Source organism: Rhodococcus pyridinivorans, assembly GCF_900105195.1.
GTDB classification, from domain to species: Bacteria; Actinomycetota; Actinomycetes; order Mycobacteriales; family Mycobacteriaceae; genus Rhodococcus; species Rhodococcus pyridinivorans.
The window spans coordinates 2,748,696-3,210,068 of record NZ_FNRX01000002.1 but is presented as its reverse complement, the minus strand read 5'-3'; the positions used below and the strand labels follow the sequence as shown (position 1 = coordinate 3,210,068).

At 68.6% G+C, this 461,373-nt stretch carries 405 protein-coding genes, 2 tRNA genes, 9 pseudogenes and 1 riboswitch (2 of these 417 running past the window's edge); of the genes and pseudogenes, 240 read left to right on the top strand and 176 right to left on the bottom strand.

Going from position 1 to position 461,373, the window contains the following annotated elements:
* Positions 1-457: the end of a kinase gene (locus BLV31_RS15185; protein ID WP_033096583.1), read on the top strand. The gene continues 707 nt to the left of window position 1, outside the view; only the last 457 of its 1,164 coding nucleotides appear in the window; its start codon lies off the left edge, out of view; the stop codon is at positions 455-457.
* 31 nt (positions 458-488) lie between these two features.
* Here the strand turns inward: BLV31_RS15185 and BLV31_RS15180 are convergent, their stop codons facing one another.
* Positions 489-2,126 (bottom strand): alkaline phosphatase D family protein, encoded by a 1,638-nt coding sequence (locus BLV31_RS15180; RefSeq protein WP_064060340.1) that lies wholly within the window; start codon positions 2,124-2,126, stop codon positions 489-491.
* Between the two features lie 95 nt (positions 2,127-2,221).
* Between BLV31_RS15180 and BLV31_RS15175 the strand changes: the two genes are divergently transcribed.
* From BLV31_RS15175 to BLV31_RS15140, 8 genes and pseudogenes are all read left to right on the top strand, one after another.
* On the top strand, positions 2,222-3,634 hold the full coding sequence (locus BLV31_RS15175) for a replication-associated recombination protein A (protein ID WP_024100770.1): 1,413 nt from the start codon (positions 2,222-2,224) through the stop codon (positions 3,632-3,634).
* A 138-nt stretch (positions 3,635-3,772) separates the two neighbouring features.
* Positions 3,773-6,439 (top strand): alanine--tRNA ligase, encoded by a 2,667-nt coding sequence (gene alaS / locus BLV31_RS15170; RefSeq protein WP_064060281.1) that lies wholly within the window; start codon positions 3,773-3,775, stop codon positions 6,437-6,439.
* A gap of 2 nt (positions 6,440-6,441) precedes the next feature.
* Positions 6,442-6,960, top strand: a complete 519-nt coding sequence (ruvX, locus tag BLV31_RS15165; RefSeq protein WP_006551427.1) for a Holliday junction resolvase RuvX — start codon at positions 6,442-6,444, stop codon at positions 6,958-6,960.
* On the top strand, positions 6,957-8,801 hold the full coding sequence (locus BLV31_RS15160) for an endolytic transglycosylase MltG (RefSeq protein WP_064060282.1): 1,845 nt from the start codon (positions 6,957-6,959) through the stop codon (positions 8,799-8,801). Before ruvX ends, BLV31_RS15160 begins: the two co-directional genes overlap by 4 nt.
* Positions 8,791-9,645, top strand: a complete 855-nt coding sequence (locus BLV31_RS15155) for a shikimate dehydrogenase (RefSeq protein WP_064060283.1) — start codon at positions 8,791-8,793, stop codon at positions 9,643-9,645. Before BLV31_RS15160 ends, BLV31_RS15155 begins: the two co-directional genes overlap by 11 nt.
* Before the next feature lie 35 nt (positions 9,646-9,680).
* A pseudogene (locus tag BLV31_RS15150) lies at positions 9,681-9,938 on the top strand (acetyl-CoA C-acetyltransferase); the annotation flags it as partial.
* A 148-nt stretch (positions 9,939-10,086) separates the two neighbouring features.
* The gene (locus tag BLV31_RS15145; protein WP_019289266.1) at positions 10,087-10,443 is read left to right on the top strand and encodes a YciI family protein; all 357 of its coding nucleotides are present in this window, start codon (positions 10,087-10,089) and stop codon (positions 10,441-10,443) included.
* A 13-nt stretch (positions 10,444-10,456) separates the two neighbouring features.
* Positions 10,457-11,704, top strand: coding sequence for an RNA polymerase sigma factor (locus BLV31_RS15140; protein ID WP_064060285.1), 1,248 nt, complete (start codon positions 10,457-10,459; stop codon positions 11,702-11,704).
* On the opposite strand, the gene BLV31_RS15135 is transcribed toward BLV31_RS15140, so the two are convergent.
* On the bottom strand, positions 11,697-12,077 hold the full coding sequence (locus tag BLV31_RS15135; RefSeq protein ID WP_064060286.1) for a DUF1622 domain-containing protein: 381 nt from the start codon (positions 12,075-12,077) through the stop codon (positions 11,697-11,699). The two genes, BLV31_RS15140 and BLV31_RS15135, sit on opposite strands and share 8 nt — an antisense overlap.
* Before the next feature lie 164 nt (positions 12,078-12,241).
* Between BLV31_RS15135 and BLV31_RS25895 the strand changes: the two genes are divergently transcribed.
* Genes BLV31_RS25895 through aroB form a run of 5 tightly spaced genes read left to right on the top strand, consistent with a single transcriptional unit; the run spans position 12,242 to position 15,771 of the window.
* Positions 12,242-12,598, top strand: coding sequence for a hypothetical protein (locus BLV31_RS25895; protein WP_367889058.1), 357 nt, complete (start codon positions 12,242-12,244; stop codon positions 12,596-12,598).
* Positions 12,529-12,858, top strand: a complete 330-nt coding sequence (locus BLV31_RS15130; protein ID WP_307718229.1) for an A24 family peptidase — start codon at positions 12,529-12,531, stop codon at positions 12,856-12,858. The genes BLV31_RS25895 and BLV31_RS15130 overlap by 70 nt, the downstream gene beginning before the upstream one ends.
* Before the next feature lie 48 nt (positions 12,859-12,906).
* Positions 12,907-14,094: a chorismate synthase gene (aroC, locus tag BLV31_RS15125; protein ID WP_064060287.1), complete on the top strand. Its 1,188-nt coding sequence runs from the start codon at positions 12,907-12,909 to the stop codon at positions 14,092-14,094.
* A 4-nt stretch (positions 14,095-14,098) separates the two neighbouring features.
* Positions 14,099-14,665 (top strand): shikimate kinase, encoded by a 567-nt coding sequence (locus BLV31_RS15120; RefSeq protein WP_064060288.1) that lies wholly within the window; start codon positions 14,099-14,101, stop codon positions 14,663-14,665.
* Positions 14,662-15,771: a 3-dehydroquinate synthase gene (aroB, locus tag BLV31_RS15115; protein ID WP_064060289.1), complete on the top strand. Its 1,110-nt coding sequence runs from the start codon at positions 14,662-14,664 to the stop codon at positions 15,769-15,771. The genes BLV31_RS15120 and aroB overlap by 4 nt, the downstream gene beginning before the upstream one ends.
* A 2-nt stretch (positions 15,772-15,773) precedes the next feature.
* Here the strand turns inward: aroB and BLV31_RS15110 are convergent, their stop codons facing one another.
* Together BLV31_RS15110 and BLV31_RS15105 are read right to left on the bottom strand one after the other, a co-directional pair.
* Entirely contained in the window at positions 15,774-16,385 is a 612-nt protein-coding gene (locus BLV31_RS15110; protein WP_081263366.1) for a TIGR03086 family metal-binding protein, read from the bottom strand.
* A gap of 118 nt (positions 16,386-16,503) precedes the next feature.
* Positions 16,504-17,100 carry a B-4DMT family transporter gene (locus BLV31_RS15105; protein WP_024100782.1) on the bottom strand — a complete coding sequence of 199 codons (597 nt, stop codon included), beginning with the start codon at positions 17,098-17,100 and terminating at the stop codon, positions 16,504-16,506.
* A gap of 75 nt (positions 17,101-17,175) precedes the next feature.
* On the opposite strand from BLV31_RS15105, the gene BLV31_RS15100 reads away from it, so the two are divergent.
* The 16 genes from BLV31_RS15100 (at position 17,176) to BLV31_RS15025 (ending at position 34,898) form a co-directional block, all read left to right on the top strand.
* Positions 17,176-18,273 carry a M24 family metallopeptidase gene (locus tag BLV31_RS15100; RefSeq protein ID WP_006551440.1) on the top strand — a complete coding sequence of 366 codons (1,098 nt, stop codon included), beginning with the start codon at positions 17,176-17,178 and terminating at the stop codon, positions 18,271-18,273.
* A 34-nt stretch (positions 18,274-18,307) separates the two neighbouring features.
* Positions 18,308-18,871 carry an elongation factor P gene (gene efp / locus BLV31_RS15095; protein WP_006551441.1) on the top strand — a complete coding sequence of 188 codons (564 nt, stop codon included), beginning with the start codon at positions 18,308-18,310 and terminating at the stop codon, positions 18,869-18,871.
* The gene (gene nusB, locus BLV31_RS15090) at positions 18,872-19,381 is read left to right on the top strand and encodes a transcription antitermination factor NusB (protein ID WP_006551442.1); all 510 of its coding nucleotides are present in this window, start codon (positions 18,872-18,874) and stop codon (positions 19,379-19,381) included. It begins immediately after the preceding gene.
* Between the two features lie 208 nt (positions 19,382-19,589).
* Positions 19,590-20,207 (top strand): bifunctional pyr operon transcriptional regulator/uracil phosphoribosyltransferase PyrR, encoded by a 618-nt coding sequence (gene pyrR / locus BLV31_RS15085; protein ID WP_024100783.1) that lies wholly within the window; start codon positions 19,590-19,592, stop codon positions 20,205-20,207.
* Positions 20,204-21,145 carry an aspartate carbamoyltransferase catalytic subunit gene (locus BLV31_RS15080; protein WP_016691672.1) on the top strand — a complete coding sequence of 314 codons (942 nt, stop codon included), beginning with the start codon at positions 20,204-20,206 and terminating at the stop codon, positions 21,143-21,145. Before pyrR ends, BLV31_RS15080 begins: the two co-directional genes overlap by 4 nt.
* Before the next feature lie 44 nt (positions 21,146-21,189).
* Complete coding sequence (locus BLV31_RS15075; protein ID WP_024100784.1) at positions 21,190-22,503, top strand: dihydroorotase; 1,314 nt, start codon at positions 21,190-21,192, stop codon at positions 22,501-22,503.
* A gap of 8 nt (positions 22,504-22,511) precedes the next feature.
* On the top strand, positions 22,512-23,003 hold the full coding sequence (locus tag BLV31_RS15070) for a PH-like domain-containing protein (protein WP_039587126.1): 492 nt from the start codon (positions 22,512-22,514) through the stop codon (positions 23,001-23,003).
* 117 nt (positions 23,004-23,120) lie between these two features.
* A complete protein-coding gene (gene carA / locus BLV31_RS15065) occupies positions 23,121-24,305 on the top strand; it encodes a glutamine-hydrolyzing carbamoyl-phosphate synthase small subunit (protein ID WP_006551447.1) in 1,185 nt (394 codons plus the stop codon).
* Positions 24,305-27,649 carry a carbamoyl-phosphate synthase large subunit gene (carB, locus tag BLV31_RS15060; protein ID WP_064060290.1) on the top strand — a complete coding sequence of 1,115 codons (3,345 nt, stop codon included), beginning with the start codon at positions 24,305-24,307 and terminating at the stop codon, positions 27,647-27,649. Before carA ends, carB begins: the two co-directional genes overlap by 1 nt.
* Entirely contained in the window at positions 27,646-28,488 is an 843-nt protein-coding gene (gene pyrF / locus BLV31_RS15055) for an orotidine-5'-phosphate decarboxylase (protein ID WP_064060291.1), read from the top strand. Before carB ends, pyrF begins: the two co-directional genes overlap by 4 nt.
* A 429-nt stretch (positions 28,489-28,917) precedes the next feature.
* Positions 28,918-29,238, top strand: a complete 321-nt coding sequence (gene mihF, locus BLV31_RS15050) for an integration host factor, actinobacterial type (protein ID WP_006551450.1) — start codon at positions 28,918-28,920, stop codon at positions 29,236-29,238.
* Positions 29,239-29,302: 64 nt separating this feature from the next.
* Positions 29,303-29,854 (top strand): guanylate kinase, encoded by a 552-nt coding sequence (gene gmk / locus BLV31_RS15045; protein ID WP_016691679.1) that lies wholly within the window; start codon positions 29,303-29,305, stop codon positions 29,852-29,854.
* Positions 29,855-29,930: 76 nt separating this feature from the next.
* Positions 29,931-30,233: a DNA-directed RNA polymerase subunit omega gene (rpoZ, locus tag BLV31_RS15040; protein ID WP_006551452.1), complete on the top strand. Its 303-nt coding sequence runs from the start codon at positions 29,931-29,933 to the stop codon at positions 30,231-30,233.
* Entirely contained in the window at positions 30,230-31,513 is a 1,284-nt protein-coding gene (gene coaBC / locus BLV31_RS15035; protein WP_041803329.1) for a bifunctional phosphopantothenoylcysteine decarboxylase/phosphopantothenate--cysteine ligase CoaBC, read from the top strand. The genes rpoZ and coaBC overlap by 4 nt, the downstream gene beginning before the upstream one ends.
* Positions 31,514-31,647: 134 nt before the next feature.
* On the top strand, positions 31,648-32,862 hold the full coding sequence (gene metK / locus BLV31_RS15030) for a methionine adenosyltransferase (protein WP_064060292.1): 1,215 nt from the start codon (positions 31,648-31,650) through the stop codon (positions 32,860-32,862).
* A gap of 17 nt (positions 32,863-32,879) precedes the next feature.
* Positions 32,880-34,898: a primosomal protein N' gene (locus BLV31_RS15025; RefSeq protein ID WP_064060293.1), complete on the top strand. Its 2,019-nt coding sequence runs from the start codon at positions 32,880-32,882 to the stop codon at positions 34,896-34,898.
* 37 nt (positions 34,899-34,935) lie between these two features.
* Here the strand turns inward: BLV31_RS15025 and BLV31_RS15020 are convergent, their stop codons facing one another.
* A complete protein-coding gene (locus BLV31_RS15020; protein WP_255312746.1) occupies positions 34,936-35,424 on the bottom strand; it encodes a hemerythrin domain-containing protein in 489 nt (162 codons plus the stop codon).
* 402 nt (positions 35,425-35,826) lie between these two features.
* Between BLV31_RS15020 and BLV31_RS15015 the strand changes: the two genes are divergently transcribed.
* From BLV31_RS15015 to BLV31_RS14975, 9 genes are all read left to right on the top strand, one after another.
* On the top strand, positions 35,827-36,858 hold the full coding sequence (locus BLV31_RS15015) for an esterase/lipase family protein (protein WP_006551456.1): 1,032 nt from the start codon (positions 35,827-35,829) through the stop codon (positions 36,856-36,858).
* Positions 36,859-37,068: 210 nt separating this feature from the next.
* Positions 37,069-37,989 carry a methionyl-tRNA formyltransferase gene (gene fmt / locus BLV31_RS15010; RefSeq protein ID WP_024100791.1) on the top strand — a complete coding sequence of 307 codons (921 nt, stop codon included), beginning with the start codon at positions 37,069-37,071 and terminating at the stop codon, positions 37,987-37,989.
* A complete protein-coding gene (locus tag BLV31_RS15005; RefSeq protein ID WP_006551458.1) occupies positions 37,986-39,467 on the top strand; it encodes an RsmB/NOP family class I SAM-dependent RNA methyltransferase in 1,482 nt (493 codons plus the stop codon). Before fmt ends, BLV31_RS15005 begins: the two co-directional genes overlap by 4 nt.
* 105 nt (positions 39,468-39,572) lie before the next feature.
* Positions 39,573-39,953 carry a hypothetical protein gene (locus tag BLV31_RS15000; RefSeq protein WP_248846178.1) on the top strand — a complete coding sequence of 127 codons (381 nt, stop codon included), beginning with the start codon at positions 39,573-39,575 and terminating at the stop codon, positions 39,951-39,953.
* Entirely contained in the window at positions 39,943-41,541 is a 1,599-nt protein-coding gene (locus tag BLV31_RS14995) for a sensor histidine kinase (RefSeq protein WP_064060296.1), read from the top strand. The genes BLV31_RS15000 and BLV31_RS14995 overlap by 11 nt, the downstream gene beginning before the upstream one ends.
* Positions 41,538-42,200, top strand: coding sequence for a response regulator transcription factor (locus BLV31_RS14990; RefSeq protein WP_006551461.1), 663 nt, complete (start codon positions 41,538-41,540; stop codon positions 42,198-42,200). The genes BLV31_RS14995 and BLV31_RS14990 overlap by 4 nt, the downstream gene beginning before the upstream one ends.
* Positions 42,197-43,699 carry an SLC13 family permease gene (locus BLV31_RS14985; RefSeq protein ID WP_064060297.1) on the top strand — a complete coding sequence of 501 codons (1,503 nt, stop codon included), beginning with the start codon at positions 42,197-42,199 and terminating at the stop codon, positions 43,697-43,699. The genes BLV31_RS14990 and BLV31_RS14985 overlap by 4 nt, the downstream gene beginning before the upstream one ends.
* Before the next feature lie 62 nt (positions 43,700-43,761).
* Complete coding sequence (locus BLV31_RS14980) at positions 43,762-44,997, top strand: glycerate kinase family protein (RefSeq protein ID WP_064060298.1); 1,236 nt, start codon at positions 43,762-43,764, stop codon at positions 44,995-44,997.
* A gap of 45 nt (positions 44,998-45,042) precedes the next feature.
* Positions 45,043-45,972 carry a 1-phosphofructokinase family hexose kinase gene (locus BLV31_RS14975; protein WP_006551464.1) on the top strand — a complete coding sequence of 310 codons (930 nt, stop codon included), beginning with the start codon at positions 45,043-45,045 and terminating at the stop codon, positions 45,970-45,972.
* A gap of 31 nt (positions 45,973-46,003) precedes the next feature.
* Here BLV31_RS14975 and BLV31_RS14970 read toward each other — a convergent pair whose 3' ends face one another.
* Positions 46,004-46,561, bottom strand: coding sequence for a VOC family protein (locus BLV31_RS14970; RefSeq protein ID WP_064060299.1), 558 nt, complete (start codon positions 46,559-46,561; stop codon positions 46,004-46,006).
* A gap of 163 nt (positions 46,562-46,724) precedes the next feature.
* Here BLV31_RS14970 and rpe point away from each other — a divergent pair, with 163 nt between their 5' ends.
* The 17 genes from rpe (at position 46,725) to BLV31_RS14885 (ending at position 64,595) form a co-directional block, all read left to right on the top strand.
* Entirely contained in the window at positions 46,725-47,408 is a 684-nt protein-coding gene (gene rpe, locus BLV31_RS14965; protein WP_006551466.1) for a ribulose-phosphate 3-epimerase, read from the top strand.
* Positions 47,405-48,505, top strand: coding sequence for a bifunctional diaminohydroxyphosphoribosylaminopyrimidine deaminase/5-amino-6-(5-phosphoribosylamino)uracil reductase RibD (ribD, locus tag BLV31_RS14960; RefSeq protein ID WP_248846179.1), 1,101 nt, complete (start codon positions 47,405-47,407; stop codon positions 48,503-48,505). Before rpe ends, ribD begins: the two co-directional genes overlap by 4 nt.
* Positions 48,490-49,095 (top strand): riboflavin synthase, encoded by a 606-nt coding sequence (locus tag BLV31_RS14955; protein ID WP_024100797.1) that lies wholly within the window; start codon positions 48,490-48,492, stop codon positions 49,093-49,095. Before ribD ends, BLV31_RS14955 begins: the two co-directional genes overlap by 16 nt.
* 74 nt (positions 49,096-49,169) lie before the next feature.
* Complete coding sequence (locus tag BLV31_RS14950) at positions 49,170-50,420, top strand: bifunctional 3,4-dihydroxy-2-butanone-4-phosphate synthase/GTP cyclohydrolase II (RefSeq protein WP_006551469.1); 1,251 nt, start codon at positions 49,170-49,172, stop codon at positions 50,418-50,420.
* Positions 50,420-50,902: a 6,7-dimethyl-8-ribityllumazine synthase gene (gene ribH, locus BLV31_RS14945; RefSeq protein WP_006551470.1), complete on the top strand. Its 483-nt coding sequence runs from the start codon at positions 50,420-50,422 to the stop codon at positions 50,900-50,902. Before BLV31_RS14950 ends, ribH begins: the two co-directional genes overlap by 1 nt.
* The gene (locus BLV31_RS14940) at positions 50,899-51,372 is read left to right on the top strand and encodes a PH domain-containing protein (RefSeq protein WP_174556287.1); all 474 of its coding nucleotides are present in this window, start codon (positions 50,899-50,901) and stop codon (positions 51,370-51,372) included. Before ribH ends, BLV31_RS14940 begins: the two co-directional genes overlap by 4 nt.
* Before the next feature lie 9 nt (positions 51,373-51,381).
* Positions 51,382-53,547, top strand: coding sequence for an excinuclease ABC subunit UvrC (gene uvrC / locus BLV31_RS14935; RefSeq protein WP_064060300.1), 2,166 nt, complete (start codon positions 51,382-51,384; stop codon positions 53,545-53,547).
* Positions 53,548-53,570: 23 nt separating this feature from the next.
* Complete coding sequence (gene rapZ, locus BLV31_RS14930; RefSeq protein ID WP_064060301.1) at positions 53,571-54,485, top strand: RNase adapter RapZ; 915 nt, start codon at positions 53,571-53,573, stop codon at positions 54,483-54,485.
* Positions 54,482-55,549 (top strand): gluconeogenesis factor YvcK family protein, encoded by a 1,068-nt coding sequence (locus BLV31_RS14925; RefSeq protein WP_033096618.1) that lies wholly within the window; start codon positions 54,482-54,484, stop codon positions 55,547-55,549. The genes rapZ and BLV31_RS14925 overlap by 4 nt, the downstream gene beginning before the upstream one ends.
* A complete protein-coding gene (gene whiA / locus BLV31_RS14920) occupies positions 55,540-56,523 on the top strand; it encodes a DNA-binding protein WhiA (protein ID WP_006551475.1) in 984 nt (327 codons plus the stop codon). Before BLV31_RS14925 ends, whiA begins: the two co-directional genes overlap by 10 nt.
* Before the next feature lie 123 nt (positions 56,524-56,646).
* The gene (gene gap, locus BLV31_RS14915) at positions 56,647-57,663 is read left to right on the top strand and encodes a type I glyceraldehyde-3-phosphate dehydrogenase (RefSeq protein WP_006551476.1); all 1,017 of its coding nucleotides are present in this window, start codon (positions 56,647-56,649) and stop codon (positions 57,661-57,663) included.
* A gap of 26 nt (positions 57,664-57,689) precedes the next feature.
* Positions 57,690-58,901 (top strand): phosphoglycerate kinase, encoded by a 1,212-nt coding sequence (locus tag BLV31_RS14910; RefSeq protein WP_006551477.1) that lies wholly within the window; start codon positions 57,690-57,692, stop codon positions 58,899-58,901.
* Between the two features lie 5 nt (positions 58,902-58,906).
* Complete coding sequence (tpiA, locus tag BLV31_RS14905) at positions 58,907-59,692, top strand: triose-phosphate isomerase (protein ID WP_033096619.1); 786 nt, start codon at positions 58,907-58,909, stop codon at positions 59,690-59,692.
* Between the two features lie 161 nt (positions 59,693-59,853).
* A complete protein-coding gene (secG, locus tag BLV31_RS14900) occupies positions 59,854-60,087 on the top strand; it encodes a preprotein translocase subunit SecG (protein ID WP_006551479.1) in 234 nt (77 codons plus the stop codon).
* Between the two features lie 64 nt (positions 60,088-60,151).
* A complete protein-coding gene (gene ppc / locus BLV31_RS14895; protein ID WP_064060302.1) occupies positions 60,152-62,914 on the top strand; it encodes a phosphoenolpyruvate carboxylase in 2,763 nt (920 codons plus the stop codon).
* Between the two features lie 88 nt (positions 62,915-63,002).
* On the top strand, positions 63,003-63,341 hold the full coding sequence (locus tag BLV31_RS14890; RefSeq protein WP_019289286.1) for a YciI family protein: 339 nt from the start codon (positions 63,003-63,005) through the stop codon (positions 63,339-63,341).
* A gap of 3 nt (positions 63,342-63,344) precedes the next feature.
* A complete protein-coding gene (locus tag BLV31_RS14885) occupies positions 63,345-64,595 on the top strand; it encodes an RNA polymerase sigma factor (RefSeq protein ID WP_006551482.1) in 1,251 nt (416 codons plus the stop codon).
* 371 nt (positions 64,596-64,966) lie between these two features.
* On the opposite strand, the pseudogene BLV31_RS25890 reads toward BLV31_RS14885, so the two are convergent.
* The 3 genes and pseudogenes from BLV31_RS25890 to BLV31_RS24715 all read right to left on the bottom strand — a co-directional run.
* Positions 64,967-65,092, bottom strand: a pseudogene (locus BLV31_RS25890) (phospholipase effector Tle1 domain-containing protein); the annotation flags it as partial.
* A gap of 52 nt (positions 65,093-65,144) precedes the next feature.
* Complete coding sequence (locus BLV31_RS14875; protein WP_019289288.1) at positions 65,145-65,633, bottom strand: SRPBCC domain-containing protein; 489 nt, start codon at positions 65,631-65,633, stop codon at positions 65,145-65,147.
* 411 nt (positions 65,634-66,044) lie between these two features.
* Positions 66,045-66,326, bottom strand: a complete 282-nt coding sequence (locus tag BLV31_RS24715) for a hypothetical protein (protein WP_139192958.1) — start codon at positions 66,324-66,326, stop codon at positions 66,045-66,047.
* A gap of 196 nt (positions 66,327-66,522) precedes the next feature.
* Here BLV31_RS24715 and BLV31_RS14865 point away from each other — a divergent pair, with 196 nt between their 5' ends.
* The gene (locus tag BLV31_RS14865; RefSeq protein ID WP_254778510.1) at positions 66,523-67,203 is read left to right on the top strand and encodes a twin-arginine translocation signal domain-containing protein; all 681 of its coding nucleotides are present in this window, start codon (positions 66,523-66,525) and stop codon (positions 67,201-67,203) included.
* Positions 67,204-68,973 (top strand): GMC family oxidoreductase N-terminal domain-containing protein, encoded by a 1,770-nt coding sequence (locus BLV31_RS14860; RefSeq protein ID WP_064060305.1) that lies wholly within the window; start codon positions 67,204-67,206, stop codon positions 68,971-68,973.
* 370 nt (positions 68,974-69,343) lie between these two features.
* Here the strand turns inward: BLV31_RS14860 and pgl are convergent, their stop codons facing one another.
* From pgl to tkt, 5 genes are read right to left on the bottom strand one after another with little or no spacing between them, the layout of a single operon-like run.
* Entirely contained in the window at positions 69,344-70,105 is a 762-nt protein-coding gene (gene pgl, locus BLV31_RS14855; protein WP_064060306.1) for a 6-phosphogluconolactonase, read from the bottom strand.
* On the bottom strand, positions 70,098-71,018 hold the full coding sequence (gene opcA / locus BLV31_RS14850; protein WP_006551488.1) for a glucose-6-phosphate dehydrogenase assembly protein OpcA: 921 nt from the start codon (positions 71,016-71,018) through the stop codon (positions 70,098-70,100). The genes pgl and opcA overlap by 8 nt, the downstream gene beginning before the upstream one ends.
* Complete coding sequence (gene zwf / locus BLV31_RS14845; RefSeq protein ID WP_006551489.1) at positions 71,003-72,544, bottom strand: glucose-6-phosphate dehydrogenase; 1,542 nt, start codon at positions 72,542-72,544, stop codon at positions 71,003-71,005. The genes opcA and zwf overlap by 16 nt, the downstream gene beginning before the upstream one ends.
* Before the next feature lie 2 nt (positions 72,545-72,546).
* Positions 72,547-73,692: a transaldolase gene (tal, locus tag BLV31_RS14840; RefSeq protein ID WP_006551490.1), complete on the bottom strand. Its 1,146-nt coding sequence runs from the start codon at positions 73,690-73,692 to the stop codon at positions 72,547-72,549.
* A gap of 4 nt (positions 73,693-73,696) precedes the next feature.
* On the bottom strand, positions 73,697-75,799 hold the full coding sequence (gene tkt, locus BLV31_RS14835) for a transketolase (RefSeq protein ID WP_006551491.1): 2,103 nt from the start codon (positions 75,797-75,799) through the stop codon (positions 73,697-73,699).
* Positions 75,800-76,011: 212 nt separating this feature from the next.
* On the opposite strand from tkt, the gene BLV31_RS14830 reads away from it, so the two are divergent.
* On the top strand, positions 76,012-76,989 hold the full coding sequence (locus BLV31_RS14830) for a heme o synthase (protein WP_006551492.1): 978 nt from the start codon (positions 76,012-76,014) through the stop codon (positions 76,987-76,989).
* A gap of 64 nt (positions 76,990-77,053) precedes the next feature.
* On the opposite strand, the gene BLV31_RS14825 is transcribed toward BLV31_RS14830, so the two are convergent.
* Positions 77,054-78,019: a quinone oxidoreductase family protein gene (locus BLV31_RS14825; RefSeq protein WP_006551493.1), complete on the bottom strand. Its 966-nt coding sequence runs from the start codon at positions 78,017-78,019 to the stop codon at positions 77,054-77,056.
* Positions 78,020-78,042: 23 nt separating this feature from the next.
* Between BLV31_RS14825 and BLV31_RS14820 the strand changes: the two genes are divergently transcribed.
* Positions 78,043-78,384 carry a hypothetical protein gene (locus tag BLV31_RS14820; protein ID WP_064060307.1) on the top strand — a complete coding sequence of 114 codons (342 nt, stop codon included), beginning with the start codon at positions 78,043-78,045 and terminating at the stop codon, positions 78,382-78,384.
* Between the two features lie 71 nt (positions 78,385-78,455).
* Here the strand turns inward: BLV31_RS14820 and BLV31_RS14815 are convergent, their stop codons facing one another.
* The 4 genes from BLV31_RS14815 to mptB form a co-directional block, all read right to left on the bottom strand.
* Entirely contained in the window at positions 78,456-79,421 is a 966-nt protein-coding gene (locus BLV31_RS14815; protein ID WP_024100811.1) for a COX15/CtaA family protein, read from the bottom strand.
* Positions 79,422-79,489: 68 nt separating this feature from the next.
* Entirely contained in the window at positions 79,490-80,287 is a 798-nt protein-coding gene (locus BLV31_RS14810; RefSeq protein WP_006551497.1) for an ABC transporter permease, read from the bottom strand.
* Positions 80,284-81,228 (bottom strand): ABC transporter ATP-binding protein, encoded by a 945-nt coding sequence (locus tag BLV31_RS14805; RefSeq protein WP_064060309.1) that lies wholly within the window; start codon positions 81,226-81,228, stop codon positions 80,284-80,286. Before BLV31_RS14805 ends, BLV31_RS14810 begins: the two co-directional genes overlap by 4 nt.
* 11 nt (positions 81,229-81,239) lie before the next feature.
* Complete coding sequence (mptB, locus tag BLV31_RS14800) at positions 81,240-82,967, bottom strand: polyprenol phosphomannose-dependent alpha 1,6 mannosyltransferase MptB (protein WP_371850703.1); 1,728 nt, start codon at positions 82,965-82,967, stop codon at positions 81,240-81,242.
* Between the two features lie 73 nt (positions 82,968-83,040).
* On the opposite strand from mptB, the gene BLV31_RS14795 reads away from it, so the two are divergent.
* The 7 genes from BLV31_RS14795 (at position 83,041) to BLV31_RS14765 (ending at position 89,645) form a co-directional block, all read left to right on the top strand.
* Positions 83,041-83,859, top strand: a complete 819-nt coding sequence (locus BLV31_RS14795) for a helix-turn-helix transcriptional regulator (RefSeq protein ID WP_064060310.1) — start codon at positions 83,041-83,043, stop codon at positions 83,857-83,859.
* 115 nt (positions 83,860-83,974) lie between these two features.
* On the top strand, positions 83,975-85,420 hold the full coding sequence (gene sufB / locus BLV31_RS14790; RefSeq protein WP_064060311.1) for a Fe-S cluster assembly protein SufB: 1,446 nt from the start codon (positions 83,975-83,977) through the stop codon (positions 85,418-85,420).
* Positions 85,421-86,632, top strand: coding sequence for a Fe-S cluster assembly protein SufD (gene sufD, locus BLV31_RS14785; protein WP_064060312.1), 1,212 nt, complete (start codon positions 85,421-85,423; stop codon positions 86,630-86,632). It abuts the gene before it with no gap.
* Positions 86,633-86,683: 51 nt separating this feature from the next.
* Positions 86,684-87,472 (top strand): Fe-S cluster assembly ATPase SufC, encoded by a 789-nt coding sequence (sufC, locus tag BLV31_RS14780; protein ID WP_064060313.1) that lies wholly within the window; start codon positions 86,684-86,686, stop codon positions 87,470-87,472.
* Positions 87,473-87,476: 4 nt separating this feature from the next.
* Complete coding sequence (locus BLV31_RS14775; RefSeq protein ID WP_064060314.1) at positions 87,477-88,730, top strand: cysteine desulfurase; 1,254 nt, start codon at positions 87,477-87,479, stop codon at positions 88,728-88,730.
* A gap of 4 nt (positions 88,731-88,734) precedes the next feature.
* Positions 88,735-89,226 carry a Fe-S cluster assembly sulfur transfer protein SufU gene (gene sufU / locus BLV31_RS14770; protein WP_026061042.1) on the top strand — a complete coding sequence of 164 codons (492 nt, stop codon included), beginning with the start codon at positions 88,735-88,737 and terminating at the stop codon, positions 89,224-89,226.
* Positions 89,226-89,645, top strand: a complete 420-nt coding sequence (locus tag BLV31_RS14765; protein WP_006551506.1) for a metal-sulfur cluster assembly factor — start codon at positions 89,226-89,228, stop codon at positions 89,643-89,645. The genes sufU and BLV31_RS14765 overlap by 1 nt, the downstream gene beginning before the upstream one ends.
* Before the next feature lie 56 nt (positions 89,646-89,701).
* Here BLV31_RS14765 and ku read toward each other — a convergent pair whose 3' ends face one another.
* A complete protein-coding gene (ku, locus tag BLV31_RS14760; protein ID WP_019289299.1) occupies positions 89,702-90,736 on the bottom strand; it encodes a non-homologous end joining protein Ku in 1,035 nt (344 codons plus the stop codon).
* A gap of 97 nt (positions 90,737-90,833) precedes the next feature.
* Positions 90,834-91,949: a lycopene cyclase family protein gene (locus tag BLV31_RS14755; RefSeq protein ID WP_064060315.1), complete on the bottom strand. Its 1,116-nt coding sequence runs from the start codon at positions 91,947-91,949 to the stop codon at positions 90,834-90,836.
* A gap of 167 nt (positions 91,950-92,116) precedes the next feature.
* On the opposite strand from BLV31_RS14755, the gene BLV31_RS14750 reads away from it, so the two are divergent.
* Both BLV31_RS14750 and BLV31_RS14745 read left to right on the top strand, forming a co-directional pair.
* Positions 92,117-93,748 (top strand): ABC-F family ATP-binding cassette domain-containing protein, encoded by a 1,632-nt coding sequence (locus BLV31_RS14750; protein WP_033096629.1) that lies wholly within the window; start codon positions 92,117-92,119, stop codon positions 93,746-93,748.
* A gap of 120 nt (positions 93,749-93,868) precedes the next feature.
* Positions 93,869-94,120, top strand: a complete 252-nt coding sequence (locus tag BLV31_RS14745; protein ID WP_026061044.1) for a helix-turn-helix domain-containing protein — start codon at positions 93,869-93,871, stop codon at positions 94,118-94,120.
* Positions 94,121-94,137: 17 nt separating this feature from the next.
* Here BLV31_RS14745 and BLV31_RS14740 read toward each other — a convergent pair whose 3' ends face one another.
* Both BLV31_RS14740 and BLV31_RS14735 read right to left on the bottom strand, forming a co-directional pair.
* Positions 94,138-94,704, bottom strand: coding sequence for a TetR/AcrR family transcriptional regulator (locus BLV31_RS14740; RefSeq protein WP_006551512.1), 567 nt, complete (start codon positions 94,702-94,704; stop codon positions 94,138-94,140).
* Positions 94,705-94,809: 105 nt separating this feature from the next.
* Positions 94,810-97,605, bottom strand: a complete 2,796-nt coding sequence (locus tag BLV31_RS14735; protein ID WP_064060316.1) for an aconitate hydratase — start codon at positions 97,603-97,605, stop codon at positions 94,810-94,812.
* A gap of 341 nt (positions 97,606-97,946) precedes the next feature.
* On the opposite strand from BLV31_RS14735, the gene BLV31_RS14730 reads away from it, so the two are divergent.
* From BLV31_RS14730 to BLV31_RS14695, 8 genes are all read left to right on the top strand, one after another.
* Complete coding sequence (locus tag BLV31_RS14730; RefSeq protein WP_024100824.1) at positions 97,947-98,495, top strand: Rv1476 family membrane protein; 549 nt, start codon at positions 97,947-97,949, stop codon at positions 98,493-98,495.
* A 364-nt stretch (positions 98,496-98,859) separates the two neighbouring features.
* Complete coding sequence (locus tag BLV31_RS14725) at positions 98,860-100,719, top strand: NlpC/P60 family protein (RefSeq protein WP_081263367.1); 1,860 nt, start codon at positions 98,860-98,862, stop codon at positions 100,717-100,719.
* Positions 100,720-100,890: 171 nt separating this feature from the next.
* Positions 100,891-102,171, top strand: a complete 1,281-nt coding sequence (locus tag BLV31_RS14720) for an AAA family ATPase (RefSeq protein ID WP_033096632.1) — start codon at positions 100,891-100,893, stop codon at positions 102,169-102,171.
* On the top strand, positions 102,168-103,127 hold the full coding sequence (locus tag BLV31_RS14715; protein ID WP_064060317.1) for a DUF58 domain-containing protein: 960 nt from the start codon (positions 102,168-102,170) through the stop codon (positions 103,125-103,127). Before BLV31_RS14720 ends, BLV31_RS14715 begins: the two co-directional genes overlap by 4 nt.
* A complete protein-coding gene (locus tag BLV31_RS14710; protein WP_064060318.1) occupies positions 103,124-104,104 on the top strand; it encodes a VWA domain-containing protein in 981 nt (326 codons plus the stop codon). Before BLV31_RS14715 ends, BLV31_RS14710 begins: the two co-directional genes overlap by 4 nt.
* Positions 104,105-104,169: 65 nt before the next feature.
* Positions 104,170-104,919, top strand: coding sequence for a 3-oxoacyl-ACP reductase FabG1 (fabG1, locus tag BLV31_RS14705; protein WP_024100828.1), 750 nt, complete (start codon positions 104,170-104,172; stop codon positions 104,917-104,919).
* Between the two features lie 46 nt (positions 104,920-104,965).
* Complete coding sequence (gene inhA / locus BLV31_RS14700) at positions 104,966-105,772, top strand: NADH-dependent enoyl-ACP reductase InhA (protein WP_006551519.1); 807 nt, start codon at positions 104,966-104,968, stop codon at positions 105,770-105,772.
* 22 nt (positions 105,773-105,794) lie between these two features.
* On the top strand, positions 105,795-106,871 hold the full coding sequence (locus BLV31_RS14695) for a ferrochelatase (RefSeq protein WP_064060319.1): 1,077 nt from the start codon (positions 105,795-105,797) through the stop codon (positions 106,869-106,871).
* 13 nt (positions 106,872-106,884) lie between these two features.
* Here BLV31_RS14695 and BLV31_RS14690 read toward each other — a convergent pair whose 3' ends face one another.
* Positions 106,885-107,565 carry a winged helix-turn-helix transcriptional regulator gene (locus BLV31_RS14690; protein WP_064060344.1) on the bottom strand — a complete coding sequence of 227 codons (681 nt, stop codon included), beginning with the start codon at positions 107,563-107,565 and terminating at the stop codon, positions 106,885-106,887.
* A gap of 169 nt (positions 107,566-107,734) precedes the next feature.
* Between BLV31_RS14690 and BLV31_RS14685 the strand changes: the two genes are divergently transcribed.
* Positions 107,735-108,565, top strand: coding sequence for a class I SAM-dependent methyltransferase (locus BLV31_RS14685; protein WP_019289307.1), 831 nt, complete (start codon positions 107,735-107,737; stop codon positions 108,563-108,565).
* A 35-nt stretch (positions 108,566-108,600) separates the two neighbouring features.
* Here BLV31_RS14685 and BLV31_RS14680 read toward each other — a convergent pair whose 3' ends face one another.
* A complete protein-coding gene (locus tag BLV31_RS14680; protein ID WP_033096634.1) occupies positions 108,601-109,410 on the bottom strand; it encodes an Rv1486c family protein in 810 nt (269 codons plus the stop codon).
* Positions 109,411-109,492: 82 nt separating this feature from the next.
* Between BLV31_RS14680 and BLV31_RS14675 the strand changes: the two genes are divergently transcribed.
* From BLV31_RS14675 to BLV31_RS14660, 4 genes are all read left to right on the top strand, one after another.
* Positions 109,493-110,326: a DUF3097 domain-containing protein gene (locus BLV31_RS14675; RefSeq protein WP_064060320.1), complete on the top strand. Its 834-nt coding sequence runs from the start codon at positions 109,493-109,495 to the stop codon at positions 110,324-110,326.
* A 23-nt stretch (positions 110,327-110,349) separates the two neighbouring features.
* Positions 110,350-110,733, top strand: a complete 384-nt coding sequence (locus BLV31_RS25455) for an MDR/zinc-dependent alcohol dehydrogenase-like family protein (protein WP_248846182.1) — start codon at positions 110,350-110,352, stop codon at positions 110,731-110,733.
* A 224-nt stretch (positions 110,734-110,957) separates the two neighbouring features.
* Complete coding sequence (locus BLV31_RS14665) at positions 110,958-111,398, top strand: NfeD family protein (RefSeq protein ID WP_033096636.1); 441 nt, start codon at positions 110,958-110,960, stop codon at positions 111,396-111,398.
* A gap of 2 nt (positions 111,399-111,400) precedes the next feature.
* On the top strand, positions 111,401-112,642 hold the full coding sequence (locus BLV31_RS14660; protein WP_006551527.1) for an SPFH domain-containing protein: 1,242 nt from the start codon (positions 111,401-111,403) through the stop codon (positions 112,640-112,642).
* Positions 112,643-112,721: 79 nt separating this feature from the next.
* Here the strand turns inward: BLV31_RS14660 and BLV31_RS14655 are convergent, their stop codons facing one another.
* Positions 112,722-113,729: a DMT family transporter gene (locus BLV31_RS14655; RefSeq protein WP_064060322.1), complete on the bottom strand. Its 1,008-nt coding sequence runs from the start codon at positions 113,727-113,729 to the stop codon at positions 112,722-112,724.
* A 142-nt stretch (positions 113,730-113,871) separates the two neighbouring features.
* Positions 113,872-113,962: riboswitch (glycine riboswitch) on the bottom strand.
* Positions 113,963-114,094: 132 nt separating this feature from the next.
* On the opposite strand from BLV31_RS14655, the gene BLV31_RS14650 reads away from it, so the two are divergent.
* Both BLV31_RS14650 and BLV31_RS14645 read left to right on the top strand, forming a co-directional pair.
* Positions 114,095-115,420: a DUF2254 domain-containing protein gene (locus BLV31_RS14650; protein ID WP_174556286.1), complete on the top strand. Its 1,326-nt coding sequence runs from the start codon at positions 114,095-114,097 to the stop codon at positions 115,418-115,420.
* Positions 115,421-115,497: 77 nt separating this feature from the next.
* Positions 115,498-115,707: a hypervirulence associated TUDOR domain-containing protein gene (locus BLV31_RS14645; RefSeq protein ID WP_006551530.1), complete on the top strand. Its 210-nt coding sequence runs from the start codon at positions 115,498-115,500 to the stop codon at positions 115,705-115,707.
* Positions 115,708-115,724: 17 nt separating this feature from the next.
* Here the strand turns inward: BLV31_RS14645 and BLV31_RS14640 are convergent, their stop codons facing one another.
* From BLV31_RS14640 to BLV31_RS14630, 3 genes are all read right to left on the bottom strand, one after another.
* Positions 115,725-116,240 carry a hypothetical protein gene (locus BLV31_RS14640; protein WP_064060323.1) on the bottom strand — a complete coding sequence of 172 codons (516 nt, stop codon included), beginning with the start codon at positions 116,238-116,240 and terminating at the stop codon, positions 115,725-115,727.
* Positions 116,237-116,818: a SatD family protein gene (locus BLV31_RS14635; protein WP_064060324.1), complete on the bottom strand. Its 582-nt coding sequence runs from the start codon at positions 116,816-116,818 to the stop codon at positions 116,237-116,239. Before BLV31_RS14635 ends, BLV31_RS14640 begins: the two co-directional genes overlap by 4 nt.
* 81 nt (positions 116,819-116,899) lie before the next feature.
* A complete protein-coding gene (locus BLV31_RS14630) occupies positions 116,900-117,604 on the bottom strand; it encodes a DUF6875 domain-containing protein (protein ID WP_006551533.1) in 705 nt (234 codons plus the stop codon).
* 577 nt (positions 117,605-118,181) lie between these two features.
* On the opposite strand from BLV31_RS14630, the gene BLV31_RS14625 reads away from it, so the two are divergent.
* Positions 118,182-131,912 (top strand): non-ribosomal peptide synthetase, encoded by a 13,731-nt coding sequence (locus BLV31_RS14625; RefSeq protein ID WP_064060325.1) that lies wholly within the window; start codon positions 118,182-118,184, stop codon positions 131,910-131,912.
* Here BLV31_RS14625 and BLV31_RS14620 read toward each other — a convergent pair.
* Entirely contained in the window at positions 131,891-132,562 is a 672-nt protein-coding gene (locus BLV31_RS14620; protein WP_006551536.1) for a TVP38/TMEM64 family protein, read from the bottom strand. The two genes, BLV31_RS14625 and BLV31_RS14620, sit on opposite strands and share 22 nt — an antisense overlap.
* Positions 132,563-132,840: 278 nt before the next feature.
* Here BLV31_RS14620 and BLV31_RS14615 point away from each other — a divergent pair, with 278 nt between their 5' ends.
* The 3 genes from BLV31_RS14615 to meaB are packed head-to-tail and all read left to right on the top strand — an operon-like array spanning position 132,841 to position 138,010.
* Positions 132,841-134,706, top strand: a complete 1,866-nt coding sequence (locus BLV31_RS14615; protein ID WP_033096641.1) for a methylmalonyl-CoA mutase family protein — start codon at positions 132,841-132,843, stop codon at positions 134,704-134,706.
* The gene (gene scpA, locus BLV31_RS14610) at positions 134,707-136,953 is read left to right on the top strand and encodes a methylmalonyl-CoA mutase (RefSeq protein WP_006551538.1); all 2,247 of its coding nucleotides are present in this window, start codon (positions 134,707-134,709) and stop codon (positions 136,951-136,953) included. It begins immediately after the preceding gene.
* A gap of 7 nt (positions 136,954-136,960) precedes the next feature.
* Positions 136,961-138,010: a methylmalonyl Co-A mutase-associated GTPase MeaB gene (gene meaB, locus BLV31_RS14605; protein ID WP_019289316.1), complete on the top strand. Its 1,050-nt coding sequence runs from the start codon at positions 136,961-136,963 to the stop codon at positions 138,008-138,010.
* 235 nt (positions 138,011-138,245) lie between these two features.
* Here meaB and BLV31_RS25450 read toward each other — a convergent pair whose 3' ends face one another.
* The 6 genes from BLV31_RS25450 to BLV31_RS14570 all read right to left on the bottom strand — a co-directional run bounded on the left by BLV31_RS25450 (position 138,246) and on the right by BLV31_RS14570 (position 144,091).
* Entirely contained in the window at positions 138,246-138,557 is a 312-nt protein-coding gene (locus BLV31_RS25450) for a hypothetical protein (RefSeq protein ID WP_006551540.1), read from the bottom strand.
* 563 nt (positions 138,558-139,120) lie between these two features.
* A complete protein-coding gene (locus BLV31_RS14590) occupies positions 139,121-140,158 on the bottom strand; it encodes a sulfite exporter TauE/SafE family protein (RefSeq protein ID WP_064060327.1) in 1,038 nt (345 codons plus the stop codon).
* 293 nt (positions 140,159-140,451) lie between these two features.
* Positions 140,452-141,687: a saccharopine dehydrogenase family protein gene (locus tag BLV31_RS14585; protein WP_033096643.1), complete on the bottom strand. Its 1,236-nt coding sequence runs from the start codon at positions 141,685-141,687 to the stop codon at positions 140,452-140,454.
* Between the two features lie 14 nt (positions 141,688-141,701).
* Positions 141,702-142,082 carry a DUF2784 domain-containing protein gene (locus BLV31_RS14580; protein WP_006551544.1) on the bottom strand — a complete coding sequence of 127 codons (381 nt, stop codon included), beginning with the start codon at positions 142,080-142,082 and terminating at the stop codon, positions 141,702-141,704.
* A gap of 61 nt (positions 142,083-142,143) precedes the next feature.
* Positions 142,144-142,512, bottom strand: coding sequence for a universal stress protein (locus BLV31_RS14575; protein WP_006551545.1), 369 nt, complete (start codon positions 142,510-142,512; stop codon positions 142,144-142,146).
* 109 nt (positions 142,513-142,621) lie between these two features.
* Entirely contained in the window at positions 142,622-144,091 is a 1,470-nt protein-coding gene (locus BLV31_RS14570; protein ID WP_006551546.1) for an SDR family oxidoreductase, read from the bottom strand.
* Between the two features lie 86 nt (positions 144,092-144,177).
* Between BLV31_RS14570 and BLV31_RS14565 the strand changes: the two genes are divergently transcribed.
* Positions 144,178-144,411, top strand: a complete 234-nt coding sequence (locus BLV31_RS14565; protein WP_033096644.1) for a PLDc N-terminal domain-containing protein — start codon at positions 144,178-144,180, stop codon at positions 144,409-144,411.
* Between the two features lie 63 nt (positions 144,412-144,474).
* On the opposite strand, the gene BLV31_RS14560 is transcribed toward BLV31_RS14565, so the two are convergent.
* Both BLV31_RS14560 and BLV31_RS14555 read right to left on the bottom strand, forming a co-directional pair.
* Positions 144,475-144,560: transfer RNA gene (locus BLV31_RS14560), tRNA-Leu, on the bottom strand.
* A gap of 279 nt (positions 144,561-144,839) precedes the next feature.
* Positions 144,840-144,925, bottom strand: a tRNA-Leu gene (locus BLV31_RS14555).
* A 133-nt stretch (positions 144,926-145,058) separates the two neighbouring features.
* On the opposite strand from BLV31_RS14555, the gene BLV31_RS14550 reads away from it, so the two are divergent.
* Both BLV31_RS14550 and BLV31_RS14545 read left to right on the top strand, forming a co-directional pair.
* Positions 145,059-146,411, top strand: coding sequence for a M20/M25/M40 family metallo-hydrolase (locus tag BLV31_RS14550; RefSeq protein WP_064060328.1), 1,353 nt, complete (start codon positions 145,059-145,061; stop codon positions 146,409-146,411).
* A 30-nt stretch (positions 146,412-146,441) separates the two neighbouring features.
* Complete coding sequence (locus BLV31_RS14545; protein ID WP_064060329.1) at positions 146,442-146,984, top strand: YbhB/YbcL family Raf kinase inhibitor-like protein; 543 nt, start codon at positions 146,442-146,444, stop codon at positions 146,982-146,984.
* A 57-nt stretch (positions 146,985-147,041) separates the two neighbouring features.
* Here BLV31_RS14545 and BLV31_RS14540 read toward each other — a convergent pair whose 3' ends face one another.
* From BLV31_RS14540 to BLV31_RS14505, 8 genes are all read right to left on the bottom strand, one after another.
* The gene (locus tag BLV31_RS14540) at positions 147,042-148,112 is read right to left on the bottom strand and encodes a quinone-dependent dihydroorotate dehydrogenase (protein WP_064060330.1); all 1,071 of its coding nucleotides are present in this window, start codon (positions 148,110-148,112) and stop codon (positions 147,042-147,044) included.
* A gap of 46 nt (positions 148,113-148,158) precedes the next feature.
* A complete protein-coding gene (locus BLV31_RS14535; protein ID WP_006551956.1) occupies positions 148,159-148,413 on the bottom strand; it encodes a DUF5703 family protein in 255 nt (84 codons plus the stop codon).
* Positions 148,413-149,435, bottom strand: coding sequence for an NHL repeat-containing protein (locus BLV31_RS14530; protein ID WP_064060331.1), 1,023 nt, complete (start codon positions 149,433-149,435; stop codon positions 148,413-148,415). Before BLV31_RS14530 ends, BLV31_RS14535 begins: the two co-directional genes overlap by 1 nt.
* Positions 149,436-149,574: 139 nt before the next feature.
* A complete protein-coding gene (locus BLV31_RS14525) occupies positions 149,575-150,447 on the bottom strand; it encodes a heme ABC transporter ATP-binding protein (RefSeq protein WP_033096648.1) in 873 nt (290 codons plus the stop codon).
* Positions 150,438-151,535 (bottom strand): FecCD family ABC transporter permease, encoded by a 1,098-nt coding sequence (locus tag BLV31_RS14520; protein ID WP_064060332.1) that lies wholly within the window; start codon positions 151,533-151,535, stop codon positions 150,438-150,440. Before BLV31_RS14520 ends, BLV31_RS14525 begins: the two co-directional genes overlap by 10 nt.
* Before the next feature lie 7 nt (positions 151,536-151,542).
* Positions 151,543-152,568 (bottom strand): heme/hemin ABC transporter substrate-binding protein, encoded by a 1,026-nt coding sequence (locus BLV31_RS14515; RefSeq protein ID WP_064060333.1) that lies wholly within the window; start codon positions 152,566-152,568, stop codon positions 151,543-151,545.
* Between the two features lie 3 nt (positions 152,569-152,571).
* On the bottom strand, positions 152,572-153,237 hold the full coding sequence (locus tag BLV31_RS14510) for a biliverdin-producing heme oxygenase (protein ID WP_064060334.1): 666 nt from the start codon (positions 153,235-153,237) through the stop codon (positions 152,572-152,574).
* 95 nt (positions 153,238-153,332) lie between these two features.
* Positions 153,333-154,271: an aldo/keto reductase gene (locus BLV31_RS14505; protein ID WP_006551962.1), complete on the bottom strand. Its 939-nt coding sequence runs from the start codon at positions 154,269-154,271 to the stop codon at positions 153,333-153,335.
* A 211-nt stretch (positions 154,272-154,482) separates the two neighbouring features.
* Here BLV31_RS14505 and BLV31_RS14500 point away from each other — a divergent pair, with 211 nt between their 5' ends.
* From BLV31_RS14500 to mshC, 5 genes are all read left to right on the top strand, one after another.
* Positions 154,483-155,328, top strand: coding sequence for an undecaprenyl-diphosphate phosphatase (locus BLV31_RS14500; RefSeq protein ID WP_174556291.1), 846 nt, complete (start codon positions 154,483-154,485; stop codon positions 155,326-155,328).
* A 36-nt stretch (positions 155,329-155,364) separates the two neighbouring features.
* Positions 155,365-156,093, top strand: a complete 729-nt coding sequence (locus tag BLV31_RS14495) for a histidine phosphatase family protein (protein ID WP_019289330.1) — start codon at positions 155,365-155,367, stop codon at positions 156,091-156,093.
* Positions 156,094-156,138: 45 nt separating this feature from the next.
* Positions 156,139-156,729 (top strand): DUF3090 domain-containing protein, encoded by a 591-nt coding sequence (locus tag BLV31_RS14490; RefSeq protein ID WP_006551966.1) that lies wholly within the window; start codon positions 156,139-156,141, stop codon positions 156,727-156,729.
* A gap of 4 nt (positions 156,730-156,733) precedes the next feature.
* Positions 156,734-157,540 (top strand): SCO1664 family protein, encoded by an 807-nt coding sequence (locus tag BLV31_RS14485; protein WP_033096652.1) that lies wholly within the window; start codon positions 156,734-156,736, stop codon positions 157,538-157,540.
* A gap of 75 nt (positions 157,541-157,615) precedes the next feature.
* Positions 157,616-158,857, top strand: coding sequence for a cysteine--1-D-myo-inosityl 2-amino-2-deoxy-alpha-D-glucopyranoside ligase (gene mshC / locus BLV31_RS14480; protein ID WP_064060335.1), 1,242 nt, complete (start codon positions 157,616-157,618; stop codon positions 158,855-158,857).
* Positions 158,858-158,908: 51 nt separating this feature from the next.
* Here mshC and BLV31_RS14475 read toward each other — a convergent pair whose 3' ends face one another.
* Positions 158,909-162,127 (bottom strand): DEAD/DEAH box helicase, encoded by a 3,219-nt coding sequence (locus BLV31_RS14475; protein WP_072740518.1) that lies wholly within the window; start codon positions 162,125-162,127, stop codon positions 158,909-158,911.
* A 186-nt stretch (positions 162,128-162,313) separates the two neighbouring features.
* Between BLV31_RS14475 and BLV31_RS14470 the strand changes: the two genes are divergently transcribed.
* The 5 genes from BLV31_RS14470 (at position 162,314) to BLV31_RS14445 (ending at position 167,898) form a co-directional block, all read left to right on the top strand.
* Positions 162,314-163,678: a hypothetical protein gene (locus BLV31_RS14470; RefSeq protein WP_064060346.1), complete on the top strand. Its 1,365-nt coding sequence runs from the start codon at positions 162,314-162,316 to the stop codon at positions 163,676-163,678.
* Positions 163,679-163,759: 81 nt separating this feature from the next.
* Complete coding sequence (locus tag BLV31_RS14465; protein WP_072740517.1) at positions 163,760-164,974, top strand: AAA family ATPase; 1,215 nt, start codon at positions 163,760-163,762, stop codon at positions 164,972-164,974.
* A complete protein-coding gene (locus BLV31_RS14460) occupies positions 164,971-166,206 on the top strand; it encodes a vWA domain-containing protein (RefSeq protein WP_064062065.1) in 1,236 nt (411 codons plus the stop codon). The genes BLV31_RS14465 and BLV31_RS14460 overlap by 4 nt, the downstream gene beginning before the upstream one ends.
* 923 nt (positions 166,207-167,129) lie before the next feature.
* Positions 167,130-167,516 carry a hypothetical protein gene (locus BLV31_RS14450; protein ID WP_139192957.1) on the top strand — a complete coding sequence of 129 codons (387 nt, stop codon included), beginning with the start codon at positions 167,130-167,132 and terminating at the stop codon, positions 167,514-167,516.
* Positions 167,517-167,631: 115 nt separating this feature from the next.
* A complete protein-coding gene (locus tag BLV31_RS14445; protein ID WP_033096661.1) occupies positions 167,632-167,898 on the top strand; it encodes a hypothetical protein in 267 nt (88 codons plus the stop codon).
* A 43-nt stretch (positions 167,899-167,941) separates the two neighbouring features.
* Here the strand turns inward: BLV31_RS14445 and BLV31_RS14440 are convergent, their stop codons facing one another.
* Entirely contained in the window at positions 167,942-168,337 is a 396-nt protein-coding gene (locus BLV31_RS14440; protein ID WP_064062062.1) for a VOC family protein, read from the bottom strand.
* A gap of 154 nt (positions 168,338-168,491) precedes the next feature.
* On the opposite strand from BLV31_RS14440, the gene BLV31_RS14435 reads away from it, so the two are divergent.
* On the top strand, positions 168,492-170,075 hold the full coding sequence (locus tag BLV31_RS14435; RefSeq protein ID WP_064062067.1) for an alkaline phosphatase D family protein: 1,584 nt from the start codon (positions 168,492-168,494) through the stop codon (positions 170,073-170,075).
* Between the two features lie 14 nt (positions 170,076-170,089).
* On the opposite strand, the gene BLV31_RS14430 is transcribed toward BLV31_RS14435, so the two are convergent.
* Positions 170,090-171,718, bottom strand: a complete 1,629-nt coding sequence (locus tag BLV31_RS14430) for a Mur ligase family protein (RefSeq protein ID WP_248846325.1) — start codon at positions 171,716-171,718, stop codon at positions 170,090-170,092.
* A gap of 17 nt (positions 171,719-171,735) precedes the next feature.
* On the opposite strand from BLV31_RS14430, the gene BLV31_RS14425 reads away from it, so the two are divergent.
* Entirely contained in the window at positions 171,736-173,244 is a 1,509-nt protein-coding gene (locus tag BLV31_RS14425) for a protein adenylyltransferase SelO (protein WP_064062061.1), read from the top strand.
* Between the two features lie 296 nt (positions 173,245-173,540).
* Here the strand turns inward: BLV31_RS14425 and BLV31_RS14420 are convergent, their stop codons facing one another.
* The 6 genes from BLV31_RS14420 to BLV31_RS14395 all read right to left on the bottom strand — a co-directional run bounded on the left by BLV31_RS14420 (position 173,541) and on the right by BLV31_RS14395 (position 183,089).
* Positions 173,541-173,840 carry a type II toxin-antitoxin system Phd/YefM family antitoxin gene (locus BLV31_RS14420; protein WP_019289349.1) on the bottom strand — a complete coding sequence of 100 codons (300 nt, stop codon included), beginning with the start codon at positions 173,838-173,840 and terminating at the stop codon, positions 173,541-173,543.
* A 132-nt stretch (positions 173,841-173,972) separates the two neighbouring features.
* Complete coding sequence (locus tag BLV31_RS14415) at positions 173,973-174,605, bottom strand: pyridoxamine 5'-phosphate oxidase family protein (RefSeq protein WP_051424912.1); 633 nt, start codon at positions 174,603-174,605, stop codon at positions 173,973-173,975.
* Positions 174,606-174,825: 220 nt separating this feature from the next.
* Positions 174,826-175,980, bottom strand: a complete 1,155-nt coding sequence (locus BLV31_RS14410; protein ID WP_064060955.1) for a glycoside hydrolase 5 family protein — start codon at positions 175,978-175,980, stop codon at positions 174,826-174,828.
* Positions 175,981-176,056: 76 nt separating this feature from the next.
* On the bottom strand, positions 176,057-180,211 hold the full coding sequence (locus tag BLV31_RS14405; RefSeq protein ID WP_064060956.1) for a TIGR02680 family protein: 4,155 nt from the start codon (positions 180,209-180,211) through the stop codon (positions 176,057-176,059).
* The gene (locus BLV31_RS14400; protein WP_064060957.1) at positions 180,208-181,602 is read right to left on the bottom strand and encodes a TIGR02678 family protein; all 1,395 of its coding nucleotides are present in this window, start codon (positions 181,600-181,602) and stop codon (positions 180,208-180,210) included. The genes BLV31_RS14405 and BLV31_RS14400 overlap by 4 nt, the downstream gene beginning before the upstream one ends.
* On the bottom strand, positions 181,599-183,089 hold the full coding sequence (locus BLV31_RS14395) for a TIGR02677 family protein (protein WP_072740516.1): 1,491 nt from the start codon (positions 183,087-183,089) through the stop codon (positions 181,599-181,601). Before BLV31_RS14395 ends, BLV31_RS14400 begins: the two co-directional genes overlap by 4 nt.
* A gap of 255 nt (positions 183,090-183,344) precedes the next feature.
* Between BLV31_RS14395 and BLV31_RS14390 the strand changes: the two genes are divergently transcribed.
* Positions 183,345-184,637: a PucR family transcriptional regulator gene (locus tag BLV31_RS14390; protein ID WP_162273068.1), complete on the top strand. Its 1,293-nt coding sequence runs from the start codon at positions 183,345-183,347 to the stop codon at positions 184,635-184,637.
* Between the two features lie 7 nt (positions 184,638-184,644).
* Here BLV31_RS14390 and BLV31_RS14385 read toward each other — a convergent pair whose 3' ends face one another.
* Complete coding sequence (locus tag BLV31_RS14385) at positions 184,645-185,667, bottom strand: alpha/beta hydrolase (protein ID WP_248846238.1); 1,023 nt, start codon at positions 185,665-185,667, stop codon at positions 184,645-184,647.
* A gap of 656 nt (positions 185,668-186,323) precedes the next feature.
* On the opposite strand from BLV31_RS14385, the gene BLV31_RS25445 reads away from it, so the two are divergent.
* A complete protein-coding gene (locus BLV31_RS25445) occupies positions 186,324-186,533 on the top strand; it encodes a PhlB family protein (protein ID WP_228525574.1) in 210 nt (69 codons plus the stop codon).
* 10 nt (positions 186,534-186,543) lie between these two features.
* Here the strand turns inward: BLV31_RS25445 and BLV31_RS14375 are convergent, their stop codons facing one another.
* Positions 186,544-186,954: a RidA family protein gene (locus BLV31_RS14375; protein ID WP_064060960.1), complete on the bottom strand. Its 411-nt coding sequence runs from the start codon at positions 186,952-186,954 to the stop codon at positions 186,544-186,546.
* Positions 186,955-187,034: 80 nt separating this feature from the next.
* Between BLV31_RS14375 and BLV31_RS14370 the strand changes: the two genes are divergently transcribed.
* Positions 187,035-187,406, top strand: coding sequence for a winged helix-turn-helix transcriptional regulator (locus tag BLV31_RS14370; RefSeq protein WP_064060961.1), 372 nt, complete (start codon positions 187,035-187,037; stop codon positions 187,404-187,406).
* 5 nt (positions 187,407-187,411) lie between these two features.
* Here BLV31_RS14370 and BLV31_RS14365 read toward each other — a convergent pair whose 3' ends face one another.
* The 5 genes from BLV31_RS14365 to BLV31_RS14345 all read right to left on the bottom strand — a co-directional run bounded on the left by BLV31_RS14365 (position 187,412) and on the right by BLV31_RS14345 (position 190,288).
* Positions 187,412-187,852 (bottom strand): nucleotidyltransferase family protein, encoded by a 441-nt coding sequence (locus BLV31_RS14365; protein ID WP_255312745.1) that lies wholly within the window; start codon positions 187,850-187,852, stop codon positions 187,412-187,414.
* Positions 187,853-187,883: 31 nt separating this feature from the next.
* Complete coding sequence (locus tag BLV31_RS14360) at positions 187,884-188,147, bottom strand: GlsB/YeaQ/YmgE family stress response membrane protein (protein ID WP_064060962.1); 264 nt, start codon at positions 188,145-188,147, stop codon at positions 187,884-187,886.
* 108 nt (positions 188,148-188,255) lie between these two features.
* Positions 188,256-188,582 (bottom strand): WhiB family transcriptional regulator, encoded by a 327-nt coding sequence (locus BLV31_RS14355; protein ID WP_064060963.1) that lies wholly within the window; start codon positions 188,580-188,582, stop codon positions 188,256-188,258.
* A gap of 84 nt (positions 188,583-188,666) precedes the next feature.
* Complete coding sequence (locus tag BLV31_RS14350) at positions 188,667-189,440, bottom strand: SDR family NAD(P)-dependent oxidoreductase (RefSeq protein ID WP_064060964.1); 774 nt, start codon at positions 189,438-189,440, stop codon at positions 188,667-188,669.
* Between the two features lie 23 nt (positions 189,441-189,463).
* Positions 189,464-190,288: a sugar phosphate isomerase/epimerase family protein gene (locus BLV31_RS14345; RefSeq protein WP_064061036.1), complete on the bottom strand. Its 825-nt coding sequence runs from the start codon at positions 190,286-190,288 to the stop codon at positions 189,464-189,466.
* 183 nt (positions 190,289-190,471) lie between these two features.
* Between BLV31_RS14345 and BLV31_RS14340 the strand changes: the two genes are divergently transcribed.
* From BLV31_RS14340 to BLV31_RS14315, 6 genes are all read left to right on the top strand, one after another.
* Positions 190,472-191,872 carry an MFS transporter gene (locus tag BLV31_RS14340; protein WP_064060965.1) on the top strand — a complete coding sequence of 467 codons (1,401 nt, stop codon included), beginning with the start codon at positions 190,472-190,474 and terminating at the stop codon, positions 191,870-191,872.
* The gene (locus BLV31_RS14335) at positions 191,869-192,762 is read left to right on the top strand and encodes a transketolase (RefSeq protein ID WP_064060966.1); all 894 of its coding nucleotides are present in this window, start codon (positions 191,869-191,871) and stop codon (positions 192,760-192,762) included. Before BLV31_RS14340 ends, BLV31_RS14335 begins: the two co-directional genes overlap by 4 nt.
* Positions 192,759-193,748, top strand: a complete 990-nt coding sequence (locus BLV31_RS14330) for a transketolase family protein (RefSeq protein WP_064060967.1) — start codon at positions 192,759-192,761, stop codon at positions 193,746-193,748. Before BLV31_RS14335 ends, BLV31_RS14330 begins: the two co-directional genes overlap by 4 nt.
* Before the next feature lie 101 nt (positions 193,749-193,849).
* Positions 193,850-194,506, top strand: a complete 657-nt coding sequence (locus BLV31_RS14325) for a GntR family transcriptional regulator (RefSeq protein WP_064060968.1) — start codon at positions 193,850-193,852, stop codon at positions 194,504-194,506.
* Positions 194,507-194,557: 51 nt separating this feature from the next.
* A complete protein-coding gene (locus BLV31_RS14320) occupies positions 194,558-195,034 on the top strand; it encodes an SRPBCC family protein (protein WP_064061037.1) in 477 nt (158 codons plus the stop codon).
* 115 nt (positions 195,035-195,149) lie between these two features.
* On the top strand, positions 195,150-196,619 hold the full coding sequence (locus BLV31_RS14315) for an FAD-dependent monooxygenase (RefSeq protein ID WP_064060969.1): 1,470 nt from the start codon (positions 195,150-195,152) through the stop codon (positions 196,617-196,619).
* Positions 196,620-196,740: 121 nt separating this feature from the next.
* Here the strand turns inward: BLV31_RS14315 and BLV31_RS14310 are convergent, their stop codons facing one another.
* The 4 genes from BLV31_RS14310 to BLV31_RS14295 form a co-directional block, all read right to left on the bottom strand.
* On the bottom strand, positions 196,741-198,228 hold the full coding sequence (locus tag BLV31_RS14310) for an NAD-dependent succinate-semialdehyde dehydrogenase (RefSeq protein WP_064060970.1): 1,488 nt from the start codon (positions 198,226-198,228) through the stop codon (positions 196,741-196,743).
* Entirely contained in the window at positions 198,225-201,230 is a 3,006-nt protein-coding gene (locus BLV31_RS14305; protein WP_248846240.1) for an FAD-binding and (Fe-S)-binding domain-containing protein, read from the bottom strand. Before BLV31_RS14305 ends, BLV31_RS14310 begins: the two co-directional genes overlap by 4 nt.
* A gap of 273 nt (positions 201,231-201,503) precedes the next feature.
* Positions 201,504-202,982 (bottom strand): aldehyde dehydrogenase family protein, encoded by a 1,479-nt coding sequence (locus BLV31_RS14300; RefSeq protein ID WP_064060971.1) that lies wholly within the window; start codon positions 202,980-202,982, stop codon positions 201,504-201,506.
* Between the two features lie 400 nt (positions 202,983-203,382).
* Positions 203,383-204,300 (bottom strand): LysR substrate-binding domain-containing protein, encoded by a 918-nt coding sequence (locus BLV31_RS14295; RefSeq protein ID WP_064060972.1) that lies wholly within the window; start codon positions 204,298-204,300, stop codon positions 203,383-203,385.
* Positions 204,301-204,387: 87 nt separating this feature from the next.
* Between BLV31_RS14295 and mqo the strand changes: the two genes are divergently transcribed.
* On the top strand, positions 204,388-205,893 hold the full coding sequence (gene mqo, locus BLV31_RS14290) for a malate dehydrogenase (quinone) (RefSeq protein WP_064060973.1): 1,506 nt from the start codon (positions 204,388-204,390) through the stop codon (positions 205,891-205,893).
* A gap of 9 nt (positions 205,894-205,902) precedes the next feature.
* On the opposite strand, the gene BLV31_RS14285 is transcribed toward mqo, so the two are convergent.
* The gene (locus BLV31_RS14285) at positions 205,903-206,979 is read right to left on the bottom strand and encodes an alkene reductase (RefSeq protein ID WP_064060974.1); all 1,077 of its coding nucleotides are present in this window, start codon (positions 206,977-206,979) and stop codon (positions 205,903-205,905) included.
* 81 nt (positions 206,980-207,060) lie between these two features.
* Positions 207,061-208,023, bottom strand: a complete 963-nt coding sequence (locus tag BLV31_RS14280; protein ID WP_024100892.1) for a helix-turn-helix transcriptional regulator — start codon at positions 208,021-208,023, stop codon at positions 207,061-207,063.
* Between the two features lie 100 nt (positions 208,024-208,123).
* On the opposite strand from BLV31_RS14280, the gene BLV31_RS14275 reads away from it, so the two are divergent.
* The gene (locus tag BLV31_RS14275) at positions 208,124-208,672 is read left to right on the top strand and encodes a DinB family protein (protein ID WP_174556285.1); all 549 of its coding nucleotides are present in this window, start codon (positions 208,124-208,126) and stop codon (positions 208,670-208,672) included.
* Between the two features lie 13 nt (positions 208,673-208,685).
* On the opposite strand, the gene BLV31_RS14270 is transcribed toward BLV31_RS14275, so the two are convergent.
* The 5 genes from BLV31_RS14270 to BLV31_RS14250 all read right to left on the bottom strand — a co-directional run bounded on the left by BLV31_RS14270 (position 208,686) and on the right by BLV31_RS14250 (position 213,449).
* Entirely contained in the window at positions 208,686-209,066 is a 381-nt protein-coding gene (locus tag BLV31_RS14270; protein ID WP_174556284.1) for a helix-turn-helix domain-containing protein, read from the bottom strand.
* 216 nt (positions 209,067-209,282) lie between these two features.
* Positions 209,283-210,746, bottom strand: a complete 1,464-nt coding sequence (locus BLV31_RS14265; protein ID WP_064060976.1) for a DUF7159 family protein — start codon at positions 210,744-210,746, stop codon at positions 209,283-209,285.
* A 124-nt stretch (positions 210,747-210,870) separates the two neighbouring features.
* The gene (locus BLV31_RS14260; protein WP_024100896.1) at positions 210,871-211,074 is read right to left on the bottom strand and encodes a zinc-ribbon domain-containing protein; all 204 of its coding nucleotides are present in this window, start codon (positions 211,072-211,074) and stop codon (positions 210,871-210,873) included.
* Between the two features lie 133 nt (positions 211,075-211,207).
* Positions 211,208-212,614, bottom strand: a complete 1,407-nt coding sequence (locus BLV31_RS14255; RefSeq protein WP_231780657.1) for a cytochrome P450 — start codon at positions 212,612-212,614, stop codon at positions 211,208-211,210.
* Positions 212,615-212,678: 64 nt separating this feature from the next.
* Positions 212,679-213,449, bottom strand: coding sequence for an 8-oxoguanine DNA glycosylase OGG fold protein (locus BLV31_RS14250; protein ID WP_019289378.1), 771 nt, complete (start codon positions 213,447-213,449; stop codon positions 212,679-212,681).
* A 153-nt stretch (positions 213,450-213,602) separates the two neighbouring features.
* Here BLV31_RS14250 and BLV31_RS25045 point away from each other — a divergent pair, with 153 nt between their 5' ends.
* Entirely contained in the window at positions 213,603-213,794 is a 192-nt protein-coding gene (locus BLV31_RS25045) for a hypothetical protein (RefSeq protein ID WP_174556279.1), read from the top strand.
* On the opposite strand, the pseudogene BLV31_RS14245 reads toward BLV31_RS25045, so the two are convergent.
* A pseudogene (locus tag BLV31_RS14245) lies at positions 213,753-214,256 on the bottom strand (DUF2470 domain-containing protein); the annotation flags it as partial. The gene BLV31_RS25045 and the pseudogene BLV31_RS14245 overlap by 42 nt on opposite strands.
* Positions 214,257-214,305: 49 nt before the next feature.
* Here BLV31_RS14245 and BLV31_RS14240 point away from each other — a divergent pair.
* The gene (locus BLV31_RS14240) at positions 214,306-214,755 is read left to right on the top strand and encodes a cupin domain-containing protein (protein ID WP_064061039.1); all 450 of its coding nucleotides are present in this window, start codon (positions 214,306-214,308) and stop codon (positions 214,753-214,755) included.
* A gap of 568 nt (positions 214,756-215,323) precedes the next feature.
* Complete coding sequence (locus BLV31_RS14235) at positions 215,324-217,582, top strand: NADP-dependent isocitrate dehydrogenase (RefSeq protein ID WP_064060978.1); 2,259 nt, start codon at positions 215,324-215,326, stop codon at positions 217,580-217,582.
* A gap of 76 nt (positions 217,583-217,658) precedes the next feature.
* Here the strand turns inward: BLV31_RS14235 and BLV31_RS14230 are convergent, their stop codons facing one another.
* From BLV31_RS14230 to BLV31_RS14220, 3 genes are all read right to left on the bottom strand, one after another.
* Positions 217,659-218,243: a PadR family transcriptional regulator gene (locus BLV31_RS14230; RefSeq protein ID WP_006552020.1), complete on the bottom strand. Its 585-nt coding sequence runs from the start codon at positions 218,241-218,243 to the stop codon at positions 217,659-217,661.
* 19 nt (positions 218,244-218,262) lie between these two features.
* Positions 218,263-219,252: an NAD(P)H-dependent flavin oxidoreductase gene (locus tag BLV31_RS14225; protein ID WP_019289383.1), complete on the bottom strand. Its 990-nt coding sequence runs from the start codon at positions 219,250-219,252 to the stop codon at positions 218,263-218,265.
* Between the two features lie 187 nt (positions 219,253-219,439).
* Positions 219,440-220,528: a helix-turn-helix transcriptional regulator gene (locus tag BLV31_RS14220; protein ID WP_064060979.1), complete on the bottom strand. Its 1,089-nt coding sequence runs from the start codon at positions 220,526-220,528 to the stop codon at positions 219,440-219,442.
* 87 nt (positions 220,529-220,615) lie between these two features.
* Here BLV31_RS14220 and BLV31_RS14215 point away from each other — a divergent pair, with 87 nt between their 5' ends.
* Together BLV31_RS14215 and BLV31_RS14210 are read left to right on the top strand one after the other, a co-directional pair.
* On the top strand, positions 220,616-221,074 hold the full coding sequence (locus BLV31_RS14215) for a cupin domain-containing protein (RefSeq protein ID WP_039587265.1): 459 nt from the start codon (positions 220,616-220,618) through the stop codon (positions 221,072-221,074).
* The gene (locus tag BLV31_RS14210) at positions 221,071-221,475 is read left to right on the top strand and encodes a DUF1304 domain-containing protein (protein WP_019289386.1); all 405 of its coding nucleotides are present in this window, start codon (positions 221,071-221,073) and stop codon (positions 221,473-221,475) included. The genes BLV31_RS14215 and BLV31_RS14210 overlap by 4 nt, the downstream gene beginning before the upstream one ends.
* 161 nt (positions 221,476-221,636) lie before the next feature.
* Here the strand turns inward: BLV31_RS14210 and BLV31_RS14205 are convergent, their stop codons facing one another.
* Complete coding sequence (locus BLV31_RS14205) at positions 221,637-222,608, bottom strand: pirin family protein (protein ID WP_064060980.1); 972 nt, start codon at positions 222,606-222,608, stop codon at positions 221,637-221,639.
* Positions 222,609-222,752: 144 nt separating this feature from the next.
* Between BLV31_RS14205 and BLV31_RS14200 the strand changes: the two genes are divergently transcribed.
* The 3 genes from BLV31_RS14200 to BLV31_RS14190 are packed head-to-tail and all read left to right on the top strand — an operon-like array spanning position 222,753 to position 224,867.
* Complete coding sequence (locus tag BLV31_RS14200) at positions 222,753-223,592, top strand: MerR family transcriptional regulator (RefSeq protein WP_064060981.1); 840 nt, start codon at positions 222,753-222,755, stop codon at positions 223,590-223,592.
* Complete coding sequence (locus tag BLV31_RS14195) at positions 223,589-224,425, top strand: hypothetical protein (RefSeq protein WP_019289388.1); 837 nt, start codon at positions 223,589-223,591, stop codon at positions 224,423-224,425. The genes BLV31_RS14200 and BLV31_RS14195 overlap by 4 nt, the downstream gene beginning before the upstream one ends.
* A gap of 31 nt (positions 224,426-224,456) precedes the next feature.
* Complete coding sequence (locus BLV31_RS14190; protein ID WP_174556283.1) at positions 224,457-224,867, top strand: oxygenase MpaB family protein; 411 nt, start codon at positions 224,457-224,459, stop codon at positions 224,865-224,867.
* Positions 224,868-224,874: 7 nt separating this feature from the next.
* On the opposite strand, the gene BLV31_RS14185 is transcribed toward BLV31_RS14190, so the two are convergent.
* Entirely contained in the window at positions 224,875-226,182 is a 1,308-nt protein-coding gene (locus BLV31_RS14185) for an alpha-hydroxy-acid oxidizing protein (RefSeq protein WP_033098145.1), read from the bottom strand.
* Between the two features lie 129 nt (positions 226,183-226,311).
* Here BLV31_RS14185 and BLV31_RS14180 point away from each other — a divergent pair, with 129 nt between their 5' ends.
* The 5 genes from BLV31_RS14180 to BLV31_RS14165 all read left to right on the top strand — a co-directional run bounded on the left by BLV31_RS14180 (position 226,312) and on the right by BLV31_RS14165 (position 230,271).
* Positions 226,312-226,977 (top strand): class I SAM-dependent methyltransferase, encoded by a 666-nt coding sequence (locus BLV31_RS14180; protein WP_064060982.1) that lies wholly within the window; start codon positions 226,312-226,314, stop codon positions 226,975-226,977.
* 99 nt (positions 226,978-227,076) lie between these two features.
* Complete coding sequence (locus BLV31_RS25440; RefSeq protein ID WP_248846242.1) at positions 227,077-227,394, top strand: ribosome small subunit-dependent GTPase A; 318 nt, start codon at positions 227,077-227,079, stop codon at positions 227,392-227,394.
* Positions 227,395-227,424: 30 nt separating this feature from the next.
* Complete coding sequence (gene rsgA / locus BLV31_RS25435) at positions 227,425-228,087, top strand: ribosome small subunit-dependent GTPase A (protein WP_248846243.1); 663 nt, start codon at positions 227,425-227,427, stop codon at positions 228,085-228,087.
* A 764-nt stretch (positions 228,088-228,851) separates the two neighbouring features.
* Entirely contained in the window at positions 228,852-229,661 is an 810-nt protein-coding gene (locus tag BLV31_RS14170; RefSeq protein WP_248846244.1) for a glycoside hydrolase family 19 protein, read from the top strand.
* A 58-nt stretch (positions 229,662-229,719) separates the two neighbouring features.
* Positions 229,720-230,271: a dihydrofolate reductase family protein gene (locus tag BLV31_RS14165; protein WP_006552034.1), complete on the top strand. Its 552-nt coding sequence runs from the start codon at positions 229,720-229,722 to the stop codon at positions 230,269-230,271.
* 69 nt (positions 230,272-230,340) lie between these two features.
* Here the strand turns inward: BLV31_RS14165 and BLV31_RS14160 are convergent, their stop codons facing one another.
* The 11 genes from BLV31_RS14160 to BLV31_RS14110 form a co-directional block, all read right to left on the bottom strand.
* Complete coding sequence (locus tag BLV31_RS14160) at positions 230,341-231,045, bottom strand: DUF899 domain-containing protein (RefSeq protein ID WP_033098148.1); 705 nt, start codon at positions 231,043-231,045, stop codon at positions 230,341-230,343.
* A gap of 123 nt (positions 231,046-231,168) precedes the next feature.
* The gene (locus tag BLV31_RS14155) at positions 231,169-232,101 is read right to left on the bottom strand and encodes an energy-coupling factor ABC transporter permease (protein WP_037216621.1); all 933 of its coding nucleotides are present in this window, start codon (positions 232,099-232,101) and stop codon (positions 231,169-231,171) included.
* Positions 232,088-232,819, bottom strand: coding sequence for an urease accessory protein UreD (locus BLV31_RS14150; RefSeq protein ID WP_006552038.1), 732 nt, complete (start codon positions 232,817-232,819; stop codon positions 232,088-232,090). Before BLV31_RS14150 ends, BLV31_RS14155 begins: the two co-directional genes overlap by 14 nt.
* Before the next feature lie 2 nt (positions 232,820-232,821).
* Positions 232,822-233,580 (bottom strand): urease accessory protein UreG, encoded by a 759-nt coding sequence (ureG, locus tag BLV31_RS14145; RefSeq protein WP_006552039.1) that lies wholly within the window; start codon positions 233,578-233,580, stop codon positions 232,822-232,824.
* Entirely contained in the window at positions 233,573-234,268 is a 696-nt protein-coding gene (locus tag BLV31_RS14140; protein ID WP_064060984.1) for an urease accessory protein UreF, read from the bottom strand. The genes ureG and BLV31_RS14140 overlap by 8 nt, the downstream gene beginning before the upstream one ends.
* Entirely contained in the window at positions 234,268-235,968 is a 1,701-nt protein-coding gene (locus BLV31_RS14135; RefSeq protein WP_064060985.1) for an urease subunit alpha, read from the bottom strand. Before BLV31_RS14135 ends, BLV31_RS14140 begins: the two co-directional genes overlap by 1 nt.
* A gap of 4 nt (positions 235,969-235,972) precedes the next feature.
* Positions 235,973-236,302, bottom strand: a complete 330-nt coding sequence (ureB, locus tag BLV31_RS14130; protein WP_019289399.1) for an urease subunit beta — start codon at positions 236,300-236,302, stop codon at positions 235,973-235,975.
* A gap of 12 nt (positions 236,303-236,314) precedes the next feature.
* Positions 236,315-236,617, bottom strand: coding sequence for an urease subunit gamma (locus BLV31_RS14125; RefSeq protein WP_006552043.1), 303 nt, complete (start codon positions 236,615-236,617; stop codon positions 236,315-236,317).
* Positions 236,618-236,870: 253 nt separating this feature from the next.
* A complete protein-coding gene (locus BLV31_RS14120) occupies positions 236,871-238,049 on the bottom strand; it encodes a CaiB/BaiF CoA transferase family protein (protein ID WP_039587283.1) in 1,179 nt (392 codons plus the stop codon).
* Positions 238,046-239,776, bottom strand: coding sequence for an acyl-CoA dehydrogenase family protein (locus BLV31_RS14115; RefSeq protein ID WP_064060986.1), 1,731 nt, complete (start codon positions 239,774-239,776; stop codon positions 238,046-238,048). The genes BLV31_RS14120 and BLV31_RS14115 overlap by 4 nt, the downstream gene beginning before the upstream one ends.
* A 15-nt stretch (positions 239,777-239,791) precedes the next feature.
* A complete protein-coding gene (locus BLV31_RS14110) occupies positions 239,792-241,111 on the bottom strand; it encodes an MFS transporter (protein WP_072740515.1) in 1,320 nt (439 codons plus the stop codon).
* A 183-nt stretch (positions 241,112-241,294) separates the two neighbouring features.
* On the opposite strand from BLV31_RS14110, the gene BLV31_RS14105 reads away from it, so the two are divergent.
* The gene (locus BLV31_RS14105) at positions 241,295-242,173 is read left to right on the top strand and encodes a LysR family transcriptional regulator (RefSeq protein ID WP_064060987.1); all 879 of its coding nucleotides are present in this window, start codon (positions 241,295-241,297) and stop codon (positions 242,171-242,173) included.
* Between the two features lie 367 nt (positions 242,174-242,540).
* On the opposite strand, the gene BLV31_RS14100 is transcribed toward BLV31_RS14105, so the two are convergent.
* Positions 242,541-242,840 (bottom strand): hypothetical protein, encoded by a 300-nt coding sequence (locus tag BLV31_RS14100; RefSeq protein WP_006552048.1) that lies wholly within the window; start codon positions 242,838-242,840, stop codon positions 242,541-242,543.
* Between the two features lie 299 nt (positions 242,841-243,139).
* Between BLV31_RS14100 and BLV31_RS14095 the strand changes: the two genes are divergently transcribed.
* Complete coding sequence (locus BLV31_RS14095; protein ID WP_064060988.1) at positions 243,140-243,985, top strand: alpha/beta fold hydrolase; 846 nt, start codon at positions 243,140-243,142, stop codon at positions 243,983-243,985.
* A gap of 4 nt (positions 243,986-243,989) precedes the next feature.
* On the opposite strand, the gene BLV31_RS14090 is transcribed toward BLV31_RS14095, so the two are convergent.
* Positions 243,990-244,391: a TIGR03668 family PPOX class F420-dependent oxidoreductase gene (locus BLV31_RS14090; protein WP_064060989.1), complete on the bottom strand. Its 402-nt coding sequence runs from the start codon at positions 244,389-244,391 to the stop codon at positions 243,990-243,992.
* A gap of 22 nt (positions 244,392-244,413) precedes the next feature.
* A complete protein-coding gene (ligD, locus tag BLV31_RS14085) occupies positions 244,414-245,382 on the bottom strand; it encodes a non-homologous end-joining DNA ligase (protein WP_064060990.1) in 969 nt (322 codons plus the stop codon).
* Positions 245,383-245,487: 105 nt separating this feature from the next.
* On the opposite strand from ligD, the gene BLV31_RS14080 reads away from it, so the two are divergent.
* On the top strand, positions 245,488-246,423 hold the full coding sequence (locus BLV31_RS14080; protein ID WP_064060991.1) for a formylglycine-generating enzyme family protein: 936 nt from the start codon (positions 245,488-245,490) through the stop codon (positions 246,421-246,423).
* A gap of 89 nt (positions 246,424-246,512) precedes the next feature.
* Positions 246,513-248,840 carry an arylsulfatase gene (locus BLV31_RS14075; protein ID WP_064060992.1) on the top strand — a complete coding sequence of 776 codons (2,328 nt, stop codon included), beginning with the start codon at positions 246,513-246,515 and terminating at the stop codon, positions 248,838-248,840.
* A gap of 63 nt (positions 248,841-248,903) precedes the next feature.
* Here BLV31_RS14075 and BLV31_RS14070 read toward each other — a convergent pair whose 3' ends face one another.
* Positions 248,904-249,734, bottom strand: coding sequence for an aldo/keto reductase (locus BLV31_RS14070; RefSeq protein WP_064060993.1), 831 nt, complete (start codon positions 249,732-249,734; stop codon positions 248,904-248,906).
* Between the two features lie 39 nt (positions 249,735-249,773).
* Positions 249,774-251,000 carry an MFS transporter gene (locus BLV31_RS14065; protein ID WP_064060994.1) on the bottom strand — a complete coding sequence of 409 codons (1,227 nt, stop codon included), beginning with the start codon at positions 250,998-251,000 and terminating at the stop codon, positions 249,774-249,776.
* 162 nt (positions 251,001-251,162) lie between these two features.
* On the opposite strand from BLV31_RS14065, the gene BLV31_RS14060 reads away from it, so the two are divergent.
* The 4 genes from BLV31_RS14060 (at position 251,163) to BLV31_RS14045 (ending at position 255,478) form a co-directional block, all read left to right on the top strand.
* On the top strand, positions 251,163-251,654 hold the full coding sequence (locus BLV31_RS14060) for a MarR family winged helix-turn-helix transcriptional regulator (RefSeq protein WP_006552056.1): 492 nt from the start codon (positions 251,163-251,165) through the stop codon (positions 251,652-251,654).
* Between the two features lie 199 nt (positions 251,655-251,853).
* The gene (locus BLV31_RS14055) at positions 251,854-252,558 is read left to right on the top strand and encodes a universal stress protein (protein WP_064060995.1); all 705 of its coding nucleotides are present in this window, start codon (positions 251,854-251,856) and stop codon (positions 252,556-252,558) included.
* 428 nt (positions 252,559-252,986) lie between these two features.
* Entirely contained in the window at positions 252,987-254,213 is a 1,227-nt protein-coding gene (gene nhaA, locus BLV31_RS14050) for a Na+/H+ antiporter NhaA (RefSeq protein ID WP_064061040.1), read from the top strand.
* Positions 254,210-255,478, top strand: coding sequence for a glycosyltransferase family 87 protein (locus BLV31_RS14045; protein ID WP_064060996.1), 1,269 nt, complete (start codon positions 254,210-254,212; stop codon positions 255,476-255,478). The genes nhaA and BLV31_RS14045 overlap by 4 nt, the downstream gene beginning before the upstream one ends.
* Here the strand turns inward: BLV31_RS14045 and BLV31_RS14040 are convergent.
* Together BLV31_RS14040 and BLV31_RS14035 are read right to left on the bottom strand one after the other, a co-directional pair.
* Complete coding sequence (locus BLV31_RS14040; RefSeq protein ID WP_006552060.1) at positions 255,451-256,161, bottom strand: FadR/GntR family transcriptional regulator; 711 nt, start codon at positions 256,159-256,161, stop codon at positions 255,451-255,453. The genes BLV31_RS14045 and BLV31_RS14040 overlap by 28 nt on opposite strands.
* Positions 256,162-256,187: 26 nt before the next feature.
* Positions 256,188-257,933, bottom strand: a complete 1,746-nt coding sequence (locus tag BLV31_RS14035; RefSeq protein ID WP_024100946.1) for an L-lactate permease — start codon at positions 257,931-257,933, stop codon at positions 256,188-256,190.
* Between the two features lie 200 nt (positions 257,934-258,133).
* Between BLV31_RS14035 and BLV31_RS14030 the strand changes: the two genes are divergently transcribed.
* The 5 genes from BLV31_RS14030 (at position 258,134) to BLV31_RS25040 (ending at position 261,547) form a co-directional block, all read left to right on the top strand.
* Positions 258,134-258,898: a (Fe-S)-binding protein gene (locus BLV31_RS14030; RefSeq protein ID WP_064061041.1), complete on the top strand. Its 765-nt coding sequence runs from the start codon at positions 258,134-258,136 to the stop codon at positions 258,896-258,898.
* Positions 258,895-260,397 carry a LutB/LldF family L-lactate oxidation iron-sulfur protein gene (locus BLV31_RS14025; protein WP_006552063.1) on the top strand — a complete coding sequence of 501 codons (1,503 nt, stop codon included), beginning with the start codon at positions 258,895-258,897 and terminating at the stop codon, positions 260,395-260,397. The genes BLV31_RS14030 and BLV31_RS14025 overlap by 4 nt, the downstream gene beginning before the upstream one ends.
* Positions 260,394-261,017 carry a LutC/YkgG family protein gene (locus BLV31_RS14020; protein WP_064060998.1) on the top strand — a complete coding sequence of 208 codons (624 nt, stop codon included), beginning with the start codon at positions 260,394-260,396 and terminating at the stop codon, positions 261,015-261,017. The genes BLV31_RS14025 and BLV31_RS14020 overlap by 4 nt, the downstream gene beginning before the upstream one ends.
* A complete protein-coding gene (locus tag BLV31_RS14015) occupies positions 261,014-261,277 on the top strand; it encodes a WhiB family transcriptional regulator (RefSeq protein WP_006552065.1) in 264 nt (87 codons plus the stop codon). Before BLV31_RS14020 ends, BLV31_RS14015 begins: the two co-directional genes overlap by 4 nt.
* 66 nt (positions 261,278-261,343) lie before the next feature.
* Positions 261,344-261,547, top strand: a complete 204-nt coding sequence (locus BLV31_RS25040; RefSeq protein ID WP_064060999.1) for a hypothetical protein — start codon at positions 261,344-261,346, stop codon at positions 261,545-261,547.
* Positions 261,548-261,779: 232 nt separating this feature from the next.
* Here BLV31_RS25040 and BLV31_RS25035 read toward each other — a convergent pair whose 3' ends face one another.
* The gene (locus BLV31_RS25035; protein WP_064061000.1) at positions 261,780-262,076 is read right to left on the bottom strand and encodes a hypothetical protein; all 297 of its coding nucleotides are present in this window, start codon (positions 262,074-262,076) and stop codon (positions 261,780-261,782) included.
* Between the two features lie 378 nt (positions 262,077-262,454).
* Here BLV31_RS25035 and BLV31_RS14000 point away from each other — a divergent pair, with 378 nt between their 5' ends.
* Both BLV31_RS14000 and BLV31_RS13995 read left to right on the top strand, forming a co-directional pair.
* Positions 262,455-263,174, top strand: a complete 720-nt coding sequence (locus BLV31_RS14000) for a PadR family transcriptional regulator (protein WP_248846245.1) — start codon at positions 262,455-262,457, stop codon at positions 263,172-263,174.
* Positions 263,175-263,251: 77 nt separating this feature from the next.
* Complete coding sequence (locus BLV31_RS13995; protein WP_064061001.1) at positions 263,252-264,739, top strand: DHA2 family efflux MFS transporter permease subunit; 1,488 nt, start codon at positions 263,252-263,254, stop codon at positions 264,737-264,739.
* Positions 264,740-264,834: 95 nt separating this feature from the next.
* On the opposite strand, the gene ppnP is transcribed toward BLV31_RS13995, so the two are convergent.
* The 4 genes from ppnP to BLV31_RS13975 form a co-directional block, all read right to left on the bottom strand.
* Positions 264,835-265,158 carry a pyrimidine/purine nucleoside phosphorylase gene (ppnP, locus tag BLV31_RS13990; protein ID WP_006552067.1) on the bottom strand — a complete coding sequence of 108 codons (324 nt, stop codon included), beginning with the start codon at positions 265,156-265,158 and terminating at the stop codon, positions 264,835-264,837.
* Between the two features lie 246 nt (positions 265,159-265,404).
* Complete coding sequence (locus tag BLV31_RS25885; protein ID WP_064061002.1) at positions 265,405-266,019, bottom strand: CGNR zinc finger domain-containing protein; 615 nt, start codon at positions 266,017-266,019, stop codon at positions 265,405-265,407.
* 3 nt (positions 266,020-266,022) lie between these two features.
* A complete protein-coding gene (locus BLV31_RS13980) occupies positions 266,023-266,460 on the bottom strand; it encodes an amphi-Trp domain-containing protein (RefSeq protein ID WP_064061003.1) in 438 nt (145 codons plus the stop codon).
* A gap of 277 nt (positions 266,461-266,737) precedes the next feature.
* Positions 266,738-266,962 carry a hypothetical protein gene (locus BLV31_RS13975; RefSeq protein ID WP_064061004.1) on the bottom strand — a complete coding sequence of 75 codons (225 nt, stop codon included), beginning with the start codon at positions 266,960-266,962 and terminating at the stop codon, positions 266,738-266,740.
* A gap of 225 nt (positions 266,963-267,187) precedes the next feature.
* On the opposite strand from BLV31_RS13975, the gene BLV31_RS13970 reads away from it, so the two are divergent.
* From BLV31_RS13970 to BLV31_RS13925, 9 genes and pseudogenes are all read left to right on the top strand, one after another.
* Positions 267,188-268,843, top strand: a complete 1,656-nt coding sequence (locus BLV31_RS13970) for an acyclic terpene utilization AtuA family protein (RefSeq protein WP_247849582.1) — start codon at positions 267,188-267,190, stop codon at positions 268,841-268,843.
* A complete protein-coding gene (locus BLV31_RS13965; protein WP_064061005.1) occupies positions 268,840-270,438 on the top strand; it encodes an acyl-CoA carboxylase subunit beta in 1,599 nt (532 codons plus the stop codon). The genes BLV31_RS13970 and BLV31_RS13965 overlap by 4 nt, the downstream gene beginning before the upstream one ends.
* Before the next feature lie 7 nt (positions 270,439-270,445).
* Positions 270,446-272,482, top strand: coding sequence for an acetyl/propionyl/methylcrotonyl-CoA carboxylase subunit alpha (locus tag BLV31_RS13960; protein WP_064061006.1), 2,037 nt, complete (start codon positions 270,446-270,448; stop codon positions 272,480-272,482).
* Complete coding sequence (locus BLV31_RS13955) at positions 272,479-273,261, top strand: enoyl-CoA hydratase family protein (RefSeq protein ID WP_064061007.1); 783 nt, start codon at positions 272,479-272,481, stop codon at positions 273,259-273,261. The genes BLV31_RS13960 and BLV31_RS13955 overlap by 4 nt, the downstream gene beginning before the upstream one ends.
* A gap of 365 nt (positions 273,262-273,626) precedes the next feature.
* Positions 273,627-274,520, top strand: coding sequence for a hypothetical protein (locus BLV31_RS13945; protein ID WP_064061008.1), 894 nt, complete (start codon positions 273,627-273,629; stop codon positions 274,518-274,520).
* Between the two features lie 56 nt (positions 274,521-274,576).
* On the top strand, positions 274,577-274,987 hold the full coding sequence (locus BLV31_RS13940) for a LapA family protein (protein ID WP_072740514.1): 411 nt from the start codon (positions 274,577-274,579) through the stop codon (positions 274,985-274,987).
* 79 nt (positions 274,988-275,066) lie between these two features.
* The gene (locus BLV31_RS13935) at positions 275,067-276,221 is read left to right on the top strand and encodes a carboxylate-amine ligase (protein ID WP_052227395.1); all 1,155 of its coding nucleotides are present in this window, start codon (positions 275,067-275,069) and stop codon (positions 276,219-276,221) included.
* Between the two features lie 76 nt (positions 276,222-276,297).
* A pseudogene (locus BLV31_RS13930) lies at positions 276,298-277,613 on the top strand (IS1380 family transposase); the annotation flags it as partial.
* Between the two features lie 729 nt (positions 277,614-278,342).
* Positions 278,343-279,824 carry a glyceraldehyde-3-phosphate dehydrogenase gene (locus BLV31_RS13925; protein WP_039587315.1) on the top strand — a complete coding sequence of 494 codons (1,482 nt, stop codon included), beginning with the start codon at positions 278,343-278,345 and terminating at the stop codon, positions 279,822-279,824.
* A 248-nt stretch (positions 279,825-280,072) separates the two neighbouring features.
* On the opposite strand, the gene BLV31_RS13920 is transcribed toward BLV31_RS13925, so the two are convergent.
* The 3 genes from BLV31_RS13920 to BLV31_RS13910 form a co-directional block, all read right to left on the bottom strand.
* A complete protein-coding gene (locus tag BLV31_RS13920) occupies positions 280,073-280,831 on the bottom strand; it encodes a cutinase family protein (protein ID WP_019289445.1) in 759 nt (252 codons plus the stop codon).
* Positions 280,832-280,970: 139 nt separating this feature from the next.
* The gene (locus BLV31_RS13915; protein ID WP_064061009.1) at positions 280,971-281,870 is read right to left on the bottom strand and encodes an alpha/beta fold hydrolase; all 900 of its coding nucleotides are present in this window, start codon (positions 281,868-281,870) and stop codon (positions 280,971-280,973) included.
* Complete coding sequence (locus BLV31_RS13910) at positions 281,867-282,526, bottom strand: TetR/AcrR family transcriptional regulator (protein WP_248846246.1); 660 nt, start codon at positions 282,524-282,526, stop codon at positions 281,867-281,869. The genes BLV31_RS13915 and BLV31_RS13910 overlap by 4 nt, the downstream gene beginning before the upstream one ends.
* Positions 282,527-282,679: 153 nt before the next feature.
* On the opposite strand from BLV31_RS13910, the gene BLV31_RS13905 reads away from it, so the two are divergent.
* Entirely contained in the window at positions 282,680-283,327 is a 648-nt protein-coding gene (locus BLV31_RS13905) for a pyridoxamine 5'-phosphate oxidase family protein (RefSeq protein WP_232512278.1), read from the top strand.
* 28 nt (positions 283,328-283,355) lie between these two features.
* Here the strand turns inward: BLV31_RS13905 and BLV31_RS13900 are convergent, their stop codons facing one another.
* Complete coding sequence (locus BLV31_RS13900) at positions 283,356-284,639, bottom strand: competence/damage-inducible protein A (protein WP_064061012.1); 1,284 nt, start codon at positions 284,637-284,639, stop codon at positions 283,356-283,358.
* Positions 284,640-284,663: 24 nt separating this feature from the next.
* Positions 284,664-286,148: an adenylate/guanylate cyclase domain-containing protein gene (locus BLV31_RS13895; RefSeq protein ID WP_064061013.1), complete on the bottom strand. Its 1,485-nt coding sequence runs from the start codon at positions 286,146-286,148 to the stop codon at positions 284,664-284,666.
* Positions 286,149-286,501: 353 nt separating this feature from the next.
* Here BLV31_RS13895 and BLV31_RS13890 point away from each other — a divergent pair, with 353 nt between their 5' ends.
* On the top strand, positions 286,502-286,747 hold the full coding sequence (locus BLV31_RS13890; protein WP_232333350.1) for a hypothetical protein: 246 nt from the start codon (positions 286,502-286,504) through the stop codon (positions 286,745-286,747).
* Positions 286,744-287,513 (top strand): annotated as a pseudogene (locus tag BLV31_RS13885) (Nramp family divalent metal transporter); the annotation flags it as partial. The gene BLV31_RS13890 and the pseudogene BLV31_RS13885, both read left to right, overlap by 4 nt.
* A gap of 66 nt (positions 287,514-287,579) precedes the next feature.
* Here BLV31_RS13885 and BLV31_RS25235 read toward each other — a convergent pair.
* From BLV31_RS25235 to BLV31_RS13870, 3 genes are all read right to left on the bottom strand, one after another.
* On the bottom strand, positions 287,580-288,035 hold the full coding sequence (locus tag BLV31_RS25235; RefSeq protein ID WP_217636628.1) for a hypothetical protein: 456 nt from the start codon (positions 288,033-288,035) through the stop codon (positions 287,580-287,582).
* 115 nt (positions 288,036-288,150) lie between these two features.
* Positions 288,151-288,921 carry a helix-turn-helix domain-containing protein gene (locus BLV31_RS13875; RefSeq protein WP_081263443.1) on the bottom strand — a complete coding sequence of 257 codons (771 nt, stop codon included), beginning with the start codon at positions 288,919-288,921 and terminating at the stop codon, positions 288,151-288,153.
* 208 nt (positions 288,922-289,129) lie between these two features.
* Entirely contained in the window at positions 289,130-289,831 is a 702-nt protein-coding gene (locus tag BLV31_RS13870; protein ID WP_033098183.1) for an SIMPL domain-containing protein, read from the bottom strand.
* A gap of 193 nt (positions 289,832-290,024) precedes the next feature.
* Here BLV31_RS13870 and BLV31_RS13865 point away from each other — a divergent pair, with 193 nt between their 5' ends.
* Positions 290,025-290,297, top strand: a complete 273-nt coding sequence (locus BLV31_RS13865) for a GlsB/YeaQ/YmgE family stress response membrane protein (RefSeq protein ID WP_019289453.1) — start codon at positions 290,025-290,027, stop codon at positions 290,295-290,297.
* Positions 290,298-290,366: 69 nt separating this feature from the next.
* On the opposite strand, the gene BLV31_RS13860 is transcribed toward BLV31_RS13865, so the two are convergent.
* Complete coding sequence (locus BLV31_RS13860; RefSeq protein WP_006552091.1) at positions 290,367-290,786, bottom strand: glutaredoxin domain-containing protein; 420 nt, start codon at positions 290,784-290,786, stop codon at positions 290,367-290,369.
* A 159-nt stretch (positions 290,787-290,945) separates the two neighbouring features.
* On the opposite strand from BLV31_RS13860, the gene BLV31_RS13855 reads away from it, so the two are divergent.
* Positions 290,946-291,626: a phosphatase PAP2 family protein gene (locus tag BLV31_RS13855; protein ID WP_248846247.1), complete on the top strand. Its 681-nt coding sequence runs from the start codon at positions 290,946-290,948 to the stop codon at positions 291,624-291,626.
* 182 nt (positions 291,627-291,808) lie between these two features.
* Positions 291,809-292,216 (top strand): annotated as a pseudogene (locus BLV31_RS13850) (LpxL/LpxP family acyltransferase); the annotation flags it as partial.
* A gap of 34 nt (positions 292,217-292,250) precedes the next feature.
* Here the strand turns inward: BLV31_RS13850 and BLV31_RS13845 are convergent.
* A complete protein-coding gene (locus tag BLV31_RS13845) occupies positions 292,251-293,009 on the bottom strand; it encodes a DUF6920 family protein (RefSeq protein ID WP_248846248.1) in 759 nt (252 codons plus the stop codon).
* A gap of 270 nt (positions 293,010-293,279) precedes the next feature.
* On the opposite strand from BLV31_RS13845, the gene BLV31_RS13840 reads away from it, so the two are divergent.
* Entirely contained in the window at positions 293,280-293,966 is a 687-nt protein-coding gene (locus tag BLV31_RS13840; protein WP_064061046.1) for a ZIP family metal transporter, read from the top strand.
* 50 nt (positions 293,967-294,016) lie between these two features.
* Here the strand turns inward: BLV31_RS13840 and BLV31_RS13835 are convergent, their stop codons facing one another.
* The 3 genes from BLV31_RS13835 to BLV31_RS26015 form a co-directional block, all read right to left on the bottom strand.
* Positions 294,017-294,817, bottom strand: a complete 801-nt coding sequence (locus BLV31_RS13835) for an HAD-IIA family hydrolase (protein WP_006552097.1) — start codon at positions 294,815-294,817, stop codon at positions 294,017-294,019.
* A 49-nt stretch (positions 294,818-294,866) separates the two neighbouring features.
* Entirely contained in the window at positions 294,867-295,121 is a 255-nt protein-coding gene (locus BLV31_RS13830) for a hypothetical protein (protein WP_019289459.1), read from the bottom strand.
* 586 nt (positions 295,122-295,707) lie between these two features.
* Positions 295,708-295,971, bottom strand: a complete 264-nt coding sequence (locus tag BLV31_RS26015) for a hypothetical protein (RefSeq protein WP_371850701.1) — start codon at positions 295,969-295,971, stop codon at positions 295,708-295,710.
* On the opposite strand from BLV31_RS26015, the gene BLV31_RS25425 reads away from it, so the two are divergent.
* Together BLV31_RS25425 and BLV31_RS25420 are read left to right on the top strand one after the other, a co-directional pair.
* Complete coding sequence (locus BLV31_RS25425) at positions 295,913-296,212, top strand: hypothetical protein (RefSeq protein ID WP_228045063.1); 300 nt, start codon at positions 295,913-295,915, stop codon at positions 296,210-296,212. The genes BLV31_RS26015 and BLV31_RS25425 overlap by 59 nt on opposite strands.
* A 59-nt stretch (positions 296,213-296,271) precedes the next feature.
* Complete coding sequence (locus BLV31_RS25420) at positions 296,272-296,502, top strand: ANTAR domain-containing protein (protein ID WP_248846249.1); 231 nt, start codon at positions 296,272-296,274, stop codon at positions 296,500-296,502.
* 37 nt (positions 296,503-296,539) lie between these two features.
* On the opposite strand, the gene BLV31_RS25715 is transcribed toward BLV31_RS25420, so the two are convergent.
* Complete coding sequence (locus BLV31_RS25715) at positions 296,540-296,881, bottom strand: VOC family protein (protein ID WP_255312743.1); 342 nt, start codon at positions 296,879-296,881, stop codon at positions 296,540-296,542.
* 352 nt (positions 296,882-297,233) lie between these two features.
* Between BLV31_RS25715 and eat the strand changes: the two genes are divergently transcribed.
* The gene (gene eat, locus BLV31_RS13815) at positions 297,234-298,688 is read left to right on the top strand and encodes an ethanolamine permease (RefSeq protein WP_064061016.1); all 1,455 of its coding nucleotides are present in this window, start codon (positions 297,234-297,236) and stop codon (positions 298,686-298,688) included.
* 30 nt (positions 298,689-298,718) lie between these two features.
* On the opposite strand, the gene BLV31_RS13810 is transcribed toward eat, so the two are convergent.
* Positions 298,719-299,558 carry a sucrase ferredoxin gene (locus BLV31_RS13810; RefSeq protein ID WP_064061017.1) on the bottom strand — a complete coding sequence of 280 codons (840 nt, stop codon included), beginning with the start codon at positions 299,556-299,558 and terminating at the stop codon, positions 298,719-298,721.
* Positions 299,559-299,624: 66 nt separating this feature from the next.
* A complete protein-coding gene (locus BLV31_RS13805; RefSeq protein WP_248846250.1) occupies positions 299,625-300,761 on the bottom strand; it encodes a cupin domain-containing protein in 1,137 nt (378 codons plus the stop codon).
* A 510-nt stretch (positions 300,762-301,271) separates the two neighbouring features.
* Between BLV31_RS13805 and BLV31_RS13795 the strand changes: the two genes are divergently transcribed.
* On the top strand, positions 301,272-301,523 hold the full coding sequence (locus BLV31_RS13795) for a DUF6480 family protein (protein WP_064061019.1): 252 nt from the start codon (positions 301,272-301,274) through the stop codon (positions 301,521-301,523).
* Positions 301,524-301,636: 113 nt separating this feature from the next.
* Here BLV31_RS13795 and BLV31_RS13790 read toward each other — a convergent pair whose 3' ends face one another.
* Positions 301,637-301,951 carry a hypothetical protein gene (locus BLV31_RS13790; RefSeq protein ID WP_138941538.1) on the bottom strand — a complete coding sequence of 105 codons (315 nt, stop codon included), beginning with the start codon at positions 301,949-301,951 and terminating at the stop codon, positions 301,637-301,639.
* Positions 301,952-302,091: 140 nt separating this feature from the next.
* Here BLV31_RS13790 and BLV31_RS13785 point away from each other — a divergent pair, with 140 nt between their 5' ends.
* Genes BLV31_RS13785 through BLV31_RS13775 form a run of 3 tightly spaced genes read left to right on the top strand, consistent with a single transcriptional unit; the run spans position 302,092 to position 304,648 of the window.
* The gene (locus BLV31_RS13785) at positions 302,092-302,388 is read left to right on the top strand and encodes an HpcH/HpaI aldolase/citrate lyase family protein (protein ID WP_232512266.1); all 297 of its coding nucleotides are present in this window, start codon (positions 302,092-302,094) and stop codon (positions 302,386-302,388) included.
* Positions 302,385-303,221 carry a cyclase family protein gene (locus tag BLV31_RS13780; protein WP_064061020.1) on the top strand — a complete coding sequence of 279 codons (837 nt, stop codon included), beginning with the start codon at positions 302,385-302,387 and terminating at the stop codon, positions 303,219-303,221. Before BLV31_RS13785 ends, BLV31_RS13780 begins: the two co-directional genes overlap by 4 nt.
* Positions 303,218-304,648 (top strand): MmgE/PrpD family protein, encoded by a 1,431-nt coding sequence (locus tag BLV31_RS13775; protein WP_064061021.1) that lies wholly within the window; start codon positions 303,218-303,220, stop codon positions 304,646-304,648. Before BLV31_RS13780 ends, BLV31_RS13775 begins: the two co-directional genes overlap by 4 nt.
* A 150-nt stretch (positions 304,649-304,798) precedes the next feature.
* Here BLV31_RS13775 and BLV31_RS13770 read toward each other — a convergent pair whose 3' ends face one another.
* Both BLV31_RS13770 and BLV31_RS13765 read right to left on the bottom strand, forming a co-directional pair.
* Positions 304,799-306,457 carry a class I adenylate-forming enzyme family protein gene (locus BLV31_RS13770; RefSeq protein WP_064061022.1) on the bottom strand — a complete coding sequence of 553 codons (1,659 nt, stop codon included), beginning with the start codon at positions 306,455-306,457 and terminating at the stop codon, positions 304,799-304,801.
* 8 nt (positions 306,458-306,465) lie between these two features.
* Entirely contained in the window at positions 306,466-307,440 is a 975-nt protein-coding gene (locus BLV31_RS13765) for a cyclase family protein (protein ID WP_024101012.1), read from the bottom strand.
* Positions 307,441-307,637: 197 nt separating this feature from the next.
* Between BLV31_RS13765 and BLV31_RS13760 the strand changes: the two genes are divergently transcribed.
* The 4 genes from BLV31_RS13760 (at position 307,638) to BLV31_RS13745 (ending at position 311,137) form a co-directional block, all read left to right on the top strand.
* Positions 307,638-308,561, top strand: coding sequence for a TetR-type transcription factor C-terminal domain-containing protein (locus BLV31_RS13760; protein WP_307718228.1), 924 nt, complete (start codon positions 307,638-307,640; stop codon positions 308,559-308,561).
* A 58-nt stretch (positions 308,562-308,619) separates the two neighbouring features.
* The gene (locus BLV31_RS13755; RefSeq protein WP_064061024.1) at positions 308,620-309,873 is read left to right on the top strand and encodes an acyl-CoA dehydrogenase family protein; all 1,254 of its coding nucleotides are present in this window, start codon (positions 308,620-308,622) and stop codon (positions 309,871-309,873) included.
* 106 nt (positions 309,874-309,979) lie between these two features.
* Positions 309,980-310,576 carry a hypothetical protein gene (locus BLV31_RS13750; RefSeq protein WP_064061025.1) on the top strand — a complete coding sequence of 199 codons (597 nt, stop codon included), beginning with the start codon at positions 309,980-309,982 and terminating at the stop codon, positions 310,574-310,576.
* A 120-nt stretch (positions 310,577-310,696) separates the two neighbouring features.
* Positions 310,697-311,137: a VOC family protein gene (locus BLV31_RS13745; protein WP_019289494.1), complete on the top strand. Its 441-nt coding sequence runs from the start codon at positions 310,697-310,699 to the stop codon at positions 311,135-311,137.
* Positions 311,138-311,194: 57 nt separating this feature from the next.
* Here the strand turns inward: BLV31_RS13745 and BLV31_RS13740 are convergent, their stop codons facing one another.
* Positions 311,195-312,262, bottom strand: a complete 1,068-nt coding sequence (locus tag BLV31_RS13740) for a coiled-coil domain-containing protein (protein ID WP_064061026.1) — start codon at positions 312,260-312,262, stop codon at positions 311,195-311,197.
* A 615-nt stretch (positions 312,263-312,877) separates the two neighbouring features.
* On the opposite strand from BLV31_RS13740, the pseudogene BLV31_RS25880 reads away from it, so the two are divergent.
* The 4 genes and pseudogenes from BLV31_RS25880 to BLV31_RS13725 all read left to right on the top strand — a co-directional run.
* A pseudogene (locus BLV31_RS25880) lies at positions 312,878-313,219 on the top strand (aspartate racemase); the annotation flags it as partial.
* 77 nt (positions 313,220-313,296) lie between these two features.
* Positions 313,297-313,533, top strand: a complete 237-nt coding sequence (locus BLV31_RS25410; RefSeq protein WP_232512732.1) for a hypothetical protein — start codon at positions 313,297-313,299, stop codon at positions 313,531-313,533.
* A gap of 294 nt (positions 313,534-313,827) precedes the next feature.
* Positions 313,828-314,283 (top strand): nitroreductase family deazaflavin-dependent oxidoreductase, encoded by a 456-nt coding sequence (locus BLV31_RS13730; RefSeq protein ID WP_064061027.1) that lies wholly within the window; start codon positions 313,828-313,830, stop codon positions 314,281-314,283.
* 125 nt (positions 314,284-314,408) lie between these two features.
* Positions 314,409-315,053 (top strand): LysM peptidoglycan-binding domain-containing protein, encoded by a 645-nt coding sequence (locus BLV31_RS13725; RefSeq protein WP_064061048.1) that lies wholly within the window; start codon positions 314,409-314,411, stop codon positions 315,051-315,053.
* 27 nt (positions 315,054-315,080) lie between these two features.
* On the opposite strand, the pseudogene BLV31_RS13720 reads toward BLV31_RS13725, so the two are convergent.
* A pseudogene (locus tag BLV31_RS13720) lies at positions 315,081-315,516 on the bottom strand (carboxymuconolactone decarboxylase family protein).
* A 98-nt stretch (positions 315,517-315,614) separates the two neighbouring features.
* On the bottom strand, positions 315,615-315,989 hold the full coding sequence (locus BLV31_RS13715; protein ID WP_006552145.1) for a winged helix-turn-helix transcriptional regulator: 375 nt from the start codon (positions 315,987-315,989) through the stop codon (positions 315,615-315,617).
* A 121-nt stretch (positions 315,990-316,110) separates the two neighbouring features.
* Here BLV31_RS13715 and BLV31_RS13710 point away from each other — a divergent pair, with 121 nt between their 5' ends.
* The 4 genes from BLV31_RS13710 to BLV31_RS13695 all read left to right on the top strand — a co-directional run bounded on the left by BLV31_RS13710 (position 316,111) and on the right by BLV31_RS13695 (position 321,438).
* Positions 316,111-316,956: an SDR family oxidoreductase gene (locus BLV31_RS13710; RefSeq protein WP_064061028.1), complete on the top strand. Its 846-nt coding sequence runs from the start codon at positions 316,111-316,113 to the stop codon at positions 316,954-316,956.
* 50 nt (positions 316,957-317,006) lie between these two features.
* On the top strand, positions 317,007-319,499 hold the full coding sequence (pepN, locus tag BLV31_RS13705; RefSeq protein WP_064061049.1) for an aminopeptidase N: 2,493 nt from the start codon (positions 317,007-317,009) through the stop codon (positions 319,497-319,499).
* On the top strand, positions 319,496-320,626 hold the full coding sequence (locus tag BLV31_RS13700; protein WP_071935018.1) for a site-specific integrase: 1,131 nt from the start codon (positions 319,496-319,498) through the stop codon (positions 320,624-320,626). The genes pepN and BLV31_RS13700 overlap by 4 nt, the downstream gene beginning before the upstream one ends.
* Before the next feature lie 128 nt (positions 320,627-320,754).
* A complete protein-coding gene (locus BLV31_RS13695; protein WP_064061030.1) occupies positions 320,755-321,438 on the top strand; it encodes a DNA alkylation repair protein in 684 nt (227 codons plus the stop codon).
* 867 nt (positions 321,439-322,305) lie between these two features.
* Here BLV31_RS13695 and BLV31_RS25025 read toward each other — a convergent pair.
* On the bottom strand, positions 322,306-322,443 hold the full coding sequence (locus tag BLV31_RS25025) for a hypothetical protein (protein WP_155738849.1): 138 nt from the start codon (positions 322,441-322,443) through the stop codon (positions 322,306-322,308).
* A gap of 273 nt (positions 322,444-322,716) precedes the next feature.
* On the opposite strand from BLV31_RS25025, the gene BLV31_RS13685 reads away from it, so the two are divergent.
* Positions 322,717-325,083 (top strand): phosphoketolase family protein, encoded by a 2,367-nt coding sequence (locus BLV31_RS13685; RefSeq protein WP_064061032.1) that lies wholly within the window; start codon positions 322,717-322,719, stop codon positions 325,081-325,083.
* Positions 325,084-325,086: 3 nt separating this feature from the next.
* Here BLV31_RS13685 and BLV31_RS13680 read toward each other — a convergent pair whose 3' ends face one another.
* From BLV31_RS13680 to BLV31_RS13665, 4 genes are all read right to left on the bottom strand, one after another.
* Entirely contained in the window at positions 325,087-325,851 is a 765-nt protein-coding gene (locus tag BLV31_RS13680) for an HAD family hydrolase (RefSeq protein ID WP_064061033.1), read from the bottom strand.
* Between the two features lie 16 nt (positions 325,852-325,867).
* Positions 325,868-328,285: a glycoside hydrolase family 65 protein gene (locus tag BLV31_RS13675; RefSeq protein ID WP_174556281.1), complete on the bottom strand. Its 2,418-nt coding sequence runs from the start codon at positions 328,283-328,285 to the stop codon at positions 325,868-325,870.
* 65 nt (positions 328,286-328,350) lie between these two features.
* A complete protein-coding gene (otsB, locus tag BLV31_RS13670; protein ID WP_230810854.1) occupies positions 328,351-329,202 on the bottom strand; it encodes a trehalose-phosphatase in 852 nt (283 codons plus the stop codon).
* A 72-nt stretch (positions 329,203-329,274) separates the two neighbouring features.
* Positions 329,275-330,342 carry a helix-turn-helix domain-containing protein gene (locus BLV31_RS13665; RefSeq protein WP_024101029.1) on the bottom strand — a complete coding sequence of 356 codons (1,068 nt, stop codon included), beginning with the start codon at positions 330,340-330,342 and terminating at the stop codon, positions 329,275-329,277.
* A 120-nt stretch (positions 330,343-330,462) separates the two neighbouring features.
* On the opposite strand from BLV31_RS13665, the gene BLV31_RS13660 reads away from it, so the two are divergent.
* A complete protein-coding gene (locus BLV31_RS13660) occupies positions 330,463-330,924 on the top strand; it encodes a 6,7-dimethyl-8-ribityllumazine synthase (protein WP_006552156.1) in 462 nt (153 codons plus the stop codon).
* A gap of 25 nt (positions 330,925-330,949) precedes the next feature.
* Here BLV31_RS13660 and BLV31_RS13655 read toward each other — a convergent pair whose 3' ends face one another.
* Positions 330,950-331,573, bottom strand: coding sequence for an SDR family NAD(P)-dependent oxidoreductase (locus BLV31_RS13655; RefSeq protein ID WP_255312744.1), 624 nt, complete (start codon positions 331,571-331,573; stop codon positions 330,950-330,952).
* Between BLV31_RS13655 and BLV31_RS25875 the strand changes: the two are divergent.
* Both BLV31_RS25875 and BLV31_RS25870 read left to right on the top strand, forming a co-directional pair.
* Positions 331,482-331,904 (top strand): annotated as a pseudogene (locus tag BLV31_RS25875) (AraC family transcriptional regulator ligand-binding domain-containing protein); the annotation flags it as partial. The gene BLV31_RS13655 and the pseudogene BLV31_RS25875 overlap by 92 nt on opposite strands.
* 304 nt (positions 331,905-332,208) lie before the next feature.
* Positions 332,209-332,358, top strand: a complete 150-nt coding sequence (locus BLV31_RS25870) for a helix-turn-helix domain-containing protein (protein ID WP_367889057.1) — start codon at positions 332,209-332,211, stop codon at positions 332,356-332,358.
* A gap of 151 nt (positions 332,359-332,509) precedes the next feature.
* Here the strand turns inward: BLV31_RS25870 and BLV31_RS13645 are convergent, their stop codons facing one another.
* Both BLV31_RS13645 and BLV31_RS13640 read right to left on the bottom strand, forming a co-directional pair.
* Positions 332,510-333,655 (bottom strand): MFS transporter, encoded by a 1,146-nt coding sequence (locus BLV31_RS13645; RefSeq protein ID WP_006552159.1) that lies wholly within the window; start codon positions 333,653-333,655, stop codon positions 332,510-332,512.
* The gene (locus tag BLV31_RS13640; RefSeq protein ID WP_064062048.1) at positions 333,652-334,551 is read right to left on the bottom strand and encodes a PAC2 family protein; all 900 of its coding nucleotides are present in this window, start codon (positions 334,549-334,551) and stop codon (positions 333,652-333,654) included. The genes BLV31_RS13645 and BLV31_RS13640 overlap by 4 nt, the downstream gene beginning before the upstream one ends.
* 51 nt (positions 334,552-334,602) lie before the next feature.
* Between BLV31_RS13640 and metH the strand changes: the two genes are divergently transcribed.
* The 6 genes from metH to hisG all read left to right on the top strand — a co-directional run bounded on the left by metH (position 334,603) and on the right by hisG (position 341,905).
* On the top strand, positions 334,603-338,172 hold the full coding sequence (gene metH, locus BLV31_RS13635; protein WP_024101032.1) for a methionine synthase: 3,570 nt from the start codon (positions 334,603-334,605) through the stop codon (positions 338,170-338,172).
* Entirely contained in the window at positions 338,165-338,872 is a 708-nt protein-coding gene (locus BLV31_RS13630; RefSeq protein ID WP_064062047.1) for an HAD family hydrolase, read from the top strand. Before metH ends, BLV31_RS13630 begins: the two co-directional genes overlap by 8 nt.
* A 1-nt stretch (position 338,873) precedes the next feature.
* On the top strand, positions 338,874-339,734 hold the full coding sequence (trhO, locus tag BLV31_RS13625) for an oxygen-dependent tRNA uridine(34) hydroxylase TrhO (protein ID WP_019289517.1): 861 nt from the start codon (positions 338,874-338,876) through the stop codon (positions 339,732-339,734).
* A gap of 4 nt (positions 339,735-339,738) precedes the next feature.
* On the top strand, positions 339,739-340,626 hold the full coding sequence (locus BLV31_RS13620) for a pseudouridine synthase (protein ID WP_019289518.1): 888 nt from the start codon (positions 339,739-339,741) through the stop codon (positions 340,624-340,626).
* Between the two features lie 40 nt (positions 340,627-340,666).
* Entirely contained in the window at positions 340,667-340,948 is a 282-nt protein-coding gene (locus BLV31_RS13615) for a phosphoribosyl-ATP diphosphatase (RefSeq protein WP_170318512.1), read from the top strand.
* Between the two features lie 93 nt (positions 340,949-341,041).
* A complete protein-coding gene (gene hisG, locus BLV31_RS13610; RefSeq protein ID WP_006552165.1) occupies positions 341,042-341,905 on the top strand; it encodes an ATP phosphoribosyltransferase in 864 nt (287 codons plus the stop codon).
* 41 nt (positions 341,906-341,946) lie between these two features.
* Here hisG and BLV31_RS13605 read toward each other — a convergent pair whose 3' ends face one another.
* Together BLV31_RS13605 and BLV31_RS13600 are read right to left on the bottom strand one after the other, a co-directional pair.
* On the bottom strand, positions 341,947-342,786 hold the full coding sequence (locus tag BLV31_RS13605) for a thioesterase family protein (RefSeq protein WP_033098345.1): 840 nt from the start codon (positions 342,784-342,786) through the stop codon (positions 341,947-341,949).
* Positions 342,783-343,658, bottom strand: a complete 876-nt coding sequence (locus BLV31_RS13600; protein ID WP_072740512.1) for a RecB family exonuclease — start codon at positions 343,656-343,658, stop codon at positions 342,783-342,785. The genes BLV31_RS13605 and BLV31_RS13600 overlap by 4 nt, the downstream gene beginning before the upstream one ends.
* Before the next feature lie 89 nt (positions 343,659-343,747).
* On the opposite strand from BLV31_RS13600, the gene BLV31_RS13595 reads away from it, so the two are divergent.
* On the top strand, positions 343,748-344,599 hold the full coding sequence (locus BLV31_RS13595; RefSeq protein WP_019289521.1) for a tRNA (adenine-N1)-methyltransferase: 852 nt from the start codon (positions 343,748-343,750) through the stop codon (positions 344,597-344,599).
* A 21-nt stretch (positions 344,600-344,620) separates the two neighbouring features.
* Here BLV31_RS13595 and BLV31_RS13590 read toward each other — a convergent pair whose 3' ends face one another.
* Positions 344,621-345,100, bottom strand: coding sequence for an MTB12 C-terminal domain-containing protein (locus tag BLV31_RS13590; RefSeq protein WP_006552169.1), 480 nt, complete (start codon positions 345,098-345,100; stop codon positions 344,621-344,623).
* 187 nt (positions 345,101-345,287) lie between these two features.
* On the opposite strand from BLV31_RS13590, the gene arc reads away from it, so the two are divergent.
* The 6 genes from arc (at position 345,288) to prcA (ending at position 351,103) form a co-directional block, all read left to right on the top strand.
* On the top strand, positions 345,288-347,057 hold the full coding sequence (arc, locus tag BLV31_RS13585; protein ID WP_024101038.1) for a proteasome ATPase: 1,770 nt from the start codon (positions 345,288-345,290) through the stop codon (positions 347,055-347,057).
* 92 nt (positions 347,058-347,149) lie between these two features.
* The gene (locus BLV31_RS13580) at positions 347,150-347,536 is read left to right on the top strand and encodes a nitroreductase family deazaflavin-dependent oxidoreductase (protein WP_064060380.1); all 387 of its coding nucleotides are present in this window, start codon (positions 347,150-347,152) and stop codon (positions 347,534-347,536) included.
* A gap of 55 nt (positions 347,537-347,591) precedes the next feature.
* The gene (gene dop, locus BLV31_RS13575; RefSeq protein ID WP_006552172.1) at positions 347,592-349,085 is read left to right on the top strand and encodes a depupylase/deamidase Dop; all 1,494 of its coding nucleotides are present in this window, start codon (positions 347,592-347,594) and stop codon (positions 349,083-349,085) included.
* A gap of 166 nt (positions 349,086-349,251) precedes the next feature.
* Complete coding sequence (locus BLV31_RS13570) at positions 349,252-349,443, top strand: ubiquitin-like protein Pup (RefSeq protein ID WP_006552173.1); 192 nt, start codon at positions 349,252-349,254, stop codon at positions 349,441-349,443.
* Positions 349,440-350,294 carry a proteasome subunit beta gene (gene prcB / locus BLV31_RS13565; RefSeq protein ID WP_006552174.1) on the top strand — a complete coding sequence of 285 codons (855 nt, stop codon included), beginning with the start codon at positions 349,440-349,442 and terminating at the stop codon, positions 350,292-350,294. Before BLV31_RS13570 ends, prcB begins: the two co-directional genes overlap by 4 nt.
* The gene (gene prcA / locus BLV31_RS13560) at positions 350,291-351,103 is read left to right on the top strand and encodes a proteasome subunit alpha (protein ID WP_064060381.1); all 813 of its coding nucleotides are present in this window, start codon (positions 350,291-350,293) and stop codon (positions 351,101-351,103) included. The genes prcB and prcA overlap by 4 nt, the downstream gene beginning before the upstream one ends.
* On the opposite strand, the gene BLV31_RS13555 is transcribed toward prcA, so the two are convergent.
* Positions 351,004-352,602: a bifunctional phosphatase PAP2/diacylglycerol kinase family protein gene (locus BLV31_RS13555; RefSeq protein ID WP_072740511.1), complete on the bottom strand. Its 1,599-nt coding sequence runs from the start codon at positions 352,600-352,602 to the stop codon at positions 351,004-351,006. The genes prcA and BLV31_RS13555 overlap by 100 nt on opposite strands.
* 31 nt (positions 352,603-352,633) lie before the next feature.
* Between BLV31_RS13555 and pafA the strand changes: the two genes are divergently transcribed.
* From pafA to BLV31_RS25405, 7 genes are all read left to right on the top strand, one after another.
* The gene (gene pafA, locus BLV31_RS13550; RefSeq protein WP_026061779.1) at positions 352,634-353,992 is read left to right on the top strand and encodes a Pup--protein ligase; all 1,359 of its coding nucleotides are present in this window, start codon (positions 352,634-352,636) and stop codon (positions 353,990-353,992) included.
* Positions 353,993-354,080: 88 nt separating this feature from the next.
* Positions 354,081-355,076 carry a helix-turn-helix transcriptional regulator gene (locus BLV31_RS13545; RefSeq protein ID WP_064062096.1) on the top strand — a complete coding sequence of 332 codons (996 nt, stop codon included), beginning with the start codon at positions 354,081-354,083 and terminating at the stop codon, positions 355,074-355,076.
* Complete coding sequence (locus BLV31_RS13540; RefSeq protein ID WP_064062095.1) at positions 355,073-356,104, top strand: helix-turn-helix transcriptional regulator; 1,032 nt, start codon at positions 355,073-355,075, stop codon at positions 356,102-356,104. The genes BLV31_RS13545 and BLV31_RS13540 overlap by 4 nt, the downstream gene beginning before the upstream one ends.
* 127 nt (positions 356,105-356,231) lie before the next feature.
* Positions 356,232-356,486, top strand: a complete 255-nt coding sequence (gene tatA, locus BLV31_RS13535; RefSeq protein WP_033098352.1) for a Sec-independent protein translocase subunit TatA — start codon at positions 356,232-356,234, stop codon at positions 356,484-356,486.
* A 104-nt stretch (positions 356,487-356,590) separates the two neighbouring features.
* Positions 356,591-357,553: a twin-arginine translocase subunit TatC gene (gene tatC / locus BLV31_RS13530; RefSeq protein WP_019289529.1), complete on the top strand. Its 963-nt coding sequence runs from the start codon at positions 356,591-356,593 to the stop codon at positions 357,551-357,553.
* Positions 357,550-360,306, top strand: a complete 2,757-nt coding sequence (locus BLV31_RS13525; protein WP_064062094.1) for a DEAD/DEAH box helicase — start codon at positions 357,550-357,552, stop codon at positions 360,304-360,306. Before tatC ends, BLV31_RS13525 begins: the two co-directional genes overlap by 4 nt.
* Before the next feature lie 104 nt (positions 360,307-360,410).
* Positions 360,411-361,292 carry a DUF4333 domain-containing protein gene (locus tag BLV31_RS25405; protein WP_064062098.1) on the top strand — a complete coding sequence of 294 codons (882 nt, stop codon included), beginning with the start codon at positions 360,411-360,413 and terminating at the stop codon, positions 361,290-361,292.
* Between the two features lie 10 nt (positions 361,293-361,302).
* Here the strand turns inward: BLV31_RS25405 and BLV31_RS13515 are convergent, their stop codons facing one another.
* The gene (locus BLV31_RS13515; protein WP_006552184.1) at positions 361,303-362,280 is read right to left on the bottom strand and encodes a 5'-3' exonuclease; all 978 of its coding nucleotides are present in this window, start codon (positions 362,278-362,280) and stop codon (positions 361,303-361,305) included.
* Between the two features lie 35 nt (positions 362,281-362,315).
* Here BLV31_RS13515 and BLV31_RS13510 point away from each other — a divergent pair, with 35 nt between their 5' ends.
* The 4 genes from BLV31_RS13510 (at position 362,316) to BLV31_RS13500 (ending at position 366,829) form a co-directional block, all read left to right on the top strand.
* On the top strand, positions 362,316-363,446 hold the full coding sequence (locus BLV31_RS13510) for a M24 family metallopeptidase (RefSeq protein WP_064062093.1): 1,131 nt from the start codon (positions 362,316-362,318) through the stop codon (positions 363,444-363,446).
* A gap of 147 nt (positions 363,447-363,593) precedes the next feature.
* Positions 363,594-364,340 carry a decaprenylphospho-beta-D-erythro-pentofuranosid-2-ulose 2-reductase gene (dprE2, locus tag BLV31_RS13505; RefSeq protein WP_006552186.1) on the top strand — a complete coding sequence of 249 codons (747 nt, stop codon included), beginning with the start codon at positions 363,594-363,596 and terminating at the stop codon, positions 364,338-364,340.
* Between the two features lie 1,054 nt (positions 364,341-365,394).
* Positions 365,395-365,736 carry a hypothetical protein gene (locus tag BLV31_RS24690; protein ID WP_019289557.1) on the top strand — a complete coding sequence of 114 codons (342 nt, stop codon included), beginning with the start codon at positions 365,395-365,397 and terminating at the stop codon, positions 365,734-365,736.
* 631 nt (positions 365,737-366,367) lie between these two features.
* Complete coding sequence (locus tag BLV31_RS13500; protein WP_064062092.1) at positions 366,368-366,829, top strand: DUF5994 family protein; 462 nt, start codon at positions 366,368-366,370, stop codon at positions 366,827-366,829.
* A 292-nt stretch (positions 366,830-367,121) separates the two neighbouring features.
* On the opposite strand, the gene BLV31_RS13495 is transcribed toward BLV31_RS13500, so the two are convergent.
* Positions 367,122-367,358, bottom strand: a complete 237-nt coding sequence (locus BLV31_RS13495) for a hypothetical protein (RefSeq protein WP_064062091.1) — start codon at positions 367,356-367,358, stop codon at positions 367,122-367,124.
* A gap of 440 nt (positions 367,359-367,798) precedes the next feature.
* Here BLV31_RS13495 and BLV31_RS13490 point away from each other — a divergent pair, with 440 nt between their 5' ends.
* On the top strand, positions 367,799-369,082 hold the full coding sequence (locus BLV31_RS13490) for an IS256 family transposase (RefSeq protein ID WP_074853058.1): 1,284 nt from the start codon (positions 367,799-367,801) through the stop codon (positions 369,080-369,082).
* Positions 369,083-369,172: 90 nt separating this feature from the next.
* Here BLV31_RS13490 and BLV31_RS13485 read toward each other — a convergent pair whose 3' ends face one another.
* The 6 genes from BLV31_RS13485 to BLV31_RS13460 are packed head-to-tail and all read right to left on the bottom strand — an operon-like array spanning position 369,173 to position 373,957.
* Positions 369,173-369,865, bottom strand: a complete 693-nt coding sequence (locus tag BLV31_RS13485; RefSeq protein ID WP_139192954.1) for a BtpA/SgcQ family protein — start codon at positions 369,863-369,865, stop codon at positions 369,173-369,175.
* Positions 369,866-369,896: 31 nt separating this feature from the next.
* Entirely contained in the window at positions 369,897-370,508 is a 612-nt protein-coding gene (locus BLV31_RS13480; RefSeq protein WP_064062100.1) for a flavin reductase family protein, read from the bottom strand.
* A 17-nt stretch (positions 370,509-370,525) separates the two neighbouring features.
* Positions 370,526-371,224 (bottom strand): GntR family transcriptional regulator, encoded by a 699-nt coding sequence (locus BLV31_RS13475; RefSeq protein WP_064062101.1) that lies wholly within the window; start codon positions 371,222-371,224, stop codon positions 370,526-370,528.
* A 1-nt stretch (position 371,225) separates the two neighbouring features.
* A complete protein-coding gene (locus BLV31_RS13470; protein ID WP_033098387.1) occupies positions 371,226-371,993 on the bottom strand; it encodes a maleate cis-trans isomerase family protein in 768 nt (255 codons plus the stop codon).
* A 2-nt stretch (positions 371,994-371,995) separates the two neighbouring features.
* On the bottom strand, positions 371,996-372,898 hold the full coding sequence (locus BLV31_RS13465; RefSeq protein ID WP_033098388.1) for a fumarylacetoacetate hydrolase family protein: 903 nt from the start codon (positions 372,896-372,898) through the stop codon (positions 371,996-371,998).
* Between the two features lie 36 nt (positions 372,899-372,934).
* The gene (locus BLV31_RS13460) at positions 372,935-373,957 is read right to left on the bottom strand and encodes a carbon-nitrogen hydrolase family protein (RefSeq protein WP_064062102.1); all 1,023 of its coding nucleotides are present in this window, start codon (positions 373,955-373,957) and stop codon (positions 372,935-372,937) included.
* Between the two features lie 272 nt (positions 373,958-374,229).
* Between BLV31_RS13460 and BLV31_RS13455 the strand changes: the two genes are divergently transcribed.
* The 6 genes from BLV31_RS13455 (at position 374,230) to BLV31_RS13430 (ending at position 381,647) form a co-directional block, all read left to right on the top strand.
* Positions 374,230-375,327 (top strand): cupin domain-containing protein, encoded by a 1,098-nt coding sequence (locus BLV31_RS13455; RefSeq protein ID WP_074853056.1) that lies wholly within the window; start codon positions 374,230-374,232, stop codon positions 375,325-375,327.
* 143 nt (positions 375,328-375,470) lie between these two features.
* Positions 375,471-376,841, top strand: a complete 1,371-nt coding sequence (locus BLV31_RS13450; RefSeq protein WP_072740605.1) for an MFS transporter — start codon at positions 375,471-375,473, stop codon at positions 376,839-376,841.
* The gene (locus BLV31_RS13445) at positions 376,838-377,983 is read left to right on the top strand and encodes a thiolase family protein (protein ID WP_052040231.1); all 1,146 of its coding nucleotides are present in this window, start codon (positions 376,838-376,840) and stop codon (positions 377,981-377,983) included. Before BLV31_RS13450 ends, BLV31_RS13445 begins: the two co-directional genes overlap by 4 nt.
* Positions 377,980-378,306 carry a Zn-ribbon domain-containing OB-fold protein gene (locus tag BLV31_RS13440; RefSeq protein ID WP_033098826.1) on the top strand — a complete coding sequence of 109 codons (327 nt, stop codon included), beginning with the start codon at positions 377,980-377,982 and terminating at the stop codon, positions 378,304-378,306. Before BLV31_RS13445 ends, BLV31_RS13440 begins: the two co-directional genes overlap by 4 nt.
* 38 nt (positions 378,307-378,344) lie before the next feature.
* The gene (locus BLV31_RS13435) at positions 378,345-379,913 is read left to right on the top strand and encodes an ATP-dependent acyl-CoA ligase (RefSeq protein WP_248846317.1); all 1,569 of its coding nucleotides are present in this window, start codon (positions 378,345-378,347) and stop codon (positions 379,911-379,913) included.
* Positions 379,914-380,021: 108 nt separating this feature from the next.
* Entirely contained in the window at positions 380,022-381,647 is a 1,626-nt protein-coding gene (locus BLV31_RS13430; protein WP_072740606.1) for an AMP-binding protein, read from the top strand.
* Positions 381,648-381,870: 223 nt separating this feature from the next.
* On the opposite strand, the gene BLV31_RS13425 is transcribed toward BLV31_RS13430, so the two are convergent.
* The 4 genes from BLV31_RS13425 to BLV31_RS13405 form a co-directional block, all read right to left on the bottom strand.
* Positions 381,871-382,629 carry an SDR family NAD(P)-dependent oxidoreductase gene (locus BLV31_RS13425; protein WP_162273083.1) on the bottom strand — a complete coding sequence of 253 codons (759 nt, stop codon included), beginning with the start codon at positions 382,627-382,629 and terminating at the stop codon, positions 381,871-381,873.
* Positions 382,626-383,864 (bottom strand): dienelactone hydrolase family protein, encoded by a 1,239-nt coding sequence (locus BLV31_RS13420; protein ID WP_064061987.1) that lies wholly within the window; start codon positions 383,862-383,864, stop codon positions 382,626-382,628. Before BLV31_RS13420 ends, BLV31_RS13425 begins: the two co-directional genes overlap by 4 nt.
* 72 nt (positions 383,865-383,936) lie before the next feature.
* The gene (locus BLV31_RS13415) at positions 383,937-385,070 is read right to left on the bottom strand and encodes a cupin domain-containing protein (protein ID WP_064061988.1); all 1,134 of its coding nucleotides are present in this window, start codon (positions 385,068-385,070) and stop codon (positions 383,937-383,939) included.
* A gap of 1,893 nt (positions 385,071-386,963) precedes the next feature.
* Positions 386,964-388,052, bottom strand: coding sequence for an alpha/beta hydrolase (locus tag BLV31_RS13405; RefSeq protein WP_072740589.1), 1,089 nt, complete (start codon positions 388,050-388,052; stop codon positions 386,964-386,966).
* 294 nt (positions 388,053-388,346) lie between these two features.
* Between BLV31_RS13405 and BLV31_RS13400 the strand changes: the two genes are divergently transcribed.
* On the top strand, positions 388,347-389,147 hold the full coding sequence (locus BLV31_RS13400; RefSeq protein WP_064062105.1) for a DUF6924 domain-containing protein: 801 nt from the start codon (positions 388,347-388,349) through the stop codon (positions 389,145-389,147).
* A 69-nt stretch (positions 389,148-389,216) separates the two neighbouring features.
* Positions 389,217-389,882 carry an MTB12 C-terminal domain-containing protein gene (locus BLV31_RS24685; protein ID WP_139192953.1) on the top strand — a complete coding sequence of 222 codons (666 nt, stop codon included), beginning with the start codon at positions 389,217-389,219 and terminating at the stop codon, positions 389,880-389,882.
* Positions 389,883-390,101: 219 nt separating this feature from the next.
* Here the strand turns inward: BLV31_RS24685 and BLV31_RS13385 are convergent, their stop codons facing one another.
* The 3 genes from BLV31_RS13385 to BLV31_RS13375 form a co-directional block, all read right to left on the bottom strand.
* Positions 390,102-390,455 carry a hypothetical protein gene (locus BLV31_RS13385; protein ID WP_072740588.1) on the bottom strand — a complete coding sequence of 118 codons (354 nt, stop codon included), beginning with the start codon at positions 390,453-390,455 and terminating at the stop codon, positions 390,102-390,104.
* A gap of 1,182 nt (positions 390,456-391,637) precedes the next feature.
* On the bottom strand, positions 391,638-393,101 hold the full coding sequence (locus tag BLV31_RS13380; RefSeq protein WP_064061907.1) for a dihydrolipoyl dehydrogenase family protein: 1,464 nt from the start codon (positions 393,099-393,101) through the stop codon (positions 391,638-391,640).
* A 96-nt stretch (positions 393,102-393,197) separates the two neighbouring features.
* Positions 393,198-393,962, bottom strand: a complete 765-nt coding sequence (locus tag BLV31_RS13375) for a ferredoxin-like domain-containing protein (RefSeq protein WP_064061908.1) — start codon at positions 393,960-393,962, stop codon at positions 393,198-393,200.
* Between the two features lie 74 nt (positions 393,963-394,036).
* On the opposite strand from BLV31_RS13375, the gene BLV31_RS13370 reads away from it, so the two are divergent.
* The 3 genes from BLV31_RS13370 (at position 394,037) to BLV31_RS13360 (ending at position 395,598) form a co-directional block, all read left to right on the top strand.
* Positions 394,037-394,453, top strand: a complete 417-nt coding sequence (locus BLV31_RS13370; protein ID WP_064061917.1) for a PPOX class F420-dependent oxidoreductase — start codon at positions 394,037-394,039, stop codon at positions 394,451-394,453.
* Between the two features lie 5 nt (positions 394,454-394,458).
* Complete coding sequence (locus tag BLV31_RS25710; protein WP_006550018.1) at positions 394,459-394,959, top strand: acyltransferase; 501 nt, start codon at positions 394,459-394,461, stop codon at positions 394,957-394,959.
* Positions 394,960-395,064: 105 nt separating this feature from the next.
* Positions 395,065-395,598 (top strand): glutathione peroxidase, encoded by a 534-nt coding sequence (locus BLV31_RS13360; protein ID WP_064061909.1) that lies wholly within the window; start codon positions 395,065-395,067, stop codon positions 395,596-395,598.
* A gap of 45 nt (positions 395,599-395,643) precedes the next feature.
* On the opposite strand, the gene BLV31_RS13355 is transcribed toward BLV31_RS13360, so the two are convergent.
* The 3 genes from BLV31_RS13355 to BLV31_RS13345 form a co-directional block, all read right to left on the bottom strand.
* The gene (locus BLV31_RS13355) at positions 395,644-397,014 is read right to left on the bottom strand and encodes a metallopeptidase TldD-related protein (protein WP_064061910.1); all 1,371 of its coding nucleotides are present in this window, start codon (positions 397,012-397,014) and stop codon (positions 395,644-395,646) included.
* A complete protein-coding gene (locus BLV31_RS13350; protein ID WP_064061911.1) occupies positions 397,011-398,522 on the bottom strand; it encodes a TldD/PmbA family protein in 1,512 nt (503 codons plus the stop codon). Before BLV31_RS13350 ends, BLV31_RS13355 begins: the two co-directional genes overlap by 4 nt.
* Before the next feature lie 63 nt (positions 398,523-398,585).
* A complete protein-coding gene (locus BLV31_RS13345) occupies positions 398,586-399,350 on the bottom strand; it encodes a TSUP family transporter (RefSeq protein ID WP_064061912.1) in 765 nt (254 codons plus the stop codon).
* Between the two features lie 105 nt (positions 399,351-399,455).
* On the opposite strand from BLV31_RS13345, the gene BLV31_RS13340 reads away from it, so the two are divergent.
* The 4 genes from BLV31_RS13340 to BLV31_RS13325 are packed head-to-tail and all read left to right on the top strand — an operon-like array spanning position 399,456 to position 404,028.
* Positions 399,456-399,998, top strand: coding sequence for an FxsA family protein (locus BLV31_RS13340; RefSeq protein WP_064061913.1), 543 nt, complete (start codon positions 399,456-399,458; stop codon positions 399,996-399,998).
* Between the two features lie 18 nt (positions 399,999-400,016).
* Complete coding sequence (locus BLV31_RS13335) at positions 400,017-401,627, top strand: amidohydrolase (protein WP_064061914.1); 1,611 nt, start codon at positions 400,017-400,019, stop codon at positions 401,625-401,627.
* Positions 401,624-403,252, top strand: a complete 1,629-nt coding sequence (lnt, locus tag BLV31_RS13330; protein ID WP_064061918.1) for an apolipoprotein N-acyltransferase — start codon at positions 401,624-401,626, stop codon at positions 403,250-403,252. Before BLV31_RS13335 ends, lnt begins: the two co-directional genes overlap by 4 nt.
* Positions 403,252-404,028 carry a polyprenol monophosphomannose synthase gene (locus tag BLV31_RS13325; RefSeq protein WP_006554797.1) on the top strand — a complete coding sequence of 259 codons (777 nt, stop codon included), beginning with the start codon at positions 403,252-403,254 and terminating at the stop codon, positions 404,026-404,028. Before lnt ends, BLV31_RS13325 begins: the two co-directional genes overlap by 1 nt.
* A 91-nt stretch (positions 404,029-404,119) precedes the next feature.
* On the opposite strand, the gene BLV31_RS13320 is transcribed toward BLV31_RS13325, so the two are convergent.
* The 5 genes from BLV31_RS13320 to BLV31_RS13300 form a co-directional block, all read right to left on the bottom strand.
* Positions 404,120-405,115 (bottom strand): AurF N-oxygenase family protein, encoded by a 996-nt coding sequence (locus tag BLV31_RS13320; RefSeq protein ID WP_006554798.1) that lies wholly within the window; start codon positions 405,113-405,115, stop codon positions 404,120-404,122.
* Positions 405,112-406,026 carry a prephenate dehydrogenase gene (locus tag BLV31_RS13315; protein ID WP_064061915.1) on the bottom strand — a complete coding sequence of 305 codons (915 nt, stop codon included), beginning with the start codon at positions 406,024-406,026 and terminating at the stop codon, positions 405,112-405,114. Before BLV31_RS13315 ends, BLV31_RS13320 begins: the two co-directional genes overlap by 4 nt.
* Complete coding sequence (pabB, locus tag BLV31_RS13310; RefSeq protein WP_064061916.1) at positions 406,023-408,194, bottom strand: aminodeoxychorismate synthase component I; 2,172 nt, start codon at positions 408,192-408,194, stop codon at positions 406,023-406,025. Before pabB ends, BLV31_RS13315 begins: the two co-directional genes overlap by 4 nt.
* A gap of 8 nt (positions 408,195-408,202) precedes the next feature.
* Positions 408,203-408,583, bottom strand: a complete 381-nt coding sequence (locus BLV31_RS13305; RefSeq protein ID WP_019289573.1) for a chorismate mutase — start codon at positions 408,581-408,583, stop codon at positions 408,203-408,205.
* A gap of 259 nt (positions 408,584-408,842) precedes the next feature.
* Positions 408,843-409,181 (bottom strand): RNA polymerase-binding protein RbpA, encoded by a 339-nt coding sequence (locus tag BLV31_RS13300; protein ID WP_006554802.1) that lies wholly within the window; start codon positions 409,179-409,181, stop codon positions 408,843-408,845.
* Positions 409,182-409,413: 232 nt separating this feature from the next.
* Here BLV31_RS13300 and BLV31_RS13295 point away from each other — a divergent pair, with 232 nt between their 5' ends.
* Positions 409,414-409,755 (top strand): hypothetical protein, encoded by a 342-nt coding sequence (locus BLV31_RS13295; protein ID WP_006554803.1) that lies wholly within the window; start codon positions 409,414-409,416, stop codon positions 409,753-409,755.
* 24 nt (positions 409,756-409,779) lie between these two features.
* Here the strand turns inward: BLV31_RS13295 and BLV31_RS13290 are convergent, their stop codons facing one another.
* Positions 409,780-410,367, bottom strand: coding sequence for a hypothetical protein (locus tag BLV31_RS13290; protein ID WP_033098325.1), 588 nt, complete (start codon positions 410,365-410,367; stop codon positions 409,780-409,782).
* A 541-nt stretch (positions 410,368-410,908) separates the two neighbouring features.
* Here BLV31_RS13290 and BLV31_RS13285 point away from each other — a divergent pair.
* Complete coding sequence (locus tag BLV31_RS13285; RefSeq protein ID WP_072740590.1) at positions 410,909-432,949, top strand: non-ribosomal peptide synthetase; 22,041 nt, start codon at positions 410,909-410,911, stop codon at positions 432,947-432,949.
* 33 nt (positions 432,950-432,982) lie between these two features.
* On the opposite strand, the gene BLV31_RS13280 is transcribed toward BLV31_RS13285, so the two are convergent.
* Positions 432,983-433,552 carry an ATPase gene (locus tag BLV31_RS13280; protein WP_006552790.1) on the bottom strand — a complete coding sequence of 190 codons (570 nt, stop codon included), beginning with the start codon at positions 433,550-433,552 and terminating at the stop codon, positions 432,983-432,985.
* Positions 433,549-433,935 carry a TA system antitoxin ParD family protein gene (locus BLV31_RS13275; protein WP_006552789.1) on the bottom strand — a complete coding sequence of 129 codons (387 nt, stop codon included), beginning with the start codon at positions 433,933-433,935 and terminating at the stop codon, positions 433,549-433,551. The genes BLV31_RS13280 and BLV31_RS13275 overlap by 4 nt, the downstream gene beginning before the upstream one ends.
* 206 nt (positions 433,936-434,141) lie before the next feature.
* On the opposite strand from BLV31_RS13275, the gene BLV31_RS13270 reads away from it, so the two are divergent.
* Together BLV31_RS13270 and BLV31_RS13265 are read left to right on the top strand one after the other, a co-directional pair.
* A complete protein-coding gene (locus tag BLV31_RS13270) occupies positions 434,142-435,212 on the top strand; it encodes a class I SAM-dependent methyltransferase (RefSeq protein ID WP_019289578.1) in 1,071 nt (356 codons plus the stop codon).
* Positions 435,213-435,281: 69 nt separating this feature from the next.
* Positions 435,282-435,647 carry an HNH endonuclease gene (locus BLV31_RS13265; RefSeq protein WP_024101068.1) on the top strand — a complete coding sequence of 122 codons (366 nt, stop codon included), beginning with the start codon at positions 435,282-435,284 and terminating at the stop codon, positions 435,645-435,647.
* Positions 435,648-435,663: 16 nt separating this feature from the next.
* On the opposite strand, the gene BLV31_RS13260 is transcribed toward BLV31_RS13265, so the two are convergent.
* The 5 genes from BLV31_RS13260 to BLV31_RS13240 all read right to left on the bottom strand — a co-directional run bounded on the left by BLV31_RS13260 (position 435,664) and on the right by BLV31_RS13240 (position 441,740).
* Positions 435,664-436,209 carry a hypothetical protein gene (locus BLV31_RS13260; RefSeq protein ID WP_139192952.1) on the bottom strand — a complete coding sequence of 182 codons (546 nt, stop codon included), beginning with the start codon at positions 436,207-436,209 and terminating at the stop codon, positions 435,664-435,666.
* A gap of 1,130 nt (positions 436,210-437,339) precedes the next feature.
* Positions 437,340-438,272, bottom strand: a complete 933-nt coding sequence (locus BLV31_RS13255) for a TAXI family TRAP transporter solute-binding subunit (protein WP_064061656.1) — start codon at positions 438,270-438,272, stop codon at positions 437,340-437,342.
* Complete coding sequence (locus tag BLV31_RS13250; RefSeq protein ID WP_064061655.1) at positions 438,269-439,696, bottom strand: sensor histidine kinase; 1,428 nt, start codon at positions 439,694-439,696, stop codon at positions 438,269-438,271. The genes BLV31_RS13255 and BLV31_RS13250 overlap by 4 nt, the downstream gene beginning before the upstream one ends.
* Before the next feature lies 1 nt (position 439,697).
* Positions 439,698-440,354, bottom strand: a complete 657-nt coding sequence (locus BLV31_RS13245) for a response regulator transcription factor (RefSeq protein WP_006552782.1) — start codon at positions 440,352-440,354, stop codon at positions 439,698-439,700.
* Positions 440,355-440,369: 15 nt separating this feature from the next.
* Complete coding sequence (locus tag BLV31_RS13240; RefSeq protein WP_064061654.1) at positions 440,370-441,740, bottom strand: MFS transporter; 1,371 nt, start codon at positions 441,738-441,740, stop codon at positions 440,370-440,372.
* A gap of 184 nt (positions 441,741-441,924) precedes the next feature.
* Here BLV31_RS13240 and BLV31_RS13235 point away from each other — a divergent pair, with 184 nt between their 5' ends.
* Both BLV31_RS13235 and soxR read left to right on the top strand, forming a co-directional pair.
* Entirely contained in the window at positions 441,925-442,143 is a 219-nt protein-coding gene (locus BLV31_RS13235; RefSeq protein WP_230826497.1) for a hypothetical protein, read from the top strand.
* A 96-nt stretch (positions 442,144-442,239) separates the two neighbouring features.
* Complete coding sequence (gene soxR, locus BLV31_RS13230) at positions 442,240-442,731, top strand: redox-sensitive transcriptional activator SoxR (RefSeq protein WP_064061652.1); 492 nt, start codon at positions 442,240-442,242, stop codon at positions 442,729-442,731.
* Between the two features lie 10 nt (positions 442,732-442,741).
* Here the strand turns inward: soxR and BLV31_RS13225 are convergent, their stop codons facing one another.
* Together BLV31_RS13225 and BLV31_RS13220 are read right to left on the bottom strand one after the other, a co-directional pair.
* Positions 442,742-443,626, bottom strand: coding sequence for an alpha/beta fold hydrolase (locus BLV31_RS13225; protein WP_064061651.1), 885 nt, complete (start codon positions 443,624-443,626; stop codon positions 442,742-442,744).
* Positions 443,627-443,639: 13 nt separating this feature from the next.
* The gene (locus BLV31_RS13220; RefSeq protein WP_019289588.1) at positions 443,640-443,873 is read right to left on the bottom strand and encodes a hypothetical protein; all 234 of its coding nucleotides are present in this window, start codon (positions 443,871-443,873) and stop codon (positions 443,640-443,642) included.
* Between the two features lie 138 nt (positions 443,874-444,011).
* On the opposite strand from BLV31_RS13220, the gene BLV31_RS13215 reads away from it, so the two are divergent.
* Both BLV31_RS13215 and BLV31_RS13210 read left to right on the top strand, forming a co-directional pair.
* Entirely contained in the window at positions 444,012-445,046 is a 1,035-nt protein-coding gene (locus tag BLV31_RS13215; RefSeq protein ID WP_064061659.1) for an NAD(P)H-binding protein, read from the top strand.
* Positions 445,047-445,055: 9 nt separating this feature from the next.
* A complete protein-coding gene (locus BLV31_RS13210) occupies positions 445,056-445,799 on the top strand; it encodes a VIT1/CCC1 transporter family protein (protein WP_064061650.1) in 744 nt (247 codons plus the stop codon).
* Positions 445,800-445,871: 72 nt separating this feature from the next.
* On the opposite strand, the gene BLV31_RS13205 is transcribed toward BLV31_RS13210, so the two are convergent.
* Positions 445,872-446,078: a hypothetical protein gene (locus BLV31_RS13205; RefSeq protein ID WP_006552774.1), complete on the bottom strand. Its 207-nt coding sequence runs from the start codon at positions 446,076-446,078 to the stop codon at positions 445,872-445,874.
* Positions 446,079-446,208: 130 nt separating this feature from the next.
* Here BLV31_RS13205 and BLV31_RS13200 point away from each other — a divergent pair, with 130 nt between their 5' ends.
* The gene (locus BLV31_RS13200; protein ID WP_064061649.1) at positions 446,209-447,405 is read left to right on the top strand and encodes a Fic family protein; all 1,197 of its coding nucleotides are present in this window, start codon (positions 446,209-446,211) and stop codon (positions 447,403-447,405) included.
* A 45-nt stretch (positions 447,406-447,450) separates the two neighbouring features.
* Here the strand turns inward: BLV31_RS13200 and BLV31_RS13195 are convergent, their stop codons facing one another.
* Entirely contained in the window at positions 447,451-447,675 is a 225-nt protein-coding gene (locus BLV31_RS13195) for a DUF2188 domain-containing protein (RefSeq protein WP_024101088.1), read from the bottom strand.
* A gap of 151 nt (positions 447,676-447,826) precedes the next feature.
* On the opposite strand from BLV31_RS13195, the gene BLV31_RS13190 reads away from it, so the two are divergent.
* Both BLV31_RS13190 and BLV31_RS13185 read left to right on the top strand, forming a co-directional pair.
* Complete coding sequence (locus BLV31_RS13190) at positions 447,827-448,870, top strand: tyrosine-type recombinase/integrase (protein ID WP_064061648.1); 1,044 nt, start codon at positions 447,827-447,829, stop codon at positions 448,868-448,870.
* A gap of 79 nt (positions 448,871-448,949) precedes the next feature.
* A complete protein-coding gene (locus tag BLV31_RS13185) occupies positions 448,950-450,389 on the top strand; it encodes an NAD(P)/FAD-dependent oxidoreductase (RefSeq protein ID WP_024101090.1) in 1,440 nt (479 codons plus the stop codon).
* Positions 450,390-450,445: 56 nt separating this feature from the next.
* Here the strand turns inward: BLV31_RS13185 and BLV31_RS13180 are convergent, their stop codons facing one another.
* From BLV31_RS13180 to BLV31_RS13165, 4 genes are all read right to left on the bottom strand, one after another.
* Positions 450,446-450,895 carry a PaaI family thioesterase gene (locus BLV31_RS13180; RefSeq protein ID WP_006552769.1) on the bottom strand — a complete coding sequence of 150 codons (450 nt, stop codon included), beginning with the start codon at positions 450,893-450,895 and terminating at the stop codon, positions 450,446-450,448.
* 118 nt (positions 450,896-451,013) lie between these two features.
* On the bottom strand, positions 451,014-451,499 hold the full coding sequence (locus tag BLV31_RS13175; protein WP_072740587.1) for a hypothetical protein: 486 nt from the start codon (positions 451,497-451,499) through the stop codon (positions 451,014-451,016).
* Between the two features lie 138 nt (positions 451,500-451,637).
* Positions 451,638-451,907, bottom strand: a complete 270-nt coding sequence (locus BLV31_RS13170; protein WP_139192951.1) for a hypothetical protein — start codon at positions 451,905-451,907, stop codon at positions 451,638-451,640.
* Between the two features lie 148 nt (positions 451,908-452,055).
* Positions 452,056-452,772, bottom strand: a complete 717-nt coding sequence (locus BLV31_RS13165) for a hypothetical protein (RefSeq protein WP_006552766.1) — start codon at positions 452,770-452,772, stop codon at positions 452,056-452,058.
* A 196-nt stretch (positions 452,773-452,968) separates the two neighbouring features.
* Here BLV31_RS13165 and BLV31_RS13160 point away from each other — a divergent pair, with 196 nt between their 5' ends.
* The 7 genes from BLV31_RS13160 to BLV31_RS13130 all read left to right on the top strand — a co-directional run bounded on the left by BLV31_RS13160 (position 452,969) and on the right by BLV31_RS13130 (position 460,269).
* Positions 452,969-454,387 (top strand): FecCD family ABC transporter permease, encoded by a 1,419-nt coding sequence (locus tag BLV31_RS13160; RefSeq protein ID WP_024101093.1) that lies wholly within the window; start codon positions 452,969-452,971, stop codon positions 454,385-454,387.
* Entirely contained in the window at positions 454,384-455,520 is a 1,137-nt protein-coding gene (locus BLV31_RS13155) for a FecCD family ABC transporter permease (protein ID WP_064062112.1), read from the top strand. The genes BLV31_RS13160 and BLV31_RS13155 overlap by 4 nt, the downstream gene beginning before the upstream one ends.
* Entirely contained in the window at positions 455,517-456,389 is an 873-nt protein-coding gene (locus BLV31_RS13150) for an ABC transporter ATP-binding protein (protein WP_006552763.1), read from the top strand. The genes BLV31_RS13155 and BLV31_RS13150 overlap by 4 nt, the downstream gene beginning before the upstream one ends.
* A gap of 78 nt (positions 456,390-456,467) precedes the next feature.
* Complete coding sequence (locus tag BLV31_RS13145; protein WP_006552762.1) at positions 456,468-456,878, top strand: BlaI/MecI/CopY family transcriptional regulator; 411 nt, start codon at positions 456,468-456,470, stop codon at positions 456,876-456,878.
* A 13-nt stretch (positions 456,879-456,891) separates the two neighbouring features.
* A complete protein-coding gene (locus BLV31_RS13140; RefSeq protein WP_006552761.1) occupies positions 456,892-457,842 on the top strand; it encodes a M56 family metallopeptidase in 951 nt (316 codons plus the stop codon).
* A 71-nt stretch (positions 457,843-457,913) separates the two neighbouring features.
* On the top strand, positions 457,914-459,365 hold the full coding sequence (gene gnd, locus BLV31_RS13135) for an NADP-dependent phosphogluconate dehydrogenase (protein ID WP_006552760.1): 1,452 nt from the start codon (positions 457,914-457,916) through the stop codon (positions 459,363-459,365).
* 4 nt (positions 459,366-459,369) lie between these two features.
* Complete coding sequence (locus BLV31_RS13130; protein WP_064062111.1) at positions 459,370-460,269, top strand: DMT family transporter; 900 nt, start codon at positions 459,370-459,372, stop codon at positions 460,267-460,269.
* Here the strand turns inward: BLV31_RS13130 and BLV31_RS13125 are convergent.
* On the bottom strand, positions 460,223-460,864 hold the full coding sequence (locus BLV31_RS13125) for a class I SAM-dependent methyltransferase (protein WP_051121633.1): 642 nt from the start codon (positions 460,862-460,864) through the stop codon (positions 460,223-460,225). The genes BLV31_RS13130 and BLV31_RS13125 overlap by 47 nt on opposite strands.
* 304 nt (positions 460,865-461,168) lie before the next feature.
* Between BLV31_RS13125 and BLV31_RS13120 the strand changes: the two genes are divergently transcribed.
* A protein-coding gene (locus BLV31_RS13120; RefSeq protein ID WP_019289600.1) for a hemolysin family protein crosses the window boundary here: on the top strand, positions 461,169-461,373 show its beginning. It continues 1,199 nt past the right edge of the window; only the first 205 of its 1,404 coding nucleotides appear in the window; its start codon is at positions 461,169-461,171; its stop codon lies beyond the right edge, outside the window.

The window sequence follows — 461,373 nt, the reverse complement described above, 5'->3', positions numbered from 1 at the left end:
CGACAACATCGTGGTCGGCGACGAGGGTGTGCAGTTCCTCGACTACGAATGGGGCGGCTTCCGCGACGCGACCCTGGACATCGCATACGCCCTCAGTTCCTTCCCGCTGTGCCTGTGCTCGGTGCCGCTGTCCGTCGATCGCATCCGTGCGATGGCCGACGCGTGGCGCGCCGAGGTCGTCGCCATGTGGCCGCAGCTGGCCTACGACGAGGTGCTCGAGGAGCGGCTGCTCGACGCACTGCTCGCGTGCATCTGGCTGAGCACGCACCTGTTCCTGCCCGAGGACCATGCCCGGATCGCCTCGGTACGCGAACACGGACTGTCTGTGCCGCGCATCCCCGCGCTCCGCGCCCGTTGGTCGCTGCTCGCCGAGTTCGCCACCGCGACAGGCCACGACGACGTCGCCGCGCACGCCCGCGACGTGCTCGCCCACCTCGAGGACCGCGCCGCCGGCTAGAGCGACCGATCCGCCAGGTGCCGACCGGCGTCTACACCAGCGGAGCGGCGGGTTCGATCCTCGTCGCGCCGTCGGCCACCCGGTATCCCACGGCGCGGCGCGCGTCCGTGTTCGGATCCGTGCGGTCGCCGATGAAGAACCACTCCATCTGCGTCGCCTCGGGAGTCACGTCGAGCACCCCGTAACCGTGCGAATCGAGTTCGACGAACCGCACGTGCCGGTTGGCCGCGGTCGCCGTCGCCTCCAGCGCGGGCGACAGGCTCCGCGGAGGCACACCGAGCAACTCGTCGATGTTCGCCGACGTCACCGACGGAACCACGAACTCCGTGGCGACGGTGCCGGCACCCGGATAGTCGGCGGCGTCCACCGGGACGTCCATCGCCCACGAGGTGTGGATGTCGCCCGTGAGGAAGACGACGTTGCGCAGTCCCGCCGCCGTGATGGTGTCGATCAACCGTCGACGGTCCGCGGTGTAACCGTCCCACTGGTCGGTGTTGAAGGGCAGACCTCCAGCCGGCACTCCGACGAGTTCGGTCAGTGCTCCGGTAGTCCGCGGATCGAGGGGCGGCAACACGATCGGCGAGAACATCACCGAATTGCCGATCAACTGCCACCGGGTGGGGGAGCTCGCCAGGCCTGCGGTGAGCCACTCCATCTGGTCCCGTCCGGTCATCGTGCGACTCGGATCGTCGACCTGCCGTCCGGTTCCGAGGACCTGCTCGGAGCGATAACTCCGCAGATCCAGCATCGACAGTTCGGCGAGCCGTCCGTACCGCAGGCGCCGGTAGAGCCGTCCGCCGTTCGGGCGAACCGGCATCCACTCGTCGTAGGCCTGCACCGACGCGGCCTTGCGGGGGGCCCAGTCGCCCTCGACGAGGGGATCGTGATTCTCCGCCCCGCCCGCCCAGGCGTCGTTCGCCGACTCGTGGTCGTCCCAGATCACGATCCACGGCACCTTCGCGTGCAGCGACTGCAGGTTCGGATCGGTCTTGTACTGCGCATGCCGGATGCGGTAGTCGGCGAGACTCACGATTTCGTGGGCGGGCTCGTGCGTCCGAACTCCGCGGCCACCGGCGACGGGGAACTTCCCGGCCGCGTACTCGTACAGATAGTCGCCGAGGTGCACCACGGCGTCGAGATCGTCGCGTGCGGCGAGGTGGCGGTAGGAGGAGAAGAAACCGCCCTCCCAGTCGGCGCACGACACGACCCCGAAGCGCAGGCGTGCGACCGCAGCGTCGGGCGAGGGCGCGGTGAACGTCCTGCCGGTCGGGGAGATGGCACCGCCGGCGCGGAATCGATAGAAGTAGGTCGTGCCCGGTACGAGCCCGCGGGCGTCGACCTTGACCGTGTGGTCGGAGACGGAACTCGCTGTCACCGTCCCACTCGCGACCAGCGTGTCGAAGCTGTTGCTGCGGGCGAGTTCCCAGGTGACCGGGACGTCCGGTCCCGCGCCCGAGCCGGGTGCCGCCTGCGGCGAGGGTGTGACCCGCGTCCATAGGATCACCGCGTCGGGCAACGGATCTCCCGATGCCACGCCGTGCGCGAAGACGGCGGGAGATGCCTGCGCGTGCTGCGAGGTCGAGGCGAAGGCCGCCGCACCGGCGGCGAGAATCGACGACCGGAGCACGGCGCGGCGGGACACATGTTCGGCGGTCGGTGTCGTGGGCACGATCAAGATCCGACCACACGGTCGGTCATCCGTCCATGCGAACGACGAACACCGCCGCCGACCGGGCGTCGGTGCGAGCTTGTAGCGTCGGATGCGTGAGTGATCTTTTCGGGGCGAACGACCCGTCTGCCGAACCGGACGCCCTGTTCGAGGCGCCACGCGAACCGGAACCCGAGGACGAACCGCAGGTCCGCCGGCAACCCGTCGCGGCCGGCGGCGCGAACGCGCCGCTCGCTGCGCGCATGCGACCGGCGAGTCTCGACGAGGTGGTCGGGCAACAGCACCTGCTCGAACCGGGAGCACCGCTGCGGCGGCTCGTCGAGGGATCGGGAGCCGCCTCCGTCGTGCTCTACGGTCCGCCCGGCACTGGGAAGACGACCCTGGCCTCACTGATCTCCGGAGCCACCGGACGCCGGTTCGAAGCGCTGTCCGCCCTGTCCGCGGGCGTCAAGGACGTGCGTGCCGTCATCGACCTGGCACGTCGGCGCCTCACCCACGGCGAACAGACCGTGCTGTTCATCGACGAGGTCCACCGCTTCTCCAAGACCCAGCAGGACGCGCTGCTCGCCGCCGTCGAGAACCGCATCGTGCTGCTCGTCGCCGCGACGACCGAGAACCCGTCGTTCTCCGTGGTCGCCCCGCTGCTGTCGCGCTCGCTGGTGCTGCAGTTGCAGCCGCTCGGGCCCGACGACATCCGGGCACTGCTCGAACGTGCGCGCACCGACGCCCGTGGACTCGCCGGTGCGGTCGAGATCGACGACGACGCCCTCGACCACCTCGTCCGGCTCGCCGGGGGCGACGCCCGCCGTGCCCTGACGGCGCTCGAGGCCTCCGCCGACACGGCGCTCGCCGTCTCCGGTGGCGACGCGGCCGTCATCGACCTCGCGACCGTGGAGTCGAGCATCGACGAGGCCGCCGTGCGCTACGACCGCGACGGCGACCAGCACTTCGACGTCGCAAGCGCCTTCATCAAGTCGCTGCGCGGCTCCGACGTCGACGCGGCCCTGCACTATCTGGCCCGGATGATCGTCGCGGGGGAGGACCCGCGCTTCATCGCTCGCCGCCTGATGATCCAGGCCAGTGAGGAGGTGGGCATGGCCGATCCCACCGCCCTGCAGACGGCGGTCGCCGCAGCGCAGGTCGTGCAGCAGGTCGGGATGCCCGAAGCCCAGCTCGCGCTCGCGCAGGCCACCATCCATATCGCCACCGCACCCAAGTCGGGCTCGGTGACCGCCGCGCTCGGCGCCGCGATCGCCGACGTGAAGGCGGGCAGGGCCGGTCCGGTGCCCGCCCATCTGCGCGACGGTCATTATCAGGGCGCGCAGAAGCTCGGCAACGCGATCGGCTACAAGTTCCCGCACGCGCACCCGGACGGCGTGCTCGCGCAGCAGTACGCCCCGGACGAGCTGGTCGGCGTCGACTATTACGAGCCGACCGGTCGCGGTGTGGAACGGGAGCTGTCGGCCCGCCTGCCCAAGCTGCGCCGCATCGTGCGCGGTGAGCGGTGACGCCCTCCGCCGAGTACTCACGGCGCCGTACCGCGGCCGCTTTCGGCGGCGCGATAAGCTGAAGAACGGCCGATCGACAGGGTCGACCGCCCGTCCCGGGAAGTTCACACCATCGCCAGACCACAAAGGACCATCGACGTGCAGACCCACGAGATCCGCAGGCGCTTTCTCGATCACTTCGTGAAGGCGGGACACACCGAGGTGCCCAGCGCGTCGCTGATCCTCGCCGATCCCAACCTGCTGTTCGTCAACGCCGGCATGGTCCCGTTCGTGCCCTACTTCCTCGGGCAGCAGACCCCGCCCTACACCCGCGCCACGTCGGTGCAGAAGTGCGTGCGCACCCTCGACATCGAGGAGGTCGGCAAGACCACCCGCCACAACACCTTCTTCCAGATGGCCGGCAACTTCTCGTTCGGCGACTACTTCAAGGAAGAGGCCATCACCTTCGCGTGGTCGCTGCTCACCGGATCCGTCGAGGACGGCGGCTACGGAATCGACCCCGAGAAGTTGTGGGCGACGGTCTATCTCGACGACGACGAAGCGTTTTCGATCTGGCGCGACAAGGTCGGCGTGCCCGAGGAACGCATCCAGCGTCGCGGCATGAAGGACAACTACTGGTCGATGGGCATCCCCGGGCCGTGCGGTCCGTGCTCCGAGATCTTCTACGACCGCGGCCCCGCCTACGGCGTCGAAGGCGGCCCCGAGGCCGACGAGGACCGCTACATCGAGATCTGGAATCTCGTGTTCATGCAGAACGAGCGCGGTGAGGGTGGTGCCAAGGACGACTACCCGATCCTCGGCCCGCTGCCGAAGAAGAACATCGACACCGGCATGGGTGTCGAACGCGTCGCCTTCCTGCTCCAGGGCGTCGAGAACGTCTACGAGACCGACCTGCTGCGCCCCGTGATCGACAAGGCCGCCGAACTCACCGGCGCCGTCTACGGCGCGAAGCACGACGACGACGTGCGCTTCCGCGTGATCGCCGACCACGCCCGCACCGCGGCGATGCTCATCGTCGACGGCGTCAACCCCGGCAACGACGGCCGCGGCTACGTGCTGCGCCGCCTGCTCCGCCGCATCGTGCGCTCGGCGCGTTTGCTCGGCGCCGACAAGCCCACCATGCGCGAGTTCATGGCGGTCGTGCGCGACACCATGGCCCCGTCCTATCCCGAATTCGACACCGACTTCTCGCGTATCGAGACCGTCGCGGTGGGCGAGGAGACGGCCTTCCTCAAGACCCTCGGTACCGGCAGCAAGCTGTTCGAAGGCGCTGTAGAGACCGTGAAGTCGCAGGGTAGGAATGTGCTCGGTGGCACGGAGGCGTTCACCCTCCACGACACCTACGGGTTCCCGATCGACCTCACCCTCGAGATGGCGGCCGAGGCGGGCCTGACCGTCGACGAGGAGGGCTTCCGATCGCTCATGGCCGAGCAGCGCCAGCGCGCCAAGGACGACGCCCGGGCCCGCAAGCACGCCCACGCCGACCTGACCGTCTACAAGGAACTCCTCGACCGCGGTCCCACCGAGTTCACCGGTTTCAGCGAGCTGGTGACCGAGGCGCACGTGCTCGCCGTCATCACCGGTGGCGAGCGCCTGCACGCGGCGGGCGCGGGCCAGCAGGTCGAGCTGATCCTCGATCGCAGCCCCCTCTACGCGGAGTCCGGCGGCCAGATCGCCGACATCGGCAGCATCACCGGCCCGGGCCTGAAGATCAAGGTCGACGACGTCCAGAAGATCGCCAAGCAACTGTGGACCCACAAGGTCACGGTGCTCGAGGGCCAGGTCGTCGAAGGCGACGCCGTCCTCGTGCAGGTCGATCCCGAGTGGCGCAAGGGCGCCACCCAGGGCCACTCCGGCACCCACCTGGTCCACGCCGCGCTGCGCGAGGTGCTCGGCCCCAACGCCGTGCAGGCCGGTTCGCTCAACAAGCCCGGCTACCTGCGCTTCGACTTCTCGTGGCCCGGCGCCCTGTCCGAGCAGCAGAAGCAGGACATCGAGGCCGTCACCAACGAGGCCGTCGCGGCGAACTATCCCGTCAACACCTTCGTCACCGACCTCGACAAGGCAAAGAAGATGGGCGCGATGGCCCTGTTCGGCGAGAACTACGGCGACGAGGTCCGCGTCGTCGAGATCGGCGGCCCGTTCTCGATGGAGCTGTGCGGCGGCACGCATGTGCAGCACTCCTCGCACGTCGGCACCGTCACGCTCCTCGGTGAGCAGTCCGTCGGTTCCGGCATCCGCCGCGTCGAGGCGTACGTCGGTCTCGACTCGTACCGCCACCTGGCGAAGGAACGCGCGCTGCTCGCGGGCCTGTCCTCGACCCTGAGGGTTCCCTCCGAGGAGGTGCCCGGACGTGTCGAGGCCCTGCTCGATCGGCTCAAGGCCGCCGAGAAGGAACTCGAGAAGACCCGCGCCGCGAACGTCGCCGCCGCAGCCGGAACGTACGCGGGCAAGGCGCAGCGCGTCGGTGACGTGCTCGTCGTGGCCGAGGCCGCCCCGGAGGATGTCGCCGGCAACGACCTGCGCACACTCGCATCCGACGTCCGTGGCCGGCTCGGCACCGAGCCCGCCGTGGTGCTGCTGCTCGGCAACGCCGGCGGCAAGGTGCCCTTCGTCGTGGCCACCACCAAGGCTGCGCAGGAGAAGGGCATCAAGGCAGGCGACCTCGTCGCGAGCTTCGGTCCCGCGATCGGTGGTCGCGGGGGCGGCAAGCCCGACATGGCTCAGGGCGCAGGGGCGGATCCGGCCGGTATCCCGGCCGCACTCGATGCTTTCCGTGCCCGTCTGAGCGAGCTGGCCGGCTGAGCGTGGCCGAACCGCTGCGCCCCGATCGTCCCGGAGTGGACGATCCCGGCCGTGGTCGCCGCATCGCAGTCGACGTCGGGAGCGTCCGGATCGGGGTCGCCTCCAGCGACCCCGACGGGATCCTCGCCACCCCGGTCGAGACGGTGCCGCGGTCCAAGGAACGCGGACCCGACGCACCCGATATCCGGCGCATCGTCGAGATCGTTAGGGAATACGAGGCTGTTGAGGTTATCGTCGGGCTGCCGCAGACACTGCGCGGTGAGCCCGGCAAGGCTGCGAAACTGGCGAGCGACTTCGCGCGTCGACTTCGCCGTGCCTTACCCGACGTTCCCGTGCGCCTGGCCGACGAACGTTTCACGACGGTCACTGCGGCGCGCGCCCTCCGCGAGAGCGGGGTGAGTGCGCGAGGTGCGCGGCCGGTCATCGACCAGGCCGCCGCCGTGGCCATCTTGCAGGGTTGGTTGGACGAGCGGAGTTCGGTAGTGAACGAGTCGGGGCGTGACGCGGGGGACAGCCGGTGAGCCGGCACGGACGACACGACGACCATTCGGAGAACGCACGGCAGGATCTGTTCGCGGATCCCTACGCCGGTGGGTACACGGAACCTCCAGTGGATCGCACCGGATCCGAGAATCCGTATCGATCCGGATCCGAGGATCCGTATCGATCAGACCCGCGTTACCGGTACGACGATCCGTACGCATCCGACCCTCGAGGTCACGATGCATACGGGCACGACCCGTACGGCAACGACTCCCACGGCTGTGATCCGTACGGCGGTGGTGGATACGAGGGCGTCCCGAGTGGGCACCCGGAGGCCCGTCGACCCGATCCCGACGATCACGAGACCACGGTCCTGAACTTCGAGCCGGGTGTATTCGATGGCCCGCCGCCCGGTCACGCCGAACAGGGTTACGGCGAGCAGGGCTATGCCGAGCAGGGCTACGGCGACGGGGGCTACGCAGGATCCGGGTACGAGTACGAGGGGTCCATCGGCGCCGATCGCGGACACGCTCCGGCCGATCACCCCGACGGGGGACATCTCGACGAAGAGTACCCGGGCGGATACTCCTACGCCGCACGCGACGCGAGCCGTGACGACGACCCCGCCGACGACGCGGTCGCAGCGGAGGAGATTACCGCCGAGCAGCGTGCGGTCCCCCTCGCGGTCGGTGGTTCGGAACGCGCCGCACGCCGTGATCCGAAGGCGAGCGGGCGTAAGAAGCGCGGACGTGTCGTAGGTGCGCTCGCCGCCGCGGTGCTCCTGCTCGTCGTCGTGGGTGGCGGCTATCTCGCCTACGACCGGTTCCTCGGCACCGATCTTCCGCCGGACTTCACCGGACCTCCCGGACCGGCCGTCGTCGTCCGGGTCAACCCGGGCGAGACCGCCGGGGAGATCGGCAGCGAGTTCGTCGACAAGGGTGTCGTCGCGAGTTCCGCCGCCTTCTACGAAGCGGCCGTGCAGAACTCGGGGATGAATTCGCTGCAACCAGGCTTCTACCAGGTGGCCACCAACATCCCGGCTGTCGACGCCGTCGCGGCCCTCGTCGACCCGGCCAGCCGGGTCGGTGCGCTCGTGATCTCCGAGGGACGTCAGCTCCACGACATCCGCGACGTCAACACCGGTGCCGTCCGCAAGGGCATCTACACGCTCATCGCCGAGGCGAGCTGCCACGGCGATCCGGCCGCCGAGAACTGCGTCACCTACGAGGAACTCGACGCGGCCGGGGCCACCCCGGACCTGCAGGCACTCGGAGTTCCGGAATGGGCACGCGACGCGGTCGCGAACGTGCCCGACCGCAGGCGGCAGCTCGAAGGCCTCATCGCCGCGGGCAGCTGGGATTTCGATCCGACGGCCGAACCCGTCGAGATCCTGGCTCGCCTCGTGTCGGAAAGTGCTGCCAGCTACGACGCGACGGGGATCACCGACGCGGCCGCACGGGTGGGGCTGACCCCGTACGAGATGCTCATCTCTGCATCGCTCGTCGAACGCGAGGCTCTGCCACAGGATTTCGCGAAGGTCGCGCGCGTGATCCTCAACCGCCTCGACATCGACCAGATGCTCCAGTTCGATTCGACCGTCAACTACGAACTCGACGAGACCGAACTCGCGACCACCGACGCCGACCGCGCGCGGGTGACCCCCTGGAACACCTACGCCATGGTCGGTCTTCCGGCGACGCCCATCTCGTCACCGAGCATCGGTGCGCTGCAGGCGATGGAGAACCCGGAACCGGGGGAATGGATCTACTTCGTGACGATCGACGACAAGGGCACCACGCTCTTCGCGAATTCCTACGAGGAGCACCTGCAGAACACCGAACTGGCACTCGCGAGCGGGATCCTCGACAGTGGCCGCTGATCCGAACGGAGGTGTCCGGAGGGCCGCGGTCCTCGGGAAACCCATCGCGCACTCGAAGTCGCCCTTGTTGCATCTCGCGGCGTACCGGGCACTCGGGCTGACCGAGTGGACCTACGAACGCATCGAATGCACCGGTGAGCAGCTGCCGGGCCTCGTGTCCTCGCTCGGTGAGGAATGGGTGGGTCTGTCCGTCACGATGCCCGGTAAGTTCGCGGCTCTCGAGTTCGCCACCGAACGCACCGAGCGGGCCGTGAGGATCGGCTCGGCGAACACCCTCGTGCGCATCGAGAACGGGTGGCGTGCCGACTGCACCGACGTCGACGGCGTGTCCGGAGCACTGCGCTCGGCCGGCGTCGGCGATCTGTCCGGCGCGTCGGCGGTCGTCGTCGGCTCGGGTGGTACCGCGCGGCCGGCGCTCGTCGGTCTCACCGACCTCGGTGTGCGCTCGGTGACTGTGGTCGCGCGGTCCGAGCAGAAAGCCCGCGCGACGTTCGATTGTCTCGGCGACGACATCGAGGCTCGGTGGTTGACGTTCGACGCACCCGAATTGGCCCGGGTCTGCGCCGAGGCCGGTGCGCTCGTGAGCACCGTGCCCGCACCCGCGGCAGCGCCGTACACAGAAGCTCTCGCGCAGGCGCCGTGCATCCTCGATGCAATCTACGACCCTTGGCCCACGCCGCTGGCGACAGCGGCCGAGGCACGCGGTGTCCGCGTCGTCAGCGGTCTGCACATGCTCCTGAACCAGGCCTTCGGGCAGGTCGAGCAGTTCACGGGGCTGCCCGCGCCGCGCGCGGAGATGGCGCGCGCCGTCGGGCTCGATCTGAACTCTCCGCACCCGGCCTGAGAACCCGGTACGACGGGGCGCGGCCCCACCAGGACATCGGCGTCTTCGAGGTCGACGAGGCGTTCGCTCCGGTGCCCATGGCGTGGCAGAAGGAGATCGGCGCACCCGAGGACAAGCTCAACCCCAACGGTGGTGCGATCGCTCTCGGTCACCCGCTCGGGGGTTCCGGTGCCCGCATCCTCACCGACATGATCTTCCACATGCGCCGTACTAACCTCCGGTACGGCCTGCAGACGATGTGCGAGGGCGGTGGCCAGGCCAACGCCACCATCGTCGAACTCGTCGCGCAGTAGGCCGCACCCGACACCGTCCGCTGTCCACCTGCGATGCCTGAGCGGGTGGGCAGCGGATTTCTCCGCGCAGGTGTCGAATCGGCGCCCTACCGTTCGTATAGAGGGTGAGAGGCCGGAGCCGCCGGCCGCCGAGGGGAAGGACCCCGCCATGGCGCAGTACCTGCTGAGCATCTACCAGCCCGACGGTGAACCGCCGTCACCGGAGTTCCTCGAACCGATCATGAAGAAGGTCGCGGCGTGGCAGAACGAGATCCGGGAGGCAGGGGTCTGGGTGTTCTCCGGCGGCCTTCACCCTCCGGATACGGCGACGGTCGTGCGCACGGACGAGGGGTGCACGGCGACGACCGACGGTCCGTACATCGAGGGCAAGGAGCATCTCGGTGGCTTCGACGTCATCGACGTGCCCGACCTCGACGAGGCGCTGAGGTGGGCGCGCGGTCTTGCCGACGCCACCACACTGCCCATCGAGGTGCGGCCCCTGGCGTTCGGCTCCTGCGCCGGATGACGTGCGAAGCTCGATGACCGGGCCGTCCACCGCCGACATCGCACGTGCCTTCCGTGAGGAATACGGCAGGGCGATCGCCGTGCTCACCCGCGTCCTCGGCGACCTCGACGCCGCCGAGGACGCGGTGCAGGACGCCTTCTCGATCGCCGTCGAACGGTGGCCCGGGGAGGGGATCCCGCCGAGCCCGGCCGGGTGGATCATCACCACCGCCCGTCGCCGGGCGATCGACAGGGCACGGCGGGAGGCCGCACGTCCGATCAAGCACGCCGAGGCGGACCTGCTCTACCCGACATCCGACGACGCGTTCGACTCCGGAGCGGTCGTCCCGCCCGAGATCCCCGACGATCGCCTCCGTCTGATCTTCACCTGTTGTCACCCGGCGCTCGCGCCTGCGTCGCGGGTCGCGCTGACACTGCGGCTGCTCGGCGGGCTGACCACCGCGCAGATCGCCCGAGCCTTCCTCGTGCCGGAAACGACTATGGGGCAACGGATCTCCCGAGCCAAGGGGAAGGTCCGCGACGCGCGCATCCCGTTCCGCATCCCGTCCCCGGACGAGTTTCCCGAACGTCTCGACGCGGTGCGTTCCGTGCTTTATCTCGTGTACACGGAGGGCCACACGACGAGCGCCGGACCCGAACTCGTCGACACGGACCTGTGTTCGGAGGCGGTGCGGCTGGCGCGTGTGCTGGCCGGGCTCGTTCCCGACGATCCCGAGACCACGGGACTTCTCGCCCTGATGCTCCTCGGCGAATCCCGACGCGCCGCGCGGACAGGACCCGGCGGCGACCTCGTCCTGCTCGCAGATCAGGACCGCTCGCGGTGGGACCGCGCGCTGATCGACGAAGGGCAGGCGCTCGTGCGGCGCACCCTGCGCTGGAACAGGCCGGGGCCCTACCAGATCCAGGCCGCGATCGCTGCGGTGCACGCGGACGCGCCCACCTTCGAGGACACCGATTGGGCGCAGATCGTCGCGCTCTACGACCTGCTGATGGCCGCGGATCCCACACCGGTCGTCGCGTTGCACCGGGCCGTCGCACTCGCCGAAGTGGAGGGTCCCGCAGCGGCTCTCGGGATCGTCGACCGCCTCGACCTCGAGCGGTACCACGTCTTCCACGCCGTCCGGGCCGACCTGCTCGCCCGCCTCGGCCGGCTCACCGAGGCGAGTGAGGCATACGCCACCGCCGCGGCGCGGACGGAGAACGCCATCGAGCGCGCGCATCTGCTGCGCCGGCGGGACGAGGTCCGGGACGCGCTCAGGTAGCCGGCGTCGTGCCGGTCGTCGTCTCGGCGTCGGGAGCCGAACGCTGCCACGGCCACCGGCCGTCGATCTCCAGCTGCAGCGACCAGCTCAGGAAGGTGCGGATGAGCACGATGACCGCCAGCACACCCACCGATGTGAAGGTCGGCGTGACGGCGACGGTCTTGATGATGTCGGCGGCGACCAGGAATTCGAGGCCGAGCAGGATCGACCGGCCGAGATTGCGCCGGTACGGCTCGTAGATCTCCGAACCCGGTCCGCGCCGCCGCGCGGTCGCCGCGATCCACGTCGCCGCCAATGCGCCGATCACCATGACGCCGACTCCGACGACGTCGATGGCCGTGCCCACGTGTTCGAGCAGCGACGAAATCTCCATTCGACCAGAACCTTCCGACCGGAACCGACAGACTCCGGCAATCCTCGCAGGACGATCGCCGCACTGTGCGGCTTTGTCCACAGGAGACGTGCCTGTCCACAGGACCGGGCCGGACACCGCGCGAACGCCCTGCCGGCGAGTGTGGATGGGGGATGCTCCGGGTCGTGGCAGGGGAGACGGTGGGTGAGCTCGCGATGGTGGTTCTCGGCGTGGGCGTGGGAGCGATCGTGCGCGTGGTGGCGGGAAGAACGGCCGGTCGTCGGCCGCTGCCGGGTTCGTGCGAGGCGGCATGCGCGGCAGCCGCACTCGTCGCGGTCTCGATCACCACGGGCGCGGCGGTCGTCGGAGCAGCGATGTTCGGATGGTGGTGCGTGTGCCTGAGCGCCGTGGACCTGCTCGTGCGGCGTCTGCCGAACGTGCTGACGCTCGGGGAGCGGGCACGATCCTCGGCGTGGCCGCGGCGACGGGGCACGGCCGGGCGGCGTTCGCCGGTGCACTTCTGCTCGCGGCACCGTTGTTGATCACCCACCTCGCGGTGCCGCGGTCGGTGGGTGCGGGCGACGTCAAACTCGCCCTCGGGCTCGGTGCCGTCACCGGACTCGCCGGCCCCTCGGCGGTGCTCCTCGGTGCACTGCTCCCATCCGTCCTCACCGCAGGTGCGTCCCTGTTTCTGCGGCTCCGGGAGGCCCGCCGCGGGGGTGTGCGTGCCGCTCCGCGCGTGCTTCCGCACGGACCGTCGATGTGCGCCGCCGCGGCGCTGGCGGTGATCTCGACGGGTTGACCAGGGGCGGCATGTCGAGTCGGCGGACGAACATGGAAGGATGGACCTGTGCTGCGTTGGATAACTGCTGGAGAATCCCATGGTCCCGCTCTCGTCGCGATGCTCGAGGGGATGGTCGCCGGAGTCGAGGTGACGTCGAACGACATCTCGGAGCAACTCGCGCGACGGCGACTGGGCTACGGCCGCGGCGCACGCATGAAGTTCGAGGCCGACAAGGTCACCGTGATCGGTGGCGTCCGGCACGGACGCACCCTGGGCGGCCCGATCGCGATCGAGATCGGCAACACCGAATGGCCCAAGTGGGAAACCATCATGGCCGCCGACCCGGTCGATGCCGAACTGCTCGAAGGTCAGGCGCGCAACGCGCCGCTGACCCGTCCCCGCCCCGGCCACGCCGACTTCGCGGGCATGCTCAAGTACGGCTTCGACGACGCGCGTCCCGTCCTCGAGCGCGCCAGCGCCCGGGAGACCGCAGCACGCGTGGCGGCCGGCACGGTTGCCCGGAACTTCCTGCGCCAGGCGTTCGGCGCCGAGGTCGTCTCGCATGTCATCTCCATCGGCGCATCCGATCCCTATGTCGGCCCCGAACCCGGTGCCGACGATCTCGCCGCGATCGACGCGAGCCCAGTGCGTGCCTACGACAAGGCCACCGAGGAATCCATGATCGCCGAGATCGAGGCCGCCAAGCGCGACGGCGACACCCTCGGCGGAATCGTCGAGGTCGTGGTGCACGGGCTGCCCGTGGGCCTCGGTTCGTTCGTCAGCGGTGCCGATCGCCTCGACGCGCGACTGGCCGCGGCCCTCATGGGGATCCAGGCCATCAAGGGTGTCGAGGTCGGCGACGGCTTCGAGACCGCGCGTCGCCGCGGCAGCGCTGCCCACGACGAGATGAAGCCCGGCCTCGACGGTGTGCTCCGCTCGAGCAACCGCGCCGGCGGCATCGAAGGTGGCATGACCAACGGTGAGGCCCTGCGCGTGCGGGCGGCGATGAAGCCGATCTCGACCGTGCCGCGCGCCCTGTCGACGGTCGACATGACCACCGGCGACGAGGCCGTCGCGATCCACCAGCGTTCCGACGTGTGCGCGGTGCCCGCGGCGGGTGTCGTCGCCGAGGCGATGGTCGCCCTCGTCGTCGCGCAGGCCGCCCTCGAGAAGTTCGGCGGCGACTCGCTCGCCGAGACCGTGAGCAACATCGACCACTACCTGAAGGGCATCGCGGCGCGGCCGCCGCGGTGATCGCATGTCGCCTCGCCTGGTACTCATCGGCCCGCCGGGAGCGGGCAAGTCGACGATCGGTCGTCGGGTCGCGAACGCGCTCGAGCTGCCGTTGCTCGACACCGACGCCGAGATCGAGCGTGTGACCGGCCGGACCATCCCCGACATCTTCTCCCAGGACGGCGAACCGGCCTTCCGGGAGATCGAGGAGGAGTTCGTCGCGCGCGCCCTCGACACCCACGACGGTGTGGTGTCCCTGGGCGGGGGAGCGATCCTTTCGGAGCGCACCCGCGCGCGACTGGCCGGACACACCGTCGTCTATCTCGAGATCAGCGTGGCGGAAGGACTGCGTCGCACCGGCGCGGTCGGCGCCGCCGGAACCAGGCCGTTGCTGGCCGGTGGTGATCCGGCCCAGAAATACCGCGACCTCATGCGTCGCCGCCGCCCGCTGTACCGGCAGGCGGCGACCATCCGGGTGCGCACCGACGGCCGCAGCCCCGGGCGGGTCGTCCAGCAGGTGCTCGCCAAACTCGAAGCGGCGGACGCCGCGACCAGCCAGACCATCAGCGAGGATCGGAGCCCCACACCGTGACCGAACCGGTACGCATCGACGTCGAGACCGCCCAGCCCTATCCGGTGATCATCGGCCGGGGACTGCTCGGTGACGTCGTCGAAGAACTGTCCGGCACGCGGACCGTCGCGATCTTCCACCAGCCGACGCTCACCGCGACGGCCGACGCCGTGCGGGAGGCGCTCGCCGAGACCGGCATCGACGCCCACCGCATCGAGATCCCCGACGCCGAGGACGGCAAGGAGCTGGCCGTCGCCGGATTCTGCTGGGAGGTGCTCGGCCGCATCGGCTTGACCCGTTCGGACGCCGTCATCAGCCTCGGCGGCGGTGCCGCCACCGACCTCGCGGGTTTCGTGGCCGCGACGTGGATGCGCGGCGTGCGGGTCTACCACATCCCCACCACGCTGCTGGCGATGGTCGACGCCGCGGTGGGCGGCAAGACCGGCATCAACACCGAGGCGGGCAAGAACCTCGTCGGTTCGTTCCATGAGCCCTCGGCGGTCTTCGTCGACCTCGCGACCCTCGAGACGGTGCCGCGCAACGAGATCGTGGCCGGACTCGCCGAGGTGATCAAGACCGGCTTCATCGCCGATCCGGTGATCCTCGACCTGATCGAGGAGAACCCCGAGGCCACGCTCGATCCTGCCGGGACGGTGCTGCCCGAGCTGATTCGGCGATCGGTCGAGGTCAAGGCGAAGGTGGTCGCGGCCGACCTCAAGGAGTCGAGCCTGCGCGAGATCCTCAACTACGGTCACACCCTCGGCCACGCCATCGAGCGTCGCGAGCGGTACCGCTGGCGCCACGGCGCCGCCGTGTCGGTGGGCCTGGTCTTCGCGGCCGAACTCGGCCGGCTTGCAGGGCGTCTCGACGACGCCACCGCCGACCGGCACCGCGCGATCCTCGAATCCGTCGGCCTGCCCACCACCTACGATCCCGACGCCTTCGCCGATCTGCTCGCGGGCATGCAGACCGACAAGAAGAACCGTGCCGGCATGCTTCGGTTCGTCGTCCTCGACGGACTTGCGAAGCCCGGCAGGCTCGAGGGACCCGACCCGACCCTGCTCGCGGCGGCCTACTCCGAGGTCGCGCGACAGGGCAAGGCCGATGCGGGAACCGTGCTGCTCTAGCGTCACCCGGCCGATGCGGGCGGTCTCCACGACGGGTCGCGCCCGGTCAGTCCGATCAGGCGGTCCAGCGGCGGAGCGTCGTCGCCCACCCGGACGGCCGGACCGAACAGGCCGCCCCCGTCGGCGACGCGTTCCTCGTCGGTGATGCTCTCCGCGAATGCGGTACACGCGGCGATTTCGTCGGGCTCGCAGGAGTACTGCTGTCCCGTGGCCACGGCGAGGTCCCAGCCGTGGACGACGAGTTCGTCGAGCGTGACGAGTCCGGCGACCGGCGCGGGCAGGTCGAGGCCGCCCGCGCGCGTCATGCCCTCCCAGGCTGCGGGATCGCTCCACGTTCGGCGGAGGTCGCCGAGCCGGTCGGGAACGAGACGTCGCCAGTCCGGCGGCAGTTCGCTCGTGAGCTGCGGGGGAGTGTCGGTGTGCGGGCCGATGTCCTTGCGCGCCGCGGCCGTGAACGCAAGGGACAGGCCCAGCACGTGGTCGACGAGCGCACCGACGGAGGTCTCGGAACACGGTGTGGGCCCCGGCAACTGGGCGTCGTCGATCCCCGCCAGGATGCGCTCCATCCGGCGGGTCGCGGGAGTCAGGTCGAGCGTCTCGGTGATGTCGGTCATGGTCGGCTCCTCGGGGTCGGCTACCTCTACTGACCGTCACAACTCGGAAAACTGAGCACCCGCCCCCGGATGTGCGGCGGCGGGTGGTCTCACTGCTGTGGGTCTCACTACTCGGGTCTCACTGTTTCGGATCGACCCTCGGGAACACCTCGGTGGGCGAGTCGTCGCTGCGCCAGGCGGGATCGGTCTGCTGCGCGGAGTTCGCGGGAGCGGAACCCGCGGCCGCTCCGACGCCTGCGGGCGCGTGGTGATCGCGGTGGACCGACCAGTCGTCGTCGCGGGCGGCCTTGCGCTCGTTCCGGCGCGCGAAGAACCGGCCCAGCGTCACCGCCGCCATCGCCGGCAGGAATACCAGAAGCACGGTGAACGCGGCACCGGAGGTGATCTCGAAGAACAGGGACGTCACACCCACCGGCATCGGGGTGACGGTGTCGACGAGCCAGGTGAGGACCCCGCCGACCAGGCCGGTGACCGCACCGGCGGCGAGCCAGCGCATCGTCAGGTCGTCGCCCTCGTCGGCGTCGGGATGGGCGCGGTGGTCGCGGATGCCGTCGAGACCGGCCCAGACGAACGCTGCGACGACCACCACGGCGAAGCCCAGCCAGCGCAGTACCGATCCCTGCAACGGCCACTGGATGAGAGCGGCACCGAGCAGGACGCGCACGACCACGTGGACCAGGGCGAGCCCGAGTCCGCGGAGCAACCAGGGTTTCATGTACCTCAGCGTAACGGGTGGCGAAGCCGACAGTGTGTCCCGTCCCACAGCCGTGATCGCGGTAGGTTGAGCGATATGTCTGCCGACCACGCCTCCCGCCGTCGAGCGCTGCGTGCGCTGCTCGCCGAACGCGAACTCGATGCGCTGCTGGTGACCGATCTGACCGGTATCCGCTACCTCACGGGCTTCACGGGATCCAACGCGGCGCTGATCGTCTCCACCGAGGACGACGAGAACGAGACGCGCACCGTCATCTGCACCGACGGCCGCTACGTCACGCAGGTGGGGGAGCAGGTCCCCGACCTGCGGGCCGTGATCGCCCGGTCGTCGGCCGCCCACCTCGTCACCGAGTTCGGAACAGGTTCTGCGCGTTGGGGATTCGAGAGTCACGTCGTCACGGTCGACGAACGGTCGCGGTGGGGCGAGCTCGGCGTGTCCGTCCGCTTCGTTCCCGCTCCCGGGCTCGTCGAACACCTGCGGGCCGTGAAGGACGAACACGAGATCGGTCTGTTGCGCGAGGCATGCGGTGCGGCCGATCGCGCACTGGCGGACCTCATCGCGGCGGGCGGTCTGCGTCCGGGTCGAACCGAGAAGGAGGTCGCCCGCGACCTCGAATGGCGCATGTTCGAGCACGGTGCCGACGGCATCTCCTTCGAGACGATCGTCGCCGCCGGTGCCAATTCGGCGATCCCGCACCATCGCCCGACCGGCGCGGTCCTCGCGGAGGGCGACTTCGTGAAACTCGACTTCGGGGCGCAGATCGGCGGTTACCACTCCGACATGACGCGCACCTACGTGCTGAGCCGCGTCGCGGACTGGCAGCGCGACCTGTACGAGCTGGTCCTGCGCGCGCAGCAGGCCGGACGCGAGGCGCTCGCGCCCGGTGTCGACTGCGCCGCGGTGGACGCCGCCGCGCGCACCGTGATCGCCGAAGCCGGCTACGCCGACCTGTTCCTGCACGGGCTGGGCCACGGAGTCGGCCTCGAGATCCACGAAGCGCCCGGAATCGGCGCCGCGGCGACCGGTACACTTGTCGCCGGTGCGGCGGTGACCGTCGAGCCGGGCGTGTACTTCTCGGGGCGCGGAGGCGTGCGGATCGAAGACACGCTCGTGGTGCGGGAGCATACTCCGGAGTTGCTCACGCTCACCGACAAGACATTGACCGTCATTTGAGGGCGGTTCCTCGACCCTAGGAGACACGAACCAAGTGGCTGACACCAGTGACTTCAAGAACGGCCTCGTTCTGAAAATCGACGGACAGCTCTGGCAGATCATCGAGTTCCAGCACGTCAAGCCGGGCAAGGGTCCTGCTTTCGTGCGCACGAAGCTCAAGAATGTGACGTCGGGCAAGACCGTCGACAAGACCTGGAATGCCGGTGTCAAGGTCGAGACCGCCACCGTCGATCGCCGCGACATGACCTACCTCTACAACGACGGCACCGACTACGTCTTCATGGACGGCGAGACCTACGACCAGATCACCATCTCGCCCGAACTGCTCGGCGACAGCGCCAACTTCCTGCTCGAGAACATGCCCGTGCAGGTCGCCACGCACGAGGACGTCCCGCTGTTCGTCGAGCTCCCGGTCACGGTCGAGCTCGTCGTCCAGCACACCGATCCGGGCCTGCAGGGCGACCGCTCCACCGGCGGCACCAAGCCCGCGACCCTCGAGACCGGCGCCGAGATCCAGGTTCCGCTGTTCATCAACACCGGCGACAAGCTCAAGGTCGATTCCCGCGACGGCAGCTACCTCGGGCGAGTGAATTCCTGAGTGTCCGGTAACCAGAAGAAGCTCGGGGCCCGCCACAAGGCCCGCAAGCGCGCCGTGGACCTGCTCTTCGAGGCCGAGGCCCGCGACGTGCACCCCGTCGACCTCGCCGCCGATCGCGTCGAACTCGCGATCGACGACGACCAGGTCGCGCCGGTGCCGGCATACGCGCAGACCATCATCCGCGGTGTCGCCGACAACCTCGACGAGACCGACCGAGTGATCGCCGATCACCTGCACGAATGGACGCTGGACCGCCTTCCCGCCGTCGACCGCGCGATCCTGCGCATCGCGGTGTGGGAGCTCTTCCACGCGACCGACGTGCCGCCCGTGGTGGCCGTCGACGAGGCGGTCGAGCTGGCGAAGCAGCTGTCCACCGACGATTCGCCGGCCTTCGTCAACGGGGTGCTGGGTCAGATCGTCACTGTCGCCGACCAGGTGCGTGCAGCAGCCGCTGCCACCCTCGCCCGGCCGGCGCAGGAGTCGCAGGATCAGGGCTCGAACGAGTCCTGACTTCGTCACCCTTCTCGGGTGAGCGACGACACGAGGCACCGTGAGCGGGCCCGGTGGGAAGACTCCCGCCGGGCCCGCTCACGCATCCGGGCCTGTGTTGCGCTTCACCCGTCATCCGTGCCGAGGCGGACGTCGACGCTGATAGGCTCGACAACTGTCAGGCATCCTTTAACGATCCGTCCAGTGAGGCGGAGAAGGAGGTCGCTGTATGGCCGTGTCCGAGGACGGGTCCACAGCTTCTACCCCCACTACGTCCTCCGGTACCGGCGTGCCGGCGCGTGAGCTGCTCTCCGCTGCCGACGTCCACCGGACGATCTCCCGTATCGCACACCAGATCATCGAGAAGACCGCTCTCGACACCCCCGAGGACGCACCGCGTGTCGTACTCCTGGGCATCCCGACCCGCGGGATCACCCTCGCCCAGCGCCTCGCCGACCGCATCGAGGAATTCGCCGGCGTCCGTGTCCCGGTCGGCTCGCTCGACATCACGCTCTACCGCGACGACCTCCGCACGAAGCCGCACCGCCCGCTGGAGCGCACCTCGGTGCCCGAGGGCGGAGTCGACAACACCCTCGTCGTCCTCGTCGACGACGTCCTGTTCTCGGGACGCTCCGTCCGCGCCGCGCTCGACGCCCTGCGCGATCTCGGACGACCCCGCGCGGTGCAACTCGCGGTCCTCGTCGACCGCGGCCACCGCGAACTGCCGCTGCGGGCCGACTACGTCGGCAAGAACGTCCCCACCGCGCGCAGCGAGGACGTCCGCGTGCTGCTGACCGAACACGACGGGCGCGACGCCGTCGAGATCTCCGGAGGCAAGTCCCAGTGAAACACCTGCTCACCATCGCGGATCTGACGAAGGACTCCGCGACGGGGCTTCTCGACGAGGCCGAGCGGTTCGAGCAGGCACTGCTCGGGCGTGAGGTGCGCAAGCTCCCCACGCTGCGCGGCCGCACCATCATGACCGTCTTCTACGAGAACTCCACCCGCACCCGCGTGTCCTTCGAGGTCGCCGGCAAGTGGATGAGCGCTGACGTCATCAACGTCTCGGCGTCCAGTTCGTCGGTGAAGAAGGGCGAATCGCTGCGCGACACCGCGCTGACCCTGCACGCCGCCGGCGCCGACGCGCTGGTGGTCCGTCACTCCGCCTCCGGTGCCGCGCACCGGATCGCGCAGTGGACCAACGAATCCGGCTCCGGACCGGCCGTGGTCAACGCCGGCGACGGTACCCACGAACATCCCACTCAGGCGTTGCTCGACGCGCTCACCCTGCGCCAGCGTCTCGGCTCGATCGAAGGCCGCCGGATCGGCATCGTCGGCGACGTGCTGCACAGCCGTGTCGCCCGGTCGAACGCGCTGCTGCTGAGCATGCTCGGCGCCGAGGTCGTGCTCGTCGCTCCCCGCACCCTGCTGCCGGTGGGAGTGGAGACCTGGCCGGTGACGGTCGCCGATTCGCTCGAAGCCGAACTTCCCACCCTCGACGCGGTCATGATGCTGCGGGTGCAGGCCGAGCGCATGAACGGCGGGTTCTTCCCGTCCGCCCGCGAGTACTCGATTCGATACGGACTCAACGCCAAGCGCGCGGCATTGCTGCCGGAGCACGCCGTGATCCTGCATCCGGGTCCGATGCTCCGGGGCATGGAGATCGGTTTCCCGGTCGCAGACGCCCCGCAGAGCGCGGTGCTGCAACAGGTGAGCAACGGTGTCCACGTGCGGATGGCGGTGCTCTTCCGCCTGCTCGTGGGGACGGAAGGGAACCTGTCGTGACCCACACTTCCCACCCGGGAGACACAGGAACAGGAGACACACAGGTGACGCCGCAGGTGCTCATCCGCAACGTCCGCCTCTACGGCGAGGGCGATCCGGTCGACGTGCTGCTCGGCGACGAGCAGATCCTCGCCGTCGGAACCGACCTCGAGGTCGGCGACGACGCGGAGATCGTCGACGGCACGGGGCAGATCATGCTCCCGGGCTTCGTCGACCTGCATACGCACCTGCGCGAACCGGGCCGCGAGGACACCGAGACCGTCGATTCGGGCTCGGCCGCCGCGGCGCGCGGCGGGTACACCGCGGTGTTCGCGATGGCCAACACCGATCCGGTCGCCGACTCGGTGGTCGTCACCGATCACGTGTGGCGCCGCGGCCGCGAGGTCGGGCTCGTCGACGTCCACCCCGTGGGTGCGGTCACCGTCGGACTCGAGGGCAAGCAGCTCGCCGAGATGGGCACGATGGCCGCCGGTGTCGGTGGCGTGCGGATGTTCTCCGACGACGGCAAGTGCGTCTACGACCCGCTGCTCATGCGTCGCGCGCTCGAGTACTCGGCCTCGCTCGGTGTCCTGATCGCCCAGCACGCCGAGGAGCCGCGGCTGACCGTCGGTGCCGTCGCGCACGAAGGACCGACCGCGGCGCGTCTCGGCCTCACCGGCTGGCCCCGTGCCGCCGAGGAGTCCATCGTCGCCCGCGACGCGCTGCTCGCCCGCGACGCCGGAGCGCGCGTGCACATCTGCCACGCGTCGACGGCCGGCACCGTCGAGCTCGTCCGGTGGGCACGCTCGCAGGGCATCTCGATCAGCGCCGAGGTCACGCCGCACCACCTGCTCCTCGACGACTCGCGTCTCGAGAGCTACGACGGCATCAACCGGGTCAATCCGCCGCTGCGCGAGAGATCCGACGTCGAAGCACTGCGCCGCGGCCTCGCGGACGGGACCATCGACTGTGTGGCCACCGACCACGCCCCGCACGCCGAACAGGACAAGTGCTGCGAGTTCTCACAGGCACGTCCGGGAATGCTCGGACTCGAGACGGCGTTGTCCGTCGTGATCGAGACGATGGTCCGGCCTGGCCTGCTGGACTGGCGCGGCGTCGCGAAGGTCATGAGCGAGCGTCCCGCGGAGATCGTGGGCCTCGACGACCAGGGCAGGCCGCTCGAGGTGGGCGAACCCGCGAACATCGTGCTCGTCGACCCGGATACCGAGTGGACGGTGCACGGTCCCGACCTCGCGAGCATCTCCCACAACACGCCCTACGAGGACATGACCCTGCCGGGCCGGGTCACCACCACCGTGTTGCGCGGACGGATCACCGCCCGCGACGGTGCGGTGTTCCCGCGCTCGACCGAAAGGTAGGAACCGACATGGATCGCTTTCTCATCACCGTCGGTTTCCTCGCGCTCTGGGTGGTGCTCGTCCTGCTGATGTGGAAGGGCTGGAAGGGACGCGCCCGACGCCAGCGGGATGCGGTCGGCGAACTGCCGACCGTGCCCGCGGAGCTGGGGGAGCGGCTCGTCGAGCCGAGCACGGGCCTGTACGTCGGCAGCACCCTCGCGCCGAGCTGGCAGGACCGCGTCGCGGTCGGCGACCTCGGACACCGCGCGAACGCGGAACTGTCGCGCTACCGATCCGGTGCGCTGCTCGAACGCGACGGTGCATCCCCGATCTGGATCCCGCAGGACTCGATCCGTGCGATCCGCACCGAGCGCGGGCTGGCCGGCAAGGTCATGTCCCAGGACGGGGTGCTGGTCATCCGCTGGGAGCTGCCCTCGGGGACCGAGATCGACACGGGCTTCCGCGGAGACGACAAGTCGATCTACCCGCTCTGGACGAACGGGAACGACGAAAAATCTTGAGACGGTGACGATCACAACGACGATGACGATCACGACGAACAACACGACGATCACGACACGCGAGATCTCAGCCCGTGCGGCCGGCTCTGGTGCGGTCGATAAGAACGGAGACAACGCATGAGCGGCAGAACATTCGGCGGCGGCACGGCTGTGCTGGTCCTCGAGGACGGACGGGTCTTCCGCGGCATCCCCTTCGGTGCGGTCGGACAGACCCTCGGCGAGGCCGTCTTCAGCACGGGCATGACCGGCTACCAGGAGACCCTCACCGATCCCAGCTACCACCGGCAGATCGTGGTGGCCACGGCACCGCAGATCGGCAACACCGGCTGGAACCACGAGGACAACGAGTCCGTCGGCCCCACCGGCGATCACGCCGAGTCCAAGATCTGGGTGGCCGGCTTCATCGTCCGCGACCCCTCGCGTCGCGTGTCGAGCTGGCGTGCCACCGGCTCGCTGCAAGACGAACTCGAGCGGCAGAACATCGTGGGTCTCGCGGGCATCGACACCCGCGCACTCGTGCGGCACCTGCGCACCCGCGGTTCGATGCGCGCCGGCATCTTCTCCGGCGACGCCCTCGCCTGGAAGGGTGACGACCTCGACATCGACGTCCTGCTCGACCGGGTGAAGAGCCAGCCCTCGATGCTCGGCGCCGACCTCGCCGGCGAGGTGAGCACCACCTCCGGCTACGTCGTCGAACCGACCGACGGCGAGGCCCGCTTCACCGTCGCGGCCATCGACCTCGGCATCAAGACCAACACCCCGCGCATGTTCGCCCAGCGCGGCATCCGTGTGCACGTGCTGCCGTCCACCGCGACGCTGCACGACATCCTCGACCTGAAGGCCGACGGCGTCTTCCTGTCCAACGGGCCGGGCGACCCGGCGACCGCCGACGGCGCGGTGCACCTGACCAAGGAGGTGCTCGGCCAGGGTCTGCCCCTGTTCGGCATCTGCTTCGGCAACCAGATCCTCGGCCGCGCACTCGGCCTGGGCACCTACAAGATGAAGTTCGGTCACCGCGGTATCAACATCCCGGTGGTCGAGCACGAGACCGGCCGCATCGCGATCACCGCGCAGAACCACGGGTTCGCGCTCGAAGGTGAGGCCGGCCAGGAGTTCGACACACCGTTCGGTCGCGCGGTCGTCAGCCACACCTGCGCCAACGACGGTGCGGTCGAGGGCGTCAAGCTCCTCGACGGCCGTGCCTTCTCCGTGCAGTACCACCCCGAAGCGGCGGCCGGACCGCACGACGCCGCCTACCTGTTCGATCGTTTCACCCGCATGCTCGAGGGAGAGAAGAACTGATGCCACGCCGTACCGACCTCTCCCACGTCCTGGTCATCGGGTCCGGCCCGATCGTCATCGGACAGGCCTGCGAGTTCGACTACTCGGGCACCCAGGCGTGCCGGGTGCTCCGCGAGGAGGGCCTGCGGGTCTCCCTCGTGAACTCGAACCCGGCCACGATCATGACCGACCCCGAGTTCGCCGATGCGACCTACATCGAGCCGATCACCGCCGACTACGTCGAGAAGGTCATCGCGACCGAGCAGGCCAACGGCACCCCGATCGACGCGGTGCTCGCGACCCTCGGCGGCCAGACCGCCCTCAACACCGCCGTCGCGCTGTCCGAGCGCGGCATCCTCGACAAGTACGGCGTCGAACTCATCGGCGCCGACTTCGACGCCATCCAGCGCGGCGAGGACCGGCAGAAGTTCAAGGACATCGTCACCAAGTGCGGCGGCGAATCCGCTCGCTCGGCCGTCTGCTACACGATGGACGAGGTCCGTGCGACCGTCGCCGAACTCGGCTTCCCCGTCGTGGTGCGACCGTCCTTCACCATGGGCGGCCTCGGCTCCGGCATGGCCTACGACGACGCCGACCTCGAGCGCATCGCCGGCGGTGGTCTCGCGGCCTCGCCCACCGCGAACGTGCTCATCGAGGAATCCATCCTCGGCTGGAAGGAATACGAGCTCGAACTCATGCGCGACGGTGCCGACAACGTCGTCATCGTCTGCTCGATCGAGAACGTCGACCCGGTCGGTGTGCACACCGGCGACTCGGTGACCGTCGCCCCCGCGATGACGCTCACCGACCGCGAGTACCAGAAGATGCGCGACCTCTCGATCGCCATCCTGCGCGAGGTCGGTGTCGACACCGGCGGCTGCAACATCCAGTTCGCGATGGATCCGCGCGACGGCCGGCTCGTCGTCATCGAGATGAACCCGCGCGTGTCGCGGTCGTCGGCACTCGCGTCGAAGGCCACCGGCTACCCGATCGCGAAGATGGCCGCCAAGCTCGCCATCGGCTACACGCTCGACGAGATCGTCAACGACATCACCAAGGAGACCCCGGCCTGCTTCGAACCGAGCCTCGACTACGTCGTGGTCAAGGCCCCGCGGTTCGCCTTCGAGAAGTTCCCCGGCGCCGACGGCACTCTCACCACCACCATGAAGTCGGTCGGTGAGGCCATGTCGATCGGCCGCAACTTCTCCGAGGCCTTCGGCAAGGTGCTGCGCTCGCTCGAGACGAAGTCCGCGGGCTTCTGGACGGGCCCCGAGATCGAGGGCACTCTCGACGAGATCCTCGAGGAGATCCGCACCCCCACGGACGGCCGGTTCTACCGGATCGCCCGGGCCCGGGAGCTCGGTGCGACCGTCGAGCAGCTCTTCGACGCCACGAAGATCGACCCGTGGTTCCTCGAGCAGTTCGCGCACATCGTCGAGCTGGGCCAGGACGTCCGCAACGCCGAGCAGTTCGGTGCCACCGAGCTGCGCTACGCCAAGCACCACGGCTTCTCCGACCGGCAGATCGCGGCCCTGCGCCCGGCGCAGTTCGCCTCCGAGGACGAGGTGCGCGCCCTGCGTCAGGAGCTCGGCATCCACCCGGTCTACAAGACCGTGGACACCTGCGCCGCCGAGTTCGAGGCCAAGACGCCGTACCACTACTCGACCTACGAGCTCGACCCCGCGGCCGAGTCCGAGGTCGCGGAGCAGCGCGACAAGCCCAAGGTGCTCATCCTCGGCTCCGGCCCGAACCGCATCGGTCAGGGCATCGAGTTCGACTACTCGTGCGTCCATGCCGCGCTGACGCTGTCGGAGGCCGGCTACGAGACCGTGATGGTCAACTGCAACCCCGAGACGGTCTCGACCGACTACGACACCGCCGATCGCCTGTACTTCGAGCCGCTGACCTTCGAGGACGTCCTCGAGGTCTACCGCGCCGAGTGCGAGTCCGGCACCGTCGCCGGCGTCATCGTCCAGCTGGGCGGCCAGACCCCGCTCGGCCTGGCGCGTCGCCTGAAGGCCGCCGGGGTGCCGATCGTCGGTACCTCGCCCGAGGCCATCGACCTCGCGGAAGATCGCGGTGAGTTCGGGCGCGTGCTCGAGGAGGCCGACCTGCCGGCCGCGAAGTACGGCACGGCCACCACCTTCGAGGGTGCGCGCGAGATCGCCGCCGGCATCGGATACCCGGTGTTGGTGCGCCCGTCCTACGTGCTCGGTGGTCGCGGCATGGAGATCGTCTACGACGAGAAGGCGCTCGAGACCTACATCTCCAACGCCACCGAGATCTCCGACGACCGCCCCGTGCTCGTCGACCGCTTCCTCGACGACGCCGTCGAGATCGACGTCGACGCGCTGTGCGACGGCACCGACGTGTACATCGGCGGAATCATGGAGCACATCGAGGAGGCCGGCATCCACTCCGGCGACTCGGCCTGTGCGCTGCCGCCGATCACTCTGGGCCGCGCCGACATCGAGAACGTCCGCCGCTCGACGGCCGCGCTCGCGAAGGGCATCGGCGTCAAGGGCCTGCTCAACGTCCAGTACGCGCTCAAGGACGACATCCTCTACGTCCTCGAGGCGAACCCCCGGGCCTCCCGCACGGTGCCGTTCGTCTCCAAGGCCACCGCGGTGCAGCTCGCCAAGGCCTGCGCCCGGGTGATGCTCGGCGAGTCCATCTCCGAGCTGCGTGCCGCGGGCATCCTCCCGGCCGAGGGCGACGGCAGCGACATCCCGCTCGACGCACCGGTCGCGGTGAAGGAAGCGGTGCTGCCCTTCAACCGGTTCCGGCGTGCCGACGGCACGGGCATCGACACCCTGCTCAGCCCGGAGATGAAGTCCACCGGTGAGGTCATGGGCCTCGACGACGACTTCGGAACCGCGTTCGCGAAGAGCCAGACCGCCGCCTACGGCTCCCTGCCGACCTCGGGCACGGTCTTCGTCTCGCTCGCGAACAAGGACAAGCGGTCGATGATCTTCCCGGTCAAGCACCTCGCCGACCTGGGCTTCCACATCATGGCTACCGTGGGAACGGCAGAAGTGCTGCGCCGCAACGGTGTTCCCTGCGAGCAGGTCCACAAGGTCTCCGGCGAGGACAAGCCGGAAGGCGCACTCGACGTCGTCGACCGCATCCGCGCCGGAGACGTGGACATGGTCATCAACACCCCCTGGGGCAACGCCGGTCCGCGTGTGGACGGCTACGAGATCCGCAGTGCGGCGGTCGCCGCGAACATCCCGTGCGTCACCACGGTGCAGGGTGCCTCCGCGGCCGTGCAGGGTATCGAGGCGGCACTGCGCGGTGAGATCGGAGTCAGCTCGATCCAGCGGATGCACGCGCGGCTGCGCGGCGTACCCGCCGAACAGGCGTGACACCCTTCGGGCAGCGACTCGCGGACGCTCTCGGGCGCCGCGGGCCGCTGTGCGTGGGCATCGACCCGCATCCGGGGCTCCTCACCGCGTGGGGGCTCGCCGACGACGTCGACGGCCTGGCTCGGTTCGGTGAACTGTGCGTCGAGGCCTTCGGCGACACCGTCGCGGTCGTCAAGCCGCAGGTGGCGTTCTTCGAGGCCTACGGCTCCGCCGGTCTCGCGGTTCTCGAACGCACCATCGCGCACCTGGGGGAGGCGGGGGCGCTCGTCCTCGCCGACGCCAAGCGCGGTGACATCGGCTCCACGATGGACGCCTATGCACGCACCTGGCTGTCGGACGGCTCTCCGCTGTGCTCGGACGCGGTGACCGTCTCCCCGTATCTGGGTTTCGGTTCGCTCGCCCCGGCGCTCGATCTGGCCGCCGGAACGGGCCGCGGGGTGTTCGTGCTCGCGGCGACCTCCAATCCCGAGGGTGCCCAGTTCCAACGCGCGCGGCTCGACGACGGGCGCACCGTCGCGCAGGCCGTGGTGGACGAGTGCGCTGCTCGCAACAGCGCTGCCCCCACGGACGGGGCCGCAGGGCTCGGCTCCGTGGGTGTGGTGGTCGGTGCGACCCTTACCGAGGCACCGGACCTGTCCGACCTCCACGGGCCCATCCTGATGCCCGGAGTGGGGGCCCAGGGCGGCACCGCCGACGACGTGCGACGACTCGCAGGCGACCACCTGCGGGCGGTCGTGCCCAACGTCTCACGCGACGTGCTGCGGGCCGGCCCGTCCGTCGCCGACCTGCGGGCCGCCGTCGCCCGCACCCTGGACGGCTTCGCCTTCCTGACGAACTGAGACGTTCGACTCTCGTGCCCGGATCGCCACGCGCGATCCGGGCACGAGTCGTACATATCGCTCGTATGCACTCTGACCTGCGCTCGGAGTGGCGCGACACGCGGAATGGGAAAAAAGTTTCTCGGCCCGCCGAAGCGCCGGAGCAGCGGGTCGGTGAGCCGGGGAGCCGCCCGACCCGATGTGGCCCGCTCTGTCGCATCGAATACCCGGTGACCTGCGGTTTTTCACTGTTCGAGCAGTTCGTGGCGATGTCTCGATGCCGATCGGAGGGTGCGAGATCCACTGCGGAAACGGCGTGCACTACCGCACGGATTTTCGAGCGGATCGCCGGGGGGTGGGTTCGCATTCGTCGGTGGTCGTGAGTACGGTCGCTATCGCCGCTGGTTACAGCGGTGAAGACTCGAAAGCCAACGATGAGACGGAGGAACCGTGGCCCTTCCCCAGCTGACCGATGAGCAGCGCGCCGCTGCTCTGGAGAAGGCGGCTGCTGCCCGTCGTGCCCGGGCTGAGCTCAAGGAGCGCCTCAAGCGCGGCGGCACCGACCTCAAGCAGGTGCTCAAGGACGCCGAGAACGACGAGATCCTCGGCAAGATGAAGGTGTCGGCTCTGCTCGAGGCCCTGCCGAAGGTCGGCAAGGTCAAGGCGCAGGAAATCATGACCGAGCTGGAGATCGCCCCGACCCGCCGTCTGCGCGGCCTCGGCGACCGTCAGCGCAAGGCCCTGCTCGCCAGGTTCGATTTCGACGCCTGAGCACGTGGTAGCTGACGCACGACCCGTGACGGACAGCGCACCCGCAACGCGGAGGGGCCGGCTGGTGGTACTGGCCGGACCCTCCGCGGTGGGTAAGTCGACCGTCGTACGCCTTCTGCGGAGCCGGATCCCGGATCTGCACTTCAGTGTCTCGGCCACCACCCGGGACCCGCGACCGGGCGAGGTGGACGGAGTGGACTACCACTTCGTCGGCCGCGCCGAGTTCGACCGGATGATCGAAGCCGGCGAACTGCTCGAATGGGCCGACATCCACGGCGGCCTGCAGCGATCGGGCACGCCGGCCAAGCCGGTGCTCGACGCACTCGCCGAGGGACATCCGGTGCTCGTGGAGGTCGACCTCGCGGGTGCGCGGGCCGTCCGTGCAGCGATGCAGGACGCAGTCCTCGCCTTCCTCGCCCCGCCCAGTTGGGAGGTGCTCGTCGAGCGCCTCACCGGCCGAGGCACCGAAACCGACGAGGTCGTCGCTCGCAGGCTCGATACCGCCCGCAGCGAACTGGCCGCGCAGGACGAGTTCGACGTCGTGATCGTCAACGACGATGTCGACCGGGCCTGCGATGAATTGGTATCCTTGTTGGTTGGACCCGGAGCCGACTGATCCGTCCGCGCCTCGAGCGCATCCGGCTGCCGGTTCCGGCGCCCTCCCATCCCGCGACATCTCAGGAGAACACCGAGTGAGCAGCATCCAGGCAGCCGCGACCGACCTCGAGGGCAACACCCTTCCGGTCTACGACACCCCCACGGGTATCACCAACCCGCCTATCGACGAGCTGCTCGAGCGCGCCTCCTCGAAGTACGCGCTGGTGATCTACGCCGCCAAGCGGGCACGCCAGATCAACGACTACTACAACCAACTCGGCGACGGCATCCTCGAGTACGTCGGCCCCCTCGTGGAGCCGGGTCTGCAGGAGAAGCCGCTGTCGATCGCCCTGCGCGAGATCCACTCGGATCTGCTCGAGCACACCGAAGGCGAGTGAGCAACCCCGCTTCGAGCGGCGAGGCCGGATCCGTGCAGCGCCGCCGCATCGTCGTCGGTGTCGCCGGTGGCATCGCCGCCTACAAGTCCTGCGCACTGATCCGGGCCTTCACCGAGAGCGGACACCACGTGCGGGTCGTCCCGACGGAGTCCGCCCTCGAATTCGTCGGGCGCGCCACCTTCGAGGCGCTCTCCGGCAATCCCGTGCAGACCGGTGTGTTCGCCGAGGTGCCGCAGGTGCAGCACGTCCGGCTCGGCCAGGAGGCCGACCTCGTCGTCGTCGCTCCGGCCACCGCCGACCTCATGGCGCGGGCGGTCGCGGGTCGCGCCGACGACCTCCTCACGGCCACCCTGCTCACCGCGCGGTGCCCCGTGATGTTCGTGCCCGCGATGCACACCGAGATGTGGGAGCATCCCGCGACCGTCGACAACGTCGCGACGCTGCGTCGCCGCGGTGCCGTGGTCGTCGAACCGGCCTCGGGTCGGCTGACGGGCAAGGACACCGGTGCCGGGCGCATGCCCGAACCCGACGAGATCTTCAATCTGGCCTCGCTGCTGCTCGAGCGGGCCGACGCGCTGCCCCGCGACCTCGCCGGTCGCCGCATCGTCGTGTCCGCCGGCGGTACCCGTGAGCCCCTCGACCCGGTGCGCTTCCTCGGCAACCGGTCGTCCGGCAAGCAGGGCTACGCGCTCGCCCGTCTCGCCGCTCAGCGCGGCGCCGACGTCACGCTCGTCGCCGGCAGCGTCTCGGGTCTCGACGACCCGGCCGCGGTCGACGTCGTGCGCGTCCAGACGGCCGCTCAGATGCAGGACGCCGTCGCCAAGCACGCCTCGGGTGCCGACGCGGTCATCATGTCCGCGGCCGTTGCCGATTTCCGGCCCTTCACCTTCGCGACCAGCAAGATCAAGAAAGGCGAGGGCGAACCCGATTCCATCGCGCTGACGAAGAACGACGACATCCTCGCCGGTCTCGTCCGAGCGCGTGCCGAAGGCGGTCTGTCCGCCGAGACGGTCATCGTCGGGTTCGCAGCGGAGACCGGCGACGAACACGGAGACGTGCTCACCTACGCCCGCGAGAAGCTCGCCCGCAAGGGATGCGATCTTCTCGTCGTCAATGCCGTCGGCGAAGGTAAGGCCTTCGAGGTCGACGACAACAACGGCTGGTTGCTGTCCGCGGACGGTTCGGAAACCGCCCTCGCCCACGGGTCGAAGGCCCTCATGGCCAGCCGCGTGCTCGACGCGCTGGGACCTCTGCTGGCGGAACGCAGCAGAATCGGGTGATTTCAATACTCGCGCCGACGCCTGCGGAGCAGTAGCGTCGGCACTGCGATCGGGTCCTGCCGACCCGATCGGGGAGCGCATGCTCCATACGGTTTGTCCGTCCAGCGCCTGGCGCACAGTCGAGAGGGAGTTTCGTGAGCAAGACCGGCGGTCGTCTTTTCACCAGTGAGTCCGTGACCGAAGGGCATCCGGACAAGATCTGTGACGCGATCAGCGACTCGGTTCTCGACGCGCTCCTCACCGAGGATCCTCGTGCCCGGGTAGCGGTGGAAACCCTCGTCACCACGGGCCAGGTGCACGTGGTCGGTGAGGTCACCACCTCGGCATACGCCGACATCCCCAAGATCGTCCGCGATCGGGTGCTCGAGATCGGCTACGACTCGTCGTCGAAGGGCTTCGACGGCAACTCCTGCGGTGTCAACATCGCGATCGGCGCGCAGTCGCCCGAGATCGCCGGCGGCGTCGACGTCTCGCACGAGGCGCGCAGCGGTGTGCTCACCGACGACGAGGTCGCCCGCCAGGGCGCCGGCGACCAAGGCCTGATGTTCGGCTACGCCTGCTCCGATACGCCCGAACTCATGCCGCTGCCGATCTCCCTCGCACATCGCCTGTCGCGCCGGCTCACCGAGGTCCGCAAGTCGGGGGTTCTGCCGTACCTGCGTCCCGACGGCAAGACCCAGGTCACCATCGAGTACGCCGACGACAAGCCCGTCCGTCTCGACACGATCGTCATCTCGACGCAGCACGCCGCCGACATCGATCTGAACAACCTGCTCACGCCGGATCTGCGCACCCACGTCGTCGACGCGGTACTCGCCGACCCGAACCTGGCCGATCTCGACACGGCCGATGTGCGTCTGCTGGTCAACCCGTCCGGATCGTTCGTCCTCGGCGGCCCGATGGGCGACGCCGGCCTCACCGGCCGCAAGATCATCGTCGACACCTACGGCGGCATGGCCCGCCACGGTGGTGGCGCGTTCTCCGGCAAGGATCCGTCGAAGGTCGACCGTTCGGCCGCCTACGCGATGCGCTGGGTCGCCAAGACCGCCGTCGCCGCCGGTCTCGCCGACCGCATCGAGGTGCAGGTCGCCTACGCGATCGGCAAGGCTGCTCCGGTGGGTCTGTTCGTCGAGACCTTCGGCACCGAGAAGACCGACCCGGCCCGCATCCAGCAGGCCATCGGCGAGGTCTTCGACCTGCGCCCGGGAGCGATCATCCGTGACCTCGACCTGCTGCGCCCGATCTACGCGCAGACCGCTGCGTACGGCCACTTCGGCCGTACCGACATCGACCTGCCGTGGGAGAACACCGACCGCGCCGACAAGCTGCGCGCGGCCGCCGGTCTGTAGATTCCGATCGGGCCCGGGTGGCTGCTGATTTCGACGCCGCCGAGGTCGATCCGGTTGCGCGGGTTCTCCCGCTGCTACCGGTTCCGCACCTCGACCGGGAGTTCGACTACCTGATCCCGCGCGACCTGGACGCGGACGCCCGTCCGGGCGTCCGCGTCCGCGTCCGCTTCGCCGGACGTCTCGTCGACGGTTTCCTGCTCGCACGCGCCGCGACGAGCGATCACACCGGCAAGCTCGGCCGACTCGACCGCGTCGTCTCGTCCGAGCAGGTCCTCACGCCCGAGATCGCTGCTCTGGCAGAGGAAGTCGCGACCCGCTATGCCGGGACCCGGGCCGACGTGCTGCGTCTGGCGGTACCTCCGCGACACGCACGTGTCGAAGCCGAGGCGTCGCGCCCACCGGAACCTCCGCCTGTTCCGGAGATCGATCCTGCCGCGTGGGGCCGGTACCGGCACGGCGAGAACTTCCTCGAAGCGCTCGGCGGCGGCCGCGCCCCGCGCGCGTCCTGGCAGGCGCTGCCCGGTGAGGATTGGCCCCGACGGCTCGCCGAACTCGCCGCACTGACCCTCGCCTCGGGGAAGGCGGCCGTGCTCGTCGTTCCCGACCAGCGTGACCTCGACCGTCTCGTGAAGGCGTGTGCAGACGTCGCCGGGGCCGATCACGTCGTCGGCCTCGCCGCCGGCCTCGGACCGGCCGAACGGTATCGACGCTGGCTTGCGGCGCTGCGCGGATCCGCGCGCATCGTCGTCGGGACCCGGGCCGCCGTCTTCGCCCCGACCCCCGATCTCGGGCTCCTCGTGGTGTGGGACGACGGCGACGACCTGCACTGCGAACCACGGTCCCCGTATCCGCACGCCCGCGAAGTGGCTGCTCTGCGCGCCCACGCGGTCGGTGCCGCCATCGTGATCGCCGGGCACGCCCGCACCGCGGAGACCCAGGCGCTCGTCGAGGCCGGCTGGGCACACGATCTCGTGGCACCCCGCGACGTCGTACGGGCGTGCGCGCCGAAGGTCACGGCCCTCGCCGACAGCGACCACGCACTCGCACGGGATCCGGCCGCGCGTGCCGCGCGACTGCCTGCCATCGCGTTCGCCGCCGCCCGATCCGCTCTCGCGGTCGACCGCCCGGTGCTCGTGCAGGTACCGCGGCGCGGATACGTGCCCGCGCTCGCGTGCGGAAAGTGCCGGGCACCCGCCCGCTGCCGGCACTGCAACGGCCCGCTCGCACTGCCCACGGCGGCCGGTCCCGACGGTGCCGCGATCCCGGCATGCCGCTGGTGCGGTGTCGCCGATGCGCGTCACCGCTGCCACGCGTGCGGTGCGCGCTCGTTGCGGGCCGTGGTGGTCGGGGCGGCCCGCACCGCCGAAGAACTGGGCCGCGCCTTTCCGGGCGTGCCGGTCGTGACCTCCGGCGGCAACGACGTCAAGCACACCGTGCCCGGTTCGGCGTCGCTCGTCGTCTCCACCGTGGGCGCCGAACCCGTCGCCGAGGGCGGTTACGGGGCGGCGCTGCTCCTGGACGGGTGGGCCCTGCTCGGCCGTGCCGATCTGCGCGCCACCGAGGAGACGATGCGCCGCTGGCTCACCGCATCGGCGCTCGTACGGTCGTTCGCCGACGGGGGACAGGTCGTGGTCGTCGCCGATTCCGGGATCCCCACCGTGCAGGCGCTCGTGCGTTGGGATCCCGTGGGACACGCCCAGTCCGAGGTCTCCGAACGAGCCGAGGTCGGTTTCCCGCCCGCGGTCCACATGGCCGCGATCGACGGGTCGTCCGCGGCGGTCGCCGAACTGCTCGAGGCCACACACCTGCCCGAGGGAGCCGAGGTGCTCGGGCCCGTGCCGCTCCCGCCGGGGCAACGACTGCCGTTCGGATCCGAAGGACCCGAACCGGAGGACGTGCACCGGATGATCGTGCGGGTCGCACGCGAGCGCGGTCGCGCACTCGGTCGCGCCCTGCGCGACGCCCAGGCCACCCGCACGGCGCGTCGCGCGGACGGTCCGCTGCGGGTTCAGGTGGATCCGCCGCGTATCGGCTGACCCGGCCGCGGAGGGGGCGCGGATCTCCGCTGCCGGCCTAGGCCGCTTTCGGAATCGGTTGCGACGGAATGGATGCGGCGTCCGTACCCTTCCACAGCGCCGCGAAGTCGTGGCGATGTCGAATGTCCAGGATGCGCAGCAGGACGAAACGCGGTACGGGCGGCACGAGGTGCACGACGTGATCGCGCGAGGAGTCGTCGAGACCGTCGATGAGCCAGTTCCCTTCCTTGCCGAGCTGCTGCATCCCCTTCGGCTCGATACTGAACTCCTGGTCCCACGCGCGCCACTGCGCGTCGGTGATGCTGGTCGGGACCAGTGTCATCATCTCCCGCTCCTCACGTTCGAGATGGGGGAGCAGAACCTCGGACAAGCGGGACAGTGCTGCACCGAGTGCTTCGCCGGAGCCGGGGTGGTCGGCGCGGAGATCGCGTGCCGCCTCCTCGACTGGGGCGATCGCAGGCTCGATGGTGCGGTGGTCGGCGTTCATCCTCTCCACGAGCGGTGCCGCGTCGGGATTGCATTGCACCACGGGGATAGAGCCCACGGTCCGCGGACCAGTGGTGATGGTGAAGGAAATCCATCATCCACAACACGTGGTGGGCGAGAGCCACTCGGTGGGTCTGCTGCCATGTCTTCGTCGAGGTGGCGACCTCATGCGGAGGAGGTCGCGGCGGAGGGCGGAGTGCGCGATTCCCATGATTCGGGTATCGGCGGATCCGTCGGGATCGGTGGAGTGTCCGTCGACGGAGGCTGTTCCCAGTGTCGATCCGGCATGGACCGAGAGCAAGACCCGCCGGCTGCTGCCGTACATACGGACGACAGCCACACGCGTTGCCGGGGATATTATTTGTCACAGTAACGGAGCCGGTGATTGTGACCGATCTACTTCCGTAGGTGCCGGGGAGGCGCAGGAGGAGAGGGCGGACGAATGGGTGCCGGGCGGAGTGTCGGTGGTGTCGTCGGAGCGTGTGTCGTCGCGATGCTGACTGTGGGTGCAGCGGCACTGACTGTGGGCGCAGCGGCGGCGCAGCCGCTCCCGTCCGACGACGGACCGATCCTCGGTCTCGGGGAAGGGTCGTACAGCAGCGTGCCCGTCCCGGCGGGACCGGTGGCCACCGGGCACGCCGAAGCGGCCGAATACGCCGAGAACAACCCCGATGTCGCCCCCGCCGGTAGCAACGACTTCGCATGCGTGCCGTCCGAGGAGCGCCCTCATCCGGTGGTGCTCGCGCACGGCACCGATTCCAACGCCTACTCCGACTTCGCTGCGCTCTCGCCGCTGCTCGCCGCGTCAGGCTGGTGCGTATTCGCCCTGAACTACGGGTTCGCCGACGGTGCCGAGGATTACGGCACGGGCGACATCCGCGTCTCCGCAGCACAGTTCGGTGAGTTCGTCACCGAGGTCCTCGACGCGACCGGTGCGGAGGAGGTCGACGTCGTCGGCTACTCACAGGGAGCCACGGTGGCCCGCTACTACATCAACGAACTCGGGGGTGGCGAGGTCGTCGACCGGTGGGTGGGGATCGCGTCGCCGAGCTACGGAGGCACCTTCTACGGCATCGGGGCCGCCGTCGCCGCGCTGCCCGGAGCGACCGACATCGTCGAGGGCGAGTTCTCCGTCGCCCTCGTGCAGCAGCTTCAGGGGTCGGAACTGCTCACCGAACTCAACACACCCACCGACACCGTGCCCGGCGTGCGCTACACGACCATCGGTAGCGAGGTCGACGAGGTCATCCAGCCCGCCGGCAATGTCGCACTCCATGGTGAGGGCGCCGTCAATCACGTGATCCAGGAGCTGTGCCCGCAAGATCTGACCGGCCACTTCAACATGGTCTACGACCCCTTCTCGCTGCAGCTCGCGCGGCACGCGCTCGACCCCGACCGGTACGCGATCGGGGAGTGCACCACCGTCGCGCTCGGCACCGGTATCCCCGAACTGATCCTCCAGTCCAACACCTGAGCGCGGGCACTCGGGCTCCGACGCCTGAGCTCCATGCTCTCCGGTGCCGGCCTCCGCGAGGTGACCGCCCGGCGCGGTGATGCAGGTCGCACGACGTCGACTCCCTAGACTGTGAGAGGTCATCGCCGTCGAAAACTGGAGCAGCATCCGTGACATCCCCGCACAGTCCACACGCAGCGCACCCCACCTCCTGCTCGGCGGTGCTCTGACATGCGCGTGGTCTTCGCGGGAACACCGGAACCCGCCGTCCCGTCGCTGCTCCGCCTCATCGAGTCACGCCACGAGGTCGTCGCGGTGGTAACCCGCCCCGACACCACCGCCGGTCGCGGCCGGAAGGTCGTGCGATCCGCCGTGGGGCAGATCGCCGACGAACACGGCATCGAGGTCCTCACGCCGCGCTCGCCGCGCGACCCCGAGTTCGTCGCGCGACTGACCGAACTCGCACCCGACTGCTGCCCCGTGGTGGCCTACGGCGCCCTGATCCCGCAGGACGTCCTGGACATCCCTGTGCACGGATGGGTGAACCTCCATTTCTCGCTGCTGCCCGCCTGGCGCGGCGCGGCGCCCGTGCAGGCGGCGATCGCTGCCGGTGACGAGATCACCGGAGCGAGCACCTTCCGGCTCGAGGCCGGCCTCGACACCGGTCCGGTCTACGGCGTCGTCACCGAGACGATCCGTCCCACCGACACCGCCGGCGACCTGCTCGGCCGCCTCGCCGAGGTCGGTGCGACGCTGCTCGAATCCACCCTCGACGGCCTCGAAGACGGCATCCTCACGCCCGCACCGCAGCCGGCCGACGGTGTCTCGCACGCGCCCAAGGTCACCGTCGAGGCCGCCCAGGTGCAGTGGACACTCCCCGCACACGTCGTCGACCGGCGAATTCGCGCCGTCACGCCCGCTCCGGGTGCGTGGACGATGATCGGCGACCTGCGCGTGAAGATCGGTCCCGTGACGGTGACCGACGAGACCCTCGAACCCGGTGAGCTCGACATCCGCAAGGACGGCGTGCTCGTCGGTACCGCTACCACTGCCGTCCGGCTCGGGACGGTGCAACCGCCCGGGAAGAAGGCGATGACAGCCACGGACTGGGCGCGCGGCGCCCGTCTCGACCCGAAGGTGCGTGCGCGATGAGCGAATCCGGCAGGCCCCCGCGGGGCAAGCGCAATGCCGGAGGACGGAACCCCGCAGGTCGCGGGGGACGCAGCGGCGGTGGGAAGCCGAACCGCAATCCGGCGTCCGAACACGCCCCCCGACCGTGGAAGCCTCCCGCCGACCCCGCACGTGTCGCCGCGCGGGACGTGCTGCGCGCCGTGCGCGAACGGGACGCCTACGCCAATCTCGTTCTCCCGTCGCTGCTCCGGGAGCGGCATCTCGACGCGCGCGACGCCGCCCTGGCCACCGAGCTCACCTACGGCGCGGCCCGCGCGCGAGGCCTGCTGGACGCCGTGATCGCCGACGCCGCGAACCGTCCCGTCGACGAGATCGACGGCGCGCTGCTCGACGTACTGCGTCTGGGTGCCTACCAGTTGCTGCGCACGCGCGTCGCCCCGCACGCCGCTGTCGCCACGAGCGTCGACCTCGTCCGGGCCGAATTCGGATCGGGCCGAGCAGGTTTCGTCAACGCGGTGCTTCGTCGTGTGGGTGAGCGTTCGGAGGAGGAGTGGATCACGCTGCTCGCCCCCGACCCGGACCGCGACCCGGTGGGTCACCTGGCCTTCCGATACGCGCACCCCCTGTGGATCGCGCAAGCGTTCGCCCACGCGCTCGGATCGGATGCCTCCGAACTCGCCGACGTCCTCGCCGCCGACGACGCGCGCCCGATCGTCCACCTCGTCGCCCGGCCCGGGGTTATCACCGCGGAGGAACTCGCGCTCGTCACCGGCGGTGAGCTCGGACCGTGGTCGCCCTATGCGGTGCACCTCGAGCACGGCGACCCCGGCCGCCTCGAACCCGTCCGGGAAGGCATGGCCGCAGTCCAGGACGAAGGCAGCCAGCTCGTCGCACGTGCCCTCACCCTCGCACCCCTCGTCGGCGAGGACCGGGGCCGCTGGCTCGACCTGTGCGCGGGACCGGGCGGAAAGGCGGCGCTGCTCGGCGCCATCGCCGCGATCGACGGGTTCGCCGTCGACGCGGTCGAACCGGTCGACCACCGCGCGGAACTCGTCCGCAAGACCGCCCGCGACCTGCCGGTGACCGTGCACATCGCCGACGGGCGCGAGCCCGGACTCGAACCGGGCTACGACCGGATCCTCGTGGACGCACCCTGCACGGGTCTCGGCGCGTTGCGTCGGCGTCCCGAGGCGCGGTGGCGACGGCAACCCGGCGACGTCGCCGAACTCGTGCGGCTGCAGAAGGAACTGCTCGCATCGGCGATCGGACTGCTGCGTCCCGGTGGTGTGGTGCTCTACTCGACGTGTTCACCGCACGTCTCGGAGACCGTCGCCGTCGTGTCCGACGCGGTGCGCCGCCACGGTGTCGAACAGCTCGACACCCGCGAACTCGTCCCCGGCGTGCCGCAGGTCGGGGAGGGGCCGGGAGTCCAGCTCTGGCCGCACCGCCACGGCACCGACGCCATGTTCATGGCTGCGCTGCGTAAACCCGAGCGCTGATCGCGACCGCCGGACACGGATCGTCGTGTCCGGCGCCGGGGAAGATGAAAGTCTTCTCATCCGGTCTTCACGATCGATTCACTCCGGTGCAGGATGCTGTTCTCCATGCCGGTGATGAAACGCATGCTCGTGATCGCAGCGCTGCTGCTGATCCCGGCGGCCCTCGCGTGGGGGAGCCAGGCCCTGACACGACCGGCGGGCTCCCCCGAGATCGGTGATGCATCGGTCACCGTCTCCGTCGTGCCGACCACGACCGAGCCCGCGGCGCCGTCCCCCGGGGCCGAGGCGCCCGAGGTACGACCCGAACCCGAGCAGGAGTCGGCGTCCGCACCGTCGGTCCCCGGCACGCAGACATCCCCGCCTGCCGTCGTGCCGGCCCCGGTTCCCGATCCGGGCTGGTCCGACGTCGCGCGTCAGCCCCTGCCGACCCCTCAGGTCGAGTGGGACGACGACTGGGACGACGACTGGGACGACGATGACGACTGAGTCCGGGAAGCCGGCCGGGACGGAGCGCGCCGGTCACCTCCGCATCCCTCACCCCGGTCGCGGATCCGCTCTCCCTGCCCGGTGGCGCATCCTCAGCTGGATCCTGCTGACCACGGCCGTCGCGCTCGTCGCCGTCGTCGTCACCGCGCGGGTGCTGCTCCTCAACCACGTCGACCGAGATGCGAATGCCGACATCACTCAGGAGATCGACGAATTCCGGGCATTCGCCGCCGAGGGCGTCGACCCCACCACGACGTTCCCGTTCACCTCCGTGGAGCGGATGCTCGAGGTCTATCTCAACCGCCAGCACACCTCGGAGGGCGAGGTGATCGTCGGCGTCGTCGACGGTTCGCTGCTCTTCGACCGCCGTATCGCGGTGGACCGGCCCGACCTGCCGGCGAACCTCACCGAGGACGGTGTGATGTTCGAGCGCATCCTCAACGCCCCCACCGGCTCGGGCGTCCACGAGGTGGACGGTGGACAGATGCGCTGGGCCCGCGCCGACGTCACCTCCGGCGACGACCGGGGCGCGCTGATCGTCGCCGTGTTCACCGCCGAGCAGCGCGCGAAGGTCGCCGACACCGCCCGCACCATCGGACTGGTCGCGATCGGCGGCCTCGGTCTCACGGCGATCATCGGCTGGCTGGTCGCGGGACAGATCCTCGCCCCGATCCGCCAGGTGCGCGAGGTGGCCGCCGCCATCGGCGAGAAGGATCTGACGAGTCGGGTGCCCGTGCACGGACGCGACGACATCGCCGCACTGGCACAGACCTTCAACTCGATGCTCGACCGCCTCGAACAGGCCTACACCACGCAGCAGCAGTTCGTCGACGACGCCGGCCACGAACTGCGGACACCGATCACCGTGATCCGCGGGCACCTCGAACTCATGGATCTCGGTCACGCCGACGACGCGACGCGCGAGGAGACGATCCGGCTCGTCGAGGACGAACTCGACCGGATGGCGCGGATCGTCACCGACCTGCTCGTCCTCGCCAAGGCCGAGCGCCCCGACTTCGTGCAGCGACGACCGGTCGACGTCACCGACCTCATGCTCGACGTCGAGGCCAAGGCGCAGATGCTCGGCACCCGCGACTGGCAGCTCATGGAGATCGCCGAGGGCATGGCCGACATCGACGCCCAACGCGTCACCCAGGCCGTGCTGCAGTACGCGACCAATGCTGTCACGCACACCCACCCTGGGGACGTCATCCAGCTCGGATCCGTCTTCGTCGAGCACGACGGCACCGAGCACCTCCGGATCTGGGTCCGGGACACCGGACCCGGGGTCGCTCCGGACGACGCGGCACGCATCTTCGAACGCTTCCGCCGCGGACGCACCGTCCCCGGTGACCGGCACGGACCCGCCGCCGAACGAGGCGGGGCGGGTCTCGGACTCGCCATCGTCCGCGCCATCGCCGACGCGCACCACGGCTCGGCTTGGGTCGAGAGCGCGGTCGGGCACGGCGCGACCTTCGGCATCGACCTCCCCCTACGAGACCCCGCAGGAACCACCGGCACGACCGGCACGACCGGCACGGCCGGTTCCCCCGGTACAGCCGAGACTCGAAGGACCGCATCGCAGTGAGCAGAATCCTCATCGCCGAAGACGACACCCGCATCACCGCCTTCCTCGAGAAGGGGCTGCGCGCAGCGGGATACACCACCACCGACGCCACCGACGGCGAGACCGCCCTGATGCTCGCTCGCAGTGGCGCCTTCGATCTGGTGATCCTCGACATCGGGTTGCCCCGCATGGACGGCTTCACCGTCCTCGAGAGGTTGCGCGGTGAAGGTGTGCGGACCCCCGTGATCGTGCTGACCGCGCGAGACAGCGTCACCGATACCGTCGCGGGGCTCGAGGGCGGTGCCAACGACTATGTGAGCAAACCGTTCCAGTTCGCCGAACTGCTCGCCCGCATCCGGTTGCGCATCGGCGACAGCAGCTCGGCTGCCGATCCGGCAGCGGTGATCCGCGACGGCGACATGGCTCTGGACCTGCGGGCCCGACGCGCCGAGATCGCAGGGGAGAGCGCCGATCTCACCAGCCGCGAGTTCGCCCTGTTCGAGGTCTTCCTGCGTCACCGCGGGCAGGTGCTCTCCCGCGAACAGATCCTCGGGCACGTGTGGGGATACGACTTCGATCCCGCGTCCAACGTCGTCGACGTCTACGTGCGCGCACTGCGCAACAAGATCGGGGGAGACCGGGTCGAGACGATCCGCGGAGCGGGGTACCGGTTGCGATGACCTTCCACGCCACCGTCCCGCCGAGCTCCGTTGCGCCACAGCAGCGTCCGCCGCGCAGACACACCGCCCCGACGCCCGGCCGGATCGTCGCGGTCGGGATACTCGCCGGCACCGTCGGTCTCCTCGTGTATCTCACGCGCACCGACCCCGACCTGACGCCTCCGGCCGCCGTCACCATGATCGTGTTCGTCGTGGCCGTCTGGCTGTGGGTGTTCACGAGGATCGACGACACCTATGTGGCGCTCGGCGCTGCCGCGGCCCTCACGGTCGTCGGGGTCATCGACGCGGAGGCACTGTTCGCGACCCTCGGCGACGACGTCGTGTGGCTCCTGTTGTCCGCTTTCGTGATCGCCTCCGGTGTCGCGTCCTCGGGTTTGGCGACGCGGGGCGCGGCCTTCCTGGTGACGGGGGCGCACAGCCCGCGGGCGCTCGTGCACCTGGTGACGGCCGCGCTGATCGTCACCGCGTTCGCGGTCCCGTCGACCTCCGGTCGCGCCGCACTGGTGCTCCCGGTGTTCGTCGCGCTCGCGACGGTCCTCGCAGACCGGCCACGACTGGTGCGAGCACTCGCGTTGCTCTTCCCCACGGTGATCCTGCTGTCGGCGGTGGCGTCGCTGCTCGGCGCCGGTGCGCACCTGATCACCTCGCAGATCCTCGTCACGGCGACCGGCACCGGATTCGACTTCGCGACCTGGATGATCCTCGGCCTGCCGCTGGCGATCGTCTCGTCGCACGCCGCCGCCGAACTGGTGCTGCTGCTGTTCACCTCCACCGACGATCGGCGCGGACGCCTCACCGTCACCGCCGCCGACATCGGCGCGCAGGCCGACACCCCGGTCTGCGGGCCGCTCTTCGTCGCCGAATCCCGCGCCGCCCTTCTGCTGGTCGTGGTGATGGTGCTGTGGTGCACCGAACCCGTACACGGCATCCACCCGACGGTGGTGGCGCTGCTCGGTGCGCTCGTCGCGACCTCCCCGCGGTACGGCTCCGTGCGTCTCGCGCCTGCGCTGAAGACCGTGCCGTGGCCTCTGCTGCTGTTCATGGCGGCAACGCTGTCGATCGGTACCGCGCTGACGACGAGCGGCGCGGCGGACTGGCTCGCATCGACGGCTTTCGGCCCGCTCACCTCGCGCGGAGAGGGTGCCGGTCCGTTGTTCGTGGTCGTCGTGGTCGTGATCTCCGCTGCGGCGCACCTGGTCATCCAGTCGCGCTCGGCCCGTTCCGCCGTTCTCGTTCCCGTCGTGGTGGCACTCGCCCCGAGCGCAGGTGTCGATCCGCTCGCCGCGGCCTTCGTCTCGACGGCCGCCGCAGGCTTCTGCCACACCCTGCCGTCGTCGGCCAAGCCCGTGACGCTGTTCGCGGACGTGCCCGGCACATCCACCTACTCGACCTCCGACCTGTTGCGCCTGGCAGCGCGGCTCGGCCCGCTCCTCGCCGCGCTGGTCCTGTTGTTCGCGTGGTTCGTCTGGCCGCTGCTCGGCCTGTCGCTGTTCGTCTGATCCCTGTTCCCTCCCCCGTTGTCCCGTTCCACGGTCTGTCCCGTTTCACGATCGGAGTCGTCATGGCTTTGAAGGTTCCTCATCGCGTGCTCGTCGCACCCAGCGGTTTCAAGGAGAGTCTCGATGCGCGCAGCGTCGCCGCTGCGATCGGTGCGGGAGTCCGCCGGGCTCTGCCGTGCGCCGCCGTCGACCTCGTGCCTGTTCCGGACGGTGGGGAGGGCACCGCCGAGATCCTTGCCGAGGCCACCGGCGGCACGCTCGTCTCGGTCACCGTGACCGGTCCCGTCGGCGAGCCGGTGCGGGCGAGCTGGGCGCGTCTCGGTGGTGTCACCCGCGGGACGGCGGTCGTCGAGATGGCCTCGGCCGCCGGCCTTCGTCTCGTGCCCACCGATCGCCGTGATCCCGGTGCCACCACCACCCGCGGGGTCGGTGAACTCGTTGCCGCGGCACTCGACGACGGCATCCGCCGCATCGTCATCGGCTGCGGCGACTCGGGCACCAGCGACGGCGGAGCCGGGGCACTGCGAGCACTCGGCGCCCGGATCCTCGACGCCGACAGCCACGAACTGCCCGACGGGGGACGGCACCTCGCGCGCGCCGCGCGTCTCGATCTCGACGATCTGCACCCGGCGCTCGCCGACACCGAGATCGTCCTGGCCTGCAACGTCCACAACGTCCTGTGTGGGCCGACCGGTGTCGCTCGGGTCTTCGGCCCGCAGAAGGGCGCGACACCCGCGCAGGTCGAGGAGCTGTCCGCCGCTCTGGAGCGCTGGGCGAAGGTGCTCGAACGGGACGGGCGGGCACACGGGCTGGATGTGCGGTTCGGGGCGGGCACCGGCGCCTCAGGCGGCCTCGGTGCCGGTCTGGCCGCGGGCATCGGCGCCCGGATCGCCTCCCGGTTCGACGTGCTGCTCGACAGCGGCCTGTCCGGTATCGATCTCGACTCCCTGATCGCGCGCGCCGATCTGATCATCACCGCCGAAGGCAGCATCGACGTCCAGACCCCGCGCGGCAAGGTGCCCGCGGAGGTCGCCCGCCGCGCCCAGCGCGCCGGGGTGCCGGTGCTCGCCATCGCCGGGTCGCTCGGCGAGGGGGCGCGCGACGTCCACGACGTCGGAATCGGCGCGATCGCGTCGATCATCCCCGTCCCGATGCGCCTCGAGGACGCCGTCGCCAACGGTCACGACCTGCTCGTCGACGCCGCCGCGCGGTCCATGCGTCTGCTGATGCTCGGCTCCGCCGTGGCGAGTCGCAGCAAGGGCCGGGCGAAGAAGCGCAAGCACCGGGCGGCGGCGTGATGCAGTTCCGCGCGCGGCCGGCCGGGGCCGAATAGGGTTCCGGTCATGCCCGAGATCGTCACCCTGACCATGAACCCGGCACTCGACGTCACGACCTTCACCGACGCGGTGGTGCCCACCCGCAAGCTCCGCTGCGACGAACCGTTCTACGACGCCGGCGGGGGAGGAGTGAACGTCGCGAAGGTCGCGCGCGTGCTCGGTGCCTCGGCCGCCGCCGTCTATCCGGCCGGTGGTGCGCGAGGTGAACAGATGAGCGGTCTGCTCGACGACGACGACGTCGAGGAACACATCGTCCCGATCACCGGGTCCACCCGAGAGTGCTTCACGGCGATCGACCGTCGCAGCGGTCAGGAATACCGTTTCGTCACACCCGGTCCCGAGCTGACGGACGAGGAGCAGGAACGCTGCCTCGCGACACTCGAGAAGGTCGCCGAAGGCGCGAAGTACGTGGTGGCGAGCGGCAGCTTCCCGCCCGGTGTACCCGGCACCTTCGTCCGACGCATCGCGGCGGCGGCGCACGAGGCCGGCGCGCGGTTCGTCCTCGACTCGTCGGGCGATGCGCTGACCAGCATCGATTCGGGTGTCTACCTCGTCAAACCGAGCCTGGACGAGTTGTGCGAGTGGACCGGGCGGGAGCTGGCCACCGACGACGAGCAGATCGCGGCCGCGCGCGAACTCGTCACCTCCGGTGTCACGGAGATCGTGGTCGTCTCGCTCGGCGCAGACGGGGCGATCATGGTGACCGCCGACGAGGCCGTGCGGGTGCCGGCCCTGGCGGCCAAGGTGCGCAGCGCCGTCGGCGCCGGCGACAGCATGGTCGCCGGACTCGTCGTCGGACTGCTGCAGGAACGATCGTTGCGGGACGCGCTTGCTCTCGGGATCGCCTGCGGCACCGCGGCACTGCTCACCGCCGGAAGCCACGTCTGCCACCGCGAGGACATCGATCGTTTCGACGCCCTCGCCCGCCTGGTCTGACGACCCGCGGCGCCGGTCCGGCGACCGCCGGTCACACCGCGCGAGACCGTGGATCCCGCAGGGTACGAACGGCTTCGGTGAGTGTCGAGTGGATGTACCCGAGTTCCGGACTCGCGATGTGCGACCAGTCCGCCGACTCGTCCGCTGCCGCATCGTCCGTCCACGCGGATGTGTCGGCGCCGGGATCGTGCCGCTGGATCCACCAGAGATTGCCGGACGGATCCGAGAACCGGGCGAGGACATCGCCGAAGAAGTCCGTAGGCCGTGTGACAATCGCCGCGCCGTGCTGCGTGGCGCGTTCGAGGACGGCATCGACGTCGTGCACGTGGACCCGTACGAAGGCGGGGGTGAAGGGCCAGTCTGGTTTCCGGTCGGCGACCACGAGCACGGAGTCGCCGACCCGCACCTCCGAGTGGAGGAGGAGCCCGTCGTGGTCGAGGGTGCGCGCTTCGGGCACCTCCTCGGCCTCGAAGACGGCGACGAGGAAGTCGACGAGTTCGGTTGCTCCGTCGGAGATCAGGAAGGTGTCGACGGTGTTCGATCCGTCCGGACGGGGAGGGAGGGATTCGCGGTGATGGAGATCGGTCACGATGATCCTCGAGTTCGTAGGTGACTGCCAGCCTTCCGGGTATTGCGGCCACTTGGTGGCACCAATGCGCCCGAGATCGGAGATTCCCGGCCGGGTTCGGCTGCGTGCGGCGCGTGCGACGCAGGTCCGACCCGGTGGAGGGCGCCGACTAGACTCGTCGGTTGTGGCCCACCCGATGATCGCTCCGTCCATCCTGTCCGCGGATTTCGCTCGTCTCGCCGACGAGGCGCAGGCCGTCGCCGGTGCCGACTGGCTCCACGTCGACGTCATGGACGCCCATTTCGTTCCGAACCTGACGCTCGGTCTCCCGGTCGTCGAGTCGCTGCTGAAGGCGACCGACATCCCGCTCGATTGTCACCTGATGATCGAGAACCCCGGTCGATGGGCTCCGCCCTACGCCGAAGCCGGTGCCCACAACGTCACCTTCCACGCGGAGGCGACCGACGACCCGGTCGCCGTGGCCCGCGACATCCGCGCGGCCGGCGGCAAGGCCGGGCTGTCCGTCAAGCCCGGCACCCCCATCGAGCCCTATCTCGGGATCCTGAAGGAGTTCGACACGCTGCTCGTGATGAGTGTCGAGCCGGGCTTCGGTGGTCAGTCCTTCATCCCGGACGTCCTCGACAAGGCCCGTCAGGTGCGTCGCCTGGTCGACTCGGGTGAACTGCGTCTGCTCGTCGAGATCGACGGTGGCATCAACACCGACACCATCGAGGCCGCCGCGGAAGCCGGTGTGGACTGCTTCGTCGCCGGGTCCGCCGTCTACGGCGCCGCCGATCCCGGTGAGGCGGTCCGCAAACTGCGGGCGCAGGCCGGGGCTGCGTCCCCGCACCTGACGCTCGCGCCGTGACCGCACCCGAGATCGCCGAAGCCCTCCAGTTCGCGCTCGACGCCTCGGAGGCCGTGCGGGGCACGACCAGCCCCAACCCGCCTGTCGGAGCGGTGATCCTCGACACGGACGGCGCGGTGGCAGGTGTCGGGGCCACCGCACCACCCGGCGGTCCACACGCGGAGGTCCGGGCACTCGAGGCCGCGGGCGAACGCGCGCGCGGCGGAACCGCCGTCGTCACCCTCGAACCGTGCAACCACACCGGCCGCACCGGCCCGTGCGCGCAGGCCCTCATCGAGGCGGGGATCGCGACGGTGTACTACTCCGTCGCCGATCCGAATCCCGTCGCCGGGGGAGGCGCCGACACCCTCCGCGCCGCGGGCATCACGGTGCATCCCGGTCTCGGTGCCGAGACCGTCGCCCGCGGCCCGCTGCGGGCATGGCTGCACCGGCAACACACCGGCCGGCCGCACGTGACGTGGAAGTACGCCGCGTCGATGGACGGTCGCAGCGCGGCCGCCGACGGCACGAGCAAGTGGATCTCCGGTCCCGAGTCGCGTGCGCGCGTGCACGACCAGCGCAGCCGGCTCGACGCCATCATCGTCGGAACCGGCACCGTCCTCACCGACGACCCGTGGTTGACCGCCCGTCTGCCCGACGGCGAACTCGCGCCGCACCAGCCGCTGAGGGTCGTTATCGGTATGCGTGAGATCCCCACCTCCGCAAGAGTTCTCGATGACGCGGCGCCGACGCTGGTGTTGCGCACCCACGACATCGGGGAGGTGCTCGACGCGCTCGGCGACCGACCCGACGTGCTGCTCGAAGGCGGCCCCCGGCTCGCGGGCGCCTTCCTCGCAGCGGGCTGCGTCGACCGCATCCAGGCATACCTGGCGCCCGTCGTGCTCGGAGCCGGCGAGGCCGCCGTCGAGGACGCCGGGGTGGGCACGATCTCCGACGCGCTACGGTTCCGCCGGGAACGGGTCGAGACCGTCGGCTCGGACATTCTGTTGACACTCGTCCCGGACCGGGACAACCGACACTCGTCCCGGACCGGGACAACCGAATCGGACCCGGTCGCGGATCGGGAGCTAAGGAGCGGAACATGTTCACCGGCATAGTCGAGGAACTCGGTGAGATCGTCGCGAAGGAGGACCTCGCCGACTCGGCACGCTTCACCGTGCGCGGACCGCTGGTCACCTCCGACGCCGAGCACGGCGATTCGATCGCGGTCAACGGGGTGTGCCTGACGGTCGTCGACGTCCTCGACGGCGGGTCCTTCACCGCCGATGTAATGCAGGAGACGCTGAACCGGTCGTCGCTCGGACAGCTCACGCTCGGCAGCTCCGTCAACCTCGAACGCGCCGCCGCGCTGAACAGTCGCCTCGGCGGCCACCTCGTGCAGGGCCACGTCGACGCCACCGGAGCCGTCGTCTCCCGCACACCCTCGGAGAACTGGACTGTGGTGCGCATCTCGCTCCCGGCCGAAATCTCCCGCTACGTCGTCGAAAAGGGATCGATCACCGTCGACGGTGTCTCGTTGACGGTCTCGGGTCTCGGAGGGGAACGCGGACAGGAGTGGTTCGAGATCTCGCTCATTCCGACCACCCTGTCGCTGACGACGCTCGGCACCGCCGAGCCGGGCACCCTCGTCAACCTCGAGGTCGACGTGATCGCCAAGTACGTGGAGCGCCTGCAGAACGCGCGCTGACGCGTCGTACTGTGGAGATCGACAGTGGACGCGGAGCACGAGTCGTCCGGATACGAGAGTTGGAGTCCAGGGAAGTGACGAGGTTCGACACCATCGAGCGCGCGGTCGCCGACATCGCCGCCGGTAAGGCGGTCGTCGTGGTCGACGACGAAGACCGTGAAAACGAGGGCGACCTCATCTTCGCCGCGGAGAAGGCAACGCCGGAACTCGTGGCGTTCATGGTCCGCTACACGTCCGGGTACCTGTGCGTGCCCCTGGACGGCGAGGACTGCGACCGTCTCGGGCTGCCTCCCATGTACAGCGTCAACCAGGACAAGCACGGCACCGCCTACACGGTCACCGTCGACGCGAGGGAAGGCATCGGCACAGGTATCTCCGCGTCCGACCGCGCCGCCACCATGCGGCTGCTCGCCGACCCGAACTCCACCGCCCAGGACTTCACGCGTCCCGGTCACGTGGTGCCGCTGCGCGCCAAGGAGGGCGGCGTCCTGCGCCGGCCCGGGCACACCGAGGCCGCCGTCGACCTCGCGCGCATGGCCGACCTGCGACCGGCCGGCGTCATCTGCGAGATCGTCTCGCAGAAGGACGAAGGCGAGATGGCGCGCACCGACGAACTGCGGGTCTTCGCCGACGAACACGAACTCGCCCTGATCTCGATCGCGGATCTCATCGCGTGGCGCCGCAAGCACGAGAAGCACGTCGTGCGCGTCGCCGAGGCCCGCATCCCCACCCGGCACGGCGACTTCACGGCCGTCGGCTACCAGAGCATCTACGACGACGTCGAACACGTCGCGCTCGTCCGCGGCGACATCGCCGGCCCGGACGGCGACGGCTCCGACGTGCTCGTGCGTGTGCACTCCGAATGCCTGACCGGCGACGTCTTCGGGTCGCTGCGCTGCGACTGCGGTCCGCAGCTCGACGCCGCCCTCGAGATGGTGGCCGAGGAAGGCCGCGGCGTCGTGCTCTACATGCGTGGCCACGAGGGACGCGGCATCGGCCTGATGCACAAGCTGCAGGCTTACCAGCTGCAGGACTCCGGCTCCGATACCGTCGACGCCAACCTGCAACTCGGCCTGCCCGCCGACGCCCGCGACTACGGCATCGGCGCTCAGATCCTCGTCGACCTCGGTATCTCGTCGATGCGGCTGCTGACCAACAACCCGGCCAAGCGCGTCGGTCTCGACGGCTACGGCCTGCAGATCACCGAACGTGTCCCGATGCCGTTGCGCGCGAACCGCGAGAACATCTCGTACCTGCGCACGAAGCGCGATCGCATGGGCCACGACCTGATCGGTCTCGACGAGTTCGACGAGGGAGACGCCTGATGAGCGGCGAAGGCCTGCCCGACCTGCAGCTCGCCGACGCCGCAGGGCTGAGCCTTGCGATCGTCGCCGGCAGCTGGCACACCGAGATCTCCGACGCCCTCATCGCCGGCGCACAGCGTGTCGCCGAGCAGGCGGGTGTCACCGACGTCACCCTCGAGCGGGTCGCCGGAGCGATCGAGCTTCCCGTCGTCGCGCAGCAGCTCGCCCGCACCCACGACGCGGTCGTCGCGCTCGGCGTGGTGATCCGCGGCGGCACACCGCACTTCGAGTACGTGTGCGACGCCGTGACCTACGGCCTCACCAGGATCGCGCTCGACGAGGGCACCCCCGTGGGCAACGGTGTTCTCACCACCGACACCGAACAGCAGGCCCGCGACCGCGCCGGTCTGCCCGGCTCCGCGGAAGACAAGGGCGGCCAGGCCTGCGCGGCCGCGCTCGACACCGCCGTGACCCTGCGGCGGCTGCGGAAGGCGGCGCGTTGACCCGCGACGAGACCGGCTGGGATCTCGAGGTACGCCCGGAGAAGATGCGGCGCTGGGTCGTCGTGGCGGCGGTCGTCGTCATGGCCATCCACATCTTCGCGGCGCTCGTGCTCCGCGGGGGCGGCGACACCGGCGTGAACCTGCGGGTCGTCGACCAGATCGCGATCCTCGCCATCGGTGTCGTGCTCACCGGAGGCGTCCTGCTGTTCACCCGCCCACGGCTGCGGGCGGGTGCCGACGGCGTCTCCGTCCGCAACGTGGTCGCCGAACGACACATCCCGTGGACCGACGTGCGCGGGCTGTTCTTCGACCAGGGCGCCCCCTGGGCCCGCCTCGAACTGCCGTTCGACGAGTACGTGCCCGTCGTCGCCATCCAGGCGCGCGACGGGGAACGCGCCGTGGACGCGCTCGAGGGTTTCCGCGAACTGGAGTCCCGCTACACCGGCGGAGCCGTCAGGGGCGACGACTAGCCTGGACCTGTGCCCGACCCCTCGACATATCGCCCAGCCCCCGGTTCCATTCCCACGGAGCCGGGGGTCTACAAGTTCCGCGACCCGCACGGCCGGGTCGTCTACGTCGGCAAGGCGAAGAATCTCCGGTCCCGCCTGAACTCGTACTTCGCCGACATCGCCTCGCTGCATCCGCGCACCCGTCAGATGGTGACCACCGCGGGCCGGGTCGAGTGGACGGTGGTGCGCACCGAGGTCGAGGCACTCCAACTCGAGTACAACTGGATCAAGGAGTTCGATCCGCGGTTCAACGTCCGCTACCGCGACGACAAGACGTACCCGATGCTCGCGGTCACGTTGAACGAGGAATACCCCCGTCTGTTCGTCTACCGGGGGCCGCGCCGCAAGGGCGTGCGCTATTTCGGTCCCTACTCGCATGCCTGGGCGATCCGCGAGACCCTCGACCTGTTGCTGCGGGTGTTCCCGTCGCGCACGTGCTCGGCCGGGGTCTTCAAGCGGCACGCGCAGATCGGCCGCCCGTGCCTGCTCGGCTACATCGACAAATGCTCCGCGCCGTGTGTCGGACGCGTCTCCGCCGACGAACACCGCCGCATCGTCGAGGACTTCTGCGACTTCCTCGCCGGTCGCACCGACAAACTCGTCCGCGATGTCGAGAAGCGGATGCAGGCCGCCGCGGAGGAACTCGACTTCGAGACCGCAGCCCGCCTGCGCGACGATCTCGGGGCACTGCGCAAGGCACTCGAGAAGCAGGCCGTCGTGCTCGGCGACGGTACCGACGCCGACCTCGTGGCGTTCGCCGGCGACGACCTCGAGGTGGCCGTCCAGGTCTTTCACGTGCGCGGCGGTCGCGTGCGGGGTCAACGCGGCTGGGTCGTCGAGAAGTCCGGCGACGTGCTCGACCGTCCCGAGGACCGCGACATCGAAGGCGTCGAGGCCGCCGAGGGGACCGACGACGCCGAAGAACTCTCGCTGCTCGTCGAACAGTTCCTCACCCAGTTCTACGGCGAGGAGGCCGCGCTCGGCACCGACGACGCGGACGCCACCAGTGCCGTGCCGCGCGAGGTGCTCGTCCCCGCCCTGCCGCCCGACCCGGATGAGATGAGCCGCTGGCTCGGGCGTCTGCGCGGCGGTCCCGTGCGTCTGCGCATCCCGCAGCGCGGCGACAAGAAGGCACTGGCCGACACGGTCGAACGCAACGCCAAGGAAGCACTTGCCCAGCACAAGCTGCGGCGCGCGGGCGACTTCAATGCCCGATCGGCGGCGTTGCAGGGTATCCAGGACGTCCTCGACCTCGACTCGGCGCCGCTGCGTATCGAGTGTGTCGACATCAGCCACGTGCAGGGCACCGACGTCGTCGCATCGCTGGTCGTCTTCGAGGACGGACTGCCCCGCAAGTCCGACTACCGGCACTACGCCATCAAGCACGCCGCGGGCGACGGGCACTCCGACGACGTCGCCTCGATCGCCGAGGTCACCCGCCGGCGTTTCCTCCGCCACAACCGCGACCTCGCCCGACAGGCCGATTCGGACGGATCCGTTCCGGAGGGTGGCGACGGCGGGGACCTCGCGCCCGAAGCAGCACTGGACCCGGCGACGGGCCGTCCGCGCAGGTTCGCCTACCCGCCGAACCTGTTCGTCGTCGACGGTGGTGCGCCGCAGGTCGCGGCCGCGGCCGAGGTCCTCGACGAACTCGGTATCACGGATGTCGCGGTCGTCGGGCTCGCGAAGCGTCTCGAGGAGGTGTGGGTGCCGGGGGAGGAGGACCCGGTGATCCTTCCGCGCACCAGCGAGTCGCTGTACCTGCTGCAGCGTATCCGCGACGAGGCACACCGTTTCGCGATCACCTACCACCGCAGCAAGCGGTCCAAGCGCATGACCGCCTCCGCTCTCGACGGGGTTCGTGGTCTCGGCGACACCCGACGCAAGGCGCTCGTCACCCACTTCGGGTCGGTCGCGCGGCTACGCGAGGCGAGCGTCGAGGAGATCACCGCGGTGCCCGGGATCGGGCAGGCCACGGCGAAAGCCGTCCTCGAGGCGCTGCGGGGCGACGTACCGGCTCCGGCCGAGTCGCCGCAGGACACCGATGCCCCGACGGCCGCGGATGCGGGCGACACGCCGGTAGGCGATGATGGCTCCGTCGGCGTGTCGGGAGTACGAGCGGAGTCGGAACAGTGACCGAAGTGGGTCGGATCCCGGGGATGGCGGACGGTTCGGAACAGGGTGTCGACGGTGAACGGCCGGCGCAGGCCGAGGTCATCGTCGTCACCGGACTGTCCGGAGCCGGACTGAGTACTGCGGCGACCGCCCTCGAGGATCTCGGGTGGTACGTCGCGGAGAACCTCCCGCCCCAGTTGGTGCTGTCGATGATCGATCTCGCGGTGCAGGCCGAACCTCCGCTGCAACGTCTCGCCGTGGTGATGGACGTGCGCAGCCGGTTGTTCACCGGCGACCTCGAACGCGTCGTCACCGATCTGGCGGCCCGCCCGGTCAACACCCGGGTGCTGTTCCTCGAAGCGGCCGACTCGGTGCTCGTCCGGCGGTTCGAGCAGGTACGCCGCAGTCATCCGCTGCAGTGCGACACGGCCGATCGCACGCTCACCGACGGCATCGCCGTCGAACGCGAGCAGCTCGCTCCCGTGAAGGCCGCGGCCGACCTCGTCATCGACACGTCCGCGCTGTCCGGGCCCGATCTGCGTCGCAAGATCGAGGCGGCCTTCGGCGACGCGACATCCGACACCATCCGGGTGACCGTGGAGTCGTTCGGCTTCAAGTACGGCCTGCCCATGGACTCCGACGTCGTGTGCGACGTGCGGTTCCTGCCGAACCCCCACTGGATCGCCGAATTGCGGCCGCACACCGGGCAGGACGCGGCGGTGCGCGACTATGTACTCTCCCGCGACGGTGCCGAGGACTATCTCGCCACCTATCACCGGCTGCTCGATCTGACGACCGCCGGTTACCGTCGGGAGGGGAAGCGCTACATGACGATTGCAGTGGGCTGCACCGGAGGGAAACACCGGAGCGTGGCGATGGCCGAGGCCCTCGCTGCACGCCTCGAGCAGGCACCGGATCTGACGGTGAACGTGGTGCACCGGGATCTGGGGCGCGAGTGAACGCCGCCGAGACTCCCGACTCCGACAGCACGCCGTACTCCGAGAGCGCTCCGAGCTCCGGGGCGGTGCCCGGCCCCGCGATCACTGCTCTCGGTGGCGGACACGGCCTGTACGCGACGCTCAGTGCCGTCCGGCGCCTCACCGACCGGGTCACCGCCGTGGTGACCGTCGCCGATGACGGAGGGTCCTCGGGACGGCTGCGCGCCGAACTCGGCGTCGTCCCACCCGGCGACCTGCGCATGGCGCTCGCAGCGCTCGCCGGCCGCGACGACGAGGTCCGGGTGTGGACCGAGACCGTCCAACACCGCTTCGGGGGCACGGGCGCCCTCGCCGGGCACTCGGTCGGCAACTTGATCCTCGCCGGGCTCGCCGAGGTCGCGGGCGACACCGTCACCGCCCTCGACATGCTCGCCCGCGTCCTCGACGTGCGCGGCCGTGTGCTGCCCATGTCGCCGATCCCGCTCGACATCGAGGCCGACGTGTCGGGACTCGAATCCGACCCGCGGGTGAGCCGCTGCATCCGGGGGCAGGTCGCGGTGGCGACCACCCCGGGCAAGGTGCGCCGGGTCCGGCTGATTCCCGCCGATCCGCCGGCCTGCCCGCCTGCGCTCGACGCGGTGTGCGAGGCCGATCTCGTGGTGCTCGGCCCGGGATCCTGGTTCTCGAGCGTCATCCCGCACGTGCTCGTCCCGGACCTGCACGAGGCGCTGGTCCACACGACGGCGCTCAAGGTCCTCGTGCTCAACCTCGCGGCGGAACCGGGGGAGACCGCAGGCTTCTCCGCGGAACGCCACCTGCACGTTCTCGCCCAGCACGCCCCCGATTTCCGTGTCGACCAGGTCGTCGTGGATGCTGCCTCGGTACCGGAAGGACGCGAGCGCGAGCACCTGAGCCGGTCCGCGGCCCGATTCGGAGCGGACGTCTCGTTCGTCGACGTCGCCGAGACCGGTACGCATCGACACGACCCCGCCAAGTTGGCGGGGGCACTGGAAACATGTCTGTCCTCGCGCGGTGGAGTCCGTGCCACACGCGGGGGTGGGAGGGAGAGCGTCTCGTGGCAATGACAGCGGAGGTCAAGGACGAGCTGAGCAGGTTGTCGGTCACCAGGATCAGCAACCGCAAGGCCGAGGTGTCCGCCCTCCTGCGCTTCGCCGGGGGATTGCACATCGTCGCCGGGCGAGTGGTCGTCGAGGCCGAGGTCGACCTCGGATCGATCGCACGTCGCCTCCGCCGCGAGATCTTCGAGCTCTACAGCTATCCCGCGGAGATTCAGGTGCTCGGCGCGGGTGGTCTGCGCAAGAGCTCCCGGTACATCGTCCGTGTCGGGAAGGACGGTGAGGCGCTGGCCCGCCGCACCGGTCTGCTCGACGGTCGCGGACGACCGGTGCGCGGACTGCCGGCACAGGTGGTCGGCGGCAGCGTCTCCGACTCCGCCGCGGCGTGGCGCGGGGCGTTTCTCGCCCACGGCTCGCTCACCGAACCGGGCCGTTCCTCGGCGCTCGAGGTGAGCTGCCCCGGCCCGGAGGCCGCCCTCGCGCTCGTCGGCGCCGCCCGCCGGCTCGGCGTCACTGCCAAGGCGCGTGAGGTGCGCGGCGCCGACCGGGTGGTGATCCGCGACGGCGAGGCCATCGGCGCGCTGCTCACCCACATGGGCGCGCAGGACACCCGGCTGGTCTGGGAGGAGCGCCGCATGCGCCGGGAGGTGCGGGCGACCGCGAACCGCCTCGCCAACTTCGACGACGCCAATCTGCGCCGGTCCGCACGCGCCGCCGTGGCGGCCGCCGCGCGGGTCGAGCGGGCGCTGGCGATCCTCGGCGCCGACGTGCCCGACCACCTCGCTGCCGCCGGCGCGCTGCGCGTGCAGCACCGTCAGGCGTCCCTCGAGGAGCTCGGCCAGCTCGCCGATCCGCCGATGACCAAGGACGCCGTCGCGGGACGGATCCGCCGCCTGCTGTCGATGGCGGATCGTCGCGCGAAGGAACTCGGGATCCCCGATACGGAGTCGGCCGTCACCGCTGAGTTGCTGGACGAGGCATAGCGGGGCAGGCTTGCAAGGGAGTTCGCGCCACGGCCGGGCGGCTCCCCACAGTACGACCGAACCCCACTAGGGTGAAGGTCACACAAGTACGACCATCGGAATACTGGGCAAAGGAGCTTCATTGTGACTGTCCGCGTAGGCGTGAACGGATTCGGACGCATCGGGCGCAACTTCTTCCGGGCGGTCGAGGCACAGAAGGCACTCGGCACCACCGACATCGAGATCGTTGCCGTCAACGACCTCACCGACAACGACACCCTCGCGACGCTCCTGAAGTACGACTCGATCCTGGGGCGCCTCGACAAGGACGTGCATGTCGAGGGCGACGACATCGTCGTCGGCGATCGGAAGATCAAGGCCCTCTCGATCAAGGAGGGCCCCTCCGCTCTTCCGTGGGGCGACCTCGGTGTCGACGTCGTCGTCGAGTCCACCGGCATCTTCACCAACGCCGCCAAGGCGAAGGGGCACATCGACGCCGGCGCCAAGAAGGTCATCATCTCGGCGCCTGCCACCGACGAGGACATCACCATCGTCATGGGCGTCAACCACGACAAGTACGACGGCACGCAGAACATCATCTCCAACGCCTCGTGCACCACGAACTGCCTCGGCCCCCTCGCCAAGGTGCTGAACGACGAGTTCGGCATCGAGAAGGGCCTGATGACCACGATCCACGCGTACACCCAGGACCAGAACCTGCAGGATGGACCGCACAAGGATCTGCGTCGCGCCCGCGCTGCCGCCCTGAACATCGTCCCCACCGGCACAGGCGCCGCCAAGGCCATCGGCCTCGTGCTCCCCGAGCTGCTCGGTAAGCTCGACGGCTACGCGCTGCGCGTCCCGGTCCCGACCGGCTCGGTCACCGACCTCACCGCGACCCTCACCAAGAAGGCCACCGCCGATGAGGTCAACGCCGCACTGAAGGCTGCCGCGGAGGGTCCGCTGAAGGGCATCCTGAAGTACAACACCGATCCGATCGTGTCCTCGGACATCGTCACCGACCCGCACTCGTCGATCTTCGACGCGCCTCTGACCAAGGTCATCGACGAGCAGGTCAAGGTCGTCTCGTGGTACGACAACGAGTGGGGCTACTCGAATCGTCTTGCCGACCTCGTCGGTCTCGTCGGCAAGTCTCTTTGAAACTCGTAGAACAGGACATTTGAACAGTGGCAGTTCAGACCCTCGAGGATCTGCTCGACGCAGGTGTGGAGGGTCGGGGCGTACTCGTGCGCTCCGACCTCAACGTCCCGCTCGACGGCGACACGATCACCGACGCCGGCCGCATCCTCGCGTCCGCGCCCACCATCCGCACGCTCGCGGAGGCCGGGGCCAAGGTCGTCGTGACCGCGCACCTCGGCCGCCCCAAGGGCGAGCCGGATCCGAAGTACTCGCTCGCGCCCGTCGCAGCGAAACTCGGTGAGGTGCTCGACCGCAACGTCCAGCTCGCCTCCGATGTCGTCGGCCAGGATGCGCTGGCGCGTTCCGAAGGGCTGACCGACGGCGACATCCTCCTGCTCGAGAATGTCCGCTTCGACGCTCGCGAGACCAGCAAGGACGATGCCGAGCGGCTCGCCTTCGCCCGTGAGCTCGTCGAGCTCGTCGGCGACGACGGCGCATTCGTCTCCGACGGCTTCGGTGTCGTGCACCGCAAGCAGGCGTCGGTCTACGACGTCGCGACGCTGCTCCCGCACTACGCGGGTGGTCTCGTCGCGGCCGAGGTCGACGTGCTCGCCAAGCTCACCACCGACACCGAGCGTCCGTACGCCGTGGTGCTCGGCGGCTCGAAGGTCTCCGACAAGCTCGGGGTCATCGAGGCGCTCGCACCCAAGGTCGACACGCTCGTAATCGGTGGCGGCATGTGCTTCACCTTCCTTGCGGCACAGGGCTACTCGGTCGGCACGTCGCTGCTCGAGGAGTCGATGATCGACACCTGCAAGCAACTGCTCGAACGCTTCGGCGACGTCATCCACATCCCTCAGGACGTGGTGGTGGCCGACAAGTTCGCGGCCGACGCACAGTCGCAGACCGTCGCGGCCGACTCCATCCCCGACGGATGGATGGGCCTCGACATCGGACCGGAGTCCGTGCGGCGTTTCGCCTCGCTCCTCGGCTCGGCGAAGACGGTGTTCTGGAACGGCCCGATGGGCGTGTTCGAGTTCGAGAACTTCGCGGCGGGCACGAAGGGTGTAGCGGAAGCGATCATCGAGGCAACCGGCAAGGGCGCGTTCAGCGTCGTCGGTGGCGGCGACTCCGCTGCGGCCGTGCGGTCGCTCGGACTCGGTGAGGACCGCTTCTCCCACATCTCCACCGGTGGTGGCGCCTCCCTCGAGTACCTCGAGGGCAAGGAACTGCCCGGCATCGCAGTTCTGGAGGGCTGACGGTCATGGCACGGACACCGCTCATCGCGGGCAACTGGAAGATGAACCTCAACCACCTCGAGGCCATCGCCCTGGTGCAGAAGATCGCGTTCACCCTTCCCGAGAAGTACCTCGAGAAGGTCGACGTGACGGTCATCCCGCCGTTCACCGGCATCCGCTCGGTGCAGACCCTCGTCGAGGGCGACAAGCTCGGCATCACCTACGGAGCCCAGGACATCTCGGTCCACGACTCCGGCGCCTACACCGGCGAGATCTCCGGCGCGATGCTCGCGAAGCTCGGCTGCACCTACGTGATCGTCGGGCACTCCGAGCGTCGCACCCTGCACGGTGAGACCGACGAGATCGTCCGCGACAAGACCAAGGCCGCGCTGCGGCACGGTCTCACTCCGATCGTGTGCATCGGTGAAGGACTCGACGTCCGCGAAGCCGGCAACCACGTCGAGTACAACGTCGAGCAGTTGAAGAACTCGCTCGCCGGCCTGTCCGCCGACGAGATCGCAAAGATCGTCGTCGCGTACGAGCCGGTCTGGGCCATCGGCACGGGCAAGGTTGCTTCGGCGGCCGACGCGCAGGAGGTGTGCGCCGCGGTGCGCAGTACCCTCGCCGAACTGGCCTCGCCCGAGGTCGCGGCATCGGTCCGAGTCCTGTACGGCGGGTCGGTCAACGCCAAGAACGTCGGTGAGCTCATCGCTCAGACCGACGTCGACGGCGGCCTCGTGGGAGGCGCCTCCCTCAAGGCCGACGAATTCGCTCAGCTGTCGGCGATCGCCGCAGGCGGTCCGCTCCTCTAGAGCGACCGGCATCGGGCGGGGTGCAGGATCTCGACGAGATGCTGCACCCCGCCCGCATTTCGCCCACCCGGCGTCCCCGGCACACCCGCAGCGTCCCCACAGGACGAGCGGGTAAGCTGACGCCGACGTCGCCCACCATCCGAAGGACATCGAACACCGACATGGAACTGTTCCTGGACATCCTCCTGATCGTCACGAGCCTGTTGCTCATCCTGCTGGTGCTGCTGCACCGCGGTAAGGGCGGTGGTCTGTCCAGCCTGTTCGGTGGCGGAGTCCAGTCCAATCTCTCGGGCTCGACGGTGGCGGAGAAGAACCTCGACCGTCTCACCGTCTTCACCGGCATCATCTGGGTGATCTCGATCCTCGGCATCGGACTGCAGATCAAGTTCAGCTGATCCCCGCACGTGCACGGACGCTGCCGCGGTCGCGCCCCGGCCGCCGGGCACAGATACTGGCCGTATGACGGACACTGTGCCTGCCTCTGCTACCGAACCCCTCCGCGAGGACATCCGCCTGCTCGGCGGCATCCTCGGCAACGTCATCCGTGAGCAGGCAGGACCCGAGACCTTCGACCTGGTCGAATCGGCCCGGGTGGAGAGTTTCCGGATCCGGCGCTCCGAGATCGACCGCACCGAACTCGCCGAACGCTTCGCCGGCGTCGCCACCGACGACCTGATTCCCGTCGCCCGGGCGTTCAGCCATTTCGGTCTGCTCGCCAATCTCGCCGAGGATCTGCACCGCGAACGACGTCGAGCCCTGCACGTGCGCGCAGGCGACCCACCGCAGGACAGCAGCCTCGCCGCCACCTACGCCAAGCTCGACGCCGCCGGTCCGGGCCTCGATGCCGACACCGTGACCGACGCGCTCGCGTCGGCTCTCGTCGCCCCCGTCATCACCGCTCATCCCACCGAGACCCGCCGACGCACCGTCTTCGACGTCCAGACCGCCGTCACCGAACTCATGCGGCGCCGGGAGAGGACCGACGAACCCGCCGCGCTCGAGGAAATCGACCGCGCCCTGTACCGGCACATCCTGACCCTCTGGGACACCGCGCTCATCCGGCTCGCGCGCCTGAGGATCATCGACGAGGTCGACAACGGTCTGCGCTACTACGACCTCGCACTGTTCGACGTCGTTCCCGCCCTCAACGCCGAAGTGCGACGCGAACTCCGGCGACGCTGGCCCGACGCGGCGGTGCTCACCGAACCGCTGGTCCGGCCGGGAACCTGGATCGGCGGCGACCGCGACGGCAACCCCAACGTCGACGGCGAGGTCGTCACTACGGCCGCGAATCGCGCCTGTGAGACCGCGCTGCGACATCACCTCACCGAACTCGCCGCGCTCGAACGCGAACTGTCGATGTCCGAACGCACCGCGACCATCAGCAGCGCCCTGAAGAAGCTCGCCGACGACTCGGGCGACGACAATCCCGCCCACAGCGACGAGCCGTACCGACGCGCCGTACACGGTATCCGCGCTCGCCTCACCGCCACCGCGGGCAGGCTGCTGCCCGGCGTGGATCTGCCCCACACGGTGCGTATCCCGTGCGAGCCCTATGCCACCCCGGCCCGCCTGCACACCGACCTGAACATCGTCGACGCCTCGCTGCGCGCCGGCGGAGCGACCGTGATCGCCGACGATCGACTCGCGCACCTGCGCAGCGCCGTCGAGGTCTTCGGCTTCCACCTCGCGCCACTCGACCTGCGTCAGAATTCCGAGGTCCACGAGAACGTCGTCGCCGAACTGCTCTCCTGGGCGGGAGTGACCGACCGCTACCGCGACCTGCCGGAGGACGACAAGGTCGCGCTGCTCACCGCGGAGTTGCGGATCCGCCGCCCGCTCACCACCCCCGACGCCCACCTGTCGGACGAGACAGCCAAGGAACTGGGCATCCTGCGTGCTGCCGCCGACGTGGTCCGTCGCATCGGACCGGCCGCCATCGAGCACTACATCATCAGCATGTGCACCTCGGTGTCCGACCTGCTCGAGGTCGAGGTCCTGCTCAAGGAGGTCGGGCTGCTCGACCTCGACCGCGGCTATCCGCGCAGCACGGTGCAGGTCATCCCGCTGTTCGAGACGATCGACGACCTGCGCGGCGGTGCCGCCACGCTGACCGCCGCCCTCGCCGTGCCCGAGTTCCGCAGCCTCGTCGACGGACACGACGGACTGCAGGAGATCATGCTCGGCTACTCCGATTCCAACAAGGATGGCGGTTATCTCACCGCCAACTGGGCGCTCTACCGCGCGGAACTCGATCTCGTCGAGGCGGCGCGCACCGCCGGGATCCGGCTGCGCCTGTTCCACGGTCGCGGCGGCACCGTCGGTCGCGGTGGCGGACCGAGTTACGACGCCATCCTGGCCCAGCCTCCCGGCGCGGTCCAGGGCTCGTTGCGTCTGACCGAGCAGGGCGAGGTCATCGCCGCGAAGTACCGCGAACCGGTGCTCGCCCGCCGCAACCTCGAGGCGCTCGTCTCGGCGACCCTCGAGTCGAGCTTGCTCGATGTCGAAGGCCTCGGGAAGGACGCGCCGGAGGCCTACCGCATCCTCGACGAACTTGCCGACCTCGCTCGCGCCGCGTACAGCCGACTCGTGCACGAGACACCGGGATTCGTCGAGTACTTCACCACCGCGACGCCGGTCTCGGAGATCGGTGCCCTCAACATCGGCAGCCGTCCCGCCTCCCGTAAGCAGACGAAGGCGATCAGCGACCTGCGGGCCATCCCGTGGGTGCTCTCGTGGACCCAGAGCCGCGTGATGCTCCCCGGCTGGTACGGCACGGGAACGGCTGTGCAGGACTGGGTGGCTGGTGATCCGGACCGGTTGGCGACCCTGCAGGATCTCTACCGTCGCTGGCCGTTCTTCCGTTCGGTGCTGTCGAACATGGCGCAGGTGCTCGCCAAGTCCGATCTCGGCCTGGCCGCCCGGTACTCCGAACTCGTCGAGGACACCGAACTGCGCGAGCGGGTGTTCGGCAGCATCGTCGACGAGCACGCCCGTACAGTCGACGCCTACCGGCAGATCACGGGCTACGACTCGCTCGTCGCGGATAATCCGGCGCTCGAGCGGTCGCTGCACAACCGGTTCCCGTATCTCGAACCGCTCAACCACCTGCAGGTCGAGTTGCTGCGCCGGTTCCGTGCCGGTGAGGACACCGACCGTGTCCGGCGCGGTATCCAGATCACGATGAACGGTCTCGCCACGGCGTTGCGCAACAGCGGTTAGAAAAAATTTCTCGTCGGGCGTCGATCCGGCAGGTGTCCGTTCGTCGTGATGGTGTAGGACGAACACCACACAGACGGGAGCGACCGCCATGAAGTACATGCTGTTGATCTACGCATCCACGACCGACGAGGCCACCTGCACCGTCGAGGACTGGCAGGACTACGAGAAGGCGATGCGCGACGCGGGTGTCCTCGTGTCCGGGCACGCCCTGCAGGATCTCGTCACCGCGACGACCGTGCAGGTCGACGCGGACGGACGACGCACGGTGACCGACGGACCGTTCGGCGAGAGCCGCGAGGTGCTCGGCGGATACGACGTCATCGACGTCGGCAGCCTCGACGAGGCACTCGACTGGGCGGCACGCTGTCCCGGATCGCGGGACGGCGGCACGGTCGTCGTGCGGCCGATCGCCGACTTCGGGGACTGAGCGATGGGGGAGCCGGCCTCGGCCGTCGAGTCGGTGTTCCGCGAGGAACACGGCCGGCTCCTCGCCGCGCTCGTCCATCGCTTCGGCGACCTCGACCTCGCCGAGGAGGTCGCATCGGAGGCACTCGAGGCGGCGCTCGTGCACTGGCCGGTCGACGGTGTGCCCGAGCGTCCGGGCGCTTGGCTGCTCACCACGGCCAGGCGCCGAGCGCTGGATCGGGTGCGCCGCGACCGCGTGTATGCGACGCGACTGGCGGAACTCGCCGTCGACACCGAACGTCGCGCGTCGTACGAACCGCCCGATGCCGGAGAACTGACGGACGACCGCCTCGAACTGTTCTTCACGTGCGCCCACCCCGCCCTCGCGGCGGACGACCGCGTCGCGCTGATCCTGCGCTGCCTCGGTGGTCTCACGACGAACGAGGTCGCGCGGGCCTTCCTCGTCCCGTCGCCGACGATGGCCCAGCGGATCGTGCGGGCCAAGAAGAAGATCCGCGGTGCCCGCATCCCGTTCCGGGTACCCGGACCGGACGAGCTGCCGGAGCGCCTGCCGGTGGTGCTCGCGGCGCTGTACTCGATCTTCACCGAGGGCTATGCCGCGAGCAGCGGTGAACATCTGCAACGCCTCGCCCTCGCAGAGGAGGCGGTCCGCCTCACCCGCATCCTGCACCGTCTGATGCCGACGGAACGGGAGGTGAGCGGGTTGCTCGCGCTGATGCTGCTCGTCCATGCCCGCCGGGACGCACGCACCGACCCGACCGGCGCCGTCATGCTGCTCGACGTGCAGGACCGCACCCGATGGGACCGCGCGATGATCGAGGAGGGCAGCGCATTGGTGGTCGCCGCACTCACCGGACGACCACCCGGCCCGTACGGGGTGCAGGCCGCGATAGCCGCGTTGCACGACGAGGCGAGCGACGTCGACAGCACCGACTGGCCGCAGATCGTCGCCCTCTACGACGTACTGACCGCCCTGAGCCCGTCACCGATCGTCGCACTGAACCGCGCCGTGGCGGTCGCGATGCGCGACGGGCCCGCGGCCGGACTCGAACTCCTCGACGGACTCGCCGACGAGCCGAGTATCCGCGACTACGGACCGTACGTGGTGGCACGAGCCGAGTTGCTGGCTCGGGTCGGCCGGAAAGGTGAAGCGGCCGAAGCGTATCGGCGGGCGCTCGAGCTCGCCGGTACCGAACCCGAGCGGCGCCACCTCAGGGCGAGGTCGGCGGAGCTGTCGCGTTCACGGGAGTTGTGACCGACCCCGGTGCGCCGAGACCTCCGATGGGGGCGGAGCGGCGCGGTCCGGCGGTTCGTATGGCCGGATACCTCGAGGTCGTAGCGCTTCGGCGTGTACCACTCCGGATCGACCCAGTGCGGATTCCGTAGCCGGGTCGCCAGACCGTCCTCCCGGAGCTCGACGCTCTCGTGGATCTTCAGTCCTTCGGGCGATCGTGCCCCGCCGAGGATCTCACGAGTTCCTCGCCCGAGGAGCCACCAGATGCGGCTCATCCGGGTCGGCGTCGCCGTCGCGCTCGTCTGTTCCGGTTTCGGAAGCTGCCGCAGGCTCACCGTCCGGCGCAGGAGCACGCCGTGGTCGAGGGCGCCCTCGAGGACCCGGCGGAGCGAGATGTCCGCGAGCCGGCAGTCCTCGAATCCACCGCCGACGTCGGAGTGGACGCCCGTGAACCAGACCTCCTCGATCCGGTCGTTGGCGACCTCGTCCACCTTGTACGGTCTGCGGTACTCGTCGATGGAGATTTCCGGTGGTGCTCGTCGGGCGGATCACTGCAGCGAAAGGCGCCGGTCAGCGGTATTCGTCGACCAGGTCGAGGTAGTCGTCCCACAACGGCGGGCGGGTGCCGGCCAGTGCTGCGTCGAGGCGGTCGAGGTAGTACTGCCACCCCGGCCCGATCTCTCCGGCCTCCGAGCGCGGGACGTGCCGGTGTGTGAACTCGAGGGTGGTGACCTTCCCGACCTGACGCAGCACCACCTCGAGCTGCCACCCGTCCACGTCGACGGCGAATCCCTCGGGGGGAGAACACCGGAGGATGTCGACGTAGGTGGTGGCCGAATCGTGGTCGTCCGTCATGGTCAGGAGCACACGGCCCGTAGCGGGGTCGCCGATGTACGTGCCGTACCAACGGCCCAGCTTCTCCGAATCGGTGAGTGCCGCCCAGACCTCACCGATCGGGAGCAGGAAGTTGCGGTGGTATATCAACCGCACCAGCGACGAGTCGCTCGGGCAATCGCGCTCCGGGCTCACTTCGCCTGTGATCGTCCTCGGCGTGCTCATCACGGCTCCTCTCGATGGGCGCTCGCCTTATCGAAATTGTCCTGCATCCGGCTGCCGGTGCGGTCCGTTTCACCGCGATGGGTCCTCCCGCTGTGTAGTGCGCTGCTCGAATCCGTTCACAGGATCGTCCCGATCCGGCACGGCGGGGTGAACCGTCGGTCCAGGGACGAGATCCTCGAACTCGGATGGCGGCAGTCGTGGAGGTCGTTGTCCGGCACTTCGGTCCTCACGGATACCGGTTCACCGACGACGGGAGCCTCCGCGATCCTCACCAGCCAGTGGCGAAAGCCGCCACCGGCACCGCCACGCTGGTCACGAGCATGCACCACAACGTGACAGTGTGCAGACGGCGGCGGGAACGAGCCTCGGTGCCGCCGAGATGTGTCTCCGCTGTGGCGCGGAGGGGACGACCTATCCGTGGCGGATCAGCGCCTCCCAGGGCCACTGCCGCTGCGGGTCGGTCGGTACGCGACGTTCGAGCGGTGCGCACGCGAGCGTCCGGCCGTCCGCGTCGGTGATGTGCAATCGCGAAGGCGTCGCATTGCGCAGTCCGGCAGGTGCCGTGTCCGAGGCCGGCGCAAGAACGTCGGCGCGACGCTCGTCGCCGGGACGATCAGCAGGAGCATCGTCCCGGCCTCGGAGTGTCTCCAGGACGGACGCGAACCGGTTGCTCTCCCTCTTCTTCTGCAACATGATTCCCACCCCGTCGCACCGATCGGCCGTGTTCGAATCCTGCACGCCCCGTGCGCGGACGGCACGGGTAGCGAGCTACCCGATTTCCGTGGATCGCTCCACCGGTCCGTGCGACCCGCCGGACGATCCGGACGACATTCCGCAATCGTTCCACGACATCTCGTACGCTGCACCACGGCAACGACGAGGGGGCGACGTGGACGACCCGCAGCACGGGTACTGGAACAGGCGGCGTTTTCTCGCCGGGACGGCCGCGACGATGGCGGCGTTGATCGGCACCGCAGGGGTGCTCGCGAGCGAAGCCGACGCGAGTCCGCTGAACGAGACGCCGCCCGTACGCGACACGATCAACGGGGTGCTCGCGTTCGTCGCACCCGGCAACGACCCGTACTCGCACCAACAGGGCGTGTGGACCGACCGGCCCGGCGGCGTCACCGCCGGCACCGCGGAATCCCTCGAGCGAACCCTGGACCAGGCCTCGCCGATGCCGCTGCTCGGACCCGAGGCGGGCAACCTGCCCGGCGCCGCGGCGATCGCGGTGCTGCTCAACACTTTCGGTGTCACCGCCGACCCGCGTTCGGTGAGTGGTCCGTTCGCAGCGCCGTTCGCGAACCTGAGTCATGCCGCGAAGGCGCAGGTCTTCGAATGGCTCGACACCGACCCGCGTTTCGAAGGTCTGGTGCTGAAATTCGTGGTCAACGCGATTCCCACGCTGGCGGCCTTCGCGGCGTTCTCGGAGGTCTCCGCGTACAACCGTACTCGGCGCGAGCTCACGGGGCGGCCGGTCGGCTGGGAGTTGAGCCGCTATACAGGGCCGAGTGACGGGTGGGACGAGTTCCTGGGCTACTACGGCGAAATCGACGAGGTGGAGGGATAGATGACCGACGTCATCGTCATCGGCGCCGGGGGTGGCGGACCCGTCGTGGCCAAGGAACTCGCGGCGCGCGGGCTCGACGTGCTCGTTCTCGAAGCAGGTCCCCGCTTCGCCGACCCGGAGAACGAGTGGACCCATTTCGAGGACGACCTCAACAATCCGATCACCGGGCTGTTCCGCCACGGACCGGGAGACCGCTCGGGCACGCCGTGGCTCCGAGATCTGCCTCAGAATTCGTTCGTGTGGCAGGTATCCGGCGTCGGTGGCACCACGCTCCACTTCTTCGGCAACTCGCCGCGGGCGGCACCCGGCGTATTCTCCGGATACGACGGCGCCGACCGCGACATGTACGACACGGCGCACCTGTTCCCCTTCGGATACGACGAACTGCGTCCCTACTACGAGTGGGTGGAGGCCACGCTGCCGGTGCAGACTGCCCCGATGGGCGCCAAGGAGCAGTTGTTCCTGCGGGGAGCAGCGGCCATGGGTCTGCCACACCAGACCTCGCTCGATACCACCGTGGCCGCCCACCGCGCACAGCAGAACGCGATCCTCCAACCCGGTGGTACCGCCGGCCGCACCCGCGACCGTGCGCGTCTGCACCATCCCGAAGCGCGGGGCTGCACGATGTGCGGGCACTGCTATCAGGGCTGTTATCTGCCGCTGGGGGCGCCGCGGAATCTCAAGGCCAGACGCTCCACCGACAATTCGTACGTGCCGATGATGCTCACCGCGGACGCGTGGTCACCCCAGGGGCGTGCCGTCACCCTGATCGCCGATGCAGTGGTCTTCGAGATCCTCGTCGAGGAGGTGAACGGGGAGACCGTGGCGCGCGGAGTGCGGTTCACGACGGGAGAGGACGAGCACGAAGCGACCGCCCCGGTGGTGGTGCTGGCGGCCGGGTGCATCGAGAGCCCACGATTGTGGCTGAACTCGGTGCTGCCGAATCCGAACGGCTGGGTCGGCCGCGGCCTCACCGACCACCACATGGACGCGGTCTTCGGCGTCTTCGACGAGTACACCGGGCAGACGCGCGGCCCGGGTTCCAACGCGCGCGTCGATCTGCCCGGCTACGGCGGGATCGAGCAGGTCGGCCTGCCCCCGGCATTGATCGCGTACGCGCTGAACTTCAGCGACTCCGGCATCCACGGGTACGGACGTGCCGGAGGCGTCGTCGATTCCGCGGGGGCCGACAGCGTGGGGAGGCTCGTCGGACGCGACCTGCTCGATACGATGGCCGACGCCGACCGGGTCCTCGCGGCGCTCGTCATCTCGGACGACGACGTCGAACCGGACAACCGCGTGACGCTTTCGCCGATCCTGTACCCGGACGAAGCAGGTCTGGCGCCGCGGGTGACCGTGCAGCATCGTCGGCGCTCGGCGCGTACCCGCCGCAATCGTGACCACGCGACCCGCAAGGCCGTCGAGTTGATGAGAGCGGCGGGCGCGAAGAGGGTGCATCGCTGCGACTGGCCACCGCTGATCCTGCACTCGCAGTCGAGCATGCGGATGGGAGCGAGCGACCGGGATTCGGTGCTCGACGCCGACGCGGAGGCCCGGTGGGTGAAGAGACTGTTCGTCGCCGACAACTCGGCGCTCGCCAACAGTCTCGGAGGTCCGAACCCGACGTTGACGACGCAGGCGATCGCCACCCGCACGGCCGAGAAGATCTTCGCGAAGTACTTCGACGGTGACCCCTGGGTGGCACGGGAGAACCCGGTGTCGTCGATCGACGACCGCGTCACCGCCGCGGTGATCGAACGGGGTATCTGACCGCTCGATCCCGGATCGGACCGGCCGATTTCGTCCCGAGTGGAACCGTCGGGCGTCCCGGCGCGTCGAACGAGACAGAGGGCCGTGACGACAACGGTCCACGACGGGAGGAGCTCACCGGCATGGACCCACGAACGGTGCGATGTGTCCCGGGCCGATCACCGTTGCGCGCACTGCGCTCGACGGCAGGTCCGCGATCGATGAATCGGATGCGGTGTGTGCGAACCGGTGTCGACGACGGCGACACCGCCGGTACTTCGGAGGGGCGCCGTGTGGAGACGGACGACGCCGACGATCCCGACTTCGACGGCGCGGGCGCATGACGGCCGGATCGCCGATCACGGCGTCGGACTCCCGACGCTCCGCCCGGTCACTGCGCCGGGAGTTGCTCTGCGGCAGCCGGATCGAGGAACCACACGGTGCGTTCGGTGCCGTGGGCGCCCGCGGACGGGAAGTCCTCCGGTGCGGCACCGCCCACGGCCGCCGCGACGGCCTCCGCCTTGGCGGCACCGGTGACCAGCAACCAGACCTGCCGCGCCCGCTGCACGGCGGGCAGCGTCAGCGTCACCCGGGCCGGCGGCGGCTTCGGGGAGTCGTCGACACCCACCACGAAACGCTCCGACTCGCGCACCGCGTCGGTGTGGGGGAACAGCGAATTGATGTGTCCCTCACCGCCCATGCCGAGCAGGTGCACGTCGAAGACCGGCACGGTGCCGTCGGGGGAGTGCGCCGCGAGGAGTTCGGCGTACCGCTGGGCCGAGTCCTCCGGTGTGCTGCACCCGTCCTCGCCGAGCGCCGGCATGGTGTGGATGCGTGCCGGGTCGATCGGCACGTGGTCGAGCAGAGCCCCACGGGCCTGCACCTCGTTGCGATCCGGATCGCCGGGCGGCAGGAAACGCTCGTCGCCGAAGTAGACGTTCACCGCCGACCAGTCGATGGCGCCCTGGTCGCGACGCACGTGCTCGAGCATCGCGATACCGGTACCGCCGCCGGTGAGCACGACGTGGGCCTGCACCCGCTCGCGCTGCGCGGCGACGACGGCATCGACGAAGGCGGACGCCGCGGCGCGGGCGACCTCGTCGGCGTCGGCGAAACACCGGATCTCGGACGGAGTGCGGGCCGTGTCAGACATAATCCACCTTCGGCAGGGCCGACAACGCGGCTTCGTAGACTTCGTCGGGATCGAGGCGACGCAGTTCCTCGGCGAGACATTCGGCCGAGTTCCGGCGCGCCAGGCTGATCAGCGAATCGGGCTTGTGGGTGCGTTCGAGGGTCGCCACGCGACCTTCCTGCGGGCGTTCCAGGGCGATCGTCTGCGACGCCGTGCGCAGTTCCACCCTCAGCTCGCCGACGGATCGCTCGACGGGGCAGTCGAGACGGCTCGCGAGCCACCCCGCGATCAGATCGACGGCCGGTTCGGTCCGCAGCCCCGACACGCGTGCCGAGAGCACTGGCTCGTAGGGCGGCTGATCGAGTGCCGAGACCAGCAGCGCCCGCCAGTAGGTGATGCGGGCCCAGGCCAGATCCGTGTCGCCCGGCCGGTAACCGGACAGGCGGGTCGCGAGATCGGCACGCGGGTCGTCGGAGTTGGTCACGTCGGTGATGCGGCGGACGGCGAGACGACCCACCGGGTCCTCGGCCGGGACCGCGGGGGCCTGGTTGGGCCACCACGCGACGACGGGGGTGTCCGGAAGGAGGAAAGGCACCACGACCGATTCCTGATGTTCACCGAGTTCGCCGTGCAGGGCGAGGATCAATGCCTCGGAGGCACCCGCTTCACCGGCGACCCGGATCTCCGCGTCGAGCCGCGACGGACCGTCCTGTCGTCCGCGACCGACGACGATGACGCGGCAGGGATGTTCCTTCGACGCCTCGGTGGCGGCCGTGATCGCGGCGTCGAGGCCTCGCGCGTCGCCGGCGCACACGATGAACGTGAGAACACGGCCCTGCGTGACCATTCCACTCGACCGTCGCAGCTCCACCAGCTTGCGACTGATGGCATTCGCGGAGGTGTTGCGCAACTGGAGCCTCACGGACGCCTCCATTCCCGGCCGGTACGCCGCAGCATCTCGTCGGCCGATTGCGGACCCCAGGTGCCGGACTCGTAGGGTTCCGGTCGCCCGTTCGCCGCCCAGTGCTCGAGCACCGGATCGAGGATCTTCCAGGACAATTCGACTTCCTCGTCCACCGGGAACAGTGACGGGACGCCGAGGAGCACGTCGAGGATCAGGCGCTCGTAGGCCTCGGGGGAGGAGACCGTGAATGCCTGGCCGTAACTGAAGTCCATGTTCACGTCCCGGACCTCCATCTCGGAGCCGGGCACCTTCGACCCGAAGCGCATCGTGATGCCCTCGTCGGGCTGCACGCGGATCACCAACGCGTTCTGACCGAGCTCCTCGGTCATGGTCTTGTCGAACGGCAGGTGCGGGGCCCGCTTGAAGACCACCGCGATCTCGGTGACGCGGCGGCCGAGGCGCTTGCCGGTGCGCAGGTAGAAGGGCACACCCGCCCAGCGGCGGGTGTCGACCTCGAGGGTGATGGCCGCGTACGTCTCGGTGGTCGAATCCGCCGCGAAACCCTTCTCCTCGAGCAGTCCGACGACCTTCTCGCCGCCCTGCCAGCCGGATGCGTACTGGCCGCGCGCGGTGGTCTCGTCGAACGGCTCCGCCGGCCGGGTCGCCGACAGCACCTTGATCTTCTCCGCGTGCAGCTCCGACGCCGCGAAGCTCACCGGTTCCTCCATCGCGGTGAAGGCGAGCAGCTGCAGGAGATGGTTCTGGATGACGTCGCGGGCCGCGCCGATGCCGTCGTAGTAGCCGGCGCGACCACCGAGGCCGATGTCCTCGGCCATCGTGATCTGCACGTGGTCGACGTAGTGCGCGTTCCACACCGGCTCGAACATCTGGTTCGCGAAACGCAACGCGAGGATGTTCTGGACCGTCTCCTTGCCGAGATAGTGATCGATGCGGAAGACGGATTCCTCGGAGAACACCTCACCGACAACCGAATTGAGCTCGCGCGCACTCTCGAGGTCGTGCCCGAACGGCTTCTCGATCACGACGCGGCTCCACGAGCCGCCGCGTTCCGCGGCCAGACCCGAACGCGACAGCTGCCCGCACACCACGGGGAAGGCGTCCGGGGGAACCGACAGGTAGAACGCGTGGTTGCCACCCGTACCGCGTTCGCGGTCGAGCTTCTCGAGGGTCGTCGCGAGCTCCGCGAACGCCGCATCGTCGTCGAAGGTGCCCTGCACGAAGCGGATCCCCTCCGCGAGGCGCTGCCAGACCTCCTCGCGAAAGGGGGTACGCGAATGCTCACGCACCGCGTCGTGGACCACCTGACCGAAGTCCTCGTCGGCCCAATCCCTCCGGGCGAAACCGACGAGCGCGAATCCGGGCGGCAGGAGGCCGCGGTTGGCGAGATCGTAGACGGCGGGCATCAACTTGCGCCGGGCCAGATCGCCGGTCACGCCGAAGATCACCAGCGCGCACGGGCCGGCGATACGGGGCAGTCTGCGATCTCTGTTGTCCCGGAGCGGATTCACCCACTCCGCCGCACCGGATTCGGGCACGTTCAGCCCTCCGCGCCCGGCGCGTGAGCCGCGAGCTGTTCCGCCGTCGCCGCGAGCAGGTCCTTCCACGCCACGACGAACTTCTCCACACCCTCGTCCTCGAGCTTGCGGAAGACGTCGGGAAGATCCACACCGACCGATGCCAGCGCGTCGAAGACCTGCTGGGAGGAGGCGATGTTGCGGGTGACGGTGTCGCCCGTGACCTCACCGTGGTCGGCCACGGCCTCGAGGGTCTTCTCCGGCATCGTGTTCACGGTGTTCGGCGCGACCAACTCGGTGACGTAGAGGGTGTCGGGGTAATCGGGGTTCTTCACACCCGTCGACGCCCACAACGCACGCTGGGGAACGGCACCCGCCTCGGCGAGCTGCTCGAACCGCGTCCCGCCCTCGAACGCGCGCTGGTACGCGCCGTACGCGAGCCGCGCGTTGGCGAGACCGGCCTTGCCACGCAGAGCCAGCGCCCGGTCGGTGCCGATCTCCTCGAGGCGCGGGTCGATCTCGGTGTCGACACGCGAGACGAAGAACGACGCGACCGAGCGGATCTTCGACAGGTCGTGACCGGAGGCCTTCGCCGCGGTCAGGCCGTCGAGGTAGGCCTCGATGACCCGCTCGTAGCGCTCGACCGAGAAGATCAGCGTGACGTTGACGCTGACACCCTCACCGATCACCCGGGCGATGGCCGGCAGACCCGCCATCGTCGCCGGGATCTTGATGAACAGGTTCGGGCGGTCGACGATGCGCCACAGCTCGAGGGCCTGCTGGACGGTCTCGTCCGTCTTGTGCGCCAGACGCGGGTCGACCTCGATCGACACCCGTCCGTCGAGGCCGTCCGTGGCCTCGAACACCGGCGCGAGGACGTCGCAGGCCGCGCGCACGTCGTCGGTGGTGACGGTGCGGATCGCCTCGGTGGCGTCGGCACCGGCGGCGGCGAGATCGCGGATCTGCGCGTCGTAGGCATGGCCCTTCGACAGGGCGGCTTGGAAGATCGACGGGTTGGTCGTCACACCCACGACACTGCGGGTCGCGACGAGCTCGGCGAGCTTGCCGGAGTCGATGAGGTCGCGGGACAGGTCGTCCAGCCACACCGAGACACCCTGGGCGGACAGTTCGGCCAGCGCAGCGTTCTGCGTGGAGGTCTGCTGGGTCATCGGATCATCCCTTCACTCGGGTCAGCGAGCGACGCGCGGCGTCGACGACGGCCTCGGCAGTGATGCCGAACTCGCGGTACAGGGTCTTGTAATCGGCGGAGGCGCCGTAGTGCTCGAGCGAGACCGGCTCACCGGCGTCGCCGATGAGGCGGTACCACGGCATCGCGAGACCGGCCTCGACGGACACGCGGGCGCGCACCGACGGGGGCAGCACCTCGTCGCGGTAGGCCTGGTCCTGCTCGAGGAACCGGTCGAGCACCGGCACGGAGACGACGCGGGTGGGCACACCGTCGGCCTCGAGGGTCTCGCGGGCGGCAACGGCGAGCTGGACCTCGGAACCGGTCGCGAGGATCACGACCTCCGGGGTGCCCGACGAGGCCTCGGCCAGGATGTAGGCACCGCGGGCGACACCCTCGGCGGCCTTCTCCCGCGTGCCCTCGAGCACCGGCACGTTCTGACGGGTCAGCGCCAGAGCGGTCGGGCCGGTGCGGTTCTCCAGCGCGGCCTTCCACGCGAACGACGTCTCGTTGGCGTCGGCCGGGCGGATCACGGCGAGATTCGGGATCGCGCGCAGCGCCGCGAGGTGCTCGATCGGCTGGTGCGTCGGGCCGTCCTCACCGAGACCGATCGAATCGTGCGTCCACACGTAGATCGCCGGGGTCTGCATGAGGGCCGCGAGACGCACCGCGGGCCGCATGTAGTCGGAGAAGACGAGGAAGGTGCCGCCGTAGGGGCGGGTCGGGCCGTGCAGGGCGATGCCGTTGAGGATCGATCCCATCGCGTGTTCGCGGACGCCGAAGTGCAGGGTGCGTCCGTAGGGCTGCGCGTTCCAGTCCTTCGTGGAGATCGACTCGGGACCGAAGGAGTCGGAACCGGGAATCGTCGTGTTGTTGCTGCCGGCGAGGTCGGCGGAACCGCCCCACAGCTCGGGCAGTACCGGTCCGAGCGCGGCGAGGGCCTTGCCGGACGCCGAGCGGGTCGCGGGACCGCTCTCGGTGGGCTCGTAGGTCGGCAGTGCGTCGACCCAGCCCTCCGGGAACTCACCGGCGTGCAGGCGGTCGAACAGTTCCTTGCGCTGCGGCTCGCGGGCGGCCCACGCGTCGAAGTCGGCCTGCCATGCGGCGCGTGCCTCGGTGCCGCGCGTCACGACCTGCCGGGCGTGCTCGATCACGGCCGGGTCGACGTCGAAGTTCTTCTCGGGGTCGAAGCCGAGGATCTTCTTGATCTCGGCGACCTCGTCGACGCCGAGCGCGGCACCGTGCGCGTCGCCGCTGTTCATCTTCGTCGGCGCCGGGTAGCCGATGATCGTGCGGACGGAGATGAAGGACGGACGGTCGGTGACCGCCTTCGCGGCCTCGACGGCCTCGAGCAGGGCGGTGACGTTCTCGCCGCCCTCGACGGTCTGCACGTGCCAGCCGTATGCCTCGTAGCGCTTGGAGACGTCCTCACCGAGAGCGATCGCGGTGTCGTGCTCGATGGAGATCTTGTTGTCGTCGTAGAAGACGATCAGGTTGCCGAGCTGCTGGACACCGGCGAGCGAGGACGCCTCGGAGGTCACGCCCTCCTCGATGTCGCCGTCGGACGCGATCACATAGACGTAGTGGTCGAACGGGCTCGAGCCGGCGGGCGCCTCGGGATCGAACAGACCGCGCTCGCGGCGGGCGGCCATCGCCATGCCCACGGCGGAGGCCAGACCCTGACCCAGTGGGCCGGTGGTCATCTCGACGCCGGCGGTGTGGCCGTACTCGGGGTGGCCCGGGGTGAGCGAACCCCACGTGCGCAGCGCTTCGAGGTCGGCGAGCTCGAGTCCGTAGCCGGACAGGTACAGCTGGGTGTACAGCGTCAGGCTCGAATGTCCGCACGAGAGCACGAAGCGGTCGCGGCCGACCCACTCGGGGTCGGTCGGATCGTGGCGCATCACACGCTGGAAAAGGGTGTACGCGAGGGGAGCGAGGCTCATCGCGGTACCGGGATGCCCGTTTCCGACCTTCTGCACGGCGTCGGCGGCGAGCACGCGCGCGGTGTCGACGGCCTTGGTGTCCAGGTCGGTCCAGTCGGCAGGATGCGCAGGCTGGGTGAGGGTGCGGATCTCGTCTGTGATCGACACGAGCTTGAAGTCTCCTGACATGGGTGTACGGGGTCCCGGCGGGTGGAAGTCGGCCCGCGCGCTACTTCAGACTAATGCGCTGCTCCGAACGGGTCGATTCGGTCCGGGCAACGGTCCGGTCTACCATCGTTCGTAGTAGAGGAGCGTCCGGAACCGGGCGACCGTGAACGGGCGAAACGAAGGTGCGGATCCGCGTGGGACAAGGAGACAGTGTGCGGGCAGGGCGACGGCCGGGAGGACACGGCTTCGGCGCCCCCGAAGCGCCGAGCGCCCCGCGCCCCGACACCGCGTGGGGCCGGATCTCCGGCACCGTCCTCGCCTACATAGCGTTGACCAAGCCGCGGGTGATCGAACTCCTGCTGGTCGCGACCATTCCCGCGATGCTGTTCGCCGACCGCGGCAACGTCGACATCGTGCTCATCCTGAGCACCCTGTTCGGCGGCTGGATGGGTGCGGCGAGCGCCAACTCGCTCAACTGCGTCGTCGACGCCGACATCGACAAGGTGATGAAACGCACGGCGTTGCGTCCGCTCGCCCGGCAGACGGTGCCGACACGCAACGCCCTCGTCTTCGGCATGCTGCTCGGCATCGCGTCCTTCGCGTGGTTGTGGTGGCGCGCCAACCTGTTGGCCGGACTGCTGGTCGTGGCGACGATCGCGTTCTACGTGCTCGTGTACACGATGGTGCTCAAACGCCGGACCTGGCAGAACGTGGTCTGGGGCGGGGCTGCCGGATGTATGCCCGTGATGGTCGGCTGGGCCGCCGTGACGGGTTCGCTGAGCTGGGAACCCATCGTGTTGTTCCTGGTCATCTTCTTCTGGACGCCGCCGCACACCTGGGCGCTCGCGATGCGTTACAAGGAGGACTACAAGGCAGCCGGCGTGCCGATGTTGCCGGTCATCGCCACCGAGCAGCACGTCACGAAGCAGATCGTGCTCTACACCTGGGCGACCGTGATCGCGACGCTGGTGATCGTCCCGGCCGCCGGTGTGATCTACGCGGCCGTCGCGCTGCTCGCGGGCGCCTGGTTCCTGATCGTTGCGCACCAGCTGTTCAACAGTGTGCGCGGCGGGGCGTCGGTCAAGCCGCTCAAGCTGTTCCTCCAGTCCAACAACTACCTCGCGGTGGTGTGCCTGGGCCTGGCGATCGACTCCGTGCTCGCACTGCCGACGATCGGCTCGTACTTCTGATCCACGCTTCACGACGAACGCCCCGGCCGAGCGGCCGGGGCGTTCGTCGTGCCGGGTCCGGAGATCACGGGATCAGGACGATCGATCCGGTGGTCCGGCGTCCTTCGAGATCGGCGTGGGCGCGGGCGGCCTCGGCGAGGGGATAGCTCGCTCCCACGCGGAGCTTCAGCGACCCGTCGGCGAGCGCCGCGAGCACGTCGCCCGCCCGCCACAGCAGCTCCTCGCGGTCTCGGGTGTAGTGCACGAGGGTGGGCCGCGTGACGAACAGCGAACCCGCCGGGTTCAGCCGCTGCAGGTCGAAGGGCGGGACGGGTCCGCTCGCGGCACCGAACAGCGCGACCGTGCCGCGCACACGGACGGACGCGAGCGACGCCTCGAAGGTCGCGGCACCGACACCGTCGTAGGCTGCGGCCACCCCCTCGCCGTCGGTGAGCTCGCGCACCTTCTCGGCGAGGTCGTCGCCGTAGCGCAGCACCTCCGCGGCGCCGGCCTCCCGCGACAGGGCCTCCTTCTCGTCGGAGGACACGGTGGTGATCACCCGCACGCCCTTCGCGACGGCGAGTTGCGTCAGGATCAGCCCCACACCACCGGCACCTGCGTGGACGAGCACCGTCTCGCCGGGCTGTGCCGGGTGGACGGAGTTCAGCAGGTAGTGCGCGGTCATGCCCTGCAGGAGGACCGAGGCGGCCTGCTCGGCCGGCACCGAGTCCGGGACCGGCACGGCGACCTGCTCGCGGACGCGGACCAGTTCGGCGTACGAGCCGGGTGCCTCGCACCACGACACTCGGTCGCCTACCGCCGTGTCCCGCACACCCTCGCCGAGGGCGACGACCGTGCCCGTGCCCTCCGAGCCCGGGATGTACGGCAGCTCCGTGCCGTAGAGGCCGGTGCGGAAGTAGGTGTCGATGAAGTTGACGCCGATCGCGTCGGTGCGAACCAGCAGCTCACCCGGTCCGGGCGAGGGGTCGGGTCGTTCGACGGGGACGAGGACGTCGGGGCCTCCGTGCTGTGCCACTTCGATTGCGTGCATAGCGCTCACAGTATTCTGCAGACATGAGCGTCGAAACACAGGTCGTGGCCGCACCGGCCGACATCGTCTCGTCCATCCGCAGCTTCGTCGCCGAGCACGGAGGTTCCGGGAAGGCCGTGCTGCAGCCGATCGGTCTGTCCGGCGTCCGGATCACCGTGGTCGCCGCCGACGGCACCCTCGGCGACCGCGTCGCGAAGGACCTCCCGACGGCGCGCGCCATCGTCGAGGAGATCCCCGACGTCACCGTCTCCGAGTGGGACCGCGAGGTCACCAGCATCGCCAACCCGCAGAAGGATCACTGGGCGAAGATGGCCGGTTGGGTGGCACGTCAGACGAAGTTCCCCAAGGCCCGCAACGAGCGCTGACCGCCCGACATCCGTACGACGACACGCGGCCCCTTCCCGGAAGTCCGGGGAGGGGCCGCGTCGTCGAACGGTCAGGCCGGAACGGGCTCGCGATCCGGTGCGGTCGTGCGCGTCCGTCCGGCCGCCCAGACCGCGGCGGTCGCCGCCGTGCACAGTCCGGCGCCGGCGACGTGGAAGACGACCAGCACGGCAGGCACGTCCGTCCAGAACTGGACGAGGCCGATGCCGGCCTGTGCGACCACCAGGGCCAGGACGACCTTCAGACGCAGCGTGACGGCTCGGGGTGCATGGACCGCGTAGACGGCGAAGGTGAGGCCGATCAGCAGCGCGAGATAGCCGATGAGCGCTTCGGCGTGCAGGTGGACGAGATTGGTGATGTCGAGCGCGAGGCGCGGGACGGGTCTGTCGACGCTCTTGTCTCCGGCGTGCGGGCCGGCGCCGGTGACCATCGTGCCGAGCACGAGGACCACGGCGAGCGCGACACCCGACAAGGCGGTGAGCCGGCGCAGCGGCTGGGGCAATACCTGCACCACCGTGCCGTCGTCCGGCTCGCTCACCTTCGCGTAGAGCACTGTCGCCAGCCACACCATGAGCATCGATGCGAGCAGGTGGATCGCGACCGTCCACCAGGCGAGACCGGCCAGGACGGTGATGCCGCCGATGATCGCCTGCAGCACGGTGCCTGCCGGCATCAACCACGCCCAGGCGATGACCTCCTTGCGGCGCCGCGCACGGGTGACGGCCAGGACGATCGCGGCTGCGACGGCCACGACCACGAAGGTCAGCAGCCGGTTGCCGAACTCGACCACCTGGTGCAGGGTGTTCACCCCGCTCGACACACCCACCGGGACCAGCGACCCGGGGAAGCACTGCGGCCAGGTCGGGCAACCCAGTCCGGAGGCGGTGACGCGGACGACCGAGCCGGTCACTGCGATGCCGCCCTGGGTGAGAATCGTGAGGAACGCGATGATCTTCTGCGTCCGCAGCGACGGCAGGGGGAGACGGTCGACAAGGCTCAGGTAGCCGCGATACAACACGGTTCGATGGTACGGCGTGAACCACTACACGCTGTAGTTGGGTCGTGCCCGATCGGGCCGCCCACGACTCAGGTGAAGCGGAACCAGCGCGCCGCGGCGGTGCCGCCGATCACCGTCCACACGAGCAGCGAGACGATCGACAACCAGTCGAACACACCCGAGGTGGCGTTCTCGAGCGCGAGCGTCAACGCCCCCGACGGCACGATCCGCAGCAGGTGGACCACCGCTTCGGGGATCACGTCGCCGAGCACCACGACGCTGCCGATGCCCAACAGCACGAACCACACGATGTTCGCGAGGGCGAGCACGATCTCGGCGCGCAGGGTTCCACCGAGCAGCAGCCCCAGTGTCGCGAACATCACCGTGCCCAAGGCGATGACGACCGCCCCGATGAGCAGGTCGACGGGGGAGGGGCGCCAGCCCAGGGCCAGCCCGATGGCACCGAGCAACACGGCCTGCAGGACGACGACGATGCCCACCGCCGCGCTCTTGCCAGCGATGATTCCCCACTTGGGCAGCGCGGTCGCGCCGATCCGCTTGAGGGCGCCGTAGCGGCGGTCGAAGCCCACGGCGATCGCCTGACCGGTGAACGCCGTCGACATCACGGCCACCATCATCACCGCTGGCAGCACGCTGTCGACCCGCGAGTCGCCGAGATCGCCGATCGGTAGCAGCGACAGGCCGATCAGCAGCGTGATCGGAATGAACATGGTCAGTAGGAGCTGCTCGCCGTTGCGCAGCAGCAACTTGAGTTCCATGGCGGTCTGCGCCGCGAGCATCTTCGACGGCGAGTTCGGCTGCGGTCGCGGGGTGAAGGTCCCTTCCGCGAACCGGTTGTTCGCCAGACGATCGTGGGTCACGCTCACCCTCTCAACTCCCGACCGGTCAACTCGAGGAAGACGTCCTCGAGGCTGCGCTGATCCACCCGGATCTCGGTTGCCAGTGCGCCCAGATTCGCGCACCAGGTCGCCACCGCCGCGACGACGGACGGTTCGATCGTGCCCTCGACGAGATACCGCCCGGGATTGTCCTCCCGGATCCGGTGGGTGCCGGCCAGGGCGGACTGCAGGGCACTCAGGTCGAGGCCCGAAGGCGCGGACAGCCACAGCTGGCCCTCGGCGCCGTCGCGGGTGACTTCGTCGGGTGTCCCTGCGGCGACCACCCGCCCGTGATCGATGATGACGATCTCGTCGGCGAGCTCTTCCGCCTCGTCCATGAGGTGGGTGGTGAGCAGCACGCTCACACCGTCGCGGCGCAGTGCGTCGATCAGTTCCCAGACGAGCAGCCGGGCCTGTGCGTCGAGACCCGCCGTCGGTTCGTCGAGGAACACCAGTTCGGGGCGCCCCACCAGCGCGCATGCGAGCGCGAGGCGTTGCTGTTGTCCGCCCGACAATCGGCGGTAGGGGGTGCGGCGGGCGTCGGTGAGCCCGAGACGCTGGAGCAGCCAGTCGGGGTCGAGGGGATCCGCCGAGTACGCCGCCACCAGGTCGAGCATCTCACCGGCCCGCGAACCGGGATAGGCGCCGCCACCCTGCAGCATCACGCCGATCCGGGGGCGGAGGGCGTCGGAATCGGCGACGGGATCGAGCCCCAGGACGCGGACTGTGCCCACGTCGGGAGTGACGAACCCCTCGCACATTTCCACAGTGGTGGTCTTACCGGCGCCGTTCGGGCCGAGGAGGGCGAGCACCTGGGCGCGTTCGACGGTCAGATCGAGACCGTTCACGGCGGTGACGCCCCCGTAGGTCTTGACGACGCCGTCCAGGCGCACGGCCGGTACCGCACCGGCGGGAGAACTCGGGGTCACAGGGTTCCAGCCTAGGCGTCCGCGGTTTCCGCCGGACGCGGTGGTGTGCGCTCCTGCAGCCGCCACGGCAGCCGGGAGCGTGTGGCGACGATGATCAGACCGACCACGACGATGGTCGCGATCGACGCCTGGACGATGATGAACGGTTGGTATTCGCTGCCGTTGGGCATGAGGATCATGCCGACAACCGACGAGAACGCGATGGTGGGGATCCGGAAGACCGGACGGGTCGCCCAGGCCGCGAGCGGGATCACCGCCCACAGCAGGTACCACGGTTGCACGACCGGGAAGAGCAGCACGATCGCGCCCAGCGAGACCCCCAGCGCACCGACCGGATGGATCCGTCCCATGAGCACCGCGAGCAGCATGCGCATCGTGACGAAAGCGGCCACCAGCGCTGCGATGGGGCGCGTGATGGACAGCACGGCCGTCGTGTGGTCGCCGAGACCGAGCAGCACGCCGCCGAGGCCGGTACCCATGCCGAGCAGGGTCGGGATCGACATCCAGCTGCGGACCTCCGTGGCGGTGCCCAGGGTCTTCGTCCAGCCGAAGCCCAGGCCGCTGCCCCAGCTCACAGCGCCGATGACGACACAGGTCCCGATGCCGAGGATCGCGGCGGCGGCGAGCACGGCGCGGAAGCCGCCACCCCACTTGCGGGCAAGGGCCATGCCGACGAATCCGAGCGCGAGCAGCGAGGGCACCTTGATCATCGACGACAGGGCGATCAGCGCGGTGCCGGCCGCGAGCCACCCCGCGAGACGCAGGCGCGAGGCCGCCTCGTCGTCCGGGTGGACGGCCCGCAGCGCGAGCTCGACACCGGCGAGCATGAGCCCGAGCATCAGTGCCTCGTTGTGGATGCCCGCGACCAGGTGGAAGAGCAACAGCGGGTTCGCGGCACCGAGCCACAACGCGCTCACCGACGCAACGCCGCACCGGCGGGCGAGCCGCGGCAGCGCCCACACGATCAGGGCCACACCCACGAGCGCGAGCAGCCGGTGGACGAAGATGCCGGCCACGATGTTCTCGCCCGTGAGGTACGTGATCTTCTCGCCGATCCACAGGAAGGCCGGGCCGTAGGGGGCCGAGGTGTCGCGCCAGATGTTCGGCACCGTCCGGGTCAGGACGTGGTCGACCCCCAGCGCGCCGGCCGGACCGATCGCGTAGGGATCGAGCCCGCGCGCGGCAATCTCGCTCTGCGCGAGATACGAGTAGACGTCCTTGCTGAACATCGGCGGAGCGACGACCAGCGGAAGGATCCACAGCAGCAAGGTGCGGTCGAGCTGCGACCGGGACAGTCGGCGCACGGGACCGTCCGGTGCGCCCCGGCCGATCGCGAACCGGCCGAGCAGCAACCAGGCGAGGATCACCAGCGCCGTGCCGATCATGGTCGTCGTGAGGGCGGCGCTCGGCATGCGTGCCGCCAGTCCGAGGGCGCGGACGCCCTGCACGGGGTTCTGCAGGACCGGCTGGGCGCCGGCGCCGAGTGCCCCGACTGCCATGAGGACGGCACCGGTGGCGCCGAGCAGCCGGATGCGGTGGAGGTAGACGTTCTCGATCGCGTCGAGTCCGCGACCTTCGATCTCGTCGCCGTGCAGGACGACCGAGACATCGGCGTGTGGTCCCGGGGCGTCGAGGCCCAGAGCGCGTCGGATCCACACGTGCAGCCGTTCGCGGACCCCGGATCGGCCCGGCGACGGAGACGTCGTGTGCGGGGCGGACAGGGGAGGAGTCGACGGCACGTCAGAAGCGTAACGGGACGACGAGGGTGGTCTCCGACGGCTCCGTCACGAGGTGTAACAAAGGGCACCCTTGGTGGACCGTCCTTCCGAATTCCGTCACACTGGTGTTGTGAAATACCCGTCCGACACCACCGACACCGCAGAACGCGCAGGTCACGCACCTGCCGCGACGGCGTCGCGCGTCGAGGACACCCGCAAGAATCCTGCTTCGACGGGCCGCGAGATCCCGGAGGGTCAGACCCGCGCCGCCGTCGTGCAGTTGCTGCTCGAAGAAGGTCCCATCACCGCGCCGGAGATCGGCGAGCGTCTGGGGCTCAGCGCCGCGGGCGTGCGACGCCATCTCGACGCGCTCATCGAGTCCGGTGAGGCGCAGGCCGCCGCGCCGCCGCGCAGGCAAGGACGCGGTCGTGGCCGCCCCGCCCGCCGCTTCCAGCTCACCGCCGTCGGACGCGCCCGCCTCGGGCACTCCTACGACGATCTCGCCACCGCCGCCATGCGGCACCTCCGCGAACTCGGCGGCGACGCTGCCGTGGAGGACTTCGCACGCCGCCGTGTGGACTCGATCCTCGGCACCATCGCGCCCGCCGACGAGAACGTCGACGACGTCGAGAGCGTCGCCGAGGAGATCGCCGGGGCGTTCACCGCCTCCGGTTTCGCCGCCTCGACCCGCCGCGTCGGCACCGGCGTGCAGATCTGCCAGCACCACTGCCCGGTCTCGCACGTCGCGGAGCAGTTCCCCGAACTGTGCGAGGCGGAGCAGGAGGCCTTCGTGCGGATCCTAGGAACCCACGTGCAACGCCTCGCGACGATCGCGAACGGCGACGCCTTCTGCACGACACACGTGCCCGTTCTCTCCAAAGCGGACGCGCCCCGTCCGGAGCCGCCTACGTGACGATCCCACCGCGAGTGCTCCGCGAACCAGGGCACATCAGGAAGACATCCACCCACCCGTCGACCGTCGACGCACAGCCCGCGCCGACGCCCACCAGACTCCGGAAGGAGCTCGCATGACCGTCGCATCGGATCAGACGTCCGGAACCGCGCCGCTGACGCAGGAAGAGACGATCGATTCTCTCGGCCACTACGAATACGGCTGGGCGGACCCCGACACCGCGGGCGCCACGGCACAGCGCGGCCTGTCCGAAGAGGTCGTGCGGGACATCTCCGCCAAGAAGAACGAGCCCGAGTGGATGCTCGATATCCGCCTCAAGGCGCTGCGCACCTTCGACAAGAAGCCGATGCCGGTGTGGGGCTCGAACCTCGACGGAATCGACTTCGACAACATCAAGTACTTCGTGCGCTCGACGGAGAAGCAGGCCGCGAGCTGGGACGAGCTCCCCGAGGACATCAAGAACACCTACGACAGGCTGGGCATCCCGGAGGCGGAGAAGCAGCGCCTCATCGCCGGTGTCGCCGCCCAGTACGAGTCCGAGGTGGTCTACCACCAGATCCGCGAGGACCTCGAGAGCCAGGGCGTGATCTTCCTCGACACCGACTCGGGCCTGCGCGAGCACCCCGAGCTGTTCAAGGAGTACTTCGGCACGGTCATCCCGGCCGGCGACAACAAGTTCTCCGCCCTGAACACCGCGGTGTGGTCGGGTGGCTCGTTCATCTACGTCCCGCCGGGTGTGCACGTCGACATTCCGCTGCAGGCCTACTTCCGCATCAACACGGAGAACATGGGCCAGTTCGAGCGCACCCTGATCATCGTCGACGAGGGCGCCTCGGTGCACTACGTCGAGGGCTGCACCGCCCCGATCTACAAGTCCGACTCGCTGCACTCCGCGGTCGTCGAGATCATCGTCAAGAAGGGCGGCCACTGCCGCTACACGACCATCCAGAACTGGTCGAACAACGTCTTCAACCTGGTGACCAAGCGCACCAAGGTCGAGGCCGGCGGCTCGATGGAATGGATCGACGGCAACATCGGTTCCAAGGTGACGATGAAGTACCCGGCCGTGTGGATGATGGGCGAGCACGCTCGCGGTGAAGTGCTCTCCGTCGCCTTCGCCGGCGAGGGCCAGCACCAGGACACCGGCGCGAAGATGCTGCACCTGGCGCCGCACACCTCCTCGACCATCGTGTCGAAGTCGGTGGCGCGCGGCGGTGGACGAGCCTCCTACCGCGGCCTCGTGCAGGTCAACAAGGGCGCCCACGGCTCGAAGTCGACCGTCAAGTGCGACGCGCTGCTCGTCGACCAGATCAGCCGTTCCGACACCTACCCGTACGTCGACATCCGTGAGGACGACGTCACGATGGGGCACGAGGCGACCGTCTCGAAGGTGAGCGACGACCAGCTGTTCTACCTGATGAGTCGCGGACTCGACGAGGACGAGGCCATGGCCATGGTGGTGCGCGGATTCGTCGAGCCCATCGCCAAGGAACTACCGATGGAGTACGCCCTCGAACTCAACCGCCTGATCGAACTGCAGATGGAAGGGGCAGTCGGCTAAATGACTGCGGAAGCGAAGAACACGCCGGCTACCGCGACGGGCGTGCAGGATGCCGTGCGTGCCGAGAACCGGGTGCCGGCAATCAACAAGGGTGAGGTCTTCACGTCCTTCGATGTGAACGCCTTCGAGATTCCGTCGGGTCGCGACGAGGTGTGGCGGTTCACCCCGCTGCGCCGCCTGCGCGGTCTGCACGACGGCACCGCTCCCGCGACCGGCACCGCGACCGTCGAGGTCACCCCGGTCGACGGCGTGCAGGTCGAGACCGTGGCGCGCGACGACGCGCGACTCGGACAGGCCGGTGTGCCGTTCGACCGGATCGCAGCACAGGCGTACTCGTCGTTCGAGACCGCGACCGTCCTCACCGTCGGCCGCGAGGTCGAGGTCGCCGAGCCCGTCACCGTGACGATCACGGGACCGGGTGAGGGCGCCGTCGCCTACGGTCACGTGCAGATCCGGCTCGAGGCGTTCGCCAACCTCACGCTCGTCATCGACCAGCGCGGCAGCGGCACCTACGCCGAGAACATCGAGTTCGTGCTCGGCGACAGCGCACAGCTGAAGGTCGTCGCGGTGCAGGACTGGGCCGACGACGCCGTACACGTCGCCGCGCACCACGCTCGCGTCGGCCGCGATGCCGTGCTTCGCCACTTCACCGTGGCGCTCGGCGGCGATCTCGTGCGCGTGTCGGCGACCACCAAGTACGACGGCCCCGGCGGCGACGCCGAACTGCTCGGCCTGTACTTCGCCGACGCCGGCCAGCACTTCGAGCAGCGCCTGCTCGTCGACCACTCGCAGCCGAACTGCAAGTCGAACGTCGTGTACAAGGGTGCGCTGCAGGGCGATCCGGCCTCCGGCAAGCCCGACGCGCACACCGTGTGGATCGGCGATGTGCTCATCCGCGCCGAGGCCGAGGGCACCGACACCTTCGAGCTCAACCGCAACCTGGTGCTCACCGACGGTGCGCGCGCCGACTCCGTGCCGAACCTCGAGATCGAGACCGGTGAGATCGTCGGTGCCGGACACGCGTCGGCGACCGGCCGCTTCGACGACGAGCAGCTGTTCTACCTGCGTGCTCGCGGTATCCCCGAGGAGGAAGCGCGTCGCCTCGTCGTCCGCGGCTTCTTCCACGAGCTGCTCGAGCGCATCACGGTCGCCGAGGTCCGCGAACGGCTCGAGGCCGCCATCGAGGCGGAACTCGCCGCCGTCGGCGCCTGACGGCCGTCTCCCCGTACTCCCGATACCTCTCCACTAAGGAAACGCATTTCGATGTCCACACCTTCGAACGTCCTCGAGATCAAGGACCTGCACGTCCGCGTCGCTCAGAACGACGAGAACGCTGAACCCATCGACATTCTCAAGGGCGTCGATCTCACGGTCCGCTCGGGTGAGACGCACGCCATCATGGGCCCCAACGGCTCCGGAAAGTCCACCCTGTCGTACGCGATCGCCGGCCACCCCAAGTACGAGATCACCTCGGGCAGTATCACCCTCAACGGTGAGGACGTGCTCGAGATGAGCGTCGACGAGCGCGCCCGCGCCGGCCTGTTCCTCGCGATGCAGTACCCGGTCGAGGTGCCCGGCGTGTCGATGTCGAACTTCCTCCGCACCGCCGCGACCGCCGTGCGCGGCGAGGCTCCCAAGCTGCGCCACTGGGTCAAGGAGGTCAAGCAGGCGATGTCCGAGCTGGACATCGATCAGGCCTTCGGCGAGCGCAGTGTCAACGAGGGCTTCTCCGGTGGCGAGAAGAAGCGCCACGAGATCCTGCAGCTCGGTCTGCTGAAGCCGAAGATCGCTATCCTCGACGAGACCGACTCGGGCCTCGACGTGGACGCGCTGCGCGTCGTCTCCGAGGGCGTGAACCGCTACCAGGAGAACGAGAACGGCGGCGTCCTGCTCATCACCCACTACACCCGCATCCTGCGCTACATCAAGCCGCAGTTCGTGCACGTCTTCGTGGGTGGCCGCGTCGTCGAGTCCGGTGGCCCCGAGCTCGCCGACGAGCTCGAGACCAACGGCTACGTTCGTTTCACCCAGGCAGCAACGCAAGGAGCGTGATCGGATGACGGTGCCGGTGCGGACCTTGGACATCGCCCGGATCAGGGCGGATTTCCCGATCCTCGCGCGCACGGTGCGCGACGGCAAACCCCTGGTCTACCTCGACTCGGGGGCCACCTCCCAGCGTCCGGTGCAGGTGCTCGACGCCGAGCGTGAGTTCCTGGCGACGCGGAACGCGGCCGTGCACCGCGGTGCGCATGCGTTGTCGGAGGAGGCGACCGACTCGTACGAGGACGCCCGCGCTGTCATCGCGTCGTTCGTCGGGGTCGACGTCGACGAGGTGGTGTTCACCAAGAACGCCACCGAGTCGCTCAACCTCGTCGCCTACGCCTTCGCCGACGACCGGTTCCCGCACCGGCTCGGACCCGGTGACGAGATCGTCGTCACCGAGCTCGAGCACCACGCGAATCTCGTTCCTTGGCAGGAACTCGCGCGGCGCACGGGTGCCACCCTGCGCTGGTACGGCGTCACCGACGACGGCCGCATCGATCTCGATTCGCTGACGCTGACCGACGCTGTGAAGGTCGTGGCGTTCACGCACCAGTCGAACGTGACCGGCGCGGTCGCCCCCGTCGAGGAGATCGTGCGACGCGCGAAGGAGATCGGCGCGATCGTCGTGCTCGACGCGTGCCAGTCGGTGCCGCATATGGCCGTCGACTTCCGCGCCCTCGGAGTCGACTTCGCCGCCTTCTCCGGACACAAGATGTTCGGTCCGTCCGGCGTCGGCGTTCTCTACGGTCGCCGCGACCTGCTCGCCGACGTGCCGCCGTTCATCACCGGTGGCTCGATGATCGAGACGGTGACGATGGAGGCCACGACCTTCGCCGCACCGCCGCAGCGATTCGAGGCCGGTTCGCCCATGGTCTCGCAGGCCGTCGGCCTCGGTGCCGCCGTGCGCTACCTGCAGGACATCGGGATGGACGCCGTCGCTGCACACGAACACGAGCTGACCGCTGCTGCGCTCGCCGAGCTGGGCGGCATCGACGGCGTGCGCATCATCGGACCCACGACCGCCGAACAGCGGGGCGGGGCGGTGTCGTTCGTCGTGGACGGAATCCATGCGCACGATCTCGGCCAGATCCTCGACGACGAGGGCGTGGAGATCCGGGTCGGACACCACTGCGCCTGGCCGCTGCACCGCCGCTTCGGGGTGGCCGCGACCGCCCGCGCATCGTTCGCCGTGTACAACACGCCGGACGAGGTGCAGGCACTCGGCGCGGCGATCCGGCGCGCCCAGAAGTTCTTCGGGGAGGCGTGATCCGATGCGGATGGAGCAGATGTACCAGGAAGTGATCCTGGACCACTACAAGCACCCGCACAATCGCGGACTGCGCGAACCGTTCGGCGCCGAAGTGCACCACGTCAACCCGACCTGCGGCGACGAGGTGACCCTGCGCGTGCACATCGACGGCGACACCGTCGCCGACGTCTCCTACGACGGGCAGGGCTGCTCGATCAGCCAGGCGTCGACGTCCGTGCTCACCGACCAGGTGATCGGCGTTCCGCTCGGCGATGCACTGAAGATCGTCGAGGGGTTCGTCGAGATGGTCGGCAGTCGCGGCACTGTCGAAGGCGACGAGGACCTGATCGGCGACGGCATCGCGTTCGCCGGCGTCGCGAAGTACCCGGCGCGCGTGAAGTGCGCGTTGTTGGGCTGGATGGCCTTCAAGGACGCGGTCGCGCAGACCGTGGACGCAGCCCCCGCCGACCTGGCGGGCGGCGCGCACACCCTTTCGAGCGGAGGACAGAACTGATGACCGAACCCGCACCGGGCACCGTGAACACCGACGAGAATCCGACGGCCGACGCCGGCGCGGACGAGACCTCGACGCTGGTCGCGGCCACGGCCCCGCCGCTGGATCCGGGCCGCCTCGACGAACTCGAGGAAGCGCTGCGCGACGTCGTCGACCCCGAGCTCGGCATCAACGTCGTCGATCTCGGTCTCATCTACGGGATCTCCGAGGTCGACGAGACCGTGACCGTGGATATGACGCTCACCTCGGCGGCGTGCCCCCTCACCGATGTCATCGAGGAGCAGGCCAAGGGCGCACTCGTGCGCAGCGGCCTCTGCGACGAGCTGCGCATCAACTGGGTGTGGATGCCGCCGTGGGGTCCCGACAAAATCACCGACGACGGACGCGAGCAGCTGCGCGCACTCGGCTTCACCGTCTGATCCGGCTGTCGCCGGCTCCGAGCCTCGGCGCCTGATCTTCGACTTCTCGTCGGAGGTCAGGCGCCTTTGCGTTCGCCGGAGGTCTTCTTGGCGGCCGTCTTCTTGGCAGGACTCTTCTTCGCCGTGCTCTTCGACGCCGAACTCTTGGACGCGGTCTTCTTCGCCGTGCTCTTCTTGGCGGGACTCTTCTTGGCCGCCGAACTCTTCGACGCCGTTTTCTTCGCGGGGGCCTTCTTCGCGTCCTCGTCTTCATCCTCGTCATTCTTCGAGGACTTCTTCCCGCCGGAGGACGAACCGGACGGGACCTTCTTGCCCGCCGCGTCGACGCTGCGCTGCAGGGCCGCCACGAGGTCGAGCACCTCGGCGTCCTCTTCGCCGGTGTCGTGTTCGGCGACCTGGAAGACCTTCTCGCCGCCGCGGGCGAGGGCCTCGTCGATCAGCGTGCGCAGTTCCACCTGGTACTCGTCGGTGAACTCGGTGGGATCGAAATCGTCGGACATCGACTCGACGAGGGTCTCGGCCATCGCGAGTTCGCGTTGCTTCGGCTTCTCGATGTCGTCGAGCGACTCGAACTCGGCTGCGCGAACCTCGTCGGGCCACAGCAGGGTCTGCAGGATGAGCAGACCGTCACGGGTACGCAAGGCCGCCAGCCGGGTGCGCTGACGAAGGGTGAAATGCACCAGCGCCGTCCGGTCGCTCTGCTCGAGAGTCGCGGCGAGCAGGCCGTAGGCCTTCGGCGACGACGAATCGGGTTCGAGATAGTAGGACTTCTCGAACAGGATCGGGTCGATCTGCTCGGTGGGCACGAACTGCAGCACCGGAATCTCGTGCTTCTCGGCGGCGGGGAGTTTCTCGAAGTCCTCGTCGGTGAGCACGACCCGCTCGCCGTCCTCGGAGTCGTACGCCTTGTCGATCTCCTGGTAGGGGACGACCTCCCCGCACTCGGTACACACACGCTGATACTTGATCCGTCCACCGTCCTTCGCGTGCACCTGGTGGAAGGAGATGTCGTGCGACTCGGTCGCCGAGTACACCTTCACTGGCACGTTGACGAGGCCGAACGCGAGTGAGCCTTTCCAGATCGACCGCATGTGTCCATCATGATCGACACCTCGGGAGCACGCTGGAAAGCTGCGAAACTCACCGGGCGGTTCGCCGAGACCTTCGCCACACGCCGCACCCGGCGGATCAGCGGAGCGAACGCAGAATGGTTCCGCGCGCACCCGTCGGCAGCACCCGGAACAGCCGCCACATCGTGGCCGCCACGCCAGTCGCGTCGTCGCGACCGGACAGGTAGGCGCGCTGCTGCTCGACCGGCAAAGCGAAGAACGCGTCGAAGAACTCGATCGCTCCGCGTGCGTCGAGTCGCAGCAGGACCCGCAGTCCCATCTGCCGCAGGGTCGCCACCGAGCGGGCGCGCACCGGCCACAGGACGCGCTGGGGGTCCTCGCCGAGGCGCACCGCGTCGATCACCGCATCCGCGGTGGACAGGGCGGTGGCCACCGCGTATCCCGTGGCCGGATGCATGAGACCACCGCGAGCGCCGAAGCCGATCACCCCGGGTGCCGTCGGTGCGCTCTCGACGGCGAAGCGCACCCGTTCGACCTGCTCGTCGCCGGTCGTGCGCACGCCTCGCGCCGCGAGGCGGATGTGCAGGCGCCGTTCGAGTTCGCCGAATCCGAGCGCCGGGCGACCGACGAGGCAGGTCTCCTCGAGGATCGTGCGTCCGTCGCCGACCGGCACCGCATACAGGAAGGACGGCACGTCGTCGGGGCCCGTGCCGTTGTCGCGGCGCCAGTCCATGAACCAGGCGTCGTGGCCGTCGAGTGCCGGAGCTGCGGTCGTATCGTCGACGATCAGCCCGAATGCCGTCTGCTGGGCACGTTCCGGTTCGGCGGGAACCCCGCGGGCATCGACGACGTAGCGGGCAGTCACCCGGCGTCCGTCGCCGAGGACCACGCCGTCCGCATCGACGTCGCGTACCCGACCCGTGACCACCGTGACGGCGTCGAGGGCGAGGAAGTCCTGCAGGCACGCCGTGTCCAGCACCCGGTAGGCACGATCGACGATCCGGGGCTCGGTCGTCCACGCCGCGGGCCTGTCGATGCGTGCTGCCACCACCTCGTCGGGCAGCCAGGCGGGCAGTTCGTCGGCCCACGCCGCGTAGGTCGCGGTCCACCGACGCTGTGGACGCACGTCGACGGCCGTCACCGACAGCCCGGCCGCGGCGGCACGGAACGCCAATGCACGGCCGGCGGGGCCGAGTCCGGCCACGACGAGGTCGGTGGCGGGAAGGTGGGTCACGGGCGCCAGCCTAGGTTGCGCACGGGGAGAACCCGACCGCGCGTGGCGAGGGGTAGTGCATCTCACCGTGGGAGAGAGGTGCTGTCACTGTAAAATGGGTGATTCGTGTGCCCGGCTGTTTGCCACCATGGCACCCATCCATCGTCTTTCGTTCTAGGAGCCCGTGCGTGATCACCGCTACCGACCTCGAAGTCCGCGCCGGCGTGCGGACGCTGCTCACCGCCCCCGGCTCGGGGCTGCGGGTGCAGGCCGGGGACCGGATCGGCCTCGTGGGACGTAACGGTGCCGGCAAGACCACGACCCTGCGGATCCTCGCGGGTGAAGGCGAACCCTACGCCGGCGCCGTGATCCGTTCCGGAGACATCGGTTACCTGCCGCAGGATCCCAAGGAGGGCAATCTCGACGTCCTCGCCAAGGATCGGGTGCTCTCGGCGCGAGGTCTCGACGAGATCCTCCGCAGCATGGAGAAGCAGCAGGCGCTCATGGCGGAGGCCGTCGACGAGAAGATCCGCGACCGTGCCGTGCGCAAGTACGGTTCGCTCGAAGAGCGTTTCGCGACGCTCGGCGGATACGTCGCCGAATCCGAGGCCGCGAGCATCTGCCACAGCCTCGGCCTGCCCGACCGGGTCCTCGGCCAACCCCTCCACACGCTGTCGGGTGGTCAGCGCCGCCGTGTCGAACTCGCCCGCATCCTGTTCGCAGCCTCGGACGGCTCCGGCGGGAAGTCCGACACCACGCTGCTGCTCGACGAGCCGACCAACCACCTCGACGCCGACTCGATCACCTGGCTGCGCGGCTTCCTGCAGAACCACGACGGTGGGCTCATCGTCATCAGCCACGACGTCGACCTGCTCGCCGACGTGGTGAACAAGGTGTGGTTCCTCGACGCGGTGCGCGGCGAGGCCGACGTCTACAACATGGGCTGGAAGAAGTACCTCGACGCACGCGCCACCGACGAGGCGCGGCGCCGGCGCGAGCGTGCGAACGCCGAGAAGAAGGCGTCCGCTCTGCAGAAACAGGCCGCGAAGCTCGGGGCGAAGGCCACCAAGGCCACTGCCGCCCAGAACATGGCCAAGCGCGCCGAGAAGTTGCTCGCCGACCTCGACGACGTGCGCGTCGCCGACAAGGTGGCCAAGATCCGGTTCCCCACACCGGCCGCGTGCGGCAAGACCCCGCTGATGGCCAAGGAGCTGACCAAGGTCTACGGCTCCCTGGAGATCTTCACCGGCGTCGACCTCGCGATCGACCGGGGCAGCCGCGTCGTCGTCCTCGGCCTCAACGGTGCCGGCAAGACGACGCTGCTGCGGCTGCTCGCCGGTGTGGAGCAGCCGGATCTCGGCGAACTCGTGCCGGGTCACGGCCTGAAGGTCGGCTACTTCGCGCAGGAGCACGACACCATCGACGACTCGGCGACGGTATGGGAGAACATCCGGCACGCCGCTCCCGACGCCGGCGAACAGGACCTGCGGGGACTGCTCGGCGCGTTCATGTTCACCGGTCCGCAGCTAGAGCAGCCGGCCGGAACGCTCTCCGGCGGTGAGAAGACGCGACTCGCCCTGGCGGGGCTCGTCTCGTCCGCGGCGAACGTGCTGCTCCTCGACGAGCCGACCAACAACCTCGATCCCGTCTCGCGCGAGCAGGTGCTCGACGCCCTGCGCAGCTATGAGGGTGCCGTCGTGCTGGTCACCCACGATCCGGGTGCGGCCGAGGCCCTCGACCCGGAACGTGTGATCCTGCTTCCCGACGGAACCGAGGACCACTGGTCCCAGGAATACCTCGAGCTCATCCAGCTCGCCTGATCGGGCCTCCGGTCGGATCCGTCCCCCGATCCGCTCCCGCTGGTCCGATCTGCGTCCGCGCAACCTGACAGTCCTCTAGCCTGGGAAAGGGACCTTTGGCGAGGGCGCAGGGAGGATCCGATGGCGCGAAATTCCGGTGGTGGAGAGACGACCTACGCGAAGGGAGCCCGAGTTACAGGGGAATCGCGGGACCGCTTGCAGGAGGATCTGAAGCGCCGCTACGAGGAAGGCGCGAGCATTCGGAGGCTCGCGCAGGAAACCGGTCGATCCTACGGTTTCGTGCACAACGTTCTCGTGGAGTCGCAGGTGCGGCTGCGGGGCCGCGGCGGCCCGAACCGTCGTCGGGCGGCAGCGAGCGACGAGAAGGCGTGAGGAACAGATCCGGCGCGTCAGTCGCGCCGGCGCACGGATTCCTCGACGAGGTCCAGAACCGCGACGAGGTCCTGTTCGGTGTGCCCAGAAGCGAGGCGGGCGACGAGTCCGTCGAGCACGAGGTCGAGATAACCCAGGACGACTTCCGTCGGCACGTCGTCGCGCAGCCGGCCCGCTTCCCGCTGCCGTTCGAGGCGTCCGACGGTGGCCTCGGTGAGTTCGGCCGAATGCTGCGTCCACGCCCTCGCGAACTCGGGGTCGGTGCGGAGACGGCGCGTGATCTCGAGCCGCGTCCCGAGCCAGTCGAACTGGTCGGGGGAGGACAGCATGTCGCGCATGACCTGCACGAGACCCTCGTTGGCCGCGACGTCGGCCATCCGTCTCGCATCCTCCTGGGCGAGGGCGAGGAACAGTCCGTCCTTGTCCTTGAAATGGTGGAAGATCGCGCCACGGGACAGACCCGTGGCATCTTCGAGCAGTCGCACGGTCGCGCCGTCGTAACCGTATTCGGCGAAGCAGCGACGGGCACCGTCGAGGATCTGCCTGCGCCGCGCGGCGAGATGGTCCTCACTGACCTTGGGCACGCGCCACTTCCTTTCGGCTCGAGGGAGACGGCGGGCCCGAGACCAGTCTCGCCCCGGGCCCGCCGCTTCACACAGATGTGACCGATCGGGTCACGAGCACTGCTCTCAGCCGCGGATCATGTTCCGCAGCACGTACTGCAGGATGCCGCCGTTGCGGTAGTAGTCCGCCTCACCGGGAGTGTCGATGCGGACGACAGCGTCGAAGGTGACCTTCTCGCCGTTGTCCTTGGTCGCCGTGACCTTGACGGTCTTCGGCGTGACGCCCTCGTTGAGCTTCTCGATGCCCTCTATGTCGAAGACCTCGGTGCCGGTCAGGCCCAGTGACGCGGCCGACTCGCCCGCCGGGAACTGCAGCGGGATGACGCCCATGCCGATGAGGTTCGAGCGGTGGATGCGCTCGAAGGACTCGGTGATGACGGCCTTGACGCCGAGCAGGCGGGTGCCCTTGGCGGCCCAGTCACGCGAGGAGCCGGAACCGTACTCCTTGCCACCGAGGACGACCAGCGGGATGCCGGCCTTCTGGTAGTTCTGCGAGGCGTCGTAGATGAACGCCTGCGGAGCACCGTCCTGGGTGAAGTCGCGGGTGTAACCACCGGAAACACCGTCGAGCAGCTGGTTCTGCAGACGGATGTTCGCGAAGGTGCCGCGGACCATGACCTCGTGGTTGCCACGACGCGAGCCGAGCGAGTTGTAGTCCTTGCGCTCGACACCGTGGGCGTCGAGGTACTGCGCGGCCGGGGTACCCGGCTTGATCGGACCGGCCGGGCTGATGTGGTCGGTGGTGACCGAGTCGCCGAGCAGCGCGAGGACGCGAGCGCCCTTGATGTCGCTGACCGCGTCCGGCTCCATCGTCATGCCCTCGAAGTACGGGGCCTTGCGGACGTACGTCGAATCCTCGTCCCATGCGAAGGTGTCGCCCTCGGGGGTCTCGAGGTTCTGCCAGCGCTCGTCGCCCTTGAAGACGTCGGCGTAGGACTTGCGGAACATGTCCTGGTTGATCGCCGACTTGATGGTGTCGTCGATCTCCTGGGCGGAAGGCCAGATGTCCTTCAGGAAGACGTCGTTGCCGTCCTTGTCCTTGCCCAGCGCGTCGGTCTCGAAGTCGAAGTCCATCGTGCCCGCGAGTGCGTACGCGATGACCAGCGGCGGCGAGGCCAGGTAGTTCATCTTCACGTCGGGGGAGATACGACCCTCGAAGTTGCGGTTGCCGGAGAGCACCGCGGTGACCGAGAGGTCGTTGTCGTTGACGGCCTTCGAGATCTCCTCGGGCAGCGGGCCGGTGTTACCGATGCACGTGGTGCAACCGAAGCCACCGAGGTAGAAGCCGAGCTTCTCGAGGTACGGCCACAGGCCGGCCTTCTCGTAGTAGTCGTTGACGACCTGCGAACCCGGAGCCATGTTGGTCTTGACCCACGGCTTGGAGGCCAGACCCTTCTCGACCGCGTTGCGGGCGAGCAGCGCGGCGCCGAGCATGACCGACGGGTTGGAGGTGTTGGTGCAGGAGGTGATACCTGCGACCACCACGGCACCGTGGTCGAGGACGAACTCGCCGCGCTCCTCGGAAACGACCTTGACCCGCTTGGAGGGGCGGCCGGAAGTATCGCCGTGGGGAACGAGCGGAGCGTCGCCGTTCGCGGTGGGCTTGATCGGGTCGGACGCAGGGAAGGTGTCGTCGAGCGCGTCGTCGAGCTTGGAGTGCGGGGTCGCCTCGTGCCCTTCCACGTAGTTGTGGATGTCGCGGCGGAAGGCTGCCTTCGACTCCGACAGCAGGATGCGGTCCTGCGGGCGCTTCGGGCCGGCGATCGACGGGACGACCGTCGACAGGTCCAGCTCCAGGTACTCGGAGAACTCGGGCTCGCGGCTCGGATCGTGCCACAGGCCCTGCTCCTTGGCGTACGCCTCGACGAGAGCGAGCTGCTCGTCGCTGCGGCCGGTCAGGCGCAGGTAGTTGATGGTCTCGCCGTCGATCGGGAAGATCGCTGCGGTCGAACCGAACTCGGGGCTCATGTTGCCGAGGGTCGCGCGGTTGGCGAGGGGGACCTCGGCCACGCCGGCGCCGTAGAACTCGACGAACTTGCCGACGACGCCGTGCTTGCGCAGCATGTCGGTGACGGTGAGCACGACGTCGGTCGCGGTCACGCCGGGCTGGATCTCACCGGTGAGCTTGAAGCCGACCACGCGCGGGATGAGCATGGAGACCGGCTGGCCGAGCATCGCGGCCTCGGCCTCGATGCCGCCGACGCCCCAGCCGAGCACGCCGAGGCCGTTGACCATCGTCGTGTGCGAGTCGGTGCCGACGCAGGTGTCGGGGTAGGCCTGCCCGTTGCGGACCATGACGGTCGGGGCGAGGTACTCGATGTTGACCTGGTGGACGATGCCCATGCCCGGGGGGACGACGCGGAAGTCGTCGAAGGCGCCCTGGCCCCAGCGCAGGAACTGGTAGCGCTCGCCGTTGCGCTCGTACTCGAGGTCGACGTTGCGCTCGAGGGCGTCGGCGCGACCGAAGTAGTCGAGGATCACCGAGTGGTCGATGACCATGTCGGCGGGGGAGAGGGGGTTGACCTTGTTCGGGTCGCCGCCCAGGGTGGTCACGGCCTCACGCATGGTGGCGAGGTCGACGACACAGGGGACGCCCGTGAAGTCCTGCATGATCACGCGTGCGGGCGTGAACTGGATCTCGATGCTCGGGTCGGCGGAGGGATCCCAGTTGGCGATGGCCCGGATGTGATCGGCCGTGATGTTGGCACCGTCCTCGGTGCGCAGCAGGTTCTCGGCCAGGACCTTCAAAGAGTAAGGAAGTTTCTCGGTGCCGGGGACGGCCGACAGGCGGAAGATCTCGTAGGAGTTGTCTCCGACCTGCAGCGAACCCTTGGCGCCGAACGAATCACTACTGGTGCTCACGTCAGCTCCACTCGTCGTTTCGGCTGGCCGCCGACGGGGCTGTGTCGACGGCTGAAGCGAGGCACACGACGTCCGCCCGCGGCCCGTGGCCCGGATGCAGTAGTCGTGGCGTCTCGCCCTCGATTCTAACAGTACGCTTGTCCTGTATTGAACCGAAGTCGGGTCCGTCGTGTCGACGAAGCGTCCCGCCGGCATCGGTCCTGCTCGCGACGAGTGCTTCGAGCCGCCGTCGCGCGATCGCGTAATGTTCTCCCTTGCCCACGGGTGTGGCTCTTCGTGTCGTCTCCGCACGGCCGGATCGCCGTATCGCCCGGCTTCTGCCCCAGCACCACCGGAGAGAGATGTCTGCGCCACTGCTTCGTATACCGGGCCCTGCGCTCACGGATCTTCCCGCCGGGGTCTCGGTCGAAAAAGTGCTCGCCGATCTCGCCGACGACCAGGTGGCGGCGCCCTCGCAGTACGTCGACGACCTCGTCGCCGAGGTGCAGCGCGCGCAGGAGAACGGGATCGACCTCAGCGTGGTCGTGCTCGACCGGGACCCCCGTATGGATTCGCAGCTGCGCGACCTCGCGACGGAGGTCGGCGCCGAGGACGGCGGAACGGTGCTGGTCCTCAGTCCGGGATGGGTCGGGACATTCAGCGAGGATCTCGACCGCGTCACTCTCGAGGCCGCCCAGGATCGCACCTACACCGGCGATCCGGTGGTCTCCACACGCAACTTCGTCGACTCGGTGCTCGAGCCGTCACCGCCCTGGACGCTGATGACGCTGCTGATCGTCGCAGTGGTCGCCCTTGCGGCCGGCGCGACCTGGCTCGCCAAACGCCGCCGCGCGGACGGTGACGCGACCGTTGCCGGAGGTAACGGATCGTCATCGGCCAAGGACGTCTGAGGTCTCTTTCCGTCACCGCGGAGATCGTCTCCGGGTTGTCCTCGCCCCGACCGTGACGGAATCCGGCAGGGAAGATCGTTCGGTGTCCTCACGGTGTTCCTCGGTGTCCGCACCGTGTTCTTTCGGAGTTCTTCCGGCCGATCTTCCTGACTGTCATGCGACATACCCCTGAGGTGTCGTACGGTTTTCATGACGCTCTTGGGGAAGGTGTGTCACAACCCGGCTCGTGGGGACGCTGTCCGCAGCCGGTGTACGACTGCAGCGTGTGAGCCGTGGGGCACCCACGGCGAGCGGATGCTGCGTGCCTTCCTCGGGTCGTCCGGCCGGAAGTCTCGGCCACCAGGTGCGACCGAGGGAGATGCAAGTGAGACGGTTCGGTATCCACGGAGGGATTCCGCGACGGTCGGGGCCGGACGGCACCGCCACGACGCTCACTGCAGGCCGTCGACCCGACGGTCCGACGCCCGGTCGCACCCCGCGGACGCGCACCGGCACGCTCCTCGCCGGTTTGGGGTTGGTCACAGCCGTGCTCCTTACCGTGACCACGACGGCGTCCGCCGCACCGCCCCCGCCGCCGAACCCTTCGGACGCCGAGATCGACCGCGCTGGTGCGGCCGTCGCGGCCAACATCGACCGGGTGGGGCAGCTGATCGTCCGGATCGCCGGCGCGGATCAGCAGCTCGCCGAGCTCGACGCGCACGTCGCCATCCGCCGCGAGGACGTCAACCGCGCCCTCGTCGATCTCCAGAGCGCGCGCGACGCAGCGGATCTCGCCGAACGGGTGGTCGTGGATTCCCGCCGCGCACTCGACGACGCCGCCGACCGGATCTTCGCTGCCCAGAAGAACTTCGACGCGTTCGTCCGCGACAGCTACACCCGTGGCGCCAACTCGGTCTCCCTCGCGGCCTTCCTCGACGTCGACGGTCCCGACGATCTGCTCGACCGCGCCCAGGTCATGCGGTTGCTATCCGCCGGGCGCGCCGCGGTGCTCGATGCGCTCCAGCGCGCCCGGGCCCAGGAGGCCAACTCCCACTCGCGGGCACGCGCGGCCAAGCTCGAGGCCGACGCGGCGGCGGAAGCCGCCGAGCAGCGCAGGGCCGAGGCCGAGGCCGCGATTGCCGTCGCGCGAGCGGAACTCGGTCGGCAGGCCGCGGAGAAGTCGCGCATCGAGCAGGAACGTGCGAACGCGCAGAGCGAACTCGACCGGGCCCGCGTGAACGTTGCGGGCCTGGAAGGGCAACGCGCGCAGTACCAGGACTGGGACCGTCGCCGCGCAGCCGAGGAAGCAGCTGCCGCGGCGGCCGCCGAGGAGGCACGGGTCGCGGCAGCCGCGGCAGCCGAGCGTGTCGCCGCCGACGCCGCAGCCCGGGAACGTGCGGCGGAACTCGCCAACGGCCGTCGCCCCCACACGCTGATCGAGGAGTCTCCGTCGACCGGCGAGAGCGACGTCGCCTCACCGGGTGAGGTCACCACCGAATCCGGAGCGCCGGAGGGCAGTGACACCGATACGAGTGGCACCGATACGAGTGGCACCGACACGGCTGCACCGGACTACACCGACGACGCCACGGTCCCAGACGGTACCGACGGTGGATCCGTCCCGGATGGCACCGACAGCGGCACGATCCCCGACGAGGACGAAGACGAGGACAGCGGCGACGACGGTGGGATCGACTGGGAGAACCCGGATCCGGGCGACCCCGTCGTGGAGACCCCCGGATCGGGGACCGGGGGATCGGGTTCCCGCCCCTCCACACCGAATTCGACGCCCGGGACCCCGTCGCGTCCGTCCGTCACCGGTCCCGCTGCGGTGGAGATCGTCATCGACCGTGCGATGTCCCAGATCGGCGTCCCGTACGCGTGGGGTGGTGGCAACGAGAACGGCCCGACCCGCGGTATCCGCGACGGCGGCGTCGCCGATGTCCACGGCGACTACGCCAAGGTCGGCTTCGACTGCTCCGGACTGATGATCTACGCGTTCGCGGGCATCGGCATCTCGCTCCCGCACTACACCGGCTACCAGTACACGGCCGGTACCCAGGTTCCGTCGTCGCAGATGAGACGGGGCGACATGATTTTCTACGGGCCCAACGCCAGCCAGCACGTCGCGCTGTATCTCGGCGACGGGCAGATGCTCGAGGCGCCGCAGTCGGGATCGTTCGTGAAGATCTCGCCGGTACGCTGGGGCGGCATGACACCGTACGTGGTGCGCATGGTGTCGTGAGGGCGAGGTTTGCCGCGGCCCTCGTACCACCGAGGGCGGGTGCCATCCGGTCGTTTCCGGGTGCCGTCTCCCGGTCGGTGCAGGGGCGACGACACACCGAGCCGGCACCTGCAATAGTGGTGCAGCAGGTGTTTCCAGCGGAGCGACGTAGGCGAAAGCGGTGGATTGTTGGTGACCTCACGCGAGGGTGGGACGTCCGGTTCGGCGACGCCGGGCGACCAGGGCGGTAACGACGGACGCAAGAACAACCAGGCTGCGGCGGGTGCCGCGCCGGCGCCGAAGGCGGCCGGTGCGAACGGTCCGGCTCCGCAGGTGTCCGGCGCGAACATGCGGAAACCCGGCGACGCTCCTGCGAAGGCGTACGACCCCGCCGACGACGTCCGTCTCCTCGAACGGGCCATCTACGAGGTCAAGCGCGTGATCGTCGGCCAGGACCTGCTGGTCGAGCGGATGCTGGTCGGTGTGCTCGCGCGCGGGCACGTGCTGCTCGAAGGCGTTCCCGGTGTCGCGAAGACGCTGGCCGTCGAAACCTTCGCGAAGGTCGTCGGTGGGTCGTTCTCCCGCGTGCAGTTCACTCCCGACCTCGTGCCGACGGACCTCGTCGGTACCCGCATCTACCGGCAGGGACGCGAGGAGTTCGACACAGAACTCGGACCGGTCGTTGCGAACTTCGTGCTCGCCGACGAGATCAACCGCGCCCCGGCGAAGGTGCAGTCGGCGCTGCTCGAGGTGATGGCCGAACGCCACGTCACGATCGGTGGCAAGACCTTCCCGATGCCCGAGCCGTTCCTCGTGATGGCGACGCAGAACCCTATCGAGAACGAGGGCGTTTATCCGCTGCCGGAAGCGCAGCGCGACCGTTTCCTGTTCAAGGTCCTCGTCGACTATCCGTCGGTGGAGGAGGAACGCGAGATCGTCTACCGGATGGGTGTCGCCGCTCCCGAGCCGAAGCAGGTGCTCGACAACGAGCAGCTCCTGCGCCTGCAGAAGATCGCCGGCCGTGTGTTCGTGCACCACGCGCTCGTCGACTACGTGGTGAGGGTCATCTTCGCGACGCGTCGGCCCGCCGAGCTCGGCCTGCACGACGTGCAGGGCTGGATCGCCTACGGCGCCTCGCCCCGCGCGACGCTCGGCATCATCTCCTCGGCGCGTGCCCTGGCGCTCGTGCGCGGTCGCGACTACGTGGTGCCGCAGGACATCGTCGACGTCATCCCCGATGTGCTCCGCCACCGCCTGGTGCTGTCCTACGACGCGCTCGCGGACGACGTCTCCCCGGACCAGATCATCACCCGAATCCTGCAGACCGTGGGTCTTCCGCAGGTCGCGCCCCAGGCGAACGCACCCGTGCCGACCGCGACCCCCGGCCCGGCGCCTGCCGATCCGCGGGCCGCTGCCGGTCAGCAGGCGCCCATCGGTGCACCTGATCCGCAGGGAGGTGCGGGCGCGCGGTGAGCACACGTCCTCACGACGGGTCGCCACCGCGGTTCCGGACCGGTGAATTGCGCGATCCCGCGCTCACCGCCGCGCTCCGCACCCTCGCGCTCACCGTGCGGCGCCGTCTCGACGGCGTCCTGCACGGCGACCATCTCGGTCTGATCCCGGGCCCCGGTTCCGAGCCGGGGGACGCCCGCGAGTACCAGCCGGGTGACGACGTGCGGCAGATGGACTGGTCGGTCACCGCGCGCACGACGCACCCGCACGTGCGGCAGACCGTCGCCGACCGGGAACTCGAGACGTGGCTCGCGGTCGACCTCTCGGCCAGCCTGGACTTCGGTACCGGCATGTGTGAGAAGCGCGACCTGGCGATCGCAGCGGTGGCCGCGCTCGCGCATCTGACCACCGGCAGCGGGAATCGGATCGGCGCGGTGATCTCCACCGGCAACGAGACGGCCCGCGTCCCCGCGCGTGGTGGGCGGCTGCACGCCCAATCGTTGTTGCGTACCGTCGCGACAACCCCGCACGCACCCGACGGGACCCGCGGTGATCTCCAGGGGCTCGTCGAGTCGCTGCGACGTCCCCAGCGCCGCCGCGGTCTGGCGGTCGTGGTGAGCGATTTCCTCGGCCCTCTCGACTGGGAGCGTTCCCTGCGGGCACTGTCCGGCCGGCACGAACTGCTCGCTGTCGAGATCGTCGATCGCCGCGACCTCGAACTGCCCGATCTGGGCGACGTGGTGCTGCACGACCCGGAAACGGGCCGCACCCGTGAATTCACGACTACTCCCGAACTGCGGGCCGACTATGCGCAGGCCGCCGTCGAGCATCGCGCGGCCGTGCACCAGGCGCTGCGTAGTTCAGGTGCACCGGTGCTGACGTTGCGCACCGACCGCGACTGGATCGGCGATGTCGTCCGATTCGTCGCGGCCCGGCGGCACAGCTTCGGCGCACCCGCACGGCAGGGGGGACGATGAGCCTGTCCGGTTTCACTTCACCGTGGTGGCTGCTGCTGTTGTTCGTCGTCGCCGCCCTCGGCGGCGCATACGTGCTGGTCCAGCGCCGGCGCCAGACGAACACGCTGCGCTTCACCAATCTCGAGCTGCTCGAGAAGGTCGCGCCCGCCCGCCCGGGACGCGCTCGGCACATTCCCGTCGCACTGTTGCTCGTCGGGCTCGTCTTCCTCACCGTGGCGCTCGCCGGCCCGACCGCCGAACAGCGGGTGCCGCGCAACCGGGCCACGGTCGTGCTTGTCATCGACGTGTCGTTGTCGATGGAGGCCACGGACGTCGCGCCCACACGACTCGCCGCCGCACAGGAGGCGGCCAAGCAGTTCGCCGACGACCTGACGCCCGGCATCAACCTCGGTCTCGTCGCGTTCTCGGGTACCGCCTCGGTCCTGGTCTCGCCGACCACCAACCGGGAGGCGAGCAAGTCCGCGATCGACAACCTGCAGCTCAGCGAGCGCACTGCGACCGGCGAGGCGATCTTCACAGCGATGCAGTCGATCGACACGCTCGCCGCCGTGCTCGGCGGTAGCGACCAGGCGCCGCCCGCGCGGATCGTGCTGCTGTCCGACGGCAAACAGACCGTCCCCGAGAGTCCCGACGATCCCCGCGGGGGCTTCACCGCGGCGCGGCAGGCGGCGGAGAAGGGAATCCCGGTCTCGACCATCTCGTTCGGCACCCAGACGGGCACCGTCACCATCGAGGATGATCGGATCCCCGTGCCCGTCGACGATCCGTCGCTCAAGGAGATCGCGAATCTCTCGGGCGGGAGCTTCTTCACGGCGGCAAGCCTCGAAGAACTCGAGGACGCCTACAACACGCTCGAGGAGCAGATCGGCTTCGAGACGACCCGCGGCGACGCCAGCCGTCCGTGGCTCATGCTCGGAGCGTTCTCGGTGATCGCGGGGCTCGGCGCGGCGATGGTGTTGCGCCAGCGGTTGCCCTGATCCACCTTGTGCACGCTCACGGAGCGTTTTCCGTCCCGGCCAGGCCACCAGATAGGTTGGAATGCATGACTGACGCAGATAGTGCCGCAGCGTCCACGCGCGCGGGTGCCACCCCCCGATCCGTCCTCGTCACCGGTGGAAACCGCGGGATCGGCCTCGCCGTCGCCCGTCGCCTGCAGGCGGACGGCCACAGGGTCGCCGTGACCCACCGCGGTTCGGGCGCGCCCGACGACCTGTTCGGTGTGCGGTGCGACGTCACCGACGCCGACTCGGTCGACGCCGCGTTCAAGGAGGTCGAGGAGCATCAGGGTCCCGTCGAGGTGCTCGTCGCGAATGCGGGCATCACCGACGACACCCTGCTGATGCGCATGACCGAGGACCAGTTCAGCTCGGTGATCGACGCGAACCTCACCGGCGCCTTCCGGTGCGCCAAGCGCGCCAACCGTGCGATGCTCCGTGCCCGTTGGGGCCGCATGATCTTCCTCGGCTCCGTGGTCGGCCTCGCCGGTCAGGCCGGTCAGATCAACTACGCGTCCTCGAAGGCCGGTGTCATCGGGCTCGCCCGTTCGGTCACCCGCGAACTCGGTTCGCGATCGATCACGGCCAACGTCGTCGCTCCCGGTTTCATCGAGACCGACATGACTGCGGATCTGTCAGACGACCTGCGCGACACGGCGAAGAAGTTCATCCCGCTGCAGCGACTCGGCAAGCCCGAGGACGTCGCAGCCGTCGTCAGCTTCCTGGCCTCCGACGACTCCGCCTACGTCTCCGGCGCCGTGATCCCGGTCGACGGCGGCATGGGCATGGGCCACTGACGGTCACGCGACCACATCCGAATCTCACTGGAGGACCGACACACTCATGGGCGGACTGCTCGAGGGCAAGACCATTCTCGTCACCGGCATCATCACCGATGCCTCGATCGCCTTTCACACCGCGAAGGCCGCGCAGGAACAGGGCGCGAAGGTGATCATCACCGGCTTCGAGCGACTCCGGTTGATCGACCGGATCGCGCAGCGTCTCCCGCAGCCGGTGCCGCCGGCGATCTGCCTCGACGTGCAGAACCAGGAGGATCTCGACGGTCTCGCCGACAAGATCCGCGAACTCGCACCGGAGGGGATCGACGGTGTCGTCCACTCCATCGGTTTCGCACCCCGGTCCTGCCTGGGCAGCCCGTTCCTCGACGCGCCCTGGACGGACGTCGCGGTGGCGCTCGAGGTGTCGGCCTACTCCTACGGCGCGCTCGCCAAGGCCGTCCTACCCGTCATGAACGAGGGCGGTTCGATCGTCGGAATGGACTTCGACCCGTCCCGGGCCGTGCCGTTCTACAACTGGATGGGTGTCTCCAAGGCGACGCTCGAGTCGGTGAACCGCTACGTGGCCAAGGAAGTCGGCCCGCGCGGTATCCGTTCGAACCTCGTCGCCGCCGGCCCGATCAAGACGCTCGCGGCCAAGGCCATCGCGGGCGACGCGACCGGCCCGGGCGCGGAGATGAACCGTCTGAACGAGGGTTGGTCGGCGGCGTCCCCGATCGGCTGGGACGTCGACGATCCGACGCCCGTGGCGAAGACCGTGTGTGCGGTGCTGTCCGACTGGCTACCCGGGACAACGGGATCCATCGTCTACGTCGACGGTGGTTTCCACTCCCAGGTCGGCTTCGGCAGCTGACCGTACGACGGAAGGCACTCCCATGACGAACACCCCCGGGGCGTACGACGCGCTGATGCTGCTGTCGTTCGGCGGACCGGAAGGACCCGACGACGTGCGACCGTTCCTCGAGAACGTCACCCGCGGACGAGGGATCCCGCCGGAACGACTCGACGAGGTCGCGCAGCACTATCTGCACTTCGGGGGTGTCTCGCCGATCAACGCCTTGAACCGGGCGATCATCGACGCCGTCCGCGCCGAGTTCGACGTGCACGGTATCGATCTGCCGATCTATTTCGGCAACCGCAACTGGCATCCCATGGTCGAGGACACCGTCGCGCGGATGCGCGACGAAGGGATCCGTAACGCCCTGGTGTTCGCGACCTCCGCCTGGGGCGGCTACTCGGGTTGCCGGCAGTACCACGAGGACATCGCGCGGGCGCGGGACGCCGTCGAGGACGCCCCGCAGCTGACGAAGCTGCGGCACTTCTACGACCACCCGCTGTTCCTCGATGCCGTCACCGACGCCGTGCGCGCGGCCCGCGTCGAACTCGCCGACGACGTGCGCGATTCCGCGCGCGTGGTGTTCACCGCGCACTCCGTTCCGACCTCCTTCGACGCGACCGGTGGTCCGCCGGAGGAGGGCGGCCGTCTCTACAGCCGGCAGGTCGCCGAAGCGGCGCGGTTGGTGGCCGAGGCGCTCGGCGAGGGCGACTACGACCTGGTGTGGCAGTCGCGGTCCGGTCCGCCGCAGGTGCCGTGGCTCGAACCCGACATCGTCGGCCACATCGATGCGCTGCACGAACGGGGAGTCCGAGCCGTCGTGGTCGTGCCGGTCGGGTTCGTCTCCGATCATCTCGAGGTCGTGTGGGATCTCGATACCGAGGCTCGCGATCGGGCCGCTGAGCTGGGCATGGGCTTCTCTCGTGCGGCGACGGCCGGAACCGACCCGCGCTTCGCGCAACTCGTCCGCGAGCTCGTCGAGGAACAGCGGGAGGGGGTCACCGCCCGTCGCTGCGGCACCGAACCGCTGCTCGGGTCCGCGTGCAACGGGAGCCTGTGCGCCGTCGGGTGCTGTGAGCCGCCGAAACGCCCGTCCCGGCCCGCCGCGAACGGATAGATGCCTCCGAGCCTCACCGGGCGGAGTGCCCGGCCGGTGAGGCCAGAGGGGAGTCGAACCAGCGGGGCAGCGACCGGCGCAGGGCGCTCGGACCGTCGACGAATACGGCACCCGAGCGCAACGCGTCCGGCCAGGTCGCTTCGCCACGCCAGATCTCGGTCAGCTCCCGCAGTCCCGTCGTCACCCGGATCGAGACCTCGAATCCCGGGTCCTCGTCGCACACGTCGACGTCGTGCGGCGTGATGACCATCCACCACCGGCGCGACGCGTGAGTGACCGTCGGGAAGACGAACTCCACGACCACCCGGGATTCCGGCAGGGCCGCATGGTCGACGTGCCGGTGCATGTCCCACATCAGCAGTCGCGGATCGAGGTCGACCTCGCCGAGTTTCCCGGTCCACCGCGTGCCCCACGCACCGAGTGCGTCGACGACGGTCTCGAGATCGCGTCCCGCCGGGGTGAGCACGTATCGGACGTCGTTTCCGTCCTCGAGGCGCTGCACGATGCCCGCCGCTGTGAGCTGGTGCATCCGCTTCGACAACAGCGTCGGCGACATGCGGGGCAGGCCGCGTCGGAGGTCGTTGAACCGTTCGCTGCCGAGCACGAGTTCGCGCACCACGAGCAGCGTCCACCTCTCGTCGAACAACTCCATCGCCTTGGCGACGGGACAGAACTGGTGGTAGGGCGGGCCCATGATCGGATCGTAGGCCGGTCGGACCGCCGCGACCAGCACGGATGAGCGGCGGTGCAGTACAGATTGTGTACTGGAGGACACCGCGTCCGCGTTCCTACAGTCGATTTGTGACCCGGGCCGCTTCCGAGACGGTGCCGAAGCCGGGTCCCTCGACAGGAGGAATCCTCTGATGACCGACATCTCCACGACACACGACGCCGATCTCGCCCTGAAGGCCAAGCACCGGGCGATGTGGGCACTCGGCAACTATCCAGCGGTGGCGACCGAGGTCATCGCCGAACTCGGCCCCGCTCTCGTGGCCGCGACCGGAATCGGTCCGGGCGACCGTGTCCTGGACATCGCCGCCGGATCGGGCAATGCGTCGATCCCCGCCGCCCTCACCGGTGCGACGGTGCTCGCGACCGACCTGACCCCGGAACTGTTCGAAGTCGGCCGCCGTGACGCCGAAGCGGCAGGTGCGACGCTCGACTGGCAGGAAGCCGATGCCGAAGCGCTCCCGTTCGACGATGCGAGCTTCGATGCCGTGATCTCTTGCGTGGGAGTGATGTTCGCGCCCCACCACCGGGCCGCGGCCGACGAACTGCTCCGGGTGACCCGCCCGGGCGGACGTATCGGGCTACTGAGCTGGACCCCCACCGGCTTCATCGGGCAGATGTTCGCGACGATGAAACCGTATGCGCCACCGCCCCCGCCGGGTGCACAGCCGCCGCCGCTGTGGGGCGACGAGGTGCACGTGCGCGAGCTGATCGGCGACCGTGTCACCGACCTGCAGGCACGCACCGAGAACCTGCGCGTCGAACGCTTCGCGACCGGGGAGGACTTCCGCGAGTTCTTCAAGTCCGCCTACGGCCCCACCATCGCGGTGTACCGCAACATCGCGGACGACCACGATCGGGTCGCGGCTCTCGATCTCGACCTGCTCGAACTCGCCCAACGTCACGATCTCGGTGGGGGAGCGATGAATTGGGAGTACCTGTTGGTCACCGCGCAACGGAGTTGACGCGCACTGGAGTCGACGCGCACTGTCGGCCGCGGTCAGTGATGGTGCTCGGCCCGCAGAGCCGCCGCGACCGCACCGGTGCGGGCCTCGCGGACCGCGGCCCACAGCGGCTGCAGCGCGCCCTCGCGGCCGGTGGCGGCGGACACCGAACCGGCCCGCAGACCTCCTCCGCGACCGGCCACGGTGAGGATCGCCGCGACCTGGTCTGCGGTGTCGAGGACGCGCACGGCACGTGCGGGCAGTGACGGGGGATAGCGGTGCCGCGCGAGTTCGGCGACCTTCTCGGCGATCTCCGTCCGCGGATCGGTGCGGCGCCCGTCGGTGCCCACCGTCGGGATTCCGCTCAACGCGGAGGCGGCATCACGAACCGCCTCGCGGATCGCGAACTCGGCCGCACCGAGACCACCGTCGACCGCGATCTCGGGTACCGCCGGCAGCGTGAAGACGTTCCACCGTAGGACGTCCGGACCCTCGATCACGGGTACCAGACCCAGCCCCGGGGTTCCGGGCGCTCCCACGACGACGCCTTCACCGGCAGCCAGCGCCGCGGAGGCGAACGCCGTACCGGCAGGCAACGCGCGGACGTCGCCCGGGGCGGGAAGGACGAGATGCAGACCGGCGCCGGCGGCGGAATCGACGCGGCGGATCAGGGTGAGCAGCAGGGCGGCACCGTCGGCGACACCCTTGTCGGGCAGATCCGCCGCGGAGGCCGTCGCCGCATCGTGGGCACCCACGAGATGCATCGGCGCCCACTCGTGCAGCGCATCGATCACATCGTCGGGGGAGGCGTGACCGGACAGCCACGACCCCGCCCACACGGTCAGCGTCAGGCTCGGAGAACTCACCCCGAAAGCATACGGCGACCGCGCACGGCGGTCCGGCGTGGCAGCGCGAGCGGTCCCGCGCAATGTCCTAGGGTGGACTGGCGTGAGCCCACGCGATATCTACGGCGGCGACATCTACGCCGGTCACGCCCGCACCAAGAAGAAGGCCGTTCCCGAACTCGCAGCGGAGCGCGGCGTCGTCGTCGAGGACGCCGCATCCGGCTGGTGCGGCGCGATCGTGGGAATCGAGAAGACCCACGACGGCGACTTCGTGCGGCTCGAGGACGCGCAGGGACGCACCCGTCTGTTCGCGATGCGCCCCGCGGCCTTCCTGGTCGACGGAGCACCCGTCACCCTCGTCAAACCGAAGATCCGTCCCGCCTCCGCACCGACGAGATCCGCCTCGGGATCCACCCGGGTGGAGGGTTTGCGCGCACGCGTGGCGCGGGGAAGCCGGATCTGGGTGGAGGGCGTGCACGACGCCGCCCTCGTCGAACGGGTATGGGGGCACGACCTGCGGGTCGAAGGCGTGGTCGTCGAACAACTCGAGGGCCTCGACAATCTCGGCGCCAGGCTGGCCGAGTTCGAACCCGGCCCGGGCCGGCGCGTCGGTGTGCTCGCCGACCACCTCGTCACCGGGTCCAAGGAGGAGCGTCTCACCGCGAATCTCGGTCCGCACGTGATGGTCACCGGCCATCCCTACATCGACGTATGGCAGGCCGTGAAACCGAAGGCCGTGGGCATCGACACCTGGCCCTCCATTCCGCGCGGACAGGACTGGAAGACCGGCGTCTGCCGTGAACTCGGCTGGGGCACGCCGCAGGACGGCTGGCGGCGCGTCTACAACGCCGTGAACTCCTTCCGCGATCTCGAATCGCACCTCATCGGCGCCGTGGAGCGCCTCGTCGACTTCGTCACCGAACCCGACGAGGGCTGACCGAGCGCAACCATGACGGTGGGGTGGGTGCCCTGGAGCGACAGCGCCCGGAACAGGAACATCGGCCGGATGCGGCGGTCTGCCGGCGACCGGACGAAGGTGCGGTCGGCGAAGGGTACATCGTCCTCGATGTTTGCGCGAACGCGCTGTGCGGGAGTGACTTCCATTGCCGGACTCCTCGGGTGCGAAGCCTGGGGAACGGATGCGGACATCAGCTGTCGGTGGAGGGGGAGGGCGGCTTCGTTGTCGACGAATCGTCGTGCGACCGGGTGGTAACGAACGGTGCGGACCGCTTCGACGATCCATTCGACGGCGCGCTCGTACGGGTCCTCGATGTCGTCGATGGCCGCGTGGAACCGCGTGACGAGCTGATCGAGCTCCCACGAGGAGTGAACGCGCGGGGGTGATGCCGGTAGTTCGGGGACGGTATCACCGATTTCACAACGGCAAAAGGATGTGTTTCGGTTGCCTCCACTTATGAAGCCGGGGTGACATTCCGGTCAGGACGGAAAGCCGAAGAATATAGAATTACCGACCTGAGATCTTCCCTGCGGAAAGCAGCCTCGAGGACGAGGGGCCAAGACCGCTTCCTCCACCAGGGCATCTGCCAGGATGTCCGATTTGTGGTTCGATGGTGATCGTGGCCGCATTGATTTGGTTGATCGCCGGAGTGGCGTTGGCGGCCGGCGAAGCGCTCACGGGCGATTTCGCGCTGCTGATGCTCGGCGGTGCAGCGCTCGTCACCGGCGGTGTCTCCGCGGTGACCGATCTGCCCGTCTGGATCGACGCGGTGATTTTCGCCGTGACCTCGCTGGTTCTGCTGCTCGGTGTCCGGCCGATGCTGAGGCGCCGGTACTCCCAGCCGCCCGCTCTGCCCACCGGGATCGACGCTCTCCCGGGCAAGCACGCGTTGGTCCTCGAGCAGGTGGGGGAGCATTCCGGGCGCGTGAAGATCGACGGTGAGGTGTGGACCGCCAGGCCGCTGGACGCCACCGAGGTGTACGGGCCGGGAACGACAGTGACAGTGATGCAGATAGACGGCGCGACTGCCGTCGTGTGGAGGGGTGTCTGAGGATGGAAGCTCTGATCGTGCTCGCCGTAGTGGTGGCACTGGTCGTGGTGGTCGTGGCCAAATCGGTATCGCTGGTACCGCAAGCGGAGGCCGCGGTCATCGAACGTCTCGGCCGGTACTACCGGACGGCGTCGGGTCAGCTCACCTTCCTGGTGCCCTTCGTCGACCGTATCCGCGCGAAGGTCGATCTACGCGAACGTGTCGTCTCGTTCCCGCCGCAGCCGGTCATCACCCAGGACAACCTGACGCTGAGCATCGACACGGTCGTGTACTTCCAGGTGACGAACCCGCAGGCGGCGGTCTACGAGATCAGCAACTACATCGCCGCGGTCGAGCAGCTCACCGTCACCACGCTCCGCAACGTCGTCGGCGGAATGACCCTCGAGGAGACGCTCACCTCCCGCGACTCCATCAACGGTCAGCTCCGCGGTGTGCTCGACGAAGCGACCGGCCGATGGGGCCTGCGTGTCGCCCGGGTCGAACTCAAGAGCATCGATCCGCCGCCGTCGATCCAGGAATCGATGGAGAAGCAGATGAAGGCCGACCGCGAGAAGCGCGCGATGATCCTCACGGCCGAGGGTCACCGTGAATCCGCGATCAAGACCGCCGAGGGCGACAAGCAGTCGCGCATCCTCTCCGCCGAGGGTGCGAAGCAGGCCGCGATCCTCGAAGCCGAGGCCGACCGGCAGTCGCGGATCCTGCGCGCGCAGGGTGATCGCGCGGCGCGCTACCTCGAGGCCCAGGGCGAGGCGAAGTCCATCGAGAAGGTCTTCGCCGCGATCAAGGCCGGCAAGCCCACTCCGGAGCTGCTCGCCTACCAGTACCTGCAGACCCTGCCGCAGATGGCCCAGGGCGATGCGAACAAGATGTGGGTGGTGCCGAGCGACTTCGGCAAGGCGCTCGAAGGATTCGCGCGGACGCTCGGCGCGCCCGGCGAGGACGGCGTCTTCCGCTTCGAGCCGAGTCCTGTCGACGAGGAACTGCAACGGCCCGAGGACGACAGTGCCGAGGTCGAGGACTGGTTCGCGACCAAGCGCGATCCCGAGGTGGCCCAGGCCGTCGCCGAAGCCGAGGCGGTCGCGCGCAAGCCGGTCGACCCCGCAGTTCGGACGGGTCTCGCCACGGAGGGGACGCAGAGGGGTGCCGGTGAAGTACAGTCGGCGTTGCCCGCAACGCCGCCGGCGCAGCGCTGGATGACGAACGACGCATCCGAGCAGCCGGCCGAGCCGCCGCAACAGCAGTAACGGAAACCGATCACGAGTGGGAGGGCGCGCCGACCGGCGCGCCCTCCCACTCGTCATCGGCGGCCGAGCATCGGCAGTGTCATCGGCGGCCGAGCATCGGCAGTGCCATCGCCACCACGATGAGACCGGCGCCCGCGGCGGCGAGCGCGGTCACGGACTCTCCGAAGGCGACCATGCCGATCATCAGCGCGACCACGACTTCGAGGTAGGACAGGCCGGACAGTTCCGCGGCGCGGAGGTGCTTGCCTGCGACGACGAGCAGCCCCAGCGCGAACAGACCACAGACGACGAAGAACCCACCGGCCCACAACCAGTGCGTCGCGGTCATCCCCGACATGTCGGGTCGGGTCACCGCGACCATCCCACCTGCCGCGACGGCGCCGAAGACGAAGTTCCACAGGGACCGGACGTCGGACGGCATGTCGGTGCGATAGCGGTAGCACAGCAGGGCCCCGCCGTAGAAGACTCCCGAGGCAGCGCCCAGCACGGTACCCAGCGTCTCGTGCTCGCCCCCGGACGATTCACCGCCCACCAGGCCGGCGGCGAGCAACATGCCGGCGAACGCCGTGCCGATCGACAGGGCGTCGAGGCGACCGACCCTCTCCTTCAGGAACACCCGGGCGAGGGCCGTCGCGACGACGGGGCCGAGGTAATGGAGAACCACGGCACGGGACAGGTCGGTCAACACCGTGGCGGACAGATAGGTCGCGAGGGACAGTCCGAGGAGCACACCGCCACCGACGACCGACCAGGACAGGCGGGTCCGGCGCAACTGTCCGAGGCGGCGGGACAGCGCGATCAGGACGAGCATGCCGATCGCTCCGACCGCCATCCGCCCGAGCGTGAGTGCTTCACCGAGCACCGCGCCTTCGGGAGTGGCCTTGCGGCCGAACAATCCTGCGGCGCCCATCGCGGTCGCGGACAGCACGATCGCGGCGATCCCGAGTCGCCGGTTCGTACGCGGCGGCGACTTCGGGGCGGGGGAGGGAGGGAGAACAGGGCCACGCGACTCGGTCGGTGCAACTTCGGGGCGCTGCTCGAGCAGCGCATGATCGGCGCGCAGGGGCGCGCCCAGGGAAACGGTCACACGTCTACCTCGGGTCCAGGGTGCACGAAACGAGCACCAGCGGGTGTTGTCGTTCCCCGCTCTGTCATCGGACCTGAGAGCTTTCGCGGACGGAGCCGCTTACACCTTCGGTGAACCCGGAAGAGTTGCTTTCCAGAGGAGCCTCGCCGTGGCGGTCTGGGGGGCCTGAGAGATTCCCGGGGAGGTTGCTCCTTCGGCGCCCGCTGTGTGCGGGACTCTCCCGCCGCGGTTCGGTGGCTGTTCAATTGTCCGTCGAGTATCTCATGGACTTGCCGTAACCGTGCCGTAGGGGACATCCGGTGCGTGTGCCCACAGCTCGCTGCGAGTGCCCGCGGTACGGATTGCGGATGGTTAGCTTGGTCGACATGAGTGCTCTGCCGAGACCGTGGATGCAGTTGCGGATCGCCGCGGGCGTATACCGATTCCGGGAGAGTCTGTTCGCGCTGCCCGCGCTGGTCGTCGTCGCCGGAGCCGTGCTCGCGGAGGTGAGCGGCTACATCGATCGGACCTTCGGCCCCTTCGCGTGGGGCATGAAGATGAACAGCAACGCCGCGATCTGGCTGCTGAGCACCGTGGCGGGTGCCACGATCACCACCGCCGGCGTCGTCTTCTCGTTGACCGTCGTGAGCCTGCAGTTGGCCAGCAGCCAGTTCTCGCCGCGGGTGATGCGGTCCTTCATCCGGGATCGGGCCAGCCAGACGGTGATCGGGGTGCTGGTGGCGACCTTCGTCTACTGCGTGCTGACACTGCGCCACATCGGCGCGGACGACGCCGCACCTGCCCCGACACTGTCGACCACCCTCGCTGTGGTCCTCGCGGTGTCGACCGTGGTGCTCATCATCGCCTATCTCAACCGGCTGGCCCACGGTCTGCAGGTCGGGGAGGTGGTGCGCAGCATCGCCTCGGAGGCCGAGAAGGTCATCTCGAACACGAGCCGGAGTTCGCGCGGCGAGATCCACGTCGACCGGGTGCCGGAGCCGGATTTCACCGAGGGGGCGACGGTGTACGCCCGGCGCGACGGCTGGGTGACCCAGGCGCCGGCCGAGCTCGTTCTCGCCGTGGTACCGCCGGGTTCGGTCGTGCGGATGGAGACGCGTCCCGGCGCGTACATTCACTGCGGGGAACCGCTGCTGCGGATCCATCCGAAGCCGGAACGGGCGGTGGTCCTGCGGCGGCTCGAGGCGGCCGTGGAGATCTCGAATACGCGCACCATGCAACAGGACGTGGACTTCGCGCTGCGGCAACTCGTCGACATCGCGCTGCGCGCACTGAGCCAGGCGATCAACGACCCGACGACCGCCACCGAGGTGGTGCTCCGGCTCGGCAGTCTGCTGCGCACCCTGCTGGTCACCGACAGTCCGGTGCCGGCGATCGGGGGTGCGGACGGCCGGATTCTGCTGCGTCCGTGGATCCTGTCGCCCGACGAGTACATCGAGCACGCCTTCAAACAGATCCGGCAGGCCGGCTCGGCGCAGCTGCACGTGGCCACGGCGCTCGCCCGGGTGCTGCGCATGCTCATCGATCATCTCTCCGAGCAGGGGCGCACCGGGTCGGTGCCGGCCTTGCAGCACCAGTTGCGTCTGCTCGTCGACGCGGTGGTCGCCCGGCCCGAGTTCCGTCCGGAGGACCTCGAACGTTTCCGTGCCGTCGCCGAGGGGTCCGCGGATCCCGCGGAGCATCGGACGGACTGATCGTCCTGGGGTGTAGGACCGATGGGAGACGGTTATCCGACTGCCACAGGAAGCGAGCCGATCGGGAGGACGACGACATGGCGACCCACTTCTCCGTCGGTGACCATGTCCGATGGAACTCCGAAGCCGGATACGTCGAGGGTGTGATCATTGCGAAGCACACGGAGGACGTGGAGTTCAAGGGGCGCACGCGGCGGTGCAGCGAGGACGAGCCGCAGTACGAGATCCGGAGCGACAAGACCGATCACGTCGCGATGCACAAGGGGAGTGCGCTGAAGAAGACCTGACGGTGGAGATCCCGGCGTCAGGTGATCAGCGCCTGCCCGACTCCGCACACCGCGACCGCCCACAGCACCGAGGTGGACGTGCCGATGATGAACTGTTCGGAGGCGTTCGGTTCGCGTAGTTCGGGATAACGGGCGAGACCCTTCACCGCCATGATGACGGCGATCCCTTCAGGCCATCCGGCGAGGATCGAGGCGGTGACCGCTCCGCGTTCGAGCACGCCGATGACGCGTCCGCCGCGGAGCGGGCCCGGGGGAGGGGTGGGCTCGGGACCGGCATCGGGTTGCCGGCGCGCGATCCGGAACGCCACGAGGACCGCGGGTCCGCCCCCGGTGATCGTCGCCGTGGCGGTGAGAATCAGCGTGGCCGCGAGCGCGACTCCCTGAACCGGTGTGGTCGCGGTGGCGGCGAGGGCTGAACCGGCGAGACCCGCAATGCTCAACGAGGCGGCCGGCCACACCGGCATGCTCGGGCGCAGCGCGAGTGCGGGTCCGAGAGCAGCCACGGCCAGGCACACCAGTGAGAGGACGGTCAACGGTCGGCCCTTTCCAGGAGTCGCCGCACGAGTTCGCGTCCGGCCAGTTCGGCCTGCCACCCGGCGGTGGCGAGGCGCTGGGACACCGCTTGTTTGCTGATGCCGAGACGCTCGGCGATCCGCGCCTGCGACAGGCCCTGACGAGCGAGGTCGACCGCCTCGTGCCCCTGGTCTGTGCGGCGCAGGACGACGGTGGCGAGCAGGGTGAGCGCGGCGTCGACGTCGGCGGTGGCCTCGGCGTCGTCGCCTTCGGCCGCGACCTGCCCAGGGGCGTTCTTGGCGCGTTCGACGGCGGTGCGGGCGTGTTCGAAGGCGGGTCCGCGGCCGGCGCGTGTCTGTTCGGGAAGCGGGGTCTCCACCGGGCCGATTCCCACCCCGATACTCCAGCGTTCCCTCCGGAGGAGGTCGAGGACGAGATCGACGACGAGGGCGGGATCGTCCGCGACGGCCTGGACCTCGTCGCCCGCGGTGCGATCGAAGGGCCGTACCAGCGGAACATCCTGCAGTTCGGTGAGGAGGTCCGCCACGCGGTCGATGTCTCGGCGGCTGCTCCGCTGGTCGACCGTCAAGACGAACATGCGTCAAGTGTGAGGGCTTGATTGTCGATAATCAAGACCTGAAGCTTGACGACCGGAATGTGGGACAGGGACGCGTACAGCCTATCGGCCCGGCTCGTTCCCCGTCAGCTCATGATGGGCGGTGATCGCGTCCACCGCATCGCCGTCGTACTTCATCCGTTTCGCGATGGTGAGGCGGAGTGTCGACGGCAGTGCCGGGGCGAACTTCTTGAAGTAGGCGCACAGCCATTCCTGGCGACCAACGAGAAACGGGAAATCGGTCGTCATCATGTGGCGGGCGACCAGCATCGGCAACGGGGCGTCGAGTGGATGGAAGTCGTGATTCCACAGACCCGGCTGGGTGCAGCCCGGGTAGAACTGGCCGAGCATGAAACCGTGTTCGACGAACCGCGACTTGAATTCCGTGTGGACGACGTCGATCACCTCGAAGCCGGTGAGGTCGGGCAGTACGGTCACGAGCGTCTTCAGGCTCCGGTCGCGATCGTCCTCGCGTGAGAGCGTCGTGTACAGGTCGAACTGGTCCTCCACGATCGTGCCGAGTGCCCCGGCGTCGATTCCGGATCCGTGGACGAATGCAGCTCCGAAGAGCTGCTTGCCGATCGACGGGCGAACGAACGGGCACACGGGCCCGCTGCGGCCGAGGTCGGGGTTGGGTTCGGTGAGATACCCGCTCGCCCACCTTCTCAACAGGTGGGCGCTCGCTTCGTCTGCGTACTCGGAGGTTTCACCGAACAGGTCCACCCAGACCGTGCCCGAACGAGGTCCGATTCGTCTCTGGATCGGCATCTGCGCTTCCTCCCTCCAGGGGATGGATGTCGCGTGTTCGTGGGAACTGGGGAGGGTTCCCGGGAAGGATTGCCGGAAGGCTGTTTCGAGCAACAGGCATGAAAGAAGTGGAAATTGTTGCAGTGCAACATAATCGACTGCACCGGTCCGGCCTCGTGCATCGTCCGCTCTCGTGGATTCAGTACTCGTGCGACCGTCGGGCCGGGCGTGAATTCCCCTTCGTCCGGAGTTTACCGAGAGTTTTGCATTCTAAGTTTGTAAAACGAGCATAGCGCGGACGGAAGGTTTCTATCCATCCCATCAAACAAACCTAAGGTTTATGGTGTGAAAATGCCGAATGTCGAGATGTGCGAGCGTCGTCCTCTGCGAGATGTCCTGGTCGCATCTCGATCTCGTTCTACTGCACGGCATTGCAGCAACCCCGTCCCCGTCCTACGCTGACGCATACATTCTCGAAGCGGCGTGCAGACTCGGTCGTTCCCGCTCGCGAGCTGTGCACGATGCTCGAGGGCATCCGGCTCGACGAGGCGCTCCCGTTCGCCGCTGCCGCTGCACACATCCTCGTGAAGGGGGCGCTGTGGCCACTCCCGTCGTAGGCACCGCGCAGAACTCCGACGCGCGCGCGGGTGCGTTTCCGCTGACTCCGGCCCAGTACGGTATCTGGCTCGCCCAGCAACTCGTACCCGAAGTCCCTTTCGTCATTGCCCAATACGTGGAGTTCCGTGGAGAACTCGATCTCGAGTTGCTGAAGTGGGCGTCGACGACCGCCGGTCGGGAGTTCGAGACCGTCCTCCTGCGCCTCGTCGACGTGGACGGCCGTCCGTACCAGGTCGTCGACCGGGACCTCGATGTACCCACCGAGGTCGTCGACCTCCGTGACGAATCCGATCCGCGGGGGGTGGCCGAGGAGTGGCTCCGGCGGGATGTGGAAGCACCCGTCGACCTGATGGCAGACCGGTTGTGCCGCATAGTGGTTCTGCGCACAGGTGATGCCAGTTACCTCGTGTACGTCAAAGCCCATCACATCGCGCTCGACGGGTTCGGAGCGATGATCATCGTTCGCAGGGGAGCCGAACTCTATTCCAGGGCACTCGCCTCCCGGAGTTCCGGCCAGGACGGGGCCCCGCCGGAGAAGCCGCCGGCGGATCTGCGGACGTTGTACGAGAAGGACCGGCAGTATCGCGCGTCGAACCGATTCGTCGCGGACCGTGAGTACTGGAGCGAGCGGATCCGCGACCTGCCCCATGTCGACACCACCGAGGTGCCCCCGGCGGTCCGGACCATCACGGCGGAGGCGGATCTGTCGGACACTGCGGACGTCTACCTGTCGGGGTCCCCGCCGACGCGGGACGCCTCCTCGGCCGCAGTGGTACTCGCGGCCGCCGCCTGTTTCTTCTCGCGGCGGTCGGGACGGTACGACGTGCTCGTGAACATCCCGGTGTCGGCGCGGACGACGGCCGAGCTGCGACGCTCCGCCGGAATGCTCGTCAACGTGGTTCCCCTGCGGATCCGGGTGGATCCGAGCGAACCCGTCGAGGATCTCGTCCGGCGGATGCAGGTCGAGCTCGTCGGAGCCCTCCGACACCAGGCGTGCGGACTCGACGACATCCGCCGGGCGACATCCGAACCGGTGTCCCGCTTCTCGGTCCCCTTGGTCAACGTCATGCTGTTCGATCAGCAACCCGTACTGGGCGACATCGTGGGAACACCACATGTCCTGTCGCGCGGGCCCGTCGGGGACCGGCTGATCACCGTCCACCGCCGCAGTGTGCCGGTCGGCACCGTGATCGAATTCCGGGCGAATCCGAACCGATACGAGGAGAACGAGATACAGGCGCAGTGCATCTGTTTCACCGAGATCCTCGAGCAGTTCGTCGCAGCCGCCCCTCGAACGCCGGTCGGTTCGATCCACCCGCCGAGCGCCGGAGCGGCCGCACCTCGTTACCGGCGGAACACCGTGCTCGATCACTGGCGGCATCTTCTGGCCGGTGCACCTACCCCGCCCGCCCTGTCACCGTCCACGCAGGCACCTGCCGGTGGACGGGCGGGCAACGCGGGATCTGCTTCGGCGTGGGCGCAGTTCGTCCATCCCCTCGGCATCGGACCGGGTCGAGCGAGCGCCGAATGTGCCGACGATCGTGTCCCGATCCTGCAGGCTGCCAACGCGATCCTCGTCGCCAGGTCGGGTGGTGCCGACGACGTCGTCCTCGGTGTCCCTGCCCCGGCCGGTACCGCTCCTGCTCGCACGGTCCTGCCCCTACGCACCCGAGTGCGCCTCGACGAGCCGTTCCGAGATCTCCTCGAGGACATCTCCCGGGGGACTCGGGACGCTCTCGCACACGCCGACATACCTGCCGCGACACTGCTCGACGCGCTGGCGCCGACACGGAACGGATCGCGCGCCCCACTCTTCCGCGTCACCGTCGAAGGGCGGGGCGATGCGGACAGGGAGGTGGAGAACGCCGTCCTCGGCGACGTCGGCCTGCGTATCGATCTGGAGCGTCCGCGATCCGGCGACGGTGCCGGGCGCGAGTCGACGTCCACGGACGTGCTCCGCATCCGATACGCCACGGACGTCTACACCGCGCCGACCGTCGAGCGCATCGCCCGCCGACTGGAACGTATCCTCCTGACGGTCGAAGAGGATCCGGAGATACGGGTCGGCGACATCGATCTGCTCGACGCAGCCGAACGGACCGCACTCGCTCCCGTGACGGGTCCGCCGCCGGTGACCGAACGCCTGCTGCCGGAAATCCTCACCGACGCTGCACTCCGCACCCCCGCGGCCACCGCAGTGTCGTGCGGCGAGACCCGGATCGACTACCGGGAACTCGACGAACGATCGAATCGGCTGGCCCGCATGCTCGCCGAGCGCGGCGCAGGACCGGAACGTTTCGTCGCGATCGGCATGGCCCGGTCCGTCGACTCGATCGTCTCGATCTGGGCCGTGGCGAAGACGGGCGCGGCCTTCGTTCCGGTGGACCCCGCCTATCCACCCGTCCGGATCGAGTACATGCTGCGCGACTGCGGCGCCGTGCTCGGACTCACCACTACCGGCGAACGGTCCCTGCTTCCCGGCACCGTGCCGTGGACCGCGGTCGACGATCCGGAGGTGGTCACGGAGACGACGCGATACACCGGGTCTCCGGTGACCGACACGGACCGGTGCGCGCCCGCGCGTTCGGATCAACCCGCCTACCTCATCTACACCTCCGGATCGACGGGACAGCCGAAAGGCGTGGTCGTCACCCACGGGGGACTGTCGAACCTCGTCGCGCACACCCGCACCCTCGCCGACCACGACGCGCGGGTCTGGCACGGGACATCCCCGAGCTTCGACCTGGCGGTACTGGAGTTGCTCGTGGCGTTCGGCTCGGCGGCGCACCTGGTGATCGGCCCGCCCGATGCGTCCGCCGGTGACGACCTCGCACATGCATTGCGCGCCGAGCGGATCACCCACTTCTGCACCACTCCTGCGGTCCTTGCAACGATCGATCCGGCGGTCCCCGAGGACCTCTCCTTCGTGAGCGTCGGCGGTGAGGACTGCCCGGCATGGCTCGTGGAGAAATGGGCGCCGGGCCGCCGCATGGTCAACGGGTACGGGCCGAGCGAGATCACCGTGCAGATGGCGTCGGAGGACCTCGTGCCCGGCAGACCGGTCACCGCAGGCACTCTCGGACCCGGATTCCGGTCCGTCGTGCTCGACACACGCCTGAATCCGGTGCCGCCCGGGGTGATCGGCGAGCTGTATCCGGCAGGACCTGCCCTGGCGCGGGGATACCACCGGCGACCGGGGACGACGGCGACGCGGTTTGTCGCCGACCCGTTCGGGCCGGCGGGGTCGCGGATGTACCGCACCGGCGATCTCGTGCGGTGGTCGACGAACGACGACAGCGCAGAGAACGACAGCGCAGCGGCCACCTCGGGTCTGCGGCTGATCTACGCGGGGCGCGCCGACCTGCAGGTCAAGGTGCGGGGGCGGCGCATCGAACTCGGCGAAGTGGAAGCAGCACTGCTCCGCCACCCCGACGTCGAGCAGGCCGCGGCGGTGGTCCGGCGCGAGACCGGATCCGACCGGGTCGTGGCGTACGTGGTGCCGCGCACCGGTTCGGTCCCGGATGCCTCGACGATTCGTGATGCGCTCGCGGCGGAACTCCCGGATTTCATGGTCCCGGCTGTGGTGGTGCCGCTGGCAACTATGCCGATCACGGCCAACGGCAAGCTGGACCGTGCCGCGCTGCCGGCCCCGGACCGCCGGGGCGTGCTCCATCGTCCTCCGCGCACGGGGCTGGAACGGACTCTCACGGGGGTCTTCGCGGACGTTCTGCATCTGTCCCCGGATCGGGTCGGCGTCGACGACAACTTCTTCGAACTCGGAGGCGATTCCCTGTCGGCGACCGGCGTCGTGGCGGGGATCCGGTCCGCACTGCACGTCGAAGCACCCATCAGGATGCTCTTCGAAGCACCGACGGTCGCCGAGCTGGCACCGCGCCTCGCGGAGTGCGGTGTCGCCCGGACGCCGTTGACACCCCGACGCCGGCCGGACCGGATCCCGTTGTCCTACGCGCAGTCCCGGTTGTGGTTCATCCACCGTTACGAAGGTCCGTCGCCGACCTACAACATCCCCATGGCGGCACGCCTGACCGGACGGGTGGACATCGACGCGATGAGGGCGGCGTTCGGCGATGTCGTGGCACGCCACGAGTCCCTGCGCACGGTCTTCGAGGAATCCGACGGAGTCGCCTTCCAGCGCATCCTTCCGGTCGAGCGGACCTCATTGTCGCTGCCTGTGCGGGCAGTGACCGCCGACGAGGAGCACGCGACCGTGCGCGCCGAGGCGCGGCGGCCCTTCGACCTGTCCACCGACATTCCGGTGCGGGCCACACTGCTGCGGACCGGTTCCGACGACCACGTGCTGGTGCTCGTGCTGCACCACATCGCCGGCGACGGCGCGTCGATGGTGCCGCTGGTGCGCGACATGCTGCTGGCATACGCGGCCCGGTCGGGGGGGACCGAACCACGGTGGGATCCATTGCCGGTGCAGTACGCCGACTACACCCTGTGGCAACGGGACGTGCTGGGGGACGAGGACGAGACGGGAAGCATCCTGCACGGGCAGTTCTCCTACTGGCGAGAAGAACTCGCCGAGGTCCCGGAATGCCTTTCTCTTCCGCTCGACCGTCCCCGCCCCGCGGTGCAGTCCTTCCGCGGTGGCCGGGTGGAGTTCACGATCCCCGCGGAGCTGCGCCTCGCGGCGGACGACCTGGCTGCCGAGCACGGGGCCACCGCGTCGATGGTCTTCCAGTCGGCACTCGTGGTGCTCCTGCACAAGCTCGGTGCGGGAGACGACATCACGATCGGTGGTCCGGTGGCCGGGCGGACCGATGAGGCTCTCGCCGATCTCGTCGGATTCTTCGTCAACACCTGGGTGCTGCGCGTGGACGGCATCACCGGACGATGGACGCTCGCCGATGTCCTCGACCGCGTGCGGGCCAAGGCGCTGGCCGCCTACGAGAACCAGGACGCGCCCTTCGAACGGTTGGTGGAACTGCTCGCCCCGGCGCGCTCGACCGCCCATCACCCGCTGTTCCAGGTCGCATTCGCATTGCAGAACAACCCGCTGCCGAGCCTGGACCATCCGGACATCCACGTCGAGATGCTGCCCGTCGCGACCGACATCGCGCGGTTCGACCTGTACATCAGCGTGTCGGAGCGCGCGTCCGCCGAGGACGGCGGGCTGCTCGGCAGCATCGAATACGCGAGCGATCTGTTCGAGCGCGACACCGTCGAACGATTCGCGGACCGGTATCTCCGTGTCCTCGACTCCCTCGTGAGATCGCCGCACCGACGGGTCGACGTTGTCGACCTGCTCGATCGATCGGAGCGCGACCTGCTCCTCGACGCGTGGAACGGCCCGGCTGCCACCACCGATGACCGGACGGTTCCGGCCGTGCTCGCCGAACGGGTCGCGGCGACACCGGACGCACCGGCGCTGACCAGCGTCGCCGGCCGATGGACCTACCGCGACCTCGATGCCCGGGCCAACCGGCTGGCTCGTCTGCTTGTCGAGTTGGGTGTGGGGCCCGAGTCCGTGGTGGTCGTCGCCCTGGATCGGTCCCCGGCACTGGTCGTCGCTCTTCTCGCGGTGTCGGCGGCGGGTGGCGCCTATCTGCCGTTGGACCCCGCCTATCCGAGCGAACGCACCGCCTTCGTCCTCGCCGACGCCGCGCCCCGCGTGCTGGTCACCGACAGTCGATTCACCTCACATGCGACCCCCGCCGTCGTCGTGGTCGTCGACGAGGCGGGCCGCCCGACGTCCCACGCCCTGCCCGACGATGCGCGACCGCTCACCGACTTCGACAGGATCGCGCTGCTGCACCCGTCGAACACGGCGTACACGATCTACACGTCCGGTTCCACGGGTGTCCCGAAGGGCGTGGCCGTCACGCATCGGAATCTCGTACACCTCGTCGAGCACGGATGGACCGGTTCGCGACCGCGACACCGGATGTCGCTGGTGTCCTCACCGGGTTTCGACGCGTCGGTGTACGAGATCTGGCCCGCCCTGATCGGCGGTACCGAACTGGTGCTCGCGCCACCCGGTCTGCTCGATCCGTCGACGGTCGCGCGGATGATCTCCGAACACGGTGTGACGACGATGTTCGTCCCGACACCGCTGTTCCACGCCCTCGCCGACCCCGCCGTCGTTCCGGAGCGGGTGTGGGACGGTGTGGACCAGGTGGTCACGGCCGGTGACGTGCTGTCCCCGGAGGTCGCACGCCGCTTTCACGAATCGCATCCCTCGACGTTGCTCGTCAACGCGTACGGACCGACGGAAACGACGGTGTGCGCGACGATGTACCTCGTCGAGGACGCGTTCGCCCGAGGAGACCGCGCGTCGGTCCCGATCGGCACGCCGATCCCGGGAGTGGCGGTCCTCGTCCTCGACGCCGGACTGCTGCCGGTGCCTCCCGGTGTCCCCGGCGAGTTGTACATCGCCGGGGACGGGGTCTCCCGCGGATATCCCGGTCGTCCGGCCACGACCGCGGCACGATTCGTGGCATCTCCGTTCGGCGGGCCGAGGGAGCGGATGTACCGCACCGGCGACGTCGTGCGGTGGATCCGCTCGACGAGCGATGCCGAGGGCTCGGGTGGGCACCTGGAATTTGTGGGCCGCTGCGACGATCAGGTCAAGGTCCGCGGCTTCCGGGTCGAACCCGGTGAGATCGAAGCGGTCCTGGGTGCGCATCCGGCGGTGGCCCGCGCCGCCGTGGTCGTGCGGGAGACTCCGGGCCACCACGAGACCGGACGACTGGTCGCGTATGTGGTGCTCGACCGGGAACAGACACTGCTCGCCGACCCGACCCGCGCGACCGGCACCGTCGAGCGGTGGAGGGCACTGTACGACGACGTGTACTCCGCGCCGCCGCCCGAGGACAGCGGCGACAGCGGCGCCTTCGCGGGTTGGAACGCCACCGACACCGGGCAGCCCATCCCGGTCGAGCAGATGTGGGACTGGCGCGACGCCGCAGTGCGGGCCGTGCGGCGGCTCCGGCCCCGGCGTCTGCTCGAGATCGGCGTGGGCTCCGGTCTCCTGCTCCGAGAACTGGCCCCCGACTGTGCCGAGTACTGGGGCACGGACTTCTCGGCCCCGACGCTCGAGACGCTGCACTCCGCCGTGCGATCGCAGCCGTGGGCCGAGCGGGTGACGTTGAGGACGCAACCGGCGCACGCGACCGAGGGGTTGCCCCAGCGGTACTTCGACACCGTCGTGCTCAATTCTGTGATCCAGTACTTCCCGGATGCGGCGTATCTGCTCGAGGTGCTCCGGAAGATCCTGCCGCTGCTCGCACCCGGCGGATCGATCCATCTCGGCGATGTCCGGAACCAGGCGCTGCTGCCGCACTTCGCCGCCGCTGTGGAACTCGCCCGTGCCGACGGCACCGAGACCGCGGACACGATCCGCGAACGCGTCCGCCGTGCCGCGCTCTCCGAACGGGAACTGCTGCTCGCCCCCGAGTTCTTCGCCGGTCTGCTCCGTCGTCTGCCCGGTGTCACCGGGGTCGACATCGAACTCGGCCGGATGCGGACGGCCAACGAACTCGGCCTGTACCGCTACAGCGTGGTGCTGCACACCGGTACCGGACCCAGGTCGCTCGCCGATGTTCCGTGCCGGACCTGGGCGGGATTCGGAACACTCGCCGCGTTCGCCGACCGGCTACGGACCGACCGTCCCGACGCCCTGCGCGTGACCGACGTACCGCACACCGCCCTGCAGTCCGTGATCGCCGCGACTACCTCCCTCGATGCGATGCCCGGCCACACGCTCGTACCGGAACCGGACCTCCGGCCACGATCGGACGGCATCGGTCCTGCGGACTTGGATCTGCTCGGCGCCGAACTCGGCTACCGGGTCGCCGTGACGTGGTCGCAGGAACCGGGATCGATGGAGGTGATCGTCTTCCGCGACGACCTGGACGACAAGGCCGATGCAGCGCTGACCGATGTGTACCGTCCGGCCGATGACATCGACAGCCTCGCCCGCTATGTCAACGACCCCGCCGCAGAGGAGCGACTCGACGACGTCCGTCGCTTCGTCCGAGAGCGGTTGCCCGACTACATGGTTCCGGCCGCGTTCGTCCACATGGCCGACCTGCCGGTGACGGTGCACGGCAAACTCGACCGCCGCGCGCTGCCGGCCCCGGAGGTCGCGACGCGGAGCGACAGCTACATCGCACCGACCACCGACACCGAACGGGCCCTCGCTCGGGTGTTCGCCGACGTGCTCGGCGTCGACCGGGTGGGAACACAGGATTCGTTCTTCGCTCTCGGCGGCGATTCGATCATGTCGATCCAGCTGGTCGCGCGGGCCAAAGCTGAGGGACTGGTGCTCTCGCCCCGAGATGTGTTCGAACACAAGACCGTTGTAGCGCTTGCCGCGGCGGTCACCCTGGCCGGACGGGCCGAGATGACGCTCGAGGAACTGCCGGGTGGTGGCGTCGGCGACGTTCCGCTCACCCCGATACTGCGGTGGCTGGTCGGGCACGGCCGAACGTATCCGGGCTTCTGCCAATCGGTGTCGGTTCCGCTGCCGGATCGACTCCGCGAGGCCGACCTTCTCGCGGCCCTGCAGGCGGTCGTGGATCGGCATGACATGCTGCGGGCGCGGCTCCACGCGGAGCCCGGAACGCCTGACGCGCTGCATCTCGAGACACGGCCCATCGGATCCGTCTCGGCGTCGTCGATCCTGCGTCACGTCCGGGTCGACGACCTCACGGGGCCCGAATTCACCGCGATCGCCGCCGCCGAGCACGCTGCCGCGACCGGACGGTTGGATCCCGGCAGGGGAGTGATGTTGCAGGCGGTGCGATTCGAGGCGGGACCCGCGTCGCGGCTGTTGCTCGTGGCACATCATGCCGTGATCGACGGTGTCTCCTGGCGGATCCTGCTGGGCGACCTCGCTGCTGCGGCGGCTCGACTCGAACACGGACTCGACCCGGATCCCGCACCGACGGGCACCTCGATGCGCCGCTGGGCGCACGGTCTCGTCGAGGTCACCCGCCGCGGCACGCGCGCGGCCGAACTACCGTTCTGGATCTCGACCCTGTCGGGTCCGGATGCGCTGCTCGGCGCCAGAGAGCTGGACCCCGCGGTCGACGTCGGGGCCACCGTCGACACCGTCACCGTCGAGGTTCCCGCTCCCGCGACCACCGCGCTGCTGAGCGTCCTCCCGGTGGCCTTCCACGGGAGCATCGTGGACGGTCTCCTCGCAGCCCTGGCCGGAGCCGTCGTCGCGCAGCGCGCCGAGCGCGGGATCGACCTCGCTCGGGTGCTCGTGGCGTTGGAAGGGCACGGCCGGGAGGAGCAGGTCGTGCCGGGAGCCGATCTGTCCCGGACGGTCGGATGGTTCACCGCGGCCTATCCGGTGCGACTGGACCTGACCGGTATCGACGTGGAGCCCGTGGAACGCGGCGGCACCGCAGCGGGAACCGTGATCAAGACCGTCAAGGAACACCTGCGTGCCGTTCCCGACCACGGGATCGGATACGGGATGCTGCGGTATCTCGACGACGAGGGCCGCGCCGCGCTCGAACCCCTGCCGGCACCCCGGCTCGCCTTCAACTTCCACGGCCGGAGCACGCTGCCGGACGCCGTCACGGACATCGACTTCGGCGGTGGCCTCGATCCCGCTCAGCCGGTACCGGCGGTGATCTCCGTCAACGCCATGGTCGTCGACACCGCTGACGGTCCGGTGCTGCGCGCGGATCTCGCCTATGCGACCGGGGTCATCGCCCGCCCGGAGGTGTCGGATCTGGCCGAACGGTGGCGACGCATGCTGAGCGGCCTCGCCCGTCACGTCGCCGAACCGGGCGCGGGAGGGCATACCCCGTCGGATCTGCCGCTGGTCCCGTTGAGCCAGGAGCGCCTCGACGAGCTCGAGCGCCGTTATCCCGGCCTCGAGGACGTGTGGCCTCTCACCCCCTTGCAGACCGGCTTCCTGTTCCATGCCCTCCGGAACGATTCGATCGACGCGTACACGGTGCAACTGACCCTGCACCTGGGCGGTGTCGTCGATCCGCGACGCCTCCGGCGGGCGGTGGCCGCCCTGGCGGCGCGGCATCCGAACTTGCGGGTGAACTTCGTCTTCGACGGGGAGTCCCCGCCCGTGCAGGTCGTGCAGGCGTCGGTCGAACTGCCGTTGTGTGAGCGGGATCTGAGCGATCTGGACCCCGAGGATCGTGTGGTGGCACTGGTCCGACTGGAGACCGAGGACCGGACGCAGCGTTTCGACACGGCGCACGGACCGTTGGTGCGCCTGAGCCTGATCAGGATGGGACCGGACGATCACCGGCTGGTGTTCACCAACCACCACATCCTGCTCGACGGTTGGTCGGCGCCGTTGCTGCTGAAGGAACTCCTCGTGCTGTACGGCACCGAGGCGGACACCGGGGTTCTCCCGCCGGTACGTCCCTACCGGGACTACGTGCGGTGGCTCGTGCAGCAGGACCCGGCGCCCGCGCGCGACGCCTGGTCGCGGTATCTGGCCGGTCCGGATCGGCCCACGCTGGTCGCCCCGGACGCCGAGCAGTCCTCCGTGCAGGCCCTGTCCGAGGAGACCACACGGGCGCTCGATCCTGCGGACATCCGGCGCCTGGAGGCCTTCGTCCGGGACCGCGGACTCACCGTCGGCACGGTGGTGCAGGTCGCGTGGGGGATCGTGCTGGCGAAGCTCACCTCGCAGCGCGACGTCGTGTTCGGATCGACCGTCTCCGGGCGGCCCGCGGAGGTCGACGGGGTCGAGGAGATGATCGGCCTGTTCGTCAACACGGTTCCCGTGCGGGTTCGGCTCGACCCGTACGAGACGTTCGCCGTGCTCGTCGAGCGAATCCGTGCCGAGCAGACCGCGCTGCTCGACCGGCATCACCTCGGCCTCACCGAAATCCAGCAGGTCGCCGGACCTGCCGCCGGGTTCGACACCCTGACGGTGTTCGAGTCGTATCCGGTCGACCGTGCGGCTCTGTCCGACGCGGTCGACATCGCGGGCATGCAGGTGCGCGAGGTCACCGGACACGATTCCGGCCACTATCCGCTGACCCTCATCGCACACGTCGACGACGCGCTGCGGCTGCGACTGAGTTACCGTCCGGACCTGTTCGACGGGGCCGCGGCCGACGCGATCGTGTCGCAGGTCGCCCAGGTCCTCGAGGCCGTCGTCGACCGGCCGGAGGTGCCGCTCGGCCGCCTCCGCCGGTTCGGGGACGAGGTGCCGGTCGTGTCCGCTCCTGGCACCGCCCCTTCACGGATGTGGACGGAGATCCTCGACGACTGGATGTCACGGTCCCCGGAGTCCGTCGCCGTCGTCGATGCGGGCAGGCAGTGGACCTACGCGGAGCTGGACGAGCGGGTCGAGCGGCTCGCACATCTGCTCGTCTCCCGCGGAGCAGTACCGGAGACCACCATCGTGGTGGCGATGCGGCGATCGTTCCTGCGGGTCGTCGCGATGCTCGCCGTCGTCCGCGCCGGTGCCGTCTACGTGCCCGCCGACCCCGACCAACCCCGCGACCGCGTCACCGCGATGATCCGGACGGTCACACCGCTCTGCGTGCTCGTCGACGGACCCGAACCGGCGGTGCCCGACGGGGTATCCGTCGTGCCCGTCCGGGACCTCGACCTCGACGGTGCGCCGGCAACGCCGGTGCCGGATATCAACCGCCGCGTGCCGGTTCGCGCCGACAACACGGCGTACGTGATCTTCACGTCCGGATCGACGGGCACGCCGAAGGCGGTGACCGTGACGCATCGCGGTATCGCCGAGCTGGTCGATCGGCTCTCGACGGTCGCCGACCGCGAGTCGCGTGTCGCGCAGGCGATGCTGCCGGTGTTCGATGCCTCGTTGCTGGAGACGATCGTCGCGTTCTCGGCCGGGGCGCGGCTCGTCGTGGTGCCACCCGGTATCGCCGCCGGCGACGACCTCGAGCGTGTGCTCGCCGACGAGGAGATCACGCACCTGTACACCACACCCGCGGTGCTGGCGACGCTGGATCGGGACGCGCTGCCGGCTCTGACGTTCGTGAGCGTCGGTGGCGAGGCGTGCCCGCCGTCCCTGGTGGAGACGTGGGCCCGGAGCCGTCACATGGTCAACGGCTACGGTCCGAGCGAGGCCACGGTGATGTCGAACCTGCTCGATCCGCTCGTCCCCGGCGAGAATCCCACCGTGGGACCGCCGATGCCCGGTTTCGACGAGTACCTGCTGGACTCGTACCTGCAACCCGTCGCCGGCGGCGCGGTGGGGGAGCTGTACCTCGCCGGACCGGGTCTGGCGCGAGGGTATGCGGGCCAACCCGGCCTGACCGCGACGCGTTTCGTCGCCGACCCCCTCGGCGCACCGGGGCGCCGGATGTACCGCACGGGGGACCTGATGCGCTGGACCCGCACCGCGGCGGGCGCCGAGCCCGTCTACGTCGGGCGCAGTGACTTCCAGATCCAGCTGCGCGGTCTGCGCATCGAGCTCGAGGAGGTCGAGGCGGCACTGCTCCGGCATCCGGCCGTTGCCCAGGCCGTGGTCGTAGTGCGTGACGACGGTAGCGGCGACCGGCTGGTCGGATATGTGGTGCCCACCGGGACCGTTCCGATCGAGGCGCCCGAGATCCTGCATTTCGCGGCCACCGGGCTGCCGCGGTACATGGTCCCGTCGGTGATCGTCGTGCTACCGGGCCTGCCCGTCACCCCGAGCGGGAAGGTGGACAGGTCGGCGTTACCGGCGGCCGCGCCGGTCGGGGCTGCCTACCGGGCGCCGCGCACACCGACCGAAGGTGCCGTGGCCCGCGCGTTCGCCTCCGTCCTCGAACGCGACCGGATCGGGATCGACGACAACTTCTTCGACCTCGGCGGCAACTCGCTCGCCGCGACCGCCGTGGCATCGAAGCTGCGCAGCGAGCTGGGCCGGGAAGTTCCCCTGTCCCTGGTCTTCCTCGACCCCACACCGGCCGGCCTCGCGGATCGCCTCGACGAGCCGACGGCGACCACTGCTCCGACGACCGGCATGTTCGATGTGCTGATCCCCCTGCGAGGGCACGGTCACCGCCCACCGGTGTTCTGCGTACATCCCGCGATCGGCTTGTCCTGGGTGTACGCGGGACTGCTGCGCCACCTGCCGGATCGGCCGGTGTACGGGCTGCAACTGCCGTACCTCTCGGGCGGACCCCTCGACGCGACGCCCGCCGAACTGGCGCACCGCTACGTCGAGGAGATGCGGGCCGTGCAACCGCAAGGTCCCTACACCGTGCTCGGCTGGTCCCAGGGCGGACTGATCGCCCACCACATGGGTGTCGAACTGCGCGCCGCGGGGGAGACCGTCGACCTGGTCGTCCTCGATTACTACCCGCTCGAACGCGAGCGGCGTGCCCACACCCACGCGGAGCTGCTGGCGGGACTGGGCATCGAACTGCCTCACGCGACGCCGGACGAGATGACCTCCGAGCAGCTGCTCGACGCGGTGAACCGCAGTCTCGGGCACGAGACCGGACTGTCCACCGCCGACCTGGAGCGGATCCTCACGGCCTATGCGCACGTCCATCGGGCCGCGCCGACGCTCGACCTGCGATGTTTCGACGGCGACCTGCTGTTCGTCGCCGCGGCGCGATCGCTCGGCACGGACGACGGTGCGTCACCGGCCCTGTGGCGGCCGTGGGTGTCCGGCACGATCACCGAGCACACGATCGACTGCGACCATCTGGAGATGATGACCCCGGCCGCGCTCGCCGTCCTCGGCCCGATTCTGGCCGACTATCTCGTCGCCGGATCCTGATCCGGCTCGACGACGGCGTCGAGCGCCGAACCGGCGGGCTCGGGGAGTCGAGCCTCGAGCAACAGCCCGGCGAGACCGAGCGCGATGCACACCCCGGTGATCACCATCAGCCGCGGATCGGTCTGCCCGGTCAGGGCGTCGCCGAGGAGTACGACCGCCACGGTGCCCGGCAGGATGCCCACGACCGTCGCGAGTGTGTAGGGGACGAGACGGACCGCCGAGACGGCGCAGCAACAGTTCACGACGAAGAACGGGGCGGCGGCGATCAGCCGCAGGGAGCCGACCGCGAGCCATCCGCGGCGTGCCAGCCGCAGATCGATCGCTTTCGCCGCCGGGTGCGTGAGGCGCGATTCCACGGCCTTGCGTCCGACGGCCCGCACGAGCAGGAACGCCAGGACGGCGCTGACCGTGGAGGCGGCGACCGTCACGCCGATACCGACGGCACTGCCGAACAGCACGCCGGCGCTGAGAGTGAACACCGTGCGCGGAATCGGGGCGATCGTGACCAGGGCGTGGACGGCGAAGAACGCCAGGACAATTGCCGGGCCGTGCACCGATTCCGACCACTCCCGGATCTGGGCGATCGTCGGATGCGGCACCACGAGAGCTACGACGACGAGAGCCGCCACCAGGCCCAGGATGCCGAGCACTCTGCGGTCTGCGGCAAGCCTCGTCACGAGCGTCCACACTACCGGCCGGGCGGTCTCTTGCATCCCCGCGAGCAGAGTGACGAAGGCGGCACGATAACGTTCCGATCGAGGACGTCGTTATCGAGCGCTAGAAAAACTGTGGTGATCCCCACAACGATCGCGCGATGTGCGGGGATAGCATCACACCGAAGGCAACCTACCCATTTCGAGGTTGCCCACCTCCGGCCGACAACGCCGTCCGTACAAAGCCTGCAAACCCGCAGTAGGAGGAATCGCCCGTGTCATTAGCTGCAGAAGCCGAGGATGCCGCGCGCGCATATGCGCAGTGGCAGGACGCGGTGGCGGGGGTGCTGGCCAAGTCCCGACGTGTCGACCCGGCCGAACTCGGACCCGAGCCGCAGCGTCTGCTCGAGACCACGACCTACGACGACGTCACCGTCGCGCCGCTGTACGGCGTCCGCGACGAGCGCGACGAAGCGCCGCTGCCCGGTGAGTTCCCGTTCGTCCGCGGCGGCTCGTCCACGCGCGACGTCAACACCGGCTGGCTCGTCGACGTCCGGTTCACCGGCACCGACGCGGCCTCGGTCAACGAGCGCATCCTCGACGCGCTGAACAACGGCGTCAGCTCGGTGTGGCTCGGTCTCGGCGCCGGCGCGGTCCCCGTGGACGCGCTCGACACCGCGCTCAACGGTGTGCTCCTCGACCTCGCGCCGGTCCGTCTCGACGCCGGTGCCGACGCGGTCGCAGCGACCACCGCCGTGTACTCCGTGCTCGACAACCGCACCGATATCGAGGACCGCGCCGCCGTGCGCATCTTCCTCGGTGCAGCGCCGCTCACCAGCGCGTTCTCCGAGCGTCCCGACGTATCTCTCGACGAGGCCGTCGAACTGGCACGGGCCGCCGCCGACCGCACCGAAGCGGTGCGTGCCCTCACCGTGGACGGCACCGCCTTCCACAACGCCGGTTCGTCCGACGCCGAAGAACTCGGTGCCGCGATCGCCGCCGGCCTCGATTATGTGCGAGCACTCGTCGACGCCGGGGTTCCCGTTGCGGCCGCGCTCGGTCAGCTCGAGTTCCGTCTCGCCGCGACCGACGACCAGTTCCAGACCATCGCCAAGTTCCGCGCGGGTCGTCAGGTGTGGGCGCGCGTCGCCCAGGTCGCCGGTGCCCCCGAGGCCGGCAACGCTCCGCAGCACGCCGTGACCTCCGCGGCGATGATGGCCCAGCGCGATCCGTGGGTGAACATGCTGCGCACGACCCTCGCTGCGTTCGGCGCGGGTGTCGGTGGCGCCGACGCCGTCACGGTCCTGCCGTTCGACTCCGCACTGCCGGCCGGTGTGCTCGAGGTGTCCGAGGCGTTCTCCGCCCGGATCGCCCGCAACACCCAGCTGCTGCTGCTCGAGGAGTCCAACCTCGGGCGCGTTCTCGATCCCGCCGCCGGTTCCTGGTACGTCGAGGAACTGACCGCGCAGATCGCAGAGAAGGCATGGGGCTTCTTCCAGGAGATCGAGGCGGCCGGTGGTTACCGCGCCGCTCTCGAGGCAGGGCTGATCGCCGAGCGTGTCGCGCAGACGCGTGCCCGCCGCGAGTCCGACATCGCGCACCGCACGTTCTCGGTGACCGGGGTCAACGAGTTCCCGAACCTGGCCGAGAAGCCGCTGCCGGTCGGTGTCGCCGAGGCCGGCGCGTCCGCCGCGCGGTACGCCGCACCGTTCGAGGCGCTGCGCGACCGCTCGGATGCCTACCTGGCCTCGCACGGTGCCCGCCCGCGGGTGCTGCTCGCCCCGCTCGGGCCGATCGCCGAACACAACGTACGGGCGACCTTCGCGACGAACCTGCTCGCCGCCGGTGGCATCGAAGCGGTCAATCCCGGACCGCTCGATCTCGACGCCGACCTGTCGTCCCTGGTGGGCGACACCGGAACGTCCGTCGCCGTGCTGTGCGGCACTGACACCCGCTACGGCGAGCAGGCCGGTACGGCCACCTCTGCGCTGCGTGCGGCGGGGATCACGACGGTGCTGCTGGCCGGACCCGAGAAGGCCGTGAAGGACGCGCAGGGGGACGATCGTCCGGACGGCTTCCTCACCGCGCGCATCGACGCCGTCGCCGCCCTCACCGACCTGCTGAACACTCTGGGAGCGTAAGTGAGCATCGAACACGAAATCGGCAGCTTCGCCGACGTCCCGTTGACGGACCCGGCTGCGCCGGCGCCCACCGCTCCCACCGCGGAGCAGGCCGCCGCGCTCGTCGAGTCCGTCGCCGAGGCGAACAACTACAGCACCGAAGACGTCGTGTGGTCGACGCCCGAGGGCATCGACGTCAAGCCGGTCTACACCAAGGCCGACCGCGACGCCGTCGTCGCCGAGGGCTACCCGCTCGGCAGCTACCCGGGTCTGGCCCCGTTCGTGCGCGGGCCGTACCCGACGATGTACGTGAACCAGCCGTGGACCATCCGGCAGTACGCCGGCTTCTCCACCGCCGCCGAGTCCAACGCCTTCTACCGGCGCAACCTCGCCGCCGGTCAGAAGGGCCTGTCGGTGGCCTTCGACCTGGCCACGCACCGCGGCTACGACTCCGATCACCCGCGTGTACAGGGTGACGTCGGTATGGCCGGTGTCGCGATCGACTCGATCCTCGACATGCGTCAGCTATTCGACGGCATCGATCTGTCGCAGGTGTCGGTGTCGATGACCATGAACGGCGCGGTACTGCCGATCCTGGCGCTGTACGTCGTGGCGGCGGAGGAGCAGGGCGTCAAGCCCGAGCAGCTGGCCGGAACCATCCAGAACGACATTCTGAAGGAGTTCATGGTCCGCAACACCTACATCTACCCGCCGAAGCCGTCGATGCGGATCATCTCCGACATCTTCGCGTACACCTCGGCGAAGATGCCGCGCTTCAACTCGATCTCGATCTCCGGCTACCACATCCAGGAAGCCGGCGCGACGGCCGACCTCGAGCTCGCGTACACCCTCGCGGACGGCATGGAGTACATCCGCGCCGGACTCGACGCCGGCATGGACGTCGACAAGTTCGCGCCGCGCCTGTCGTTCTTCTGGGCGATCGGCATGAACTTCTTCATGGAGGTCGCGAAGCTGCGCGCAGGTCGCCTGCTGTGGAGCGAGCTCGTCGAGAAGTTCGGGGCGAAGAACCCGAAGTCGAAATCGCTGCGCACCCACTCGCAGACCTCCGGCTGGTCGCTCACCGCACAGGACGTCTTCAACAACGTCGCCCGCACGTGCGTCGAGGCGATGGCCGCGACCCAGGGCCACACCCAGTCGCTGCACACCAACGCGCTCGACGAGGCGCTGGCACTGCCCACCGACTTCTCGGCGCGCATCGCCCGCAACACCCAGCTGCTGCTGCAGCAGGAGTCGGGCACCACGCGGCCCATCGACCCGTGGGGCGGCTCGCACTACGTCGAGTGGCTCACCCACGAGCTGGCCGACAAGGCCCGCGCCCACATCGCCGAGGTCGAGGCCGCCGGCGGTATGGCGCAGGCGATCTCGGAGGGCATCCCGAAGCTGCGCATCGAGGAGGCGGCCGCCCGCACCCAGGCGCGCATCGACTCCGGTCGTCAGCCCGTCATCGGCGTCAACAAGTACCAGGTGACCGAGGACCACGAGATCGAGGTCCTCAAGGTCGAGAACTCGCGTGTGCGGGCCGAGCAGCTGGCCAAGCTCGAGCAACTGCGCGCCGACCGGGACGAGGAGGCCACCCGCGCCGCCCTCGACGCGCTCACCCGCGCCGCCGGTGCGCAGAGCCAGGGTCTCGACAACAATCTGCTCGCGCTGGCCATCGACGCGGCCCGCGCGAAGGCCACCGTCGGTGAGATCTCGGACGCCCTGGAGAAGGTCTACGGCCGCCACCAGGCCGAGATCCGTACGATCAGCGGCGTGTACCGCGACGAGGCCGGCAAGGCCACCAACATCACCGCCGCAACCGAACTGGTCGAGAAGTTCGCCGAGGAGGAGGGTCGTCGCCCCCGCATCCTCGTCGCGAAGATGGGCCAGGACGGTCACGACCGAGGCCAGAAGGTGATCGCCACGGCCTTCGCCGACCTCGGATTCGACGTCGACGTGGGACCGCTGTTCCAGACCCCCGAAGAGGTCGCCCAGCAGGCGGCCGACAACGACGTGCACGTCGTCGGCGTGTCGTCGTTGGCCGCGGGTCACCTGACGCTGGTCCCTGCCCTCAAGCAGGCGCTGGCCGAGGTGGGCCGCGAGGACATCATGATCGTCGTCGGTGGTGTCATCCCGCCGGGCGACTTCGACGAGCTCTACGCGGCGGGTGCGGCGGCGATCTTCCCGCCCGGAACCGTGATCGCGGATGCGGCGACCGGTCTGCTGACCAAGCTCGCCGCGCAGCTCGGCCACCACCTCGGAGGCTGACGTCGGCATGAGCGACTCCTCGGTCGGCGCCGCGCAGACCCGCCGACGGCAGATCGACGTCGACGCCCTCGCCGAGGCCGTGCTCGCCAACGAGCGGGCCGGCCTCGCGCGGGCCATCACGTTGGTCGAGTCGACCCGCGACGACCATCGGGAGCGGGCGCAGCAGTTGCTGCTGCGCCTGCTTCCCAACGCGGGCAACGCGATTCGTGTCGGTATCACCGGTGTGCCCGGTGTCGGCAAGTCGACCTTCATCGACGCGCTCGGCATGCATCTGCTCGAGCAGGGGCATCGGGTCGCGGTGCTGGCCGTCGACCCGTCGTCGACCCGCACGGGTGGTTCGATCCTCGGCGACAAGACACGGATGGCGCGGCTCGCGGTGCAGCGGGACGCCTACATCCGCCCGTCGCCCTCGGCCGGCACGCTCGGCGGGGTCGCGAAGGCCACCCGCGAGACGATGGTGCTGCTCGAGGCTGCCGGTTTCGACGTGATCCTCGTCGAGACCGTCGGTGTCGGACAGTCCGAGGTGACCGTCGCGAACATGGTCGACACCTTCTGCTTCCTGACCTTGGCCCGCACCGGCGACCAGCTGCAGGGCATCAAGAAGGGCGTGCTCGAACTCGCCGACCTCGTTGCCGTCAACAAGGCCGACGGGGAGTTCGAACGCGACGCGCGGGTCGCCGCCCGCGAACTCGCCGGCGCGATGCGCATGGTGCATCCGCACGACGCGATCTGGAAGCCACCGGTGATCACCATGAGCGGCATGACCGGCAATGGTCTGGACACCTTCTGGGATACCGTGCTCGAGCACAAGAAAGTGCTCACCGAGGCGGGCATGTTCGACGAGAACCGGCGCCGTCAGCAGGTGGACTGGACGTGGACGATGGTGCACGACCAGCTGTTGCGTCGTCTCGAGACCTCCCCGCGCGTGCGGGCGATCCGCAAGGACGTCGAGGCCGGGGTGCGCGACGGTTCGCTGACCGCCGCACTCGCCGCGCAACGCCTGCTCGACGCCTTCGACGGGGTGCACGACCCCGGAACGTCCGACGAGGACTCCTGATCCCGTGAGCCGCCGCACGATCGCCGTCACCGTTCTCGGTGCGTTCGCGATCGTCGCGGCGGCTCATCTCGTTTTCAGGTTCTCGCGCCCGATTCGGCGTTCACCGACGTTTCGCAGTGGTTCCTCATGCCGCTGCTCGCGCTCGGACTCGTTCTCGTCACGTCCGCACCGCGCGACCGGCTGGTCGTGGGCGCGCTTGTGGCACTGGGAGTCTCATGGTTGGGGGACAGCTCACCTACATCGTCGCGTTGCGGCCGCACCGGCGGTCGAGCGTGCTGCGGACCCGCCATGGGTGGTCGGTCTCTACACCTTCGCAGTGTTCGCCATGGTCGCCGTGTGCGCTTCGGCGGCAGGGATTCTCGTCGTCCCGGTGGCGATCTACGCGTCGTGCGTCGGGGAGTGGTTCGAGACCGCCGGTTTCGAGGTCGCTCGCCGACGGGACGTTGCCGGATCCCGGTGGCAGGACGATCTCCACCGACCGGATCTCGTCGAGGTTGGTGACGCTGTCCGGGGTCTCCCATGCGCAGTAGACGCTGTACTCCTCCACGCCGCTCGAGGAGCGCAGGCTCAGTGCCGCTCGATGTAGGGGCGACGGCGGGCGCGACATCGTCGCACGAGTCGAAGCGGGCGAGGATGTCGCTGCCGAGGCCGGTCGGTTCGCTGACGGTGTCGGCGTCGAAGGTGGTGTCGGAGGCTGCGGAGTCGGCGTCCGAGGCGGTGTCGGAGGTGGCGTCGTCGCCGGAGGAGCACGCTCCGAGGAGCAGGGCGCCGGCGAAGGTCGCGGATGCGACGGCGTATCGGGGCAGATTCCCACGGCGCATCGTAGCGTCCGTACGAGTTGTATGTGATCTTGGTTCCGCCCGGGCGGTCGAGGGCTGCGACACCGTGCGTTACAGCCCGAGAAGCTGCTTGGCGACCGTCACGGCACTGCGGGATCGAGGACCATCGCGGCCGCCGACGGTGATCGACACGCAGGCCTGGGGGAGTTCGACGCCGGCCGCGGTGAAGGCGGTGCCGGGCCATGTCGATCGGCATGCTGTGCGCGGATCCGCCGGCCGCTTCGATGGCGGGATCGGGAAGCACCACCGCACGCGGGCATAACAGCGATTATCAGGCCCCGTCGGGAGTCCGTGGTGACGTGGTGGAATTCAGGCGAGCTTCGTTGTGTCCGGGCACCTCCCGAGGCTCCGGACGGGCCCCGGAGAGAGGCGTCGCGTCGGTACCTTCGAGCAGTGCCGCCGGCGTCGGCTGCGCCAGCGGTTCGAGCGAACCGCTCTTCTCCGCGGGGGTGAGGCGCGAACGCTTCCAGGACACGATCAGCAGCGTGAGCCACGCAGCGACGATGGCGAGGTAGAGCACCGCCAGCGCCGCGCCGGAGAGGTCGACAGTCTTGGCGAGCTTGTGCGCGTTGGTCAGCACGATGACACCGCCGACGCCGGTACCGAGCAGCGTCGCAGGGACGCGGCTGACCAGCCAGGCCGCGACCGGCGCCGCGAGGGCACCGCCGAGCGCGAGACCGGCGACGATCACGAGATTGCCGAGGGAGTCGTGGCCGAGCCCGAACAGGAAGCCGACGCTCGCCGCGACCGCGACGAGGAACTCCGACGCGCTCACCGAACCGATCACGGTGCGCGGTGCCGTCTTACCGCGGGAGAGCAGGGTGCTGGTGGTGATCGGTCCCCAGCCGCCACCGCCGCTCGCGTCGATGAAGCCGCCGAAGAAGCCCAGAGGAGACAGGAATTTCGCGGTGTGCGGGGAGGTGCGGGCGTGGGCGACCGCAGGGGGTCGTACCGAGAAGCGCAACGCGACGTATACGCCGATGGCCAGCAGGATTCCGGCGGTCACCGGTTCGGCGGCCTCGGTGGACAGTCCCGACAGCACGGTCGCGCCGAGGAAGGCGCCGATGGCACCGGGAACACCGAGTCGCAGCACGACCTTCCAGTCGATGTTGCGGAACCGCCAGTGCGAGGCACCGGAGACGAGGGTGGTTCCGACCTCGGCGAGGTGCACGGCGGCGCTCGCGTGCGCCGGACCGACACCGCTGAACAGCAGCAGGGTGGTCGCGGTGACACCGAAGGCCATGCCGAGTGCGCCGTCGACGAGCTGTGCGCCGACACCGACGAGCGTGAAGATGAGCAGATTGAACATGCGTTGGCTCCGAAAGCTGGAAGAACCCGAAAAGTTGGACGAGCGGCGAAGCGCTCAGCAACACTCCCGGGTGCAACACAGACAATCGAAGCAGGCGCCGCGACGGGTCGGCCAGAACGGCATGAGCGCGAGACGAGCGGCCGGAGCCATCTCGGTACTCGTCGCAGCCATGGTCACGTCCTCAGGTCTCGTTCCGCGCGCGGATCGTTCGGTCCGGTCGAGCATAGCCCGTCGAAGCGACGGAGCCACACTCGGCGGGCCCGGCGCGCCGATCGGGCGCGCCGGAGGCGAGGTCAGCCGAGGCGGCGCGCGGAGATCTCGAAACCGGCCGTGCGGAGCCGTTCGGTCAGCACGTCCCCGAAGGCCACCGCGGGGGTGAGGACACCGCCACCGGCGTGCAGGGCCGCGCCGCCGAGGGCGAGCGAGAGGGCGGACTCGCCGAGCATCACGGCCGTGGCCTTGTAACCTGGGTCGCCCTGCGCGGAGAACCGCGCGGTGTAGCGAGCTCCCGATTCGGTCGAAGCGTACAGATCCACCGTGAAGTAACCGTTCTCGCGGGTCTCCTCCGACGGTCCCTCGCCGGGCGCGGGCAGGAGCTTGTCGAGGACGAACCGCGTGGGCGGGAACGACAGGCCGGCGGCGAGGGCTCCCGTGCCGAGTCCGACGAGCCCGGCGAGGACGGGGGAGAGCGGTGAGGAGCCGACACTCATCACCTCCCGGTAGCGGAACCGGCGTCCGTAGGCCCAGTCGCGCAACGCGTTGCTGCGTCGCACGATGCGGGTGTTGTAGGAGGCCATCACGAACGGTGCGAGCCGCCCCGAAATCTCCGGCGCCACGGATTTGCCGTCGACGAACGCGAAGTCGTTCTGGCGACCGAGATCGGGTTCCCGAGCCCGATCGGGGGACAGCGAGTACGGGCGCGCGGCGATCTTCCGTGCGGCGGCATCCTTGCGGACCGCGTCGAGCTGTTGCCGGAGCGAATCGATGGTTCCGCCGCTCACCCCGCCGCGGAAGGAGCCGAGCACGAAGGTCGTGTCGGTGAGCGGCAGGTTGCCGTCGGCCTCCGCGGCGCGGTAGAGCGCATGGACGCCGAGGTCGGACGGGACGGAGTCGAAACCGCACGAGTGGACTATGCGGGCGCCGGTGCGCCGGGCCACGTCGTCGAAGCGGTCGATGCTCTCGCGGTGGAAGAGCACCTCGCCGGTGAGGTCGACGTAGTCGGTGCCGGCCTCGGCGCACGCCTGCACGAGCGGCAGCCCGTACGTGGCGTAGGGACCGACGGTCGTGATCACCACGCGGGTGGACTCGGCGAGCGCGGTCAGCGAGGCGGGATCGTCGGCGTTCGCCTCGATCAGCCGCCAGTCGGTTCCGAGGTCGGCGGCGAGCTTCTCGAGTTTGGTGCGTGAACGTCCTGCGAGTCCGACGGCGACGCCGTCGGGGAGGTTCTCGGCGAGATAGGCGGCGGTGAGGCGCCCGACGAAGCCGGTGGCGCCGTAGATAACGATGTCGAGATCCCGGGAGACAGTCATGCCCCTCACCCTACTCAGGAGTAAGTCTCGGGGGCGACCTTCGTCACACGGATCCGGCGCCACAGCACCACCCACGAGATGAGTACGGCGAGCGCGGCGAGGGCGCGGACCGCGCCGAGCGCGGACTCCGGGTAGATCACCCCGGTGAGGTAGTGATCGATGAATCCGCTCGGCGGCAGACCTTCCTGGCCGGCCTCGCGGCGTGCCCAGTTCTCCACCGCGGTCAGCGGGCAGTCGAACCCCACGGCCACCGAGGCCGCTCCCCACACCACTGCGACGACGTGCGCGACGATCGTGCGGGGCCACCGCCACGCGAGGAAACCACCGAACGCGACGTAGAGCACGAAGAGCAGATGCACGAAGGCCGTGAGGTCGGCGACCACCCGGAACGCCATGTGCCCAGGGTAGAACGAACGGCCTCGGAACGAACGCGGTTGCCGGAGGGCGGGCGGCGCCTCAGCCGGCCTTGATGACGAGCACCGGCACCGACGACTCGGTGATCAGCCGCTGCACCGCCCGCTCGACGAGGAACTTGCCGGTCGCGGTGCGCCCGCGGCTGCCGATGACCACGCGTTCGGCGCCGCTGCGCGCAAGCAGTTCGACGGTCGTGCCGACCGGATCGCCGTCGTGGACGGCCGAGAGCAACTCCCAGCCGTCGGTACCGGCCACCTCGCTCACCTGTGCCCGCACGCCTTCCACCTCGTCGGGTTCGTCGAGCGGGTGGAGCACCACCAGCGACTGCTGCCGGTCGGCGGCCTCCCGCACCGCGGCCTGCAGAGCGATCCGGCCTTCGGGGGTATCGGCGTGAACGACAGCGACAGTCATGACTCTCCTCGTGCGAGCCTGCGGGGACGTTATCCATTATCGCCGCGGCCCGGAGAGTGGGCCACGATCCACGGTGTGGAACCGGTCTCCCCAAATCACCGGGTCCGGATCACCAGGGTGCCGGGCGGAAGTCCTTGAGGAAGCATCCGTACAGGTCCGTGCCGGCCTCGCCCTGGACGATCGGGTCGTAGACACGGGCGGCACCGTCCACGAGATCGAGCGGGGCGTGGAATCCCTCCTCGGCCAGCCGCATCTTGGTGTGGTGCGGCCGTTCGTCGGTGATCCACCCGGTGTCGACGGCGGTCATGAGGATGCCGTCGGTGAGCATCTCCTCGGCGCTGGTGCGGGTGAGCATGTTCAGCGCGGCCTTGGCCATGTTGGTGTGCGGATGCCCGGCGCCCTTGTAGCGGCGACCCCCGAACTGCCCTTCCATCGCGGAGACGTTCACGACGTACTTGCGGCGGGCCGGGGACGCGGCGAGCGCCGGACGCAGACGGTTGACGAGGATGAACGGCGCCACCGAGTTGCACAGCTGCACCTCGAGCAGTTCCAGCGGCTCGACCTCGCCGACGGTCTGGACCCAGCTGTTGGTGTGCACGAGATCCGGCAGCAGGCCACCGGCGTCGACGGCGACGCCGGCCGCGACCCGCTCGGGTGTCGCCGATCCGGCCACCAGTGCCAGCGAGGTCAACGAGTGCGCCGACAACTCGGCCGGCAGCGACCCGGCCAGAGCAGCCGGATGGGCGTCCGAGGGCTTGCCGAAGGTCAGGACCTCGGGGCGCGGACCGGCGGGCAGCGGATCGGCCTCCGCCTCGGCCAGCGCCGAGTAGGCACCGGGGGAGCGGCGCACCGTCTGCGCGGCGTTGTTGATGAGGATGTCCAGCGGACCCTGCGCGGCCACATCGTCGGCGAGGGCGACCACCTGGGCGGGATCACGCAGGTCGATGCCGACGATGCGCAGCCGGTGCAGCCAGTCGCCGCTGTCCTCCATCGCGGTGAAGCGGCGGATCGCGTCGTTGGGGAACCGCGTGGTGACGGTGGTGTGCGCGCCGTCGCGCAGCAACCGCAATGCGATGTACATGCCGATCTTGGCGCGACCGCCGGTGAGCAGGGCGCGACGGCCCCGCAGATCGGTGCGCGCGTCGCGTTTTGCGTGGTTCTCCTCGGCGCACGTCGGGCACAACTGGTGATAGAAGGCGTCGACGCGGGTGTACTTGTCCTTGCAGATGTAGCAGTGCCGCGGACGCAGCAGCGTTCCCGCGCTTGCACCGCGAGTCGACGACGCCAGCGGGAGTCCGGCGGTCTCGTCGTCGATGCGGGTGGGGGAGGCGGTGGCGGTCGCGGACAGCACCTGACGGTCGGCGTCGACGCGCTGCTTGCGGGCCTCGTTGCGGCGCAGCCGCTTGAACTTCTTGAACATGTGCCCCACGGCCCGCTGCACGGCGATCGCGTCGGGATGTTCGGCGTCGAGACCCGCTGCCTGGTCGAGCACCCGCAGACAGGTGGCCAGATCGTCGGGGTCGATGCGGGTGAAGCCGTCGGTGGCGGGTTCGGCGGTGGTGTCGCTGTGGGGGTTCATCTGCCTTTTTCCGTGTGCTGCTGTATGCCCGATCGTATCGGGCAGGATGATCGTGTCCGAATTCCCGTGCAGGTACCGGAGGAACGATGAGCCCGAGCTCCCCCTTGTCCAAGAAGAAGTTCGCCGAACTGAGCCGCCCCCAGCAGGTGCTGGTGGTCCTGCTCGCGGTGGTGCAGTTGTCGCTCGCCGTCGCGGCCTGGGCCGATCTGGCGAGGCGACCGGCCGACAAGATCAACGGCAGCAAGCTGCGCTGGGCGCTGACCATCGCGGTGAACTTCTTCGGCCCGATCCGGTACTTCCGCAAGGGCCGCCGGGACTGAGCGGACCCCGGACGAACCGAAGGCCCCGAACCGATATCGGTTCGGGGCCTTCGGGTTTCGGGGTGTCCGAGGGGGGACTTGAACCCCCACGTCCGTTAATAGGACACTAGCACCTCAAGCTAGCGCGTCTGCCATTCCGCCACTCGGACCGACGCCCACACGGGGCATGTCGGTAGAACCCGCTCCCGCGGGCGCTGAAGAAACAGTAGCGCATGGGGCGTCCGATCCCCAAAACGGCACTTCAGGCGCGCTCGCGGCACTCGACGCGCCTCGCGCGGATCCGCTCGCTTGTTCGTCATCCGCTGCAGCACGTTGCCGCAGCGGATGACGAATGCGGTATCGGTTGTCGCCCGCTCGATCTTCTCCCGACAACGACGAAGGCCCCGAACATGATGTTCGGGGCCTTCGTCGTCTGTCTCGACTCAGAGTGTCCGAGGGGGGACTTGAACCCCCACGTCCGTTAATAGGACACTAGCACCTCAAGCTAGCGCGTCTGCCATTCCGCCACTCGGACCTGGTGCTCGCGCCCACTCGTCGTGGGCGCTGTGAAAGAGTAACCCACCACGCCCACGGTCCCAAATCGCCACCTCCACCTGCGGTGATCCGAACTGTCGAGATGGTGGACGGGCGGTGGTAGACATACGGCCATGGCCATTGACACGAGCGCCCACCAGCCGTCCCGGGCGGAGGAGGAGGTCGTCGACCTCGTCTCCCGCCTCATCCGGTTCGACACCTCGAACACCGGCGAACCCACCACTACCCGCGGCGAACGCGAATGCGCCGAGTGGGTGGCCTCCGTGCTCGAGGAGGTCGGCTACGAGACGACCTACGTCGAATCCGGAGCGCCGGGCCGCGGCAACGTCTTCGCGCGGCTGCCCGGCTCCGACCCGAGCCGCGGTGCCCTCATGCTCCACGGCCACCTCGACGTTGTGCCGGCCGAGGCCGCGGACTGGAGCGTGCACCCGTTCTCCGGGGCCGTCGAGAACGGTTACGTGTGGGGACGCGGCGCGGTCGACATGAAGGACATGGTCGGCATGATGATCGCCGTCGCCCGCTACTTCAAGGTCGAGAACATCGTGCCCCCGCGCGATCTGGTGTTCGCGTTCGTCGCCGACGAGGAGGCCGGAGGCAAGTTCGGTTCGCAGTGGCTGGTCGAGCACCGACCCGAGCTGTTCGAGGGCGTGACCGAGGCCGTGGGGGAGGTCGGCGGGTTCTCCCTGACCGTGCCGCGTCCCGACGGCACCGAACGTCGCCTGTACATGGTCGAGACGGCCGAGAAGGGCATGCGCTGGATGCGCCTGACCGCCACGGGTGTCGCCGGGCACGGCTCCTTCCTGCACGAGGACAACGCCGTCACCGTCCTCTCCCGCGCGGTGGCCCGGCTCGGATCCCACACGTTCCCTCTGGTCGTCAACGATTCCGTGGCCGAGTTCCTCTCCGCCGTGAGCGAGGAGACCGGGCTGGACTTCGACCCGGCCTCGCCCGATCTCGAGGGGGCGCTCGCCAAGCTCGGGTCGATCGCCCGCATCGTGGGCGCGACCCTGCGCGACACCGCGAACCCCACGATGCTCGACGCCGGGTACAAGGCCAACGTCATCCCGCGCACCGCGCACGCCGTCGTCGACTGCCGTATCCTGCCGGGCCGGCTCGCCGAGTTCGAACGCACTGTCGACGAGCTGATCGGGCCCAATGTCACCAGGGAGTGGATCACCGGTCTCGAGCCGTACGAGACCACCTTCGACGGCGACCTCGTCGACGCGATGAACGCGGCGATCCTCGCGCACGACCCGATCGGCCGGACCGTGCCGTACATGCTCTCGGCCGGCACCGACGCCAAGGCGTTCGCCAAGCTCGGCATCCGCTGCTTCGGTTTCGCGCCGCTGCAGTTGCCGCCCGATCTGGACTTCGCCGCGCTGTTCCACGGTGTCGACGAGCGTGTCCCCGTCGAGGCACTGCGCTTCGGCACCCGGGTCATGGAACACTTCCTCATGCACGCCTAGAACACACGAAACCGCCACGAAAGGACCGGAATGGCTTTCGATTACGACCCGTACAAGTTCCTGCCCGAGCTGCCCATCCTCCAGGTGACCAGCGCGGACTTCGCCGAGGGCGAGGAATGGAAACTCCCGCAGGCCAGCGGTGCGTTCGGAATCCCCGGGGGCGGCGACGTCTCCCCGCAGCTGTCCTGGTCGGGTTTCCCCGCCGAGACGAAGAGCTTCGTCGTCACGGTGTTCGATCCGGACGCCCCCACGGCGTCGGGTTTCTGGCACTGGGCCGTCGCGAACATCCCGGCCTCGGTCACGGAACTGCCGACGGGTGCGGGTAGCGCCGACTCGAATGCTCTTCCGGAGCAGGCCGTGACCCTGCGCCACGACGGCGGAGCCCACGGGTTCATCGGTGCCGCTCCGCCGGCCGGACACGGCCACCACCGCTACATCGTCGCGGTGCACGCACTCGACGTCGAGGTGCTCGAGGGCGTGACGCCCGAGTCGAGCCCGGCCTTCCTCGGCTTCAACGTCTTCGGGCACGCCATCGCCCGCGGTCTGCTGACCGGCACCTACGAGGTGCGCTGACAGGTCGTGACGGACGGGGCCCGGGTCGAGTACGACCCGGGCCCCGTCCGCTGCAGGTCACACTCGTGTGCTGGCGCCCACCGCGTCGGCGATGGAGCGGTAGCCGTGCGCGCGCAGCTTGCGGGCGATACCGCGGTTGATGCGCCGCGCCCAGAACGGACCGCCGTAGATGAAGCCGGTGTAAACCTGGACCAGCGACGCGCCGGCGAGGATGCGCTCGAACGCCTGCTCCGTGGTTTCGATGCCACCCACCGAGATCAGGGTGAGGCGATCGCCGACCCGCGTGCGCAGCCGGCGCAGCACCTCGAGAGACCGCTCGGCGACCGGGGCACCCGACAGGCCGCCCGCGCCAATCTCCTCGATGCGGCTCTGCGGGGTGTTCAATCCGTCGCGGCGGATGGTGGTGTTGGTGGCGACGATGCCGGCGAGCCCGAGTTCGAGTGCCAGGTCGGCCACCGCGTCGACGTCCTCGTCGGACAGATCCGGGGCGATCTTCACGAGCACCGGCACCGTCACGGTGTCCAGCACCGCGGCCAGGATCGGGCGCAGCGACTCGACGGCCTGCAGATCCCGCAGGCCGGGGGTGTTGGGGGAGGAGACGTTGACGACCACGAAATCAGCGAGTGGGCCGAGGAGTCGTGCGCTCTCGGTGTAGTCCTCGGCGGCCTGTTCGGCCGGCACGACCTTCGTCTTACCAATGTTCGCGCCGATGGGAACGGTGCGGCGGCGCTGCCGCAGCCGATTGGCGGCCTCCCCGGCACCGTGGTTGTTGAAGCCCATCCGGTTCACGATCGCCCGGTCCTCGGGGAGGCGGAACAGTCGCGGCTGCGGATTGCCCGGCTGGGCCTGGGCGGTGACGGTGCCGATCTCGGCGAACCCGAATCCGAGCGGACCCCACACGTCGACACCGGTCGCGTCCTTGTCGAAACCGGCCGCCAGGCCCACCGGCGTGGGGAACTGCACGCCGAAGACGGTGTTGCGGAGGATGGGGTCGTCGGTGACGAGCACCTTCGACACCAGGGCGCGCAGCGGCCCGAAGCGAGTCGACCAGCGCATCGCGAGGAAGGCGAGGTGGTGGGCTCGTTCCGGCGGCAACAGGAACATGAGCCGAAGAAGATAGCGGTACACGAACTACTCCCTGCAAGCCCGGTCCACGACGGTCCGGGATCTGTTATCAACCAACGGTGGGTTCGGGGACGTGATGGGCGGTCTTGCGGCGGCGCAGCAGCACCCGCCGGCTCCCGTCCGGATACAGGCGCACCCGGGTGAGTTCCCAGCCGTGGAATTCGGCGGAGATCGCCAGACGCATCGACGCGCTCACCCGGGACACGTCCCGGGGCAGCTTGAGCGGCACGTATTCGTATTCGTCGTTGCTGGTGTCCCAACCGACAGGCATCCGGGTCAACCGGCCGAGTCGCTCGTTCGCCATCACTGTCCTTCGATCGGGATCCGCTGCAGTCCGTCACCGGTTGCCGACGCGATCACCAGTGCCGCATCGGCCGGATCGACGGCGATCGAATTCGGTTGCCGCACCGTTGCGAAGCGGTGGCGTTCTCGCGGGATCCCGGTCGAAAGATCGTAGCCCACGACCTCGTTGCTGCCCGTCAGAGTCACCCAGATCAGGTCCCGCGTCTCGTCGTAGGTCACAGCGTACGGGGCGGGCCCGACGGGATAACGCTGCCGCAGGACGATCGCGTCGAGGGTGTAGACGAGCAGTTCGTCGCCGGTGGTGTCGGTGATCACGACGCGTCCGAAGGGGTCGGTGGTCAGCTGCGTCGCACCTTCGCCGGCACGCAGCGCGGGCCCGAGATGGGCGTCGGCGAGGTCGAGCTCGGTGAGGGAGGTCTGCCGGCGGTCGAGCGCCGCGACGGCGTCACCGGTGACGGCGAGGGCGTCGACGGAGGCGAGGCCACCGACGGTGGTGGCCACCTCGCCGGATTCGGGGTCGACGACGAGCACGCGGCCGTTGTCGGTGCCCACGGCCCAGCGGCCGTCGGACAGCACGGCCGCCGACGTGGCATTGCCGTCGACCGGGACCTCGGTGATGGTGCCGTCGGCGACGTCGATGCGCAGCACGGCCCCGGACACGGGGGTGAGCACACTGCCCTCGGGGCCGGTCACGACGGTGGCGGCGGACGACGGCAAGCCCACCAGGCGCGGTTCCGTCCCGGGACCGTCGAACGCCGTGTCGTCGAACAACGCGACCCGTGCTCCGTCGTCGACGAGCGCGGCGAAGGTACCCGTGGACGGTTCGACGACCAGCGCATCGACCTGCAGGTCGAGCGGACGGACGTCGCCGGCAGGGGACGGGCCGACCTCGGGGGCGGCCGCAGGAGTGGCGGGTTCGATGGTCTGCAGCACGTCCGGGGTGCTCTCCGACGAGCAGCCGGCCAGCACGACCATCGCGATCGCGCCCACCATCGTGACCGCTCGGATCCCCGCTCTGCCCATCGTTGCTCCTCGTCCTCGGATTCGATTCGCACCTGCCGGACGTGCTCCGGCGCCCGGCGCGCCGACCTTCAGTGTTCCTGATGCCGGTCGCGGGGAAGAAATCAGTGGGTCGTCCGACGGGCCGGATGTGATCTGCTGCTCAGGTCTGCGCCGAGGCGGACCGGTCGCGGTTCGGACGTCGCGGCAACACGAGCGGGGTGCCGGTCTCGGGGTGGCGGCCGATCGCCACGGGGTACTGGTAGACGCGGCCGAGGAGCTCTTCGGTGAGGACGTCGCCGGGTGCGCCGTCGGCGACGATGCGTCCCTGTTCGAGCACGCAGACGCGGTCGGCGTAGGCGGCGGCCAGCCCGAGATCGTGCAGCACGACGACCACGGCGTGCCCGTCGTCGGCGCGGGCCCGCACGACCTGCATGACCGCCTCCTGGTGGCCGAGGTCCAGTGCCGCGGTGGGTTCGTCGAGCAGCAGTGTCTCGGTGTCCTGGGCCAGCACCCGTGCGAGCGCCACCCGGGCGCGTTCACCGCCGGACAGCGCGGGGAACGGCCGGTCGGCCAGATGGGCGACGTCGCAGGTCCCGAACGCCTCGGCGACGATGCGGTCGTCGTCGTCCTGTCTGGGGGTGCGCGCCCACGCGGCCCGTCCCATCCGTACGACCTGCCGGGCGGTGAACGGGAAACCGACGGTGTGCTGCTGCGGTAGCACGGCGCGGCGGCGCGCCAGGGCGATCGACGACCACCGCTCGAGGGCACGGCCCTCGACCTCGACGGTGCCGCCGCTGATCGGATGGTCGCCGGACAACGCCGCGAGCAGGGTTGACTTGCCCGCCCCGTTGGGGCCGACGAGCGCGACGACCTCACCGGTGCGCACCTCGAAGTCGACGCCGTGCAGGATCTCCCGCTCTCCGCGCCGCAGTCGCACAGCCACCGCGCGCATCGTCGCGGTGCCCGGTGCCGAGCGGGCCGGGACGGCCGCGTCCGGGGTTCCGAGGGAGCGGGGAAGCAGCCTCATGCCCATCCACCCTGCTTCGCGCGGGTGCGGCGCAGCATCAGGAAGAAGACCGGGCCACCGATGAGGGCGGTGATCATGCCGAGCGGCAGGTCGGCGTTCTCGACCAGCGTGCGCGCCCCCAGGTCGGCGGCGAGCAGGACGACCGCGCCGGCGAGCACACTCGCCACGACAAGCACCCGGTGGGCGGGGCCGAGAGCCAGGCGCATCAGGTGCGGCACGACCAGGCCGACGAACATGATGATGCCGGTGAAGGCGGTGGCGCCGCTGACCAGCACGGCGACCGCCAGAATCGACAATTGCCGCACGCGTTCGACGTCCACACCCAGATGCCGGGCGACGCTCTCGCCGAGCGCCAGCAGGTCGAGTTTCGGGGCGAGCAGGACCGCAACGAGCACACCGGCCAGGGTCAGCGGCGCGACCACCGCGACGATCTCCCAGGTGGCTCCGCCGAGACTGCCGAGCTGCCAGAACACGATCTGGTCGCGGGCGGCGGGACTGGCGACGAAGGTGAAGAACGCGATGAGCCCGCCGGCGACGGCGTTGACGGCGACGCCGGTGAGGATCACCGTGACGACTTCCGTGCGTCCGTTCGATCGGGACAGCGCGTAGACCAGCACGGTGGTGATCAGACCGGAGACGAGTGCGGCGCCGGCCAGCGCCCAGCCGGTGGTGAATGCGCCGCCGAGCACGATCACCGCGGACGCGCCGACGGCGGCGCCGGAGGACACACCGATCACGCCGGGTTCGGCGAGGGGATTGGCGAAGATGCCCTGCAACAGCGCCCCGGAACAGCCGAGGGCGGCACCGACGAGCATCGCGAGCACCACGCGCGGGAAGCGCACCTCCCACAAGGTCACTTCCCCGGCGGGATGCGCGGGCATCGGGCCGAGGTCCAACCCGATGCGGTGCAGCAGACTGCCGACCACCTCGGCCGGGCTCGTGGGCACCTGTCCGAGGCACGCCGACGCGACGGCCAGGGCGAGCAGGGCAACGACGAGACCGACGAGGACGACGGTGGTGCGTCCCCGTCCGGCCTTCCGCAGTGCCCGCTCGGGAAGGCCGGTGGCCTCGGTGATTTCTCCGCTCACGGACATCCGGTGATCACGACCGGTCCGACGGGTAGAACGCCTCCACCAGAGCGGCCAGGACCTTGCCGGTCTGCGGACCGAAGCTGAGGAGGGTCGAATCGTCCATGTCCACGATGGTGCCCGTCTTCCCGGCCGGGGTCTGCGCGACCCCCGGGAGTTGTGAGAGCCCCTCCGGCCCGCCCACCGAGTCGAGGCTGTGCGTCATCACCAGGATGATGTCGGGCGCCGAGGCGATCATCGCCTCACTGGTGATGGGCACGAACTGCGAGTCCAGGCCGGCGAGGATGCCGGCGTCGCGACCACCGGCGGCCGCGACGAGCGCATCGGCCCCCGATCCGGGGCCGCCGAGCATCTTGATCGCCGAACCGCGCAGATAGAGGAATGCGACGGTGGGTTCGGGATGGTCGGCGGGAATCGAGTCCTTCGCCGCGGCGATCTCGTCGAGCGTCCGCTGCGCGAGCGCGGCGCCGGCCTCGGGCACACCGAGCGCGGCCGCGACCGCCTCGATGTCGTCGGCGACGGTGTCGAGGGAGCGTTCCGGGTCGACGAACACCACCGGCACGCCGGTCGCGCGGATCTGTTCCTGCACCGCCAGCGGACCGATGGAGGTGTCGGTGAGCACGACGGTCGGGTTCAACGCGAGGATCGCCTCGGCGTTGAGACCGTGCTCGCCGGGGGTGACGTTGGGGACGTCCTGGATCGCGGGGAAGGACGCGGTGGAGCGGCCGACGAGCTTGTCGCCGAGTCCGAGGGCGTACACGGTCTGCGCGAGGGTGCCGGAGCGGTCGGCCACCACGATCCGGGAGATGTCGGTGATCGTGGTCTCGACGCCGTCCACGCCGCGCACCGTGGCCGGCAGCGCGGGTGCCGGGTCGGTGGTGATCGGCTCGGGTTCGGCATCGACGACGGCGGTGCGCGGACCGGTCGCGACGTCGGTGACGGTCGTGCCGTCGGTGGTGGGGGCGCTGCATGCGGCGACGAGGAGGACACCCAGCACTGCGATCAGCGCGACAGGGAGGCGGAGGAGGGAACGGAACATCGGTCAGGCACGCACCCGATACCGGTCGATATCGCGCGCGAGGTCGGCGAACAGGGCACCGTTGAGCCCGTACACGAGGTTCGCCTCGTCGATGACGGTCTGTTGCTGGTCGCCGTCGAGCGGTGCGGCGTCGAGCTTCGCGCGGTAGGCGTCCTTGAACGGCTTGGTCTTCGGGATCCCGTCGAAGATGTAGAAGCGCAACCCGTCGCGCTCGTAGCCGTAGGCGCGTTCGAGCATGCGGCGGATGATCTGGCCGCCGGACAGGTCGCCGAGATAGCGCAGATAGTGATGCGCGAGGAAGGCTTCCGGGGACACCGCCGCGACCTGCACGAGCCGGTCGACGTAGGCGACCGTTGCGGGCAGCGGCGTGATGCGGTCGCGCCAGTCGGAGCCGACGAGGAAGTCGAGGTCGGCTTCGAGCGCGGCGGTGCGGAGCAGTTCGTCGCTGAGGAAGGGACCGGCGATCGGGTCGTCGGCGTAGCTGCGGCCGATCCGCTCGAGGCTGTCGTAGACGAACCAGGTCTGCGCGATGAGCGCGGCGTGGGCCTCGGTCGACAGCTTGCCGGCGAGCAGTTCCGAGACGAACACCGAGTTCTCGGTGTCACTGTGCGCCTGCTGGGTCTCGAGCCGGATCCGTTCGGCGAATCCGACGACTTCGGTCGTGGCCATCGACCGACCTCCCCTCACATTGCCTGTACCGAATGTACTCGGCAGGCTAGCCTAACCTTCCGGATAAGGGCAGGGTGCGGGCGGTGTCGCGGAGATCACGCGCTCACGTCGTCGAGCGCCGCGGCGATCGCCGGCGGCAACGCCAACTCCTCCGCGACCAGCACTCCGGTCAGTTGCGCGAGATCCCGGGCGCCCACGAGCGTCGAGGCCACGTGCGGCCGGTCGCGCACCCACGCCAGCGCGACGGCCAGCGGGGAGGTGCCCAGCCCGTCGGCGGCCGTGGCGACCGCGTCGACCACGCGCACCGCGGATTCGGTGAGATAACGGCGCACTTCCTCGGTGTGCACGTCGTCGGCGCCGCGCGAATCCGCCGGCACCCCCGACCGGTACTTACCGGTGAGCACACCGCCGGCGAGCGGCACGGCCGCGAACACACCCACGCCGTGGTGGGCCGCGGCGGGGATCAACTCGTCCTCGACGCCGCGGGCGAGCAGGGAGTACTCGACCTGCGTGCTGATCAGCGGCGCCGGGCGCCGGGCCGCGGCCGCGGCGGTCGCGAGCTGCCAGCCGAGATAGCCGCGCACCCCGACGTATCGCACGCGCCCGCTGGTGACGGCGAATTCGAGGGCGTCCATCACCTCGTCGACGGGGGTGTGCGGATCCCACGTCGCAACCTGCCACACGTCGAGGTGGTCGGTGCCGAGTTCACGCAGGGTCGCGTCGAGCTGGTTGAGCAGGCCCGAGCGGGAGCAGTCCACGCGGCCGGAACCGAGTGTGGTGGTGTCGATGCCGGAGCTGCCCGACAACACCAGCTGGTCGCGGGGCACCACGTCGTCGAGCAGTTCGGCGAGGATCCGTTGCGCGACCCCGTCCCCGTAGGCGGGGGAGGTGTCGACGAGCGTGCCGCCCACATCGACGAAGGCCGACAACTGGGCTGCGGCCTCGTCGCCGTCCGTTCCACGACCCCACGTCAAGGTGCCCAGGCCGAGCCGTGAAACCCGCAGGCCGCTCGCACCGACTGTCCTGTATTCCATAACCGTCCGCGTTTCCTCCCGACACGACGGGACGTCGCCGCGCTCGGCCACGACCCTGGTACTGCACCCTAATGCGCAACAGGCGCGCGGCAGCGTCCGGCGCGCCGACCGGTCGGGTTCCACGTACCCTTCGCCGAGTGAGAACTGCTCCCTGCATCCGCGACCACCGATCCGTCCCCACCGCAGCCTTCGTGCCGGGGGTCGCCGCATGATCGGCGAATCGATGACCTGGCTGCAGACGATCGTCCTCGGCATCGTGCAGGGCCTCACGGAGTTCCTGCCGATCTCCTCGTCCGGCCACCTGCGGATCGTCTCGGAGATCTTCTTCGGAGAGGACGCCGGCGCGTCCTTCACGGCAGTCACCCAGTTGGGCACCGAGGCCGCCGTTCTGGTGTTCTTCGCCGGGGACATCTGGCGGATCCTGCGGGCCTGGTTCCGCGGCCTGTTCCACAAGGAGCACCGCTCCGACCACGATTACAAGATGGGCTGGTACGTCATCCTCGGCACCATCCCGATCGGCATCCTCGGCGTGCTGTTCAAGGACGACATCCGCACCGTCGCCCGCAATCTGTGGCTCGTCGCCACCATGCTCATCGTGTTTTCGATCGTCATCGCAGCTGCCGAGTACTTCGGCAAACAGCGGCGCGACGTGAGTCAGCTCACCCTCAAGGACGGCCTGATCATGGGTTCGGCGCAGGCGCTGGCCCTGATCCCCGGCGTGTCCCGCTCCGGCGGCACCATCTCCGCCGGTCTGTTCCTCGGGCTCACCCGCGAGGCTGCCGCCCGATACTCGTTCCTGCTCGCCATCCCCGCCGTCGTCGCCTCCGGTCTGTTCAGCCTGCCGGACGCCTTCGAACCGGCCGGGGAGGGGCTCAATGCCTCGGGGGCGCAGTTGCTCGTCGCGACCGTGATCGCCTTCGCGGTCGGCTACGCTGCGATCGCCTGGTTGCTGCGCTTCGTCGTCAACCACTCGATGTACTGGTTCGTCGGCTACCGCGTGATCCTCGGCGTGATCGTGCTCGGACTGCTCGCCACCGGCGTGGTCTCCGCCACCTGAGAGGCTGCCGACAGGCGGTACCTCTAGGCTGGGCGCATGACGGTCATCCTGCTGCGGCACGGACGGTCGACGGCGAACACCTCGCACGTGTTGGCCGGTCGTTCCCTCGGTGTCGAACTCGACGAGGTCGGCCACGTCCAGGCGAAGAATCTCGTCACCCGGTTGGCCGGGCTCGAGATCACCGAGATCGTGCGGTCGCCGCTGCTGCGGTGCCGGCAGACAGTGCAGCCGCTGGCGACCGATCGTGGACTCGAACCGGTCGTCGATGAGCGACTCGCCGAGGTCGACTACGGGCAGTGGACCGGACGCGAACTGAAGGAACTGGTCAAGGAACCGCAGTGGGCGGTCGTGCAGCAGCACGCCTCCGCAGCGGTCTTCCCGGACGGTGAAGGACTCGCGCAGGTGCAGTCCCGCGCGGTCGCTGCGATCCGCGAACACGACCGGCGCCTGCGCGAGGCGCACGGCAAGGACGTCGTGTGGATCGCGTGCAGCCACGGCGACGTCATCAAGTCGATCCTCGCCGACGCGCTCGCGACGCATCTCGACAGCTTCCAGCGGATCGTCGCCGAGCCGGCGTCGATCAGCGTCGTCCGCTACACCGACACCCGGCCGTTCGTGCTGCGCGTGAACGACACCGGTTCGGACCTGTCCGGGCTTGCCGGGCCGTCCGAACCCAAGTCCGTGCCCGGCGGCGAAGTGCCCGGCGCGGTCGAGGAACCCGGCGACCCACCGCAGGGGCACCGACAGGAGACGGCACGCGGATAATGGCAGTGTCCGTCATGGCAGAGTGTGGGGACTCGAGGAGGTGTGATGGCCCGCGCGATACACGTGTTTCGAACACCTGATCGGTTCATCGCCGGCACTGTCGGTGAACCGGGCGACCGGGTGTTCTACCTGCAGGCCGTGCACGAGTCCCGTGTGGTGAGCGTGCTTCTGGAGAAGCAGCAGGTGCAGATCCTGGCCGACCGGATGGGGCTGTTGCTCGAAGAGGTACAGCGCCGCTTCGGCACCGTGATCCCCGACGACCCCGAGGTCGACGTCAGCCCGTTGGTGACACCGATCGAGGCCGAATTCCGGGTCGGCACCATGGGTCTGGGCTGGGACGCCGACGCCGGATCGGTGGTGGTGGAGCTGCTCGCGGTCACCGACACCGAACTCGACGAGTCCGTGGTGCTCGACGACACCGAGGAAGGTCCCGACGCGGTGCGGGTATTCCTCACCCCGGTGCAGGCCCGCGAGTTCGCGGCCCGTTCCGAACTCGTCGTCTCGGCCGGGCGCGCGCCCTGCCCGCTGTGCGGCGAACCGATCGGTGCCGACGGACACATCTGCGTCCGCACCAACGGTTACCTGCGTACCCCCGGATTCGATCCGGCCGCGTGGTTCGGCGAGGAAGAAAGCTGACCGCGTGACGGCGCCGGACGTGCGGAGCGTGCTGACCGATGGCGACCTCGACGTCGTCGGGCAGATCGCGCACGCAAGCAACGCGACCCTCGTGTGCGACGCGCAGCTCGGCGACACCGAGGTTCGGTGCGTCTACAAACCCGTCCGCGGGGAGCGGCCGTTGTGGGACTTCCCCGACGGCACCCTCGCCGGACGCGAGGTCGCCTCGTACCTGATCTCCGAGGCACTCGGCTGGGACGTCATCCCGCTCACCGTGCTGCGCGACGGCCCGTACGGTCCCGGCATGGTGCAGCGCTGGATCGACACGGTCGACTCCGCGCAGGGCGGAACGGAACGCCTGGATCTGGTGGACCTGTGCCCGGCCAGTGCGGTCGCGCAGGGGTGGCTGCCGATCCTGCGTGCCCGCGATCTGGACGGCGCCGAGGTGGTGCTCGCCCACGCCGACGATCCGCGCCTGCAACGCATGGCGGTGCTCGATGTCGTCCTCAACAACGCCGACCGCAAAGGTGGGCACGTCCTCGAAGGTCTCGACGGACACGTCTACGGCGTCGATCACGGCATCTGCCTGCACCAGGACGACAAGCTGCGCACCGTCCTGTGGGGATGGAGCGGCGACCCGGTCGACCCGGTTCTCCTCGCCGACCTCGACAAGCTGCTGCGCCGGTTCGACGGTGGGTTCGCCGAGGAACTGTGCGAGCACATCACCGCCACCGAGGTGCGTGCCCTGCAGCGCAGGATCACCCGCTTGCTCGAACACCCCGTGATGCCGCATCCGCGCGGCGACCGGCGTATTCCCTGGCCCGCCTTCTGAGGCTGCGGCCGTTCGCCTGCCGCACGCCCGGGTGCCCGCGTGGAGCACTTTCGCGACTCCATTAGGCTCGTAGTCATGCAATCTTGGTCCGACGTCGCGATCCCGTCCGTCCCCGGTCAGGGGCCTCCGCTGCGGTTGTTCGACACCGCGGACCGAGCGGTGCGTCCGGTCACCCCGGGCGGCACCGCGACGATGTACGTGTGCGGCATCACCCCCTACGACGCTACGCACCTCGGCCACGCCGCCACCTACCTGACCTTCGATCTGGTCAACCGCATCTGGCGCGACGCCGGCCACGACGTCCACTACGTGCAGAACGTCACCGACGTCGACGACCCGCTGTTCGAACGCGCCGAGCGCGACGGTGAGGACTGGGTCGTCCTCGGCATGCGCGAGACTGCCCTGTTCCGCGAGGACATGGAGGCACTGCGGGTGCTGCCCCCGCGCGACTACATCGGTGCTGTCGAATCGGTGAACGAGGTCGTCGAACTCGTCGAGAAGCTCGTTGCCTCCGGTGCCGCGTACATCGTCGACGACGCCGAGTACCCGGACGTCTACTTCCGGACCGACGCCACCGAGCAGTTCGGCTACGAGTCCGGCTACGACCACGACACGATGATGCGGTTCTTCGCCGAGCGGGGCGGCGACCCGGAGCGTCCCGGCAAGCGCAACCCGCTCGACGCCCTGCTGTGGCGCGCGCAGCGTCCCGGCGAACCGGCCTGGCCGTCGCCCTTCGGTGACGGACGCCCCGGCTGGCACATCGAGTGCGCGGCCATCGCCCTCAACCGCATCGGTTCCGGCTTCGACGTGCAGGGCGGCGGCAGCGACCTGATCTTCCCGCACCACGAGTACTCCGCCGCGCACGCCGAGGCTGTCACCGGCGACCGGCGCTTCGCCCGGCATTACGTGCACACCGGCATGATCGGCCTCGACGGCGAGAAGATGTCGAAGTCGCGCGGCAATCTGGTGTTCGTCTCCAAGCTGCGCGGTGAGGGCGTCGACCCCGCCGCCATCCGGCTCGGGCTGTTGTCGGGGCACTACCGCGTCGACCGTCCGTGGACGTCCGAGGTCCTCGCCGCCGCCGAGGCGCGACTGGCGTTGTGGAAGCAGGCGGCGGCGCTGCCGTCGGCCGCCTCCGCCGAGGACACGGTCGCGCGCCTGCGCCAGCACCTCGCCGACGACCTCGACACCCCGAAGGCCCTCGATGCCCTCGACGGGTGGGCGACCTTCGCCGTCGAGCGCGGGGGAGACGACGCATCGGCGCCGGGTCTGTTCGCCGACGCGGTCGACGCGCTGCTTGGTGTGAACCTGCGCTGAGGCGTCGGTGCGTGGTGTGGTAGCAGACATTACCAGGACCACGCACCGTAGCTACGCCAGCAGGGCGCGGATGTCGTCGGCGGTCAATGCCGACGAGAACATCTCTCCGTCGTCGACGACGGACGAGAACAGCTCCGCCTTGCGCACTTGCAGCGCCCGCACCTTCGCTTCGATGGTGTCGCGGGCGATCAGCCGGTACACCATGACGTTGCGGGTCTGCCCGATGCGGTGGGTACGGTCGACGGCCTGCGCTTCGGTCGCGGGGTTCCACCACGGGTCGAGCAGGAAACAGTAGTCCGCTTCCACCAGATTCAGGCCGAACCCGCCGGCCTTGAGGCTGATGAGGAACACCGGCGCCACCCCGGACTTGAAGTCCTCGAGCACTTTTCCGCGTTTGCGGGTCTTGCCGTCCAGATACAGGTAGTCGATTCCGGCAGCGTCGAGCCGTGTCCGGACCCGGTCGAAGAACCCGGTGAACTGGCTGAACACCAAGGCCCGGTGCCCGCCGGCGATCACGTCGTCGAGCTGTTCGAGCAGCGCATCGATCTTCGCGGAGCCGACTGTGCCGTGCGCGTCGTCGACCAGCGCCGGATCGAGACTCATCTGCCGCAGCAAGGTCAGCGACCGCAGGATCGTGAAGCGGTTGCTGTCGAGGTCGTCGACGAGCCCGAGAATCTTCTGCCTCTCCCGCTGCAACTGCCGGTCGTAGCGGGCACGGTGTTTCGGTGCGAGCTCCACCTCGAGCACCTGCTCCTGTTTCTCCGGCAGGTCGGTGGCGACCTGTTCCTTCGTGCGACGCAACATCAGCGGTTTGATGCGCTGCCGCAACTGCACCAGCAGTTCGGGGTTGCTGCCTGTCTCGATGGGTTTGCGATAGTAGTCCTGAAACTTCGTCGGATGAGGGAACAGGCCGGGCGCCGTGATCGACAGCAGCGACCACAACTCCATCAGATTGTTCTCCATCGGAGTGCCGGTGATTGCGACCTTCAGTGGTGCCTCGAACTGCCGCACGCACTGATACGCCTTCGCCCGGTGGTTCTTGACGAACTGCGCTTCGTCGAGCAGCAGCATCGACCAGTCCCGGTCGAGGTACTCGTCGATATCCAGGCGCAGCAACGTGTACGACGTGACGACGACGTCGATCCCGTCGAGCAGATCACCCAGCGACACACCGCGTTTGGCGGATGTCTCGGTGATCGCCACGACGTTCAGGTCCGGTGCGAATCGCCGGGCTTCGGTGGCCCAGTTCGGAACCACCGATGTCGGCGCGACGATGAGTACCGGAGCATCCGCGGGTCGCTTCGCGCGAGCGTGGCAGATCAGTGCAAGCGACTGCAGGGTCTTGCCGAGGCCCATGTCGTCGGCGAGGATTCCGCCGAGTCCGTGCGTCCACAGGAACGTCAACCACCGGAATCCGTCGAGCTGGTACGGCCGCAGTGTTGCGTGTAATGCCTTCGGTACGCGGGTCTTCGCTGTCGCCTTCACATCGAGAAGTCCCTGCACCTGTTTCTTCCAGGCCGCGGCCTGTTTCTCGACGACACCGAGTGCCGCCAATTCCTCCCAGATGCCGGCCTGGAATCGGCTCAGCTGCAATCGATCCGGATCGTCGTTTTCGTGCAGCGCGCGGGCTTCGTCGACGAGTCGGCGCAGCTGCTGCAATTCGGGTTTGTCCAGCGACAGGTAAGCACCGTCGGGCAGCATCAGATACGAGGCGCCTTCACTGAGCGCCGTGAACACCTCGGAGAACGGGATCGTCTCACCCTCGATCTCGATGGTGATGTTCAGGTCGAACCAGTCGGAGTCGGCGGTGGCCTCGGTGGACAGTCCGATGCGCAGACTGTCGCCGACGTCACGGTAGTCGGCGGGGGTGCCGTCGACGCGCACCTGCACGTCGGCCCGGCCGGACAGCAGGGGCAGCAGTTCGGATACCAGTCGTGCGGTGTCGAGGTCGGTGATGGTGACGCGGGGGAACAGCCGCCGGTCGACGGAGTTGTCCAGGCCGAACGGGGCGACCACCGGCCGGATCTCGGTGAGCAGCGCGTCCTCGACGTCGCGGTCGCGGACGGTGTCGCCGAGACGGTCGTACAACTCGACCGTGTACTCGCCGTCACCGACGGTGTAGCCGAACTGCCAGTGCAGATCGGCGCGATGCCGGGGACGGAAGGCGACGTGCAGGAGCAGCGTCGGTCCGCTGACGGTCGGGGCCGTGAACGAGCCGTCGGCGGAGGTGACGGTCGCTGCTCGTTGCAGGCGCGGGTAGTAGGTGGTCGCGAACCGCGGCACCTGATCTGCCGGCACGGTGAGCGCACCGCCGCTCTGCAGCAGTTGCTGCATGCCGGCGGCAACGGGGTTGCGGAGTTGCGCGAGACGGAACGGCAGATCTGCCGGCGCGCCGCGGTCGTGATCCCCGGAGGGGAGGTAGACGACGCCGTGGGCGGGGGTGCCGATGAACGCGACCGCGGTCCCGGTCGAATCGTCGCCGATGTGCAGGGCTGGGGTGACGGTCAGGCCGTCACCCGAATCGGCGACGTCGACGTGCACATCGGCGGTGCCTGGCGGCGGCACCGCACCGTGCTTCTTCTGCGCGTAGCGCAGCTCGATCCCGAGGCGGTGGGCATCGTCGAGCAGTGACCACAGTCGCGGCGACACCGCCGACAGATCGAGGGTGGTCTGGGCGGAACTGTAGCACCTCCGTGTCGAGGCGTGTACCAGTGCCGCGAATTCGAGCAGCAACTGCCGGTGTTGCTCGTTCACGTCGTAGGTGTAGGCGATGTTCTGCCACGAAATGTTGCCGGAGACCCATCCCGTGCGTCCGGGGCGCAGCACCCGCGCGGTGAGCATCGGCGCCGGAGCGTGCGTTCGCTGTGTCAACGCCAGTTGCAGGGCAAGGGGCACGCCGCTACCGGTCTCGTGGTCCGCGAAGAGAGCTTCGAACGGTGCTTCCCACGAGGGCGTGTCCGGGGTCATGTCCTCCTGTGGGACAAGCAGCGCAAGCAGAAGCGCCACGGTGTGCTTGCAGTCGTAGCCGACCGGGCACGAGCATTCGCCGTACTCGAATTCGAGTCCTCGCGGTCCGGGGTGGAGTTGCACGACAGCCTGGTACACCCGGGTACCGGCAATTCGTCCGAAACCGACGAAATTGTCCTCGTCGAATCCGCAGTCGACGACCGCGCCTCGATCGGCGTAGCGCATGCCGCGGTCGAAGGCGGGTCGGCCCACCGCGGCGATCAACGACTCGATGAGGTGGTCGAATGCGGGATTCCCGGCCATGGGTGAGCAGTCTAGGTCCTGCTCCTCGTGCGTGAATATGGTGGCCGGTGCTACCGGAAGCACGCACGGGGGGACGGCAACCGGCCGCGCGCACTCGCCGCAATCGCCGCGGCACGCTACGATTGCGCCGATGACAACCTTCTCTGATCAAAGATTGGGGGCCCAGTTCGCACACGGTGAGTGCTGATGCACCCTCCGACCGCGAACGGGACCGATCCCCGACTGTCCTTCTGGCTGCGCGTGCGCGAGTTCGCCGTGCCGCCGTCCATGATCGAGGACGCGACCGACCGACGCCGTGCAGGTGACTGGCGTGGCGCTTGTGCCGCAGCGGGATTCGATCCCGACCTCGACCTACGCGTACTGCGCAACAGGCACGGCGTCGAGGTTGCGTCGCAGGTCCTCGACGATCTACGACACCTGGCCCCCGACCTGCTGCGCTGGCACCTGCCACGCGTGGCCCCCGACGGCCTTCTGCGCCCCGGGCTGACCATCACGTTGGCCCGCTACGGGGACATCGAACCTGCAAAACGTGGCAGCAGAACAGGTTCCGTGCATCTGGTGGTCCACACCGCTCCCGCCTGGGCGGATGCCGGTCAGCGGATCGCGCTGACGTTGTGGGACGGCTCGGATTCCACGAACCATCCGCATCCGCGCCCCAACAGACGGTTCCGGTTCGACCTCCATCGGCATCTGTGGGACGTGCGCAGGTCCGGCGAGCTTCCGATCCGCGGTGGGGTAGGGCAGGTGCCGGTCGGGTACCTCCTCGAACCTTACTGGGCCGCAGTGATTCCGGAGGGTTGTGCCGTCGACCGCTGGGCGGCCGAATGCGACATCCTGCTGCGCGCGCACGGTCGGCGCGACGGTCCCGTGCGGGTGCGATGCGGGAGTCGACACGATGTGGTGGTGGAACCGGTCGGCAGCACTGAGCCCGTGGCGCTGCGTCGTGTGGACGACTACCCGCGCGGCCGGCTCGCCGCGCTGCCGGTGCTGCCCGACGCCGCGACCTGGGTGCCGCCCGACCTGGCGTTGCTGCGGTCGGGAGCTATCACCGTCGACCGGCTGCATCCGCTGGTCGCCGCCGCGCTGGATCCGGACCGGCCACCGCCGAGAAGACCCCGGATGCCGAAGCAGGAGAACCGGATTCACCTGGTCGACTGTCGTGGTGAACGGCACCGGCTGGGGGTGGTCGACGGCGTCCTGACCGCGCTCGATCATGATCCCGCCGAGATCCGGCGCGAGGAACTGCTCGCCGCACTGGGCGGCACCCCGTTGCCGTGTCTTCACGTCATCGACCAGGCGCATCGCCGACCGGACTGTCTGCCGGGCGTTCGTGAACGCCTGGACCACGGGGACGCCGATGGGGCGCTGGCAGTCGTCGAAGGGCTGCTCGGTCCCGGCGCGGTCCTCCGTGACGGACCTTTGCTGGACGAACTCCGGAGGTCCGCGGACCGCCGCACCATCTACGACCGGTATCTCTCCGAACCGCTGGGACCGCCGCCCGCATCGCGACCTCGCCGACTCGGACGGTCGCGTTGCACCCGATCACACTGACTCTTCTTCCTTCTCGAAATCCACTGTTCCGCAGGGCGTCCTACGGGTCGTGTCCTGCGGTCCCTTCCGACATCACAGGTGATGCACATGTCCTCCACACTTCGTCCCGGCCGTCCCCGCAGCAACGAACTCGACAGCGCCGCAACGTTGTCGGCGATGCTCGACGCGGTGACCACCGAGCCTCGACCCGACGACCGACTCGAGGCCCTGATGGTGGCGGTCACCGCGGATCTACCGGTACTGCTGTGGGGTGAACCGGGAATCGGTAAGACCGCCGTCCTGAGCCAGCACGCCGAGGCCGTCGACCTGCCACTGACCACTGTCATCGCGAGTGTGCACGAGCCGTCGGATTTCTCGGGTCTGCCCGTGCTCGGAGACGATCCCGCAACCCGCGGCGTCCCCATGGCACCGCCGGACTGGGCCGTCCGGCTCGTGCAGGCCGGGCGGGGACTGCTGTTCCTGGACGAACTGTCGACGGCTCCGCCCGCCGTGCAGGCGGCGCTGCTCCGTCTCGTCCTCGAAAGACGAATCGGGGCACTGCAACTCCCACCCGGTGTCCGTATCGTGGCTGCCGCCAACCCGCCGTCCTCGGCAGCGGACGGCTGGGAACTGAGTCCGCCGTTGGCGAACCGCTTCGTGCACCTGCACTGGACCTACGACCACGACGTGGTCGTGCGGGGTCTCGGCGGGACCTGGCCACGGGCGACGCTGCCGCGTCTCGATCCGGAGAAATTCTCCGGCGCGGTGACGTTCGCCCGCAGCGCGGTCTGTGAGCTTCTCACCGCCCGGCCCGCCCTCGTGCATCAACTCCCCAGCAGCCAGAGCCGCCGTGGCAGTGCCTGGCCGTCGCCGCGGAGCTGGGACATGACCGTGCGGCTGATCGCGTTCGCGACCGCCACCTCGTCGTCGAAGGACGTGCTGTCGTTGCTGGTCCGGGGCAGTGTCGGCGACGGACCCGGGTTCGAGCTGCTCGCAGCCATCGAACGTATGGACCTGCCGGATCCGGAGGCGCTGCTCGCCGATCCGGCGGCTGCCGACCTGCCCGAGCGCGGTGATCTGCGCCAGGCCGTGCTCGCCGCGGTCCGCCGACGGCCGGAGAAGTGGCGCTGGGACGCGGCGTGGACCCTCCTGGCCACCGCGGTGGAATCCGGGCCACCCGATCTCGTGGTCGTGCCGGCCGTCACACTGGCCACCCTGCGCCGCGACGACTGGGAGGTGCCGGCATCGATCGACGAGCTCGCCGGTGTCGTCTCGGTCGCTCGGTCGGCGGACGCCGTCGCGCAGGCCGGCCGATGACGTCGTCGGCATTCGACGCGGACAAGATCTACGCCGCACGGTTGCATGCCGTTCGCGCCCGACCCTATCTCGCGACCGCCTTGTACGCGCTGCACATCGTCGCGTCGCCGCGCGTACCGACCATCGGTGTGGACCGGCACTGGCGCTGCTACATCTCGCCCGGTTTCGTCGCTCGGCGACCGGTGGAGGAGCTGGCGTCGATCCTCGTTCACCAGGTCTCGCATCTGCTGCGCGATCACCACGGCCGCAGCGACCGCTACGCCCGCGCGCACGACCTGGACGGTCGCGCCGATCGACTACGCATGAACATCGCGGCCGACGCGGAGATCAACGACGATGCGTTCGGTGACGGATTGCCCCTACCCGACGACGCCGTTCTGCGGTCGACCCTGCAGTTGCCCGCCGGTCAGCTCATGGAGGACTATCTGCAGCAGTTCGGCCTCGGTCCGTGCACCGACAGGCTGGCCTGGCTCGACTGCGGCAGCGGTGCCGACGGCCTGAGCCGTGAGTGGGAGTGGGGCCCGGAGGGGGCGAACGCGCTCAGCGACGAGCAACGGGACGCTGTGCGCTTCCGGGTGGCGCACAGCATCATCGGGCAGCCGGGCAGTGCACCCCGCGGGTGGCAGCGGTGGGCGGAGGAAGCTCTGCACCCGACGCAGCCGTGGCGAACTCTGTTGGGGGCGGCGATCCGCTCGGCCACCTCCGCGTCCGGCGCCGGTGACGACTACACCTACCGCCGGCCGGCGCGGCGCTCTGCTGCCGTGCCCGGAGCGGTGCTGCCGAGCCTGCGGCGAACCCCGCCGCGGGTCGGTGTCATCGTCGACACCTCCGGCTCGGTGAGCGACGCGGATCTGGGCAGTGCACTGCTCGAGGTCGCCGTTATCGCGCGGGCCGTGGGAGGGCGTCGTGACCTGGTCACGGTGCTGTCCTGTGACGCGGCCGCGCGGATCGTGCACCCGCTGTGTCAGGCCGAGGACATTCCGCTGGTCGGAGGCGGTGGCACGGATCTGCGCGCCGGATTCGCCCGGATGCTGCGTCTTCGGCCCCGGCCGGATGTAATGGTGGTGCTCACCGACGGGGAAACCCCCTGGCCCAGCAGCCGTCCGGGGTGCCGGACGATCGTCGGTCTGTTCCCCCGCATTGCGACCCGCAGCGAATCGAACCCCGACTTCGTTCCGGACAGGCCGCCGGAATGGGCGCGTGTGGTGCAGATCGGCACATCTGCGATCTGAAGGGCACCGGAACGAAGCCATGAGGGAGGGGACGTGGGGCGCTCGCTGGTGCTCTCGGGTGGGAATGCCATCGAGGCCGCGTGGTTGTCGGAGTGTTGCGCCCGCGGAATTTACCCAGGCGCAGCGCGCTGCGTCGAAGCGGTGTCAGCGATCAGATCGACTCTACGAGCGGATTCAGCGGATCCTCCGGTACCGATGCGAGCCACTACTCGGCCCAGGTCGCTCCCATCGCGTGGGCCGGATCAGTCATTCCGACTGCTCTGGCGTTGTCCTGCCGGTTCTGGAAGCGGAGGTGATCTGATGTCGGACTTCGGTGTCGTCGGTGGGACGACAGAGGCTTTCATCCGCCTGAGACTCAGCGTTCGGAGCCGCGGGCCGTCGGCCAGTTGATCAACAACCTCGGTCTGAGTCGATTGTCGAAGTCGGATCAGAAGATGGCGATCAAGCGCTGGCTCGAGTCGAATCGTCCGAGTCCACGCTTGAAGAAGTCGCTGGTCCGTGTCGGTGACGAGTCTTTGCTTGCCGAATCCGTCTGACTTCTCCAGCTTCGAATGCTCCTGGTGCTTGGGGCGTCCGACAGTCCTTGTCCTGATCCGGATAGCCGCTGATCCCTACTGTGTGTGTCCGGGTACGTTGTGACGGACGTGAACGATCGGAATGAAGAGCGGGAACCCGGTGCGCAGTGACCGGTGGGTCGAAATCAGCCCTTCCCCGTTCGACCACGAACGCGAGGGCCTCGAACGTATCAAGGATCACGCCGGCGACTTCCGACGGCTCCAGGAACACCCTCGATACGACCAGATCGTCGCGGCGCTTGGACTGTACCTTCCCGCTGCGTGCCGTATCCGTGCCGTACCGAGGCGACATTCTGGACGGTGAGTTGTTTCCCGAGTTCCAACCGCAGGCGAATCTTCTGCATCTCCATGGCTGCCCTGGAGACGTTCTACATTGCGGTCTCCGACGAGTCGGACGACATAGCCGCCGTGTTCTTCGTGGATAGTCGCTATCTCCCGGTCAGTAGGTGGGGCCGGGTGTTGCTCGCCGCTCGGGGAGTGATGTTCGACGAGGGGACCCACAAGTCCGGCGGAGGATTCGAGCAGTGCTTGATTGTCGATGACATCCGCTTCGTGCGTTCAGCTCTGAAATCGAAGCACGTCCGCGCTGCGGCTGCGAAGTTCAACCTCGACTTGATGCGTAAACGTCAGTCGGCGTACAAGCCGTCGCATTGTCGGCAACTTGCCGCTGCTGCTCTGGCCTCGTTCGCGGAACTCCCGTCGAGGCAGAGCGAAGCATCGTGCCGTCAGGCGTGAATTCGAGCAATCGCTGGACGACCGCGAGTATTCGACTCGATCGGTTCGCTGCGGAGTTCTGCAGGTTTGCAAATTACCCGGTCCGAACACTCGGGCTTCCGAGGAGGTAACGAAGGTGTACGAAGTCAAGGTCACCCATCGGGTCCTGGCGAACCGGCGTTTCGCGTGCGAGATCTACCCCGGGGTGTTCGTCGTGGAAGGTGGTGCCGTCCTGTCCACCTATGCCGGACCTGCAAACGGTTACTGCCCCTGCGAGCCGGTGGAGCCGGAGGTCGACGAAGTGTTCGAGATGAGCGAGCGGCAACTCGAGGACGCCATTCAATGGGCAACGTCGATCTATCGTCCGCGACTGAGCTATCGTCCGCGGCGGAGGTTGCGCTAGAGAGCATCCGGGCGCGGCGGATCGTCGCTGGGGGCGAGGGCGATCAGCTCGGCGGCGCGAAGAATTCGAGCGCGATGTTGTCGGGATCGCGGAAGGACAACCCGGAACCGTACGAGGCGTTCTTGATGTCCCCGTGTGGGATACCCAGACTGTCGAGCCGGTCGCGCCACTTGTCGAGCTCGTCGGCGGTGCAACCGAACGCGATGTGGTCGAGCCCGGTGTTCCGTTCGTCGAAGGACGTCTGCGCCGGCGCATCGGGGTGGGTGTGCAGGCCGAACAGGGTGCCGCCGTCGAGTGCGAAGACCGCGTGGTGGAAGGTGCCCGATTCGTCGTCCTCGTCGAGGACGGGTATGGCGTCGAAGAGGTTCGAGTACCAGGCCGTGTTTGCAGCCAGATCCGAGACGGTGACGGCGACGTGGGTGAGTGCGGGAAAAACCATGACAGTCTCCTCCGTTCGAGGCCCCTCCTCATCGTAGACCTCGATGCGGTGCTGCCGACCCCTGTCGGCGTATCCCCAAATGTTTCCGAGTGTTCTTCCTACGTTCGGTAACGTAGTCCGTGCGAAGGAGATTCGGCCACTACCTTCCGTGGCCATGCCTTTGTCACGTAGATCGTTCCTTTCGGCCGGACTCGGAATCACTGTCGTCACCGCAGCCACCTCCGTCGGTGTCACCGGATACGCGCGCGCCGACGCGCCAGGAGTGAAGGGCGACCCCTTCCTGCTGGGTGTTGCCTCGGGCGACCCGGTGCCGGACGGATTCGTGATCTGGACCCGCCTCGCGCTCGACCCGCTCGCCGAGGAAGGACTCGGCGGCATGCCGAACCGTCCCGTCACCGTGCAGTGGGAGGTCGCGGAGGACGAGAAGATGACCCGTGTCGTCGCACGCGGTGAGGAACGAGCCGTCCCCGACAGCGCCCACTCCGTGCATGTCGAACTGGTCGGGCTGCGTCCGGGCCGGGAGTACTTCTACCGGTTCCGTACGGGCGACGACATGAGTGCGGTGGGGCGGGCGCTGACGACACCGTCGGCCACCGAGACCGCGGCGGCTCTGACGATGGCGTTCGCGAGCTGCGCGCAGTACGAACACGGCTGGTTCACCGCCTACCGGCGCATGGCGGAGGACAACCCGGATCTCGTTCTGCACCTGGGGGATTACCTGTACGAGTACACCAGCGGCGGTTACACCAGCGACACCGGTCTCGTCCGCTCGCTCGACGGACCCGAGACCGTCACCCTGGCGAACTACCGGCAACGTCACGCCCAGTACAAGGCCGACACCGATCTGCAGGACGTGCACGCGATCGCGCCGTGGCTGGTGGTGTGGGACGACCACGAGGTCGACAACAACTGGGCCGGAACGATTCCAGAGAACACCGATGCCGCTCAGAGCAACGAGACCACCGAGAACTTCCTCGCCCGCCGCGCCGCCGCCTTCCAGGCCTACTACGAGAACATGCCGCTGCGACCCTCGTCGACACCGCGGGGGCACGACATGAAGATCTTCCGGCGGATCCGGTGGGGCACTCTCGCCAACTTCCACATGCTCGACACCCGTCAGTACCGCGACGACCAGGCCGCCGGCGACGGGTGGAAGAAGAACGTCGCCGAACGTCACGACGAGGCACGAACACTCACCGGAACCGAACAGGAACAGTGGCTGCTCGACGGTTTCCGCACCTCCACCGCGCAGTGGGACTTCCTCGGTCAGCAGGTGTTCTTCGCCGAACAGGACAAGGACCCGAGCCCTGAGGGCGACGAGGTGAGTATGGACGGCTGGGACGGGTACGCGGCGTCACGTCGTCGGATCACCCAGGGCTGGGTGGATTCGCCGGTACGCAACGCCGTCGTGCTCACCGGCGACGTGCACCGGCACTGGGCCAACGACATCAAGGTCGACTTCACCGATCCCGACGCGCCGGTATTGGGTTCGGAACTGGTGTGCACGTCGATCACGTCGAACGGCAACGGAACCGGCGCGACGCAGGTCGACCACATGCCGGCGAACCCGCACCTGAAGTTCCACAACGACCGGCGCGGTTACGTGCGTACCACGATCACCCCGGACGCCGTGCACGCCGACTTCCGGGTGCTCGACACGGTCACCGAACCGGACGCGCCGGTGTCGACGAAGGCGTCGTTCACGATCCTGTCCGGGCAACCTGGCCTGCAGGCCTAGGAACCCGGCAGTCCTCAGCAGCGGGGCACGCGCGAGGTGGACCTCCGGTGCGTGCGGTGCAGTGCGCGCCGCAGTTCGTCCCGGTCGTCGAACACCTGCACCGTGTCCCCGGAGACCAGGCGTGGCTCGCATCCGCGTCCGGCCACGACGACGACGTCTCCAGGGCCGGTGTGGGCGACGGCGATATCGAACGCGCGACGTCGGTCGGCCTCGACGACGACGCGGGCGCTGCGCGCTGCGAAGGCCCCTTCGGCGACCGCATCCCTGAGCACACGCGGGTCCTCCGAGAGGGGACTGTCGTCGGTCACGACCACCACGTCGGCGTAGGTCGCGGCGGTGTGCCCGAGCGGAAATCGCTTGCCGGGGTCACGTTCTCCGGTCGCGCTGATCACGAGGACCAGTCGCCGCTCGGGGGCGAGCGACCGGAGGAAGGGCAACAGTTCGCGTTGCCCGGACGTGTTGTGCATGTAGTCCACGAGCGCGAGAACACCCTCACCGGCGTCGACGCGTTCGAGCCGGCCGGGCACACCCGCGAGGGTCTCCAGACCCGCTGCGGCCTGCAGGACGTCGCCGTCGACGGCGGCCACCGAGGTGAGCGCCGTCAGCGCATTGGCCACCTGGTGTGGTCCGAGCAGCGACAGTCGCACCGGCGCACTCCCGGCCGGCGTGTGCACGGTGAAGCAGGTGCCGTGGAGATCGCACCGGATCGAGTCCGCGTACACGTCGGCGCGGGCATCGCAGGTCGAGTGCGTCCACAGCGGCACGTCGACGGAGGCCGCCAGACGTCGCCCGTACTCGTCGTCGATGTTCACCACGGCCGTCTGCGTGCGGTCGGCGGTGAACAGTGCCGCCTTGGCGGCGAAGTACTGCTCCATCGTGTGGTGGAAGTCGAGGTGGTCGGGCCCGAGATTGGTGAAGGCGACGGTACGGAACCGCACGCCGTCGACGCGGCCCTGACTGATGCCGTGCGAGGACACCTCGAGCGTCACCGCCTGCACGCCCTGGTCACGGAACTCGGCAAGCGTGCGGTGCACGACCGCGGCCTCGGGGGTGGTGCGGGTCGCGGGTCGTGTGCCGGCCGGACCGCGCACGACGACCCCGCCGATCATGCCGGTCACCACGCCGGTGGCCGCGAGTGCGGTGTCGAGGAGATAGGTCGCGCTCGTCTTGCCGTTGGTGCCGGTGATGCCGTGGACCTGCAAGTCGTGAGAGGGGTGCCCGAGGATCCACGACGCCAACGGGCCGACCACGTCGCGCGGTCGATCGACGACGAACGTGGGTAGAAGGCGTGACGGCCGGTCGCTGAGTACCGCGACCGCACCGTGGGTAGCGGCTTCGGCCTCGAAGTCCAGGCCGTGGGCGTGGTGTCCGGGTAGCGCTACGTACAGATCGCCGGGGCGCACCGTCCGGGAATCGTCGCTGATGCCGGTGATCACATGGTCGTGCCGGTCCGCTGGTCCGGATCGCAGGACATCGCGGAGGTGCTCGGCGACGTCGCGGACCTGGATCCGCCGGATGGGACGGCGAGGATCGTCCGGGTCGGTGTGCACGGGGGCGGATACCCGGTCCGGGGCGGAATGATGCGCCGCCGGTGACCGGGCCCCACCGGCGTTTCCCTCGCCCGCGACATGCGTCGGTGTCACACGGTTACCCTCGAAGGATGACTGCGATTCCGGATTTCCCCGTCGGCACGAACACCACGATATCCGGTCTCGGCAGTTCCTTCGCCGACGAATTGAGCGGATTATCGGTGCCGTGGCAGGGCGCCGAGGCCCCCGACCCGGAACTGCTCGCGCTCAACGAGAACCTCGCGGTGTCGCTGGGACTGGACGTGGCGTCGCTGCGCAGCGCCGACGGGGTTGCCGTCCTGACCGGCGCGGAGGTGCCGGCGGGTGCCAAGCCGGTCGCGATGGCCTATGCCGGGCACCAGTTCGGCGGATACGCTCCGCTGCTCGGCGACGGTCGGGCGTTGTTGCTCGGTGAACTCGTCGACGCGGACGGTGGCCGCGTCGATCTGCATCTCAAGGGTTCGGGTCCCACTCCGTTCTCCCGGGGTGGGGACGGGTTCGCGGTCGTCGGGCCGATGCTGCGCGAGTATGTGGTGAGCGAGGCCATGCACGCCCTCGGCATTCCGACCACCCGTTCATTGTCGGTGGTGGCGACCGGTCGGCCGGTCCACCGCGAGGGTGCCGAGCCCGGCGCGGTGCTGGCCCGTGTCGCGGCCAGCCACCTGCGGGTGGGGACCTTCGAGTTCGCGGCGCGGCAGGGAGAGGTCGTGCGTGCACTCGCCGACCACGCGATCGGCCGGCACTACCCGGACCTGCTCGACTTGCCGGAGACCGGCGAGAACAACCGCTACCTGGGACTGTTCACCGCCGTGGTCGAAGCGCAGGCGTCGCTGGTGGCGCAGTGGATGCTCGTCGGTTTCGTCCACGGGGTGATGAACACCGACAACACCACCATCTCGGGACAGACCATCGACTACGGTCCGTGCGCCTTCGTCGACGCCTTCGATCCGGCGGCGGTGTTCAGTTCCATCGACCACAGCGGGCGCTATGCGTTCGGCAACCAGCCCGCCGTCCTGAAGTGGAATCTGGCGCGTTTCGCCGAAACCCTGCTCAGACTCGTGGATTCGACTCCGGATGCGGCGATCGCCGCGGTCACCGCTGTTCTGGACAGTTTCGACACCCGCTACGAGCGGCACTACCGGTCCGGTCTGGCCGTCAAACTCGGTCTTCCAGAAGACTCTCTCGATCAGGAACTGGTCGACGATCTGCTGACGCTGCTGGAAGAGCACCGCGCCGACTGGACGGTGACCTTCCGTGCCCTCGCCGACGAACTGCGCGGCAATCCGGCACCCCTCGACGGACTCGTGCCGCGTGAGCGCTCGGCGCCGTGGCTCGAACGCTGGCACGCCGCGGCCGAGCAGGACGACCGGGCAGCGGGGGAGAGGGCGGAGGCGATGGACCGCGTCAACCCGCTGTACATCCCGCGCAATCATCAGGTCGACGCCGCGCTGAAGGCAGCGACCGGCGGCGACCTCGAACCGTTCGCGAAGCTGCTCGAGGTCGTCACACACCCCTTCGAGGCGCGTGCCGAGTGGAACGAATATGTCTCGCCCGCACCGCGTTCGTTCGCCGAGTCCTTCCGGACCTTCTGCGGCACCTGACCGCCCGATACTGACGAATCGAGACCGGTGTTGTTCGCGAGTTCCCAACGGATTTCGCGAACAACACCGGTCTCGGTCAAATCTGGACCAGTCGGGTGCGGGTCGGATCGCGCGGCCGGTTACGCACGAACTCGACTCCGGTCGGGTACTTGCAGGTGGCGAGTTCGCGTCGGAGGCGGCCGCGGGATCGGCGAGCTGGACGACCGCTTTCACCGCCTCGCGGCGAGACTTCCGGCATCTGCACCGCCCGGCCGCAGTGCTCGGCGGCGGTGTGCAGATGTACGGGATGGAGACGGTCAACGGGCGCGCCGCCGTTTCTTGCGCTTCTTCTTGTTCTTCGCGCGCCGGCGAGCAGCCGGCGGCTGCCGCCGGCCCGTCGACGCGGCGGCCTCGAGCGAACGTTGCATCTCCCGGCGCAGGCTGTCCATTAGTTCGGGGGAGCGGAGCAGGAAGGTTGCCTCCTGCAGCGCCGCATAGCGGTCCTTGGAGATCAGGACGCCCGTGCCGCGTTTGCCGACGATCTCGACGGCGACGGTCTCGTCGTTGACCTCCCGGACCAGCTCACCGAGCCGCTTGCGTGCGGCTTTCACGGACACGGACGTTGATGGCACTCGCGGCGACTCCGATCTGTTCCTTCGACGCGGGCATCCTTTCATCACCGATGTCGGATTCGGGGGCGGACACGACGGAAAGCCCCTTCGATGTCACAACGGACAGCCCGTTCGATGTCACAGAAATGCGCGCACGGAGCGTGGCAACGCGGTCGAGGACCCGGTGATCGGTGACGGGATCGGATCGTCGGCGACGGTCCGCAACGGCACCACTCCCGCCCACACGGAGTGGTCTTCACCGTCCCCGGCGTCCTCTCCCGGTCCGGCCGCCCGGACCTTTACGCTCACCTCGGTGAGCGGCACTTCCAGGACCGTGGTGGCGGCCAGTTCCTTCGGTGTCGGCGACCGGACCTCGTCCCACCGACCGGGAATCAGATGCTCCGTCACCACCTTCAATGCGTGTTCCTTCTCGCCCGGCGCGACCGGTGTGGCCACACCGAACAACACCGCACTGCGGTAGTTCATGCTGTGGTCGAAGGCCGACCGGGCGAAGACGAGCCCGTCGAGATGCGTCACCGCGACCGACACCTCGATCCCGGACCGCGCGGCGAGAAACATGCCGGCGCCGGTCGAGCCGTGCAGCAGTAACCGGTCCCCGTCGCGGCCCATCGCCATCGGCAGCACCACAGGCGATCCTTCGCGGACGAAACCCACGTGCGCGATGCGGGCCTCGTCGAGAAGCCGGTGCAGCACCGCCGGATCGTCGGTGCCGCGTTCGGGTTTGCGGGTCAGGCGCGTGCGGTCGCTCATGGCACCGATCGAAGCAGTGCCGCCGCGGCCGGTCAACCGGATTCCGAATCGAGTAGTGCGCTACTCGCGACCCTCGGCGATCGCCACCACAGACTTCGTGTACAGGCACGGAGTGCGACAGTCGACCGGACGACGGAGATGACGAGATGGACAAGACCGGTGACCATGCAATCGTTCTGGGCGCGAGCGTCGATTGACCGTCGATGCGTGAGGACTGCTCTTACGGAGAGAACTGCGCGTTCGGCAGGGTGGAGGGTTCGAGGGATCCGAGGTCCTCGACCACATCCCACAACGGGTCGTCGAAGCCGATGTCGTAGGTACAGTCGGCTCCCCGCGGGTCGGGCACGAACGCCCACAGCAGTGCACCTGCGGTGCCGGCGGCGCGTTGGCCCTCGATCTTTGTGGTGATGTGGTCGGCGCGGTCACCGAGCGACCCGCAGGACCCGGCGAGCTCACCGATCTCCGCCACGAGCAACGGCTTTCCGACGGCTGCGGCTTGCGCGACCCGCCGGGCGAGACCGTTCCACTGATCGCCGGGCAACGGCACGCCGTCGGCGCCGTAGTCGTGGTACTGCACGGCATCGACATAGGGGGAGGCGCTGACGAACTGGTACTCGTCACCTTGGGTGCCGCACTGACCGCCCCCGGTGTAACCCGCGGTGATCAGGGTGCGTGGGTCGACGGCGCGCAGTTCGGCTCCGGCCGTGTCGAAGAAGTCGCGCAGCACCTGCGCGGCGCCGGGCTCGCACGACCGGGTCCACCAGTGGCACGCGGGGTCGGTGCATGAACTCGTCTCCGGTTCGCCGACCAGTTCCCATGCTGCGAGGGATGGTGAGTTCCGGTAGCGGGCGACGGCGGTGTGCATCCAGTCCCGGTAGCTCATCACCACCTGTTCGTGTCCCGGGGTGAATTCGGTCCACCCGTCGACGTACCATTGCCGTCCCTTGAAGACCTCGTCCTCGCACGCGCCGTCCTGTGGTGCCAGGACCGGCAGCAGCATCTGATCATGCGCTTCGGCCGCGGCGAAGACCGCGTCCATCGGTCCGAAGTCGAGTTGCCCGGTGAACCGGTTGACGGCGAGCGCCTGGAAGAGATTGAAGCGGGTGAGCGAATTCGGGGGCAACGTACCGAAATAGGCGTCGAGGTCCACCATCGCTCCGCATCCCCAGTTCACCGACCAGTCGGTGGCGAGCTGGTAGGCGTTGAACCCGGTGGGCCACCAGGCCCGACCGTCGAGTGCGAAACCGTCCGGCGACGCCGTCACCCGCGCGCCCGGTGCCGGTGCCGGTGCCGCTGCCGCGGGGCTCGTGCCCAGCAGCAGCCCGACCACGGTCGCGGCGCCGACGATGAGTCTGGATACCCGAAGCCTCGTCATCTTCCGGATCGTAGGTCCGCGGCGCAGGTGAGAGCCTCGATCGAGGAGGAACACGCCGTAGTGACCGTCGTCATGATCATGCGAACTCGAGGGCTCCTTCCACCGGGCGTGTGATCCGTCGGGTGCGCGGGGATCCGAGCGCGCTCTCCAGATCCGACCCGTCGTGCTCGGCGAGCAGTTCGCCACCGGACCACACCAGCAGCGTGGTGGCGACGGTGTGCTCGGCCACCGAATGCGACAGGTCGTAGTGCGCACACCCCGGCACGCCCGCATAAGTGATCCACAGGTCGAAACCGGTCATGAACAGGTCGAGGTCGAATTGCACGGACAGGCCGAGCAATTCGCTGCGGCCGGTGTCATCCACACCGGCGAAGGCCTCGTCGAGGGCGAGCAGGCGCGGCGCATGCGGGTCGGCGGAATCGAGCATCACGTGCGCCGCGGCGAACAACGGCAGGTGCAGGGAGACGGACTGCTCGCCACCGGACAGCGCCGAGTGCCGGGCCGGGGTGAGGCGGTCCTCACTGCCGTCCGCACCGACGAGACTGAACGAGAACACCCGCCACCGGCGGTAATCCAGCGTGGCGGCGAGGATCTCAGGGTACGACCGTTCCGGATGCGCGGCCCGCTCCGCGCGGATCCGCGACGCGAAATGCGCGCGGATCCCCGCGAGGTCCTCCGGCGCCAGCATCGACGCGTCGCGGTCGAGGAGCTTGCACACCGCGCGGGCCGGCTCGTCGAGATGGTCGGCGAGCACCCAGTGCACCCCGATGGTGTTGCCCGAGGACATGTGCCGTTGCCGCATCTCGGTGCCCATCCGGGCGATGAGGTCGCGGGCGTCGACGGTGCGCTCGTGGATCTGCTGCGCGAGACCGGTGAGCAGCGCGTCCTCGAGGATCCGTCGTTCGGAGTCGGTGAGCAGGGTTTCCTGTTCCTGCCGCGCCCGGGCGATGCGCTGCGCGAACGCCGCGACGGACGTGTAACCCTGTTCGTCCTGTACCTGCACGACGGTAATGCCGTCGGCGGCGTCCCAGTGCAGCCGGTAGTCGCGGCCTCGGGCGAGTTCGGCGTCGAACTCCTGCAGTGCGGAGGTCAGTGCCGAAGCGGTGGACTTGCGGGTCGACTCGGAGGCCGTGACCGATTCGGTGGCGGCGTCGAGTGCCCGGAACAACGAGAGGACCTCGGTGGGCAGCACATCGACCGTGTCGTCGGGGGACTGCCGGATCCGGTAGGCCAGCTGATCGGCATCGAGCCACGCGGCGGCGCTGGACGGCCACACGTGCTCGCTCTCCACGCCGAGCAGGGTCAGCAGGTCGCGCCGGGCGAAGGGTGCCAGGGCGTCGGCGTCGGCGCGGGCCTCGGTGAGCGCCGACCGCAGTGTCTGCTCGGCGCCCGTGTGGGCGGCCTCTGCCTTGCCGATCCGCTCGAGCGCCGACTCGTGGGCCTTACGCGCGGTTCGCTCGGCGGTCTTCGCAGTCTCGATCCGGCGTCGGGCCTCGTCGAGCTGGGCATCGATCCGGTCGGCGCTCGCCCCGATCGACTCGCGCAGCGTCTCGAGCTTCTGCTGCTCGTTGGCCAGCGTCTCGGCGTTCTCCGCCGCGAGCTCGGCAGCGTTCTCGGCGGAGACCCGCGCCTCGTCGAGCCGAACTTCGGTGTCGCGGAGTCGATCACCGCAGGTGACCTGCTCACGCAGGGCGCGCTGCAGGGCCTGGCCCTGGGAACGGAAGTGCCGCACGGCTGCGTCGAGACTGTCGAGTTCCGTCGCGGTGAGCGGCGCTCGGTGCCGGCCGGCCGTCGACCGCAAGTGCTGTTCCTTGGTGGCGACCGCGGCGATCGCCTGGTCCAGGTCGCGATCGGCGGCGGCTGCGGATTCGGATGCGGTCCGCAACGCGCCGGCGCATTCGGTGACCTTGCGCAGCGCCGCGAGCACGGATCCGGTGCGCGGCAACGACTTCACGGCCTCGTCGAGTGCGGTGAGCCGGTGGCCGATCTCGCGGTCCTGCTCGCGCTGCGCCTCCACGTCGGCGCGGCATTCGGCGATGGTGGTCTCGAGTTCGACGATGCGACGCTGCCGACGCCGGGCGCGGGCGGTGGCTCCGATGAACTCGGCCTGCTCCTTGACGTGGCGACCGAGCTGCACTCCCTGCCGGAACCCGCCGTGCGCATCGACCGACACTCGCGCGTCCGGACCGGGATCGGTGGTCCACGCGATCGACGACAGCACCGCGGCGATCCGTTCCTCGGGGACGGCCGTGTCGGGTTCGGGAACGAGTACGTCGGCGAGGGTGAGACCGCTGGGGCGGTGCTCGGGCGCCAACGGCACCAGTAACTGCTCCGACTCGATGTCCGGCAGGTCGCCGTCGGTGATCCACCCGTCGAGCAGGTTCGCGGCCTGCAGCGCCGCTTCGATACCGGCAGCGTCCTGCGTCGACACATCGTCGCGGAACCGGACGAGCTGCCACAGCGGGGCGCCGACGAGATCGTCGCGGCTGCCGGTGCGGGAAGGGAACGCCGGGGGAGCGTCGTCGCGTTCGGCCGCGACGGCGGTGCGTTCGGTCTCGAGTTCGGCGATGCGGGTGCCGAGCGACTCGATCTCAGAGCCGCACACGCGACGCCGGAACCGCAGGTCGTCGAGCACGGGCCCGGTGTGCTCGGCGAACACCGCCGCGGGGGACGGGGCATCGTCCTGACCGACGGTGCCGAAGGCGGTGTCGAGCGCCTCGAAGACCGGGGTGGACAGGCCCACGGCCGCGAAGGTCTCGGCGCGATCGGACCACCACCGGCCCAGCTCGGCGGCGACCTCGCTGCGGGACAGCTCGACCATGGTCTCGGCGGCCTCCACCGCGGCCGAGGCGGTGTCGCGTTGCGCGCGGGCACGCACCGCGGCGGCCTCGGCCCGTGACCGCGCGGCGGTCGCACCGTCGAGCTGGGACAGTGCGCTGCGCACCGCGCGCACGTCGGCGTCGCGTTCCTCGGCGAGTGCGTCGATCGCGGTGTTGAGCTGCTCGGTCCGTTCGATGCCGTCGAGACCGGTCCATGTGATGCCGGCGTCCTCGGCCGCCGCACTCAGCCCGTCCTCGGCGCGACGACGCGCCGCCGTCGCCGTCTCGAGCGCGTCGCGGGCGCTGTCGTGGTCGCGGAGCCGGTCGGCTACGACGGCCTGGGCGCGGTTCGCCTGCTCGGCCTGTGCGGCGGTGGTGCGCTCGAGGTTCTTCACCGCGGACGCGAGGTCGTCGAGCTGCTGTTTGCCCTCGTAGGCGCTGGAGCGGTGCAGTGCCTCGAGGGTGGTGCGTGCCTGTTCGTGGTCGCGTTCGGCCACCAGGAGCTGTTCCTCGGAGGCCGCGCGGGCGGCGGCGGCCTCGGTGCGGGCTTCGGTCGCCTCGCGCAGCGACCGGACGGCGGTGTCCACCACTCCGAGACGGGTGGCGACCTTGTCGACGGCGGTGCGCGCCTGCTGACGGATGTACTTCGAATACACCTTGACGAACTGTTGCGCCGCATCGTCGGCGGCGGAGAGGGATTCGAGGGTGCGCTCGACCTCCTCGATCGCGGAGAACGAGCGGGCGGCCTCGACGATGAGATCCTCGTCGAGGGGGCGAAGGCCGTCGGTCAGCGCCTGCGACAGGCCCTTCGGGTCGAGGTTCTTGGCGAGCTGGGGGCGGCGCAGCGTGAGGATCAGGTTGATCAGCTGGTCGTAGCGTTGCGCGCCCAGACCGAACATGCGCGCGTCGATCGCGGCCCGGTAGTCGACGGGACGATCGGCGATCGCGTCGGCTCCGATCTGATCGACCAGTTGTTTGCGGGTGAGCGGTCGGTCCTCGTCGTCGAGCAGCGAGAAGTCGACTCCCACACGGCCGTCGACGACGAAATGCCAGCGGGTGACCTTGTCGTTGCCGCGGGTGGCGCGCATCCCGATGCCGACGGTGACGGCCTCCGGGTCGTCGGCGCGGCCGCGGCAGAACTCCATCCACACGTACGAGTGGGCGCTGTCCTGGCCGCGGTACAGCAGGTTCGAGCGCATGGTGCGCTCCTCGCCGGCGAACGGGTTCAGACGTCGCGGTTCGATCCGGCCGTCGAGCACGAACGGGAACAGCACCTCGAGCGCCTTGGTCTTGCCCGACCCGTTCGGTCCGCGCAGCACCAGTCGTCCGTCGGCGAACGAGAACTCCTGGTCGCGGTAGTCCCACAGGTTGATGATCCCGGCACGCGTGGGGCGGAATCGGGCGCTGCTCATGAGATCTCCGTCGGGGTCGTATCGGGGGCGGGGACTGTCGGTGGGGTGGTCTCGGGGAACAGGTCGATCTCCGGATCCCGTTCGCGCACACTGACCGTCACGCCGCGGAAGCGGGCGATGGCGGGCAGGACCAACACTCCGCCCGGTACGCGGGCCACCAGGCGCAGTCTGTCGAGCATGTCCACCGCGGCCTCGGCCAGTCCCGCGGGGTCGGCCTGCCACTGCGCGGCGAAGGTCCGGCCGTAGATGTCGACGAGACGACCGACCGTGCCCGCCAGCCACGAATCCTCGAGCAAGGGATGCTCGAGCGGGGCACGAGCGTCGTCGTCCTGCTCCTGCTCGTCGGGCATCGGGGTGTCGGACGCCGCGAGCGGGGTGAACACCGTCGACCTCGGGATCGCGGAATCGACCGCCGCGACGAGGACGTCCTGCGTCTGCGCGGGCACCGGCATCCGGGGCGGGACAGGGGCGTCGGGATCGAGGACGCGATCGCACATCTCCCCGGCCAGCAGCAGCGCGACCTGCGCGACCGTCCCCGTGTTCGGGAACCGCATATCCGACAACCGTCCCGAGGTGTCCACCAGCGCAACGCCTTCGGCGCGACGCTCACAGACCAGGCCGGTGAGCAGTTCCACCTCGTCGGTGGTGCGCGGCAACGCCAACTGCAGCGCCTCGTCGTCGTCGAGATCGTCGGCGTACACCACGGGACGCTGCACCAGTGCGCGGCGCACCCGCCGCCGGACCTCCGCCGTATCCGAGTGCGGGGCACCGGCATTGCCGAGCAGACCGCGCACCGATTCGAGGTGCTGCAACGCCCGCGGTGGCCGGAACAGGGCGTGCACGACCGCACGATCGACGTCGTAGAGCGCCTCACCGTTGTCGGGATCGCTCGCCCACCTGCCCGCATCACCGTCGGCGAGGGTGATCGCGCCGCGCACGCCGAGCCAGGTCACGGCATCGACGAAGGCATCGCGGTCGGCGGCACGTTCGGTGTCGAGTTCGACACCGTCCACCCGGCTCGCCTCGGAGGCGACGTGCTCGGCGAGTTCGGACAGCGTGATCTGCCCGGCGCCGCGACCGAGCGCGGCGATTGCCAACGCGAGATAGGCGTAACGGCGCCGGTCGAACGGCCGGCCGGTGTGCGTCGACGTGCCTGCCCCCGCGTCGAGGCGATCGGCGACGGTGAACAGCCGCGCGGTGGTCTCGGTGACCTCGAGCCGGTACCCGAAGGTGGCGAGCAGATCCTCGCGCAGCTCGGTGGCCCAGCGCCGCACCGTCGCCAACGCCGATCGATCCGGGAAGGTCGCGGTGACGAGATGGTGGGTGAGCACCAACCGCGCGGCGCGCTGATACGAATCCAGCTCGACCGACGGGATCGAACGCGCCCTCATCGCACCTCCACCGACAGACCGTCGAGATACAGGCGTCCGCGCGCGGTGTGCACCACCGTCGACTCGCCGCTCGGTCGGAGGGTGAGCTTGACGCCGTTCTGCGTACCGGAGGAGGCATCGTCGCTGCGCACCCGCCCGCTCACGGGCACCCGAGCCGACAGTGCGGCGTCGAGCAGGCTCAACAGCACCTCGGCTTCCGGTTCGCTCAGCTTCCGTTCGCGCACACCTCCGGCGGCGAGGGAGCGCGCCGCTTCGGCCCGGCGACGCTGCTTCTCGAGCTGCGCCTCGCGCAGCCGCCGTACTCCGGCGTCGTTGCGCTGGATCCGCCCCGGCGCTCCCGCTGCGGGGCGCCGGCCGGTCTCGGCGAGGGTGCGGGCGATCTCCACGGGAGGCGCGTCCCACCACGACCGGGTGACCGGCACGATGTCGGCATCGGGATGGGCGACGGAGAAGTGTCGGGGCCGGCCCAGGTCGAACACCGCATCGAACAGCGCGTGCGCGGCCTCCTCGGACGGCGCGGCAGCGAACCATCCCGCGAGATGCCGCAGCTGCGACTCGCGGCTGACACCCCCACGACGCTGCTCGGTGAGCCGGCGCAGCAGCCCGAGCACCGCGGAGATCGCGTTGATGGTCGCGCCGCGCAGGCGTTCGGATTCGCTCGGTTCGGAGCCCACCCCGACGAACCAGTGTTCGATGCCCCACCAGCGCTGCGCCCAGTCCGCTTCGCGTTCCTCGAACGAGAGCAGCACCCGCTCGTCGTGCCGGGCCGCGGCCGCGGTGAGCTTCTGAACCCCGGTGACCTGCACCCGGTCGAGCGCCGCGGAAAGCTTCGGGGCGTAGCGGGCCAGATCGGTGCTGAACTCACGCATGTGGGTGAGGAGCGCGTCCTTGTGGGCGAGGAAGGTCTCCGGGGTGACCTCGGTGGTGCGCACCAGCTCGCCGAGGACGAGATAGAAACGGGCAGCGCGCTCGGCCATGTCCGACAGCGTCGCGTCGAGGCGACTCAACTTCCGGTAGACCAGTTCGCCGTCGCCGGCCGCGTTCGCATCGGCGAGATCGTTCAGGTCGGCGAGCAGATCGGGGAGGGCCAGACGCGACAGCGAGACGTCCTCCCCACGGGAGGACAGCACGTCCTCCACGGCGCGGAACACCCGGTAACCGGCCTGCCCGAACTGGTAGACGTAGTGCCGGTTGCGGTACTCGGCGAGCGTCGCCGCCCGGGATCCGTCGTAGCTGCGTTCGAGCACACCCCACGCGTGCAGCTGCTCGAGCAGGGCCGGGATCTCGGAGGAATCGGGCACGTCGTCGCCGTTCGCGCCGGGCAGCCGAGTGAGGACGTTCTCGACGTCGCCGGCGTGCAGCAGCACCGAGTAGTTGCCGCGCGCATGATCGAATGCGCGCAGAACCCACAGGTAGTGCACCCTTTTCTCGGCCGTTGCGAACGAGAAGAGGCGCAGGCGGTCGTCCCGCACCAACGCGTCCTCCATCGCGCCGAACCGCGCTCGGCCTGATTCACTCACCGTGACAGGTTAGGCGGCGCAACCGACGGGTCCGGACAACACCCGGCGTGAGTGTCGGCACGATCGTTGCCCGATGAACGCCCCGATCCGCGGTGGCGGCCCGCCCCGAGCCGTTACGGTCGAGGCGGTGCGCTCGGCGAGGGCAGTGCGCCCGGACAGACGCCGCAGCCTCCGGAATCGGACACGATGAATCCTCACGAGATCGGACAGGACACCCACAGAGTGGGCGATCCGGGACCCGCCACGCGTGCACTGATCGAGGCGGTCGCCGACCTGTCGACGACGCGGCAGGCCGAGATCACGCAGTACATGACCGAGCGGATCTCGGCCGAGATCGAGGCGATGTCCACCGACCGCCACACCCGCCGCTCCCTCGCCCAGGCCGCGGAGGAGGGTGTCGCAGCCATCACCCGGTTCCTGCGGGACGATCTTGCCGAGATCGAGATCCCGGCGGCGTCCTATTCACTGGTGCGCATGCTGGCCCGGCAGGGATTCCCGGTCTCGGTGGTCGACCGCAGCAACCGGCTCGCGCAGGACAGCATCATGCGCTGGTGCCTCGAGGTGCTGGCGGGACTCAGCGACGACGCCGCGGCAGTGATGCAGGCGGGCGTGGAGATCCTGATGAAACTCTCTGCCGGGATCGATGGGGTGTCGCAGAAGTTGCTCGGGGTCTACGAGGCCGAGCGCGACACCTGGCTGCTCAACCGCAACGCCTCCCGGACCGCCCGCATCCAGGACATCCTGGCCGGACGGCCGATCGAGGTGGGGGACGCCGAGCGCACCCTCGGCTACCGGCTCGGCCAGCACCACCTCGGGGTGATCGTCTGGACGGACGACATCGAAGTGGTCGGCGGGGACCGGTCCGGCACCGAATGGAACGGCCTCGAGCAGGCGGTGACGGCCTTGGCCGAACATCTCGGGCGGGGAGGTCGGGTGCTGTTCGAACAGTTCGACGAGTACACCGCCTGGGCATGGATCCCGCTCGGTACCGTCGATCGCATCGACCCGAGCGGACTGTCCGGGGTCGTCGCGGCCTGGCAGCGACCCGTCGGTGTCGCCGTCGGAGCGCCGCAGGAGGGGATCGACGGTTTCGTCCGCACCCATCGGCAGGCGGCGCAGGCGCGGGAGGTGGCTCTGACGTCGGCCCTGCCGTGCCCGCGCCTCGTCTCGATCGACGAGGTCTGCGCGGTGGCGTTGATGTGCACGAATCTCGAATGGGCCCGCGCCTGGGTGGGGGATGTGCTCGGCCGCCTCGCCGCCGACGACCCCGCTGCCGCGCAACTGCGACACACGCTGCGGGAATTCCTCTCCAGCGGAGGAAGCTTCGTCGCCACCGCTGAAAAGCTGCATCTGCACCGGAACTCGGTCGCCTACCGGATCAGCAAGGCGGAGGAGCAGATCGGGCACAGCGTCCGCGAGTGTCGGCTCGACCTCGAGAACGCGTTGGCACTGTGCCACTGGCTCGGTGCCGCCGTGCTCGCGCCCGATTCGGCAGGTCCACCTTCGCCCGGGTGACGGCCCGTTATCGGGAGCCGGGCACGGCGCTGCGAACGAACCGTCCGATCTCGCCGATCGCGCGGACTCCTTCGGGTAGCAGATCCGCGGCGGCCTGGAATACGTGCACCTGCCGGTCCCAGACCTGCAGTTCGCACGCGATACCGGCGTCGGCGAGACGGTCGGCCATCGATTCGGCGTCCACCAGGAACAATTCGTGCGAGCCGACCTGGATGAACGTGGGCGGCATGCCCGACAGATCCGCGTCGGCGGGACAGATCCGCCCCGACTCCTGGCGACGTCCTGCAAGGCCGGCCAGCGCTTCGAGTGCGTTGCCGGGCAGCAGCGTGCAGTGTGCGGCGCTGGAGTGACCGAGCTTGCGGGCGGGATCCAGCTCGGTCAGCGGGGACAGGGCGACGATCGCTCCCGGCACCGGGACACCCCGGTCGCGCAACGCGAGCGACACCATGAAGGCCAGATAGCCGCCGGCGGAATCACCGGCGATCACGATCTGCTCGGGTCGGTAACCGGCGGCGAGCAGGAAGAGATAACCCTCGACACCGTCGTCGACGGCGTCATCGATCGAGTGCTTCGGCAGCATCCGGTAGTCGACCATCAGCACGGGGGTGCGGCCGGCATCGGAGATCCGCGAGACGAGGCGGAGGTGGCTGCGCATCCCGCCGCACAGGAAGCCGCCGCCGTGCAGATAGAGCATCACACGATCGAATCCCGTTCTCGGGCCTTCCACCCAGGAACCTGTGCAGTTCGGCAGCTGGACGGGAGCGCACACCGTCCCGTCGATCGCGGGGAGTAACGCTCCGGCGGCGTCCAGCAGACCCGTCGGCCAGGGCAGCGTCGTCGAACGGCCCCACAACCCGAGCAGTGGACGCACCGACATGCGGATCGCCTGCGCCAGAAGTTTGGACTGACGGCTCGACCCGGGGAAGTCGCGCCGGCGGACCGGGGCCGAGCGATCGGGGGAGTGCGGCGGCCGAGGCGTCGGCAGATCGCGCGGAACGAGGGGTGCGCGCACGTCACGTGCGGTCGTCACAGGAAAGAGCTCCTCACAACCGGTGCGATGTCTGCGACCGGTCGATCCGCGAAGGGGAGACGGTCGAACAGCGGCGAGTGGACCCGGCGAAGCAGGTGCCGCTGTCTTCCACGTTAAGGACGAACGTCCCTCGGTTCACCGGTGCGGCTGCACACTGTTTCCGTGCTGGTTCGGGCTGCGCGCACAGTGTCCAGGCGTGGCACCGGGTGCCGGTGCGAGCTGGATCACGTCTGATCGGGGCAAACCTGCAGTTCAATGGCTTGTTCCGGGCGCTTGTCCAAGTGGCATTCGGTGGCCCGAACGGCCCGGTCGACCGAACCGGCATTGTGCGCTGCGACCAGCGAACCCCCACGATCTGTGTGCTCGCATACCGATGGAAAAGGTCCCGGGCCGACCTACCTTCGAATAGGGGGCCGATGATCGGAGCCACGTCATCGGCCCGTCGGGGGTCCCGCCCCCCTACGACGGACCGCTTCGTGGCTCGGACATTCTCCGTTGACGGAAGGACCGCGATGGCGCCCCACGCGACGCAGAACTGCATAACGATCCTGCGCTGCGGGAGCTGCACGACGCTTCACGCTCCCGAGACAGCGCGCTGCTCCTCCTGCGGTGGCGCGAACCTCGAGTCCGCCCACTGCTCCGGCACCGGCTCGATCGTGTCCTGGAAGGTCGTCGAACCGCTCGACGTCGGCGCACAGGACGACAGCTCGGTCACCCTCGCGATCGTCGAACTCGACGACGGGCCGTGGCTCTACTCGAAGATCGAAGGATCGTTCCCCGAATGCGCCGAGGCGCGGGTACGGGTCGCGTTCCGGTCCACTGTGTGCGAGGACGGATTCCCCGTCTTCGGGGTCTGTGCGGCCTGATCTACGACGCTCACCCCTCGAGAACCGCGGTGGCTGCGATCTCCACGAGCACGGCAGGTTCATAGAGTGCCGCGACACCGATCAGCGATGCCGGCGGCATCGGATCGGGCAGATCGATCTCCTGCGCGACGGCCTGCACACCGGCCGTGAACTGTCCGATCTTCTCGGGATGCCAGTCGGTGACGTAGAACGTCAGGCGCACGACATCGCGGAAGGTTGCGCCCACTCCGTCCAGGCCTCGTGCCACGTTGCGCAGCGCCTGGACCACCTGACCGGCCAGATCGGTAGGGATCGGTGAGCCGTCCGGCATATGTGCGACCTGTCCGGCGAGATGTACCTGTCGCGTACCGGTGGAGACGGCGACGTGGTGGTAGGGCGCGTTCGGCAGCATGCCTTCGGGGCTGAACAAGGTGACGGACACGGGCTTCTCCTGAGGTCGGAACCGAGTGATAGCCGATTTATACTTGGTATCCGGAAGTCACTTCAACGAAACCAGGTTTCATGTCGGATACCGCTGACCACGATCTGCTTGCCGTCGCCGCCCACCGGGAACTGTTGGGACAGATCCTCGACAAGTGGTCCCTGAGCGTGCTCACCGAATTGTGCGAGGCTCCGCGCCGCTTCAACGAGTTGCGGCGCGCCGTTCCCGAGGTCACGCAGAAATCCCTGACGACCACGCTGCGCAGACTCGAACGCAACGGAATCGTCGAACGCCGGGTGGTGAACACCCGTCCCGTCGCGGTCGAATACCGCATCACGCCATTGGGGAAGACGGTGCGCGAACCGATCGACGCCCTGCTGCTGTGGGCGTCGATAAATCTTCCTCGCATCGAGAAAGCGCGACGCAGATTCGACGAGGAGCCCGACGAATGAGAGTGTCAGCGCTCGGGCCACGGTTCGACGACCAACCGAGGCCATTCCGCCTGCCATTGTCGGGCTTTCGCTTCGTACACCTCGCGAGGCGCCAGCACCGGATTCGGGCGGAGCACCATCCCGAACAGGCCGTCGAAACCGTGCGGAGCGTAGACCCGTAGGCCTGATCCGGGCTCACGGGTGATGCCGAAACAACACGTGGTGGATGCGAAATGGTCGATGGCGTCGGCGCTGCTGGTGAACGGATCGGCCGGAACACCGAAATGCTCCTCGTACCAGAGATGCACCCGCGCCTCGTTGCGCACCTCGACCCCGGTGTCGACGTCCGCGAACAGCGCCGCGGCCTTCTCGATGACCCGGTCCTCGGCCTCGTAGCTCAGGCACACCGGATCTCCGAGAACGATGTCGAGCAGTCGCTGCTCGGTTGCGGGCGTGAGGTCACTCAGGCATCGTCCCCCGTCATGGATCTCGGTACCGCTAGGCCTGACGCGACCGGGACTTCCACGCCGACCAGGCAGCGGTCACGATGATCGCGCCGGCGAGGGAGCCGATGATCCCACTGGGGCGCAGTTCGAGTCCGTCACCTGCGAGAAGGCTGATGAGCAGACCGCCGACGAACGAACCACCGACGCCCGCGACGAACGCGAGCGTCCAGTCGATCCCGGTCCCGGACCTGCCCACGACGAGCTGCGCCACCGCGCCGACGAGCAGCCCGAACAGAATGATTCCGATGATCAACATTGCGCGAGTATAGGACGAGATCGCCACGGCGACAGTCTTTCTGCGAGATGAACGCAGCGGCGAACACTGCATCTCCTCAGGGGAAGGGCGCCCGGCCGCGAATTCACCCTATGACTTCATCCCGAGTGCGTGAGTCGTCCGATCACGGTCTGCGGTCGGTCTTCCCCTGCGGCGGTCCGATTCGGACGTTCCGCCCCAGATTCCGTGACGTTCGCGGGTTACCAGCGCGTAGTCGCGGCAGGGGATTCGGACGGGGCACGACGTGCAGATCTGTTTCGCCGTCCGTTCACGGCGCTGCCGCATCCCGCGCGATTCGTCGTCCGACGGGAAGAAGATCGAGGGATCGATGAGACGGCAGTCGGCACGCGACTGCCACGGCTGCAGTTCCACGTCCGGGCTGCTGCCGAATGGGGCGAAAAAAGGCGTTGTTCTCATGGTTCTCGTCCGGCGACCGAAGTGAAAACGGTGCCGTCCGGTGTCCGACCGCGACGGTGCATGAGCGGACACCGAACGGGGTGGTCAGTGCATGTGGCTGCCGCCGTTGATGTCGACGGTCGTGCCGGTCAGGTAGGCCGCGTCCTCCGACGACAGGAACGTGATGACCGAGGCCACCTCACGGGTGGTGGCGGTGCGTCCGAGCGGAACGTCGCGGCAGATGGCGGCCTCCTGCTCCGGGGTGCTGCCGACGCGGATGCTGGTGTCGACCGCGCCGGGGGTGACGGCGTTGACGGTGACGCCGCTGTCGCCGAGTTCCCGGGCGAGGGACTTGGTGAATCCGAGGACGGCGGCCTTCGCCGACGAGTAGGGGACCTTGCCGAAGACACCGCCGCCACGCTGGGCGGAGACCGACGACATGTTCACGATGCGTCCCCATCCGTTCTCGATCATGCCCGGCAGGAATGCCCGGGTGACGAGGTAGGTGCCGGTGGCGTTGACGGCCATCACCTTGTTCCACAGTTCGAGGCTCGTCTCGAGGAACGGCACCGGCGAGGTGATGCCGGCGATGTTCGCGACCGCTCCGACGGGCGGGAGATTGCCGGCGGTGACTTCCGCGGCGACGGCATCGTGCGCTGCCTGTACCGACGCCTCGTCGGCCACGTCGATCTCGTGTCCGAAGGACGGGACGGAGTACTCGCTGCCGATCTCGGCGGCGACCTTGGCGGATTTCTCACCGTCCAGATCGAGGACGACGACGGCCCAGCCGTCCTCGGCGTAGCGACGGGCGGTGGCGAGGCCGATGCCGCGCTCGGAGGTTGCTCCGGTGACGACTGCGGTGCGTCGGATCGAGGACATGGGTTTTCTCCTTGAAGGTTGGGTCAGGGGATAAGGGTGGTGACGAATCGAGCTGCCCGAGAGGCACTTTCGGGGCGCTCGGGGTCGGTGATGTCGCGGGTCTCGAGTTCGAGGGCGAAATGCCCGGTGTAGCCGCGGGCGTCGAGGGCGGCGAGGCCGCCGGCGAAGTCGGCGTGCCCGTTGCCGATGCTGAGGTTGATGTTGCCGGGCACCGCGTCCCGGAGATGGACGTGCGTGATGCGCGAGGCGAACAGGTCGACGAAATCGGCGGGATCTCCGCCCGAGGCGACGATGTGACTGAAGTCCATCACCACGCCGATGTCGGGGGACAGTCGTGCTGTCAGCCGCGCAGCGCGAGCGATGTCGCAGCACAGTCGGTGGACGTGGAGGGATTCGGTCCACAGGCCCACCCCGAAGTCCCGGGCCCGGACGTGTGCCCGTTCGAGTTGTGCCGCGACGGTGTCGAGGTCTTCGTCGAGGGACCGGATGGGCCGGTGGTCGAGATGTCCGCACGGGAGCACCAGGGCGCGTGCCTCGATGCGGGAGGTGAGAGTCAGCAACCGATCGAGATGGTGATCCCGCCGTTTCTGTTCTTCGGAGGTCAACGGCGCGTCGAGGTCGCCGATGTCGCAGTTGACGCTGCGGACGCGCAGGCCCGAGATTGCCACCTCGTCGGCGACTCGATCGACGGCGTCCGCGTCGAGCACGAACGGAACGTGATCGCAGACTCCGGGTAGGGCGCCGAGGTCGATCTCGGTGAAGCCCAGGCCGGCGATGGTCTGTAGCGCCGTGGGCAGGTCTAGGTGGCGGAAGCTGATCGTCGAGCAGCCGAGCCGATCGTGGAACACGAGAACCTCCTGAAAGGTGATGGGGACCACGCTAACCGTGCTGACTGTCAACAGTCAACCGTTGCCTACTGACAGTTGACAGGAGGGGGTGGCCGCGCTCACACTGGGGTTCACTGTTGACAGTCGACATCCTCTTTCCCCGTCGCACCAGCGGCCGTATCCTCGGTCCGCAAGGAGAAATTCATGAGCACAGAAGCGCTCGAGATGCGAGGTCCCGTCGAGGGCACCAAGGACGCCAAACGCGTCGCGATCGGTTCCTCTGTCGGCGCCGTCATCGAGACCTACGACTTCATCGGCTTCGGCACCGCTGCAGCGTTGTATTTCGGGACGGCCTTCTTCCCCAGCGGCGATCCCGTCATCGGCACCCTCGCCGCCTTCGCCACCCTCGGCGTCGGATTCGCCGCACGACCTCTCGGGGGGATCCTCGGTGGTCATCTCGGAGACAAGGTGGGGCGCAAGCCGGTCCTCGTCGCCTCACTGATCGTCATGGGCCTGGCCACCTTCGCCATCGGTCTGCTTCCGACCTACGGCCAGGTCGGTCTCGTCGCACCGGCGCTGCTGGTGACCGTCCGCATCATCCAGGGACTCGCCTTCGGCGCCGAATGGGGCGGAGCGATCCTGATGAGTTACGAACACGCGCCGTGGAAATCGAAGGGCCGCTACACCGGCATCGTCCAAGCGGGATTCCCCGTCGGGCTGCTGTTGGCAAACCTCGTATTCCTGTTCAGCGTCCACCTCGGTGGCGACTGGGCGTGGCGGGTGCCGTTCCTCGCGAGCATCGTCCTCGTCGTCGTCGGGCTGATCATCCGGTCCAAGGTGCCCGAGTCCCCGGTCTTCGAGGACGTCAAGGACAGCGGCGAAATCGCTGCCTCCCCGATCCTGGACTCCGTCAAGAAGGACTGGCGCGACATCCTCCGCGGCATCGGCCTGCGCGTGGCCGAAACCGCCGGCTACGCCGTCTCGATCACCTACATGATCTCCTACCTGCACGAGAACGACCTCGCTGGGAAATCGGAAACCCTGTTGGCGCTGTGTGTGGCCTCGGCGATCGGCATCTTCGCCACGATCGGCTGGGCGAGTTTGACCGACCGTATCGGCCGCCGCCCGGTGTATCTCGGAGTCTGCGCGTTCGCCGCCCTCTTCGGGGTCCCGATGTTCCTCCTGGTCAACACCGGCACGTTCGTGCTGATCCTCGCCACCGTCGTGATCGCCTACGCCGTCTGCCAGAACGCCCTTGCCGGAGCGCAGGGTGCCTGGTTCCCCGAACTGTTCCAGGCAGCGCGCCGCGCCTCGGGCGCATCGCTGGCCTACCAGATCTCGGCGATGGTCTCCGGGTTCACCCCGTTCATCACCGCGCTGCTCTACTTCGCCTTCGGCTGGATCGGCCCGGCCCTGCTCTTCAGCTTCTACGGCCTCGTCGGTCTCGTCTGCGCCCTCGTCACCCGTGAGACCTGGGGACGGACCGAGCGACGCCTCGCCGATCAGGCCGGCCGGTCCAACTCACACCCTTCCGATAGCCCCGACGGCCCCCTGTCCGGTGGGACCGCCGCGGCATCGAGCACCAAGGAAAAGGAACTTCTGTGACCACCACAGCGCATCCCCGTCCCGACGTCGCCCTGCCTCGGAACGAGCGACTCGCCGCCATCGACGAATTCGCCTACCGACTCCGGCACAACGTGATCAACATGGGCCAGGAACAGGGCCAGGGCTACGTCGGCCAGGCGCTCGGCGCCGCGGACATCCTCGCCACCGTCTACGGAGACCATCTGCGCTTCCGCGCCGACGACCCGCACTGGGACGGCCGCGACCGGTTCCTCCTGTCGACCGGCCACTACGCCATCGGCCTGTACGCGGCGCTCGCGGAGGCAGGGATCATCTCCCGCGACGAGTTGCTCACCTACGGCTCGGACGACTCGCGCCTGCCGATGTCGGGCATGTCGACCTATACGCCCGGTATGGAGATCTCCGGCGGCTCGCTCGGCCACGGCCTTCCGATCGCCGTCGGCATGGCGCTGGGTCTGCGTCATCAGGGTTCGCCTGCACGGATCTTCAACTTCCTGTCCGACGGCGAACTCGACGAAGGGTCGACCTGGGAAGCGGCCATGAGCGCGCACCACCACCGACTCGGCAACCTCATCGCGATGGTCGACATCAACGCACTGCAGGCCGACGGTGCCACCAGCGGAGTGCTGAGCACGGAACCGGTCCACGACAAGTGGACGGCCTGCGGGTGGCGCACCTACCGGGTCGACGGCAACGACACCGGTGCGCTGCTCGACGCCTTCGATGCGGCGATCGCCGAGGCCGCCCCGGCCGGATCCCCGGCGATCGTCCTGTGCGACACCCGTGTCGGCAAGGGCGTTCCGTTGCTCGAAACCCGCGAGAAGGCGCACTTCATGCGCATCGACGAAGACGAATGGCAGATCTGCCGCGACCAGCTGACCGCCGGCCACAACCGCGAGGACGTCCGATGACCACCACCGCTCCCAAGCTCAAGACCTCGGCGATGATCGCCTCCTTCGTCGATCCGGGTCAGCGGACCACCGCCGCACCGTTCGGCCACGCGCTGGTCGCGGCTGCCCAGGAGGACGACCGGATCGTCGGCCTGTCCGCGGATCTCGCGAAGTACACCGACATGCACGTCTTCGCCGAGGCGTTCCCGGACCGGTTCTTCCAGATGGGCATGGCCGAACAGCTGCTCCTCGGTGCCGCGGCGGGCATGGCCGAGACCGGCCTGATCCCGTTCGCGTCGACCTACTCGGTGTTCGCCGCGCGCCGCGCGTACGACTTCCTGTGCCTGGACATCGCCGAGCCGAACCTCAACGTCAACATCGTCGGCGGGCTTCCCGGCCTGACCACCGGATACGGCCCCAGTCACCAGGCCACCGAGGACATCGCCATCTTCCGCGGCATGCCCAACCTGACGATCGTCGATCCGTGCGACTCGATCGACATCGAACAGGCCGTGCCGCAGCTCGCCGCGAGTGACGGCCCCACCTATCTCCGCTTGCTGCGCGGTAAGGTCGCCACGGTCCTCGACGAGTACGACTACTGCTTCGAACTCGGCAAGGCGAAGGTGCTGCGCGGCGGGAACGACGTCGTCTTCGTCACCAGCGGACTGATGACCATGCGCGCGTTGCAGGCGGCGGACGTGCTGGCAACCCACCACGTGGACGTCGGGGTGGTGCACACGCCCACGATCAAACCGTTCGACGCAGCCACGGTCCTGGCGGAGATCGACACCGACCGACTGGCGGTCACCCTCGAGAACCACACCGTCGTAGGTGGGCTCTTCGAGACCGTCGCTGCCGCAGTCGTCGGGGCGGGACTGGGGAAGAGGGTCGTCCCCATCGGCCTGCCCGACCGGTTCCTCGATGCCGGCGCGCTACCCACCCTGCACGACCGGTACGGCTTGAGCACCGACCGGGTGGTCGCGCGGGTGCTCGACGAGCTCGGCTGACCGACACGCTGTACGGGTCCCGCACCCAGCTCGGTGCGGGACCCGTATCATTGTCGACAGACTGTTGTCGACAGTCGGCCGCTGACACCTGGAGGCAACTCATGGCTGCTCAACCCGCTGCGCTGCTGGGGCTCGAGAGGACCAGCCTGCGTCAGCAGGCCGTCACCGCCCTGCGCACCGCGATCACGAGCGGCGCGCTCGCCCCGAGCAGCCCCCTCGTCGAGACCGAGCTGTCCGAGATGCTCCAGATCAGCCGGGGGACCTTGCGCGAGGCGATGCGCCAATTGCAGCAGGAAGGTCTGATCTCTGCCGGTGCCCGCGGTCGCCTCTACGTTCGGCACCTCGACGCCAAGGAGATCCGCGACATCTTCGCCGTGCGCGCGGCCCTGGAAGCGTTGGCCGTCCGCGACCTCGCGGAGCGGGACGACCGGGCCTCGGTGATCCCGGCCCTGCGCGAAGCTCTCGAGGCCATGGCGCATGCCGAGAACGACCTCGAGGCACGCATCGAGTCCGACCTGAACTTCCACCGACTGCTCTGCCGTCTGACCGGCAACGAAACGCTCATGCACTCGTGGCAGTCGCTCGAGGGATCGATCCGCATGTCCATCATGTTCGCCGGTCTGGAGAAGGCGGTCGGAAACATGGACGTCGGGCGTCACAGTGCCATCGTCGACGCCATCGAAACCGGTGACTCCGACCAGGCTGCGTCCACGGTGCGTTCGCACATGGCGTGGGCGGCAAGCAATCTCGTGTCCTGATCCGTACTCGTCAGGGTGTCGCTGCCGGTTCCGGAGGTCTCGTCGGGCAGGATGGTGGCCATGCAGACCACACCTCTGACCTTCAAGTCCTCCGTCGTCGTTTCCGCCACCCCCGACGAGGTGTACGCCCTCGTCTCCGATGTCACCCGCACCGGTGAATGGTCACCCGTCTGCGCGGAATGCTGGTGGGACGAAGGGCAGGGCCCCGAGGTCGGTTCCTTCTTCACCGGCCGGAACGTCACCCCCGAACGCACCTGGGAGACCCGCTCGGAGGTCGTCGTCGCCTCTCCGGGCCGTGAATTCGCGTGGTCGGTCGGTCCCGGCCTCGTGCGCTGGAGCTACGTCATCAAGCCCGCGGACGCCGGCACGGAACTGACGGAGACCTGGGAGTTCACCGAAGCAGGGCAGAAGTTCTTCCACGAGAAGTTCGGGGCGGAGGCACCTGCTCAGATCGCCGCGCGGGAGCAGGCTGCCCGCAGTGGAATTCCGGCGACCCTGGACGCGATCAAGCGCATCATCGAGGGCTGACCCGGGGCGCTCGTCGTCCCGTCCCGTTTCCACGTTATCGCGCAGGTGGGGGCTTGTCGCAAGCCCCTACCCGGGGTTCATACTGCCCGTCCGGTGTCGTGGAGAGGGGGCGGACATGCACGAGGTCGTAGTGGTCGGCTGCGGGCCGACGGGAATGATGCTGGCGGGGGAGTTGCGCCTGGCCGGCGCGAACGTCGTCGTACTCGAACGTCGCGAATCGCAGGAACTCGCAGGGTCGCGGGGTGGTGGTATCCACGCCCGCACCATCGAGCTGCTCGATCAACGAGGAATCGCCGAGCGATTCCTCGCCGAGGGGCGGACGGTGAACACCGCGACCTTCGGGGGCACCAGGCTCGACGTGGGCCGTCTTCCCACCCGCCATCCGTACACGCTCGCGTTGTTCCAGAACCACATCGAACGGCTGCTGCTGCAGTGGATCGAGGAATTCGGCGTGCCGATCCGGCGGAACATCGAGGTCGTCGGTGCCCATGCGGACGAGGAGAGCGTCCATCTTCGGCTCACATCGGGGGAGACGGTGCAGGCTCGGTACGTGGTGGGCGCCGACGGCGGGCGCAGTGTCGTGCGCCGCGAGGCCGGGATCGGATTCGCAGGGCCGGATGCGACACGCAGCAGCCTGATCGCCGAAGTGCGGGTCACCGAGGAACTCCCCACCGACGCCAAGATCGACGAACGCGGCATCCACGGTCTGTACCCGATGGGGGAGGGTCGAGTGCGGGTCGTGGTGACCGAAGCCGAACTGGGACCTTCCACGCCGCCGACGCTCGACGACCTGCGACGAGAACTGGTCCACGTGTTCGGCACCGATTTCGGTGTGCACGATCCCACCTGGCTCTCACGGTTCACCGACGCGACCAGACAGGCGACGACCTATCGTGCGGGCCGGATCCTGCTCGCGGGCGACGCCGCACACGTGCATGCACCCACCGGCGGACTGGGTATCGGCCTGGGCATCCAGGATGCCGTCAATCTCGGCTGGAAACTCGGGCAGGTCGTGCGAGGGGACTCGGGGGAGGGCCTGCTCGACACCTACCACGCCGAACGGCACCCGGCCGGCGCGCGGGCGCTGAAATTCACGATGGCCCAATCTCTTTTCCAGAAGGCCGATCCGCGCCAGGAGGCCCTGCGCGATCTGATCGACGAGGTCCTCCGCGTCGACGACGCCGGAGCGCCGATCGCGGCGTTGATCTCCGGTCTCGACGTCGCCTACGACCTCGGTGAGGGGCACCCGCTGCTGGGACGACGTATGCCGGATCTCGACGTCATTGCCGAGGAGAAGTCGGTGCGCGTGTTCGGACTCATGCACCGGGCTCGTCCGCTTCTGTTGCAATTCGACGGCCCGCCACTCGATTCCGGGAATATTCCCGACTGCGTCGACCTCGTGCGGGTGCGCTACGACGGCGTCTGGGAGTTGCCGTTGCTCGGTGAGGTGGACGCGCCGTCGGCCGTGCTCGTGCGCCCGGACGGGCACGTGGCCTGGGTGGGGGAGGGCTCGACGGACGGTCTCGACGACGCACTCGCGAAGTGGTGCGGCACTGCGGCCCGCCGATCAGGAACCGTTGCGTGATCAGGGGATTCCTGACCTACATGGGTAGGCCGTATAGACCTTGCGCGCCGAACCGGGCTTCGCGCGCGTTGCAGCGGCGGCAAGACACGGTTCGGCGCGCAAGGATCGGCGGAACAGCGCGTCACCTACGGGGGACCGCGACGTACTTGACCTCGAGGAACTCGTCGATGCCGATGGTGCTTCCCTCGCGTCCGAGACCCGATGCCTTGATGCCGCCGAACGGTGCCGCGGGATTGGACACGATGCCGGTGTTCAGCCCGACCATGCCGACCTCGAGCGCTTCGCTGACACGGAAACTGCGGTCGACATCCTGGGTGAAGATGTATCCGGCCAGTCCCCAGGGCGTGTTGTTGGCGATCTCGACGACCTCGTCCTCGGTATCGAAGATGACGAGGGGCGCGACCGGCCCGAAGATCTCCTCGCTCATCAACGCGGCGTCCTTCGACACGTCGGCGAGGACGGTGGGTAGGTAGAAGTAGCCGGGTCCCTCGGGTCGGCTTCCGCCGCACACCACGCGCGCTCCACGTTCCACGGCATCGGCGACGAGACGCTCCACTTTCGTCAGAGCCTTCTCCTCGACCAACGGACCGACCTGGCTACCCTCGACCAGGCCGTCCCCGACGACGAGGGCATCCATCCGGGCAGCGAGCTTCTCCGCGAACCGATCGGCGACCGCGCGGTGCACGAAGATGCGGTTCGCAGCGGTGCAGGCCTCACCCATGTTGCGCATCTTCGCGGCGAGCGCGCCGTCGACGGCCCGGTCGAGATCGGCGTCCTCGAACACGATGAACGGGGCATTTCCGCCCAGCTCCATCGAGCTGCGCATCACGTGCTGGGATGCCTGTTCGAGCAATCGGATGCCCACCGCGGTCGACCCGGTGAAACTGATCTTGCGTGCGATACCGCTGGACATCCAGGCCGAGACGACCTCCCCGGGTGCGGTGGTGGGCACGACGTTCAGCACACCCTTGGGCACACCGGCCTCGACGAGCACGTCGACCAGTGCCAGCGAGGTCAACGGCGTCAGCTCCGAGGGTTTGAAGACGATGGTGCAACCGGCTGCGATGGCGGGTCCGATCTTGCGGGTACCCATGGCGAGCGGGAAGTTCCACGGCGTGACGAGGACGCAGGGTCCCACCGGCTCCTTGGACACCAGGATGCGGGTCGCGCCGTCGCCGGTGCTGGTCACATCGCCGCCGATGCGGACGGCTTCCTCGGAGAACCACCGGAAGAACTCGGCAGCGTAGGCCACCTCGCCCCTCGCCTCGGCGAAGGGTTTGCCCATCTCGGTGGTCATGATGGTCGCGAACTCGTCCTGCCGCTCCATGATGAGCTCGTAGGCCCGGCGAAGAATCACGCTGCGTTCGCGCGGAGCGGTCTTCGCCCAGTGCTTCTGCACGCGAGCACAGGTCTCGACGGCACGCCGGGCGTCGTCGGCGTTGCCGTTCGCGACGGTCGCGACGACCTCCTCGGTCGCCGGGGCGACGACCTCGAATCGTTCGCCGGTGGTCGATTCGACCCACTCACCGTCGATGAACAATCCTGTGTCGACGCGGGACACTGCGTCGGAGACGCCCACCCGTGTCCCGACAATCGTTGCATCGGTCATGCGCTTTCCTCCTCGGAGATGGTGTTGTTCATCGACATTCGCGGCCCGGGATCGAGCAGTTCTGCGAGATGTTGCCCCGGGGCGGAGACATCGATCTGCGCGACCTGCATCGCGCACGAGAAACCGTCGGTGACCACCGCGGAGTCGTCGTCGGCCGCGCGCAGTGCCGGGGCGAGGGAGGTCTCGGCGACCTTCATGCTGATGTCGTGGTGTTGTTTCTCGAATCCGAAGTTTCCTGCCACGCCGCAGCATCCGACTGCGTCGCGGACGTCGTCGACTCCCGCTGCGGTCAGTATCCGGCGATGGCTTCCGGCGCCGAACACGGAGTACTCGTGGCAATGGGTCTGCAGCACCATCTCGTTCGGTAGCGGCTGTGCAGGAGCGGGTGTCCAGCCGTTGCGCACCATGGTGTCCAGGTAGGACGCGAAGCTGTGGACCCGTGCGGCGACGCGACGCGCAGCCTCGGTGGGCACCAGCTCGGGCAGGTCCTTGCGCAGGGCGGCGGCGCAACTCGGCTCGACGACGACGATCGGCCGGTCGGTGCCGTCGTCCAGTGTCCGGGCGACGTGGGAGAGTTTCTTCTTCGCGGTGTCGAGCTGGCCGGTGGAGATCCATGTCAGTCCGCAGCACGCGTCCGCGGAGCAGCTCACCTGCTGATCCGCCGAGGCGAGCACGCGGGCGGCGGCACCGGCGACTTCCGGCCGCAACCCGCGAGTGAAGGTGTCGACGAAGAGCACCACCGCCGTCGAACCGGACCGGCCGCTCAGCGCGTCGCTCACGGCCTTCTTCCAGGCTCGCCGGGAGGCGAAGGGCGGAAGTACCCGGTCGGGGGAGATGCCGCCGAGTGCGGCGGCGCGCTTCGCGAGAGAAGTGCGCAGGACCGCGTTGACCAGCGGTGCTGCCAACCCCGTGACGCGGAGCCAGCGTGGCAGCCAACCCAGCGAATAGTGCGACACCGGTCGTCGTGTGCCGTCGTAGTAGTGCGAGAAGAACTCGGATTTGTAGGTGGCCATGTCGACGCCGGCCGGGCAGTCGGTCGAGCAGGCCTTGCACGACAGGCACAGATCGAGTGCCTCACGCACCTCCTCGGACTTCCACCCTTGTTCGATCGTGCGGGCGCCGCGCACCATCTCCTGCAGGACCCGGGCCCGGCCGCGAGTGGAGTCCTTCTCGTCGCGGCTCGCGCGGTAGCTCGGGCACATCACGCCGCCGGAGTCGGCCCGGCATCGTCCGACGCCGATGCAGCCCTGGACGGCGTGCACCCACGGGTCGGGGGTGTGTTGCGGCCGCGCGCCGTCGGGACGGACCGCCTCGATCGGGTGCAGGTCGTAGTGGGTACGCCAGGTGCGTTCGGGAACGCCCGCCAACGCCAGATCGTCATCGATCCGTGCCGGGTCGGTCAGCGATCCCGGGTTCAGGATGCCTTGCGGGTCCCAGATCGTGCGGAAGGCACGGAATGCGCTCATCATCCGCGCGGAGTACATCACCGGCAGCAGTTCCGAGCGGGCACGGCCGTCGCCGTGTTCTCCGGAGAGCGATCCGCCGTGACGGACCACCAGACGCGCGGCCTCGTGCGTGAACTCGCGGAAGACCTGCCGGCCCTCCTCGGTGCGCAGGTCGTAGGTGATGCGGATGTGCATGCAGCCGGCGCCGAAGTGCCCGTACATCACGCCCTGCAGACCGTGCCGGTCGAGCAATGCGCGGAAGTCCTGGAGGTAATCGGCGAGGTTCTCCGGCGCGACAGCGGAATCCTCCCAGCCCGGCCAGGATTCGCCGCCGGATGCCAGGCGGGACGAGAGTCCGGCGCCGTCCTCACGCACCCGCCACAGGGAAGCGCGCTCGGTGGTGTCGGCCGCGATGCGGCCGTCGACGAGACGGCCGTTGCGGCGAAGTTTGTCGAGCAGTGCGTCGGCGGCCGCGGCCACGGAGTCCGGGTCGTCACCGTCCAGATCGACGTAGAGCCAGGCGTTTCCCACCGGGAGTCCGAGGACGGAGTTCTCGCCCCGACGCAGCCGCATGGTCTCGACGATCGCCGCGTCGACACCCTCGACTGCCGCAGGCGAGAACTCCAGGATGGTTCCGATGTCGCGGGCCGCGTCGACGACATCGTCGTAGCCGAGGCAGACCAGCAACGCGCTGGACGGGCGGGGAACCAGCTCGACGCGGGCACCGACGATCACCGCGCAGGTTCCCTCGGATCCGACGAGCGCACGGGCGACGTCGAACCGTTTCTCCGGCAACAGATGATCGAGGTGGTAACCCGAGACCTGCCGTTGGATCCTCCCGAGTTCGGTGCGGAACTCGAACAGGTGCTCGCCTGCCAGCGCGGTGAGCTCGGCGTCGAGCTGCTGCGCGCGCGCCGCAGCGGCCGCGTCGTCGGGATCGGTGGCACGCAGACCTTGCTGCGCCGCGGTGAGCCGGAACCCGTCGGCGGTGACGAGGTCGATCTCGTGGACGTGATCGGACATGCGGCCGTAGCGCACCGAGTGGTTGCCGCAGGCGTCGTTGCCCAGCGCGCCACCGACCGTGGCCCGGTTCTTCGAGGAGGGATCGGGGGCGAAGGTCGTCCGGCCCGAGGACGCGTCCTCGGCCACCCGCGTGAGGGTCGCGAGCACGACGCCCGGTTCGACGTCGGCGACACCGGCCGTCTCGTCGATCTCGAGGATGCGGTTCATGTGCCGGGAGAAGTCGACGATCACACCGGGGCCGACGGCATTGCCCGCCATCGAGGTCCCGCCCCCTCGGCTGACCAGCGGAATCCCGGTGTCGCCGCAGACGGTCACCACCGCCACGACGTCGTCCACCGACCGAGGAAAGACCACGGCCGAAGGTGGCACCCGGTAGTTGGAGGCGTCGTAAGAGTACTCGGCCCGTCGACGCGTGGAGGTGTCGACCGGGACGCCCAGTGTCCGGAGTCTGTCGGCGAGGACGCGAATCCGGACGTCCTCGTCCGTGCAGGAGACGCTGGGGCGCTGTCCTATGTTGAGCTGGTCGTCGTTCATCGCGTGCGCCGCGTCAGGATCGGGGACCGCAGAGAATATGGGCGCGTCGGTTCGGGAACTCCATCGGCCGCCTCCGGGTTTGTAGGATTGTCAACAATCCTGCCATGAACGGAGCCTACAAAGAGGAGGCAGCGAACGCAACGGCACGCCGGCCCGGGCGTTCTCACCGTCAACCGAGGAGGCTTCTGTGACAGCTTGCCGTCTGCACCCCGAGGCTGGACAGGGTGCAGACGGCAAAATGCTGTATCGGAGTCGGAGGGCGCTGCGGCGTGCCTAGACCAGCCGAGTCACGCCGATGGTGTGATCTGTGGTGAACTCCTCGATCGCCCACTCGCCGTTGAATCGTCCGAGACCGGAGTTGCGTTCGCCACCGAATGCCACGTGTGCCTCGTCCTGAACGGTCATCTCGTTGATGAACGTCATGCCCGCCTCGACCCGATGCGCGAATTGCAGTCCCCGGTCGATGTTCTGCGTGAAGACCGCGCTGGACAGACCGAATTCGTGGTCGTTGGCCAGTTCGAGGGCGTGTGCTTCGTCATCGGCGCGTAGGACCGCGACCATCGGGCCGAAGATCTCCTCGCGGGCGATCTCCATATCGGACGTGACGTCGACGAACACGTGCGGAGGCACGACCCGGCCGTCGATCTCCCCACCGAGAGCAACGCGTGCTCCGGCGTCCCGGGCCTGCTCGATCTTCTCCTCGAGGCCCTTCAACTGCGAATCGTTGATGACGGGCCCGACCAAAGTGCCGTCTGCGGACGGATCGCCGTAGGACACGGCCTGCGCGGCTCGGGTGAACCGATCGAGGAAATCGTCGTACACCGGCGCCTGCACGATGATGCGATTCACGGCCATGCAGATCTGTCCGGAATGCAGGAACGACCCGGTCACCGCTGCCTCGACGGCCGCGTCGAGATCGGCGTCGTCGAGGACCACCAGGGGTGCGTTGCCGCCCAATTCGAGTGCCACCTTCTTGAGGTGCTTACCGCCGGTGGCGACCGCACCGACCTGCTTGCCGACCGGTGTCGAGCCGGTGAAGGAGATCAACCGCGGGACGGGATGCTCGACGAAGGCATCGCCGATCTCAGAACCGGAGCCGATCACCACCGACAACACTCCCGCCGGGAGGCCTGCTTCCTCGAAGATCCGCGCGATCAACAGGCCGCCGGTCACCGGAGTGTCCGAGGCCGGCTTGATCACCGCGGCATTGCCCAACGCCAACGCCGGTGCCACCGATCGCTGCGACAGGTGCAGCGGGAAATTCCACGGGCTGATCACCCCGACCACTCCGATGGGCTTTCGGTACACCCGCATCTCACGGTTCGGGGTGTTCGAATCGAAGATCGATCCGTGGACCCGGGACGGGAACGACGCCGCCTCCTGCGTGATGCCGATGGCCAGGGAGACCTCGGTATCGGCCTTGATCCGCGTCGAGCCGGACTCGGCGACCAGCCAGTCGATGATCTCGGCTCGGCGCTGCTCGAGGATCTGTGCGGCGCGACGCAGGACCGTGGCGCGCTCGGCGGGAGCGGTCGCGGCCCACTCGGTCTGTGCTGCCCGGGCAGCGGTGTAGGCGGCGTCGACGTCTTGGGCGGAAGCGAGGCGGATCGTGGCGACCACGCTGTCGTCGAACGGGTTGGTGTCGGTCAGGACGCGGTCGGAGCGTCCTTCGCGCCACTGCCCATCGATGAACTGGGAGGCGACCGGTTGCCCGGCGAACGTGGCACTGGAACCGAGATCTGTTGCTGTCATGGAGAACTCCTCGACGGTAGGTAGGTCAGAGAAAGGCGACGACGGGCTCGGGGGTCGATGTGTCTGCCGAATCGTCGAATGTGGTGTCGATCTGCCCGAGCGGATCGGTCTTCACCGGCCGACCGAACGGGAACCGCCCCAGCATCGGCCGGAGCACGTCGCAGATCGTTACCGGCTCCTGCCCGGATGGCGCAGATCGAACATGTTCTCACAGTGCGCCGCCTTGCTGGTGGTAGGCAGCGGCGTCGGGTACCACTGTTTGCGGGCGATCGCATCTGTGTGGCATACCCCGCCGGCGACCATTCGAACCCGGACTTGCGCCTTGTCGGGACCGGCGACGCAGGAGATGGCGCACGGCTCGCGAAGCTGTGCGCCATGTCTTGCGTTCGATGGACGATACCTACGAATCGAGCCGGCGACCGTCGAATCTATCGGCGTGCCCGGCGATGTGAGCGTGCAGTCGCGCGACCGCCGGGGACGGCGTCCTCGTCCCGGTCGTCAATCCGATGGTGCGATTCGCGATTCCGGCGACCGGCACGGTCACGATTCCGGGCACAGGCGTTTCCGAGCGAGGCAGCAGTGCGACACCGAGGCCCTGGGCGACCAGTGCCCGGATCGTTTCGAACTCGCTGATCTCGAACGCGATGTATGGTTCGAATCCTGCTTCTTCGCAAGCTGATTCGAGTTCTCTGCGGATGTGATAGTCGGGTGGGCTGGCGATGAAGTGATCGTCCGCGAGATCGCGCAGGTCGAGGCGGGCACGGCCGGCGAGTCGATGGCTGCTCGGGAGGTGGAGCAACAGTCGCTGTTGCGCGAGCACGGTGACCGGCAGATCCTCCGGTGGAGGGATGATGACGGCGAGATCGAGCCGGCCGTCGCGAACCATCTCCGCGAGCTCTTCACCGTGTGCCTGGACCAGATGCAACCGGACGCCGGGGGCCAGTCGGTGGAACTCGGCCAGCAACGACGGGATGCTCACCGGCCCGAGGGTGAGCGGGAACCCGAAGCGGACGAGGCCGTGGTCGGGATCGGCGTGCTCACGCACCGTGGTGATCGCACCGTCGAGTTCGCGGACCAGATGCCGGGTGCGTTCGTGCAACTCCCTCCCGGCAGTCGTCAGCACGACCCCTCGCCCGGACTGCTGGAACAACGTCACACCCACTGCCTTCTCGAGTGCCCGGATGCGGCGACTGACGGAAGACTGGGGAACGTCGAGCAGATCCGCCGCGCGCGTGATGTGACCTTCGCGCGCCGCGGCGTCGAAGGCGACGAGCAGCGGGGCGACCATTGCGGTCTCGGGCGTCACATACCAATCCATATCTGCATGGTACTGCCTGCAAGATCTCATTGGACGGATGAATCGGAAGGGGGCACGCTGAAGGTCGACAACGGCGAAAGCAGGTGAATGATGGTGGATCGGAGGCATTCTGCCGACGGAGCACAGTACGGCGACCAGGAGTACGACGCCGTCCTGATCGGCGGCGGCATCATGTCGGCAACACTGGGTGCACTGCTGACACGGCTCGAACCCGATCGGTCGATCCTCGTCCTGGAACGACTCGACGAGGTCGCGGCCGAGAGCAGCGCCCCATGGAACAACGCGGGCACCGGCCACGCAGGTCTGTGCGAACTGAACTACATGCCCGATCCCGCGGATTCGACCCGGGCCGAGGAGATCGGCGGACAGTTCCGGATCTCACGGCAGTTCTGGCAGTCCCTCGACGACCCGGGCGAGGCGACGTTCGTGAACGTGACACCGCATATGAACGTCGTCTTCGGCGAACGCGATGTGGACTATCTGCGACAGCGGCACGCCACCCTGCAACGCTCGCCGCTGTTCTCGGCCATGGAGTACAGCGAGGACCCCGACGCGATCGCGCGGTGGGCACCGCTGGTGATGACCGGTCGCTCGGGCTCCGAACCGGTCGCCGCCACGCGCTACGAGGCGGGCACCGACGTCGACTTCGGTGCCCTGACACACCGACTGCTGTCGGACGCGCGTCGTCGTGGCGTCGAGCTTCGTACCGGACACGAGGTCACACGACTGCGCCGCGCCGCCAACGGGCGGTGGACCGTCTCCGGGCACACGAAGACGGGACGGTTCTCGGTCCGATCCCGGTTCGTGTTCGTCGGCGCCGGCGGGTACGCCCTGAAACTCTTGCAGAAGGCCAGGATCCCGGAGGTGCGAGGTTTCGCCGTCTTTCCCATCGGCGCGCAGTTCCTGCGCACCGGCGAGCCCGACGTGGTGTCCCAGCATGCAGCGAAGGTCTATAGCCAGGCCGACGTGGGAGCACCACCGATGTCGGTGCCGCATCTCGACAAGCGGGTCGTCGACGGCCGCGAGTGGTTGATGTTCGGGCCGTACGCCACGTTCAGCACGAGATTGCTCACACGCGGCCGGCTCACCGATCTGTTCACCACCCTGCGCCTGCACAACATCGCCCCGTTGGTGGCGGTGGGCCTGCAGAATCTGTCGCTGGTGCGCTATCTCGTCGGCCAGCTGCTCGCGTCCCGCGCGCGGAAGTTCCGGCAGCTGCAGCGATTCTGTCCCGAGGCGCGGGAGTCCGACTGGGAGTTGATCGACGCGGGGCAACGAGCTCAGCTCGTCAAACCCGATCGTCGCAGGGTCGGGGTCCTGACCTTCGGCACCGAGGTCGTGGCGAGCGCGGACGGCAGCATCGCCGGGTTGCTCGGGGCGTCGCCCGGCGCTTCGATCGCTCCGTCGGCGATGGTCGAGCTGCTGAGCACGTGTTTCCCGGATGATGTGGCGCGCTGGCGGCCGGTGCTCGAACGGATGATGCCCGACCTGTCTCGGGAGCCCGAAACGACCTCGCGCGCCGAACCGAGGCTCGCCCGCGCTACAGCAGCGGCGAGAAACGGTTCGGCGCGCAAGGATCCGAGCGCCTCGTAGGGCTTACGCTCAGACGGTCTGCAGGAACGGGTAGTCGGTGTACCCCTCGGCTCCGGATGCATAGAACAGCTCCGGACGCGGTGCGTTCTCCGGATGCCCGTCCCGCCAGCGCTCGGCCAGGTCGGGATTGGCGATCAGCGCGCGGCCGACGGCCACGGCGTCGGCGTGCGAATCGTCGATCAGCTGCACGGCCTCGTCACGCGTGGTCGGCGAGCCGAAACCGCTGTTGGCGATCACCTTGCCGCCGAAACGCTTCCGGAGCTCCTGCGCCAGATCTCCGGTCGGCTCCTTGTGCAGGACCGACAGATACGCCAGGCCCAGGGGCTGCAGGGCGTCGACCAGAGAGCCGTAGACAGCACGCACATCGTCGCGATCGGTCTCGACTGCGTCCTGGATGTTGTGCTCGGGAGAGATCCGCAACCCGACACGTCCGGCGCCGACTGCCGCCGACACGGCCTTCACGACTTCGACGACGAGGCGGATCCGGTTCTCCACCGAACCGCCGTACTCGTCGTCCCGCACATTCGATGCAGGGGAGAGGAATTCGTGCAACAGGTAGCCGTTGGCGCTGTGGACCTCGACGCCGTCGAATCCGGCATCGATCGCGCGGCGAGCCGAGGCGACGAAATCATCGACGACGGACGGGATCTCGTCGATGGTCAGCGCGTGCGGCGTAGGGTAGGGCTGCTTGCCCTGCTCGGTGTGCACCTGGCCGTCGATGGCGATCGCGCTCGGCCCGACGACACGCCGGCCACCGTTGACGTCGGGATGCGTGACGCGGCCGCCGTGCATCAACTGCAGCACGACGCGTCCGTCGCGCTCGTGCACGGCATCGGCGACGCGACGCCAGCCGGCGACCTGCTCGTCGGTGACGATGCCGGGCTGACCGACGAAGGCCTGCGATTCGAAGTTCACATAGGTTCCCTCGGTGATGATCAGGCCGGCACTCGCCCGCTGACGGTAGTGCTCGACGATCAGGTCTCCGGGTACACCGGCCGAACCACCACGCAGGCGGGTCAGCGGGGCCATGACGATGCGGTTCGCGAGTTCGAGGTCTCCGAGGGCTACGGGTGTGAACAGATCCATGGGTGGCGCAACCACCCCCACCCCCGACGGCATTCCGATGCCCGGCCGATTGTGGGATGTGTCATAGCGCCGGATGGATGGTCACTTCGAGTGTTCGTCGGCGGTGACCAGCCGATTCGACCAGTTCTCCAGGTACTCGACGAACTCCGGTGGCGACGCGCCGAGCAGCCGCCCACCGGACATACCCACGGCGAATACCGCCCAGTCCATGCTGTCGGCGTCCACCTCGATCCGGCACCGCTCGGAGTCGATCGCGATCACCTCGGCCCACTGACCGATCCGGCGGCGCACCTCGTGCTCCGACGCCTCCAGCTCGGCGCTGACCTTCACCTGGGAGCGGCTGCGGATGCCGCGTTCGACGAAGGCCGCGGCGTCGCCGCCGGGCAGCTCGCGTTGTCGGAAACGCATCCCGGTGGCCGTGGTCTCGGCCATGCGGTCGAGCCGGAAGCTGCGCCAGTCACCGCGGTCGAGGTCGTAGCCGACGAGATACCAGCGTCGCCCGAGGGAGACGAGCTGCCGGGGTTCGACGCGCCGGCCCGTCGCGGTGCCGTCGGCGGCGGTGTACTCGAAGACGATGCGTTCGTCGTCGCGGCAGGCGCGCGCGACGGTGACGAGTTGCTGCGAATCGGTCGCGCGGGTCGCCCAGGGGATATCGGCGGAGACCGTCGCCGCATCGATCGCCTCCACCTGGCGTCGCAGTCGCGGCGGCATCACCTGGATGACCTTGGCCAGCGCGCGCACGGAGATCTCGGCGATCCCGGTGATCGAGGTCTGGGCCGCGGTGAGTAGGCCGACCGCGAGCGCGACCGCTTCGTCGTCGTCGAGAGCCAGTGGTGGCAACGACGCGCCCGGCGCGAGCTGATACCCACCGCCGACCCCGCGATCGGACCGCACCGGATATCCGAGATCGCGGAGCCGTTCGATGTCGCGGCGCAGGGTGCGCAACGAGACGCCCATCCGGTCGGCGAGTTCGGCGCCGAGCCAGTAGCGGTGGGTCTGCAACAGCGACAGAAGCCGCAGGATGCGGGAGCTCGTGTCGGACATGACCTCATTCTTCCGCACCTGCCGACCTATAAGTGACAGGAACTGGCACCAATGGCTCGTAGCGTAGATCTTGCCGGATCACGACGACGAGGAGCACCCGATGACCGAGAGCACCACCACCCGGAACGCCACCCCGACCCTCGACCAGGAACGCCGGGATCTGCTGTCGAGCCTCGCCCACGCTCGGCACTTCCTGCGGTTCACGGCCCGCGATCTCACCACCGAACAGGCGTCGCAGCGAACGACGTTGAGCAACTTGACGATCGGTGGTCTCATCAAGCACGTCACCGAGGTCGAGCGGGGTTGGGCGGATTTCCTCGTGGTCGGAGCCGACTACATGGAGAAGGATTTCACCGAGTGGACCGAAGAGGATTTCGCCGAACGCGACAAGGACTTCCAGCTGCAGCCCGGTGAGACCCTCGAAGGTGCGCTGCGCGCTTACGACGAGGTGGCGGCCCGAACCGACGAGTTGGTGCGCACGCTGCCGTCGCTGGACGTCGTCCACGAACTCCCCAAGGCCCCCTGGAACATCGAGGACGCCTGGTCGGTGCGTCGCGCGCTGCTGCACATCGTCGCCGAGACGACGCAGCACGCCGGACACGCCGACATCATCCGCGAGTCCCTCGACGGATCGAAGTCGATGGGATGAACCGGAGGTCGCGCTAGCGCCGGCCGGTGTCCCGCATCAACTCGGCGAGCTCCGTGCGGTCGGAGACGTCGAGTTCGGTGCACGCCCGGTAGATGTGCCCCTCGACGGTGCCGACCGGCGCCACGAGCCGGTCGGCGATCTGCCGGTTGGACAGCCCGGCGGTGACCATGGCGGCGAACTCCCGTTCCCGGCTGGTGAGGGGGAGTGGGCGGGCCGCTTCGTCCAGCGCAGGCGACGAGGCGTGATCGCATCGCGCAGCCAGTGCCGCGGCCGCGGCGGCGGCTTCGACGGACCGTTGGGTGTCGGCGTGGTCGCGGTACGCGATCGGGGCCAGGGCGTGGGCATCGGCCGCGTCGGCGAGTGCCCCCAGCGCCTCGAAGGTCTCCGCGGCCACGGTCGGCCCGCGGCCGTCCGCCTCCGCGGAAGCGGATCCTGCCGCCCGCGTCGCCGGTTCGCACCGGACCCGAGACGAACCGGTTCCATATCGCGCGACTGATTCATATCGCGCGACTGATTCCTAGTCCGCAGGTGGCCCGGTGGTGGCAGCGACTGCTGCCTCATCCGGAACCGGAGACGGCGCGCCGCACCGCGGCGGTCTCCGGCTGATTGATCAGAACCCGGGAATGCTGGGCAGCTGCGGGAGCTGGATCTGCGGAGGCGGCGGCAGCGTCGGCAGCTCGAACTGGGGGAGCCCGGGGACCATTGGGGCCGGCTCCGGTTCGAGTGACGGCACCGAGGTGTCGGCTGCCGCATCGTCCTGCGCGCCGGTGGTGATGGGGACCTGCGCGGAGGTCTCCGCCGTCGTCTGCGGCCGGTAGGTGGTGCGGGTCTCGCTGCGATCGATGGCCGTCGACTGCTCGTCCGACACTGCCGGGACGGTTTCCGGCGCGGGCGATGCGTCCGTGGTGGTCATGGGCCGCGGTTCCGCTGCCGGTGGCTCCTGCGTCTCCTGGTGCGTGGAGGTGGGCTGCGGATGGCGACCGGAATTCTGCAGCAGGTCGACACCGAGGCCGATCGCCGCTGCGACGACGACGGCACCACCGGCGAGCAGGAGGCGTCGACGGTTCCGCGGCTGCGCGGGCGTCTCGGTCTCCTGCCGGATGTCGGGGGCAGCGAAGCTTGCGGTCGGTGCGTCCGGCGCGACCAGCTGCGGGGCGAACTGTGCGGTCTCGGTGAACTCCGTCGGCGCAGCGAACTCCGCCGTCTCGACGACCTTCGCAGTGTCCGGGCGGGCGAGGAGCGCCGCGCCTTCCGCCGCCACGAGTTCGGGCTGCGAGGGCACGATCACCGGAATGTCGAGCCACGACTCCATCACGGCGGTGACCAGTGGAATGTTCGCTCCGCCTCCGATGAGCACCGCGGCGTCGGGAGTGCGTCCCGAGCGGCGGATGACGTCGAGGGTGAGGCGGGCCGAGGCCTTCACGGGTCCGTCGATGAGCGAATCGAAGCTGGCCTGCGAGAGCAGTAGCAGACCCCCCTCGCCGGGCATGCACACCGCGTCCTTCGAGGACAGCTGCTCCTTCGCGTCGCGGCACCGGGCGGTGAGGGCCCGCTGCGCCGCCATGTCGGCCGGCTCGGCGAAGCGCTGCAGTTCGACGTGGTGGTCGTAGATCAGGTGGTCGACGAGGTCGCCGCTGATCCGGTCCGAGCGTGCCGTGCTCAATGCGATGCGGGTGCTCCGATCGACGACGGTGACGGTGAGGCCCGAGCTGCCGAGGTCGTAGAACACGAGTGTCTCGTGGTCGTCGAGATCTCCTGTGGTTTCCAGCATTTCGAGCGCGGCGGTCACTTCCGGGACGAGCCGGAAGTTGTCGATGTCCAGGCGGCTCATCGCGCCCTGGACGAAATCGGCCTGCGTCTCGTTCTGGTAGGCGACGCCGATGGCGCGCACCTGCTCGATCTCGTCGGTTTCGGCGAGCATCGTCTCGATGGACTCCGCGGCCAGCTCGGCCGGCCGGTCGAGCAGGGCGGGCATCAAGTGGGATCCGAAGACGGGGCTGTCGAGGCTCCCGGTGTCACGTCGCGCAAAGCGCACCGCGCTGGCACCGACCGAGACACCGAGAACTGTAGTCACGACGCCGACTATAACGGTTCGGTCACGGTCTGCACGCCGGAGGCGGGCGGTGCCTGGATGACGGCACGTCTCCGAACGGCAGCCGAGGACGTTCGTGGCCTTCGCCGATCCCGACTGACCGGGCTCACATCTCCACGGCGGTACCGCAGATCCCGCACTGCTCCAACTGTCGGCGGCCCCACCGCGCGACCGGCACGAAAAACAGCGTGAACTGCTTGGACTCCCGGATCCGGAGCCACTGCGTGGTGTTGTGGCAGCGCGGACACGTCCGGTTCTGCCCTGGACCGAGATTCTGTCGCTTGGTGCCGAAGCCGAAGAGAAGGAACATCGTCCGAGCATAGAGCGATGACGTGTGGTCTTTCAGTGCATGATCGGAAGGATCGCCGTGCTCGTCGCCACCGATCGGCCAGCCTCTGTCGACGACCCGACCGCCGTCCCTCTTGCCGGGGCGACGCGACGGATCAGGCGGGGGAGAGCCGCACCCGTAGGTCACGGGGCTTCAATGTGATCGCCTCGTGAACGTCGAGTTCGTAGCCCGGTTCCGGAGCGAAGTCGTACCGCCGGATCAGCGACGCGAGCGTGAGCACCGCCTCGTGCAGCGCGAACTGCCGACCGATACAGGCCCGGATGCCGGTGCCCCACGGTTTGAAGATGTGCGCCGGCCGTTTGCGCACGGCCGCGGGCTCGAACCGGTCCGGGTCGAACCGCTCGGGATCGTCGCCCCACAGCGGGTCGCGGTGCAGTTGCGGCAACAGCACGAACACCCACGAACCCTTCGGCAGCGTCCGTCCGCCGAGCGTGGTCTCACCGCGTACCTTGCGGAAATAACCCGGGGCGGCCGGCCACAACCGCAGCGTCTCGTCCACCACCCGCCGCACATACCGCAGCTTGGCGACCTGCTCGTACCCGATCCGGCCGTCGGCACCTACGACCTCGGTGATCTCGGCGCGTGCCTTCGCCACCACCTCGGGATGTCGGCTCAGGAAATGGACCGCGAACCCCAGGGTGGCCGCGGTGGTCTCGTTACCCGCGACCAGGAAGGTCAGCACCTGATTGCGGATCGATTCACGGTCGAGCTGCTCGCCGGTGTCGGGATCGACGGTGTGCATCATCAGGTCCAGCAGATCGCCGTGCTGCTCGCCGGAGCGCATCCGCTCCTCGACGATGCGATCGACCGTCTCCTGCATCAGCGCGATGTCGTGTTCATGCTGCTCCCTGGCACTGCGGCCGAACAGTGTCCGGAGGATGGGGATGTCGTTCGACGAACGGTTGATGTACTCGAGCGCCCGGCTCATCGCCGCAATGAACGGATCGGGTTCGGTGCGGCCGAACGAGTCGAAGTCGTAGCTGAAGCCGCACCGGCCGATGACGTCGAAGGTCAGCGACGTCATGCTCTTCGGCACGTCCACATACTCGCCGTCGGCCGCCGCGCTGTCCCAGCTGTCGACCAGTCGGTCGACGACGGTGAGCATCGAGTCGTGATAGCCACGCATCGCGGCCTGGCTGAAGCCAGGCCCGAGGATGTTGTGGGCTTTGCTCCAGTTCGGTTCGGAGTTGAACGCGGTGAACAGTCCGTCGCCGGCGATGACGCGAAGCTTGCGCAGCGGCTTGCCGAGGAACTTCGCCCACTTCTCCTCGTCGTTGACCTCGCGCACCAGATCGGCGCCCGAGACCACGATCAACCGGTGCTGCAGGATCTTGCGTTCGAAGATCCCACCGAGTTCCTGTGCCATCTGCATCTCACGCTGAACCGGCTTGGCCACGTCGATGCTGAGCAGATCACCCACCAGCGGAAGTCTCCATCGCGGCTGTGGAATCGGCTGCGCGCCGGTCGTCATGGTGATGCTCGTCGTAGTCGGTGACCCCATTCTGCGAGTGTGCATCAGCCTCCACGGGACGATTCGGGCGGCCTCACCGCGACGCCCAAGAGGATCAGAACAATCGCGGAGTCGCGTGCGACCCGTCCCGGGCTTCGCAGATTCGGGCGTGCCACCGGTCGACGAGCCACATCTCGACCATCTCCGGACGCGTGGCGATCAACGACGCCCACATGTTGAGGAGTTCGAGGTACCGGTGATAGCGCCGCAGCGTGAAGTCGGCGACCGACGGATCCTCGAGCCACCCTTCGTGGATGAGCGTCGACACCGCGTGCTGATCGAGAAGTTGCGCCGGGCCCGCCTCGGTCCGCACCTCGACCGCCCACAGATAGGTCGCCAGGAGCGATACGCCGACGCCGGGGGTGTCCGGCCATCCGGACCAGGTCTGCCGCGCGGTGTCGGGTAGCGACTTGGTCTTCGCGCAGTAGTCGAGGACTCCCTTGATCTTGGTGAACCGGTCCCGGTCCTTCGGGGCGTGTGCGTCGCGGACGTCCGGAAAACGTCGGGCACCGCGTCGTCGCGGATGTGCGCTGCGCCAGGCCGCGCACAGGAACAACAGCCCCAGACCGGCGTGGTCGGCTTCGATCAGTTCACTGTCGAGGCGGAGGTCGTTGCGTTGGACGATCGCGTCGCCGTCGTCGATGATCCGTCCGTCGAGATTCCGTCCCCGGAGGCGGATATCGTGCCCGGTCCGTTCGAGGTGGCTGTTCCACCATTTGAGGTCGACAGTGACGCCCTCGTCGAGCACCTGCAGGTCGAACGAGCGTGCCCGGCACCACTCGGAGCACGCTTGCGGAGGCTCGAACCCCTGGTCGTACGGATGCATTCTGTGGACATTGCCACGAGTGGGCGGCGATTCCCGGGCAGGACACGCGTGTGGGGGCCGACCTGTTCCCCGCCTGTAGCAGCACGTGGGCCGCCACGACCGTCCGAGGATATCGGTAGACCGGAACGACGCGGCGAAGAGAGCGTGAACCGCATGAGACCCTTCGATGTCACCGACGCCCTCGCGCTCGCCGCCCGGCACGACCTGCACCTGTCGGCCCACGGCGTCACGGTGAACGAGGCGGGACTCGACTACCGTGACGCCCTCGCCGCCGACGTCGACGCAGACGGACGTGTCCACGACGGTCTGGCGGTGCGCCGCGCGAGCCAAAGCAACTGTCGCTGAGCGCAATTTGTAGTCGGAGTCGGGCGGTGACAGATAGCGGGCATGCGTCATGGCTCGCCCACGCGGCGTGGTGACATCGAGGTCGAGGCCGTATCGGTCGGCTCCGACACAGGTTGCCGCCGTCGCATCCGGGAACCCGCCGAGCTTCCGGGCCATCGCCAGCAGCGCGTCGGCGTGATCGTCGTTGAGATGCGCGATCGCACGAGCTGCCGACGGGGTCACAGAATCCGGCAATGCTTCGGCATAGTCCTCGGCGGTGGCCGGATCCATCCGCCCGTACCCACCGACCCAGCGCACGCGCCGAACCCGAAGAACCCAGAGCGTGAAGTCGGTGAAATCGATGTACACGCGGGTCCCGGGGACAGCGGCCAGGTGGGCTTCGCGCGCGGCGGCCAGTTCCTCGCCTTCGGGCCGCTCGACGTACCCGGCCACAGTGACGCGGGTGCAGGCGAGCGGGTCGCAATGCGAGCTGTCCTGCAGCAGTGTCGTGTAGACGGTAGCGTCCGTGCGCATGAAGCGCTCTGTGCAGGGTGTACTCGCGGCGACGGCATGTGCAGTAGCGGTGGCGATACCCGGGTGGGCCTACGCCACTCCGAGCGAGGGCATCTCAGGGGTGACATGGGTGGACATCGAGGTGCCACCGGGACTGCTGCCGTTCGTACCCGACGGCGTGCACGCCGTGGCCCGGGAGATCACCATCGAACCGGGCGGTAGCACCGGTTGGCACTATCACGATGGTCCCGTGCTCGGCATCGTGCGGGCCGGCACCTTGACGCATCCTGAAGGAGACTGCGAGCCTGTCATGTTCGAGACCGGCGATTTCATCAACGAGCCCTCGGGTCCGGACCATCTGCACGTCGGTCGCAATCTCGGCACGGAACCGGTGATCCTCGACGTGGTGTACCTCGTGCCGATCGGGTCGCCGCTGTTCGAGGATGTTCCCGCGCCCGCCTGCGATTGATGTCGGAGTAGTGGCGGGCTCCTGTCGGTAAACGCTCGGGTCGAGTCGTCGGCGAGAAATGTGAAGTACTTCATCGGGACGCAGGCGTGCGGTTCCCTCTCGGGTCCGCGGTCGTCTCCCCCAAGCAACGATCGACGAACCTCGATTCTCGACGGAACGATCGTCCCCGCCGACAGCATCTTCCGGCGTCGGCATTCGAGCCGCGATCGGACGGACGAGGGATCGCAGTCCGGTTCGACAACGGAATCGCTTGTGACAGTAGTCTTCCCACTGCTTGTGAAGACTTCTTTCCTGGCGGCGATGCTGTGCGCCGGTCGCACCCGCGTTACGACAGGTCGAGGGGCCATCGAAGCGGTGGCTCGCAGGACTGCGGCGTTCTCGGTCGCGAGCGGACATGAGGTCGACGGTTGGGCGCCCGAGGGGCCGTCGAAGCCTGTCGGCGGAGTTCGAGTTACCGGCGAGTAAATGTCGTTCTCGAGTTCTCGCACGTAGCCTGATACCCGATGCAATCCCGCACGCGGAGCATTTCGTGAGGCGGACCGGACCGACGTAGGGAGTCGAGACAAGAATGAGCGCCGACAAGCAGTCGACCATTATCTATACGTTGACCGACGAGGCGCCGTTGCTTGCGACCTACGCCTTCCTGCCGATCGTGCGTACCTTCGCTGGAGCCGCGGGCATCGAGGTCGAGACCAGCGACATCTCGGTGCCGGCGCGGATCCTGGCCGAGTTCCCCGAGCACCTCACGGAAGAGCAGCGCGTCCCGGACAACCTGGCCGAGCTGGGTCGTCTGACGCAACTGCCCGAGACCAACATCATCAAGCTGCCCAACATCAGTGCGTCCGTGCCGCAGCTCCTGGCTGCCATCAAGGAACTGCAGAGCAAGGGCTACCAGGTCCCGGATTTCCCGGACGCCCCGAAGACGGACGAAGAGCGTGCCATCCGGGAGCGCTACGGCAAGATTCTCGGCAGTGCGGTCAACCCTGTCCTGCGTGAGGGCAACTCCGATCGGCGCGCACCCCGGGCGGTGAAGGAGTACGCCCGTAAACACCCGCACAGCATGGGCGAGTGGTCGATGGCCTCACGCAGCCACGTCGCGCACATGCGGCACGGCGACTTCTACCACGGCGAGAAGTCGATGACGCTGGACCGGGCGCGCAAGGTCCGGATGGAGCTGGTCACCAAGGAGGGCGAGACGATCGTCCTCAAGCCCGAAGTGGAGCTGGGTGAGGGCGACATCATGGACAGCATGTTCATGAGCAAGAAGGCGTTGCTCGAGTTCTACGAGGAGCAGATGGAGGATGCGCGCAAGACGGGCGTGATGTTCTCCCTTCACGTCAAGGCGACGATGATGAAGGTCTCGCACCCCATTGTCTTCGGCCACGCGGTGAAGACCTTCTACAAGGACGCCTTCGCCAAGCATCAGAAGCTGTTCGACGAATTGGGCGTCAACGTCAACAACGGTCTCGGCGACCTGTACGACAAGATCGAGACGCTGCCCAGTACGCAGCGCGACGAAATCAAGCAGGACCTGCACAACTGCCATGAGCACCGTCCCGAATTGGCCATGGTCGATTCCGCACGCGGCATCTCCAACTTCCATTCCCCCAGCGATGTCATCGTGGATGCCTCGATGCCCGCAATGATTCGCTCGGGCGGCAAGATGTACGGCGCCGACGGACGACCCAAGGACGTCAAGGCGGTCATGCCGGAGTCCACTTTCGCGCGCATCTACCAGGAGATCATCAACTTCTGTAAGACCAACGGCGCGTTCGACCCGACGACCATGGGTACCGTTCCCAACGTCGGTCTCATGGCGCAGAAGGCCGAGGAGTACGGCTCGCACGACAAGACCTTCGAAGTTCCGGAGGAGGGCGAGGCCAACTTCGTCGATGCCGAGACCGGTGAGGTGCTGCTCACCCAGCACGTCGAGGCGGGTGACATCTGGCGCATGTGCACCGTCAAGGACGCGCCGATCCGCGACTGGGTCAAGCTCGCGGTCACCCGGGCACGCAACTCCGGTATGCCGGTCCTGTTCTGGCTCGACCCGTACCGCCCCCACGAGAACGAGTTGATCAAGAAGGTCGAGCTGTACCTGCAGGATCATGACACCGATGGCCTCGACATCCACATCATGTCGCAGGTGCGCTCGATGCGGTACACGCTGGAGCGGCTGAACCGCGGAATGGACACCATCGCCGCGACCGGCAACATCCTGCGTGACTACCTCACCGACCTGTTCCCCATCCTCGAGCTCGGTACGAGCGCCAAGATGCTGTCGATCGTGCCGCTGATGGCGGGTGGCGGCCTCTACGAGACGGGCGCCGGCGGGTCGGCGCCCAAGCACGTCAAGCAGTTGGTGGAGGAGAACCACCTGCGCTGGGATTCGCTCGGTGAGTTCCTGGCGTTGGCCGTAAGCCTGGAGGACCTTGGCATCAAGACCGGCAACGAGCGCGCCAAGATCGTGGCGAACGCGCTCGATGCAGCGACCGGCAAGCTGCTGGAGACGAACAAGAGCCCGTCGCGCAAGGTCGGCGAGCTCGACAACCGGGGCAGCCAGTTCTACCTCGCGATGTACTGGGCACAGGAACTTGCCGCGCAGACCGAGGATCCGGAACTCGCAGAACAGTTCGCCCCGCTGGCCGAGGCACTGGCCAGGGACGAGGACACGATCGTGCGAGAGTTGAACGAGGTGCAGGGCGCGCCGGTCGACATCGGCGGCTACTACCGGCCGGACAGGGACAAGACCGTGGCCGTGATGCGGCCGAGTCGGACCTTGATCACCGCGCTGACGGCAGTCGACCCTGAGGCCGGAAACGCACCGTGACAGGTAGACCTGCATCCGTGTAGACAAGCCGACCTCCCGCGCGTGGTACGCCTCGGCCCGGTTCTCGTGTTCCGGTCTACGGGACCGTTCCGCTGCGGTCGGCGGAGGAATCCGGTGTCGGGTCGAGCCGGTCGATCGTGTCGAGCGCCTCGTCCAGCCAGGTCAGCCACGTTTCTTCGAGGAGGATGCCGAGGCGGAGCACGAGATGTTGCAGGGTGCTCCGCGCGTCGCCCCGGACCTCGACGAAGTCGCGTTGCTCGATGGCACGATACTGCTCGAGCATCGCCGTCCGGTAGGCGCGTTGATGTTCCAGCGCGGGACGCGCGGCGTCGGGATCGTCGAGCGCCGCGGCCGCGCGCAGGCGCACGGAGACACCGGAGCGCACCACGTCCGGATCCTCGATCTCGGAGATCCAGCCGCGCAGCAGTCGGCGACCGTCCGCTGTGATGGTGAAACGTCGGGGCTGACCGCGACCGGGTTTTCCGTCCGTCGGGACTTCACGGATCAGGTCGCCCGCCCGCATCCGGTCCAGTTCTCGGTAGATCTGCTGGTGGGTCGCGGGCCAGAAGTACCCGATCGACCGGTCGAAGCGCCGCGTCAGTTCCAGTCCGGTGCTGTCGCGCTCGACCAGTGCGGTGAGGATGGCGAACCTGAGAGACACCGCGTCAGCCTAGGTCACGCTATCCGGCGTCGATCATGGCGACTCGGCGTCGTTCGAGGGACGTCCACGCCAGCTCGTACTCGTCGCGGAGTCGTTGGACGAGCTCGCGGGCGGGGACGACGGACTCGATCGCGCCGAGGCCCTGGCCGGCGCCCCAGATGTCGCGCCAGGCCTTGGCGCCGGTGTTGCCACCGGACCCGAAGTTCATGGCGGACGGATCGGACTCGGGGAGGTCGTCGGGGTCGAGTCCGGCGGCGACGATGCTTCCCCGCAGGTAGTTGCCGTGCACGCCGGTGAACAGGTTGCTGTAGACGATGTCCTTGGCGGTGCTGTCGACGATCATGTTCTTGTAGTCGTCGGCGCTGCGGGCCTCCTCGGTGGCGAGGAAGGCTGTGCCGGCGTAGGCGAGGTCGGCACCGGCGGCCTGGGCAGCGAGGATCGAGCGGCCGTGGGCGATGGAGCCGGACAGCAGCAGGGGGCCGTCGAACCACCGGCGGATCTCCTGGAGCAATGCGAACGGTGACTGCGTCCCGGCGTGGCCGCCGGCGCCTGCGGCGACGGCGACGATGCCGTCCGCGCCCTTGTCGATCGCCTTGTGCGCGAACTCGTTCGAGATCACGTCGTGGAGGACGATGCCGCCGTAGGAGTGAACAGCCTCGTTGACCTCCTCTCGGGCACCGAGCGAGGTGATCACAATGGGGACCCGATGCTCGACGATCACCTCGAGGTCCTGCTCGAGTCGCTCGTTGGAGCGGTGCACGATCTGGTTGACGGCGAACGGCGCGACGTACTCCTCGGGGTGGCGCACCGCGTAGTCGGCGTTGCTCTCGGTGATCTGCTGCAGCCAGTCGACAAGCATCGACTGGGGACGGGCGTTGAGTGCCGGGAACGACCCGACGACTCCGGCCTGGCACTGGGCGGACACCAGTTCCGGTCCCGACGCGATGAACATCGGGGAAGCGACCAGGGGCAGGCTCAGCGGGCCGGACAGGATCGGTGGCAGCGTCATGGTGTGTTCCTTCTTCGTCTAGGGCGGTCCCTCTCACACCAGACTATGTGCAACAAGGTGCAAAAAACAACGGGCCGACGTCACCTGCTCTGGAACAGAGGGATTTCGGGCGTGGCAGCTGCATGCACCGAGTGGCACTGTGGCATACAACGAGCAACCCCGCTCAAGGTGTAGTGAGCGTGATCGCTCAGTGCGCGGACCTGATCGTCGGCGTGTATGGGGGCGACAGGGACGGTCGGGGCATCTGCCGGCCGGCCAACCGAGCGACGAGTTCCGCGCGACTACCCGCCCCCGTCTTCGCATAGACGGATTTGAGATGGTCGTGCACCGTGTTCGGCGTGATGCCCCGGTGCCGAGCGATCTCGGCCGTCGACAGTCCGTTCAGCACGTCGGTGCACACTTCGCACTCGCGGGCGGTCAGCGCGTACGCGGCGAACAGCATGTCTGTGAGTTCACTGTCGGCCGCGGGTTCGATCGTGACCGCCGTGCGGGCCTCGTCGCCGTCGGCGCTCAACGGCGCCGCACGGACGACGATCCAGCCTCCGCCATCGTTGCGGATACGTGCCCGGAACACCCCGGTCGTACTCGCCCGAGCCCCGAATGTTGCCGCCCGCAACAGCAGCGCCAGTCGCACCGGACCGGCGAGCCGATCCTCCCAGATCCGCGCCGCGACCGTCGATGCGACCGGCTTACCCGCGGGATCCGTCACGATCACGGCAGGACCGGGATCGGCTCCGGGGCGTGCGTGCAGGGTATGGACGGCGGCCACCCGGGTCGCAACCGCCACCGCCGGTGCGGTCATTGTCAGGAACTCCAGTTCCCGATCCGTGAAGTCCGGACCCGAGCGGACGAAACCCGCCGCTCCCCAACACAACCCGTCCACTGTGAAGACGACTCGCACCTCGCGGTCGAGTCCGAGTGGACGCCATACCGCAGCGTTCCGGAGGCTGTGGGCGACTTCGGTCGACGGTAGATCCGAGGCCCGCACCACTGTTCGTCCACTGCGGGCGATGTCTGCGAAGGTTGCGGGATCGTGTCCACCGCATTCCGATTCCGCGAGCAGTGGCTCGTACTCACCGGGAATGCGGTTGCGCCCACTGGTCATCGAACCGAACGCCAGGGTCAGGGGATCGAACAGTGCCCAGCACGTCAAGTCGCTGCGTACGGTGCGATCGACCAGTTCGATGGCACGCTGGTGCAGTGCGGTGACGCCGACGCCGGTGCCCGCGAACTCCAGGATCTCGCGGCGTAGGCGCTCCGCCCGCACTTCGAGCATGAACCCAGTATGCGCTGGATCCGGAAGACGGAGCATCCCCGATTCAGGGGATGGTCCGGCTGTTTCCGGATCCATAGCGTCGCAGTTGTGTCCACGATTGATCTCCAACGTGCCAGTACGGGCGGGCAATTGTCGGTGCCGGATGCCGTCGTCACCGTGCTGTCGTCCGGTGAACAGACCGGCGACGCCTACGAGCTCATGCTGGTCGAGGCGCCCTGCAGCAGCCCACCGCCGCTGCACTCCGAGCCCTGGCCCAAGACCTACCACCTCCTGCGCGGCCGGATCCTCGTCCTCCTCGACGGCGAGGGCTGCGAACTCGCCGCCGGTGACACGCTCACCATCGCGGCGGGAACGATGAACAGCTTCTCGGTGCTCACCGACGACGCGGCCTTTCTCCTCGTCTGCTCCGGGACCGGGATGAGCGGTTTCTTCACCGACCTCGACGCGCTGGGGGAGGAGCACCTGCCCGAGGATGCACTGATGAGCAGGTTCGGGCAGATCGCCACCCGTTACGGAATCCGATTCGCCGAGGAGGTCTCGCCATGATCGTCGTTGCGCAACTCGCGGCCCTGGTCGCTGCCGCGGTGCACCTGATGGTCTTCGTGTGGGAGACGATCCTGTTTCGCCGTCCGAGCATCCACTGGGGCGTGTTCCGCGTCCCCGCTGCGGATGTTCCACCGGTGCGGATGTGGGCGTTCAACGTCGGCTTCTACAACCTCTTCCTCGGATCCGGAGCGCTCGCCGGCATGATCCTGTGGTGGACCGGGCACGAAACCCCGGGCCGCACCCTCGTCGTCTACACGTGCGCGTTCATGTTCCTGGCCGGCATGGCATTGTTCGCCTCGGACCGGATGGCGATGAGCCGTCCACGAGGTACCGGGGTGGTGGGGTCGCTGTGTCAGAGCGTGCCGTCGCTGGTCGCGCTCGTAGCGCTGGCGCTGGCGTAGAAGCGGCGCGGCCGACGATTTGGTGTTCTCGACCTCGCTCAGCGCGGTCGAGAACACCGGATTCGTGGCATGCGTGAGGATGAACCCGGTGCACGGTAGCCGACTTGGGTGGCTTCAACCCCGATCTCCGGGGTCGAAGCCACCCTAACGCAACTACCCATCTAGGCATTTTCGTCCGACGGGCGCACGGCGGGAATGGAGCCGAATCGCCCGGCCTGGAAGTCCTCCATCGCCTCGATGATCTCGGTGCGGGTGTTCATGACGAACGGCCCCGCCATGACGACGCGTTCACGAATCGGCTTGCCACCGAGCACGAACACCTCGAGGGCGTCGGTGCGCGAATCCTGTGTCGCGGCAGCAGAGATGGTCAGGCTTTCACCCCTACCGAAGACGGCGGTCTGTCCGGTCCGGATCGGGCGGTGTTCCGGTCCGACCGCGCCATCACCGGCGAGCACGTATGTCAGGGCGTTGAATTCGGGGTTCCACGGTAGGGTGACGCTTGCTCCCGGCGCCACGGTCGCGTGCAGCAGGGTGATCGGTGTGTGCGTCGAACCGGGGCCACGGTGCCCGTCGAGTTCTCCGGCGATCACCCGGATGAGCGCGCCGCCGTCGGCCGAGGACAGCAGGGCGACCTCGCCGCCGCCGATGTCCTGATACCGCGGGGCGACGAACTTCTCGGCCTTGGGCAGGTTCACCCACAGCTGCACGCCGTGGAACAGTCCACCGCTGACCACGAGATGTTCCGGTGGTGCTTCGATGTGCAGAATGCCGCTGCCGGCGGTCATCCACTGGGTGTCGCCGCCACCGATCGTGCCGCCGCCTCCGTGGGAGTCGCGGTGCTGCATGATGCCGTCGATCATGTAGGTGACGGTCTCGAAACCGCGGTGTGGATGCCAGGGGGTGCCCTTCGGTTCGCCGGGCGCGTAGTTCACCTCACCCATCTGATCCATGTGGATGAAAGGATCGAGGTACTTCGTCTCGATGCCCGCGAACGCACGGCGGACCGGGAAGCCTTCGCCTTCGAAGCCGCGCGGTGCAATGGTCACGGACAGGACGGGGCGCGAGAGCGCTTCGGGTGCGGGCTCTTCGACGCGAGGAAGAGCGAGAACGTTGTCGACGGTTACGGCAGGCACGGTAACCCCTCTCGGTCATGTAGTTGATCTGTCAACTATCTTACTGCACTCAACCGCAGTCCTTCTCGGGTTGTTCCCACCCCGATGTGCGCCGACGCATTCATGGCTTGACCCTGACGTAGCGTCAGGGTCGATGCTGAAGCCATGAGGATCAGCGACTTGGCCCAGGCCGCGGGAACCACCGTTCGCGCCGTTCGGCACTACCACCGGCTCGGGCTCATGCCCGAACCCCCACGGGCACCCAACGGATACCGGGACTACGAACTCGCCGACCTGGTGCGTCTGCTGCGCATCCGCTGGCTCGCCCAGTCGGGTGTTCCACTGGGTGCGGTGGCAACCGTCCTCGGCGGCCACTTCACCGACGGCAGCGACCGAGATGCCGAGTCCGATCTCACCGCAGACCTCGAATCGCTGCTCGAGGCGGCAGACAATCAGATCCGGACGCTGCAGGTCAAACGTGAGGCACTCGCCGCGATTCTCGAGCGTCACCGCGTCGGCGACCGGCTCTCGCCCCTGCCGTCACCGATCGTCGACGCGTTCGACGAACTCATCGACGGCGAGGACGACCCGCACACCCGGACGCTGTTCGTCCGCGAACGCGACAGCTGGGAGATGCTCGCACTCTCCGGGCAGGCATCACCGGAGTATCTCGACGCCATGCGAACCCTGCTCGACGACCCCGAACAACGGCACGCCATGGTCGCCGTCTACCGACGCTTCGGTGCACTTGCCGGACAAGATCCCACCGCGGCAGCCGACGAGGTCAGCGCCGTCATCGACGGCATGACCGCCTTGCTCGACGACATCCCGATCATGGCGGAGGTGCTCGGTTCGTGGGCAGCCGAGGCGGCAACTACCCTCGAATCGAACACCGAGGTGCTCGCCGAGTTCCTTCCGGACCCGGCCCAGCAGGCCGTCGCGATCGGGTTCGTCCGGCGCGTCGCCGCACAGTCGGGACCGCAGCAGGACGGAGCGCGGGCATGACTGAGCGCACCGTCCGGCTCGTCCACCGAGCCGCTCTCGTCCTCACCGTGGTGGTGGCCTGTACGAACGCCCTCCTCGTTGCACTGGGCATCCTCACACCGGTGACAGCACTGAAGGTCTGGCTCGGATTCGAGCTACCTCTGGGAATCCTGGTGCTGATCGTCGGCGCACTGCGGGTTCGAATCCTGCGCCGATCCGGAACACCGTGGGCGGGGGTGCTCGACGAACTCGTCGGCCGCGTGCCCGGGGCCCTGATCCGCGCAGAGTTGAGAAGCTACCGCGCACTGTGGTTCCTGATACGAGGACGTCGGGTCGGCGCCGGACCTGAGGTGACGACGATCGGTTACACCCGCGGCACGATGAGCGTGCCGATCGCGTGGCTCGTGGCGTCGGTCATCGAGATCGCGGTGGTCCACATACTCGTGCCGTGGGAATGGCTGCGCTGGACGTTGCTGATCGTCTCGGTGTACTCGCTTCTTCCTCTCGCGGGGTGGCTCGCGGATCGTGTCGTCAACCCGCATCTTCTGACACGGGACGGCCTCGTCCTGCGCTCCGGACATCAGGTCGTGGCACGTATCGACGCCGACAACCTGCAGCGATGTATCCCGCGCCATCGCTTCCAGCCGGCGGAGACGGGTGTGGACGGCGAGGTGCTGTTCCTGCCCGGTCCCGACGGCACCAATCTCGATCTCGTCCTCGCGGAACCCGTCGAGGCCCTCTTGCCGGCCTTCTTCGAACATCGCCGCCGTCCAGCGCTCGTGAGCCGGTTCGCGATCCATGTCGACGATCCCGCAGCGGCGCGCCGAGTGCTCGACGCCGCGCTCCTCGCCTGACGAGACGAGGGTGAAATCGCGGTGCTGGCACGTGACTTCGCGACGACCACGCGTTTGTCGCCGATACGCAGACCCGGCCCGTCTTCCCGCCACCCGCGCCGACCTCGAGGCGTACGTCGACGAGCAGCGCCACTGGTTGTCGCTGTCGCTCGCCGCCGCCGAGGTGACGCACGCGCTCCGGAAGCCGAACCTGTGGGGCAATCCGGTGAAGGTGTTCACCTTCGTCGTCGTGCAGGACGACATGTTGTCGCTGCTACCGGAGTGGGCGCGCCTGATGTACGGCATCGAGGGCCGCCCGATGAACCTGGGCGCCGCCGCGCGCACCACCAAGCGGCTCATCGGCATCGCCCGCAAGAACGAGTCGTACGACAGGATGGTCGCCGAGGTCACCACGCGCATCGACGAGACCCCGTACCGCAAGATGCGTGCGCGCAAGGCCTGACCCTGTTTCAGAAGGAGGGATTCGGCCGGACGAACCGTTCGTCGATATCGGCGACCGAACGGGCACCGGTCAATGCCATGGTGAGGTCGAACTCGGCGATCACGTTGCGGACCACCTCCTCGACGCCCTGCCGACCCGCGATCGCCAGTCCGTACATGTAGGGCCGGCCGAGGAGTACGGCGTCCGCGCCGAGCGCGAGCGCGACGAAGACATCGGCGCCGCTTCGGATCCCGCTGTCCAGCAACACGGTCGGCTCCCGGCCGATCGCGGCACGGATGTCGAGCAGAGCATCGAGTGAGGCGATCGATCCGTCGACCTGGCGTCCACCGTGGTTCGACACGACGAGGGCGTCGACGTCGAGGTCGACGGCGCGACGCGCGTCGTCCGGATGCAGAATTCCCTTGAGTACGATGGGAAGTCGCGTCCGATCCCGCAACGTCGCCAGATGCTCCCAGCTCAGTCCCGGATTGGAGTAGATGTCGAGGAAGGTCTCCGCGGCGGCGCGCGGTACGGGGGAGCGGAGATTGTCGAGGAATCGACCCGGATGGTTGCGGGTCATCGACAGCAGTGTGCGGATCGCGCCGAACGTGACATCGGGTCGCTCCGTCAGCGTGTCGCGGGCGGCGTCGATCCGCTGCCGGACGATGTCGAGGAAGCGGGGATCCGAGGTGTACTGGGCGATGCCCTCGCCGCGTGCGAACGGCAACGACCCGAGATTCAGGTCCTGCGGACGCCATCCCAGCATCGTCGTGTCGAGGGTGACAACGACGGCCTCGGCGCCCGCCGCTTCGGCCCGCCGCAGCAGGCTGTCGACGAGATCCTCGTCGGAACTCCAGTACAGCTGGAACCAGCGGGACGCGGAGCCCATTGCGGCAGCGCAGTCCTCCATGGAATTGCAGCCCTGATTGGAGAAGATGTACGGCACGCCGGTCGCGGCGGCCGCCCGCGCGATCGCCAGGTCGCTGTCCGCGGCCATCAATGCTCCCGCGCCGATCGGTGCCAGCAACAGCGGTGAGGACAGCGACGTGCCTGCCACGGTCGTACTCAGGTCGCGTTCGGTGACTCCGTGGGCCATGCGCGGGACGATCGCCCATCGGTCGAACGCACGCCGATTGTTGCGCATCGTGCGTCCCTCGCCGGCGCCGCCCGCGACATACGCCCAGGCCCGCTTCGAACTCGCGCGTCGCGCGGCGTGTTCGAGGTCGCCGAAGGACGTCGGGACGGCCGGACGCCGGCCCAGCGCGCCGTTGCGGTACACGACCCCCTGACGTTCGCGGCCGGGGCCGGCGGGTGCAGATGCGGCGGTTTCGGTCACGAGTGAGTTCCCCTCTCGAACGGTGGCGCTTGTCGATCCTTCCTCACGAACCCGGCCGAGTGAACCGGTTACCGGTGCCGAATTCGGAATCGGTGCGGTGGATCCGGCGGCGGGCGTACCGTCGGATCCATGACCGAGGACGGCCAGGTTGCACCGTGGGACGACATCTACCGGGGCGTCGCCGAAGGGTTTTCGGGCCCCGTACCCTGGAACATCGGCGAACCCCAGCCCGAGATCGCCCGATTGATCGACGAGGGCGGATTCCGCAGCGACGTGCTGGACGCAGGCTGTGGGCATGCCGAGACCTCCCTCCGTCTGGCGGCACAGGGATACACCGTGATCGGTCTCGATCTGTCGCCCACAGCCATCGAGGCCGCTCGGGCCGCGGCGGCGGAGCGGGGACTGACGACCGCGACCTTCCAGGTGGCCGACATCAGCTCGTTCACGGGTTTCGACGGCTGGTTCGCGACGATCGTCGACAGCACCCTGTTCCATTCGCTGCCCGTGGACCGGCGCCGTGCCTACCTGAGCGCCGTCACCCGTGCCGCTGCTCCGAACGCGTCCTTCTTCGTCCTTGCCTTTTCGAAGGACGCCTTCCCCGAAGAGGGCCAGGGACCCAATCCCGTGACGGACGACGAGCTACGCGACGTGGTTGCCGAGTTCTGGACCGTTGACGACGTGCGGCCGGCCTTCATCCACGCATTTCTCGGCGACGAAGAGGCTGCCGCGTGGCAACGCGACGACAGGGGCCGTTCGATGCTCCCGGCCTGGCTGCTGTCGGCCCACCGCGATTGAGGATGCACGCGGAAATTCGATTGCATTGCAGGGTGCGAAGTTCACCATCGGATCTGTCGGAGCGGACCACCCGCGCCTCGTCATGATCCAGGAGTCACCGTGCACCCCGATGTCCCACCCGGAACCGATCCGCTGGTCGAGTACGGCTGGTCCGAGCAGATCGCGGAACGGTTCGCGGACAACGACGTCCAGGGATCCCCCGGCCGGATCGTGAGGGTCGGCGGAGGTCATGGTGACACCATGACCTCCGCCGGTCCGCTGCGGGTACGGACAGCGGGCCACCACGTCTGCACCGGCGACTGGGTGATCGTGCGCGAACCGGCCACCGAAGGCGATATGACCGGCAGGGTCTGTGCGGTGCTGCCGCGTACCGGCGCGATTCGTCGTGCCGACGCGTCGGGGCGTTCGGAAGAGTAGGTTCTCGCTGCCAACGTCGACACCGTCGTGGTGACGGTCGCATCCGACACCCTCGATCTCGGTCGCATGGAACGTCTGCTGGCGCTGGCCTGGGACAGCGGCGCGCAACCGGTAGTCGCCCTGACGAAGGTCGACATCGCCACCGAAGCGGTATTCGAGCAGGTCGCCGTGGTCGCACCCGGAGCGAGCGTGGTCGAGGTCTGTGCGCCGAATCGATCCGGCCTGAATGAACTGCGCGAGGTGCTCCACGGCACCGTCGTGTTCGTCGGAGCGTCCGGCGCCGGGAAATCGACGCTGGTCAACGCGCTGTGCGGTCGCGACATCCAGGCGACGGCACCGGTGCGCCAGGGCGACGGCAAGGGCCGGCACACCACGACCGATCGGGAGATGTTCCCTTTGGGCGGCGGCGTGACCCTCATCGACACTCCGGGGTTGCGGGGTATCGGGATGTGGGACGCCGGTGCCGGCATCGCCGCCGCCTTCCCCGAGGTCGATGAGCTCGCTCAGTACTGCCGCTTCGCGGACTGTGCGCACGAGACCGAACCGGGATGCGCGGTTCTGCCGCTGTCGACCGCGGCGACCTCGATGCCCGGCGAGTGGAGAGTCATCGCAAACTGCGACGTGAGGACGAATGGATCGCGGCCCGGTCCGATGCCCGATCCCGGCACGAGCGGACCGGTGAGATCAAGGTGATGAGCCGCGCGATCCGGGCGTACTACCGCGACCGCTGAGTGTTCTCGGCGCGGCATACAGGGCGGTCGGTACCGCTCCGCGCAGTTCGCGCTATGAACCGGGGCTTGCTACTGCAGCACGCCGCGCCGACCCGCTTCAGCGCGCTGATCATGGAAGACCCGACCGAACGGTCGGGGTCTTCGACCTGTGTGAACATACCAATCGGTACTTCCTGCTCGGGTCGTCGTATTGTGAACGCGGACGGTCTCGGTCGGCGTGCAGCTACGCGTTATCGAGGTGTGTCGTCGGACACGAAATGATTACGACCCGGCTCGGGGGTGTACACCTCCTCGGTCGGATCGAACCGGTCTGTTCCCGAGGGGGGCGACCCATCGCGGCCTCGATTCGACCATCTGCGGGACGAACCTTCGGCGCGTGCGGTTTCGTGATCGAAGGTACTGCTGCACAACTAATTCGGTGAGAGTGCAGCGATCCTCGGTGGACAAGGGGCAGGATCGGCCAGGTACCGCTCCGGCAGGTTCTCGCTGGGCCGGCCGGATGCGATCGCCGCAATGATCGACTTCCGAGTATGGCACGCACCACTTTCATTGGTTCAGATGGCGTCGGCCACGATCGCTTGAAAACCTCTCGACCTGCGACGTTACCTGGTTGTGACCTGATGGTCGTGTGTTGGCCCTCCGTGCGGTGGTAACGATCCCGCCGGTGATGCCCGCGGCCCCGTTCGAAGGCCGAACCCAGCTTCGGCGAATCTTGGAGCACGACCCTTGTCCGTTTCATCATTGCGCCGTTTCCGTGCCGCGGTCGCCGCCGCGGCCGTCCTCACCGCCGCGCTCGGCGTCGGTACCTCCGTCGCCCACGCCGACACCGCACCCACCACCCCTGCACCTACCCGTTTCCAGGAGCCCCGCGGCCTGCTCCGGGCGCTCGACTTCGACGCCCTGGCCGCCGACGGCTGGACCGTGACCGACGACGAGGAAGAGGCCGAATCCGCAGAGGCGACCGAGGTGGTCGAACTCGTCGCCGAGACGACTCCTGCGCCGCTCCCCGCCGTCACACCCGAGGAACTGACCCGCATCGTGCCGGGCATCCCGGCGGAGAAGGTCGAGCAGTTCATCGCGCCGCTGAACGACGCGATGGCGCGCAGCGGCATCGACAACCCGGTCCGTCAGGCGGCGTTCATCGCCCAGCTGGCCGTCGAATCGGACTCCTTCCGCACCTTCGAGGAGTACGCGTCCGGTCGCGCATACGAGGGTCGCGTCGATCTCGGAAACACCCATCCCGGCGACGGTGAGCGCTACAAGGGTCGCGGCGCGATCCAGATCACGGGCCGTCACAACTATGAGAAGGTCAGCGAGCACATCGGCGTCGACTTCGTCGCGCACCCCGAGCTGCTCGCCGCGCCGGAGAACGCCTTCACCACCGCCGCCTGGTACTGGACGTCGCGCAACCTCAACGAGATCGCGGACACCGCAGGGATCGTCCGTGTGTCCGAGCTGGTCAACGGCGGTCACCATGCCCTCGGTCGCCGCATCGACGAGTTCGAGCGTGGTCTGGACGTGCTGCTCCAGCCGTAAGCCCGACACGGTCGCACCGGGCCGATGAGTTCGGGGTGCGCCGACGGTCTATCGGAGCATGAGAACACTGATCTACGACTTCGGCGTGTCCCTCGACGGTTACATCAACGACCGTGACGGCAATATCGACTGGACCGACCCCGACGACGAACTGCACCAGTTCCACAACGACCGGTTCCGCCGGCTCGAGCTCTCGTTGCACGGCCGGCGGATGTACGAGCTGATGGCCGAGTACTGGCCGCACCTGCCCGAGGACGCCTCGCCCATCGAACGCGACTTCGCCGAGTTGTGGACGACCACGCCCAAGGTCGTCTTCTCCCGCACCCTCACCGAGGTCCACTGGAACAGTCGCCTCGTCAGCGACGACGCGGTGGAGGAGGTGCGCAGGCTCAAGGCCGAGGGAGACGGCGTCATGGAGGTCGGTGGGGCGAACCTCGCCGCGTCGCTGATCCCACACGGTCTCATCGACGAGTACCAGGTGTTCGTCTCACCCGTCCTGCTCGGTGGTGGCACACCGATGTTCCCGCCCCTGGAGAAGCGCGTGGATCTGCGCCTGGTCGAGACCCGACAGTTCACCACCGCCGTGATGCTGCGCTACCTCGCCGACTGAATTCCTGTGACACACCGGTTCTCACGTACCAGGCGCGTGACGGGGTCGCGTCCACCATGTCATCCGCTTTCACCGCGCGCCGGTGCCCGGACCGTAGAGTCGCGCCACATCGGGGGAATCGAGCCACCCCGAATAGGTCGGCGACTGCGGCCAGCCCTCGGGCGAATCCTGCCATTCCTCCTGACGACCCCACGGAAGGATGTCGATCAGCGCGAAGGTGTAGCTGAGCTGCTCGGTGCCGCGGCCGGTGGTGTGCCAGGTGCGGTAGACCGTGTCGCCGTCGCGCAGGAACACGTTGACCGCGAACCCTCCACCGGGAGGTGCGTCGACGTCGGCGCCGAACGAACTCTCCGACGACGAGTACCACTCCATCGTGTTGCCCACCTTCACCTTGTAGGTGAGGGCTTCGTCGATCGGCCCGTTGGTGACGACGACCATGCGGGCGTCGTAGTTGTCGAGGATGCCGAGCCGGGTCCACTGCGTCGTGAGACTCGTGCATCCACCGCACTGCCATTCGGCACCGTCGGACCACATGTGGTGATAGGTGATGAGCTGCGAGCGGCCCTGGAACACATCGACGAGCCGGGTCGGGCCGTCGGCGCCGATCAGCGTGTAGTCGGGCAGTTCGATCATCGGCAGCCGGCGGCGCTGCGCTGCGATGGCGTCGAGCTCGCGAGTGGCGGCCTTCTCCCGTCGCCGTAGGTCGTCGAGCGCCGACCGCCATGTCTGCTCGTCGACGATCGGTGGAAGGGCGCGGGTGGTCTGCTGGGTCATGACGTCTCCCGGAGTCGGACGGATCCGTTCGCGAATGTTGACCGGGGGCATGCCCGAAACTCATCGAGCCCCTCGATCGGAGTGTTCCGACAGAGGGGCTCGATGCGGCGCGTCCCGTGACGGTTACGCGCCCTGGCGGACCGGCGTGCGGCCCATCGCGGCGAGAGCGGCGCCGAGCACCGCGGTGGCGGCGAGCCCGGCCAGTGCCGCGAGGAACTCGGTGCCGCTGAGCGTGCCGTAGTCGGCGAGGCCGGGAAGACCGGCGAAGGCAGCGTCACCGACCGGCAGCGAATAGGCACCGACGATGTGCTCGAGACCGTCCGGGTTGCCGGACGCGACGAGCGCCAGCGCGCAGGCGCTGACCACGCCCAGACCGCCGATCGCCGCGAGACCACGTCGGACGGCAACGGGAGTGACGGAAGGCCGTGCGTCCCACGCGGCGACGCCGGGCGCGAACGCCATCACGGTGCTCAGCACGGCGGCGGTGATGAGGGCTTCACCGAGACCGATGGTCAGGTGGACCGCGGTCAGTTCGCCGATGAACGCTGCTGCGGCGCCGGTTCCGACGGTCGACGAATACGCGACGCCGAGAACCGCGGCACTCACCGGCACGGACAGACCGGCGCTGACGGCGGCGGTGGTCCGCGCCAGCTTCCCGAGGCCGAGTCGCTCGGCGCCGATGCGGACGGCCGCGGTGACGAGGACGGGCAGCACCGCCATCAGCAGCACGTTCACTCCGAGCGCGTTGATGCCGCCGTCTGCGAATAGCAACGCCTGCACGCCGACCACGGCGGTCATCGCGAGAAGGGCGAGCCGGGGCCCGAGGAGCGCGGTCGCGAGTGCGCCGCCGATGAGATGGCCGCTGACGCCACCGGCGATGGGGTAGTTGACCATCTGGGCGCCGAAGATCATCGCTGCGGTCGTGCCCGCGAGAAGGGTGTCCCGGGTCGTGATGCGCGGGCGCCCGGCGGTGGCGGCGAGGACGACCGCACCGGTGGCGATCGCCGCAGCGGGCGCGGTGACGCTCATGGGGAGGAAATGGTCAGGGACGTGCATGGGTGAGACTCCCTTCGAGGGTGGACGGGTGAACGTGTGTAGAGCGCCAGGAGCGCCAGGTCGACTCGAGAGGCGAGGAGTGGGCGTCGGCGCCGAGGAATCGCAGCAGGCTGCCGGGCCCTTCGAGTTGGACGACGCCGTCGCCCTCGGCGCGTCGCCCGTAGGTCGCGATGACGTCGTGCACCCGCGCGGAACCGAGGATCCCGGGTTCGGGGAACGCGCCGTGCGTGTTCAACTCCTCGACGAAGAGGGGACGACGATCGAGAGTGACCGAGGTACGGCTGCGGATCGCACCCCCGGTTTCTCCGTGGCGCCCGAGGACGAGGGTCTCCCGCATGCTCGTGGCGGCGTCGGAGGCGAGTTCGATCCGGGTGTCGCGGTGCACGCGGGCGCCGGTGGCGATCACGAACGGGTAGGTGTCCCATACGAGGGTGCCGCCCTCGGCGACGGTGATCCGCACGTCCCACCGGGACAGCCGGTTGTCGGCGTCGTAGGCGACGGTGCCACCGATGTCCTGTAGTTCGAGTGTGCATCCGGCGTCGATGTGGACGTCGACGGTCACCGAGTCACCACCGAGCAACAACGCGCCGGCGGCGACGAGGGCGACCCGCGCGTGGTCCGGACCGACCTCGACCGTGCGGGGGACGAGCATGCCCGCCCGCTGGGTCAGTCGTGCCCGGCCTGGTGCGCGGTCGATACGGATCGTGGTGCGGGACATGATCAGTCGTGCGTGTGCGCGACGACGTGATCGTGGCTGTGACCGTGACCGTGCCCATGGCTGTGATCGTGGTCGTCGTCCTCGTCGGCGTGGAAGTGCGGAGCCATCGGACCGGGATCGACAGGAGTGTGCGACCCGGTTCGGTGGGCTGCCAGCATCTCGCGCACCCAGTCACCGAGCGCCTGCACCGATGCGGCGTCGGTCCGGGACAGCGCCAGCACCGGTCCGCCCTCGCGGGCCTTCTCGGCGTCGGCGACCATCTGGGGCACGTCGACACCCACATACGGGGAGAGATCGGTCTTGTTCACCACGAGCAGGTCGGCGCGGCTGATGCCGGGACCGCCCTTGCGGGCGACGTCGCCACCACCGGCGACGTCGAGCACGAAGATCTGCGCGTCGACGAGCGCGGGGGAGAAGGTCGCGGTGAGGTTGTCGCCGCCGCTCTCCACCAGCACCACGTCGAGCGGCGCGAAGTCGCGTTCGAGATCCTCGACGGCCAGCAGGTTCATGGTCACGTCGTCGCGGATTGCGGTGTGCGGGCACGCACCGGTCTCCACCGCGCGGATGCGCTCGGGATCGAGCACGCCGGCCGAGCGGAGGAATCGGGCGTCCTCGTCGGTGTAGATGTCGTTGGTGATCACGCCGAGCTGCAGCTCGGACGCGAGGGTGCGGCAGATGGTTGCGATCAGCGAGCTCTTGCCCGTGCCGACGGGACCGGCGACGCCGAGACGGAGCGAACGGGTGGTGGTGTGTTCAGGCACGGAACAGCCTTTCTGGAGCGGATGCGTGGGCTTCGGCCCACAGTTCGGTCTGGGGGCCACCGGTGGCCGGGATGTCCGCCGGATCGGTGAGGGCGGACAGCTCGGCGATGAGAGGTTCGAGATGAGCGCAGGTCTCGAGCGCCCATCGCGAACCGATGGCCGGGTCGGTGGGGTGCAGTTTGAGGAAGGCCGCGACGATCGCCTGCGCCTCCTCGTACAACACCAGTCGGGCGGTGTCGATCGCCGGGATGCGCGCGAGCGCCGCGATGGCCCCGACGACCAGTCCCCGCGACGGTCGCGGGGTCCGGGCGTCGAGGTCGTCGAAAACGGTGGAGGGCCACAGGTTCCGGGCCAGTCGCAGGTAACCGCGGGCCAGCAACCGGGACGCGTCGCGCTGGGCCGGGCCCGGAGTGCGCGCCGCCCAGTGGTCCTCGATCTCGTCGATCCGGAGCGCCGGGGCGGTTCCGGCATCGGAGTCCACGGCGTGCCGGGTGACCACGGCGACGCCGGCCTCGACCGCCGCCGAGGTGCGCAACCGCGCGACGAGGAAGCGACGCACCTCGGTCGGCGACATCCCACCCTGGAGCGCCGGTTCGAGCCCGCCCGAGTTGACGTTCCCGCCGACCGGCGCGCGCCCGTCCGCGAGGAGGAGCAGCACCGTGGTGGGGGACAGAGTGTCGGGCAACATCAGAACATCGAATACAGCTGCGCGAGCGGCAGTTCGGTGGCCGGCGCCGGATCGACCCGCTCGCCGTCGATGTCGATGTCGAAGGTGTCGGGACGGATTTCGATGCGCGGCAACACATTGTTCTGTTTCATGTCGGCCTTGCCGATGTGCCGGGTCGGCCGCAGCGGCAGCAGTGTGCGGCGCAACCCGAGTCGTTCTTCCAGGCCGTCGTCGAGGGCGGCGGGGGAGACGAACGACACCGACGTGTGCGGGGCGAGTGCATCGCCGAACGCCGGGCGCTGCAGCACCGGCTGCGGCGTGGGAATCGAGGCGTTGGGGTCGCCGAGCGCCGCCCAGGCGATCGATCCGCCCTTGATGACCAGCGACGGCCGGATACCGAAGAACTTCGGGTCCCACAGCACCAGATCGGCCATCTTGTCGACCTCGATCGAACCGAGTTCGTGGTCGACACCATGCGCGATCGCGGGGTTGATCGTGTACTTCGCGATGTAGCGGCGGGCCCGTTCGTTGTCGGCGGGCATGCTGCCGTCGAGCGCCCCGCGCCGGTTCTTCATCACGTGCGCGACCTGCCAGGTGCGGGTGACGACCTCACCGATGCGGCCCATCGCCTGGGCGTCGGACGAGGTGATCGACAGGGCGCCCATGTCGTGCAGGATGTCCTCGGCCGCGATGGTGGTGGCCCGGATCCGGGACTCGGCGAACGCGAGGTCCTCCGGGACGGCCGGGTTGAGGTGATGGCAGACCATCAGCATGTCGAGGTGCTCGTCGACGGTGTTGATCGTGTGCGGCAAGGTCGGGTTGGTCGAGCCCGGGATGATGTGCGGCAATCCGGCGATGCTCAGGATGTCCGGGGCGTGCCCACCTCCGGCGCCTTCGACGTGGAAGGCGTGGATCGAGCGACCACCGATCGCGGCGAGGGTGCTCTCCACGAACCCTGCCTCGTTCAGTGAGTCCGAATGCAGCGCGACCTGCAGTCCGTGCTCGTCGGCCGCGCGCAGCGCCGCATCGATCGCGGCGGGAGTGGAGCCCCAGTCCTCGTGCACCTTGTACCCGGCGGCTCCGCCGAGGGCCTGCTCGCGCAGCCCCTCGGCGGAGACGGTGTTGCCCTTGCCGAGCAACAGCACGTTCACCGGCAGCACGTCGAGCGCGCGGTGCATCTGCATCAGATGCCACGGGCCCGGCGTGACGGTGGTGGCCTTCGATCCTTCGGACGGACCGGTTCCGCCGCCGGCGATGGTGGTGATGCCGGTGGCGAGTGCCTCGACGATCTGCGACGGCGACAGCAGGTGCACGTGCGAGTCGAAGGCGCCCGCGGTGAGGATGCGACCTTCACCGGAGATGACGTCGGTGGACGGGCCGATCTGCAGCCTCGGGTGCACGCCGTCGGCGATGTCCGGGTTGCCGGCGCGACCGAGGGCGACGATGCGACCGTCGCGGATGCCGACGTCGGCGCGCACGATGCCCCACCAGTCCAGGACGATCACGTTCGTGATGACGGTGTCGGGAGCGCCCTCGGCTCGGGTCGTCACACCTTGGGCCATCGATTCGCGGATGGACTTGCCGCCACCGAAAACGGCTTCCTCGCCGCCGAAGGTGCGGTCCTCCTCGATCTGGATCCACAGGTCGGTGTCGCCCAGGCGTACCTGGTCACCGACCGTCGGTCCGTACAGTGCCGCGTACTCGGCGCGTGTGATCTCCACGTTCTCAGTCCTCCTGCTTCCGCACGTGGATGCCGGGCACGACGCGTCGCCCACGGAGGGCGACGGCGTCCAGTTCGCGGCTGCTGCCGGGTTCGAATCGCTGCGAGGTCCCCGACGGGATGTCCAGGCGGAAGCCCTGCGCGCGTTCGCGGTCGAACTCGAGGGCCGCGTTCGCGTCCGGCAGGTGGATGTGCGATCCGATCTGGATGGGACGGTCACCGGTGTTGAGGAAGACAAGGGTGATGCGCTCGTCGTCGGAGCGATCCGCGTTGAGGGTGAGGGAGCCCTCGGCGACGCGAATCGCTCCGGGTCCCGAAGTCGGTCCGGATGCCATGTCGGGCTCCTTTCAGGAAATCGGGTGGTGGATCGTGACGAGCTTGCGTCCGTCCGGGAAAGTGGCCTCGACCTGCACGTCGGTCAACATCTCGGCGACACCGCCCATGACCTCGTCGCGGGCGAGGACCTCGCGGCCCTTCACCATGAGGTCGGCGACATCGGCGCCTTCGCGTGCCCGTTCGATCACCCAGGTGGACAACAGGGCAACGGCTTCGGGATAGTTCAGTCGGACGCCGCGGTCCCGCCGGTCGCGCGCCACCATGCCGGCGACGGCCAGAAGGAGTTTCTCGGTGTCGGCGGGAGTCAGCTGCATGTATCGTTCTTTCGTGCGAGTCGGCGGTCGTGCAATCGATGCCGATCATGCGCGGCTCTTGTTTCGCGGACGTTACCCCCGCGTATCGCGGAGAAATCCGGACGCGTCGACCTCAGAAGTGCTGCCGCACTGAGTGAACGCGACAACCCCCGGACCGAGATGTCTCCGCTCCGGTTCGGGTCCGAACAGCGCTGCGGCCGTCTCCGATCGATCGGAAACGGCCGCAGGTCAGCGACATTCGAGACGTTCGTCGCTAGGACGGAACGGAGACCTCCTGATATCCCGTAAGGATCTCGTCGGTGTGTTCCCCGTGCAGCGGTGGCGCCGACCGCAGCGGCGGTCGTGCCCCACCGAAATTGACCGGGAAAGCGATCTGTTCGAGAGGCCCGGACGCATGGTCGACGGTGCCGACCATGCCGATCGCGGCGGTGTGCGGATCGCTGTAGATCTCGTCGAGATGCCGGATGGGGGAGACCGGCACGCCGTGGTCTTCCAGGACGCGGCACCAGTGCTGCACCGTCCCGGTCGCGAACGCCGCGGTGAGGACCTCGTCGAGTTCGCTGCGATGCTCGATACGATCACGATTGCGGACGAACCGCACATCGGTCGCAAGTTCCGGTCTTTCCAGTGCCGCGCACAGCTTCTCCCACAGTCCGTCGTTCCCGACCGCGACGACGAAGTGGCCGTCGCTCGCCGGATACGCTTGATAGGGAGCGAGATTGGGGTGCGCGGAGCCCAGGGCATGCGGGCGCTCCCGGGTGGCGAAATAGTTTGTGGCCCAGTTGACGTGCATCGCCAGCTGGCATTCGAACAACGACGTGGTGACGTACTGGCCGCGACCGGTGCGAGTGCGTTCGACCAGCGCGGCGAGCACCCCGATCACCCCGAACAGTGCCGCACCGAGATCACCCATCGCGTACCCGGCCTTCATCGGCGCTCCGTTCGGTTCCCCGGTCAGCGACATCAGACCACCGGCGGCCTGGGCGACCATGTCGTAGCCGGGCTGGTCGGCCAACGGCCCCTCGTCACCGAAGGCCGAGATGTGCAGCACGATCAGGTGCGGATACTGCTCGGACAGGGCGCGGTAGTCGAAGATCTTCTGCAGACCGCTGCCGGGCTTGAAATTCTCGACCACGACGTCGGCGTCGGCGAGCATTCGCTGCACGATCCGCTGCCCTTCCTCGGACTTGAGGTCGATGGTCACCGACTTCTTGCCGCGGTTGACCGCGAGGTAATAGGTGGCGTCGTCGCCGACGAAGGGCGGCCCCCACACCCGGGTGGGGTCGCCACCCTCGGGGTGCTCGACCTTGGTGACATCGGCGCCGAGGTCGGCGAACGACATGGTCGCGTACGGTCCGGCGAGGATCTTCGACAGGTCGAGGACCTTGACGCCGGCGAGCGGGGCGGGGCCGGTAGCGGGCTTCGCAGTCATCTTAGTGCTCCTGTCAGTGCAGTCGGTGCCGCATCGGCGGCGGTGCTCGGTGCCGCAGCGGCGGCGACGGACGGGTCGACGTCGGTGCCGTCGGCGATCGCGGCGAGGTGGACGAGAGCGACGGCATTCGGCTCATCGGCCAGGCCGTCCAGGTAGGCGTGGGCGACGAGCAACGACCGGTGGCCGAAACCGTGTTCGATGCGGTGCGACGCCAAGTCCACGAGCAGGGTGGCCATCACCGTCTGTGCGAGATCGTCGGTGTAGGCGGCGCAGCGGGTCTGCGCGTGCGCGTCGTCGCCGGCGAGCAGGTCTTCGCCGCGCGCCTCGAGCACGTCCCACCGTTCCCGCAGTGCCGCGACGACCGGGGCGCATTCCGGATGCGCCGCGTCGAGCAGTGTGCGCTGCGCGTCGGCGAGGACCCGGTGCGCGCCGTTCTTGCGCATGGACCGGAGTACGTCGAGCGCGATGACGTTGCTCGAACCCTCCCAGATCGATCCGAGATGCGAGTCGCGGACGAGGCGGGCGAAAACGCGGTCCTCGATATAGCCGCTGCCCCCCCGGATCTCCATCGCCTCACCGGTGACGGTGCGGGCACGTTTGCAGATGTAGTGCTTGGCGACGGGCGTGAGGATCCGGACGACACCGCGGGCCTGCTCGTCGCCCTTGTCGGCACGGTCGAGGGTCGCACCGCTGTAGGCGACGAGCGCGAGCGCGGCCTCGGCGTCGAGCAGCAGCGGCAGCAGGGTGGCGCGCATGAGCGGCTGATCGAACAGGGACTTCCCGAAGACCTCCCGCTCCCTCGTGTGAGCGACGGCGTCGCGCACGGCGCGCCGGATCAGGGCACTCGAGCGCATCGCGTTCGACAGGCGGGAGGTGTTGAGCATCTCCGTCATCTGCCGGAATCCACGGTCGAGGTCGCCGACCTGCAGCGCGTACGCGCTGTGCAGGGTGATCTCACCACTGGGCATCGATCGCGTGCCGAGCTTGTCCTTGAGCCGGTCGATCGTGTACGAGTTCCGGCTGCCGTCGGGAAGTTGCTTGGGCAGCATGAACATTCCCACCCCGCGGGTCGAGTTCTCGTCGCCGCCGGGGAACCGGGCCAGGGTGATCACGACGTCGGCGTCCGGGTTGGAGGCGAACCACTTTCGACCGGTCAATCTCCATGCGGTGCCGTCGAATTCGGCGCAGGTCTCGGTCTTCGCGATGTCCGTTCCGGCCTGGGTCTCGGTCATGAACATCGCCCCGGTCAGGGCGGTGGCCGGATCGGTGGAAGTCAGGCCGTCGATCCACGGACCGAACACCTCGGGGTCGCCGAACATCCGCAGGGTGCGCGCGGCGGCATCGGTCATCGACACCGGGCAGGCGAGGCCGAACTCGGCCTGCACGAACAGATACGACGCCAGGTACTTGACGAGATGCGGGGGTGTGTCCGTCCAACCGTGGATCGGGCGGTGCGACAGTGCCGAGAGGCCGTACTCGCTGTAGGCGGCGCGGCACAGTTCGAGATAGGCGGGGTGGTACTCGATGCGGTCGATCCGTTCGCCGTCGGGGTCGTACTGGTGCAGCACCGGCGGATGGGCGTTCGCGATGGCCGCGAGCGCGTCGAGACGGTCGGCGGCGTCGGCACCCAGACGATCGAGGAGACGCTCGGTCAGCGGCCGGTCGGCGTCGGAGATCCAGCGGTCGAGTACCGCATGCAGGGCCGGGTCGGTATGGGCGTAGTTCATCGTCGTCCGTTCGTGTCAGGAGGCGTCGGCCGTCGTCCGGGCGGGTGCGGAGCGTGGTTCGTCGGGCTCGGTGGTGGTCGGTGAGCGTTTGAGCAGGGCGGTCATGCAGACCAGGGAGAGCAGCACGTACCCGATCCCGAGGCCGACGACCGGCCATATCGAGTCGGTGCGCTCGAGAAGGAACTGGCTCGCCATCGGTGCGGTGCCGGCGAAGATCGCCGTCGAGATCTGGTACGACAACGAGATGCCGGTGTAGCGCACGTGCGTGGGGAAGACCTGCGCCAGGATGCCGGCCAGCGCCGAGTAGTACATCGCATGCGGCGCGGTGGCGAGCACCATGCCGATGATCGCCCAGGTGAGCGAGCCGGTGCGGATCAGTACGAACATCAGCGGCAGGACGACGAGCTCGGGTCCGAGCATCCACAGCACGGCCCGTCGCGCGTCGATCCTGGTGGCGAGAACCGCGCCGAAGGGTTGGACGAGCACCTGCGCGACCAGCGCGAGGGTGATCACGAGCAGGAAGTCCGATCGGGTGAACCCGAGATCGGTGGTGGCCCAGGCGAGGGCGAAGGTCGTCTTGACGTAGGTGATCGCGACACCCGCCACCACGGCACCGACACCGAGGAGCAGCGACGCCGGGTGGGAGCGCAGAACCTCGACGAGCGGCAGTTTCGTGCGTTCCTGGGCGACGGCGGCCACGCGCATCTCGGGTGTCTCCTGGATCCGCACGCGTATGTAGAGGGCGACGATCACCAGCGCGGCGGACGCCAGGAACGGGATACGCCAGCCCCACCCTTCGAAGGTGGCGTCGGACATCGCGGTCAATCCGAGAAAGGCAAGGGTGGCAAGGAGATTGCCCACCGGTGAACCCTGTTGTGCAAATGCCCCGTAGAGGACCTTCTTGCCGGGTGGAGCGAATTCGGTGGCGATGAGGACGGCGCCACCCCATTCGCCGCCCATCGCGATGCCCTGCAGCACCCGAAGGAGGACGAGGAGGACCGGAGCCCAGATCCCGATCTGGTCGTAGGTGGGCAGCAGGCCCACGCCGACGGTGCCGGCGCCCATGAGCGCGAGGGTGATGATGACCGCGTTCTTGCGGCCGAAGCGGTCACCGAAGTGGTCGAAGATGATCCCGCCGAGAGGGCGGGCGATGAAACCGACCGCGAAGGTCGCGAAGGCGGCGAGCGTGCCGACGGCGGGGGAGGCGTCGGGGAAGAACAGCGCCCCGAGCACGAGGGCGGACGCGGTGCCGTAGATGTAGAAGTCGAACCATTCGATGGTGGTGCCGACGAAGGCGGTGACACCGGCGCGTCGTGCTGCCCGGGTGTCGTGCATCGGGCGTGGCGGCGGGGGCGCGGTGTGCTCTGACGAAGTATTCACGCTGCACTTCCGAAGGCGTCGAGCGGACTCGGTCCGCGGATGAATGAGTCGTGGATCACTATCACCGGCGCAACCGTGTAAAGTCCAAGACCTAATCGAGCACGATTGTGTAGATCAACCGACAAAATTGAGGCCGGTATGGAACTTCGGCAACTGCAGGCCTTCCTGGCGGTGGCCGAGGAGTTGCACTTCGGACGCGCAGCGGAGCGACTGCACATCGCCCAGTCGCCGCTCAGTCAGACGATCCGCGCGCTCGAACGCGAACTCGGCGCCGAGCTGTTCGCCCGCACCACCCGCTCGGTGCAACTCACCGCGGCCGGTGAATCGCTGCTCGGACCCGCACGCGTGATCGCCGCGCAGATCGAGATCGCCCGGACCGTCGTGCGGTCGACGGCCTCGGGTGTCACCGGGGTGGTGAGCGTCGGGTTCGGCGGCGCGAGCGGATACACGGTGATCTCGCAGCTGACCCGGCTGCTCGAGGAGCGTTGTCCCGGCATCGAGCTGGATCTGCGTCCGCAGACCTACACGGGGGAAGTGCTCGATCTCGTCTCGCAAGGACTGCTCGACATGGGGATCGTCGGCCTCCCGGTGCCCCGGGACGTCGCCACCGAGACGGTGCGGCAGGAATCGCTCATGGTCGCGCTGCCGGCCGACCATCGGCTGGCGGCGCGGGAGGAACTCGATGCCGCCGATCTGACCGGCGAGCGGTTCGTCGTGTATCCCGCCGCCCACGGGTCGAGCGTGCGGGAGATGACCTTCGCGGTGTGTCACTCCGCCGGATTCACCCCGGTGATCGCCCGGGAGGCGCCGGATCCCTACAGCCTGCTGGCCCTCGTCGGAGCCGGGGTGGGGGTAGCGGTCGTCGTCGCGTCGACCACCGACATCACCGTGACGGGCGTGCGATACGTCCCGCTGCGGAACAGTCCGGTGCTGCCGATCGCGCTCGCGTGGCGCCGCGACAACCCGGCACCGGCGGTCCGGCGGGTGGTGGATGTGCTGCGCGCCCATGTGAACTGACCGCTGCCGCGCCCTGGTATCTGCCCTGCGGGTAGTGCGGGCGTGCCAAGGTGGAAGGCACCCTCGAAGGGCCCGACGCTCGAGCGGAGGAGGTGACCCGACGGTGCCTGTGCCCGCATGGGTCATGCGGGACGGAAAGTCAACGGTTGACGGACGTCGAGTGCTGCAGGTTACATCTTATCGGTAAGCCATTGAGGCCGGAGCGTCGTGTTCGGCGCGGCGACTGCGCCATTGCCGGACACCAACGACCGACAACAGCACACCCAGGACGATCTCGATCGTGGCTCTCGACGTCGACGAGCCGTCCTGCAAACTCGTCGAGAAGGTGCCTCGCTCGCGGCAATCGACAGGACTGATGCGCTGACAACTACCGACTCACAAGGACCGCTCGGGCACGGTCGAGCACAGTGTTCAGCGCACGTTCCGCGGCGACACGGTCGGCCGGATAGACGGCCTCCCAGATACCGGACGTCAGCTCCTCGATGCGATGTTCGATCCTTGCCACGGTTTCTCGTCCGGATTCGCTGAGCCGGTCGTAGCGGATCAGGCCCCGAGCGATCAGGGAATCGACGACCTCCGCAGTGTCCGGTGCGTAGGTGGTGTCGTGGAGCAGAGCGTTGAGAGTCTTCTCGGTGGGGCCGATGAGTTGTGGTCCGAGAGCGATCACGGTTCCTCCAGGAGTGTCGGTGTGCGGACAGCACCTCGAGTCGACTCGAGGTCGATACGCGATGCCATATGGCCGGTCGGTTCTGTAGACCTCGACGGCCGGACCGATGAGATCGAGGAGTTGCTCCGGTCTGTCCTTTCAACGCCACCACTCGTGGCCACTGTCGTGGACTTCGTTCACGCAAATTCGGACAAGACGGAACCCGATCGAGAAGGAGACGAGACCATGGGACATCGACCGCGGCTCGACGGCACCCGCTACGAGGACTCGACCTTGCACACCGGAAGCTCGAGCGAGTCATGACCACCATCAGCGCCAACGGGGTCGACCTCGGCGTCGAGTTCTTCGGCGACGATGACGCACCACTCGTCCTGCTCGTCGGCGGCACGACGATGCTCTCGTGGCCCGACGAACTGTGCACACGGCTCGCGGCGGGTGGGCGTCGTGTCGTGCGGTACGACCTGCGGGATTGCGGGGAGTCGACGACGAAGGACCCGGACGTGCCCGGCTACACCCTGCGCGACCTCGCCGACGATGCGGCAGCCCTCGTCGACGCGCTCGATGGCAGGCCGGCGCATCTAGCGGGCATCGGTGTCGGCGGCATGGTCGCCCAGGTCGCTGCGCTCGACCACCCCGCCACGTTCCGGGCCCTGACTCTGGCCGGGACGCGTCCGGTCGCCCCGGGCCCGTGCGATCGCGACCTTCCCGATCACGACGCAGCGACGATGAAGCGCATGTTCGCACTTCCGTTGCCCGAGTGGGCCGATCGCACGGCCGTGGCAGAGTTCGCCGCTGCCCGCGCAGCAGTCCTCGGCGACGATCCGGTCGCCGCGCGCGTGGTCGCCGAGCGCATCTGGGACCGCACCCCGAACGACGAACCGTCGGTCCAGGCCGCGAATCAGCTCGGAACGGTCTTCGCCGGACTCGATTGCACGCCCCGCTGGCGGGAACGCTTGCCCCAGGTCGACGTCCCGACCCTCGTCGTGCACGGTCGCCGGGATCCGTTCTTCCCCGTCGGCAACGGAGAAGCCATCGCACGCGAGATCCCGGGAGCGCGGTTGCTCGTCCTGGACGATGCCGGCACCGCGGTCCCTGTTGAGGTGGTCGACGAGATCGCCGAGGCGATGCTCACGCTGGACCGGTAATTGCTCACGCGGACCAGGATCGCCAGCGCAGCCTGTCGATGGTGATCACCGGTCCCGGTGGTCGTTTCGCCTGGTACTGCGAGTATTTGCGGACGAGCGCGTCGATGCCCGCAGTTCCCTCGGGAGTATCGGCGTCGTGGACCGTGGCGATGCCGTCGATGCGGACCCACCACAGCTGCGACCAGTCGTCGCTGTAGTGGTCGACGAGCACGCACACCCGCGGGTTCTCGGCGATGTCGGCGAGTCGACGGAGGCGTCGGGTGGATTTGGGTTTGTCGTCGACGCACGTGTGGATCACGTCGCCGTCGAGGGCGAACGCGATCGGAACGAGGTGCGGCTCGCCCGATCCGTCGGCGGTGGCGAGGCGGGCCACTCGGGCATCGGCGACACTGCGACGGAGGTCCATGCGCCTCACGGTAACCGGAAGGTCAGTGTCGGCCGGGGAGATCGACCTCCGGCACCGTCTTGTCGGTGCGTAGTCCTCGCCAGCTCGGATGCCGCAGACTTCCGCCCGCGTACTCCCGGTACTCGACCTCTCCGACGAGGATGGGCTCCACCCAGTGGGCGCCGTGGGTCTCCCGTGCCGGCGGCGCAACCGCCAGTGGGGTCGTCGGTCGTTCCAAGGGACGCAGCTGCGATCGCAACTCACGTCGGGTCGCGGCGGTGAATCCCGTCCCGACCCGGCCGATGAACACCAACCGTTCCTCGTCGTCGTGCGCGCCGAGCAGCAGTGAACCGATGCCGCCGGCAGCCTTGCCGGATCCGGGGAGCCACCCGACGACGACCACCTCGGTGTTCCGACGCAGCGGCGTCTTGATCCAGCCGTCGCTGCGGGTCCCGGGTAGATACGGTGCGTCCGGGTCCTTGGCGACGATCCCTTCGAGGCCGTGTTCGCGCGCGACCGTGAGCATGGTCGGTGCGTCGACATCGGTCCAGTAGGGCGACAGCTGAACCCGAGGTCCGGGGACGATCAGATCGTCGAGGACGGCCCGGCGCTGCCGATAGGACAACTCCGTCGTGGACTCCCCGTCGAGAGCGAGGACGTCGAACAGGTAGATCAGCACCGGTAGCTCGGCGCGTAGCTCCTCGGTGGGACGGTGGACGTGCATGCGGCGCTGCAACCGGGCGAAGGACGGCCGACCCTCGGAATCGAGGGTGACGATCTCGCCGTCGACGATGCAGTCCCGGCCGCCCGTCGCGGTGGTGAGCAGGTGGGGGAGTTCGGGGAAGCTCCGGGTGATGTCGTTCCCGGTGCGGCTGGTCAGCCGGCACTGTCCGTCGGTCACCGTGGCGAGGGTGCGCTGGCCGTCCCATTTCATCTCGAACGCCCAGTTCCCTGTCGGCGGCGGACCGAGGGTCGCCAGCATCGGGGACAGTTCCGTCGTCGTGGAGGGCATATCCCGAGTCTGCGGTACGGGGCAGGGACGGGACCGGTGAATGCGCGGTCTCGTCGCGTCGGTGCGTCCCTCGCGCCGCGACCCGGGCCGTGCGAGGCTGACGTCATGACGCGTGCTGCGACACAGAACATGACTCTCATCGCCGGAGGCATGTTCTGGATGGGGTCGGAGGATTTCTATCCGGAGGAGCGACCGGTCCACCAGGTGACGGTCGACGGGTTCTGGATGGACACGCACCCGGTGACCGTCGCCGAGTTCCGGCGCTTCGTGAAGGACACCGGATACGTCACCACCGCGGAGGTCGCGCCGGACCCCGCCGATTATCCGGGCGCCGATCCGTCCCTGCTCGTGCCCGGCTCGCTCGTGTTCACGCCGCCTCCGGGGCCGGTACCGCTCGATGACTACACGAGGTGGTGGTCGTTCGTCCCGGGCGCGAACTGGCGTCATCCCGAAGGGACGGGGAGCACCGTCGGCGGGCGGGAACGCCATCCCGTCACCCACGTGTCGTGGTTCGATGCCCGCGCCTACGCCGAGTGGGCCGGCAAGGAACTGCCGACCGAGGCCGAATGGGAGTTCGCCGCCCGCGGCGGACTCGACCGCACGGCCTTCACATGGGGCGACGAGCACGAACCGAAGGGCCGGCCCGGCGGGAACGTCTGGCAGGGCGAATTTCCGTGGCAGAACCTCGAAACGGACGGATTTGCCGGAACCTCACCTGTCGGACACTTCCGGCCGAACGGATACGGGCTCCACGACATGGCGGGCAACGTGTGGGAGTGGACCGCCGACTACTTCACCGCGAACCATGCTTCGAGCGGCAAGAACGTCGCGCCGGGGTCGTCGTGCTGCATCCCGACGAATCCCCGCGTCGACAAGGCCGAACACGATCCGCGCGAGGCGTATCCGCGCCGTGTCATCAAGGGCGGATCGCATCTGTGCGCCCCGAACTACTGCCTGCGGTACCGACCCGCGGCCCGTCAGGGTGACACCGAGGAGACCGCGACGTGCCATATCGGATTCCGCTGCATCATTCGCCCGTAACAGGGCAGGTTTCACCCTGATCAGGGGTGTGTGCGGCCCGATACCGGTGGTGTACTGGGAACGGATGGGGTGAGAAGAGGGCATCCACCATGAGCCAGGATCTGCGTCCGGATCCGATCCCGGGCGGAGAAACTCTGCCGTTCCCACCGGTGCCGTCGGGAAGCATCGCAGGACGGACCATGCAGGAATCGGTCTACAGCCCACGCACACAGCACCGTCGCCTTCCCGACGACGCCCCGAACATCCTCGTCGTCCTCATCGACGACGCGGGCCCCGGTCTGCCGAGCGCATTCGGCGGTGAGGTGAACACGCCCACGCTCGACCGCTTGCTCGACGAAGGCATCAGCTACAACCGTTTCCACACCACGGCGATGTGCTCGCCCACCCGCGCATCGTTGTTGACCGGGCGCAACCATCACCGCGTCGGGAACGGGCAGATCGCCGAACTCGCCAACGACTGGGACGGCTATTCCGGGCACATCCCGAAGTCGAGCGCCACCGGAGCAGAGGTGCTGCGCCACTACGGTTACACCGCAGCGGCTTTCGGCAAGTGGCACAACACCCCTGCGGAGGAGACCACCGCAGCGGGTCCCTTCGACAACTGGCCCACCGGAGTCGGTTTCGACTACTTCTACGGTTTCCTCGCCGGCGAGGCGTCGCAGTACGAGCCGAACCTCGTCCGCAACACCACCGTCGTCCTGCCCCCGAAGACTCCCGAGGAGGGCTACCACCTCAGTGAGGACCTCGCCGACGACGCGATCGGCTGGTTGCGCCGCCACAAGGCGCTCGATCCGTCCCGGCCGTTCTTCATGTACTGGGCCAGCGGTTGTCTGCACGGGCCGCACCACATCATGAAGCCGTGGGCCGACCGGTATGCAGGCAAGTTCGACGACGGATGGGACGCATACCGCGAGCGGGTGTGCGAGCGGGCCAAGGAGAAGGGCTGGATCCCACCGGAGGCCGAACTCACCGAGCGGCATCCCACCATGTCAGCGTGGGACGACATCCCTGACGACGAGAAGCCCTTCCAGCGACGCCTCATGGAGGTCGCGGCCGGATACGCCGAACACTGCGACGTCCAGGTGGGGCGGTTGTTCGACGAACTCGACCGGCTGGGCTACCGCGACAACACCCTGGTCTTCTACATCTGGGGCGACAACGGGTCGTCCGGTGAGGGCCAGAACGGCACCATCAGCGAACTGCTCGCGCAGAACGGGATCCCCACGACGACGGCCCAGCACATCGCGGCGCTCGACGAACTCGGCGGACTCGATGTTCTCGGCTCGCCGAAGACGGACAACATGTACCACGCGGGATGGGCCTGGGCCGGAAGCACGCCCTACAAGGGCATGAAGCTCCTCGCGTCCCATCTCGGGGGAACCCGCAATCCCATGGTGGTGCGCTGGCCTGCGCGCATCACGCCGGAGCGCACCCCACGCACCCAGTTCCTGCACTGCAACGACCTGGTACCGACTTTCTACGAGCTACTGGGCATCACACCGCCGCGGACCGTCAACGGGATTCCGCAGGATCCGATCGACGGCGCCGGTTTCGCCCGGACCTTCGTGGACCGTGACGCGCCGGCGGGCAAACTCACCCAGTACTTCGAGGTCATGGGCAGCCGAGCGATCTACCACGACGGATGGATGGCGTCGGCCTTCGGGCCCCGCGCACCGTGGCTGCCCGGCCTGCCCGGCGGAATCCGCGATTGGAGCCCGGACGACGACACCTGGGAGCTGTACAACCTCGACGAGGACTGGACGCAGAACCGCGACCTCGCCGAGCAGTACCCCGAGAAGTTGGCCCAGATGCGGGAGATGTTCGCGATCGAAGCGGCCAAGAACAACGCCCTTCCCATCGGCGGGGGCCTCTGGGTCGCGGCAATCCATCCGGAACAACGCATCACCACGCCGTACACGAGTTGGGATTTCACCGGCGACGTCACCCGTATGCCCGAATTCTGTGCTCCTGCACTGGGAAACAAGAACAACCGGGTCTGCATCGAGGTGACCTTCCCGGAGCGGGCGCACGGCGTCCTATATGCGCTGGGTGCCAACGGTGGTGGCCTGACGTGCTTCGCGGACGACGGCTACCTCTGCTACGAGTACAACCTGTTCATCCTGATGCGGACGAAGATGCGTTCGGCGAGCCGCGTCGCACCGGGACACCACCTCGTCGAGGTGGTCACCAAGTACGCCGAAGCGCGCCCCGGTGGTCCGCTGAACGTCCGAATGTCCGTCGACGGGCAGTCGGTGGGGGAGACCGTCGTGCCGGTCAGTGCGCCGTTGCTGTTCACGGCGAATGACTGCCTGGACATCGGCACCTGCCTGGGTTCACCGGTTTCGCTCGACTATTTCGACCGGGCACCGTTCCCGTTCGACGGGAGCATCGACAGGATGACCGTCGAGTACACCTGAACGCAGCTCTTCGAGCGCCTTACCGGCTCCGGGCGGTGGATCCGTCCGGAGCCGCGAGGTCTGTCAGTTGAACTCGTCCGGATGAGGTCCGGTGCGCAGATCGCGATCGGCACCGGCGATGGTCGACATGTCCTCGTCGGTCAGCTCGAAGTCGAAGACCTCGAAGTTCTCCCGGATCCGGGACGGCGTGACCGATTTGGGGATGACGACGTTGCCGAGCTGCAGATGCCAGCGCAGCACCACCTGGGCCGGCGACTTGCCGGTGCGTTCGGCGATCGACGTGATCGCCTCGTCGTTCAGCACGGCGCCCTGGGCGAGCGGGCTCCATGCCTCGGTGGCGATTCCGTGTTCGGCGTGGAAGGCGCGCAGTTCGCTCTGCTGCAGACCGGGGTGCAATTCGATCTGGTTGATCGTCGGGACGAGCGAGCTGCCGTCCAGCAGGCGCTGCAGGTGGGCGGGCTGAAAGTTCGACACGCCCGCGGCGCGGAGGCGTCCTTCCTCGACGAGGCGTTCGAGGGCACACCAGGTGTCGGCATAGCGGTCGCGGGCCGGGGTCGGCCAGTGGATCAGGTAGAGGTCGAGACGATCGAGGCCGAGCGCGGCGAGGCTGGTGTCGAAGGCACGGAGGGTGGCGTCGTAGCCCTGATCGGAGTTCCACACCTTCGTCGTGATGAACAGTTCGTCGCGGGACAGTCCGGAGTCCGCCAGCGCGCGGCCGACGCCGGCCTCGTTGCCGTAGATCGCGGCGGTGTCGATGTGGCGGTAGCCGGTCTCGAGTGCGGCGCTGACGGCCGCGGTGGTCTCGTCCTCGGGGATCTGGAAGACGCCGAAGCCGAGCTGGGGGATCTCGACGCCGTTGTTCAGGGTGACGGTGGTGATCGTGGACGATGTCACGAGAGGGTGCTCCTTCGGGGGTGTTCGCGTAGTTCGGGATCAGAGTCGGACGGGGTCGACGGCAGTACGGGAGGTGCTGTGGAGGTCGGGTTCTGCGGATGGGCGAGTTGCGTTGGCGTGATCGTCCTTTCGCTGTAGGCGGTGGGACAGGACCGCCGGGATCAGTGCGGACGCGGCCAAAACGGCCCCGACGGCGTTGGGTGCCGTGTACCCGAATCCGGCAGATATCACCATGCCGCCGAGCCAGGCGGCCAGAGCGTTGCCGAGATTGAAGGCACCGATGTTGGCGGCGGACGCCAGGGTCGGCGCGCCGTGCGCATGGTCGAGGACGTGCTTCTGCAGGGGCGGGACGGTCGCGAAACCGAGAGCGCCGATCAGGAAGACCGCCGCGACGGACACGGTTTTGTCGGAGGCCAGGAAGGTGAACAGACCGAGCACCACGGCCAGACCGGCCAGGGCGGTGTAGAGCATCGGCATGAGATTGCGGTCGGCGAAATGTCCCCCGACGAGGTTGCCGACCACCATGCCGGTTCCGAACACGGCCATCAGCCAGGGGACGGAGGACTCGGCGAAACCGCCGACATCGGTCAGGATCGGTGCGATGTAGGTGATCGCGGCGAACACGCCCCCGAAGCCGAGGACCGTCATGGTCATGGCCAGCACGACCTGGACGTTCTTGAACGCCGCGATCTCGTGACGCAGCCGGACGCCCTCGGGTCGGGGGACGTCGGGGACGAGTTTCGCGACGCCCACGAGACCGACGACGCCGAGCGCGGCGACGACCAGGAACGTCGCCCGCCAGCCCGCGGTGTGGCCGACGAAGGTACCCAGTGGGACGCCGACGACATTGGCCACCGTCAGTCCGGTGAACATCAGGGAGATGGCAGCGGCCTTCTTCTGCGGTGCCACCAGCTCCGCGGCGACCACCGAGCCGATGCCGAAGAACGCTCCATGAGCGAGGGAGGCGACCACGCGGCCGATCAGCATGACGGCGAAGGTGGGCGCGAGGGCAGAGACGGCATTGCCCAGGACGAACAGGCCCATGAGCAGCATCAACATGTTCTTACGGGAGATCCTGGTGCCGAGCGCCGTCATGATCGGGGCGCCGATCATGACGCCGAGGGCGTAGCCGGTGACGAGATATCCGGCGGTGGGGATCGACACTCCGAGATCCGATCCGACCTGGGGGAGCAACCCCATGATCACGAACTCGGTGGTGCCGATTCCGAAGGCACCGATGGCCAGGGCCAGCAGGGCGAGTGGCATGAGAACGATCCTTCGATCGAGAAGAGACGCAGACGCGCTTTACTGGCGTAGACAATAATTGCAGACGCCGACTAACTGCAAGCGCGGGTATAGTGAGCGATGTGGCGACGTCGGCATGCCGTCGGCGTCACCTGTTCGTACGAGCCGACCCAGGAGCCGACCATGACCGCCACGGACCCGTCGATGACCGCGTTGGCCAACAGTTGGTCGGCGCTGTCGCTCCTGCACGGGCGAATCGAGAACCGGATCGAGAGCGCTCTGCAGTCCGGCCACGAATTGAGCGTGCGCGAATATTCGCTGCTGGACGTGCTCAACCGTCAGCACGACGGGGAGGGCGGGCACCTGCAGATGCGCCAGGTCGCCGACGCTGTGGTCCTCAGTCAGAGCGCGACGACGCGGCTGGTCACCCGGCTCGAGGACCGCGGGTTGCTCGCGCGCTATCTGTGTCCCACCGATCGCCGCGGCATCTACACCGACGTCACTGACGCCGGCCGGCGCCTGCTCGAAGAGGCCCGGCCCACCCACAACGCCGCCCTGCGGGAGGCGCTCGACGAGGCCGCAACCGAACCCGTCCTGGCGCCGCTGGTCGACGCCATCCGGCAGTTGCAGGACAGTGATCGGGCGGATACCGCCGGGGGTCCGACTCGACGCTGACGGGGGCGATCTCGCGGCGACGTCCTCCGCGCGCAGACCTGTCGGAACAACAGGTGAGATCACGCGGCCGGGTCGGGTATCGTCTCCCCTGGTGTGCCGGGAAGACTGGTCGGCGGGAACAGGTTTCTTCGACGACCCCGGAGGATGACATGAACGCAGCGGTACACCTCTTCTCGGCGCACGCATCTGGGGGCACGCCATGAACTGGGCAGTCTTCGTCGCCTTCCTCGTCGTGTGGGTGCTGTCCGGGCTCGTGACCGGTCTGTGGATGGCACGGCGAGGCCACGACCCTCGCTGGACGATCATCGCCGTCATCCTCGGGCCGTTGTTCGTCCCTAGCGCCTTCGAGCGCATCGAGCGTGTTCCCCGGTCCGTCGAAGTGACGACGGTGGCCCGGCAGCACGCCGGGGAGGTCGACGAGGGCGAACTTCGCGTGATGGTCGGCTACGACGGATCCACCGAGGCCAAGCATGCGCTGGATGCGGCGCGACGACTGTTCGGCCCCGCCGGTGGAGTGCTCGAACTCGTCGTCGTGATCTCCTACGACGACGCCGGCGATCCCGACTCCGAACTTCTCGCCACGGTGCGACGACGCCTCGAGCAGGCCGTCGAATCGATGGGTGATACTTCGGTGGGATATGCCGTCCTCGCCGGCCCGGCCGGTCGATGCCTCGGTTGGTTCGCCGAGGAACACCACGCCGACGTTCTCGTCGTGGGGCGCCGCGGACGAGGCATGTCCTCCCGGATGCTCGGTAGCGTCGCCGAATACCTCATCGGGCACTCTCATGTGCCTGTGCTCGTCGTCGATCCCACCGTCGTCTCGCCGGATGCGGGTACGAACGAACCCACGGTCGCCGTTCGGGTCGCTCCCGAGGAGAACGTGACGGGCACCGCGTCGAACTGACCCGATGCGGTATGGTCGATCTCGGTGCGCCGGGAAGTCTGGTCGGCAGAAGGAATTACGTCGTCGAACCGGAGGACCCGTGTCTGTACCCGTCTGTCCCGTCGCCACCCGTCGCGCCCGAGCTCTGCAGCCGGCGCAGTGAGCGGCACTCTCGCGAGGCATGCCCACCGCAGCGCCGGAGGTCGCATCGGCCTCCCTGCTGCGTGTCGGCGTCCGACACCGAAATCGCAGGGATGCCCTAGTTTTCGGTATCCGATTCCACTCCGAGGATCGGAACATACTGCCGCCCATGCGGATCGGGTGCATCCGACCCAGCCGGTCCACGTTCGCGTACCGCGTGCCGTCGAGAATTCCGAGGACCTGTGATGCCGAACATCTTCTCCGGAGTCCCTTTCCTCTCTCGCGGAACATGGCAGGACACACGCCGTGTGACGGAGATCCTCCGCAAGGAGACCGTCGGCGGTGTCCTGCTGCTCATCGGCGCCGTCATCGCATTGATCTGGGCGAACACCGGATGGTCGGACTCCTACCACGCCCTGCGAGAGACCCGTATCGGTCCGGCGTCATGGCACCTGGACCTGTCCCTGGGCACCTGGGCGGCCGACGGACTGCTCGCCGTGTTCTTCTTCGTCGTCGGCGTCGAGCTCAAACGGGAATTCGTCGAAGGCAGTCTGCGGGACCTGCGGCGTGCCGCCATGCCGGTGACCGCCGCCCTGGGCGGCATGATCGTCCCGGCCCTGATCTTCGCCGTCATCAATCTTCGTGGTGGCGCCGACGCGTTGAACGGATGGGCGGTCCCGACGGCCACCGACATCGCGTTCGCCGTAGCGATTCTCGCCGTCATCGGTAGTCATCTCCCGTCGGCGCTGCGAACGTTCCTGCTCACCCTCGCCGTGGTCGACGACCTGCTCGCCGTGACCGTGATCGCGGTCTTCTACACCGACGAGGTGAACCTGCTCTACCTGGGCGGGGCGCTGATCCCGTTGGCGCTGTTCGGCATCGCGCTCCGACGCGGCTTCGGTGCCTGGTGGCTCCTGGCGTCGTTGGCGGCAGTGACCTGGTGGCTGGTCCACGAATCCGGTGTGCACGCGACCATCGCCGGTGTACTGCTCGGCTTCGCGGTTCCCGTCGCCCGGCAGGTGGGGGACCGCACGATTCCGGTCGCCGAGCACGTCGAACACCGGATCCGGCCGCTGTCCGCCGGAATTGCCGTGCCGGTCTTCGCCTTCTTCGCCGCCGGCGTCACCGTCGGCGGATTCACCGGCCTGGCGAACGCCCTCACCGATCCCATCTCCGCCGGGGTGATCGCCGGTCTGGTCGTCGGCAAGGTCGTCGGAATCTTCGGGGTCAGCTACCTGGTGGCGCGCTTCACCCGAGCACATCTCGACGACGAGCTGAGTTGGGTGGACGTGCTGGGTGTGTCCCTGCTCGGCGGTATCGGCTTCACGGTGTCCCTGCTCATCGGCGACCTCGCTTACGGTGCAGGCACCGTCGCAGCCGATCACGTGAAGGTGGCCGTGCTGTGCGGATCGTTGCTCAGCGCCGCTCTGGCCTCGACTGTTCTCGTCGCCCGTAACCGTGCCTACCGCAGGATCACGGCGGCCGAGCGGGTCGACGAGGACGGCGACGGGATTCCCGACGTTTATCAGCGATGAGCGAGAGCTCGGATCGCGGTCGGGACGGTGGGCCGTGGTGGGTCCAGCCGACCGTGCGGTCACCGCAGGCTCTGCTGAAGTGTGTCTTCTGGCCGGTCGCCGTGATGCTCGTCGTCCATCGCACGGTGATCCGCGCCGTGGACGGTGCGCGCACGGACGACTTCACTGGCGTCTACCGCGCAGCCGTCGCCTTCTGGAACCGTGAACCGGTCTACACAGCGACGTACGAACACGTCGACCCGCACTACCTCTACCCGCCGTCGGGTTCGCTGCTGATCGCACCGTTCGCGGTCCTCGAACACGAACTCTCGCGATGGGCGTTCATCGGGGTCAACGCGGCGGCCGTCCTCGTCGCCGTGTATCTCGTCGTGCGGATGTTCGGGTACACGGCGCGATCGACGGTGTTCCCGATCGCGGTGACGGTCGCCTTCGCGTCCGAATCGGTGATCAACACCCTGGTGTTCACCAACATCAACGGGGTGATCCTGCTCGGCCAGGTGGCGTTCCTGACGCTGTTGCTGGCGCGGCGGGACCTCTGGGCGGGCGCGGCGATCGGGGTGACCTTCGCGATCAAACCGATTCTCGCGCCGTTGCTGTTGCTTCCCGTGCTGCGCCGCCAGAGCAAGGTTCTCCTGACCGCCGCATTGGTGCCGGTCGGGCTCACCGCATTGGCGTGGCCGTGGGCTGCGGATCCGTGGCAGTTCGTCGAACGCACCGTTCCGTATCTGTTGCAGTCCCGCGACTACTTCAACAGTTCGATCACCGGCAATGGCACCTACTACGGTCTGCCCGAACCACTGATCCTCGCGCTGCGCATCGGTTTCGCGTTCCTCGCCGCGGCCACGATGTATCTGCTCCACCGCTACCACCGGCACGACGAGGTGTTCTTCGTAGTCACCGGTGCCGGCGTGCTGATGACCGCGTCGTTCCTGCTCGGTTCGCTCGGGCAGATGTACTACTCGATGCTCCTGTTCCCGTTGCTCATGAGCGTGGTCCTCCCACAGTCCGTGATGCGGAACTGGCCGGCCTGGCTGGCGGTGTACGGCTTCCTCAGTGCCGACGAATGGTACTCGGGCAGATGGGTGGAGGCGGGACGGTATGCCGAGTACATGCGCCCTACCTGGGGGTGGTCGCTGCTGCTCATCGTGGTATTCGCGGTGCTGGTCGATCGCCGACGATCCACACGCGTCCCCGAACCGGTCACAGACCATTCGGTGGACATCGCCCGAGTCGGACGTCAGAACGCGTCGGCGCCGAAACTCTGAGTGTAGTAACCGCGGATGTGCTCGACGATGCGCTTGCGGGCGAGCGTGGCATCGCCGGCGCGGACCGCGTCGACGAGACCACGGTGCTCGTGACGCAGCCGCACGCAGGTCATGGGCCAGTCGGTACTTGGTGCGCCCGCGAGGACGTAGCTCTCGATGGAGTCGCGCAGACCGGCCATCATCGCCGCGACGACGAGGTTGCCCGCCGCGTCGGCCATCGCGACGTGGAACTGGGCATCGAGAACCAGGAACTCGGGTGCGGCCAACTCCGGATCGTCCATCGCGTCCAAGAGTTCCTCGGCCTGGATGAGCTCCGGTGCCGGGGTCCGGTCGGCCAGAGTCTGCATCACTTCCGTCTCGAGCACCAGGCGCGTGCGGACGATGTCGGAGACCGGGAAGTTCTGCGCGGCGACCTGCAGGCGCATGAGCATCGACATCCCGCCGGTGGGTCGCGAGACGATCATCGCGCCGGCGTTCGGCCCGGATCCGGTGTGGGTGCTGAGCAGACCGAGGGCTTCCATCACCCGCAGCGCCTCACGAACAGAGGACCGGCCGACGCCGAGTTGTGCGGCGAGCGTGCGCTCCGGGGGCAGACGCTGGCCCGGGCCGAGTTCTCCCGTGACCAGCATCTGCTCCAAGTGGTTGAGCACCTGCTCCCACGCACGACCCTCGGACGACGACATGACTTCAGAGCCTAGTCGATTCCGGATCAGGGAAGCATCCAGGACAACACCGGGGTGGACTGCAGGTAGACCAGCACACAGAGGATGACGAGCATCGCGACGCTGTAGCCGATCACCTTGCGCAGCAACACCGATTCGCTGCCCGGCCGATCGACTGCGGTGGCAGCGATGGTGAGATTCTGCGGGCTGATCAGCTTGCCGACCACACCACCGGAGGTGTTCGCCGCGACCAGCAGAGTCGGGTCGATGCCGGCGGTCTGCCCGGCGGCCTGCTGCAGGCGGGCGAACAGGGCGTTGGCGGAGGTGTCCGAGCCTGTGACGGCGGTGCCGAGCCAACCGAGGATCGGGGAGAACAGGGCGAAGATCGCGCCGGTTCCGGCGAGCCACGTGCCGATCGCGACGGTTTGGCCGGACTGATTCATCACGTAGCTCAGACCCAGGACGGTGGCCACCGTGGCGATGGCGAGCTTCATCCTCACGACGGTGGTGCCGAAGGTGGCCGCGGCCCGGCGGACGGTCAGCGGGAACATGCCACCGCTGTCCCACCGTGCGTAGACGAGGGTGACGATCGCGCCGCTGAGCAGCAGCAGTGTTCCCGGCGACGACAGCCACGAGAACGTGTAGACCGCGCTGCTCGATGCGTCGCCGTTGCCCGTGATCAGATTGCCGTACAGGCCGGGCCACTCGATCTTGACATCGGTGGCGGCGAGACGTTCCGGCAGATCGACACCGACGGTCCACAGCTTCGCGATACCGAACACCGTGATGACCAGTAGATACGGGAACAGGGCCATGACGACGCGCGAAGCGGTCAGCGATTCGTCGGCGACGGGACGCTGCGGAGCGTGAGCGCCTCCGGGTCCCTCCTTGCCGGCCTGGACCGCGACGGCATCGGTGCGGGTGCGGGTGCGTGATAGTTGGTCCTCGGGGGTCCGCGGCTTCCAGACCTGGAGCATGAGCACGGCTGCGGTGAGGCCGGCGAGCGAGGCGACGACATCGGTGAGTTCGTACGAGAAGTGGCTCGAGCACCAGAACTGGGCGAGTGCGAAGGTCGTGCCGGTGACCAGTGCGATCGGCCAGGCCTGCCGGACACCGCGACGACCGTCGACGAGGAAGAGCAGCAACAGCGGCACGAAGAGCGCCAGGACGGGTGTCTGACGGCCGACGACGGCAGCGATCTCGGTGGCGGGGATGTCGGTCAGGGCGCCGGCGGTGGTGATCGGGATGGCCATGGCGCCGAAGGCGACCGGTGCGGTGTTGGCGATCAGGACCGTGACCGCGGCCCGCAGGGCGGGCATACCGAGGGTGACGAGCATGGCGCCGGTGATCGCGACGGGTGCGCCGAATCCGGCGAGTGCTTCGAGCATGCCGCCGAAACAGAAAGCGATGAGCATCGCCTGGATCCGCATGTCGCCGTGACCGATCGAGTTGAAGATGCGCCGCAGATCCTCGAACCGGCCACTGACGACGGTGAGTTCGTAGAACCAGATCGCGGTGATCACGATCCACATCACCGGGAAGAGCCCGAAGGTGATGCCCTGCAGGGCGGACAGGCCGGCCAGCGGCGCGGGCATGTCGAAACCGATGATCGCGACGACGAGCGCGACGACGAGGGCACCGAGTCCGGAATACCAGGCCTTGAGCTTGAAGCCGGCGAGCAGGACGAAGAAGGTCAGCAGCGGCGCAAGGCCCACGAGAGCCGATGCGGTGAGGCTGCCTGCGATGGCGTCAGTGGCGGGAGTGAATGTCACCGCCGATATACGGGTTGCCACACGAAACTCCTGTGGTTGCGCCGCTGTCGGCGGCGGATGTGATTTCGACCGATGTGGTCAGACCACGTGAAGGTACACCATGGTCCGCGTCACAGTCGACCCCCTGACGGAATGTGCGGTCGATATCCGAAAATGTGCGGCGCATCTCCGGAACGTGTGGTTCAATGTGGTCAGACCACACCCCCGATGCGGAGATCTCCATGCGAATCGCCCTGTTCGCGACGTGCCTCGGCGACACGATGTTCCCGAAGGCCGTTTCGGCCACCGCCCTGCTCCTCACCCGGCTCGGGCACGACGTCGTCTTCCCCGAACGCCAGACCTGCTGCGGCCAGATGCACGTCAACACCGGTTACCAACCCGACGCGCTGCCGCTCGTCGAGAACTACGTCGATGCCTTCGACGACACCAATATCGACGCCGTCGTCGCCCCTTCCGGATCATGCGTCGGATCCGTTCGCCACCAGCACGAAATCGTCGCCTCCCGTTACGGTTCCGCGTCGTTGTGCGGGCGGGTCGACACCGTCAAGGCCAAGACGTACGAGTTGTCCGAATTCCTCGTCGACGTCCTCGGCGTCACCGACGTCGGCGCCTACTTCCCCCACCGGGTGACCTATCACCCCACCTGCCACTCGCTGCGGATGCTGCGAGTGGGGGAGAAGCCGCTCCAGCTGTTGCGGGCCGTGCGCGAGATCGACCTCGTCGAACTGCCCGAGGCCGACTCGTGCTGCGGATTCGGCGGCACCTTCGCGATCAAGAACGCCGAGACCTCCACCGCGATGCTCGCCGACAAGCTGAACAATGTCGCCGCCACCGGTGCCGAATACTGCAGCGCCGGCGACTCGTCGTGTCTGATGCACATCGGTGGCGGTCTCACACGACTGCGCACCGGTACCCGCACCATCCACCTCGCCGAGATCCTCGCCTCCGTGGAACCGGCCGTCGCCCCCAAGGGAGTGCCCGCGTGACCGCACTCGGTATGCCCGTCGTCCCGCCGCGTGGATCCGGAAATCTGCGCGGCATCAGGAAGTTTCCCGACGCAGCGCACCAGGAACTCGCGAACCCGCAGTTGCGCCGCAACATCGGCAAGGCCACCCACACGATCCGTGCCAAGCGACTGGACGTCACCGGGGAACTGCCCGACTGGGAGCAACTGCGCGACGCCGGCGCCGCCATCAAGACCGACGTGCTCAACCGCCTCCCGGAGTTGCTCACCCAGCTCGAGGAGGCGGTGACCGCGCGCGGCGGCGTGGTGCACTGGGCGGCCGACGCCGCCGAGGCCAACGCCATCGTCACCGACCTGATCCGGAAGACGGGATCCGACGAGGTCATCAAGGTCAAATCGATGGCCACCCAGGAGATCGGACTCAACGAGCACCTCGAGGAACAAGGGATCGCGGCCTACGAGACCGACCTCGCCGAGCTCATCGTCCAGCTCGGCCACGACAAGCCCTCGCACATCCTCGTGCCTGCCATCCACCGCAACCGCGCCGAGATCCGCGAGATCTTCCTGCGTGAGATGCCGGACGTCGACCCCGACCTCGACGACAACCCCCGCCATCTCGCAGCCGCGGCACGAAAATTCTTGCGACACAAGTTCATGACGGTGCCGGTTGCGGTGTCGGGCGCGAACTTCGGCATCGCCGAGACCGGCACCCTCGCCGTCGTCGAATCCGAGGGCAACGGCCGCATGTGCCTGACGCTGCCGCAGACGCTCATCACCGTCATGGGTATCGAGAAGCTGCTGCCCACCTTCCGCGACCTCGAGGTGTTCCTGCAGCTGCTGCCGCGCTCGTCGACGGGAGAGCGCATGAATCCCTACACGTCGATGTGGACCGGTGTCACCCCCGGCGACGGCCCGCAGGAATTCCACCTCGTACTGCTGGACAACGGCCGCACCGCCGCGCTCGCCGACGAGATCGGACGTGAAGCACTGCACTGCATCCGTTGCTCGGCCTGCCTGAACGTGTGCCCGGTCTACGAGCGCACCGGAGGCCACGCCTACGGCTCGACCTATCCGGGCCCGATCGGCGCCGTCCTCAGCCCGCAATTGGCCGGGATGGACGAACCCGACGACCCCAACGCCAGCCTGCCGTTCGCATCGAGCCTGTGCGGTGCCTGCTACGACGCCTGCCCCGTCAAGATCGACATCCCCTCGTTGCTGGTGGAACTGCGCCACCAGAAGGTCGAACACGCCCGCTTCGGACCCGAGGCCGCGGCGATGAAGGCCGCCTCGCTGGCCATGTCGACCTCACGACGCTGGACGGCCGCGCAGAAGGCCGCCGGGCTCGGCCGCGTCCTCGCCGGCAAGAAGGGAAAGATCACCCATCTTCCCGGTCCACTGGCCGGCTGGACAGACGCCCGCGACATGCCGGCCCCGCCGAAACAGACCTTCCGGCAATGGTGGGCATCCGACGAAGGACGTGCCGCGCTCGCGAAGGCACGCGAGGAAGGACAGCAGCGATGAGCAGTCGCGACGCGATTCTCGGCCGGATCCGTTCGGCGCAGACCCTGGCACCGCCGGTACCGGTCGAGGTACCGCGCGACTACCGTCTCGGACGCACCCTGCCGGACGCCGAACGCCGTGAGCTGTTGGTCGACCGACTGGTCGACTACAAGGCCCACGTGCACCAGAGCACGCCGGAGGATCTACCCGTAGTGCTGGCGAAGATTCTCACGGATCGCGGGGTGCGCCGCGTCGGGATCCCGGAGGGCCTGGAACGCTCGTGGATGGCGGAGTTCGGTGGCGAGGTGGTGGTCGACTCCACCGACCGACCTGCAGCCGACCTCGGTGATCTCGACGGGGTCGTCACCGGCTCTGCGGTCACCTGCGCCGAGACGGGCACGATCTTCCTCGACGGCAACCCCGACCAGGGGCGACGCGCGCTGACACTGGTCCCCGACCTGCACGTGTGTGTGGTGGCGATGGGCGACGTCGAGGTGGGAGTGCCCGAAGCGCTGGCCCGGCTCGTCCCGGAGCGGCCGATCACGATGATCAGCGGACCGTCCGCGACGTCGGACATCGAACTCGAACGCGTCGAGGGCGTGCACGGCCCCCGCACACTGGAGGTGGTGATGGTCGGATGACCATGCTGACCGAGCGTGTCCGGCCGCGACTCGGATGGCAACAGCATGCCAACTGCCGGACCTCCGACGAGTACTTCTTCTTCGCCCCGGAGGGCGAACCACCGAACATCCGCAGGCGGCGCGAGGTCGTCGCGAAGCGCATCTGCGCGAACTGCCCGGTGCTGGCCGAGTGCCGCACCCACGCGATACTCAGCGGCGAACCGCACGGAGTGTGGGGTGGACTGTCGGAACACGAACGGCTGCAACATCTCAACCACTGACCGCACACGATCTTCGGTCTTTCCGACCTCGAGAACTGCGCGGCCGCAGGTGGCGTCCCGTGCCTGATGAAGGGCAACACGTTCACTGTCTGCGGCTTCACTCGCGGGCACCTCGTATGGGTGCCGCAGCTCGCCGTCAACAATCTCGGGTACAACGCCGGATCGTGGCGCACCGATCGGCATCCGCGGTTCCTGGTGGATACAACCGGGGACGGTCGCGCGGACAACATGGGGTTCGGCAGCGTCGATGTGTGGCTGCACAGATCGTGACCGTATTCGAACGACGGGTTCCGGCCGGTGCGTCGCATCGGCCGGAACCGCTCATCTCAGGTTCATGGTTGCCCCGATTCGAACGTGAGGACCTCGTGAGCGAGGAAACGGAAACCCGCGAGGGGCGGTAGACCCTCGCGGTGTCGGTGTCCTCCTCGTAGGAATGGAACCAGGTACCGATGATCGACGACGGTTCGCTCACAGTGCGTCCTGACGGGTCCGTGGTGGGTGATCAGCCGACGCGGTCCAGGATTGCGCCGATCTGATCGAGAAGCGACCGGAGCGAGGCGATCTGACGTCGCAGCTCGTCCACCTTGCCGTCGAGTGACACAAGTGCCGAGGTATCGGCTCGTGTCCCGCCGTTGCCGGACGGACCGAGCGCGAGTGGGTCCGTCTGGGCCGGGTCCATCGCCCCGAGCAGGAACGGCGCACGCGGTCCTTCCAGGTACGCCCGCATGCGGAGCGACTGCCCGGAGGTGAACATGAGCATCGCATCGCCGTCGTCGCCCCAGATGCGGCGTAGGCTCAACCAGCGACCGATCTCGTATGTCGCGGTGCGACCGAGATGGAAGGGAGGTCGCGCTGTGCCGGTGGTCCCGAAGCACGAGTGGGCGATGACGACACCGTCGGTCGCTGCCGGTCCGCCGGGGAACCGGGCGTAGTTGAGGATCTGGGACGGCGACGCGGGATCATGCGCGACGTGAACGACGACCGGAATGCTCCCGACACCTGTCGGGGCCGGTGCGCGCTGCCCTGTCCGGCGTTCCGCAGACCTCGCGGGTCGATGGGGAGTCCAGGTCGGCCATGACGGATCCTCTCCTGCTCCGGAAGCGGCATCGAATGAAGCATCACCCTCGGTGCTGCGGAACCATGCGTAGCGGACTACTCGAAAGTCCTTCCTTCGGACGTGCCCATCCGGTGTGCGTCGGCGAATCGGCCTCCACCCCCAGGCATTCTGCCACCCGGACGCGCCGATTCCGGGGTCGCTCGAGCGTGCCGATGTCGAGCGACCCAGCTTCTGCTCAGGCGCCGCGAGGACAACCTGATCAAGCTTCGGCCGAGCTCGCTGTACCACACCGTTTCCCGTCTCGCGGAAAGCGGACTGATCCGGCAGGAGGGCACCGAACGCGCAGGTAATCGGCCCGAGCGCACCACCTACAGCATCACCGAGGCCGGTGCCGCGACCGTGCGGGCCCGCCTCGCCGAGATCATCCGACGCCCGGCGCGGGAGTATCCGATCTTTCCCCTCGGCCTCGCCGAATCGCACAACCTTCCGGCCGACGAGGTCGTCGTCCTCCTCGGCGAGCGCATCGACAGGCTCGACGAGGAACTTGTCGAGTTCGACGCGATCCGCACGTGGGCCGCGGACAACGGCGTGCCGCGTCGCTACTGGGTGGCCGTCGACTTCCTCCGGGACAGGACCGCCCACGAATCGGAGTGGCTTCGTGCACTGATCGAGGAGATCCGCGACGGCTCCCTGGTGTGGCAGAGCGTCGATGCCGCCGATCGACGACTTCCGGACCCGCCCCGTGATCTCGGCCGCGACTGGGGTGCGGCGCTGACGGACGAGACTCTCGCCGAACTGCGGAGGAGCAGTGCGGAAAGTAGCGGTCCCGGTCGGTCGTAGTGCAACGACCGAACCGGAACACCTCGACCCAATAGATCGCCGGTCGTACTCGACCGGTACGAACAGGAACGAAATCGATGCAAACCGAACGTAATCCGTGGTGGGGCCTGTCGGCCCTGGTGGTCGGGTTCTTCATGATCCTGCTGGATCTGACCATCGTCGCGGTGGCCAACCCGGCGATCATGGCCGACCTGCAGGCCGACATCAATCAGGTCGTCTGGGTGACCAGCGCCTATCTGCTCACCTATGCGGTGCCCCTGCTGTTCACCGGTCGTCTCGGCGACCGGCTCGGACCCAAGCACGTCTATCTCGCGGGCCTGGTGGTGTTCACCGCGGCGTCGCTGTGGTGCGCGACCTCCGGCACCATCGAGATGCTCATCGCCGCCCGCGCCGTCCAGGGACTCGGCGCGGCGCTGATGACGCCGCAGACGATGGCGACCATCACCCGCACCTTCGCGCCCGACAAGCGTGGCACCGCCATGGGTCTGTGGGGCGCGGTCGCCGGACTGGCCTCGCTGCTCGGGCCCCTCGTCGGCGGTGTACTGGTCGACTGGCAGGGCTGGAACTGGATCTTCTACATCAACGTCCCGGTCGGCATCATCGCCTTCGTGTTGGCGGCATGGCTGGTGCCCAGTCTCGAGACCCAACCGCACAAGTTCGACGTCGTCGGCGTGATCCTCAGCGGCGTCGGATTGTTCCTGCTGGTCTTCGGAATCCAGGAAGGTTCCAGCCGCGACTGGGACGTATGGACCTGGACGATGATCCTCGCGGGTATCGCGGTGATGGTGCTGTTCGTCTTCAACCAGGCGCGCAACAAGGGCGAACCCCTCGTGCCGTTGGCCCTGTTCCGCGACCGGAACTTCTCGATGTCGAACATCGCGATCTCGTCGATGGGCGCAGCCATGACCGCCCTGATGGTTCCGGCCTACTTCTATCTCGAGACGGTCCGCGGATTCTCGCCCACGAAAGCCGCCCTGATCTTCGCCCCGATGGCGATCGTCACCGGTCTGACGGCACCGCTCATCGGTAAGTTCTCCGACCGGATGCCGCCCCGGGTGCTGCCCACCGTCGGCTTCACGCTCTTCTCCGCGACGATCTTCGGCTTCGCGGTGCTCATGACGCCGGACAGCCCCATCGTGCTGTTCCTGCTCATCGCCGGTATCGCCGGCGTGTCCAACTCGTGCATCTGGGCACCGCTGGCCTCCACCGCCACGCACAACCTGCCCATCCATCAGGCGGGCGCCGGTGCCGGCATCTACAACACCACCCGCCAGGTCGGTTCGGTGCTGGGCAGCGCCGCGATCGGTGCTCTGATCTCGTCCTTGATGGCCGCGCAAGGGCTCGGTGAGGTGCAAGCCGGTGAAGGCGGCGGAGCCACGATGGGAGCCGCTCTCCCGGAGCAGATCGCCGAGAAGTTCAGCACCGCGCTGAGCCAGTCGATGCTGCTGCCCGCGTCGGTTCTGATCATCGGGATCGTGGCGTCGGCGATGTTCGTCGGTCACGCATCGTCGCAGCGGAAGGCGCAGGCCGGAGCTTCGCCGGATCGCGCAGAGGTCACCGGCTGAGCCGGGTTCGTATGTAGTGGCCGGTCGCCACGAACGGAAGAACGCTCCCACCGAGCAGGACTCGGTGGGAGCGTTCTCACATGCTGAGGGTGTGGTCAGCCGTAGTGGCAGACGTAGCTGACGGCCTCGGTGACCTCGATGTCGAACGACGAGTCGCCGGGCACCGAGAAGGAGTCGCCTGCACCGTAGGAGGTCCAGTCCTCGCCGCCGGCCAATCGGACGCGGCACGCGCCGCTGTGCAGCTCCATGACCTCCGGTGCAACGGTGCCGAAGTTCAGGGTCGCGGGAAGGATCACGCCGGCCGACTTACGGGTTCCATCCGCCAGATGGAAGTTGTGGCTGACGCACTTGCCGTCGAAGTAGACGTTGGCACGCGGGTCGAGCGTCACGTTGGCGTAGGTCGAAGTCGGCTCACTCATGGGCTGGAGCGTAGCGAGGCGGGTGCAGGTCGCCGGTCGTCGGGGTCGGTGTGCGCACGTCCGTCGCGAGGTGTATCTCAGGGGACCTTCACGGAGTCGACGATGTCGAGGTCCTCGAGCTGGTCTCGGTGCAGGAGGAACTGACGCGGATCGGAACCGAGCTCGCCGACCGCTACGCCCGCTGACCGCTACGCCCGCTGACCGCAGATGGCGTTCGACGGGAGGCTCACAATGCAGAAGTGAGGCTCACAACCCGGAGGGTCGACCACCAGGGTTGTGAGCCTCGCTTTTCGGTTGTGAGCCTTCTGCGGGATGCGATTTCCGGCGCGTCCTTGCGGCGCGAGCGACACGTGCGCGATTGCCGCACACGTCACTGCACCAGTGCTGACGTGCGTTGAGTCGGGTGAAGTACAGCACGCACCGTGGTGCCTCGCACTTGCACAGCAAGGTTGCCGCGTGACCGGTTACCGCTGTGATTGCGGATACGGCGATTTCGGCGACCAATTCCTCGAACGGGTCGTGGGAGTCCGTGGTCCAGCGGACGTGGAGGCGATCGTCACCGACAACGATGCCGGGAGTGATGCGTGTGCGATCGAGCACCGTGCGCAGGTGGGCCGCTGCCTGGGCCGGATCACCGTCGAGCGTGTCGCGGTAGACGGAGCCGAGCGTGTCGCGGAGTTGTCGGAGTTGCGCGAGCTGGTCCTCGGTCGGTGTGAAAGGTGATCGAGGGAAGCTGATCTCTTCATTCAGTGTCTGCATCCACGCGTGGGCCCGGTCGGGCGAGTCGAACAGGTCGGTGATGCCGCGACCGTCGTAGTAGCGGCTGCTCAGGAAATTGGTGGACGGGCAGGGGCTGTGCATCGATCAGTCGGCGACGCGTTTACGTGGCCGGCCACGCCGCGCCGTCTTCTTGACCGGGGCTCTTCGTCGCGGCTCGGTTTGCTGCGGCTCGCCTTCGTCCTCGTCTTCACCCGGGTCCTCATCCGAACCTTCGGCGGTGTCCGCTTCCTCGTCCGGCTCCTCGTCCGGTTCCTCGTCCTCCTCCTCGTCCGCATCGGCTTTTGGGCTGTCGGATGGTGCGTCGCGCCAACTGAATTCGACCTCGATCTCGACCTGGTCGCCGTCCACCTCGATCTCGAGTTCCCATTCGAGTCGGTCGGCGACGACGAGCGAAATGGTGTCACCGCCCGAGTCCAGTTCCACTTCGGATCCCGTCGCCAAGGCGCGGCCGAGTGCGATCAACCGCTCGGATGCCTGCTTGCGGGAAAGTTCGGCCTTCTGCTTGATCTCCAGCTTCGGCACGGCAACTCCTGACCTCGGTGAAGTATGCATCCACGGTATCTGCCGCGGGGTAGGCAGGAGTCGTGAACGAGGAGTCGTGACGATTTCGAGGTTCGCCGTCCTGGCAAGTTACGTGCGCGCGACCGATCGCGGCGAAAGTACTTCCGGGCGCGATTAGACTTGCCGGTGTCGCAGGCCTGCCGATGATGTCGGGCCCGGTGCCTTGCCGGTGCCGGTTCGTGTGGCGATGGTTCTGTTCGTGTTGCGACGGTCGACGGTGCGGTCGGTGGTTCTTCTGTCAGGAGTTGTCATGGCCCGTTCCGTTCGAGATGAAGAAGGCCGTTCGTCGGCAGATGAGGTGACGCTGCACGACCTCGAGATGGTGGTGCAGGCACTGACCGGCCGAGGTGCGGACGCAGATGCCGTCGAGTTCGGGAGCAGTCGAGGAGCCGCAGAGCCGGCCGGGCAATCCGACGTGCCGGATGGGAGGCGTCGTCGCCGCGCACAGCGGTGAGCCCGTCATCGGCGGTGAGGGGTACGACCAGGGCCGCGTGAAACAGTCATGAGTGCTTGCTCCGAGAGCAGCGACATGTGACGCTGACCACATGGTGGAGTCGCGTGAGCTTCTCGACGATCTCTGTCCGCTCGTTACTCAGCGGACAGGACGCCCGGTCCAGGAGTGGATCGCGTGAGCCGCGTCGTGCGAATCGGCAACTGCTCCGGTTTCTACGGTGACCGTCTGTCGGCGATGCGCGAGATGCTCGAAGGCGGCGAACTCGACTATGTGACCGGTGACTACCTCGCCGAACTGACGATGCTCATCCTCGGTCGCGATCGTCTGAAGAATCCGGATCTCGGTTACGCCAAGACGTTCCTGCGGCAGGCCGAGGACTGCATGGGTCTTGCCCTCGACAAGGGGGTGCGGATCGTCGCGAACGCCGGGGGTCTCAATCCTGCGGGTCTGGCCGCGGCGCTGCGCACGGTTGCGGATCGGCTCGGTCTGTCCCCGCGCATCGCCCACGTCGAAGGCGACGATCTCCTTGCTCGCATCGACGAGTTCGGTTTCGACGCCGACCCGCGCCCGCTGACCGCCAACGCGTATCTCGGTGCGTGGGGCATTACGCGGTGCCTCGATGCCGGAGCCGATATCGTCGTGACCGGGCGCGTCACCGACGCTTCGGTGATCGTCGGTCCCGCCGCCGCCTACTTCGGTTGGGCTCCTGATGACTTCGATGCACTCGCGGGTGCTGTTGTCGCAGGGCACGTCATCGAATGCGGTACCCAGGCGACCGGCGGAAACTATGCGTTCTTCACCGAACTCGACGACCTCGTCCGCCCCGGATTCCCCATTGCCGAGATCGAGGCCGATGGCGCGGCGACCATCACGAAGCACCCGGGCACGGGAGGAGCCGTCACCGTCGGCACGGTCACCGCACAACTGCTGTACGAGGTGACGGGCGGACGCTACGCGAACCCCGATGTCACCGCGCGCATCGACACCGCCACGCTGAGCCGGGAAGCACCCGATCGTGTCCGCATCACCGGCGTGAAGGGCGAGCCGCCCCCACCGACCCTGAAGGTGTGCCTCAACGCGCTCGCCGGGTTCTACAACGAGGTCGTCTTCGTCCTCACCGGACTGGACATCGACGCGAAGGCCCAGTTGGTGCGATCTCAGATGGAATCGAATCTGCCGAGGCGGCCTGCCGAACTCGAATGGACTCTCGCTCGCACCGACCATGCCGATGCCGACACGGAGGAAACCGCGAGCGCTCTGCTGCGCTGCACTGCGCGCGATCCCGATCCCGACGTCGTCGGACGCGCATTCACCTCCACGGCGGTCGAGTTCGCCCTTGCAAGCTCTCCCGGGTTCTTCGTCACCGCTCCGCCCGGCCCGGGCACCGCCTACGGTGTCTACACGGCCGAGTACGTCGAGGCGACCCGCGTGCCGCACATTGCAGTGTTGCCAGACGGCACCCGCGTCGACATCCCGGCCGCGGCGACCACCCGGACCCTCGAACCGTTGCCGGACCCGAGTGTGCCCGCGCCGCTGTCGCCCGGACAGACTCGTCGCGTTCCGCTCGGCACGATCGCCGGTGCCCGCAGCGGCGACAAGGGCGGTGACGCCAACATCGGGTTGTGGGTCCGATCCGACGACGAATGGCAATGGCTTGCAAACACTCTCACCGTCGACACGCTGAAGGACCTGCTCCCCGAGATCGAACCCTTGCCTGTCACACGTCATCTGCTCCCGAACCTGCGGGCCGTGAACTTCGTAATCGAGGGAATCCTCGGTCGTGGCGTCGCCTCCCGTGCCCGCTTCGACCCCCAGGCCAAGGGCCTCGGTGAATGGTTGCGCGCCCGATACCTCGACATCCCCACCGTCCTGCTGGAGAAGCACACGTGAGCACCTTGATCTCGACCCTGGATGCCGGCTCCACCGAATACGGCGCAGCCGCCGATACAATGCGTGCTCGCCTGGCCGAACTCGACACAGAACACGGCAAGGCCCTCGCCGGCGGGGGAGAAAAGTACGTCCGGCGACACCACGACCGAGGCAAGTTGCTTGCGCGGGAGAGGATCGAACTACTCCTCGACCCCGACTCGCCGTTCCTCGAGCTCTCACCGCTCGCGGCCTGGGGCACCGAGTTTCCCGTCGGCGGCAGCGTCGTCACGGGCATCGGTGTGGTCGAAGGCGTCGAATGTGTCATCGTGGCCACCGACCCCACCGTGCGCGGGGGAACCAGTAACCCGTGGACGCTCCGCAAGACGTTGCGCGCCGACGACATCGCCCTGCAGAACCGGATGCCGCTGATCTCCCTCGTCGAATCCGGCGGCGCGGATCTGCCCACGCAGAAAGAAGTGTTCATTCCCGGTGGCCGGCTCTTCCGCGATCTGACCCGGTTGTCGGCGGCAGGTATCCCCACGATCGCGGTGGTCTTCGGCAATTCGACCGCCGGCGGCGCATACATCCCCGGCATGTCCGACCACGTCGTGATGATCGAGAAGCGGTCGAAGGTGTTCCTCGCCGGCCCGCCGCTGGTGAAGATGGCCACTGGTGAGGAATCCGACGACGAGTCGCTCGGCGGCGCCGAGATGCACGCGCGTATCTCGGGTCTGGCCGACCACTTCGCGGTCGACGAACAGGACGCGGTGCGCATCGGTCGCAGCATTGTGCGGCGCCTCAACTACCGCAAGGCCGGCCCTGCACCCCGGACGGACGTACGCGAACCGCGGTACGACGCCGAGGAGCTGCTCGGGATCGTCCCTGAGGATCTTCGGCAACCCTTCGATCCGCGTGAGGTCATCGCCCGCGTCGTCGACGATTCCGACTTCGACGAGTTCAAACCGCTCTACGGGCCGTCGTTGGTGACCGGCTGGGCACAGGTGCACGGCTATCCGGTCGGGATTCTCGCCAACGCGCGCGGCGTGCTGTTCAACGAGGAATCGCAGAAGGCAGCCCAGTTCATCCAACTCGCGAACCGTGCCGATACGCCGCTGTTGTTCCTGCACAACACCACCGGGTACATGGTCGGTCGGGAATACGAGGAACGCGGCATGATCAAGCACGGGGCGATGATGATCAACGCGGTCGCCAACTCCACGGTGCCGCACATCTCCATCCTCATCGGCGCGTCCTACGGCGCCGGTCACTACGGCATGTGCGGACGTGCCTTCGATCCGCGGTTCCTGTTCGCGTGGCCCAGCGCCAAGTCTGCGGTCATGGGCGGTGCCCAACTGGCCGGGGTCATCTCTCTCGTCGGACGCGCTGCCGCGCAGGCACGCGGCCAGGACTTCGACGAGGCCGCCGACGAGGCGATGCGCGCGGCCGTCGAGAACCAGATCGAAGCCGAATCGCTGCCGATGTTCCTGTCCGGTCGTCTCTACGACGACGGCATCATCGACCCCCGCGATACCCGCACTGTGCTGGGACTGTGCTTGTCGGCTGTTGCCACCGCCCCGATCAGAGGTGCCGAATCCTTCGGCGTCTTCCGGATGTGAGGTTCCCGTGACCGAATCGACCATCACCACGGTGCTCGTGGCGAATCGCGGGGAGATCGCCCGCCGCGTGTTCGCGTCGTGCCGTCGGGCCGGACTGGGGGCGATCGCAGTGTTCTCCGATGCCGACGCGAACAGTCCGCATGTCGGCGACGCCGATGCTGCCGTGCGACTTGCGGGAGTCACCCCTTCCGAGGCCTACCTCGACGGGAAGAAGATCGTCGCGGCAGCGTTGGCGACGGGCGCCGACGCGGTCCATCCGGGTTACGGATTCCTTTCCGAGAACGCACGATTCGCGCGCGAAGTGCTCGAGGCGGGGTTGATCTGGATCGGACCGCGCCCGGAGTCGATCGAACGGATGGGCTCGAAGGTCGAGGCCAAGAAGATCATGGCCGACATCGGTGTCCCTGTTCTTGCCGAACTCGACCCTGCCGACATCACCGACGCCGACCTCCCGGTGCTCGTCAAGGCCTCCGCAGGCGGCGGTGGGCGCGGAATGCGGGTGGTGCGGACATTGGCCGACCTGCCTGGGCAACTCGACGCGGCCCGCCGGGAGGCCGCGTCGGCGTTCGGCGACCCGACGGTGTTCTGCGAGCGGTATCTCGAGAACGGGCGGCACATCGAGGTCCAGATCCTCGCGGACCGCCACGGCACGGTGTGGGCGGTGGGCGAACGCGAATGCTCGATCCAACGTCGCCACCAGAAGGTGATCGAGGAAGCCCCCTCGCCGCTCGTCGACGCGATCGAGGGGATGCGCCCACGCCTGTTCGACGCCGCCCGGCGCGCCGCTCAGGCCATCGGGTACGAGGGCGCCGGCACCGTCGAGTTTCTCGCGGACCGCTCGGGGCGGTTCCACTTCCTGGAGATGAACACGCGCCTGCAGGTCGAGCATCCCGTCACCGAATGCACGACCGGGCTCGATCTCGTCGATCTCCAGTTCCGCATCGCCGACGGTGACCTCCTCGACCCCGAACCACCCCCGGTACACGGCCATTCCGTGGAGGCCAGGCTCTACGCCGAGGACCCGGCCCGAGACTGGCAACCGCAGTCCGGCACCGTGCACCGTTTCGCGCTGCCGCAGGAGGCACGCGAGTTCGACGTGCTCCGGCACACCGGTGTGCGCGTCGATTCCGGTGTCCTCGCGGGATCGGAGGTCGGGGTCCACTATGACGCGATGCTCGCCAAGATCATCTCGTACGCACCGACCCGTGACCGCGCGGTGCGGCTGCTGGCATCGACGTTGACGCGCACCGAGATCCACGGCATTGTCACCAACCGCGACCTCCTCGTCGCGGTGCTGAAACATCCCGCCTTCCGTGCGGGGGAGACCGACACCGCCTTCTTCGACACCCACGGACTCACGGAACTGTCGGCACCGCTCGCCTCAGCGCACGCGGAAGCGGTGTCCGCGATCGCCGCTGCTCTGGCGGAGTCGGCCACCAATCGCACCGCTGCCACGGTGAATGCGGGACTGCCCTCGGGATGGCGGAATCTGCCCTCGCAGCCGCAGGCCACACGATTCGCGGGCGTCCACAATGACCACGTGGTGCGTTACCGAGTCACCCGCGACGGTGTCCACGTCGACGGCCGTGACGACCTCGGTGTCGTCGGGTTCGCCCCGGATCGCGTGGTTCTGGACGTCGACGGTGTCCGCCGGCATTTTGTGGTGGCGCGATACGGCGACGCGGTGCACGTCGACTCGTCGCTCGGACCGGTGCGCTTGACTGCGGTGCCGCGTTTCGTGGACCCCACCGCCCGAATTGCTGCAGGATCACTGCTCGCACCCATGCCGGGATCGGTGATCCGGCTCGGCGCTGCCGTCGGCGATGTGGTGGAAGCGGGGAGGCCGCTCGTGTGGCTCGAAGCGATGAAGATGGAGCACATCGTCACCGCACCCACTGCCGGCACGCTCACGACGCTCGCCGTCGAAGTCGGCGATCAGGTCGCCGTCGGCACCGTCCTCGCTGTCCTCACCCCGCACGACGTGTCCGCACCGGTCGAGAGCCCCGACAGCGAAGGGGGCCACCACATCGAGGAGTTGTCATGACCGAACCCGATCCGGTGGTGGTGGTGCGCTACGTCGTCGACCACGGCGCTGCGACACTGACCCTCGACTCCCCGCACAACCGCAACGCCCTGTCCGTACCGCTGCTGACCCAACTGAGCCGCGGACTCGTCGACGCGGCCGCCGACCCCGCCGTCCGCGCGGTCATCCTCACCCATACCGGTGGAACATTCTGTGCCGGAGCGGATCTGAGCGGCTCTTCCGGATCCGCGCAGGAAACGGCTGCCGCACGCACCCGCGACATGACGGCCTTGCTCCGGCAGATCCTGGAGCTCCCCAAGCCGGTCTTGGCCCGCATCGACGGGCACGTCCGCGCCGGCGGCATGGGTCTGATCGGTGCCTGCGACATCGTGGTCGCCGGGCCGGCGTCGACGTTCGCACTTACCGAGGCACGGCTCGGTCTGGCCGCGTCGATCATCTCCTTGACCGTGCTCCCGCGATTGTCGCCGCGCGCAGCGGCACGGTACTTCCTGACCGGCGAACGGTTCGGTCCCGAGGAGGCGTCCTCCGAGGGTCTCGTCACCCTGTCGGTGTCCGATACCGACGCTGTCCTGGTGGAGTTGCTCGCGGAGATCCGTGCCTGCTCACCGCAGGGTCTGGCCGAATCGAAACGCCTCGTCACGCAGCGGATCCTCGAGGACTTCGATCGTTACGGAGACGACCTGGCAGCACGTTCGGCGCGGATGTTCGGTTCCGAGGAAGCCGCGGAGGGGATGACGGCGTTCCTACAGAAGCGGCGCCCGTGGTGGGACATTCGGTGAGAGGGTGTCACCCGAGGCCCTGCGTCATTTTGTGCGGAGCGAATACCGATCCTGCCGATCTCGTCACCGGGCGCCCGGTGCGCGAAACGACCGTCTCCACCCTGCTCGGCGACGCGGTGCTGAAAGTTCGTGGCACGCCCGGGCATCGGGTGGTCTCGATCGCATCGGATCTCGCCGGAGAGAACGGGTTCGAAATCGACGGCGACTCGGTGCTGCTGGATCTGCCGCCCGATCGCGGCCCGACGTCGTCCGCGCGCTCGTCGCCGACAGCATGGATGTGTTGTCGGTCGGACCGGCCGAACGCATCCTCGAGGACGTGTTCCTCGAAATGACCACTCGTTCCACACCCACGAAGGGGGCGTGACATGTCCGCCTCGACACTCCGCTCGCACTCCGATTCCACCTCACTTGCCGCACGGCACAACACCGTTGCTCGGAGCTTGCGTGCCGAGTTGTACCGGTTGCGTTCGTGGCCGGCGATGTGGACGACGGTCGGCACGTGGTTCCTGCTCGCGATGGTTTTCGGCTACGTATTCCCGTACGTCTCCTACACGACCGGAACGGCCGGCTTCTCCACGGAAGGGGAGCCGACCGAAGCGTTGCTGCAGAGCGTCCTGCCCGAATCGATCCCTGACGTCCTGGTCCAGGGCACACCGTTGTTCGGTGGTGCGCTCGTGCTCGTCCTGGGTGCTCTCATCGCCGGGAACGGGTACAGCTGGGGAACGTGGAAGACCGTGTTCACTCACGGCCGTCTGCGCCCGACAATCGGTGCCCTGCTCGCTCTTGCGGTGATCGTTGCCGCGATGGTGGTCGTCACCGCTGTGCTGTGCACGGTCGTGTCCGTCTCGCTCGCCACGATCGAAACACAACCGCTCACGATGCCGTCGGCCGGCGCACTTCTTCGCTCCGCGGGTGCGGCGTACCTCGTGTTCATGATGTGGGGAACGATCGGCTTCGCCCTCGGCACCTACGCCCGCAGTGCGGCGCTGTCGGTCGGCCTGGGGCTGGTATGGACGGTTGTCGTCGAGAATCTGCTGCGAGGCGTCGGCTCCGCGCTGCAGCTCGTCGAGGACGTGACGGCCTTCCTGTCGGGAACCGCAGCCGGATCGCTCGTCGGCGCGGTGACCGGGGGAGGGGAGGGCACACCCCGGGTGGTGGATGTGATCTCGGGACCGAGGGCGCTCATCACCGTCGCCGCCTACATTGCCGTCGCAGTGGTCGCCACCGGGATTCTGGTGCGGAGCCGGGACGTGAACTGACCGCAAAGATTCTGCCGGTGGGATAACCGGAACAGGGCCGGGGTACCCGATCGCACATGACGACCAGCTCGAGGGGTCCTGACGATTCGAACCCCGATTTCTCGGCGCCCGCGCGACGTAGCGATACTCCGGTACCCCCATCCGGGGCGACACCGGATCCGGACGCTCCCAGCAGGCTGCATCCCGACGTCGCCCGGGGCAAAGGCATCAGAGGCACCCGCACCGGGGCGTTGTGGACTGCCCTGATCGTCGGTGTGTTGATCCTGCTGTTGCTGTTGGTGTTCATCCTGCAGAACCTGGACAGCGTCACCCTCGAACTGTTCGCGTGGGACTTCTCGTTGCCGCTGGGTGTGGCACTGCTGTTCGCTGCGATCGCCGGAGCGGTGATCGTCGGCCTCGCCGGGGGCCTGCGGATTCTGCAGCTCCGCCACGCCGCCAACCGGCAACGCGCACGCACTGTCCGGTAAGACAGATCTCCGACTGCAGTACACCCACGCCGGCCGCTCTTCCTTCGTAGAGTGAAAGATCTCGAGTGGGGAGAACGCCATGGCCGCCACAGGACCGACCGACACCTCTCCTGTGCGCGGCGGGGCGGCGGCCACGATCGGCGTCGAAGAGGAATTCGTCCTGGTCGATCCCCGTACCGGTCGTCCCCTCCTGCGCAGTCTCGACGTGCTCGCGGCCGGACGCACACTCGGCATCGAGCTCGAGGTCGAGCTCTCCCCGTGTCAGGTCGAGACCGCCACCACGGTATGTACACACCTGCAGGACCTACGCGAAGAGCTGCGCCGCTCCCGCGCGACGGCCGCCGACGCCGCAGCGCGCGCAGGATGCCGGCTCGTAGCGGTCGGCACACCGATCTTCGAACCTCCGAGCGGATCGGTCACCGCCACGCCTCGCTACCAACGCATGGCACAGCACTATCGTGGCGTCGCCGACGGCGTGATCTGCGGATGCCACGTGCATATCGGTGTCGACGATCGTGACCGCGCGGCCCAGCTCATCAACCATCTGCGCCCATGGCTTCCCGCCCTGCTGGCGCTGACCGCCAACTCGCCGATCACCGACGGCCGGGACACCGGATATGCCAGCTGGCGATACCTGCGGTGGGGGCGCTGGCCGAGCGCGGGACTGCCCCCGCAGTGCGCCTCGGCCGCGGAATACGACGCGGCGGTCGAATCGCTGCTCACCACCGGCACGATCCTGGATCCTCGAATGGTCTATTGGGATGTGCGGATCTCCGCGCATCATCCGACCCTCGAGATCCGCATCGCGGACGTGCCCGCGACCGTCGAGGAGACCGTCACGCTGGCCACCTTGGTGTATGCATTGGTCGCCCAGGCGACGGCATCGATCGAACGCGGCGAGCCGACGCCCTCGGTCGATCAGGAGCTGCTGCGCGCGGCGTGCTGGCGAGCGGCCCGGGACGGTCTGGCCGGGCGCGGTGTCGATCTCGGCTCTGGGCAGTTGGTTCCGGCAGTCGACCTGATCTGGCGACTGCTCGCTCAGGTCCGGCCGATCCTGGAGGAACTCGACGTCTACCGCTCCGTGCACGACACTCTGTCGGGAACCCTGGATCGAGGTAATGGGGCGATCAGGCAGCGTCGCATTCTCGAGAGCGGGGGTTCCTTCACCGATGTGGTTGCCGACGCGGCGCGACGCACTGTGGAGGGCTACGGGCCGGATCTGCGTCCGTCATGACAGACACGACAGCCGGGGTGCCGCGCTTGCGGACCGGCGCTCATCGGGGAGCAGATCGTCCTAACCTCGGGCCGAGCTCGCACCGTATCGAAAACCGCTGACCCGACACGATCCCGGCAAGATCGTGCTCGATCTCGCGACGGCATTGGCGATCGGTGGGGACTGCCTCGCCGACATCAGCCAACTGCGGGCTCACCCGGAGATCTTCGGTGCGGTGGCCTCCGACCCCACCGTCTCCCGCCTGATCAGCGTGTTGGCCGTCGACGCCGACACCGCGCTCGCCGCGATCGACCGGGCCCGCGCCACAGCCCGTCGCCACGCCTGGACCGCCGCCGGTGCGTCGGCTCCCGAGCACGCCATCGACCAAGCGCATCCGCTGGTCCTCGACATCGATGCCACCGAAGGTCACCGCGCATTACGAGAAGGAACAGGCCGCCCCGACGTTCACGCGAGGCTTCGGTTTCCATCTGCTGTGCGCGTTCGCCGACCACGGCGTGGGCGGCACCGGTGAACCCGTCGCGATGCTGCTGCGGCCGGGCAACTCGGGATCGAATACTGCCGCCGATCCTCCCCCAAGCACTACGTGCAGGGCGGTACCCTCATCACCTTCGTGCAGGACGCACTCGCGCAGCTGCCGCTCGACCCGGGATACCGGGTCGGGAAGAAGGTGCTGGTGCGCATCGACGGTGCCGGCGACACCCACCAACTGATCGAGTATCTGACCAAGCGGCGCCTGTCGTACGCCCCCGCGAGCGGGAGGGACCCCCAGGTCGGATTGGGGTTGACCGACGCCCACGCCGAAGCGATCGACCTGGTTCCTGATCGGGCCTGGACCCCGGCCTACGACGCCGACGGACAGGTCCGCGACGGCGCCTGGGTGACGGAGTTGACCGGCCTGCTCGATCTGTCGTCGTGTCGACAGGCATGCGGGTGATCGTCCGGAAAGAGAGGCCGCATCCGGGTGCGCAGTTGCGGTTCACCGACCGGGACGGCCTACGCCTGACCGCGTTCGTCACCAACCCCCGGCGCGGGCAACTCCCGGACTTGGAGCTGCGGCACCGGCGTCGGGCCCGGTGCGAGGACCGGATCCGAGCAGTGAAAGTCACTGGGCTGCAGAATCTTCCGCTGCACGGTTTCGATCAGAACCGGATCTGGCTCGCGCTCGTGCAACTCGCATGCGAGCTGACCGCGTGGATGCAGATGCTCGCATTCACCGAGGTTCCGGCACGCAGGTGGGAGCCGAAACGGCTACGACTGAGGCTGCTGTCGATCGCGGGGAGGATCGCCCGACACGCCCGCCGTGTTCGTCTGCCGCTGCCATCACAGCTCCGGATGTCGATGTCCTTCGTGGTCGGCCTGAATCGGCTCGCAGCGCTTCCTGCGCCTGCGTGACCTGCACGTACCTGCTCCATCGAGACGAAGGAACTGTTTCCGGGGCCGTGGACCTCGGCGTCACCCGACCGTGTCGGGCAGTCGACCGTGGATGCACACCGCATCCACGGTCTCCCCACCGAATCCGAAGCTGCTCAGTCCGACACGTGATCCGCGCGAAAGATCGAGGCTAAGCAAGTATTCCTCGGCCTCGTCATTTCTCACGGGTTTGCCACGTGCAGCACGGTCTTGGCATCGGAACGCGCAAGCCGCGGATTTTCGCAGCTCGGAGTAAGTCCTGGCCTCTGCCCCGGTTGTGTGAAATGACAAGTAGATCTGTTGGCGGTTCGAAGGTTTCGAAATAGGATGTGACCCGGATTCATTTGCGCGCCGGAATATTGATGACGCAATACCCGCCGATGGACTCTTGATACCATCCGGCATGCCGCCACAATTGTTGTGACTGGCGACACACGCAGCTCACCGGTTCATCTATAGCTCCAGGGTCGACGACGCCTTCCTATCCGGGGAGGGACGATCAGCTTCACGCACGCGCGGGCACGATTCGCCTACCGGGCGTCGAACCGTGAGAGCTCTTTCATATGCTTGGCGGTACGCACGCCGTAATCGGCGTCGGTCGCGTACGGTTCCACCGATCCGGACACCGACCGGCGAGTGACGTGCGTCTCGTCTGGGCTGCACCCAACAGCCTGCGACGTGTCAGACGAGCCGGAAAGGCAGAGGAGCGCAGTGAGCACCCCGGAATTGGCACAGTGGAACTCGCAAGAGGCTATTGCGGAAGCAATGATCCCGATCATCGGCGGTCTGCACCGCCGGCATTCGGTCACGATCTTGCTTCACAGCCGCTCCCTCGTGAACAAGTCGGTGATCGGTATTCTGCGGACGCACCGTTTCGCGCGTCAGATCCGCGGCGACGAGCTGTCGGTCGAGGCAACCTTCCCGTTCCTCCAGGCATTGACCGACCTCGACCTGCAGCCGTCGAAGATCGACCTCGGCCTGCTGGTGACGGATTATCAAGCCCAGGGTGCCGGACGATCCATCCCGGATTTCGTCGCTGAGAGCCTCGCGGATCTGGTCGGCGGCGCGCAGACGAGCCCCGCGAAACCGCAGGACGTGGTCCTGTACGGGTTCGGGCGAATCGGCCGGCTCGTCGCCCGTCTGCTCATCGAGAAGGCAGGCTCGGGCAATGGGCTGAACCTGCGTGCTGTGGTGGTCCGTAAGGGAGGTGACGACGACCTGACCAAGCGTGCCTCTCTGCTGCGTCGCGACTCCGTCCACGGACAGTTCAACGGCACGATCAAGGTCGACACCGAGAACAACGCCTTGGTCGCCAACGGCAATGTCATCAAGTTCATCTACAGCAACGATCCGGAAAGCGTCGACTACACCGAGTACGGCATCGACAAGGCCATCCTGGTCGACAACACCGGAATCTGGCGCGACCGCGACGGTCTGTCGAAGCATCTCCGCCCCGGTATCGCCAAGGTGGTGCTCACCGCACCGGGTAAGGGTGATCTCCCGAACATCGTGCACGGTGTCAACCACCGCGACCTCGACCCGGACGAGACGATCGTGTCGTGCGCGTCCTGCACCACCAATGCCATCGTTCCGCCGCTGAAGACCATGGACGACAAATTCGGTGTGGTGCGTGGTCACGTCGAGACGGTGCACTCGTTCACAAACGACCAGAACCTGCTGGACAACTACCACAAGGCCGACCGTCGCGGACGTTCCGCGCCGTTCAACCTGGTGCTCACCGAGACCGGCGCCGCTTCTGCGGTCGCGAAGGCGCTTCCCGATCTGAAGGCGAAGATCACCGGCAACTCGATCCGCGTTCCTACGCCGGATGTGTCCGTCGCGATCCTTCACCTTCAGCTGACTCGTGAGACCACCAAGGAAGAGGTGCTCGAGCACCTGCACCAGGAGTCGCTCACCGGTGCGCTGCGCCGCAACCTCGACTACACCTCGGCCACCGACGCAGTGTCGAGCGACTTCATCGGCTCGCGCGCGGCGTGCATCATCGACGCCAATGCAGCGATCGTGGATGGCGACACCGCCATCCTCTACGTCTGGTACGACAACGAGTTCGGTTACTCGTGCCAGGTGGTGCGAACGGTCCAGTACCTGTCGGGTGTGGAATACCCCGTCTATCCCATCACGGAAGCCGGCCCCGTGGAGCACGTCGAGGAACCTACCGCTGCACAGGCATAACATTCCTGCGCAGACTGCAGTAACGACAGTCCGCTAGGGACTCGCCGACGAGGGAACCCATCCTTACCTGAGGATGGGTTCCCTTTTGCGTTGGGCCATTGGTGGCGTCGAGGAGGAGTAGCGGCCGTCGAAACTCGGGGGAGGTTGTGTGCGGTTCCGGCGAAGAACACGCACACAACCTCCCCCGAGTTCGTCACTCTGGAACTGATGCACACCGCGCGGTCGGCGAACTCTCCGGCCCGACTCGGTCAGGGCTGGTAGTCGGGGTACTTCGTGTGCAGCTGGAAGTACCCCGTCACGTTCTCGCGGAGCCAGTCCTTGCCGTCCTCGGGTGTGCGACCGTCGCAGATCGCGTCGCCTTCGATGCAGACTCGTTCGACGTGGATCTCACCGAAGTCGTTCCGGCCGCCGCCGAGCGTCACACCGGGAGCGACGGGACCCGGGAACAGGGTCTCGACGCCGCGGTCGTCGCGGGGGTCGGAATAGAGGACGCCCGAGATCCGTTCGGGGGGAACGGACCCGTCGGCTGCGATCTCGGCGAGAACATCGCCCGCGATCGAGGCGCCCTGCGAGTAGCCGAGCACCAACAGGTCCGAGTCGGGGCAGGTGCTGTGTCGGACGGTGATGGTCTGGCGGAGTCGCTGATGCCCGATCTGCTTCGACCTGTCGTAGGCGATGGTGCCGTCGTCGTCGATGCCGTCGAAATCGTCGTGCGAGCCGGTCCCGGGCAACGGCACAACCACTGCGGGGTAGCGGATGTGTTCGACCACGGTGCCGGGAGACTCGAACCGAGCGGAGATCTTCGCCAAGGGGGATGCCGGGTCGATCGAGTCGCGGGTTTCGAAGCCGCGGGTTCCGTCGACGGCGAGGACGTACCGTTCAGGGCAGTTGCGGACCGGGTCAGCGGACGCGGAACCGACCGGACCCGCGACGCTCAGACCTGCGGTGAGCAGACCTGCGGCGAGCAGGCCGACGGTGCGTGTGCGTCTGCGATCGATCCGGGACATGCGCGATTCTCCTCGTGTGCCCCCGACAGACAATAACTGAGGTCGATGATATCGATGTCCCGTTTGTTCGTCATGTTAAGGATGCGTGCTTTTCGGTGATCGTGGTCACCCCCGACCGGTGACTCCGGTGGCATGTCCGTCAGGGCTGGTCGGCCGGGATGCGGGCGGCCAGCTCGGTGATGAAGCCGGCGATCTCGTCGGGGTTCTCTTCGGCCATGAAGTGGCCGCTGGTGGTGCCCTGGTAGGTGAGATCGGGTGCCCACGCCTGCCAGAGGGCCGAGGCGTCGAAGCCCAGTTGCGAGCCCCAGTCCTGGGAGATGACCGCGACGGGCATGGTGAGCCGAGCCCCGCGTTCGCGGTCGGCGAGGTCCATGTCGAGATCGATGCCGGCGGTGGCGCGGTAGTCGGCCACGATCGAGTCGACAGAGTTGATCGAGCTGGTGACGTAGTGATCGCGCTCCTCGGGCGTGAAGGTGGTTCCGGTGGGGTCCCACGCATCGAGGAACGAGCCGAAAAATTCCGGGGCGACAGCGGCGATCATCTTCTCGGGCATCCCTGCGGGCTGGGCCATGAGGTAGAGGTGCCAGGCAACCTTGGCGTTCACGCCCTGAAGTACGGCCCAGGTGTCCATCGTGGGAAGGACGTCGAGGATGCCGAGGTAGTCGACGGCGTCGGGGTGGTCGAGTCCCGCACGGACGGCGACGAGCGCACCGCGGTCGTGACCGACGAGCCCGACGTGGTCGAAACCGATCTCGCGGGCGACCGCGACGATGTCGTTCGCCATGGTGCGCTTGGAATACGACTCGGGATTGTCGGCCGGGGGTTGGTCGCTGGCGCCGTAGCCGCGCAGGTCGGGGACGATCACGGTGTGGTCGTCAGCGAGTGTGTGGGCGACGTGGCGCCACATGTAGTGGGTCTGCGGGAAACCGTGCAGCAGGACGACGGCCGGACCTTGCCCGCAGACGGCGACGTTGAGCTTCACGCCGCCGTCCCCGGTGATCGTGCGGTAGGTGAAGTCCTCGATGGTGCAGCGGGTCACGGGGTCTCCGTAGTCGTAGTCGTGGTGGAGGTTTCGGGGTGGCCGGAGAAGATCCCGGCGGGCAGGTCCGTTCGGCCGGCGGACGCGGTGAGCGCGGGAATGATGACGGTGTCGACGAGGGCTTCGAGGTAGGTGTCGTCGACGGTGAGACCGTTCGCTCGTCGCAGGAGCAGGACGGTTCCCACGACCTCCTCGTATGCGAATGATTGAGCGTCCGAAGGGAGTTCGCCTCGTGCAACGGCATCGTCGAGGACCGCCTGGGGGAGACGTGCGCCTGTCGGGCCGACGGTCTCCTCGATGGCGTCGCACAACTCCGGGTCTTCGAGTCCCGCGTGGAGCAGCATGAAGGCGGCGTTGCTGTCGGTTGCGGACATGGTGAGGCTGAGGCGTTGCGCAAGCATCAGCAGGTCGTCGCGGAGTGTGTCGCCGCGCCGGAGTGGGACTGCCGAGGGATGCGCAGGGGCGTCCTTCACTGCTGCGAGCACCATGTCGCGCTTGGACGGCCATCGTCGATACAGCGTTGCCTTCGACGCCTGGCAACGTCGAGCGACCGCCTCGAATGTCACGCCCTCGTAGCCTTGTTCGGCCAGTAGTTCGAGAACGGTGGTGGTGATCCGACGCTCGAGTTCGGCGTCGCGTGGACGTCCGCGTTGCACAGGCGGCTCATTCAGATACGACACGTTCCGTATCGGAAACCAGATGGCCGCTGTCGGCGAACTGCAGGGTCGACACCCGCGTCTTTCTGGTCACGGTCGATTGTGATGCACTGTCTCGTTGTCGGCATAACGGACATCGGCGAGGAGATCGGTATGGGTTCGAGGTATCACCATCTGGCGTTCGGCCCGGAGGCGGTCGCGCGTCAGGAAGCTGCGGGCAGCATCGTTGCCTATGGTGCCGACCTCGACGAACCCGACCGAGGACCTCAGCCGTTGGGCGACCGGGAACTCGCTCTCGTACGCGAAAGCTTCCAGTTCCATATGGCGACGGTGACCCCGAGCGGATGGCCCTATGTCCAGTACCGCAGCGGACCCGTCGGGTTCCTGCACCACCTCGGTGGGCAGACGATCGGGTTCGCGGACCACCGAGGCAATCAACAATTCGTCTCGGTCGGGAACATCGCGGACAACGGAAGGGTCGCGCTGTTCCTCGCGGACTTTCCGCTGAAGAGACGGTTGAAGCTCTTCGGTACCGCGCGGGTGGTCGATGCGGAAGACGACCCGCAGCTTCTCGACCGGCTGCGCGATCTCGGCGACGGGCGGAGAATCTCGGCGCGATGCGAACGAAGCATCGTCATCGAGGTCGAGGCCTTCGACTGGAACTGCTCTCGGAGCTTGATCCCGCAGTACACCGACGAAGCGGTCCGCGCCCGGATCCGTCCCTACATCGACGAGATCAACGACCTCCGAGCCGAAGTGGATTCTCTTCGGACTCAGCTGAAGGCGGCACGCGAGGGCTGACAACCGCCGAGGGTGCGCGCGTGCAGGCTCAATCCAGACCGAGCTGTGCGACAACCAGATGCAGTGCTGCGGTGGTGGTCAGAGTCCGGACCCGTTCGCGGTCGCCGGGGAAACGGCGGGTGACCGTGTACGTCGGCCGTCCCTCGATCGCGACGCCGAAGCACACCGTGCCCACCGGCTTGGCCTCGGTTCCCCCGTCGGGGCCGGCGACCCCGGTGGTGGAGACCGCGACGTCGACCTTCAGGCGCCGTCGGGCACCCTCGGCCATGGCTGCGGCGACCTGCTCGCTCACCGCCCCGTGTTCCGCGATCATCTCGGCCGGTACGTCGGTCAGATCGGACTTCGCGTCGTTGGAGTACGAGACGACGCCACCCATGACATAGGCCGACGACCCGGGACGGTCGGTGAGCCGCGCGGCGACGAGTCCGCCGGTGCACGACTCCGCAGTCGCGATCGTGCGGCCGTCGAGGACGGCGATCAGCTGGTCGTCGATGGTGGAACCGTCGGTCGAGAAGATCTCGCGTCCATGGTGTTCGGTGAGGACGTCGAGAAGGCGATGGTAGATGTCCGCGTCACCGGAGGCGACTCGCGTCACCATGTCGAGTTCGCCGTGTCGGAGGCAGGTGGTGATCTCGAGGCGTTCGAGGCCGGCGATCTCTGATTCGGCCCGGCGCAGCGTCTCGGCGAGTTGTGCCTCGTGCAATCCGTAGGCGCGCACGGTGTGCTGCTGCAGGTCGTCGGCTCGCGCCAACACGTCGGCGACCGCGGGGGAGGCGACCGCGCTCGGCCACATCGCCTGCAGCTCACCGGGCGGGCCGGGCAGGATGACGATGGTCGGTACCGGCCGTTCGCCGGCGACCGCGGGGATGACCACGCCCGGCGCTGTACCGGTGGGCGGCAGGGCGGTGGCACCGGCGGGCACGTGCGCCTGCTTCCGGATCCCGATACGCGTCGGTCCGGTGTCGAGATCGGGGGTGTCCGGGCGGAACCGGCGGATGACACCTGCGATGTGTTCTTCGAGTTCGGGGTCGAGCAGCAGTTCGCGATCGCAGTACTCGGCGACGGTGGGGACGGTGAGGTCGTCGGCGGTGGGACCGAGACCCCCGCTGGTGACGATGAGATCGACGCCCTGCTCGGTGAGGAACCGTAACTGTGCGGTCAGGTCGGCGGGCCGGTCACCGCAGATCGTGATGTGGGCGACGTCGACGCCGAGTTTCAGGAGTTGGTCGGACAACCACGGTCCGTTCAGGTCGGAGATCCTCCCCGTCAGCACTTCGGTCCCGGTCACGATGATTCCTGCACGCACGCTCACGGAGCCGAGCCTAGTCGGCGACGATCATCGTGGACGCCTTACTGCCTTGTTGCGACGGTCTGCGAGGCGGGCGAGCTCACGAAGCATGCCGGGAGCCCGGCGCGCCATGGTCAATACTGCCCGGTCCGAGACGGTCGGGCGTGGTAGCAGCGCAGGCTGTGCAGGACGGGCCCCGACCGTCGCCCTGAACACCTGGACCTGACCGGGCACACCTTTGAGCCGATGCCTGCCCAGGTCGGTGAAATCGAAATCTCCGCCGACCGCAAGCTCGCGCACCGCCTGTGAGCATCGCACCTCGCCAGGCCCGGAGGAGGCAGCGATCCGCGCTCCGATATGGACCGTCATTCCGGTCAACCCGGGACCGGCGCGGGTCACCGACCCGACATGCACGCCGGAGCGCACAGAAAATCCGAGAGTCGATGTCGATCGGATGATCCGGTGCGCGCACTGCAGTGCGGCCACTGGACCGTCGAAGACACTGAGGGTCCCATCGCCCGCGATGCCCACCAGCGTGCCTCCGCCGGCCTCGACCTCCGCACGCACGAGTCGGTCGTGCGCGCCCAGCAACCTCGCGAACCGGTTGTCACCGACCTCCGCGAGCAGGTCGGTGGAGCGGACGACATCGGTGAACAGAACCGCGCCCAGGAACCGATCGGCCTCGACCGGATGGTCCGTGCCGCTGACGAGTTCCTCCACGTGGTCGAGAACAGGAATCAGCACTTCACCCAGGGTTGCGCCGAGGGCGATCGGTGGCAGCTCGTAGAAGCGGCCGTTCGGAATCTGCGCGGCCATCCTGCGGCCGGCCTCTCGAGCGAACAGAGTGTCCGGCTGATGCAACACCTTCGTCGGGCATTGGATTGCCGGCAGAATCAAGGAGTAGTTCGCGCGGAGAGCCCACTCGAGATGTTTCTGGGCAGTTCTCGGTGTGGCGGAGCAGCGTTCGAGCAGCGCCATGATCCGTCGATTGTGTGGGACATCGAGGGTCGGGTGTGCCAGGGACGTGAGCTTCCCTTGACCCCAGCATGCGTACGCATCCCGATACGACTCGACGAACCGGTCTCGCTCGTCAGCAGTCCATCCCGGTGGCGGATCACCGTCGGACAGCAGGGTATCGGACCAGGGTTCGGCGAGGACCAGCCCGGAAACGCGGTCGGGGTGCCGAGCGGCTACCAGGGCAAGGGGCCCGCAGGTGCTGGCTGCGCCGACGAGCGTGGCGCGATCGACCTCGGCGTCGTCGAGCACCGCGACGACGTCGTCGGCCTGCTCCTCGAGCGTGGGGACGTGCTCGACGGGATCGGACAGTCCGAATCCGCGTCGCTGGAAGAACAGCGAACGCGCGAAGTGGGCACAACGTTCGAAGTTGTAGTGGAAGTGCGGATCGGTCCACATCAGGTCCGGATGCATCATGTCTTCGAAGAACCACGCGATCGGATGTGGCCCCTCACCCACGATCTGATACGCCAGTGCGGCGCCGTCGCGCTGGATGTACCGCGTCACGGGCGGATCCATGGGAACAACGATAGGCGCCGGTCGACAGCGCGGCGAGTGTCGGCTGTCGAAACCGACCGGCGACGGAAACCGGCCTCTATCGTGAGGTTGCTGAGGAAAGCGTGGTCTTCACGGCGCGTCTCGCATGAGACGGGTGGACGCCGGAGCAGGGGTGTGCTGCTTTCTGTGGTCGCTGCAGCGCTGCTCCTGGGTGTCTTCGCATCAGGGTGCGCTTCGATGCGCGGCGGGGTGGAAGGCAATTTCGGTCGGGCAGCGCAGCAGATCGGTTCGGCGGCGGTCTCGGCTCAGCTGAGCCTGCAGGTTTCGCCGACGGTCACAACACCACCGCCGCCACGGACACCGCCCTGTCGGACATGCTCGAAGAGGTCGACCAGGCCGTCTCGGCAACCGCGGATCGAGAGGTGGACACCCCCGGCCAGGGAACCCTGCGCGCCGAGGTCCTGCAGGCGGCGAACACGGTTACCGGACAGATCATCCGGGGACGAGACATGGTTGCCGGAGTCGGCGAGCAGACCGACCTGACTGCGGTTGCGGCTGAGCTCGGACGTGCAGGTACGGAGTTGCTCGATCTCGGAGACCGTCTCGAGGCGGCCGGATGAAAAGTCTCTTCGCCGTCGCTCTCAGAATCCTCACCGCGATCGGGGGATTTCTCGACATCGGTGATCTGGTCACCAATGCCGTGGTGGGCGCGCGTTTCGGGTTGTCCTGGCCTGGGTGGTGCCGGTAGGCGTGCTGGGAATCTGTGTCTTCCGCAGATGTCCGGCCGCGTCGCTGCGGTCAGCGGCCGAGCCACTTTCGAGATCATTCGCGAACGTCTCGGGCCGCGCATGGCAGTGGCGAATCTGAGCGCGTCGTTTCTGATCAACCTGTCGACGTGGACCGCCGAGGTCGGTGGTATCGCGCTGGCGTTGCAGTTGGCGAGCAGTGTGAACCCGAAGATGTGGATTCCGGTAGCCGCCCTGGCGGTGTGGCTGGTGATCTGGCGGGTGAAGTTCTCGGTGATGGAGAACGTCACCGGGGTGGTCGGACTGTGCCTGGTCACGTTCGCAGTGGCGGTGTTCCTTCTCGGCCCGGATTGGGGGGCAGCTCGCGAACCAGGTGTTCACTCCATCCCTGGTGGACAGCGAAAAACTGGCGGCATATCGGTATTACGCGATCGCGTTGTTCGGTGCGGCGAGGACTCCGTACGAGGTGTTCTTCTCCTCCTCCGGGGCGGTGGAAGAGAAGTGGACGGTGCGGGATCGGGCGAAGTCCCGGCTCAACGTTCTGGTCGGATTTCCCCTCGGCGGCATCCTCTCGGTGGCCATCGCCGCGCTGTCGGCGATCGTGCTGATGCCCCCTGCTCGTCCGGTTGTATCGGCCAGTGGGGGAGTGCCGTCGCCGGAGGTCGTCGGGATTCTCCTCTCGCCTCGCCGGCGCGCCGCTGACCGATCACGCCGCGGCCTCGACGATGCTGGGCAGAGTTACCACGCTCCGGCGGCGGCACGTCGCTGCTGCCGACGCCCGCCTTTTCCGTCGTGACGTCGCCTTGCCGGTATCCGCTGCGCACGTCGACGCAACGCCAGCTCGTGCTGCAAGCGCTCCGCAGACAGCTTGCCCGGACCGTGAATGCTCGTGCCGTCCGGCCGTTCGATCGTGGTGGCCATCGCCGTGTTTCTCCTCGAGGATCTCGAAATTCGCCAGCGTCCAGTAGTACTCCTCGACAAGTGCTGGGGCAATGGAATTTACGCCATTCTGCTGAGCACGAATGAACACCAGGCGATCACGAGTGACGGCGTTGTGTCCGCTGCCGTGGACCAACAGCACTTCCGGGCCACGGCCACCGAAATCGAGTCCCGACAGCACGCCGTCGTCGACGGGCACTTCGATACGGGTTCCCGACACCATCACCATCCCTCGCCGTCGATAGCTCGGCGAGACTGTCTACCGCAGAACGTTACCTACCCCTCATGAGACAACCGATCGGTCAACGGAATTCGGCCGAGCGCCTTTGCATCGGATCTCAGGCCGCAGCCGGCGCGCGACACCCGCACCGCACGGCACGCCCCTGCTCGTCATCGGGAAGCCACCCGTACTCGTCGCAGTCGCCGCACTTCGGGTGGAGGACACGGGGCGTCGACAGCGACCGCCACAACGGCAACCATCCGTGCGCCAGTCGCATCGGATTGCCCGGTCTGTGCACGGATTTCGCTGCCGCAACCAGAGCCGGCACGCCGTGTGTGGCGACGAGTGCTTCGATCGCCGCTGCCGCATCGGGTTTGAGGTAGACGAAGGTCGCGGTGAGCCCGGCCTGCCTGCAGGCTGCCGCAAGCTCGACCACCGCCGGACCGAGCGGTGTCTTCGCGACGCGCGGTGTGCGGTTGGTTTCCGTCCTTGGTGTATCGGTACTTGAAAGAGCGCCTGAGTCTCCGATGTCCGCGCTGCCGCGCGTCGGATTCTCAGGCGCCGGGTCGGTGACGGGACGTTCGTAGATGGTCTGGATGGTGATCCACTGGCCGAGCTCGTTCTGGATCTTCTCGCGCACCAGATAGCCGAGGTCTGCGAGCTCGCGCAATGCCGAGCGGATGGCGTCGCGACCTTCCTTCGGTGACTGTGCCGCGATCGAGTCGGCGCGGGTGCGCCAGTCGTCGGGCTTGGACAGCAACCAGACGAGCACACCCCGCGCGCGGAAGGACAGCCGCTCGTCGGTGATGACGGCATTGCTGAGGACGGTGAAGTTGGCGGCAAGGCGCGGTCCACGACGCACGCCGCCGGCCAGGGTATTCTGACCCACGTTCGACTCCCTTACAGTCGGACATCCGGCCCGTCGGGAGCTGCAACTCCTGGCGGGCCTTATTCGATTGTGGCCGCGCGGATCGGCGGCGTGCTGGCATCGTGCCACCGTCTGTACAAGGCGCGCAAGGAATCGAGCGGAGGGTGCTCGAGTTTCGGTGTTCTCGACGTCGCTGAGCGGGGTCCGGAACACCGAGGTTTCCCCGACGCTAGGGGGACGCTTCGAACCGCGCCTCGACGTCGGCGGTGAGGGTGACGCGGTCGGGTTCGAAGACCAGCGCGGGTTCGGCGGACTCGGGTGCGCTCATCGCATCCGAGCGCAGCATCGCTGTGCGCATCATCGGAGCGCCGCCCGCGTGAACGGGTGAGGGCTGGGAGCCGAGCATGCCCGGATCGGCGATGGCCACCGCACGAACGGTGTCGAGACCCAAGGACGTCGTGTACGCCTTCGCCTTGTCGAGGGCGTCGCGGACGGCGAGGTCGCGGACCTGTGCGAGTCGCTTCTTTCGCGCCTTGCGGGTGATCCACCACTGGAGATCGGCGACGGTGACCACCTCGAGTTCGGCGACCTGCTCGACGAACGCACCCACAGCGTCGAACTCGTGGAAGGTGACGGTGATCGACGCCGACGAGTTGTACACCCACGGCCGGTTCTTGCCTTCGCGGTTGAACGGGCGCCGCCGGCTGTGGCGTACCCGATCGAAGGTCCACCGCTTCACCGGGTTCGGGGTGCGCTTGTGCAGTTCGGTGACGAGATCGGTGATGGTGGCGACGGCCGCGGTCACCGGTTCGGCGGCCTGCTTGCGCGACGAGCCGTCGGCGTGCACCCGCAACACCGCCGTGCACCGGTTGGGTGCGACGGTGCGCTCGGCGTGGCCGGTGACGGTGATCGTGACGGGAGGCTGGGTCATGCGCACGAGTGTGCCAGCGCGAGCCGTCCCCGTCGGGCAGACGGCACGTGCCACGGTCGGAGCCGTCGAATCCGACCTTCCGGGCGTCGTATTCGTGCCACTCTGAACTTGTCAGAAGTGAGAGGTGTGACTGGTGGGACGACTGGGTATCTGAGTTGGGTCGAACTAACCAGTGTTCACGAAAGGACTGCACATGCTCGGACTCGGAATCCTCGGTTGGATCATCATCGGTGGTCTCGCCGGTTGGATCGGCAGCAAGATCATGGGCACCGACGCCCAGCAGGGCATTCTTCTCAACATCGTCGTCGGCGTCATCGGCGGCTTGATCGGTGGTTTCCTGCTGAAGGTCTTCGGGGTGGATGTCGAAGGCGGCGGACTGATCTTCAGCTTCCTGACCTGCCTCCTCGGCGCGGTCATCCTGCTGTTCCTCGTCAAGGCCGTCACCGGCCGAGGCGTGCGCCGCTGACCGCTCTGCATCAACGAGGTCCCGGATCCACACGGATCCGGGACCTCGTTCGTGTCGGGGGTCGGCTCGTCAGACCAGTTGATCGCGAAACCAACGTGGGTCGGGATTGGTATGCGACACGTCGCCGACGAACACCGTCGGCACCGTCTCGTTCCCGCCGTTGACTTCCCGGACCCGAGCGGCCGCAGCGGGATCCCGCCAGATGTTCACCCAGATCGCGCGACGCGCGCGAGTGCGCAGGGTGGCGCGCAACCGGATGCAGAACGTACACCCCGGGCGCCAGTACACCACCGGAACGCCGCGGGTTGCGGCGTCGCGACGGGCGGTCGCGTCGTCGACGTGATGGGGGAAGAACAGGGGAGAGGTGACCCACGCAAAGACGAGGAGCAGTACTGCCGTCACCACCGAGGTCACGTCGAATGCGCCAGTGAGCAGAACGACCGCCGCGACGGCCACCATCGCTGCGGAGAGGATCCAGGTTCGCCACACGCGTGCGAGCCTATCGCCCGGGCGGGAGGCAGAAGCCAACTCGTCCGCCGGCCTGCAGTCGTCTCGGAACGGGACGCGTCGCAGGCTCGAAGCTCCCCGTCACCCCGCCCGACCAGCCGGTCTGCCGCCGGGCAAGGTGGCGCGATAGCGTATTCGGTCATGGTCGTCACCGAGAGTTCACCTCCTGTATCCCCGCGGTTGGTCCGCTCGATGTTCATCCCTGCCGTAGGGGTGGCGCTCGTGCTGACTCTTCTCGCGGCGGCGACGGTACCGATGCGCGACCGCCTGTATCTGTCCGTCGCTCAGACCGTCGAGGGGTCCTTCCTCGGACCGCTCGCAGGTCTCGTCGCCGACAGGGGGCTGCTCGTCCTGGTCGCCTTCACCGGTGTGCTCGCGGCGTGGCTGTGGCGGAACGATCGACGCAGCTTGGGCACCCTCGCCGTCGGCGGTATCGGTGTCGTGGGTGCCTACCTGTCGAGTGAACTCGTCAAGCTCGTGGTGACGGAGCCGCGACCGTGTCGCGCACTCGGGATCGAGACGGTGCTGGAATGCCCCGAGGTGGGTGACTGGTCCTGGCCGTCGAACCACTCCGTCATCGCGGCGTCGTTCGCCACGGCGTGTGTCCTCGCGGCTCCGCGTCTGATCTGGCTGGTCGCTCCGCTCGCCGCGGTGCTCGCCTTCTCCCGGGTGACGGTGGGGGTGCACTACGTCCACGACGTGCTGTCGGGCATGGCGCTCGGCGTGTTGATGGTCGCGCTGGTCGTCGTGGTGCTTCTGCCGTTCGCGTCGCGGCTTCCGATCCTGTCGCGCGAGGCACCGGCCGCCCCGCCCATCGGATAGGCGAACTGGATACGGCACACCGAATCCGGCTGTCGGCAGAGCGAATCTGCAGGCAGCCGGATTTTTGTTGGCAAGTCGGACGGGGCGCGACCGCCTCGAAGCTGTCGCGGTCGTGCTCATGGTGGGCTTCATGCTGCTGTTGAGCCCTGTCGCCGGCGTCGTCATCGTTGTCGACCTCCGCGTTCGGGGTACTCGATGCGCATGAAGGATCGGACCTACCGTTCGAACAGCTGACCGCCCGGATCCGGGAGGGACGGTTCGTCGGACTCCTCGGTGAGCGTGACCTGACCGGAGCGGGCGTGCCGGTAACCTTCTTCGGCGAACCGGCCTGCATGCCTGCCGGCCCGGCCAAGCTCGCGATCGATACGGGTGCGCCGCTGCTGCCGGTGCACTGCTGGTTCACTCCGGGCGGTTGGGGGTTCCACATCGACGCCCCGATCGATACCGCAGGCGGCGTAGAAGCCACGACCCAGTTACTGGCCGACCGGTTCGCCGCCGGTATCGCCGCGCATCCCGCCGACTGGCACATGTTGCAATCGGTGTGGACGGCCGACCGGCGGGACCGCACACAGACACCCGGCAGACAGTGACGACGTCGGTTTACGCGGCAGGCCTCGTGGACCGTCAGAAGAAGTCGGCAGAGGTGATCTCGGCGCGGAAGAACTCGCCGTCCGTGCCGGTGCCCGTGTCCCAGCTCGCGCGGATCCGTGAGGCGATGGTCATGCCACCGAACCGGTGTTCGGCCTCGACCGCGACGATGAACGGATACCGGCCGAGCTCGTGATTGTCGGGGTTGCCCCACCGCAGCATCCGCACCCCGCACAACGCCCCGTCATCGGCGACATCCAGACGCACGGTCTCCTTGCGGCCGTCCACTGTCCAGGTCGCCGAGGCGACGAATTCGTCGCCGCGCCACCGTGCGAGGGGAAACGACGTCGGCACGAAGATGCTCTCCCCGGCCAGGCGGCCGGCCGCGCTGTCGCTGACATCAGGGCCGTCCGCGGACATCACCGGAATGATTCCCCCTATCCGCCAACGCATCTCGCCACAACCGTCGGTGAAGCGGTCGTACCCCGACACTGATACCGGGCCGATCCGAGTGGTCGCAGCCCACACGAATCCCGACGTCGGGGCGAGGAGTTGGACAGCGGTGAACGGTCGCCAGGATCCGAGCCGGATCTGCCCGGACATCTCGAGTCGTGCGGCTGCGGCCATCGGCGTGCCCTCGGCCACCGCATGGTTGATCCAACGCCGCGCAGCAGGCGGCAGGGGTTCGGTCAGGGCCGGGACGAACCGCTCACCGGTGCCCCTGATCTCGGACAGAGCACGCCAGTGTGCGCCGACATGATGAGCGGCGCGCGGAATAATCGGTGCACGGCCCATGCGCACGAATCCTCCACCGGTCGATTCGGCCCTTCACGATGCTTCGCTCGGACTCGGTGCTTCATCGATGGGGTGGGCCGATACTCGCTGATTCGAGCAAATTATGCCTGGGCACCGTGTCCTTGCCGACGGAATCGTCGATCATCGCGTTATAGGTGACCCTGCCGAGTCGGTCGGCGGTGACGTCCCTGGGTACCCGGTCGCCGGGACGGAAGAGGTACACATGAGCGTAACGAGTAGAGGACGGTGCCGACGCGGGGGTTCGGTTCGATGTTGACGGCCCTGTGGTACGGACTGGGGACCGCCGTGCCCTTGTTCCTCGGAGCTGCGATCGGCCTGCTCTACAACCTGCCCCGCCCGGTGCTCGCGGGGTTGATGGCCTTCGGCGCCGGTGCCATGGTGGCGGCGGTCTCCACAGAACTGTTCGCCCCGGCCTTCGCCGACCAGGGGTTGTGGGCGGCCGGCGGGGCCTTGATGCTGGGAACCGTCGTCTATGTCGTTGCCGATCGCGTGATCGAGAACATGCTCGGCCCTGCAGCCCTGGGTTGGGCGCTGATGCTCGGGGCCCTCCTCGACGGCGTTCCGGAGAATGCTGCGTTGGGGACCACTCTCGCAGCCGGTAGCGGTGGAATCGTGTTGCTGGTGGCCGTGGCGGTTGGCAACATCCCCGAGGCGGTGGCGGGTGCGGCGTCGATGCGGTCGGCTCTGTCGCATCGCTCTGCTCTGCTCATCTGGGGCGTGACGGCCGTTCTGCTGGTGGCGGTGGTTGTGGTGGCCACTACGTTCGCCGATTCTCTGCCGGAAGCGGGAATTCCGCTGATCCAGGCATTCGCCGGAGGCGCCACCATTGCGGTGATCGCCGACTCGTTGATGCCGGAAGCCTATCGAGAAGGCGGATGGTGGGTCGGTATCTGCACTTCGCTGGGATTCCTGGTCGCCTTCGCTCTCGGTGCATGAAAAGCCCACCCTCGTCGGATCCGGCCGAAAGTTCGGACCCCCGATACTCTTCAGAACGGATTTGCCGTTGACCCAACGAGATCCGCAACGGAATTGATGACGCGGGTCGGGCGGTAGGGGAACCGCTCGACGGACTCGCGGGTCGAAATGCCGGTCAGGACCAGCAGTGTCTGCAGACCGGCCTCGAGGCCGCAGACGATGTCGGTGTCCATGCGATCACCGATCATCAGCGTGTGTGCGGAGTGCGCACCGATCGCACGCAGGGCCGACCGCATCATCAGGGCATTCGGCTTGCCCACGAAATACGGCTCACGGCCGGTCGCGCGGGTGATGAGCGCTGCGACTGCCCCGGTGGCAGGAAGCGAACCCTCTCGTGACGGGCCGGTCGGGTCCGGATTGGTCGCGATGAACCGGGCGCCGCGTTCGACCAGTCGGATCGCGGTGGTGATCGCCTCGAAGGAATACGTGCGTGTCTCACCGAGGACGACGTAGTCCGGGTCGCTGTCCGTGAGGACGTAGCCGATGTCGTGCAGCGCGGTGGTCAATCCGGATTCACCCACCACGTAAGCGCTGCCACCGGGACGTTGATTGGCGAGGAACGTCGCCGTCGCCAGCGCGGAGGTCCAGATCGATTTCTCGGGCACGTCGAGGCCGGAGCGCAGCAGGCGCGCCCGCAGATCTCGGGGTGTGCGGATGGAATTGTTGGTGAGCACCATGAACGGCGTACCGGTGTCGCGGAGCTCGGTCAGGAACGCGTCGGCACCGGGGATCAGGTGATCCTCGTGCACGAGAACACCATCCATGTCCATCAGGTAGTTCCAGACCGGCGCGGATGTGGGTTCTTCGCTCATTCTCCGAGTGTGTCACCTACTGTTCCGGTCGGCAGCCGATACAAGGCGATCACCCGCCGAGGTTCGCGACGGTCGAGCCGAGCACGCCCGCCTGTAGCTCCAGGTCGCTCTCGTCGTGGTCCCGATCCTGCGGTAGCTGCTTGCGGAGGTCTTCCCTGGTGACCACGAGGAACGCTCGGTTCTCATCCGTGAGCTCCTGACCTCCGACCACGCGGAAGCGTCCCTCCTCCAGAACGAGTGCGGGGTCATCGAGCGTCGAATCGAGGAGTTCTCGAAGGTCGGTGGCGGTCAAGTTGGTGGGCACATGTCCTCCTGCACTTGCTGTTCTTTCGAACCTGTCGGTGTCTTCCGGAGGTACCCGGTGGAGCGGTGGCCGAACCCGGTGGTATTCGGTCGCCGGGGCGGGTCGGCCACATCCGTGCGGGAAGCGCATCCGGTGGCGAAGGCTCGCGTGGCGGAGTGCGCCGACTCGCGTTACGAAATGTGAAGGGATCGGGTGCGTTCGGTCGCCTCTCGGCGAAAGGCGCAACACGGCTCCAGTCGAACGGAACTTCCGTGAAGGCAAAGGGTTGAGCCCGAGGGACACGAATACGCACCCGATCCGCCCAGCACAACGCGACCCGATGGCTATCTATTCCCGGTGGGGACAAGCGTGCGGAAGCCGAACGCGTGCGTGACGGACTGTGACCGCGGACATCTTCGTTGATGCTTCAACCGGCGTACGATCGAGACCACTCATGTACACAGACTTCGCCACACTCGGCGGAACTCTCATCTGGTTCGCCGCTCTGATCGCCCTTACCCACATCCTCGGCCACACCCTCTGACCTCCGACCCACGGTCGGCCACCCCATTCCTGAGGCGTCCGCCGAACGCCCAGAGGGTGCTCTTCACACTCCCGTGCCGGCAATCGCGGTTAGCGTGGGTGGTACGGGCATCTTGCCCGCCACTTTCTCGCCTTGACACGCGGCATCGTGAAACAGGCGGAAGAGGCTGCATTTCATGGCCGAATCGATCGAGATCTTGATCAAGGCCCTTGGAGATCTATGAAGACCGCCGAGCGGACGGCACGATCTCGGTGAAGCACTGCGTGCGGTGACCACGGCCGCCGCGGTGACGATCGCCGGGGTCGAGTGCGCCGACATCGTGCTCATCGGCAAGGACACATTCGAGGCGCACGGAGTGGCGTCGTCATCGTCCCGGGAACTCGGTCGGATCCAACGCGACGCCGGTGGTCCCTGCATCGACGCTGCCGGGGTCACGAGCGTGGTCTACAGCAGCGACCTGCGGTCCGAGAGACGGTGGCCGCAGTTCACCGAGGAAGCCCTGCTGGTCGGGGTCGGCAGTGTGTTGTCCTTCCAACTCACACCCGAACCGATATCGCCGGTTCGCTGAACCTGTTCGCATCGAAACCGCAGGCCTTCGACGGTGCTGCGGTAGCGCTGGGCATCGCATTGGCGGCGCAGGCGGCCGCCGAGCTCACTGCTGCACGCGCGGAGCTGCATCTGCGCTCGGCGTTGGGCACCCGAGACACCATCGGCCAGGCCAAAGGTCTTCTGATGCAGCGCTGCGGTGTCGATGCCGCCCGCGCCTTCGTGATGCTGCGGACGCTGTCACAGGATCTCAACGTCGCCGTCGCTCGAATTGCCGAGCGAATCGTCGAGGACCACACCGCTTCTCTGTGATCGGTTGTCGGATCACGGAACTTCGAGGTATACGGGCTCAGTCCAGACAGAACTCGTTGCCTTCGATGTCCTGCACGACGATGCAGGACTCGTCCACACCGTCGGCGTGCAGAACCTTCACTTGCGCGGCGCCGAGCGTCACCAGTCGGTCGGACTCCGCTTGCAGAGCAGACAGTCGCTCGTCGCTCTCCAAGCCTGTGCCGACGCGCACATCGAGATGCACCCGATTCTTCGCAGCCTTCGCTCGGGTCCGACGAAATCGAAGGTGACCTGTACCTGCCTGACCGACACCATGCGGGTACGCCCCGTGGCCGAGAGCGGACCCTCGGATCGGCGCACGACACTTCGATGAGCCCGCTACACCACCGATGCACCCCATCCGAACGCAGCCACGGCCACGATCGCTACCGCCCACAGCGGCGCTGTCACTTCGAATCCTCCACGTGTCGTCGGTTGGTAGAAGACCGCCCGCAGGCTACGTAACCGTGCGTTCCATTACAGGCGCGCAACAGAGTTGCAACAGTCTTCTCCGATACTCGAGAAACGAACAGACACCCTGTTCGCCCGGGAGGATGCTGGATCATCCGAGTTACACGGCTGCACTCCATCTCGTTGCGCGATTCTTCACGACCCCGGGGGGGGTAGCTCATGAACACCGACAGCTGCTCGCGCGACGTTCCACTACCTCGGCGTGACGCCGCCGTACGAACCGATCGCCTGAGGGAGACGGAATGTCGGTCGTAGAACCATCGAAGAGTTCGAGGACCCGCAAGCACCACGACGGCGCCGACTTCCACGCCGAGAAGAGCGAATACCTCGAAAAACGTTCACTTCGTAAAGGAACCGCAGGGTGGGTGCTCCTTGCGGGACTCGGTGTCAGTTATGTCATCTCCGGTGACTACGCCGGATGGAACAACGGACTCGCCGAAGGCGGATTCGGCGGTCTGCTCATCGCCGGCGTGGTCATCGCGGGCATGTACTTCGCGATGGTGCTCGGGATGGCCGAGTTGTCGTCGGCGCTCCCAGCTGCCGGCGGTGGATACACCTTCGCGCGTCGCGCGCTCGGTCCCTGGGGCGGATTCGCCACCGGCACGGCAATTCTCATCGAGTATGCGATCGCACCTGCGGCCATCGCGACGTTCATCGGCAGCTATGTCGAATCGTTGAACATCTTCGGGATCACCGACGGACGGTGGATCTACCTCGCTGTCTACGCCATTTTCATCGGCATCCACCTCACCGGTGCGGGCGAAGCGCTCAAGGCGATGTTCGTCATCACCGCCATCGCACTTGTCGGACTCGTGATCTTCGCAGTCTCTGCGGTGGGACTGTTCGAGTCCGACAATCTCACGGACATCGCGCCGACCGATGCCGTCGGCGCCTCGGGCTTCCTGCCGTTCGGTTACTTCGGTATCTGGGCCGCGGTCCCGTTCGCGATCTGGTTCTTCCTGGCGATCGAGGGCGTTCCTCTCGCTGCGGAGGAAGCGCGTGAGCCGGAGAAGAACGTGCCGCGCGGCATCATCTCCAGCATGCTGGTGCTCTTGCTGACCGGAGCGACCGTGCTGTTCCTGGCGACCGGTGCGTTGGGCGCCGAGGGGTTGTCGACCTCGGGCAACCCGCTCGTCGAGGCGCTGGGTGACGGGACAGCGGCGAAGGTCGTCAACTACATCGGGCTCGCCGGGTTGATCGCCAGCTTCTTCTCCATCATGTACGCGTACTCGCGGCAGACTTTCGCGCTGTCCCGGGCCGGCTACCTGCCGACGAGCCTGTCGGTGACGAATTCCCGCAAGGCACCCATGCTCGCGTTGATCGTTCCCGGCGTGATCGGTTTCGTCCTGTCGCTGACCGGTGAGGGCGCGATGCTCCTCAACATGGCGGTCTTCGGTGCCGCCGTGAGTTATGTACTCATGATGGTCAGCCACATCGTGCTGCGCGTGCGCGAGCCCGGGATGCGGCGTCCGTACCGCACACCCGGTGGAATCGTCACGACATCGTTCGCGCTGGTGATCGCTGCGGCCGCTGTGGTTGCCACCTTCCTCGTCGATCCTGTTGCGGCTCTGTGGACGTTCGCCGCGTTCGCTGCATTCATGGCCTACTTCGGTCTCTACAGCCGCCACCACCTCGTCGCGAACTCCCCGGACGAGGAGTTCGCGGCCCTCGCGAAGGCGGAGGAAGAGCTGGGGTGACGACCTCAGGCCGGGTGCGCGGCCGTCCGCTCACACCGCGCGGACCGAGGTGGGTTCGTAGACCATGACCGAAGCCGTCGGCGCTCCACGGCAGGTCAATCGGCACGGGGGAGTGCGATGGGCCCGCAGTTCGACGTCGACACGCTCCGGGTGCGGTGCACGACCGGCGAGCCGGACCCGCCAGCGATCACCCTCGCGCACACTCTCGGCGACCGTGTAATTACTGCGCCCGGCCGGACCGAAGCGTCGGAGCGTGGCAGCGAGCGCGGCCTGCTGAGGCGGAGACATATCGGTGTAGCCGCGTAGATGGTGGTGGTGGATCCGGTCGAAGAAGTGTTCCTCGATCGTGAGGACGGACGATTCGGCGTCGAGACCGCCGTAGTAGACACCGTCGGGTACGACGACGACATTGGCGGCGAACCGGTCTCCGCCTACGTGCGAGCATTCCCAGACCTGATCGGGCCAGCGCTCGGCCAGAGCGCGCGCGACCGGCCGTCCACGCACGGCGCAGCACGGATCGTGGTGACCGTGAGCGCAGACCAGGACGACGGAGGGGCCGCTGAGGTCGCCGGGAGTCTCGAGGGCGGTGACGATCTGTGTCAGATCCTCCCCGCGATCCCACATTCCCCATTGCTGACGCACCGTGCCCGAGGTCTCGCGGCGGAGCACCGCCCACTGGTCGTGCCCACCGCGGCGACGACGGCCCGGGCGCTTGACCAACAGTATGCGTGCGCGGGCCGCCTGCGCGGCGGAGAACACGACCGTCTTGGCCGCGGCGTCGAGATCGAGCCCCTCGAACCCGTTCACCGGCCATCTGCCCCGATATTCGACGAGGACCCAGACGAATCCGCGCGGGGCCGTGCCGGCCATCGGATCACCCCGCTGTCGGGCACTGTCTGCGCAGAAGAAGCGTTCGGCTGAGGCCACAGTGCACCGTCACTGTTCCGCGGGGACGAGGATCCCTGCGCGCAACAGCCGTTCGACCAGGTCGGTCCCGAGGGTTTTCGTCGGGTGGGATCCGCCGTCGAGCAGGCGCGTGACAGACGGCAGTTCATCGTCCGCCACGGCGACACGGCCCACGCGCGTGACCAGGTGTGAACCTTCCAGACGTCCATACAGCGCGCTGCGGAGTTTCACCGTGGTGTCGGGGCCGAGATCGTGGACGACGGCGAATTGGGCGAGCGGCCCCAGCGGTGCCGGACGCGCCTGCTCCCGCCGGGCACGGTGGAACAGGGAGGCGACGTCCGCCTCGGCCAGTGCGGCGATGAGATGCTCACGTACAGCAGTGATCTCGTCATCCGGATCGTCGATGCCCATGGGTAGTGCACCGCGCATCTCAGGATCGTCGCCGAGCGCAGTGAGCGCTGCTCGGGTCAGATGCTCGGCAAGTGCGTGACGCGTCCACGTATGGATGCCGACGGTGAGGTGGATGGAGATCTCCCCTCGGGCCTCGGCGGCATGGATCCAGCCGCGCGGTAGATAGAGACAGTCGCCGGGTTCGAGCACGGTGTCGATGCACGCCGGCTCTGTCGCGGCTCGGGCGACAGCGGCGCGGTGATCGATCCAGGGCTGATTGCGCAGCGGCGCCGGGTGGACAGGCTCGTGGATCACCCACCTCTTGGTTCCCTCGATCTGCACGACGAAGACGTCGTGGACGTCGTAGTGGTGGCTGAACCCCTGGTTCCGAGGTGGAGTGATGTACGCGTTGACCTGGACGGGATGTCCGAGTTCGTCGCTCAGAGCGGTGCCGAACTGCGAGATCGGTTCCCACGTGCGGTGCAGTGCCTGCAGGACGAGGGTGGCACCGTCGGCGAGGTTGCGCCAGAGCATCGTGTCGTCGAGTTGGTCGGAGATGGTCGCTCCGACACCGCCGGGGGAGGTGAACGACGAGTCCGGCAGTGTCGTCCCGTCCTTGGCGACGCGAAGAAAGGGCGTGCGAAGTCCTCGGCGCGAGATGAGTTCATCGACTGCCTCGACGGAGAACAGGTCGGTGAATGTGCCGGCGCGACGCGTCAGCAGTGGTGCACGTCCCCAGATTTCGGACGCGAACTTCTCCCGACCGATGTCGATCAAGCGTGTTTCCAGGACTCCGGCGTCCGTTTCGACGCCGGAGTCCTGGATGCGATATGAGGAGTCCTCACACCTAGCTGCCTCCGTCGGCTCCGCCATCGGCACCTCCGTCAGCCCCGCCGTCGGCTCCGCCGTCACCGCCGCTGTCGGCTCCACCATCGGCGCCCCCGTCGGCACCCCCGTCAGCTCCGCCATCGTGAACGCCCGGGACGCCGGCTGCACCGCCGTCCGCCGGGCCCTCCTCACCTTCGTCCTTGTTCGGATCCTGCTGTGGGTCGGTCATGATTCCTCCCGAGGTCAAAAGGCTTGGGAGCAGCGGTGTTACCGGCTCCCGGAGCCTGCAGCGGTGTATTGTTCGGCCGTTGTCAGCTTATCCCGGCGTATCGGCGGCCACGTCGATTCCGGGATCATCGAACCGTTGTCCCAGACGTTGTACCCCGCGCACTCGCAGGTGCGGCGCTGCGAAGAAGAAAAGTCGACGCGTTGCTCGCCGATAATCGGGTACAGGAGAGTATGGCTGACGAGAATACCGACGCGTCCGAGTTCGACCCGCAGAACCCCGATCCCGCGAACACTCCTGGTCTCGAACCCGGGGGCGGGGTGGCGCCCGGAGATACTCCGCCCGCCGAGACTGCTGTGGGCGGTCCGCAACACGAACCGCCGCAGCGCCGCAGTGCCGGGGCCCTCATCGCCATCGCGATCGTGGTGATCGTGGTTCTGGTGGTGGCCGTCGGTCTGATCATCCGAGCAGTCGGGCTGTTCTGAGCGCGCGACGAAACGAAGGTGAAGAGGTAGCGGAAAAGCGAACTGCCTCCCGGTAGTAGAGAGGGGCGTGGACCGGTCGCATCACGCCACGAAGGCGATAGCACGCCGCCGTATCAGTCGACTCGATGCGACGGCGGGTTCGGCGCACCCCATGTTCCGAGCCAGACCGTCTTCACGTTGGCCAGCATCCGTCTCGACTCGGCTTCGGACGGCCTGAGTGATCGGTCCTTGAAGAAGGCGATGACGATCATGTCGGTCAGGGTCGTGACGAGGCCTTCGTGGTCGTCCGACAGCGGAGTGATCTCCCCGGCGTCGGCGTCCCTACTCATCTGCGCGGCCAGTCGGCCGTTGAGATCGGTGACCAGCGCTGTCCACCGCGCGCTGAGCTTGTCGTCGTAGTTGACCGCCTGCAGGCCCGCGACCATCACGCGGTCGCGCTCGACCCAGGCGCGGTAGGACGTGCCGAAGAGCCGGTCGAAATAGTCGGCGTGGGATTCGCCGGCGCTGGATCGTCACAGCCGCACGCGCAGCGGGACTGTCGTCGCCGATCCAGAGTATCTGGACCGCCGTGAGCGACCTGGCCGGGCTCGCGGAATCGTCCCGAGTCGGCCGCATCCAAGGATTCTTCGGACGCTCCGTCGTCCACCCGAAGCAGATCGACATTGTCAACGAGGCCTACACGCCCTCGGCCGAGGAACGAGAGCGCGCGCAGCGCATCGTTGACGACGCGTCCGCGTCCTCGGCGGCGGGGGAGACCGCGGTTCTCGACGAGAACGGCAGATTCATCGACCCGGCGGTCGTTGCGAATGCTCGCGTCGTACTCGACCGAGCCCCGGCCATCACAGTACGAGGAGCCACATCATGACCGAACAAACCATCACCGGTCCCGACGCACTGCTGAATGCGGTCGTCGACACCGACGTCGACATCGTCGAGCTGGGACATCCCCACACGACCGGTATGCCTTGCTCACCGAACCACCCCGGATTCCGGATGACGCTCATCCTCCGGCACGGCGACATGGTGCGACCCGACGGCGGATCGGCATCGAACGAGATCATCGTGACCGGCGGACACGTCGGCACCCACGTCGACGCGCTCTCCCACGTCAGCCACGAGGGCAAGCTGCACGGCGGCATCGACGCCCAGGAAGCCCAGCGCGGTGGAAAATTCTCCCAGCTCGGCGCGGAGTCCATTCCCTTCATGCTTCGCCGTGGACTGCTCCTCGATGTCGCACGGGTCCGCGGCGTCGACTCCCTCGACGTGGGGCAGGCGGTCACCGAACAGGACCTGCGCGATGCGGCCGACGCCGCCGGTGTGACACCGCGCCGCGGTGATGTCGTGCTGATCCGTACGGGATGGGCCCGGTACTTCGACGATCCGCAACGCTATCTCGGCCAGCAGGACGGTGTTCCGGGCGCCGATGTCGGTGCGGGCCGGTGGCTCGCGGCCAGCGGCATCGCGGCCGCCGGTGCAGACACGACCGCCTTCGAACACATCCCGGCGGGCAAGGGGCACAGTGTTCTTCCGGTTAACCGAGTGATGCTGGTGGAGAACGGAATCCACATCATCGAGCACCTCGACCTCGAGGATGCAAGCGCCCGCGGCCTGACCGAATTCACGTTCGTCATGGCACCGCTGCGCATCACCGGCGGCACCGGTTCGCCCGTTCGCCCCGTCGCGGTGGTGGCCTCGTGACCAGCACCGAGACCCGACACGACCTGATCGGAACGGTCGTCGGCCGGCTCGCCGCCCTCGCCGCCGACATCCGCACCACGGGACTGCCCGCAGAACTGCGCAAGGACGTCGCGCGCCGGGTGCTCGACCTGCTCGGAAACTCCCTCGCGGCGCACGACCAGCCGTCCGCTCGCGTCGTCACCGAGGTGGCACGCAACTGGTCGGGCGCAGCCGCGGCCACCGGCATCGGCACCGGAGAGCGGTTCCCGGCGGCCACCGCCGCGCTCGTCAACGGAACACTCGCCCATTCGATGGATTCCGACGACACCCATCTGCCGTCGGTGCTGCACCCGTCCGCTTCGGTGATCCCGGCGGCGCTCGCCGTCGGTGAAGCAGTGGGAGCCTCCGGTGCAGCCGTTCTCGACGCTGCGGGTGTGGGTGTCGAGATCGTGGTCCGCCTGGGAATGGGCGGCTACGACGAGGAACTCGGCAACTCCGAATTCTTCGAACGTGGCCAGCACGCAACCTCCATCTGCGGTGCCGTAGGTTCGGCTGCCGCCGCAGCGATGCTCTACGGACTCGAGACCGAAGGCATCGCGGACGCCATGGGCATCGCCGCGAGCTTCGGTGCCGGATTGCTCGAAGCCAACCGCACCGGCGGCACGGTCAAGCGGCCGCACTGCGGATGGGCCGCACACTCCGGTGTCACCTCGGCAGAATTTGCTCGCGCCGGGCTCACCGGACCGCCGACCGTGATCGAAGGACGCTTCGGATTCCTGCACGCCTTCTGCGGCGATCGGGCCGACACCGCGAAGGTGCTGGACGGACTGGGCGAGCACTGGGAACTGCCGGGCATCTTCTTCAAGCCCTACCCGTGCAACCACTTCACCCACGCCGGCATCGACGCCGCGCGGGCGCTCGTCCGCGACGGTCTGGACCCGGCCGACATCGTGGAGATCCAACTCGGCGTACCGAAGCCGGTACTACGCACGATCGCCGAGCCCCCGGCATCGAAGGCTGCTCCCGAATCCGGTTACCACGCGGTCTTCTCGGGCCCGTTCACCGTCGCACGGGCACTGCTCGGTGGCTCGGGACTCGGTGTGGGACACGCCGATTTCACCGACGCTGCCGCGAAGGATCCGCGCACACTCGAACTCGCGCGGCTGGTCACGAGTTACAGCGACGACCGCTGCGACGAGATCTACCCACATCAGTTCCCGGCGGTGCTCCGGGTACGTACGCGGGACGGTTCCTGGCACGAGGTTCGCGTCGACTATAACCGGGGTGGTCCGGCGAACCCGCTCTCCGACGACGAGCTCACGATGAAGTTCGATCTCAACGTCGAAGGACGGTTGTCGCCGGAGAGCGCCGTAGAGGTCGCTGGAGCCGCGCTGGCGCTCCCCGCCGCCGAGCCACTCGATGCCCTGATGGCGACCGTGCGCGGTTGATCCACGCAATGTGCGGATCGTGATGGTGTGCCGTCCGGCCGGCACGCGAGAAGGCGGGCCTTCTTCGGTAGCTCTTGTACCGAGAAGACCCGCCTTCGGCGCAGCGCCCCTATGGATCGCGCATGTGGCCGCGGGACCCTGCGACCATCGTCAGGACGGTGTCGCCGTTCGTAGCTCGCGGCGCAGCAGTTTGCCCGTCGCCGTCTTGGGGATGTCGGAGATGATCTCGACGAAGCGTGGGCACTTGTAGGCCGCCAGTCGCTTCTTCGTGAACGCGATCAGCTCATCGGGCGTGACCGTGGCTCCGGGGCGGAGGCTGACGAAAGCTTTGACAGTCTCCCCGCGGTATTCGTCGGGTACACCCACCACCGCTGCTTCGCGAACGGCGTCGTGTTCGTAGAGCACGTCCTCGACCTCGCGAGGCCAGACCTTGTAGCCACTGGCGTTGATCTGGTCCTTCTTGCGGTCGATGATGTAGAACCAGCCGTCGCTGTCCATGTAGCCGACATCGCCGGTGTGCAGCACGCCGTTCGGGATCGAGTTCGCGGTGGCCTCCGGCTTGTTCCAATACCCCGCTACCACCTGCGGCCCCGCCGTCACGAATTCCCCGACCTCGCCCGGGGGAAGGTCGTTGCCGTTGTCGTCGACGATCCGCACGACGGTGTCGTAGACCGGCACGCCCACGGAGGTCGCTCCGGTCAGCTCGTCGACCGGTGCCCGCCTGCCGAGCGGCACCCCGTGGGACGGGGAGGTCGTCTCGGTGAGGCCGTAGATGTTGTGGATGTAGTGGCCGAATCGCTCCTCGAACGCCGCGATGGTGCTCGGTGGAATCGGCGCTCCGCCGGAGTAGATCTTGGTCAGGCTCGCCAAGGCCTCCTTGCTCGCGTTCGGGGCGTTCATCAACGCGATGAACACCGTGATCGATCCGACGGTGAACGTGGCGCGTTGCTTTTCGATCGTCTCGATGGTGTCGGCCGGATCCATGCGGTACATCAGCACCAGCGGTGCACCGGTCAGCAGCGACAGGGCGATGTGGCCGACGAGCCCGGTGATGTGGAACAGCGGTGCGACGCCGAGGACGACGTCGTCTGGACCGATGTCGATCCAGTCCCGGTAGGTCTGCGCGTTGAACGCCACGTTGCGGTGGGTTGTCATCGCGCCCTTCGGTGGGCCGGTGGTCCCGGAGGTGTATGTCAGGAAAGCGACCGTGTCGGGGCCGATCTCGGCAGGCGGCACGGTTCGGCCACGGAAGGCCGTGAGCATCTCCGCCATGTCCGTGGTGCCCGCGCACTCGACGTGTTCGACGTCGGCGAGGGTGCCGCTGTTCGCAGTCTGGTACTCCAGTTCCGATGTCGTGATCACGGTGCGCACGTCGGTCGACTCGACGACCTTCGCTGCTACGTCGGTGTAGAGGGATTGCAGCGCGACCAGGACCGTGGCACCGGAGTCGCGCAGGATCTCCTCGAGTTCGCGTTCGCGGTACATCGGGTTGGCGGACACCGCTATACCGCCGGCCTTCCACGTTCCGAGTTGGGCGATGACGAACTGGGGCACGTTCTGTGCATAGATCGCGACCCGTTCACCCGGCTGGAACCCTGCGTCGAGGATTCCGGCGGCGAATGCGTCGCTCAGTTCGTCGAGTTCACCTGCGGTGATCCGGCCGTCGAAGTAGCGGATGATGTCGGCGTCCGGATCGCGTTCGACGGTCGCCCGGAACATCGCCAGGGCGTCGTCGAATTCGATCGTGCGTGGTTGCCGCTGCGCAGCGTCGTACTGCGACAACCACACCTTGTCGTCATAGATGGTCATGGTTCGCCTCAGCGGATGACGATGGGATTCACCGGGGCGCCGGTGCCGTTGACGATCTTCAGCGGGGCGGCGGTGTAGAGGAAACTCCAGCGGCCGTCCGCGGCGCAGGCGTCGGCGAGGTCGTCGAGCCAGGCGATCTCCGTCAGCGTGACACCGAGATTGCGCATCAGGGCGCAGTGCAACGGCAGCGCGACGCCGCTCTGCGGGTCGTAGGTCACCTCGTTGGCGATCGTGTCGGTCACCAGGTTCGGAATCTCCTTGTCCTGGAACCACTCGACGAGCTCGGGCGAATAGGTGAGGCCGGGCTCGCAGAATCCGTCGTAGAACTGTTCGGGGTTGTTCAACTCGTACCAGTACTTGAGCCACCCGGTGCGGATGATCAGGATGTCGTGCGGCTCGATGGTCACGCCCTGGGCGGTCGCAGCTTCCTCGAGATCGCGGTGGTCGAACGTTTCACCCTTGTCGAGATAGGGCTTCCCGCGATGGCGGGCCATGTCGATGAGGACGCCGCGGCCGACGATGCCCTTCTCTGCGATCGGGAGGACGGAGGCCTTGTCCATTCCTCCGACGGTGCTGCGGGCGTCGTACCCGTTCCAGAGTTTGCCGTCGTACCAGACGTGTCCGAGTGCGTCGTACTGGGTCGATCCCTGGAGAAAGACCAAGGCCGTGTCGTCGGCGTAGTGCAGGCCGCCCGGGAAGGCCGGAGCCCCGTCGCCGTCCCAGGAACTCTCATCGAGCACGTTCTGCCGCTTGATCCCCTCACGACCCGGCCACAGCGGGTCGCCGGGGCTCTCGGCGCGTCCCATGTGGATCTGGAGCGTGAAGGTCTCGCCCGACTTGACGTGCTGGACGCCGCGCAGAACCTCCGCTGCGTCGAGGTAGTTCAGTGCACCCAGCTCGTCGTCGGGTCCCCACTTGCCCCAATTGCTCGGCGCGTTCTCTCCGAGCAGTTCGCGCATTGCGGGAGCGTCGACCTCGGTCATGTTGTCCTCCATCGGGTAAACAGCGGGAGCGAGCACACGCTCGGTGTCGACTATGGTGCACGTCACACCTGTCGACGTCAACGGGTCGATATTTTCGCGAAAATCGCTGCGAGACAGCCGTGCAAGTGGATACGCTGCCCGGAACGGTCGAGGGCCGAATGGTCGGTGTTCAGCTATTTCAAACACAGGAGTTGTCGGTGAGTGCGGTTTCGGTCGACAGGTCGGCGTCGGTCGGGGCCGGTTTGCGCCAGGTACGGATCGCGCGCGGCATGACGCTGCGAGGCCTGGCCCGGTGCATCGACGTCAGCCCGGCCACCCTGAGCCAGATCGAGAACGGCAAGACCGGACTGACCGTCGATCGCTTGAACCGCATCGCCGATGCACTCGGGGTGAGGCCGGCGGAGATCCTCGAAGCCGGTCGGGCGGCGCTCACGGCACCCGCAGAGGAACCGGAAACCCTCGTTGCGACCCGGTCCGACCCACCCGGGCAGGTCGAAGCGTGTCGGCAGTGGCGGGAGTACGAACCGTTGTCGCTGGCACCCGTGCTCCAGGCCGCGCTCGAGGAGATCCTCGCCGTGGGGTATCACGGCACGAGCATGCGCGAGATCTCCAAGCGATGCGGCCTGTCGGTTCCGGGGATCTACAACTACTTCACCAGCAAGCAGGACATCCTGATGACGATCTATCAGGCGACGATGGACGATCTGGAGCAGCGCACACGCGGCGCACTCGCCGAAGGGGCCGGCCGGGATCCCGTCACGGTCTTCACGTTGTTGATCGAGAACCTGGCGCTGTACCACACGCACCGCCGCGAACTCGGGTTCATCGGTGCCAGTGAGATGCGTTCTCTCACAACGGAGAACCGGCGGATCATCGCCAACAAGAGGAACTGGCAGCAGGCGGTCGTCGACGAGAAGGTGCTGGCCGCCGTGCGCGCCGGATCGTTCCGGGTCCGAAACCCCGAGGACGCTGCTCGCGCAGTGGTCTCGATGTGTACTGCTCTCCCCACCTGGTGGCGACCCGTTGGGCGGATGAGTCCGGAAGAGGTAGCGAGCCTCTACGTGGAGTACGCCCTGGATCTCATGCAGTACCGAGGCGCAGACCTCGACCGCGGTCCCTGACCGAACCTCGACCCCATTTTCACGACGTCCCCGACCGAATCTTCGAGGGAGAAACCGTATGACCGACGTAGCGAACAGCATGCTCACCGCGCAGACGAACACCGAATTGCTGGATCTTCGACCGTCTCCCAGAGCGCTCGAACTCGAACAGGCTCTCGTGGAGTTCATGCACAGCCACGTGTTCCCGGCCGAACACGAATACGAGGCCTATCGCCGCAACGTCGGCCCCGACGACCACACAGTCCCGCCTGTCATCGAGACCCTCAAGCAGGAGGCCCGCAAGCGGGGCCTGTGGAATCTGTTCCTGCCGTCCGAATCCGGCATCGGGCAGCTCGACTATGCCAGACTCGCCGAGATCACCGGTTGGAGCCTGCATCTCGCCCCGGAAGCCACCAATGGGCAGGCTCCCGATACCGGCAACATGGAACTGCTCCACCTGTTCGGCACCGATGATCAGAAGAAGCAGTGGCTCGACCCACTGTTGAACGGCGAGATCCGGTCCGCTTTCTCCATGACCGAGATCGCCGTGGCCAGCTCCGATGCCACCAAAATCGAGACCAGAATCGAGCGCGACGGCGACAGCTACATCATCAACGGTCGCAAGTGGTGGACCAGCGGCGCCGCGGATCCCCGCTGCAAGGTGCTGATCGTCATGGGCAAGACCGATCCGAGCGCCGACACCCATCGTCAGCAGTCCATGATCCTGGTGCCGATCGACACTCCCGGTGTCACGATCGTCCGCGACCTGCCGGTGTTCGGACGACACGACCAGCACGGTCACTGTGAAGTCGTCTACGACAACGTCCGCGTTCCCGCCGAGAACCTCCTCGGGGAGGAGGGCGGCGGCTTCGCCATGGCGCAGGCACGTCTCGGACCCGGCCGCATCCACCACTGCATGCGCGCACTCGGTGCCGCCGAACGGGCCCTGGCGCTGATGACCACGCGCGCGCAGGGACGTGTCGCCTTCGGCAAGACACTGGCCGAGCAGGGGGTGGTGCAGCATCAGATCGCCGAATCGCGCGTCGCGATCGAACAGGCCCGGCTGCTGTGTCGTCTCGCGGCCAAGACCATCGACGAACACGGCAACAAGGCCGCCGCTCCCTACGTGTCCGCCGCGAAGGTCGCGGTACCGCGCATGACCCTCGAGGTCATCGACCGGGCGATCCAGGTACACGGCGGAGCGGGTATGAGCGACGATGTGCCCCTCGCCGCGATGTACGGCTGGCACCGTGCTATGCGCATCTACGACGGGCCCGACGAAGTGCACCTGCGCACGATCGCCAAGAACGAACTGCGCAAGTACCCGAGGTGACCGCGCTCCTCGTACGGATGGGGACGCGGCCGATCGTAGGGCCGGCACCGTAGGCCGATCACGACCGTGCGTCGGACTCTCGTTCCACTCGACATACTGTCTGCCTATGGCTGCCGGTTTCGATTTCTCCTGGGCTCAATTCTTGTGGATCGTGCTCATCTTCGTGGGCGTGCCGACCCTGATCGGCGTGAGCATGGTGTGGGTTGCCTGGCAGCGGGAGCGTGCGGGTGTCCTGAGTCCGTCGAGCGACCACGAGCACACCGGTGATCGACCCGCGGGTCTCGGCCGGCGCGGCCTGTGGGCGACCGGTGCAACCGCATTCGCACTCGGATTCTTGTCCTGCGCGGGATGGTTGAGTTGGTCGGCCGAACACGACGGCGAGTTCCGAGGTCCCGGCCTGCCCGCACCGAACGAGTTCCCCACCTGGCAGGTGATCGCCTGTGGAGTGACCGTCGTGCTGTCATGCTTCCTTTGCGCTCGTCGATCCCGCTGGGTGGTCAGCGGTGGACTGGCCGCCGCAATCGGCACGGCGGCAGGGTTCACCACCGCATTCAGCGTGGTTGCCAGTACCGACGACACCGGTCAGGCGGGAGTGGGTGTGATGCTGTCGGAGATCGGATGGGGTATCGGGCTGTGCCTGCTGATGCTTGTCAGGGCTGCTCGGATCAGAGGGACGCGTCGCAGAGCGGTGGGCGCGTCGTAGCTCATCGATGCGGTGGTGGGGAACGATCCGATGTCCCACCGAGTCCGCGGAATGCCGAGATCCGAGCACCGGCTCCGTCCCAGCAGTAAACGGACGAGACAACATCGAAGGATGGATCCCATGGCACACGTACGACGTTTCGACCATGTCGGCCTCACCGTCTCCGACCTCGACGTTGCGACGGCGTTCTTCGCCGGCCTCGGTTTCGAGGTCGAAGGCACCGGCTCTGTGCAGGGCGACTTTCCTGCGACCGTCTGCGGACTCCCCGGCACGCACTGCGAGATCGTGATGCTCCGACCCCCGGACGGAGGGACCCGGCTCGAGCTTTCGCGCTTCATCGCGCCCGACCACCTCCCCGGTTCGCCGACGGCGATGCCGAACGAGCTCGGGATCCGCAATGTGTCGTTCGAGGTCGGCGACCTCCAAGTTGCCGTCGACGCTGTAGCCGAGCAGGGTTACGGGCTCGTCGGGGGTATCGGTGAATACGAGAACAGCGTGCGAATGGCGTACGTGCGGGGACCGGACGGCATCATCGTGTCGTTGTTCGAACAGCTCGGTTGACGCTCGCCCCCGCCGGCGGAGATCGGCATCGAACCTCTCGATGATCGGGCGACCGGCTCAGCTCGTCCCGGCGGCCCCCACTGCATCCAGTTCGGCGCGGAGAGAGGTCGATTCGGTTCTCAGCGTCAGATTTTCAGTCTGAAGCGTCTTCGTCTCGTCGCGCAAGGCGGTGATCTCGTCGCGCAGTGCCGACAGTTCGGCCCGCAGTTCGTCGCCGCGTGCTCGTGCCGCGGTCTCGGCTGCCTGGGCTGTCGCGGCGGTGATGCGCGATTCCTCGAGTCGGCTCCGTAGCTCGGAGGTGCGGTCGCGCTCGGTGGTGAGCTCGGTGTCGAGGCGCTCGCGGGTAGAGACCTCCCGGTCGAGTGCGGCCTGCAGGCGCGCGATCTCGGCTCGCAGGTCGGTGACCTCGACGGTCGCGCGCTCACGCTGGGCTGCTGCCTCGTCGAGTTCGCGTCGCTGCGCGGTGAGGGATTCGTCCTGCTGAACGATCGTCGCACGCAGGTCGCCGACTACCCCTGTGTGCTCGGCGGTCGCGGCCTCGAACTCGTCCTTCCACCGCTGCAGCGTTGCGGCGTGCTCGTCCTTGAGGCGCGTCAACTCGGCGTGATGCGCCTCGTCGAGTCGGCGCACCTGTTCGGTGTGTGCGGTACGAGCGTCGGCGAGTTCGGCGTCGACGGCGGCCACTGCCGCGTCGGCGTTGTCGCGGTCCTCGAGTGCCTGGGCGAGTTGTTCGCGTAGACGGACGATCTTCGCGTCGGCGTCGGCTTTGACCTTCGCGAGTTCGGCGGCGGACCGCGTCATCTGCGCCTCGAGGGCCTCGGCGTCGGTGAGCTTGTCGACCGCGGTGGTGATCCGTTCGGCGATCGCCGAGTACTGCTCGACGCTGTTGGTTGCGAGGGCGCGTAGGGCAGTGGTGGCGGCCGTGAGCGCGGAGACCGCATCGTCCGGGCTCTCGACGACCGCCGGGGCCGTGCCGGCGGCTTCTTTCTTGGCGCGTTCGCGTTCGCGATAGGCGCGCACACGGTCGGCTGCCGTGGCGTACTTCCGAGGGCGTCCCACCCGGGGTTTGCTCGAGTCCTCCTCGTCGGTGGTCGCTTCGGGAGTGGGGGAGTGTGCGTCGGTCATGGAGGTCCTCGTCGTGGCGCGTCGAAATCCCGGGTCGCAGGTATCGTACCGCATTTAGTTACGTAATTAAGCAATGGGACTGTGATGAAACGAAACGATATGGAACGCTGTGAACTGGGTAAAAGACACACGAAGTGGCTTTTCGTAACGAAGAGCGCAGTAGAAACAACTTGATCTCATCCGTGATCGAGTGTGCGTACTGATCGTCATAATCCCCACTTATGACGATCAGCTGCGGGCGACGGTCGAAAACTGTGCACCCCCCCGGATCGGGGACCGGGAAGCCCGCTGAGGAAGGGGCCCCTCGACTGTGGCGCCGGTCACCGACTGTGCGGGGCGGGAGTTGTCGAATGTCTGCTCCAGCCGGCGGATGTAATGAAACACATTGCAGCGCTGGGCAGTCTGCGCTCGCTTGAGCGTGTATCGGCACACCGAAGAGAAGAGGTAATCGAATGGGCTCTGCAGCAATGTTCCTTGCGGATGTTCTCGTCGCCGTCATCACGCAGCTGATCGAGACCGGATCGTCATCCGGATCCTGATCTATCACCGCCGTGGTCGCCCTCCCGCTCGTCACACGGAGAGCGACCACAGGCGCAGGACAGAGGGGGTACAAGGATGAAACACGTCGGAATCCTGGGCCACAGCTGGGAAGGTGCCTCGCTGTGCTGGCGCGAGGTCTGTCAGCACAGCAACCGTCTCGGGCATCCGGCGCATCCGGATGTCACCATGGACTGCATCTCCTTCGAGCACTGCATGCCCGCGTGGGAGCGCGGGGATTACGAAGCGGTGCGCGCCATGCTTGCAACCAGCGTCGATCGTCTGGCCCGGGCCGGCTGCGACTTCTTCGTGTGCCCGGACAACACCGCTCATCTCGCGCTCGAAGCACCCGGTGATCCACTCACGATTCCCGGGCTGCACCTGATCGACATCGTGGCCGACGCAGCGCAGCGTGCCGGGCACCGACGCGTCGGCATCCTGGGAACGCGGTTCACGACGATCAGGACCTGGTACACGCGGCGATCTTCGACGAACTGGTGCACGGCATCTTCCGGGACGAGGCCCGGACGTCCTTCGTGGACCTCATCGGCAGACTCGCGGAGTCCGGGTGCGACGCGGTCGCGCTGGTGTGCACCGAGATCCCACTTCTGGTCTCCCCGGACGACTCGCCGTTGCCGGCACTGGACTCGACACGACTGTCCGGACAGGCGGCCCTCGAAGTGGCTCTCGGAACGCGCGACCTGCCGACCTGGCGCGGCGGACAGTTCCGGTGATAATAGGCAGGTAGCCGCGGCGGGTCGTAGCATCGAGCATATGGTCCTCTTCTACGAGATCGCCCTCGTGATCGCGTCGGTGCTCATCGCGTGGTTCGCGGTGTACGTGCTGTACCGCCTCGTCACCGACGAATCCACCAGTCGGCGCTGACGGGTCGCCCGACCGACCGGACACATGTGGACATGTCGGCCACACTGCCCCGGCTCAGGGAGCCCGGGGTACGTCGGACGTCGGTGCCCCAACTTTGTCGAACACGTTCCGAGTGCCGTACGCGACGGGCATGAGGGCAGACCATGACCGACAGCTCCTTCCGTCCCGAGCGCACCTACCGACCGAGCCGGTGGCGACACATCGAGAACGTCGCGATGAGCACGCTTACTCGTGCGGGATTGGTGCCGCACTCCTATCTACTGACCACACGCGGCAGGCGCACCGGGAAGATCCGCCGCAATCCCGTGCTGATCGTCGATCTGCACGGAAAACGCTGGCTCGTGGCCCCGTACGGATCGGTGGGGTGGGTGCACAACGCGCGTGCTGCCCGCGAGGTCGAGCTCAGCAGGCGCCGCGACACGCGCCGCTACTCGATCCATGAGCTATCAGCGGAGGAGGCCGGGCCCGTCCTGCAGCGGTACATCGAGCTGGCGTCCGCCACCCGGCGGTATTTCGAGGCACGCAGGAACGATCCGGTGGAACGGTTCGTCGCAGAGGCCGGTCACCATCCGGTCTTCGAACTGCTGCCACCGACGTAATCGACGGAACTTTCATACGAGATTCGGGTAGCGCGCTACGCGTGTGCCTGCTGCCGTTAGTGACCACCATGATCTTCGTCGATTCGATTCGGATCGCGGACGCTCGACACCACCGAGGTACGGTCATGGTTACGAAATACGAAGTCGTCGCAGGCGACACGCTCTCGAAGTTGGCGCAGAGGTTCTACGGTGACGCGACGCTGTTCCCCGTCATCGCCGTTCCGAACGGCATCACCGATCCGGACGAGATCACCGTCGGACAGGAACTGCTCATCCCGTACATCACCGAACGGCACACCGTTGCACCGGACGAGACACTGTCGGGATTGGCGCAACACTTCTACGGCGACGGAACCCTGTTCCCGGTGCTCGCGGCGGCCAACCACATCGCCGACCCGAATGTCATCCAGGTCGGCCGCTCACTGCTGAATCCCGAATTCGGGGACGTGGGGCACCACACCGTGGTCGCGGGAGAGACCCTCTGGGAGCTTGCACGCCGCTGGTACGGCGAGGCGCAGCTGTATCCGGTGATCTCGTTCCCGAACCACATCACCGACCCCGACCACGTCGAGGTCGGCCGCGTGCTGATTTGTCCGGGGCTCAACTACCGGCACACCGTCGTCCCTGGCGATACCCTGCGGGCTCTGGCGGAGGACCACTACGGGAACGCGGAGATGTTCGCGATGATTGCGGCTGCCAATCACGTCGCTGATCCGAACAGGATCACCGTCGGGCAGGTGCTGTTCTTCCCGAACCTCACCAACTTCTGACCAGAGGGGCCGTGAGGCCGGTGCGGGTCACGTGGCGACGGGGTAGTGGCTCCGAACGGCGATGCGGTTCCACGCGTTCATGACGATCGCAAGCCACGTGACCGCGGAAACCTGCTCGTCACTCAGTGCACCGTTGTCCCACTCGTGACGACCGGGTTCCATGGGGCGTGTGACTTCTTCCGCCAGCGCGAGCGCGGCGCGCTCCTGGTCGGTGAAGTACTGCGACTCGCACCAGGCCGCGACGACCGCGAGACGATCGGTGGTCTCGCCCTTCTCCAGGGCGTCGCGCGTATGCATACGCAGGAAGAACGCGCATCCGTTGAGCTGCGACGTGCGGATTCACCAATTCGGCGAGCTTCGCATCGAGAGCGGCCTGCGAGACGGCCTCCTCGACCTCCTTGTTCAACGCCAGAACGTTCTTGTAGGCGGCCGGGTGCTGCTTACCGAGATTGATGTGCGCCATTGTGGATGTCCTTCCAGCGGGCGACATCGGCCGGAGCGACCGGCCGCTTCATTCTGTCAGCCGCATCCATGCCGGTGGGTGTGGTTCGCGCCGCCGGATCAGTGGGTGCGGTCGTACTCGTCCTGCGCGGCGACGATCTCGGGCATCGACTCCTCCACGACGTCGATGAGCGTCAGCAGGGGCGCGGTGATGCGGCGTCCGAGGTCGGTGAGCGAGTACTCGACATGCGGAGGGATCGTCCCCAGGACGGCGCGGTGGATCAGGCCGTCGCGTTCGAGGGTCTGCAGGGTCTGCGACAGCATGCGTTCGCTCACGCCGTCGACCCGGCGACGCAGTTCCGAGAACCGGCGCGTGTCGTCGACGAGGGCCGCCAGCACCAGCACACCCCAACGCCCGGTGATGTTCTGCAGCACCGGACGCGACGGGCACTCGCGCGCGAAGACGTCGGCTTCGGGGAGGCGATCGGTGCTCATGAATGCCGAGTATACGGCGGCTATGCGAACGATGGGTACCGACTCCAATGGTTGCACTTACGAAAAGTAAGTGATGGAATGGTGGCGTTCCCGATCCCGCTCGACCACTTCGAGGAGTCCCATGACCATCGCTGTCACCGGAGCTGCCGGCCACCTCGGCCGCCTGACCATCACCGCTCTCCGCACCCGCGGTATCGCCGCCGGCGACATCGTCGCCGTCGTGCGCGACGCCGCGAAGGCCGCAGACCTGGCGGCCGACGGGGTGCAGGTCCGTGTTGCGGACTACGCCGATGCGGCGTCCCTGCGCGACGCGCTGGCCGGTGTCGACAAGCTGCTTCTCGTCTCCGGCAGCGAAGTGGGGCAGCGACTGCCCCAGCACACCAACATCATCGACGCCGCCCAGGCCACCGGCGTCGCGTTCATCGCCTACACCTCGATCCTGAACGCGGCGACGAGCCCGCTGATCCTCGCCGGCGAACACAAGGCCACCGAGGAACTGCTCGCCGCCTCCGGTATCGACCACGCCCTGCTGCGCAACGGCTGGTACTGGGAGAACTACGACAGCTCGGTCGCCGCTGCCGCTGCCACCGGGGCGCTGTTCGGTTCGGCCGGCACAGGCCGCGTCGCCGGGGCCGCCCGCAAGGACTTCGCCGAAGCGTCCGCCGTGGTCCTCACGACCGAGGGACACGCCGGTGCCGTCTACGAACTCGGCGGTCAGCGACTGACCTACACCGAACTGGCGGAGGTCCTCTCCGACATCGTCGGCGTACCCGTGACCTACAAGGATCTGCCGAAGGAGGAGTACGCGACGATCCTCGAGAACGCCGGTGTGCCCGCACAGTTCGCCGCCGTGCTCGCCGACTCCGACGCGGGCATCGCCGTCGGCGCGCTCGACACCGACAGCGGAGATCTCGAACGCCTCATCGGGCGCCCCGCCACGCCGGCAGCCGAAGCGATCGGTGCCTGACACCCGCTAATCCCGTCGGGTCCGGGCGCGTGATGGCAGGATCGGGACTCGTGAGCTCCGCGAATCTGACCCGTGCCGAAACCGCCGCGCGCGCCCGCGCACTCGACGTGCACTCCTACCGCGTCGAACTCGACCTGCGGGGTGCCGTCGACGCCCGACGCACCGGATTCCCCACGGTCACGACGCTCGAATTCACCGCCTCCACCGACGAGGCCTGGCTCGATTTCATCGGCGACTCCGTCGAGTCGGTGACGATCAACGGTGAGCTCGTGCCCGTCGTCTACGACGGCGCGCGGATCACCATCGGTGGTCTGAAGGAGATCAACGTCGTCACCGTCGTCGCGACCGGCCGGTACAGCCGGTCGGGGGAGGGGCTGCACCGCTTCGTCGACCCCGTCGACGGCGAAACCTATCTCTACACCCAGTACGAACCGGCCGACGCCCGTCGCGTGTTCGCGTGCTTCGAACAGCCGGATCTCAAGGCGCCGTTCACCTTCGTGGTCACGGCCCCGCGCCGCTGGCAGGTGCTCTCGAACGAGGCCGCCGAGCGCACGGTGCAGCGCGACGACACCCAGACCGTGACGTTCGCGCCGACCCAGCCGATCTCCACCTACATCACCGCGATCGTCGCCGGCCCGTACCACCGGGTCGACGCGTCGTGGAGCCGCGACGAGCTGACGGTGCCACTGGGGGTGCTGTGCCGCGCGTCGCTCGCCGAGCATCTCGACGCCGACGAGATCGTCGAGGTCACCCGGCAGGGCATGGACTTCTACGCCGAGCACTTCGACTATCCGTATCCGTTCGGCAAGTACGACCAGGTGTTCGTGCCCGAATACAACCTCGGCGCGATGGAGAACCCCGGCTGCGTCACCTTCACCGAGGCGTACGTTTTCCGCGGTGCCGCCACCGCCGCCCAGCATCAGGGTCGCGCGAACACGATCCTCCACGAGATGGCCCACATGTGGTTCGGCGATCTGGTGACCATGAAGTGGTGGGACGACCTGTGGCTGAAGGAGTCGTTCGCCGATTTCATGGGCGCCTTCACCAGCGCTGAGGCCACCAAGTTCACCGACGCGTGGGTGGCCTTCGCGAACCGCCGCAAGGCCTGGGCGTATCTGCAGGACCAGCTGCCCACGACGCATCCGATCGTCGCCGACATCGTCGACCTCGAGGCCGCGAAGCTGAACTTCGACGGCATCACCTACGCCAAGGGCGCGAGCGTGCTCAAGCAGCTCGTGGCCTATGTCGGCCGCGACGCCTTCTTCGAAGGTGCCCGCCGGTACTTCCGCAAGCACGCCTTCGGCAACACCACCCTCGACGATCTGCTCGTCGAACTGTCGAGCACCTCCGGCCGCGACCTGACGTCGTGGGCGCAGGCGTGGCTGCAGACCACCGGCGTATCAACCCTGCATCTCGAGGAGTCCGGGACCGGGTACGAGATCGTGCAGGGCGATCCGCGCCCGCATCGCCTCGCCGTCGGCTGCTACGACTCCGACGACTCCGGCGATCTCGTTCGCACCCACCGCGTCGAGGTCGACCTCGCCGACGAACGCACCCCCGTCGACCTGCCCGAGGCGGCGCTGGTGCTGCTCAACGACGACGACCTCACCTACGCCAAGGTTCGCCTCGACACGCGGTCGCTCGACACGGTCGAGTCCTCCCTGGACCGCGTCCGCGAACCGCTCGCGCGCGGCCTGCTGTGGTCGGCGCTGTGGAACGCGACCCGCGACGGGGAACTCGCCGTCGCCCGCTATCTGTCGATGGCCGCCGGGTTCGCCCCGTACGAGGCGGACATCGCGCTGCTCACCGCGGTGCTTGCCAACGCGGCCCAGGCCGTCGAACACTATGTGCCGGACTCGGCGCGCACCGATGCGCGGCGTCGCTGGCTCGACGCGGTCTGGGACGGAATGCACGGTGTCGCACCCGGCAGCGACGCCCAGCTGGCATTCGCCCGCGCGCTCGGTGTCGCGGCGAGCGTGGACGACCGGCACGCCGCCGACCTGCGAGCGATCCTGTGCGGCAACCTCGCACCGCCGGAGGGCCTGCGCCTCGACCCCGACCTGCGATGGAGCTGGTGGGCAGCGCTGACCACGACCGGCGACGCCGACGAGGCCGACCTCGACGAGGAACTGCGCAACGACGACACCGCCTCGGGACGCACCGCGCACCTGCGCGCGCTCGCCTCTCGCCCGCGCGCCGAGGTCAAGGCGCACGCGTGGGCGACGATCTTCGCCGACCACACCCTCACCAACGACCACCTCGACGCGACCATCGCCGGGTTCCGCGCCGGGGAGCGCCGCGACCTGATCTCCGCCTACGACACCGATTACTTCGCGGTGCTCTGTGAGACGTGGACGAGCCGCAGCATCGAGATCGCCCGCCGCATCGTCGTCGGATTGTTTCCCGCGGCCGACAGCCTCGAACCCGTCGACACCTGGCTCGAGGCCCACACCGATGCCCCGGCCGCGCTGCGGCGCCTGGTCATCGAACAGCGCGATCATCTCGCCCGCGACCTTCGTGTCCAGAGGATCAACACGCCGTGACCAGCCCGGATCTGCCCCGTCCCGAGGGGCCCGCGGTCCCGGACACGGTCGCCACCGCGATGCGGCGGCTGCGGGAGAAGGCGACTTCGGAGAACACCCGCGCCGCCCAGATCGGCGACTGGACGATCTTCACCCGCTGGTGCGAACGCACCGGGCACAGTCCGATGCCGGCCACCGCCGAGCAACTGAGCTGGTTCCTCACCGAGAAGGCCGCCGAAGTGCGCCCCGATGGACGCTGGGCGTACGCGCCGTCGACGCTGTCGCGCTGGGTGTCGACCATCAACAAGATGCACGCCCTGGCGGGCCTACCGAAACCCGGTGGGCACGAATCGGTCCGGGACCTGCTGCGAGGCATCCGACGCGATCGGGCCACCCCGCCGGCGCGCCGGACCCCGCTGCTCACCGACGACATCCGCACCATCCTCTCCGCGATGCGCGTCGAGGCGGCCGACGGCGGGTGGGCCGAACGCGTCGCCGAACGTCGCGACGCGGCGCTGCTGCTCATGGGATTGGCCGGGGCGCTGCGCCGCTCGGAGCTCACCGGGCTCGTCGTCTCCGACGTCGTCCCGCACCGCGCCGACGGGCTCTACGTGACGGTCCGCCGGTCCAAGACCGACCGCAGTGCGCGCGGCCGCACGGTCACCCTGCCGTACGGGTCCGATCCGCACACCTGTCCGGTGTGTGCCTATCGACGCTGGCGGGAGGTGCTCGACGCGTGGGACGAGTCCGGACGCGAGGCCGTCGTCGACCTGCTCGGTACCGCCGCGGCCGACCCGGCCGAGCACTGCTGCCGCGGTCTGGCGGCCGGGCGCACGCAGGACGGCGACCGGCCCCTGTTCCGGCCGGTGCACCACAGCGGCGCGGTGGGGACGACCGCGCTGTCGGGGCAGTCCGTGCACTCGATGATCCAGCGCCGCGCCCGCCGCGCCGGATTCAGCGACGACCTCGTCGCCACCCTGGGCGGGCACAGCCTGCGGGCCGGGTTCGTCACCCAGGCGGTGCGCGGCGGCGCGACCACACAGACGATCATGACGCAGACCGGACACGCGGACGAACGGATGGTCGCGCTGTACAGCCGCCACCACGCCGGTCTCGTCGGCAACGCGGTCACCCAACTCGGCCTGTGAACGGATCCGGGTGGATCCGATCCCACTCAGCGACGCCGAACCCACCCGAATCGACGATGGAACCAGCCCAGGCCGTTGCCCGACGCTCGTAGGCTGAGGCGCGACCGACATACGGACAGGAGATCGCGGTGGCACAGACGAAAACGGACGCTCCGACCATCGACGAGTTGCTCACCGAACTCGCTGCACTCGACGATCCGAAGATCCGCGCGGTGAACGAGAAACACGGCGACGACCACGGCGTGAACCTCAGCGCCCTGCGCGCCGTCGCCAAGCGGGTGAAGACGCAGCACGAGCTCGCGCAGCAACTCTGGGCCACCGGCGACACCGCCGCCCGGCTGCTCGCGCTGCTGATCTGCCGCCCGAAGGCGTTCACCGCCGACGAACTCGACACGATGGTCCGTGAGACCGGCACCCCGAAGGTGCACGACTGGTTCGTGAACTACGTCGTGAAGAAGAACCCGCACGCGGAGGAGCTGCGCGGGCGATGGATGACCGATCCAGATCCGATCGTCGCGAGCGCAGGCTGGGCACTCACCGCCGAGCGTGTCGTCAAGAACGCCGACGGCCTCGACCTGTCCGGCCTGCTCGACATCATCGACGCTCAGATGCGCGACGCCCCCGAACGATTGCAGTGGGCGATGAACACGTGCCTGGCGCAGGTCGGCATCGAACACCCCGACCACCGGGCCCGCGCGCTCGACATCGGCGAACGCCTCGAGGTGCTGAAGGACTATCCGACGTCACCGGGCTGCACGTCACCGTACGCGCCGGCCTGGATCGGCGAGATGGTGCAACGGAAGAGTACGTGAGCTATCGCAGGCCGCTGGGAAGGATACGACTATTCCTCATCGAGGGTTGCACTGCACGTTTGCGCGTCAGTGTTTATTTCCCACACGAACGCGTATTGGCTACCTTCGGCTACATCGATCGCCCCTGATTCCCTCAGATTGCAGCGCACTCCGAGCGAATTGCACTGCAGTAGTCCAGTCATGGAGTAGGGCTGCAATCCAATAGGAACATTCCGGATAGTATGGCGTGCCCCGGTCGGGATAATCACTTGATTCGCGATATGGACCGTAATATCCGCGGTGCACCCGTAGTCCTGATCTTCGTAAACGAGCGCAATCGTCGCTGTGGCGGGCTCGGATGATGGACTTGAGGTGTCGTTGGGGGGCGGGGGAGGAGGTTCTTGGCCCTGAGTGCTAACGATTACGCCGAGAACGGCCCCCAATGCGGTAATCAGTGCAGCCAACGCCCCGATGCCCTCTGCGGACTTCCAGAAACTCTTGCCTTCTCCGCTGGACTGGTCGGAGGGTGCGTTCATCGGATCCTCCCGCGTTCGTTGCAGTGGTTTCACAACGTTGGGTGAAGCGCCATCGGCATGGCTCCACCGGCGGCCTTGTGGCGGGCCCGGTTGGTGACATGACCAGTATGAGCTGTCCGAAGATGCGAAATTTCTGAATTGCCGATTTTCCCTGGAGTGTTCTCGCGGCGACATCCAATTTTGTGTGATAAGTAATGGAGTAATTTGGTGCGGGCAACTCTTTGCTGAGTGAATTTCGAGGTGGTGGCCTACGCGCAAATATCCCCGGAGCGACAGACGTCCCCGTACGCACCGGGCTGGATCGGCGAGATGGTGCGATGGAGGAACGAGGCGACGGCCACCCCCTCGTAGCTCACGCCACGTCGAGTGTGCGGATCTCCTGCCGGATCTCGTTCCACCCGGTGGTCCGTCCCGTCAGCAACCACACCCGGGCGTCGAACCAGTATCCGCGGCCACCGGCCACCGCCGTGACCAGGTGTGCGAACGCCACGAGCGCCCGATCACCCCCACCGCGCGGCCTGCGAACGGGATGGATCACCCGCCGCTGCGGTGCTTCGTAATCGACTGTGCGTTCCTGTGCGGTCCTGGCCCAGGGCATTCGCATTCGACTTCCGGTGTCGGATCGTTCCGGTCGGTACCGGGAGTGGGTACCTCCGCGATTGGGTACCGTTCCGAGCGAGGGTACGCGGCAGGCCGGGCCCCGCATGCGCATTCGCGGGAAAGCCCTGGCCGGCGCCGGATATCAGCGACGACGAGGAGAACGATGCAGCTCCCCACCACCGACACCGACTTCGGCACCCTCGACGCGTGGTGGCGGGCCGCGAACTATCTGTCCGTCGGCCAGATCTACCTCATGGACAATCCGCTGCTGCGCGAACCGCTGCGGCCCGAACACATCAAACCGCGGCTGCTCGGACACTGGGGCACCACACCGGGATTGAACTTCGTCTACGCGCACCTCAACCGCGCCATCACCACCCGCGACCTGGACATGATGTACGTCATGGGTCCCGGTCACGGCGGACCCGGACCGGTGGCCGCGGCGTGGCTCGAAGGCACCTACAGCGAGGTCTACCCGGATATCTCCCGCGACGAGGACGGCATGCGGCGCCTGTTCCGCCAGTTCTCGTTCCCCGGCGGCATTCCCAGCCACGTCGCCCCCGAGACCCCCGGATCGATCCACGAGGGCGGTGAACTCGGCTACTCCCTCTCGCATGCCTACGGCGCCGCCTTCGACAATCCCGATCTGATCGTCGCCGCGGTCGTCGGCGACGGCGAAGCCGAAACGGGGCCGCTGGCCGCGAGCTGGCATTCGACGAAATTCGTCGACCCGCGCCGCGACGGCGCGGTACTGCCGATCCTGCACCTCAATGGTTTCAAGATCGCCAACCCGACGGTGCTCGCGCGCATCGGCGAGGACGAACTGATCTCGCTGCTGCGTGGCTACGGGCACGAACCGATCGTCGTCGCCGGCGACCATCCCGCCGACATGCATCGGCGCTTCGCCGCCGCCCTCGACGCGGCGCTCGACCGCATCTCCGAGATCCAGCAGACCGCCCGCAGCTCAGGAAACGCGACCCGCCCGGCGTGGCCGATGATCGTGCTCCGGTCCCCGAAGGGCTGGACCGGCCCGGTGGAGGTCGACGACGCCCCGGTCGAGGGCACGTGGCGCGCCCACCAGGTGCCGATCGGTGATCCGCGCAGGAACGACGAGCACCGCCACCTCCTCGAGGAGTGGCTGCGCAGCTACCGGCCGAAGGAGTTGTTCGACGACGACGGCGTTCCCGTCGCGGCCCTGCGCGACCTCGCGCCCCGTGGCACCCGGCGGATGAGCGCCAACCCGCACGCCAACGGGGGAGCGGTGCTGCGGGATCTGATCCTGCCCGACTTCCGCGACTACGCCGTCGACGTTCCCGAACCGGCCACCGCCACCGGCGAGGCCACCCGCATCCTCGGCACCTTCCTGCGCGACGTCATGCGGCGCAACGCCACGAACTTCCGGATGTTCGCGCCCGACGAGAACAACTCCAACCGCCTCGACGCGGTCCTCGACGCCACCGACCGCACCTGGAACGCGCGCATCGAGCCGGGTGACGACCGGGTCGCCCCCGACGGCCGCGTCATGGAGATCCTGTCCGAACACACCTGCCAGGGCTGGCTCGAGGGGTATCTGCTCACCGGCCGGCACGGATTGTTCTCCAGCTACGAGGCTTTCGCGCACCTGGTCGACTCGATGGTGAACCAGCACGCCAAATGGCTGCTCACCACGAACCGGATCCGCTGGCGCCGCCCCATCCCGTCGCTGAACTACCTGCTCACCTCCCACGTGTGGCGGCAGGACCACAACGGCTTCTCGCACCAGGATCCCGGATTCATCGACCACGTCGTCAACAAGAAACCCGAGGTCGTGCGCGTCTACCTGCCGCCGGACGCCAACACCCTGCTTTCGGTGGCCGATCATTGCTTGCGCACCCGCCAGTACATCAACGTGATCGTCGCCGGGAAGCAACCGGCCGTACAGTTCCTCGATATCGACGACGCGATGACCCACTGCCGCAAGGGCATCGGGATCTGGCAGTGGGCCTCGACCGACCGCGACGTCGAACCGGATGTGGTGCTCACCTGCGCCGGCGACATCCCCACGATGGAAACCCTCGCAGCCGTCGACATCCTGCACCGCCGCTTCCCCGACCTGCGGATCCGGGTGGTCAACGTCGTCGACCTCATGCGGCTGCAGGACGACCGGGCGCACCCGCACGGGCTGCCGGGCGCGCACTTCGACGCGCTGTTCACCACCGACAAGCCGGTGGTCTTCGCCTACCACGGCTATCCGTGGCTGATCCACCGTCTCGTCTACCGGCGCACCAACCACGAGAACTTCCACGTCCACGGCTACATCGAGGAGGGCACGACCACCACACCGTTCGACATGTGCGTGCTCAACCGCATCGACCGCTACCACCTCGCGCTCGACGTCCTCGACCGCGTCGAGCGGATCCGGCCGATCGCCGGGCACGCCCGCGAGGAACTCGAGAACATCCTCGCCGAACACACCCGCTACGTGCGTACCCACGGCGAGGACATGCCGGTGATCACCGACTGGCACTGGCAGGGCGTCGGAATTGACTGAGCGTCAAACCGATCCGCGGCGGGCCAGTCGCCCGGCGGTGAAGGCGTCGACGTCGACCTCGTCGAGGGAGGTCACCACCAGATCGGCGCCCGCGTCCTCGAGGTCGGCGGCGTCGTCGAAACGGGCGACACCGAGCGCCCACATGCCGCCGGCCTTCGCCGCCCGGATCCCGCTGATCGCGTCCTCGACGACCACGCACGCCTGGGCGGGCACCTCGAGTTCGTCGGCGGCGGTGAGGAACAGTTCCGGGTCGGGTTTGCCGTGGGCGACCGGGCGGCCGGACAGATCCGCGTCGAACCGGTCGAGCAGCGTCTCGCCAGGACGGTCGTGGGCGGGGACCGCCCGCAGGAACAGCCCGGCATTCTTCGACGAGGACGCCGCGGCCACCGCGATCCCCGCCGCCTGCACGGCCGCGACGAAGCGCACCCCGTCGTCGTAGGCGCGGAACCGGCGCTCGTCGATCAACCGCAGCAACCGGGCCTGCTTGCACTGGGCGTAGTCCACCGCGCGGCGCTCGGCGTCGGGCACCGCGAAGTATTCGAGCGCGGCGCGGGCGCCGTCCATCCGCGGCCGACCCGACAGCACCTGCCGGTACACCGCCGCGGTGAACGCGTCGTCGGTCCAGGAGGTCTCGGGTTGCAGGTCGCGCCAGTCGCCGGTCATCAACTCCGCCAGCGCTTCCCGCCACGCCGTCTCGTGCGGTGAATCGACGAGCACCCCGTCGACGTCGAAGATCACCGCACGGAACCGCGACTGCGTCTCGGGCACGATGTCCTCCTCGCGGTCAGGCAGGGACGGCGGCGAGCCGGAACTCGTGCGACTCGCCGGCGCCGAGCTCGACGAGTTCGCCGTCCACCGCGACCTGCACCGGCACCCGGAAGCCCTCGGTCTCGGCGCGCACCGACAGCTTGTCGCCGTCGATCCGCACCCGCAGGGGAGTGCCGCGGTACCGCATGGAGAACGACACCCCGTCGAGGTGCGAGACGAGCTTGGGCCGGAAGACGAGCACGTCGCCGTACGCGCGGGCACCGACGTAGTAGCGCTGCACCAGATCGAGGGTGCCGCCCATGACCCCCATGTGGATGCCTTCCTTGGTGGTGCCGCCCTGCAGGTCGCTGACATCGCTCTCGAGCGCGAGCTTGAACCGCAGCCACGACGACTGCGGGTCGAAGGTGGCGAGCACACCGGCGAACGTCACGTGACTGAGCGTCGACCCGTGCGAGGTGCGCTGGTCGTAGTAGTCGACGGTGCGGCGCACGAGGTCGCGATCGTAGGGATAACCGAGCTGCTCGAACACCTGGCGCAACTCGGCATCGTCGAACAGGAAGAACAGCATCACCGTGTCGGCCTGCTTGGCGACCTTGTAGGCATCCGGGTCGCGGCCCTCCGCCCGCAGGATGCGGTCCATCCGACCGATGTTGCCGTACTTCGTGCGGTAGTGCTCCCAGTCAAGTTCCTCGAGATCCTCGTAGCCCTCGAACTGGCTGATCACCCCGTCGTGGTAGGGCACGAACATTCTCCGGCTCATCTCCGACCAGGTGCGCAGTTCCTCGTCGGTGACCCGCAACCGGGCCCGCAGGGCCGTGCGCCGGCTCTTCGACAGCACCTCGAAGACGTCCAGGGCGCGCGCCGCGATCCACGCGACCATCACGTTGGTGTACGCGTTGTTGCGCAGACCGCCCTCGGTGGCTCCCGGATACCGTTCGTGGAACTCGTCCGGGCCCATCACCCCATGGATCTCGTAGCGGTCCCGCTCCGGGTTGTAGTGCGCGATCGACGCCCAGAACCGCGCGATCTCGAGCATCATCTCGGCGCCGTAGTCGGCCAGGAAGTCGACGTCGTCGGTGGCCTGATAGTAGTGCCACACGTTGTAGAAGATCGCGGCGCTGACGTGACGCTGGTTCCGGCTCAAGTCCGGATCCCATTGCCCCGACATCGGATTGAGATGCACCGTCTGGGTCTCCTCCGTGCCGTCGCTGCCGCTCTGCCAGGGGAACATCGCGCCGCGGTAACCGGCCTCGCTCGCCGCGGCCTGCGCCTCGCCCAACCGGCGGTAACGGTAGAGGATCAGTCCCTTGGTGATCTCGGGGACCCGCATGTTCAGGAAGGGATAGACGAACATCTCGTCCCAGAACACGTGCCCGCGATAAGCCTCGCCGTTGAGTCCGCGCGCCGGCACTCCCGCGTCGAGGCGCGCGGTGTGCCGTGAGCAGACCTGCAGCACGTGCGAGACGTGCAGACGCAACAGCAACTGCGCGCGCGGCTCCCGCGGCAGCCGGATGTCGCAGATGTCCCACAACTCGTCCCAGGCCGCGACGTGCTCGTCGTACGCCTCGGCGAAATCCGGATAGCGCAACACGTGCCGGCCCGCCGACGCGAGGGGCTCGGTGATCGCGTCGTCGCGGGAGGTGAACATCGCCACCATCTTCTCGATGCGCACCGTCGAGCCCTCGGCGATGTCGAAGGAGAGGACCTGCTGGATGTAGTCCTCCATCTGGTACAGATCGCGGTCGACGAGCATCGCCCCGCACGAGCCCTCCCGGAACACCCGGGTGCGGGCGGCCTGGGCGATGTAGGTGTCGGACTGGCGGATCTGCACCTTCAGCGCGATCGTCTCGGGGCCGTAGGTGCGCGGCGAGACCGGATCGAGGTGCCGTGCCTCGAGATCGCGGTAGCGGGCCACGGCGCGGTTGGAGACCCGGCCGTCGAGGGCGGTGACGATCTCGACCCGCCCCGACCAGTTCTCCGGGGTCAGCGACCATTCGAGCGCCCCCTGGTTCGGATGCTCCATGCTCACGAACCGCCTGCTGCACAGCGACGTCTCGCGGCCGTGCCGATCCCGGAACCGCAGTTCGCGGACCACGGTGGCGGTGCGGATGTCGTAGACGTGCCGGTAGTCGAGGATCTCCATCTGTGCCAGGCGGATCGCCTCGCCGCCGTCGATGCGCAGCTTCAGCACGAGCCAGTTCGGGAGGTTGACCAGATCCTCGTTCAGGACCGGGCTGCCACCCATGATGGTGGTCTCGCGGTTGTAGCAACGATGCGCGTAGGTCCCCGGATAATGGACCTCGCCCATGTCTTCCCACTCGGCGGTGCCGCGTGAACAGAAGTAGCCGTTGCCCGTCGAGGTCAGGGCTTCGCGCAGGGGTTCGTCGTCTGGATCGAAACCGTCGTAGTCGAGGGTGAACTCCGGGTCGTACACGCGAACCTCCTGGCGGGTCGTACTCGACACGAACTGTCCGGCGGTGCTGTCACCCGGCGGCGCTGTCATCTGCCCAGGGCCGACAGGAAACGTTCGACGTCGTCGACCGACGCGAGGACGAACTCGGCGTCGGTGCGGCGTCCGGCCATCTCCGGGTCGTCGGGGCTGCCGACGAGGATCCCGATGCCGCGACCCCGCAACGCCCGGAAGGCGTCCTCGTCGGTGATGTCGTCGCCGAGATAGAGCGGCACGACGTCGTCGGAGGCGAGACCGAGGACCTCGATCAGGTGCAGGACCGCCTTGCCTTTGTTCCAGTCCACGGCCGGTTTGAGTTCGTAGACCATCTTTCCCGGCACCACGGCGAGCCGGTCGGGGTTCTCCTGCAACAGCGTCTCGACGATCGCACCGACCCGGTCGTGCACCTCGGGGGAGGCCTGCCGGTAGTGCACGGCAACCGACGCGCGCTTCGGTTCGATGCCGACACCGTCGAGACCGTCCAGGCGGGTGCGCAGGGTCTCGGTGGTCTCGGTGATCAGATCGGTGAAGTCGGTGAGGACGTCGTGGGCGATCTGCCCGTGGGTGGGGCTCCAGATGTCGAAACCGTGGCTGCCGGCGACGACGAGATCGTCGACCCCCATGAGCTGCTGGACGACGTCGCGGTCGCGGCCGGTGACGATGCACACCGACACGCGGTCGGCGAGTTCACGGACGGTGCGGCGCATGGCATCCGACCACACCGCGTCCTCGGGACGGGCGACGATCGGGGTGAGCACACCGTCGTAGTCGAGGAAGACCGCGGGCCGGCGGCCCGCGAGACGATCGGACAGAGCGGCGCCGTCGAGTGCCGACGGTAGGTCCTCCACGGTGCGCGGCGCGGTCATCTGATCGGTACTCCTGTCGTCGCGGCGACCCGTCATGGTTCGCACCGTACACAAAGATCGAAAGGCTCGGCCGTGGATCCGGGGAGGGGGATCGGCCGGATGCAGCGGTCAGCGGACCGGGCGTCGCCAGTGCTCGTCCGCGGTGAGCCGGGAGCGGACGTGTTCGGCGGCATCGTCGTTGCGGAACGGGCCGGTCAGCAGGTCGGCGTAGACGTGTGAGACGGCGGCATGGCGCAGTCCGCTGCGACGGTCCATCCGTTCGAAGACCACCGGCGACCAGGGGATCGCCACCACGACGTCGCCGCCGTGCTCGACCGGGCGCAGGCCGAGACTGTCGGCGAAGTCGTCGGGGTCGTCGGCGTAGACCTCGAGCAGCGTCGGGGCCGCGTAGTCGGTGGCGCCGACGCCGGTGAGCGCGTAGGGGATGTCGATGCGTTCGGCCAGTCGCGCGCGGGTCGCGGTGACGCCCTCGGGGGCGGTGAACCGGCGGACCGCGCAGACCTTCCGCTCGGCGGCCCAGGCCCGCAGCATCGGTTCCCAGCGCACCTCGACGATCGGGCCGCGCGGGACCCGGCGCACGAGCTCACGTTCGACGAGCACCTCGACGACGCGGTAGGTCGCGCCGGTGGACGCGCCGGACAGCTTGATCAGTTCCGGGACGGAGATCTCCCCGACGTGATCGGCGAGTGCGCGCACCACGCGGTCGGACGGTTCGCCGGTGAGCACCCCGGACGGGCGGCCCGGGCCGCGCCACGGGTCGGCGTCGGCGCCGCGGTCGCGGACCCACACCGCCGGGCGGTCGGCGACGAGCGAGAGGTTGCCGGTCGCGTCGGCGTAGGAGATGCCGTGCCGGTCGAGCTGGCGGCGCACCGGATCGGACAGATAGTGGGCGCACACGAAGCCGCGGTCGGAGTCGGACAGGTCGGCGGCGATGCGCGCGACGTCGCCGGAGAGCACACCTCGGGAGGCGACCACGGAGAAGGACACGGTGTCGCCGTCGGGGGCGGAGACGAGCATCCGGGTGGGTGCCTCGGGGGAGCGGGGGCGGTCGCTCGACAGCGACCAGCCGAGCGGCAGGCACGCCTCGAGTCGGGCGGTGGCGCGACGGTAGATGTCGATGTACCGCTCGGGGCGGGGACCGATGGTGTTCTCGGGGGCGGGAGCCGACTGTGTCACATCCACCACCGTAGTCACTCTGTGCATGACGGAAAAGAGAAATAATCGAAATCCCATAGGGCGGAACAACCCCTCTCCCGCACCGCAAACTATGACGCGGCATGCGCTAGTTTCGTGACCATGACCGACATCACCGGGCGCATCGCGTTCGTTCAGGCGACCTGGCACCGCACCATCGTCGACCAGGCACGTACAGGCTTCACCGAGGAGATCACCCGCCTCGGCGTCTCGCAGGACGCCCTGGACTTCTTCGAGGTCCCCGGCGCCTTCGAGATCCCGCTGCACGCCAAGCGACTGGCGAAGACCGGGCGTTACGACGCGATCGTCGCGGCCGGGCTGGTCGTCGACGGCGGCATCTACCGGCACGACTTCGTCGCCACCGCGGTGATCGACGGCCTGATGCGCGTCCAGCTCGACACCGATGTGCCGGTCTTCTCCGTCGTGCTCACCCCGCACAACTTCCACGAGCACGACGAGCACGTCGAGTACTTCACGCGGCACTTCGTCAAGAAGGGCGCCGAGGCGGCTCGCGCCGTCGACGCCACGGTGCGCTCGCTGCGCGCGCTGCCGACCGGAGACTGAGCCCCGGTCGGCAGCGCGCGTCGGATCAGCGTGCGCTGCCGGAGGGATTCTTCGCCGCCGAGTCCTCGCCGGCCGCTGCCTGGTTCGGAGCCTCGGTGCGCCGACGGTAGGCCGCCCGCGCGGTCTCGTCGGTGTTCAGTGCCAGCGACTGCAGACCGAATGCCGCGGTGATGCGGTGACGGGTCGCTTCCGGCACCGCCTTCCGCGCTCCGAGGATCGCGCCCGCCGTGCGGGGCACGTACCGCAGGCCGGGACGAGCCGTCGCGATCACCTGCACGATCGCGGCGGCGACCTCGTCCGGGCCGATCACGGCGTGCTCGGTCGCGGAGTACAGCGTGAGGCCGGGGGCGCCTTCGATGCCCACGACGGAGCCGAGATTGACGATGTGTCCGTAGTCCTGTTCGGTGAACCGCGCCGCGGCCGGCTTCGAACCGAGGATCACACCGCGGACGTTGATGTCGATCTGCCGGTCGGTGACCGTGTCGGTCTCCTCGAGGAACGCGCCGGTGGGCATGATGCCGGCGTTGTTGACGAGCACGTCGATCCCGCCGAACTCCATGTGGGCCAGGCTGAGGAATTCGTCGAAGGATCCTCGGTCGGTGACGTCCAGAGGCCACCGGAACACCGTGGTGCCGAAGCGCGCATCGATCCGGGCGGCGGTGCACGGGATCTTCGGTTACGCCCTGATGAGCTGTGCGACGGTGCGCGACGGCATCGAGGTGGGCACCCGTTTCTTCGATCTCACCTTCGCCTTCTCGCGCGCCGCCCTGGAGTATGCGGGCGACGAAGTCCGCTTCTGCCTCGACGACCGGCACGTGCCGGCGCAGCTGCGGGGCTTCCTGCTGGAGCGCGACGTCCCGGGGATTCTCGCCCATTGGGGTGCGCTGTGGGGGCAGCCGTCCGAGATCCGTCGCATCGAGGTGGCCGAATCGCTCGGTGAGCGGATCGCGCCGGTGTTTCGCGACCGGGGGTTCCTGGTGAAGACGACGGCGTCGACGCATGCGGTGGTAGTGGACGCGCGGGCGTTGGACCGGCCCATGCCGACCGCGAGCCCGGAGGCCGCCGCCGTACTGCTGCGGGAGTGCGCGGAACTGCTGCAGCGCAGACAGAACCACGGCGAGCGAGGCGCCCGCGTGCGGGAAGTGCTGCTGCGCCGGGCCGCGGAGGGCCCCACGCAGGACCAGGTGGCCGCGGAGCTGGGGTCGAGTGTGCGCACCCTCCGGCGGCAGCTGGGGGAGGAGGGGGCCTCGTACCGGGCGATCGTGGCCGAGACGCTGGGGGACGATGGCGGGGGAGCTGCTGGATGCGGGCCTGCCGGTGGAGAGGGTGACGCACCGTCTGGGCTACGCCGATGCGTCGAGCTTCTCGGTGGCGTTCCAGCGGTGGACCGGCCGGACGCCGGGTGGGCGAGGACGGGAGAGACGCTCGGTCTGAGGCGACTGCGGGACCGGTTCGAGAGCTCTTGGAGATATTCGGAACAATACGGAAATCATAGAAAATCAGAATCCATCCCCCTTCAGGACCTACTCACCGCACAGCGGGGCACCAGCTACCAACCACCAAACTTGCCAGGAGAACGTCGGTGTCAGCGGCTCGATGCCTCAGGGCGTCGAGTCATGGCCAGGGGAACGAGCACACCGAGCAGCGCGGCAGGCAGCAGGAACGCGAGGACCGGGTCGGCGCCGTACACCGGCGTCAGCAGGAGAGGGGAGAAGGCCGCACCGCCGAAGCGGAAGGCCTGCACGACGGACACCGCGCCACCGCGGTTGCCGCCCGGCCCACCGAGCACCGCGGCGTTGACCCCGACGAGGATGAACTGCGAAGCGATACCTGCCAGGAACCACGCGACGCCGAGCACGACGAGCCACGGGACGGTACCGACGACCACGACCAGCGCTGCGCCGCTCACCGCGCCGATGAGCACGATCGCGCGGGCACCGACGCGGTCGATGAGCATCCCGACCGGCCGGGAACTGAGGATGCCGGCGAGTCCGAACACGGTGAGTACCACGCCGCGTTCGGACGGGGACAACCCGAAGTCGTCCTCGACCCGGAAGGCGAGGAGGAATCCGAGTCCGCCGAGCGCACCCCAACCGAGCAATGCGACCAGCCCGATACGCAGGACGCGCGGGGTCAGCGCGTCGCGCAGTCGGACCCGAGTGGTACCGGACGGGTCGTCGCGCACCGATTCGGGCAGGCCGGCGAGCGCCAGGAGCAGCGCGGCGCCGGCAAGCACGACGAACGCCCATCTCCAGCTCACCTCGGCGGCGAGACCGCCGATCAGTGGGGCGACGGTTTGGCCGGCGGCCTGCATCGCCCCGAACAATCCGAGAGCGCGGCCGAGCCTGTCCTTCGGGGTGATAACGGCCAGCGCCGCGAGCAGCAGCGGAGTGGTGAACGCGTTGGCCGCGCCCTGCAGCATGCGGGTGCCGATGAGCACCGAGAAGGTCGGCGCCAGCGCCGCGGCGATCGAGACCGCCGCGTAGACGAGATAGGCGGTGCGCACGGTGCGGACGCGTCCCCACCGTGCGCCGAGCGTGCCGGAGAACAGCATCGCGGCGGCGAACACACCGAGATAGGCGGTGACCGTCGTCGCGGCTGTGCCGGTGGACACACCGGTGTCGGCGCCGATCTCCGGCAGCATCGACACGACGACACTGCCGCCGAAGGGACCGAGGAAGCCGCCCGCGTACAGCGCCGTGCGCTGCAGCGGTTCGCGCAGATCCCTCACTTGTTGAAGCCGCCGGGGCCCCGTCGCCGCAGATAGCGTTCGAACTCGGCGGCGAGGGCGTCGCCGTCGATCTTGGCGATGACCTCGGAGATGTCCTCCTCGGCCTCGGCGTCGCCGCGCTCCTCGAGGGTGCGCACGTACTCGGCGATCTCCTCGTCGTCCTCGATCATGGCGGTGACGGTCTGTTCCCACTCCTCGGCGAGGAGGGGGAGTTCGCCAAGGGGCACCTCGAGGTCGAGGACGTCCTCGACGCGGCGCAGCAGCGCCACGGTGGCCTTGGGGTTCGGCGGGTTGGACACATAGTGGGGGATCGCCGCCCAGAACGACACCGCGGGGATGCCCGCGCGGACGAAGGCGTCCTGCAGCACGCCGGTGATCCCGGTGGGTCCTTCGTAGCGGGAGGTCTGCAGCTTGAAGCGTTCGGCGGCCTCGGAGCTGTAGGCGGTGCCGGTCACCGGGACCGGGCGGGTGTGCGGGGTGTCGGCGAGCAGTGCGCCGAGCAGGACGACGGTGTGGACCTCGAACTCGTCGACGAGTTCGATGATGGCGTCGCAGAAGCTGCGCCAGCGCATGCTCGGCTCGATGCCGTGCAGGAGGACGATGTCGCGGTCGCTGCCGGGCGGGGAGCACAGCGACAGCCGGGTGGTGGGCCAGTCGATCTCGCGGGTGACCCCGTCGACGAGCCGCACCTGCGGCCGGTTGACCTGGTAGTCGTAGTACTCCTCGGAGTCCAGCTCCGCGAACGGCTCGGCGTCCCAGATCAACTCGAGGTGTTCGACGGCGCCGCTGGCGGCGTCGCCGGCGTCGTTCCACCCTTCGAAGGCGGCGACGAGCACCGGATCGCGCAGGACGGGGACGTCCTGGTCCGGGGTCTCGGGAAACTCGGGTGTACTCACTCGTCCAGCCTACGACCCGGCCCGATCCGGGCGCCCACTAGTCTGAAGGGCATGTCCACCCCACTTCATTCTGTCCTGCTCGATGCGCTGAGCCAGCGCGTTGTCATCGGAGACGGGGCGATGGGCACCATGTTGCAGGCCGCGGATCTGTCGCTCGACGACTTCCGCGGTTTGGAGGGGTGCAACGAGATCCTCAATGAATCTCGTCCCGATGTGATCCGGGGGATCCACCGGGCGTACTTCGAGGCCGGCGCCGATGTCGTCTCGACGAACACCTTCGGCTGCAACCTGCCCAACCTCGCCGACTACGACATCGCCGACCGCATCCGTGAGCTGTCCGAGCTCGGTACCCGCCTCGCCCGCGAGGTCGCCGACGAGATGGGTCCCGGCGCCGACGGCATGGCCCGGATGGTGATCGGGTCGATGGGTCCGGGTACGAAGCTGCCCACCCTCGGCCACGCGCCGTTCGCTGCGCTGCGCGACGCCTACGGTGAGGCGGCGCTGGGCATGCTCGACGGTGGTGCCGACGCGATCCTGGTGGAGACCTGTCAGGACCTGTTGCAGGCGAAGGCCGCGATCATCGGTAGCAAGCGGGCGATGGAGCAGGCCGGTCGCCGGATCCCGATCGTTACCCACGTGACAGTGGAGACCACCGGCACGATGCTGCTCGGTTCCGAGATCGGTGCCGCGCTGACCGCCCTCGAGCCGCTCGGCATCGACCTGATCGGGTTGAACTGCGCGACCGGTCCGGCGGAGATGAGCGAGCACCTGCGGTATCTGTCGCAGCACGCGACGATCCCGGTGTCGGTGATGCCGAATGCGGGTCTGCCGGTGCTGGGCGCGAACGGCGCCGAGTACCCGCTGCAGCCGGAGGAGCTCGCCGAGGCCCTGGCCGGTTTCGTCTCCGAGTACGGGTTGACCTTCGTCGGTGGCTGCTGCGGCACCACCCCCGAGCACATCCGGCAGGTTGCGGCGGCGGTGCGGGGGGTGCAGCCGGCGCCGCGCGCCGCGCAGCCGGAGCCGGGTGTGTCGTCGCTGTATACCTCGGTGCCGTTCGAGCAGGACGCGTCGATCCTGATGATCGGTGAGCGGACCAACACGAACGGGTCGAAGGCGTTCCGTGAGGCGATGCTCGCCGCGGATTGGCAGAAGTGCCTGGACATCGCGAAGGATCAGATCCGCGACGGTGCGCACATGCTTGATCTGAACGTCGACTATGTCGGGCGTGACGGGGCGGCGGACATGGCGGAGCTGGCGTCGCGGTTCGCGACGTCGTCGACGTTGCCGATCATGATCGACTCGACGGAGCCGGACGTGATCAAGGCGGGTCTCGAGCATCTCGGTGGTCGGTGTGCGGTGAACTCGGTGAACTACGAGGACGGCGACGGTCCGGGTTCGCGGTTCGAGCGGATCATGGAGCACGTCGTCGAGCACGGCGCGGCGGTGGTCGCGTTGACGATCGACGAGGAGGGCCAGGCCCGCACCGCCGAGCACAAGGTGCGCATCGCCGAGCGGTTGATCGCGGATCTGACCGGTCGGTGGGGGTTGTCGCCGCAGGACATCATCGTCGATGCGTTGACCTTCCCGATCTCGACGGGTCAGGAGGAGGTGCGGCGCGATGCGATCGAGACGATCGAGGCGATCCGCCGCCTCCACGAGGCGCATCCGGAGGTGCACTTCACGCTGGGCATCTCGAATGTGTCGTTCGGTCTGAATCCGGCGGCGCGGCAGGTGTTGAACTCGGTGTTCCTGAACGAGTGCACCGCGGCGGGTCTGGATACGGCGATCGTGCACGCGTCGAAGATTCTGCCGATGGCGCGGATCCCGGAGGAACAGCGGCAGGTCGCGCTGGATCTGGTGTACGACCGGCGCAGCGAAGGTTACGACCCGCTGCAGAAGCTGATGGAGCTGTTCGAGGGGGTGTCGGCGGCGTCGGCACGCGAGTCGCGGGCGCAGGAGCTGGCGGCGTTGCCGCTGTTCGAGCGGCTCGAGCGGCGCATCGTCGACGGCGAGCGCAACGGTCTCGAGGACGATCTGACCGAGGCGATGAGGACCACCCCGCCGCTGGCGATCATCAACGACACGCTGCTGTCGGGCATGAAGACTGTCGGTGAGCTGTTCGGGTCGGGTCAGATGCAGTTGCCGTTCGTGCTGCAGTCCGCCGAAGTGATGAAGACCGCGGTGGCGTTCCTCGAGCCGCACATGGAGTCGACGGGCGACGAGGGCAAGGGCCGGATCGTGCTGGCGACGGTCAAGGGCGATGTGCACGACATCGGCAAGAACCTCGTGGACATCATCCTGTCGAACAACGGCTACGAGGTGGTCAACCTCGGCATCAAGCAGCCGATCGCGACGATCCTCGACGCGGCGGTGGACAAGCGCGCCGATGTGATCGGCATGTCGGGTCTGCTGGTGAAGTCGACGGTGGTGATGAAGGAGAACCTCGAGGAGCTCAACTCCCGCGGGGTCGCGGAGCAGTTCCCGGTGTTGCTCGGTGGTGCGGCGCTGACCCGCAGTTACGTCGAGAACGATCTGGCGGAGGTCTACGAGGGCAAGGTGTCCTACGCGCGCGATGCGTTCGAGGGTCTGTCGCTGATGGACCGGGTCATGGCCGAGAAGCGCGGTGAGGGTCCGGCGCCGGACAGTCCGGAGGCGATCGAGGCCGCCCGCAAGGCCGCCGAGCGCAAGGAGCGGCACGAGCGCAGCAAGCGGATCGCGGAGAAGCGCAAGGCCGCGGAAACGCCGGCGGAGATCCCCGAGCGCAGTGACGTCGCGAAGGATCTGCCGGTGCCGACGCCGCCGTTCTGGGGCACCCGGGTGATCAAGGGCATCCCGCTGGCCGACTATGCGGCGCTGGTCGACGAGCGTGCGCTGTTCCTGGGGCAGTGGGGCCTGCGCGGGCAGCGCGGTGGCGACGGCCCGAGCTACGAGGAGCTCGTGGAGACCGAGGGCCGGCCGCGGTTGCGGTACTGGCTGGACCGGTTGGCGACCGAGGGCATCCTGCAGCACGCGGCGGTGGTGTACGGCTACTTCCCGGCGGTGTCCGAGGGTGACGACGTGGTGGTGCTGACCGAGCCGCGCCCGGATGCTCCCGAGCGTTACCGGTTCACCTTCCCGCGGCAGCAGCGTTCGCGGTTCCTGTGCATCGCCGATTTCGTGCGGTCGCGGGAGGATGCGCTCGCGTCGGGCCAGGTGGATGTGTGGCCGTTCCAGTTGGTGACGATGGGGCAGCCGATCGCGGACTTCGCGAACGAGTTGTTCGCGTCGAATTCGTACCGCGACTATCTCGAGGTGCACGGCATCGGTGTGCAGCTGACCGAGGCGCTGGCCGAGTACTGGCATCGGCGGGTGCGGCAGGAGCTGGCGTTCGCCGAGGGCGGCACGGCCGCGGACGAGGATCCGGAGGAGGTCGCGGAGTACTTCAAGCTTGCCTACCGCGGTGCCCGGTTCGCGTTCGGTTACGGCGCGTGCCCGAATCTCGAGGACCGCATCAAACTGGTCGAGCTGCTCGAACCCGAGCGGATCGGGGTGGAGCTGTCGGAGGAGCTGCAGTTGCATCCCGAACAGTCCACCGATGCGTTCGTGCTGCACCACCCGGAGGCGAAGTATTTCAATGTCTGATCGGGTGGAGGCGCCGCTCGCGGTGCAGACCGGTGCGCTGCGGGCGGTGCTGTGGGACATGGACGGCACCCTGCTCGAATCGGAACGCTTGTGGGACATCGGGATGCACGAGTTGTCGTTGCATCTCGGTGGGCCGATGAGCGACGAGACCCGCATCTCCACGATCGGGGGGCCGATGGATCTGGCGGTGCTGCGCACCTTCGCCGGGTTGGGTCTGGAACCGACCCCGGACGAGGCGGCGGCTGCGGCGGCGTGGCTGACCGACTACATGGGCCGGTTGTTCGCCGACGGGCTCACGTGGCGGCCCGGCGCGCAGGCCGCGCTGCGCACCGTCCGCGAGGCGGGACTGGGGTCGGTGCTGGTGACCAACACCGAGCGGGCGTTGTGTGAGGTGGCCCTCGCGACCCTGGGCCGTGAGCATTTCGATCATTCGGTGTGTGGCGACGAGGTGCCGGCCGGCAAACCCGATCCGACGCCCTACCGTCGGGCTGCGGAGTTGCTCGGTCTGGATCCGGCGCAGTGTCTGGCGGTGGAGGATTCTCCGACCGGGGCGGCCGCGGCGGATGCGGCCGGGTGCACGGTGCTGGTGGTGCCGTCACTGGTGGATGTGCCCGGCTCGGAGCGGCGGGTGTTCCGGTCCACGCTCGAGGGGTTGAGCGCCGAGGATCTGCACGAGCTGCACGGTGCGGGGGTGCCCTGAGGTGGCGGTCCCGAAGATCGTGCTGTTCTACAAGTTCACCCCGTTGCCCGACCCGGAGGCGATCCGGTTGTGGCAGCACACCCTCGCGTCGTCGCTGGGGTTGACCGGGCGGATTCTCATCTCGGAGCACGGCATCAACGGCACCGTCGGCGGTGACATCGCCGACGTGAAGAAGTACGTGCGTGGCTTGCGCGGTTATGCGGCCTTCAAGGACACCGATATCAAGTGGTCCGACGGCACCGGCGACGACTTTCCGCGGCTGTCGGTGAAGGTACGTCCGGAGATCGTGACGTTCGGGGTGCCCGACGAGGTGAAGGTCGACGAGAACGGCATCGTCGACGGCGGCACCCATCTGTCGCCGCACGGCGTGCACGAGCTGGTCGCCGAGCGCGGCGACGAGGTGGTGTTCTTCGACGGCCGCAACCGCTTCGAGGCGCAGATCGGCCGGTTCCGGGATGCGATCGTGCCGGATGTCGCCACGACCCGCGATTTCGTCGCCGAGCTCGACAGCGGACGCTACGACCATCTCAAGAACCGCCCGGTGGTCACCTACTGCACCGGTGGGGTGCGCTGTGAGGTGCTGTCGGCGTTGATGCGCAATCGCGGGTTCGAAGAGGTCTACCAGCTCGACGGTGGCATCGTCCGCTACGGCGAGACCTTCGGAGACGAGGGCCTGTGGGAGGGTTCGCTGTACGTCTTCGACGGGCGGATGAACGTCGAGTTCAGCGCCGAGGCGCCGGTGATCGGCCGCTGCACCCTGTGCGGGACGCCGACCTCGCGGTACCGGAATCATCCGGATCTCCACGGCCGGGAGTTGACTCTGGTGTGCGAGGGCTGCGTCCCGGACCTCGTGGAGGCGTAGACCGGTGCGTGCTGCACCGCTGCCGGTGCGCGACGGGCTCGGCCCCGACCGCATCCGGATGCCCGCCGATGTCGACGCGGCCACGATCGTCGAGTTCCTGCAGGCCGGCCACCCCGAGGAGGACTGGGCGGCGCACATGGGGGCGGGGGAGTTGGTCGACGAGCACGGCCGCCGCGTCGATGCGTGCACGCCGTATCAGCCGACGCGGTTCGTGTACTTCTACCGCGATCCGCCGCCGGAGGTGCCGGTGCCGTTCCCGGTGCGCGTGTTGCATCGGGAGGACGGTCTCGTGGTGGTGGACAAGCCGCATTTCCTGGCGACGATCCCGCGCGGAGCGCACATCCGCGAGTCGGTGGTGGTGCGGTTGCGGCGCGAGCTGGAGTTGCCGCATCTGGTGCCGGTGCACCGGCTCGACCGGATGACCGCCGGGGTGCTGCTGTGCACGACGGATCCGGCATGGCGGCGGCCCTATCAGGAGCTGTTCGAGCGTCAGCGGGTGCGCAAGGTGTACGAGGCGGTCGCCGGTTATCGGTCCGACCTGTCGTTCCCGCAGGTGGTGCGCACGCGGATCGTCAAGCGGCACGGGGAGCCGACGGCCGAGCAGTTCGCCGACGAACCGAATTCGGAGACGCGCATCGAGCTGGTCGAGCGGCGTGGGGAGCTGGCCCGTTACCGGTTGTTCCCGCGCACCGGTCGCACCCACCAGCTGCGGCTGCATCTGGCGTCGTTGGGGGTGCCGATCGTGGGGGACAACTTCTATCCGTGGTTCCGGCGGCGCGACGCGGACGATTTCACCGATCCGCTGCGGTTGCTGGCGCGGTCGCTGGAGTTCACCGATCCGATCAGCGGGGTGGAGCGGCGGTTCGTCAGCGGGCGGGAACTCGAGTTCTGAGCGAGGGTTGGTGTCCTGGCTGTGGGGCCGGTGGCGGGGCATGAAACAATCGACCCCTGTGAAGACCTTCGATTCCCTGTTCGCCGAGCTGTCCGAACGCGCCGCGACCCGCCCCGAGGGCTCCGGCACCGTCGCCGCCCTGGACGCCGGCGTGCATTTCCAGGGCAAGAAGGTACTCGAAGAGGCCGGTGAGGTGTGGATCGCCGCCGAGTACCAGTCCGACGAGGAACTGTCCGAGGAGATTTCGCAGCTGCTGTACTGGGTGCAGGTGCTGATGGTGGGGCGGGGTCTGAAGCTCGAGGACGTCTACAAGCATCTGTGACGGCCGGTGGCCCGCTGTGCCGGTGCCGCCGTCCGTGCCCCCTGTAGATCCCTTCCTCGCTTCTGCTCGTCGTTCGAAAGGACCCAATCCGTCATGCTGCGCGTCGCAGTCCCCAACAAAGGTTCGCTGTCCGAGTCCGCCGCCGAGATCCTGCAGGAGGCCGGCTACCGTCGACGCACCGACTCGCGGGATCTGACGGTCATCGACCCGGTCAACGACGTCGAGTTCTTCTTCCTGCGGCCGAAGGACATCGCGATCTACGTCGGTTCCGGCGAGCTGGATCTGGGGATCACCGGCCGCGACCTGGCGATGGATTCGGGGGCTCCGGTCACCGAGCGGTTGTCGCTGGGCTTCGGGTCCTCGCGTTTCCGGTACGCCGCGCCGAAGGGCCGCGACTGGTCGGTCGAGGATCTGCAGGGTCTGCGCATCGCCACCTCGTACGCGAATCTGGTGCGTCGTGATCTCGCCGCCCGCGGCATCGAGGCCGAGGTGATCCGGCTCGACGGTGCGGTGGAGATCTCCATCCAGCTCGGGGTCGCCGACGCGATCGCCGATGTGGTCGGCTCGGGCCGGACGTTGCGGCAGCACGATCTCGTCGCCTTCGGCGAGTCGTTGTGCGATTCGGAGGGTGTGCTGATCGAGCGGGAGGATTCGGATCGCTCGGATCGGGCCCGCAACCAGTTGATCGCCCGTCTCGAGGGTGTGGTCTTCGCGCAGCAGTACGTGATGATCGATTACGACTGCCCGAAGCACCTGCTCGAGCAGGCCGTGCAGGTCACGCCCGGTCTCGAGTCGCCGACGATCTCGCCGTTGGCGAACGAGAATTCGGTGGCGGTGCGGGCGATGGTGCCGCGCAAGGGCCACAACGCGGTGATGGACCGGCTCGCCGAGATCGGTGCCCGCGCGATCCTCGCGTCGAACATCCGCTCGTGCCGGGCGATGCGCGCCCCCGAATAGACGCGCACCGATCCCGACATCTTCCGGTGCGGTCCCGCTGATCAGCGGGACCGCACCTGCACGTTCTGGGCGATGCGGCCGAGCGCGCCCGTCTCGTCGTAGAGCAGACCGGCGGTCATGCCGACCCCGTCGGGTCCGACGGACATCTCCGCGGCGATCCCCACCCAGTCCTGTTCGCGGAACTCGGGGGCGCGGAACAGGTGCACGGTCAGTTCGGTGTTGAGGAAGGTGTACTCGCGGGGGTCGAGTTTGGATCCGACACCGTTGGCGACGTCGGCGACGCTCATCAACCGGTCGAGCCCGCTGGGGGTTTCGCCTTCCACGAGGGCGATCTCGCTGCGCACCCACGCCGACGACAGGCCGGGAGCGCCGAAGGGGACGATGATGCGCCATTCGACGGTGTCGATGTAGCCGCCCTTCCAGAAGACGTGCGGGGCGGTGGCTTCGAAGTGGTCGGGGGCGGGCAGCGGGGTTTCGGAGGTCCGCGCGACCTGCGGCAGGTCGATGGTTTCGAGGCGCCAGCCGGTGCCGCGCGCCACCGGGCGGTCGGTGCCGTCGGGGGCGGTGGCCCACAATTCGGCGACGACCAGTTCGATGCGGCGACCGGGTCGTTCGATGTGGGTGCGCACCTCGAGGTCGGTGAGGGGGACGGGGCCGAGCAGTTCGACGGTGAGCCGGCTCAGGCGGGTGTCGGGGCGGGGCCGGTGCCGGTCGATGGCGCGGGCGAGCAGCGCCGAGGGTGGGGCGCCGTGCTGCAGGTGCGGTCCCCAGGTGCTGACGGTGTGTTCGGTGGGGCGGAACACCGCGATCTCGACGTCGTCGACCGGGCCGGTGGGGGTGGTCGGCCGGGGGACCGGCACGTAGTAGGCGGCGTCGCTCACCCGGGATTCTCCTGCTGCTCGATGCGGTGGGGCGCGCCCGGTGTCGATTGCGTCGCAACGCCGTCGGCGGGATACGGCGGTGGGGTACCGCCGAACGCCGGGCACAATGCCCGATGATCGCACCACCGGCAGCCGGGACCGGGATTGGGGCGGAAGTCGCCGCTGGCGCGCAACTGCCGGATCGTCGCCCACATCGCCCGCACGATCCGTTCGAAGCGACGCAGTTCCTCGGTGTCGGGCCGGTAGTGCAGCACCTGACCGTCGCCGAGATACAGCAGCCGCAGCGAGGCCGGGACGATGCCGCGTTGCCGCCACACGATCAGCGCGTAGAACTTCAGCTGGAACAGCGCCGCCCGCTCGCCGCGCGGGGACGGGGCGCGGCCGGTCTTGTAGTCGACGACATGCACCGCACCGGTGGCGTCGACATCGAGGCGGTCGATGATGCCGCGCAGCGGGACGTCGCCGTCGAGGGTGGTCTCCACCCGCAGTTCGCAGCCGTCGGCGGTGACCGCGGTGGGGTCCTCGACGGTGAAGTAGGTGTCCAGCAGCGCGGCGGCCTCGGCGAGGAACCCCGCGTCGTCGGTGTCCACGCCCAGATCGGGGGTGGCGGCGAGGACCCGGGCCAGGGCGTCGGGCAGCAGGGTCTGCGCGGCGGTGGCGGTGCGGGCCGGTCCGTCGAGGCCGAACAACGCTTCGAGGGCGGCGTGCACGACGGTGCCGCGTGCCTGGGCGCGGGTCGGGGGTGCGGTGAGCCGGTCGACCGCCTTGAAGCGGTAGAGCAGCGGGCAGCGGGTGAAGTCGGCGGCCCGGGAGGGGGACAGGGCGACCGGCCGCGTCGTGTCGGTGGGGGGTGTGGGCGCAGCTGTGGTCACACCTGGCAGGCTAGGACGCGGGTCCGACACGGTGCCGGACCCGCGTGCCCGATCCCGGGTGCGGGGCTGGAACGAAGGTGGACACGGCGATGGCAGTAGGCGGACTCGGGCGCAGCGGACCCTTCCAGGTGGGGGACCGGGTGCAGTTGACCGACGCCAAGGGCCGCAAGTACACCGTGGTGCTCGAACCGGGCAAGGAGTTCCACACCCATCGCGGCGGGATCCTGCACGACGATCTGATCGGCACCGACGAGGGTGTGGTGGTCACCTCCACCAACGGCACCCCCTATCTGGCGTTGCGTCCGCTGCTCGTCGACTATGTGATGTCGATGCCGCGCGGTGCGCAGGTGATCTACCCGAAGGACGCCGCGCAGATCGTGCAGGAGGGCGACATCTTTCCCGGCGCGACGGTGCTCGAGGCCGGCGCCGGTTCCGGCGCGCTGACGTGTTCGCTGCTGCGCGCCGTCGGCGAGAGCGGCCGGGTGATCTCCTACGAGGTGCGCGAGGACCATCTCGAATACGCCGAGCGCAATGTCGACACCTTCTTCGGGCAGCGCCCGGCGAACTGGACGACGGTGCTCGGGGATCTGGCGGACTACGACGTCGAGAAGTACGGCCGCGTCGACCGGGTGGTGCTGGACATGCTCGCCCCCTGGGATGTGCTCGAGACGGTGAAGAAGGCGCTGGTGCCCGGCGGGGTGCTCATCGTCTATGTGGCGACGACGACGCAGCTGTCGCGGGTGGTCGAGGCGATGCGGGAGCAGACCTGCTGGACCGAGCCGCGTTCGTGGGAGTCGATGGTGCGCGGCTGGCACGTGGTGGGGCTGGCGGTGCGGCCGGAGCATCGGATGCAGGGGCACACGGCGTTCCTGGTCAGTGCCCGGCGCCTGCAGGACGGGGTGGAGACCCCGAAGCCGCAGCGCCGGCCCAGCAAGGGCTGAGCCGACGCCGACCCACAGGGGTTATTCGCAGCTGAGCGTGCCCGCGGCCAGGATCGAGCAGGCGCTCTCGTCGGCGATGACCCAGGTGCCGTCGATCTGCTCGAAGGTCAGCGGCATCGGGGCGCCGCCGTGCGGGCCGGCGACCTCGGTGGTCGCGGTGACGGTGTCGGCGTCGACCGTGGTGATCTCGCCGACGGTGCCGGTGAGCGGGTAACCGGCGAGCACACCGGTGAACTGATCGAGCACGGCGGTGCGCGCGGCGCCGTTCTCCACGACCGCGGCACGGTCCTCGGTGGTGGCGGCCGGGTCGAAGAACACGTCGATCTGTTCCTGCAGTTGCTCGACGGTGACCGCGGCGGTCACGGTGGTGCTGGTGGTCGTCGTTGCGCTGGTCGTGGCAGCGGTGTCGTCGCCGGCGTCGTCGGAGCTGCAGCCGGTCAGGGCGGTGAGCGCGGCGATCGCGGTGGCGGCGCAGAGTGTGCGAACTGGACGTGGGGTCACGGAGGAGTACCTTTCGAGAGAAACGGTCGACGCACGATATTTAGGGGAGCCTAACAGCGTGCCGGAGGTGCGGCGCCATGGCGCGCCCCACGCGCGACACATGTTCGGAACACGACTGTTTCGTGTCCTCCCCCATGTGGGGCGATGTCCCGGTAGCGTGGAATGACCGACAGTGGAGGGAGTCGCTATGAGCTCGTCAGAGAAGCCGGATGCGGTTGCGGCGGCACGCGAAATCGAAGAGTTGCGCGCAGAGGTGGCGACCTTGCGTCGTCGGCTCGGCGAACCGTCCGATCAGGTACGCGACCTCGAAGCCCGGCTCGAGTCCCTCACGGTCCGCAACGGCAAACTGCTCGAGACCCTCAAGGATGCGCGCCAGCAGCTGATCACGCTGCGCGAGGAGGTCGACCGGCTGGCCCAGCCGCCGAGCGGCTACGGGGTGCTGCTCGAGACGTTCGACGATCAGACCGTCGACGTGTTCACCTCGGGCCGCAAGATGCGGGTCGCGGTGTCCCCGAATCTCGAACTCGACACCTTCCGACCCGGTCAGACGGTGCGGCTGAACGAGGCGTTGACCGTCGTGGAGGTCGGTGGTTTCGAACGCGTCGGCGAGATCACCACCCTGCGGGAGGTGCTCGACGACGGCACCCGCGCGCTGGTGGTCGGGCACGCCGACGAGGAACGCATCGTGTGGCTGGCCGCCCCGCTCGCCGCGGCCGCCGCCGACGACAAGACCGATCTGCTCGTCGACGACGAGAACTCGTTCACGCTGCGCCCCGGTGATTCGTTGCTGGTCGACAGCAAGGCCGGCTACGCCTTCGAACGGATCCCCAAGGCCGAGGTCGAGGATCTCGTGCTCGAGGAGGTCCCGGACGTCGGCTACAGCGACATCGGCGGTCTGGGCCGGCAGATCGAGCAGATTCGCGACGCGGTGGAGCTGCCCTTCCTGCACAAGGACCTGTTCCGCGAGTACTCGCTGCGCCCGCCGAAGGGTGTGCTGCTGTACGGCCCGCCCGGTTGCGGTAAGACCCTGATCGCGAAGGCGGTGGCGAACTCGCTGGCGAAGAAGATCGCCGAGGCCCGCGGGGACGATTCGAAGGAAGCGAAGTCGTTCTTCCTGAACATCAAGGGCCCGGAGCTGCTGAACAAGTTCGTCGGTGAGACCGAACGGCACATCCGGTTGATCTTCCAGCGGGCCCGGGAGAAGGCGTCCGAGGGCACCCCGGTGATCGTGTTCTTCGACGAGATGGATTCGATCTTCCGCACCCGCGGTTCCGGTGTGTCCTCCGATGTGGAGACCACGGTGGTGCCGCAGCTGCTCGCCGAGATCGACGGTGTCGAAGGGCTCGAGAACGTCATCGTCATCGGCGCGTCGAACCGTGAGGACATGATCGACCCGGCGATCCTGCGGCCCGGCCGCCTCGACGTGAAGATCAAGATCGAGCGTCCGGACGCGGAGGCCGCGCAGGACATCTTCTCGAAGTACCTGACCGAGAGCCTGCCGGTGCACGCCGACGATCTCGCCGAGTTCGGCGGCGATCGGGTCGCGTGCGTGCGGGCGATGATCGAGCGGGTCGTCGAGCGGATGTACGCCGAGTCCGAGGACAACCGTTTCCTCGAGGTCACCTACGCCAACGGCGACAAGGAGGTCCTGTACTTCAAGGACTTCAACTCCGGCGCGATGATCCAGAACATCGTCGACCGGGCGAAGAAGTATGCGATCAAGTCGGTGCTCGAGACCGGGGCGCCCGGTCTGCGGGTGCAGCACCTGCTCGATTCGATCGTCGACGAGTTCGCCGAGAACGAGGACCTGCCCAACACCACGAATCCGGACGACTGGGCCCGGATCTCGGGGAAGAAGGGCGAGCGGATCGTGTACATCCGCACCCTGGTCACCGGCAAGAACGCCAGCGCGAGCCGCGCGATCGACACCGAGTCGAACACCGGCCAGTACCTGTAGGAATCGACCCGCGACAATCGATCCGCGACGGCCGGGCCTTCCCTCCTCCGGAAGGTCCGGCCGTCGCGGCCTATCCAGGGGGAGGACCGACCGTGCCGTTGCCGCCCACCCTGGCCCGGTTCGACAAGATCGTCACCAACCGGGTCACCACCCCGTTCGCGCAGCTGCTGCCGGGCACCGCGGTGGTCGAGCATCGCGGGCGCCGCTCGGGCCGGGTGTTCCGCACCCCGGTGCTGCTGTTCACCGTCGGTGACGATCTGCGGATCGCGTTGACCTACGGCGCCGACACCGATTGGGTGCGCAACGTGTGCGCCGCCGGCGAGGCGGTGGTGCACACCCGGGGCAGGGCGATCCCGGTGCGCGACCCGCGACTCGGGACCGATCCGCAGGCGAGCTGGGCGCCGCTGCCGGTGCGGGTGGCGCTGCAGGCGATCGGGGCGCACGGCTATCTGGACTGCACCCCGCAGCCGCACCGCTGACCGGTGGCGGGGCTGGTCACGACCGTGAGCGTCCGGATCGCCTAGGCTCGAGGGCATGCAGCGGATCATCGGTATCGAGGTCGAGTACGGGATCTCCTCACCCAACGAGCCATCGGCGAACCCGATCCTGACCTCCACGCAGGCGGTGCTGGCCTACGCGGCCGCCGAAGGGGTGCCGCGCGCCCGCCGCACCCGCTGGGACTACGAGGTCGAATCGCCCCTGCGCGACGCGCGGGGCTTCGATCTGGGGCGGTTCAACGGCCCGGCCCCGGTCATCGACGCCGACGAGGTCGGTGCCGCGAACATGATCCTCACCAACGGGGCGCGCCTGTACGTCGACCACGCCCACCCCGAATACTCCGCCCCGGAGGTCGCCGACCCCCTCGACGCGGTGATCTGGGACAAGGCCGGGGAACGGGTAATGGAGGCCGCCGCCCGGCACGCGTCGAGTGTGCCCGGCGCGCCGCGACTGCAGCTGTACAAGAACAATGTCGACGGCAAGGGCGCCTCCTACGGCACCCACGAGAACTACCTGATGGACCGGGAGACCCCGTTCTCCGCGGTGGTCGCGGGCCTGACCCCGTTCTTCGTCTCCCGGCAGGTCATCACCGGCTCCGGCCGGGTCGGGATCGGCCAGTCCGGTGACGAGCCCGGTTTCCAGCTCTCGCAGCGCGCCGACTACATCGAGGTCGAGGTCGGTCTCGAGACCACCCTCAAGCGCGGCATCATCAACACCCGCGACGAGCCGCACGCCGACGCCGACAAGTACCGGCGCCTGCACGTGATCATCGGCGATGCGAATCTGGCGGAGATGTCCACCTACCTCAAGGTCGGCACCACCGCGCTGGTGCTCGACCTGATCGAGGCCGGCATCGACCTGTCGGATCTGCAGCTCGCCCGCCCGGTCACCGCGGTGCACCACATCAGCCACGACCCGTCGCTGCGCAAGACCGTCGCGCTCGCCGACGGCCGGGAGCTGACAGGTCTGGCGCTGCAGCGGATCTACCACGAGCGGGTCGCGAAGTTCCACGACGGCACCGAGGACAAGCGGATCCTCGACATCCTCGACAAGTGGGCGATGGTGCTCGATCTGCTCGAACGCGACCCGATGGAATGCGCCGACCTGCTGGACTGGCCCGCGAAGCTGCGGCTGCTCGAGGGCTTCCGCAACCGCGAGGGACTGTCCTGGTCGGCGCCGCGCCTGCACATGGTCGACCTGCAGTACTCGGATGTGCGCCTGGACAAGGGCCTGTACAACCGCCTCGTGGCCCGCGGGTCGATGCAGCGGCTGGTGTCCGAGCAGCAGGTCCTCGATGCGGTGCACACCCCGCCTTCGGACACCCGCGCCTACTTCCGCGGTGAGTGCCTGCGCCGTTTCGGTGCCGATATCGCTGCGGCGAGCTGGGATTCGGTGATCTTCGATCTCGGTCGCGAATCGCTGGTGCGCATCCCGACGCTCGAGCCGCTGCGTGGCAGCCGCGCGCATGTCGGGGAGCTGCTCGAGACTGCGCAGTCGGCGGCGGAACTGGTCGATCAGCTCACTCACTGACCACCCCTCCCGGCGGAGGGCGGTGGCCGGATCACAGGCCGCGAGTACGCGTGTCGCCACCGGTGGACCGGTTCGCTGGGTAGGGTAGGAGTTCGAAGCAGCGGTGACCACACCGATCGTCGACCGGTGACGGTTCCGCGCCGAGTACAGGAGGAGGTCGGCGGCTATGGCACAGGAGCAGACCACACGCGGTGGCGGCGGAGACGACGACGAGGTCGTCGGTGACGGCGGTGCCGGTCAGGAGCGTCGCGAGAAGCTCGCCTCGGACACCGACGATCTTCTCGACGAGATCGACGACGTGCTCGAGGAGAACGCAGAGGACTTCGTGCGGGCATATGTGCAGAAAGGTGGCCAGTGACAGCCGAACGATCCTCTCTTCCCTACCGCGAGGTGCAGCCGAAGCTGCACCTCGCGTCGCCCTTGTCGTCGTTCTCCGACCACCTGCGGATGCACGCCCCGGAGATGCTGCCGGAGAACCGGTTCCGATTCGAACGAGGTGACCACGTGGACCTCGCCCCGCACGGCACCACCATCGTGGCGCTGACCTTCGACGGGGGTGTACTCATCGCCGGCGACCGGCGCGCGACCATGGGTAACCTGATCGCCTCCCGCGATGTCGACAAGGTGTTCATCACCGACAACTATTCGGCGGCCGGCATCGCCGGCACCGCGGGTCTGGCGATCGAGCTCGTGCGACTGTTCGCGGTCGAACTCGAGCACTACGAGAAGATCGAAGGTGTGCCGCTGACCTTCGACGGCAAGGCCAATCGGCTCTCGTCGATGGTGCGCGGCAATCTCGGTGCGGCCATGCAGGGCTTGGCCGTGGTGCCGTTGCTGGTCGGTTTCGACCTCGACGCGTCCGATGCGCACCGCGCCGGGCGGATCGTGTCCTACGACGTGGTCGGGGGCCGCTACGAGGAACGCGCCGGCTACCACGCGGTCGGCTCCGGATCGTTGTTCGCCCGCTCGTCGCTCAAGAAGCTCTACCGCGCCGATGCCGACGAGCAGAGCGCGCTGCGCAGCGCCGTCGAGGCGCTGTACGACGCGGCCGACGATGACACCGCCACCGGTGGTCCCGACACCACCCGCGGGATCTACCCGACGGCGGTGGTGATCACCGCGGCCGGGGCCGTGGCCGTCGCGGAGGAAACCCTGTCCGAGCTGGCCCGCACCATCGTGGCCGACCGCACCGCAGGAGATGCCCGGTGACACTTCCGTACTATGCGTCCGCCGAGCAGATCATGCGCGATCGCTCGGAGCTGGCCCGTAAGGGCATCGCCCGCGGCCGGTCGGTGATCGCGTTGACCTACGCCGGCGGTGTGCTGCTGGTGGCGGAGAATCCGTCGAAGGCGCTGCACAAGATCAGCGAACTGTACGACCGGGTCGGTTTCGCGGCCGTCGGCAAGTACAACGAGTTCGAGAATCTGCGGCGCGCCGGGATCATGCACGCCGACATGCGCGGCTACTCCTACGACCGGCGGGACGTGACCGGGCGGGCACTGGCGAACGCCTACGCGCAGACCCTCGGCACCATCTTCACCGAGCAGCCCAAGCCGTACGAGGTGGAGATCTGCGTCGCCGAGGTCGGGCGCGCCGACACCGACGACGGCCCGCAGCTGTACCGCATCACCTACGACGGCTCGATCGTCGACGAACCGCAGTTCGTGGTGATGGGCGGCAACACCGAACCGATCATCACCGCGCTGCGCTCGTCGTACAAGCCGGGTCTGCCGCTCGACGAGGCGGTCGCCGTGGCGGTGACCGCGCTGCAGCAGCCCGCCACCGCCGACGCGGCGCCGCGGGTGCTCGGCCGCGGGGAACTCGAGGTCGCGGTGCTCGAGAAGCAGCGGCCGCGCCGCGCCTTCCGGCGTATCTCGGGGGCGGCGCTCGACGCGCTGCTGACCAGCACCGGGTCCGCTCAGGCGGCCCCGTCGGAGACGCCCGCCGATCCGGCCCCCGAATCGGGGTCCGACACCGCGACCGGCTCGGAGACCGAGTCCGGTCCCGACGCGGGCTGATCCACCGCGAGCCGATAGACCGTCAACGCCGACGGCACCACCTCGAAGTCGAAACCGGTGCCGTCGGCGAGGACCTCCCCGTCGGTGGCCAACGCCACCGGATCCCCGATGACCTCCACCGCCAGGCCCGGGATGTGCCGCTGCCGATACATCGGTGACGCGCCGAGGGTGCCGGTCGCCGCAGCGAGGAGCAGACGCAGCCGCGAGAACCGATTCTCCGCGGGTAGATACCGCACGTCGAGGGTGCCCGGATCCAGATGCGCCCGGGACATCGGCACCTGATCTGCCGGGGTGTAGCGGCCGTTGCCGACGAACAGCAACCACACCGCCCGCCCCGCCCCGTCGATGCGGACCGGCATCGGGCTCGCCGTGCGCAGCACCGCGAGCATCGCCAACCCCGCCGCCGGCCACTTGCCGATCCGCGGTTCCCAGTGCTGCCGCAACCGCACCGCATCCGGATAGCCACCGAGGCTGGCGGTGTTGACGAACCGCCGCACCGTGCGCCCGTCCGGCCCGGTCACCGTCACCTGCCCGAGCCCGACGGCCACCGCCTGCCCGGCGGTGACCGCCCGCACCGTCTCCTCCAGATCCACCACGCCGAGATCGAGCGCGAAATGGTTGAGGGTGCCGCCGGGGAACACCGCGACCGGCAGCCGCGCGTCGACGGCGACGTCGAGCACCGCCGCGACGGTGCCGTCCCCGCCGCACACCCCCACCGCCTGCGGCCGATATTCGGTCAGCAGACGTTCCGACTGCTCCGCCGGATCACCGTCGGGATCCAGATCGACGCGACGCACGCTCGGCAGCGCGGCGGTGACCCGCGCGGCGATCTCCTCGGCGGTCCCGGCATCGCGGTTGACCACCAGCAGCATTCCGTCGCCGCCGGGCAGGGCGGGCGCGGCCGCCGCGACCTGCACGGTCGCCGGTTCGCGGCTGCGCACCGCCCACCAGCGGCGCGTCGACCACGCCACCGTCGCCCCGACCGCGGCGCCGACGACGACGTCGCCGGGCCAGTGCACGCCGGTGTGCACCCGCGAATAGGCCACCGCCGCGGCCAGCGGCGCCAGAACCGCCCCAGCCGCAGGGGATTCGAGCACCACCCCGGTCGCGAACGCCGCCGCCGACGCGGCGTGCCCGGACGGGAACGACGACGAGCGGGGGATCGGCACCGTGCGGCGCCGAAACTTCGGGTCGGTGCGCGCCGGGGGCCGGCGGCGCGGCAACAGCGGTTTGAGCAGCCCGTTGGTCAAGGCGCTGGCCCCGGCCACCGACAACAGACCCCGCACCGCCCCGCGGCGGGCGTGACCGCCGGCGGTGGCGCACACCGCGGCGCACGCCACCCACAGCACACTGTGGTTGGCGGCGCGTCCGAGGTCGCGCAGCAGCGGGTCGGCAGGGGACGCGCGCAGCGCCCCGGAGCGCTCGAACAGGGCCCGGTCGGCGGTGCGGTAACGCTCGGGAACGATCACACCTCGACCGTAGATGTCGTTGCGACCCATGGGGGTCGGGTTCGCGCGGTACTGTCGAAGTGTGCAGCGACGAATCATGGGTATCGAGACGGAGTTCGGCGTCACGTGTACCTTCCACGGGCATCGTCGGTTGAGCCCCGACGAGGTGGCCCGCTATCTGTTCCGCCGGGTGGTGTCCTGGGGGCGCAGTTCGAACGTCTTCCTGCGGAACGGGGCGCGACTGTATCTCGATGTCGGTTCGCACCCCGAGTACGCCACCGCCGAGTGCGACGACCTGCTCCAGCTCGTCGAGCACGACCATGCCGGTGAGCGGGTCCTCGAGGAACTGCTCATCGACGCCGAGCAGCGTCTCGCCGAGGAAGGCATCGGCGGCGACATCTTCCTGTTCAAGAACAACACCGACTCGGCGGGCAACTCCTACGGCTGCCACGAGAACTATCTCGTCGCCCGCGTCGGCGAGTTCTCCCGCATCTCCGATGTGCTGCTGCCCTTCCTGGTGACCCGCCAGCTGATCTGCGGCGCCGGGAAGGTGCTGCAGACCCCCAAAGCCGCCACCTTCTGCCTGTCGCAACGCGCCGAGCACATCTGGGAGGGCGTCTCGTCGGCGACCACCCGGTCGCGGCCGATCATCAACACCCGCGACGAGCCGCACGCCGACGCCGAGAAGTACCGGCGCCTGCACGTGATCGTCGGGGACTCGAACATGTCCGAGACCACCACCATGCTCAAGGTGGGGTCGGCGGCGCTGGTGCTCGAGATGATCGAGGCCGGGGTGCCGTTCCGGGACTTCGCGCTCGACAACCCGATCCGCGCCATCCGCGAGGTCTCCCACGACCTGACGGGCCGGCGCCCGGTGCGCCTGGCCGGCGGCCGGCAGGCCAGCGCCCTGGACATCCAGCGCGAATACCACGCGCGGGCGGTGGAATATCTGCACCAGCGCGAACCCGACCCGCACGTCGCGCAGGTGGTGGACCTGTGGGGCCGCGTCCTCGATGCCGTCGAATCGCAGGACTTCGCGAAGGTCGACACCGAGATCGACTGGGTGATCAAGCGCAAGCTGTTCCAGCGCTACCAGGACCGCTACAACATGGAGCTGTCCGACCCGAAGATCGCCCAGCTCGACCTGGCCTATCACGACATCAAACGCGGACGCGGTGTGTTCGACCTGCTGCAACGCAAGGGACTGGCGGCGCGGGCCACCGACGACGAGTCCGTCGACGCCGCGGTGAACACCCCGCCGCAGACCACCCGCGCGAAGCTGCGCGGTGATTTCATCGCCGCCGCGCAGGCCGCGGGCCGCGATTTCACCGTCGACTGGGTGCATCTGAAGCTCAACGACCAGGCGCAGCGCACCGTGTTGTGCAAGGACCCGTTCCGGTCCGTGGACGAACGCGTCGAACGGCTCATCGCCTCCATGTGAGTACCGCCGTCCATCGGAGCGGACCGTCCGGTCCGCTCCGATGGACGGTGATGCGGTGCCGGCGGCGCGCGGGCACTAGGGTTGGCGCGTGGCGATCTCGAAAGTCGAACGGCTGGTGAACCTGGTCATCGCGCTGCTGTCCACCCGACAGTTCGTGACCGCGGAGAAGATCCGTGCCTCGGTGGCCGGCTACTCCGAATGCGCGAGCGACGAGGCGTTCAGCCGCATGTTCGAGCGGGACAAGAACGAACTGCGCGATCTCGGGGTGCCCCTCGAGACGGGCCGGCCGTCGCGGTCGTCGACGGTGGAGGGCTACCGCATCAACCGCGACGCCTACGAACTGCCCGAGATCGACCTCACCCGCGAGGAGACCGCCGCCGTGGCCGTCGCCGCCGCGCTGTGGGAATCGCCGGAGCTGACCGCCGCCGCGCAGGGCGCGGTGCTCAAGCTGCGCGCCGCCGGGATCCGTGTCGACTCCGACGGCGGGGAGGTCGTCGCGCCGCTGCCGCCGCGCGCCCGCGGTTCCGAACCCGCGTTGACGGCGTTGCTCGCCGCGATCGACGCGCGCCGCGCGGTGCGGTTCACCCACCGCAGTTCCCCCACCGAGCCGTGGTCGACGCGAACCGTCGAACCGTGGGGTGTGGTCACCGTGCACGGCCGCTGGTATCTCGTCGGCCACGACCGCGATCGCGACGCCGTGCGCACCTTCCGGCTCTCGCGCATCGGCGACGAGATCACCGCGATCGGCCCAGAGGGGGCGGTGCAGATCCCGGGGGGCGTGGATCTGCGGGGGCGGGTGCTCGCCGCGACCTCCCCGGCGGAGGTCAGCGGATCGGCACGCCTGTGGGTGGCCGATGGACGCGCGTGGGAGCTACGCCGGCTCGGACGGACCGGCGCGGCACGGCGGATCGGAGACCGCGACGGGGTGGAACTCGAGGTGCCGGTGCGCTCGTGGGAATGGATCGCCCGGATCGTCGCCGGGCAGGGCGCGGACGCGTTGGTGCTCGACCCACCGGAGTTACGGGCCGAGGTGCACCGCATCCTCGAACAGGCGGTCACGGATGCGGGGGAGGAGGAGCGATGAGCACACGACTGTCGGCGCGACTGGGACGACTGCTCAATCTCGTGCCCTACTTCCTGGCGCACCCGGGGATCAGCGCGGCCGAGGCCGCCCGCGATCTCGGGGTCACGCCCAATCAGGTGATGGACGATCTGAACCAGCTGTGGGTGTGCGGCCTGCCCGGCTACGGACCCGGTGATCTGATCGACCTGTCGTTCTCCGAGGACAGCATCGTGGTGACCTTCACCGCCGGCATCGAACGACCCCTGCGGTTGACCTCCACCGAGGCCACCGCGCTGCTCGTGGCGCTGCGGTCGCTGCAGGAGATGCCCGGCGTCGTCGACCCGTCCGCGGCGCAGTCGGCGATCGCGAAGATCGAGGCGGCCGCCGGGACCGCCGCGCTGCCCGCCGACACCGCCACCGCCGACACCGCCACCGCGGCGACTGCCGAGCCTGATCCGGAGGCAGCCGGGGACTCCGACGCCGCCGGACAGGTGCGGGCCGCGGTGCGCGACGGGCGCGCCGTGCACCTGACCTACTATTCGGCTTCCCGCGACACCGTCTCCGAACGCGACGTCGACCCGATCCGCATCGTCATCATCGACGAACACGCCTACCTGCAGGCGTGGTGCCGCAGCGCCGAAGGAGTGCGGCTGTTCCGCTTCGACCGCATCGACGCCGCCACCGTGCTCGACGAGCCGACGCGACCGCCGCACCGGGCGATCACCGACGACGAGCACCTCGAACTGTTCGAGGGCGACCCGTCGCTGCCCGCCGCGCGGTTGCGCATCGCCCCGTCGTACACCTGGCTGCTCGACTACTACCCGCTCACCGACGTGCAGGTGCTTTCCGACGGCAGGTGCGAGGCGTCGATGCGGTACGCGTCGCCGGGGTGGATGGCGCGGCTGCTCGTCGGTCTCGGCGCCGGGGTGCAGGTGCTCGACCCGCCCGAGTTGCGGGCCGCGGTGCGGGCGCGGGCCGAGGCGGCGCTGGCCGCCTACGCCGAGCTCGACGGGGAGAACGCGACCCGCGGCGCGGGTCCGACACCGTGACGGTCGCGTTGTGAAACATCTGTGTGAACCCTCCGCGAATTGTGGGTGGATACACCGGCGCGAAGCCTCGGGCTGTGCTCGAGGTCCGGTAGCATCGATCGGAGCCGATCAGTGGAGGTTGTTGTAAATGGGTGCAATGAGCCCCTGGCACTGGGCCATCGTGGCGCTGGTGGTCGTGATTCTCTTCGGTTCGAAGAAGCTGCCCGACGCCGCGCGCGGTCTCGGTCGTTCGCTCCGGATCTTCAAGAGCGAGGTCAAGGAGATGCAGAACGACGACGCCCGGGCGTCCACGCCGCAGCCGGCGCCGAATCCGTTGCCGGCCGCGCAGCCGACAGCCGATCCCGCCGCGCCGAACACGCACACCGAACCGCGGTCTGCCTGACCGACGTTCATCCTGCCGGGGCGCCCACCACGGGTGTCCCGGCGTTCCGCTGACCCCGGCACGCCCGCACGCCGGTGGTCTCGACAGGAGCTGAGAACCGCACCGTGCGCATCCCGTTCGATCCGCGCCGAAGCCGGCGCAAGACCAATCCCGACGGCACCATGTCGCTGGTCGAGCACCTCTACGAATTGCGCACGCGTCTGCTGATCGCTCTCGCTGCGATCGTGCTCACCACCATCCTCGGATTCGTCTGGTACAGCCGCAGCCTGTTCGGCCTCGACAGCCTCGGGGAGATCCTGCGCGGCCCCTACTGCGACCTACCCGCCTCGGCCCGCGCCGACCTGAGCAACGACGGCTCGTGCCGACTGCTCGCCACCGGACCGTTCGAGCAGTTCATGCTGCGCCTGAAGGTCGCCGCGACCGCCGGCATCGTCATGGCGTGCCCGATCTGGCTGTACCAACTGTGGGCGTTCGTCACCCCCGGCCTGTACCGCAAGGAACGCCGCTACGCGATCGGCTTCGTCACCTGCGGGGCGGCGCTGTTCGTCACCGGCGCGGTACTGGCCTATCTGGTGATCTCCCACGCGTTGTCGTTCCTGCTGTCCGTCGGCAACGACGTGCAGGTCACCGCCCTTTCGGGCGCCGAATACTTCGGGTTCCTCATCAACCTGCTGGTGATCTTCGGGGTGTCCTTCGAGATCCCGCTGGTGATCGTCGCGCTCAACGGCGTCGGGGTGCTGCCCTACGCCAAGCTCAAGGCGTGGCGGCGCGGGCTGATCATGGCGGTGTTCGTCTTCGCCGCCATCGCCACCCCCGGCCAGGATCCGTTCTCCATGCTCGCCCTGGCGTTGGCGCTCACGCTGCTCGTGGAGTTCGCCATCCAGATCGCCCGGCTGACCGACCGGCGCCGCGCCCGCAAGGCCCGCGCCGAGGGCTGGGCCGATCTCGACGACGACGAGGGTTCGACGATCCCGGCCCCGAGCCCGGTGGAGCCGGCAGCGCCGACGGCGCCCACCGACACCGTACGGACCGATCCGGCCCGCACCGACTACTCCGACACCCTGTGACCGGCGACCCCACTCCCGGCCCTGCCGGTAACGACGAGACCGGCACCGCGCCGCTCGTCCCCACCCCGCAGCTCGCGGAGTTCGCCACCGGCCTCGGGTTCCCGCTCGATCCGTTCCAGATCGAGGCGTGCCGCGCCCTCGAGGGTGGGCATTCGGTGCTGGTGTGCGCCCCCACCGGCGCCGGCAAGACCGTCGTCGGCGAGTTCGCGGTGTATCTGGCGCTGCAGGGCGGTTCCAAGTGCTTCTACACCACCCCGATCAAGGCGCTGAGCAACCAGAAGTACGCCGATCTGTGTGCCCGGCACGGCCGGGACTCGGTGGGTCTGCTCACCGGCGACCAGTCCATCAACTCCGATGCGCCGGTGGTGGTGATGACCACCGAGGTGCTGCGCAACATGATCTACGCGTCGTCCACCGCCCTGATCGGGCTCACCCACGTGGTGATGGACGAAGTGCACTTCCTCGCCGACCGGTTCCGCGGCGCCGTGTGGGAAGAGGTGATCCTGCACCTGCCGGAGGACGTGCGGCTGGCGTCGCTGTCGGCGACCGTGTCGAACGCCGAGGAGTTCGGCGACTGGATGACCACGGTGCGCGGCGACACCACCATCGTCGTCGACGAGGTGCGGCCCATCCCGCTGCACCAGCACATGATGCTCGGCTCCCGTATCTACGACCTGTTCGACCGCCGCGCCGACACCGACACCGCCCCGACCCGGCGGCGCCGCGACATCGTCGTCAACCCGGAGCTGGCGTCGGCGGTGCGGCAACGGCAGAGTCTGTCCGGGATGGACCGCTGGGGTGAACGCGGCCCCCGCTTCCGGCCGCCGCCGCGCCCGGAGGTCATCGTCCGTCTCGACCGCGACGGTCTGTTGCCGGCGATTACCTTCGTGTTCAGCCGCGCCGGTTGCGACGCCGCGGTGCAGCAGTGCCTGCGCTCGGGTCTGCACCTGACCGACGAGACCGAAGCCGCCGAGATCCGCCGGATCGTCGACGAGCACACCCGGGATCTGCCGCGCGGCGACCTCGAGGTCCTCGGCTACGCGTCGTGGCGCACCGCCCTCGAACGCGGCATCGCCGCCCACCACGCCGGGATGTTGCCGGCTTTCCGGCACACCGTCGAAGAACTCTTCGTGCGGGGGCTGGTGCGGGCGGTGTTCGCCACCGAGACCCTCGCGCTGGGCATCAACATGCCGGCCCGCACCGTGGTGCTCGAAAAGCTCGTCAAGTTCAACGGCGACACCCACGCCGAGCTGACCCCCGGCGAGTACACGCAGCTGACCGGCCGGGCCGGGCGGCGCGGCATCGACGTCGAGGGCCACGCGGTGGTGCTGTGGCAGCCGGGCATCGAACCGGCGGCGGTCGCCGGGCTCGCCTCCACCCGCACCTTCCCGCTGCGCAGCTCGTTCCGCCCGTCCTACAACATGGCGGTCAACCTCATCGACGCCGTCGGGGTGGAGCGGTCGCGGGCGTTGCTGGAGATGTCCTTCGCCCAGTTCCAGGCCGACAAGTCGGTGGTCGGTCTCAAACGCGGCATCGACCGCAACGAGGCCACCCTCGCACAGCTGCGCGACCAGCTCGGCGGTGAGGGCAGCGAGATCCTCGACTATCTGCGGTTGCGCGCCGAGCTGACCGACGCCGAACGCGCCCACGAGCGGCGCGGCAAGCAGGATCGTCGGGCCGCGGCGGTGGCGTCGTTGGTGACCCTGCGGCGCGGTGACATCATCGCCGTGCCCGCTGGTAAACACACCGGCCTGGCCGTGGTGGTGCTGCCGGACACCGACGCCGGCGATCCGCGGCCGCAGGTCGTCACCGCCGACGCGTGGTCCGGTCGCCTCTCCGCCGGGGACTTCCCGACCCCGGCGACGGTGCTGGGCACGCTGCGGCTGCCGCGGCACGTCGATCACCGCACCGGCCGTGGGCGCCGCGACATCGCGTCGGCGTTGCGGTCGAAGGGCCTCGTGCCGCCGCGCCGTCCCAAGCGCAGCACGTCCAAGGGCGACACCCGCGAGATCGACGCGTTGCGCCGCGAACTCAAGCACCATCCGGCCCGTAAGCACCCCGATCTGGACTCGCTGGCGCGTGCCGGGGAGCGCTACCACCGGTTGCTGCGCGAAACCCAGCAGCAGCGCCGCAAGGCCGCCGCGGCGACGGATTCGCTGGCGCGCACCTTCGAGCGGATCGTCGCGCTGCTCACCGAACGCGGCTATCTCACCGAGGGTGACGATCCGGCGACCACCGAGGCGGGGGAGCGGCTCGCCCGCATCTACACCGAATCGGATCTGCTGGTCGCCGAATGCGTGCGTCGCCGTGCCTGGGCGGGACTGTCCGCCGCCGAACTCGCGGCGGTCGCCTCGGCGGTGATCTACGAGTCGCGCACCGACGAACCGGTCACCGTCGTCGGGCCGACCGGCTCGATCCGGCACGCGCTGGCCGAGACCACCCGGATCTGCGACGGCTTGCGGGCCGACGAGATCCGGCACCGGCTGCCCCCGACCCGCGAACCGGATCTGGGTTTCGTCACCGCCGCCTACACCTGGGCGTCGACCGCGTCGCTGACCGAGGCGCTCGTCGCTGCGGAGGCCGCCGGCAAGGAACTTTCACCCGGAGATTTCGTGCGGTGGTGCCGGCAGCTGATCGATCTGCTCGACCAGATCCGCACCTGCGCGGACGATCCGGAACTCGCCCGCACCGCCGGCAAGGCGGTCGGGGCGGTGCGTCGCGGGGTCGTCGCCGTCGATCCCACCGCCGAATGACCCGGCCCCTGCGGGGTGTCCGGGACGCCCGGTAGGCGTGTATGCCCGCGGCGGGTGGACGCTACCGTATGGGCACACAACGGGAAGGGTGAGTGGAGACGACGATGACCGGGCCGAACGAACCGCAGGACTCGCCGGGGCAGAAGCCGCCGGAATCGACGGATCCATGGGCACCCAACCCGACCTCCGGGGGCGGTGAGCAGCCCGGATCACCGTGGGCGCCGCCCGCCGGACAGCAGCAGTGGGGGCAGGGCAGCGGCACCGGCTGGGGACAGTCGCCCGCCGGGCAGTCGCCGTGGCAACCCGACACCGGTGCGGGCGGGAACGCTCCGCAGCCCGGGTGGGCGCCGCCCGCCGGGCAGCAGACTCCCGCGCAGCCCGGTGCCGGGCATCAGAATCCGTGGGGTGCGCCGACCGGTGCGCCGCAACAGGGCTGGGGTCCGGCCCCACAGCCGCCCGCCCCCGGCTGGGGGCAGCCGGCACCCGGTCAGCAGGCACCAGGACAGGCGCCGGGCTGGGGTCAGCAACCGGGCGCACAGCAGCCGTGGGGCGCGCCCGGTCAGCAACCGACGCAGCCCGTCCCCGGGTGGGGTGGGCAGCAGCCCGCCGGGGCGCAGCCCTGGGGAGCGCCCGCGAACACCTGGCAGCAGCCCGGCGGCGCGCCTCAGCAGAACGGCAAGTCGAAGCTGCCGTGGATCCTCGGCGGCGCCGGGCTCGTCGTGGTGCTCGCCATCGTCGGGATCCTCGCCACGACGATGTTCGGTGGGAAGGTCCTCGACACCGAGTCCACCCAGGCGGGCATCGCGAAGGTGCTCACCGAGTCCTACGGGGCCGGGCAGGTCGGCGACGTGCAGTGCCCGAGCGATCAGAAGGTCGAGGCCGGCCACAGCTTCACCTGCGCGGTCACCGTGGACGGCCAGTTCCGGGAGGTGACCGTCACCGTCACCGACGACAACGGCACCTACGAGGTCGGCCGCCCCAACTGACCGGAAGCGGTCATCGGTCGGCCAGGGCCGCGACCAGCGCGGACACCGGCCGTTCCAGACCCCACCGCTGCGCCAGCGCGGTGAGCTGCTCCGGAGCGGCCGGTGCCGCCGGCAACACGTCCGAGCGGGACAGGTCCACGTCGGCGTCGGTGGCGACCCGCACCACCGGCAGCGCCGCATCCAGATAGTCCGCCGCAGCGGCGAGTTTGACCCGCATGCCCTTCGCCATCGACGACGACTCGTCGACCGCGGCCGCGCGCACCGCGTCGAGAGAGCCGTACTGCTGCAGCAACGACGCGGCGGTCTTTTCCCCGACCCCCTTGACGCCGGGGAGTCCGTCCGACGGGTCGCCGCGCAGCACCGCGAGTTCGGCGTAGGCGGCGCCGGCCCGCTCGCCGGGCACCCCGTAGCGTTCGGCGACCAACGCCGGATCGAACAACTCGGCCTTGGCCAATCCGCGCCCGGCGTAGAGCACCCGCACCGGCACCGGACTGTCGGCGACGACCTGCAGCAGGTCGCGGTCGCCGCTGACCACGATCACCCGGTCGATGGTCTCGCGGGCGGCGAGGGTGCCGAGCACGTCGTCGGCCTCGAAACCGGCCGCCCCGCCGGTGGCGATGCCGGCGGCGGCGAGCACGTCGAGGATCACCGGCACCTGCGGCAGCAGCGCGGGTGGGACCTCCTCGACGGTGCCGTCCGACCCGGTGGCGACCCGGTGCGCCTTGTAACTGGGGATCGCCGCGACACGGAAGGCCGGCCGCCAGTCCAGATCCAGGCACACCACCAGCCGGGTGGGACGGTGGGTGCGGATCAGCGAGGCCACCATGTCCACGAAGCCGCGCACCGCGTTGACCGGGCTGCCGTCGGGTGCGGTGACCTTCTCCGGGATGGCGTGGAAGGCGCGGAACCACAGGCTCGCGCCGTCGAGCAACATCAGCGTGGGGTCCGGTGCGGGCGTGGGGTTCTCCGGTGCGGTCACGGACCACATCCTGCCATCCGGCCGCGGCCACTAGGCTCGAAGACATGACCACTGCCGCCCCCCGATTCCCCGCCGACCGTTACGCGGCCCGCCTCGCCCGCGCCGCCGAACTCGGTGCCGCCGCCGGCTTCGACGCGCTGCTCATCACCCCCGGACCGGACCTGCGGTATCTCACCGGTTCGCGCGCCGAGTCGTTCGAGCGTCTGACCTGCCTGGTGATCCCCACCGACGGCTCCGGCGCCACCGTGGTGGTGCCGCGGCTGGAGTTGGCGTCGCTGAACGACTCCGCGATCGGTGAGCTCGGTCTGCCGGTGCGGGACTGGGTGGACGGTCAGGATCCTTACGCGCTCGTGCGCGAACTCGTCGCGACGGCGGGGGCGTTCGCGGTGGCCGAGGCGATGCCGGCGCTGCACCTGGTGCCGCTGACCGCCCGGTTCGGCAACGCCCCGGCGCTTGCGACGTCGGTGATCCGGCAGCTGCGGATGGTCAAGGACACCGACGAGGTCGAGGCGTTGCGCCGCGCTGGTGCCGCCATCGACCGGGTGCACGCCCGCATGGGTGAATGGTTGCGCGCGGGACGCACCGAAGCCGAGGTGGCCGCGGACATCACCGCCGCGATCCTCGAAGAGGGACACACCGCGGCGGCGTTCGTCATCGTCGGTTCCGGCCCGCACGGCGCCGACCCGCACCACGAGGTGTCCGAGCGGGTCATCGAATCCGGCGACATCGTCGTCGTCGACATCGGTGGTCCCGTCGAACCTGGCTACTACTCGGATTCGACCCGCACCTACAGCATCGGCGAACCGGACCCGGAGATCGCGACGAAGATTGCGGTGCTCGAGAAGGCACAACAGACCGCAGTGGATGCGGTGCGGCCCGGCGTGCGCGCCGAGGACGTCGACGCCGCCGCCCGCAACCTGCTTGCCGCCGCCGGCTACGGGGAGGCGTTCGTGCACCGCACCGGGCACGGAATCGGCCTGTCGGTGCACGAGGAGCCGTACATCGTCTCCGGCAACGACGACATCCTGCAGCCCGGCATGGCGTTCAGCATCGAACCGGGCATCTACTTCCGCGGTGAGTGGGGTGCGCGGATCGAGGACATCGTCGTCGTCACCGAGGACGGCTGCGAGTCGATGAACCTGCGCCCGCACGGATTGACGGTGCTGCCGGGCTGACACCCGGCCGGGTTCACCGCTCGTCGAGCAGGGCGAGCAGCTTGTCGGCGAGGGAGACGTCGATGCTCGGGGTGCGGTCACTGTCCATCCCGCAGAGAGTAGAACCCCGCCACCGCATCCCGGAGCTCGACCCGGGACACTGGCCGCATGAACCACACCGCGCAGGGAACCGTCGTCATCTTCGGGGGACGCAGCGAGATCGGCGTCGAGGTCGCCACCCGACTCGCGCCGGGCCGCACCGTGATCCTCGCCGCCCGTCGCGCCGACGACCTGGCCGACGAGTGCGCCGCCGTGCGGGTAGCAGGCGCGACGGCGGTGCACCCGGTCGAGTTCGACGCCGACGCCCTCGACACACACACCGCGGTGCTCGACCGGATCGCCGCCTTCGGGCCGATCGATGTGGCGGTGCTGGCCTTCGGCATCCTCGGCGACCAGGCCCACGCGGAAACCGATGCGGCCCATGCGGTGTCGATCGTGCACACCGACTATCTCGCGCAGGTCGCGCTGCTCACCGACCTGGCCCAGCGGCTGCGCGCGCAGGGCTCGGGGCGGCTGGTGGTGTTCTCCTCCGTGGCCGGGTGGCGGGTGCGCCGCGCCAACTATGTGTACGGGTCGGCGAAGGCCGGCCTCGACGGTTTCGCGTCCGGCCTGGCGGATGCCTTGCACGGCAGCGGGGTGTCGTTGCTGCTGGTGCGCCCCGGTTTCGTGATCGGCCGGATGACGGAGGGCATGAGCCCTGCACCGTTGTCGAGCACCCCACCGCAGGTCGCCGGCGCGACGGTGCAGGCGCTGCACCGCGGGCGCGGGGAGGTGTGGGTGCCGGCGGTGCTGCGCCCGGTGTTCTTCGGGATGCGCCTGCTGCCGCGGGCGATGTGGCGGCGTTTGCCGCGCTGACGACTGCGGCAGACGGCGAGCGCTTCGCACAGACCGGGCCGATGTCGCTTGTCTCCCGCGTAGCCCTTGTCCGTATAGAGCGCCCTTGTCCGTATAGATCCGGTCGTCGCGGACTCCGGCCTTTGAGGGCTGTGCGTTGCGCTCGCAGATCTTGGCCCGCGGTGCTGCATCGGGAATAGCCGATCAGGATTCCATCCATGAGGCGACGAAAGTGCTGTTTGGGTCAGCTATTCGAGACCGACATGCAGGACGGTTAAGCAGGACGGTCGGACGGCCGTCTTCCGCAGGACGCGATCGAGTGCCGGACCGTGTCGGGGTGTGCTGTTTGAGGATCGGTCCGCAAAATTGATCTTGTTCCGAAAACGAAGGTTTTTCGACACAACCAAAGGTGGTGGTTACCGTCTCGGCCTCAACCCCCGCCACCTCCCGGCCGCCGGCCACTCCCGCGCGGTTCCACAGACCATAGGCGTGCACTCAGCCATATCCGCCCGATTTTTCCCGAGTACTACGGCTACCCCATGTGAACACACAGCTATCGCTGGGGTCGGAATGGTGGGACGCTGGACAGAGCCGGATCGGATGCGCCCCGCAGGGGGCTGCGCAGCCGTTCCGGTCACCACTGGCAGATTCGTTCGATGACAGAAGAACGCGTACGTTTCGGTTCCACCACGAGGGGGCACACGGTCGGTACCCAGGCCGGTCTATCCGGAGAGCTCAGCTCGGGGAGGCATCGCCAGTTCAACCCAGCAGCTGGCGATGCCGTCTTCGCACTCGTGCACCCGCACCGGCCTCCTCGAAACCTGAAAGCGAACGTGAACTGCCGCGTCCATTCCGACTAGGACGATGAGCAACAGCACCATGCGAGCTTTTCCGCGAATTCAGGAGTTCATCGCTCACTGCTGCACGTGGTCTCGGCTGATCGGCGAGGCTTCCACGACAGAGGATTCGCTCGTACCACCCTCCTTGGTGGTGGGCACCGATGCAGCTCGGGGTCGGAGCCCGTTCCACGGAAGTCCCGCTTGATCCGGAGATGTTCCACCGACGAGGAGAGACCATGAGTTTGGTGTACTACATCCTTCCCGACGGTCGTGAAGCCGGCTACGGAGTCGCCGCCGAATGCGACGATCCTCAGTGCCATCAGCTGATCGACCGGGGACGCGGGTATCTGTGCGGGGACAATCCCCTCGGGCGTAAGGAGGACGACGAAGCGGGGTGCGGCAACTACTTCTGCCTCGTGCATCTGCCCGACCACCGGTGCCCGGTGCCGGGATGCGATGTGCCCTGCGATGACGCGTTGCCGTGTTCGCTGGTGCGTGGTCACGATCGGCCGCACCGGAACACCACCGCCCGGCCACGCACGCGTACGCGTCGACGCTCACCCCCGAGACACCCGTGACCACCTCACACACCCGCGCTTGTCCCACCTCGATACCTGAGGGCGGTGCCCACACACCGGATCGGAGAATTCGCCGGGCCGCATCCAGCGCCGAGACGGCCGTCGCAGGCGTGGGCCGTCGCTACGGCGCGGGCCGTCGCTACGGCGCGGGCCGTCGCTACGGCGCGGGCCGTCGCTACGGTCCTTCCGCCGGTGGTGTCGTCCCCGGACGGGCAGGTCCCGCCGAGGGATGCGACCTGACCGGCTCTCCCGCAGGCCGACGCTGCGCCTTGGCGGTCTGTGCGCTGGCCGCCACGTGGGCTCTCTCGCGGTGTACCGGGCCACGGTGTGCCGATTCCCGACCACGTGACCGTGGTGACGGTAGGCTGAAGGTGCCGGGGCCTGAAGTGCGAGACCATGCCCGGTCTCGTCGGCGCCGTCGATATGAGCAGGCCGCTCTGCGGCCCAGTCAGGAGCGTCGCGATGACGCTGCACCACGCCCGGATCCGCTCGGATCGCTCTTTCTCTCGTTACCCCGCCGGACCTCGGCGACTGCGCGGTGATTGTCGCGAGTACCGGGTCCGGTGGACAGCCGCCACGGACCTCGGATGCCGGCACCGGCCTCCATCCGGACCCGACACGGGAGTATGACATGAGCAGACTTCCGCGGCGCCTGTTCACCAATCGTGACCTGGGGCGTTTCCGCGCTGCCGCCGACGGTGGACAGCCCTTCGACGCCCCGACCCGCACGGTGCGGCTGCTTCTGCGCGACCCCGACGAGCACTCCGCCGGCGTCGACGGCGCCTGGTGGCCGCGGGGCGACAATGTCACCGCCGAACTCCACAACCTGGTCTCCGCACTGACCTCCCGCCTGGGACGAACCGAACGGATCGCCTTCGACTGGAATGCCCTGAGCATCTCCCAGCGAGGTATCGATCCTCCGGACGGTCTCGACTTCGTCGGACCGGCACCGGATCAGCCACGCAACCAGATGTACGTTTTCGGCCGGGACGGAACCTGTCTCCGGTTGTTGATCATCGAGCCCATGCTCGATGCCGATCGAGCGTACGAAGACATGCAGAAGACCGTGGCACCGAATACCGAACAAGCCTGAGCAACCTAGGTGTTCGGTCATCGACAGACCCTCGCGATGCTGCCGTGTCACCACGACAGGCCTGAATGTGCGTAGCGTTCATCCGGTCCTACCAGCTCCCAGCCGAGGATCACACCCGCACACCGAAGACCACCGGGGATTCGGACCCGCGACGAACCCATCCGCCTCCAGGTGAGGATCTGCACAGCTGAACGAAAGGCGCCGGACGATGCCCATGCTCCCCATGATCGAGGCAGTGCTGCGGACCCATTACCGCCTCCTCCGAGTCCCGCTGGCGGTATTCGAGCAACACCTATCTCGTCCTGCCGGGCAGGGCTCTGCCGTGCATTCGGCCTGCCGACAAGTACTGATCACGTGTGACCGCACGGCCGCGCACGTTCTGCGTGACGGGACGGCCGGCCATGCCGCCGACCGGACCGAGCAGCGCCACACCGCCGACCGCCACGCTCACGCCCGGAAACAACACGACCGAGACCTGCGGGACGCAGCAGTACTCGACGAGCACCGCCGTCGATTCCTCGACAGCCACTACCGGGCTGGACACACCTTGCCACCGGCCCATTCATCGGAGACACCACCGAAAGCCGCCAACGGTAGCGTTGAACAACGATGATCCCCGATATTCGGATGTGCGCTCCGGGGGCCTCCCGCACCGAGAACCGCCAACGATCTGAAGGAATGCGCAGACGAGGGGATCTCCCGTCACGAGATACGGGCAGTGCACCTCATCCTAAAATCCACAAATAGGCTGTAGGTTCTCGCCCAACTTGTCAGTCGTGCAGCAGCGCGTGGACCCGCGGCGTTCCGACTTCGTGTCCGTCAGAGATTCTCGCGAACTTGCCGGAATCCTCAGAAATTCCGACCCCGTCTCGCTGCGCACCTACCCTGAACTGGGGAAACGCGGAGATGAGGGCGCCCTACCGGGGACTGTAAGAACAACGGTGTAACTCTGAAAGGAGATGCACCACCATGACCGATGTGATTGATCGTGAGGACGAATCGAACTCGGCACCTGTGGGTGCCAGCGATGCCCGGCTGCAGGAACTGGTGGATCAGGCGCGGGCCGAAGGCCTCCAGCTCACCGGCGAGGGCGGGTTGCTGGCGAAGTTGACCAAGCTGGTGGTGGAGTCCGCCCTCGAGGGCGAGATGGACGACCACCTCGGCTACGGCAAGAATGACCCGGCCGGCAGGGGCAGCGGCAACTCCCGCAACGGCAGACGCGCCAAGACCGTGCTGACCGAGGCCGGCCCGGTCGAGCTCGACGTACCCCGGGACCGGGAGTCCTCGTTCGAGCCGAAGATCGTGGCCAAGCGGCAGCGGCGGCTGACCGGGGTGCAGGACATGGTGATCTCGCTGTCGGCCAAGGGACTGACCACCGGTGAGATCTCTGCGCACCTGGCCGAGGTCTACGGCGCCGAGGTGTCCAAGCAGACGATCTCGACGATCACCGAACGGGTGATGGACGGCATGGCCGAGTGGCAGAACCGGCCGCTGGACCCGGTGTATCCGGTGCTGTTCATCGACTGCATCCACGTCAAGATCCGCGACGGCAACGTGGCCAACCGGCCGATCTACGTCGTGATGGGGGTGACTGTGGACGGCACCCGCGACATCCTCGGATTATGGGCCGGCGAGCACGGCGACGGGGAGGGGGCGAAGTATTGGCTTCGGGTGTTGTCGGAGCTGAAGAATCGTGGTGTGCAGGATGTGCTGATCGTCGTGTGCGACGGTCTGAAGCATCTGCCCGACTCGATCGGGCAGGTGTGGCCGCAGACCATCGTGCAAACCTGCGTGGTCCACCTCCTCCGCAATACCTACGCCTACGCCTCCCGCAAGGACTGGGCCGAGATCGCCAAGGACCTCAAACCGGTGTACACCGCGCCGTCGGAGCAGGCCGCGCTGGACCGGTTCGCCGAGTTCAGCGACAAATGGGAGAAACGCTATCCCGCGATCATCCGGCTCTGGACCAACACCTGGGCCGAGTTCGTGCCGTTCCTGCAGTTCGACAACGCCATCAAACAGGTCATCTACACGACCAACGCCATCGAAAGTGTCAACGCCCGAATCCGCAGGGCCGTCAAGGCCCGCGGTCATTTCCCGACCGAGGCCGCGGCCCTGAAATGCGTGTACCTGGCCATCATGAGCCTCGATCCCAAAGGCACCGCCCGCCAACGCTGGTCCAACCGCTGGAAGGCAGCACTGAACGCCTTCGAGATCACCTTCGACGGACGCCTGTCCGCTGGACGAAAGTAGCTACAGTTCAACCAGTTACACCGTCAACTTGACAGACCCGAACGCGGGAACGCTCGGTGCTTCACCGTCTACGCGGGGACGGAATTAGGATTAATTTCTTTGTTCGACAGTGCAACGTTCGAGTAGGGCCGCCAACTTTCCGGAGTCGATGCGGTCGTTGTCGTCGGCGATTCCTGTGGAAACGAGAATATGGTCAACAAGGCCTATGAATGACTCGACGTTGTCCGGCGTGACACCGCTGGCCAAGGCGAGCGGATGGTTGTGGAGTCCCTCGCGAAGGGCCTCGAGTTTGTGAGTGTCGGCGGCTAGTCCTGTACCGGGTCCGGAGGTGGTGGGGACATCGACGTGGCGGCGTGCGAGTTCGCCCAGGCGTGGAAGGTCGGTCTCCGAGACGGGGGTCTGGTATTTGAAGGCGATGCCGCCGAAGTGCAGTCCGGTCCATCCGGTTCGTTCTCGTGCTGAGTGGAGTGAATGGAACTCGTGGTCGTCGCCGTCGAGGGAGACGCCGGCGTTGTCGGTCCAGATGGCGTCGAGAGGAATACCGCCAGGAAAGTGCGGTGCGAGGATGTTCAGTGCCTCAGTTGCGCTGCGGCGAATGACGTTTGCGCCCAGGAAGATGTCGGGTTGCTTCAGGCGGACGTGATCGATGCATCGGGCCAGGCGGATGTCATCTGCGTCGTGGTCGATGAGGAAGACCCCGGAAATGGGATGGCGACGAGCGACCTCGACTTGTTCGGACACTTGGTCGAGATCGTGGACGTGGATCACGGGATATATGCGCATCGCGATGCTCCTGCTGGTTGCGTTGGAGGTGTCAGGGTCGTACGCGTGTCACCGTGGATGGGGCAAGGCCCCACTCGGAACGTCCGAGTCGGGTCGGCGGTGCGACCTTGGAAAAGTCGGGGAGTCCGTCGTCGGCCAGTACGGCGCTAGCGACAACGACGTTGACGACGCGTCCGAAGATCAATGAGCAGTTTCCCATCTCCACGATCGTGTGCTTGACGCATTCGAACGCGATCGGCGCTTCGGCAACTCGAGGGACAGCCAGGACGTCGCTGTCGTGGGGGTTCATTCCCGCCTGGGTGAATTCATCGATCTCGTAGGGAAAGGATTCGGAGGTGGCATTAATGGGGTCGATGAGTGTTTCGGTCCCGATGTTCACAACGAATTCACCGGTTTCGATGATGTTGCGCCAGCTGTCCTTGTGCCCGACCGAGTTGAACTGCACGATCGGAGGCTTGGTGGAGGCAACCGTGAAGAAACTGTACGGGGCGAGATTCAAGATCCCGGCGCTCGAGCGCGTCGACACCCAGGCGATGGGGCGCGGCACCACCGAGGCAGCCAGGACGTGATAGAAGTCCGCAGCACGCATCACGGCCGGATCGAAGCGAGTATATGAGTCTGCGGTCGGGTCGATCGAGTACATGGGGGAGCGGCCTTGGGTCAACAGCACGCCCCGGCGGTAAGGATGTCCAGGCGTTTGGCCAAGTTCTTGTCCAGATGGGCAACGGTGCTGATCAGGTGGGTTCGCAAGGCTTGGCGGGCCTGCTCGGGCCGGTGCGCAACGCACGCTGCGAGCATGCGTTCGTGTTCTTCGCGGCGGAGGGTGAGTTGGTCACCATCCTGTTCGCTGGTGACACGGTAGCGTTCGCTGTTGAGCCAGGTCGGGTCGATGGAGCGGAGCATCCATACCGAGCCGGCGGCGCGGTAGATGGCGTAGTGGAAGTCCTTGTGTGCGATGCGAGCCTCGATGATGTCGCCGTCTTCGAGTGCGATGCGCTGCCGTTCCAATGCCTCGCGGGCCGCCGCTTCGTCGTCTGCGTCGAAATTTTCGGCGGCGCGGCTGCAGAGGATGCCTTCGAGCGTGATGCGGGTCCGGTAGGTGTCGATGAGGTCGTCCGTCGATATTTCTCGGACCCGCGCCCCCTTGTGGGGGGTCATCTCGATCACGCCGATGGCCTCGAGCTGGCGGAGTGCCTCGCGGATGGGCATCATGCTCATCCCCAGGGTGGTCGACAGCTCTTGCAGCCGGAGTGGAGCGCCCGGCGGGATATCACCGTTGCAGATGGACTCGAGAATGGCGTTGTACGCCTGTTCGAGTGTTGTCGAACGCTTGGGTTTCTTCACTCCGGCTGCGGTCATATCAGTAGCTCCCGTTCAACAGTTCGCCTGCACGGGGAACGTACCGCTTCAGGCCGAGTTCTTTCAGCAGCTGGTAGGTGGTGGCGACGGCTGCGGACAGCACAGGCTTGCCGATTCGGTCCTGAACGACCTGGACGGCGGCCAGCGATGGCATCTGTACGCACGCGGACAGCACGACTACATCGGCCTGACTGTGGTCGAGCCGTTCGACGATGTCCACCAGCGCCATCGGGTCCCGGGAGCCGACCTCGAGGTTGTCGGGAATTTCGAGGGCGATGAAGTCGGTGACCTCGAAGCCCTCACCGGAGATGTAGTCGACGACCTGCTCGGTCAAGGGGCGCATGTACGGGGCGATGAGGGCGACCTTACGGGCACCGAGTACCTTCAGCCCGTCGACCAGGGCGCCGGCGCTGGTGACCACCGGCGCTTCGGCGTCGTTGTCGACGGTCACCTGGTGCAGGCGCTTCTCCGAGGTGCAGTGGTACCCGGCGCCGCGGGTCATGATCGCTACCAGACAGGCGTAGCCGAGGACATCGACGTGGGCGTCGGACAGTTCCAGGGCGCAGCGATCGGACTCGTCGTCCATCGCTTCGAGCTGAGCCTTGGTCACTTCTTTCATCCGCATACGCGAGGAGTGGAAAGTGAAGCGCTCGGGTTCGACCTCTTCGCGGGCGCGCAGCATCGCGGGGATCTCGGTTTCCATCGTGATGTTGGAGCTCGGGACGATCTGGCCGATGCGGTAGGCGCGGGGGGATGCCGGTGTGGTCATGGTCAGACCGCCTTGACGGGGTTGGCCAGGGTGCCGATCTTTTCGATGGTTGCGGCCACGACATCACCCGGGGTCAGGTACGTCGGCGGGGTCATCGCCGCACCTACGCCCTGAGGGGAGCCGGTGGCGATGATATCGCCGGGTTCGAGAGTGACTCCGGAGGTGATATCGGCGATGAGCTGGGGAATCTTGAACAACATGTGCCGAGAGTTTCCGTTTTGGCGCTGCTCACCGTTGACGGTCAGCGACAACTGCAGGGTGTGGGGGTCACCGAGTTCGTCCGCGGTGACGACCATGGGACCGAAGGGCTTGTAGCTGTCCTGTCCCTTGGAGAAGAACCACTGCCCGGAGCGGCGCTGGTCGCGGGCGCTGATGTCGTTGACGATGCTGTAGCCGAAGACGTGGTTCATCGCGTCGTCTTCGGTCACCGACTTGGCGATGTCGCCGATGATCACGGCGAGTTCGCATTCCCAGTCCAGCTGTTCGGTCAGCTCGCTGTTGTGCAGGATCGGCTCGTCGGGGCCGATCACCGCGGTGCCCGGTGTGCTGAACAGCACCGGCCGCGTCGGCAGGTTCTCGTCGGTGTCGAGGGATCGGCTCGATTCTTCGACGTGCTCGACGTAGTTCAGTCCGACACCGATGAGCTTGCCGGGACGGAATGGGGCGTGCAGCACCACTTCGTCCAGTGAACGGGTGGCTTCTGCGGGCCAGGACTGGGTGGTGGCGATGGTCTGGGCGACCCGGCGGTGCAGGTCCGGGCCAGCGGCGATGTAGTCGCGTAGATCGTTGGGAACATCGATCACCGACTGCAGGGCGGGGACAAGATCGAGGACGAGAGCATCGTCGAGGACGACTCCGAGATGACGTTCCCCGTCGGTGCCGAAGCTGAAGTTGACAAAGCGCACGAAATTCTCCTTGTTCGATGAATGTACGGAAATCCCTTAGGCCGTTTCGGTCTCGCCAGGAACTTCCGTGAAGTGGGGAGGTGGGAAGGTAGGTGCCTGGTGACTGTTGAGGACGACGCTGGACTGCGGTTGCTGGTTGACGCTGAGTTGGAAGATGTCGAACCGGTTGTAGTGGCCGATGATGTCGTGCATCTGTTTGGGTTGGATCGATGCATTGATGTCGATGTCGGCGTACACGATTCCCTCCTCGTCGATGAGGGGCGTGGTTATCAGGCGCCCGTCCGGACCGAAGATGCCACTGAAGGCACTGTGCGGACGCTCGAGTAGCGCGCGGGCGGCCTCGTTGTGTGCCACGGTATCGACGATCTGATCTGTGATCGCGGCACAGGCGACGATGGTGAAAACCTTACCTTCGAAGCTGTGTGCAGCAGCGCGGGTCTTGATGGCTTCGACCATGTCGTACTCGGCCGGTGCGACTGGAAGGGCGATGTAGTTGGCGACATGGACCTGCTCTCCTTGTGCCAGGAGACTGAACCGGGCCAAGGTGTTGGTGTTCTCCCCGCAGGCCAGTCCACCGAGTCGCCCGATACCGGTGTCGTAGACGCGCAGTGAGCTGCCGTCTCCGCCGGCCCAGGTCAGCTTCTCGGCCCAGGTCGGCACCAGCTTGCGGTGGACGCCCAGTAGTTCACCGGTATTGCTGATGAACAGGACCGAGTTGTACAGCGTGCCCAAGGAGTACGGATCTCGTTCGTTTACTCCGATGACGACGTGGGCATCGGCTGCGCGAGCAGCGGCGCACAAGGCCGCCACTTCGGGCCCGGGGATGTCGATGGCTGCGTGAAATAGCTTTTCGAACCAGGGGCCCCCTTCAACGGGCGTCATGGTCCAGTTCCAGTAGGGGTACGCCGAGACGAACACCTCGGGAAAAGCGATCAGCTCAGCACCGTGTGCGCTCGCCTCTGCGATCAGACGGCATGCCTTGTCCACCGTGGCGGATGTGTCGAGGAACTCCGGAGCCGCCTGCACTGCGGCGGCTCGAAACTTCGGGTATGCGGTCATCTCCGGTGTCCTTCGTTGCTGAACGTGTAGACCATCATGCCTAGGATTTGATCAAATTATACGTCTACTCGCAAGAGGTGCCTCGATCGAGAGTTGGGCGTTCAGAGGTTCGAGCAGGTAATTCACCACCTATTCGAAGAGTGCCTCTTGCCTAGTCATGTTTCCGTCATGAAAAAATTCGTTGTCAGGTCTCGCATTTGATCAAATTACGGTCTACCGTTCCCTCACAACGCGTTTGTTCCCCCGCAGTGATGTAGGAAGGAGTTGCTGATATGAGGGAAGACATCCTCGGCCGGTCCCGCGTGGAGGACACCGACGAGCTGGTGCAGTTCTACCGCCGGCTCGAGACGATGGGCGCCGGAGCGTTGTGGACGGTGGCCAACGACATCGAGCCGTGGTATCCGCAACCGAAATCGGTGCCGATGCTGTGGCGCTATGAGCAGCTGCGACCGTCGGTGCTCGAATCGGCCTCGTTGGTCTCCGGTGACGATGCCGGCCGCCGGGTGGTGATGCTGGTCAACGACGGTCGCAAGGAGCTCAGTGCGGCCGTGGGTCTGCTCTACACCGGACTGCAGATCATGAACCCGGGCGAGTCGATGACCGCACACCGACACGCAGCCTCTGCCCTGCGGTTCGTCATCGAAGGTGAAGGAGCGTGGACGATCGTCGACGGCGACCGGCTCGAGGCCGGAGCGCGGGATTTCCTGATCACCCCCAGCGGCACCTGGCACGAACACGGCAACGATTCGGCCAGCTCACCGGTGATCTGGCAGGACGGACTCGACATCCCCCTGGTCAACACACTCGACGCGAACTTCTACGCCGTGCATCCGGAGCTGCATCAGCAACCCGGAAAAGTCGTCAACACCTCGCTGCGCGAGTACGGGTCCGGGATCCTCACCCCCGCCGACCGCGGATGGAGCAAGCGTTACTCCCCGCTGCTGGCCTACCCGTGGGAGCGCACCTACGAGGCGTTGCTCGCCCGCGCGGAGGTCTCCGACGGATCACCGTACGACGGCATCATCATGGAGTACGTCAACCCGCTCACCGGCGGTTCGGTCATGCCGACGATGGGCGCGCACATGCAGCTGCTGCGTCCCGGTCAGGCCACGCTCGCGCATCGGCACACCGGGTCGGTGATCTATCACGTGGCCAAGGGCTGCGGTCATTCCATCATCGGCGGGCAGCGGTTCGACTGGCAGGAAAACGACATCTTCTGCGTGCCCTCGTGGGCCTGGCACGAACACGCCAACGACGACGACCGCAACGATGCGTGCCTGTTCTCGTTCAACGACTTCCCCGTCATGCACGCACTCGACCTCTACCAAGAAGCCGCCTACACCGACAACCACGGACACCAGAACCCGTGACCGCCATCTCGGTCACCTCGAGGGGCTCCCAACTGCGAAGGTGATCGCACCATCGAGCCCCACCCCACAAGCCCCCTCCCACCTCCCCTCCAATTCCCGAACATATTCCGCACGGGACGTGAGACGTTCGAAGGACCTGATCGATGACAACTGACACCGGCAATACCGGATCCAACCCCTCACCACCGGCGACTCCGATCAAACGGGTCGCAACGGCCAGCTTGATCGGTAGTGCCCTCGAGTGGTACGACTTCTTCTTGTACGGCACCGCTGCCGCACTGGTTTTCGGCCCGTTGTTCTTCACCGGCGATGATTCGTTGACCGGTACGCTGGCGGCTTTCGGCACCTTCGCCATCGGCTTCGCCGCCCGCCCCATCGGTGGGGTCGTCTTCGGTCATTTCGGTGACCGACTCGGCCGGAAGTCGATGCTGGTGATCACCTTGATGATGATGGGCGTATGTACCGCACTGATCGGTCTGCTTCCCACCTATCAGCAAATCGGCTTCTGGGCCCCGGTCCTGCTGGTTGTGCTTCGCATCATCCAGGGCATCGCAGTCGGCGGTGAATGGGGCGGTGCTGTGCTGCTGATCAGTGAGAATGCTCAACCCCATCGCCGAGGCTTCTTCTCCGCCTTCAGTCAGGTCGGCGTCACCATCGGTTTCATCTTGTCATCGTCGGTCTTCGCCCTGGTCACTCTCCTTCCGGACGACCAGTTTCTGACATGGGGTTGGCGCATCCCCTTCCTGCTGGGCCTGGTTCTCATGCTCGCCGGTTTGATCATCCGCATGAAGATCGCCGAAACCCCTGTCTTCCAAGAACTGCAGACCGAAGGCAAGGTCGAGCGTTACCCCGCACTCGAGGCGATTCGCACGCAACGGCGCTCCATCCTGCTCACGGTCGGTGCGCGGATGGCTGAGAACGGCGGCTCCTACATCTTTCTGGTCTTCTCCCTGGCGTACGGCAGTCATCTGGGTATCAGCAGCGATGTCATCCTGCCGGCCATCATTGCGGCCAACGTCGTGCAGACCTTCACCATGGTCGGCTTCGGCAGACTGTCCGACCGTGTGGGTCGCCGACCGGTCTATCTCTTCGGTGCGATCGGCGTCGTCGTGTGGGCAGTGCCGTTCTTCCTGCTGATGAACACGGGAACACCGGCAATGATCTGGATCGCCATCATCGTCGCCGTGGGTCTGTGCCATAGCGCCATGATCGGCACCCAACCGAGTTTCTTCAGCGAGTTGTTCACCGGCAAGGTCCGCTACAGCGGTCTGTCGATCGGTCATGAAGTCGCGGCGATCTTCGCCGGCGGCATTGCCCCACTCATCGCTACGGCCCTGCTCGCCTGGGCCGGGCACTTCTGGCCGATCGCCATCTACCTGGCGATTCTCGGTCTGATCAGCACCATCGCGGTCTACTGCGCTCCCGAGACCGCAAGCCGGTTCCAGACTTCGACGCCGGGCTCGGGTCGCGATCACAACTCAGCGAACACAGGACGCATCGGAGAGTCGGTATGAGCGCCGCCAACACTGCTGTCCTCATCGGCGCTGCAGAAGAGCCCTACACTCGGCATCCCGCCGGCGCTACGACTACACAATCGATGCTTGCTGCCGCCATCCGCAGTGCTGTCGCCGACGCGGGTTTGACGATTGCGGATATCGATGGCCTGGCGGTATCGAGCTTCACCCTCAAACCCGACCATGCTGTCGATCTGGCCGTGAAGTGTGGTTTGAGTCTGCGCTGGATCATGGAAGACACCAACGGCGGCGCCAGCGGGGTCAACATGCTCCAACACGCGGTACGCGCAGTCGAAGCCGGCGACGCCAACACAATTGTCATCGCCGCTGGTGACCGTATGACTCATGACGACTTCCGGATCCTGGTCTCCGAATACAACGGCATTACTCGAGACCACGTCACACCTGCCGGTATGTCGGGTCCCAACGCAATGTTCGCTCTGCTGACCCAGCGCCACATGAAAAAGTACGAACTGGCGGAAACCGACTACGGCGCCATCGCTGTGGCCCAGCGGCAATGGGCATCGCTGAATCCCCGTGCGGTCTACCGCACGCCCATGACACTCGACGATTACCTCGCCGCCCCGATGGTGGCCGCACCGCTGCGGCGTTTCGACTGCGTTCCCCCCGTCAGCGGTGCTGATGCTGTCGTCGTCACCCGAGCGGACCTGGCTGCCGACCGACATACTGTCCGAGTTCGCGCCATCGGCGGGAGTATCAACTGGGACAACCACACCGGTGACGGATTACAGACAGGATTGACAGATATCGCACCCGGTCTGTGGGAGCGCAGCGGCGTGGACCCGACCGATATCGACCTCGTCAACGTCTACGACGACTACCCCGTGATGGTGCTCATCCAACTCGCCGACCTCGGGCTCGTGCCTGATGACGACTTCGGCAAAGCGGTGCATCGCATGCTCCACCACCGATGGCCCGTCAACACCTCGGGCGGGCAATTGTCCGCAGGCCAGGCAGGGTCGGCAGGGGGACTGCACGGGCTCGTTGAAGCGACTACGCAGTTGCTCGGGCACGCCGGGAAGCGGCAAGTCGAAGCACGCCTGGCGGCAGTGACCGGATACGGCATGGTCACCTACCGCTATGGTGCGTGCGCCAACATGACGATTCTGGAGGCGATGTGACTACCGGAATCCAGATGCAGCGCTGCACCCGATGCGCCACCGTCGCCTTTCCGTTCCGGCTCCTGTGCCCTCACTGCCATGGTCACGAATTCGAGAACGTCATGGCACGGCAGGGCACCGTCGAAGAATGGACCGCCCAACACACCGAACCACCTACTCGCTTCGCCTCCGTCCGCTGCGACCTCGGCCCCATCGTCGTCGCGGCCGTCCACGGTCCGCCCATCACACCGGGAACGACGATCGAGCTGACCTCGATACCTCCGACAGCGCCGGACAACCCGATCGGGTACGTACCGACACCCCACGCCCAGGAGAAACGATGACAGTGGAACTAGCTGCACGCGAACGTGCGTCCGCGCCCTTGCGTGGACTGCCCATCACCGAATGCACGTTGCCGGCGTTGTTGAACCGACAGGCCGACGCCTTCGGGAGCAAGACATTGCTCGAGATCGACGGCTCGTCCTACACCTACATCCAGGTTCGTGATCGCGCTGCCATGACGGCCGCGGTGTTCGAACAGGCTGGAATCCGGTCCGGAGACCGAGTCGCGACACTGACGGGCAATCGACTCGAACTGCTGGAAACCATCCTGGGAGCTACCTGGATGGGGGCGGTGGCGGTGCCCTTGAACGCAGAACTGCGAGGAGAGCAACTTCTCCATGCGCTGGCCAACTCCGGCGCCCGCATTCTGGTCATCGAACCCGCTCTGCTCGAACGGCTCCAGGAGATCACCCTCCCCTCCACATTGGAGCGGGTGTGGTCCTTGGGCAGCCCTTCCGCCGAGCCGGTTTCTGCGCTACGTGTCGAGCGATTCCCCGCACTCTCGGGTGCGAGACCGGCCGCGCCTGTTGCTCCGGGAGACACCGCAGCACTGCTCTATACCTCGGGCACCACCGGTGTGTCCAAGGGAGTGTGTTGCCCTCATGCCCAGTTCTACTGGTGGGGCGTCAATGTCAGTGAGCAGCTCGGTATCACCGAGAAGGATGTCCTTTACACCTGTCTGCCGTTGTTCCACACCAATGCCCTCAATACGTTCGTCCAGGCTCTGGTCTCGGGTGCCACTTTCGTTGTCGGCAGGAGATTTTCCGCCAGTCGATTCTGGCAAGAGGTCACCGAATCGGGTGCTACGGTCACCTATCTGCTCGGTGCGATGATCAACATCTTGTGGTCCCGTGAGCCAGGTCCCTTCGACCGTGCCCACCGGGTGCGTATCGCGTTGTCACCGGCCACACCGGCCACCTTGTTCGAACCTTTCCGGCAGCGTTTCGGGTTCGATCTCAGCGATGGGTTCGGATCCACGGAAACGAACGCGGCGATCAACTCGTCGCCAGAAGCGCCTCGGGCCGGTTATCTGGGGCGCGTGCAACCCGACTTCGAAGCGATTGTCGTCGACGAATACGACGTGGAAGTTCCGGACGGTACTCCGGGCGAACTGCTGTTGCGATCCCGTGTGCCATTCGGCTTCGCCACCGGCTACTTCACCATGCCGGACAAGACCGTCGAAGCCTGGCGGAACTTGTGGTTCCATACCGGTGATCGGGTGGTCCGGGAGCCGGACGGATGGTTCAGATTCGTCGATCGTCTCAAGGACGTGATCCGGCGTCGCGGCGAGAACATCTCCTCGTTCGAGGTCGAGCAGGTTCTCTGTCTGCATCCCGGCGTGGAAACCGCCGCGGCGTTTCCGGTGGCATCGGACATGGCCGAGGACGAGGTCATGGTCTCAGTCGTGCCCAAGGAGGGCTACGAACTGCGCCCAGCAGACATCGTGGCCTATTGCAGCGACAGGCTGGCCAAGTTCGCTGTGCCCCGCTTCGTCGACATCGTTGCCGAACTGCCCAGGACCGCCAACGGCAAGATACGCAAAGCGGAACTCCGCGAGCGCGGCAGGACCGACACCACATGGGATCGCGAACACATTCACGATCGGTAACACCACTTTCCATGACGGCAGGGCTGCCGAAGACTCCGGCAGCCCTGCCGATATTGCGGCCTATCTACGTGGCCACCGATCCGGTGGTGACAGAAAAGACAGTGCACAATGAAGACCCCAGCATCGATCGGCGCGCATCCGTGGCGTCAGTGGCCTCATCGACGTCGTACGCTCCAAGAAATCATTTGTCACGCTGCTGAACACCAGGCGGATGAACCGGTACTGACCGTCGCTGATCGCTCCTATACCGGACGTGACCTCGCCGATGTCGCTGCCCGCTGTGCTCAGTTCTTGCAGAGTCACGGTGTCACACCCGGGGACCGGGTGGTCGTCGCCACCGCCAATCGCCGAGAAATGATCGAACTGTTCCTCGGGTGTGCGTGGAGCGCAGCAGTATTCACTCCTCTCAATCCTGCACTGCGGGGGGAGATGCTGCGCCACCAACTTCGCGCAGCACGCCCTACTGTGGTGGTGTTCGATCGTGTCACCGAGGCCAATCTCGCCGAGGCGAGCGATGTATTCGATCACCCGGATCCGGTGTTGGTCCGGATCTCGACAGAGCCGCTGGACGGATATGCCGACGATGAAGTGGATCGACACCACGCTTCGGTAGCGAATGCAGTCGAGTTCCAGCTCGGGGAGACCGGCGCCGAAGCAGTTACGGTAGCGCCGGAGACGACGGCGGCCATCTTGTTCACCTCGGGTACCACGGGACCATCAAAGGGTGTCATCATGCCCCATGGGCAGTTCTTTTGGTGGTCGGTGATCTGCACCGAGCAGTTGCAGTTGACGTCGGCCGACACCTTGTACACCTGCTTGCCGCTATTTCACACCAATGCGCTGACCACGCTGTTGCAGGCGCTGGGCGCCCAGGCACGCGCGGTCATCGGTCCGAAGTTCTCGGTGTCGGCGTTCTGGGACCGCCTGCGTCAGTCCGAGGCCACGGTCACCTTCCTTCTCGGGGCGATGAGCAGCATGCTGTGGAACCGCAAACCCGAGGTGTTCGACAAGGAGAACTCCGCACTGCGTGTGATCCTCGGACCGGGCATCGAACCTGCCATCAAACGCGACTTCGAAGACCACTTCGGAGTCGAAGTGGCCGAGGGCTTCGGCATGACCGAAATCGGAGTGGCGTTCTATACCCCGTTGGGCCAGCACACCGAAGGGTTGCTGGGATTTCCCCATCCGGACTACGAGGTCGCTGTCGTCGATGCCGCGGATTGCCCGCTGCCGGACGGGCACGTCGGTGAGCTCGTCATTCGCCCCCGGCAACCTGCTCTGATCTCGGCGGGGTATTTCAACGCCCCCGAGGCCACGACTTCCTCACGTCGCAATCTGTGGTTTCACACCGGTGATCTGGTGAGGAAACAGTCGGATGGTATGTACCGATACGTCGACCGGCTGAAAGACTCGATACGTCGCCGCGGCGAGAACATCTCCAGCTACGAAGTCGAAGCTGCCTTCCTCGAGCATCCGGAGGTGGCTGCAGCAGCAGCGATCGCAGTACCGAGTGATCTCGGTGAGGACGAAGTGATGGTCTGCTTGCAGATGACCGACGGTAGTACCACCGAGATCGAAAAATTGATGGCATTCGCGGAACCTCATCTGCCGGCCTTTGCGCTGCCCCGCTATGTGCGTATAGTCGCCGCCTTACCGCTGACTGCCAACGGCAAGGTGTCCAAGGCAGTTCTTCGGAACGAGGGTGTCACCGACGACACGTGGGAAAAGCTGTAGCCGTACCACGGGTTCAGCTCCGAGACGAGTTGCGTTCAGTCACTCTGAAGCAGGCGAGGTTCTCGTCCTGGACAGATGCAGTGCCCCGCCAAGGATGAGCTTGGCGGGGCACTGCATCTGTCTAGGGTCCGGTGTCGTTGTCCTCGTCTATCGGCCGGAGTGTGCGGCGCACGGGTTCCGTTACGTCCTTTGCTGCTCGACGGAAGCGAAGGAACGAAGAGATTCAGTGCCCGCCGCTGACCTTCAGGACATGTCCTGTGATCGCGCCTGCATTCTCGGACGCGAGGAACGCCACCGCCGCGGCGACCTCGGCCGCTGTCACCAACCGGCGAAGCGGAGTGTGTTCGACGAGCTCGGCGACGACATGCGGGGCAATCGTGGCGCCTTTCTCGGCGGTCAGGCCGGGAGCTACGAGATTGACCGTGACTCCTGCCGGCCCCAGCTCCCACGCCAGCGCGCGTGAGGCCGCAGTCATCCCGCCCTTGGCGGCGATGTACGAGACATCGGACTGCATCGAACCGTCGACCAGATCGGTGGAGACGGTGATTATTCGTCCCCAGTGGTGGTGGGCCATTGCCTGTGCGCAATGCCGAGTGATCGCTAAGGTGCCCTCGAGATTCGTGCGCACAAGCGACGCCCAGTCCATTGTGGTCTGGTAGAAAGGCTCCGCCTGCTCGACATTGTCTGGCCAGGCCACCGCATTGTTCACCAGCACACCCAGAGGGCCGAGTTGGGCGTGCATCCTTGCGATCGTCGGAATCACCGAGTCCGGATCGTCCAGCACCGCTGGGACGGCCCTTGCGGCTCCGCCCTCGGTGTTGATCTCATCTACGACTTCCTGTGCCCGTGTGCTGTCACCTCGATAGCCGACTCCGACGGCGAACCCGGATCGGGCCAGAGCAAGGCAGATATGTCGTCCGATGGCGCCGGCGCCGCCGGTGACCAAAGCGCTACGGTGTTGTTCCGGTGCGGAGGCCGTCACGAAATCGGCTTCCCCTCGCTGGTGGACCATTTCGCCATCAACTCGTTCGACGGCAAAGTCTTGTCGACCAGCTTGCGTGCTTGTTCGATTCCTGCCACAGGAAGTCCGGTCGGTTCCAGCAAGCCGATCTGCACCAACACACCGGCCTGATCCCAGTAGATATGTTCGTTGCAAAGCTTGTCGCCTTCGATGGTGACGATGGCCACGAGGGGGATCTCCACATACTTGCCGGTGGGCGGGATACCGGGAAGAAGCCAATCCATCTCTCGATCATGTGTGAAGCACAGCAGCTGTTCTTCGACAATCCGGTTGGCACCGACGGTACGAGACAGGGTGATGGACTTCAGGTCGGAGGGATTGGTAGGGACGAAGTGGTAGGCATAGAACCGGGACAGATCCTTCTGTCCCACTCCGCCAGTAAGTGTCGGGATGTGGTTGACGTACGGTTCGTCGATCATCGTCGCCATGGTCGCGGGCACATCGCGGGTGACGAATTCGTGGTAGACGTGATTGTCCCAGATCGCGTTGAGATCGTATCGGGGGCCGATCGTGTTGCGTAGCACTGCCAGTGTTCGAGCGTAAGCGAGGTCGGCTGCAACCGGATCGAATACGTCTCGTCCGGTCGTGCCGAACGCGTGGTCTACACCGTCGTAGTCGTAGATCTGCACAAGATCGTTGTCGGTAAACGCTGCACGGATAGCGGTTCGCGCCGGCTCGGGGCAGAATGCGTCCAGCTCGGCCAGGTGGAATGCGGTCGGCACCTGCAGGTTCTTTGCCTCGTCGAGGTGCTCATGTACGCCGACACCGTAATAACTTACCGCGCAGTCGATGTCGAGACGTACCGCCGATAGATAGGACAGCAACCCGCCCATGCAGTATCCAACGATGCCAACCCCCCCGGCCTGATTGTCGAACGCACGCAGGGTGCGAACGGTATCGGCGATGTCGTCGATCGCGGTGTCGTTGTCGAGCGCATCTCGAAGTTGCAGTCCGCGGGCAACGCCGTCGTCGTCGTAACCCAGTTCCACGCGCTGTTCGGATCGCCAGAACAGGTCCGGCACGAGCACAACGTAGCCTTCTCGGGCGTACAGCTCGGCGGTTTCGCGCATGTAGTCGTTGACTCCGAAGATCTCCTGTAACAAGACCAGGCCGGGTCCGGATCCCTGCTCAGGTTCGGCGAGGTAGGCGGCGAATGTTTCGCCAGAGGCCTTAACGATATCGATGTACTTACCCATGGAAGTTCCAGATCCTTCTTCGAGGCCGTTGTCTGCGGTGCTCGGGGCACTACATCCACGGTGGTGATGTACTTACTGCTGCACCGTCGTCGCCGGTTCGAGGGTGTCTTCTACGGTTTGGTGTCCGTGGTTGTCGGTGTAGGCGGCTTCTTGGTAGAGGTCGAGTGCGTGCATGACGGGGAAGTCGTTGAACGAGAACAGGCACGCATCGTTGCGGTCGTCGTCGTTGGCGTGTTCGTGCCAGGCCCACGAGGGCACGCAGAAGATGTCGTTTTCCTGCCAGTCGAACCGCTGCCCGCCGATGATGGAATGACCGCAGCCCTTGGCCACGTGATAGATCACCGACCCGGTGTGCCGATGCGCGAGCGTGGCCTGACCGGGACGCAGCAGCTGCATGTGCGCGCCCATCGTCGGCATGACCGAACCGCCGGTGAGCGGGTTGACGTACTCCATGATGATGCCGTCGTACGGTGATCCGTCGGAGACCTCCGCGCGGGCGAGCAACGCCTCGTAGGTGCGCTCCCACGGGTAGGCCAGCAGCGGGGAGTAACGCTTGCTCCATCCGCGGTCGGCGGGGGTGAGGATCCCGGACCCGTACTCGCGCAGCGAGGTGTTGACGACTTTTCCGGGTTGCTGATGCAGCTCCGGATGCACGGCGTAGAAGTTCGCGTCGAGTGTGTTGACCAGGGGGATGTCGAGTCCGTCCTGCCAGATCACCGGTGAGCTGGCCGAATCGTTGCCGTGTTCGTGCCAGGTGCCGCTGGGGGTGATCAGGAAATCCCGCGCTCCGGCCTCGAGCCGGTCGCCGTCGACGATCGTCCACGCTCCTTCACCTTCGATGACGAACCGCAGGGCAGAGGCTGCGTGTCGGTGTGCGGTCATCGACTCGCCCGGGTTCATGATCTGCAGTCCGGTGTAGAGCAGACCCACGGCCGCACTGAGCTCCTTGCGACCGTCGTTGACCAGCATCACCACCCGGCGGCCGGCATCGTCACCGGAGACCAACGAGGCCGATTCGAGCACCGACGGTCGCAGCTGCTCATAGCGCCACAGCATCGGCACCGATTTCGGTTGCGGATACCACGGCTCGATGTCGTTGGCCACCGTCCACAACGCTCCGGCGCCCATCGTCTCGAGCCGGCGGTAGAACTGCACCAGCTCGTCGGTGTCCTCCACGCGGGACCGGCCGAGGATGTCTTCCCTCATATCAGCAACTCCTTCCACAACGAGAGTTCAGCTCGATGATGACAGCGAGGATGTGCCGAGACTACCAAGATTTGATCAAATTTCCACCCCTTCTGTGACGGGATGGCGGTGTTCATCCCTTCCTGCAAAGAACCATTTCTGGAAACTGACACTTCAGCTGCTAGGTTCGCGGAATGAGACCCGGGCGAGAACCCGCTACCGACATTATTTGATCAAATCTATGATTCGCGATTGATCTGGCGAACAACCCAGGTAGGCCTTCCGAACTTGCACGAACAACCGAGTTGAAGGCCGCAGCCGATCCCCAGAAACACTCCTGGACGGGAGAGTCGACAATGGAGGTTCTCGCTGAAGTCGTCAGTAGTGCAAGTGCAGCTCGGGACCTGCGCGGTTCCAAGCTCATACCGGGAAGGGATGCTCGCGAGCTTGTCGAAGTCCACAGACAGCGCGTCCCCATCTCGCTGCGCCTCTACCTCCGAACTGGGGAAACGCCGAGGGGGATTCACCGACACGAATACGGAAACCGATACTGATTCGTAGAACCTACACCCGCTGTCGAGATGCAGCGAAGACTGACAGGACACGCCGCTGCAGATTGACAGAGCGCGGGCGAGGCGAGAGTGCCCGTCCGGCTTGCTTCCGAAAACCGCAGTGAGAGGCCGCGCAAGAATGTCAGCGGGTAAGCAGCATGGAGATGTCACCAACCGGCGACATATACGTTCGACATCTCCCCAGCTCAACCACCGACCCCTGCCCCGGACGCTGCTGACATTCCGTGCGGCCTGCTGCTGACATTGAGTGACGTTTCGCCAGGTCGACCTGCTGGAAATTTCGTGCGGCCTCTCATTCCGCGGACCTAAAAATCAGACTAACCGGACACTGGAGCCAGGCTGAAGGTAGTCACTCATGGTTTGTGCGTAGTCGAGTCTGCTAATTGCCAATTACGCACCATCAGCCTCGAAACCCAAGGTGAGCGCGTTTTCTGGACCGGGACGGTGCCGGAGACCGGCCGATCGCGTCCATAACTTTGCAGAACCAGGGGCAGGTCTGACAAATATTGTTCGTAGCGACAACGGCATTCAGCATCGGTAGACGACCCCGAGTCTGCTGTGTCGCTCGCCCGATCCGCGCCTCCATTCGAGACGGCAAGAACGACGTTCCGAACGGGGCGCTTTAACTGACCGTTTCAGAAACGACGGTCCTGCCGCCGGATACTCCGGCGAGCGTTGAAGAGGTCGAGAGGCGCGCCGGCACGGGAAGCGTCGGTTACCGTGGGCACAACTGCACGTCGTGATCACATGTGGGAGTGTACGCATGGAGTTCTACTCCCTGGTCTTGCCGCGTTCGGGTCTGTCGATCCAATGGCGGGAGGACGACATGATGCGCATCGCTCCCGCGTCCACGATCGAGAACGAACACTGGTCACCGGTGTCCGTCCTGTACACCACCGATCCGGAGAGTTTCCCGCACGAGATCGAACAGCAGGTCTGGCCCGGAGACAGCCCCGATCCGACATGGTGGCTGGTGATCGGCGCGCTGAACACACCGACAGCGGCAGCAGCTCAGCTCGCCGACGGCACCGCCGTCCCGGTGCACCGCCTCGGTCCACTGGTGCTGTGCGAATGGACGAGCACCCCACAGCCGCTGACGTTGACGCTCGGATCCGTCACCCACACATTGGCGCCGTTTCGAGCACCGTCACGGGGACCCGGCTCCCTATCCGTACCCGCGTTCCGATACTCCCGGCGGCGAAGGAGGCTGGGTCGATTTCCCGCGAATCGAGTGAAATACATGGTCACTTCCCGCCCACGTGGTCGACCGCTCGCCGGAGCAGCCCCACCACTGAACGGACTGCTGCTCTGGAGGTATGAGCAGCCGTGACGCAATGGGGGGTCATTGCGGCTGCGGCAACCCCAGTTCCTCGGCCAGCAGCGGCCAGGACCGGTGGAAGGCGTCCTGCCAGTATCCCCACGAATGCGTCCCGGCCGGTTGCAGATCGAACGTCGCGGGAATGTCGAGCTCGTTGAGGCGGGTCTGCAAGTTGGTGGTGCACCAGTGCACGGCCGCTTCGATCACCCCGCCGACGACGACCTGATTGGCCAACGCCAGCCCTTGCTGGTCGAGGGCTGCGTCCTGCTCCCCGATGGTGAACTCGTTGCCGAGGGTGTCGTGCGGACCGGGCAGACCCGTCGCATCCGAGATGAACAGACGCGTGCCGCGCAACCCTTCGGCGTTGACCACCGGATCATTGGCCACCCACGCCGGATCATCGTCCTCGCCGTACATATTGCGCACATCGCCGCCGCCCCAGGTCTCGACGACCAGCTTGACGAACTCGCGGCCGATCGGATCGGAAGTCTGGGCGCATCCGCTGTACCCGGCCACCGCCGAATAGAAGCCGGGTTTGGCGATCGCATACTGCAACACCGCCGTGGCGGTCATCGAGTTCGCCGCGATGGCCTGCACGCCGTTGGTGTCCAATGCGGCGTCGATCAGTGGGGGCAGCTCGTCGAGGAAGAACGTCTGCCACTTGTTCCTCCCGAGCTGCGGGTCTTCGCGTTTCCAGTCGGTGTAGTAGGAGAACGCCCCGCCGAGGGGCATGACCACGTTGACATTCTGACCGGTCAGGAACTCCCCGACATCGGTGTTGGCCCACCACGTCGCCGAATCGGTGCCGCCCCCGGCACCGTTGACCAGATACAGCACCGGACGCGGCTCGGACGCATCGTGGGGGCGTTGCACCCGCACCGGGATGGTCGTGTCCATCGCCGCCGAGTACACCTGCACCGTCAGGTACTGGCCGTCGATCTCACTCGAGACGATGCGCGAGCCGTTCGGGGCGACCGGATCAGCGAGCAAGCCCTGCGAGGCCACGATCGGATCGACGTCGCGGTCCTGCGCCGACGCCACCCCACCGCCCAGAGACGCGATCATCATCGCCGCCACCGCCGCGGCAACCACCCTCGCCCGGACCCGCCCCATCGATGCTCCCCCTCGCACGTCGACTCCTCTGCTCTCGTCCCCCTGCCGGAACCCGGCCTGCCCCGACTCTTCGCGGCCCGGACGCGTCGACGCTACCCAACACCGGAGGGCAGAACGACACCGACACCGACCGTGAGGCACGGCCGTCACGAGTCCGTGTCGGGTCACAGCCCGCGAATCCGAACTACAAGCTGATAGAACCGGTAGGCGTCACCTCACAGCGACGGTCGGCGCCGCGAAGCCGACCGTTCCACAACATGCTCATCATTCGTCTGCTTGCGATAGGAGACAGCGATGACCTTCCCCGACGTCGATATACCGCTGTTCCGGCTCGACTACAGCAATGAGCAGGCATGGAACGACGTCCTGCACACAGCTCTCGGCGAGGAGTCCGAACGCACCGATCCACTGACCATCGTCGACGACCCCGAGTTCGACGGCATGGACATCGACGACCTCCTCGCCCGCCTCAACGAAGACGACCCGGGATGCCGATTCTTCGTCATCGCCGATGCGGCCACCTTCACCGAGACGGACCACCCGTTCACCCTCGTCACCGCCACCAGTCCTCCGCACAGATTGCCGATTGCAGCGCACACGGTCTCGGACGTGGTCGCCAACTTTGTGGATCAGCAACCTCGACGTCGAGGACCACCTCACCGCGGCCGGCCCGGACGGAATCTACCGAGCAACCCCACCGCAGCGCACCGGACCGCAGGACGCACGATCGAGGTCGAGGAGATCGTCGACGCGATGGGAGACGGTCCATGGCCGGGAACGCTCGAAGAGTTCCGCCTGGGCCTGCTCGAGTACCGCGCCCGGGCGGGATTTCGCGCGGTCACGACCCTCGTCAATACCCAACGCGTCCGCAAGAACAGGTCCCTGCGCCCCTCTCGGGGTACCCTGAAGTACTGGGATGTGTACGGGCGCGAAAGCTACACGGAGTACCTCGCCGCGCTCAGTGAAGAACGGCAGGTTCTCTCCTTCGAGTTCTCTTTGACGAGCGGTGATCCGGACAATCATTGGCGGGCGATCCTCGATCCGTCCACCCTGCGGGTACTCGCAGCGGAGCGGTGGATCAAGCGCTTAGCCTAGTCGTCTTTGAGGTCTCGGGGTGCTGGTCGATTCATCGCGCCGCAGTCACCTCGTCACACCATGTGACGCTTGCGCAGACAGTATCCCTGCCGTAGCCCACCGCTGAACGAACTGCTGCCGGGCGATATCGGCCGCCTCGACGCTGAGCTCGGCTCGATCGGCATCGATATCCTGTCGTCTCACCCCCTGTTCGACGCCGCCCACCCGCGACAAGGACCCTGCCATGACCGCACGTCTGCCGAACAGCATCGCCGCCGCCCTTGTCACACTCGTGGCGCTCTGTGGGTGCAGCACCGATCCGGGCGCGCCGGCCACCAGGGGCATGTCCCCACGTCTGCAGAAACGTTCCCACCGGCGCATTCGTCCCTCGAGTTGCCCGCCTCCAGCATTCCGTCCGCGGAGCAGGTCACCGAGATGTTTGCTGCCGCGTTCGACTACGACCTGGAGCTGGATACGCGAGTGCGCCTGTTCGAAAGCGCCAGCCTCGACACCCCCGATCCCGTCCAGCAGGTCGCGCACACCGGCGAAGCAACATTGCGCGCCACCACTGTCGTATCGGATGGTGCACAGGCTCTGGCGGTCTCGGTGATCGGCACCGGTGCCCCCGGCGGCGTTGCGCAGGCCATCACCGTCGCGCCCGGCAACAGCGCCGTCGTCCCGCTCGTGGCTGAGCACGGCATCTGGAAGATCAGCAGAGCCTGGATATGCACCTTGGTCGGGCCGCACTGTCGGTAGCCCGCATTAGTGATCGCGTCGTCGGTCCTGTTGCTTGTAGGCGACGTGCTCGGTCGAGACCCCTTATGGCCGCTGAAGCCTACGGGTACCGGTAGCTACGGCGATACTCGACGTTGCTGGACGTGGTGAACGTGAGCGTTCGCCTCGCGCATTCGTGCTCGCGTAGCCAGGCCGGCGCGGCGTCCTCGTCCGGGGGATATGAGTGATAGTGATGTGACGTCACCCGCGGTCGGTCCGCGCAACATTTATGTGCTTGGTGCGGAACCACATCCAGCTCCCCACGCCGGCCACCGCGACGACAAGACCAACGATCGCCAATGCCGACGGCCCCCATTCCACGACATGCTCGGACACGGAAGCACCGGCGTGGGGCCCGGTCGCGAACGTCCACTGACAGCGGGATGCGACGATCCCCACCCACTGCTTGCCGGCGCTCGCTGAGGTCGCTACCACTGCCTCGGAGCCGGTCATGTGCGATGTCAGTCGAGTCATGCACACCTCGGTCGGTGCGGTGATGAAGAAGGCAGCGACATACAAGATCAGGCCGACGGCGACACCTGCCAGCGCGAACACCCGAACGATCCCCGGCCGATATCGGTGTCGAGACGTGTCTCGGAAAGTCACAGGGATCCCCTCAGCAGCGACGTTGCGGGTAGGGGTCCACCTACCGCCCCAGAGGCGGAGCGACCAGTTCTCCGAAAGGCACCTTTCCGAGACTAGGGTCATCGTCGCTCGTGCACCCCGAGGTAGACGTTTGTCCGTGTCCAGCCCGTCTCGGAGCGCTCGATCGCGTCCACGACCTTGCAGGACCAGCCGGATGTCTGTGGGAATGTTGAATATTCGTGAGCGAAAGTTCCCGACAGACGATACCGCCACTGCTCAAGGTTGGGGAACAGTGCGGTTATGAATGACTGTCGTGACGAGATTCGGACCTGCGTTGACCACGACGAGTATGGAGAGGACGGCGTCGAGACTCCGTCCAGGGGCCGTATTCCACAACGCCTCGCGACACCGAACGCACCGACAATGCTGAGCAGCCACCCTGCTGTCTGAGCGCGCTTGACCCGACGCGTCGGACGCACCGGATACATGCCCCACAGATAAGGAAACCGAGAGCCGAAATTCAGTCGAGCGGCTGCCACGGCTGCCCACGTATGGAGCAGACAACCGAGGACTGTGGCCAGCACACCTACCAGCACAATCGCCTCCTTCCCTCGCTCGCGTCCTGGTCCCAGCCTACGGTCCGACTGTCCTTCACCGGCGCGGGGAGCCGACAAGGACATCGACAGGGGAATCGGAATGACGATCTTCGATCGTTCACGATGTCGTCCGCGCCGGTCGGCCATCACATTGTCAAACCCACCGTCCTGGTGGTGGTGTCGGTCGGAGCCAGGGAACTACGGGCGTGAAACAAACGGTGAGCAGGTAGGTGGCGGCACCGGCGTATCCGGTGACAGTCACCGCTGTTGATGAGGTCCGTGGCGTCCGCATCACCGGAGGCAACCCGCGCTCATCGTCGGCCCGGGCTCCAACAAGTCGCCGGTCTACGTGCCGAAATGCACGTAGACCGCGGGGACCTGCGTGCCCTCGGCACCGTCGGGGGAGCGCAGGGTGCGGCGCAGCATGTCGTCGGTGTTCTTCGGGATGCGCCTGCTGCCGCGCGCGGTGTGGCGGCGTCTGCCGCGCTGACCGTCGGCGTGCAGTTCTCGTCGCCACGCGGCGTGTCACGACGACAACTGCACGTTCGAGAGGCGGTCAGCTGCGGCGGGATTCGAGCAGCCGCAACCAGATCTCGCTGATGGTGGGGTAGGACGGCACCGCATGCCACAGGGCGTCCAGCGGCACCTTCCCGACCAGGGCGATCGTGGCGGCGTGGACGAGTTCGGCGACCTCCTGGCCGACGAAGGTCGCGCCGACGAGGGTGTCGGTGGCCCGGTCGACGACGAGCGCGGCGTGGCCGGCGTAGTCGTCGCGGGCGAGCGAGGCGCCGGCGACATCGATGTCGGCCTCGAGGACCTCGACGTCGAGTCCGTCGGCGCGGGCCTGCTCGGCGGTGCGGCCGACCGCGGCGATCTCCGGGACGGTGAAGATCACCTGCGGGACCTGCCCGTGGTCGGCGCTCGCCCGGAATCGTGCCCCGTCGGTGGGGCGGTTCTCGGCGCGGGCGGCGATGACGTCCCCGCACACCCGCGCCTGGTATTTGCCCATGTGGGTCAGTGCGGCGCGACCGGCGATGTCCCCGACCGCATACAGCCACTGGCCGTCGACCCCGTCGACGGTGAGATCGTCGGCGACGGTCACCTTCCCGTCGGTCAGGCCGACAGTGTCGAGACCGAGCCCGTCCACGGCGGGGCAGCGGCCGGCGGCGACGACGATCTCGTCGACCTCGAGAGTGCTGCCGTCGGACAACTCCACGGTGGCGGGACCGCCGTGGATGCGGCCGACGCCGGTGTCCTTGACGTCGGGGCGCTGCACCGAGCGGATCTCGGTGCCGTAGCGCACATTCAGGCCCTTGTGGGCCATGCGGGTGGCGACGCGTTCGGCGGCGAACGGCTCCACGCGCGGCAGCAACCGGTCGCCGCGCACCGCGAGGGTGAGTTCCTCGACGCCGAGTTGCCGCAGCCAGGTGGCGGTTTCGCAGGCGACGACACCGCCGCCGACCACCAGCACCCGGCGGGGGACCTCGAGCAGATTCGTCGCATCCCGGGAGGTCCACGGCAGCGCGTCGCGCAGACCGGGCAGGTCCGGGATCGACGCGACGGTGCCGGTGGCCAGGACGACGGCGTGCCGGGCCTGCAGGCGACGCTCCCCGTCGGCACCGGAGACGGTGATGGTGCGTTCGCCGGCGAGGCGGCCGTGGCCGCGCACGACGTCGATACCCGCGCCCTCGGCCCAGTCCACCTGGGAACTGTCGTCGCGATTGTGGGTGAAGCTGTCGCGGCGGGCGAGTACGGCCGGTACCTCGACGCCGTGGGCGCTGATCTTGTCGGCGACGCCGGGCATGTTGCGGGCGGTGGTGAGCACCTGGGTGGGGCGCAGCAGGGCTTTGCTGGGCATGCAGGCCCAGTAGGAACATTCGCCGCCGACGAGTTCGTGTTCGACGAGCACCGCGGTGCGGTCGCTGCCGGCGATGGCGTACTGGGCGGCGTTCTCCCCGGCCGGGCCCGCGCCCAGGACGATCACGTCATAGCTGTCGGATTCCGCTGTCGGACCGCTCATCCGTCCACGATAGGCGCGGCCGAACCGTCGGCGGGCCGGATCGGGGGCGACGGTCCGGTTCGCGAAGTCCGCCCGTTCGTGCAGGTCAGCGGCGGCTCAGCGCAGATGCGGGGAGTCGGCGTCGAAGATCAACCCCATCGGGGCGAGCACCCGCACCACCTGTTCGGCGGTCCACTCGTCGAGATCGCACAGCAGCACCGACCGCCACGGGGTGACGATCACCGAACGTTCGACGGCGGCGAGGAATTCCGCCAGTCGTGCGGGAAGGATCCCGCCGGGCAGCCCGCCGGCGAGGGTGACGGCCCCGTCGGGCTGGTCGAGCCACCCGATCGGTGGCCGCGGCTGCTCCGGTACCGGTTCCGGATCCCCGGTGGGGTCGGTCGGTGGGGTGAGCAGCGCCTCGGCGGCGTCCTGCGGGTCGACGCGCACCCCGGTGTCGGCGCCGTCGCGGATCACCGCGAAGCGGCCGTCGGGGCGGGCGAGGACCGCGACGGTGGGGGCGAGGGCGACGATGTCGCCGGTGCCGTCGTCGAGCCCGAGGACGGTGCCGGCCGCCACGGGCCGGTCGTCCAGGCGCGCGATCACCGTGGCGGTGAGTTCGCGCAGGTCGTGGTGTCCGCCGATGCGGCCGCTGAGCGGGGAGACGAGAAGCCGTGCGCGGGTGGGCACGTCGACGGTGAGACCGGCGGCGGTGACGGCCGCGCTGATCGCGGCGCGGTCGCCGCGCACCCGCAGCTGGGCATGGGCGGTCAGGTGCAGTTCGCCGCCGCCGTGGGTGTGGGCGAGTTCGGCGAGCAGCTGCACCTGCGCGGAGGTCAGGTGCCCGGCGGGCAGGTGCACGTCGACAGCGGTATCGGCCATGACTGCCAGCGTAGAACGCGGCGCCGGGGGGACGAGCGGTGCCGTGAGACCGGGCGGTTTGTAGGGTGGTGGCCATGCCCGAGTCGACGACCCCCACCTTCGCGGACCTCGCCGCCGCCAAGTTCGTGCTGCTGACCACCTACCGCAAGGACGGCAGCGCGGTGGACACCCCGGTGTGGGCGGCGCCCGACGGGAACCGGCTGCTGGTGTGGACGGTCGCCGACGCCTACAAGGTGCGGCGACTGCGCCGCGATCCGCGGGTGTCCCTGGCGATCTGCGACGCGCGCGGCAACCCGAAGTCGGCGGCGGTGCCCGGCACGGGGGAGGTGCTCGACGCCGACGGCTCGGCGCACGCCCGGTCGGTGATCGCCCGCAAGTACGGGCTGCTCGGCCGGGTCATCGTCGGCGCGAGCGTGGTGCGCCGTGGCCGCACCGGCACCGTCGGGTTGGCGTGTGCGCTCGATCCCGCCGACGACACGGCAGGCCGGTAGACGTCGTGGCGCGCTCTCACACCTACCGGTCCCAGGCGATCGCGGTGGCGCTCGCGAGCAACCCGCTGATCTCCGGTTCGAGTCGCTGGAAGTGGTTGCGCCGCGCCGGTGTCGACGCCGCACCGCCGAGCCTGATCCACACCGGCGTGGTGGTGCAGGGCCTCGGCCGGCTCACCCTCGGCGCGGGCTCGTTCGTCAACCACGGCTGCTATTTCGACACGGTCGCCGACATCACCCTCGGGCAGCGGGTGTTCCTCGGCGACCACGTGCGGGTGCTCACCAGCAGCCACCGCATGGGCACCGCCGAACAGCGCGCGTCGACGCTGACGGGGGAGCCGGTGACCATCGGCGACGGCGCGTGGATCGGCTCCGGTGCGGTGATCATGCCGGGCGTGAGCATCGGCGCCGGTGTGGTGATCGGCGCGAACTCGCTGGTGACGAAGGACTGTGCCCCACACACGCTGCATCTGGGCAGCCCCGCCCGGCACGTCCGCGACTTGGACTGACCCCGCACCGGCAGCCCCGCCCGGGTCGTCCGATCCCGTAGGGTCCGTGGTGATCTCGGCCTCACCTGCGGGGCCGAGCCGATCGAACCCAGTTCAGGAGAGCGCATGTCCGTGCACGAGTACACCGTGGCCACCGCCGACGGCGGCAGCGAGGATCTCGCCCGCTTCGCCGGCCGGCATCTGCTGATCGTCAACGTCGCCAGCAAGTGCGGCCTGACCCCGCAGTACGAGGCCCTCGAGGCGCTGCACCGCGAGCTGGGCGAGCGCGGCCTGCAGATCCTCGCGTTCCCGTGCAACCAGTTCGGTGGTCAGGAACCGGGTAGTGACAGCGAGATCCAGGAGTTCTGCCGCGTGGACTTCGACGTCACCTTCCCGGTGTTCGCGAAGGTCGATGTCAACGGCGACGATGCGCACCCGCTCTACCGGCACCTGCGCGCCGAGGCTCCCGGTGATTTCGGGCCGCAGCACGGTTTCCTGTTCGAGCACGTGAGCAAGACCCGCCCCGAGGCGATCGGCACCGACGAGGTGAAGTGGAACTTCACCAAGTTCCTCGTCGACCCGCAGGGCGCGGTGGTGCGCCGCTTCGAGCCGACGGTCACCCCCGAGGAGATCGGCAAGGAACTCACCGACCTGCTCTGAGCCCCTACCGGTCCGGTCGATGGACGTCACCGACCGGACCGGAGGTCAGTGGGCGGCGCTGACCGAGGACATGTGGAAGTCGGGGATGCGCACCGGCGGCATCGCGGTGCGGGTGAACCAGTCCTTCCACTCCCGCGGCAGGGTGCGTTCGGTGGCGCCGATCTCGGTGGCGCGGCCGAGCAGATCGACCGGGGATTCGTTGAACCGGAAGTTGTTCACCGCCGCCCGCACCTGCCCGTCCTCGACGAGATACACCCCGTCGCGGGTCAGGCCGGTCAGCAACAGCACCGCCGGATCGACCTCCCGCAGGTACCACACGGTGGTCAGCAGCAGACCGCGTTCGGTGCGGGCGATCATGTCGTCCACATCGGCAGTGCTGCCACCGGTGAGCAGCAGATTCTCACCCGGCGCCGTGGGGGTGGCCCCGAATTCGGCGGCTGCGGCCCGCGGATACGCCAGCGCGTGCAGGGCGCCGTCGCGGAGCCAGTCGACCCGCGAGGCGCTCATCCCGGTGTCGAACACCGAGACGCTGTCGGTGGAGGCGGTGGCGACCACGAACGGCGCATAGCCCAATCCCGGCGCGGCCGGATCGGACGTCAATGTCACCGGCAGCGCCGCGATCTGCTCGCCGAGGCGGGTTCCGCCGGGCCCGGCCCACACCGACCGGCCTTCCTCGGCGCCGCGCCCGTCGAGGGACCACAGCAGCGGGATCATCAGGTCCGCGACCACCGAGGGTGGCAGCAGCGTCTCGTACCGTCCGGCGGGCAGGTCGACGCGGGTACCGGCCCAGTCCAGCCGCCGCGCCAGTTCAGCACGCAGCGGATCCATCGCGATGTCGGTGAAGTCGACGGTGCCGGCGCCGACCCAGGCGCTCGCCCCGGTCAGGCCGCCGCGTTTGCCGTTGATCTCGAGCGACCCGTCGCGCTGCACCCAGCGGCGCCGCACCCCGGTGGAGGTGCCCAGCCACATCGTCGTGGATTGGTGGTGGGCGAATCCGTAGAGGGCGTCGGTGTCGTCGAAGCCGGCGGCGAGCCCGTCGAGGAGCGGGGCGAAGACCTCGACGTCGGTGCCGACGGCCTCTTCGCCCCACTGCGGGTCGGTGTCGTCGCCGTCGATCAACGGCATCGCATCCGGTGCCGCCGGGGCCTGCTGCGCGGCCGCCCACGCCGCGGCAACCACCGCGCCGATGTCGTCGGCGTCGACGATCGGGGCGCTGACCACCCCGCAGTGTGCGCCGTCGGGGGTGCGGCGGATCGCGAGGATCGTGGCGCCGCGGGCACGGGCGGAGCCGTTGGTGGTCATCGAACTGCCGGCCCACCGCAGCGACGCCTCGGCACTGTCGGTGACCATCACGACGGTCTCGTCGGCAGGGGAGGTCGCCAGGGCGGTTTCGACGAGTCGGTCTCCGGGGATCATCGGCCACCTTCCTGCACCGTGTTGAGCACGTTCACGCCGCGCACCAGCACCGACGGGCAGCCGTGCGAGACGGACGCGACCTGCCCGGGTTGCGCCTTGCCGCAGTTCATCGCGCCGCCGAGCTGCCAGGTCGACGCGCCGCCGACCGCCTCGAGGGCACCCCAGAACTCGGTGGTCGACGCCTGATAGGCCACATCGCGGACCTGCCCGGCGAGCCGGCCGCCGCGGATCCGGTAGAACCGCTGCCCGGTGAACTGGAAATTGTGCCGCTGCATATCGATCGACCAGCTGCGATCACCGACGATGTACAGCCCGTCGTCGACCCCGGCGATCAGATCGGCGGTGCTGCGATCGACGCTCGGATCGGGTTGCAGCGACACGTTCGCCATCCGCTGGATCGGCACGTGATGCGCCGAATCGGCGTAGGCGCAGCCGTTCGAGCGGGCCACCCCGAGCTTCGGGGCGAACGCCCGGTCGAGTTGGTAGCCGACGAGCACCCCGTCCTTCACGAGATCCCAGGACTGGGCGGCGACCCCGTCGTCGTCGTAGCCAACGGTGGCCATGCCGTGCGGTTCGGTGCGGTCGGCGGTGACGTGCATGACGTCGCTGCCGTAGCGCAGGCTGCCGAGCAGGTCGGGGGTGGCGAAGGAGGTGCCGGCGTAGGCGGCCTCGTAGCCGATGGCGCGGTCGTATTCGGTGGCGTGCCCGACCGATTCGTGGATCGTCAGCCACAGATTCGTCGGGTCGATCACCAGATCGGTGCGGCCCGGGATCACCGACGGGGCCTGCGCCTTCTCCGCGAGCTGCTCGGGCAGTTCGGCGAGCTCACGGCTCCAGTCCCACCACCGGTCCGAGGCCACATACTCCCAGCCGCGGCCGGCCGGCGGGGCCAGGGTGCGCATCGACTCGAAGGTGCCGGCCGCACGGTCGACGCGGGTCGCGTCGAGGTCGGAGTGGATCCGCACCCGCTGCTGGGTGATCGTCGACCCGGCGAGATCGGCGTAGAAGGTCTGCTCCTTGACCAGCGTCAGATTCGCGGCGACATGGTCGACACCGACGGCGTCCTGCAATCGCCGCGAACGGTCCTCGAGCACCGCGATGCGCTCGGCGGCGGGGACGGTGAACGGGTCGATCTCGTACGGCGAGACCCACACCGCGTCCCGGTGGACCGCTTCGTCGGCCCACTGCACCGGATCCCGGTTCAACGCGCGCAGGGTGCGGGCGACCGCGACGGCGCGGGCCGCGGCGTCGGCGGCGCCGTCCGGGCCGGGCACCGGATGCGACGCGAATCCCCAGGTGCCGTCGAGCAGCACCCGCACCGCCACCCCGCAGTCGCTGTCGTCCACCGCCGCCTGCAGGGCGCCGTCGCGCAGGATGCTCGTCCCGGTCCGGATCCGATGCACCCGCACATCGGCGTGACTCGCGCCCGCCGCCCGCGCGACCGTCAGGCCCGCGTCGGCGGCCGCGTGCAACGGCAGGGCCAGGAAATCGTCGTCCACCGCATTCACCCGCCCACGGTAACGCCGGGATGTGCGGCATCGGGGTTGCCGCACCGAGCCCCGCGGGGTGGTTCAGCCGAACTGTTCGATGCCGAGGCGGATCACCATGGCGATCACCACGATCAGCAACACCACCCGCACGAACCCGGCGCCGCGGGCGAGCGCCATCCGGGAGCCGAGCACCGAGCCGGCGACATTGCACACCGCCAGCGCCGCCCCGAGCGCCCACCACACGTGCCCGCCGACGGCGAACAGGACCAGCGCCCCGAGATTCGAGCCGAAGTTGAGCACCTTCGCCATCGCCGCCGAGGTGACGAACTCGCTGCCGAGCATCGCCGCGAACACGATGATGAAGAAGGTGCCGGTGCCGGGCCCGAGGATCCCGTCGTAGAAGCCGATCACCGCCGCGGCCGTGACCACGACGGTGGCCAGCCGCAGCGTGGACGGGCGGCGGGTGCTGCCGGTGCCGAGTTTCGGGCGGGCGGTGACGAACACCGCCACCGCGACGAGCACGACCATCACGATCGGGATGAACACTTCCCGGTCGATGAGCGAGACCGCCGCCGCCCCCGCCGCCGCGGCCAGCGCGGCGACCAGGGCGGCGGGGCCGAGCAGCGACCAGCGCAGCGGGATGCGCCGCGCGAAGGTCAGCACCGCCGCGCCGGTCCCGCAGATCGCGGTGAGCTTGTTCGTCGCCAGCGCCGCCTGTGGCGTCAATTGCGGGGCGACGAGGAACAGGGCGGGCAGCAGGATCAGCCCGCCGCCGCCGACCACCGCGTCCACCCAGCCGGCGGCTGTCGCGGCGGTCATCAGCAACGCCCAGTCACCTGCAGTCATGGCGGCCATTCGATCACGCGCCGCATCCGCGGGTCGGGTGCGGGAGCAAAACCGGTGGCCCGTTCGTTGACCGGACAGAAACCGCCGACGGAAGGAAGTCCCGCCGTGTACCCGTTGTTGTTCGTGCTCTACGTCGTGGCGGAGATCGCGGTGCTGGCCTGGCTCGGCTCCACCCTCGGAGCCCTGGCCACCGTGTTGATCTTCCTCGGTGTCAGCGCCGCCGGTTATCTCGTGCTTGCCGCCCTGGGTCGCCGCGCGCTGCGCAACCTCGGTGAGCTGCGCGGTGGCCGGGCGCCGCACGCGAATTCCCCGGAGCGGGTGCTCACCGACGGCGCGCTCATCGGCGCCGGCGCGGCCCTGGTGCTGATTCCCGGCATCGTCAGCACCGTGCTCGGGGTGCTGCTGTTGCTGCCGTCCCGCGCCGCGCTGCGTCCGGCGGTGCGCACGCTGGTCGCGCGGCGGGCCCGCGCCGCCGGGTTCTCCGCGCAGCGGCTGGTGGTGGTCGACGGGCAGGTCGTCGATCACAGTGTCGTCGGTGGTGCCCCGCACCTGACCGGTGGTGCGGCCGTGACCGAGCAGGTCGACGACCGTGGCACCGTGCTCGAAGGGGAGATCGTGGAGACCCCGCGCCGCCGCGAGGAGCGGTAACGGGCAGACTGGGCACTCGTGAGCCCTGCACCGCACACCCAGCTTCTCGTCGGCGGCCGCATCTACAGCGCCAGCGCCCCCGATGCCACCGCGATGGCCGTCACCGACGGCACGGTCGTGTGGGTCGGGCAGGACCGGCCCGGCCGCGCCCTGCACCCGGACGCCGAGATCGTCGATCTGCACGGCGCGTTCGTCGCCCCCGGTTTCGTCGACACCCACGTGCACACCACCAGCCACGGCCTGGCGTTGACCGGGCTGGATCTGACCGACGCCGTCGACCGCGACGACGCATTGCGCCGGGTCCGCGCGCACGCCGATGCGCACGACGACGCGGTGATCTGGGGGCACGGCTGGGACGAGACCCGCTGGCCCGACCCGACGCCACCGACCACCGCCGACCTCGATGCCGCCGCCCCGGCCCGGCTCGTCTATCTCGGCCGGATCGATGCGCATTCGGCGGCGGCGTCGAGCGCGTTGCGGGCCGTCGCCGAACCCCTCGACGAGCTGGCCGGCTTCGATCCGCAGCAGCCGCTGACCGCCGCGGCGCATCATGCGGTGCGCGGCGCCGCCCGCCGCGGGCTGACCGCCGCGCAGCGTGCCCGCGCCCGCCTGGCGGCCCTCGACGATTTCGCCGCGCACGGTTACGTCGCGGTGCACGAATGCGCCGGCCCCGACATCTCCGGGCTCGACGACTTCACCGAACTGCTCGGCACCGACCATCCGGTGCAGGTGCGCGGCTACTGGGGTGAGGCGGTGCGCACCGGCGAGGAAGCCGCGGAGCTGCTCGCCGAGACCGGCGCCGATGCCCTGGGCGGGGATCTGTTCGTCGACGGGTCGATCGGTTCGCACACCGCCGCGCTGGCCCGCCCGTACGACGATCTGCCGGACTGCTGCGGCACCCGTTATCTGACCGAGGACGAGCTGACCGCGCACGTGCGCGCGTGCACCTCGGCGGGCATTCAGGCCGGTTTCCACGTCATCGGTGACGCGGCGACCACCGCCGCGGTCGCGGCCTTCGAGGCGGTCGCCGCGGAGGTCGGGGGACCGGTGCTCGCCGCGCGCGGGCATCGGCTCGAGCACGTCGAGTCGTTGACGGTCGCGCAGGCGGAGGTGTTGTCGCGGTACGGGGTGATCGCGAGCATGCAGCCGAGCTTCGACGCCTTGTGGGGCGGGGCGGACGGGATGTACGCGCAGCGGCTCGGCGCCGACCGCGCCGCGGCGTTGAACGCGTTCGCGCCGCTGGCAGCGACCGGGCTGGCGTTGGCGTTCGGCTCGGATGCGCCGGTGACGGCGCCGCGGCCGTGGCCGATGCTGCGGGCGGCGGTGCACCACCGCACCGAGGGCAGCGGGATCTCGCCGCGGGCGGCGTTCGCCGCCGCGACCCGCGGGGCGTGGCGTGCTGGTGGGGTCCGTGACGGTCTGGCCGGCACCCTCGATCCGGGTGCGCCGGCGTCGTATGCGATCTGGGAGGTCGGGGAGCTGGTGGTCAGCGCCCCGAAGGATTCGGTGCAACGGTGGTCGACGGATCCGCGGTCGCGGGTGGCGCCGCTGCCGGATCTCGCCCCGGGCACCGCCGATCCGGTGCTGGTGCGCAGTGTGCACCGCGGCCGGGTCGTGTACGCGCGGTGACCGGCCGGCCCCTCGCGACGGTCACCGTGCGGGCGGTGCGGGTCGTCGCGCTTCGCGCGCTGCTCGCCGTCGTCGCGGGAGTGGTGCTGTTCGCGTCGTTCCCGCCGCGTCCGCTGTGGTTCCTCGCCCCCGTCGGGATCGCGCTCCTGGTCGGTGTATCGACTGCAGTACCGATGCGGCGACGCGCGGGGTTCGGCTACGGCTATCTCGCCGGCCTCGGTTTCCTGGTGCCGCTGCTGCCCTGGATCGGCGTGTACGTCGGTCCGTTGCCGTGGTTGGCGCTCGCCGCCGCCGAGGCGGTCTTCGTCGGCCTGTTCGGGGCGCTGGTGGTGCACCTGCGGTCGTTGCCGGTCGCGCCGTTGTGGATCGCGGCGGCGTGGAGCCTGACCGAATGGTTGCGGTCGAGCGTGCCGTTCGGCGGGTTCCCGTGGGGTCGGCTGGCGTTCGGCCAACCCGACGGTGGGTTCGTCTCCCTCGCCGTCGTCGGCGGCGCCCCGCTGGTGTCGTTCGCCGTGGCCGCGACCGGCGCCGGGCTCGCCGCCCTCGCCCTGACCGCCTCCCGCCGTCCCCGCCCCGTGCGGGCCTGGACGGTGCCGGTCGCGGTGACGCTGCTCGGTCCGCTGCTCGCCGCGGCGGCGTGGCCGCTGGTGCGCACCGCCACCGACGAGTCGTCGACGGTGACGGTCGCGGCGATCCAGGGCAGTGTGCCGCGCCTGGGTCTGGACTTCAACGCCCAACGCAAGGCGGTGCTCGACAATCATGTCGCCCGCACCCTCGCTCTCGCCGAGGACGTCACCGCCGGACGGGCTCCGGCCCCGGATGTGGTGATCTGGCCGGAGAACGCCTCCGATATCGACCCGCTGCGCAACGCCGATGCCGCACGCGACATCTCCGCCGCGTCCGCCGCGATCGACGCGCCGATCCTCGTCGGGGCGGTGCTCGTCAACGACGACCGGACCACCACCAATTCGGTGATCGTGTGGGACGCGCAGACCGGTCCGGGGGAGCGGCACGACAAGAAGATCATCCAGCCGTTCGGCGAATACCTGCCGTGGCGGTCGTTCTTCCGGTTGTTCTCCGAGTACGCCGACCGCGCCGGCCATTTCGTGCCCGGCGACGGCGACGGCATGGTCACCGCCGGCGGCATCGACATCGGGGTGGCGACCTGCTACGAGGTGGCCTTCGACCGGGCGTTCCGCGACTCGATCGACGCCGGCGCGCAACTGCTGGCGGTGCCGACGAACAACGCCACCTTCGGCGACACCGAGATGACCTATCAGCAGCTGGCGATGTCGCGAGTGCGGGCCGTCGAGCACGGCCGGGCCGTGATCGTCGCGGCGACCAGCGGGGTCAGCGCGATCGTCGATCCGGCCGGTCGGGTGCAGCAGAGCACACCGTTGTTCGTGCCCGATGCCCTGGTGGCGCAGGTGCCCGTGCGCGCAGACGTTACGCTGGCTAATCGGCTCGGAGTGGCGCCGGAGCTTGTGCTCTGCGCCGCGGCCGTGGCCGCCGCCGGTTTCGTCCTGGTGCGAGGACGGCGGGAGAAGGCCGGTGCGGCAGCTCGCACCAGCACCGGCGCAGCAGGAGCACCGGCCGGTGGCCGGTTCGACAAGGAGGACCTCTGATGGCAGCGGCGACGCCGGCCGGGAACGACAGCGCACCCAGCGCCCGCACCCTGGTGATCATTCCGACCTACAACGAGCGGGAGAACCTCGGTCGGATCATCACGCGGCTGCACGCTGCGCTGCCGCACACCCATGTCCTCGTCGTCGACGACGGCAGTCCCGACGGCACCGGTGACCTCGCCGACGACCTCGCCGCCGCCGACGAGCGCATCGCGGTGCTGCACCGCACCGAGAAGAACGGTCTCGGTGCCGCCTACATCGCCGGTTTCCGGTGGGGGCTCGAGCACGGCTACACGGTGCTCGTGGAGATGGACGCCGACGGCAGCCACGCCCCCGAGCAGTTGCACCTGCTGCTGGAGAAGGTCGACGCCGGCGCTGATCTGGTGCTCGGCTCCCGTTACGTGCCCGGCGGCACGGTGGTGAACTGGCCGTGGCACCGCGAGGTGCTCTCCCGCGGCGGCAACATCTACTCGCGTCTCGCGCTGGGGGTGTCGATCCAGGACATCACCGGCGGCTACCGTGCCTACCGCCGTGAGGTGCTCGAGAAGCTCGACCTCGACGCGATCGCCTCGCACGGCTACTGCTTCCAGGTCGATCTGGCGTGGCGCACCCTGCAGGCCGGATTCACCGTCGCCGAGGTGCCCATCACGTTCACCGAACGGGAAATCGGCGAGTCGAAGATGAACGGCAACATCGTGCAGGAGGCCCTCGTGCGGGTCACCGTGTGGGGGCTGCGCAGCCGTCTCGCGCGGTTGCGGGCACTGCTGGGCCGCTGACTCGGCCCGCGCGGCCGGGATACCAGGCGCTGTGCGGCCGAGGCGCTAGGCGCTGTGCGGCCGAGGCGCTAGGCGCTGTGCGGCCGAGGCGCTAGGCGCTGCGCGGCCACGGCCAGCGGGCGTCGAGTTCCTCCCCGAGCCCCAGTCCCGCGCACAGCCGGCGGATGGCGCTGCAGTCCTGCACCACCGGCCGGCCCTCGGTCACGGCGATGGTGTCGGCGACCAACTCGTCGCCGCCGGGGATGTTCTCGCGCGCGATGATCGCCGCCCAGGTGGAGGTGTCGGCGCCGGTGAACGCCGCGACCGCGGTACCAAGCGCGTCGAGCAGCCGCACCCGATCGGTGTCGTCGAGTTCGGTGAGCACCGCAGTGAGCAGCCCACCCGCGAGGGAGGCGTGGCACAGCTCGTCGCGGCGGTGCACCGCCACCGTCGCGCGGTTGACCGGTTGCAGCTCCGGGTCGGTGGTGAGCAACGCCAGATAGGCGCTGATCGAAGTCTCTGCAACGGTGGTGAACGCCAGCTGCACCAGCGCCGCGTCCCGCGGGGTCTCGGCGTGCGCGACCGCGGCGCGATGCTCGCGCACGGTCGGGCACGGCGGCAGCACCGACTCCTTCAGCGCCCAGCCGCGGCGGCGGCGGGTGAGCACGTTGGCCTGCTGGTGCATGAGGGTGTGGTACTGCTCGTCGACCATCGCCTGGAGCACCCCGGTGACCACCGTGTCGGACGGGCCGATACCGAAGGCGTCCTCGGTGATCAACGCGAAGCCGGGGTTGACGACGTGCTGTTCGATGTCGACGACGCTCTTGTTGTAGGCAATCCACGCCCAGGCCCGCAGCCGCGCCTGTTGTTGTTCGTCGAGCGCGAGATAACGCGGATGCTCGGCGAAGGGCAGCATCTGCTCGGGATAGTCGGCGCGGTCCGCCTCGAACAGCGCGTCGAGGTCGACCTCGGGTTTCTTGACGGCGGCGCGGCGCGGCCACGAGCGGGTCAGCCCGGCGATCACCGCGCTCTCCGCCGGATCGGACGGGTCGTACTGCGGGAGTTCCGGCGCGCGCAGCTGCGGGCCGGGGATGTCGGATTCGTTCATGTCCGGCTCCTTTCCTCGCTCGGACCGCCGACCGCGCCCGGATCGCGGGGCAGTGCCGCGAACAGCTGCCCGCACAGCTGCGCGGCGGCCGGTTGCCCGTCGCCGAGCGCGGCGCGGGCCCGGTCGAGCAGCGCCGCGAAGTCGGGCAGGGCGTCGGTGGCGGCGTCGAGATCGGCGACCGCGCCGGCGAGGGCGCGGCGGGCGGTGGCGGCGTACGGGTTGGTGAGCTGGATGTCGTGGTAGACCTCGGCGGTGCCACCGGAGACGCGGGCGAGCAGCGCGCGCAGCACGGTGTGCGGGGGCGCGGCGACCCGCGCGGCGGCATCCGGCACGTCGAGCCGGTCGAGGGCGATACCGAACGCGAGGATCGCGGCGTGGGTGAGCACCTGCACGGCGGCGGTGATGCGGTCGTGTTCGTCGGCGGTGGTCTCGACCACGGTGGCACCCCAGTCGCGCAGCGCCGCGACGAACTCGGTCACGACCGGTGCGTCGTGGTGGCGCACCGTCAGCACGGGTCGGCCGGGCAATCCGAGATCGGGGGCGAACATCGGGTTGATGCCGAGCGTGGGGGCGCCGGGCCGGTAGGTGTGCAGCGCCGCGGCGATCGGGGTCTTCACCGACAGGGTCTCTACCAGTAGGGTGTGCGGGGGCAGCAGCCGCGCGAGCACCGGCAGGGCGGCACCGGCGACGACGTCGGGGACGGCGAGGGCCACGATGTCGGCGCCGTCGAGTGCCGCGGCGAGGCGGGTGTCGGGGGCGGTCAGATCGGCGCGCAGCATCCCGGGTGCAGCCGGGGCGGCGGCCGGGTCGACGACGAGCACCTGACGGCCGGCCTCGCGCAGCGCGGCGGTGAGCAGGGCGCCGACGGCGCCGCATCCGCCGGCGACGATCACCCGGCCGGGCGTGGTCACGGCCCGGCCCGCCCCGGCAGCACCGGTGGCCCGTCGACGAGATCGTCCGGGTCCGCGGAGCCGACCGCCCCGGATCCGTTGGTCGGGGTGGTGTCGCGCGCGGCGGCGAGGCAGCGGCGCATCACCACGGATTTGACGAGGGTCTCGTCGAGTTCGTCGTCCGGATCGGACAGCGCCACGATCGCCCCCCCGATCCCGAAGGTGACCTCGTGGGCGGTGGCGACGAGGGTGCGGATGACCACCGACAGGTCGGCGGCGCCGGTCGGCGACAGATATCCGATGGCCCCGGAGTACACCCCGCGGGGGCCGTCCTCGAGCTTGTCGATGATCTCCATGGTACGCAGCTTCGGGGCACCGGTCATCGATCCGCCGGGGAAGGCGGCGCGCACACAGTCCACCGCCGAGACGTCCGGACGCAGCGTGCCGCGCACCGTGGACACCAGCTGATGCACCGCCGCATAGGTTTCCACCGCGAACAGTGCCGGCACGTGCACCGAGCCGGGCACGCACACCCGCGACAGGTCGTTGCGCACCAGATCGACGATCATCAGGTTCTCGGAGCGGTCCTTTTTGCTGGCCCACAGTCCGTCCCGCAACGCGGCGTCCTCGCCGGGGGTCCGGCCACGTGGGCGGGTGCCCTTGATCGGTTTCGATTCGACGGTGCCGTCGGCGTCGATCCGCAGGAACCGTTCCGGGGAGGCGCTGAGCACCGCGACCTCGGGGAAGTCGAGCAGCGCACTGTAGGGGGTGGGGCTGATGCGGCGCAACGCCCGATAGGTGCTCAGCGGGTCGATGCCGCCGTCGACGGTGACGGTGTTCGTCAGACACACCTCGTAGGTCTCGCCGCTGCGGATCTCGTTCTGGCACTGGGCGATCAGATCGAGATAGCGCTGCGGGGAGTGCCGCAGCCGCAGTTGCGGGCCACCGTCCGCGCCGATCAGCGGCACCGGGATCTGCTCGTCGGTCACCGGTTCGGGCAGCGCCGACAGGATCGCGGCGGTCGCGTCGAACCAGGCAAGGGTCTCGGGATCGTCGGTGTCCTCGGTCAGGGCGAGCAGATAGCAGCAGCGGTCGTCGTGGTCGACGATCACCGCCCGGTCGGCGAAGACCAGCGCGGCGTCGGCGTAGGGGGAGGTGTGCACGAGTTGCGCGCCGGCGTCGGCCTTGAGTTCGTAGCCGAGATACCCGACGTAGCCGAGCGCGAACCCGAACGGCAGGTCGTCGCGGGCGGCGGCGCGGCGCTCCGCGAGGCGGGCGGTGAGATGGTCGAAGACGGGGCGGCGGTGTTCCTCGACGGTGCCGTCGGCGCGGTGTTCGCGCACGATGCCCTCCCCGACCCGGTAGGTCAGGTAGTCGGCGCGGGGTCCGGCGCCGTTGCCGAGGACGGTGAACCGCGACTGCGGCTCCAGCGCGGCGCTGCCGTCGAGCCAGAAGCCGTGCGGGCCGGCGGCGAAGAGCGCCTCGTACACCGCGGACGGGTCGGGGTGCAGCGGCAGCCGGCGGCTGGCCAGCAGATAGCGCGGAGCCGGTTCGGGTACCGGTTCCGGATCGACGGGGGCGGTGACGGTGATCGGGCTGCGCGGCGGGGTGGCGTCGCGGAAGTTGGCGAGCAGTTGCGCGCCGTGGGCGGTGCCGATCGATTCGGGATGGAACTGCACCCCCCACAGCGGCCGGTGCCGGTGCGCGACGGCCATGAGCAACCCGTCCGGGGTGTGGGCGGTGGCGACCAGCTCGTCGGGGACGGGGTCGGCGATCAGCGAGTGGTAGCGCACCGCCTCGAAGGGCGACGGCAGCCCGGCGAACAGGCCGGTGCCGTCGTGCAGGATCGGGCTGGTGCGGCCGTGCACCGGTTCGGGGGCGGTGATCACGGCGCTGCCGAACAGCTGGCACAGCCCTTGATGGCCCAGGCACACCCCGAGCAGCGGCACCCCGGCGTCGGTGAGGGCGCGGGCGCTGATCCCGAAGTCCCTGGCCCGGTCGGGTCGGCCCGGGCCGGGGGAGATGACGATGTTGTCGAACGGATCGGCGACGAGCTCGTCCCAGCTGCGATCGTTGGTGAGCACCCGCGGCGGGATGCCGTTGACGCGGGTGATCAGGTCGTAGAGGTTGTAGGTGAACGAGTCGTAGTTGTCGATCAACACCGTGCGGATCGGTCGGGGCGCGGACACGACGGGCCTCAGTTCGTGCCGTCGCCGCGGCGACCGGAGCCGACCCGGTCCGCGGGGGCGCCGCCGGAGACGATGCGGTCCTCGACCCGGCACGCCTCGTCGATGAGCAGGGTGTACAGCGAGCGCACGAAGTCGCCGGACAGGCCGTGCCGGTGCGCGTAGTCCTGGGCGCGGCGGTGCACGACCTCCATGCGGCCGGGTTGCAGCACGTCGAGGCCGTGGCGTTGCTTGAGTTCGGCGACGCGTCCGCACACCTCGAGGCGGGCGCGGATCCCGTCGAGCAGGGTCCGGTCGATGTCGTCGAGTTCGGCACGCAGGTCGGCCAAATCGGCGGCGGCCTGTGTCGACGGCGCGTCCGCCGCAGTGTGGTGACGGTCGGTCACGGACATTCACCCCCTTGCAAGCGACCCGCCGGAGCACCGGCGCGAAGGTCGTGGATCGGGCGTGCCGATCATGATCGATCGGCGTGCGATCATGATTGCACGCACCGTCCGGCCGATATCGACGATTGATCGATTCGTGGCGGGGCCGCAATCGAATTCGCGGAACCACCGTCCCGTCGGGCTGCGCTTGCGGGGTCCGTAACGACGTGTGCCGCCCCGGACGATCGTCCGGGGCGGCACACGTACGTGTTCGGCGGCGCGGGTGTCAGGCGCCGCGGCGCTTGGCCTTGAGCAGGTCCAGGCGCTCCTTGAGCAGGTCCTCGAGTTCCTCGACGGAGCGACGCTCGAGCAGCATGTCCCAGTGGGTACGCGGCGGCTTGACCTTCTTCGGCTCCGGTGCGGCGCCCTCGACCAGGGTGCCCTCGAGGCCGTTCTTGCAGATCCAGGTGCCGGGGATCTCCGCGTCGTCCGCGAACGGCACGTCGTATTCCTCGCCGTTGTCGCAGCGGTAGCGCGCGATTCGCCGCGGCGCCAGATCGTGGTCGCGGTCGGTTTCGTAGCTCACCGCCCCGAGTCGGCTGCCTCGCAGTACACGATCTGCCATGGTGGTGTCCTTCCTTGTGTGCTCCGCCCGGGTGACGATGCCGTGCGGCATCGACACCGGGCTCGACGTCCACTGTGCTCAACGTCTGCGGAGCCGATTCCGTTCCCGCGGCCCACCGAGGAGCCGAGGGACCAGTCTACCGACTCGCCGCACCGCCGCGCGCACGGTGCCCGCACCGGCCCGTGCGTCCGGGGTTCCCGCCGCCCCGCCGGGGGTGCAGGTGGGCAGTACAGTGACGCTCGTGACCGGACGTGACACCCGAGCGAGCACGTGCCTGTGGTGCGGGCGCCCGGTACCGGAGATCGGCACCGGGCGGCGACGCCGCTACTGCCGCCAGTCGTGTCGGCAACGCGCCTACGAGCAGCGCAGCAGCGCCCGCCGCGCCGGACTGCCCGAGGATTCGGTGGTGCTCACCGCCGGCGAGGTCGAGGCACTCGCCGACCGCGCGTTCCGGGCGCGCTGCGCCGCCGAGGACGTCGCCACCGCGGTCGCCGAGGGCGCCGCGGCCGACGAGCTGACCGCCCTGTGCGCGGAGCTGCTCGATCTGGCCCGCGACGCCGAACGACTGCGTTGACCGCCCCGATCGGGGAGCGCGGGCTCAGGCGAAGAAGCCACCCATGGTGTAGATCACCTGGCAGAACGCACCGTTGGCGTACTGCAGCGAGCCGAACAGGGCGCCGAGCACCGCGCCGGGACCGCTGTCGATCACTGTGGACTGCAATCCGCCGCCGTTGTTGTCGAGGGTGGCGACCCCGGCCCGGATGTTCTCCATATTGATCCACACGAATTTCAGGTCCGAGGCGGTCACCGGCGCACCGGCGGTGGGTTCGACGATCACCTCGATCGACCCGAACGGCACCTGACCGTGCGGGCCGGGATGCACCCACGCGGTGGTCATCGCGAACGGCACGAAACCGCCGCCGCAGCCCGGACCGACGGTCGGTGCGGGTGACGAGAACGGCTGCGGGATGTTCTTCGGTGGCGGCGCGAACGGATCCGCCGAGCCGGAGTCGGCGACGAGCCGCTCGAGCGCGGCGAGGGTCTCGGGGGAGTCGGCGACCTCCGCGCGCAGCTGATCGAGCGGCACCCCCGGCGGGGCGGTGTCGGCGGCGGCCTGGGCGGGGGCCGCGAGCAGGGCTGCGGCGAGCAGGGCGGTGACGAGCGGGGCGGATCGGCGACGCAACATCTCGGGCTCCTTCGAATCGGGTCGAGCGGGCGGGACGAGACGATCCGGTCGCGATCCGATCACGCACGGGTCGCGGCACGGGGGCACGAAGGTGACGGCCGCTTCGAGAATAAGGAGAGCTGTCCGGTTTCGGGGCGTTTCCGGCGAGCCCGATCCTGCTTCGACGCCGACCTCATTCGTCACTCCGGTCACGAACAGGGCATTCCTCCCGGCCGTCGGGAAAACGTTATCGAAACGCGACCGATCCCCTGCACGGGAACGATTTCCGAGGTCACTCGCGGTTCCGTACCGGTCCTGTCGCGGCACGGGCACGGCCTCCGGGGCGCATCGGCGGGTGGTGGTGCGGTCGTCGCCGCAATCCGGTCGTACCGGTCGCACAGGTGGTCTAGCTTGTTGTGTGGTCCCGGTCACACGGGATCACACGATCGAACGGGGGTCCGATCGCGGCGCCGCACGCCCAGCGGCACCGGGGTCGGCCCCTGCACGCGATGTCGGGGGACACACGCCGATCACGGCCAACAACATCGCTTTCGGAGGGGACATGTCGCTGCGACACCGTCGTCCGCAGATACCGGCCGGCGCTTTCCCGCTGTCGTCCGCGCAACGGGCCATCTGGTTCGCGCAGCAGCTCGCACCCGAGGTACCCGTGTGCATCGCGCAGTATGTGGATCTGCGCGGCGCCCCGGACCTGGATCTGCTGCGTCGCTGCGGATATCGCGCCGGTGCCGAGTTCCGGTCCGCCTATCTGCGGGTCGTCGACGTCGACGGTGAACCCGTCCAGTACGTCGACCCCACCGTCGAGGACCGCAACGGGATCCCGCTGCTCGACTTCCGCGGCGAACCCGACCCGATGGCCGCGGCGCACGAGTGGATGACCGCCGACTACGCCACCCCGGTGGACCTGGCGAACGACCTGCTGGTGAACATGACGATCCTGCAGGTCGCCGACGACCGGTTCCTCTGGTACGCCCGCATCCACCACGTCGCCCTCGACGGATTCGCGGCGATGACCATGGTCAACCGCATCGCCGCCCTCTACACCGCGGAGATCGACGGCCGCGAGCCGGAACCGTCGAAAGCCGCCGACCTGCGCGCCCTGTACGACTGGGACCGCGAGTACCGCACCTCCGAGCGCTACCGCACCGACCGCGACTACTGGATCGAGCGGGTCGCCGGACTCGAGGACGGCTCGACTCTGGCGCAACGCGACGCCCCCACCGCGGCGGTGTCGCTGCTGTCGAGCCACACCCTCCCCGACGACCTCGTCGACGCGCTGACCGCGGTCGACGACGAACCGGGACTGTCCTCGACGGCGGCGGTCATCGCGGCGTTCGCGTGCTATCTGGCGCGGATGACCGGCCGCGACGACGTGATGATCAACCTGCCGGTCTTCGCCCGCACCACCGCCATGGCCCGCCGCTCCGGCGGCATGCTCGTCAACACCGCGCCGCTGCACATCTTTCTCGAACCGGACGACACCCGCACCGACCTGGTGCGGCGGGTGCAGCTCGAACTCACCGGGGCGCTGCGCCACCAGCGATTCAGCCTCGAGGACATCCGCCGCGAGACCGGCGCCGCCGGCGACCCGTACCGCTATGCCGGGCCGATGGTCAACGTCATGCTGTTCCGGCAGGAGATCGTGCTCGGCGACATCCGCGGCGAGTTCCACATCATGACCTCCGGTCCCGTCGAGGACCTGCTGGTCAACATCTATCAGAGCGGCGACCCGGCCCGGACCTTCCTCGACTTCCGCGGCAACCCGCACCGCTACGACGAGGACGAACTCCGTGCCCACCACGACCGGTTCGTCGAACTGCTCGACGATTTCCTGCGCAGCGCCCCCGACCGCGCGGTCGCCGTGATCCATCCGGCCAGCGTGACCCTGGGCGAGCAGCGCCGCCGCGCCGCCGCCGACGCCGGTTTCTGGCGGCAGCAGCTCGCCGACGCCGCCGAACGCCTCGAACTGCCCCGCCCCGTCACCGCCCCCGCCGACGACACCCCCGCCGACGTCGAGGACCGCCTGGCGGTCACGGCCGCGGCGCTCGCCGCGCGTTTCGCCACCACCGAGGGCGACGCCCCGGACACCACCGTCGCCGCCGTGCTGCACGCCGCCACGGCGGCTCTCATCGCCCGGCTCACCGGTCACGACGACGTCCTCGTCGGCGTGGCCCGCGACGGGCGGGTGCTGCCGCTGCGCGTCGAGCTGGACCCGGCCGAGCCCTTCGCCGAGCTGGTGCGGCGCGTGCGCACCCTCGGCGCCGATCTCGCCGCCCACGCCGAGGTCGACCCGGCCGTGCTCGCCGGCCTCGCCCCCGCCTGCCCGGTGGTGCTCACCCTCGACGACCCGACCTCCGCCCCCGCGGACGCGGTGCTACGCGTGACGATCGACACCACCGGAACCGCCCTGCAGGTCCGCACCGGCTACCGGCCCGACCGGGTGGACGCGCACACCGCCACCACCACCGGCCGGCGACTCGGCCGCGCCCTGACCGCGGTGCTCACCGACCCGCACCTGCCCATCGGGGATCTGCCGTTCGTCGGCAGCGACGAGGTCGCCGGTCTGGTCCCGGCGCACGGCGACCCGGCCCGCTCCGCGCAGACCCTGCCGGAGATCCTGTGCGCGGTCGCCGCGGTGGTGCCGGACACCGAGGCGGTGGTGTGCGAGGACCGGCGCATGACCTACGGCGAACTCGACGCCTGGTCCAACCGGCTCGCCCGCGTCCTCATCGACGCCGGCGCCGGACCGGAGACCTTCGTCGCGGTCGGCATCACCCGCTCCCTCGAATCGGTGGCGGTGATCTGGGCGATCGCCAAGTCCGGGGCCGCCTTCGTGCCCGTCGACCCGAAGTATCCGGCCGAACGCATCGAGTACATGCTCACCGACTCCGGGGCGATCCTGGGCCTGACCACCGCCGCGCACCGCGACGAGCTGCCCGACACGGTGCCCTGGCTCGTCCTCGATCCGGATCTCGACGCGCGGATCGCGCAGGCGAGCGATGAGCCGGTCACCGACGACGACCGGCCGGCCACCCTGCTGTTCGACCATCCCGCCTACCTGATCTACACCTCCGGCTCCACCGGCCGCCCCAAGGGTGTGGTGGTGCCGCACCGCGGCCTGGCGAACCTGTCGGCGACCCTGCACACCCGCCTGGCCCCACCCCCGGCGGCCCGGGTCTCGCACTTCTCCTCGCCGAGCTTCGACGCGTCGATCTTCGAGTACATGACCGCCTTCGCCATCGGCGCGACCCTCGTGGTGGTGCCCGCCCACATCTACGGCGGCGACGAACTGGCGGCGCTGCTGCGCCGCGAACAGGTCACCCACCTGTTCTCCACCCCGGCCGCGCTGGCGTCGGTGGACCCGACCGGCGTCGAATGCGAGGCGGTCACCGTCGCGGGCGAGGCGTGCCCACCGGAACTGGTGGCGCGCTGGGCACCCGGCCGCCGGATGTACAACGCGTACGGGCCCACCGAGACCACCATCGTCTGCAATATCACCGACATGCTGGTGCCGGGGGAGACCGTCACCATCGGCCACCCGGTGTGCGGTATCGACGAGCTGATCCTCGACGGCCGGTTGCACCCGGTGCCGGTCGGGATCGCCGGGGAGCTGTACATCGCCGGGCCGGGCGTCACCCGCGGCTATCACGACCGGCCGGGCCTGACCGCCACCCGTTTCGTCGCCGACCCCTTCGGCCCTCCCGGCTCGCGCATGTACCGCACCGGTGACGTCACCCGCTGGCGCATCCGCGACCCGCACCGTCCCGCCCGCTCGGTGACCGTCGAATATCTCGGCCGCTCCGACTTCCAGGTCAAGATCCGCGGGTTCCGCATCGAACTCGGCGAGATCGACGCCGCCCTCAGCGACCGCCCCGACGTCGCCTTCGCCGTCACCCTGGGCCGCGCCGCGCCCTCCGGGGAACAGATGCTCGTGTCCTATGTGCTGCCCGATGCCGGCTGCACCCTCGACCCGGAGCAGCTGGCCGCGGCGCTCGCGGCGCGGTTGCCCGCCCACATGGTGCCCGCCGCGATCATGGTGCTCGACGAGATCCCGCTGACCGCCGTCGGCAAACTCGACCGCACGGCACTGCCCGAACCGGTCTTCGCCGGCGCCGGTGGGGCGGCGGCGATGTCGCCGACCGAGACCGCGCTGGCCGCGATCTTCGCCGACCAGCTCGGCGTCGCCGAGGTCGGTGCCGACGACAGCTTCTTCGAGCTCGGCGGCAACTCGCTGGTCGCCACCCGGGTGATCTCCCGCATCAACGACGCCTTCGGCACCGATCTGGGGGTGCGGTCGCTGTTCGAGGCCCCCACCGTGCGGGCGCTGGCGGCGAACCTGCCCGCCGGTGACGACGTCGACCGGCTCGCCCCGGCGCCGGTGCTGCCGCGCCCGGACCGCATCCCGGTCTCCGCCGCCCAGCAACGCCTGTGGTTCGTCGACCAGCTCGACCCGTCCTCGGCCGCCTACAACATCCCGATCGCGCTGCGGCTGCGCGGCGCCCTCGACCACGCGGCGCTGGTCGCGGCGACCCGCGATGTGCTCGACCGGCACGAGGCGCTGCGCACCGTCTACCCGGCCACCCCGGCCGGGCCGATCCAGCAGGTGCTGCCCGTCGACGCGCTCGCCCTGGATCTGACCCCCACGGTCACGGACGATCTCGACGCGGACGTCGCGGCGGTGGTCGCGGCCGGTTTCGACGTCACCGTCGACCCGCCGCTGCGGATGCGGCTGTTCCGCGTCGCCGGCGACGAGCACGTGCTCGCCGTGGTGGTGCACCACATCGCCGCCGACGGCGCGTCGCTGGCACCGCTGTCCCGGGATCTGGTCACCGCCTACGCCGCCCGCGCCGCGGGCACCGCCCCGGACTGGGCGCCGCTGCCGCTGCAGTACGCCGACTACACCCTGTGGTTCGCGGATCTGCTCGGCGACGTCGACGACCCGACCTCCCGCGCCGCCCGGCAACTCGAGTACTGGCGCGAGATCCTCACCGGCGCCCCCGACCTGCTGGCGCTGCCCACCGACCGGCCGCGCCCACCGCAGCAGTCCTTCCGCGGCGCGAGCGTCGACGTCGAGATCGCCCCGGAGCTGTACGGGCGGATCCGGCAGCTCGCCCACGCCCACACCGCCACCGAGTTCATGGTCGTGCACGCCGCCCTGGCGGTGCTGCTGGCCCGCCTGTCCGGCGGCGACGACATCGTCGTCGGCACCCCCGTCGCCGGGCGCAGCCACCGCCACCTCGACGACCTGGTCGGCATGTTCGTCAACACCGTCGCGCTGCGCACCGCCGTACCCGCCGACCTGTCCTTCGCAGACTTCCTCGCCGCGGTGCGCGACACCGACCTGGCGGCCTTCGCGCACACCGACCTGCCGTTCGACCGGCTCGTCGACGCCGTAGTGCCCGCCCGCTCGGCGGCCTACTCGCCGCTGTTCCAGGTGATGCTCGCCTTCTCCGACACCACCGCCGCGCACCTGACCCTGCCCGGCCTGGACGTCGACATCGCCGAAATCGACACTCACACCACCAAATTCGACCTGCATCTGCAGCTCGGCGCGGTCGCCGACGGCGACGGCCGCACCCACGCACTGCGCGGCGCGCTGTCCTACGCCACCGACCTGTTCGATCCCGCCACCGCCGCCGCGATCGGGCAGCGCCTCGTGGGGCTGCTCGAGACGGTCACCGCGGATCCGGCGGTGCCGGTCGGCGACGTGGAGCTGCTCACCGCCGACGAACGCCGCACCGTTCTCGACACGTGGAACGCCACCACCGCCGACACCGGACCCGCCACCACCCTCGGGGAACTGTTCGCCGCGCAGGTCGCCGCGACCCCGGACGCCCCGGCCGTCACCGTCGACGGCCGCACCCTCGGCTACGCCGAATTCGACGCGGTCACCAACCGGCTCGCGCGGCGGTTGCTGCGCGCCGGCGCCGGACCGGACCGGGTGATCGCCCTCGCCGCGCCGCGGTCGCTGGATCTGCTCGTCGGCATGTACGCGATCGTCAAGAGCGGTGCCGCCTACCTGCCGCTGGATCCGGAGCATCCCGCCGAGCGGCTGCGCTACGTCCTCGACACCGCCGCCCCGCGCGCGGTGCTCACCACCAGCGATGTCGCCGACGCCCTGCCCGACACCGGCGCCGAGGTGCTGCGCATCGACCGCCTCGACCTCGCCGACGAATCCCCGGCGGCCCTCACCTCGGCGGATCGACCGGAGCCGACCGGCGCGCATCTCGCCTACGTGATCTTCACCTCCGGCTCCACCGGCCGCCCCAAGGGGGTGGCGGTGCCGCACGCCGCGATCGTCAACCGGTTGCGCTGGATGCAGCACACCTATCCGCTGACCGCCGACGACACGGTGGTGCAGAAGACCCCCGCCACCTTCGACGTGTCGGTGTGGGAGTTCTTCTGGCCGCTGCAGGTCGGGGCGCGGCTGGCCGTCGCCGCCCCCGGCGGGCACCGCGATCCCGGTTACCTGCTGCGGCTGTTCGCCGAGGAGCGGGTCACCGTGGCGCATTTCGTGCCGTCGATGCTCGCGGTGTTCGTCGACGCCCTGCACGGCCGCGGCCGGGAGCCGCTCGCGCTGCGGCACGTGTTCGCGTCGGGGGAGGCGCTGCCCGCCGAGACCGCCGCCGCGCTGCGGGAGGCGCTGCCGCACACCGCCCTGCACAATCTGTACGGGCCCACCGAGGCCGCGGTGGACGTCACCGCCTGGACCACCACCGACACCGGTGCCGGGTCGGTGCCGATCGGGTTGCCGGTGTGGAACACCCGCGCCTACGTGCTCGACGCGCGGCTGCATCCGGTGCCCGCCGGCGCCGCCGGCGAGTTGTATCTGGCCGGGATCCAGCTCGCCCGCGGCTATCTCGACCGCCCGGGACTGAGCGCCGACCGGTTCGTCGCCGACCCGTTCGGGGCGCCGGGGGAGCGGATGTACCGCACCGGGGATCTGGCCACCCGCCGCGCCGACGGTGCCCTGATGTACCTGGGGCGCACCGACTTCCAGGTCAAGATCCGCGGTCTGCGCATCGAGCTCGGGGAGATCGAGCAGGTGTTGCGCGCCCGCGAGGAGATCGGACAGGCGGTGGTGCTCGTCCACCACGGCGCCGACGACCGGCTCACCGGCTATCTCGTGCCCACCCCGGGCCGCAGCATCGACACCGCCGCGGTCACCGCCGATCTCGCCGCGCACCTGCCGGATTACATGGTGCCCGCCGCCCTCGTCGTCCTCGACGCGCTGCCGGTCGGCCCCAACGGCAAACTCGACCGCAACGCGCTGCCCGCTCCGCCGGCACCGACCGCCGCCGGTGGCTACCGGGCGCCGCGCACCCCCACCGAACAGCTCGTCGCCACCGTCTTCGCCGACCTGCTCGGCGTCGACCGGGTCGGCGCCGACGACCACTTCCTCGACCTCGGCGGCACCTCCCTGCTCGCGATGCGCGCCGCCGCCCGGCTCGCCGCGGACACCGGCGGTGAGCTCGGCATCCGGGAGATCTTCGATCATCCGGTCGTCGCCGATCTCGCCGCGCATCTCGACCAGCCCGACCGCACCGGCGCCGGGCGCGGCGCCCCGGTGGCCGGGCCGCGCCCCGACCCGGTCCCGCTGTCCCCGGCGCAGCAGCGGATGTGGTTCATCAACCAGTTCGACACCACCTCCCCGGCCTACAACATCGCCGTCGCGCTGCGCCTGAGCGGCCGGCTCGATCAGGCGGCGCTGCAGCACGCCATCGGCGACGTCGTCGCCCGGCACGAATCGCTGCGCACCCGCTATCCGCTCACCGACGACGGGCCCGTGCAGGTCGTGGTGCCCACCGGCGCCGCCGTCCCCGATCTGGTGATGCTCACCGTCGACGACGGCACCGACCTCGACAGCGAGCTCACCCCGATCCTCGCGGCCGGATTCGATGTGGCCACCGAGATCCCCACCCGCATCCGGGTGCTCGCCCTGGCCGAGGACGAGCACGTGCTCGTGCTCGTCGCCCACCACATCGCCGCCGACGGTTTCTCCATGGGGCCGCTGGCCCGCGACGTCATCGCCGCCTACAGCGCCCGCCACGCCGGGCAGACCCCGCAGTGGACCCCGCTGCCGGTGCAGTACGTCGACTACACCCTCTGGCAGCACCGGGTGCTCGGCGACGACACCGACCCGACCTCCCTGGCCGCCGAACAGCTCCGGTTCTGGCGCGCAACCCTCACCGGCGCCCCGGAACTGCTCGAACTGCCCTTGGATCGGCCCCGCCCGGTGCAGCCGTCGCGGCGCGGCGCCCGCATCCCGTTCACCCTCGACGCGGCCGCGCACCGCCGGCTGCTCGACATCGCCCGCGCCCACGACGCGTCGGTGTTCATGCTGGTGCACGCCGCACTGACGGTGCTGCTCGCCCGCCTGTCCGGCAGCGACGACATCGTCGTCGGCACCCCCGTCGCCGGGCGCGGCCACCGGGCCCTCGACGACCTGGTCGGCATGTTCGTCAACACCGTGGTGCTGCGCGCCCGCGTCGACGACGACGAGCCGTTCACCGCGCTGCTCGACCGCATCCGCACCGGCGACCTGACCGCCTTCGGGCACACCGAGGTGCCCTTCGAGCGGCTCGTCGAGGTCCTCGACCCGCCCCGCTCGACCGCCTACACCCCGCTGTTCCAGGTGCTGCTCGAATTCCAGGACACCGAACGCCCCGAGATCGAACTGCCCGACCTGTCGGTGCGGGTGATCGACCTCGACCCGATGCTGGCGCTGTTCGACCTGCAGCTGTCCATCGCCGAGACCACCGACGCCGACGGCCCCGCCGGCATCCGCGCGTCGTTCACCTACGCCACCGACCTGTTCGACGCCGCCACCGTCGCCTCGTTCGCCGACCGGTTCGTGCGCATCGTCGAGGCGATCACCGACACCCCCGACATCGCGGTCGGCAACATCGACATCGTCACCGACCGGGAACTGGCCGACCTGACCCCGGCGCGGGGCCTGCCACCGGTCTCACCGCAACTGTGGCCGGAACTGCTCACCTCGATCGCCGCGATCCTGCCCGACGCGGTCGCCCTGCGCTTCGCCGACCGGCAGATCACCTACGCCGAACTCGACGCCTGGTCCACCCGCGTGGCGCGGCTGCTCGTCGACGAGCACCGGATCGGCCCGGAAACCGTCGTCGCGCTCGCGCTGACCCGCTCGCTCGAATCGGTCGCGGTGGTGTGGGCGGTCACCAAGACCGGCGCGGCGTTCGTGCCCGTCGACCCCGCCTACCCACCGGAGCGGGTGAGCTACATGCTCACCGACAGCGCTGCCGCCCTCGGCATCACCACCGCCGCGCACCGCGACGCGCTGCCGGTGCAGGTGCCGTGGCTGGTGCTCGACGACGACGCCGTCGCCGCCCGGATCGCCGCGACGAGCGACGCACCCATCACCGACGCCGACCGCACCGCCGCGCTGCACTTCGACCACCCGGCCTACCTGATCTACACCTCCGGCTCCACCGGCCGCCCCAAGGGCGTGGTGGTCACCCACCGCGGCATGACCAACCTCAACGCCGAGGTGCGCAGCCACTTCACCATCACCCACCAGGCTCGCGTCTCGCACCTGGCGTCGCCGAGCTTCGACGCGTCGATCTTCGAGTTCACCAAGGCGTTCTGCGCCGGCGCCACCCTGGTGATCGTGCCGCCGGACATCTACGGCGGCGACGAACTCGCCCGGCTGCTGCGCGAGGAGAAGGTCACCCACGCCTTCATCACCCCCACCGCGCTCGCCTCCCTCGACCCCACCGGACTCGACGACCTCGAGGTCCTCGTCGTCGCCGGCGAGGCCTGCCCACCGGAACTGGTGGCGCGCTGGGCACCGGGACGGCGCATGTTCAACGGCTACGGCCCGTCCGAGGCCACCATCGAGACCAGCGTCAGCCCGCAACTGCGGCCCGGGCACACCGTCACCATCGGCGGGCCCGCCGTCGGCTTCCACCAGACCGTCCTCGACGACCGGCTGCGGCCCGTCCCCGTCGGGGTGGCCGGCGAGCTGTACATCGCCGGGCCGGGCGTGGCCCGCGGCTACCATCGCCGCCCCGACCTCACGGCCGCCCGGTTCGTCGCCGACCCCTACGGCACCCCCGGCGAACGCATGTACCGCACCGGGGATGTGGTGCGCTGGCGGCACGACGGCACCGTCGAATATCTGGGCCGCTCCGACTTCCAGGTCAAGGTGCGCGGCTTCCGCATCGAACTCGGCGAGATCGACGCCGCGCTCACCGCCCACGACGCGATCGCCTTCGCCCACACCATCGGGCACCCCGCACCCAGCGGCGACACCGTGCTCGTGTCCTACATACTGCCCGACACCACCGCCACGCAGATCGATCCGCGGGCACTGCGCGCCTGGGCCGCGGCGCGGCTGCCCGGTCACATGGTGCCCGCCGCGGTGGTGGTGCTCGACGAGCTGCCGCTGACCCCGGTCGGCAAACTCGACCGCCGCGCCCTGCCGGTGCCGGACCTGACACGGCTCGGCGGCGACTACCGTCCCCCGAGCACCGACCTCGAGGCAACCGTCGCCGAGATCGTCGCCGAGGTCCTCGGGCACCCGCAGGTCTCCGTCGACGACAACTTCTTCGATCTCGGCGGCAACTCGCTGATCGCCACCCGCGTCGTCGCCCGCCTCAACGCCGCGCTCGGCACCGACGCCGGGGTCCGCGCCCTGTTCGAGGCGCCCACAGTGCGGGCGCTCGCCGCGCGGATCCTCGACGATCACGGTGGGCACGGACGGGTGCCGCTGGTCGCCGCCGACCGGCCCGAACGGTTGCCGCTGTCCCCGGCCCAGCAACGCATGTGGTTCGTCAACCAGTTCGACACCACCTCCGCCGCCTACAACATTCCGCTCGCCATCCGCCTGTCCGGCCGCCTCGACGTCGCGGCACTGACCGGAGCGGTGCGCGACGTGCTCGACCGGCACGAGAGCCTGCGCACCTGGTATCCCGGCGACGAACAGGGCCCGCGCCAGGTCGTCGTCGACACCGACCGGGTGCTGCCGGCGCTCACGGCGCGGCCGGTCACCGGCGACGACCTGCCCACCGACCTCGCCGACTTCATCGGTGCCGGTTTCGACGTGGCCGCGGCGGTGCCGGTGCGGCTACGGCTGTGGCGCCTGAACGAGCACGCCCATGTCCTGGCGGTGGTGGTGCACCACATCGCCGCGGACGGCTCGTCGATGGCGCCGCTGGCCCGCGACCTGATGCTCGCCTACACCGCCCGCACCGGCGGGACGGACCCGGATCGGTCGCCGCTGCCGGTGCAGTACGCCGACTACGCCCTGTGGCAGCGCCGGCTGCTCGGCGACCCGGACGACCCGACCTCCCTCGCCGCCGCGCAGCTGCGGTTCTGGCGCGACACCCTCGCCGACGCCCCCGAACTGCTGCCGCTGCCCACCGACCGGCCGCGCCCCACCCAGCGCAGCTTCCACGGCGCCCTGCACCGCTTCACCGTGCCCGCCGACGTGCAGCGGCGCCTCGAGGCGCTGGCCGCCGAGCACGACACCACCGTGTTCATGGCCGTGCACGCAGCGTTCGCGGCGCTGCTGGCCCGCCTGACCGGCACATCCGACATCGTCATCGGCTCCCCGGTCGCCGGTCGCGGCCACCGCGCCCTCGACGACCTGGTCGGCATGTTCGTCAACACCGTGGTGTTGCGCACCCCCGTCGACGGGGCGCTGTCGTTCACCGACCACCTGCACCGCACCCGCGAGATCGACCTCGCGGCCTTCGGGCACACCGAGCTGCCCTTCGAGACCCTCGTCGACGTGCTCGCCCCGGCCCGCGAGACCGACCGGTCCCCGCTGTTCCAGGTGGTGCTCGAATACGGCAACACCGAACGGGCCCACCTGGTGCTGCCCGAACTCGAGGTCGACGCCCTCGACCCGGAGCTGCCCGTCGCCAAGTTCGACCTGCAACTGACCCTGCAGGATCCAGACCCGACCGGAACAGGGGAGAGCGACGGAATGCCCGCGGCGTTCACCTACGCCACCGACCTGTTCGATCCCGACACCGTCGCCTCCTTCGCGCAGCGGCTGGTGCGGCTGCTCGACGCGGTCACCGCCGACCCGCACCGCCCCATCGGCGACGTCGACCTGCTCACCGACGACGAACGTCCCACCGCCCCGGCGCCGCTGCGCCCGGCCACGGCGAGCGTGCTCGGCTCCGCCTCGGCGTCGCTGCTCGATCTGTACGCCCGCGGCGCCGGACTCGACCCGGCGGCGATCGCGGTCACCGCCCCCGACGGGACGCTGCGCTACGACGAGCTCACCGACCGGGTGCAGCGCCTGGCGCGGCTGCTCGTCGAGCACGGCGCCGGACCCGACCGGCTCGTCGCCGTCGCCCTGCCGCGCGGCACCGACCTGATCGTCGCGCTGCTCGCCGTATTGCACAGCGGCGCCGCCTATCTGCCCATCGACGTGGCGTTCCCCCCGGACCGGCTCGCGTACATGTTCGACGACGCGGCCCCGGTGTGCCTGCTCACCACCGCCGACCACGCCACCGCTCTGCCCCCGCACACCCCGCCGATCGTGGACCTGCACGACCCGGCCGTGCGCACCCGCCTCGACGAGATGCCCAGCGGCGGTGACGGATTGCCACGCGTGCACCCGGAGGCGGCGGCGTACGTCATCTACACCTCCGGCTCCACCGGCCGCCCCAAGGGCGTGATGGTCCCGCACCGCACCGTCGTCACCCTGCTCACCGACACCACCGAGATGTTCGGTTTCGACGCCTCCGATGTGTGGACACTGTTCCACTCCTACGCCTTCGACTTCTCGGTGTGGGAACTGTGGGGCGCCCTCGCCCACGGTGGCCGGCTCGTCGTCGTCGACTACCACACCGCCCGTAACCCGCAGGAATTCCTGGCACTGCTGCGCCGCGAACGGGTCACCGTGCTCAACCAGACCCCGACGGCCTTCTACCAGCTCATCGACGCCGACCGCGCCGCCGGCACCGACCTGCCGGCGCTGCGCCGGGTGATCTTCGGTGGGGAAGCCCTCGACTTCGGGCAGCTCGACCGCTGGTACCGGCGCCACGACGACACCGCCCCGACGCTGGTGAACATGTACGGCATCACCGAGACCACCGTGCACGTCACCGCCCGCACCATCACCCGCGAACTCGCTGCCACCGCCGCGGCAAGCCTGATCGGCCCACCGTTGCCGTCGCTGCGCCTGCACATCCTCGACAACCGGCTGCATCCGGTGCCCACCGGGGTGATCGGCGAACTGTACGTCTCCGGCGCCCAGCTCTCCCGCGGCTACCTGCACCGCCCCGATCCGACCGCCACCCGGTTCGTCGCCGACCCGCACGGCGCCCCCGGCGACCGGATCTACCGCACCGGGGACCTGGCGCGCCGCACCCGCGACGGCGAGATCGAATATCTCGGCCGCGCCGACTTCCAGGTGCAGCTGCGCGGTTTCCGCATCGAGCTCGGCGAGATCGAAGCGGCGCTGCTGCGCGCCCCCGGTGTCGGCCGCGCCGTGGTCGTCGTCCACACCGACCCGGCCTCCGGTACCGACCGGCTCGTCGGCTACGCGGTACCCGAACCCGGCCACGACCTCGACGTCGACGTGGTGCTCGAGCATGCCGCCGGGGAACTCGCCGCGTACATGCTGCCGTCCACCCTGATGGTGCTCGACACGCTGCCGGTCACCGCAACCGGCAAACTCGACCGGCGCGCGCTGCCCGCCCCCGACTTCGCCGCCCGCACCACCGTCTCCCGCGCCCCCGCGCGCGGCCACGAAACGGTGCTGGTGGAACTGTTCGCGCAGGTCCTCGGTCTGCCGACGGTGGGGGTGGACGATTCGTTCTTCGCCCTGGGCGGCGATTCGATCATGTCCATCCAGCTGGTCTCCCGCGCGAAGGCTGCCGGCCTGGACCTGACTCCGCGCGAAGTGTTCGAACACAAGACCCCCGCCGCGCTCGCCGCCGTCGTCGGCACCGCCACCCCCACCGAAACCCTCGCGGAGCTGCCCGGCGGTGGGGTCGGGGACATGCCGCTACCGCCGATCGCGCACTGGATGCTCGACCGCGGCGGCAGCATCGGCCGCTACTCGCAGGCGCTGCTGCTGCGCCTGCCCACCGGCCTGGACGCGGCGACGCTGCGGGCGATCGTCACCGCGGTCCTCGACCGGCACGACATGCTGCGCGTGCACCTGCACGCGGTGCCGGACGTCCCCGGCGGGCACGTCCTGCACGTGCCCGCCCCGGGCAGCGTCGACGTCGACACCGTCATCCACCGGGTGCCGGTGACCAGCGCCGCGGACAGCGACGACTTCTTCGCCCTGGCCGCCGCCGAACTCGACGCCGCCGCCGACCGACTCGACCCGCACAGCGGGCGGGTGGTGCAGCTGGTGTGGTTCGACGCCACCAGCGGCGCCGGCCGACTGCTCATCGTCATCCACCATCTCGCCGTCGACGGGGTGTCCTGGCGCATCCTCGTCCCCGACCTGGCCGCCGCGTGGGCGGCCGCCGCGGCCGACGGTGCCACGAGTGGTGCGCTGCTGCCCCTCCACACCGGCACCAGCGTGCGCCGCTGGGCCCACGCCCTGCGTGACGCCGCCCCCACCCGCCGCACCGAACTCGACTTCTGGCGCGCCACGCTCGACGGACCGAACCCGCCGCTCGGGCACCGCCCCTTCGATCCGGTCCGCGACACCAACGCCACCGTCATCACCGTCGCCACCGAACTGCCCACCTCCGTCACCGAGGCGCTGCTCACCGCCGTGCCCAACGCCTTCCACGGCGCCGTCGACCACGGCCTGCTCACCGCACTCGCCCTCGCGGTGGCGGCGTGGCGCCGCGACCGCGGCCACCACCCGGCCCAGCTGCTGCTCAACCTCGAAGGGCACGGCCGCGACAGCAATGCCGCCGCCGGCGCCGACCTGTCCGGCACCGTCGGCTGGTTCACCACCATCCACCCGCTGCGCCTGGACCTGACCGGCATCGACCTCGACGACGCGCTCGCCGCCGGCCCGGCCGCCGGTCGCGCCGTCAAGACCGTCAAGGAACACCTCGCCGCCGTCCCCGACCACGGCACCGGCTTCGGGCTGCTGCGCTATCTCGACCCCGACACCGCCACCGAACTCGCGAACGCACCGACGCCGCAGGTCAGCTTCAACTATCTCGGCCGCCCCACCGCCGGGGTCACCGACACCGACACCCCCTGGCTGCCCATCGACGGCTTCCCCCACGGCGGGGCACAGAGCCCGGACATGCCCGCCGCCGCGGTGCTCGACATCAACGCCGTCACCACCGACACCCCCACCGGGCCGGTACTCGAGGTGCACTGGTCGTACCCGGCCGGGCTGCTCGACGACACCGACGTCACCGCCCTCGCGCACCACTTCGCCACCGCCGCCACCGCACTGACCCGGCACACCCGCAGCCCGCACGCCGGTGGCCTGACCCCCTCGGATCTGCCGCTGGTGCGACTGCACCAGGACGTCATCGAACGCCTCGAGCAACGCTACGGGCCCCTGGACACCGTGTGGCCGACCGCGCCGCTGCAGACCGGGCTGCTCTTCCACGCCCTGCTCGCCGGGGACCGCCCCGACGCCTACATCGTGCAGCTCGTCCTCGACCTGCGCGGCGAGGTCGACGCGAGCCGGATGCGCCGCTCCCTGCAACTGCTGCTCGACCGGCATCCGGCGCTGCGCGCAGCGTTCCCCGCCGCCGGCGACGGACACGTCCAGGTCATCCCCACCCACGTGGAAGTGCCGTTCACCGTCGCCGACACCAGCGACGACCCCGACCCGGACGACGCCGCCGCGCAACTGCTCGCCCTCGATCGACGCACCCGCTTCGACACCGAGACCACGCCGCTGCTGCGCGCGACCGTCGTGCACACCGGCCCGGGCCGGCACCTGCTGGCGTTGACGAACCACCACCTGCTGCTCGACGGCTGGTCCACCCCGGTGCTGATCCGGGAACTGCTGATGCTCTACGCCACCGACGCGGACCAGCGGGCACTGCCCCCGGCGCCGCACTACGGCAGCTACCTCACCTGGCTCGCCGACCGCGACCCGGAAGCCTCCCTCGACGCCTACCGCCGCGCCCTCGCCGGAGTGGACGAACCGACCCTGCTCGCCCCGCAGCACCGTCCCGGCACCACCGCCGGGATCTCCGAGGACCTCGACCTCGACCTGGACACCGCTCTGTCGGTGCGGCTGCACGACACCGCCACCGCCCGCGGCGTCACCGTCAACACCCTCGTGCAGACCGCCTGGGGTGTGGTGCTCGGCGCCCTCACCGGCCGCACCGACGTGGTGTTCGGGGCGACCGTCTCCGGGCGGCCACCGCAGATCCCCGGCATCGAGGCGATGGTCGGGTTGTTCATCAACACCGTCCCGGTGCGCATCACCGTGCGGCCCGACGACACCGTCGGTGCGCTCGTCGACCGGGTGCAGGCCGAACAGGTCGCCCTGCTCGATCACCACCATCTCGACCTGGGCACCCTCGACCGGCACCTCGGGGCCGCCGTGCGATTCGACACCCTCACCGTCTTCGAGTCGTACCCGGTCGAACGCGCCGGTCTCGACCGCGACACCGACCTCGGCGGCATGCGGGTCGCCGACATCACCGGCCGCGACGCCGCGCACTACCCGCTGTCGGTGGTCGTGCACACCGACACCGCGGTGCACCTGCGCATGAAATACCTGCCGGAGGTCTTCGACCGCGACGCCGTCGCCGCGATCGCCGCGCGCATCACCGCTGTGCTCGACGCACTCACCGGCGACCCGGCCGCCCCGATCACCGCGCTGCCGGCACTCACCGCCACCGAGCAGGACGCGCTGCTGCCGGTGCACGGCCCGGCCGGGGGCAGCGACGTCGCCCTGCCGCAACTGCTCACCGCGACCGCCGCCGCACACCCAGACCGGCCGGCCCTGCGCGAGGGGGAGCGGGTGCTCACCTACCGCGAACTCGACGAACGCTCCACCCGGCTGGCGCGGGTGCTGCTGCGCCGCGGCGCCGGACCGGAGACCTTCGTCGCCCTCGGCATCGCCCGCTCCGTCGAGTCGGTGACCGCGATGTGGGCGATCACCAAGACCGGGGCGGCGTTCGTGCCCGTCGACCCGCGCTATCCGGCCGAACGCGTCGCATTCATGCTCGACGACTGCGGCGCCACCGTCGGCGTGACCACCACCGCACACCGCGACCGGCTCCCGGACACGGTGCCGTGGCTGCTGCTCGACGACCTCGACCGCGACGCCGCGGGCGAGGACACCACCACGATCGACGACACCGACCGCCCCGTCGCGCTGCGGCTCGATCATCCCGCCTACCTGATCTACACCTCCGGCTCGACCGGCCGCCCCAAGGGTGTGATCACCACCCACCGCAGCCTGGACAACTTCGCCCGCGACCAGCGCAGCCGCTTCGGTGCCGGACCCGGCGCGCGGGTCATGCACGTCTCGTCGCCGAGCTTCGACGCGTCGATCTTCGAATACCTCCTGGCGTTCGGGTCCGGCGCCGAACTGGTGATCGTGCCCCCGCACATCGTCGGCGGCGCCGAACTCGGCGCGCTGCTGCGCGAGCAGCGGGTCACCCACGGGTTCATCACCCCCGCCGCGCTCGCCTCCCTCGACCCGGCGGATCCGACCGACCTCACCGATCTCGCGGTCGGTGGGGAGGCGTGGCCGGCGGACCTGCAGGCCACCTGGGCGCCCGGGCGGCGTCTCGTCGACGCCTACGGGCCCACCGAGACCACCATCATGGCCGCGATCAGCGACCCCCTGGGCGTCGACGACCCACTGACCCTCGGCGGTCCGCTGCGCGGGGTGCACGCCGTCGTCCTCGACACCGCGCTGCGACCCGTGCCGTTCGGTGCCGTCGGTGAGCTGTACCTGGCCGGCTGGGGCCTGGCCCGCGGCTATCACGCCCGGCCCGCGCTGACCGCCGCCCGGTTCGTCGCCGACCCCTACGGCGCCCCCGGCGAACGCATGTACCGCACCGGGGACCTGGTGCGCTGGGTCGGTGACCTCGACCGGCGGGATCTGCGCATCGAATACGTCGGCCGCAGCGACTTCCAGATCAAGATCCGCGGCTTCCGCGTCGAACTCGGCGAGATCGACGCCGTGCTCGCCGCCCACCCGGCCGTCGGATTCGCCGCCACCGTCGCGCACCGCGCCCCGAGCGGAGAGACGGTCCTCGTCGCCCACCTGCACCCCGCACCCGGCGCCGACATCGACCACGCCGCAGTGAAATACCATGTCTCCGAGCATCTCCCGGCGCACATGGTGCCCACCGTCATCAGCGTGCTCGACGAGATCCCGCTGACCCCCGTCGGTAAACTCGACCGCGCCGCCCTGCCCGCACCGAACCTGACCGCCGGCACCGGCGACCGTCCGGCACCCACCGACCCGCTCGAGTCGCTCGTCGCCGACGAACTCGCCGACGTGCTCGGCCTCGACCGACTCGGCGTCGACGACAACTTCTTCGACCTCGGCGGTAACTCACTGCTCGCCACCCGCGCCGTTGCCCGCCTCGGCGACCGGCTCGGCCGACCCGTGCCGGTGCGCGCCCTGTTCGAAGCCCCCACCGTCGCCGCGCTCGCCGCACACCTCGACCACCGGCCCACCACCGAGGTCGAGGAACCCACCGCCGACACCACCTCCGGCCCGATCGCCGGACCGCGCCCCGAGCACATCCCGCTCTCCCCGGCGCAGCAACGACTGTGGTTCATCAACCAGTTCGATCCGACCTCCGCCGCCTACAACATCCCCCTGGCGATCCGGTTGTCCGGGCATCTGTCCCCGGCCGCGCTCGGCGCCGCCCTGCACGACGTGCTGGCCCGGCACGAGAGCCTGCGCACCATCTACCCGGCGTCGGCGGCCGGACCGCACCAGCGGATCCTCGCCGCCGCCGACGCCCCGCTGCCGCTGGACGTGGTGCCCGCCGGAGAGGACACCGTGCACACCGCCATCGCCGACTTCCTCGGCGCCGGATTCGACGTCACCGTCGACATCCCGGTGCGGGCACGGGTGTTCTCCTTCGGCCGCGACGACCATCTCGCCGTGCTGGTCGTACACCACATCGCCGCCGACGGCGGCTCCACCGGCCCGCTGGCCCGCGACCTGATGATCGCCTACGCCGCCCGCAGCCGCGGCGAGACCCCGGCGTTCGGACCGCTGCCGGTGCAGTACGCCGACTACACCCTGTGGCAACTCGACCGGCTCGGCGACCCGGACGACCCCGGCACCCTCGCCGCCGACCAGACCACCTACTGGCAGCAGCGCCTCGCGGGGCTGCCGGAGGTGCTGCCGCTGCCCACCGACCGGCCCCGGCCGCCGCAGCAGTCCTTCCGCGGCGACATCACCCGCTTCACCGTCGACGCCGATCTGCTCGCCCGGCTGCAGCAGCTCGCCGCCGTCCGGCACAGCACCGTGTTCATGACCGTGCACGCGGCGTTCGCGGTGCTGCTCGCCCGCCTGTCGGGCAGCGACGACATCGCCGTCGGCTCGCCGGTCGCCGGTCGCGGACACCGCGCCCTCGACGATCTGGTGGGCATGTTCGTCAACACCGTCGTGCTGCGCACCCCGGTGCCCGCGCAAGCGTCGTTCACCGAGCTGCTCACCGCCATCACCGACAGCGACCTCGATGCCTTCGCGCACGCCGACCTGCCCTTCGACCGGGTCGTCGACGCGCTCGCCCCGACCCGCTCGACCGCACACTCACCGCTGTTCCAGGTCTCCATCGAATTCCACACCGCCGAACTGCCCGCGGTGGAACTGCCGCACCTGAGCGTGCAGGGCGTCGCCCTCGACCCGACGGTGTGCAACTTCGACCTCGAACTGCTCGTCGGGGAGAACGCCGAAGGTGGCCTCGACGCCGCCTTCGTCTACGCCACCGACCTGTTCGACGCCGAGACGGTGCGTGGCTTCGCCGACCGGTTCACCCGGCTGCTGCACGCGATCGCCGCCGACCCGCACCGTCCCGTCGGCGATCTCGACCTGCTCACCACCGCAGAACACACCGCGCTGGTGCCCGCCATCGGACCGCAGGCCGAACCGGCGGTGCTGTGGCCGCACCTGCTCGACACCGCCGTTGCCACCGCCCCGGACGCGGTCGCGGTCATCGACGACGACCGGCAGGTCACCTACCGCGAACTCGACGCCCGCGCGCACCGGCTCGCGCGGCGCCTGCTCGACCGCGGCGCCGGACCCGAACAGGTGATCGCCCTGGCGATCCCGCGCTCGCTCGAATCGGTCACCGCGGTGTGGGCGACGGTGCGCAGCGGCGCGGCATTCGTGCCGGTCGACCCCACCTATCCGGCCGACCGCATCGCCTTCATGCTCGACGACAGTGCCGCGCGCATCGGCATCACCGTCGCCGCGCACCGCGACGCGCTGCCCGACGAGGTGGACTGGCTCGTCCTCGACGACCTCGACCTCACCGCCGGGCCGCTCGCACCGATCGACGACGCAGACCGGCCGACGGTGCTGCGCCCGGATCATCCGGCCTACCTGATCTACACCTCCGGCTCCACCGGCCGCCCCAAGGGCGTGGCGGTCACCCACCGCGGCCTGGCCTCCCTCGCCCGGGAGGAACGCGACCGTCTGCAGGTCACCGCCGCGGCCCGGGTGTCGCATCTGGCGTCGCCGAGCTTCGACGCGTCGATCTTCGAGCAGATAATGGCGCTGTGCGCCGCGGCGACGCTGGTGATCGTGCCGCCGCACGTCTACGGCGGCGACGAGCTCGCCGCGGTGCTGCGCGCACAGCGGGTCAGCCACGCCTTCATCACCCCCACCGCGCTGGCCTCGCTCGACCCGCACACCGTCCCCGAACTGCACACCCTGCTCGTCGCCGGCGAAGCACTCCCACCGGAGCTGGTGGCACGCTGGGCGCCGTCGCGGCGGGTGATCGACGCCTACGGTCCCACCGAGGCGACGATCATGACCTCCCTCGGCGAGCCGCTCACCGTCGGCGAACCCGTCACCATCGGCACCCCCAGCCGCGGTTTCCACGCCCTGGTCCTCGACGGGCGGCTGCAACCCGTCCCGGTCGGGGTGGCCGGGGAACTATATGTCGCCGGGCCGGGTCTGGCCCGCGGCTACCACGACCGGCCCGCGCTGACCGCCGCCCGGTTCGTGCCCGATCCCACCGGCACGGGGGAGCGGATGTACCGCACGGGGGATCTGGTGCGGTGGACCACCGATCATCGCCTCGACTACGTCGGCCGCACCGACTTCCAGGTCAAGATCCGCGGCTTCCGCGTCGAACTCGGCGAGATCGACGCCACGCTGACCGCGCACCCGCAGGTGGTCTTCGCCCACACCCTCGGCCACACCGCCCCGTCCGGGCAGACCGTGCCGGTGTCCTACCTCCGCCTCGCCCCCGATACCGACATCACCGCCGCCGAGGTGAAAACGTTCATCGCGCAGCATCTTCCGCCGCACATGGTGCCGGCGGTGATCACCGTGCTCGACGACATCCCGCTCACCCCGGCCGGCAAACTCGACCGCGCCGCGCTGCCCGCCCCGGATTTCACCGCCCCGGTCGGGGACTACCGGGCGCCGCGCACCGACCTCGAAAAGCTCGTCACCGACCTGTTCGCCGAGCATCTCGGCCTCGACCGGGTCGGTGTCGACGACGACTTCTTCGACCTCGGCGGCACCTCGCTGCTGGCGACCCGGTTGCTACCGGCGCTCGGGGAACGACTCGGGCGGCGGGTGCCGATCGCGTCGATCTTCACCCATCCGACCCCGGCAGAACTCGCCGCACACCTGAGCAGCGGCGAGTCCGAGGAGAGCAACGGCATCGACGAGGCGTTCCGGGTGCTCGTGCCGCTGCGCCCCGGCACCGGCACCGCGCTGTTCTGCATCCATCCCGCCGCGGGGCTGGCCTGGCCGTACAGCGCCCTCGCGCACCGCCTCGACGACGACCGGCCGGTCTACGGTCTGCAGTTGCCGGCCCTGTCCGGTGGTCCGCGGCACGACACCATCACCGCGCTGGCCCGCCACTACGTGCGGGAGATCCGCCGGGTGCAGCCGCACGGCCCATATCACCTGCTGGGCTGGTCGCTCGGCGGGGTGGTCGCGCACGCCGTCGCCGTCGAACTGCGCCGCGACGGGGAGATCGTCGACACCCTCGCCCTGCTCGACAGCCACCTGATGGTCGGGGCGTCCCCGGCCGTCGGCACCCGCGACATGCTGCGCGATCTCGGGCTTCCCGTCGACGACGGTGAGCCGAGCTTCGAACACGCCGCCGCGGTGCTCGACGAGGCGCTCGGGGGCGGCACCGGCCTGACCGCCGCCCACCTCGAACGGCTGCACGCCGGGTCGACCGACACCGCCCGCGCCGCGCGGCGGCACGAACCGAACACCTTCGACGGGGACGCGTTGTTCTTCACCGCGGCCCGCTCGGAGACCCCGGTCCCGGCGGTGGCGGCCTGGCACAACGTGATCGCCGGCGAGATCCACCAGTACCGGCTCGACTGCGATCACCACGAGATGGTGAGTGCCCGGGCGGTGGAGACGATCGTCGCGGTGCTCTCGGCGCGGCTGACCGAGAGCGACGCGGCGCTGCGCCGGTGGGGACGAGTCGCGGTGCAGGTCGCCGGACGCAACGGGGACCGCCGGAACTGACCTCGACGCATCCGCTCACCGGGCCCGGATCTCTCAGCCGAGCCCGGTGAGCGCCGCCGGCGCCCATCCCGGCCAGCGCACCGCACCCACCGGCACCCCGCCGGCGAACCGCGCCACCACCACCGGGGTCCCGGACGCCGTGTCGTACACCGACGCCTGATCGGCGCGGCCGATCGCTTCGGTCACCAGCGGCCACAACCGCCGATAGCGCGCCCGGATCTTGTCCTCGGGCACCGCATGCCCACCGGAGGCCACCCGGTGCTGTACACGCAGCACCGACATCGCCTCGGGCACCAGCATCACGTGCAGCACCACCGTGAACCCCACCTCGTGCGCGCGGTCGATCAACTCCAGCTTCGACGGATGCGAGAACACCGTTTCCGCAATGAACGACCGGCCCTGCCGCAGCAACCGGTCCCGCGCCGCCGCGGCGAGTTGCGCCGCCTCGTACGACATCTCCTCCGCCCGGTCGGGCCAGCGCTGCCGCGCGATCACATCCGCATTGACGAACACGCTGCGCGGCAGCAGGGGAGCGAGGGACAACTCGACGAACGTCGACTTGCCGGAACCGTTGGGACCGACGATCAGATCCAGACGCCTCATGCGTCGTCGAGCACCTGACGACTACCGTCGGGACGCTGCTCGACCAGCCGGCCTTCGTCGTCGAGCACCACCGTGGTGACCCCACGCGCGGCGAGAATCTCGGCGTAGTCGGTGCGGGCCAGCCCGTCCGCCAGGCGCGCATCGATCTCCGCGTCGAACAGCCGTCCCTCGGCGGCGGTGAGCTCGCTCAGCTCCCGTGTCCCGGCCAGCGCCTCGTGCACCCGGTGCAGGGAGGCGGTCTCGTGGGCGGTCATCGCGCGGCCGATGCGGGCCCAGTATTCGAGTTGCTGGCGTCCGGTGCGGTTCTGGCGGCCGCCCTCGGCGATGGCGCTGTCGACGAGTTCGGCGTCGAAGCGGGTGACCTTGTCGGTGGATGACGTCATGACGGCCTCCTGATGTTGCAGTCTGCTACAAGCGTAGCTGTCTGCAACACGCCACGCACCCCCGAATCCTCCCGCCACCACCCGGTTCGTGACCTCCTGCTACGCACCGCCACCCGGATCGACACCCGATCGAACCCGAGCCGTCGCCGCGGAACCGGCCACGCGACCTACCGTGAGCGAGTACTCCCATCGCCAGGAGGTGCGTGATGACCACGGAGATGCACGAACCCGACCAAGCACGACTCGAGCAGACCCTCGGACAACTCGTCGTCGACATGGGTGCGGCCATGAATGGCGCACTGGTGCTCATCGGCGCCGAACTCGGACTGTGGCGCGCGCTCGACGAAGCCGGCCCGGTCAGCAGCGAACAACTCGCCGACCGCACCGGCATCCGCGAACGCTATCTGCGCGAATGGCTCTCCGCCGAGACCGCCAGCGGCTATCTCACCTACGATCCCGACGCCGGAACGTTCAGTCTGGCACCGGAACACGCCATGACCCTCGCCCGCGAGGACAGCCCCGTCTACCTGGCCGGCGGCTTCCACCTGATCGGCTCCGTGTACAAGGACCGCAGCCGCATCGCCGAACGCATCCGCAACGGCGAAGGTTTCGGCTGGCACGAACACGATCCCGAACTGTTCGTCGGCACCGAACAGTTCTTCCGCCCCGGCTACCGCGCCAACCTCGTCGACGTGTGGCTGCCCGCCCTCGACGGGGTCGTCGACACACTGCGCGCCGGCGCCACCGTCGCGGACATCGGCTGCGGCCACGGTGTCTCCACGACCCTGCTCGCGCAGGCGTTCCCGCAGTCCACCATTCGCGGCTTCGACTACCACGACGCGTCCATCGCGCGGGCGACGGAACTGGCCGCGGAGGAGGGCGTCGACAACGCCACCTTCACCGTCGCCTCGGCGACCGACTTCCCCGGATCCGACTACGACCTGATCTGCTACTTCGACTGCCTGCACGACATGGGCGATCCCGTCGGCGCACTGCGGTACGCGCGCGGCGCGCTCGCCGACGACGGCGCGGTGATGCTCGTCGAACCGTTCGCCCGCGACAGCCTGCCCGAGAACCTCAACCCGGTCGGCCGGATGTACTACGCCGCATCGACGGTGCTGTGCACCCCGTCGTCCCTCGACCAGCCGGTCGCGCTCGGGCTCGGCGCGCAGGCCGGGGAGCGACGGCTCGCCGATGTCGCGGCCGAAGCCGGATTCGGCACCTTCCGCCGCGCCACCGAAACACCCTTCAACCTCGTCCTCGAAGCACGCCCCTGAAACAGTCTCCGGGACACCGGATCGGACTCATCGGCGACTACGGCGGCGCCGATAGGCGACGATCGGAGGATGGACCGCGTCACCCGACTCTCGCTCGCCCTGGACCGTCAGGACGGGCGGTGCCTGTGGTGTGGACGGGAGTTCGGGCGGCTGATCACCCCGACCACCGATCATCTGGTGCCGCGCCTGAAGGGCGGGCCGAGCATCACCGCCAACGAGGTCGCCGCGTGCCGACGCTGCAACGCCGACCGCGGACACATCGCGCCGGTCGAATGGCTCGACCGGTGCCGGCAGCGCGAGGGCTGGTCACCCGACGAGGAGCTGCTGTCACGACTGCTCGAGGAGCTCGCCGACGAACTCGTCCGGGTCGGTGGTCATCGCCGTGCCCGGGATTATCTGTCCGCGCAGTTGCGGCGGTTGCGGCGAGCGTCATAATGCACGGGAGGCGAGATTAATACGTCACTGTGACGTTTCTGGGTTTATCGTCCGAGGCAGAGGAGGGGAGTCCGCACCCTCGACCCGGCGGGATGCGACCCGCAGACAGGTCAGGACGAGCACGGCGACCCCGACGGCCACCGCGGACGCGACAGGCGAGCAGATCCCGCTCGCCGCCAGGAGCGTCCACCGTCCACCCGAGTTCCTCGCACACCGTCGCAACGAAATACGCACCGGCGACCGCCACGAGGGAGACCGAGATGCCGGACGGACCGGTACCGGCGACCACGATGGATGCGACCAGCACCAGCGCAGCTGATACAAACAGTGCGACGATCAGCCACAGCGCGCGCGGCAGCGTGCACATGCGCCGCCGGGCCGACTCGCGCCCGCCGCCGGCGGCGAGGGCCGCAAGTGCCGGGCAGACGAACATCAACGCACTGACCGGCAGACGCGCACCGGTGATGTCGAATTCACCGTCGGTGAGTGCACCCCAGAGATAGAACGGGACGGTGGTGATCGCGAAGACCACCCAGGAACGCAGGAGCCGTGGTTGCGTCACGGTCGACCTTCCCGGATCGCGTTGTCACTGCCGCGCCGATGATATCGACGCAGATAGGTGTCCACCGCGGGACCCGCTAGACCACGTGAAAACGTCACTGTGACGTTTTCACGACGGCCGGGCGGACAGGCAGGGGGCGAGGGTGGCGGGCCCGGAAGGTCGTATCGGGCGTCCGAGGCAGCGAACCGACACCAGGCGGCGGACCGGGCCGGGCACGGACCGGGCCGGGCACGGCGAATGCGCGGCAAGCTCGAGTGCCGGGAGCGCGTCGTTCGGCGCGGTTCGCACGTCGCACGAGGCGGAGGGAACAACGCGCGCCGGACGGCACGGCGCACGACGCGATGCAGTGCGTGCGACGACGGCGCGAATCTGCGGATCAGGGACGTCACTCGGCAGCATCGGGATTATCAGCGCCGAACCCCAGTTCACCGCCCATATCCAAATTGCCGATAATCTACATTATGTTAACTGGAGTGGAACCGGACCTCCTCCGGACAGGTGCGGCAGGGCGTCCGAGGCGTTCGGAGATCCCTGGTTCGCCCCGGATCGATGCGATGGGCCCCACCTGTCACTCGGCCTCTGGCTCGAGTCCGGCTCACCTCCGGACTGCGACCGGCCTGCCCGCGCCCGTGCCGGATCGAGCCGCCGATCCGCTCGACGCGCGTTCGGCTGCTCATGCATCGGGTGCCATGCCGCAGCGACGCGCACACTGCACCGACCCACGGTTCACCGATGCGGCGTTGCGGCAGCACCGTGTGGTCGTCGCGTGCGCGTTGCGCGCCGCAGATCGCGCGGACGATACGCATGTTGGTGGCGCGGGATCATCCCGTCCCCCGGGGTGCTGCGACCACCGATCGCCCCTTCTCGCCTCTTCCACATTTGATGGATAATCACCGTTATCCATGAATCGTGTTGGCTGCCAAAGAATTTCACGCACACAGAGGTGAACGGTTCCATTGTGCCCCGCGCATGTCCCCTGCACAGCCGATCCGGTCCCGATCTCCTCGAACCTCGAGGGCGAGCCCGATCTCCGCACCGCATCCCACCGACACCAGCGCATGCCTTCCACCCCACTATGTGCCTGGGTCGGCACGATTCAGGGGCCCCTTCTCCCCTGTCCGCCCGTCTCGTCAGCCGTGATGGCGCCGGTACGCGGCCACCGCTCCCGGATGCAGCGGGACATCGGCGGTGACGATCAGCGATTGCCGGTCGAGGAACTGGCTGCCGGTGGCCTGAGCCGGCACGAGTTCGGAGGCGTGGTCGACGAGCAGATCGACCAGTGCGGCGGCGGCCTCGTCCGACACCGAGGCTCCGGCGAGCAGGAGGTTGCCCAAGCCGATGGTGGCGACGGCGTCCGGCTGCCCGTACGTGCCGGGCTGGATGAGCACCGGTTCGTAACGCGAACCGAATCGCGCCCGCAGCGGTTCGAGGAGCACGGACAGATCGATCAGCCGTAGCGACACACCCAGGTTCGCAAACGACGGGGTAGGAACACCACCCGCCCACAGCACCGCGTCGATCTCGCCGTCCACCAGCGCGCGACCGGCGTCGGCCATCGACAGGTGCACCCGGGTGACGGCTCCCGGCTCGGCGAGCCCGGCGACGGCGAGGATGCGTTCGCCGGTGAATTCGGCACCCGATCCGGGAGCGCCGAGGCTGATCCGTGCGCCCCGCAACTGGGCGATCTTCCGGATCGGTGAGTCTGCACGCACGGCCAACTGCATGTAGTTCTCGTAGACCCGCCCGATCGCCGTGAACTGCGCGCCCTCGTCGTGGGCCCGCACCGCGACGTCGGTAAGGGTCAGCGCCAGCTCCGCGTCCCCCGCCGTCAGCGTGGCGAGATTGGTGACCGACCCCGGCGTGCGTTCCGGCACTATCGCGATGGGCAGGCCCGCCCGGTCGGCGGCGGCCGCGGTGAGTTCGGCGAACTCCCAGAAGAACCCACCCTCCTCCCCTGCCGCCAGGATCAGTTCCTCACTCTCTCCGGTGCGCGTGCAGCCGGCGACGGCTCCGCCCACCGCCAGCAGCGCGACGGACCGCAGGAGATCGCGGCGGGTGATCATGATGCCTCCGCGCGGGAGTCGGCGGGCAGGGTCAGGGTGACGGCCAGTCCGTGCGGGTCGGCGGCGGCGAGGTCGAGGGTGCCGCCGCCGGTCTCGACGAGCGCGACCGCGATGGACAGCCCGAGGCCGGTGCCGGGCCCGTCGGCTCCGGACCCGCGGAAGAACCGGGAGGTGAGGGCGCCGAGCTCATCGGGTGCGACTCCGGCGCCGTCGTCCTCGACGCGGATCCGGATGGTCCCGTCGTGGTGTCGGGTGGTGATGCGGACCCCGGTGGCCGCGCGGGCGTACTTGCTCGCGTTGCTGAGCAGCACATCGAGCACCTGGGCGAGATGGTCGGCGGAGAAACAGGCGTGCAGGCGCGGCCCGGTCGGTTCGTCCACGGTGACGGTCATGCCGGCCTCGGCGAGGGCCTCGGACCAGGCGTCGACGCGGTCGGCGACGACGGCGCCGACATCGCACCCGTCGTGTCCTTCGGTTCCCGCTGTGTCGGTGGGTGATTCGGCGGTGGCGAGGGCGAGCAGGCCGTCGAGGATGCCGCCGAGCCGGTCGACTTCGACGGCCGTGCGCCGGTAGGTCTCCGCGCCGGCGGCGGCGACGTGCGGTTCGAGGGAGTCGAGTCGGATGTGCAGGGCGGCGAGCGGGTTCCGGAGTTGGTGCGCGGTGTCGGCGATGAGTTGCTTCTGGGCGCGGGTGGACGTGCGGACGGCTTCGGACATGGTGTCGAAGGCCTGCGTGAGTTCCCGGACCTCCGGTGGGCCGTGGTACCGGACCGAGACGGTGGTGTCGCCGGTGCGGGAGCGTGGATGCAGTGCCGGGACGCTGTCGGTGAGCGCGGCGACCCGCGCGGTGAGCGCGGTGAGCGGACGGACTGTCCACCGCGACAGGGCGGTCGCGAGGATCGTGACGAGCACGAGGGCCGCTGCCGCGCCGGTGACGATGAGCAGCCACGAGGTGCGGATGTCGTGGCGGGCGGCGTCGGTGGACACGTCGACGACGACGGCTCCTTCGACCTGGGCGCCGGTACCCACCGGCACGGCGAGCAGTACCCGGTGCGGGGACCACGGGGTCAGCGGACCGCCGATGCCCTGTTTCTGGTTGCGCAGACCGGCGGTGATCGCCTCCGGCACACCGGGGTCGGTCGGGGTCAGGCCCGCGCTCGCGCGGGGTGCGCCGCGCGCGTCGACGATGAGCACGCCCTCGTCGTAGAGCCGGTGGTAGCGGGTCACCTCCTCGTCGAGCAGGGCGGTGCTGCCGGGGGCGCGCGTCTGGACGGCGAGGGTGGCGAAGTGGTGGGCGTCGGCTTCCCGGTTCGCTCCCAGGACGGCGGTACGGCCGGCGCTGGTGGCGAGGGCGAGCGGGACGGCGAAGGCGACGACGGCGACGGTCGCGAAGACGAGCAGCACCGCCAGGACCCGCCGGTGCATGTCAGCCGCCCCACCGGTAGCCGTAGCCGCGGATGGTGGAGATGAGTCCGGGGCGGGCGAGTTTGGCGCGCAGCCCGGTCATGTGCACGTCGAGCGACCGGGAGATCGCCACATACGCGTCGCCCCACACGGCGTCCATGAGTTGTTGGCGGCTGACCGCGGCGCCGGGGCGGGCGACGAGGACGGCGAGCAGGTCGAATTCCTTCGGGGTGAGGGTGACCGGTTCGCCGCCCACCTCGACTTCGCGGGCATCGAGGTCGACGACGACGTCGCCGGCGCGGACGATGCGGGAGGACTCGGACAGCGCGCGGCGCCGTTGGGTGACGACGTCCACGCGGGCGAGCAGTTCGGCCAGGCGGGCCGGTTTGACGAGGTAGTCGTCGGCGCCGCCGCGCAGGCCGCGTACCACCGAGCGTTCGTCGCCGCGCGCGGTGAGGATCACGACGGGGACGTCGTTGACGGCCCGCAGTTGCCGGAGCACCTGCAGGCCGTCGGCGTCGGGCAGGCCGAGGTCGAGGATGACGACGTCGAGGTCGCGGTGTCCGAGGAGCAGGTCGGCGCCGCGCCGCATGCGGATCGGCCGGTGGCCGTGGGAGGTGAGGGCTTCGACGAGGGCGTCGCCGACGCCGTCGTCGTCCTCGACCACCGCGATCTGCACGTGGGTCCCTTTCGATCAGTGCCGCGAGGTGGCCAGGTCGGCGTGCTCGTCGGGGGTGCTCGTGCGGTCGGTGCTCGTGCGGTCCAGGGGTGATCCGTCGGAGGTCTCCCGCATGAAGAAGTACACGACGAGCGAGACGGCGATGCAGCCGGTCACGTAGTAGAAGAATAGCGATTCGTGGCCGGCGCGCTTGAGCGCGAGTGCGACGGTTTCGACGGTGCCGCCGAAGATCGCCAGGGTCAGCGCGTAGGGCAGGCCGACGCCGAGCGCGCGGACCTTGGTGGGGAACAGTTCGGTCTTCACGATGGCGTTGACCGAGGTGTAGCCGGTGACGACGGTCAGGCCGAGCATCATCAACCCGAACGCGATCAGCGGGTTCGTGGTGCTGCCGAGGATCGTCATCAGCGGGACGGTGAGCACGGTGCCGCCGACCCCGAAGAAGATGAGTAGTTTGCGGCGGCCGATGCGGTCCGACAGGGCCCCGCCGATGGGTTGCAGGACGATGAACACCAGCAGGGCGGCGAAGTTGATCCAGGCGACGGTGTCCTTGGAGATGCCGGAGGTGTTGATCATGTATTTCTGCATGTAGGTGGTGTAGGTGTAGAACGCCACGCAACCGCCGAGGGTCAGCGCGCACACCAGTAGGCATTCGCGGGGGTACTGCAGCAGCATCCGGATGCCGCCCTGCTCGGGCGTGCCCTCCGGCCGGTCGGTGGCGCTCTTGGCCGCGACTTCCTCGGTGAACGCTTCGGATTCGTCCATGGTGCGGCGCAGCCACATCACGGCGACGGCGGCGACGGCGCCGATGACGAACGGGATGCGCCAGCCCCACGCCTGCATGGCCTCGGCGGAGAGGGTGAGCTGCAGGACGATCTGGACGCCGAGGGCGATGAGCTGTCCGGCGACGAGGGTGACGTACTGGAAGCTCGAGTAGAACCCGCGGCGTCCGGGTGAGGCGACCTCGGCGAGATAGGTGGCGCTGGTGGCGTATTCACCACCGACGGACAGTCCCTGCATCATGCGGGCGAGGACGAGAAGAAGGGGTGCGGCGAGTCCGATGGTCGCGTAGGCCGGGGTGACGGCGATGATGAGGGAGCCGACGGCCATGACGGTGACCGACAGGGTCAGCGCCGAGCGCCGTCCGCGCCGGTCGGCGTAGCGGCCCATGATCCAGCCGCCGATCGGTCGCATGAGGAATCCCACGGCGAAGATCGCTGCGGTGGACAGCAGTTGGGCGGTGGGGTCGCCTTCGGGGAAGAATTCCTTCGCGAAGTAGACGCTGAACGCGGCGTAGACGTACCAGTCGTACCACTCGATCAGGTTGCCGACCGAGCCTTTCAACACGTTGCCGATGACTCGGCGTTCGCCCGTCGAGGTGGTGCTCACCCGGGACTCCTTTCGCTGCGTGGATCTGTGCGCTCCCCACAGTGGTTCGGGTCACAGTGGTTGCGGAAGGGTCTGTGGCGGTTCCTAACACTCCCTTAGGAATGTGGTCGGACGGGTGGGATCGGCGTGGCGCGCGGAGTGCCGATCCCCCGCTGTGCCGGTCGGAGGTTCTACGGTGATCGACGTGACGATCCCCGCATCGAGTTATCTGTTCCAGGCCCGGACGTTCGTGAGCGGTTCCCGTAAGTGGCGGTTCGAGGCGGCGTTGGCGACCGCGCGGGTCTGCGAGCGGTTCGAGCGGCCGTACCCGAAGTCGGTGCGGACGCTGGCGCACACCGCGTACGACATGTTGCGGATGGATGCGCCGGAGGTCGCTGCCGAGTTCGGGCCGCCGCCGTTCTGACCCTGGTGCTCACGCGACCCGGGTGCCCGGTGCCTCCGGTGGCCGGTACTGTGCAGCACAACTCGATCACGATGTCTGCGCGGCGAGGAGGGGCCGATGAACCCTGCTGTATGGCTGACACCCGGCCAGTTGGCGGACCGTTCCGGGGTGGCGGTCTCGGCGCTGCACTACTACGAGTCGCGTGGTCTGATCACCAGTCGCCGCACCTCGGGCAATCAACGGCGTTATCGTCGCGACACGCTGCGCAAGGTCGCGTTCATCAAGGTCGCGCAGGGTGTGGGGGTGTCCCTGGACGAGATCAAGGAGGCGTTCGATTCGTTGCCGGACAGTCGTGTGCCGACGACGGAGGACTGGGCGCGGCTGTCGCGGGCGTGGCACGACCGGCTGACCCGCCGCATCGAGGATCTCACCGCGTTGCGCGACAGTTTCACCGATTGCATCGGCTGCGGTTGTCTGAGTTTGGCGTCGTGTCCGCTCGCGAATCCCGGTGACGTGCTCGGGCAGCAGGGTCCGGGTCCGCGTCGGCTACCGGTGCACGACGACGATCCGCCGGTGGAGGCGGCGCCGCGCGCGGAGTCGTCCGGCTGAGGTCATGCGGTCAGGTGCGCGCGGCTTCGATCTGCTGCACGAACCGGGCGGTGGCGTCGGCGACGTCGCGGGGATGGGAACGCGGCGACCAGTGCCCGGCGTCGAGCGGGTGGATGCGCAGGTCGGTGACCCAGCGGGAGGTGTCCTCGTAGCCCACGGGGCGTACCGCGCGGTCGCGCAGGTTCTGGATCAGCTGGACCGGGACGTCGGTGCGCCGCTCGCGGGGTCGGGTGAGACGCGCGCGGATGTTCGCCCGGTACAGGGACAGTCCGTGCACCATGTCATCGGCGAGGGTGGGGGCGACCGGTGCGATCGCGGTGGGATCGATGCGGTCGAAGAACCCGACGAAGGCCGGCCAGTGGTGGGCGAGCGGGCCGCGCAGCACCGGATTCGGCAGAGCGGGGATCTGGAAGGCGAGGGTGTAGGCGGAGGCGAGAGCCTGTTCGGCGGGGCCGAGTGGGCGTTTCTGTCGGAGACGACGGCGCATCCACAGGCCGAGATGGTCGAGGTTGGGGCCGGAGATCGAGGTGTAGGAGGCGATGCGATCGCCGGCGTCGGGTTCGCATACCGCTTCCCAGCACAGCACCGCGCCCCAGTCGTGGCCGAGTAGGTGGACCGGTTCGTTCGGGGCGAGGGCGTCGATGACGGCGTGCAGGTCGGCGGCGAGGTGCTCGAGCCGGTAGTGCGCCACCGCGCGGGGCACGGTGGAGGCGCCGGCGCCGCGGTTGTCGTAGCGCAGGATGCGGAAGTCGTCGGCGAGCAGGGGTGCGACGCGGTCCCACAGGGCGTGGGTGTCGGGCCAGCCGTGGACGAGGACGAGCGTCGGGCCGTGCGGGTTGCCTTCTTCGACGACGTGGAGTCGGATAGGCCCGTTGGGGACGGTGTGGGTGGTCATGGTTGTCCTGTGGTCATGGTTGTCCGGGCGTCTCGGGGGCCGGGGGGTGGTCGCCGGTGGGTCGGGTGAAGAGCGTGCGGCGGCGCAGGCTGCTGGCGATGGCGAAGAGGGATTCGGAGACGGAGGTGGGCCGGCCGTGGCGGCGCTGGACGAGATGTCCGAGGGCGGACAGCAGTCCGGCGCCGAGGGGGACGGCGAGGACGAACAGGATCCGATGTCGGAGTGGGCTGCCGCGCAGCATCGACATGGGAGGCCTCCTTCGATACCGGCCACTGTATTTGTGACCAACGGTAACACTATTTCCGGTGATGGGAACCACTCCTGATGTTTCGCGACGGTCCCGCGCGTGCATCCCTCCCGAAGGCGACAAGGGATGGGACAGCGCATGAGAGTTCTCGTGATCGGTGCCTCCGGCTACGTCGGCAGCCGGGTCGTCCCCGCCTTCCTCGCTATCGGCTGCACCGTGCGCGCCGCCGCTCGGAACCCGACGGCCTTGCGACGCTTCTGGTGGCACGACCAGCTTGAGACCGCGCAGGTGGACGTCACCGCCGCGCACACTCTCCCACCGGCGCTCGACGATGTCGACGTCGTGGTCTATCTCGTGCACGGGATGCGCTCGGCGCACTTCCGGGACCTCGACCTGGCAGCGGCCCGCACCGTCCGGCACGCGGTCGATGCCTCTCCGGTGACGCGTGTCGTCTACGTCTCCGGGTTCGTCCCCGAGTGTGCGCCGGACGCGCTGTCCGAGCATCTGCTCTCGCGCTGGGAGGTCGAGCAGGAACTGTCCCGCTCCCGCCGCACGGTGATCACGCTGCGAGCCGGGATGGTGCTCGGCTCCGGGTCGACGAGCTTCGAGGTGCTCGGCCAACTCGCGGGGCGCCTACCCGTCACCGTGGTACCCGACTGGATGGACTCGCGGGTCGAGCCGATCGCGGTCGTCGACCTGGTCGCCGCAGTGCTCGGGGCGGCCGTCGCGGACACTCCCACGGACTCGTTCGATGTGGGCTGCGGACAGTCGCTGCATTATCCCGAGTTGCTCCGCCTCTACGGGCAGGTCACCGGCATGCCGCGCGCCCAGGTCACCGTCGCCGGATTGCCGGGCGCGGTGATCGGCCGGTTCGGCTCGTGGTTGACGGAGGTGCCGTCGGGAACCGTGGCGGCGTTGATGGAGAGCCTGCGGCACGACATGACGGCCCGCGATCGTCGGTGGATCGGCCGCCTGGCCCCGGCTGCTCATCGGCCGTTGGGGATCGTGCAGGCGCTGCAGCGCGCAGTGCTGCCCGCCGATGTGAGTGTGCCGTGCGCGCAGCGGGACCCGATGGGCGCGCTGCCCGGGGATCCGGAGTGGGCGGTCGCCGCGGCGGAGGCGCGCCGATACTCTGCCGTGGGGATCCCCCCGCGCCGCCGTCCGTCGGTGTAGCTTCACGACATGCCCCGTCCGGATCCGGCGTCACCGAACGATTCCCGCAGGCGGCACGAGGACCGCGAACCGCACACCGCCGGGTTGGCGAGCAGACTCAACTGGTTGCGGGCGGGTGTTCTCGGCGCGAACGACGGCATCGTCTCGACCGCGGGACTGGTCGTCGGTGTGGCGGCCGCGACGACGAACGAGGCGGCGATCCTCACCGCCGGTGTGGCCGGGCTGGCCGCGGGGGCGGTGTCGATGGCGCTGGGCGAGTACGTGTCGGTGAGTACGCAACGCGACACCGAGCGCGCGGCGCTGTACACGGAAGGTCGTGAGCTCGCCGCCATGCCGGAGGCCGAACTCGACGAACTCGCCGCCCTGCTCGAGGGCAAGGGATTGTCGGCGGTCACGGCGCGTGCCGCGGCGGAGGAGTTGACGGCGCGGGATCCGCTGGCCGCGCATGCCGAGGTGGAGTTGGGGATCGATCCGACCGAACTGGCGAATCCGTGGGTGGCGGCGTTGTCGTCGGCCGTGTCGTTCACCCTGGGGGCGCTGGTGCCGCTGCTGATGGTGGTGTCGGTGCCCGACACGGTGCGGATCCCGGTGACGTTCGTGGCGGTGTTGTGTGCGCTGGCGGCGACGGGATCGATCAGTGCGTGGCTCGGCCGGGCCCGGCGGGGTCGGGCGGTGATGCGGGTGGTGTTCGGTGGTGCGCTCGCGATGGTAGTGACCTACGGAGTCGGCCAGTTGTTCGACACCGTCATGTAACGGGGCGCAAGCGCGGCGTCCCCGCTCCGCGGGCCGTGCCGGTCCGCGAGGCGGGGTGTACCGAGCGGTGCGTCAGTCGACCGGGCCGAGCGCGGGAGCGGTCACGAAGCTCAGCGCGTCGTTGCCGGCGAGATGGTTGTCGATGATGCGCTCGATGGCCTGCCGCCATTCCTCCCGCACCGTCCCGGCGTCGTCGCCGGCATCGAGTCTCTGCAGGATGTTGTGCTGCGCAACGTGATAGGCCATGGGCGTGTCGATGTCGAAGGTCGGTAATGCCATGGCCCAGCACCCTACGTCCGAACCACCTGTGGCCCAAACCTCCGGTTCCGGCCGTGCACAACGGCCGGATCCGAACCCACCCCCGATCCATACCATCGGATAATCGACTATCCGATGGTATGTTCCGGGGATGGCATCGGTTGACGTCGCGTCCGGCTGGCCCGCGGTCACCTACGAACAGCACCCGTGGGTGAGCAGCGATGCCTACGGCTCGCGGCGGGAGAAACGCCTGACCACCGGCCCCTACCGCGCCGCGGTCCCCCCGCTCATCGCCCACCGGCCCCTCCCGCTCGACGGCGAACTGCAGGCCCTCACCGAGGAAGCCGCGACGGAACTGACCCGCTTCGATGTCGAGGTCGGGCATATCACCGCCCCGTTCGCCTCCATCCTGCTGCGCACCGAGAGCGCGTCGAGTTCGGAGATCGAGAACCTCTCCAGCGGGGCGCGGCAGATCGCGCTCGCCGAACTCGGCGAACACGCCTCCCGCAACGCTCGCCTGATCGTCGGCAACGTGCGGGCGATGCGCGCGGCGCTCGAATTGTCCGATGCGATCGACGCCGCCGCGATCCTGCGGATGCACCACGCGCTGCTCGAGTACGACGATCCGACCATCGCGGGACGGTGGCGCACCCAGCAGGTGTGGATCGGCGGGGGCAGCCTGGGCCCGCACACCGCGCAGTTCGTGCCCCCGCACTACGCGCGGGTGCCCGAGCTGATCGACGATCTGGTGGCCTTCGCCCACCGGGTGGATCTGCCGGTGGTCGCGCAGATCGCGGTCGCGCACGCGCAGTTCGAGACCATCCACCCGTTCCCGGACGGCAACGGCCGGGTGGGTCGCGCGCTGATCCAGGCGATGTTGCGCGGCGGGCAGCTCACCCGCAGTGTCGCCGTGCCGGTCTCGGCGGGCCTGTTGCACAACACCGGGGAGTACTTCGATGCGCTCGGCGCCTACCGCGCCGGGGACATCGGGCCGATCGTGCACTCGATCGTCGACGCGTCGTTCGCGGCGGTCGCCAACGGCCGCACGCTCGTCGCCGATCTCGAGGCGGTACGCGAGCTGTGGCGGTCCCGGGTGACGGCGCGGCGGGATTCGGCAGTGCACCGGCTCTCGGACGTACTGCTGCGCCAGCCGGTGATCGACAACCGGTCGGCCGCCGCGGCCTTGTCGGTGACCGGCGCCAACGCGCAGATCGCCATCGATCGGCTGGTGGACGCGGGGATCCTCACGCAGATCACCGAGGGGCGCCGCAATCGCATCTGGCAGGCCAAGGATGTGGTGCGGGTGCTCGACGAGTTCGCCGCGCGCGCCAAACGCCGCCGCGACTGACCTCCTCGGTATCGATCGCCCCGGCGACGGTCGGTTCGGGGTCGATCAGCCCGGGATGTCGCGCGGGTCGTGACCGTAGGTGTTGCGTTCGCCGATCGTCCCGTCGAGGTTGTGGACAAGGTGTTCGACCTTGCGGCGGCGCGCCTCGTCGCGGCCGGCGGCGACGGCCTCCTCGCGGGTGGGATAGGTGCCGAGCAGGTCGCTCGAGCCCTCGATGCGGTTGTGCCAGGATCCGTCCTGGTGGAACGTCTCGACATCGCCTGCGGGCATGGGGTGCTCCTCTCCACGAACGGCCGGTTGTCCATCGCGTACCCGGCGCCGGTCTCCCCGAATCCGGACGCGGTCTCTGCTGTCCCGTCGGTCCCTGCTGTCACACTGGACTCGCACATCTGTACGAGCGGATCTTCACGGGAGGGGCATCGTGGCGGGCAGCGCGACCGAGCCGGGATTGTCGGACTGGATCGGGTCGTATCTGGAGACCTTGCAGACCGCGAAACGGTCTCCGCACACCATCAAGGCCTACCGGCTCGACCTGCACGCGGTGCGCGCGCATCTCGCCGCGACCTGCGCGGTGCCGCAGGACGCGCTGACGCTCGGGGACGTGACGGTACGCGGGCTGCGGTCGGCATTCGCGGCGTTCGCCGCCGAGCGGCAACCGGCGTCGGTGCGCCGCGCCTGGTCGGTGTGGAACAACTTCTGCAACTTCCTCGTCTCCGAAGGGGTGTCGGAAGGCAACCCGATGGCCTCGATCGCGCAGCCCAAGAAACCACAGCACACCCCGAAGGCGTTCTCCCCCACCGCGATCAACCAACTCGTCGACACCGTCACCGTGGAGGCGCAACGCCCCGCGGAGTCGGCGCGGGACTGGCCGCAACGCGATCTCGCGCTCATCGCGACCCTGCTGCTCACCGGGATCCGCTCCGACGAGTTGATCCGGCTCGATGTGGGCAGCATCCTCGGTGGCTGCCGGGCACCGGTGCTGCGGGTGCTCGGCAAGGGCGCGATCGAACGGGAGATCCCCCTCGAAGACAGCTGGACGGCGATCGTCACCGCCTATCTCGAGGAACGCTACGCCCGCTTCCCCGCCGCGCGGCGCCGCACCCGCGACCGCGACGAGTTGCCCGTGTGGGAGCGGCACGACCCGGCCGACCCGCTGTTCGTCGGCGCGGACGGCAAACGCATCACCCGCGGCACCCTGCAGTACCGGGTGCGGCGCATCTACCGCCGCGCGGGTATCGAGTCCGAACGCAAACGCGGTGCGCTCGCCCACGCGCTGCGGCACACCTTCGCGACGAGCCTGGCCGACAGCGGCGCAACGATGGTCGAGTTGCAGCAGCTGCTCGGGCACCGGTCGTTGCAGACCGTGCAGGTGTACACCTCGGCGACCAACGATGCGGTGCGGCACGCCGCCCGGCACAACCCCGTCTACGGGCTGCTCGGGTCGCTCGGCGACGGGCCGGGCTAGCTCGTCGGTTGCGCTGTGGGCGGGCGCGGCAACTGCAAGACTGGGGACAAGATCCATCCGGCAACGTGAAGGAGCATCCATGAGCGTCGAGCAGACCGAACCCCGCCGTCATCGTGTGGTCGTGATCGGATCCGGTTTCGGTGGGCTGTTCGGGACCCAGGCCCTGGCTCGTGCCGATGTGGACGTCACGCTCGTGGCGCGCACCACCCATCACTTGTTCCAGCCGTTGCTGTACCAGGTGGCCACGGGCATCCTGTCGGTCGGCGACATCGCCCCCGCGACCCGCATGGTGCTGCGCAAACAGAAGAACGCGCAGGTGCTGCTCGGGGACGTCGAGAGGATCGACCTGGAGAACCGGACGGTGACCTCCCGGTTCCTCGAGCGCTACACCACCACGCCCTTCGACAGTCTCATCGTCGCCGCCGGCGCCGGCCAGTCCTACTTCGGCAACGACCAGTTCGCCGAGTTCGCGCCGGGCATGAAGACCATCGACGACGCCCTCGAGCTGCGCGGCCGGATCCTCGGGGCGTTCGAGCAGGCCGAACTGTCCCACGATCACGACGAACGCGCCCGGTTGCTGACCTTCGTGGTGGTCGGTGCCGGTCCGACCGGGGTGGAGCTGGCCGGGCAGATCGCCGAGCTCTCACGCCGCACCCTCAAGGGCACCTTCCGCAACATCGATCCGACCGAGGCGCGGGTGGTGCTGCTCGACGGCGCCTCCGATGTGTTGCCGGTCTACGGCGGCAAACTCAGCCGCAAGGCCCGTAACACCCTCGAGCGGCTCGGGGTGGAGATCCAGCTCGGCGCGATGGTCACCGATGTCGACGCCGACGGTCTCGTCGTCAAGGAGAAGGACGGTTCGCAGCGGCGCATCGAGTCGCAGTGCAAGGTGTGGTCGGCGGGCGTGTCGGCCAGTCCGCTCGGCAAGCAGCTCGCCGAGCAGTCCGGGGCGCAGGTCGACCGGGCGGGGCGGGTGGAGGTGCTGCCGGATCTGACATTGCCGGGGCATCCGAACGTGTTCGTCATCGGCGACATGATGTCGCTGAACAAGCTGCCCGGTCTGGCGCAGGTGGCGATGCAGGGCGGCAAGTACGCGGCCCGGCAGATCATCGCCTCCCTCGACGGCGCCGACCCGACCCATCGGGAACCGTTCAAGTATTTCGACAAGGGCAGCATGGCGACCATCTCGCGGTTCAGTGCGGTCGCGAAGGTCGGCAAACTCGAGATCAGCGGGTTCCTCGGCTGGGTGGCGTGGTTGTTCATCCACCTGCTGTATCTGGTGGGGTTCTCGTCGAAGCTGTCGACGCTGTTGTCGTGGGCGCAGGCGTTCTTCTCCACCGGCCGCAACGAGATGGCCGCGACCGAGCAGCAGGTGTTCGCGCGGATCGCGCTCGAGCACATGCGCGCGGACGAACCCGACGGCGACTCGCAGAACGGCGAGAGCGCGACGAAGGGCGGGGACCGCTCCGCACAGGCGCCGGCCGGGCAGGGCCGCGGCGGGACGCAGGCTGCGGGCTGACCGTCGGCGGCTCCGGCCGGGCGCGGTGTCCCGGCCGGAGCCGCCCGGCTACAGGGTCAGTGCCCGATGCGGTCCGCGTTCGTGATGTTCGCCAGGCGCACCTGTCCCTGCGCGACGAGACGGTCCTGCTCGTCGACGATCTCCACCCGCCACACCTGCTGGGTGCGGCCGCGGTGGACCGGGGTGCCGGTCGCGGTGAGGACCCCTTCGCGGGTGGCGCGGAGGAAGTCGGTGTTGTTGTTGACCCCGACGACGTTGCCCTTGTCCCCCAACCAGTTGGCGCCGGCGACGCTGGCGACGGTCTCGATCACCGCGCAGTACACCCCGCCGTGCACGATGCCGTAGGGCTGGTGCTGCGTGGGGGTGATCGTCCACCGGGCTCGCGCGAGATCGGGGCCGAGTTCGACGAACTCGAGGCCGAGGGCAGTGTTGAAGCCGGTGTCGTTGACGGCGTTGATCGCCTGCACGTCGTGCTGGGCCGGGGCGGAGGTGGACTGGTCGCTCATACGGGCTTCCCTTGTTCGTGCGTGGTCTCGACCGGCCGCCGGGACAGGTGGCCGTCGAACGATGGTAGGACATGGCGGTTTTCGGCCGGCCCACCTCCGACCGTGGCAAGCGGGGTGGTCACTGCAGGGTCACCAGCAGCGCGTAGGCGACGATCGAGTGGCCGTCGGGGATCGGCCCGAACCGGTGCACGGTCCGCGGGCCCTCGTACTCGACGCCGTACCAACCCGCGTCCGCGGTCGGAATCCTCCTGGTTCGTTGGATCACCGGATGCCGTTCGGCGACCCGGGCGCGCCCGTGCGGTCGGATGCGGTACAGCATCCACAGATAGCGGTCCCACACCAGATGCCCCGTGAGCACGACGTCACCGAGGGTGTCGAGCTGCGGTGGCAGCACGGTGGTGAAGCCGTGACCGAGATGGGCGAGCAGCTCGACCCGATCGTCGACGGTGATCTGCTCGACCCGGGCGGGCACGTGCCGCGCGAGTTCGCGGATGCAGTCGCTCGCGCCCGGTGTGATCCAGGAGGTGGTCGGTTCACACACCTGGCCGGGAGCAGGCGGGTCGGGCCACGGTTCGAGGTCTTCGATCATCCACAGGGTGGTCATCTCTCGGTGCTTCCCAGGACACGGTCGAGAAGATGCTCGACGAGGTCGAGCGGTGTCCGTGAGGTCGAGTATCCCTGCAGCATGCCCTGCGCCAGTCCCCCCGCTGCCATGACGACGAGATCGGCGCCCGCTTCCGGATCACCGGCGTCCTCGCCGGTGCGTGTCCGCCGGAGTTGGTCGGCGACGATGGTCGCCAGGGCGCGCGGCGCCGCGAAGGTGTCCTCGGCGGTGATGCCCCCCGCCGGTGATCGCAGACCATCCGAACGCGCCGAGCACCAGGGTCTCCTCGCGTCGTTGCTCGTCGAGGGGCAGCAGTCCCGTCAGGACCGCGCGGATCGCCTCACGGGGGGTGGCGTCGGGGCCGAGTTCGCTCCGGCGTCGTGTGAAGCGGGCACCGGCGTCGTCCATGACCGAATTGCCGTGCACGCCGGGCGCGGGGTGCTCCGGACACACGACGGCGGGCCCCACATGGATGTGAGGCCCGCCGCGGGAAGGGACCGGGAGTCACTGCAGCCCTCAGGACTCCGCTGCGGTCCGGCAGTCGGAACGGATTCGATTATAGGGAAGGCTGCCCTAATCCGGCAAGGCCTCGGACGGGATAGCCGGCGGCGACGAAGGCGTCGAGCAATGCCTGACCGCGGCGCGCGGCGGTACGGCGGGAGGCACCACCGAGCACGGGTAGCTGGGCGGCGCCGGTGACGACGGTGCGCCCGACGATCGCCCAGAAGCGGTTCCGGTCGAGCGGGACGAGGGACCGCAGCGCGAGATGGACGGCATCGAGCGCGGTCGCGGCGCGGTGCGCGGTCCACACTGCCATCGCCTGCTCGCACGGCAGCACCACCACGTCGCGTTCCCCGACGGCGCGGTCCTCGGGCAGCACCCGCAGGGTGTCGTCGGCGAGACCGGCCCAGTCGATGCAGCCGTCGCTGTCCTGGTGCAGCCACAGATTGTCCAGACCCGGATCCCAGACGCGGCCCTCGAGGGCGTAGGGGGCGAGGACGCGGCCGACCACGGCGTGGATGAGGGCGCCGGCGACCTGCTCGACGGCGATGCGCGGGTCCTCGGTGTCGAGCAGGGCACGGTCGTAGAGCGCCTCGATGCGCTGCTGGCGTTCACCGCCGCCGAGGAACCACCAGCGGCGGCGGGGTTCTTCGTCGATACAGGCCACCGCATACACGCGCGGGGCTCCCGCAGCGAGTGCGCGCAGCCGAGCGCGCGTGTCCTCGAACGGGCGGACGGGTGCCGCCGTGGGCGGCAGCAGCAGCGTCGTCATCCGACACCTCCTGATCGACGGTGAATCTTGATTAGGTAAGCCTAACCATTGCATCCGGGGGTGGTGTGCGCAACCCCATCCCCTACTCCCGTCGGCACATAGGATTCCGTAACCTAACTCCGAAGGCCTTCGCGTTCCCCACGATCCGCGACGACCCGAACCGCACCACCGCCTTCCCGAGGAGCACCCCGCGCCCGTGACCGTCACCCCCCACGCCCCACCGGACGCCGACCCGACCGCCCCGCCCCGCCCGGGACGCCGGATCGCCGCCGTCCTGTGCGACCTCGCGCTCCTCGCCATCCCCCTGCTCATCGGTGCCCTCGTCGTCGACACCCTCGCCGACGCCAACGGCGGCGGCCAGACCGACCGCATCGTCTTCGGCGGCGCCGCCCTGGCCGCCGCCGCCGGACTGCTGTGGTGGAACCACGGCTACCGCGCCGGCCGCACCGGCCAAAGTCTGGGCCTGCAGTGGACCGGGCTCGTGCTGCGCGACCGCGCCACCACCGGACCGGCCGGCACCCGCCGTGCCCTGCTGCGCCGCGGCACCGAGATCGTCACCGAACGCCACGCCCGCCACGACGAGTTCACCCCGCGCCCCACCGACGGCAACGTCGCCGCCCTGCGCCGCCGGCGCCTGCTCGGCCTGGCCGCGCTGCTCGTACTGCTGGTGCTCGGCGCGCTCGCCAGCATCGCCGTCGGCGCCCGCCCGATGACCTTCGCGGAGGTCTTCCACGCCCTCGTCGTCAACGACGGCTCCGAAACCGACGTGATCGTGCATTCGCTGCGCATCCCCCGCACCCTGCTCGCGCTGCTGGTCGGCACCGCGCTCGGCGTCGCCGGCGCACTGATCCAGGGGCACACCCGCAACCCGCTCGCCGACGCCGGTCTGCTCGGCATCAACGCCGGCGCCGCCTTCCTGGTGGTGCTGTCGATCTACCTGTTCGGGCTCTCCACCCCGGCGCAGTATCTGTGGTTCGCCTTCGCCGGGTCCGCGCTCGCCAGCATCGTGGTGTTCGGATTCGCGTCCATCGGCAACGGCGGCTCGAGTCCGCTCAGTCTCGCGTTGGCGGGCGCGGCGGTGGCGTTCTTCCTGCAGGCGATGATCCAGACCATCGTGCTGCTCGACCAGACCAGCCTCGACGGCTACCGCTTCTGGGTGGTCGGCTCCGTCGCCGGCCGCGGCATGGACGTCTTCTGGCAGGTGTTGCCGTTCATCGTCGTCGGACTGCTCATCGCGCTCGCCTCCACCCCGGCCCTGAACCTGCTCAGCCTCGGCGAGGACGTCGCCCGCTCGCTCGGCACCAACGTCGTCACCACCCGGGTGATCGGCATCGCCGCGATCACCGTGCTCACCGGCGCCGCCACCGCCGCCTGCGGACCCATCGCCTTCGTCGGATTGATCGTCCCGCACATCGCCCGCGCGGTCACCGGCCCCGACTACCGCTGGCTCGTGCCCTATGCCGGGCTGCTCGGCGGGGCACTGCTCGTCCTCGCCGACGTCGTCGGCCGCATCGTGGTGCGCCCCGGCGAACTGCAGGTCGGCATCGTGCTCGCCCTCATCGGCGCCCCCTTCTTCATCGCCCTCGTCCGTCGCCGGAAGCTGGTGGCCTTGTGAACGACACCCCCACCCCGTCCCTCGACACGAACGAGCCGACGACGGACAAGCGCCGCTCACCCGTGCACGTCTCCACCCGCGTCCCGGGCCGGCCCGCCTTCCGGCTCGGCTCCGTCTCCGTCGTCTGGCGTGCCCGCATGGTCATCGTGTGCGCACTGATCGTCGTCGCCACCGCGGTGCTGCTGTCGATCTCCCTCGGCCGCGGCGACTACCCGCTCAGCCCCCTGCAGGTCGTCGAGGTGCTCCTCGGCGGCGGGGAACGCCTCGACCGGTTCATCGTCTTCGACCTGCGCCTGCCGCGCGGTGTCGCCGCCGTGGTCGTCGGCGCCGCCCTCGCGGTCTCCGGCGCCATCACCCAATCGGTGTCCCGCAACGCCCTGGCCAGCCCCGACATCCTCGGCATCACCGCCGGCGCCTCCGCTGCCGCCGTGGCCCTGATCGTCGTCACCAGCGGCGGTTCCATCGTCGGACTGCTCGCCACCCTCGGATTGCCGATGTCGGCGCTGCTCGGCGCGCTGCTCACCGCCACGGTCATCTATCTGCTGGCCTGGCGGCGCGGCGCCGACGGCTTCCGGCTCGTGCTCATCGGCATCGGCATCAACGCCATGCTCATCGCCCTGACCCAGTGGATGCTCGTCTCCGCCGACATCAACGACGTCAGCCGCGCCCAGGTGTGGCTGACCGGCTCGCTCAACGGTGTCTCCTGGAGTCAGGTGGTGCCCGCCGCGATCGCGCTGCTGCTCGTCGGCGGCTGGGCCGCGACCGCCTCCTTCACCGTCGGGGCGCTGCGCCTCGGCGACGACACCGCCCGCTCCCTCGGCGTGAAGCTGCAGACCCAGCAGGCGCTGCTGCTCGTCGCGGCGTGCGCGCTCGCCGCCGTCGCCACCGCCGCCGCCGGCCCCATCGGCTTCGTCGCCCTCGCCGCCCCGCAGATCGCCCTGCGCCTCGTCGGCTCGGCGGGCAGCCCGATCATCGCCTCCGCCCTGACCGGGGCGCTGTTCGTCGTCGCCGCCGACCTCATCGCCCGCACCATCCTGCCGGTGCCGCTGCCCGTCGGCCTGGTCACCTCCGCACTCGGCGGCCCCTTCCTGCTGTACCTGCTGGTGCGTTCCAACCGAAAGGTCTCCCGATGACCGACACCCATCTGCCTGCCGTCCCGGCCCCCGGCCCGATCGAGCATGCGGCGCCGCGACTGGTCGCCGAGCACATCAGCCTCGGCTACGGCGAACGGCTCATCGTCGACGACCTGGACCTGTCCATCCCCACCGGGGTCGTCACCACCGTCATCGGCCCTAACGGCTGCGGCAAATCCACCCTGCTGCGCGCGCTGAGCCGGCTGCTCAAGCCCCGCACCGGCACCGTGCTGCTCGACGGGCACGACATCACCACCATGCGCACCCGCGAGGTCGCCCGGGTGCTCGGCATGCTGCCGCAGGCCCCCGTCGCGCCCGAAGGGCTCACCGTCGCCGATCTGGTCTCCCGCGGCCGGCACCCGCACCAGTCGTGGTTCCGGCAGTGGTCCTCCGACGACGAGGACGAGGTCGCCATCGCCCTCGAACGTACCGGCATCGCCGACCTCGCCGACCGGCCCATCGACGAACTGTCCGGCGGGCAACGGCAACGCGCCTGGATCTCCATGGCGCTCGCACAGGGCACCGACATCCTGCTGCTCGACGAACCGACCACCTATCTCGACCTGGCGCACTCGGTGGAGGTCCTCGACCTCGTCGACCGGCTGCACAGCGAACTCGGTCGCACCGTGGTGATGGTGCTGCACGACCTGAACCTCGCCGTGCGCTACAGCGACCACCTCGTGGTGATGAAAGACGGCCGCGTCGTCGCCTCCGGGGTGCCCTCGGAGGTGATCTCCGTGGAACTGCTGCGCGAGGTGTTCGACCTCGACGCCTCGGTCATCGACGATCCGGTGTCCGACCGGCCGCTGATCGTGCCCATCGGCACCCGCCACGTCTACGGCGCCGCCGGAGGTCCCCACCGGAGGTGACGATGGTCCCACCGCAGGTCAGAACCTACGACTGGGGGTAGTACGCACATTCGTCGGAGAAATCCGTAGAATCGACCCATGGCAGCACTCGGCGAACTCGAACGCGCAGTGATGGACCACCTGTGGTCCACCCCCGAACCACAGACCGTCCGGCAGGTCCACGAAGCCCTCTCGGCTCGACGCAACCTCGCGTACACCACCGTCATGACGGTCCTGCAGCGCCTCGCCAAGAAGAACCTCGTCATCCAGCAACGCGACGACCGCGCCCACCGCTACCTGCCGGTGCACGGCCGCGACGAACTCGTCGCCAGCCTGATGGTCGACGCCCTCGACCAGGCCGACGAGACCGCCGGCCGCGCCGCCGCCCTCGTCCACTTCGTCGGCCGCGTCGGCGCCGACGAAGCCGCCGCCCTGCGCGCGGCGCTGGCGAAACTCGAAGCGCAACACGGCGACGACAGCACCGGCCACGACACCGAGCGGGCCGGCTGACACACTCGATGTCATGAACGCGACCACGGCGCTGTTCTTCGGAACCACAGCGCTTCTCCTCGCCGGTCCGGTGCCGGGGCTGCTCGCCCGCGCCACCTGGCCGCACCGCAACCCCCGGGCCGCCCTCGTGCTGTGGCAGTCCGTGGCCCTGGCGGCGGTGCTCTCCGCGTTCTCCTGCGGCCTGGCCATCGCCGCCCGCCTCCTCGCACCCGGCGCCGACGGCCGACCCACCACCGGGCCCCTCGAAGAGATCGACGCCCTCGGTCTGCCCCTGTGGCTGACCTACGTCATCGTCTTCGCCCTGACCGTGTTCATCGGTGCCCGCCTGACCTTCTCCATGCTGCGCGTCGCGGTACGCACCCGCCGCCGCCGCTCCCGCCACCGCATGCTCGTCGACCTGCTCGACCGCCGCGAGAGCGGCGCCGCCGTCCGCCACCACCCGCACGTGCGGATCCTCGACACCGCCGACCCCATCGCCTACTGCCTGCCCGGGCTGCGGCACCGGGTGGTGCTCAGCGAAGGCACCCTCGACAACCTCGGCGACGACGAACTACGCGCGATCCTGCGCCACGAACACTCCCACCTGCGCGCCCGCCACGACCTCATCCTCGAGGCGTTCACCGCCGTCTACGAAGCGTTCCCCCGCGTCGTGCGCTCCGGCTCGGCGCTCGGCTCGGTCAAACTGCTCGTCGAGCTGCTCGCCGACGACTCCGCCGTCCGCAAGACCGGCCCCGCACCGCTGGCCCGCGCCCTCGTCGCCTGCGCCGGCGCCCACACGCCCACCGGTGCCCTCGCCGTCGGCGGACCGAGCACCGTGCTGCGCGTGCAGCGCCTCACCGGACCGGGGCCCAACCTCGGCATTTCCGCCGCCGCCTACACCGCCGCCGCCGCCATCCTCGTCGTACCCACCATCGCCGTGGCGGTGCCCTGGCTCACCGAACTGTCCCTGCTGCTCGGCCTCTGAGCCGCGACACGCCGCACCGTTCGGCCCGCCCCGATTTCGATCGGCCCCCGTTTCGGGGGAAGCTGTAGACCATGACCGTCGAACGCACCGAAACACCGCAGGCCCAGATCGGCGTGACCGGACTGGCCGTGATGGGCTCGAACATCGCCCGCAACTTCGCCCGCCACGGCTACACCGTCGCCCTCCACAACCGCAGCATCGCCAAGACCGACGCGCTGCTCGCCGAGCACGGCAGCGACGGCACCTTCGTCCGCACCGAAACCATCGACGAATTCGTCGCCGCCCTCGAAAAGCCGCGCCGCGTCCTGATCATGGTCAAGGCAGGCGACGCCACCGACGCGGTCATCAACGAGCTCGCCGACGCGATGGAACCCGGCGACATCATCATCGACGGCGGCAACGCCCTCTACACCGACACCATCCGCCGCGAAGCCGCCCTGCGCGCCCGCGGCCTGCACTTCGTCGGCGCCGGCATCTCCGGCGGCGAGGAAGGCGCCCTCAACGGCCCGTCCATCATGCCCGGCGGCCCCGCCGAATCGTACGAGGCGCTCGGCCCGCTGCTCGAAACCATCGCGGCCCAGGTCGACGGCACCCCCTGCTGCACCCACATCGGCCCCGACGGCGCCGGCCACTTCGTGAAGATGGTGCACAACGGCATCGAATACGCCGACATGCAGCTCATCGGCGAGGCCTACCACCTGCTGCGCGACGCCCTCGGCTACGACGCCGGGCAGATCGCCGACGTCTTCGCCGACTGGAACACCGGCACCCTCGAGTCCTACCTCATCGAGATCACCGCCGAGGTGCTGCGCCAGACCGACGCCGCCACCGGCAAACCCCTCGTCGACGTCATCGTCGACGCCGCCGAACAGAAGGGTACCGGCCGCTGGACCGTCAAGGCCGCCCTCGACCTCGGCGTCCCCGTCACCGGCATCGCCGAAGCCGTCTTCGCCCGCGCCCTGTCCGGCTCCCGCGACCAGCGCGCCGCCGCCCGCGGCCTTGCCGCCGGCAACCTCGGCGCCGCCCCCACCGACGCCGCGCAGTTCACCGAGGACATCCGCGCCGCCCTGTACGCGTCGAAGATCGTCGCCTACGCGCAGGGCTTCGACCAGATCGCCGCCGGCAGCGCCGAATACGGCTGGAACGTCGACCGCGCCGCGCTCGCAACGATCTGGCGCGGCGGCTGCATCATCCGCGCCCAGTTCCTCAACCGCATCAAAGAGGCCTACGACGCCGACCCGGCCCTGCCCAGCCTGATCCTCGCCCCGTACTTCCGCGACGCCATCGAGATCGGCATCGACAGCTGGCGGCGCGTCGTGGTCACCGCCACCCAACTCGGCATCCCCGTCCCGGCCTTCGCGTCGTCGCTGTCCTACTACGACGGGCTGCGCGCCGACCGGCTGCCCGCCGCCCTCACCCAGGGCCAGCGCGACTTCTTCGGTGCCCACACCTACGAGCGCACCGACAAGCCCGGCAAGTTCCACACCCTGTGGAGCGGGGACCGCTCCGAAGTGCAGGCCTGACCCGATGACGGGCACGGCAGTCGCCGTCCTGTGCGCACTCGCCGCCGCCGCGCTCATCGCGGTCGGCAGTGTCGCGCAACAGACCTCGGCCGCTGCCGTGCCCGACACCGACTCCTTCGTCGGCTCGCTGCTGCGCAGCCCCCGCTGGTGGGCGGGCATCCTCGGCGACGGCGGCAGCTACGTACTGCAGGTCATCGCGCTCGTCTTCGGATCGGTGCTGCTCGTCCAGCCCCTGCTCGTCGCGTCACTGCTGTTCGCGTTGCCGCTCGCCGCCGCCACCACCGGCCGCCGCGTCACCCGCACCACCTGGCTACTCGCCAGCGCACTGTGCGCGGCGCTGGCGATCTTCCTGCTCGTCGGCAACCCCAGCGAAGGCACCGGAGATGCCGCCGCCGCCCGCTGGGCGCTGCCGCTCGGAACGGTGCTCGCCGTCACCGCCGCCGCAGTCGTCGTCGCCCTGCTCTCCCCGCGACGGCGGGCACTGTCGTTCGGGATCGCCGCCGGCGTCCTCTACGGCGTGACCAGCGCGTTCACCAAACACGTCACCGACCTCGCCGAACACGGCATCCCGCAACTGCTCGGCTCGTGGCAGACCTGGACACTCGTCGCCGCCGGCGCCACCGCGATCTACCTGCAGCAACGCGCCTTCCAGGCCGGATCGCTCACCGCATCGCTGCCCGCCCTGACCGTCGGCGAACCGCTCGCCGCGATCGTGCTCGGCATGACTGTGCTCGGCGAACACCTGCGCACCGACGGCCCCGGACGGATCCTCGTCAGCGCCGCCGTCGTCGTGATGCTCGTGACCACCGTGGCGCTCTCCCGCGCCCAGGCCGCCGACACCCCCGCCGACGCCGCGGCTACGCCCGCCCCAGCACCGCCACCAGAAACTCCGCGTCATCGCTGAACGGCCGCAGATCCCAGGTCGACAACCGCACCTGCACCGCCAGACCCGCCTGCTGCGCATCGGCGAAGAACTCCTCGAACGGATACTCACGGCCCGCCCCGAAACCGATCACCCCCCGGCCCTGCGGCGCCAGATGCGCCGCGAAATTGCGCAGCACCGCCACCCGGGTCGACGGCGCCACGAAGGTCATCACATTCCCCGCGCACACGATCACATCGAAATCGGCGTCGACACCGCGGGCCGGCAGATCCAGCTCGGCCAGATCCCCCACCAGCCACCTCGGCCCCGGATGATCCTCCTCCGCCGCCGCGATCAGCACCGGATCGACATCCACCCCGACCACACTGTGCCCGGCCCGATGCAGATAACCGCCGAGCCGGCCCGGCCCGCACCCTGCGTCGAGAATCCGCGCCCCACGCGGCACCATCGCATCGATCAACCGGGCCTCCCCGACAGTGTCCTGCCCCCGGGCGACCATCGCACGGAACCGTTCGACGTACCACGACGAATGCGCCGGATTCTCCGCCACGATCTCCTCCCACCGGCTCGGCACCCGCTCGCCGCCACCGTGTTCCGGACCCTCGCCGCCGCTCATCCACGCTCCTTCGTTCCACCGGGACACCTGCTCGATCCCCACCGTAGGCGCCGCGCCGTCACCGGCACCGCAACACACGGCAACCACCCTCAGTAGAATCGGTACCCGTCGAAACCACTTCCGGCAAGCAGACACCGTCCGCGACCGGACCCGACGAGAGGACACCGGTGCCCGCGGCACCCACAGCCACCCCACCGCCCGACACCTCCTCCCCCTGCACGGAGTGCGACTCCGGGCCGGAAGGATCCTCTATCGGGCCGGGGCACCACCCCGGCCACCACCCCGCCCGGCAGGACCGCCTCTGATGTCCGTCCTGCTCGATATCGTCGCGCTCCTCGGCTTCGTGGCGCTCACCGCAGGCACCGCCCTGTTCGTCGCCGCCGAGTTCTCCCTGACCGCCCTCGAACGCAGCGCCGTCGACGCGCACGCCCACGACGGCGACCGGCGCGCCCGGCAGGTCCAGCACGCGCACCGCACCCTGTCGTTCCAGCTGTCCGGCGCCCAGCTCG

What these genes read in the sequence shown, in the direction of transcription:
- BLV31_RS15145 (WP_019289266.1), top strand. Translation starts at nt 10,087, where the DNA reads ATGGCGCAGTACCTGCTGAGCATCTACCAGCCCGACGGTGAACCGCCG.
- BLV31_RS15140 (WP_064060285.1), top strand. Translation starts at nt 10,457, where the DNA reads ATGACCGGGCCGTCCACCGCCGACATCGCACGTGCCTTCCGTGAGGAA.
- BLV31_RS15135 (WP_064060286.1), bottom strand. Translation starts at nt 12,077, where the DNA reads ATGGAGATTTCGTCGCTGCTCGAACACGTGGGCACGGCCATCGACGTC.
- BLV31_RS15120 (WP_064060288.1), top strand. Translation starts at nt 14,099, where the DNA reads ATGTCGCCTCGCCTGGTACTCATCGGCCCGCCGGGAGCGGGCAAGTCG.
- BLV31_RS15110 (WP_081263366.1), bottom strand. Translation starts at nt 16,385, where the DNA reads ATGACCGACATCACCGAGACGCTCGACCTGACTCCCGCGACCCGCCGG.
- BLV31_RS15105 (WP_024100782.1), bottom strand. Translation starts at nt 17,100, where the DNA reads ATGAAACCCTGGTTGCTCCGCGGACTCGGGCTCGCCCTGGTCCACGTG.
- BLV31_RS15100 (WP_006551440.1), top strand. Translation starts at nt 17,176, where the DNA reads ATGTCTGCCGACCACGCCTCCCGCCGTCGAGCGCTGCGTGCGCTGCTC.
- pyrR (WP_024100783.1), top strand. Translation starts at nt 19,590, where the DNA reads ATGGCCGTGTCCGAGGACGGGTCCACAGCTTCTACCCCCACTACGTCC.
- BLV31_RS15070 (WP_039587126.1), top strand. Translation starts at nt 22,512, where the DNA reads ATGGATCGCTTTCTCATCACCGTCGGTTTCCTCGCGCTCTGGGTGGTG.
- carA (WP_006551447.1), top strand. Translation starts at nt 23,121, where the DNA reads ATGAGCGGCAGAACATTCGGCGGCGGCACGGCTGTGCTGGTCCTCGAG.
- carB (WP_064060290.1), top strand. Translation starts at nt 24,305, where the DNA reads ATGCCACGCCGTACCGACCTCTCCCACGTCCTGGTCATCGGGTCCGGC.
- BLV31_RS15015 (WP_006551456.1), top strand. Translation starts at nt 35,827, where the DNA reads ATGGGTGCCGGGCGGAGTGTCGGTGGTGTCGTCGGAGCGTGTGTCGTC.
- fmt (WP_024100791.1), top strand. Translation starts at nt 37,069, where the DNA reads ATGCGCGTGGTCTTCGCGGGAACACCGGAACCCGCCGTCCCGTCGCTG.
- BLV31_RS15005 (WP_006551458.1), top strand. Translation starts at nt 37,986, where the DNA reads ATGAGCGAATCCGGCAGGCCCCCGCGGGGCAAGCGCAATGCCGGAGGA.
- BLV31_RS15000 (WP_248846178.1), top strand. Translation starts at nt 39,573, where the DNA reads ATGCCGGTGATGAAACGCATGCTCGTGATCGCAGCGCTGCTGCTGATC.
- BLV31_RS14995 (WP_064060296.1), top strand. Translation starts at nt 39,943, where the DNA reads ATGACGACTGAGTCCGGGAAGCCGGCCGGGACGGAGCGCGCCGGTCAC.
- BLV31_RS14985 (WP_064060297.1), top strand. Translation starts at nt 42,197, where the DNA reads ATGACCTTCCACGCCACCGTCCCGCCGAGCTCCGTTGCGCCACAGCAG.
- BLV31_RS14980 (WP_064060298.1), top strand. Translation starts at nt 43,762, where the DNA reads ATGGCTTTGAAGGTTCCTCATCGCGTGCTCGTCGCACCCAGCGGTTTC.
- BLV31_RS14975 (WP_006551464.1), top strand. Translation starts at nt 45,043, where the DNA reads ATGCCCGAGATCGTCACCCTGACCATGAACCCGGCACTCGACGTCACG.
- BLV31_RS14955 (WP_024100797.1), top strand. Translation starts at nt 48,490, where the DNA reads ATGTTCACCGGCATAGTCGAGGAACTCGGTGAGATCGTCGCGAAGGAG.
- ribH (WP_006551470.1), top strand. Translation starts at nt 50,420, where the DNA reads ATGAGCGGCGAAGGCCTGCCCGACCTGCAGCTCGCCGACGCCGCAGGG.
- rapZ (WP_064060301.1), top strand. Translation starts at nt 53,571, where the DNA reads ATGGCGGACGGTTCGGAACAGGGTGTCGACGGTGAACGGCCGGCGCAG.
- tpiA (WP_033096619.1), top strand. Translation starts at nt 58,907, where the DNA reads ATGGCACGGACACCGCTCATCGCGGGCAACTGGAAGATGAACCTCAAC.
- secG (WP_006551479.1), top strand. Translation starts at nt 59,854, where the DNA reads ATGGAACTGTTCCTGGACATCCTCCTGATCGTCACGAGCCTGTTGCTC.
- ppc (WP_064060302.1), top strand. Translation starts at nt 60,152, where the DNA reads ATGACGGACACTGTGCCTGCCTCTGCTACCGAACCCCTCCGCGAGGAC.
- BLV31_RS14890 (WP_019289286.1), top strand. Translation starts at nt 63,003, where the DNA reads ATGAAGTACATGCTGTTGATCTACGCATCCACGACCGACGAGGCCACC.
- BLV31_RS14885 (WP_006551482.1), top strand. Translation starts at nt 63,345, where the DNA reads ATGGGGGAGCCGGCCTCGGCCGTCGAGTCGGTGTTCCGCGAGGAACAC.
- BLV31_RS14875 (WP_019289288.1), bottom strand. Translation starts at nt 65,633, where the DNA reads ATGAGCACGCCGAGGACGATCACAGGCGAAGTGAGCCCGGAGCGCGAT.
- BLV31_RS24715 (WP_139192958.1), bottom strand. Translation starts at nt 66,326, where the DNA reads ATGTTGCAGAAGAAGAGGGAGAGCAACCGGTTCGCGTCCGTCCTGGAG.
- BLV31_RS14860 (WP_064060305.1), top strand. Translation starts at nt 67,204, where the DNA reads ATGACCGACGTCATCGTCATCGGCGCCGGGGGTGGCGGACCCGTCGTG.
- pgl (WP_064060306.1), bottom strand. Translation starts at nt 70,105, where the DNA reads ATGTCTGACACGGCCCGCACTCCGTCCGAGATCCGGTGTTTCGCCGAC.
- opcA (WP_006551488.1), bottom strand. Translation starts at nt 71,018, where the DNA reads ATGGAGGCGTCCGTGAGGCTCCAGTTGCGCAACACCTCCGCGAATGCC.
- tal (WP_006551490.1), bottom strand. Translation starts at nt 73,692, where the DNA reads ATGACCCAGCAGACCTCCACGCAGAACGCTGCGCTGGCCGAACTGTCC.
- BLV31_RS14825 (WP_006551493.1), bottom strand. Translation starts at nt 78,019, where the DNA reads ATGCACGCAATCGAAGTGGCACAGCACGGAGGCCCCGACGTCCTCGTC.
- BLV31_RS14820 (WP_064060307.1), top strand. Translation starts at nt 78,043, where the DNA reads ATGAGCGTCGAAACACAGGTCGTGGCCGCACCGGCCGACATCGTCTCG.
- sufB (WP_064060311.1), top strand. Translation starts at nt 83,975, where the DNA reads ATGACCGTCGCATCGGATCAGACGTCCGGAACCGCGCCGCTGACGCAG.
- sufD (WP_064060312.1), top strand. Translation starts at nt 85,421, where the DNA reads ATGACTGCGGAAGCGAAGAACACGCCGGCTACCGCGACGGGCGTGCAG.
- sufC (WP_064060313.1), top strand. Translation starts at nt 86,684, where the DNA reads ATGTCCACACCTTCGAACGTCCTCGAGATCAAGGACCTGCACGTCCGC.
- BLV31_RS14775 (WP_064060314.1), top strand. Translation starts at nt 87,477, where the DNA reads ATGACGGTGCCGGTGCGGACCTTGGACATCGCCCGGATCAGGGCGGAT.
- sufU (WP_026061042.1), top strand. Translation starts at nt 88,735, where the DNA reads ATGCGGATGGAGCAGATGTACCAGGAAGTGATCCTGGACCACTACAAG.
- BLV31_RS14765 (WP_006551506.1), top strand. Translation starts at nt 89,226, where the DNA reads ATGACCGAACCCGCACCGGGCACCGTGAACACCGACGAGAATCCGACG.
- ku (WP_019289299.1), bottom strand. Translation starts at nt 90,736, where the DNA reads ATGCGGTCGATCTGGAAAGGCTCACTCGCGTTCGGCCTCGTCAACGTG.
- BLV31_RS14745 (WP_026061044.1), top strand. Translation starts at nt 93,869, where the DNA reads ATGGCGCGAAATTCCGGTGGTGGAGAGACGACCTACGCGAAGGGAGCC.
- BLV31_RS14730 (WP_024100824.1), top strand. Translation starts at nt 97,947, where the DNA reads ATGTCTGCGCCACTGCTTCGTATACCGGGCCCTGCGCTCACGGATCTT.
- BLV31_RS14710 (WP_064060318.1), top strand. Translation starts at nt 103,124, where the DNA reads ATGAGCCTGTCCGGTTTCACTTCACCGTGGTGGCTGCTGCTGTTGTTC.
- fabG1 (WP_024100828.1), top strand. Translation starts at nt 104,170, where the DNA reads ATGACTGACGCAGATAGTGCCGCAGCGTCCACGCGCGCGGGTGCCACC.
- inhA (WP_006551519.1), top strand. Translation starts at nt 104,966, where the DNA reads ATGGGCGGACTGCTCGAGGGCAAGACCATTCTCGTCACCGGCATCATC.
- BLV31_RS14695 (WP_064060319.1), top strand. Translation starts at nt 105,795, where the DNA reads ATGACGAACACCCCCGGGGCGTACGACGCGCTGATGCTGCTGTCGTTC.
- BLV31_RS14690 (WP_064060344.1), bottom strand. Translation starts at nt 107,565, where the DNA reads ATGGGCCCGCCCTACCACCAGTTCTGTCCCGTCGCCAAGGCGATGGAG.
- BLV31_RS14685 (WP_019289307.1), top strand. Translation starts at nt 107,735, where the DNA reads ATGACCGACATCTCCACGACACACGACGCCGATCTCGCCCTGAAGGCC.
- BLV31_RS14665 (WP_033096636.1), top strand. Translation starts at nt 110,958, where the DNA reads ATGGTGATCGTGGCCGCATTGATTTGGTTGATCGCCGGAGTGGCGTTG.
- BLV31_RS14660 (WP_006551527.1), top strand. Translation starts at nt 111,401, where the DNA reads ATGGAAGCTCTGATCGTGCTCGCCGTAGTGGTGGCACTGGTCGTGGTG.
- BLV31_RS14650 (WP_174556286.1), top strand. Translation starts at nt 114,095, where the DNA reads ATGAGTGCTCTGCCGAGACCGTGGATGCAGTTGCGGATCGCCGCGGGC.
- BLV31_RS14645 (WP_006551530.1), top strand. Translation starts at nt 115,498, where the DNA reads ATGGCGACCCACTTCTCCGTCGGTGACCATGTCCGATGGAACTCCGAA.
- BLV31_RS14635 (WP_064060324.1), bottom strand. Translation starts at nt 116,818, where the DNA reads ATGTTCGTCTTGACGGTCGACCAGCGGAGCAGCCGCCGAGACATCGAC.
- BLV31_RS14630 (WP_006551533.1), bottom strand. Translation starts at nt 117,604, where the DNA reads ATGCCGATCCAGAGACGAATCGGACCTCGTTCGGGCACGGTCTGGGTG.
- meaB (WP_019289316.1), top strand. Translation starts at nt 136,961, where the DNA reads ATGAGCGACTCCTCGGTCGGCGCCGCGCAGACCCGCCGACGGCAGATC.
- BLV31_RS14590 (WP_064060327.1), bottom strand. Translation starts at nt 140,158, where the DNA reads ATGTTCAATCTGCTCATCTTCACGCTCGTCGGTGTCGGCGCACAGCTC.
- BLV31_RS14585 (WP_033096643.1), bottom strand. Translation starts at nt 141,687, where the DNA reads ATGACTGTCTCCCGGGATCTCGACATCGTTATCTACGGCGCCACCGGC.
- BLV31_RS14580 (WP_006551544.1), bottom strand. Translation starts at nt 142,082, where the DNA reads ATGGCGTTCCGGGTGGTCGCCGACCTCACGGCCTTCGTGCATCTGCTC.
- BLV31_RS14575 (WP_006551545.1), bottom strand. Translation starts at nt 142,512, where the DNA reads ATGACTGTCGCTGTCGTTCACGCCGATACCCCCGAAGGCCGGATCGCT.
- BLV31_RS14570 (WP_006551546.1), bottom strand. Translation starts at nt 144,091, where the DNA reads ATGAACCCCCACAGCGACACCACCGCCGAACCCGCCACCGACGGCTTC.
- BLV31_RS14565 (WP_033096644.1), top strand. Translation starts at nt 144,178, where the DNA reads ATGAGCCCGAGCTCCCCCTTGTCCAAGAAGAAGTTCGCCGAACTGAGC.
- BLV31_RS14550 (WP_064060328.1), top strand. Translation starts at nt 145,059, where the DNA reads ATGGCCATTGACACGAGCGCCCACCAGCCGTCCCGGGCGGAGGAGGAG.
- BLV31_RS14545 (WP_064060329.1), top strand. Translation starts at nt 146,442, where the DNA reads ATGGCTTTCGATTACGACCCGTACAAGTTCCTGCCCGAGCTGCCCATC.
- BLV31_RS14535 (WP_006551956.1), bottom strand. Translation starts at nt 148,413, where the DNA reads ATGGCGAACGAGCGACTCGGCCGGTTGACCCGGATGCCTGTCGGTTGG.
- BLV31_RS14530 (WP_064060331.1), bottom strand. Translation starts at nt 149,435, where the DNA reads ATGGGCAGAGCGGGGATCCGAGCGGTCACGATGGTGGGCGCGATCGCG.
- BLV31_RS14525 (WP_033096648.1), bottom strand. Translation starts at nt 150,447, where the DNA reads ATGGGCATGAGGCTGCTTCCCCGCTCCCTCGGAACCCCGGACGCGGCC.
- BLV31_RS14520 (WP_064060332.1), bottom strand. Translation starts at nt 151,535, where the DNA reads ATGTCCGTGAGCGGAGAAATCACCGAGGCCACCGGCCTTCCCGAGCGG.
- BLV31_RS14515 (WP_064060333.1), bottom strand. Translation starts at nt 152,568, where the DNA reads ATGTTCCGTTCCCTCCTCCGCCTCCCTGTCGCGCTGATCGCAGTGCTG.
- BLV31_RS14510 (WP_064060334.1), bottom strand. Translation starts at nt 153,237, where the DNA reads ATGGCCACGACCGAAGTCGTCGGATTCGCCGAACGGATCCGGCTCGAG.
- BLV31_RS14505 (WP_006551962.1), bottom strand. Translation starts at nt 154,271, where the DNA reads ATGGAATACAGGACAGTCGGTGCGAGCGGCCTGCGGGTTTCACGGCTC.
- BLV31_RS14495 (WP_019289330.1), top strand. Translation starts at nt 155,365, where the DNA reads ATGACGGTCATCCTGCTGCGGCACGGACGGTCGACGGCGAACACCTCG.
- BLV31_RS14490 (WP_006551966.1), top strand. Translation starts at nt 156,139, where the DNA reads ATGGCCCGCGCGATACACGTGTTTCGAACACCTGATCGGTTCATCGCC.
- mshC (WP_064060335.1), top strand. Translation starts at nt 157,616, where the DNA reads ATGCAATCTTGGTCCGACGTCGCGATCCCGTCCGTCCCCGGTCAGGGG.
- BLV31_RS14475 (WP_072740518.1), bottom strand. Translation starts at nt 162,127, where the DNA reads ATGGCCGGGAATCCCGCATTCGACCACCTCATCGAGTCGTTGATCGCC.
- BLV31_RS14470 (WP_064060346.1), top strand. Translation starts at nt 162,314, where the DNA reads ATGCACCCTCCGACCGCGAACGGGACCGATCCCCGACTGTCCTTCTGG.
- BLV31_RS14465 (WP_072740517.1), top strand. Translation starts at nt 163,760, where the DNA reads ATGCACATGTCCTCCACACTTCGTCCCGGCCGTCCCCGCAGCAACGAA.
- BLV31_RS14460 (WP_064062065.1), top strand. Translation starts at nt 164,971, where the DNA reads ATGACGTCGTCGGCATTCGACGCGGACAAGATCTACGCCGCACGGTTG.
- BLV31_RS14450 (WP_139192957.1), top strand. Translation starts at nt 167,130, where the DNA reads ATGGCTGCCCTGGAGACGTTCTACATTGCGGTCTCCGACGAGTCGGAC.
- BLV31_RS14440 (WP_064062062.1), bottom strand. Translation starts at nt 168,337, where the DNA reads ATGGTTTTTCCCGCACTCACCCACGTCGCCGTCACCGTCTCGGATCTG.
- BLV31_RS14435 (WP_064062067.1), top strand. Translation starts at nt 168,492, where the DNA reads ATGCCTTTGTCACGTAGATCGTTCCTTTCGGCCGGACTCGGAATCACT.
- BLV31_RS14425 (WP_064062061.1), top strand. Translation starts at nt 171,736, where the DNA reads ATGACTGCGATTCCGGATTTCCCCGTCGGCACGAACACCACGATATCC.
- BLV31_RS14415 (WP_051424912.1), bottom strand. Translation starts at nt 174,605, where the DNA reads ATGAGCGACCGCACGCGCCTGACCCGCAAACCCGAACGCGGCACCGAC.
- BLV31_RS14410 (WP_064060955.1), bottom strand. Translation starts at nt 175,980, where the DNA reads ATGACGAGGCTTCGGGTATCCAGACTCATCGTCGGCGCCGCGACCGTG.
- BLV31_RS14405 (WP_064060956.1), bottom strand. Translation starts at nt 180,211, where the DNA reads ATGAGCAGCGCCCGATTCCGCCCCACGCGTGCCGGGATCATCAACCTG.
- BLV31_RS14400 (WP_064060957.1), bottom strand. Translation starts at nt 181,602, where the DNA reads ATGAGGGCGCGTTCGATCCCGTCGGTCGAGCTGGATTCGTATCAGCGC.
- BLV31_RS14395 (WP_072740516.1), bottom strand. Translation starts at nt 183,089, where the DNA reads ATGGAGGACGCGTTGGTGCGGGACGACCGCCTGCGCCTCTTCTCGTTC.
- BLV31_RS14370 (WP_064060961.1), top strand. Translation starts at nt 187,035, where the DNA reads ATGTCGGATACCGCTGACCACGATCTGCTTGCCGTCGCCGCCCACCGG.
- BLV31_RS14360 (WP_064060962.1), bottom strand. Translation starts at nt 188,147, where the DNA reads ATGTTGATCATCGGAATCATTCTGTTCGGGCTGCTCGTCGGCGCGGTG.
- BLV31_RS14355 (WP_064060963.1), bottom strand. Translation starts at nt 188,582, where the DNA reads ATGAGAACAACGCCTTTTTTCGCCCCATTCGGCAGCAGCCCGGACGTG.
- BLV31_RS14350 (WP_064060964.1), bottom strand. Translation starts at nt 189,440, where the DNA reads ATGTCCTCGATCCGACGCACCGCAGTCGTCACCGGAGCAACCTCCGAG.
- BLV31_RS14340 (WP_064060965.1), top strand. Translation starts at nt 190,472, where the DNA reads ATGAGCACAGAAGCGCTCGAGATGCGAGGTCCCGTCGAGGGCACCAAG.
- BLV31_RS14330 (WP_064060967.1), top strand. Translation starts at nt 192,759, where the DNA reads ATGACCACCACCGCTCCCAAGCTCAAGACCTCGGCGATGATCGCCTCC.
- BLV31_RS14325 (WP_064060968.1), top strand. Translation starts at nt 193,850, where the DNA reads ATGGCTGCTCAACCCGCTGCGCTGCTGGGGCTCGAGAGGACCAGCCTG.
- BLV31_RS14320 (WP_064061037.1), top strand. Translation starts at nt 194,558, where the DNA reads ATGGTGGCCATGCAGACCACACCTCTGACCTTCAAGTCCTCCGTCGTC.
- BLV31_RS14315 (WP_064060969.1), top strand. Translation starts at nt 195,150, where the DNA reads ATGCACGAGGTCGTAGTGGTCGGCTGCGGGCCGACGGGAATGATGCTG.
- BLV31_RS14310 (WP_064060970.1), bottom strand. Translation starts at nt 198,228, where the DNA reads ATGACCGATGCAACGATTGTCGGGACACGGGTGGGCGTCTCCGACGCA.
- BLV31_RS14305 (WP_248846240.1), bottom strand. Translation starts at nt 201,230, where the DNA reads ATGAACGACGACCAGCTCAACATAGGACAGCGCCCCAGCGTCTCCTGC.
- BLV31_RS14300 (WP_064060971.1), bottom strand. Translation starts at nt 202,982, where the DNA reads ATGACAGCAACAGATCTCGGTTCCAGTGCCACGTTCGCCGGGCAACCG.
- BLV31_RS14295 (WP_064060972.1), bottom strand. Translation starts at nt 204,300, where the DNA reads ATGGATTGGTATGTGACGCCCGAGACCGCAATGGTCGCCCCGCTGCTC.
- mqo (WP_064060973.1), top strand. Translation starts at nt 204,388, where the DNA reads ATGATGGTGGATCGGAGGCATTCTGCCGACGGAGCACAGTACGGCGAC.
- BLV31_RS14285 (WP_064060974.1), bottom strand. Translation starts at nt 206,979, where the DNA reads ATGGATCTGTTCACACCCGTAGCCCTCGGAGACCTCGAACTCGCGAAC.
- BLV31_RS14280 (WP_024100892.1), bottom strand. Translation starts at nt 208,023, where the DNA reads ATGTCCGACACGAGCTCCCGCATCCTGCGGCTTCTGTCGCTGTTGCAG.
- BLV31_RS14275 (WP_174556285.1), top strand. Translation starts at nt 208,124, where the DNA reads ATGACCGAGAGCACCACCACCCGGAACGCCACCCCGACCCTCGACCAG.
- BLV31_RS14260 (WP_024100896.1), bottom strand. Translation starts at nt 211,074, where the DNA reads ATGTTCCTTCTCTTCGGCTTCGGCACCAAGCGACAGAATCTCGGTCCA.
- BLV31_RS14255 (WP_231780657.1), bottom strand. Translation starts at nt 212,614, where the DNA reads ATGGGGTCACCGACTACGACGAGCATCACCATGACGACCGGCGCGCAG.
- BLV31_RS14250 (WP_019289378.1), bottom strand. Translation starts at nt 213,449, where the DNA reads ATGCATCCGTACGACCAGGGGTTCGAGCCTCCGCAAGCGTGCTCCGAG.
- BLV31_RS25045 (WP_174556279.1), top strand. Translation starts at nt 213,603, where the DNA reads ATGAGACCCTTCGATGTCACCGACGCCCTCGCGCTCGCCGCCCGGCAC.
- BLV31_RS14240 (WP_064061039.1), top strand. Translation starts at nt 214,306, where the DNA reads ATGAAGCGCTCTGTGCAGGGTGTACTCGCGGCGACGGCATGTGCAGTA.
- BLV31_RS14235 (WP_064060978.1), top strand. Translation starts at nt 215,324, where the DNA reads ATGAGCGCCGACAAGCAGTCGACCATTATCTATACGTTGACCGACGAG.
- BLV31_RS14225 (WP_019289383.1), bottom strand. Translation starts at nt 219,252, where the DNA reads ATGACGCTGCCACCGATCCTGTCCGGCCCGCTGAGCCTGCCCCTGGTC.
- BLV31_RS14220 (WP_064060979.1), bottom strand. Translation starts at nt 220,528, where the DNA reads ATGCTCGAAGTGCGGGCGGAGCGCCTACGCCGCGAGATCCTGGAGTTC.
- BLV31_RS14210 (WP_019289386.1), top strand. Translation starts at nt 221,071, where the DNA reads ATGATCGTCGTTGCGCAACTCGCGGCCCTGGTCGCTGCCGCGGTGCAC.
- BLV31_RS14200 (WP_064060981.1), top strand. Translation starts at nt 222,753, where the DNA reads ATGAGGATCAGCGACTTGGCCCAGGCCGCGGGAACCACCGTTCGCGCC.
- BLV31_RS14195 (WP_019289388.1), top strand. Translation starts at nt 223,589, where the DNA reads ATGACTGAGCGCACCGTCCGGCTCGTCCACCGAGCCGCTCTCGTCCTC.
- BLV31_RS14180 (WP_064060982.1), top strand. Translation starts at nt 226,312, where the DNA reads ATGACCGAGGACGGCCAGGTTGCACCGTGGGACGACATCTACCGGGGC.
- BLV31_RS14165 (WP_006552034.1), top strand. Translation starts at nt 229,720, where the DNA reads ATGAGAACACTGATCTACGACTTCGGCGTGTCCCTCGACGGTTACATC.
- BLV31_RS14160 (WP_033098148.1), bottom strand. Translation starts at nt 231,045, where the DNA reads ATGACCCAGCAGACCACCCGCGCCCTTCCACCGATCGTCGACGAGCAG.
- BLV31_RS14155 (WP_037216621.1), bottom strand. Translation starts at nt 232,101, where the DNA reads ATGCACGTCCCTGACCATTTCCTCCCCATGAGCGTCACCGCGCCCGCT.
- BLV31_RS14150 (WP_006552038.1), bottom strand. Translation starts at nt 232,819, where the DNA reads ATGTCCCGCACCACGATCCGTATCGACCGCGCACCAGGCCGGGCACGA.
- BLV31_RS14140 (WP_064060984.1), bottom strand. Translation starts at nt 234,268, where the DNA reads ATGTTGCCCGACACTCTGTCCCCCACCACGGTGCTGCTCCTCCTCGCG.
- ureB (WP_019289399.1), bottom strand. Translation starts at nt 236,302, where the DNA reads ATGGCATCCGGACCGACTTCGGGACCCGGAGCGATTCGCGTCGCCGAG.
- BLV31_RS14125 (WP_006552043.1), bottom strand. Translation starts at nt 236,617, where the DNA reads ATGCAGCTGACTCCCGCCGACACCGAGAAACTCCTTCTGGCCGTCGCC.
- BLV31_RS14120 (WP_039587283.1), bottom strand. Translation starts at nt 238,049, where the DNA reads ATGACTGCGAAGCCCGCTACCGGCCCCGCCCCGCTCGCCGGCGTCAAG.
- BLV31_RS14115 (WP_064060986.1), bottom strand. Translation starts at nt 239,776, where the DNA reads ATGAACTACGCCCATACCGACCCGGCCCTGCATGCGGTACTCGACCGC.
- BLV31_RS14110 (WP_072740515.1), bottom strand. Translation starts at nt 241,111, where the DNA reads ATGCACGACACCCGGGCAGCACGACGCGCCGGTGTCACCGCCTTCGTC.
- BLV31_RS14105 (WP_064060987.1), top strand. Translation starts at nt 241,295, where the DNA reads ATGGAACTTCGGCAACTGCAGGCCTTCCTGGCGGTGGCCGAGGAGTTG.
- BLV31_RS14095 (WP_064060988.1), top strand. Translation starts at nt 243,140, where the DNA reads ATGACCACCATCAGCGCCAACGGGGTCGACCTCGGCGTCGAGTTCTTC.
- BLV31_RS14090 (WP_064060989.1), bottom strand. Translation starts at nt 244,391, where the DNA reads ATGGACCTCCGTCGCAGTGTCGCCGATGCCCGAGTGGCCCGCCTCGCC.
- ligD (WP_064060990.1), bottom strand. Translation starts at nt 245,382, where the DNA reads ATGCCCTCCACGACGACGGAACTGTCCCCGATGCTGGCGACCCTCGGT.
- BLV31_RS14080 (WP_064060991.1), top strand. Translation starts at nt 245,488, where the DNA reads ATGACGCGTGCTGCGACACAGAACATGACTCTCATCGCCGGAGGCATG.
- BLV31_RS14075 (WP_064060992.1), top strand. Translation starts at nt 246,513, where the DNA reads ATGAGCCAGGATCTGCGTCCGGATCCGATCCCGGGCGGAGAAACTCTG.
- BLV31_RS14065 (WP_064060994.1), bottom strand. Translation starts at nt 251,000, where the DNA reads ATGCCACTCGCCCTGCTGGCCCTGGCCATCGGTGCCTTCGGAATCGGC.
- BLV31_RS14060 (WP_006552056.1), top strand. Translation starts at nt 251,163, where the DNA reads ATGACCGCCACGGACCCGTCGATGACCGCGTTGGCCAACAGTTGGTCG.
- BLV31_RS14055 (WP_064060995.1), top strand. Translation starts at nt 251,854, where the DNA reads ATGAACTGGGCAGTCTTCGTCGCCTTCCTCGTCGTGTGGGTGCTGTCC.
- BLV31_RS14045 (WP_064060996.1), top strand. Translation starts at nt 254,210, where the DNA reads ATGAGCGAGAGCTCGGATCGCGGTCGGGACGGTGGGCCGTGGTGGGTC.
- BLV31_RS14040 (WP_006552060.1), bottom strand. Translation starts at nt 256,161, where the DNA reads ATGTCGTCGTCCGAGGGTCGTGCGTGGGAGCAGGTGCTCAACCACTTG.
- BLV31_RS14030 (WP_064061041.1), top strand. Translation starts at nt 258,134, where the DNA reads ATGCGAATCGCCCTGTTCGCGACGTGCCTCGGCGACACGATGTTCCCG.
- BLV31_RS14020 (WP_064060998.1), top strand. Translation starts at nt 260,394, where the DNA reads ATGAGCAGTCGCGACGCGATTCTCGGCCGGATCCGTTCGGCGCAGACC.
- BLV31_RS14015 (WP_006552065.1), top strand. Translation starts at nt 261,014, where the DNA reads ATGACCATGCTGACCGAGCGTGTCCGGCCGCGACTCGGATGGCAACAG.
- BLV31_RS25040 (WP_064060999.1), top strand. Translation starts at nt 261,344, where the DNA reads ATGAAGGGCAACACGTTCACTGTCTGCGGCTTCACTCGCGGGCACCTC.
- BLV31_RS13995 (WP_064061001.1), top strand. Translation starts at nt 263,252, where the DNA reads ATGCAAACCGAACGTAATCCGTGGTGGGGCCTGTCGGCCCTGGTGGTC.
- ppnP (WP_006552067.1), bottom strand. Translation starts at nt 265,158, where the DNA reads ATGAGTGAGCCGACTTCGACCTACGCCAACGTGACGCTCGACCCGCGT.
- BLV31_RS25885 (WP_064061002.1), bottom strand. Translation starts at nt 266,019, where the DNA reads ATGCACAGCCCCTGCCCGTCCACCAATTTCCTGAGCAGCCGCTACTAC.
- BLV31_RS13975 (WP_064061004.1), bottom strand. Translation starts at nt 266,962, where the DNA reads ATGACGGGCTCACCGCTGTGCGCGGCGACGACGCCTCCCATCCGGCAC.
- BLV31_RS13970 (WP_247849582.1), top strand. Translation starts at nt 267,188, where the DNA reads ATGCGCGAGATGCTCGAAGGCGGCGAACTCGACTATGTGACCGGTGAC.
- BLV31_RS13955 (WP_064061007.1), top strand. Translation starts at nt 272,479, where the DNA reads ATGACCGAACCCGATCCGGTGGTGGTGGTGCGCTACGTCGTCGACCAC.
- BLV31_RS13945 (WP_064061008.1), top strand. Translation starts at nt 273,627, where the DNA reads ATGTCCGCCTCGACACTCCGCTCGCACTCCGATTCCACCTCACTTGCC.
- BLV31_RS13940 (WP_072740514.1), top strand. Translation starts at nt 274,577, where the DNA reads ATGACGACCAGCTCGAGGGGTCCTGACGATTCGAACCCCGATTTCTCG.
- BLV31_RS13935 (WP_052227395.1), top strand. Translation starts at nt 275,067, where the DNA reads ATGGCCGCCACAGGACCGACCGACACCTCTCCTGTGCGCGGCGGGGCG.
- BLV31_RS13920 (WP_019289445.1), bottom strand. Translation starts at nt 280,831, where the DNA reads ATGTCCCGGATCGATCGCAGACGCACACGCACCGTCGGCCTGCTCGCC.
- BLV31_RS13905 (WP_232512278.1), top strand. Translation starts at nt 282,680, where the DNA reads ATGGGTTCGAGGTATCACCATCTGGCGTTCGGCCCGGAGGCGGTCGCG.
- BLV31_RS13895 (WP_064061013.1), bottom strand. Translation starts at nt 286,148, where the DNA reads ATGGATCCGCCCGTGACGCGGTACATCCAGCGCGACGGCGCCGCACTG.
- BLV31_RS13890 (WP_232333350.1), top strand. Translation starts at nt 286,502, where the DNA reads ATGCTCGAAGAGGTCGACCAGGCCGTCTCGGCAACCGCGGATCGAGAG.
- BLV31_RS25235 (WP_217636628.1), bottom strand. Translation starts at nt 288,035, where the DNA reads ATGGTGTCGGGAACCCGTATCGAAGTGCCCGTCGACGACGGCGTGCTG.
- BLV31_RS13870 (WP_033098183.1), bottom strand. Translation starts at nt 289,831, where the DNA reads ATGACCCAGCCTCCCGTCACGATCACCGTCACCGGCCACGCCGAGCGC.
- BLV31_RS13865 (WP_019289453.1), top strand. Translation starts at nt 290,025, where the DNA reads ATGCTCGGACTCGGAATCCTCGGTTGGATCATCATCGGTGGTCTCGCC.
- BLV31_RS13855 (WP_248846247.1), top strand. Translation starts at nt 290,946, where the DNA reads ATGGTCGTCACCGAGAGTTCACCTCCTGTATCCCCGCGGTTGGTCCGC.
- BLV31_RS13845 (WP_248846248.1), bottom strand. Translation starts at nt 293,009, where the DNA reads ATGGGCCGTGCACCGATTATTCCGCGCGCCGCTCATCATGTCGGCGCA.
- BLV31_RS13840 (WP_064061046.1), top strand. Translation starts at nt 293,280, where the DNA reads ATGTTGACGGCCCTGTGGTACGGACTGGGGACCGCCGTGCCCTTGTTC.
- BLV31_RS13835 (WP_006552097.1), bottom strand. Translation starts at nt 294,817, where the DNA reads ATGAGCGAAGAACCCACATCCGCGCCGGTCTGGAACTACCTGATGGAC.
- BLV31_RS26015 (WP_371850701.1), bottom strand. Translation starts at nt 295,971, where the DNA reads ATGAGCACGATGTCGGCGCACTCGACCCCGGCGATCGTCACCGCGGCG.
- BLV31_RS25715 (WP_255312743.1), bottom strand. Translation starts at nt 296,881, where the DNA reads ATGGGGTGCATCGGTGGTGTAGCGGGCTCATCGAAGTGTCGTGCGCCG.
- eat (WP_064061016.1), top strand. Translation starts at nt 297,234, where the DNA reads ATGTCGGTCGTAGAACCATCGAAGAGTTCGAGGACCCGCAAGCACCAC.
- BLV31_RS13810 (WP_064061017.1), bottom strand. Translation starts at nt 299,558, where the DNA reads ATGGCCGGCACGGCCCCGCGCGGATTCGTCTGGGTCCTCGTCGAATAT.
- BLV31_RS13795 (WP_064061019.1), top strand. Translation starts at nt 301,272, where the DNA reads ATGGCTGACGAGAATACCGACGCGTCCGAGTTCGACCCGCAGAACCCC.
- BLV31_RS13780 (WP_064061020.1), top strand. Translation starts at nt 302,385, where the DNA reads ATGACCGAACAAACCATCACCGGTCCCGACGCACTGCTGAATGCGGTC.
- BLV31_RS13770 (WP_064061022.1), bottom strand. Translation starts at nt 306,457, where the DNA reads ATGACCATCTATGACGACAAGGTGTGGTTGTCGCAGTACGACGCTGCG.
- BLV31_RS13765 (WP_024101012.1), bottom strand. Translation starts at nt 307,440, where the DNA reads ATGACCGAGGTCGACGCTCCCGCAATGCGCGAACTGCTCGGAGAGAAC.
- BLV31_RS13755 (WP_064061024.1), top strand. Translation starts at nt 308,620, where the DNA reads ATGACCGACGTAGCGAACAGCATGCTCACCGCGCAGACGAACACCGAA.
- BLV31_RS13750 (WP_064061025.1), top strand. Translation starts at nt 309,980, where the DNA reads ATGGCTGCCGGTTTCGATTTCTCCTGGGCTCAATTCTTGTGGATCGTG.
- BLV31_RS13745 (WP_019289494.1), top strand. Translation starts at nt 310,697, where the DNA reads ATGGCACACGTACGACGTTTCGACCATGTCGGCCTCACCGTCTCCGAC.
- BLV31_RS13740 (WP_064061026.1), bottom strand. Translation starts at nt 312,262, where the DNA reads ATGACCGACGCACACTCCCCCACTCCCGAAGCGACCACCGACGAGGAG.
- BLV31_RS13730 (WP_064061027.1), top strand. Translation starts at nt 313,828, where the DNA reads ATGACCGACAGCTCCTTCCGTCCCGAGCGCACCTACCGACCGAGCCGG.
- BLV31_RS13725 (WP_064061048.1), top strand. Translation starts at nt 314,409, where the DNA reads ATGGTTACGAAATACGAAGTCGTCGCAGGCGACACGCTCTCGAAGTTG.
- BLV31_RS13715 (WP_006552145.1), bottom strand. Translation starts at nt 315,989, where the DNA reads ATGAGCACCGATCGCCTCCCCGAAGCCGACGTCTTCGCGCGCGAGTGC.
- BLV31_RS13710 (WP_064061028.1), top strand. Translation starts at nt 316,111, where the DNA reads ATGACCATCGCTGTCACCGGAGCTGCCGGCCACCTCGGCCGCCTGACC.
- BLV31_RS13685 (WP_064061032.1), top strand. Translation starts at nt 322,717, where the DNA reads ATGCAGCTCCCCACCACCGACACCGACTTCGGCACCCTCGACGCGTGG.
- otsB (WP_230810854.1), bottom strand. Translation starts at nt 329,202, where the DNA reads ATGACGGGTCGCCGCGACGACAGGAGTACCGATCAGATGACCGCGCCG.
- BLV31_RS13660 (WP_006552156.1), top strand. Translation starts at nt 330,463, where the DNA reads ATGACCGACATCACCGGGCGCATCGCGTTCGTTCAGGCGACCTGGCAC.
- BLV31_RS25870 (WP_367889057.1), top strand. Translation starts at nt 332,209, where the DNA reads ATGGCGGGGGAGCTGCTGGATGCGGGCCTGCCGGTGGAGAGGGTGACG.
- metH (WP_024101032.1), top strand. Translation starts at nt 334,603, where the DNA reads ATGTCCACCCCACTTCATTCTGTCCTGCTCGATGCGCTGAGCCAGCGC.
- BLV31_RS13630 (WP_064062047.1), top strand. Translation starts at nt 338,165, where the DNA reads ATGTCTGATCGGGTGGAGGCGCCGCTCGCGGTGCAGACCGGTGCGCTG.
- BLV31_RS13615 (WP_170318512.1), top strand. Translation starts at nt 340,667, where the DNA reads ATGAAACAATCGACCCCTGTGAAGACCTTCGATTCCCTGTTCGCCGAG.
- hisG (WP_006552165.1), top strand. Translation starts at nt 341,042, where the DNA reads ATGCTGCGCGTCGCAGTCCCCAACAAAGGTTCGCTGTCCGAGTCCGCC.
- BLV31_RS13595 (WP_019289521.1), top strand. Translation starts at nt 343,748, where the DNA reads ATGGCAGTAGGCGGACTCGGGCGCAGCGGACCCTTCCAGGTGGGGGAC.
- arc (WP_024101038.1), top strand. Translation starts at nt 345,288, where the DNA reads ATGAGCTCGTCAGAGAAGCCGGATGCGGTTGCGGCGGCACGCGAAATC.
- dop (WP_006552172.1), top strand. Translation starts at nt 347,592, where the DNA reads ATGCAGCGGATCATCGGTATCGAGGTCGAGTACGGGATCTCCTCACCC.
- BLV31_RS13570 (WP_006552173.1), top strand. Translation starts at nt 349,252, where the DNA reads ATGGCACAGGAGCAGACCACACGCGGTGGCGGCGGAGACGACGACGAG.
- BLV31_RS13555 (WP_072740511.1), bottom strand. Translation starts at nt 352,602, where the DNA reads ATGGGTCGCAACGACATCTACGGTCGAGGTGTGATCGTTCCCGAGCGT.
- BLV31_RS13540 (WP_064062095.1), top strand. Translation starts at nt 355,073, where the DNA reads ATGAGCACACGACTGTCGGCGCGACTGGGACGACTGCTCAATCTCGTG.
- tatA (WP_033098352.1), top strand. Translation starts at nt 356,232, where the DNA reads ATGGGTGCAATGAGCCCCTGGCACTGGGCCATCGTGGCGCTGGTGGTC.
- BLV31_RS25405 (WP_064062098.1), top strand. Translation starts at nt 360,411, where the DNA reads ATGACCGGGCCGAACGAACCGCAGGACTCGCCGGGGCAGAAGCCGCCG.
- BLV31_RS13515 (WP_006552184.1), bottom strand. Translation starts at nt 362,280, where the DNA reads ATGTGGTCCGTGACCGCACCGGAGAACCCCACGCCCGCACCGGACCCC.
- BLV31_RS13510 (WP_064062093.1), top strand. Translation starts at nt 362,316, where the DNA reads ATGACCACTGCCGCCCCCCGATTCCCCGCCGACCGTTACGCGGCCCGC.
- dprE2 (WP_006552186.1), top strand. Translation starts at nt 363,594, where the DNA reads ATGAACCACACCGCGCAGGGAACCGTCGTCATCTTCGGGGGACGCAGC.
- BLV31_RS24690 (WP_019289557.1), top strand. Translation starts at nt 365,395, where the DNA reads ATGAGTTTGGTGTACTACATCCTTCCCGACGGTCGTGAAGCCGGCTAC.
- BLV31_RS13500 (WP_064062092.1), top strand. Translation starts at nt 366,368, where the DNA reads ATGAGCAGACTTCCGCGGCGCCTGTTCACCAATCGTGACCTGGGGCGT.
- BLV31_RS13490 (WP_074853058.1), top strand. Translation starts at nt 367,799, where the DNA reads ATGACCGATGTGATTGATCGTGAGGACGAATCGAACTCGGCACCTGTG.
- BLV31_RS13485 (WP_139192954.1), bottom strand. Translation starts at nt 369,865, where the DNA reads ATGCGCATATATCCCGTGATCCACGTCCACGATCTCGACCAAGTGTCC.
- BLV31_RS13480 (WP_064062100.1), bottom strand. Translation starts at nt 370,508, where the DNA reads ATGTACTCGATCGACCCGACCGCAGACTCATATACTCGCTTCGATCCG.
- BLV31_RS13475 (WP_064062101.1), bottom strand. Translation starts at nt 371,224, where the DNA reads ATGACCGCAGCCGGAGTGAAGAAACCCAAGCGTTCGACAACACTCGAA.
- BLV31_RS13470 (WP_033098387.1), bottom strand. Translation starts at nt 371,993, where the DNA reads ATGACCACACCGGCATCCCCCCGCGCCTACCGCATCGGCCAGATCGTC.
- BLV31_RS13460 (WP_064062102.1), bottom strand. Translation starts at nt 373,957, where the DNA reads ATGACCGCATACCCGAAGTTTCGAGCCGCCGCAGTGCAGGCGGCTCCG.
- BLV31_RS13455 (WP_074853056.1), top strand. Translation starts at nt 374,230, where the DNA reads ATGAGGGAAGACATCCTCGGCCGGTCCCGCGTGGAGGACACCGACGAG.
- BLV31_RS13450 (WP_072740605.1), top strand. Translation starts at nt 375,471, where the DNA reads ATGACAACTGACACCGGCAATACCGGATCCAACCCCTCACCACCGGCG.
- BLV31_RS13445 (WP_052040231.1), top strand. Translation starts at nt 376,838, where the DNA reads ATGAGCGCCGCCAACACTGCTGTCCTCATCGGCGCTGCAGAAGAGCCC.
- BLV31_RS13430 (WP_072740606.1), top strand. Translation starts at nt 380,022, where the DNA reads ATGAAGACCCCAGCATCGATCGGCGCGCATCCGTGGCGTCAGTGGCCT.
- BLV31_RS13420 (WP_064061987.1), bottom strand. Translation starts at nt 383,864, where the DNA reads ATGGGTAAGTACATCGATATCGTTAAGGCCTCTGGCGAAACATTCGCC.
- BLV31_RS13415 (WP_064061988.1), bottom strand. Translation starts at nt 385,070, where the DNA reads ATGAGGGAAGACATCCTCGGCCGGTCCCGCGTGGAGGACACCGACGAG.
- BLV31_RS13405 (WP_072740589.1), bottom strand. Translation starts at nt 388,052, where the DNA reads ATGGGGCGGGTCCGGGCGAGGGTGGTTGCCGCGGCGGTGGCGGCGATG.
- BLV31_RS13400 (WP_064062105.1), top strand. Translation starts at nt 388,347, where the DNA reads ATGACCTTCCCCGACGTCGATATACCGCTGTTCCGGCTCGACTACAGC.
- BLV31_RS13380 (WP_064061907.1), bottom strand. Translation starts at nt 393,101, where the DNA reads ATGAGCGGTCCGACAGCGGAATCCGACAGCTATGACGTGATCGTCCTG.
- BLV31_RS13375 (WP_064061908.1), bottom strand. Translation starts at nt 393,962, where the DNA reads ATGGCCGATACCGCTGTCGACGTGCACCTGCCCGCCGGGCACCTGACC.
- BLV31_RS13370 (WP_064061917.1), top strand. Translation starts at nt 394,037, where the DNA reads ATGCCCGAGTCGACGACCCCCACCTTCGCGGACCTCGCCGCCGCCAAG.
- BLV31_RS13360 (WP_064061909.1), top strand. Translation starts at nt 395,065, where the DNA reads ATGTCCGTGCACGAGTACACCGTGGCCACCGCCGACGGCGGCAGCGAG.
- BLV31_RS13355 (WP_064061910.1), bottom strand. Translation starts at nt 397,014, where the DNA reads ATGATCCCCGGAGACCGACTCGTCGAAACCGCCCTGGCGACCTCCCCT.
- BLV31_RS13345 (WP_064061912.1), bottom strand. Translation starts at nt 399,350, where the DNA reads ATGACTGCAGGTGACTGGGCGTTGCTGATGACCGCCGCGACAGCCGCC.
- BLV31_RS13325 (WP_006554797.1), top strand. Translation starts at nt 403,252, where the DNA reads ATGGCAGCGGCGACGCCGGCCGGGAACGACAGCGCACCCAGCGCCCGC.
- BLV31_RS13320 (WP_006554798.1), bottom strand. Translation starts at nt 405,115, where the DNA reads ATGAACGAATCCGACATCCCCGGCCCGCAGCTGCGCGCGCCGGAACTC.
- BLV31_RS13305 (WP_019289573.1), bottom strand. Translation starts at nt 408,583, where the DNA reads ATGTCCGTGACCGACCGTCACCACACTGCGGCGGACGCGCCGTCGACA.
- BLV31_RS13300 (WP_006554802.1), bottom strand. Translation starts at nt 409,181, where the DNA reads ATGGCAGATCGTGTACTGCGAGGCAGCCGACTCGGGGCGGTGAGCTAC.
- BLV31_RS13290 (WP_033098325.1), bottom strand. Translation starts at nt 410,367, where the DNA reads ATGTTGCGTCGCCGATCCGCCCCGCTCGTCACCGCCCTGCTCGCCGCA.
- BLV31_RS13285 (WP_072740590.1), top strand. Translation starts at nt 410,909, where the DNA reads ATGTCGCTGCGACACCGTCGTCCGCAGATACCGGCCGGCGCTTTCCCG.
- BLV31_RS13280 (WP_006552790.1), bottom strand. Translation starts at nt 433,552, where the DNA reads ATGAGGCGTCTGGATCTGATCGTCGGTCCCAACGGTTCCGGCAAGTCG.
- BLV31_RS13275 (WP_006552789.1), bottom strand. Translation starts at nt 433,935, where the DNA reads ATGACGTCATCCACCGACAAGGTCACCCGCTTCGACGCCGAACTCGTC.
- BLV31_RS13270 (WP_019289578.1), top strand. Translation starts at nt 434,142, where the DNA reads ATGACCACGGAGATGCACGAACCCGACCAAGCACGACTCGAGCAGACC.
- BLV31_RS13265 (WP_024101068.1), top strand. Translation starts at nt 435,282, where the DNA reads ATGGACCGCGTCACCCGACTCTCGCTCGCCCTGGACCGTCAGGACGGG.
- BLV31_RS13255 (WP_064061656.1), bottom strand. Translation starts at nt 438,272, where the DNA reads ATGATCACCCGCCGCGATCTCCTGCGGTCCGTCGCGCTGCTGGCGGTG.
- BLV31_RS13250 (WP_064061655.1), bottom strand. Translation starts at nt 439,696, where the DNA reads ATGCACCGGCGGGTCCTGGCGGTGCTGCTCGTCTTCGCGACCGTCGCC.
- soxR (WP_064061652.1), top strand. Translation starts at nt 442,240, where the DNA reads ATGAACCCTGCTGTATGGCTGACACCCGGCCAGTTGGCGGACCGTTCC.
- BLV31_RS13225 (WP_064061651.1), bottom strand. Translation starts at nt 443,626, where the DNA reads ATGACCACCCACACCGTCCCCAACGGGCCTATCCGACTCCACGTCGTC.
- BLV31_RS13220 (WP_019289588.1), bottom strand. Translation starts at nt 443,873, where the DNA reads ATGTCGATGCTGCGCGGCAGCCCACTCCGACATCGGATCCTGTTCGTC.
- BLV31_RS13215 (WP_064061659.1), top strand. Translation starts at nt 444,012, where the DNA reads ATGAGAGTTCTCGTGATCGGTGCCTCCGGCTACGTCGGCAGCCGGGTC.
- BLV31_RS13210 (WP_064061650.1), top strand. Translation starts at nt 445,056, where the DNA reads ATGCCCCGTCCGGATCCGGCGTCACCGAACGATTCCCGCAGGCGGCAC.
- BLV31_RS13205 (WP_006552774.1), bottom strand. Translation starts at nt 446,078, where the DNA reads ATGGCATTACCGACCTTCGACATCGACACGCCCATGGCCTATCACGTT.
- BLV31_RS13200 (WP_064061649.1), top strand. Translation starts at nt 446,209, where the DNA reads ATGGCATCGGTTGACGTCGCGTCCGGCTGGCCCGCGGTCACCTACGAA.
- BLV31_RS13195 (WP_024101088.1), bottom strand. Translation starts at nt 447,675, where the DNA reads ATGCCCGCAGGCGATGTCGAGACGTTCCACCAGGACGGATCCTGGCAC.
- BLV31_RS13185 (WP_024101090.1), top strand. Translation starts at nt 448,950, where the DNA reads ATGAGCGTCGAGCAGACCGAACCCCGCCGTCATCGTGTGGTCGTGATC.
- BLV31_RS13180 (WP_006552769.1), bottom strand. Translation starts at nt 450,895, where the DNA reads ATGAGCGACCAGTCCACCTCCGCCCCGGCCCAGCACGACGTGCAGGCG.
- BLV31_RS13175 (WP_072740587.1), bottom strand. Translation starts at nt 451,499, where the DNA reads ATGACCACCCTGTGGATGATCGAAGACCTCGAACCGTGGCCCGACCCG.
- BLV31_RS13170 (WP_139192951.1), bottom strand. Translation starts at nt 451,907, where the DNA reads ATGGACGACGCCGGTGCCCGCTTCACACGACGCCGGAGCGAACTCGGC.
- BLV31_RS13165 (WP_006552766.1), bottom strand. Translation starts at nt 452,772, where the DNA reads ATGACGACGCTGCTGCTGCCGCCCACGGCGGCACCCGTCCGCCCGTTC.
- BLV31_RS13150 (WP_006552763.1), top strand. Translation starts at nt 455,517, where the DNA reads ATGACCGACACCCATCTGCCTGCCGTCCCGGCCCCCGGCCCGATCGAG.
- BLV31_RS13145 (WP_006552762.1), top strand. Translation starts at nt 456,468, where the DNA reads ATGGCAGCACTCGGCGAACTCGAACGCGCAGTGATGGACCACCTGTGG.
- BLV31_RS13140 (WP_006552761.1), top strand. Translation starts at nt 456,892, where the DNA reads ATGAACGCGACCACGGCGCTGTTCTTCGGAACCACAGCGCTTCTCCTC.
- gnd (WP_006552760.1), top strand. Translation starts at nt 457,914, where the DNA reads ATGACCGTCGAACGCACCGAAACACCGCAGGCCCAGATCGGCGTGACC.
- BLV31_RS13130 (WP_064062111.1), top strand. Translation starts at nt 459,370, where the DNA reads ATGACGGGCACGGCAGTCGCCGTCCTGTGCGCACTCGCCGCCGCCGCG.
- BLV31_RS13125 (WP_051121633.1), bottom strand. Translation starts at nt 460,864, where the DNA reads ATGAGCGGCGGCGAGGGTCCGGAACACGGTGGCGGCGAGCGGGTGCCG.